The organism is Streptomyces sp. FXJ1.172 (assembly GCF_001636945.3).
Taxonomy (GTDB): domain Bacteria; phylum Actinomycetota; class Actinomycetes; order Streptomycetales; family Streptomycetaceae; genus Streptomyces.
Genome location: NZ_CP119133.2, coordinates 3897593 through 4352492 on the forward strand (window position 1 = coordinate 3897593; position 454900 = coordinate 4352492).

Below are 454900 nucleotides of genomic sequence, written 5' to 3' on the forward strand. Positions count from 1 at the left end.
TTGGGGGTCGAACGGGGCGTGTACAGGGGGTAGTCGAGCTTGTCCGCGAGGGCGCGGCGCTCGGGTTCGGGGAGATCGGCGAGGAGGAGTTTGGCCACGGCCGCCACGGTGATGGCGACGGGCTTGCCGATCCTCGAGTACATGCGGACCGGGTAGCGGCTCTCCACCTTGTCGATGTAGAGGACCTCGTTCTCCTCGTGGACGGCGAGGTGCACGGTGTGGCCGCAGGCCTCGTTGAGCCGTACGAGGTGGGGGTGGGCGATCTCGCGGATGTCGAGGTTCTCCATCGCCTCCTGGGCGAGGGCGAAGAGGCGGGCGCCGAGGCGGTAGCGCTGGTCGGACTGGCGGTAGACCAGGCCGTGCTCGTGCAGGGTGCGCAGGAGCCGCAGCGCCGTGGATTTGTGCACGCCCAGGCGGTCGGCGACCTGCCCGAGGTCGGCGGGGCCCTCGGCGAGCAGCGGCAGGATGCTCAGGGCGCGGTCGACGGTCTGACTCATGGGGTGTTCGCCTCCTCCTCGGCCGCTGCGGCTTGCGTCCAGCCGGGGCCGAGTCGAAGTCTCCCCCATGCGCTGTCGTCGAGAGCGGTCAGGCGGTCGGCGTGGTCCCGGGCGGGGGGTGCGGTCAGGTCGCCGGAGGCGGTGAGGGCCGCCGCGGCGAAGAGATGGCCGTGGCGCAGGCGGGACTTCAGGGGCAGGCCGCGCAGGGTGCCGGAGAGGAAGCCCGCGGCGAAGGCGTCTCCGGCGCCGGTGGCGGCCACGACGGCCACGTGCAGGGCCGGTTGGAAGGCGGGCGGCCGGCGGCCCTCGAACGCCGTGGCGCCCCGCGCCCCCTGCTTCACCACCAGCACCCCCGGCTCCGGCAGCGCCTCGCGGACGGCCTCCGGCCCCCCGGTGACGCCCCAGGCCTCCGCCGCCTCGTCCTCGCCCACGAAGACCACGTCCGCCCGCCGGGCGAGGTCCAGCAGCACCAGCGGGCCCCCGGCCGTGCGCCACAGCCCCGGCCGGTGGTTGACGTCGAAGGACAGCAGCGGCCGGCCCGGACGGGGCTCCGTCAGCTCGTCCAGCAACGCACGGCAGTCGTCGGACAGCGCCGCCGTGATCCCTGACAGATGCAGTACCCGCCCCGCCCGTACCGCCGCGAGGTCCACGTTCGCCGCGCTCATCGCCGACGCCGCCGAGCCCGCCCGGTAGTACGCCACCTCGTGCGCGCCCGTGCCCCGGTCGCCGGCCGTGCGGAAGTAGACGCCGGTGGGGCGGGCAGGATCCCGGGGTACGGACGTGACGTCGACGCCGTACGCGGCGATCCGCTCGACCAGGTGGTCGCCGAAGCCGTCCGCGCCGACCCGGCCGACCCAGCGGGCGGTGTGGCCGGCGGCGGCCAGGACGCAGGCCACGTTGGACTCGGCCCCGCCGATCGCGCGGTCGAAGGAGGGCACGTCCGCGAGGCGGCCCGGCCGGCTGGGCAGGAAGGTGACCATGGACTCGCCCAGCGCCACCACGTCCACGGCATTCACGGCCGAACCCTTCACGGCGTAAGCAGCGTCCTTGATGATGACTCCTGTTCGATGCCCGGGCAGCGGCTCCGTTGACCCGGTGTCGGCGAGATGCTAGACACCATTCAGCAATACATGCAATGGCCGTTGCAGAGATTGCAACGGCCAGGAGAGGGGCTCCATGCGCACCGAAGCGCTCGCCCGGCTGGCCGAGGAACGTGTCGACCACCGCTTCAAGGGCCTCCCGCCCGACGCCGACGGCCTCACCGTCGGCGAGCTGGCCGCCCAGCGCCGCAACCTCTTCCGCGCGTCCGACGGCTTCGCCTCGCCCGTCCTCGCGCTGTCCGCCGAACGCCTGGAGCACAATCTGGCGCTGATGGAGACGTACGCCGCCCGGCACGGACTCGCCTTCGCCCCGCACGGCAAGACCTCCATGGCCCCGCAGCTCTTCCACCGCCAGCTCGAGCACGGCGCCTGGGGCATCACCCTGGCGGTGCCCCACCAGGTGCGGGTCGCCCGGGCGTTCGGCGTCCAGCGGGTCTTCCTCGCCAACGAGCTGGTGGACGCCTCGGCCCTGCGGTGGATCGCGGGCGAGCTGGCCGCCGACCCCGGCTTCCGGTTCGTCTGCTACGTCGACTCCGTGCGTGGCGTGGAGCTGATGGACGCGGCCCTCGGCACGGTGAGCCGCCCGCTGGACGTCGTCGTGGAGCTGGGCGCGGGCGAAGGGGCCCGTACCGGTGTGCGCACGCGGGCCGACGCCCTGGCCGTCGCCGACGCGGTGGCCGCAGCACGGACGCTGCGGCTCGTGGGTGTCGCCGGGTACGAGGGCGAGGTGCCGCGGGCCGATCCGGAGCGGGTGCGGTCGTATCTGCGGCGGCTGGTGGCGCTCGCCGTCGAGTTCGACAAGGGCGGCCGGTTCGCCGGCGCGCAGGAGATCGTGGTGAGCGCGGGCGGCAGCGCCTGGTTCGACGCGGTGGCCGAAGTCTTCGAGGAGATCCCCGGGCTGTCCGCGCCCGTGCTGAAACTGCTGCGCTCGGGCGCGTACGTCTCGCACGACGACGGGCACTACCGCAGGATCACCCCGTTCGCCCGCGTCCCCGAGGAGGGCGCCCTGGAGCCCGCCTTCCGGCTGTGGGCGCAGGTCGTCTCCCGGCCCACCCCCGAGCAGGCCTTCGCCAACGCGGGCAAGCGCGACGCGGCCTACGACCTGGACCTGCCCGCCGCCCAGGTGGTACGCCGGGGCGGTGTCGAGCGCCCGGCCGACGGGATCACCGTCACCGGGCTGTCCGACCAGCACGCCTGGCTGCGCACGGAGGCGGGCGCGGACGTGGAGGTCGGCGACTGGATCGGCCTCGGGCTGTCCCATCCGTGCACCTCCTTCGACAAGTGGCAGCTGATCCCGGTGGCCGAGGCCGACGGGACGGTCGTCGACTACATCCGTACGTTCTTCTAGACCCGCGGGAGGCACCGGCCGTGGAGCAACTCGTCATCCGGGACGCCGACGTCGTCGACGGCAGCGGCGAGCCGTCGTACCGCGCCGATGTGGTGATCGACCGCGGCCGGATCGTCTCCGTGGTCAAGGAGGCCGCCGCGGCCGGCTGTCAGCGCCCGCGCGCCGTGCGGGAGCTGGACGCGGAGGGCCTGGTCCTCTCCCCCGGCTTCATCGACATGCACGCCCACTCCGACCTCGCCCTGCTGCGCGACCCCGATCACAGCGCCAAGGCCGCGCAGGGCGTCACGCTGGAGGTCGTCGGGCAGGACGGGCTGTCGTACGCCCCGGTGGACGACCGCACGCTCGAGGAGGTGCGGCGGGCGATCACCGGGTGGAACGGGTACGGCGACGACATCGACTTCGGCTGGCGGTCGGTCGGCGAGTACCTGGACCGGCTGGACCGGGGCATCGCCGTCAACGCGGCCTATCTCGTTCCGCAGGGCACGGTCCGCGCGCTCGCCGTCGGCTGGGAGGACCGCGCGGCCACGCCCGAAGAGCTGGACCGGATGCGGCAGTTGGTGGCCGAGGGGCTGGAGCAGGGCGCGGTCGGGATGTCCTCCGGGCTGACGTACACGCCCGGCATGTACGCCCCGGACGCCGAACTGACGGAGCTGTGCCGGGTGGTGGCGTCGTACGGCGGCTACTACTGCCCGCACCACCGCTCCTACGGCACCGGTGCCCTGGAGGCCTACGCCGAGATGGTCGCCCTCACCCGGGAGGCGGGCTGCCCGCTGCACCTGGCCCACGCGACGATGAACTTCGGCGTGAACGCGGGCCGGGCGCCCGAGCTGCTCGACCTGCTCGACCGGGCCCTGGACGCGGGCGCGGACATCACCCTGGACACCTATCCCTACACCCCGGGCTGCACCACGCTGGCCGCGCTGCTGCCGAGCTGGGCGAGCGCGGGCGGCCCGCAGGAGATCCTGGCCCGGCTCGGCGACCCGGCGACGGCCGAGCGGATCCGGCAGGACCTGGAGGTGTCCGGCGCGGACGGCTGCCACGGGGTGCCGGTGGAGTGGGAGACGATCGAGATCTCCGGCGTCGCCGACCCGGCGCTGGGCGCGTACGTGGGCCGAACGGTCCGGGAGACGGCGCGGCTGCGCGGCGAGGCCCCGTGGGACACCGCCCGCCGTCTGCTGCTGGCGGACCGGCTCGGCACGACGGTCCTCCAGCACGTCGGGCACGAGGAGAACGTCCGCGCGATCATGCGGCACCGCGCCCACACCGGCGGCTCGGACGGCATCCTGCAGGGCGCCAAGCCGCACCCGCGCGCGTACGGTACCTTCCCGCGCTATCTCGGCCATTACGTGCGCGAGTTGGGGGTGCTGACGCTGGAGGAGTGCGTCGCCCGGCTGACCTCACGGCCCGCGGCCCGGCTCCGGCTGCCGGACCGCGGACTGGTGCGCGAGGGGTACCGGGCCGACCTGGTGCTGTTCGACCCGCAGACGGTGGCGCCGGGCGCCACCTTCGCCGAGCCCCGCAGGCTGCCGACCGGTATCCCGTACGTCTTCGTCGACGGCAGGTTCGTCATCGAGGACGGCAAGCGGACGGACGTGCTCGCCGGCCGGTCCGTCCGCCGTACCCCGGTGTGACGGCCCTTGCGCCCCTTACGGCTTGGGCAGGGTGCAGCCGGAGGCGCTCAGGTCCAGCTTGTTGCCGGTGGTGAAGCAGGCCGGGATGCCGTACGTCTCCTCGGCGTAGTTGATGCCCTGGTGGATGGTGACGTTGCCGTTCTCGTCGACCTCGCAGGGGTTGTTCTCCGTGCAGGTCTCGCCGTCCTCGTTGCCGGTGTTGTTGACGGCCACGACCTTGCCGGTGGCCGTGTCGATCACCGGGGAGCCGGAGGTGCCGCCGATGGTGTTGCAGGCGGAGGTGTAGCGGACGGAGTCCTTCCAGGTCCAGTCGCCCTCCTTCAGCCGGTACACGAAGCCGTCGATGCTGCAGCTGTAGATCGTCTTCCAGTAGCCGGAGACGACCTTGATGGCGGCGCCGGCGGTCGGGTGCGTGTCCTGCACGGTGAGCGGGCTGATGCCGTACTTGCTCTTGATCGCCGCGTACGTGGTGGTGGTGCGGTAGATCGTGATGTCCGTGTCCGTCATGGTCGAGTACACGACCTGGTTGGCACGCAGGGTGGCGACCTTGGAACCGGCGGAGTTCAGCAGGCCGAAGGTACGGCTGGAGGACTGGCCGGTGATGACCTGGCCCGGGTCCGGGAAGCCGGTCTCCAGGCAGTGGCCATTGGTGAGCACGAGCGCCGGGTCGGTGTCGGCGGAATTGGGGAAGCGGATCACGGAGCCGGAGCAGTTGCTGAGCGCGACGGTGCCGGCGAAGTCGACCGTCGCCGCGGCCGCCTTGGCGGTGTGCGGCGCGGCGACCGCCGGGGTCGCGCCCAGCCCGGCCAGGGCCACGGAGGAGAGCACGGCAAGGAGAGGCTTGTTCATGTGGGGGTCCCCTCTTACGACTTGGGCGACCGGAGATCTTCCGGCCGCCCTGCTTGTCATGCACATTTTCATTGCCGAGGGGTGCGTGAACAAGAAGGCGAGTCAGGTCGTAGGGGTTTCCCTGTGCCGGAAGGGTGCGTCAACTCCGGTGCGGCCAAACCTGGTTGGGAGCGGCTGTCGCGCGAAGGCCGGTCGCGGAGGTCAGTGGTGACGCCGCCCGGCTCCGTGACCGCGCCCCCGGACGCCGGGGGTCCCGGACGCGGATGCCGTGGGGTCCGCCGTCGCTCCGGTGGGCGTGGCCACGGGGGCGCCGGACGTCGCCGGGGCGGGGGTGGTGGCGGGTGCCGTGGCGGCCGGACCGCCGGCCCCCCGCCACGGGAGACCCGGGCGGCCGGGGAGGCGGCCGGGCCGGATGCGCCGTCGGTGGCGGAGGCGGCGGGGCCGCGGGGCTCGGTGGCGGAGTCGCCGGTCACGCGTCCGCCGCCTACCGGACCGGACCCGTCCGGCGCCGGGAATCCGAGCCGCCCGCCAGGGCGGCGAGCACCGCCGCCGCACCGGCCACCCCCAGCGCCCCGGCGACGACCGCGACCCGGCGCCTACCACCGGTACGCCGCCCGGCCGCACGCCGCCGCGCGGCCCGGCCCTCGCCCGGCCCGTACGGCTCACGCGGCTCGGCCGGCCCGTACGGCTCGGCCGGCACCGCTGGTTCGGCCGGTTCGGTCAGCGAGGGCAGTTCGCGGGTGTCGTCGTAGGCGGTCTGCCAGCCGTGGGCGGCGGCAGGATCGGCGTACTCGTCGTACGCCGGAGCGGAGACCGGCTGGGGCAGGTACACACTCGGCGGTCCCGAGGCCGGCTGCGGGTGGCCGGCGGCCTGCGCCGGCTGCGCTGCTTGTGCCGGCCGCGCGCCGTACGCGTCCGGCCGGTCCCCGGGGGTGACACCCCGTCCGGAGCCGTCGCTCGTCCCCGCCTGTCCGTGCACTCCCCGCCCCATTCCGCCGCGCCGTGCGTACAAGCCGCCCGCTCGGGCCCCCACCCGCAAGCGGCACCGCATTCTAGGGACGCAAGCGACTCCCGAGACAGCCAACGGCGATATCCGGGCAAAACCGGTGTCCCACGTGGTGGAAAACACGACCCATGAGGCATTACCGGGCCGTAAGCTCACGGACATGCAGGTGATCCAGTCGACCAAGCTCGCCAACGTCTGTTACGAGATCCGGGGCCCGGTGCTCGAGGAGGCGATGCGGCTCGAGGCGGCAGGTCATCGCATCCTCAAGCTGAACACCGGCAACCCGGCCGCCTTCGGCTTCGAGTGCCCGCCGGAGATCCTGGAGGACATCCTCCGCAACGTCTCGACGGCGCACGGGTACGGCGACGCCAAGGGCCTGCTGGCCGCCCGGCGCGCGGTCGTCATGCACAACCAGACCCTCGGCATCGAGACCGACGTCGAGCACGTCTTCATCGGCAACGGCGTCTCCGAGCTGATCGTGATGGCCATGCAGGGGCTGCTCGACGACGGCGACGAGGTCCTCGTACCGGCCCCGGACTACCCGCTGTGGACCGCCGCCGTCTCCCTGGCCGGCGGTACGGCCGTGCACTACCGCTGCGACGAGCAGGCCGACTGGATGCCCGACCTCGCCGACATCGAGCGCAAGGTCACCGACCGCACCAAGGCGATCGTCATCATCAACCCGAACAACCCCACGGGCGCCGTCTACGACGAGGCGATGCTCCGGGGGCTGACGGACATCGCCCGCCGGCACAACCTGCTGGTCTGCTCCGACGAGATCTACGACAAGATCCTCTACGACGACGCCACGCACACCCCGACCGCGAAGATCGCCCCCGACCTGCTCACCCTCACTTTCAACGGCATGTCGAAGGCGTACCGGGTGGCCGGGTACCGGGTGGGCTGGATGTCCATCTCCGGGCCGCGCTCGCACGCGGACTCCTACATCGAGGGCCTGACGATCCTGGCGAACATGCGGCTGTGCGCCAACATGCCGGGGCAGCACGGCGTGGTCGCCGCGCTCAGCGGACGCCAGTCGATCAACGACCTGGTACTGCCGGGCGGCCGGCTGAAGGAACAGGTGGACACCGCGTACGAGCTGCTGACGCAGATCCCGGGCGTGAGCTGCGTGCGCCCCAAGGGCGCGCTGTACCTCTTCCCGCGGCTCGACCCCCAGGTCTTCAAGATCAAGGACGACCGGCAGATGGTCCTGGACCTGCTGCGCCAGGAAAAGATCATGGTCGTCCAGGGGACGGGCTTCAACTGGCCCGAGCCGGACCACTTCCGCGTGGTGACCCTCCCGACGGTCGGCGACCTCCGGGACGCGGTCACCCGGATCGGGAACTTCCTGGACGGATACAGCCAGCCGTAGTCGACGGACTTCATTCCGTGACACGGCTCAACTTTAGACGAAATCCAAGCTAGGATGGCTTCCTGTCAGAGCACAGGAGGCCATCCCCCATGTACGAACCGATCCGCGCCAAGTCGGTCCACAGCACGATGGCCGGCACCGCCTCCGACTTCCCCCACCGGTCGCGCGAGGAGGAGTTGGACATCCAGCTCGCCGGCCACCTCGCCGCACTGCTCGCGGCCACCGACGAGCTGCGCGGGCTGACGCCGTCGGCCGACCTGGAGACCGCCGCCGAGCGGCTCGCCGAGCAGGTGGCCCGGCTCCGGTACGGCCGCGCCCCGCTGCGGGCCACGCCGTCCGCCACCGGTGACCCCGCCGGGCTGCACCGGCGTGCGCACACCCTCGCGGGCCGCGCGCTCGTCGTCGCCGCGTCGCGTGCCGACACGGCGGTGGCGATCCTGACGGCCGAGCGGATGGACGCGCACGCCGCCGCGCTCAGCGACCCGAAGGAACTCAGCCCCGCCCGCTGATCCCACCAGGGGTCCCCCGATCGGCCCCGGTCCGCGCGCACCCGCAGCGACGCGCGGACCGGGCGCCATTCACTGCGCCGGCTCCGGCCGAGGCGCACTTCCGGAAGCAACGGGTGCCCCGCACGCCATTGTGCGGGGCACCCGGGGTCGTACCACGGCCGGTCGTGACGATCACTGGTCAGGGCATCCCAACCGGCCGTGGAGTCTCGAGGGGACTAGCCGAGGCGCTTCACCAGCGCGTGGTACTGGTCCCACAGCTCCTTCGGGGTGTGGTCGCCGAAGGTGTTGAGGTGCTCGGGGACGAGTGCCGCCTCCTCGCGCCAGACGTCCTTGTCGACCGTGAGCAGGAAGTCCAGGTCGGAGTCGGACAGTTCGAGGCCGTTGGTGTCCAGGGCCTCCTTCGCCGGCAGGATGCCGATCGGGGTCTCGACGCCCTCGGCCTTGCCGTCCAGGCGCTCCACGATCCACTTCAGGACCCGGGAGTTCTCGCCGAAGCCCGGCCAGACGAACTTGCCCTCGTCGTTCTTGCGGAACCAGTTGACGTAGTAGATCTTCGGCAGCTTGGACTGGTCCCTGTCCTTGGCGACGTCGATCCAGTGGCCCATGTAGTCGCCCATGTTGTAGCCGCAGAACGGCAGCATCGCGAACGGGTCGCGGCGCAGCTCGCCGACTTTGCCCTCGGCCGCGGCGGTCTTCTCGGAGGCCACGTTGGCACCGAGGAAGACGCCGTGGTTCCAGTCGAAGGACTCGGTCACCAGCGGCACCGCGGAGGCGCGCCGGCCGCCGAAGAGGATCGCAGAGATCGGCACGCCCTTGGGGTCCTCCCACTCGGGCGCGATGATCGGGCACTGCGAGGCGGGGACGGTGAAGCGGGCGTTGGGGTGGGCGGCCGGGGTCTCGGCGGCCGGCGTCCAGTCGTTGCCCTTCCAGTCGGTCAGGTGGGCGGGCGCCTCCTCGGTCATGCCCTCCCACCACACGTCGCCGTCGTCGGTGAGCGCGACGTTGGTGAAGACCGCGTTGCCCCACAGGGTCTTCATCGCGTTGGCGTTGGTGTGCTCACCGGTGCCGGGCGCGACGCCGAAGAAGCCGGCCTCGGGGTTGATCGCGTACAGGCGGCCGTCCTCACCGAAGCGCATCCAGGCGATGTCGTCGCCGATGGTCTCCACGGTCCAGCCGGAGACCGTGGGCTCCAGCATGGCGAGGTTGGTCTTGCCGCAGGCGCTCGGGAAGGCGGCGGCAACGTACTTGGACTCGCCCTGCGGCGGGGTGAGCTTGAGGATCAGCATGTGCTCGGCCAGCCAGCCCTCGTCACGGGCCATGACGGAGGCGATGCGCAGTGCGTAGCACTTCTTGCCGAGCAGGGCGTTGCCGCCGTAGCCGGAGCCGTAGGACCAGATCTCGCGGTCCTCGGGGAAGTGCGAGATGTACTTGGTGGAGTTGCACGGCCACGGAACGTCCTGCCGGCCCTCCTCCAGCGGGGCGCCGAGGGTGTGCACGGCCTTCACGAAGAAGCCCTCGTCGCCCAGTTCGTCGAGGACGGCCTGGCCCATGCGCGTCATCGTGCGCATGGAGACGGCGACGTAGGCGGAGTCGGTGATCTCCACGCCGATCGCGGACAGCGGGGAGCCGAGCGGTCCCATGCAGAAGGGGACGACGTACATGGTGCGGCCGCGCATGGAGCCGCGGAACAGGCCCTTCTCACCGGCGAAGATCTCCCGCATCTCGGCGGGGGCCTTCCAGTGGTTGGTCGGGCCGGCGTCCTCCTCCTTCTCGGAGCAGATGAAGGTCCGGTCCTCGACGCGCGCGACGTCGGTCGGGTCGGAGGCGGCGTAGTAGGAGTGCGGGCGCTTGATCGGGTCGAGCTTCTTGAACGTTCCCTTGGCGACCAGCTCTTCGGCGAGCCGCTCGTACTCGGCCTCGGAGCCGTCACACCAGACCACGCTGTCCGGCTGCGTCAGTTCGGCGATCTCGTTGACCCACGAGATCAGTTCCTGATGGTTGGTGGGGGCGGGAGCCGCGTTGTCGCGCGCCACGATTGCTCCTAAGTGAGGGATTTTTACCCTGGTGAGGGATTTTGTCCTTGGTGCCCCGTGGGGGCTGCGACCCGGATGCTTCGTAGCCGCTCATCCGGTGCCGACCGCACTCATTTGATCATCCGACGCCGATGCGCATCTGTCCAGAGGGAGTCACAGGTGAGCGGAGTGACCAATGCCACGATTTCCATGATTCTTTGCGTCCATGTTGGATTCAACTGAAGGTTCTTTTGCGTTCGCCCCGATCTGCGTCAATCACGAACAGGCACTGACGAGCGACTTACGGTGGCGTAGGTACCATGCGGCCCATGACTGCGTCCGCCTCCGACGCGCCCATGGACTCGCCGGTCGCCGACCGCGGTCCCGTCGCGCTCTCCGTGTCGCTCCCGGCCAAGCCCCGGCTCCGCGGCTGGCTGCATCTCGGCATGTTCCCGGCCGTACTCGTCGCGGGCCTCGTGCTCACCGCTCTCGCCGACTCCACCAGAGGCCGCATCGCCTGCGGCGTCTACGTCCTCACGGCCTGCCTGCTCTTCGGGGTCAGCGCGCTGTACCACCGGGGCAACTGGAGCCCGCGGATGGACGGCGTCCTGCGCCGCCTCGATCACGCCAACATCTTCCTCATCATCGCGGGCACCTACACCCCGCTGACCATGCTGCTGCTGCCGGGCGCGAAGGGCGAGTGGCTGCTGTGGGGGATCTGGGCCGCCGCCGCGGCCGGCATCGTCTTCCGCGTCTTCTGGGTCGGCGCCCCGCGCTGGCTCTACACGCCCTGCTACATAGCGATGGGCTGGGCGGCCGTCTTCTTCCTGCCCGACTTCCTGCGCACCGGGGGCATCGCCGTCCTGGTCCTGGTGATCGTCGGCGGCCTGCTCTACAGCGCCGGCGGGGTCATCTACGGCATCAAGCGGCCGAACCCCTCACCGCGCTGGTTCGGCTTCCACGAGGTCTTCCACTCCTTCACGCTCGCCGCGTTCGTCGTGCACTACGTCGGCATCTCGCTGGTGGCGTACACCCACGGATAACCCTCACCGCTCCCGCCGCTCCCACGGCCACGGCTCTTGCGAGCCGTGGCCGTTTTCTTTCTCCCGACAGTCGGACTCGATTGACAGCACCAGTATTTTGGAAGCTACTCTCATTTCATGGCTGATGTCACTCCGAACCCCCGGCGCTGGTGGGCCCTGGGGGCCCTGGTCGCGAGCATGCTCACGCTCGGCTTCGACATGACGATCCTCAATGTGGCGCTGCCGACGATGGCCGGCGAACTCGGCGCCACCACCGGCCAGCAGCAGTGGATGGCGGACGCCTACGTCGTCGTCTTCGCCGCCCTGATGCTGCCCGCCGGCCTCCTCGGCGACCGGTTCGGGCGGCGCAGGATGCTGATCACCGGTCTCGCCCTCTTCCTCGTCGGCTCGCTGATGGGCGCGCTCGCCTCGGACATCAACTGGGTCATCGCGGCCCGGGCGTTCATGGGCATCGGCGGCGCGCTCGTCACCCCGCTCGCTCTGTCCGTGCTGCCCTCGCTCTTCGGCCCCGACGAACGCACCAAGGCCGTCGGCGTCATCTCCGCCGCCTCCGCGCTCGGACTGCCGCTCGGCCCGATCATCGGCGGCTGGCTGCTGAACCACTACTGGTGGGGCTCGGTCTTCCTGATCAACGTCCCGATGGCCGCGATCGGCATCGCCGCCTGCGTCTTCCTGCTCCCCGAGACCAGCGACCCCGCCTCCCCGCGGGTCGACCCGCTGTCGACGGCGCTCACCGCGACCGGACTCGGCACCCTCATCTACGCGATCATCGAGGCGCCCGGCCGCGGCTGGAGCGACGCCCTGATCCTGTCGATGTTCGCCGCCGCCGCGGTGCTGCTGACCGCGCTGGTGCTGCGCGAGCGGCGGCTCGCCCGCCCCATGCTCGACATGACGCTGCTGGCCCACCGCGGCTTCCTGTTCAACACGTTCGCCGCGACCCTGGCGATGTTCGTCCTGTCCGGCCTGATGTTCGTCCTGCCCCCGTACATCCAGGCCGTCCTCGGCCATGACGCCTTCGGCACCGGTCTGCGGCTGCTGCCGATGATGGGCGGCCTGATGGTCGCCGCACGGGGCGCGCAGCCGGTCGTCGCCCGGTTCGGGCCGCGTGCCGTGGTGAGCGCCGGTCTGGTGGTGCTGGCCTTCGCCGCGCTGCTCGGCAGCCGTACGACGGTCGACTCCGGCTACGGCTTCACCGCGCTGTGGCTCTCGATCACCGGCATCGGCTTCGGCTTCTCCATCGTGCCCGCGATGGACGGCGCCCTCGGCACCCTGCCCCGCGACCGGGCCGGCAGCGGCTCGGGCCTGCTCATGACCCTGCGCCAGGTCGGCGCGGCGATCGGCATCGCCCTGCTGGGCAGCCTGCTCGCGGGCGTCTTCCGCGACCGGCTCGACGTCACGGGGCTGCCCGAGCCCGTCGCGCACACCGCCGGCAACTCGGTGGTCGCCGCGCACCTGATCGCCGAGAAGACGGCTTCAGCCCACCTCGCCGCCTCCGCCGACGACGCCTACGTCCACGGCATGGGCGTGGTCCTGATGGTGTGCGGCATCGCCGCGCTGGCCGCCGCGCTGCTGACGGCGGCCCTGCTGCCGAGGACGGCGCCCGCACGGGAGGCGGAGGGCATCGGAGCCGACATGGTCGTCCCGGCGGAGGATGCCCGACAATGAACCGTATGACGGCCGCACGTTCCTCCTTCTCCCCCACCGACCGCCCCCGCCTCGGCCTGCGCGAACGCAAGAAGATCAAGACCCGCGAGGCGATCCGCGCCGCGACCTACGCGCTGATCAAGGAACAGGGGTACGACGCCACGACGGTCGAGCAGATCGCCGAGCGGGCCGAGGTGTCGCCGTCGACCGTCTTCCGCTACTTCCCGACCAAGGAGGACATCGTCCTCACGGACGAGTACGACCCGCTGATCGCCGACGAGTTGCGCGCCCGGCCCGCGGACGAGTCGTGGATGGACTCGCTGCGGTACGTCATGCACAAGGCCATCGAGGCGAACATGAACGAGGATCCCGAGGTGGTACGCATGCGGACCCACCTCGGGGTGCAGGTCCCGGCCGTGCGCTCGCGGATGTTCGAGAGCATGTCGCAGACCGGCCGCCTGCTCCGCGGGGCGCTCGCCGAGCGCTCCGGCCTGGACCCCGACAGCCTCGAGGTCCGCGTCTACGCGATGTCGTTCATCAGCGGCCTGCTGGAGGTCTCCATGTACTGGGCGGAGAACGACTTCGAGGGCGAGCTGCGCGACCTCATGGACCGGGCGCTGGACGTCATGGAACACGGTCTGCCCCGCGAAAACCACTGAGGCGGCGACAGCCCGCGTGCGATGCTGACGAAGTGAACGGAGTCGAGATCCACGTCGAAGTCGCCCCCGCGCTCCACCTGTTCGTGCCGGCCGCCCGGCGGGCCGGCGCGACACCGCTCGGCACGGACGGCGTCTCGACGCTCGGCCATGTCATCGAGTCCCTCGGCGTCCCGCTCACCGAGGTCGGCGCGCTGGTGGTGGACGGCCGCGCGGTGCCCGTCTCCCACATCCCGAAGGCGGGCGAGAGAGTGGAGGTCCGGGAGGTGCAACGCCCCCAGCAGGTCCCCGGCGCCCCGCTCCGCTTCCTGCTCGACGTCCACCTCGGCACCCTGGCCCGCCGCCTGCGCCTGCTCGGCGTCGACGCCGCCTACGAGTCGACCGACATCGGCGACCCGGCACTCGCCGCCCGCTCGGCGGCCGAGAAGCGGGTGATGCTCAGCCGCGACCGGGGCCTGCTGCGCCGCCGCGAACTGTGGGCCGGTGCGTTCGTCTACAGCACCCGCCCCGACGACCAGCTGCACGACGTCCTCGACCGCTTCGCCCCCGCCCTGCGCCCCTGGACCCGCTGCACCGCCTGCAACGGCCTGCTCAGGCAGGCCACCAAGGACGAGGTCGCCGCCCAGCTCAAGCACGGCACCCAGCGCTCGTACGACGTCTTCGCCCAGTGCACGGACTGCGGCCGCGCCTACTGGAAGGGCGCGCACCACGACCAGCTGGAGGCCATCGTGGAACGCGCCCTGACGGAACACGGCTAGGAACTAACGCCTGCTCCCACCGCCCTTCACATCGCCCCTGTCACAGGCGATTCCGTTCCGGTCCGGGTCCAGCCCCAGGGGATCGTCGGCTCCGTTGACCTTCAGACGGCCGTAGTCGTTGCGCTGCAGCCAGGCACAGCGCGCCGCGGTCGTCTTCCTCACCTGCGCCGGGAAGGCCGTCGGCACACACACGTTGACCGAGCCGTAGTGCCGGTCGCAGCCGGACAGGGTCGGGCTGACCTGCTGGGACGTGCGCTTCTTGCCCGGGCCCGCGACCTTGCCGGTGAGGGAGTCGGCGAAGGCGTGGATGTGCGGGGAGGCGGCGGTCAGGGCCGCCGGGCCCGTCAGATGCACCCACTGGGCCACCGAGGGCACCCCGTTGGCGTCGACCGCGAAGAGCATGTACCAGCCGGGCGGCGCCAGGTTGGGGTTGTTGGTCACGTTCAGGTCGACGTTGTTGCCGTCGACCGAGAGCGGCAGGTCCACGAACCGCTGGTTCGGGTCGGAGGAATGCGTCACCGCGGCCGGGCGGATCAGCTCCGCCTTGGCGATCGGGCGGTCGACGGTGATCCGCTGGGTGTCGCCGTACTTCCACTCCTGGCTGATCACCGAGGTGATCGTCGGGCGGGTGCCCTTGTAGAGGTACGGCGGGGTGTAGATCGACACGTTGTGGTTCCAGCTGCCGTTGCCCGGGTTGTCGCCGGTGGCCATCACCCGGCCGTCGGGCAGCAGGAACGCCGAGGAGTGGTAGCCGCGGGACTCGGGGTCGGCGGCCACCTGCTGGAAGGCGTTGGTGGCGGGGTCGTAGAGCGAGGACTCGTACACCGGGTTGGCGCGGTTGTGCAGGGCGCCGCCCGTCTCCAGCACCTTGCCGTCGGGCAGCAGCACGGTGGAGACGTACATCTTGCCCTGGCTGCCGGTCTCCGGGACCTTGCCGTTGCCGAGGTCGACCGTGCCCTGCGGGAGGGGCGGCCCGGCGACGTACGACGGGTTGGCCTGTTTGAGGTCGATCAGGTCGGTGAGGCGATTGGCGTCGGGGTTGGAGTCGATGTTGCCGCCGCCGACCGTCAGCACCCGCTGGTCCTGCGCCGGAGGCAGCAGCACGGACGACGACTGGTCCCGCTGGTCCTTGTTCTGCAGACCCGGGATCTGGGTGACCGTGTTGGCGCCGTAGTCGTAGACCGCCGAGCCGGTGCCGGGGATGTTGTTGCCGAAGACGTGGCTGCCCGTGTAGAAGAGGCGGCCGTCCTGCATGAGGATCATCGCCGGGTACAGGCCCCAGAACGACCAGGTCTGGTTGACCTTCCATGTCGGCAGCCACTGCTGGTCCTTGTCGGACCAGCGCTCGGCGGTCACGGACCCGGTGGAGTCCTCGCGCAGCCCGCCGAAGGTGATGACGTCACCGTTGCCCAGCTCGGTCGCCGACGGGTACCAGTGGCCGTCGTTGAGGTCGTTGGTCCTGGTGTACGTCTCGGTCTTCGGGTCGAAGATGTACGAGTCCTTGAACCCCTCGTAACCGTGGGTGCCGTTCGGGTCCGGATAGGACTTGTTGCCGCTCAGCACGAGCACCCGGCCGTCCTGGAGCTGGACGTGCCCCGCGCAGAACATGTCCTTCGGGGTCGGGATGACCTGGTACGTGCCGTTCGCCGGGTCGTACACCGCGCTCGTGAACGTGCCCGCGTTGAAGGCGTCCTGGCTGTTGCCGGAGCCGGCGATCAGCAGCACCTTGCCGTTGCTGAGGACGACGGAGTGCATGGAGCGGACCGGGTTCTGCGTCGGCAGCACCGACCAACTTCCGTTCGCGCACTGGTCGTTGGTGCCCGTGCACTGGGCGGGCGGGGTCACGTCCGGGACCTGGTCCATGGTGTAGTCGTCGGTGGTCGCCGAGCCGGTGCCGTAGACGGAGACACCCCAGGTGATGCGGTCGGTGCCGGGCGGGATCTCGGGGGTCCGGACGGTGGCCTGCGTCCAGGCCGAGGCCATGTCGAGGGTTTTGACGTCGGTCCAGTACTGCCAGCCGGCACTCGTGTCGTGCCGGAACAGCGTGACGTTGGCGTCCGGGGTGGTGGTCTTGTACCAGACCCCGAGGTCGTACTGCTTGCCGACGGTGACGGCCGGTGCGCAGTCGGCGGTCTCGGTGAGCATCGCCTTGCGGTCGCCGGAGACCCGGCGGGTCAGCGTCACCTTCATGGCCGCCGACCCCGAGTGGGCGTCCGAGGTCGTCTCGAAGCTGAAGTCGTTGTCGCCCCAGCCCGACTTCTCCCAGCAGTACGGCATGCCGTCCGTACCGGCGGTCTCGAAGCCCGGGTTCTTGATCAGGTTGGCGGCCTCGGCGCTCTGCGGCGCGGCCAGGAGCAGACCGGCGGTCAGGGCACCCACCCCGGCCAGCGCGGTCCGTCTGCGGTACTTGCTCAAGCGGCTCTCCTTGCTCGGCTCCCCCGGCGGCGGGGGAGGTAGACCAGCGCTTCGGTCCCGGCGAAGCGCACGACGAACGTCATGACCAGCGCGAGCGCGGTGGCCGGCAGGGCGCCCATGCCGAACCGGCCGACGAGCAGCGCGATGAGCGGGATGCGCAGGACCAGGTCGGCGTTGGCGAGCAGGCCGAACCGGCCGAGCCGGTCCCACCAGCGGCGGTGTGCACGCCGGTCGCGGAACAGCAGCTGCTCGATGAGCAGGAAGTTCCAGGCGACGCCGAGCTGGTTGGCGAGGATCTCGGCGAGCACGTAGTGCACGCCGAGGGCGGTGAGCGCCCACAGTCCGGCCAGGTTGGGCACGAAGCCGCTGGCACCGATCAGCCCGAAGCCGGCCATGCGGGCGGCCGGTGACGCGGTGCGCAGCCCGGCCAGATGGCGCAGGAAGCGCAGGCCCTCCCGGGTGCTGGACTTGGACTCGCCGGCGAACCGGTCCCGGAAGACGAACGGCACCTCGGCGACCTGCCGGGGCCTGGTACGCACGGCCAGCTCCAGCAGGATCTTGTAGCCGAGGGGCTTGAGCGTCTCCGGCGTGACCGCACCGCGCCGGACGGCGAAGAAGCCGCTCATCGGGTCGCTGATACCGTGCAGCCGGCGCGGGAAGAGGGCCTTGGTGAGCCAGGTCGCACCGCGCGAGACGGCCACCCGGTAGCCGCCGGCGAGCCCGGCCCGGCTGCCGCCCTCGACGTACCGGGAGGCGACGACCAGGGCGGCGTTGGTCCGCTCGCCGGTGGCCACCAACTCCGGTATCAGGGACGGCGGATGCTGGCAGTCGCCGTCCATGACGACGATCCACTCCGAGGTTGCGGCTTTGATCCCCTCGACGACCGCCCCGCCGAGCCCGCCGGCGGGTTCCGCACGGTGCAGTACGGCCACCGGGAACGGGCAGTCCTGGGCGGCCGCGCGGATCACCTCGGGCGTGTCGTCGGTGGAGTCGTCCACGAAGAGGACCTCACAGGGCAGCCGTGCGGGCACCGACTCGGTGATCTGCCGCAGCAGCTGCCGGATGTTCGCGGACTCGTTGAAGGTCGGGACGACGACAGTGACGGCGCCCGGTTCGGCGACCTCCGCGGCGTCGAGGTCCTGTGCCGGGGCGGTGTACTCGCTCATCGGGTGCCTCCCGTGACCGCCGGGTCCTGGATCCGGCGGATCTCGATGCGGTCCGGGCCGCTCCCGAAGGTGGCGACCGGCGTGGAGTGCCGGATGGCGGCCCTGACGTTCGGCAGGTCCTTGGCGTCGCGGCGGACGGTCGGCGAGGCGACGACGTAGTCCACGTCCCGCCAGCCGTGCGGCATGGTCTTGGTGACGGCCGGGTCGAGGTCGGCCTTGTAGAACCAGATGGCGCCGAGCCCGGGCCGGTACCCGGCGTGGACGAGGTCCAGCCAGAGGGCGTCGTCGACGAGGACCCGGGTGTCCTTCGGGTCCGCCACCTCGGTGCTGAGCCAGTGGGAGGCCTGCCGGTAGGGCTTGTTGGCGTCGGCGGTGACGGCGGTGCGGTCACCGTCGTACCAGCGGGGTACGACATAGGCGCCGGCGGCGAGGGCGAGGACGGCGGCGAGTGCGTACCGGCCGCCGGTGACGTAGCGCTTCTCGTGCTCCGACCGCCCTCTGCGGGTGACCACCTGCGCGACCGAGGCGGCGCCGCCGGCCAGCACCAGGGCGAGGAAGGGCAGCGCGCCGATGACGTACATGGCGGGCAGGTAGCCGCCCGGCCTGAGGGCGACCAGGGCGAGGATCGCCACGGTCAGGGACGGGCCGGCGAGCGCGCGGGCGGTGACCGACCAGCGCCAGGTCACGGTCAGCAGCACGGCTCCGGCGAGGCCGCCGAGGGGCAGGACCCGGTCGTAGTACAGCCACGAGTGCAGCACGCCGTACGAGCCGGAGCCCTCGTCGAGGATGAAGCCCGAGCCCGGCCGGGACATCTGGTAGGTGATGCCGTCCCACAGGGAGACGTGCCCGGCGCCGGGGAACAACTCGCCCTTGAGCAGCGCGAAGAGCGGATACGACAGACCGATCAGGGCGCAGGCGGTGACGGCTCCGGTGAGGGCGAACTTGCGGGTGTCGCGGTGGCTGTGCCGCCACATGGTGACGAACAGGGCGGGCAGGACGACGAGCATCGTCTCCTTGGTGAGCACGGCCGCGGCGGCGGCGAGACCGGCGCCGAAGTGGTGCCAGAGGTGGCGGCTGGGCGAGGCGGCCAGGCAGAACGCCAGCAGCAGCCACATCACGGCGATGTTGTCGAGGAAGATCTCCCGGCTGAGCACGACCGCGAGCGGGGAGAGCCCGAGCAGGGCCATGCCGAGCCCGGCGGCCCAGCGCGGCAGCGAGAGCCGGCGGCCGAGGACGTACACGAGGACCGCGCCGGCACCGCTGACCAGCAGCATGGCGATCCGCATGGTGCCGACGGTCATGGAGCCGGGGCTGAACTTCGAGGGGATCCAGCCGAGCAGGGCTATCTGGATCCAGCCGAGCGGCGGGTGGTCGTACCAGTAGGTGTAGTGGGCGAGGCCCCGGCCCTGCTGGACGGCCCAGGCCTGGGCGAGGTAGGTGCCCTCGTCGTCGCTGAGGGCCGGGTAGTCGGCGATGTTCCAGCCCTGGACGACGAGGATCGCGAGGAGCAGCGCACCGCACAGCAGCAGGTCGGGACGGGAGGAGCGGAGTCGTACCGGAGGCTCGGTTCGACCGGTCGGACGGCTCGTGGGCACAGGTCGGCCCTGCGCGGGGACCGTGGTTGCGGTCACCGCGGGAAGAGTGGAGGTCACGCGGTAACGTCCTCTCGGAGGGCTTCGGCCGCGGTGAGGTGCGCGCCGACGTGCGTGGTCAGCTCCCAGTCGTTGCGGCCGCGTTGCTCGCGCCACACGGCACGGATCGCGGCACCGGCGAGGAGCACCTGGTAGAAGGGGCCGCCCACGATGAGCTTCACGTAGTGGGCGAGGCGGACCCTGAGGCCGTACTGGACGCCGAAGTCGTGCAGGCCGACCATCTCGAAGACGAAGGTGACGACGGCGGTGACCAGCGGCAGGAAGGTGAGGAAGGCGATGCCGACGGGGACGTCGAGGAAGAGCGCGACGGCCGCGTTGAGCGGGATGATCACGCCGGAGAAGGCCTGCATGAACGGGGTCATCAGGGTGTAGCGGGCGAGCAGCCGCTGCCCGAATCCCGGCAGGTGGCGCCAGTCCTTCTTCCGGTACACCTGGAGGAAGCCCTGGTTCCAGCGGGTGCGCTGCTTGAGCAGCGACATGAGCGAGCCCGGGGTCTCCTCCCTGGTCACCATGTCGGAGTCGTAGGCGACGACGACCTTCTTGCCGACGGACGACAGCCGGACACCCAGGTCGCAGTCCTCGGCGAGGCAGTTGGGGTCCCAGCCGTCGGCTTCCCTGAGGATGTCCGTGCGGACGAAGACGGTGTTGCCGCCGAGCGGGATGAACCCCTTCTGCGCGTGCAGGTGCAGCCGGGAGCGGAACCAGAAGAAGTACTCCAGGCAGTTGCGCAGGCTGTACCAGCTGGAGTGGAAGTTGATGAGCTGGACGCCCCCCTGGACGACGTCCGCCTGCGTCGTCCGGAAGGCGTGGTCGACGTGGGCGAGCAGCTCCGGGTGGACCTGGTCCTCGGCGTCGAAGACCCCGACGACGTCGCCGCGGCAGTGCGGCAGCGCCGTGTTCATGGCCTTGGGCTTGTTCTTCTTCTCGTGGGTGTCGACGACGACCCTGACGCGCGTGTCCCGGGCGGCGGCCCGCTCGGCCACGGCCGTGGTCTCCGGGTCGTCGTGCCCGACGATCACGATGATCTCGAAGTCGGTGTGTGTGGACTCCAGCAGCCGCTGGATGGTGTGGTCGAGCACCGCCTGTTCGTGGCGGGCCGGCAACAGCAGTGAGAACGACACGTGTTCGTCGCCGTCCGGTCTGCCGAAACGGGTGGAGGCCAGCACCTCGGGCGTGCGCCACGCGTGCATCTGCCACCACAAGGTGAAGGCCGCCATCCAGAAAAGGGCAAGCGAGACGGCAGCAATGAAGACAGACGTCAGCAAAAGATCCCCCCAGATCCCCCTGAAACCCCCTGTACGCACGACGGACCGTCATCGGCGGGTTACCCGTCGTGTCGCTGTGGAGATCGTAGGGGGGATCTGTGAAGCGCGGGCACTCTTCCGATAAATAGCTTGTTTCGTAACGGGGGCACGGGAAGCGGTATCTATCCGAACACCTGCCCACATCCGGACAGTTCGGGGCAACCGCTTTCCCGCGTTTCCACTGCTCAGTGCGGGCTCAACACCGTCCGCAACCGCTCCGGATCGGTCGTCGGGGCGTCGCAGGTGAAGTGACGGCAGACGTAAGCCGCCGGTTGACCGGCCACCAGCGGACGGCCGGAAAGCAGCGGGAACTCATCGCTCTCCGGAGCGCCGACGGCGACCACGGCGCCTGGGGCCGTGGCCAGAAGTGCCGTACGGTGCAAGGCGGTTGTCCCCTCGTCGGCCGGGGCGGTGCCGACGACGGCGACCTCCTTGGGCCCGTCGAGGAGTGCCTCGGCGACGGCGAGCCCCCAGCCGATGAACCGCGGCACACGCGGCCCGAGCGCGGTGACGACGCCCAACGCCCGCTCGGCGGCGCTGCGGTGGACCTCGGAGCCGGTGTGCGCGGCATAACCGAGCAACGCGCCCGCCGCGGCTGTCCAGCCGGAGGGAGTGGCGTTGTCGGTGGGGTCCTGCGGCCGGCGGATGAGCCGCTCGGCGTCGGCGGCCGTGTCGTACAGGGCGCCGGTCTCCGGGTCGGCGAAGCGGGCGAGCACGTGGTCGAGGAGCAGCCCGGCGAAGTCCAGCCAGACGCCCTCGCCGGTGACGGAGGCGAGCGCGAGGAAGCCCTCTGCGACGTCGCCGTAGTCCTCCAGCACGCCGGCGCCCGGGCCGGTACGGCCGTCCTTGCTGGTCCGGGCGAGCCGGGCGTGCTCGTCGAGGTGCACCCGCACGAGGAGGTCGGCGGCGCCGAGGGCGGCCTCGATCAGGTCGGGCCGCTCGAAGTAGGCGCCGGTCTCGGCGAGCGCGGCGATCGCGAGGCCGTTCCAGGCGGCGACGACCTTGTCGTCCCGTGCGGGCGCGGGGCGGGAGGCACGCTCGGCGAGGAGCCGCTGCCTGATGGAGGCGGCCTTCCCGGCGTCGAGGACGCCTTCCGCCTGCGGCAGCTGGAGGACGGACCGGCCGTGCTCGAAGGTGCCTTCGCCGGTCACGCCGAAGTACTCGGCGGCGAGGTCGCCGTCCGTGTCCCCGAGGGCGGCGCGCAGCCGCTCGGGGGTCCAGACGTAGTACGCGCCCTCGACGTGCCGTCCGCTGCCGTCGTCGCTGTCGGCGTCGAGGGCCGAGGCGAACCCACCCTGCTCGGTGCGCAGTTCACGCACGAGGAAGTCCGCCGTCTCCAGGGCGACGCGCCGGGCGAGGCCGGAGCCGGTGGCCCGCCACAGGTGCGCGTAGACGCGGCACAGCAGCGCGTTGTCGTAGAGCATCTTCTCGAAGTGGGGCACGACCCAGTCGCGGTCGACGGAGTAGCGGGCGAACCCGCCGCCCAGCTGGTCGTAGATCCCGCCCCGGGCCATGCGCTCGCACGTGTCCTGGACCATCTGGAGCGCGCCCTCGGAGCCGGTGCGCGCGTGATGGCGCAGCAGGAACTCCAGCACCATGGACGGCGGGAACTTCGGCGCCCCGCCGAATCCGCCGCGCTGCGGGTCGTACTCCCGGGTCAGTCCGAGAAGCGCCTGCGCCGCCTCCTGCTCGCCGGGCGCCCGGTCGCCCTGGTGGCTGATCTCCCGCTGGGCGAGGTCGCGCACGATCTTCCCGGCGACCTCGCTCACCTCGTCGCGCCGGGTGTCCCAGGCCTGCCGGACGCCTTCGAGCACCTGCCGGAAGGAGGGCATGCCGTGCCGGGGCGCGGGCGGGAAGTAGGTCCCGAAGTAGAAGGGTTCGGCGTCCGGGGTCAGGAACACGGTCATGGGCCAGCCGCCCTGGCCGGTGGCGGCCTGCACGGCCTCCATGTAGACGGCGTCGACGTCGGGGCGCTCCTCGCGGTCGACCTTGATGTTGACGAAGTGCTCGTTCAGGTAGTCGGCGGTGGCCTGGTCCTCGAAGGACTCGTGGGCCATGACGTGGCACCAGTGGCAGCTCGAATACCCGACGCTCAGCAGGACGGGCTTGTCCGTCCTGCGGGCGTCGTCGAACGCGCCGGCCGACCAGGGCCACCAGTCGACGGGGTTGTCGGCGTGCTGGAGGAGATACGGGGACGTCTCATCGGCCAGTCGGTTCACCGTTCCACTCTCCCACGGGCTCGGGGACGGCGTAGAAACGCATCATCACCGGGCGCGCCCCGTCGGGTGCCTGCTCGCGCGCGTGCCCGTATCGGCCGAGCAGCGCGTGGTACTCCCGCATGAAGTCCAGGAGTTCCTCCCTGGTCAGCCAGGTGCCGTGGCGCTGGACCTGGGCCCAGCCCTCGGGGCCGCGGTACTCCTGGTGGGCGCGGCGGTACAGGGCGGTGTCGAACTCGATCTTCAGATGGGCGAGCCGGGCCGCGGCCTCGTACTCCTGCGGGTCCATGGCCGCGGGGTCGGGCGTGGTGTGGCTGAAGGGCAGCGACCGCCACCAGCGCTCGCGCCCGCCGGACTTCTCCGGGATCTCCTCGATGAGCTTCTGCTCGGCGAGTTTGCGCAGGTGGTAGCTGGTGGTGCCGGAGCTTTCGCCGAGTTCGCGGGCGAGGACGGTGGAGTTCGCCTCGCCGTGCCGGCCGAGGTATTCGAGGATCCGGCGGCGCAGGGGGTTGCCGAGGGACTTGTAGAGGGCGGTGCGCTCCAGGCCGGTCATCTCGGGCATGCCGTCGGTCATGCCGCCACGGTAACCCTGAGAACCCTGAGCCGTCCCTGAGAACTGCCGAGATTTCTTTGCAGAGTTTTCTCTGCGGTCTACGGTGGATGCAGTCGAAAGGTCCGGGGAGCAGCCGGAGGGGCTGCGGGAAGGGGGCGGCGATGAGGGCGAAGTGGGCGCTGGTCGCGCTGGCCGCGGCGGCGGTCCTGCTGGTGCCGTGGATGGTGGTGCTGGCCGTGACACTGCCGGGCAGCACCCGGGTGGACAACTGGCCGCTGACCTGGATCGGCCTGGACGTCCTGATGGCGGCGGGCTGTGCGGCCACGGCCCTGCTCGGACTGCGCGGCGATCCCCGCTCCCGCCTCACCGCCTCGGCGACCGCCTCGGTGGCGGTCCTGGACGCCTGGTTCGACATAACGACGGCCCGGGCGGGCGGCGCGCTGGCCCAGGCCCTGGCCTGCGCGGTGGCGGAGGCGGCGCTGGCGGCGGCGTGCGTGGCGCTGGCGGTGGCCCGCCGCGAGCCCGCGAAGCCGGCACGAAACCCTCACCGCACCCGCTGATCGTCACCCTCTCGCCATCCCGTCCTGCTCGAAGGACACTCATAGGCAAGGCAGTTGCCTCCGGAGGGGACGGGACATGCGGGAGAGCCATCGGGCCGAGGCCGAGCGGTTGCTGGCACGGGCCGTGGAGGAGGAGGTACGGCGCTCGGGCGGGCGGATCGACGGCCAGGTGCTGCTGTCGCGGGCGCGCGGTGCGCTGGACGCGATGGCGGGGGCGGCCGGCGAGGAGTACGAGGCGTACGCCCACGCACTGGACGAGACCGAGGCCGGCCGGCTGACCTTCGGCCAGCGGTACGCCCGCGAGGGCGCCGGAACGGCCTTACTGGTGGCCGCCGTTGCCGCGGTCGCCGCCGCCGTCGCCGACCTCTCCCTCGGCACCGGCACCGGCACGGCCGTCGGCGCGGGTGTGAGCGCCGGGGTGGCCGGCGCCGCCGCCTCCGTGGTGAAGGTGGCCGGCGCCCATCTGCCGGCCGCCCATCACCGCGCCGGCGCGGCCGGCCAGCCCGGCGGTGCGGAGCAGCTGCGGTTGCAGTGGCTGACCGCGCTGGAGGTGCGGGGCATCCGCCCGTTCCTCGACCAGCAGCGGATGCTCAGCGCCTCCACGGGCCCGAAGAAACCCGCGCGTCCCGCACTGCGCGGCGCGGACAAGAGCGCGGCGGCTCGCAGGCGTACGGTGCTGGAGCAGTCCTTCGGCCAACTCCCGGACCCGGACAGCCTGTTCGCGGGGCGCCGGGCGGAGCTGGCGCGGATCCGACAGTGGGCGCAGGCGGCCCGCGCGGCCACCGAGACCCGGCCGACCGTGGTCGTGCTGCACGGCGAGCCCGGCTCCGGCCGGACCACACTCGCGGTGCGCGCGGCACACGACCTGCGGGACCACTTCCGCGGTGCGGTCGTCGTGGACCTGCGCGGCGGCAGGCGGGAGGAGACACCGCTGCCCACCCGGGACGCCCTGCTGCATCTGCTCAACCGGCTCGGCGCGCCCCGCGAGCAGCTGCTGTTCCGGGAGCGCTCCTCCCCCGACCAGCAGGTCAAGCGGCTCGCCGAGCTGTACCACCAGCAGCTGGCCGGCCTGCCGGTGACGATCGTGCTGGACGAGGCCTCGGACCCGGAACAGGTGCGGGCGCTGGTGCCCGAGCGCTCCGACAGCCTGATCCTGGTCACCGCCGGCACCGCCCTCGAACTGCCCGCGGACCTTCCGGCCTGGGTGCACCATCTGCAGGTCGAGGCGCTGGACGCGGCGGGCGCCGAGGAGCTGCTGGGTGCGGCGGCCGAGGACAGCACGGGCCCGTACGACGCCGAATCCGCCGACCGGATCCGCGAGTTGTGCGGTGGACTGCCGCTGGCGCTGCGGATCGCGGGCTCCGCCCTCGGCCCGCGCTCACCCCGGCAGCTGGCGGCGGACCTGAGCGCGTACGGCCCGGTGGAGCCGGTCGAGCGCGCCCTGTGGCTGCGCTACACCGACCAGCCGGAGATCCCGCGCCGGCTGCTGCGACGGCTCGCGCTCGCCGGACGGGCCTCGCTCGGCGCCGCGGCGGCGGCCGCGCTGCTCGCCACGGACGAGGGCGAGGCCACCCGCCATCTCACCGCCCTGGCCCGGGCCGGCCTCATCGACCACGTGCGCGGCAGCCGCTACCGGCTGCACGACCTGGTGCGCGCGTTCGCCCAGGCCCGGCTGCTGGACGAGGAGGACCCGGCCGAGCGCACGGCGGCGCAGGAACGGCTGATCGTGAACTACGCGGACCTGGCCGACTCGGTGCTGCGCCTGGTCGACGGGAACATGTCGACGCGCTCGCACCAGTTCGGCGCGCACGGCTTCACCTCGCTGGAGGAGGCGCTGCGCTGGCTCGACGACGAGTCCAGCTTCATCACGGCGGCCCTGCGCCAGTCGGAGGGCGTGAACCAGGCGGCGGTGCTGAACCTGCTGGGCGCGCTGTGCGACTACTGCCTGCTGCGCGGCGATCTGTACCGTCTCGGCGAGATCAGCGAGCTGGCGCAGGCCGTGGACGAGGGGCTGCTGGTGCGCTCGGTGCAGTGGCGCACCGGTATCGCGGCCCGGCAGCTGGGCGAGCTGGACAAGGCGCGCACCACGCTGTCCTCGGTGGTGGACCTGTACCGGGAGGCGCATCACGACGCGGGCGCGGCCCGTGCCCTGTGCTCGCTCGGCATCACCCTGCACCACCAGGGCAACCTCACCGAGGCCGCCGCCAAGCTCCAGGAGGCGCTGGATCTGCAGGCGGCGCCGGAGCTGGCGACCGACCGGGCCTGGACAATGCACGCCCTGGCGGCCGTCCAGCGCGACCGGGCCCGGCTGTCGGAGGCGCTCGAGCTGCTCACCCGCTCCCTGGTCCTGCACCGCGAGGGCGGCTCGGTGCACGGCGAGGCATGGGCGCACTTCCAGCTCGGTCAGCTGGCGCTGCGGATGGGCGACGTACCACGCGCGCAGACGGAGCTGCGCTGCGCCCTGGAGCGGTACGGGCAGACGCACGACGCGCGCGGCGAGGCATGGGCGCTGACCCAGCTGGCCCGGGCCCGGCTCGTGGACGGCGACCCGGCGCCGGCCGTCGAGGGGCTCAGGCAGGCCGCCGCCCGGCACCGCGAGAACGAGGACGCGCGCGGCGAGGCATGGACGCTGTACTACCTGGGCCAGGCGCTGGAGGAGTCCGGCGAGCTGGACCAGGCGGTGCGCGACCTGGAGCGGTCCCGCACGATGTTCTCCCGGATGCGCGACGTCTACGGCCTGGCCTGCGCCCGGCACCACTCGGCCCGGGTCACCCGCGACCAGCGGGCCGCGCAGACCGGGTCGCTGCGCAACTCCGGCTTCGCCCGGCAGCTCCTCGTGGACGCCCGCGCCGACTTCCAGCGCATCGGCGTCGCCCACGGCGAGGCGTGGACCTGTCTGGAGCTGGCCGTGGTCGACGCGGGCAACGCGCGCACCCAGCAGGCGCTGGCCCTGTGCGACGAGGCACAGGACCTGTTCGCCTCCTACGGCGACCGGCGCGGCGAGGACTGGGCCCGCTTCCTGCGCTGCACCCTGCTGCCGTACGCGGCGCCGGGCGGGGTGGAGGTGGGCACGGCGGTCGCCCAGGAGGAGCTGGCCCAGCTGACCCGCGCCACGCACCCCCTGCGGGACGCCAAGCTCACCGACGGCCTCGGCGCATACACCCTGCTGCTGGAGCGGGGCATCAGCCTGGAAGCGGGCTGGCAGGCCTGGCGCCTGCGCATGACTCCTGACCGCCACGCCCGGGAGGTGATGGGAGTGGCGGTGGCGGCCGCGGGCTGACGCCGGGGTCAGCCTCGCCGGGCGGCGGAGTCGGCCGTGCCGTGCTGCTCCGCCTTCCCGCTGTCCGGGGCCTCCTTGAAGTCGACCTTCTGCATGTGCTTGCTCATCGACTTCATCAGGCCCCACACGGCCAGGGCCATCACCGCGAAGACGATGAAGCCGAGGACACCGGGGGTGACCTTGTTCTCGTCGACCTCCTTGGCGAGGGGGACGAGGTGCGTCACTGCCAGGCTCACGCTTGCGCTCATGTCAGGCATTGTCCCGGATGCCCGCGAAGAGGTCGTCCTCGGGGAGGGAGGTATCGACGAGAGACTTCGCCAGCTCGTACTCCTCCGTGGGCCAGACCTCCTTCTGCAGCTCCATCGGCACCTTGAACCAGCCGCCGTCCGGGTCGATCTGGGTGGCGTGCGCGATCAGCGCCTTGTCCCGGATCTCGAAGAAGTCCGCGCACGGGATGTGCGTGGTCAGCGTGCGCTCGGCGCGCTCGAACTCCTTCCAGCGCTTGAGCCACTCGCCGTAGGGCGACTCCAGGCCCCGGTCGAGCATCGCCTGGTGCAGCGCCTCGGTGCGGGGGCGGTTGAAGCCCTGGTTGTAGTAGAGCTTCAGCGGCTGGTAAGCGGGGCCGAACTCGCTCTCGGGGTACTTCTCGGTGTCCGCCGCGCCCTCGAACGCCACCATGGAGATCTTGTGGGTCATGATGTGGTCGGGGTGCGGGTAGCCGCCGTTCTCGTCGTAGGTGGTGATCACCTGCGGGCGGAAGGCGCGGATCTTGCGGACCAGTTCACCGGCCGCCTTGTCGACGTCCTCCAGGGCGAAGCAGCCCTCGGGCAGCGGGGGCAGCGGGTCGCCCTCGGGCAGGCCGGAGTCGACGAAGCCGAGCCACTCCTGCCCCACGCCGAGGATCTCGCGGGCCTCGTCCATCTCCTTCTTGCGTACCTCGTGGATGTGCTCCTCGATGTACGTGTCGCCCTGGAGCTTGGGATTGAGGATGGACCCGCGCTCTCCGCCGGTGCAGGTCACCACCAGCACGTCCACCCCCTCGGACACGTACTTCGCCATGGTGGCCGCGCCCTTGCTCGACTCGTCGTCGGGGTGCGCGTGTACAGCCATCAGTCGCAGCTGGTCAGTCAAGACTCGATCCTCGGGTAAGTCGGCGCCCCGCGGCTTGGGGTGCGTTCGGCGGCTTCTATAGTGACCGAATCGGGGGGCGAATAATTCCGCGGAGAGGACGATCATGAGTACGGCGAGCACGCGGCTGCCCGAGGGCCGCTACGGCCGCTCCTCGGACGAGCGCGCCGACCGCAAGCTCAGGATCGCCGCCGTGGTGCTGGGCGCGGCCCTGCTCGGCCTGGTCGGCTACTTCGCCTACCACTACGTCTTCGAGACGAAGATCAGCGCCCAGGTGATCACCTTCGAGAGTTCGGACAACGCGGTCAAGGTGCATCTGGAGGTCCACAAGGACTCCGGCACCGACGGCTACTGCACCCTGCGCTCCCAGGCGGCGGACGGCTCCGAGGTCGGCCGGGCGGACTTCCGCTTCGACGGCAGCGCCACGCGGATCGACAAGGTCGTCACGCTCCGTACGACGGCCAAGGGCTCGACGGCCGAGCTGCTCGGCTGCCACACGGGCTGATCCTTCACCCGCCGGGACCCGCGGGCTGACGCATCACCCGGATCGTTTCCTCGCCGACCTGCGTTGATGCAATTCTTATCGCTTATGTCCTCCCCCTTTCGCCAGCGAATTGTTAGGCTCGTGGTTTCGCCCACCCGAGAGGGAACATTCTTCTGGGTAGGGCGATGCTTTGTATTCCCAGTACCGACGAGGAGCACCCTGTGACCCAGACCAGCGAGAACGTCACCTGGCTGACCCAGGAGGCGTACAACAAGCTCAAGGTCGAGCTTGAGTACCTTACTGGTCCTGCGCGCACGGAGATCGCCGCCAAGATCGCGGCCGCGCGCGAGGAGGGCGACCTGCGCGAGAACGGCGGGTACCACGCGGCCAAGGAGGAGCAGGGCAAGCAGGAGCTGCGCGTGCGGCAGCTGACCCAGCTCCTCGAGAACGCCAAGGTGGGCGAGGCTCCGGCCTCCGCCGACGGTGCCGTCGCGCCGGGCATGGTCGTCACGATCGCCTTCGACGGTGACGAGGACGACACTCTGACGTTCCTGCTCGCCTCCCGTGAGTACGCGAGCACCGAGATCGAGACGTACTCGCCGCAGTCCCCGCTCGGCGCCGGCGTCATCGGCCACAAGGTCGGCGAGGACGCGCAGTACGAGCTGCCGAACGGCAAGAAGGCCTCCGTCAAGATCCTGAAGGCCGAGCCGTACTCGGGCTGACCCCCGGCCCCTGCCCGGCATCGAGCCCCTGGTGTCCGCCGGATCCGGCGGACACCAGGGGCTTCGCCGTGCCACGGGTCATGCGGGCGGCAGCGGCTGCTCCGTCCATACGGTCTTGCCGTCGTGGGTGTAGCGGGTGCCCCACCGCTCGGTGAGCTGTGCGACCAGGAAGAGCCCGCGTCCGCCCTCGTCCGTGCTCAGGGCCCGGCGCAGGTGGGGGGAGGTGTGGCTGGTGTCGGACACCTCACAGATCAGGCAGTGCGTACGGATGAGGCGCAGGGTGACGGGGCCGGCCGCGTACCGGTAGGCGTTGGTGACCAGCTCGCTGGCGACCAGCTCGGTGGTGAAGCCCAGTTCGGTCAGCCCCCATTCGGTCAGCTGCGCCGTGATCAGCTCCCTGGCACGGGCGGCGGCGGTCGCTTCCAGGGGCAGCTGCCACGAGGCGACGTTCTGTGGCCGCAGCACCCGGGTACGGGCGATGAGCAGCGCGATGTCGTCGGTGGGGTGGTGGTCCTTGGGCAGCAGCGCGTCGACCACGGCCTGGCAGGTGTGGTCCAGCGGTTCCGTGGCGGGGGTGAGACATGCGCGCAGGGTCTCCAGCGCGGCGTCCACGTCACCGTTGCGTGCCTCCAGCAGGCCGTTGGTGTAGAGCGTGAGCAGGCTGCCCTCGGGCAGCTCGAGATCGTACGTTTCGAAGGGCAGTCCGCCCAGGCCCAGCGGTGGGCCGGCGGGCAGATCGAGCACGGTCACCTCGCCGTCCGGGGTGGACACCAGCGGCGCCGGGTGGCCGGCGCGTGCCAGGGAGCAGCGCTGGGACACCGGATCGTAGACGGCGTAGAGGCAGGTGGCCCCGAGCACCTGCTCGATCGCCGACCCGTTGCCGTCGGCGTTCGCCTCCAGCTCGGCGGCCAGCAGACTGACCAGATCGTCCAGCCGCGCCACCACCTCGTCCGGTTCCAGGTCGAGGCTGGCCAGGGTGCGCGCTGCGGCGCGCAGACGGCCCATCGAGGCCGCGGCGTGGATCCCGTGGCCGACCACGTCTCCCACGACGAGGGCGACCCGGGCCCCGGACAACGGGATCACGTCGAACCAGTCACCGCCGATGCCCGGTTCGCCGCTGGCGGGGAGGTACCGGCAGGCCGCCTCCACGGCCGGCAGGTCGGAGGCCGCGCTCGGCAGCAGACTGCGCTGAAGGGTCAGAGCGGCGCTCTGCTGCTGGGTGAAGCGGCGCGCGTTGTCGATGCAGACGGCCGCACGCGAGGAAAGCTCCTGGGCCACCGCGACGTCGTCGTCCTCGAAGGGCTCCGAATTGCGCGACCGCCACAGGCTCACCACGCCCAACACCAGACCGCGGGCGATCAGGGGCACCGCGATCAGCGAATGGACGCCGAGACCCATGGCGATCTCGATCCGCCGCCGGTCCGTGGCGTACCACTCGGGGCGCAGAGACAGCTGCCCCTCGAGAATCGGGCGCCGTTCGGCCAGGCACCGCGCCTGCGGGGATTCGGAGAGCAGCGGGACCACATCGCCCTCCCGGAACGGGACGCGGTGTTCTGCCGGTGAGAGGGCGGCCCGCAGCAGCGGACCTGTCGTACCGGGAGCGGGTTCGTCACCGAGTGTCACGGGCTTGAGGAGGTCCACCGTGCAGTAGTCGGCCAGGCCGTGGACGGCCGCCTCGGTCAGTTCCCGGGCGGTCTGTGTCACGTCCAGTGAGGTTCCGATCCGGGCGCTCGCCTCGTTCAGCAGGGCGAGTCTGCGTTGCGCCCGGTGGCGGTCGGTGACGTCCTCGATCGTCTCGGCCACGCCGAGAACCCGGCCCGAGGGGTCTTCCATCCGGAACGCCGAGACGGACACGATCCGCTCCCGGCCCGGCTCGTGGCGTGCCCGGGCGGACTGTTCCGTGAAGATCAACGGCTCGCCGGTCTCCAGGACGTGCCGTACCCGTTCCTCGGCCGGAGTCGCGTCCTCGTCGACCATGAATTCGCTGGGCCGGTGGCCCACCGGCGCCTCGGCCGGGACACCGCTCGCCTTTTCGACCGCGCGGTTGACGCGGATCACTCTCGTGTCCGGGCCGTACGTGACCAGACCGATCGGGGACCGGCGGTACAGCCCGTCCAGCAGCGCACGGTCCCGCTGCCAGGCAATGACCGCCGCGGCAGGGGCACCGACCAGGAGCCACTCCTGACCGCCCCCCTCCCGGGTGACCGCACGGGCCCGGAAACCCATCTCCACCCGGTGTCCGTCGCGGTGCCGGACGGGCAGGACGCCGAACCATCCCCCCGCCTTCGTGGCGTCCAGGACGACGGACCGCGCGACAGGCAGGTCACGGGTGTCGACCAGGAGGTCCTGCCAGGCCCGTCCGATCACTTCCTTGGCCGGATAGCCGAGCAGCTCCTGTGCACGTGTGCTCCAGCCGACCACGGTGCCTTGATCGTCGAGCACGGCAGAGGCGCCTCTCCCGAGGGCGAACGGGTCCTCAGGGCTCTCGCTGAAATGCACCGACGGCGTCCCCATAGCCACCACCTTGCCTCCGTGACTCCGATGTTCCTCCCCGAGGTCTGCGTCCGCGACTCTCGCGTCCCTCTGGGCCGGTGCTCCGGCGGGCACGGCGCCACGGCACGAGCAGAGCCCCCTCCGTCCGGGAGGGGGCTCCGCTGCGTGCCGCGAGATCCGGCGGTGCTGTCAGCCGGCCGCACGGCGGTACTTGCGGACCGCGAGGGTGCGGAAGATCAGGATGATCACGACCGACCAGATCAGCGAGGCCCACACGGGGTGCTGCATGGGCCAGGCATCGGGCGTCCGGAAGCCCGGGGGAAGGTTCCCGAACAGCTCGCGGGAGGCCTGCACGGTGGCGCTGAACGGGTTCCACTCCGCGATGTGCCGCAGGAAGGACGGCATCTGGTTCGCGTCCACGAAGGCGTTCGAGATGAACGTCAGCGGGAACAGCCAGACCAGGCCGCCCGAGGTCGCCGCTTCGGGAGTGCGCACCGACAGGCCTATGAGCGCGCCGATCCACGAGAACGCGTACCCGAGCAGCAGGAGCACGCCGAATCCGGCGAGCACCTTGGCGATGTTCTCGTGCGTGCGCCAGCCGACGATCAGGGCGACGACCGCGAGGACGACGAGGGTGAGCGCCGTCTGGACCAGGTCGGCGAGGGTGCGCCCGGTCAGGACCGCGCCGCGCGCCATGGGCAGGGAGCGGAAGCGGTCGATGAGGCCCTTGTGCATGTCGTCGGCGATGCCCGCACCCGCGCCCGCCGTGGCGAACGTGACGGTCTGGGCGAAGATGCCGGCCATCAGGAACTCGCGGTAGGCCTGGGTGGAGTTGGACGAGCCGACCTGGATCGAGCCGCCGAACACGTAGGTGAACAGCACCACGAACATGATGGGCTGGATCAGCCCGAAGATGAGTATCTCGGGGATCCTGCCCATCCGGATCAGATTCCGGCGGGCGATGACCAGGGAATCGCTCACGGCACTCACTTCACGGCCTCCTTGCCGGTCTCCGCGTGGCTGTCGTCCTGCGCGGCCTGGCCGGCGGTCTCGGCCACGTGTCCCGTCAGGGACAGGAAGACGTCGTCGAGGGTGGGGCGGCGCAGTCCGATGTCGTCTATCTCGATCCCCCGGGTGTCCAGCTCCCGGATGACCTCGGCGAGCAGTTTGGCGCCGCCGGTGACGGGGACCGTGAGCTTGCGGGTGTGCTCCTCGACGCTGGTGTCGCCCTTGCCGAAGCCGCTGAGCACCTCGGCGGCGGTCGCGATGTGCTCGCGCTGGTGCACCACGACCTCGACGCGCTCGCCGCCGGTGCGGGCCTTGAGCTGGTCGGAGGTGCCCTTGGCGATGACCCGGCCGTGGTCGACCACCGCGATGTCGTGGGCGAGGTGGTCGGCCTCTTCCAGATACTGCGTGGTGAGCAGCAGGGTCGTGCCACCGGAGACGAGCTGTTTGATGACCTCCCACAGCTGCTGGCGGTTGCGCGGGTCGAGGCCGGTCGTCGGCTCGTCCATGAACATCACCGGCGGCGAGACCACCAGCGCCGCGGCGAGGTCGAGGCGGCGGCGCATGCCGCCGGAGTAGGTCTTGGCGGGGCGGTCGGCGGCGTCCGCGAGGTTGAACTGCTCGAGCAGCTCCGCCGCGCGCGCCTTGGCCGCCTTCGCCCCCATCTGGTAGAGCTGGCCGACCATCTGCAGGTTCTCCCTGCCGGTCAGGTATTCGTCGACCGCCGCGAACTGGCCGGACAGGCCGATCGAGCGGCGCACGGCGTCGGGGTGCTTGAGCACGTCGACGCCCGCCACGACCGCCTTGCCGCTGTCGGGGCGCAGCAGGGTCGTCAGGCAGCGGACGGTCGTCGTCTTGCCGGCGCCGTTCGGCCCGAGCAGGCCGAGGACCGTGCCCTCGGGCACATCGAGGTCTACGCCGTCCAGAGCCTTTACGTCGCCGAAGGTCTTCACCAGGCCTTCGGCATAGATGGCGCCTGGCATGTCTGTCTCCACGTCGTCGGGGATCTGTCGTCCGGAGTTCTCCGGGAGGGCTGGATCTGCGCGCTTGCATACGCCTGCGGTTTTCCGGTGCGGGCAGGCGGTCCGGCGGTCGCACGACACACCATAACGCGATGTATCGCGTTCCTCAATGGACTTTACTCGAACGAGTGACCGGGGCGGTTCCCGAGGGAGCGCCGAGCCGGTGCCGGGGTCAGTCGATGACCGTGTAGCCCGCGTCCCGCAGCGCCTGGCCGACCTCGGCGCAGTGCACCGGGCCCTTCGTCTCGAGGTGCAGCTCCACCTCCGCCTCCGTGAGCCCGAGCCGGGGATCGGTTCGTACGTGGCTCACGTCGAGGACATTAGCGTCGACCACTGACAACACCCCGAGGAGCGTGGCGAGGGCGCCCGGGCGGTCCGTCAGCCGCAGCCGAACGGCCAGGTAGCGGCCCTGCGCGGCCATGCCGTGGCGCAGCACGCGCTGCATCAGCACCGGGTCGACGTTGCCGCCGGAGAGCACCGCCACGACCGGGCCCTCGAAAGCGTCCGGCGCGGCCAGCAAGGCCGCCACCGGGCTCGCCCCGGCCGGCTCCACGACCAGCTTGGCCCGCTCCAGGCACAGCAGCAGCGCGGCCGACAGCTGGTCCTCGCCGACCGTGCGCACCTCGTCGACCAGGTCCTTGACGATCGCGAACGGCACCACCCCCGGCCGCCTCACCCTGATGCCGTCGGCCATCGTCGCCGGGTTCCGCACCGACACCGGATGCCCGGCGGCCAGCGAGGGCGGATAGGCCGCCGCGCCCTGCGCCTGCACGCCGACGATCCTGACGTCCGGCCGGATCGCCTTGACCGCGACCGCGATGCCGGCCGCGAGCCCGCCACCGCCGATGCCCACGACGATCGTGCGCACCTCCGGGCACTGCTCCAGGATCTCCAGGCCGACCGTGCCCTGACCGGCGATCACGTCCGGGTGGTCGAAGGGATGGATGAACACCGCGCCCGTCCTCGCCGCGTACTCCTCGGCGGCGGCCAGCGTCTCGTCGACCACCTGGCCGTGCAGCCGCACCTCGGCGCCGTACTCGCGCGTCGCGCTGATCTTCGGCAGCGGCGCGCCCCTCGGCATGAACACCGTGGCGTGCACGCCGAGGAGCGCGGAGGCCAGCGCCACGCCCTGCGCGTGGTTCCCGGCACTCGCTGCCACCACACCGGCCGCCCGCTCCTCCGGCAGCAGCCCGGCGATGCGCACATAGGCGCCGCGCAGCTTGAACGAACCGGTCCGCTGGAGGTTCTCGCACTTGAGCTGCACCGGCGAGCCGACCAGCTGGGACAGGTGACGGCTGCCCTCCATCGCGGTCACCCGTGCCACGCCCGAGAGCATCTTCTGGGCGCCGCGCACGTCGTCGAGGGTGACGGAACGCAAGGAGTCAGCCGTGCCGTAGCTCATGACTCCAGCATCGCAGTTCACGGTCGCGCCCGGCGGGTGTGACCAAGCTCCGAGACCGGTTTGTGCAGCGCCGGTACGGTCCGCCCCCGGGCCGCGTACCCTGTCCCCCAACCCAGCAGCCCTTCATGAAGCGAGCCTCCGGCCATGCCCACAACACCTGAAATGTCGATGGACATGACGACCGTCGGTGACACCGGTCTTCTCGACACCCTCCAGCACGAGGTGGCGGTGTTCGCCCGCCGTGCCGAACAGACGCGGCTCGGCGGTGTCGGGCAGGTGCGCAACTCCATGGACCGCGCGGCCTACCTGCTGCTCAACCGCCTCGACAGGGAAGGCCCGATGGGCGTCAAGGCGCTCGCCGCGAGCATGGGCATCGACTCCTCCACGGTCACCCGGCAGGTGGCCCCGCTGGTCGACACCGGGCTCGTCAAGCGCACTTCGCACCCCGAGGACGGGCGGGCCGTGGTGCTTCAGCTGTCCCCGCGCGGGGCAGCGCGGCTGGAGGAGGTGCGCTGCTCCAGGCGTCAGCTGATGGCCGATCTGACCGACGACTGGTCGCCGCAGGAGCGCGAGCAGTTCTGCTCACTGCTGACCCGCTTCAACCGCGCGCTCTCCGCGCGGATGACACCGGCGGCCCCGACCGCGGATCAGCCGCCGGCCTCCTGACCGCTCCGGGCGGCCACCGGCGGCGCACGCGCGCCATCCGTGCCGGGCACCGGTCGGTTCCGGACCCTTGACCCCGGGGCCGCCGCTGGCCTCATATGAAATCGGGTCCTGCGTCGTACGCGGTTCACCTGTCCCGTACCGGACAGGGCCCCTCTGGGGGGAGGCGTGGTGCGTGATCGGCAGGTGGCCCGAAATGCCCGCCGGGCCCGGGAGTTCGAGGCGTTCGTCGCGGGCGCGGCCGGACGCCTGCTGCATGCCGCCACGCTGCTCACCGCGGAGGCGCCCGGTGACAACCCGCGCGCGCGGCGCCTGCTGACGCACGCGCTCGCCCACACCTATGCGCGCTGGGACCGGCTGCGCGGCGAGGACCCCTACGACTGCGCCCGCCAGTGCCTCGCCGACCGGTTCGCGCGCGCGGCCTGGCACTGGTACGGCGCCTTCGGCCGCGCCCGGCCGGATCCGTGCGGTCCACTCGCCGCCCTCGCCCCGCAGGAACGCCTGATCCTGGTGCTGCGGCTCTACGAGGGCGTTGCCGAGCAGCAGACGGCGGCCCTGCTGGGCCTGCCGATCGAGCGCGTGCGCGCCATCTGCCACCGCGCGACGACCACCCTGCTGCACCCGGCCCGCCCCGCCGCCCCGCGCGCGGCGGGCAGGAAGGTGGCGCCGTCATGAGGCGGGGCAGCCGTCAAGAGGCGAGCGGTGGCGCAGTGGTGAGTCCTGCGCGCGCGTGGAGGACGCCGTGAGCCGGCCCGAGCAGGAGGCCGCCGTGCGGCAGATCATGGAGCGGGCCCCTGCGCCGGTGCCGCCGGACCTGTGCACGCAGGCGGTGCACCGCGGTGAGCGCCTGCTGCGGCGCAGACAGCTGGTCCACCGCGTGCTGTGGCTGCTGGCATGGACCGCGGCCGTCGCCTTCGGAGTGTGGGCGGCCCGGGTGCACCCGTGGGCGCAGCCGCCCTCCCAGACGACCCCGCCGATCACCGGGTGGTGAGCCCGCAGGCCCGGTGACCGGCGCTCGGGGGCCTCGGTCAGCCCAGGGCCTGCTGGAGGTCCTGGAGCAGGTCGTCGACGTTCTCGATGCCGACGGACAGGCGCACCAGGTCGGCGGGGACCTCCAGCGCGGAGCCGGCCGCGGAGGCGTGGGTCATCCGGCCGGGGTGCTCGATCAGGGACTCGACGCCGCCGAGCGACTCGCCGAGCGTGAACACCTTGGCGCGGTTGCACACCTCGACGGCGGCCGCCTCACCGCCCTCGACGCGGAAGGACACCATGCCGCCGAACGACCGCATCTGCTTGGCGGCGACCTCGTGGCCGGGGTGCTCGGGCAGCCCCGGGTAGAGCACCTGGGTCACGCGCGCGTGCCGGGTCAGCATGTCGACGATCTTCGTGGCGTTCTCGCTGTGCCGGTCCATGCGCACCGCGAGGGTCTTGGTGCCGCGCAGCACCAGCCAGGAGTCGAAGGGGCCGGCGACGGCGCCCATCGCGTTCTGGTGGTAGGCCAGCTCCTCGCCGAGCGCCTGGTCGGAGACGACCAGCGCGCCGCCGACGACGTCCGAGTGACCGCCCATGTACTTGGTCAGGGAGTGCACGACGACGTCCGCGCCGAGCGCGAGCGGCTGCTGGAGGTAGGGCGTGGCGAAGGTGTTGTCGACGACGAGCTTCGCGCCCGCGTCGTGGGCGACCTGGGCGACGGCGGCGATGTCGGTGATGCCCAGCAGCGGGTTGGAGGGCGTCTCCACCCAGACGGCCTTGGTCTTCGCGGTGAGCGCGGCCCGCACGGCGGCCGGGTCGCTGGTGTCGGCGACGGACCACTCCACGCCCCAGCGGGTGGCGACCTTGGCGAACAGGCGGAAGGTGCCGCCGTACGCGTCGTTGGGGATGACCACGTGGTCGCCGGGGGTGAGCAGCGTGCGCAGCAGGGTGTCCTCGGCTGCGAGACCGGACGCGAACGCGAGGCCGCGACGGCCGCCCTCCAGCGCGGCGAGGTTCTCCTCCAGGGCCGTCCGGGTGGGGTTGGCGCTGCGGCTGTACTCGTAACCGCCGCGCAGTCCGCCGACGCCGTCCTGCTTGTAGGTCGAGACCTGATAGATGGGCGGGACCACCGCGCCGGTGAGGGGATCCGCGGTGTTGCCCGCGTGGATCGCGAGGGTCTCGAAATGCTGACTGATGTGCCTGTCGCTCATGGACACCGAGCGTAGTGCGCTTGCCCTGATGCCGTCGCCCGCCGGGCTCGAGGGCGGCCCGAGGAGTGCGGGCCGAAGGGTTTTCCCTGTGCCGCACGCTGCCCGGCGTGGACCGGGCCCGCCGCCTCAGCGCGTGCTCGTCGGGACCGGGGCCGGAGTTTTCCACAGCCTCGCGACGGGGTTGGCCAATTGTCGGCGGCGTCTGGTTCGCTTGACGCATGGCGATTCTCTGGCTGCTGATGGCGCTGCTCATGCTGAGCTTCGTCCTGCTCCCGCTCGTACGGCGCAGGCGAGGAATGATCGAGCAGGTTCACCCGGAACACCCGGACGCCGCCGACCCGGCGGCCTACGGCTTCGTGCGCCAGGAGGAGCTGGACATCCGGATGCCCGGCCCGGACCAGGACCTGCTGGACGTGCTGGACCTGGTGCAGCGCACGCAGGACTACCACGCGGCCGCCCAGCTGCTGGCCGGCACCGAGGCGCAGGGCGAGGTGCGCTGGCAGCGGGTGCAGGCCTTCGCGGGCGCCGCCGCGCTGGAGCTGCAGCAGCGGCCCGGCGGGGTGCACGAGACGCCGGGCGGCCAGTGGCTGCGGGTGTGGCGGGCCGAGCAGCCCAAGGACGCGGGCGGCGCGGCCGTGCACGCGGAGTTCCTGGTGCAGCAGGCCTGGCGGACGTCGACGCCGGGCACGGACGACTTCCGGATCATCATGGAGGAGGCCCGGGAGGCGTGCGGGCAGGCGGCGCTGCTGGCGCCCGGCGATCCGGTGCCGTACATCATCGAGCTGTCCATCGCCCGTGGACTGGCTTATCCGCAGGCCGAGTTCGAGCAGCTCTGGCTGAAGATCCTCGACCGGGCGCCGCATCACATGGGCGCGCATCTGGCCGCGCTGCACTACTGGTGCGAGAAATGGCACGGCTCGCGCGAGCAGGCGTACTCCTTCGCGCAGGCCGCCGCCGCCCGCGCCCCGCAGGGCTCGTTGCTCGCCGCACTGCCGCTCTTCGCGGTCTTCGAGCACCTCCCCGAGGTGATCCTCGTGACGGGCTTCTACCAGAGCGAGGTCGTCACCAAGGCGATGCACGGCGCCCTGTACGCGGTGCACTCGGCCCGCCCCGACGATCCGATGCTGGCGCACGTGCGCCATCTGCTGGTCTTCTTCCTGGTCCGCGCCGAGCGCTGGGCGGAGGCCGTGCAGCAGCTGATACACGTCGACGGGCACGTCGGCGCGCTGCCCTGGACCCTGTCCGCCGACCCGGCCGCCGAGTTCGCCGTCTACCGCGCCCTGGCGGTGGCCGGTTACGAGGCGAACGGCGGCAGCCCGGCGAGCCTGCCCGGCTGACGCGGCCGGCTGACATGCCCGGCTGACGCGACCGGGGCACGGCCTCCGCCTTCTGCCGGGCCGCCTCCGGATCAGCCCTCCGAGCGGGCGGGCAGCCGCCAACCCGGGCGCGGGAAGTGGCAGGTGTAGCCGTCCGGGTAACGCTGCAAGTAGTCCTGGTGCTCGGGCTCGGCCTCCCAGAAGGGGCCGGCCGGCTCCACCTCGGTGACGACCTTGCCGGGCCACAGGCCGGAGGCGTCCACGTCCGCGATCGTGTCCTCGGCGATCCGCTTCTGCTCGTCGTCCACGTAGTAGATCGCCGAGCGGTAGCTGAGGCCGATGTCGTTGCCCTGGCGGTTCTTGGTGCTCGGGTCGTGGATCTGGAAGAAGAACTCCAGGATCGCGCGGAAGTCGGTCTTCGCGGGGTCGAAGAGGATCTCGATGGCCTCCGCGTGCGTGCCATGGTTGCGGTACGTCGCGTTGGGCACGTCACCCCCCGTGTATCCCACCCGGGTCGCCGTCACGCCCGGGAGCCGGCGGATCAGCTCCTCCATCCCCCAGAAGCATCCGCCCGCCAGCACGGCCCTCTGTGTCTGCGCAGCCATTACGACCCCTCCGATTTCTGATCAGCTCGGCGACACGGGCTGCCCGGCTCGCACACCACCGGCATCCCATGCCCACTGTCCTCTAACGCGCGAGGGTCCCGGGCCATTCCGTGCCCGGACGCGGCCGAGCAGGTCAAGCTGTGGCTCACCGGGAGCCTGAACGGGCGGGGGTGGCAGCAGGCCGTGCCGCTGCTCGTCGTCACCGCCGCATGCCTGCCCGGGCTCGTGTGGGCGGGCCGGGCCGCCCGGGCTCGGGGACGAGACGGCGGCCGGGCTCGGGATGCGGATGGAGCGGACGCGGCTCGCGCTGACCGTGCTCGGTGTCGTGCTCGCCGCCGCGGCGACCGGCGCGGCCGGGCCGATCGGGTTCGTCGCGCTCACCGCGCCCCAGCCGGCCCGCCGCCTCACCCGCACCCCGCACCTGCCGCTGCTCTGCTCGGCGCTGACGGGCGCGGTGGTGCTGGTGGCTGCCGGCCTCGCCGCGCGCACGCTGCTGCCACCGCTCAAGATCCCGGTCGGCGCCCTCACCGCGCTGGTCGGCGAACCGTACCTCCTGTGGCTGCTGGGCCGCCGCGGCCGAACCGGGACGACCGGTTGGCCACCCGCACCGGCGCCCGGCCGCCCGGCCACGCCCCGCAGGCCCGGCCGTGGTTCAGATCGTGGCCGTGTCGATCACGAAGCGGTAGCGCACGTCGCTGGAGAGCACGCGCTCGTACGCGTCGTTGATCTCCTCGGCGCCGATCAGCTCGATCTCGGCGCCGATGCCGTGCTCGGCGCAGAAGTCGAGCATCTCCTGGGTCTCGGCGATGCCGCCGATGCCGGAGCTGCTCAGGCTGCGGCGGTTGCCGAACATGCTCTGGAGCACGATCTGCACCGGCTCCTCCGGCAGGCCCACGTTGACCATGCTGCCGTCGGTGCGCAGCAGGGACAGGTAGGCGGCGAAGTCCAGCGGCGCCGAGACGGTGTTCAGGATCAGGTCGAACGTGCCCGCCAGCTCCTCGAAGGTCTTCGGGTCGCTGGTGGCGTGGTAGTGGTCGGCGCCCAGCTTCAGTCCGTCGTCCTTCTTGCGGAGGGACTGGGACAGGACGGTCACGTCCGCGCCCAGCGCGTGCGCGATCTTCACGGCCACGTGGCCCAGGCCGCCGAGGCCGACGACGGCGACCCTCTTGCCGGGGCCGGCGTTCCAGTGCCGCAGGGGGGAGTACGTGGTGATGCCGGCGCACAGCAGGGGCGCCGCCACGTCCAGGGACAGGCCGTCCGGGATGCGGACGACGTAGTTCTGGTCGACGACGATCTTCTGGGCGTAGCCGCCGTAGGTGGGCTGCCCGTCCTTGCCGGTGTCGTTGTACGTCCAGGTCGGGCCGCCGTTCGAGCAGTACTGCTCGAGGCCCGCCTTGCAGTTGTCGCACTCGCGGCAGGAGTCGACCATGCAGCCGACACCCACCCGGTCGCCGACGGCGTACTTCGTCACGCCGGGGCCGACCTCGCTGACGACGCCCGCGATCTCGTGGCCGGGCACCATCGGGAAGGTGCCGGGCCGCCAGCCGTCGCGGACCTGGTGGATGTCGGAGTGGCAGATACCGGCGAACTTGATGTCGATCAGGACGTCGAATTCGCCGACCGCGCGCCGCTCGATGGTCGTCCGCTCCAGCGGGGCCTTCGCGGCGGGCGCGGCGTACGCAGCAACAGTGGTCATGCCGGGGTTCTCCTAGAGGGATGGTCGCACCCGGCTGCCTTCCGCCGGGCACGCTGGCAAGACTGCCTCATGTCCCTGGGTTCACCCAGGTCACGGGCTTGCGTACGACTGCCGTGCCTACTACTGGCGGGGTCAGGATGCTGTGCGTACGACCAGGAATACTGGACGTATGGAACGCAGGGACGAACAGCCGGAAGCCGCCGCCGCGGGGCACTCACTGGACCGGCGGGCCGAGCTGAGCGAGTTCCTGCGCAGCCGGCGGGCCCGGCTGAAGCCGGAGGACGTGGGGCTGCCCGACTTCGGACGGCACCGGCGCGTGCCGGGGCTGCGCCGCGAGGAGCTGGCGCAGCTGGCCGGGGTGTCAGTGGCGTACTACACACGCCTGGAGCAGGGCAACGGCCGGAACGTCTCGGCGGAGGTCCTGGACGCGATCGCCCGCGCCCTGCGGCTGACGAACGCTGAGCATGCCCACCTCACCCATCTGGCGAAGCCGAAGTCGCACAAGAAGAAGCCGGCTGCGCGCCAGCAGCAGGTCCGCCCGGCGCTGCGGCAGCTGCTGGACACGATGGACGGCGTACCGGCGTACGTCGTGGGACGGCGCTCGGAGATCCTGGCGTGGAACCGGATGGCTGCGGCGCTCTTCGGCGACTGGGCGGAGCTGGCGCCGGCCGAGCGGAACTGGGCGCGGCTGGTGTTCCTGCGGCCCGATTACCGCGATCTCTTCGTCGACTGGGAGCAGAAGGCGATCGACATCGTCTGTGCGCTGCGCATGGACGCGGGCTGCTACCCCGACGACCCGCGGCTGTCGGCGCTGGTGGGCGAACTGTCGGTCAAGAGCGAGGAGTTCCGGCGGCTGTGGGCCACGCATGACGTCAAGGAGAAGAACCACGGCGTCAAGCGCCTGCACCATCCGCTGGTCGGTGACCTGTCGCTGCACTTCGAGTCCTTCCGCCTGACGGACGACTCGGACCAGTCCCTGGTCACCTATCACGCCGAACCGGACTCCGCGTCCGCCGACGCCCTGCGCCTGCTGGCCAGCTGGGGCACGGACGCGACGCGCAGGGCCTCGTCGGTCCAGTAGCGAGGAGGCACACCGGGAGCCGTTCCCCGGTGTGCCCCTCGGTGGTTCACGGGGCGCCACGGCTCACTTGCCGAAGTAGGCGTCCCAGATCGTGATCTGCGACGTGTTGCCCTGCTTGTCGGTGATGAAGGCGCGCAGGGTCACGGACTTGCCCTTCGCGGGGTTCCGCACCGTGACCCTGCCGCCGCGGACGTCGGCCTTCTCGAAGGTCCTGCCGTCGTAGGAGACGTAGACGGCCAGGGACTTCAGGTTCCTGCCCGCGGCCGAGCCCTCGACGGTGACCGGGAAGGTGACCGTCCTGCCGGCCGCGACCCGGCCGTCCAGGCCGGTGTCGATGCCGTAGTGCGGGACGGAGGCGGGCAGCTCGGCGAAGTCGCCGGAGGGTTTCTCGGAGCGGAAGGTCCAGGTCGCGTCGATCCGCGAGGAGGCCCGGGCGACCTCGGCCGAGCGCTTGACCGAGGTGGTCAGCCGGTAGGCGGCGTCGCCGGCCGGGACCTTGAAGGTCTTGTCGCCGAACAGCGGGTCGTCGTTGGCGCCGGCTTTGGTGCCGTCCCGGTACAGGGCCGTGGTCACCGAGGTGAACGCCGAGTACCCGCCGTGCCTGCCGGAGTCGGCGAACAGCGGCAGCGAACCGTAGATCTCGTTGCCGTTGCGGAACAGCCCGAGGCCGCCTCCGACGTGCGGGCCGAAGACCGCGGTGTTGACCGTCTTGGTGTAGGTGCGGCCGGCCTTGAAGGTGAACTCGCCGAGCGTGTACGACGCCTCGGTGACCGGGAGGCCGTCATGGCCGGCGCCGCCGTTCTGGGCGAACTCCAGCTGCCAGTTCACCCCGCCCGTGGCGGACAGGTGCAGGGTCCGGGTGCCGGGCAGCTTCTGCGGGATGTCGATGGAGGAGGCGCCGCTGCTGCCGGGCAGCCAGCCGACCGCGTTGACGGCGCCGGTCTTGCCGCTCGCGGCGGCACCGAGCCGGGCCTTGACCGTGGCCAGCTCGCTCGCCCTGAAGTGCCTGGTGCAGCCGGTGGCGAGCTGCGTGACCGGGCCGCCGGCGGTGACGTCGTACTCCTCGCTCGCGCCCTTGGTCCAGTGGCCGTCCCACTGCTGGTACAGCGAGCCGGCGGGCAGCCGCGGGCCGAGGTGCAGGGTGCGGAAGTTCTCGTACGAGTCCAGGAACCAGCCGTAGCCGTACTGGCCCTTGCCGACGGTGACGTCGTACTCCGGCGCGGCGAACCGGGACTTCACGCCCTTGGCCGGCACCGTGATGTCGACCGGCCTGGTCCTGCGCGCGTCGATCGTGATCGTCTGCTTCCTGGCGACGGTCAGCTTCGGCTGGGCGATCCAGTCGACGCCCTTGGTGGCGTCGTCCGGGTCCCCGTAGACCGAGGAGTTGAGGATGTACGTGCCCTTGGGCGCGCGCACCTTCACCGTGCCGGACTTGTCGTACGGGTCGAAGTCCTTGCCGTTCGCGAGCCCGGCGACACCGCTGAGGGCGGCGCTGTAGAACGGGGCCGGCTTGCCGTCGCGCCCGATGAACTTCAGCGTGACGTCGTACGACTCCACCTCGCGCGTCACCGCGGCGGCCGTGCGGACACTCTGGCCGGCGCCGGTCGCGGTCACGTACGCGCAGTAGGCGCCGTCGAGGGTGCCGCCCAGCTTGGTGTCGGCGGTGAGGTCGACGGAGGCCGTGCCGTGCGCCGGGACCGTCACCCTGGTGGCGCCCAGCTCGAAGAAGCCGGCCGGGGCCGCCTGGCCCTTGGGGTCGAGGGCGGTGCTGCTCAGGGTGAGCGTGGCGGCCTTGTCGCCGAGGTTGCGGTACGTCACCTTCCTGGTGACCGGCTTGTCGTCGGTGTGCGGCCACTGCTGGACGCCGAAGCTCACCGAGACCGGCTCGGCGATCACGGACTGCCTGATCGCCCTGTCCACCGCGACACGGCCCGAACCCTGCTGGAACGGTGTGTAGTCGCCGCCCTTGGCGGAGCCGGTCAGGGCGCCCTTCAGCTCGGCGTATCCCCAGTCGGGGTGCTCCTGCTTCAGGATCGCGGCGGCGCCCGCGACATGCGGGGTGGCCATCGAGGTGCCGGAGAGGGTCAGGTAGCCCTCGGGCTTCTCGCCGACCTCCTGGTCGATGACGCTGCCCTTGGCCGCGGCGGCGGTGATGTCCACGCCGGGCGCGGTGACGTCCGGCTTGATCGCGCCGTCGCCGGCGCGCGGGCCGGTGGAGGAGAAGTCGGCGAGCTTGTCCTTCTTGTCGACGGCGCCGACGGTGAGCGCGGCGTCCGCGCTGCCCGGCGAACCGATCGAGTCCGGGCCGTCGTTGCCCGCGGCGACCGCGAACAGGATGCCCTTGGTGGCGGAGAGCTTGTCGACCTCGGCCTCGAGCGGGTCGGTGCCGGGGCTGTCGGCGCCGCCGAGGCTGAGGTTGACGACGGAGGCGCCCTGGGCGGCGGCCCACTCCATGCCGGCGAGGATGCCGGAGTCGTCACCGGAGCCGGTGTCGTCCAGGACCTTGCCGTTGAGGATCCTGGCGCCGGGCGCGACACCCTTGTACTTGCCGCCCGACTTGACGCCGGTGCCCGCGACGATGGAGGCGACGTGGGTGCCGTGCCCGAAGTGGTCGGTGGCGTCCTTGGCGCCGGAGAAGTTCTCGGACTCGATCACCTGGTCCTTGAGGTCCGGGTGGCTGGTGTCCACGCCGGTGTCGAGGACGGCGACCTTCACGCCCTTGCCGGTGTATCCGGCCTTCCAGGCCACGGGGGCGCCGATCTGCGGCACGGACTCGTCGAGGGAGGCCGTGCGGACACCGTCGAGCCAGACGTGTGCGATGCCGGAGGCGGACCTGCCGTCGTCGGTGACGGCGTGCCACAGCGCGGTGGTGTCCCGCACCGGGATCTGTACGGCGTCGGCGTCGAGCGCGGTGAGGCTGCGGCGCAGTCGGCCCGCGTCCCGGACGCCGGCCCTGGCGGCCGTGGCGGTGCCGCGGTAGCCGACGATGACCTTCAGGCCGTTCTTCTGGGCCTTGCGGGTGGCGGCCTTGTTCAGCTCGGTGATGTCGAACAGCCGCTGGTCCAGCGTGCCGGCGGCCACCAGGCGGGCCGCGTCGGCGGGGACGACCAGCGTGTGTCCCTCGGTCCTGCGGACCTGGAAGGGTATGTGCTCGCGGCCCTTGGCCCGCTCCAAGCCGACGATGCGGCCCTTGGTGTCGAGGGCGACGCGGTCACCGGTGATGAGGGTGACACGGGTCTTGGCGCTGAACGCGGGGGCGGTGTCAGGGGCTGTGGCAGAGGTGTGCTCCGCGGGCCCCGCCGATGCCGGGCTGGTCACACCCGCGGCGAGGGCGACAGCTGCGGCCGTTGCCGCACCGGCCGCAGCGGCTTTCTTCACTTGTCTGCGCAAGTTCTCCCCCTGGGGACGGAGTACCGGGCGAATTCCCCGTTCACCCGGCTGGGGGTGGTCTCGCACATACGCGCACCACCCCCCGGCTCCGCAGTATGCCGGGGGGTGATCAGCCGCCTCAACAGACGAGAGGACGGTAAGAGAAAGGTCGGGAAACTGTTACGCGGCGGCCGGGCCACCGTTACACGTTCGCGAAGTTCCTTACGGGAAAGCGCAGTTGGATCGCCTCAGGCGCACCGTCAGGCGCCCGCGTTCTCCCTTACCGTGATCTTTCCCTTGCGGATGGTGGCCAGCCGCGGGGCCTTCTTCGCGATCGCGGAGTCGTGGGTGACCATGACGAAGGTCAGCCCGTGCTCCTTCCACAGCCGTTCGAGCACGTCCATGATCTCGTCCCGCATGCCCTCGTCGAGGTTGCCGGTCGGCTCGTCGGCGAGCAGCACCTTGGGCTTCTTCACCAGGGCACGGGCGATGGCGACGCGCTGCTGCTGGCCGCCGGACATTTCCCCGGGCAGATGGCCCAGGCGTTCGCCGAGGCCGACCGAGTGCAGGGCCTCGGCGGCCAGTTCGCGGCGCTCCTTGACCTTGATGCCGAGGGGGACGAGGGCGGTCTCCACGTTCTCCTGGGCGGTGAGGGTGGGGATGAGGTTGAACGACTGGAAGACGAAGCCGATGTTCTCGCTGCGCACCCGGGTCAGCCGGGCCTCGCTGAGCCTGGCCAGGTCGGTGCCGTCCAGGATCACCTCGCCGGAGCTGGGCCGGTCCAGAGCGCCGAGCATCTGGAGCAGGGTGGACTTGCCGCCACCGGTGGGGCCCTGGATGACGAGCCTGTCTCCGTCGCCGATGGTCAGGTCCACACCGTCGAGGGCGTGGACGGTGTCCTTGCCCCGGGTGTAGCGCTTGGTCACGTTCTTCAGTTCGTACATGGTGGCTCCTGGGTGAGGGTCGGGGTGTGTGCCTGGGCCGGGGTGGCCCTCACTCCACCCGCCGCAGCGCGTCCGCCGGCCTCAGGCGGGACGCCCGCCACCCGCCGAAGGCACCGGCGATGAGCCCACCCGCCACCGCGAGGCCCACCGCGAGGACGATCGTCATGACGCTGACCGGGGCCGTGAGGGCCACCTCCAGGGTCTTCGCCGCCTGGCGGCCCGGGCCGCCGAAGCCACCACTGCCGAAGCCGCCGCCCGGGCCCCCGAAGCCGCCGGCGCCCGCGCCGCCGCCCCCGCCGAGCTGCGCCTGGAGGGTGGGGCTGACGGCCGTGACGAGGTAGGCGCCCGCGAGGCCGAGGGCGATGCCGAGTGCGCCGCCGACCAGGCCGTTGACGACGGCCTCGCCGACCACCTGCCGGGTCACCCGGCCCGACTTCCAGCCCAGCGCCTTCAGCGTGCCGAACTCGCGCACGCGGCGGGAGACCGCGGACGAGGTCAGCAGGCCGGCCACCAGGAACGCGGCCACCAGCACCGCGATGGACAGCCACTTGCCGACGTCAGTGGCGAGGGAGGAGGCGGTGGACAGCGAGCCGGAGACCGTCTTCGCCAGGTCGGCGGACGTGGTGACCGTCGTACCCGGGACGTTCTTCTGGATGGCGCTCTTGACGGAGCCGATCTGCTGGGAGTCGGTCGCCTTGACGTAGATCGTGGTGACCTTGTCCTTCTCGTCCGCGAGGCCCTGCGCCTGCCGGAGCGGGATGTACAGGTTGGCCGCCGGGTCGCCGCTGCTGGCGGTGGCGATGCCGATGACCGTGAACCTGGTGCCCTTGATGGTGACGGCCGAGCCGACCTTGTAGCTCTTCGTCTTCGCGTACGCCGAGTCGGCGAGCGCCACCTTGGCGTTCGTCTCGGTGGCCCTGAAGGTACGGCCGCTGGTGATCTTCGAGGAGGTCAGCGGGCCGAGCGCGGTGTGCGCGACGTCGGTCCCGAAGACCGTGTACTGGTTGATGCCGAAGTCGGCGCCGCCGCCCTTGACCTCACCCTGCGGCCGGCCGGAACCGCCGCGCCGGAAGCCGCCGGCGCCACCTCCGTCCTGCTGGAACTGACCGCGCGTGAACTGGCCGCTGACCTTGAACACATTGAGGCTCAGCCCGCCGACCGCGCTCGAGACACCCTTCTGGTCGCCGACCTCGGTGACCGTCGAGGCGGCCAGGGTGGTGAAGCCCTGCACCCGGACCCGGTCGCTGCTCTGGGTCGAGCTGTCGCCGTTGTTCCGCGCGCCGAACTGGAAGCGGGGCTGCCCGGAGCTGTCCGCGCCGGGCGTCGACGCCTTGGTGACCGTCATGTCCGTACCGAGGCCGTACAGCGACTGCAGGACCTTGTCCTGGGCCTTGCCCATGCCGTTGGACACGGAGTTGACCACGATGACCAGCGCGATGCCCAGCGCGAGGCCGGAGGCGACGACCAGGGCCGCCTTTCTGCGGCGGCGCAGTTCGCGCCTCAGGTAGGTGAAGAACATGGCCCGCAAGCTAGGTACGGACCGTGATGGCACCATAAGGCCGGCATAAAAGAACGATGAGAAGGCTGTGTTCGCGCCCGGAAACACCGGTGCCGCCCCTGGGGGCGGCACCGGAAATCTGTGGAGAACGCGACGTCAGGCGGCCGAACCGGCCTTCCACTGCGCCCAGTTCATGTTCCAGCCGTTGAGGCCGTTGTCCGGGGCGACCGTCTTGTCGCCCGTGTTCTGGACGACCACGACGTCACCGACCAGCGAGTTGTTGTAGAACCACGCCGCCGGCATGTTCTTGTCGCCCGCGCCCTTCACGTCCTGCAGGCCGACACAGCCGTGGCTGGTGTTGACCGAGCCGAACACGGACGGGGCACCCCAGTAGTTGCCGTGGATGAAGGTGCCGGAGCTGGTCAGGCGCATGGCGTGGGGTACGTCCTTGATGTCGTACTCGCCCTTGCCGTCGGAGTCCTTGAAGCCGACCGTCGCGCCGTTCATCCGGGTCTGGGTGAACTTCTCGGAGATCACCATCTGGCCCTCGTACGTGGTGTGCTCGGGGGCGCCGGCGGAGATCGGGATGGTCTTGACGACCTTGCCGTCCTGCGTGACCTTCATCTGCTTGGTCTTCGCGTCGACGTAGGAGACCTGGTTGCGGCCGATGTGGAAGGTGACCGTCTTCTGCTGGACGCCGTGGATGCCGGGCGCGCCCTCGACGCCGTCGAGCGCCAGCTTGAGGGTGACGGTGGAGCCCTCCTTCCAGTACTGCTCGGGCCGGAAGTCCAGGCGGTTGGCGCCGAACCAGTGGCCGACGACCTCCTGGCCGCTGCTGGAGGTGACCGTGATGTCCTTCTGCACGGCCGCCTTGTTGGTTATCGCCTTGTCGAAGTTGATCGACACGGGCATGCCGACACCCACGGTGGAGCCGTCGTCCGGGGTGTAGGTGCCTATGAAGCTGTTGGCCGGGGAGACCGTGGTGAAGGACGCGTTCTCGTGCGCCACGCGGCCCTGGGAGTCCGTGGCCTCGGCGGAGACCTTGTACGTGGTGGAGCGGTCCAGTTGGGCGGTCGGCTTCCAGCTGTGCTTGTCGGCGGCGAGCTGACCGGCGACGGCCTTGCCGGCCTCGGTGGTCATCGTGACGCCGGTGAGGGTGCCCTTGCTGACCGTGACGGTCGCGGAGTTGTTGATGGATGCGTTGTCGGAGCCGTCCTTGGGCGTGATCGTGATCTGCGCCTCGGACGACTTCTTCGCAGCGGCCGCGTCGGCCTTCGCCTGCGAGGTGTCACCGCTGCCGCCGGCAGAGGCCTTGCCACCGCCGGAACACGCCGAAAGCATCAGCACACTGCCGAGCAGAGCGGACGCGGCCATCAGACCCCTGCGCCGCTTACTGTCCGTCATCACAAGCTTCTCCATCGTTGCCGAGTCGCGAATCCCCGAGAGTCCCCGTAAGACTTTTAACCTTCAACGCTACGGCCGCATGGTCCCGTTCCACATCCAATGGATCTGTGGGGCACACCACGTTCGCCACGCTGCGGGTGGTGCGGGAGGCGGCCCGTGCGCTCCCTGAGACGACAAAACCCCGGACGGCGGTTGCCGTCCGGGGTCAGTTCTGCCCCGGGACGCTCAGCCCATGCCGTCCGCTCACTCGTCGTCCGCGTCGTCCTCCCCATCATCCTCGCCCAAGTGCCAGTCGGGCGAGTCCGGGTCGTAGTCGACCCGCTCGCTGGACCAGGACGCCTGCTGCAGCTCCACCCCGGGCACCTCACTGACCAGGCCGAACGGGTCGACGAGATAGGCGAGGGCCTCCGCGGTGTCTTCCGTCACAGCGCCCTCGGCCTGCGCCCGCTCCGCCGCCGGCAGCTCCGGATCCTCGGCGAGCCGACGCAGCGCGGCCTTGCTCACCTCGCCCTCGTCGCGCACCTCGAGGACCAGATCCACCTGGAGCCGTACAAAACGTGATGTCTCTTCAGCACTCATGGCGCGAGCGTACGGCTGAAACCTCCCGTGACTTTCCTGTGACCCGCGACTTTCACTAACATCGCCCCACACGGCCAATTCGCCAGCGTCACAAGGGGATCGATATTCCGTGTCATCCGCTCGCCGTCCGCTGCTGACCGCCACCGCCGCGGGCACTCTGCTCTGCGCACTGTGGTTCGTCCCGTCCGCGAACGCGTCACAGGACGCCCCGGCCAGAGCCGGCGCGGAGACCTCCACGACGCAGATCACACAGCAGGCCAGGGCGGTGTCGTCGGCGGCCGCCTCCTATGAGGAGGAGGGCACCGAACTCGCCGACACCGGAAGCCCCGACACCACGCCGTACGTCGTCGGCGGCACGCTCTTCCTCGCCGTGGGTGCCGGATTCGTGGTGTATTCGGTGCGCCGCGAACGCCTGGGCTTTTAATTTCCTTGACGATTCTTTGAACGTGCCCACATAGTGCGCCCATGAAGAGATCATCGGGCGTGCGACTGTGCGCTGCGGCAACTGTGGGTGCGCTGTCGTTCGCCCTTGTCACGGGCTGTTCCGGCGGGGGTTCGAAGGGCTCGGGGGCCGGCGGGTCGAAGGACTCGGGTGCGGCCGCGAAGGCGCTGAGCGCCGCGGAGTTGAAGAAGCTGATCGTCGCCGAGGGCGAGGTCCCCGGCTACAAGGTGGCACCGGTGCCGGCCACCCGCGCCAAGCCGATCACGACCGGCAGTGCGCAGTGCGGGCCGCTGGCCCGCGTGATGAGCGGGCTCCCGCCGGTCGGGGCGGCGGCGCAGACCGACCGCCTGGCCACGGAGAACCAGACGAAGGACCCCACGGACAAGGCGACTTCCATGGACGACCTGGCCGACGGGAAGTTCGCGGAAGCGATCCACAAGTCCCTGGACCGGGACGTCACCACGGTCACCCTGGCCTCGTACGACGGCGACGGCGCCGAGAAGGCGCTCGCGTCGGTCCGCGCGGCCGTGCCCGCCTGTGCGGGCGGCTTCCCCGCCGCGCAGGCGGGCACGAAGATGAGGTTCACCAAGGTCGCCGAGGAGAAGGCCACGGCCGCCGGGGACGGGCTGGTGGCGTTCACCGCGACCATGGACACCGGCGACGGGGACCCGGCGCCGGTCCACGCCGAGGTCGTCCGGACCGGGAACTCCCTGTCGGTCTACTTCACGTCGAACCTGGGCGCGATGATGGACAAGAAGGCGTACGTGGTGTCGCCGGCGGTCGTCAAGGCGCAGCAGGCCAAGCTGAGGTGACGAAGGGACAGGGGCCCGGCACCCGGCAGGGGCCCCCTTCCTTGTGCGGGGCTACTGCAGCGGGCCGGTGACCGACTCCGTCACGGCGACGAGGTGACCGCCGCGCACGAACGCGTCGGCGGCGGCCAGGTCGGGCGCCAGGAACCGGTCCGGGCCCGGGCCCTGCACCCCGGCGGCGCGCGCGGCCTCGATGACGGCCCGTGAGGCGGGCGCGGGGGTCAGACCCTCGCGCAGCTCTATCGCGCGGCTCGCCGCGTACAGCTCGATCGCGATGATCCGGGTGAGGTTGTCGACGGCGGTGCGCAGCTTGCGCGCGGCCGACCAGCCCATGGAGACGTGGTCCTCCTGCATGGCGGAGGACGGGATGGAGTCCGCGGAGGCGGGTACGGCGAGCCGCTTCATCTCGCTGACCAGGGCGGCCTGCGTGTACTGGGCGATCATCAGGCCGGAGTCGACGCCCGCGTCGTCGGCGAGGAACGGCGGCAGCCCGTGGCTGCGGTTCTTGTCCAGCAGCCGGTCGGTGCGGCGCTCGGCGATGGAGCCGAGGTCGGCGGCGGCGATGGCGAGGAAGTCCAGCACGTAGGCGACGGGCGCGCCGTGGAAGTTGCCGTTGGACTCCACGCGGCCGTCGGGCAGCACGACCGGGTTGTCGACGGCGGAGGCCAGCTCGCGCTCGGCGACCAGCCGGGCGTGCGTGATGGTGTCGCGTCCGGCGCCGGCGACCTGCGGGGCGCAGCGCACGGAGTAGGCGTCCTGGACGCGCGGGGCGTCGTCCTGGTGGTGCCCGGTGAGCTGGGACCCCTTGAGGACGGCGAGCATGTTGGCGGCGGAGGCGCCCTGGCCCGGGTGCGGGCGGATGGCGTGCAGCTCGGGGGCGAGCACCTTGTCGGTGCCGAGCAGCGCCTCCAGGCTGAGGGCGGCGGTGACGTCGGCGGACTTGTAGAGGGTGTCGAGGTCGGCGAGGGCCATGACCAGCATGCCGAGCATGCCGTCGGTGCCGTTGAGGAGGGCCAGGCCCTCCTTCTCGCGCAGCTCGACGGGCTTGATCCCGTGCTCGGCGAGCAGCTCGCCGGCGGGCCGTACGACCCCGTCGGGGCCCTCGGCATCACCCTCTCCCATGAGGGTGAGGGCGCAGTGGGACAGGGGCGCGAGGTCGCCGGAGCAGCCGAGGGAGCCGTACTCGTGCACGACCGGGGTGATCCCGGCGTTGAGCACGTCGGCCATGGTCTGCGCGACCTCGGGGCGCACCCCGGTGTGCCCCGAGCAGACGGTCTTGAGCCGCAGGAACATCAGGGCCCGTACGACTTCCCGCTCGACCCTCGGCCCGAGGCCGGCGGCGTGCGAGCGGACGATGTTGCGCTGCAGCTGGGCGCGCAGCTCGGGGCTGATGTGCCGGGTCGCCAGGGCTCCGAAACCGGTGGAGACGCCGTAGACCGGCTCCGGCTTCGCGGCCAGGGCGTCCACGATCTCCCGGGCGGCGGCCAGGGCCGCCACCGCCTGTGCCGACAGCTCGATCCGGGCACCGCCGCGCGCCACGGCGAGAACGTCGGACGCCGTGACACCGGACGTCCCCACCACCACAGTATGCATATCCATATTCAGGAGCGTACGCATTGAATGCGGGGATGTCACTAGTGGGGAACGGGAGCGCCCCTTACCGGCAGGTGTGGGCTTCGCCTCACGGCCGGCGCCCGCGGAACCGGCGCCGCTCGGCGGGCGCCAGGTGCGGCGGCTCGTCCGCCAGCCGTACGACCGGGTCCTGCGGTCCCTCCCGGCCCGCCACCACCGGCCGGTCCGCGCGCAGGGCCTTGGCCCGGTACTGGGCGGCGTCGGCGAGCCGGAAGAGCCGCCGGGCATCGAGCACCGGACCGATCGGATCCGCGGTCGAGGCGACCCCGCACGCCACCCCCTCCCCCAGCTCCAGCTCCCCTGCCCTGCGGCACAGTTCGTCGGCGGCCTTGACGACGTCGTCAGCGGGCGGACCCACCGCCAGCAGACAGAACTCGTCCCCGCCGAGCCGCGCGGCCAGCGCGCCCGGCACCATCGCCCCGCACAGCGACAGCACCGAGCCGAAGCGTTCCAGCAGCCGGTCGCCGACGGCGTGCCCGAGGGTGTCGTTGACCCGTTTGAGCCCGTTGAGATCGCAGACGACGAGGCTGACGACCACGGCGCGGGCGCGGTGCCGCTCGACGGCCTCCTCCAGGCGGACGTCCACGGCACGGCGGTTGGCGAGTCCGGTCAGGGCGTCGGTGTACGCGAGCCGGCGGGCCTCCTCCAGCCGTTCGGTCTGCGCGAGCCCGGCGGCCACGACGGCGGCCAGGACGGTGGCGAAGTCGGCGTCGGCCCGGTCGAAGACGGGGGCGCCGGTGGCGCGGGCGACGTAGACCTCGCCCCAGGCCCTGCCGTGCAGCAGGACCGGGGCGACGACACAGCAGCCGCGGCCCCGGCGGCGCAGGGCGGCGACGCGCCGGTGGAAGTAGCCGGGGGTGCCGGTGGCGGCGCCCTCGGCGGTCTCCACCCAGGCGTTGGGCCCGCCGCCGCCGGCCCACCGCTCGTGCAGGAACTCGGTGATCTCCGGGAACTGGTACACCGGGTAGGTCTCGGCCTCGGGGAAGACCTCCTCGTCCGGGCGCCGGTCCCCCACGTTCACCAGGACCCGCAGCCGCCCCAGCTCCCGCTCCCACACCGACAGCGCGGCGAAGCTGCCGTCCAGCGCCCGGCAGGCGCCGAGCGCCGCGGCCCGCCACGACTCCCGCGGGGTGCGTGCCGCCGCCATCCCCTGGGCCAGCGCCACCACGGCGGCGAGCCGCTTGTCCTCAGCCATTACTCCAGGTTAGGGAGGATCTGGGGTAATCGGGGCATTGGTACGGCGAACAGGTGGATGAACGTTCTACTCGCCCGGCCACTGCGGCTTGCGCTTCTCATTGAAGGCCGCCACGCCCTCCGCCCGGTCGCCCGAGAAGGCCACCGTGCGCCATGCCGCGTCCTCCACCTCCAGGCCGGCCCGCAGATCCAGTCCGTGGCCGAGCCGCAGGGCCCGCTTGGCGGCGCGCAGCCCGACCGGCGAGTTCGCGGCGATCCCCGTGGCCAGCGCCAGCGCCTCCTCGCGGTCCCGGCCCTCGTCCACGAGCCGGTCCACCAGCCCGAGTCCGGCCGCCTCCGCCGCCTCCACCCGCCGGGCCGAGAAGATCAGCTCGGCCGCGCGCGCCGCGCCGACCCGCCGGGGCAGCAGCTGTGTGCCGCCGCCGCCCGGGATCACGCCCACGGACACCTCCGGCAGCCCCACCACCGCCGTACGGTCGGCCACGATCAGGTCGCAGGACAGGGCCAGTTCGAAGCCGCCGCCCAGCGCGAAGCCGTGCACCGCCGCCACCGTCGGCATCGGCAGCTCCAGCACCGCGGTGTACGCCCCGCGCGTCACCGGCCGCTGCCGCCGCAGATCGGCGTCGCTGAAGGAGTTCCGCTCCTTCAGATCGGCCCCGACACAGAACGCCCGCTCGTGCGAGGAGGTCAGCACGACCACGCGCGCGTCCGCATCGGCGGCCAGCGCGGCGCACGCGCCCGCGAGCGACCGGGCCATCTCCGTGGAGACGGCGTTCATGGCCCCCGGCCGGTCCATGACCAGCTCCGCCACGTGCCCGTGCCGCCGCACCAGCACGAACTCCCCGAACCGCTCCTCGCCCATGACACCCTCCGGCTCACGCGTTAACGCGGGTTAACTCACTGACGGCCCGATCATCGCAGCCGTACCGGTCCCGGAGAACCCCGGGGGGCTACGCCCGTTCGAGTGACATCCCGGCCGTCTCGGCCCACATCGCCCACAGGACCGCATAGCGTGCGTCCGCCACGGCGCACCCGGGGGGCGCACGGCGGGGAGGGAAGCCATGACACCGATACGTGCACAGGTCCAGGCGGAACCGGACGAGAGCGCCGCACCCGGCGGTGCGCGGCGCGGGCGGCACCGCAAGCCGCGTCCCCGCAAGGTGCTGCTCGCCGCGGGCGGCCTCGCCCTGGCCGCGGGAGCGCTCAGCCTGGTCCGGGTCGCCGCCCCGGACCCGGGGGCCGGCTCCCCCGGCACCGCGGAGGCCGAGCCCCGGCTCGGCACCGGCGGCGCCACGGACCACGCGGCGAACACGGCCGCCACGGTCGCCACCTCCCCCGCCGCCCTGCCCTCGGCGACCTCCGCCATGGGCGGCACCAGCCCCGCCCCGACGGCCACCGGGCCGACGCGGGCCCGTACGGCTCCGGTCACGCCCACGGCTGCGCCGTCCGGCCGGACCACGGCCCCGAGCACCGCGCCGGCCGGCACCCCGCCGCTCCCGGCGCCGCCGAGCGCCCCGCACCCGGAGCCGACGACCGGGCGCCCGGCTCCCACCACCCCGGCGCCCGGCCCCAGCGCATCGGAGCCGGACCCGGATCCGGGCGGGCTGTGCGTGCCGGTGATCGGCCTGTGCGTGGACCTGCCGAAGGGCAGGTAGCGTCAGGGACGGCCCTCGCGGCGGTTCAGCAGCCAGGGCTCGACCACGCCGAGCCCGCGGACCGGGCGCTGCCACATCGGCTGGAGCGCGAAGCGGTACACCGGCGGCTCCTCGCCCTCCTTCTCGGCGGCCGCCGCGGCCTCTGCCGCCTCCGCCTCCGAGGCGGGCGCCTCGCCGGTGCGGATCAGCTCCTCGGCGAAGGCGCTGTCCACGAGCACGGCGTCGCGCGGTGCTATCGAGGTCAGCCGGGAGGCCAGGTTCACCGTCGTGCCGAACACATCGCCCATGCGCGTGGTGACCGTGCCGAACGCCATGCCGACGCGCAGCTCGGGCATCGTCTCGTCGTTCGCCATCGTCTCGACCAGCCGCATCGCGATGTCCGCGGCGGTGCCCGCGTCGTCGGCGGCGTACAGCACCTCGTCACCGAGGGTCTTGATGAGCCGTCCACCACGCGCGGCGACCAGGTCGGCGGCGGTGGTCTCGAAGGCCTCGACCAGCTCGCCGAGTTCCTCCTCCTCCATCCGGCGGGTCAGCCGCGTGAATCCCACCAGGTCGGCGAAGCCGACGGCGAGCCGACGGTCGACCATCTCCTCGTCATCGGCCGACTGCACGACACGCCCCGCCGAGGCGGCGAGCTGGCGGCGCCACACATAGACGAGGAACTCCTCCAGCTCGGGCAGGAGCAGCTCGACGATCGGGTATGTCACCTCGGTGCGGGTCATCCCCGGCTCGGGGGGCTCGGTCAGGCCCTCCAGGAAGGAATCCATCTGCCATTCCGCCAACCGGGCGGTGGTCTGCCCGGTAGACCGGGCCACCTGCACCGCCATGGCCTCGCTCAGCAGTCCCGCCTCGACCAGACCGGCGAGGCGGCGCAGGGCCAGCACGTCGGCCTCGGTGAGCGCCTTGGCCTGCCCGATGTCGGCGAACCCCATGGCCCGCCAGAACCTCGATGCCAGTTCCATGGAGACACCGGCGCTGCGGGCCGCCTGGAACGGGGTGTAGCGGCGCTCGGCGCCCAGGATGAGCTGCTCGAGGCGCAGGGCCAGCGGGTCCTCGCCGGTGTCGGCGGCGTCCGCGCCCTCGCCGGAGCCCGTGTCGTCGACGGTCACGCCTGCTGCCCTTCCGATCTGCCGCGGTCAGGTATCGACCGGCCTCAACTCTACGGCAGGTGTGCGCCAGCTCACTCCGTCGGGTTTGGCCAGCGGTATGTGCGCGGTGCCGGGTGGCCGCTCCTCGGGCAGCTGCCGGCCCGTAGGCCTCAGGGCGACGGCGCCGCAGCCGCCGACGGCGGGAAGGGGACGTGCCGGGGGGTGTCCGCCCGCAGCGGCGGGCGTCAGTCACCGGGCCACAGCCAAGACACAGAACCGCCCGACCGAGGACGGACACCCCCGGCGCGGCCCCGACCTCACCCCCGCACCGCGCGCTGCGCGCACCCCCACCCAGCCGCAGATGCGCCGCCGGCACCCACCACACGCGCCGCAGCCACCCACCACACAGACCACACACGCACGACGCCCACGCCCCCGCCCAGCCGCACAAGCGCCGCAGGCATCAGGCGACCGTCACGCAGGCCGCAGATGCACGATGTCCCCCGCCCCCACCGGCTCCTGCACACCCTCCTGCGTGGCGATGACCAGGCGTCCGTCCCCGTCGACCGCCACCGCCTCGCCCACGATCTCCCGCTCCCCGGGCAGGATGGCCCGCACGCTGCGCCCCAGCGTCGCGCACCCCGCCGCGTACGTCTCCTGCAGTCCGCAGGCGGCGGGATCCCCGCCCGCCGTCCGCCACCGCCCGTACCAGTCCTCCAGCGCCCGCAGCACCGCCCGCAGCAGCGGGTCCCGGTCCGTGCCCACCGCCCCGGCCAGCGCCAGCGACCCGGCCTGCGGGACCGGGAGTTCCTCCGCCCGCAGGGTGACGTTGATGCCGACGCCGATGACGACGCCGTCCTCGCCGGCCCGCTCCGCGAGGATGCCACCGGCCTTGCGTTCCTCGCCGCCGACGGTCACCAGCAGGTCGTTCGGCCACTTCAGCGCCGTGTCCACGCCCGCCGCCCGGGACAGCCCGGTGGCCACGGCGACCCCCGTGAGCAGCGGCAGCCAGCCCCAGCGGGACACCGGGACCTGGGCGGGGCGCAGAAGGACGGAGAAGAACAGGCCCGAGCGCGGCGGTGCCGTCCACCGGCGGTCCAGGCGGCCCCGGGCGGCCGTCTGTTCCTCCGCCACCAGCACCGCTCCCTCCGCCGCCTCGCCGGCGACGGCCCGCGCCACCAGGTCGTTGTTGGTCGAGCCGGTCCGCCGGGTGACCTCCAGGCCGGTCCACAGCCCGCCCTCGCGCACCAGCCCCCGGCGCAACGCGGCTGCGTTCAGGGGCGGACGGTCGAGGTCGGACCAGCGGCTGCCGTTGTCGTCTGCTGCATCTCGGGGCGTCATGCAAGCCACCCTAGGTGTGGTAAACGACGCAGTGCTGATCGCCGGACCCAGCACTACCCTACGGATGAGTAACCGTCCCCCCTTTTGAGCAGGCAGGGAGCCGTATCCCGATGTCCGAGCCGGAAGAGATCGACATTCACACGACCGCGGGCAAGCTCGCGGATCTGCAGCGCCGTATTCACGAGGCGACGCACGCAGGCTCGGCACGCGCTGTCGAAAAGCAGCACGCCAAGGGCAAGCTGACGGCCCGTGAGCGGATCGAGCTGCTGCTGGACGAGGGCTCCTTCGTGGAGCTGGACGAGTTCGCCCGGCATCGCTCCACCAACTTCGGCCTGGAGAAGAACCGCCCGTACGGCGACGGCGTCGTCACCGGCTACGGCACCGTCGACGGCCGTCCCGTCGCCGTCTTCTCGCAGGACTTCACGGTCTTCGGCGGCGCGCTCGGCGAGGTCTACGGCCAGAAGATCGTCAAGGTCATGGACTTCGCGCTGAAGACCGGCTGCCCGGTCATCGGCATCAACGACTCCGGCGGCGCCCGCATCCAGGAAGGCGTCGCCTCCCTCGGCGCGTACGGCGAGATCTTCCGCCGCAACACCCACGCCTCCGGTGTGATCCCGCAGATCAGCCTGGTCGTCGGCCCGTGCGCGGGCGGCGCGGTCTACTCCCCCGCGATCACCGACTTCACGGTGATGGTCGACCAGACCTCGCACATGTTCATCACCGGCCCGGACGTCATCAAGACGGTCACCGGCGAGGACGTCGGCTTCGAGGAGCTGGGCGGCGCCCGCACCCACAACACCGCCTCCGGCGTGGCCCACCACATGGCCGGCGACGAGAAGGACGCCATCGAGTACGTCAAGCAGCTGCTGTCGTACCTGCCGTCCAACAACCTCTCCGAACCCCCGGTCTTCCCGGAGGAGGCGGACCTCGCCCTCAATGACGAGGACCGCGAGCTGGACACCCTGGTCCCGGACAGCGCGAACCAGCCGTACGACATCCGCACGGTGGTCGAACACGTCCTGGACGACGCCGAGTTCTTCGAGACGCAGGCGCTCTTCGCGCCGAACATGGTCACCGGCCTCGGCCGGGTCGAGGGCCGTCCGGTCGGTGTCGTGGCCAACCAGCCGATGCAGTTCGCCGGCTGCCTGGACATCGACGCGAGCGAGAAGGCCGCCCGCTTCGTGCGCACCTGCGACGCCTTCAACATCCCGGTGCTCACCTTCGTGGACGTGCCCGGGTTCCTCCCCGGCGTCGACCAGGAGCACACCGGCATCATCCGCCGCGGCGCGAAGCTGATCTACGCCTACGCGGAAGCCACCGTCCCCCTGATCACCGTGATCACCCGCAAGGCCTTCGGCGGCGCCTACGACGTCATGGGCTCCAAGCACCTGGGCGCCGACCTCAACCTGGCCTGGCCGACCGCCCAGATCGCCGTCATGGGCGCCCAGGGCGCGGTCAACATCCTGCACCGCCGCACGCTCGCCGAGGCGGAGGCGAATGGAGAGGACGTGGAAGCGGTCCGGGCCCGGCTGATCCAGGAGTACGAGGACACGCTCCTCAACCCCTACGTCGCGGCCGAGCGCGGCTACGTCGACGCGGTGATCATGCCGTCCGACACCCGCGCCCACATCGTCCGCGGCCTGCGTCAGCTGCGCACCAAGCGGGAATCCCTCCCCCCGAAGAAGCACGGCAACATCCCCCTCTAGTCCCCGCCAAGCCATGCTGCCCCTGGGAGCGGTCATGAACATCAAGGTCGTACGAGGCAACCCGACCCCGGAGGAGCTGGCCGCCGCCCTGGCGGTGGTCCGCGTCCGCGCCGCGGCGGCAGCGGCAACGCCGTCCGGCGCGGAAGGCCCGAGGGACGCGTGGTCCGACCCGAACAGGATCGCCTCGGCCCGCGTACCGGTGCCGGGCCCGGCGTCGTGGACCCGCACCTACTGGCCGGGCTGAGGCGGGAAGAACACCGGGCGCCAACTTGAGTAGCCGTACTCAGGCGCGCGCCCCCCGCCCGGCCCCACGCTGAATGTGTGTTGTGGTCGGACCCGGAAGACGAGCCGCCGGAGGACCTGCGCGAAGCGCAGGACATGCTCCGGCGGCTCGGCTTCCTGATGGCCGTGGCCATGATCCTGGCGATGCTGGTCATCGGCCTGAGGTGAGCCGGCAGCACCGCGTGACTAACCTGACGGCATGACTGCTAAGCGCCGCAGGCGCCTCGTGCTCGCCTCCCAGTCCCCCGCCCGCCTGGGCCTGCTCAGGCAGGCCGGCCTCGAGCCCGAGGTGATCGTCAGCGGGGTCGACGAGGACGCCGTCACCGCCCCCACCCCGGCCGAGCTGGCCCTCGCCCTCGCCGAGGCGAAGGCCTCCGTCGTGGCGGCGAGGCCGGAGGTGCAGGGCGCCCTGGTGATCGGCTGCGACTCGGTGCTGGAGCTGGACGGGCAGGCCCTCGGCAAGCCCGCCGACGCCGAGGAGGCGACCGCCCGCTGGAAGGCGATGCGCGGCCGGGCCGGCACGCTCCAGACCGGGCACTGCATCTGGGACACGGAGGCCAAGCGGTACGTCGCCGGGATCGCCTCCACCGTCGTCCACTTCGGCGAGCCCTCGGACGAGGAGATCGCCGCGTACGTGGCCTCGGGCGAACCCCTCTACGTCGCCGGAGCGTTCACCCTGGACGGCCGCTCGGCGCCGTTCATCGAGGGCATCGACGGCGACCACGGCAACGTGATCGGCATCAGCCTGCCCCTGGTGCGCAAACTGCTGGCCGAACTGGGCATCGGCATCACGGAGTTGTGGGCGTCGGCCGGATGACGAGCTGGGCGGGCACGGAGTCCTGCGGCTCGTCGCCGCCGTCCTGCGGCCCGCCCCGCCGCTCCTGCGTACGGGGGGCCGGCACGGCCGCCGCACCCGCAGCCGCGTCCGGCTCGCCGCCGGCCTCCGGTTCCCCGCCCTGGTCCGGCCCGCCGCCGGGGGCGGCCGGCTGCGGGCCGCCGTCACGGTCGTAGGTCATCAGGAGCAGGACGACGAGTCCGAGCACCACCACCATGAACAGGAACGCCGTCCAGCCGACCAGGCCCCAGGCGAACGCGCCCAGCAGGCCGTGGACGACCGCCACGCTGATCAGCAGGACGCGGCCGAAGCCCGCCGGGGCGCGGTCGCGTACCGCGACCAGGACGGCCACCAGGGCGCACAGCGCGAAGTAGAGGCCGAAGACGACGCCGCCGATCTTCGAGGACGTCGCCATCGTGGACGGGTCGAGGCCGGCCAGGGACATGTCCTGCCGGTCGACGACGACGCCGAGGAACCAGTTGAGCGCGGCGATGAAGACCGCCTCCACCAGGAGGACGACCGCCACGACCCACGCCACAGGCCTGCGCACCACCGCGGATCCACCCACCTTCGAGCCGATGACTTGTTACCCCAGGTACGTTCGAATCATGCGAACGCTACTAACGGGTAAACCGGGGGACAAGGGTTTGCGCAGCAGCAAAGAATCATTGGGCCATTCGTAGGGACTCGACAAAGAAACCGAGTGGGCCGCAGCACGCTCTCACAGAGACCTTGACCACACGAGCGGGCTAGGGTTTCCCGGAGGAGCCCTGCATGCTGTGGTGCGACAAGGGCTTTGACAGGTCGAGCGAGCCTCGAATCACGCTCCGTGTGGGCAAGCTCACCATTGGGGACGGGTCGAAGTGCCGTGTCGGCAGTCCCTAAACTCGGCTTGTTTCAAGGAGGGAGCCTCAATCGTGCGCAAGGTGCTCATCGCCAACCGTGGCGAAATCGCTGTCCGCGTGGCCCGGGCCTGTCGGGACGCCGGGATCGCGAGCGTGGCCGTCTACGCCGACCCGGACCGGGACGCTCTGCATGTCCGCGCCGCGGATGAGGCGTTCGCCCTGGGCGGTGACACACCGGCCACCAGCTACCTGGACATCGAGAAGGTCCTGAACGCGGCGCGCGAGTCGGGCGCGGACGCCGTCCACCCCGGCTACGGCTTCCTGTCGGAGAACGCCGACTTCGCGCAGGCCGTGCTGGACGCGGGCCTGATCTGGATCGGCCCGCCGCCGCAGGCCATCCGGGACCTGGGTGACAAGGTCGCCGCCCGGCACATCGCCCAGCGCGCCGGCGCGCCCCTGGTGGCCGGCACCCCGGACCCGGTCTCCGGTGCCGAGGAGGTCGTGGCGTTCGCCGAGCAGCACGGCCTGCCGATCGCCATCAAGGCGGCCTTCGGCGGCGGTGGCCGCGGCCTGAAGGTCGCCCGCACCCTGGAAGAAGTACCCGAGCTGTACGAGTCGGCCGTGCGCGAGGCGGTCGCCGCCTTCGGCCGCGGCGAGTGCTTCGTCGAGCGCTACCTGGACCGCCCCCGCCACGTGGAGACCCAGTGCCTGGCGGACAAGCACGGCAACGTGGTCGTCGTGTCGACCCGTGACTGCTCGCTGCAGCGCCGGCACCAGAAGCTGGTGGAGGAGGCCCCGGCGCCGTTCCTGAGCGACGAGCAGGTCGCCGAGCTGTACCGCGCCTCGAAGGCCATCCTGAAGGAGGCCTCCTACGAGGGCGCGGGCACCTGCGAGTTCCTGGTCGGCCAGGACGGCACGATCTCCTTCCTGGAGGTCAACACCCGCCTCCAGGTCGAGCACCCGGTGACCGAGGAGGTCGCCGGCATCGACCTGGTCCGCGAGATGTTCCGCATCGCCGACGGCGAGGAACTGGGTTACGACGACCCGGCCCTGCGCGGCCACTCCTTCGAGTTCCGCATCAACGGTGAGGACCCGGGCCGCAACTTCCTGCCGGCTCCCGGCACGGTGACGAGGTTCGACGCGCCGTCCGGTCCCGGTGTCCGCCTGGACGCGGGCGTGGAGGCCGGCTCGGTCATCGGCCCGGCGTGGGACTCCCTGCTGGCCAAGCTGATCGTGACGGGCCGTACGCGCGAGGAGGCCCTCCAGCGGGCCGCCCGCGCCCTGGACGAGTTCCAGGTCGAGGGCATGGCCACGGCGATCCCCTTCCACCGCGCGGTCGTGAGGGACCCGGCCTTCGCCCCCGAACTGACGGGCTCGAACGACCCGTTCACGGTCCACACCCGGTGGATCGAGACCGAGTTCGTCAACGAGATCAAGCCCTTCGCCGCCCCGGCCGACGCCGAGGCGGAGGAGGAGGCCGGCCGTGAGACGGTCGTCGTCGAGGTGGGCGGCAAGCGCTTGGAGGTCTCCCTCCCCTCGTCGCTCGGCATGTCCCTGGCCCGCACCGGTCTCGCGGCGGGCGCCAAGCCCAAGCGCCGCGCGGCCAAGAAGTCCGGCCCCGTCGCCTCCGGCGACACCCTCGCCTCCCCGATGCAGGGCACGATCGTCAAGATCGCAGTCGAGGAGGGCCAGGAGGTCCAGGAGGGCGACCTGATCGTCGTCCTGGAGGCCATGAAGATGGAACAGCCCCTCAACGCCCACAAGGCGGGCACCATCAAGGGCCTCAGCGCCGAGGTCGGCGCCTCCATCACGTCGGGCGCGGCGATCTGCGAGATCAAGGACTGACGGCAAGACTCAGGGCAACGCCCGGCGGACCGACTGCCTCGGTCCGCCGGGCGGCGTTGCTTTTGCAGCTCGTAGGGCGGCCGGCTCAGGAGCGCGGGGCCATGGCCGATACGGAAGCCGACCGAGCCCGACGACTACCGCCGCCGCAGATCAGCGACGCGCCCCCGCTCAACCCCTGCCGGCTGCTCCCCCATCCCCGCCGCTCCCGAGCGGAGCGCCACGTGCCCCCTGCGCGGCCCCGGCAGGGGTGCGCGCCGCGCCGGGGCCTGCTCACCCCCCGGAGGGCTGCCCGCCCCGGCCACGGCGATCTGCACCCCCTGGTCGGCAAGGGCCTGCAACTCGGTGGCGGCGCGGTCGTCGTGGCCCGGGGGCTCGTCGGTGACCAGGCGGGTGATCAGGTCCGTCGGCACGGTCTGGAACATGGTGTCGGTGCCGAGCTTGGTGTGGTCGGCGAGGACCACGACCTCGGCGGCGGCCTGGACGAGCGCCCGGTCGACGGACGCCGAGAGCATGTTGGACGTGGACAGGCCGCGTTCGGCGGTCAGACCGCTCCCGGAGAGGAAGGCCTTCGACACCCGCAGCCCCTGGAGGGACTGCTCGGCGCCGGAGCCGACGAGGGCGTAGTTGGAGCCGCGCAGGGTGCCGCCGGTCATCACGACCTCCACCCGGTTGGCATGGGCCAGCGCCTGGGCGACCAGGAGGGAGTTGGTGACGACGGTCAGGCCGGGCACCCGCGCGAGCCGGCGGGCCAGCTCCTGCGTGGTGGTACCCGCGCCGACCACGATGGCCTCGCCCTCTTCGACGAGGCCCGCGGCGAGATCGGCGATGGCCGTCTTCTCGGCGGTCGCGAGGTGGGACTTCTGCGGGAAGCCCGACTCGCGCGTGAAACCGCCCGGCAGTACGGCACCGCCGTGCCGGCGGTCGAGGAGTCCTTCTGCCTCCAGTGCCCGCACGTCCCGCCGTACGGTCACTTCGGAGGTCTGGACGACGCGGGCGAGTTCACGGAGCGAGACCGCACCGTTCGCTCGCACCATTTCGAGGATCAATTGGCGACGTTCAGCAGCGAACACGAAACTGACAGTAACCCCAGCGACCGTCTGCTTTCAGCAGTTTGCGCCGAATAACAGAAGTTGTTCGCATGGCAGGGTGGGAAGTGGTATAGGACCTGACCGTCCCGACTATGCCGTACGCACACGCGGCAACTCCCCGTGACCAGCGGGGAGTTGGCGCCGACGTCAGGCCTCCGCGCTCGCCTTGCGCGTGTGGAGCTGCCTGGCCACCTCCGCGATCGACCCCGAAAGGGAGGGGTACACGGTGAACGCGTTCGCGATCTGTTCGACCGTCAGATTGTTGTCGACGGCGATCGAGATGGGGTGGATCAGTTCCGAGGCGCGCGGCGCCACGACCACACCGCCGACCACGATGCCCGTGCCCGGCCGGCAGAAGATCTTGACGAAGCCGTCCCGGATGCCCTGCATCTTGGCGCGCGGGTTGCGCAGCAGGGGGAGCTTGACGACCCGCGCGTCGATCTTGCCCGCGTCCACGTCCGCCTGCGTGTAGCCGACCGTCGCGATCTCGGGGTCGGTGAAGACGTTGGAGGAGACGGTCTTCAGGTTCAGCGGGGTCACCGCGTCACCGAGGAAGTGGTACATGGCGATACGTCCCTGCATGGCGGCGACGGACGCGAGGGCGAAGATCCCGGTCACGTCACCGGCCGCGTACACGCCGGGCGCGGTCGTCCTGGACACCTTGTCGGTCCAGATGTGACCGGACTCGCGCAGCTTGACGCCCGCCTCCTCCAGGCCGAGGCCCGCGCTGTTCGGGATGGCGCCGACGGCCATCAGGCAGTGCGAGCCGCTGATGACCCGGCCGTCGGCCAGCGTCACCTCGACCCGGCCCCCGACGCGCTTGGCGGACTGCGCGCGGGAACGGGCCATGACGTTCATGCCGCGGCGCCGGAAGACGTCCTCCAGCACGGCGGCGGCGTCCGGGTCCTCGCCCGGCAGCACGCGGTCCCGCGAGGACACGAGCGTGACCTTGGACCCGAGTGCCTGATAGGCGCCGGCGAACTCGGCACCGGTCACACCGGAGCCGACCACGATCAGCTCTTCCGGCAGCTCGGTGAGGTCGTAGACCTGGGTCCAGTTGAGGATGCGCTCGCCGTCGGGCTGGGCGTCGGGCAGCTCGCGCGGGTGACCACCGGTGGCGATGAGGACGGCGTCGGCGACGAGGGTCTCCTCGGTGCCGTCGGCGGCGGTGACGACGACCTTGCGGGACCCGTCGAGGGCCTGCATGCCCTCGAGCCGACCGCGCCCGCGCAGGACCCGGGCGCCGGCGCGCGTGACGGAGGCGGTGATGTCGTGCGACTGCGCGAGCGCGAGCCGCTTGACACGCCGGTTGACCTTGCCGAGATCCACCCCGACCACCCGGGCGGTCTGCTCCAGCGGCGGAGTGTCGTCGGCGACGATGATCCCCAGCTCCTCGTAGGAGGAGTCGAAGGTGGTCATCACCTCGGCCGTGGCGATTAGGGTCTTCGACGGCACGCAGTCGGTCAGTACCGACGCTCCGCCCAGACCGTCGCAGTCGACGACGGTCACCTCCGCGCCGAGCTGAGCGGCCACCAGCGCCGCTTCATATCCGCCGGGTCCGCCACCGATGATCACGATCCGAGTCACGTACCCCATTGTCCCGCACGCCTCAAGGTGCTACTGCCCGGGGGCGCGCCAGGCGTACCCCGGGCGCACTCCCGGGACGGATGAGGCAGGAGTTTGCCTGCCGTACCCTCTGTCCATGTCGCTCTATGCCGCGTACGCCGGCAACCTCGACGCCGGGCTGATGTCACACCGCGCCCCGCACTCCCCGCTGCGTGCCACCGGCTGGCTGAACGGCTGGCGGCTGACGTTCGGCGGCGAGCAGCTGGGCTGGGAGGGGGCGCTGGCGACGATCGTCGAGGACCCGCTCGCGCAGGTCTTCGTCGGCCTCTACGACATCGCACCCCTGGACGAGGAGTCCCTCGACCGGTGGGAAGGCGTGGGTCTCGGCATCTACCGGCGCGTACGCGTGCGCGTGCACACCCTGGACGGCGAGGAGCCGGCCTGGACGTACGTCCTCGACGGCTACGAGGGCGGGCTCCCCTCGGCGCGCTACCTCGGTGAGATCGCGGACGCGGCGGAATCGGCGGGAGCGCCGCACGACTACGTGATGGAACTGCGGAAACGGCCCTGCTGAGCGGGCGCCGACTCTAAAATTGGCTGCACCGACGCACCAACGGGAGAGCGCATGCCCCCCACGACCACCTACGACGTCTACTACACGGTCCAGGCCGCACAGGCTCGTGACCGCCTGGACGACCGGCAGCGGAACGCGTTCGACAAGGGCATCGCCATGCTGGCCCGCGACCCCTTCCTTCCGGTGTCCCGGCCCATAGGGTCCACCGGCGACGACCGCACGATCCGTCTCACCCAGAACATCCTGGTGGAGTACACGGTGAGCCGCGGGCGTCTGCTCATCTTCATCGTCGAGGTCTTCAACGACAAGGACGTCCTCATCACCGAGGAGTGACAGCCGCACCCGCGGGACGGCTTTCGTCGGAAACGACAAGACAACGATCGCCATCCCGTGATGTCTGTCATCTACGCGCGTAGGCGAAGACGAGCTACCCTCGTCGGCGTGAACGCATCTCTTCTTCCGGACGACATCCAGGGCGACCCGTACGCCGCCGCCGACGCCGCCGCCGCGCGCCTGCGCGAACTCACCGGCGCCGAGACCCACGACGTCGCCCTCGTGATGGGCTCCGGCTGGGCTCCGGCCGTCGACGCCCTGGGCACACCCGACGCCGAGTTCCAGGTCACCGAGCTGCCCGGCTTCCCGCCGCCAGCCGTCGAGGGGCACGGCGGCAAGATCCGCTCGTACTCCTTCGGTGACAAGCGCGCGCTGGTCTTCCTGGGCCGCACGCACTACTACGAGGGCCGTGGCGTCGCAGCCGTCGCCCACGGCGTGCGCACCGCCGTGGCCGCCGGCTGCAAGACCATCGTCCTCACCAACGGCTGCGGCGGCCTGCGCGAGGGCATGCGCCCCGGGCAGCCGGTCCTGATCAGCGACCACATCAACCTGACGGCCACGTCCCCGATCGTCGGCGCCAACTTCGTCGACCTCACCGACCTCTACTCCCCCCGCCTGCGCGCCCTGTGCAAGGAGATCGACGCCTCCCTGGAGGAGGGCGTCTACGCGCAGTTCCCCGGCCCGCACTACGAGACCCCGGCCGAGATCCGCATGGCCCGCGTCATCGGCGCGGACCTGGTCGGCATGTCCACGGTCCTCGAGGCCATCGCCGCGCGCGAGGCGGGCGCCGAGGTGCTGGGCATCTCCCTGGTCACCAACCTGGCGGCCGGCATGACCGGCGAGCCCCTCAACCACGAGGAGGTCCTCCAGGCGGGCCGCGACTCCGCCGCGCGGATGGGCCAGCTGCTGGGCCAGGTGCTGGGCAAGCTGTAGAGCGAGCCTTCCGGCCCACGGTTGCGGTGGGCCGGCGGGAAGACGGGGGTCTGGGGGCGGAGCCCCCAGGGGCCCAGGCAAACACAGGAGAGGTTGATCCCAAGGTGCACGACGATCTCATGGCCCGGGCCACGGCCTGGCTCGCCGAGGACCCCGACACGGAGACCCGTGACGAACTGGCCAAGCTGATCGAGGCCGGCGACACGAACGAACTGTCGGCCCGGTTCAGCGGCACGCTCCAGTTCGGCACCGCGGGTCTGCGCGGCGAGCTGGGCGCCGGCCCCATGCGCATGAACCGCAGCGTCGTCATCCGCGCCGCGGCCGGCCTCGCCGCGTACCTGAAGAAGCAGGGCCGGGCCGGCGGGCTCGTCGTCATCGGATACGACGCCCGCCACAAGTCCGCCGACTTCGCCCGGGACACCGCCGCCGTGATGACCGGCGCCGGCCTTCGCGCGGCGGTCCTCCCCCGCCCCCTGCCCACCCCCGTCCTCGCCTTCGCCATACGGCACCTCGGCGCGGTCGCGGGCGTCGAGGTCACCGCCAGCCACAACCCGCCCCGGGACAACGGCTACAAGGTGTACCTCGGCGACGGCTCCCAGATCGTGCCGCCCGCCGACGCGGAGATCGCCGCCGAGATCGACGCGATCGCCTCCCTGAACGACGTACCGCGCCCGCAGTCCGGCTGGCAGACCCTGGACGAGTCGGTCCTGGACGCCTACCTGGCCCGCACGGACGCCGTGCTGGCCGACGGCTCCCCCCGCACCGCCCGCACGGTCTACACGGCCATGCACGGCGTCGGCAAGGACGTCCTGCTCGCCGCGTTCGCCCGGGCCGGGTTCCCGGAGCCGGTGCTGGTCGCCGAGCAGGCCGAGCCGGACCCGGACTTCCCGACGGTCGCCTTCCCGAACCCGGAGGAGCCGGGCGCGATGGACCTGTCGTTCGCCCGCGCCCGCGCCACCGGCCCGGACCTGGTCATCGCCAACGACCCCGACGCCGACCGCTGCGCGGTGGCCGTCAAGGACGGCGCCGACTGGCGGATGCTGCGCGGCGACGAGGTCGGCGCGCTGCTCGCCGCCCACCTGGTCCGCCGCGGCGCGACCGGCGTGTTCGCCGAGTCGATCGTCTCATCCTCCCTCCTGAGCCGGATCGCCCAGAAGGCGAACCTCCCCTACGAGGAGACGCTGACCGGCTTCAAGTGGATCGCCCGCGTGGACGGCCTGCGCTACGGCTACGAGGAGGCCCTCGGCTACTGCGTGGACCCCGAGGGCGTGCGCGACAAGGACGGCATCACCGCCGCGCTCCTGATCACCGAACTGGCCTCGCAGCTCAAGGAGGAGGGCCGTACCCTCCTGGACCTCCTCGACGACCTCGCCGTGGAGCACGGTCTGCACGCCACCGACCAGCTCTCGGTCCGTGTCCAGGACCTCTCGCTGATCGCGGACGCGATGCGCCGCCTGCGCGAGCAGCCACCGACCGAGCTGGCGGGCCTGGCCATCACCCGTGCCGAGGACCTCACCCGGGGCACGGACAGGCTGCCGCCCACGGACGGCCTGCGCTACACGCTGGACGGCGCCCGGGTGATCGTCCGCCCGAGCGGCACCGAGCCGAAGCTGAAGTGCTACCTGGAGGTCGTCGTACCGGTCGCCACGCACGCCGGCCTGCCGACGGCCCACGCCCGCGCGAACGAACTCCTCGCGCAGATCAAGCGGGACCTGTCGGCGGCCGCCGGTATCTGAGCCGTACGGCAGCGGTCCCCATGGGGGTGCCCCCGTCCGGGCACCCCCATGCCGCCGTTCCCGGGACCTGCCTCCACGGCCGGGGCGGGTCTCCTCCCGTACGCCGTGGTGCGACGCCGCCCGGGCGTCGGGCCGTGGCCGGCAGGCGCCGGCCCGTGGTCAGTGGGCGTCAGCCCGTGGCCAGCAGGATCGCCAGCACGACCGCGCCCGCCAGCGCCGGTCCGAGCACCTCGTAGGCCCAGCGCACGGTCGTCTCGCCGTGGGCCGTGTCCCTGCCCTCGTGCCGCTCGTGGAAGGCGCGCAGGTCGTTCATCCACTGGTCGGTCTCCGCCTGCGTCGGCCCGGAGTCGGGGCCCGCCGCCAGACCGAACCCGCCCCGGCGCAGACCGAGGCGACGGGCCTGGGCCGAGCCGCCCTCGTTGCCCTTCGTCCCTGCATCCACCTGTTGGCGCGCCGCCCGCTTGCGGGCCCGCAGCGAGACCGGGATGGCCCACAGCTGGTACTTGGTGCCGGAGTTCGCCACGACCTCGTTGGAGAAGCCGGAGCGCAGGGCGGCGATCTCGCCCCAGGGCAGGGTGATCACCCGGAAGGGGTTGCGGATCCGCAGCCGGTCGTCGTTGGCGAACACCGCGGGCCGCAGCGTGAAGGCGATCACCAGCGGAACGGCCAGGATCATCCCGGCGAGCGCCAGCCACGGGGCGCGGCCATGACCGCTGAACAGCGCGTCGAAGCCCAGCCAGCCGATGAGCCCGAGAAGCAGCACACCGCTCGGGATGGCCATGGGCGAGCGGTAGATCCGGTCCTGGTAGACGGGCTCCGGAGGCTGTGACGCGGGTGACGGGTGGTCGGGGGTGGTCATGGGCCAAGTCTGCATGACACCGGCGGCGGTGCCGCCACGCGCCCCGGAACCGGCGCTCATCCGTGATCTTCGAATGCGAGATGAGCACGGGGGCTGTACAGGAACTACGCGCGTAGATATGCTCGTCCGGTGACCATGCCCACCACTGCACCCACAGCACACGCTCTCGCTGACGTCACCGCGTCCGACAGCGCGCTGGGCCGCTTCCTGCACGGGCTGCCCGGCGTCGACGCGGTCGGCCTGGAGGCGCGGGCCGCGTCTCTCGGCACCCGTTCCATCAAGACCACCGCGAAGGCGTACGCCATCGACCTCGCCATCTCGATGGTCGACCTGACGACGCTGGAAGGCGCGGACACCCCGGGCAAGGTCCGGGCGCTCGGCGCCAAGGCCGTCCATCCCGACCCGACCGACCGGACGACGCCGACCACGGCGGCCGTCTGCGTCTACCCCGACATGGTGGCCGTCGCCAAGGAGGCCGTCGCCGGCTCGGGCGTCAAGGTCGCCTCGGTCGCCACCGCCTTCCCGGCCGGCCGTGCCGCCCTCGACGTGAAGCTGGCCGACGTCCGTGACGCCGTCGCCGCGGGCGCGGACGAGATCGACATGGTCATCGACCGGGGCGCGTTCCTGGCCGGCAAGTACCTGAAGGTGTACGACGAGATCGTCGCCGTGAAGCAGGCCTGCGGCACGAGCGCCCGCCTGAAGGTCATCTTCGAGACCGGCGAGCTGTCGACGTACGACAACATCCGCCGCGCCTCCTGGCTCGGCATGCTCGCGGGCGCCGACTTCATCAAGACCTCGACGGGCAAGGTGGCGGTCAACGCCACGCCCGCCAACACCCTGCTGATGCTGGAGGCCGTGCGGGACTTCCGCGCGCAGACCGGCATCCAGGTCGGCGTGAAGCCGGCCGGCGGCATCCGCACCACCAAGGACGCCGTCAAGTTCCTGGTCCTGGTCAACGAGACCGCGGGCGAGGACTGGCTGGACAACCACTGGTTCCGCTTCGGCGCCTCCTCGCTCCTGAACGACCTGCTGATGCAGCGTCAGAAGCTGGCCACCGGCCGCTACTCCGGCCCCGACTACGTGACGGTGGACTGATCATCATGGCTTCCGCATTCGAGTACGCACCGGCACCCGAGTCCCGCTCGGTCGTCGACATCGCCCCCGCCTACGGCCTGTTCGTCGACGGCGAGTTCACGGACGCGGCCGACGGCAAGGTCTTCAAGACCGTCAGCCCCAGCACGGAAGAGGCGCTGTCGGAGGTCGCCCAGGCCGGTGCCGAGGACGTCGACCGTGCCGTCAAGGCCGCCCGCAAGGCGTTCGAGAAGTGGTCGGCGCTGCCCGGTTCCGAGCGCGCCAAGTACCTGTTCCGCATCGCCCGGATCATCCAGGAGCGCAGCCGTGAGCTGGCCGTCCTGGAGACGCTGGACAACGGCAAGCCGATCAAGGAGACGCGGGACGCGGACCTGCCCCTGGTCGCGGCCCACTTCTTCTACTACGCGGGCTGGGCGGACAAGCTCGATCACGCCGGCTTCGGCGCGAGCCCGCGGCCGCTGGGCGTGGCCGGCCAGGTCATCCCGTGGAACTTCCCGCTGCTGATGCTGGCGTGGAAGATCGCCCCGGCGCTGGCGACCGGCAACACGGTCGTCCTGAAGCCGGCGGAGACCACTCCCCTCTCGGCGCTGTTCTTCGCGGACATCTGCCGCCAGGCGGGCCTGCCCAGGGGTGTCGTCAACATCCTCCCGGGCTACGGCGACGCGGGCGCCGCGCTCGTCGCGCACCCGGACGTGAACAAGGTCGCCTTCACGGGTTCGACGGCCGTGGGCAAGGAGATCGCCCGCACGGTCGCCGGTACGCGCAAGAAGCTCACCCTCGAACTGGGCGGCAAGGGCGCGAACATCGTCTTCGACGACGCACCCGTAGACCAGGCCGTCGAGGGCATCGTGACCGGCATCTTCTTCAACCAGGGCCAGGTGTGCTGCGCGGGCAGCCGTCTGCTGGTGCAGGAGTCGATCCAGGACGAGCTGCTGGACGCCCTGAAGCGCAGGCTGGCGACGCTCCGCCTGGGCGACCCGCTGGACAAGAACACCGACATCGGCGCGATCAACTCCGCCGAGCAGCTGGCCCGGATCACCGCGCTGGCCGAGCAGGGCGAGGCCGAGGGCGCCGAGCGCTGGTCCCCGGCCTGCGAACTGCCCGCCTCCGGCTACTGGTTCGCGCCGACGCTCTTCACGAACGTCACCCAGGCGCACACCATCGCCCGCGACGAGATCTTCGGCCCGGTGCTGTCGGTCCTCACCTTCCGCACCCCGGACGAGGCCGTCGCGAAGGCCAACAACACCCAGTACGGCCTCTCGGCGGGCATCTGGACCGAGAAGGGCTCCCGGATCCTGGCCGTCGCGAACAAGCTCCGCGCCGGTGTCGTCTGGTCCAACACGTTCAACAAGTTCGACCCGACCTCGCCGTTCGGCGGCTACAAGGAATCGGGCTTCGGCCGCGAGGGCGGCCGCCACGGCCTGGAGGCATACCTCGATGTCTGACCGTTTGAGCGTCTTCAAAACCTACAAGCTGTACGTCGGCGGGAAGTTCCCGCGTTCCGAGAGCGGCCGGGTGTACGAGGTGACGACGAAGACATCAGCCGCTGACGCGGCGGGGAAGGGCAACTGGCTGGCCAACGCCCCGCTCGCGTCCCGCAAGGACGCCCGGGACGCGGTGGTCGCCGCGCGCAAGGCGTTCGGCGGCTGGTCCGGCGCGACGGCGTACAACCGCGGCCAGGTCCTGTACCGGGTCGCGGAGATGCTGGAGGGCCGGCGCGAGCAGTTCGTGCGCGAGGTCGCCGACGCGGAGGGCCTGTCCAAGCCGAAGGCGGCGGCGGTCGTGGACGCCACGATCGACCGCTGGGTCTGGTACGCCGGCTGGACCGACAAGATCGCCCAGGTGACCGGCGGCGCCAACCCGGTCGCGGGCCCGTTCTTCAACCTCTCCTCGCCCGAGCCGACGGGCGTGGTGGCCGTACTGGCCCCGCAGGAGTCGTCCTTCCTGGGCCTGGTCTCCGTCCTGGCCCCGGTGATCGCGACGGGCAACACGGCGGTCGTGGTCGCCTCCGAGAAGGCCCCGCTGCCGGCCCTGTCCCTCGGCGAGGTCCTGGCCACCTCCGACGTCCCGGGCGGCGTGGTCAACGTCCTGTCCGGCCGCACGGCGGAGATCGCGGCCCCGCTGGCCGCGCACCAGGACGTCAACGCGATCGACCTCGCGGGCGCGGACGACGCGCTGGCCAGGGAACTGGAGATCGCGGCGGCCGACAACCTGAAGCGGGTCCTTCGTCCACAGGCTGTGGATTACTTCGAGACGCCCGGGACCGAGCGGCTGACGGCGTTCCTGGAGACGAAGACGGTGTGGCACCCGACGGGGTCGCTCGGCGCGTCGGGGTCTTCTTACTGAGCCACCGGACAGGGGCGGGGGCTGTGGCCTGCCGGGTGCGGTTGCGCCCGGCAGGCCGCGCCCACGCGACGGAGCCGCACACCGATGCGGCCCCGCGCCCCTTCAGGGGCGCCTTCAGTCGCCCACGGCCCCCATCACCTGCCCCACCCCCGGAATCGAGCCCAGCGACCGTGCCTCGGCGACCGGCGCCGTCAGCATCTGGGAGCCGACCGGCTTGAAGTCGGCCAGCTGCGTACCCACCCCGTTGTCCAGCGGGTCGACACCCGTGCCCGCCAGGGGGTTTGGCTTGAGGCCGGCCACCGGGCCGGTGACGTAGGGGACGGTGGCCGTGAGGACCGTGAGTCCGGCCTCGGGGTTGATCTTGCCGAGGGAGGTCGGGCGCCACGGCACCGACAGGACCGGGGCTGCCGAGTCCGCGTGCGCCGTGGCAGCGCCCGCGCCCAGGGCCGCGCCTGCGGTCGCGAGGGCGACGAGGGCGCGCTGCGCGACGGGATGCTGGGGGGAGGTCTGACGGGCCATCGCTGGTGCCACCTTCTGGTGCGCAGGGTAATGATGTCGACACGTAGGGTAGTTGAGGCGGGAGTCACGCTCAAAAGCCGACCCGCGGGGTCGGCAGGCGGCCCGCCATGCGTCAAACTGGTGTTCCGTGAGCATTCATCCCCCGTCCCCCGCCCGTGTCGTGCTGCTGTGCGGTCCCTCGGGCTCGGGCAAGTCACTCGTCGCCGCCCGTTCCGGGCTTCCCGTGCTGCGCCTGGACGACTTCTACAAGGAGGGTGACGACCCGACTCTGCCCCTGGTGGAGGGGAGTTCGGACATCGACTGGGACCATCCGCGGTCGTGGGACGCGGACGTCGCGGTCGAGGCCATCGCCCGGCTGTGCGGCACGGGCTCGACCCCGGTGCCGGTGTACGACATCGCGCTGAGCGCCCGTACCGGCGAGAACACCTTGCACATCGGCCGTACCGGGCTGTTCATCGCCGAAGGCGTCTTCGCGGCGGAGATCGTCGAGCGCTGCCGGGAGCTGGGCCTGCTCGCGGACGCGCTGTGCCTGAACCGCGGCCCGGTCACCACCTTCCGGCGGCGCTTCCTGCGGGATCTGAAGGAGGGCCGCAAGTCGGTGCCGTTCCTGCTGCGCCGCGGCTGGCGGCTGATGCGCGCGGAGCGGTCGATCGTCGCCCGCCAGGTGTCCCTGGGCGCGTACCCGTGCGAGCGCGACGAGGCCCTGGGGCGGCTGGCCGCCGCGGCGGCGGGGCGGCAGGCCCGGCAGCAGACGACGGCGTAGGAGTCGTCCGTACGAAGCAGCGGGACTGGACAGGCCCCCCAGCCTTCCAGTCCCGCTTCTCGTGTTCCCCCGTGATTCCCCCGTGTCCCCCCTCGGGCCACCCCCCGGTGACCCCTGACCTTCAGGCGACCAGTTCGCCGAAGGCGTTCTCCTCGTCACGGCCGAAGCTGAGGACCTCGTCCTCGCGCAGCCGGCGCAGCGAGCGCCAGATGCTGGACTTCACCGTGCCGACACTGATGTTGAGGATCTCGGAGATCTCCGGGTCCGTGCGGCCCTCGTAGTAGCGCAGGACCAGCATGGTGCGCTGGAGTTCGGGCAGCCGGGACAACGCCTGCCACAGGACCGCGCGCAGTTCGGTGCCGCGCATCGCGTCCGTGTCGGAGGGCGTCTCGGGCAGTTCCTCGGTCGGGTACTCGTTGAGCTTGCGGCGCCGCCAGGCGCTGATGTGCAGGTTGGTCATGGTGCGGCGGAGGTACCCGCCGACCGCGGCCTTGTCGCTGATCCGGTCCCACGCCTTGTACGTCGAGAACAGCGCGCTCTGCAGCAGGTCCTCGGCCTCGAAGCGGTCGCCGGTGAGGTGGTACGCGGTGGCGTACAGGGAGGCGCGGCGCTCCTGGACGTAGGCGGTGAACTCCGCCTCCGTCAGCGAGCGGCGCTGCTCCCCCGAGTCCTCCCTGTACGCGGATCCCCCGTGCGCTTCCCCCGTGTGCGCGTCAACCACCGACATGTACGCCGGGTGCTGACGTCCGGTGCCGCGAGCGCACCCCCGCCCGCTCACGGCACCGGACTTCTCGGACCCCCGGTGCACGTCGTGCAGACGCGTGACAACTGCGCTGGTGCTGATGCTGTGCAGCGTGTTCATCTCGCGCTCCCCGTCGTGGACTTCCGGTGGTTCGGTCTTGCCGGGCCGTGTCCGGCTGCCTCCCGGCTGCCCGTCCGGCCCGTGACGAAAAGCCTGCCGGGGTGACTTCATCGCCGTGTCCGTCGACTGTCACAGACCTGTCACAGGGCCCCCACTCAGGGGTGTCACAGAAAGTGCACATGTCGTGGCGGTAGGGACGGGCTGGTGCGGGCAGGTGGGAGGACGGCCGGTCCATGGGCCAGAATGAGCCTGTGCCTTCCCTGTTGCTGATCGAGGACGACGACGCCATCCGCACGGCCCTGGAGCTGTCCCTGACGCGCCAGGGACACCGGGTGGCGACCGCTGCCAGCGGTGAGGACGGTCTGAAGCTCCTGCGCGAGCAACGGCCCGACCTGATCGTGCTGGACGTGATGCTGCCCGGCATCGACGGCTTCGAGGTGTGCCGTCGCATCCGGCGCACCGACCAGCTGCCGATCATTTTGCTGACCGCGCGCAGTGACGACATCGACGTGGTGGTCGGGCTGGAGTCCGGAGCCGACGACTATGTCGTCAAACCCGTCCAGGGCCGGGTGCTGGACGCCCGGATCCGGGCCGTGCTGCGCCGCGGCGAGCGCGAGTCCAGCGACTCGGCGACCTTCGGCAACCTCGTCATCGACCGCTCGGCGATGACCGTGACGAAGAACGGCGAGGATCTCCAGCTGACCCCGACCGAGCTGCGGCTGCTGCTGGAGCTGAGCCGCCGCCCCGGCCAGGCGCTGTCCCGGCAGCAGCTGCTGCGGCTGGTGTGGGAGCACGACTACCTCGGTGACTCCCGGCTCGTGGACGCCTGTGTGCAGCGGCTGCGCGCCAAGGTCGAGGACGTGCCCTCCTCCCCGACCCTGATCCGTACCGTCCGTGGTGTCGGCTACCGCCTGGACACACCTCAGTGACGGACCGGCAGGGCGGGCTGCGCGGCTGGGCCGCGGGGCGCAAGGGAAATCTGTCACGGCTCAGGTTCACCAGCCTCAGGCTGCGCCTGGTCGTCGTCTTCGGGCTGGTGGCCCTGACGGCCGCCGTCTCGGCATCCGGCATCGCGTACTGGCTGAACCGGGAGGCGGTGCTCACCCGTGCCCAGGACGCGGTGCTGCGCGACTTCCGCCAGGAGATGCAGAACCGTGCGGGCGCGCTGCCGGCGCACCCCTCGCAGGACCAGCTCCAGCGCACGGCCGGGCAGATGGCGGCCAGCAGCCAGAGCTTCAGCGTGCTGCTGGCCGGCCAGGACGCGCGCGGCAAGACGGTGTACGGCAATTCGGGCGGCATCAACGGCTTCTCGCTGGAGGACGTGCCGGGCTCGCTGCGCGCGGCCGTGAACAAGCAGCAGAAGGTCACCGACGCCAACAAGGAGCCGTACCACCTGTACTGGCAGCGGGTCGTGGAGCACGGCACGCCGTATCTGGTGGCCGGCACGAAGGTGATCGGCGGCGGTCCGACCGGCTACATGGCCAAGTCGCTGGAGCCGGAGGCCAAGGACCTCAACTCGCTGGCCTGGTCGCTGGGCATCGCCACCGGTCTCGCGCTGATCGGCGCCGCGCTGCTCGCCCAGGCCGCCGCCACGACCGTACTGAAGCCGGTGCACCGGCTGGGGGTCGCGGCCGGGCGGCTCGGCGAGGGCAAGCTGGACACCCGGCTGCGGGTGTCGGGCACGGACGAACTCGCCGACCTGTCCCGGACGTTCAACAACGCGGCCGAGGCGCTGGAGAAGCGGGTCGCGGAGATGGCCGCCCGGGACGAGGCCTCGCGCCGGTTCGTCGCCGACATGAGCCATGAGCTGCGGACGCCGCTCACCGCCATCACCGCCGTGACGGAGGTGCTGGAGGAGGAGCTGGAGGCGGAGTCGGGCAGCATCGACCCGATGATCGAACCGGCGGTGCGGCTGGTGGTCAGCGAGACGCGCCGGCTGAACGACCTGGTCGAGAACCTGATGGAGGTCACCCGCTTCGACGCGGGCACCGCCCGGCTGGTCCTGGACGACGTCGACGTGGCCGACCAGATCACCGCCTGCATCGACGCCCGTGCCTGGCTGGACGCCGTCGAGCTGGACGCCGAGCGCGGCATCCACGCCCGCCTCGACCCGCGCCGGCTGGACGTCATCCTCGCCAACCTGATCGGCAACGCGCTCAAACACGGCGGCTCGCCGGTGCGGGTGTCCGTCAGGGCAGCGGACTTCGAGGTGGTCATCGCGGTCCGCGACCACGGGCCGGGCATCCCTGAGGACGTCCTGCCGCACGTCTTCGACCGCTTCTACAAGGCGAGCGCCTCGCGGCCGCGTTCCGAGGGCAGCGGGCTGGGCCTGTCCATCGCCATGGAGAACGCCCATATCCACGGCGGCGAGATCACCGCCGCCAACTCGCCCGACGGCGGCGCGGTGTTCACCCTGCATCTGCCGCGGGACGCCTCACGGCTGACGGAGGAGCCGGACGAGGGCGGCAAGGACACCGGGGCCGGCCCGCACGACACGCACGACACTCACGACACGCACGACACGCACGACACGCACGACACCGGCGGCAAGAACGCCGGGGGCGACAAGGGCAGTTCCGGAAAGGAGGGGTCATGACCGTACGACGCCTGATGGCGCTGCCCCTCCTGGGCCTGCTGCTCTCCGGCTGCGGCATCCGGGCCACCCAGGTGCCGACCGACTTCGGGCCCGCGCCCTCCCGGGTGCCGTGCTCGCTGGCCGGGCCCGACGTGGCCACGCAGTCCTCGCACGGGGTGCCCGTGCAGGTCTTCCTGCTGTGCGAGGCGTCCTTGGTGACCGTCGACCGTACGGTGCCCGTCCCCGACGGCACAGGGGACGCCCGGCGCCGGGTGATCGTGGCGCAGGGCCTGCTCGACCAGCTCGCGGCGGCGCCCTCGGCCGCGGAACGCTCCGCGGGCTACACGACGTACGTGCCGGGCGGCCTGAGCGTCAGCGGGCCCGGCCCGAAGGACCCCGAGGACACCCTCCGCCTGAGCACCCCCCTGTCCCGGCTCACCTCCTACGCCCTGGCCCAGGTGGTGTGCACCCTGTCCGACTCGGCGGCGACGGAGGGCGACGGCTCGGTCATCCTGGCCGGCCCCGCCCCCGACACCCCCCACCGCTACGCCTGCACGGACGACGTCCGCAGCCGCCCGGGCCACAACGAACCGCCGTCCAGCGAGGCGCCCGGCAAGGCCTAGTGCCCTGGCAGGGGCACCAGGTGCGTGGCGGCGGGCGGCCGGGCCAAGTCGGGGAGCCCGACGCGGAACCGATCGTGCCCGGCGGTGCGTCTAGGGCTTCGTGCAGCGTCAAGGCTCCTTCGGCGGCAGTGCCACGATCCGTATCCGGGTGACAGGGGGTGTCCTCCTCGTCGCCCATCTCGTCCTCGTCGCCTGGCTGACGCTGCGCCCGCTGGACGTGCCCTGGGTGGCGCCCCCCAACCTGCACCCGCTCGCCGGTATCCGGGCCGATCTCGCGCTGGGCCGGCTGGAGGCCGCCCACCGCATCGGTGAGGGCCTCGCCCTGCTCGCCCCGCTGGGCGTGCTGCTGCCGATGGCGCACGGCAGGCTCACCGTCTCCCCGCTCTCCTCCCTGATCCGTACGGCGGCGGCGGGCGCCCTGCTCTCCCTCGGCATCGCGCTGTTGCAGACCGGCGTGCCCGGCAGGGTCGTGGACGTCGACTCGCTGCTGCTGAACACCACGGGTGTCGTCCTCGCCCACCTGGCCGTCGTGCCGGCGGGACGGGCCCGGCTGCGCCGGCGCGACACGCGTGACGCGCGCGAGGACACCGACGCCTGTGCCGAGTGGTTCGTCACCGTGCAGGAAGAGCTGTCTCAGGGGCGCACCCCGACGATTCCCAGGGTCGGGATCGCCCCGTAGAGCGAGGTTTCATCCTCTTCGTCTCCCTACCGTGGAAGAAGGTCGAGGGAAGCCACCGGGGCGGCCCCGGCCACCGGCCCGCAAGCGGGCCGACGACCACGGAGGAGACTCGATGACCGCCCTTGCCCGCCCCACCCACGGCCGCGTGATCGGCGGAGTGTGCGCCGCGCTGGCCCGGCGCTTCGGCATCTCCGTGACGACGATGCGGGTGATATTCCTGCTGTCCTGCCTGCTGCCGGGCCCGCAGTTCCTGCTCTACATCGCGCTGTGGATCCTGCTGCCGTCCGAGGAGAAGACCCGCACCGCCTGGTGACACCGGGTCCGCCGACGTCCGCGCACGCCGCCGCGCACACGGAACGCCGCCGGGGCGCTCCCGGACAGCAGCTCCGGAAGCGCCCCAGCGGCGTCGTACGGCCTTGCGGCAGCGGCCGCGGCCTCGCTTGCCGTCCGTCAGCCGAGCGGGATCCCGTTCGCCGACATACCGTGCGTGGGCAGGCCCGTGTGGTGCGTCGGCAGCCCGCCGAGCAGCCCGGCGGCCGGGGCGGTCGGGCCCTTCGCGAGCGCGCTCTGGACGGTCGGCTGCGCGGCGGCCACCCCGGCACCCACGGCACCCCTCCCCTGGGTCAGCGCCTCGGCGGCACCCGGCAGCGTCTGGGTGACGGAGCCCAGGGCCTGCGGGACCTGGCCGGTCTGCGGGAGGGCCGGGGCCGCGTTGGCCGCGCCCGCGCCGACGGCGGCGAAGGCGGCACCGAGAGCGGCGACACCGAGGGTCTTGGCGGCAGACTGCTTCATGGTGAATGCGTCCTTGAATGGGGAGACGGGAGATCACAAATGATCTGAGCGGTCCACGACCGTAAACATGCCGAACCACCCCCCGCAAACACCGAAATGCGGACACCTTGTGAAAGCGTGTCCGCATTCCGCGCCGAGCGAAGGGTGCGATCAGCCCTGCGAGTCGACAGAACCACTGGTGGAGGCCGTCTGCTGGAACAGCCATTCGGACTTCAGCTCGGCATATCCGGGCTTGACGACGTCATTGATCATGGCCAGTCGTTCATCGAAAGGAATGAACGCTGATTTCATCGCATTGACAGAGAACCACTGCATGTCGTCGAGCGTGTAACCGAATGCCTCGACGAGGTGCTCGAATTCCTGGCTCATGCTGGTGTGCGACATCAGCCGGTTGTCGGTGTTCACGGTGGCCCGGAAGTGCAGTCGGCGCAGCAGCCCGATCGGGTGCTCGGCGTACGAAGGGGCGGCCCCGGTCTGCAGGTTGGAGCTGGGGCACAGCTCCAGCGGGATCCGCTTGTCGCGGACGTACGACGCCAGCCGCCCGAGCCGTACCGAGCCGTCCTCGCGGACCTCGATGTCGTCGATGATCCGCACCCCGTGCCCGAGCCGGTCGGCGCCGCACCACTGCAGCGCCTGCCAGATGGAGGGCAGCCCGAAGGCCTCGCCGGCGTGGATGGTGAAGTGGTTGTTCTCGCGCTTGAGGTACTCGAAGGCGTCCAGGTGCCGGGTGGGCGGATAGCCCGCCTCCGCGCCCGCGATGTCGAAGCCGACCACGCCCGAGTCCCGGTAGCGGTTGGCGAGTTCGGCGATCTCCAGGGAGCGGGCCGCGTGCCGCATGGCGGTCAGCAGGGCACCGACCCGGATGCGGTGGCCGTTCGCCCGGGCGAGCCGCTCGCCCTGCCGGAACCCCTCGCCGACGGCCTCGACCACCTCCTCCAGGGACAGCCCCCGCTCCAGGTGCTGCTCGGGTGCGTAGCGCACCTCGGCGTAGACGACGCCGTCCTCGGCGAGGTCCTCGGCGCACTCACGAGCGACCCGGACGAGCGCGTCCCGCGTCTGCATCACGCCGACCGTGTGCCGGAAGGTCTCCAGATACCGTTCCAGCGAGCCGGAGTCGGCGGCCTCGCGGAACCAGATGCCCAGCTTGTCCGGACCGGTCTCGGGAAGGTCCGGGTAGCCTGCCTCCTGGGCGAGTTCGACGACGGTGCCCGGGCGGAGCCCGCCGTCGAGATGGTCGTGCAGCAGAACCTTGGGCGCCCGGCGGATCTGGTCCGGCGTCGGAACGTGCGCCGGGACGCTCGCCGAGGAGGTCCCGGCCGGTGCAGTCTGGCTCGTCATCTGCGCACTCTAACTCCTACGCGCGTAGAGCACCCGGGGAACGCGACAGTTCATTCCGGGCATCCCTCCGGTCACTTTTCCGTCGATACGCAACGGTGACCGCACGTACGGGTTTGGCACACCGCCCCTTCTGACACTGTTCTGTCATGGGACAGCAAGCGACGCCGGTCCGAACGGCCAGGCTGGGAAAGGCAGTCGGCCCGGAGCCGACGTCGGTGAGCGGAGCGGTTCTGCTGCTCCCCGGCGGGGAGGAGGCCTCCGCCCGCAGGCCGTCCCCCGTACGGGTGACGATCGCGGTCCGCTCGCTGAGCCGTCGGCTCGCACGCGCCGGCCGGCCGGAGGGTCTGGCCGTCCACACCGTCCACTACCGCTACCGGGGCTGGAACGGCAGCGAGGCGCACCTGGCGGCGGACACGCAGTGGGCGGCCGACGAGGTCGTACGGCGCTACGGGGACGTGCCTGTGTGCCTGGTCGGGGTGGACATGGGCGCCCGGGCCGCGCTGCGGGCGGGCGGGCACGAGGCCGTCAACTCCGTGGTGGCGCTCGCCCCTTGGCTGCCGGAGGACGACGTGGCCGCGCCCGCCGAGCCGGTGCGGCAGCTCGTGGGGCGCCGGGTGCTGATCGTGCACGGCACGAACGACCAGCGGACCGATCCCGAGCTGTCGTTCCGGTTCGCGGCGCGGGCGAAGAAGGTGAACCGGGAAGTGTGCCGGTTCGAAGTGCACTCCGACGGACACGGATTGCACGGGCACCGGGACGAGGTCGAGTGCCTCGCCGCCGACTTCATGCTCGGGGCGCTGTTCGGGCACCACGTGTCCCGGCCCGTCGAGGACGCGCTGGCCGCTCCGCCGCCCATCGGTCTGCGGATGCCGTTGGCCGTGGGGTTCGGCAAGTCGCTGAAGCGGTAGCACCCCGGGCCGCCGGTGACCCTAGGCCGGCAGCAGATTCCCTCTTCTCGACAGCAGGAACTTCTTGAACGCGGCCACCGGGGGTGTGTCCGGGCGGTCCGCCAGCCACGCCACTCCGATCTCCCGCGCCGCCCTGGGAGCCGTGACCGTCAGTTCCACGACTCCGGGCCTCGGGACGGTGGGCGGTGGCAGCAGGGCGACGCCCAGGCCCGCCGCCACCAAGCCCCTGAGGGTTTCCGCCTCCTCGCCCTCGAAGGCGACCCTCGGGCGGAAGCCCGCCTCGCGGCACAGGGCGTCGGTGATGCGGCGCAGGCCGTAGCCGGGCTCCAGGGTGACGAAGGTTTCGTCGGCGGCCTCGGCCAGACGGATGCGTCTGCGGGTGGCCAGGGGGTGGTCGGCGGGGACGACCAGGCGGAGCTTTTGTTCGTCCAGCCGGCGGGCCACCAGGTCGGGGGCGTCCGGGACCGGGGAGGTCAGGCACAGGTCCAGCTCGCCCGCGCGCAGGCGCTCCAGCATGGCCTCGCCGTAGTTCTGGACCAGGCTGAAGCGGATGCGCGGGTGGTCGGCGCGGAAGGCGTGCAGGAGGCCGGGGACCGTCTCGGCGCCCATGGTGTGCAGGAAGCCGAAGGCGACCTTGCCGGTGGCCGGGTCGGCGTCGGCACGGACCTCCTCGGCGGCCCGCTCGACCTCGGCGAGGGCACGTTCGACCGAGGCGAGGAAGGTGCGGCCGGCCGTGGTGAGGGAGACCGTACGGCCGTGGCGGGCGAAGAGGTCCACGCCCAGGTCCTGCTCCAGGCGGACCATCGCGCGCGAGAGCGTGGACTGGGGGACGTTCAGCTCCACGGCGGCCCTGGTGACATGCTCGGTGCGGGCCACGCCGGCGAAGTACGCGAGGCGGGGAGCCAGCACCATCGACATCTCAGACATGTCTTCTGTGTCACTGTTCGGTGACAGGCGGGCCTGTGAGCTTTGCTGATGCACCATGGGAACGATTATGGCGATTCCATGCATTGGACGCATGAGACGGGCCGTACATACGGTCGAGGCATGTCTCCCGCCAGTACCGGGGCGTCCACCACCGTGGGCGCCACCTCCCCCGCCCCCGCCGCCGACCTCCCCGGCTCCGACTCCCGGATGACCCCGGGCGGCCCCGGCTACCGCCGGATGAGCCTCGCCCTCTTCCTCGCCGGAGTCGCCACCTTCGCGCTGCTGTACTCGACGCAGGCCCTGCTGCCGCTGATCTCCGGCGAGTTCGGGGTCGCGGCGAGCGAGGCGAGCTGGACCGTGGCGGCCGCGACCGGCGGACTGGCGTTGTTCGTGCTGCCGATGAGTGCCCTGTCGGAGCGCTTCGGCCGCCGTGCGGTGATGACGGGCTCGCTGGCCGTCGCGGTCACCGTCGGCCTGCTGGTGCCCCTCGCGCCGTCGCTCGGCGTGCTGGTGGTGCTGCGGGCGGTGCAGGGCGCGGCGCTGGCCGGTCTGCCGGCCTCGGCGCAGGCGTACCTGGCCGAGGAGGTCCGGCCGAAGGCGCTGGTCACGGCGATCGGCCTGTTCGTCGCGGGCAACAGCGTCGGCGGCATGAGCGGCCGGGTGATCACCGGCTGGGTGGCCCAGGAGTGGGGCTGGCGGGTCTCGGTCGGCGTGATCGGCGTGGTCGCGGTCGGGTGCGCGATCGCCTTCCGGCTGCTGCTGCCGGCCCCGCGGCACTTCACGGCGGGCTCGCTGCGGCCCCGCATCCTGCTGGGCACGGTCCGCGACCACCTCGCCGACCCGCTGCTGCGCCGGCTGTACGCGATCGGCGCGCTGTTCATGACGGTGTTCGGCGGCGTGTACACGGTGATCGGCTACCGCCTGACGGAGGCGCCGTTCGGGCTGCCGCAGGGCATCATCGGCTCGATCTTCCTGGTCTACCTGGTCGGCACGGTGTCCGCGTCGACGGCGGGCCGGCTGGTGGGCCGCCTCGGCCGCCGGGGCGCGCTGTACCTGGCGGGCGGTACGACGACGGCAGGTCTGCTGCTGTCGCTCGCGCCCTCGCTGCCGCTGGTGCTGCTGGGCCTGGTGCTGATCACCGCGGGCTTCTTCGCGGGGCACGCGGTCGCGTCCTCGGCGGTCAGCAAGACCGCCACCCACGGCCGTGCCCAGGCCTCGGCCCTGTACCAGTCGATGTACTACATCGGCTCCAGCGTCGGCAGCACGGTCGGTGCGACGGCCTTCCACGCGGACGGCTGGGGCGGCACGGTCGGCGTGGGCCTGCTCGCGGTCGCCGGTGTCGTCACGATCACCGTCGCCGGCTCGCGGGCGGCCCGGGTGGCGGCCCGCCGGGAGCCACTCGCGGCGCACTGAGATCCCGGCGCTGGCCTGAGCCGGGCTTTTTCGCACTCCGGGGGCCATTGTCAGTGGGCTGCGGTAGCTTCCGAAGTGCTGGGGCGCGATGGAGCGCGAGCAGGTACGGCCACAGGGGTGGGTGCACGATGGGTGACAGCACGGCGACGGCGGACCTGGACGTCGCACTGGAGAAGCACCGGACCGAACTGACCGGGTACTGCTACCGGATGCTCGGCTCCTCCTTCGAGGCCGAGGACGCGGTGCAGGACACCCTGGTGCGGGCCTGGCGGAGCTACGAGAAGTTCGAGGGCCGTTCCTCCCTGCGCTCGTGGCTGTACCGGATCGCGACGAATGTGTGCCTGGACATGCTGACGGCGGGCAGCAAACGGGCGAGGCCGATGGATCTGACCGACTCGACCCCGCTCGCCCAGGCGGCGCTCTCCCCCCGCCCGGACAGCACCTGGCTGGAGCCGATGCCGGACGCGCGCGTGCTGCCGGCGGTGCAGGACCCGGCGGAGGCGGCCGTCGCCAAGGAGACCGTCCGGCTCGCGTTCATGGCGGCGCTGCAGCAACTGCCGCCCAAGCAACGGGCAGTGCTGATCCTGCGCGAGGTGCTGGCCTGGAAGGCGAGCGAGGTCGCCGAGCTGCTGGGCACCACGGTCGCCTCGGTCAACAGCGCGCTCCAGCGGGCCCGGGCCACACTCGCCGAGCACGCGGCCGCGGGCCCCGAGGGCGCGGTGTCGGACCCGCTGGACGAGGAGCAGCAAAAACTCCTGGAGCGGTACGTCAAGGCCTTCGAGGGCTACGACATGACGGCCCTGACGGCGCTGCTCCACGAGGACGCCGTCATGACGATGCCGCCGTTCGACCTGTGGCTGCGCGGTACGGCGGACATCACGGGCTTCATGACCACCCTCGGCGCCTCCTGTGCCGGCTCCCGCCTGCTGCCGGTCCGGGCCAACGGCCTGCCGGGGTTCGCGCACTACAAGCCGGATCCGGACAAGGGCGGGTTCAGTCCCTGGGCGGTGCAGATCCTGGAGATCTCAGACGGCCGGATCACCGGTTTCCACTGCTTCCTCGACACCCAGCGCTGGTTCCCCCTCTTCGACCTGCCCCTCCACCTCGAAGGAGAGCCCGACCAGGACCACAAGGGCCAGTAGCGCCGGGTCGGGATCCCGCAGCCGTATCCGCCCGCCGGCCCGGCGGGCGGTCAGCTCCAGCCGCGCCAGCAGATCGATGTGGGCGAGCCCGGGCGGCCCCAGCCCACCCACATCACACACGACGACGCGCTCCGGGCCGCCGCCCTCCAGCAGCGCCCGCGCGGCGGTACACAGCCCGGCCACGTCGTCACGGCTGACGGGGCCGGGCAGCACGAGCACGGCGGGTTCCTTGGCGTCCACGTCCGGTAGACCCGCCGGAGGGGCGGAACTCATCGCGCCGCGCCATGCCTTGGTCAGGCGATGCGTTCCAGCACCACCGGCGTGGCCGCGAACTCGGTCCCCGGTGCCGCGATGTCGTACGACCCCTCCACCGCCTGCAGGGCGTACGCGAAGCGCTCGGGGGTGTCCGTGTGGAGGGTCAGCAGGGGCTGGCCCTCCTTGACCGTGTCGCCCGGCTTGGCGTGCATCTCCACGCCCGCCGCCGCCTGCACCGGGTCCTCCTTGCGGGCGCGGCCGGCGCCGAGGCGCCAGGCGGCGATGCCGATGTCGTAGGCGTCCAGGCGGGTCAGGACGCCGGAGGACGGGGCCTTCACCACGTGCTGCTCACGGGAGGTGGGCAGCACGGCGTCCGGGTCGCCGCCCTGGGCCGCGATCATGCGGCGCCAGACGTCCATCGCCGAGCCGTCGGCCAGGGCCTTCGCCGGGTCGGCATCCTTCACGCCCGCCGCGTCCAGCATTTCGCGCGCCAGGGCGACGGTCAGCTCGACGACGTCCGCCGGGCCGCCGCCCGCCAGGACCTCCACGGACTCGCGGACCTCGAGCGCGTTGCCCGCCGTCAGGCCCAGCGGGGTCGACATGTCCGTCAGGAGCGCGACCGTCTTCACCGCGTGGTCCGTGCCGAGGCCCACCATGGTCGAGGCCAGTTCGCGGGCGTCCTCGATCGTCTTCATGAAGGCGCCGCTGCCCACCTTCACGTCCAGGACCAGCGAGCCCGTCCCCTCCGCGATCTTCTTCGACATGATCGAGGAGGCGATCAGGGGGATGGCCTCCACCGTGCCGGTCACGTCCCGCAGCGCGTAGAGCTTCTTGTCCGCCGGGGCCAGGCCGTCGCCCGCCGCGCAGATCACCGCGCCCGTCGTGTCCAGGACGTGCAGCATCTCCTCGTTCGACAGGAGTGCGCGCCAGCCGGGGATCGACTCCAGCTTGTCCAGGGTGCCGCCGGTGTGGCCGAGGCCCCGGCCCGAGAGCTGGGGAACGGCAGCTCCGCACGCGGCCACCAGCGGCGCCAGCGGGAGCGTGATCTTGTCGCCCACGCCGCCCGTCGAGTGCTTGTCCGCCGTCGGGCGGGACAGCGACGAGAAGTCCATGCGCTCGCCCGACGCGATCATGGCCGCCGTCCAGCGGGCGATCTCGCGCCGGTTCATGCCGTTGAGCAGGATCGCCATGGCGAGCGACGACATCTGCTCGTCGGCGACCTCGCCCCGGGTGTAGGCGTCGATGACCCAGTCGATCTGCTCGTCGGTCAGCTCACCGCGGTCCCGCTTGGTGCGGATGACGGAGATGGCGTCCATGGCCATGGCGTTCCCTTCGGAGAATTGCGAAGCGTACGGCCCCTCCGAGGGCGAAAGCCGAAGACACGCTCGGAGGGGCCGTACACGGGAGTTACTTGGTGAGATGGTCCGGGCCGAAGGCCTGGGGCAGCATCTCGGAGAGCGGCAGGATGCCCTCGGGGGTGTCGAGGAGCAGCTCCGGGCCCCCGAACTCGTAGAGGAGCTGGCGGCAGCGGCCGCAGGGCACCAGCGCGGCGCCCTCGCCGTCCACGCAGGTGAAGTGCGTGAGGCGGCCGCCGCCCGTGCGCTGCAGGTCCGAGACCAGACCGCACTCGGCACACAGGCCGAGGCCGTAGGAGGCGTTCTCCACGTTGCAGCCGGTGACCGTGCGGCCGTCGTCGACCCGGGCCGCCACGCCGACCGGGAAGCCGGAGTAGGGGGCGTAGGCATGGGTCATCGCCTCGCGCGCCACCTCCCTCAGCGCCTCCCAGTCGAACTCGGCGGCTTGCCGGGTCACTTGCCCTGGCCCTTCCGGTACGGCAGGCCGTCGGCCTTCGGCATGCGCAGCTTCTGCGCGGACAGCGACAGGACGAGCAGCGTGACGATGTACGGGGTCGCCGTCACCAGCTGGCGCGGGACCTCGTTGGTGGAGACGTACCAGAGGAACGTCAGGGCCGCGATGACGGCCGTGACGACGCCGGGGACGTACTTCTTCTTCCACACCTGGTAGGCGGCGCCGAACACCAGCAGGATCGCGACGAGAAGGATCAGCGCGTGGACGTTGGTCGTCCCGCCCCGCAGGTTGAGGCTGTCGGTGTAGCCGAACAGACCCGCGCCGAGGGCGAGACCGCCCGGCATCCAGTTGCCGAAGATCATCGCGGCGAGGCCGATGTAGCCACGGCCGGCCGTCTGGCCGTCGAGGTACACGTTCGAGGCCACGATGGACAGGAAGGCGCCGCCCAGGCCGGCGAAGCCGCCGGAGATGATCACGGCGATGTACTTGTACTTGTACACGTTGACACCGAGGGACTCGGCCGCCACCGGGTTCTCGCCGCAGGAGCGCAGGCGCAGACCGAACGAGGTCCGCCACAGCACCCACCAGGTCAGCGGGACGAGGGCGACGGCGCACACGGTCAGCGGCGACAGGTCGGTGACCAGACCGCCGAGCAGACCCGCGATGTCGGAGACCAGGAACCAGTGCTTGCCGTTGAGGGTGTCCAGCCAGTGCGAGAGCCCCGGGATGCTGAAGGTGCCGAGCGAGCTGATCGGCGGGGACTGCTTGGAGGAGCCCTGCGGGGCGTTGGCGAAGGTGAACTTCGACAGATAGCGGGTGGCGCCGAGGGCCAGGATGTTCAGCGCCACACCGGAGACGATGTGGTTGACGTTGAACGTCACGGTGGCGATGGCGTGCAGGACGGCGCCGAGCGCGCCGCCGATGATGCCGAAGACGACACCGGTCCACGGACCCCACTGGTAGCCGGCCCAGGCACCGAACCAGGTGCCGAGGATCATCATGCCCTCGAGGCCGATGTTGACGACGCCCGCGCGCTCGGCCCACAGGCCGCCGAGGCCGGCGAGGCCGATCGGCACCGCGAGTTGCAGCGCGGTGGACATCTGGCCGGTCGAGTCGATGCCGTCCGCGCCGGTGATCAGGCGGACGACCGAGGTCAGCACCAGCACGCCCGCGATGACGAGCAGGAGTACCGGGAGCGACATGCGGCGGCCGCCCTTGCCGGGCTGCTTCGCCTGCGGCTTGGCGATGGTCTCGGTGGACATCAGGCCGCCACCTCCTTGTTGGTGTTCTGAGCGGCGGCGGCCAGCTCCGCGCCGACCCGCTTCTGCTGGCGGCGCAGACCCCACTGACGCACGGCCTCGTACGAGATGACGACCGCGAAGACGATCAGGCCCTGCATGATCGTGGCGATCTCCTTCTCGTACGCCACCGGGGTCGCGTAGTCGAGGGCGGGCGAGGCCTTGTCGAGGAAGGCCCACAACAGGGCGGCGAACGCGATGCCGCCGGGGTTGTTGCGGCCCAGCAGGGCGATGCCGATGGCGGTGAAGCCGAGGCCCGCGGGGAAGTCCAGGCTGTAGGTGTGGGTGTCGCCGAGCAGCAGCGGCAGGCCGGACAGGCCGGCGACGGCGCCGGAGATCACCATGGAGATCAGCACCATGCGCTTGGCGTCGACGCCGGAGGCCGCGGCGGCGGTCTCGGAGGCGCCGGTGGCGCGCAGGTCGAAGCCGAAGCGGGTGCGGTTGAGGACCAGCCAGTACAGGACGCCGAGCAGGACGGCGAGGAAGACCAGGCCGTAGATCTCGCCGACGTCCGAGCCGAGGTTGATGCCGGGGAACCAGCCGGACTTGTGCATGATGCCGGTCGTCATGTTGTTGCCGACCTGCACGCCCCACACGTTGGCCAGGGTGACGTAGCCGATGACGGCGGTCGCGATCGAGTTCAGCATGATGGTCGCGACGACCTCGCTGACGCCCCGGGTGACCTTGAGGACGCCCGCGATACCGGCCCAGAAGGCGCCGGTGCACATGGCGACCAGCAGCAGCAGCGGGATCTGCAGGAAGCCGGGCAGGTCGACGTTGGCGCCGACGACGGCGGTCATCACGGCGGCGAGGCGGTACTGGCCGTCGACGCCGATGTTGAACAGGTTCATGCGGAAGCCGAGGGCGACCGCGATGGCGGCGATGTAGTACAGCGACGCCTGGTTGACGATCAGCACCTGGATGTCCGAGTACGGCAGCTGCTGGAGCATCAGGCGGTACGGCTCGAACGGGTTGCGGCCCGAGGCGATCAGCACGACCGAGGTCAGCGCGATCGCCACGACGAGCGCGATGACCGGTCCGGCCACCGCGACGAGCACCCGCTCCTTGTCGAACTTCTTCATCGGGCCTCGTCCTCCGGACCGGCGTTGTCGTCGCCCTCGGGGGCGGTCTCTTCGTGCTCCAGGTGGCCGGACGCGGCACCCGTCATGGCCGAGCCCAGCTCCTCCGGCGTGATGGCGGCCGGGTCGGCGTCGGCGACCAGCCTGCCGTCGTAGATGACGCGCAGGGTGTCCGACAGGCCGATCAGCTCGTCCAGGTCGGCGGAGATCAGCAGTACGGCCAGGCCCTCGCGGCGGGCCTCGCGGATGCGGTCCCAGATCTGCGCCTGCGCGCCGACGTCCACACCGCGGGTGGGGTGGGCGGCGATCAGGAACTTCGGGGCGTGGCTCATCTCGCGGCCGACGATCAGCTTCTGCTGGTTGCCGCCGGACAGGGAGGCCGCGGTGACGTCGATGCCGGGGGTACGGACGTCGTACTCCTCGACGATCCGGCGGGTGTCGGCCTGGGCGCCCTTGATGTCCAGCCAGAAACCCCTGGCGTTGGGCTTCTCGGTGACGTGGCCGAGGATGCGGTTCTCCCACAGCGGGGACTCCAGCAGCAGGCCCTGGCGGTGGCGGTCCTCGGGGATGTAGCCGACGCCCTGCTCACGGCGCTTGCGGGTGGGCCAGGGGGTGATGTCCTCGCCGAGGAAGAGGATCTGGCCGGAGTCGGCGTGCTTGGTGCCGATGAGTGCGTCGATCAGCTCGGTCTGGCCGTTGCCCTCGACACCGGCGATGCCCATGACCTCGCCGGCGTGGATGGTGAAGGAGACGTCGTCCAGGACCCGCTTGGCCCCGCCGTCCCCCGCGAACTCGGTGAGACCGACGGCGGAGGGCTCGGCCTCCGCGCCGAGCGAGGCGCCGGCCGCGTAGACGGTGAGGTCCCGGACCTCCACGACGGGCCGGTCCGTGACCGTGGACTCGGCGGTCTCCGGGGTGGGCAGTTCGCTGCCGACCATCATCTCGGCGAGCTGGCGCGGGGTGGTCTCGGACGGCACGGCGGTGCCGACGGTGGTGCCGCGCCGGATGACGGTGATGTCGTCGGCGACCGAGAGCACTTCGCCCAGCTTGTGCGAGATGAAGATGACGGACAGGCCCTCGGACTTCAGTTCGCGCAGGTTGTCGAAGAGCGCGTCGACCTCCTGCGGGACGAGCACGGCGGTCGGCTCGTCGAGGATCAGGGTCCTGGCGCCGCGGAAGAGGACCTTGAGGATCTCGACGCGCTGGCGGTCGGCGACGCCGAGGTCCTCGACCAGGGCGTCCGGGCGGACGCCGAGGCCGTAGCGGTCGGAGATCTCCTTGATCTTCTGGCGGGCGCCGGCGCCGATGCCGTACAGCTTCTCGCTGCCGAGCACCACGTTCTCCAGCACCGTCAGGTTGTCGGCCAGCATGAAGTGCTGGTGGACCATGCCGATGCCGCGGGCGATGGCGTCGGCCGGGCTGTGGAACGCGACCTGCTCGCCGTCGACCGCGATGGTGCCCTCGTCCGGCTTCTGCATGCCGTAGAGAATCTTCATCAGGGTCGACTTGCCGGCCCCGTTCTCGCCGACGAGGGCGTGGACGGTGCCCTTGCGGACGGTCAGGTGGATGTCGTGGTTGGCCACGACACCGGGGAATCGCTTGGTGATACCCGTGAGCTCTACCGCGACGGTCGACTGAGCGGTGAGCGGAGGGCTGCTGGACGCGTCGATGGCGCACTCTCCTCGGGAAAGGGGTCGCTCTACGCGCGTAGCGCCCCTGCTTTAAATAGTGCCCGGACCTGATCCGGCCTGTCCGAAAGCGTTCATTTCGGACAAGCACCCGATCCATTCCGAGCATTCTGCCGCGCGAACGGGGTGCGGGCGATCCTGATGCCGCACGGGCGTCAGGGGCGATCCTCTCCGCACCCCGTTCCGTGGCCGTAACGCTGCCATTACAGCGCCGCCTCGGCCAAGGCCTTCATCAAGACGGTCAGGAGGTCTTCACCTTGATGGTGCCGTCGATGATGCCCTTCTTGGCCTTAGCGATGGCGGCCTGCATGTCGGCGTTGTTCTTGAAGACCGGGTTGGACTCGGCCAGACCCACACCGCCGTTGGCGAGCGAGCCGCGGATCTCGCCGGACAGCGGCTTCTTGTCCTTGATGACGGACTTGGCCAGGTCGTAGACCGCGCCCTGCACGTTCTTCAGGGCCGAGGTCAGGATGTAGTTCTTGTACTGCGCCAGCGCCGTCTGCGCGTACTGGTCGGAGTCCACGCCGATGGCCCAGACCTTGTGCGCGGCGGCGGCCTTGATCACGCCCTGGCCGGAGAGGCCGGCGGCGGCGTAGACGACGTCGGCGCCGGCACCGATCTGACCCTCAGCGGCGGCCTGGCCCTTGTCGGGGCTGGCGAAGCCGCCCTCCTGGGCCGTCTGGGTCAGGTACTGCGACTCGACCTTGATGTTCGGGTTGACGGACTTGGCGCCCTGCTCGTAGCCCGCCTGGAACTTGTGGATCAGGGGGTTGTCCACGCCGCCGATGAAGCCGATGTGGTTCTTCTTGGTGGCCTTGGCGGCGGCGACGCCGGCGAGGTAGGAGGACTCCTCCTCGTGGAAGACCAGGTCGGCGACGTTCTTCGCCTGGATCGTGTTGTCGTCGACGATGCCGAAGCTGACCTTCGGGTACTTGGCGGCGACCTCCTTGACGGCGGGCGCGTAGGCGAAGCCGACGCCGATGACCGGGTTGTAGCCGGCCTTGGCGAGCGTCTCCAGACGCTGCGCCTTGTCCGCGTCCGTCTCGCCCTCCTGCGGCTCGACGTCCCGGCCGCTGACGCCGAAGTCCTTCTCGGCCTTCTGGAAACCGGCGAAGGCGGCGTCGTTGAAGGACTGGTCGCCCTTGCCGCCGACGTCGTAGGCGAGACCGACGCCCTTGGACTTGCCGCCCCCGGTGGAGGAGGAGGACGAGCTTCCACAGGCGGAAACAGTGACGGCGAGGGCTGCGGTCGCAACGCCCGCGACCGCGATACGGGATACCCGGCGCATGGTACGAGACTCCTTTGTGCAAGCGCCCATACCAGGCGCTGGTTCCGCCGCAGAGTAACGCGCGTAGACAGAGCAGGAAAACCCCGTCTTACCAGAGTGTTATGGGACCGTTTTGTATCCCTGGAGGGGTCGCTCCGACCCCCCGGCCGGTCACCGTCCGTGAACTCCCCGGACCATGCGCCGGGGCAGCCGCCTACCAGTGCCGGGCACCCGGCCAAATCCTCCTCGGGACTGATCTTCATCCGTCGGTCACATGACAAAGTCCCTGTTGATCAAAACAGACGTTCCCGCAGGTCGGACCAACCTGACGGGTTCCGTGATCCAGGGGAGGATCATGAAGTTCTCCAAGCTCGCCGCCGCGGCCGCCGGTGCCGGCGTCGCCCTGTCGGCCACCGTCGTCGGCCTCGCGTCGCCCGCCATGGCCTCGCAGACCTGCTCGACGTGGAAGTCCAAGGACGGCACGACCGGTTACGCAAAGTGCACGGGCGGCGACACCCGCTTCAGCGTCCACCGGGTGCACGTCGTGTGTGTCGACCCGCGCGGCATCAAGTGGAACTCGGAAGGCAACTGGGCCAACACCCGTAAGGGCGAGACGTCGAAGGCCGTGTGCGCCGTCGACCACGGCTACTCCGGCACCGGGGTGCTCTCGATGTCGGTCGAGACGGACGAGCCGGTCTGACGAGAAGGCCGGCCGCCGGCCCCGTCACGGGCCCGCAGCACCTGACCCGCCAAGGGGGACGCTCCCGCCGCCGGCCTCGCCGGTGGCGGGAGCGTCCCCCTTGGCGCGTGCGGGGACCGTCACCTCACTTGGTGGCCACGGTGACCTTGCCGTTCACGATGTCCTGCTCGGCCTTGCCGACGGCGGCGGCGACGTCCTTCATGGCCTGGTACTTCGGGTTGCTGTCGGCGAAGCCCACCCCGCCGGACTTCAGGTCGCCGCGCACCTCGCCGGTGAGCGGCTTGCCGTCGTAGACGGACTTGACCAGGTCGTAGACCGCGCCGCCGACGTTCTTCAGGGCGGAGCCGAGGATGTAGTCCTTGTACCCGGCGAGCGCGCCCTGCTTGTACTGGTCGCTGTCCACGCCGATGACCCACACCTTGCGCTGGGCGGCGGCCTTGATCACGCCCTGGCCGGAGAGGCCTGCCGCGTGGTAGATGACGTCGGCACCGGCGTCGATCTGGCCGTTGGCCGCGTTCTGGCCCTTGTCCGGGCTGGAGAAACCGCCCTCCGCCGGCGTCTGGGTCAGGTACTGCGACTCGATCTTGATCTTCGGGTTGACGGACCTGGCACCCTGGTCGAACCCGGCCTCGAACTTGTGGATCAACGGGATGTCCACGCCGCCGATGAAGCCGATGTGGTTCTTCTTGGTGGCCTTGGCCGCGGCCACGCCCGCCAGGTACGAGGACTGCTCCTCGTGGAAGACCATGTCGGCGACGTTCTTCGCCTGAATGGTGTCGTCGTCGATGATGCCGAAGCTGACCTTCGGGTACTTGGCGGCGACCTCTTTCACGGCCGGTGCGTAGGCGAAGCCGACGCCGATGACCGGGTTGTAGCCGGCCTTGGCGAGCGTCTCCAGGCGCTGCACCTTGTCGGCGTCCGACTCGCCGGCCTGCGGCTCGATGTCCCGGCCGCCGATCTTGAACTCGGCCTCGGCCTTCTTGAAACCCGAGTAGGCGGCGTCGTTGAAGGACTGGTCGCCCTTGCCGCCGATGTCGTAGGCGAGGCCGATGCCCTGGCCGGCGTACTTGCCGTCCTTGCCGGACGTGCTGTTGGAGGCGGTGCTGGACTTGCCGCAGCCGCCCGCTGCGAGGGCGACGACCGCGACGGTCACCGCAGCTTGGGAGAACCTCGTTCTCCGGGAGGCCTTCCGAGAGAGCAGACGCACAGCGAGCACCCCTTCATCCCTACAGCGCCGTCACGGGTCGCTGTCCCCAATGGGCCGCCACTGGTGGCGATTTCGGCGCACATTAACGCGCGTAGAAGGGGCGAGGAACGGGGTTCTCCCGGCCGTTATCGATTCGTGTGTTGCGCCGGCCGGGGGAACGGCCCCCGCGGGGGCCGTTTGCCGGCTCTGCTACGGCGAACTCACTCCGGCACGGCGTTGGGCTCCAGGAAGGCCGCCGCCGTGAACATCTCCACGCCGACCGTGATCGCGTGCTCGTCGGCGTCGAAGTCGCCCTGGTGCAGATCACGGACCGTGCGCTCACCGGGTCTGCGGACCCCGAGCCGGGCCATGGCCCCCGGCACGTGCTCCAGGTACCAGGAGAAGTCCTCGCCGCCGAGGCTCTGCTCGGTGGACTCGACGGAGTCCCGGCCGCGCCGGGCCGACATCGCGCGGCGCAGCAGTTCGGTGGACTCCCGGTCGTTGACGACGGGCGGCACCCCGCGGACGTAGGTGATCTCCGACTTGGCGTGGTGCAGGGTGGCGACCTCGTCGATGGCCGCGTGCACGATGTCGGGGGCCTGCCGCCAGGCATCGAGGTCCAGGCAGCGCACGGTGCCGGACAGCTCGGCGTGCTGCGGGATGACGTTCGGCGCGTGCCCCGACTCGATCCGGCCCCAGGTCAGCGCCAGCCCGACCCGGGTGTCGACGCGGCGGGCGATCACCGCGGGCACGTCGACGGCGACACGGGCGGCGGCGGTGACGAGGTCGGTGGTCAGGTGGGGCCGGGCGGTGTGCCCGCCGGGGCCGTCGAGCGCGACCTCCAGCCGGTCGCAGGCGCTGGTGATCGGCCCGTGCCGCAGCCCGACCCGCCCGGCGTCGACCCGGGGGTCGCAGTGCACGGCGAGGATCCGGCCGACCCCGGTCAGCACCCCGTCCTCGATCGCGTCCATGGCGCCGCCGGGCAGCACCTCCTCGGCGGGCTGGAAGATCAGCCGCACGGGCCGGGGCAGCAGGCCCTTGCTGTGCAGATCGGCGAGCACGAGCCCGGTCCCGAGGACGACCGTCGTATGCACGTCGTGCCCACAGGCATGCGCCCGGTCGGGCACGGTGGACCGGTACGGACAGTCGGTCTTGGTGTCCGGGATGGGCAGGGCGTCGATGTCCGCACGCAGCGCGAGCAGCGGTACGACCGGCCGCTTGCCCTCGGTGAGCCCGATGTCGCACACGAGTCCGGTTCCCTTGGCGAGCACCCGGGGCGCGAGCCCCGCCCGCTCCAGCCGCTCCTTGATCGCGGCGGTCGTACGGAACTCCTGATTGCCCAGCTCAGGGTGCATGTGCAAATCGCGACGGAAGGCGACGAGTTCGGCGTGCAGGGCTTCGCTCAGCGCGCCGGGGAGCACATCCCCCGCGAGGCCGGCCTCGGACTCTAGGGACATCAATTGCTTCACCCTCTGAAGGGTAGGACGCCCGGATGGTCAACTACCCCTCGATCAACAAAACTTCAGCCCGTTAGGGGAAGAAAATCTGACCGGCGGACGCATGGCGGCGGACACGGATGGGTAAAACCACTGTTTCTCCTTCCACGGATACCACGCCTCACCACAGTCCTGCTCGACTTGTCCAGGAACCGGACCTCGCAGCGGGCCCCTGCCGGCGGGGCCGGACGCGTGACCGACGCGGCGCGGACGTTCCTGGCGCGGCCCCGCGGCACCCCCCGTATCGAACAGGTGGTCGACGTGTGCGCGGGTCCGCCTAGGCGAGCCCCACCGCCGCCAGGCGGTGCACGTCCCTGGCCGTACCCGTGACTCCCGACAGGAAGCCCTGCGCCCGGGGGGACGCGGTCTGCGTCAGCCAGCTCGGGTCGATGTCGCACACCGCCACCCGCACCCCCGTGCCCACCAGCGCGAGCGGCAGGGTGTGGACGACCGTGGACGGGAAGCTGAGGATCGTACGGCCGATCGGGCCGCGGCGGGCGATGAGTTCGAGGGGCAGGTCCGGGCGGACTATCTCCAGCCCGGTCTCCGCCGCCAGGCGGTGGAGCTTTTCCGCGCTCTCCCTGCGGTGGGCGAAGTAGCGTGTCGCGCCGTGGGCCTTCGCGAGGCTGCGGACCGCCTCCAGGTAGTGGTCGCCGTCCACGACCCCCGTCTCCACCAGGGACGTGCCGACCATGTCCGCGCCCTTGGTGATGCGCGGCGGGCCGAAGCGGGAGCGGGTCCACACGAAGTCGTTCGCGGTGACCGTCACGCCCTGCGGGGTCTCCGTCACCGGCATCGAGGAGAAGACCTCCACGCGGCGGCGGTCGCTCGGCGTCAGCCTGCGGCGGGCCGAGGAGGAGACCGGGGCGAACAGCAGGTCCCTGGGCCCGGGGCGGCCGCCCTTGCGGTGCCAGCGCACCAGGCGCTCACCGCGCGCGAGTTGGGCGACGAACTCCATCGTCGCGGTGCCGTCGTCCACGACGACGAGGTCCTGGGCGCGGGTGATCGTCAGCAGCAGTTGTACGTAACGCGAGAACGGGTCGCCCATGACGATCCGTTCGGCCCGGCGGAGCGGGCCCGCCAGGCCGCCGATCGTCGAGAAGGGCGCGGTCGTGCCGCCCCGCGCCTCCTGCCAGCGCACCCGGTGCCCCTCGTCCCGGGCCAGGTCCGCCATGCGGCGCAGCTGGCCCCGGGTCATGGGATCGGTCGGGGCGAGGACGACGACGGTGAGTTCCGCGCCGGCCGGCGGGCAGGCACCGGCCACCGTCCGCCGCACCTGCGTGGGCACGGACGGCAGCGGCTCCGGGTCCGGACCGCGCAGCCCGTGCAGGTGCGCCCACTCCAGTACGTTCAGCAGCTGGACCGGGCTCTCCACGAAGGCGAGCGTGCGGGGAGGGGGGCCGGGCTGACCGGCACGGGGGCTCATCGGCGTACGACCGTCCCGTCGTAAGGGGCTCAAGAGACCGGAGGTCAGACCGTGACGGGCTCGCCGGCCGCCGCCGCGATCTCCGCCTCGGCCACCACACCGGCGACGCGGCGCAGCTTCTTCATCGGGCCCAGCTCGGAGTCGTAGACCTTCTTGACGCCGTCGCCGAGGGAGGCCTCGATGGTGCGGATGTCACGGACCAGGCGCGTGAGGCCCTGCGGCTCCACCGACGCGGCCTGGTCCGAGCCCCACATCGCGCGGTCGAGGGTGATGTGACGCTCGACGAAGGCGGCTCCGAGGGCGACGGCGGCCAGCGTGGTCTGCAGGCCGGTCTCGTGGCCGGAGTAGCCGATCGGGACGTTCGGGTACTCCTTCTCCAGCGTGTTGATCACGCGGAGGTTCAGCTCCTCGGCCTTCGCGGGGTACGTCGACGTGGCGTGGCACATCAGGATGTTGTCCGAGCCGAGGACCTCGACCGCGTGGCGGATCTGCTTCGGGGTCGACATGCCCGTGGAGAGGATGACCGAGCGGCCCGTGGCGCGCAGGGCGCGCAGCAGCTCGTCGTCGGTCAGGGAGGCGCTCGCCACCTTGTGGGCGGGAACGTCGAACTTCTCCAGGAAGGCGACGGCCTCGGTGTCCCACGGGGAGGCGAACCAGGCGATCCCCTTCTCCTTGCAGTACTCGTCGATCTGCCGGTACTCGTCCTCGCCGAACTCCACCCGGTGGCGGTAGTCGATGTAGGTCATCCGGCCCCAGGGGGTGTCGCGCTCGATGTCCCACTGGTCGCGCGGGGTGCAGATCTCCGGGGTGCGCTTCTGGAACTTGACCGCGTCGCAGCCGGCCTCGGCGGCCACGTCGATCAGCTTGAAGGCGTTCTCCAGCTCACCGTTGTGGTTGATGCCGATCTCGCCGCAGATGTAGACGGGCCTGCCGGGGCCGACCTCGCGCGAACCGAACGTACGCAGACGGGAGTTGGTGCTCATCAGGAGATGTCCTTACTTGGGGAGGGAATCGAGAGAGGGGCCGAGGATCCAGCTGGCGATCTCTCGGATCGCGCCGTCACCGCCGGGGACAGTGGTGACCGCGCGTGCGGCGCCGCGTACGACGTCGTGGGCGCTCGCGACCGCCACGGGCCAGCCCACGAGGGCGAAGCACGGCAGGTCGTTGACGTCGTTGCCGACGTAGAGCACGCGCTCCGGCGCGATGCCCTGCTCCTCGCACCACTGCTTCAGCGCGAGGTCCTTGCGGTCGACGCCGTGCAGCACCGGGAGCTTGAGCTTCCGGGCGCGGGCGGCGACCACCGGGTTCTGTTCCGTGGACAGGATCAGCATCTTCAGGCCGCTCCTGCGCAGGGCCGCGATGCCGAGTCCGTCGCCGCGGTGCACGGAGACGAACTCCCGTCCTTCGGAGTCGATCAGCACCCGGTCGTCGGTCTGGGTGCCGTCGAAGTCCAGTACGACCGCGTCGATGTCCTCGGCGGTCGGCAGCGAACCGGGGCGGTCCGCGTCGAAGAGGGGGGCCAGGGCGCGGGCCCGCGCCAGGTCGTGCGGGTCGTCGATCTCGAGCACGCGCGCGGGGTCGGTGCGCACGAGTTCGGTGCGGCCGAAGAAGCGGTGCCGGTGCCCCCGGAAGCCCGCCGCGTCCATCGCGTAGGCGGCGCCGGTCTCCAGGAAGTCCTGGGGGCGGTCCTGGCGGCGGGGGCGGAAGGACTTGTCGTGGTTGACACCGAGGCCTCCGGCGGTCGGCGCGGGAACGGCGTGGCTGCCGCCCGCCGCCGCGGCCGGCGAGGCCGTGCCGGGCCCGGCCGCCGGGCCCGTGGACCCCTCCGCCGCCACCCGGCCTCCGGCCGCCGCGCCGGGGGCCGACGGCTCGCCGTGCGCGGCGAGTCCGTCGATCGCCTCGCGCCAGACGAACCCGTGGAACGGCGCGACCGTCAGCGCGGTGTCGGCGCCGCCTTCGATCACCGCCGACGCGACGCCGTCGATGTCCTGGCGGACGATGAACGGGCTGGTGCACTGGACGAGCAGGACCACGTCGACCGGCGCGCCGTGCAGCGCCTCGTGGGCCTCCATGGCGTGCAGGACGGCGGCCTCGGAGGTCGCCGTGTCCCCGGCGATGGCGGCGGGCCGCAGCACGACCTCGGCGCCGGCCTCGCGGGCGGCGGCGGCGATGGCCTGGTCGTCGGTGGACACGACGACGTCGGTCACCAGCCGGGTCGCCCGGCACTCGCGTACCGCGCGGGCCACCAGCGGGACCCCGCCGACGGGGGCGAGGTTCTTGGCGGGCACGCCCTTGGAGCCGCCGCGCGCGGGGATCACCGCGAGCACCCGGCGCACCGTCGCGCCCGGTCCCGCCTCGGGGTTGGACATGGAGTCTCCTTGGAAGGTCACAGCTCCCCCATCCGCCGGATCACCGGGGCGACCCGCTGCACACCGTGGCGGTAGGCGCCGCGGGCGGCGCGGCGCACGATCTGGCGGACCGGTCCGGGTTCCTTGTCGGCGGCGGGCGCGCCGGGCAGCGGGGTGCCGTCGGGGCCGAGATGGTGGCGGGCGAGGATGCCGGGCAGGTATCCGGGCGCCGTCTGAGGGGTGTAGTAGGGGGCGAGGGGCGGCAGCCCGCCCGGGCGCTGCAGCAGCGCGGCGATGCGCTCGCGCGCGGTGTCGAAGGCGGTGCCGTAGGAGCCGTCGGCGGCCACGCCCTGGCGGGCCACCCACTCCTCGTCCGGCGCCGGCCGGTGCCCGGCGTCGAGCTGGTCCCAGGAGGCCAGGCACCCGGAGCCGGTGAAGTGGTGGTTGCCGAGCACCTCGCGCACGCCGAGGTCGGTGAGGACGACCGTGGGGATGCGGCGGTGCAGGGCCTCCAGGGCGGCCGTGGAGCTGACCGTGACCAGCAGGTCGGTGCGGTCCAGCACCTCGCCCATGTGGCCGTACACGAGACGGAAGTTGGCGGGCACGTCCGCGTTCTGGACCAGCTTCTGGTACGGCAGCTCCTCGATGTGGGTGGTGTGTTCGCCCGGCTTGGAGCGCAGCTTCAGCAGCACCTCCCGCTCGGGGTGCCTGCGGGCGTGCTCGATGAGCCGGTTCAGCAGGTACGTACGGTCCTTGCGGCTGTCCGGGACGGACGGCTGGGCCGCGAACACCACGGTGTAGGGCTCCTGTTCACCGGTGTACGGCGCCCCGCCGAGGAAGGGCAGGGCGACCTCGGTGACCGCGGAGGCGTCCGCGCCCACGCCCTCGTACACGGCCCGGAACCGGTCCGCGTCATGGCGGGAGTTGGCGAGGACGAGGTCCGCGCCGTGCCGCAGCAGCAGCCCGTCGGCGAGCTTCTCGTAGACGACACCGACGTACCCGGTGACGACGACGGGCCGCTCGCCCGGACCCCAGGCGGCCCGCAGCCCGTGCAGCATCGCCTGCACGCCGCCGCCGACCAGCGCGAGGACGAGGATGTCGTAGGACTCATCGGTCATCGCGCGCAGGAACTCGGCGCCGGTGACCTCGCGGAGGGAGTCCGCGCGGACGCCGACCTCCTTCAGCTGACGGGCTGTCGGAGTGGCGCGCCCCCGCAGGAGGTAGCCGTCGAGCCGGACCTCGGCATCCGCCGGGGTGAGGCGCTGCGCGGTGAGCGCGCCCCACTTCCACCGGGTGTCGGAATCGGCGAGGACGGCGACCCGCAGGGACTTCGTAGCACTTGCTGGCACGCCGAAGACGCTAGGAAGCCATTCCGAGGTTCCGCCCAACCCGAATGCAACAAACGGTTAACAGCATGTCGCCGAATGGCGAATCGGGCCGTGGAAGCATGGGAAAAAAGCCCGGTTCACAGCTTCGCCACGTGTCGTTCACTCAGCATCAAGCAAAGCGTCAAGACGAATGACGGGCTTCCCCCTAACGTCCCTGACGTGGTCAAGCTCTCCGTCATCGTGCCGTTCTACAACGTGCAGCAATATGCGCCCGACACGCTCAGAAGCCTGAAGGCGAACGCGCGTGAGGACTTCGAATTCATTCTCGTCGACGACTGTTCCCGCGACGGGACACCAGAGATTCTCGCGCGCGCGGAGCGCGAGCTGCCCGGAGCGGTGTACGTCCGGCACGAGCAGAACGGGGGGCTGGCGACCGCGCGCAACACCGGGATCGACCGGGCGCGCGGCGAGTACCTGACCTTCCTGGACGGCGACGACTGGCTCGCTCCCGGCTACTTCCCGCAGCTCGTGGCGGCCATGGAGGAGTTGGGCTGCGACTTCGTCCGCACCGACCACGTGCAGTGCACCGGCCGGTCGCGCCAGGTGTTCCGGGTGCCGGTCGGCCGGCGGGGCGTGGTGCTGGACCCGCGCGAGGCGATCCTGCCCGCCGACCGCTCGACGTCCGTGGACTACGCGTACGCGTGGGCGGGCGTCTACCACCGCCGGCTGCTGGACAAGGGCCTGCTGCACTTCACCGACGGGCTGCGCACGGCCGAGGACCGGCCGTGGATCTGGAAGCTGCACCGGGAGGCGGAATCCTTCGCCGCGGTGAGTCTGCTCGGCGTGTTCTACCGGCGCGGGGTCGCCTCGTCGCTCACCCAGATCGGCGACGTCCGGCAGTTGGATTTCATTCGCGCGTTCGACCAGGTCATCGCGGAAACCGCCCAGGATCCGCGGGCGGACGAACTCCTGCCGAAGGCCGTCCGTACCTATTGCGCCATCATTTCCCATCATCTGGGATCCATTGAAAGGTTCGAGCCGGCGGTGGCGAGAAAACTGAAATCCATGAGTGCGGCGGCCCTGCGGCGCATGCCGCAGGACGTGCTGGACGAGGCGCTGGACTCCATGGACATCCAGCGCGCCTCCAAGCTGCGCCGGCTGCGCCGCCGTCCGGCCCCCTCGGGAGCCGCCGCGTGACCACCCAGATCTTCCAGGCGTCGACGCTGTACGGCACGGCCACGCTCGCCGCCGCCCTGGACTCCGGCTGCTTCCGTCCGGCCGACCGGCGGATCCTGCTGGTCTGCAACAACTCCGCCACCCCGGAGACGACGCCCGGCCTGGACGAGGCGCCCGGCTTCGAGAAGCTGCGCGACCGGTTCGACGAGGTGATCTCGTACAACGAGACCATCCACCCGTTCCACCCGGGCGGCTGGGCACCGCGCGTGGACGACATGCCGCTGTGGGAGCGTTTCCTGCGCCACGAGTGGCGCCTGGGCGACGAGGACGTGGCACTGGTCGTCGAGTCGATCCAGGTCAACCCCTCCCTGGCGCTCGGCCAGATCTTCACCGGCGCCCCGGTGACCGTCTACGCCGACGGCCTGATGAGCTACGGCCCCACCCGCAACAAGATCGACCCGCTGGTCGGCACCCGGGTGGACCGGGTGCTGCACCTGGACCTGGTACCGGGTCTGGACCCGCTGCTGCTCACCGAGTTCGGCGTGCCCGGCGAGATCGTGCCGACGGCCGCCTTCCTCAAGGTGCTCGCCGAACTCACCCCGGCTGGCGAGGAGTTGCCCGGCATCGAGGAGCCGGCGCTGCTGCTCGGCCAGTACCTCTCGGCGCTGGAGATCCTCACCGTCGAGCAGGAGGAGAACCTGCACCTGCGGATACTGAAGGGCGCGGCCGCCCTCGGGCACACCAGGGTGGTGTTCAAGCCGCACCCGTCCGCCCCGCCGAGCTTCACCCGCTCCCTGGAGAAGGAGGCGGAGAAGCTGAAGGTCGAACTGACCGTGCTCGACACCCCGGTGCTGGCCGAGGTGCTGTACCAGCGGATGCGTCCCGCGCTGGTCGTCGGCTGCTTCTCCACCGCTCTGCTCACCGCCTCCGCGCTCTACGGCCTGCCGGTCGCCCGGATCGGCACCGAACTGCTGCTGGAGCAGCTGGCGCCGTACGAGAACAGCAACCGGGTCCCGGTGACCATCGTCGACGCGCTGCTGCCGGAGCTGACCGACACCGCCGCGGTCACCGAGCAGCGCCGGGGCATGACGGTCGAGGCGCTGAGCGGCCTGCTGGGCGCGGTGGGCTTCGCGATGCAGCCGAAGATCCTGCCGCGGCTGCGCGAAGAGGCCGAGGGCTGGCTCGCGAAGAACCTGAACGGCCGCACCCTGCGCTACTTCAAGCGGCGGCGGCTGTCCTCGCTGGCCCTGCCCGGCGGGGTGCCGGCCCAGCTGGCGTTCATCCCGCGCAACGCGACCGTGCGCCGGGTGGCCCGCAAGGCGCGCAGCCTGCGCAAGGGCGCACGGAGCTGAAGCGAGCCGGGCCGGGGGGGCGGGCCGCGCGCGGCCGGGTGAGCCGTCACGGCGGCGGGCGAGCCGTCAGCAGCAAGTGAGCCGTCAGCAGCCGGTGAGTCACGAGCGGGGCCGGCCGCACAACCGCATCAGGAAGGAAACCGCATGGCTGCTCCATCCCCCGGCCTCGCCGCCACCCCCGGACCCTTGATCCCCCGCCCGGCCGCCGCCACCGCCCCCTCGGGCGGGCGCGGGAGCCGGCTGCCGGCCCTGGACGGACTGCGGCTGGTGGCTGCCCTGATGGTCTGCCTCTACCACTACACCGGACGCGGCGGCACGGTCTCCGCGTCGTGGCACGGCAGCCCGTCGCACCTCTTCCCGACCCTGTCCCGGGCGGCCGTCTACGGCAATTTCGGTGTGCAGTTCTTCTTCGTCATCAGCGGTTTCGTGATCTGCATGAGCAGTTGGGGCCGTACCCTCGGTGACTTCTTCCGCTCCCGGGTCGCGCGTCTGTATCCCGCCTACTGGGTGGCCCTGGTCCTGGTCACGGGGGCGTCCCTCGCCCTGCCCGCCGTCGTCCACGCGGTCCGGCTGGACGAGTTCCTGGTGAACCTGACGATGCTGCAGCAGCCGATGGGTGCGACCCGGGTCCTCGGCGTGTGCTGGACGCTCTGGGTCGAGCTGCGTTTCTACGTGCTGTTCGCGCTGCTCGTCGTCCTGCGCGGGGTGACGTACCGCCGGGTGGTGCTGTTCGCGTGCGTCTGGACGCTGGCGGCCGTGCTGTGCCACAGCTCCAAGAACGCGCTGCTGGACCAGGTGATCATGCCCGAGTACGCCCCCTTCTTCATCGGCGGTCTGGCGCTGTACCTGATCCACCGCTTCGGCAGCGACCTGCTCACCTGGGGCATCGTCGCGATGTCCTGGCTGCTCGCCCAGCGGGAGGCCACCGTCGGTCTGTGGGGCCACCACCCGCACCGCGACCCGTACGTCGTCATCCTGATCGTCACCGTCGCCTTCGCGGCCGTGGCCGTCGTGGCGCTCGGCTGGGCCCGCTGGGCGTCCTGGCGCTGGCTGGTCACGGCCGGCGCGCTGACGTACCCGTTCTACCTGGTCCACGAGCACCTGGGCTGGTTCGTGATCCGGGTGCTGCACCGGGGCCTCGGCCTCGCTCCGTGGCCGACGCTCGCGGTGACCGTGCTGGGCATGCTGGGGCTGGCGTGGCTGATCCACCGCTTCGTGGAGACGCCGTTCGGACCCCGGCTGAAGCGGGCGCTCAAGCCGGTACGGATACCGGCCGGCTGACCCGGCCGACGGATGCCGGCCGGCGGACACCGGGCAGCCGGCACCGGTGTGCCGATCCCGGTCAGCCGGTCCCGTACCGCGCCCCGATCCCCGCGACCACGACCGCCAGTCCTTCCTCGAACTGGCGGTCGTAGTCGTCGAAGAGCAGCTCTCCGGCCGCCGCCGCGAGCGGGAAGTCCGCCAGCCGCCGGGCCCGCTCCTCGACGTCGTACCCCTCCCGGCGCTCGCCCGGCAGGGGCCGTACGCCCTGTTCCTCGGTGACGAACCCGATGGTGTACGCGTTCACCGTGCGGGCCGCGTCGACCGCCTGCACGAGGCTGAACCCGGCCTGGGTGAGCAGCCGCAGATTCGCCTCCAGGGCGGGGGCGTGCTCGGTGCCCGTGAAGCGTGAGCCGCTGAAGACCCGGGCGCCGTCGCGGTAGCCGAGCAGCGCGCTGCGCAGCCCGCGGCCGGTCTTCGACAGCCGCTCCTGCCAGCTGTCGTCCGGATCGAGCACGCTCCCGGCGGCCATCCGCCGGTACATCTCCGTCGCCATCTCGTCGAGCAGCGCCTGCTTGTCCTTGAAGTGCCAGTACAGGGCGGGCGCCTTGACGTCCAGTTCCCTGGCGATGGCGCGCAGTGTCAGCCCCTCGAGACCGGCCTCGTCGAGCAGGCGCAGCGCCGTCTCGGCGACTCGGCGGCGGTCCAGGGGGGCGCGTTTCTCGGGGCTCACACTTGACAGCTTAACAGCGTTAAGGGCACGCTCATGGGCGACGGCACTTAACGACGTTAAGGAGATTTCTTCATGGATGTCCTGATCGTGGGCGCGGGCCCGACCGGGCTGACCCTGGGCATCGACCTCGCCCGGCAGGGCGTGGACGCACTGGTGGTGGAGCGGGCCGGACGGCTCTTCCCCGGCTCGCGCGGCAAGGGACTCCAGCCGCGCACCCAGGAGGTCTTCGACGACCTGGGTGTGCTGGCGGCGATCCGCGCGGCGGGCGGGCCCTATCCGGACCGGATGATCTGGCGGGACGGCGAACGCGTCGGCGAACAGCCGATGTTCGACAAGATCGAGGCGGACGAGGGAGCGCCGTACACCGAGCCGCTGATGGTCGCGCAGTGGCGCACGCAGGAGGTCCTCCACGCGCGGCTGGCGGAGCTGGGCGGCCAGGTCGCCTTCGGACGCGAGCTGACGGGTCTGGAGCAGGACGCGGACGGCGTGAGCGCCCGCTTCGCCGACGGCAGGACGCTGCGCGCCCGCTACCTCGTCGCGGCCGACGGCGGACGTTCGGCGGTCCGGCGCACGCTGGGCGTCGGCATGACCGGCGAGACGGTGGACCCGGCGCCCTTCCTGGTGGCGGACGTACGGGTGCGGGGCCTGGACCGCAACCACTGGCACGTGTTCCCGGGGCCGGACGGCGCTTCCCTCGGCCTGTGCCCGCTGGCCGGCACGGCCGACTTCCAGCTGCAGGCACGCCTGCCGGTGGGCACGGAACCCGACCTGTCCGCGGACGGCATCCGCGAGCTGGTCGCCGCGTACACGCACCTCGGCGAGGACGCCGTCACCCAGCTGCGCTGGGCCTCGGACTTCCGTCCCCGCGCGGCGCTGGCGGACCGCTTCCGGGTGGGCCGGGCCCTGCTCGCGGGCGACGCGGCGCACGTCCACTCCCCGGCGGGCGGCCAGGGCCTGAACACCAGCGTCCAGGACGCCTACAACCTGGGATGGAAGCTCGGCGCGGTGCTGAAGGGGCAGGCACCGCAGGGGCTCTTGGACACCTACGAGGAGGAGCGCCGTGCCAACGCCGCCGCGATGCTGGACCTGTCGACGGGGGTGCACCGGGGCGAGGTCCGCCGCGGGAAGGAGACGGTCCAACTCGGCCTGGGATACCGGGAGTCGTCGCTGACCCAGGAGACCCGCCCGGACCCCGGCCCGGTGCGGGCGGGCGACCGGGCCCCCGACGGCACGGTGAACGGCACACGCCTCTTCGACGCGTTCCGGGGACCGCACTGGACCCTGCTGGGCACGCACGCCCCGATCGCCGGCGTACGGTCGCTCCCGGCGGCCCCGGAGTCGTACGGCCAGGGGGTCTTCCTGATCCGCCCGGACGGCTATGTGGGCTGGGCGGGCGACACCACGGAGGGACTCGAGGCCTACCTGTCCCGGGCCGGTCTTGGAGGGGCTACGAACCGGCCAGCGACAGCTTGACCGCGAACCCCAGGAACAGCGCACCGGCCGCCGAGGTCGCCGTGGCCGACAGCCTCCTGCGGCGCCGGAAAGCGGCGGCCAGGCGCGTTCCGCCGAATATCAGCGTGCTGAGGTACAGGAAGCTGGCCAGCTGCCCGAAGGCGCCGAGTATGGCGAAGGAGAGTGCCGGGTAGGCGTAGCCCGGGTCGACGAACTGCACGAAGAAGGCGACGAAGAACAGGATCGCCTTGGGGTTGAAGAGGCTGACGACGAACGCCCGCCCAAAGGGCCGCTCCTCGGTGGCCCGCGCGGGCGCCGCCTCCGCCACGGCCTGCTCCCGCCGGGTCCGCCACAACTGCCAGGCGGACCGCAGCATCCCGAACGCCAGCCAGGTCAGATACCCGGCACCGGCGTACTTCACGACCCCGAACAGCACGGCGTTGGCCTTCAGCAGCGAGGCCACCCCGGCGGCGGACAACGTCATCAGCACGGTGTCCCCGCAGAACACACCCGCGGCAGCGGTGTACCCGGCCCGGACCCCGCGCCGGGCGGCGACGGACAGCACGTACAACGAGTTGGGCCCGGGCAGCACCACGATCAGGGCGAGGCCTGCCAGATAGGTGGGGAGGTGGATGACGCCGAACATGCAAAGGAGTGTCGCACGGACGCATGAGTGTGTGTGCGGATTACCGGATTGTCCTGACCGGCGGGTGACGCGATCCCTACTCTGTGTGTCTCCGGGGGGCGAGGGAGCCCTCCAGGTCAAGTACAGGGCGGGGCACGGGAATTGGATTCGACCGACGACGGGATCGTGGAAGCGCACGCACGGATCGAGGAGTGCCGAAGGACGAGGGGCACGACGCTCGACCTCGCCAAGCTCGAGCTGACAGCGGTGCCGGAACGGGTGCGCGAGCTGACCCACCTCACGTCACTCACGCTCGACTGGAACATGCTCGAGGAGCTGCCGGAGTGGATCGGCGACCTCACCGGCCTCGAGAGGTTCTCCGCGGACCGCAACAAGCTGGAAGCCGTACCGGAGTCGATCGGCAGGCTCACCCGGCTCGACGACCTCAGCCTGGACTTCAACACGCTGGAGGCGGTCCCGGACAGCCTCGGCAACCTGACCCGGCTCAGGCAGCTGCGCCTCTACGGCAATCACCTCACCGCGCTGCCGGACACGCTCCAGAACCTCACCAAGCTCACCTTCCTCGCACTCGGCGAGAACTCGCTCGAACGCTTGCCCGCTTGGTTCACGAACTTCACCAGGCTCGACACGGTCTGGCTGACCGGCAACCTCCTGACCGCCCTTCCCGAGGACATCGGCCGCCTCGCACGGCTCACGCGCCTGGAACTGAGCGGCAACAGCCTGGCCGAACTTCCCCAGAGCATGGGCGCCCTGCGTGCACTGCGGTCACTCTCGCTCGAGGGCAACCCCCTGACCAACCCACCCCCCGAGGTGGTCGCCGCGGGCGCCGCGGCGATCGTCACCTTCCTCGCCGAAACCCAGGCCGACCCCGTGCGCCAGTGGTCGTCCAAGGTCGTCGTGGTCGGCGAGGGCCGGGTGGGAAAGACCTCGCTCCTGCGTGCCCTGCGCGGCGAGACGCACAACCCGAACGAGGACAGCACCCACGGGCTCACCGTCGGCACGCTGGACATGCCGCATCCGCATCCCCCTGCCGGGGAGGACGTGACGATGCTGCTGAGCACCTGGGACTTCGGCGGGCAGGAGATCTACCACGCCACCCACCAGTTCTTCCTGACCGACCGCTCGCTCTTCCTGCTGCTGTGGGACGCGCAGATCGGCTGGGAGGGCAGCAAGCTGCACTACTGGCTCGACATGATCAAGGCCAGGGCGCCGCAGGCCCCCGTCGTGCTGGTCGCCACGCATCTCGGACCGCGCCCCCCGGACCTGCCCCTGGACGAGTTGCAGGAGACCTATCCGGGGCTGATCGTGGAGAGCCTCAGCGCGGACAGCGCGAGCGGTGCCGGTGTCGCCCAGGTGCGCGAGGTCATTCGCCGGCAAGTCGCACTGCTCCCCCTGATGGGAGTGACCTGGCCGCGTACCTGGCTGCGGGCCGCGGACGCCGTACGGGCGGCCGAGAACAAGCACATCACGCCGGAAGGGCTGAACGAACTGCTCTCGACGGCCGGTGTACGCGAGCCCTCGCACCAGGCCTCACTGACCGCGGCGCTGCACAGCCTCGGCGACCTCCTCTACTACCCGGACGACGAGGAGTTGTGCGATCTCGTCGTCCTGCGCCCCCAGTGGCTGACGGCGTACATCAGCCGGGTGCTCGACTCCGAGGACGTGCTCAACGAGGGCGGCCTGTTCCACCACTCCTTCGGGGCCACGCTCTGGCAGGACGTCGAGCGGTCCATGCGGCGCCACCTCATCCGCATGATGGAGAACTTCGACCTCTCGTACCGGACCGAGGACCAGGCCGCCAGCCTCGTGGTGGAACTGCTGCCCTGGAACCCGCCGCCGTACCAGGACGAGTGGAATTCCCCGGGGCGCCTCGGCCAGCGCGAGCTGCGGCTCAGATACCGGCTGCACACGGTTCCCCCCGGCATCCCCACGTGGTTCATCGCGCGTGAGCACCGGTTCTCCACGCCCGTGCGCTGGCGTTCGGGGGCGCTGCTCAAGCATCCGGACGGTGTGCACGCCGCTCTGGTCACGGTGGACCGCCATGCGAAGACGGCCGAGCTGCGCGTGCGGGGCTCCTATCCGCACGACTTCTTCGCCGTGCTCAAGGACGGATTCGAGCAGACCCTCCAGCGCTACCCCGGCCTCGACATCACGCGCCTCGTGCCCTGCCCGCACCGGTACCCGGACGGCAGCGCCTGCGCGCACGAGTTCCGGCACGAGCAGTTGCGGGCACGGCTCGACCGCCGTCCTCCCCTCGAGACGATCGAGTGCCCGGAGCACCTGGAGAGCGTCGAGGTCTCCTTCCTGCTGCAGGGCATCGAGCGGCCGGCCGCCGACCGGTCCGAACAGATGACGCGCCAGGTCCTCGAGCGGCTCGACCGCATGGAGCTCGTCGGGCAGCGCCGGCACGCCGAGGTGCGGGACGGAATCGAGCAGGCCAGGGCCGAGGTGTCGGCCATGGTGGCCGAGCAGCAGCGGGGCTTCCTCGCGCTGCTGCGCCGCGAACAGAGCCGGCAGGAGGCGATCTGCCCCAGTGTCATCTGGGTGCGCCGCGTGTCGCGTCGTGAGGCGGGCCACCGGTTGCGGCCCGGGGACGTGTTCCAGCTGCACCTGTGCTGCGAGGCCCCCGGCGAGTGGCACCTGCTGGAGGGGGCCGAGCCGTACGAGCTGCCCGTGAACTCCCAGTTCACCAAGGTCGTACTGCCGTACGTGCATCGGTCGCTCAAGGTGCTCAAGTACGTCGTCCCCGTCTTCGGCGCGGCCGTCGGGGCGGTGTCCGAGGACCTGAGCAAGGCGGTGAAGGACGACCTGGAACTGATGAAGGCGCTGCTCGACGGGCTTCCCGGCGAGACCCGCAGACAGCTGAGCGAGCGGGAGTCACGATCCACTGTCGTGGCGACGGATCATGCGGAATCCCGGCAGATGTACTCCCTGCTCAAGCAACTCGATCCGGAGGAGCGCTGGGCCGGCCTGAACAAGGTCATGACTCCCGAGGGTCCGGCCTACTGGCTGTGCCGGGAACACGCGCGCTTCTACCAGCAGGGCGCACTCGGCGCGGGCACCGGCCACGAAGCCCTCGCACTGCCCGTTCAGCCGGGTGGCGTCGGTGCTCCGGCTCGGCAGCAGGCATGAGGAGGAGGCTCAGAAGGCGTCCGACGGCACATGGCTCCCCCACACCTGCCTGAGCGCGTTGCACACCTCGCCCACCGTGGCCCGGGAGCGCAGGGCCTCCTTCATCGGGTAGAGCACGTTGTCCTCGCCCTCCGCCGCCTTCTTCAGGGCGGCGAGGGCCGCGTCCACCGCCGCCTGGTCCCGCTCCGCCCGCAGCCGCTTCAGGCGGTCGGCCTGGCGGGCCTCGATCGCCGGGTCCACCCGCAGGGGTGCGTAGGGTTCCTCCTCGTCCAGCTGGAAGCGGTTGACACCCACGACCACCCGCTCGCCCGAGTCGGTCTCCTGGGCGATGCGGTAGGCGTTGCGTTCGATCTCGGCCTTCTGGAAGCCCTGCTCGATCGCCGCCACCGCTCCGCCCAGGTCCTCGACCCGGCGCATCAGGCCGACGGCCGCCTCCTCCACGTCGTCCGTCATCCGCTCCACGGCGTAGGAGCCGGCGAAGGGGTCGACCGTCGCGGTCACGTCCGTCTCGTACGCCAGCACCTGCTGGGTGCGCAGCGCCAGCCGGGCGCTCTTGTCCGTCGGCAGCGCGATGGCCTCGTCGAAGGAGTTGGTGTGCAGGGACTGGGTGCCGCCGAACACCGCGGCCAGGGCCTGGACGGCGACCCGGACCAGGTTCACCTCCGGCTGCTGGGCGGTCAGCTGCACCCCGGCCGTCTGGGTGTGGAAGCGCAGCATCAGTGACCTGGGGTCGCGCGCACCGAACTCCTCCTTCATCACCCGCGCCCAGATCCGGCGCGCCGCACGGAACTTGGCGATCTCCTCCAGCAGCGTCGTACGGGCCACGAAGAAGAAGGACAGACGGGGAGCGAAGTCGTCCACGTCCATGCCGGCCGCGACCGCCGTGCGGACGTACTCGATGCCGTCGGCGAGCGTGAACGCGATCTCCTGCACGGGCGAGGCGCCCGCCTCGGCCATGTGGTAGCCGGAGATCGAGATCGTGTTCCACTTCGGGATCTCGGCGGTGCAGTACCTGAAGATGTCGGCGGTCAGGCGCAGGGAGGGCTTGGGCGGGAAGATGTACGTTCCCCGCGCGATGTACTCCTTCAGGACGTCGTTCTGGATCGTGCCGGTCAGGCGGTCCGCCGGCACGCCCTGTTCCTCGGCCACCAGCTGGTAGAGGAGGAGCAGCAGGGCCGCGGGGGCGTTGATCGTCATCGACGTCGAGACCTGGTCCAGCGGGATGCCGTCGAACAGGACGCGCATGTCCTCGACCGAGTCGACCGCCACACCGACCTTGCCGACCTCGCCGTGCGCGAGGGGCGCGTCGGAGTCGTGGCCCATCTGGGTGGGCAGGTCGAAGGCGACCGACAGGCCCGTGGTGCCGTGCGCGATCAGCTGCCGGTAGCGGGCGTTCGATTCGAGGGCCGTGCCGAAGCCGGCGTACTGGCGCATGGTCCAGGGGCGGCCGGTGTACATGCTCGGGTAGACCCCGCGGGTGAAGGGGTAGCCGCCCGGTTCGCCCAGTTTCGCCGCCGGGTCCCAGCCGTCCAGCACGGCCGGCCCGTAGACCGGCTCGATCGGCAGACCCGATTCCGACTCACGTGCCATGGATGCCTCCGCAGTACGTCCTGTCTCCCCCTCACCATGCCCCGTAGTTCGGCGGCGGTCACGCGGGGAAACATCCCCGGCATGAGGATCAGGGGTCCGCTCGCCGCCGTACTCGCCTCCTGTGCCGCCCTCGCCGCCCTGTGCGGCTGCACCGTGCAGCAGCCGACGGGCGCGGACGGCAGACCCGCTCCGCCGGTGCATGTCCGGCTGCCGTCGGGCCCGGGTTCCGTCACCACCCGGCCGGCCCAGGTCCCGGCCCCGTCCGCCCGGCCGCCGTCCGCCGTGGTGCCGTCCCGCGTCCTGTGGTCGCCCGGCGACAGCGGGACGGGCGTGCGGGAACTGCAGGCCCGGCTGCGCCAGGTGGACTGGCTGTCCGACGGGCCGACGGGGTCGTACGACGATCTGACCGCCCGGGCCGTCGAGGGCTTCCAGGGCAGACGCGGGCTGCCCCGCACCGGGCGGACGGACACCGTCACCTGGCAGCGGCTGGTGGCGATGACGCACACCCCGGGCCCCTGGGAGCTGTACCTGATGGGCGGTCAGCCGGCCGGCACGCCCGACCCGCGCTGCCTGACCGGCCGCGTGCTGTGCATCGACAAGACGACGCGCACCCTGCGCTGGATGGTCGACGGGCGGACGGTGTCGGCCATGGCGGTGCGGTTCGGCACGCAGTACTCCCCGACCCGGGACGGTGTCTTCCACGTCTACTGGAAGGCGCGGACCTGGGTGTCCACGCTCTACCACTCGCCGATGCCGTACGCGATGTTCTTCAGCGGCGGACAGGCGGTGCACTACTCCTACGACTTCGCGGCGCGCGGCTACGCGGGCGGCTCGCACGGCTGTGTGAACGTCCGTGACGAGGCCGCGATCAGGCGGCTGTTCGCGCAGGTGCAGGTCGGCGACGAGGTCGTCGTCCACTGGTAGCCAGGGAGACGGAAAGGCGGGAAGGCGGGAGAAGAGAATGGGCGCGGGCGGGACCGGGGGAACGTGTCCCGCCCGCGCCAGGTGCACGAGCCGTGGGTACGGGGGGAACCCCGGCTCAGTGCAATGGCCGATGACCAGTCGGCTCACTCATTACTGCGCCCTGGGCTCCAAAAACGTCACACCTGCCGCCAAAGAATTTTCTCGGCCGATAAAACCGCAGGTCACAGGGGTGCGAGGGAGCGCCGGGCGTCAGAGCGCGGTGTACGCCGGGCTCGGCACCGGGCCCGGTCGGGTGCCGCTCGCCCGGGCCGGGCGCGTCGGGGCGAAGGCGGAGGGAAGGGGTGCGGCATCGCCGTGGCGCCGGCCCTTGCCGTGGCCACCGCCGTTGCCGAAGTGACCGTCGCCCGGGTGGCTGTCGTCGCCGCCCTGGCCCTCGCCGTCACCGCCCTTGCCGTTCCCCTTGCCGTCGCCGTTCCCCTGGCCCTGGCCTTGCCCCTGGTCGCCACCGTTGCCGTTGCCGTTGCCGTTGCCGCCGGCCGCCGAACCGATCGTGGCCAGGATCACCTTGCAGTAGCCGTCCACCCGCCCGGACCCGCCGGCCAGGTTCTCCAGCGCGCGCATCCGGCCGGAGTCCGGCTCCTTGCCGTCCCGGATGTCCCGGCAGACCGTGGCGATGTCCCGCCAGCGGCCGTCCGGCGCCCCGGAGGGGGCGCCCGAGCCCGGAGCGCCGCTTCGGCCGGGGCCGCCCGACGGTCCGGTGGCCGTGCCGGAGGCGCCGCCGGAACTCGCGCCCGTGCTGCCGCTCGGCAGGCCCGGGCCGGGGCCCCCGGTCAGCGACGGCGAGACCGAGGCCAGCGGCGTGCTCGAGGTCTGGCCGGCGGAGACGGAGGCGGCGGGGCCGGGGTTCTGGGAGTCGAACGGCGTGGGCAGCACTCCGCTCCCGACGGCCATGGCGACCCCGCCGAGCATGCCCACGCTCACTCCCGCGGCGAGCGCCAGCCGGGCCGGGCGGGCCCAGCGGGGGCGGCGGGCCGGGATTCCGGTACGGGCCTCGGGGGCCGGTGCGCCGATGCGGACCAGGCCCGCGTCGGCGGGCGGTTCGGCCGCGGCCGAACGCCGGGCGGCGGCACCGGCGTCGAGGGCGGCAGCGGTCCGTTCGGCCTCGGCGGCCTCGCGGGCCTTGCGGAACGCGGCCAGGGCGGCCTGTTCGCCGGGGAGTTCACCGGTGGCGGCGGCCGCCTGCGCGGACAGGGCACCGAGCGCCCGGGCAAGACGTTCGGCCTGGTCACGGGCGCGGGCGTCGACGGCTTCCAGTGACTCACCGCGCAGCAGACGTTCCGCCGTCTCACGGTTCAGCCACTTGTCGTGCTCGTCGGCCATCACATGTCCTTCTGCGTCCGCGCGCGTGTATGCGTCACAGTGGCGGACGACACCGCGCCCTGGCGCGGTTCTCGCTGGGGTGGGAGCGCGTCCAGGGCGCCCGCCGATTCCGGATCCTGGCCGAGCAGCTCCGCGAGCCGCTTCAGGCCGCGGTGCGCCGCGGTGCGCACGGCACCGGCGCGTTTGCCGAGCGTCTCGGCGGCGGTCTTGGCGTCGAGGCCGACCACCACGCGCAGGACGACCGCCTCGGCCTGGTCCTGCGGGAGCCGCGCGATGAGGGAGAGGGTGCTGTCGGTGGCCAGGGCCTCGATGGCCTCGCCGGCCGTGTCGGACTCGGCGGCCCGGCCGGTCAGTTCCGTCTCGTCGCCGCCTATTGCGGGGCGCCGGCCGCGCATCCGTATGTGGTCCAGGGCGCGGTTGCGGGCGATCCGGGCGGCCCAGCCGCGGAACCGGTCGGCGTCTCCGCTGAACCGGTCCAGGTCGCGAGCGATCTGCAGCCAGGCCTCGGAGGCCACGTCCTCGGCGTCCGGATCTCCGACCAGCGTGCGGACGTATCCGAGCAGCCGCGGCTGCACGGCGCGATACACCGTACGGAACGCGGTCTCGTCTCCGTCCTGTGCCGCACGCACCGCGGCGGTCAGCTCCGCGTCGTCCCCCAGCACCGCACTCCCTTTACGCCTGTTCCCTGGTCTGGCGCGAAAGGCACGTTACGGCGTGAAAGCGGTCCTCGTCCATGTCCGTCGACGGCTATGTAGACGATGCAACTAACTCGTGATCCGGTGCGGAAGTACGCAGGGTGAGGGTCGGACGGCACAGGGGTGTGACAGAAAACGCACTCACGGCGCTGAAGGAAGTACGGGCCGTGCGCGGCCCGTCCGCGCGACGGCCGGGGCCTCTCCTGTGGGGGGTGGCGGCCCCGGCCGTTGCCCCGGCGCCACCGGTCGCGCCTCTTTCCCTACTTCTTCGCCTTGCGGGCAGGCTTCGAACTCGGCGTGGCCCCACGGGACTTATCGCTCGAATTGCCCGCTTTGTCGTTCTTCTTTCCTGGCGAGCGCTCCACTTGGGCGCAGCAGGCCGCCACCTCGTCCGGACCGCCCGCCGCCGCGACGAGCCGCCGCACGGCCGCCGGATCCAGGGCGGCGGTCCCGGTGGCCGGAGCCGGGCGGCGCGGGGCGCTCACCGACGGCCGGGCGGGATGCGCGGCGCCCCGGCCGGCGTCCGCGCCGGAGCCCGCCGATCGCCGCGACCGCGACGCCGCCCAGCGCGACGCTCGCGAGCGCCACCGAGAGCGTGGCCCTCAGCGACAGCCGCCCCGGACCGGCGCGGCGGGCCGCCGTTCGCCCCTGCGCCGGGTGCGCACCGGGCGCGTGCCGTCCGCACGGGCCGCGCGCGCCGCGCGGAAGGCCGCCACGGCCCGGTGCTCCGCCTCGGGATCGATGCCGTCGGCGCGCAGGGCGGCACCGAACCACGCCTCGAACTCTGCCATTTCAGGCGATTCGGACACAGTGGGGTGTGCGTGCCGGCAGCCGGGCAGCCCGCCGCCGCTGTGCCGTTCACCCATGTCCGTTCCCGTCCCCCGTCCGTTCCGCCCGGCGCGCCGGACACACGGGGCCCGGAAGCAGTGTCTGCGCCGAGGCCGTGCGCAGATCGGTACGGCATTCCATACGGCCGTCGGCCGTCAGCGTTCATTCCGACTCACCCAGCGTCCGCGGGCCCTCATCCGTCACACCCGCACCGCCCTCGCCCCGCCCGCCCAAGTGCCGGGCGAGCCGCGCCAGTCCGCGGTGGGCTGCCTTGCGGACGGCGCCGGGCCGCTTGCCGAGCACGCGCGCGGCCGCCGGGCCGTCGAGGCCGACGACCACGCGCAGCAGCACGGCCTCGGCCTGGTCGCGCGGGAGGGTGCGCACCAGGTCCAGGGCGCGTTCGGTGGAGAGCGACTCCAGGGCCTGATCGTGGGTGTCGGGCCGGCCGGGCAGCTCCAGCGCGTCCTGTCCGGGGGCCGCCGGCCGTACCCGCCGGCGGCGCAGATGGTCCAGGGCGCGGTTCCGGGCGATGGTCGCGGTCCAGCCGCGAAATCCCGCGCCGTCACCTCTGAACCGGCCGAGGTCCCGGGCTATCTCCAGCCAGGTGTCGGAGGCCACGTCCTCCGCGTCCTCGCCGACCAGGCCCCGCAGATAGCCGAGGAGTCCCGGCTGCACGATCCGGTAGGCCGCCGCGAAGGCGGTCTCGTCGCCGTCCTGGGCGCGCGCGACGGCCGCGGCCAGCTCCGCGTCCCGCGGCCGCGGGCGACGGGGTTGCCCTCCCTGGCCCAAGACGTCCTCGTTCGTTCCCGGTTGATGGCCGGGCCATGTGCTGGGCAACGGCCGCGCGCCCGGCTACACCTGCGCGGAGACGGTCGCGTCCCGGCACAGCAGGCGCAGCGAGCCGTGGCCGCCGTACGCGCGCCGGGCCTCGTCGATGGGGTCCCACATCCGGCCGTCGGGGGTGCGTACCCAGTACTCACCGCCGGTCGCCCACCACTCGGCGCCGGTCTGCCGGACGATCACCTCGCCGGCGTAGGCGCCGAAGCCGCGCAGCGCGCTGTCGACGGCGGGGTACGGCGGGCTCTCGCGGCGGATCTCCTCGATCATCCGGTCCACCCGCCACAGGCTCTGCGCCGAGTAGTCGAGCCGGACCCGGGCGCCCTCGCGCGCCATCGCCACGGTGTCCGCCGCCCACCGCACCGGCTTCGCCGCGGCGTGCGGCCTGGTCTCCTGCTGTGGTGTCACGTCCTGGGCTGTCACATAGGGAAGAGCGACCCGGCCCGGCCATCCGTCACGCCGATTCGAAACGTTTCGGCAACCGTCGCAGGACCGCCCCACGTCCGCCGCAGAGCGCTCACACGATCGCCGCAGCCGCGAGCCGGCCGGTCACGCACCCGGCTCCGCCCCGCTGCGCGCCCGCCGGGACACCACGGCCCGCAGCACCCGGCGCCCCTCCACCGACAGGTCCAGCGCACGGCGCAGGCCGTGGGTGCCGTGCTCGGCGAGCAGGTCCAGCACGGCCCGCTGGCGGCGCAGTTCGGCGGCGACCAGCGGCGGCAGGTCCTCCGGGTCGCCCGCGCGCCCGGCGTCGGGGCCCTCGGCGGCCGAGGTGGAGTCGGTGGCGGGGTCGAGCAGCCGGTGGATGCGCAGGGAGGCGACTGAGCAGGCGTCGGCCCAGGGCCGTACCGCGTCGGCGGTGCGCGCGGCCGGAGCCGCGTCCAGCATCCGCCGCACCAGCAGCGCGGCCTCGTCGTCGGCAAGCTCCCCGGCCCCCAGGCTGCCCCGGGCCCGCTCCAGGCTCGCGGACCAGTCGGAACCGTCGGCGAGGCTCGCCCACAGGGGGCGCAGCAGTTCGTCGTCGGCACCGAGCAGGGGCAGGCATCGGTCCAAACAGGCCAACCCGCTGGCGGCCAGTCCGCGCTCGTCGGCCTGTGCGATTTGTTCCACCAGGCTCATGAATGTCTCCCTAGCCAGGGCGCCGACCGTTACGGAGCCCGCACTTCCCCTTACTGCGTCCGGGCCCCTCCCGGTGTCACAGGGAGCGCCGGCTCAGCCCAGCCTGGCCGAAAGTCGCTGGAAGTCCGCCCAGGACAGGGACGGCGTGCCCGGGTCCCACAGCTTCTGTACGGTGGCCCGCAGCGGCATCCGTATCCCGGCCGCGACCTGTGCCTCCGTCTGGGCGTTGGGGAAGTCGCACCACACCGCGAAGGTCCCGCCGAGGATCTGCCCGTCGTAGCGCGCCGGTACGGCGGTCGTGCCGCGCAGCACCCGCGGGTTCCACTGCTCGTAGATGCGCTGTCCGGTCGGGTAGACGAAGGTCTGCGGCTGACCGAGGACGTAGTAGAGGAACTCGTCGTTGTAGTTGATGACCTTCCGGCCCGCGCTCAGGTACTCCACCGGCTGCCGGGCGCCGAGTTCCTTGCCGGTCCAGTAGGCGACCTGGAGGTCACCCGCGGCCTGCACGGAGGTCCCGGTGTAGAAGCCGTCGTTCCAGGCCCGCATGGTCTTTCCGTGGGCGCGGACGGTCCCGGCGCGGTCGTTGAGCCAGCCGGTGGCGAGGTCGGCGACCGTGCCGCCGGAGCCGTACTTCTGCCGTGCGGCGGCCGCCAGCTGCGGATACGAGGCCTGCGGGTTCTTCACGGTCAGCGCCTGGTACTCGTCGCCGCCGAGATGCCACTGGCTGCCGGTGAACAGCCCCGCGTACTCGTTCAGCAGGTCGTCCAGGAGCTTCGCGGAGGCGGGCTTGGAGATGTCGATCGCGCCCTTGGTCACGACCCCGCTCGCGTTGCGCAGCTGCAGGTCGGGGTGGGCGGCGAGGACGGCACCCAGGTGCCCCGGCGAGTCGATCTCCGGTACGACGGTGATGTGCCGGCTGTTCGCGAGATCCACTATCCGCTTGACCTGCGCCTTGGTCAGGTGGTCCGCGGAGACGATCTCGGGGTGGGTGCTGGACTCGATCCGGAAGGCCTGGTCGTCGGAGAAGTGCAGCCCCAGCTCGTTGAACTTCAGATCCCCCAGCTCGCGTATCCGGTCCTCTATCCAGGACTCGGTGAACGGCTTGCGCGCTATGTCCAGCATGAACCCGCGCACCGGCTTGGCGGGCTCGTCCCGCACGACCCCCTCCGGCGCCGTACCGCCGCCGTGGACCTCCTGCTTCAGCGTGCGGGTGCCGTAGAACACGCCCGCCGCGCCCGGCCCGCTGATGCCGACCCGCCCGTCGCGGACGGTCACGGTGTACGACTCCTGGTTCCCGCCCCCGCCGCCGAGCGCGAGCCGGACGTCCCCCGCCCGTACGTCGTCCTTCTCCCCCGCGTAGGTGAGGCCCAGCTCCCCGGCTATCAGCCGCCCCTCGCCGGCCAGCTCGGCATCGCTCACCACCACCCGCTCGCTCTTCTGCGGCTTCCAGCCCGGCCCGCGCGCCGGGGTGAAGGCGCGCACCGCGGGTATCGTCCCCGGCGCCCGGGACAGCGGATAGGACCGGCCGGGCGTGTGACTCGCCGCGGACGTGGCCGCCGTACCGGATCCGGCCACCCGGCCGGAAAGCGATGACTGCGGCGCACCCCCTCCCGGCTTGCCGCCGCTGCCGCCCGACGAGGCCCACACGCCGACGCCCGTGCCGAGCGCGACGGTCCCGACGAACGCGGCGGCCATCGCCGCCCGCTTACGTTTCACCTGCTGCGCCGGAGTGCGGCGCTTGTGCTGGGTCACCGTGCCAACGTACGACCGATCAGCCGTTCATTCGTCATCCAGGCGAGCCGAAACTCTGCCGTTCGGGTGAAATTCAGGCATCGCGAGGACGCACAGTGACCACTCTCGATAGCCTGACTACACACCTTTCACAGCATCCCCTGCCACGCCACATGTGACGCGAGGACCCACGCTGCCCGCCCACCGCCTCCCGTACCTCCCCAACCCCCTCGACGCCTTCAACACCGCCCCCGCCGATGACGCCCGCGCCCTGCTCCTGCGCTGCCTGCACTGCCCGCGCTGGTCCCGCCGGGTGGCCGACCACCGGCCCTACCCCGACCTGGACTCCCTCCTGGCGGCGGCGGACGAGGCGGCGTACGACCTGTCGCCGGAGGACCTCGCCGAGGCCCTGGCGCGCGAGTCGCTCCCGGAGTTGCCCGAGGACACGTACGCGGTCGCCCACACGGCCCTGAGCGCGGCCCACGCGGCCTACGAAGCCCGGTTCGGGCACGTTTTCGTCATCTATCTGGGTGATTGTCCGCGCGAAGAGGCTCTCGACCGCATCCTCGAAGGCATCCGGTCACGGCTGACGAACGACCCGGAGGAGGAACGGGTGACAGCGGCGGAGGAGATCCGGCGCCTCGCGCGAAGCAGACTCGCGACATCCCTGCGCGGCACGGGGCCGCGCCCGTCTGCGGCTCCGCCGCGGGGCGCGCCCAGCCCGAACGCACCCGCAGTCGGCACATAACGGGACACGCCACCCCCGAGGCCGCGTGCCCGCTCCCCCATCCGGTGCCAATTTGATCACACAAGGTAGGCCCCCCGTAAAGCACGGCGCAGCGCATCGCTACGATGCAGAGGGCCGGTGGACCGTACCCGGCCGGGCCCGACCGACAGTGAAGCCGGCGCGGCCCTAGTCCCCGCTCCCGGAGGGTTCTTCCGTGCCGGCTGGAACGCTGTACCGCGGCCGGGAAGGAATGTGGTCCTGGGTGGCTCACCGAGTCACCGGCGTCCTCATTTTCTTCTTCCTGTTCGTTCACGTCCTGGACACCGCTCTCGTGCGTGTCTCCCCCGAGGACTACGACAAGGTCGTAGCCACGTACAAGACTCCGATCGTCGCGCTGCTGGAGTACGGCCTCGTCGCCGCCATCCTCTTCCACGCGCTCAACGGCCTGCGTGTCATCGCCGTCGACTTCTGGTCGAAGGGCCCGCGCTACCAGAAGCAGATGTTCTGGTCCGTGATGGGTGTCTGGGTCGTCCTGATGGTCGGCGCGATCTACCCCGTGCTCGGCCACGCCGCTCGTGTCCTGTTCGGGAGCTGACGCCGATGTCCATGACTGAAACCACCGCGTCCGGGATCGGCCCCGTCGAGGGTGCCGTCTACACCGTGGACAACCCGGCCCCGCTGATCGAGGCGCCGCGCAAGCGCACGAAGAAGACCCCGAAGTCGACCCGGGGCAACTTCGAGCTGGCCGCCTGGCTGTTCATGCGGCTGTCCGGCATCGTGCTGGTCGTCCTGGTCCTCGGCCACCTGCTGATCCAGCTCGTGCTGGACGGCGGTGTCTCCAAGGTCGGCTTCGCCTTCGTGGCCGGCCGCTGGGCGTCCCCGTTCTGGCAGGTCTGGGACCTGCTGATGCTGTGGCTCGCGATGCTGCACGGCGCCAACGGCCTGCGCACGGTCATCAACGACTACGCGGAGCGTGCCGCCTCCCGTATGTGGCTGAAGGCTCTGCTCTACACCGCCACGGTGTTCACCATCCTGCTGGGCACGCTGGTGATCTTCACCTTCGACCCGAACATCCGCTAGGCACGGGGCTGCGAGAATCATGAAGATCCACAAGTACGACACCGTCATCGTCGGCGCCGGTGGCGCGGGCATGCGCGCGGCCATCGAGTCGACGAAGCGCAGCCGCACCGCCGTGCTGACCAAGCTCTACCCCACCCGCTCCCACACGGGCGCCGCGCAGGGCGGCATGGCCGCCGCGCTCGCCAACGTGGAGGAGGACAACTGGGAGTGGCACACCTTCGACACGGTCAAGGGCGGTGACTACCTGGTCGACCAGGACGCCGCCGAGATCCTGGCGAAGGAGGCCATCGACGCCGTCCTCGACCTGGAGAAGATGGGCCTGCCGTTCAACCGGACCCCGAACGGCACCATCGACCAGCGCCGCTTCGGCGGTCACAGCCGTAACCACGGCGAGGCCCCGGTGCGCCGGTCCTGCTACGCCGCGGACCGCACCGGCCACATGATCCTCCAGACGCTGTACCAGAACTGCGTCAAGGAGGGCGTGGAGTTCTTCAACGAGTTCTACGTCCTGGACCAGCTGATCACCGAGGTCGACGGCGTCAAGCACTCGGCCGGTGTCGTCGCGTACGAGCTGGCCACCGGTGAGATCCACGTCTTCCAGGCGAAGTCGGTCATCTACGCCTCCGGCGGCACCGGCAAGTTCTTCAAGGTGACCTCCAACGCGCACACCCTGACCGGTGACGGCCAGGCCGCGTGCTACCGCCGGGGCATCCCGCTGGAGGACATGGAGTTCTTCCAGTTCCACCCGACCGGCATCTGGCGCATGGGCATCCTGCTGACGGAGGGCGCCCGTGGTGAGGGCGGCATCCTCCGCAACAAGGACGGCGAGCGCTTCATGGAGAAGTACGCGCCGGTCATGAAGGACCTCGCCTCGCGTGACGTCGTCTCCCGCTCCATCTACACGGAGATCCGCGAGGGCCGCGGCTGCGGTCCCGAGGGCGACCACGTCTACCTCGACCTCACCCACCTGCCGCCGGAGCAGCTGGACGCCAAGCTCCCGGACATCACCGAGTTCGCGCGGACCTACCTCGGCATCGAGCCGTACACGGACCCGATCCCGATCCAGCCGACCGCGCACTACGCGATGGGCGGCATCCCGACCAACGTCGAGGGTGAGGTCCTGTCGGACAACACCACCGTCGTCCCGGGTCTGTACGCGGCCGGCGAGGTCGCCTGTGTCTCCGTGCACGGCGCCAACCGCCTCGGCACCAACTCGCTGCTGGACATCAACGTCTTCGGCCGCCGTTCGGGCATCGCCGCCGCCGAGTACGCCCACAAGGCGGACTTCGTCGAACTGCCGGAGAACCCCGAGGCGTTCGTCGTCGAGCAGATCGAGCGGCTGCGCAACTCCACCGGCAACGAGCGGGTGGCCACGCTCCGCAAGGAGCTGCAGGAGACCATGGACGCCAACGTCATGGTGTTCCGCACCGAGCAGACGATCAAGACGGCCGTCGAGAAGATCGCCGAGCTGCGCGAGCGCTACAAGAACGTGGCGATCCAGGACAAGGGCAAGCGGTTCAACACCGACCTCCTCGAGGCCATCGAGCTGGGCAACCTGCTCGAACTGGCCGAGGTCATGGCCGTGTCCGCCCTGGCCCGCAAGGAGTCCCGCGGCGGCCACTACCGCGAGGACTACCCGAACCGCGACGACGTCAACTTCATGCGCCACACCATGGCGTACCGCGAGGTGGGCGACGACGGCACCGAGTCCATCCGTCTCGACTACAAGCCGGTCGTCCAGACCCGCTACCAGCCGATGGAGCGTAAGTACTGATGGCTACCCCCGTTCTGGACAAGGTGGAGGCGGAGTCCGCCGCGTCCCCGTACATCACCGTCACCTTCCGGGTCCGCCGGTTCAACCCGGAGGTCTCGGCGGAGGCGACCTGGGAAGACTTCCAGCTGGAGATCGACCCGAAGGAGCGTGTCCTCGACGGCCTCCACAAGATCAAGTGGGACGTCGACGGCACCCTCACCTTCCGCCGGTCGTGCGCGCACGGCATCTGCGGCTCGGACGCGATGCGGATCAACGGCAAGAACCGCCTTGCCTGCAAGACGCTGATCAAGGACATCAACCCCGAGAAGCCGATCACGGTCGAGCCCATCAAGGGCCTGACGGTCCTGAAGGACCTGGTCGTCGACATGGAGCCGTTCTTCCAGGCGTACCGGGACGTCATGCCGTTCCTGGTCACCAAGGACACGAACGAGCCGACGCGCGAGCGGCTGCAGTCCGCCGAGGACCGCGAGCGCTTCGACGACACGACGAAGTGCATCCTCTGCGCGGCCTGCACCTCCTCCTGCCCGGTGTTCTGGAACGACGGCCAGTACTTCGGTCCGGCCGCGATCGTGAACGCCCACCGCTTCATCTTCGACAGCCGTGACGAGGCGGGCGAGCAGCGCCTGGAGATCCTCAACGACCGTGACGGCGTGTGGCGTTGCCGTACGACCTTCAACTGCACGGACGCCTGCCCGCGCGGTATCGAGGTCACCAAGGCGATCCAGGAAGTCAAGCGCGCCCTGATCACGCGCCGCTACTGATCCTTTTCGGCGCCTTGCCGGCGAGGGCCCCGTTTCCACCTCCGGAAGCGGGGCCCTCGGGCGTTTTGGACGGGTTTCCCCGCCGGTCGGTTCTAATCTGACGACATGCCAGACGAAGAGTCGTACGAGCTGCTCGGTTTCGACAACGTGCTGCTCCCCGTCGGGGACCTCGGTGAGGCCGTCGGCTTCTATGAGCGGGCCGGGTTCGTCGTGGGGTTCCGGTTCGACGAGGGCGGCATCGCGCTGCTGAAGGCCGGCAAGGAGACGCCCGGGATCCTGCTGCGGGCCGAGGAGGCGGTGGGGCGCCGGACGCCGCCGTGGCCCTCGCCGCGCATCTGGCTGGAGGTGCCGGACGCGCGGGCGGCGGCACGGGGGCTGAGCGCCGCCGGGATCGCGCCGCTGGACGAGGTGCTCCAGGGCGCCACCGGCTGGACCGTGGAGGTCGCCGACCCCTGGGGCAACGTCCTCGGCTTCACGGACTACACCAAGCGCCCGGAGCTGGGCCGCAGGGGCTGAGCGGGAGCCTCGCGGCACTGGCTAGGCTCTTTGCCCGTGCCCGCGAACAACGACGGCCCCGAGCCGGCCGACTCCCCCAGCAGCAAGTCCGAGCAGACCCGCGCGCTGATCCTGGAGACCGCGATGCGGTTGTTCCAGGAGCGCGGGTACGACAAGACCACCATGCGGGCCATCGCCAAGGAGGCCGGGGTCTCCGTCGGCAACGCCTACTACTACTTCGCGGGCAAGGAGCACCTGATCCAGGGCTTCTACGACCGGATCGCCGCCGAGCAGCAGGCGGCCGTCCGTGCGGTCCTGGACCGGGAGACCTCTTTGGAGGCGCGGCTCGCGGGCGTGCTGACGGTCTGGCTCGACATCGCCCGGCCGTACCACGAGTTCGCCGTGCAGTTCTTCAAGAACGCCGCCGACCCCGACAGCCCGCTCAGCCCCTTCTCGCCCGAGAGCGCACCCGCCCGCGAGCAGGCGATCGCCATCCACCGGGAGGTGCTGGCCGGGTCGAAGTCCAAGGTTCCGGCCGAACTCCGGGACGTCCTCCCGGAGTTGATGTGGCTGGCGCAGATGGGGCTCGTCCTGTACTGGGTCTTCGACCGGACCGAGGGGCGCGAGCGCAGCTACCGGCTGGCCCGGCGCGGCGCCCGGCTGACCGCCCGCGGCGTGGCGCTCGCCCGCTTTCGTGTGCTGCGCCCCCTGGTCCTGGAGGTCCATGAGCTGTTCACGGACTTCCTGCCCGGCATGACCAAGGCACTGCCCGATCCCCGCGGCAAGGGGACCAAGGAGGCCGGGGCGACCGACGGAACCGAGGGGCGCGCGGCGGAGAACGAAGCGGAGAACGAAGAGGACTGATCAGATCCAGGTCAGGCGCCACAGGCGGAACACGCCCGTGCCGTCGTCCAGGTACTGGCTGCCGCCCACGTCCTCGGTGCTGACCACGTACTCCTTGCGCTGCCACAGCGGGATCAGCGGGACGTCCTGGGCGACGTCCGCCTGGATGTCCTCGAAGTCCTTCGAGGCCCGGCTGCGGTCGGCGTACTGCTGGCTGTCCAGGATGAGCTGGTCGACCAGCTTGTTGCTGTACCCGGTGCTCATGGTGGAGCCGGTGCCGACGAGCGCCGCGCCGAAGGTGTCCGGGTCGGGATAGTCGGCCACCCAGCCGACCGACCAGGCGTCCATCTTCCCGGCGGCCCAGCGCTTTTGGAAGTCGGTCCACTCGTAGCCCTTGACGTCCACCTTGAACAGGCCGCCCGCCTCCAGCTGCTGCTTCAGCGCCGCGGCCTCCTCCGCGCCCGCGCCGTGGCCGATCCCGTAGCCGAAGGTGAAGCGCACCGGCAGGCTGACCCCGGCCTGGGTGAGCAGCTCGCGCGCCCTGGTGAGGTTCTGCGTCGGGTAGTCGTCGAAGAACGACGTGGTGTGGCCGGTGATGCCGGTCGGGATCAGCGAGTACAGCGGGTCGACCGTGCCCTGGTAGACCGTCGCGGCCAGCCGCTCGCGGTTGACCAGCCAGGCCATCGCGCGGCGCACCCGTGCGTCGTGCAGCGGGGAGTTCGCGCGGGTGTTGAGGTACAGGTTGCGGGTCTCGGAGCTGTCGGACTCGGTGACGCGCCGGGTGGGATCGCTCGGGTTCAGCCGGGAGAGCACGCCCGGCGAGAGGTTGCGGGTGGCGACGTCGACCTGCTGGGCCTTCCAGGCGCTGTCCAGCTTGGCCGAGTCGGTGTAGTAACGCAGCTCGATCGGGCGTCCGGAACCGCTGAGGTAGCCCTTGTAGTGCCCGTTCGGGGCGAGCACGGCCTTCTCGTCCTTGGTGTACGACGTCAGCCGGTACGGGCCGGTGCCGTCGATCTCGGTGCCGGTGCGCAGCGCGCCGGCCGGGTACTTCTCCTTGTCGACGATCGACCCGGCGCCGGTGGCGACCTTCAGCGGCCAGGTGGCGTCCCCGGACGTCAGATGGAAGGTGACGGTGGTGGCGCTGTCGGCGGTCACCGACGCGAGCGTCGAGAACAGCGAGGACGGGCCGGTATCGGAGTTGATCTTCTTGACCCGGTCGAAGGAGTACTTCACGTCCTCGGCCGTCATCGCGCGCCCGCTCGGGAAGGTGATCCCTGAGCGCAGCGTGCACTGGTACGTCCTCAGCCCGCTGCCCTGGAAGGCACAGCTCTGCGCCGCGTCCGGGACCGGTGCGACCCCGCCGGGTTCGAACGTCAGCAGCGACTGGAACACGTTGCTGAACAGGGCCCAGGAGCCGGCGTCGTAGGCACCGGCCGGGTCCAGGTCCGTGACCGCGTCCGTCGTACCGACCGTGATGGTCTTGTCCTTGTTCTCCTGCGACGGCAGCAGCTGCCAGCCGCCGATTCCCACGACCGCGAGCACAAGCAGCGTCACGAGAATGCGCATGCGAACAGATCGCATGGTGGTGCCCTCCCCAGGCCCCCTACAGGCCCTACCCCTGGCCAGCACGAATTCGCCACTCCCCCAAGTGACGCGGCTCACCTAATCACAGGAGTTTCACCTGGGGGAAGGGCTTTCTGACCAGTTGGGGCAAGAACTTGCCCAGAAGTTGTTTCCTCCGGATTTCACAGCCCCTTCACGGACGGGGGTGTGGTTCCGGCCAGGCGCGCGGGTGGTCCGGTCCGGGGGCCGGCTATGAGGTGCGGCGCAGTGCGCGCAGCCCGCGCAACCCGATGCCTCCGATGACCGTCCCCAATACGAAGGAGACGACGGCCAGCAGCAGATGCACCCAGAAGTACGCGGTCGGGTGGCCGTTGTCGAAGGCGAGCCCGCTGCTGTCCTTGACCAGGTTCTTGACGAAAGTGATCCAGATGACCCAGCTCCACACTCCGAAGGCGAGCAGGAACCAGGAGAGGCGGCGGCTGAGCTTCATGGGTCCAGTATCCGCGTCCCGTGTCCGGTTCCGTGCCGGGGGTGGGGTCGGGAGCGGGACTTCACCGTCCGCGCCGGGTACGTTTCCGACCGTGCCCGCACCGAAGAAGACCGGCCGGCGATCACTGCTGGTCACCTCCGCCACCCTGCTGTCCCTGTCCGCCACCGCGCCCGCCGCCCTGGCCGCCCCCGCCCCGTCGACGAGCCCGACCCCCACGCCCCCGGCGACGATGTCGGCCCTGGGCGGCGCGCGGCTGGGACAGCCAGGCACCCAGGTGAACCTCGCCCCGGGCGTCCCCGTGCTGCCCAAGGACCTCACCGCCCGCTCCTGGATCGTCACCGACGCCGAGTCGGGCGCCGTGCTCGCCGCGCACAACGCGCACTGGCGGCTGCCGCCCGCGAGCACGCTGAAGATGCTGTTCGCGGACACCGTCCTGCCCCGCTTCCCCAGGGACACCACGCACAAGGTGGTGCCGTCGGACCTCGCGGGCATGGGCACCGGCTCCAGCGTGGTCGGGATAAAGGAGGGCAGCACCTACAGCGTCCACGACCTGTGGCTCGGGGTCTTCCTGCGCTCGGGCAACGACGCCGTGCACGTGCTGTCCGCGATGAACGGCGGGGTCCAGCAGACCGTCAAGGACATGCAGGACCACGCCGACGAGCTGCAGGCCCTCGACACGCATGTGGTGACGCCCGACGGCTACGACGAGAAGGGCCAGGTCTCCTCGGCGTACGACCTGACGCTGTTCGCGCGGTCCGGGCTGCAGAAGAAGGACTTCCGCGAGTACTGCTCGACCGTACGGGCGAAGTTCGGCACCGGCGAGATCCAGAACACCAACCGGCTGCTGAGCGGCGACACCGACGTCCCCGTCTACCAGGGCATCGCGGGAGTGAAGAACGGCAACACCACGAACGCGGGCGCCACCTTCACCGGGGTCGCCGAACGCAGTGGCAGAGTGCTGCTCGTCACGGTGATGAACCCGGAGAAGCACGAGCACAACGAGGTCTACAAGGAGACGGCGAAGCTGTTCGACTGGGGCTTCCAGGCGGCCGGCAAGGTCAGTCCGGTGGGCGAGCTGGTGCCGCCGAAGAGCGCGCTGCCGAGCCCCGCGCCCAGCGCCTCCGCCGGGGCCGCCGGGTCCGGGGCGAAATCACTGACGGGCGCCGCCGCCGGCTCCGGCCGGGGTGCCGGCACCGCCGCGGCCATCGCGGGCGGGCTGGTGGTCCTGCTCGCGGGTGCGGTGTTCCTGATCAACCGCCGTTGGCCGCTGCCGGACCTGATGCGCCGCCGTAACCGCTGAGCCCGCCCTCCTCCCCGCCCTCTTCACCGCTCTCCTCCCCGCTCTCCTCCCCGCTCTCTTCCGCGGCCTGCGCGTCGCTCTGTGTCGCCGTCCAGGAGGCGCAGAACAGGACGAGCTTCGCGGTGAAGTTGATCCACAGCAACAGCGCCACGGGGACACCGAACGCGCCGTACATGCTCTTCGCGGCGACTCCCTGGATATAGCCGCTGAGCAGCAGTTTCAGCAGTTCGAAGCCGACCGCGCCGAGCAGGGCGGCCACTACCAGGCGGTGGCGCGGCGGCTCGACCCCGGGCAGCAGGGTCAGGACGTAGAGCAGGACGAGGAAATCGCCGAGCACGGCGACGGCGAACGCGGCGATCCGCAGCAGCAGGCTGCCCCAGCCGTACTCGGCGAGGCCCAGATGGCGCGCGACCAGGCCGACGGCGGCCGAGGCGAGCGTGGACGCGGCGAACGTGAGCAGCAGGGCGCCGCCGAGACCGACGAGGATGCCGGCGTCCTTGGCCTTGGCGAGGAACGGGTTCTCCGCCTTGTCGGGCAGCTCCCACACCGTGCGCAGGCAGTCGCGCATCTGGCCGACCCAGTTGATGCCGGTGAGCAGCAGCACCGCGCCCGCGATGATGCCGACGGTGCCGGCGTTGTGCACCAGCGAGGTGATGTTCAGCTGGTCCGACACGACGCCCGGGAACTGTTCGGCGATCTTCTGCTCGACGGTCTTCTGCCGGGACGGACTGAGGGTGGCGGCGGTGATCGCGGCGGCCACGGTCAGCAGCGGGAAGAGCGCCACGAAGCTGATGAACGTCATGGCCGCGGCCAGCCGCGACCACTTCACCCGGTCCAGCCGCTCGTAGCAGTGCCACGCGTGCGTCGTCATCAGGCGGGTGACGACCGGCCCGATGCCGGGGAGTTTCTTCAGCCAGTCCATGATCCGTTCCTGCCCCTGTCGGCGCGCTCGTATGACATCCCACTAATCACCCGTTGTGTGCAGCACGCGAATGTTCCGCAACTAACCTTCTATACAGGGACGATACGGTCGCCGACATGTCTGGAGACACGGTTTCCGTCATCCGTCCGCGGACATACGAGGAGGCCGCGGTCGCCGTGCGCGCATGCGGTGCGCGCGGCGCCGTCGCCCGGGGCGGCCCGAACCGGTCCCACGGGGACTCGGCGCGGAACGCGGGCGGCACCGTCCTCGACATGACCGGCCTCGACCGTGTCCATGTGGTGGACGCCGACGAGGGCGTCGTCCTGTGCGCGGCCGGCGTCCCCCTGCGCCGGCTGGCCGAACTCCTGCTCCCGCTCGGCTGGTTGGTGCCGGCCGTCCCCGCCGCCCGGCACACGACGGTCGGCGGGGCCATCGCCGCCGACCTCCACGTCTCCGGCTCCTTCACCCGCCACGTCCAGGCCCTGGAGCTGCTCACCGCGGACGGCGAGGTCCGCGCCGTCCGCCCGGACACCGAGCTTTTCGAGGCGACCGCCGGCGGGCTGGGCCTGACCGGAGTGATCCTGACGGCCACGATCCGGCTGCTCCCGGTCCAGACGGCGTACCTGAGCGTCGGCACCGAGCGCGCCGCCGGCCTGGACGACCTGCTGGCCCGCCTGACGGCCACCGGCCGGGGCAACCGCTACGCGGCCGCCCGGATCGACCTGACGGCCCGGGGCGCGGCCACCGGACGCGGGGTGCTCACCCGCGCCGAGCCCGCCCCGCTCGACGCCCTCGGCACGGGCACGCGCGCGTGGCGCCGCCTGCTCCCCCCGCGCCCCCTCCGGCTGCCGCCCGTCGGCACCCTCGTCCCCGCCTCGATCCGGTACCGGTCGGCGCCACGCGCGCGTACCGGTGCGCTCCGGCACCTGTCCGCCTTCTTCCACCCGCTGGACACCGTCCCGCTCGAAAGCCGCCTGCACGGCCGTACCGGCCGCGTGCGCTACCGGTTCACCGTCGGCGACGGCCAGGAGGAGACCCTGCACCGCATCGTGCGGCGCCTGGCCACCCGCCGCTGCCCGACCGCCCACGCCGTCCTCCAGCGCCCCGGCGAGGCCGGCCCCGGCTGGCTCTCCTGCGCCGTGCCCGGCTGGACGCTGACCCTGGATCTCCCGGCCGGGCTGCCCAAACTGCCCGCCTTCCTCGACGCACTGGACGAGGAGGTCGCCGCGGCCGGGGGCCGGGTCGGCCTCGCCGAGGACGCCCGGCTGCGCCCCGACCTGTTCACCGCCATGTACCCGCGCGCGGCCGACTTCCGCGCTCTGCGCGCCGGGCTGGACCCGCGCGCGGTCTTCGCCTCGGACCTCGCCCGCCGGCTCGCCCTCTAGGAGCTGATGTGAAGGACGCCTTCGGTCTGCCCCAGTCCCTGCTCGTCCTCGGCGGCACGTCCGAGATCGCGCTGGCCACCGCGCGCAGGCTGATCGCCCGCCGCACCCGCACCGTGTGGCTGGCCGGCCGGCACTCCCCCGCCCTGGAAAGGGCCGCCGAGAACCTGCGCGCGCTCGGTGCGGACATCCGCACCGTCGGCTTCGACGCCCTCGACCCCGAGTCGCACGAGACGGCGCTCGGCAAGGTCTTCGCCGAGGGCGACATCGACGTGGTGCTGCTCGCCTTCGGCATTCTCGGCGACCAGGCCCATGACGAGCGCGAGCCGGCGCGCGCCGTCCGGGTCGCCCAGACCAACTACACCGGGGCGGTCTCGGCCGGCCTGGTCGCCGCCCGGGCCCTGCAGACGCAGGGCCACGGCTCCCTCGTGGTGCTCTCCTCCGTCGCCGGCGAGCGGGCCCGGCGCGCCGACTTCATCTACGGCTCCAGCAAGGCCGGCCTCGACGCCTTCGCCCAGGGCCTCGGCGACGCCCTGCACGGCACCGGCGTGCACGTGCTGGTCGTCCGCCCCGGATCCGTCAGCCGGCCGGAGACCCCGTTCGCCACCACCCCGGAGGCGGTCGCCACCGCGATCGAGCTGGGCCTGCGCCGCCGCTCGGAGACGGTGTGGGTGCCGGGCGTGCTCAGGGTGGTGATGGCGGCGCTGCGGCACACCCCGCGGGCGCTGTTCCGCAGGCTGCCGGTGTGACGGCCGGCGCCTACCGGCTGGCGATGGTCCCGAGCCCGACGTCGGCGCGGCCCGCCTGCGGGGGGACGACGGATCCCCCGAACGTGTACTCCCGCAGCTTGCGCCAGACCCCGTCCGGGCCCTGCTCGTAGAGCGCGAAGCCGGTGCACGGCCAGTCGGCCTCGAAGCCCGCCAGTTCCTCGAAGGCACGGTCCATGGCGGCCTCGTCGATGCCGTGCGCGACAGTGACATGCGGGTGGTACGGGAACTGCAGCTCGCGCGCCAGCGGTCCGGACGCGTCCCGCACCCGCTGCTGGAGCCGGGCGCACTCCTCGGCGCCCCGGACGACACGGACGTAGACGACGGGTGACAGCGGCCGGAAGGTGCCGGTGCCCGCGAGCCGCATCGGGAACGGCCGGGCGGCCGCGGCGACCCCGGACAGGTGCGCCTCGACGGCCGGCAGGCCGGCCTGGTCGACCTCGGTCGGCGGCAGCAGCGTGACGTGCGTGGGAATGCCGTGGGCCGCGGCGTCGCCGAAGCCCGCGCGCCGCTCCTGGAGCAGGCTGCCGTGAGGCTCCGGGACCGCGATCGACACGCCGATCGTTACGGTCCCCAACGTCGTCTCCTGTCGTCCGCGCCTGTGTTCTTCCCGGCCGCTCAGCCGTCTGTTCCGCCACCCCGTCGGCTATCGACTGTACGGCCATGGGTGTCCTGTGGGCAGGCGCAGGGGAAGTGATGTGCAGCGCTCTGCCGGTGCGGCGGCCGGTTCAGTGCTTCGCCGGCAGGAAACCCACGCGGTCGTACGCCTGCGCGAGCGTCTCGGCGGCGACGGCGCGCGCCTTCTCCGCGCCCTTGGCCAGGATCGAGTCGAGCGTCTCGGAGTCGTCCAGGTACTGCTGGGTGCGCTCCTTGAACGGCGTCACGAAGTCGACCATGACGTCGGCGAGGTCGGTCTTCAGGGCGCCGTACATCTTGCCCTCGTACTCCCGCTCCAGCTCCGCGACCGGCTTGCCGGTGAGCGTGGAGTAGATGGTGAGGAGGTTCGACACGCCCGGCTTGTTCTCCACGTCGTAGCGGATCACGGTGTCGGTGTCGGTGACGGCGCTCTTGACCTTCTTGGCGGTGGTCTTCGGGTCGTCGAGGAGGTTGATGAGGCCCTTCGGCGTGGACGCCGACTTGCTCATCTTGATCGTCGGGTCCTGCAGGTCGTAGATCTTCGCCGTCTCCTTGAGGATGTACGGCGACGGGATCGTGAACGTCTGCCCGAAGCGGCCGTTGAAACGCTCGGCCAGGTCACGGGTCAGCTCGATGTGCTGGCGCTGGTCCTCGCCGACCGGCACCTCGTGGGCCTGGTAGAGGAGGATGTCGGCGACCTGCAGGACCGGGTACGTGAACAGTCCGACGGACGCCCGGTCCGCGCCCTGCTTGGCCGACTTGTCCTTGAACTGGGTCATGCGGCTGGCCTCGCCGAAGCCGGTGAGGCAGTTCATGATCCAGGCGAGCTGGGCGTGCTCGGGGACGTGGCTCTGCACGAAGAGCGTGCAGCGGTCCGCGTCCAGGCCCGCGGCCAGCAGCTGGGCGGCGGCCAGCCGGGTGTTGGCGCGCAGTTCGGCCGGGTCCTGCGGGACCGTGATCGCGTGCAGGTCGACGACCATGTAGAAGGCGTCGTGGGACTCCTGGAGGGCCACCCACTGGCGGACGGCGCCGAGGTAGTTGCCGAGGTGGAACGAGCCGGCCGTGGGCTGGATGCCGGAGAGCACGCGAGGACGGTCTGAAGCCATGCCCCTCATTGTCGCAGAGTGACGGGCGGGTTCGGTGCGTGGGCAACCGCGGACCGTTCTGGCTGCTGCGGCCCCGCGGCGGGGCCGCACACCGGATGCGGCCCCGCGCGATGGTGGGCGCTTCAGCCCAGGTCGACCTCCGGGTACAGCGGGAAGCCCGCCACCAGGTCCGTCGCCCGCTGGGCGATCTCCTGGGCGACCTTCTCGTCCAGGACGTGGGCCGCCTTCGAGGGGGCGCCCGACTTGGTCGTGCCCGCTTGCGTCGTCGTCAGGACGCGGTCGATCAGGCCCGCGACCTCGTCCATCTCCGCCGTGCCGAGGCCACGGGTGGTGAGCGCCGGGGTGCCGACGCGGATGCCGGAGGTGTACCAGGCGCCGTTGGGGTCGGCCGGGATGGCGTTGCGGTTGGTGACGATGCCCGAGTCGAGGAGGGCCGCCTCGGCCTGGCGGCCGGTGAGGCCGTACGACGTCGCCACGTCGATCAGGTTGAGGTGGTTGTCCGTGCCGCCCGTCACCAGGGTGGCGCCGCGGCGCATCAGGCCCTCGGCGAGCGCACGGGAGTTGTCGACGATGCGCTGGGCGTATTCCTGGAAGGCGGGCCGGCGGGCCTCGGCCAGGGCGACGGCCTTGGCGGCCATGACGTGCGGGAGCGGGCCGCCGAGGACCATCGGGCAGCCGCGGTCGACCTGGTCCTTGAGGGAGTCGTCGCACAGGACCATGCCACCGCGCGGGCCGCGCAGGGACTTGTGGGTGGTCGTGGTGACGATCTGGGCGTGCGGGACCGGGTCGAAGTCGCCGGTCAGGACCTTGCCGGCGACCAGGCCCGCGAAGTGGGCCATGTCGACCATCAGGGTCGCGCCGACCTCGTCGGCGATCTCGCGCATGATCCGGAAGTTCACCAGACGGGGGTACGCCGAGTAGCCCGCGACGATGATCAGCGGCTTGAACTCGCGGGCCTGGGCGCGCAGCGCCTCGTAGTCGATCAGGCCGGTGGCCGGGTCGGTGCCGTAGGAGCGCTGGTCGAACATCTTGCCGGAGATGTTCGGGCGGAAGCCGTGGGTGAGGTGGCCGCCGGCATCCAGGGACATGCCGAGCATGCGCTGGTTGCCGAAGGCCTGGCGCAGCTCGGCCCAGTCGGCCTCGGTCAGGTCGTTGACCTGGCGGGCGCCGGCCTTCTCCAGGAAGGGGACCTCGACGCGGTCGGCGAGGACGGCCCAGAAGGCGACCAGGTTGGCGTCGATGCCGGAGTGCGGCTGGACGTAGGCGTGGCGGGCACCGAAGAGTTCCTTCGCGTGCTCGGCGGCCAGCGACTCGACCGTGTCGACGTTGCGGCAGCCGGCGTAGAAGCGGCGGCCGATGGTGCCCTCGGCGTACTTGTCGCTGAACCAGTTGCCCATCGCGAGCAGCGTGGCCGGGGAGGCGTAGTTCTCGGAGGCGATCAGCTTGAGCATCTCGCGCTGGTCGTGGACCTCCTGGCCGATGGCGTCGGCGACGCGCGGCTCGACGGCGCGGATGACGTCGAGGGCGGCGCGGAAGGCGGTGGACTCGGTGGAGAGGGACTGCTGCTCTGGCATGAGGACCTCCGGACGGTGTGCGTACAGCGTTCACGTTCGGCCCAGGCGCACGGCACTTTCCCGCTGGAGCCGCTCCCCGATGGTCCGTCCCATCCCAGCGCGCCAGTCACGGCCCGCTGATCAGCCTACCGGGCACGCCACGGACGGCAGGTCCCGCGTCCACCATGCGAGCGAGGATAGGAAGAGGAGCACTCTCATCCGAAGGGGGCACCCACGCCTCTTTCGTCCCCGTGTCCCTCACGCCCCCGGGAGACGCCGTGACCGCTTCAGCCGACCTCATCGCCACCGCCGACGCGCACTGCGCGCCCACCTACGATCCGCTGCCGGTCGTCGCGGCCACGGCCGAGGGGGCCTGGGTGACCGACGTCGAGGGCCGCCGGTACCTGGATCTGCTGGCCGGGTACTCGGCGCTCAATTTCGGGCACCGCAACCGGCGGCTGCTCGAGGCGGCGCGGGCGCAGCTGGAGCGGGTGACGCTGACCTCCCGCGCCTTTCTGCACGACCGGTTCGCCGCGTTCTGCGCGGAACTGGCCGAGCTGTGCGGGATGGAGATGGTGCTGCCGGTGAACACCGGCGTGGAGGCGGTGGAGAGCGCGGTGAAGACGGCCCGGAAGTGGGGGTACCGGGTCAAGGGCGTGCCCTCGGAGATGGCGAAGATCGTGGTCGCCTCCGGCAACTTCCACGGGCGTACGACGACCGTGATCAGCTTCTCGACCGACCCGGAGGCGCGGGCGGACTTCGGGCCGTACACGCCGGGCTTCCAGATCGTGCCGTACGGCGATCTGACGGCGATGCGGGAGGCGCTGACGGAGAACACCGTGGCGGTGCTGCTGGAGCCGATCCAGGGCGAGTCCGGGGTGATCGTGCCGCCGGAGGGCTATCTGCCGGGCGTGCGGGAGCTGACGCGCGAGCGGAACGTGCTCTTCGTCGCCGACGAGATCCAGTCCGGGCTCGGCCGCACCGGGCGGACCTTCGCCTGCGAGCACGAGGGTGTGGTGCCGGACATGTACGTGCTGGGCAAGGCGCTCGGCGGCGGGATCGTGCCGGTGTCGGCGGTGGTGTCGAGCGCGGAGGTGCTCGGGGTGTTCCGGCCGGGCGAGCACGGGTCGACGTTCGGCGGGAACCCGCTGGCCTGCGCGGTGGCGCTGGAGGTGATCGCGATGCTGCGGACCGGCGAGTTCCAGGCGCGGGCGGCCGAGCTGGGCGCGCGGATGCACCGCACGCTGGCGGCCCTGCCGGCCACGGGCACGGTGACGGCCGTACGCGGGCGCGGGCTGTGGGCGGGTGTCGACGTCGCCCCGCGGCTCGGCACGGGGCGGCAGGCCGCCGAGCGGCTGATGGGGCGCGGGGTGCTGGCGAAGGAGAGCCACGGCGCGACCGTCCGGCTCTCCCCTCCCCTCGTGATCGGCGAGACGGACCTGGACTGGGGGCTGGAACAGCTGGCGGGCGTGCTCGGTGTCTAGTGCCCCAACAGGGCACTAGAGGATCACGTGCGGCAGGAAGCGGGCGTACTCGTCCGTGATCAGGCCCGAGGACTCGCGGATGCCCAGGCCCGCCGGTTCGCCCTGGACGACCCAGGCGCCGAGGACGACGTGGTTGCCGTCGAAGGCGGGCAGCGGGGCGAGCTGCTGGTTGCAGCAGGGTTCCTCGCGCGGGGCGGGGGGCTCGCCCGGCCGGTGCACGGTGACGCCCGCGCCCTCGCGGCCGAGGAGGGGCTTGGCGACGTAGCCCGCGGCCGTGGCCAGCTCGCGCGGGCCGTCGAGGTAGGCGGGGAGCAGGTTCGGGTGGCCGGGGTACAGCTCCCAGAGGATCGCCAGCAGGGCCTTGTTGCTCAGCAGCATCTTCCAGGCGGGTTCGATCCACAGGGTGCTGCCGGTGCCGCCGCCGTTGTCGAGGGTGTCGAGGACGTGCCCGGCGAAGGCGTCGGCGGTGAGCCATTCCCACGGGTAGAGCTTGAAGATGCCGCGGATGAACCGGAGCCGGTTGTCGACGAAGCGGCCGGAGAGGCTGTCCCAGCCGATCTCCTCCATGGCCAGCCAGTCGGTGTCGAGGCCGGCCTGTTCGGCGGTCTCCTTCAGGTAGGCGACCGTCATCAGGTCCTCGCCGAGTTCGTCGGCCGAGGAGTGGGCGAAGTGGAGCGGGCCGCCGGGCGGCAGGAGCCGGGCCTGCGTCCGCCAGGCGTCGACCAGGCGCTCGTGCAGGGAGTTCCACTGGTCGGCGCCGGGGAAGCGGTCCTCCATCCAGAACCACTGCGGGGAGGCGGCCTCCACCAGCGAGGTCGGGGTGTCGGCGTTGTACTCCAGGAGCTTCGCCGGCCCGGTGCCGTCGTAGCGCAGGTCGAACCGGCCGTAGACACTGGGGAGTTCGGCGCGGCGGTGCCAGGCCTCGGTGACCGCCGCGGCGACGCGCGGGTCGGTGATGCCGAGGTCGGCGAGGCGGTCCTTGGCCACGATGTGCCCGGCGGCCTCGAGGCACATGCCGTGCAGTTCCGCGACGGTCTCCTCCAGCGCCTCGACCTCGTCCAGGCCGAAGACGTAGCAGGCGCTCTCGTCCCAGTACGGGCGCAGGGTGCCGTCGGGGTGGCGGGTGAGGGGATACACGAGTCCCTGTGCCTCGACGGTCTGCTGCCAGCCGGGGCGGGGGGTGATCGTACGGCGTCGCACGCGGCGGTTTCCGGTCAGCTGCCGGAGCTGTGGTGGCCGCCGCCGAAGCCGCCGCGGTGGACACCGCCGTGGCTGCCGCCCCCGGAATGCCTGTGGGGCTTGGTGAAGGAGCCGCCGCTGACGTAGCCGGCCTTCCTGGTGCCGCCGTAGTACCAGTCGCCGTCGACGGACGCCTTGGCGGACGTGCAGTTCTTGTCGGAGACGACCTTGTAGCCCTTGGTGAGCCGGTAGCTGTCCCGGTCGACGCAGCGCTTGTCCGGATCGGACGAGCAGGCGGTGAGGGCGGCGGCCAGCAGGCCCATGCCGCCGAGGACGACCGTGCCCGAGCGCAGCCGGCGACGCGTGTCAGCCATCGTGGTGTCTCCCCCGTGTTGTCGTGGCCGGATACCGGCGGCCAGCCTAGAGAACGGTAAGACCGCAGACCACGGTGGGTGGCTTGATCGGCCTTCTCCTAGAGTCCCTTCGTGCTCTTTGGAATGGTGTGCGCCCTTGGCGCGGCGGTCTGCTTCGGCACCGCGACGGTGTTGCAGGCGGTGGCCGCACGGACGGCCGGTACGGGCAAGGGAGGCGAGGCGGCGCTGCTGCTGCGCGCGCTCAGACAGTGGCGGTACATCGCCGGGCTGGCCCTGGACGGGCTCGGCTTCGTGTTCCAGATCGTGGCGCTGCGCTCCCTTCCGATCTACGCCGTCAGCGCCGCCCTGGCGTCGAGCCTGGCGGTGACCGCGGTGGTCGCGGCGCGCCTGCTGCGGGTGCGGCTGAACGGCTCCGAGTGGGGCGCGGTGGCCGTGGTGTGCGCCGGGCTCGCGATGCTGGCGCTGGCGTCCGGGCCCGAGGGGAAGCAGGACGGGTCGGACACCCTGCGGTACGTGATGCTCGCGGTGGCGGTGGGCATGCTGCTGCTCGCGCTCGCGGGCGGGCGGCTGTCCGGGAAGGGGCGCTCGCTGGTCCTCGGGCTCGGAGCCGGATTCGGGTTCGGGGTGGTGGAGGTGTCGGTGCGCCTGATCGACTCGCTCCGGCCGGCCTCCCTGCTCACCAACCCGGCGACGTACGCGCTGGTGATCGGCTCCGGCGCCGCCTTCATGCTGCTGACCTCCGCCCTGCACCGCGGTGCGGTGACCGCGGCGACGGCCGGCATGGTGATCGGCGAGACGATCGGCCCGGCGACGGTGGGCGTGGTCTGGCTGGGCGACCGCACGCGCGAGGGGCTGACCTGGCTGGCGGTCCTGGGCTTCCTGGTGGCGGTGGCGGGAGCGATGGCGCTCGGCCGCTTCGGCGAGGCGCCGGCCGCGCAGGAACCGGACGCCTGACGGACGTACTTGGGCTTTCGCCCGGTACGGCGAGTGGGGGCACCTCCCGGCCGAAGGCTGGGGGAACGCACCGGACGCCGCTCCTTGACGGGCGAACGTTGCCTGCCGGGGCACTAGGGCAGCACCCGGCACAGGGCCTCCAGGGCCCCCGCCCACGCGCTGTCCGGTGGGGTCGCGTAGCCCACCACCAGGGCGTCCAGGGGTTCGGCCGCGGCCTGCGGGTGGCGGTGGAAGGAGAGGCCGTGCAGGGCCAGGCCCTGCCAGGCGGCGGCCTGGACGACCGACTGTTCCAGGCCGTCGGGCAGGCGCAGTACCGCGTGCAGGCCGGCGGCGATCCCGGTGACCGTGACCTCGGGGGCGCGGGCGGCGACCGCCTCGGCCAGGGCGTCACGGCGGCGGCGGTAGCGCAGGCGGCAGGCGCGGACGTGGCGGTCGTACGCGCCGGAGGTGAGGAACTCGGCAAGAGTGAGCTGTTCGATGATCCCGACCGTGTCGGTGGTGCCCTTGACCGAGGCCGCCTCCTGGGCCAGGGCCGGCGGCAGCACCATCCAGCCCAGGCGCAGTCCGGGGGCCAGGGACTTGCTGGCGGTGCCGAAGTAGATCACGCGGTCGGGGTCGAGCCCTTGGAGGGCGCCGACGGGCTGGCGGTCGTAGCGGAACTCCCCGTCGTAGTCGTCCTCCAGGACCAGTCCGCCGGCGCGCCGCGCCCAGTCCACGACGGCGGCCCGCCGGTCGGGGTGCAGGGGCGTGCCCATCGGGAACTGGTGCGCGGGGGTCAGCAGCACCGCACCGGCCTCGCCCAACACCCGTGTGTCAGTGCCCAGTTCGTCGTACGGCAGGGCCGGCGTGGCGAGTCCGGCCTGCTGGAGCACGTCCCGGTACGCGTCGAGGCCGTACGACTCGACCGCCACCGTGCGCACCCCGCGCGCCCCGAGCAGCCCGCCGGTGATGCGCAGGGCGTGCGCGAAGCCGGAGGTGATCAGCACGGTCTCCGGGTCGGCGCGGACGCCGCGCACGCGCGCGAGATAGCCGGCGAGGGCGGTGCGCAGTTCCACGCGGCCGCGCGGGTCGCCGTAGCCGAGGGCGTCGTGCGGGGCGGCGGCGAGGGCGCGGCGGGCGGCTCTGAGCCACTCGGCGCGCGGGAAGGCGGACAGGTCGGGGCTGCCGGGCAGGAGGCTGTACGCCGGGCGGGCGGGGTGCTCGCGCCGGGGTGCCGCTCCCCTGTCCCGGGACGCGCCCGGCGACGGGACGGCGTCGCGCTGCGCCACGCGGGTGCCCGAGCCCTGCCGGGCGGTGAGCCAGCCCTCGGCGACGAGGTCGGCGTAGGCCTCGGCGACGGTGTTGCGGGCGATGCCGAGGTCGGCGGCGAGGCTGCGTGAGGAGGGCAGCCGGGTGCCGGGGGCGAGCCGGCCGGTGCGGACCGCGTCCCGCAGGGCGTCGGTCAGGCCCCGGCGCAGGCCGCCCGAGCCGGTCGGTTCGAGGTGCAGGTCGACGCCGAGAGTGGCCCAGGATTCCGCCATGGAACTGGACCATACCCGTGGGCTGCCCCGCTCGTAGGGTCGAGGTCATGAGCACTGACACACGCACGGACACCGGCACCGGGAAAGCCGCTGAGAGCGGCGAGTACGCCCCCGAGCACACGCCCCGGCTGCGCTGGGCCCAGGCCGCGCCCGAGGTCTACAAGGCGATGGTCCGCCTCGACGCGGCGGCCAAGCAGGGCCTGGACCCCGCGCTGGTGGAGCTGGTCCGGCTGCGGGCCTCCACCCTCAACCGGTGTGCGCTGTGCCTGGACATGCACACGAAGGACGCGCTGGCGGCCGGGGAGAGCGTGCAGCGGATCGTGCAGCTCGGCGCGTGGCGGGAGTCGAAGCACTTCTACACGCCCAAGGAGCTGGCGGCGATCGAGCTGACCGAGGCGGTCACCGTGCTCACCGACGGTTTCGTGCCGGACGAGGTGTACGAGAGGGCCGCGCAGCACTTCGAGGAGGCCGAACTGTCCCAGCTGATCGCCACCATCGCGGTGATCAACGCGTGGAACCGGTTCGGTGTGAGCACCCGCGCGGTGCCGGGCCACTACCGGCCGGGGCAGCACAAGTGAGCCGCACTCAGACACTGGACCGGGAGGTCGGCCGGTCGATGTCCGCGCTCAGCGCGGCCGCGAAGAGGGGGCTCGGCGATCCCGCCCTCGCCGAACTGGTCATGATCCGCGCCTCGCAGATCAACCACTGCGCGTTCTGCCTCGACATGCACCTGACGGCGGCCCGGAAGAACGGGGAGTCTGAGGACCGCATCCAGCTCCTGGGCGCCTGGGAGGAGACCGGGGACCTCTACAGCGCGCGGGAACGGGCCGCGCTGGCGCTGACCGAGGCCGTGACCCTGCTCACCGACGGCGTGTCCGACGAGGTGTACGAGCGGGCCGCGCAACACTTCACCGAGGCCGAACTCGCCCATCTGATCGGCCTGATCACCGTCATCAACGGCTGGAACCGTCTGATGGTCAGCCGTCGCGTACCGCCAGGGGGTTACCTGCCATGAGCAAGGCCGAGGTGTTCCGCGCGCTGCATCTGGGGCGTACCCAGGACGATCCGCTGGTCCTGCCCGGTCCGTGGGACGCGGCCAGCGCCCGGGTGTTCGCCGAGGCCGGGTTCCCGGCGCTGGCCACGCCGAGCGCGGGGGTGGCCGCGTCGCTCGGGTACGAGGACGGGTCGACCCCGGCCGACGAGATGTTCGCGGCGGTCGCCCGGATCTCCAGGGCGGTGGACGTGCCGGTGTCGGCGGACATCGAGAGCGGGTACGGGCTCGCGCCCAAGGAGCTGGTGGAGCGGCTGCTGGAGGCCGGTGCCGTCGGCTGCAACCTGGAGGACTCGGCCCAGGGCGTCATGAAGGACCCGCACGAGCAGGCGGAGTTCCTCGCCGAGTTCCGCTCGGCCGCGGGCGGCCGGCTGTTCCTCAACGCCCGTGTCGACACCTTCGTGCGCGGCGACGGGGATCCCGAACGGGCCATCGAGCGGGCCGCGTTGTACGTGGCGGCCGGTGCGGACTGCATCTACCCGATCCTCGCCCCGGCGGACGCGCTGCCGCTGCTGCGGGCCGGGATCCAGGGCCCGGTCAACATCAACGCCCGGCTGGACGGCGGTGGCCCCTCGCTCACCGAACTCGGCGAACTCGGGGCCACCCGCATCACGTTCGGGCCGGGGCTCCAGCGCTGGGCGTCTCTGGCGCTGAAGGGCATGGCCGACAGCCTGAAGAAGTAGGGGTGTTCAGGACAGCCACTTCCGCCACACGCCGGGGTGGCTGTCCACCCACTTCTTCGCCGCGTCCTCGGGGGACAGCTTCTGGTCGGCGATCATCAGGGAGACCTCGTTCTGGTCCTCGGTCGTCCACGTGAACTTCTTGAGGAAGGCGGCCGCCCTGCCGCCGGACTTCGCGAAGTCCGCGTTGAGGTACTTCTGCAGCGGGGTGTGCGGGTAGGCGCAGGCGATCTTCGCCGCGTCCGCGTCGCAGCCCTCCTTGTACGGCGGCAGCTTCACCTCCGTCATGGGGACCTTCTTGAACAGCCACTGGGGTGAGTACCAGTAGGTCAGGAAGGGCTTCTTCTCCTTGGCGAACTGCCTCATCTGGGTGATCTGCGCCGCCTCGGAACCGGCGAAGACCACCTGGTAGTCCAGCTTCAGGTTGTTCACCAGGGCCTTGTCGTTGGTGACGTAGGACGGGGAGCCGTCCATCAGCTGGCCCTTGCCGCCGCTCTCCGCGGTGCGGAAGAGGGAGGCGTACTTGTTCAGGTTCTTCCAGTCCGTGATGTCCGGGTGCTGCTTGGCCAGGTAGGTGGGGACGAACCAGCCGATGTGGCCGGTCACCCCGAGGTCGCCGGCGCGGGCGATGGTCTTCTTGTCCTCGACGTACCGCTTCTCCTGGTCCGGGTGGCCCCAGTCCTCCAGGATCGCGTCCACGCGGCCCTGGCTGAGCGCGTCCCACGCGGGCACCTCGTCGACCTGGACGGTGTCGACGCGGTAGCCGAGCTTGTGCTCCAGGAGGTACTGAGCGACGGCCACGTTGGACTGCGCGCCCACCCAGGACTGCACGGACAGGGTCACGGACTTGGCGCCCTGGGCGTTCGCGAACGGCGAGGCCTGCTTGGTCATGTCGGCGGCACCGCAGCCGGTGAGCAGCGCCAGCGAGCCCACCACGGCGGTCGCGGTCAAGGCAGTCGTACGGCGTCGCATGTCAGGCTCCCTTCTTCGCGCGTCGCCCGGTCGGCTGCGTCACCCGGTCCAGCATCAGGCCCAGGCAGACGATGGCGGCACCGGCGACGAGGCCGGTGGCGAGGTCGCCCTGGGCGAGGCCGAAGGCGACGTTGTAGCCGAGGGCGCCGCCGCCGACCAGGCCGCCGATGATGACGACCGCGAGGACCAGGACCACGCCCTGGTTGACGGCGAGCAGCAGCGAGCGCCTGGCGAGCGGGAGCTGGACCTGCCACAGCTGCTGGCGGCCGGTCGCGCCGAGCGAGCGCGCCGACTCCAGCGCGGCCGGGTCGACCTGGCGCAGGCCCTGCGCGGTGATCCGGACGACGGCCGGGAGGGCGTAGACGACGGCCGCGGCGACGGCGGGCGCGCGGCCGACGCCGAACAGCGCGACGACCGGGATCAGGTACACGAACTGCGGCATCGTCTGGAAGACGTCCAGCACGGGACGCAGGGCGCGCTCCACGCGGTCGCTGCGGGCGGCGGCGATACCGGTGGCGAAGCCCAGCACCAGGGTGACGGCGACGGCGGCCAGCACCTGGGAGAGGGTGTCGAGGGCCGGGTCCCAGACGCCGAGCACGCCGATCGCGGCCATCGCGAGGACGGCGGTCAGGGCGGTCGCCCAGGTGCCGATCAGCCAGGCGAGCGCGGCGACGACGAGCAGCACGGACCACCAGGGCAGCCACTGCAGACCGCTGCGGACCGGGTCCAGGATCCAGGTGGTGAAGTGGCCCGCCCAGTCGGCCGTACCGCCGACGACCGGGACGCCGGAGTAGAGGTGGGCGGTCATCCAGTCGACGGCGCGGTTGACCGGTGCGGCGATGTCAAGGGTCCAGCCGGCCGGCCAGTTCAGGCCGTGCAGGAGGCGCCCGGCGAGGGCGACGGCCACGGTGACGGCGAGGACGTACGCCCAGCCGATCGTCCGGGGGTGCGCCGTGGGCGCCGTGGACGCCGTACGGTCGTCGCCCGCGGCCGCGGTCACGCGGTCAAGGACGATCGCGAGCAGCACGATCGGGATGCCGGCCGCGAGGGCCTGGCCGACGTCGACGGAGGCGAGCGCCTGGTAGACGCGGTCGCCGAGGCCGCCGGCGCCGATGACCGAGGCGATGACGGCCATGGACAGCGCCATCATGATCGTCTGGTTGAGGCCCAGCAGGAGTTCGCCCCGGGCCAGCGGGATACGGGCGCTCAGCAGCCGCTGGCGGCGGGTGGCGCCGAGCGACTCCACGGCCTCCAGGACTTCGGGGTCGGCGCCGCGCAGGCCGAGCGCGGTGAGGCGGGCCATCGGCGGGGCGGCGTAGACGACGGTGGCGAGGACCGCCGCGGGGACGCCGATGCCGAAGACCAGGACGACGGGGAGGAGGTAGGCGAAGGCCGGGAGCACCTGCATGGTGTCCAGGACCGGGCGCAGGGCGCGGTCCAGGCGGTCGGACAGCCCGGCGGCGAGGCCGAGCAGCGCGCCGACGATCACGGACGCGAGGACGGCCGCGACCATGAGCGCGAGGGTCTGCATGGTCGGCACCCACATGCCGAGGGCTCCGCAGGCCAGGAAGGCGACGGCCGTGCCGGCGGCGAGCCGGACCCCGGCCACGCGCCAGGCGACCAGGGCGCCGAAGACCGTGACGCCGGTCCAGCCCGCGGCGAGCAGGGTGAGGTAGACGGCGCGGACGGAGAGGACGACCGCGTTGCTGATGTAGCCGAAGAAGTACAGGAACAGGGGGTGGCTGTCCCGGTTGTCGATCACCCAGTTGCTGGCCGACGTCAGGGGGCTGGAGAGGCTGACGGTCAGTTCGTGGGGCCAGCTTCCGTTGCCCCAGCGGCTGAGGAAGGGCAGGAGGACCGCGGTGAGGAGCGCGAGCAGGAGGAGTTTGCCCACGGCCCGGCTCTTCAGGACGCGGGGTGCGGCGGTGCGGGAGGCCGAGACGGAGAGCGTTGCCATCAGACGGCCTCCGGGGTGGTGCGAGGGCCGGGCGGGGTCGCCTGCCGGCGCTTGCCGGGTGCCGCCTGCTGCGCGGCGGGCGCCGCACCGCCGGCCACGCGTACGTCGATGCCGGCCACGACGTCCAGCAGCAACTCGTGGTCCACGGTCCCGACGCACTTGCCGTGGTCCATCACGCACGCCGGTGTGCCGGTCTCGGCCACCGTCCTGATCGCGTCCGCGACCACCGCGTCCGGAGCCAGCGCGCCGGGGTGCTCGCGGCCGCCGCAGTCGCCCGGCCTCATGGCCGTACGGACCGTCATGACCTGCTCGCGCGGGACGTCCCGGACGAACTCGCGGACGTAGTCGTCGGCCGGGGAGCCGACGATCTCCTCCGGGGTGCCCAGCTGGACGACCTCGCCGTCGCGCATCAGGGCGATGCGGTCGCCGAGTTTCAGGGCCTCGGCGAGGTCGTGGGTGATGAAGACCATCGTGCGGCCCTCCTCGCGGTGCAGCCGGACCACCTCGTCCTGCATGTCACGGCGGATGAGCGGGTCGAGGGCGCTGAACGGTTCGTCGAAGAGGAGGACCTCGGGGTCGGCCGCCAGCGCCCGGGCCAGGCCCACGCGCTGGCGCTGACCGCCGGAGAGCTGGCTGGGGCGGCGCTTCTCCATGCCCTCCAGGCCGACCTTGCGCACGACCTCGGCGGCACGCTCGCGCCGTTCGGCCTTGCCGACGCCCTGGATCTCCAGGCCGTAGGCGACGTTGTCGAGGACCGTGCGGTGCGGGAGCAGGCCGAAGTGCTGGAAGACCATGGCGGCGCGGTGCCGGCGCAGTTCGCGCAGGCGGGACTTGTCCATCGCGCGGACGTCCTCGCCGTCGATGGCGATGGTCCCGGCCGTCGGCTCGATGAGCCGGGTCAGGCAGCGCACCAGGGTGGACTTGCCGGAGCCGGACAGACCCATGACGACGAAGACCTCGCCCTTGCGGACGTCGAAGGAGACGTCCCGGACGGCGGCCGTGCAGCCGGTGCGGGCGCGCAGGCCGGCGGGGTCCAGCGCGGTGAGTTCCGGGTCGGCGGGCACGCGCTCGGGCTTCGGGCCGAAGACCTTCCACAGGCCGGAGACGGAGAAGACCGGGGCGTCGCTGCCGGTGGCGGTGGGCGGCTTGCGGGTGGGGACGGTGGCGGTCATCGGACCTCACCACCCATCAGGTCGACGGCCCTCTCCCCGACCATGAGCACCCCGATCATCGGGTTCACGGCGGTCATCGTCGGGAATACGGAGGCGTCGGCGATCCGGATGCCCTCCAGGCCGCGGATCCTCAACTCCGGGTCCACCACGGCGAGTTCGTCATCGACGGCGCCCATCTTGCAAGTGCCGGCCGGGTGGTAGACGGTGTGCGCGACCTTGCGGGCGTACTCGCTCAGCTCCTCGTCCGCGGTGATCTCCGGGCCGGGGCACACCTCGCGCTTGAGCCAGCCGGCCAGCGGCTCGGCCTTGGCGATCTCGCGGGCGATGCGGATGCCGTCGACCAGGGTCCGGCCGTCGTAGTCGTCCTCGTCGGTGAAGTAGCGGAAGTCCAGGGCGGGCTTCACCTCCGGGTCGGCACTGGTCAGGTACAGGCGGCCGCGGGACTTCGGCTTGGGGATGTTCGGGGTCATCGAGACGCCGTACTGCGGGCGTTCGTAGCCGAGGCGCTCCGGATTGTCCGTGAACGGGATCTGGTAGAAGTGGAACATCAGGTCCGGGCCCGCATGTTCGGGGTCGCGGCGCACGAACAGGCCCGCGTCGGAGTCCATCGCGGAGTTCTCCGGGATCGGCCCGTGGGTCTCCCAGACGATGACCGACTCGGGGTGGTCGAGCAGGTTCTCGCCGACACCCGGCAGATCGTGGACGACCGGGATGCCCAGCTCTTCCAGGTCCGCCCGGGGGCCGATGCCCGAGTGCAGCAGCAGGCGCGGGGAGTCGACGGCGCCCGCGCACAGCACGACCTCCTTGCGGGCGCGTATCAGCAGTTCCTCGCCGTCCTTGGTGCGCACGTGCACGCCCTCGGCGCGGGTGCCGTCCAGCTCCAGCTTGTACGCCCAGGTCTCCAGGAGGACACGCAGGTTCGGCCGTTCGTCCATGACCGGGTGCAGGTACGCCACGGAGGCGGAGGACCGCTTGTTGTTCTCGGGGTGGTAGGCGAGGTCGAAGAAGCCGACGCCCTCGGTGAACGGCTTCTTGTTGAAGCCCTCGACGCGCGGGACGCCGAGCGCCGACCGGGCGGCGTCGACGAAGTCGCGGGCGATGGCGTTGCGGTCCTTCTCGTCGACGGAGACGATGTTGTTCTTCAGGCGGGCGAAGTAGGCCTCCATCGGCACGGCGCCCCAGCCCTTGGCGCCGGCCTGCTCCCACTCGTCCCAGTCGGACGGCAGCGGCTTGAAGGAGATGAGCGTGTTGTGGGAGGAGCAGCCGCCGAGGACGCGGGCGCGGCTGTGCCGGATGTGGGAGTTGCCGCGCGGCTGCTCCACCGTCGGGTAGTCGTAGTCGAGGTCGCCGCCGAGCAGGCCCATCCAGCGGCGCAGGGTGAGGACGTCGTCGCGGCCGACGTCGCTGGGGCCGCCCTCGATGACGGCGACCGTGACGTCCGGGTCCTCGGTGAGGCGGGAGGCGATGACGGAGCCCGCGGTGCCGCCGCCGATGACGACGTAGTCGTAGAGGTGGTCAGCGGCGGGGGACGGCGAAGGGGAAGGGGGCGAGGAAGGGGACATGGGGGGTACTACTCCAGAGGGGTCTCGGAAGTCAGGGCGCGGGGCTCAGCCGGCGAACCAGCGCACGGCCTTGGGCGCGAGGTTCTGGTAGACGTGCTTGGTCTCGCGGTACTCGGCGAGTCCGGCGGGCCCCAGCTCGCGGCCGGTGCCGCTCTTGCCGAAGCCGCCCCACTCCGCCTGCGGCAGGTAGGGGTGGAAGTCGTTGATCCAGACGGTGCCGTGGCGCAGGCGTCCGGCGACCCGGCGGGCCCTGCCCGCATCGGCGGTCCACACGGCGCCGGCGAGGCCGTACTCGGTGTCGTTGGCGAGGCGGACGGCCTCCTCCTCGGTGCGGAAGGTCTCGACGGTGAGGACGGGCCCGAAGACCTCCTCCCGTACGACCCTCATCTCGCGGTGGCAGGCGTCGAGGACGGTCGGCTCGTAGAAGTACCCGGTCTCCGGGCGGACTTCGCCCGGCTCGGGCCGCTTGCCGCCGCAGCGCAGCACGGCGCCCTCGGCGAGCGCGGAGGCGACGTAGCCCTCCACCTTCTCGCGCTGCTGCGCGGAGACGAGCGGACCGCACTCGACGCCGTCGGCGGTGCCGCGCCCGAGCCGGATCTTCTGGGCCCGGCGGGCGAGTTCAGTGACGAAGCGGTCCCGGACCGACTCCTCGATGATCAGCCGGGCACCGGCCGAGCAGACCTGGCCGCTGTGGATGAAGGCCGCGTTGAGCGCCTGGTCCACGGCGGTGTCGAAGCCGTCCTCGGTGGCGCAGGCGTCGGCGAAGACGACGTTGGGGTTCTTGCCGCCGAGTTCGAGCGCGACCTTCTTGACGGTGGGCGCCGCGGCCTGGGCGACCTTGGTGCCGCTGACCAGGCCGCCGGTGAAGGAGACCAGGTCGACGTCGGGGTGCTCGGCGAGCCGGGCGCCGACGGTGTGGCCGGGTCCGGTGACGATGTTCGCGACACCGGCGGGCAGACCGGCCTCCGCCAGCAGCTCGATCAGCGCGATGGTGGTCATCGGGGTGATCTCGCTGGGCTTGACGACGAAGGTGTTGCCGGCGGCGAGCGCCGGGGCGATCTTCCAGCTGGCCTGGAGCAGCGGGTAGTTCCAGGGGGTGATCAGCGCGCAGACGCCGACCGGCTCGTGCACGACCACGCTGTGGATGTCGGGCGAGCCCGCGTCGACCACCCGGCCGGGGGCCTCGGCGGCGACCAGGTCGGCGAAGTAGCGGAAGGCGTCGGCGACACAGTCGATGTCGATCCGGCCCTCCTCGACGGTCTTGCCCGCGTCCCTGCTCTCCAGCAGGCCGAGCGCTTCGCGGTCGCGTACGAGGAGGTCGGCGACGCGGCGCAGCAGCGCGGCCCGCTCGGCGACCGGGGTGGAGGGCCAGGGCCCCTGGTCGAAGGCCTGCCGGGCCGCGGCCACCGCCCGCTCCGCATCCTTCTCGTCACCCTCGGCGACCACGGCGAACGGCCGGCCGTCCGCAGGGTCCAGGATCTCGCGCGTCGCACCGGAGACCGCTTCCAGCCACGCACCTGCCGCGTGGATGGTCGCCTGGGCCGGCCGTTCCGTTCTGTCCGCCATGATCGGTGTTGCCTTCCGTTCCTGATCCGTGCCCCTGTGTCACACACGTGTCACTCTCGGGGACCGCGTCCGCCTGCCCAGGGCCTGCGGAGGGCATGCGTAATCCATGTCCGAAAGTGCGCCTCGTCACTGAAAACGCGGGCGAAAAGGGACAAATGGGGGGGCTGCCATCGCCCGGGGTCCGGCTCGCCCGGCGGACGGCGGTGATCAGGAACTCAGGATGGCCAGGAACGGCGGGGTAGCCAGGAACGCAGAGTGGCCAGAAACGCAGGGTGGTCAGGAACGCAGGGTGGTCAGGAACGCAGGGCGGCCAGGGACAGCAGGGCGGTCAGGACGGCACGGTGATCAGGACGGCACCGTGGTCAGGGGTACAGGTCGGTCCGGCCGCCCAGGTTGCGGATCATCCGGCGCAGGACGTCCAGCGTGGTGGCGTACTCCTCCTCCGGGATGCCGTCGTGGATCTCGGCGCGCACCCGCTCGAGGACTTCGACGGCGCGCCGGGTCGCCGCCCGGCCGGCATCGGTGGCGTGCAGCCTCCCGGCCTCGTCGGTGGTCAGCCACGCCCGGGCGGTCAGCGTGTCGATGGCACGGCCGATCTCCTCCGGGCCCGCGTCGAGGTGCGGGGCGAGGAGGTGCTGGAGTTCGGCCCGGGTGCGGGGAGCGGATTCGGCGCCGATGTCCTTCAGGACCCACCACTGCGGCTGGGTGAGATCGATTCCGGCCAGGGCGCCGCGCAGATGACGCACGACGGCCTGGTGGGCGGCCCAGGTCCAGTATCCGACGGGCTGGACGGCCGGCCGGGCGGTCGGCGGGGAGGAGGCGGGGACGGTCGTCATGAGGCCACGGTAGGAGCGGAGACGGCCCGGCGCCCGGCACGCGCCGCGAACGAGTGAGACCACCTCGATGCCGCATCCCGGCGGGAGCGGGCGGCCGGGGCTCTCGCGGCGGCTGCCCGACGGGCTCTCGGCGGGCTCTCGACGGGCTGGAGCGCGGGGCGCCCGCGCAGCCCGGACGCCGTACGCCCGGATACCCGCGCCGTGCGCACCGAGGCACGGGCGGCGTACGAGAAGGCGGCTAGGCGGCCGGCTCCGCGGTCATCAGCTCGCGTACGCAGCGGCGCAGCCAGGCGTGGGCGGGGTCGGCGTCGTGGCGCGGGTGCCAGGCGAGACCCACCTTCACCACCGGCAGCCTGAGGGGGATCTCGAAGGTGAGCAGGCCGAGGGCGTGGGCCAGCGCGCGGCCGTAGGAGGTGATCAGGCCGATCAGATCGGTCTCGCGCAGGACGAAGAGCGAGGCGGGGTAGGTGCCCACGCTGCCCACCACCCGGCGTTCCAGGCCGAGTTCGGCGAGGGCGGCGTCGATCGGGCCGTGCTGCCTGCCGCGCCGCGAGACGATCAGGTGTCCCGCCTCGCCGGCGAACCGCTCGGGCGTCAACTCCCCGGTGAGCAGCGGGTGTCCGGCGCGTACGGCGCCGAGCATGCGCTCCTCGTACACCGTCTCCACCCGCACCTCGGGCGCGGTCGAGTCGATCACCCCGACCTCCAGATCGGCGGTGCCCTGCCGCAGGAACGGGGCGTCGACGTGGCTCTCGGACAGAAAGCGCAGGCGGATCCCGGGAGCCTCGCGAGCGGCACGGGCGAAGAGGGTCGCGCCGTGCGTGGCGGCGATCGCGTCGTGACCGAGGATCGTGAACGTCCGGGACACCGTGCGCAGATCGGTGTCCCGGCCCGGCGCGAACAGGGCCCGGGCCCGCTCCACCACCGCGCTCACCTCGGCGCGTACGGCGAGTGCGTGCGGGGTGGGCACCATCCGGCGTCCGGCGCGCACCAGGACCGGGTCGCCGAGCGCCCTGCGGATCCGGCCGAGGGTGCGGCTCATGGCGGGCTCGGACAGATGCAGCCGGCGCGCGGCGCCCTGCACGCTCTGCTCCTCCAGCAGCACGTCCAGCGCGACCAGCAGGTTCAGGTCCAGCCCGGTGGATTGCGTCATGTGCAGGTATCCCTTGCAAAGGTTGCACTGGAGTGCAGGTCACCGGCGAGCCTACGGTGAGAGCGCATCCCGCACCAGTCGTCCGAGCTCCCGGGAGGAGCCGTGCCCGCGCACGCCCTGAAACGCCCCACCCTGCTTGCGCTGTGCGCCTGCGTCCTCGTCGCGCAGAGCATGGTCGCCGCCGTCAACCTCCTGATACCAGAACTGAGTTCGTCCTCCCTGCACCCCTCGCACACCGAGATCCTGTGGACGGTCGACGCCTACGTCATCGTCTTCGCGGGCCTGCTGATCCCGGCCGGCGCGCTCGGCGACCGGTACGGCCGCAAGGGCGCCCTGCTCGCGGGGCTCGGCCTGTTCGCGGCGGGCGCCGCCACCAGTGCGCTCGCCACCGGCCCGGCCCTGCTGATAGCCGGCCGGGGCCTGTCCGGCGCCGGGGCCGCGCTGATCACGCCGTCCACCCTGTCGATCCTGATGCAGCTGTCCGCGCCCGAGCACCGGGCCCGCTCGATGGGCGCCTGGACCCTGGCGATCGGCGTGGGCGGCGCGGCGGGCAACCTGGGCGGCGGGCTGGCCGGCCAGTTCCTCGGCTGGCGTGCCCTGTTCACGGCGATGGTCCCGCTGACGGCCGTACTGGCCGCGGCCGTCTGCGTCACCACCCCGCGCACCGAGCGCTCCGCCCGCGGCAACCCCGACCCGCTCGGCACCGTGCTGCTCACCGCGGGCCTGGTCGCCGTCCTGTTCGGCATCATCGAGGGCCCGGGTTACGGCTGGACCTCCGCGCGCATCCTCGGTGCCTTCACTGCGGGCACGCTGCTGATCGCCGGCTTCACCCGGCACGCCCTGCGCTCGCCCGCCCCGCTGTTCGACCCTCGGGTCTTCGGCTCGGCCCGGCTGCGGGCGGCCTCCCTCGGCACGGCCACCGGCTTCTTCGGCCTGTTCGCCCTGTTCTTCGTCAACTCGCAGTACCTGCAGGGCGTCAAGGGCTACGGCGCCGCCGTCACCGGGGTGGCGATCATGCCGCTGGTGATCGGCATGGCGGGCGCCCAGAAGCTGGCCACCCGCTGGGCCGGCCGCCCCCGCGCGGTCATCGGCGCCGGTCTCGCCCTGATCGGACTCGGCCTGCTCGGCGCGTCCACGGCCGACGCGGGAACGCCGTACGCCCAGTTCGTCTGCTGGCTGCTGGTCATCTCGGCCGGCGCCGGGCTGTGCATGCCCGCCCTGACCCTCGGCGTGGTCACCTCGCTCCCCGCGCAGCAGGCGGGCCTCGGCTCCGGGCTCGGCACCACCGCCCGCGAGACCGGCGCGGCCCTCGGCGTCGCGGTCACCGGCACCATCCTGTCCACCCACGCCGACCTCCTGCACGGCATGGGCCCGGCGTTGAGGACGGCGGCGGTGGTGGTGCTGGGGGCGACGGTGCTGGTGATCGCCGGGTACGGGAGGCGCCGCGAAGGGGCGCGGGGCCGTTTCGGCATGCGGCTGCGCCGCGCGGCGCGAACGACCACGACGGACCGGCACCCGGCAACGGCGCCGCAGGCCCACGGCGGGTAGCCGCGACGCGCCCCCGCACGGCAAGACGCTCGGCACCCCTGCGGCGGGATGCCGAGCGTCAGCCGTGTCCGCGGAACTCTCAGATGAGGCCCAGGGAACGGACCGCCTCGCGCTCCTCCGCCAGCTCCTTGACGGAGGCGTCGATGCGGGCGCGGGAGAACTCGCTGATCTCCAGGCCCTGGACGATCTCGTACGAGCCGTCCTTGGTGGTGACCGGGAAGGAGGAGATCAGACCCTCCGGGACGCCGTAGGAGCCGTCCGACGGGATGCCCATGGAGGTCCAGTCGCCCTCGGCGGTGCCGTTGACCCAGGTGTGGACGTGGTCGATGGCGGCGTTCGCGGCGGACGCGGCGGAGGACGCGCCGCGGGCCTCGATGATCGCGGCACCGCGCTTGGCGACGGTCGGGATGAACTCGTCGGCCAGCCACTGCTCGTCGTTCACGACCTCGGCGGCGTTCTTGCCGGCGACCGTGGCGTGGAAGATGTCCGGGTACTGGGTCGCGGAGTGGTTGCCCCAGATGGTCAGGCGCTTGATGTCGGCGACCGTGCTGCCCGTCTTCTTCGCGAGCTGGGTCAGCGCGCGGTTGTGGTCCAGGCGGGTCATCGCGGTGAAGCGCTCGGCCGGGACGTCCGGCGCGGCGGCCTGCGCGATGAGCGCGTTGGTGTTGGCCGGGTTGCCGACGACGAGGACCTTGATGTCGTCCGCGGCGTGGTCGTTGATGGCCTTGCCCTGCGGCTTGAAGATGCCGCCGTTGGCCTCCAGCAGGTCACCGCGCTCCATGCCCTTGGTGCGCGGGCGGGCGCCTACCAGGAGGGCCACGTTGGCGCCGTCGAAGGCGACGTTCGGGTCGTCGCTGATGTCGATGCCCTGGAGCAGCGGGAAGGCGCAGTCGTCCAGCTCCATGGCCGTGCCCTCGGCGGCCTTGAGCGCGGGGGTGATCTCCAGGAGGCGCAGCTTGACCGGCACGTCCGCGCCGAGCAGCTGGCCGGAGGCGATGCGGAAGAGCAGGGCGTAACCGATCTGGCCGGCCGCGCCGGTGACGGTGACGTTCACGGGAGTGCGGGTCATGGCGTTCTCCGTATGACAGCTGGCGGTGGGGCGTCCCGCCCCGGGCGGATGATCGATCTCTTGACGCCAAGAGATCGATCCAGCGGTCAGGCTATCGCGCATCCGGCATGCGAGACGTCAGGGGCCGTGTGGCTCACCCCACAGGGCGGACAAGGGTCATGACGAGACGGCCGGAACGAGTGGAGACGGGACGGCGGCCGCCGGTCCGGGAGAGGGGGACGGAGGCGGCCGCCGGTGGGGGGAGGTACCGGCATGCCGGACTCCCGTGGGGGGTATCGTTCGCGTGCCCAGGATCCGGCGACCCATGCACCCGATCCAGGAATTTCACTCCGGCGGTGTCACACGGGCCGTTCGCCCGGCGCGCCGCACCCGTTGTGCGCTATTTCGTGCACCCTGTCCCCCCGGCGGCGAGGGTCGCACAGGCCCTGGCCTCCGCCCCGTTCCGCACGGCGACCATCGGGGTGTAGGCGATGGCGTCGCCGACCGCGGTGATCCCGCCCGTCTGGCGCAGCGTGCCCACGGAGACCTCCACCTTGTCGCCCTGCGCGGCGCCGGTGATCCGGCCCCAGGCCGCACCGCAGGCCTTGCTGTAGCGGACCTCCAGGGTGATGGCGCCGACGGTGGCGGTCTTGGCGGTGGTCACCAGGTCACCGGTGCAGCCCATGGCCTCGGCGTCCTTGCCGGTGCAGTCGGAGCCGGCGCACTTGACGCCGGGCGGCGGGCTCGCGTGGCGGGTGGCGGCCGGGGACGGCGGCCTGGCCGCACCCTCGTGCCTGCCGCCGCCCCGGTGGGTGAGGAAGAAGACGGCGGCGATCACGACGCTCACACCGACGAGCCCCGCGAGGAACATCATCAGCCGCTGCCGGCCACCGCCGTCCGCGGCGGGCCGGGGTGCCGGTACGTCGTACGGGTTAGGGCTGTCCGGCGTCCAGGCGGGCCGCTCCCCCGCGTCGCCGGGCCGCTGCGACCCGTCGGCGGAACCCGCACCGGACCCGGCCGCAGCCCCCGCCCCGGCACCAGCACCAGCACCAGCACCAGCACCAGCACGGGCGCTCGCCGGGGACGGTCCCTGATACCCGGCCAGACCCCAGGAGTTGCCGGAACCGACGGAGCCACCGGAGCCGGCGGCGAAGTCCGCGCCCGGCCCGTCACCGTCGGCCCGGCCGCCGCCCGCGTCACCGCCCGGGCCACGCTCCGCGCCCTCGGCCGGACCCCGCCCCGGAGGATCGAGCAGGTCACTGCCCGCGCCGTCCGCCGGACCACGCCCCGCGCCACCGCCGGCCGGGCCGCGCCCCCCGCCGTCCCTGGCGTCGGCGTCCGCGCCCGTCGGCTGCGGCGGGATCGTCGGGGAGACACCGGCCGGGCCGGCGATGCCCAGGGGAGGGATCGCGCCGGTGCCCTTGCGGCCCGGCGGGGTTGCGGACGGGGCCGCGGACGGGCCCCCGGTCGCCTCGGCCGCGCCGAAGTCGCCGAGCGCGGCGCGCGCCTGGGAGATCCGGATGGCCTCCATGGTGCGGTCGTGCCGCATCTCGGCCCGGCTCCAGGCGCGTTCGGCCAGCTCCCACATCGTCGTCAGATGGACGGGGTTGGCGCCGGTGACCTCGGCGAGCGCGACGACCGCGCCCTTGGGCGCGAGGAGCCGGCCGCCCAGATAGCGCTCCCAGGACGTCTTGCTGTAGCCCGTGCGGTCGGCCAGTGCGGCGACGCTGAGCCCGCTTCTGTCCACCAGCCGCCGCACCTGGCTGGTGAACTCCTTGATCTGCGGGTCCAGATCCTCGGGCAGCTCTTTCCAGCGAGGCATCGCTTCCCCCCTCTTCCCCCCGGTCGGTGCTCTTGGTTCTCGCGCCCGGCCCCCCGGCCGGGCCCCGCGTTCAGGTACCCGTCCTGGCTACCCACAGGGATGCGCTGCCTAAGGGTCCCAGTTCCCGGAGCGGGGGCGCACGGGAGCATCGGTGGGGGCGCGCGCGGACACCGTAGCGGAACGGTCACTTCCGTGCCACAGCGCAAGGACAGCCGTTGAACAGGCAGTTCACGGGCGGAAGGCTGAATACCGACGGCGGTTCGTCCTTCCTCGGGGGAGGGGACGAGCCGCCGTCACCGCTACTTGCCGTTGAGCGTGAAGTGCAGGGTGTCCTTCAGGAACGGGATCTCGATCCACGGCTTGGGCTGGGCCATCATCGTCAGCAGGACGATCGCGAGGCCGAGGATGCCGTAGGTGGCGATGTCCGTGAACCGGGAGCGTACGGCGAGCATGCCGACGCTGGGCAGTGTCCAGCGCATGACCGCGCCGGCCAGCAGGGCGGCGCCGATCAGCAGTGTGCCCCAGCGGAAGACGTCCAGCGCGGTCAGCAGCAGGCCGAGCGCGACCGCGCCCAGCACGACCAGCAACGGCCACTGCCGGGCGGGGGCCGGCGAGGCACCGGACGCGGCCCGGCCGCCGCCCTCGGGCCGGGCGGTGTCCCGGGTGATCCGCGGAAAGCGCCGGGTGGTACGCCGGGGAGTCTGCCCGGCGTGCTGCGTGACGCGGGTGGCCGCCCCCGCGCGGGCGTCCTCAGCCGGCACTGCGCTCCGCCGCCTCGACCACGTTGACCAGCAGCTGCGCCCGGGTCATCGGGCCGACGCCGCCGGGGTTCGGGGAGATCCAGCCGGCCACCTCGGTGACGTCCGGGTGCACATCGCCGACGATCTTGCCCTCGGCGTTGCGGGAGACACCGACGTCCAGGACGGCCGCGCCCGGCTTGACGTCCTCGGCGCAGATCAGGTGCGGGGCACCGGCCGCGGCGATGATGATGTCGGCCCGCTTGAGGTGGGCGGACAGGTCGCGGGTGCCGGTGTGGCACTGGGTCACGGTGGCGTTCTCGCTGCGCCGGGTGAGCAGCAGCGGCATCGGCCGGCCGATGGTGACACCGCGGCCGACGACCACGACCTCGGCGCCCTTGATCTCAACGCCGTGGGCGCGCAGCAGGGAGAGGATGCCGTTGGGGGTGCAGGGCAGCGGCGCCGGCTCGTTCAGCACCAGCCGGCCGAGGTTCATCGGGTGCAGGCCGTCGGCGTCCTTGGCCGGGTCCATCAGCTCCAGGATGCGGTTCTCGTCGATGCCCTTGGGCAGCGGCAGCTGGACGATGTAGCCGGTGCAGGCCGGGTCCTCGTTCAGTTCCCGGACGACGGCCTCGATCTCCTCCTGGGTGGCGGTGGCGGGCAGTTCACGCTGGATGGAGGCGAGGCCGACCTGCGCACAGTCGCGGTGCTTGCCCGCTACGTACTTCTGGCTGCCGGGGTCGTCCCCGACCAGGATCGTGCCGAGGCCGGGCGTGATGCCCTTCTCCTTCAGCGCCGCCACGCGGGCGGTCAGATCGGACTTGATCGCGGCTGCGGTGGCCTTGCCATCGAGAATCTGGGCGGTCATACCCCCATCCTCGCGGATGACCCGCCCCCGGTTCCAATCCGAGTATCACCTCGCTCACCCTTTGATCAACTCTGTTGCACTTGCACAACACCTGACGATTCCGGCTGGACAAGCGAGACCGGCCTGAAGAACGATGAACGCAACAGTGCAGCGGGCAGCTCAACGGGGGGACGTACCGCATCTGTAGAGACTCCTCCTCCATGCGGTGTCCCGCCTCGTCCCCAGCACTCGAGCGACGGAGGAACACCGCCATGAGCTTCGGCGACCCGAACAATCCCTACGGCCCGCCGCCTCCGCAGCCGCCGGCGCCGCCTCAGGCGTACGGCTACCCCCAGCAGCCCGGCTTCCCGCCGCAGGGCTACGGCTATCCGCCGCAGCCCCCGTACGGTGCCTACCCCGGTGGCTACTCGATGCCGCAGACGATGCCGGGCCTGGTGATCACCGCACGCGTTCTGCTCTTCGTCGTGGCCGGCGGGCAGGTTCTCAGCGGCATCGGCTCCTTCGCCGCGGCCGGCGACCTCCGCGACAAGTACGGATCGAGCGCGGACTGGCTCCCCACCTCCTCCAGCATGACCGTCTCCGACCTGATCCACATGTTCCAGTTCTTCGGTGTGCTCTTCCTCGCGCTCATCCCGCTGTCCATCACGCTGGGTGTCAAGATGTCCAGCGGGCGCCAGGGCATCCGGATCACGACGATGGTCTACGGCATCGTCGGCGCCGTCGTCGGCCTCCTCGTCCTGCTCAGCGGGGCTAGCAACGGTGCCCCCGCCGGTGTGCTCTACGGGCTGCTGTGGGTCGCCGTCGCCTGCGTGATGGCCGCGGCCATGATGACCTCGAGCGGCGCGGCCTGGTTCAACCGCCCGCGCTACTGAAGTCACCCGCGCGACAGAACAGTTCACGCCATTCACCGTCGAGGGCCGTGTCTCACCCGTCCAGGGGAGGCACGGCCCTGGTGTATCGCCCTAGTCTGACCTGGGTAGCCGTACTGACCGGGTTGCCGTCAGGCGCGGGGAGCGCACCGTGTACAGCATCATCGTCGTACCTCCGCCGACCCCGGAGGACGATCACCAGCAGACCCAGGTCCGGCTCGCCCCGGGCGAGCGCCTCGGTTTCGGGCGGGCGCCCGGCAGCGGCCTGCGGATCCCGCACGACGGGGTCTCCCGCCGGGCCGGCGAGGTCACCGCCCAGGGCACGTTCTGGATACTGAGCAACCTCTCTGCGCGGCAGACCTACGTCGTGGAGAACCCGGAAGGCGCGGGCGAGCACATCAAGGTGGGCCCGGGCCGGCTCGACGCCCCCGTCCCGTTCGAGTTCTCGCGGATCGTGCTGCCCGCCGCCGGCGACCTGCTGGCGCTCGAGGTCTGGGCGCCGCGCCACGACTATCTGCACCCCGACCACCTGCACGACGACGGCGAAGACGACGGCCGCCGGCCGGCCGGCGACACCACCGCCGCGGCCTTCGCCGTCGACCGCACCAAGCGCTACTTCGCCGTCCTGGCCGCCCTGTGCGAACCGCGGCTGCGCGGCGACCCGCACGCCCCGCTGCCCACCGTCGACCAGGTCGTCGACCGGCTGCGCCCCGCCTGGCCCGCCGCCTCGCGCACCTCGGTGCAGTGGAACATCGACTATCTGGCCGTGAAGCTGCGGCTCAAGCCCGGCCCGGAGAGCGCGGACCCCGGTCCCCGCCTCAACGGCAAGAAGGAGTCCCTGGTCTCGCTCGCGCTCCGCTTCGACGTCGTGCGCGAGGACGACCTGGTCGTGCTGACCACATCGGCCAGCCGGGCGGCCCGGTGACCGAGCCGTACGCCGTGCCGGTGCCCAAGGGCTACCGGGTCGGCGCCTGGGAGGTGCGCGAGCCGATCGCGACGGGCGCCTTCGGCAGCGTCTACGCGGGCCGGCGCGTCGGCACCGGTGAGCGCGCCGGCGGGCGCGAACTGCCGCGCACGGCCGCCCTGAAGTTCCTGCCCACCGGCACGAACACCCCGCGCCGGCTGGCCCACCTGGACGAACTGGTCGAGCGCGAGGTCGCGTTGCTCCGCCGGCTCAGCAGGCCCCGGCTGATCCGGATGTACGAGACTCTCGTCGTGGACGACCCGGCCCGGCCCGTCCTCGACGGTGCCACCGTGCTCGTCCTGGAGCGGGCCGAGGGCTCCCTCTCCGCCCTGCTCACCGCCACGCCCCGCCCGGCGGCCGGGCCCGCGCTGCTCGCCCAGGTCTGCGAGGGGCTGGTCCAGCTGCACCGGGCGGGCTGGGTGCACGGGGATCTGAAACCGGCCAACGTGCTGTTGATGGCGGACGGTTCGGCACGGCTCGCCGACTTCAACATGGCCGCCGAGCTGGAGGGCACCCACGCCTACACCCCCGCTTTCTCCACCCCCGACTACACCCCGCCCGAGCTGCTGTGGGGGGAGATCGGCGAACGCGGCCGGCGGATCCGCCCGTCCGCCGACGTCTGGGCCTTCGGCGTGCTCGCCCACCTCGTCCTCACCGGCTCCTTCCCGCTGCCCGGCGCCACGCCCACGGCCCGGAGGGACGCGGCGGCGAGCTACGCGCGCGGCACCGACGAGCTGCGCCTGTCGCCCGAACTCCCGGACGCCTGGCGGGAGATCGTCCGCGGATGTCTGGCCCGCACGCACGCGGACCGCATCACGACGAAGGCGCTGTCCCGCCGTGTGGCGGCCGCCGCCGGCCCGGGCGCCTCGCCGCGCCTGCCCCGGCTGCTCCGGCGCCGCGGGCGCCCCGTGGCGGGGATCGTGGCCGCCACCGTCACCGCGGCGGCTCTCGCCTACGGCATCGGCATCGGCGTCCGCACCGGGGACGGGAGCACGCACGGGGGCAAGGCGGCGACCGCTGCACTGGCGACTTACGGCGCCCCGGAACTCCGTACCGGCCGAGGCGTTCCGGTGCAGTACCGGCGGCTGATCGTGGACGCCGCCCACGCCTGCTCCGAGCCCGATGTCACGCCGGCTCTCATCGCGGCGATGCTCAAGTCCGAGAGCGACTTCGACCCGAACCTCTCCGACCCCGGCAAGCAGGAGTTCGGCATCGCCCGCTGGACTCCGGGCGTGCTGCGCTGGTGGATGCAGGACAACGGCGTTCCCGCGTCGGCGACCCCCACGCCACCGCTCACCCCTTCCGTCTCCATCCCGGCCATGGGCCGCTACCTGTGCTACATCGACAACCACTTGAAGCCCGGGCTGCCCGGCGACAAGCGGGTGCTGGTCGCCGCCGGCTACCGGACGTCGGCCGGCAGGGTGAACGACACGGGCGGAGTTCCCCCGAAGTACCGCGACTACTGCGCCCGTGTCGTCCACTACCTCAAGGAGTACACGCCCCCGGGAAAGAAGTGACCCTGAGACTTCCGAGGTACCGACGGGCGGGGACGGCTGGGACTGTTGGACCACTCCACCGGGGCACCCCGGCGGAGCGACCAGAACAGTTCATGCACCACCGTTCACATGGGGGAACACGTGAACATCGCCAAGCCCGCCGCGCTTCTCGTCGCGGCCACCGCTCTCGTCGCCGGCTCCACGGTCGCGGCCGTCGCCGGCACCGCCCCGGACGGCACCCGGGTCACCGGTGTCCAGCAGGTCGCCGACCACGTCCTCGCCGGCCACCCGAAGCCGCTCTCGTCCTCCGCCGGCCAGGTCCGCTACGACGGCCTGACCCTCACCAAGGCCCCGCGGGGGAAGGCGGCCGCCAAGGACCTGGACTGCGCGTACGGCCACCTGTGCATGCTCGTCGACGGCACCAAGTTCGACTTCTACAAGTGCCAGACCTGGACGGTCCAGAACTGGACCGGCGACGGCCCGTTCACCAACAACCAGACCCCGGGCACGGTCGCCAGGTTCTACAACCAGGACGGCAGCGTCCGCTGGACCTCGACGGCCTACGAGGCCGGCACGGCCAGCTGGGACCCGGTCTACTCCCTGCGCCCCTGCTGACCTGACAGCCCGACGGCCTCCGGCCCCCTCGGGGGAGGGCCGGAGGCCGTCGTCGCCGGCGGACCGGCAGCCGTCAGTGGAAGAAGTGGCGGGTGCCCGTGAAGTACATGGTCACGCCCGCCTTCTTCGCGGCCTCGACCACCTGCTCGTCACGGATCGAGCCGCCCGGCTGGACGATCGCCCGGACACCGGCGTCGATCAGGATCTGCGGGCCGTCGGGGAAGGGGAAGAACGCGTCCGAGGCGGCGTACGAGCCACGGGCGCGCTCCTCGCCGGCCCGCTCCACGGCCAGCTTGCAGGAGTCGACGCGGTTGACCTGGCCCATGCCGACGCCGACCGAGGCGCCGTCCTTGGCGAGCAGGATCGCGTTGGACTTCACAGCGCGGCAGGCCTTCCAGGCGAAGGCCAGCTCCTGGAGTTCCTCGGCGGAAAGCGCCTCGCCGGACGCCAGCGTCCAGTTGGCGGGGTCGTCGCCGTCCGCCTGGAGCCGGTCGGTGGCCTGGAGCAGCAGACCGCCGTCGATCTGCTTGGCCTCCACGCGGTTGCAGGGGCCGTTCGGGGCCTTCAGCACACGGATGTTCTTCTTCTTGGCGAGGGCCTGCAGGGCCCCCTCCTCGTAGTCCGGCGCGACGATGACCTCGGTGAAGATCTCCGCGACCTGCTCGGCCATCTCCTTGCTGACCGGGCGGTTCACGGCGATCACACCGCCGTACGCGGACACCGGGTCGCAGGCGTGCGCCTTGCGGTGCGCCTCGGCGACGTCCGGACCGACCGCGATACCGCAGGGGTTGGCGTGCTTGATGATCGCGACGCACGGCTCGTCGTGGTCGTACGCGGCACGGCGGGCGGCGTCCGTGTCCGTGTAGTTGTTGTACGACATCTCCTTGCCGTGCAGCTGCTCGGCCGCCGCGAGACCGGCACTGCCGTCGACGTAGAGGGCGGCGGGCTGGTGCGGGTTCTCGCCGTAGCGCAGGGTGCTCGCGCGCTCGAAGGTGGCACCGAGGAAGTCCGGGAACTGCGACTCGTCCACGGGGGCGTACGAGGACGCGAACCAGGAGGCCACGGCCACGTCGTAGGCGGCCGTGTGCTGGAAGGCCTCGGCGGCCAGCCGAGCCCGCTGGGGCAGGCCGAAGCCGCCGTCCTGGACGGCCGCGAGGACGTCGGCGTAGCGCTCGGGGCTGGTGACCACGGCGACGGAGGGGTGGTTCTTGGCGGCGGCGCGGACCATGGAGGGGCCGCCGATGTCGATCTGCTCGACGCACTCGTCGTCGCTCGCGCCCGAGGCGACGGTCTCGCGGAACGGGTAGAGGTTGACGACGACCAGGTCGAACGGCTCCACACCCAGCTCGGCGAGCTGCCGCCGGTGGTCCTCGAGCCGCAGGTCGGCGAGGATGCCCGCGTGCACCTTCGGGTGCAGCGTCTTGACCCGGCCGTCCAGGCACTCGGGGAAACCGGTCAGCTCCTCGACCTTGGTGACGGGGACGCCGGCGGCGGCGATGCGGGAGGCCGTGGAGCCGGTGGACACCAGCTGGACACCGGCCTCGTGCAGCCCGCGGGCCAGCTCTTCCAGACCGGTCTTGTCGTAGACGCTGACGAGCGCCCGGCGAATCGGCCGCTTGGTGCTCTCGGCGGTGGCGGTCACTGGATAACTACCTTTCGTCCCTCAATGCGATAGCCGTTGCGGGCGAGCCGCCCCACGACCTCGACGAGCAGCCTTCGCTCGACTTCCTTGATGCGCTCGTGCAGCGCGCTCTCGTCGTCCTCGTCCCGGATCTCGACCACGCCCTGGGCGATGATCGGGCCCGTGTCGACGCCGTCGTCGACGAAGTGGACGGTGCAGCCGGTGACCTTGGCGCCGTACGCGAGCGCGTCGCGCACGCCGTGCGCCCCCGGGAAACTGGGCAGGAGCGCCGGGTGGGTGTTCACGAAGCGGCCGCCGAAGCGCGCGAGGAATTCCTTCCCGACGATCTTCATGAACCCGGCGGAGACCACGAGGTCGGGCTCGTGGGCGCTCACGGCCTCGGCGAGGGCGGCGTCCCACTCCTGTCGGCTGCCGAAGTCCTTGACCTTGCGCACGAAGGTCGGCAGCCCGGCCCGCTCGGCACGGGCGAGCCCCTCGACACCGTCACGGTCGGCCCCCACGGCGACGACCCGGGCGCCGTACCGCTCGGCTCCGGTGCGCTCGATCTCGTCCAGCAGCGCCTGGAGGTTGGTGCCGGATCCGGAGACCAGCACGACGAGACGCTTGACCGCGGGGGCAGCGGGGGTGGCGGCCACGGGAGGCCCTTTCTCGGGTACTTGTACATTCGTACGAATGCTTCGCGCCCCTGGATACGGGGAACTCTACGAAGCAGCCGACCGGCAGCAACGATACCGGCACACTGGACAACCCCCACGGGACGGGGGCGTGGCCGGAAGGTAGCGTTCGGGAGGAACCGGCTCGGGAACGCGTTCGCACCGCGGTGCGTTTCCGGGGTGGAAGCTCACGTCGGACAGCCGTATTCACCTAGGGGAAGACGCTCTCTTGATGCCCGATCGCAGCCTGCGACTCCGCACGTTCCCCTCCAGCCCGGATCAGGGGGGAGAGCGTGGTGCCGTGCTGCTGCGGGAGCGGCCGGCCTCGCCGCCCCAGGCGCCGAGGGGCGGCCAGGACGGCGACGGCCAGGGCACCGGGCAGCAGGACGACAACCCCTTCGCCCCTCCGCCCGAGGGCACCCCCGACCGGCCCTGGCAGCCCCGCCACCACCCCGGTCCTTCCGGCGGTCCTTCCGGCGACCCGGGTGACGGCTCCGACTCCGGTGGTGCTCCCGGACACGGCCCCGGCGACGACTCCCCGTGGGGCAGCCGGTGGAGCGACCGGCAGCCCGGACGCGCCCCCGGCGGCGGCTTCGGCGAGCGGCCCGGCGGCGGCCCCCAGGGTCCCGGCGGACCGGCCGGCCCCGGCATGCGCTGGGATCCGACCGACCCCGCCCAGCGCCGCGCGCGCTACGCCCTGCTGTCGGGCATGTGGGCCGTCTTCTTCGCCCTGTTCAGCTGGCCGTACGTGGCCCTCCTGCTGGGCGCGCTGGCCCTGTACTGGGGCATCAGCGCGCTGCGCGCCAAGCCGCGCACACCGTCGCCGGACAGCCCGGCGCAGCCCACTGCGGCCCGGCCCCAGGTGACGGCGGCCGTCGGCGGCCTGGTCACGGCGTCCCTCGCCCTGGTCCTGGTGGCCTCGACCTTCACCGTCCAGTTCGTCTACCGCGACTACTACACGTGCGTGAACGACGCCCTCACGCACGAGGCCAAGCAATCCTGCGACCAGCTGCTGCCGAGGGAGCTGCGGGGGGTACTGGGGACGGCCAACAGCTGAGGCGGGTCGCGTTCCCTTACGCCCGCGGCGTGCGGAAGCACCGCGCTCCCGGGCCCTTCGGGACCGGGCGGGGTCAGCGGGGGGCGTCGGGGGGCTCCGGGGTGCCGGACGGAGGGTCGGCCGGCTCTGGCCGGGGTTCGGCGGCTGCCTCCCGCAGGGCCGCCCAACGGGAGGCGCGGGCGACGTCGTCGTGCCAGTCGGGGCCGAACGGGTCTTCCGCCGGGAGGACGCCGTACGGCTCCTCGTCGGCGTCGCCGGACACCTGGAGCACGGCCCGGGCCCCCTCGCCCTCGCCCTCCTTGTCCTCCTTGCCCTTGTCCTTCCCGCCCTTGTCCTTCCCGCCCTTGTCGCTGTCCTTGCCCTGACCGGTGCCCTCGGCCTCGGCCGTGGCCCGGTCCTTCGCCTCCGTCCGCGTCGTCCCCTGGTCCATCGCGTCCCCGGCGCCCGCCGGGGCGCCGTCCGCCGGACCGGAGTCCGCCGAGGCGCCCTGGGCCGTCCGCCCCGCCCCCGTGTCCTGCGCCGGGATCTCCCCGGACCGCATGCGCCCGGCCCACAGCCGCCACGCCCGTACCGTCAGCGCCACCGGCATCCCGAGCACCGCCGTCCAGACCCCGGTCGCTCCCCCGGTCTGCCACCACACCGGGCCGAAGCGGGCCAGCGCGGCCACGCCCAGCGGGCCGCCCGCCAGCGTGGCGAGCAGGGCGCAGGCCGCCGTGCAGACCGCCGCGGTCAGCAGCACCACCCCGGCGGTACGGGCGGCCGGCCAACGGGCCGAGACCTCTTTCCCCTTCACCGGCCCGCGCACGGCACCCCGCGCCACGAACCATCCCGCCGTCACCCCTGCCGCCACCGGCACCAGCCCCGTCAGCCAGTTCGGCAGCGCCCCGGGCCCCGCGTCCGGCACCGCCGCCAGCAGCGGGAACGGGGGCAGCAGCGGGGCCGGATGCGAGGCGAGCGGATGCACCAGGTGTCCGGCGCCGAGCACGAACCCGGGGCCGAGGGCGTACGACGCGGCCCACACCGCCGCGTTGGGGATCAGGGCGATCCCGAGCAGCAGCACGGCGAACCGTCCGGTCCAGCCCTCCGTCAGCTGGAGGAAGGACGCCCGTGCCGCACCGCCGTGCCACACCAGCGACACCGCGAGCAGCAGCGCCCCGCCGCCGAGCAGCACGGTCGTCGCCGCACCGGCCGCCCGCACGGCCGTACCGAGCCGGGGCCGCGCGTCCGCGCCGAACACCAGCCGCCGCACCGGATCCGGCACCACCCGCAGCGCGCTGAGCACCGGTTCGCGCGGACAGCCGTACGCCGACCACACCCCGGCCGCCGCCGAGGCCGTCGCGACGAGCGGCAGACACACCGTCACCCAGAGCCAGGAGGGCCGCAGTTCGGCACCCCCGCAGTACAGCGCGGCCGGGATGCCGACCGCGAGGTAGCCGAGGACGACCCCCGTCCACACCGTCTGGGCGGGCACCGGGGGCGGTCCGTCGGCGTCGGTGGGCGCGTCGACGGCGTCCCGGGCCGCCCGGTACAGCAGCCACACCGGCAGGGCGAGCAGCAGCAGCGGGGTCACGCCCACCGGCAGGGGCGCGCCGGAGAGCGTGTCGGTGCGGGCCAGTTCGACGCCGTGCGCCAGCAGCCACAGGGCGGCGGCGACGTGCATGGCGCCGCCCGGACCGCTGTCGGGGTACGGCGAGCTGACCCACAGCGCCATCACGAGCACGGCGAACGAGCCGAGCCCGAGTCCGGCGGCGAGGGCGCCGCCGAGGATGCTCGCGGCCAGTCCGGGTGAGCGGTCGCGCAGCCGGTTCAGCAGGAGCGACAGCGACGGTCGGCGAACGGTCATCGGGATCACGCCCGCCATGCTCCCAACGACACGCGCTTTCCCGTCGTAACAGGCGAACCACCGAAGTGTCGCCCAATATATTTTTATGTTCTTTTTCGTACGGAAGGGCGCGGTGACGAAACAGAACGCTGCCGGTCCGCAGCCACCGCCGAAGGAACGCATGGGTGAGCGCGAGTCCCTGACGCCCGCTCAGGCCTTCGACGCGCTGTACACGTTCTGCACCCCGGCCCTCGTGCGCCAGGCCTATCTGCTGTGCGGGCGCCGGGAGCTGGCCCGCGAGGCCGTGGAGCGGGCCTTCCAGCTGGCCTGGCAGCGCTGGCCCGAGGTGGCCCGGGACCGGGATCCGGCCGGCTGGGTGCGGGCGGTGGCGTACGAGTGCGTGCTGTCCCCCTGGCACCGCTTCCGCCCCCGCCACCGGCACCCGGAGCCGCCGCCCGCCGACCCGGCCGACCGCGCGCTGCTGCACGCGCTGCTCACGCTGCCGCCGTCGTACCGGCGCACGCTCGTCCTGTACGACGGGGTGGGCCTCGACCTGCCCGAGACGGCGGCGGAGACGGAGGCCAGCACGCCGGCGGCGGCGAGCCGGCTGACCCACGCCCGTCAGGCCGTGGCGGACCGCATCCCGGAACTGGCCGACCCCGCCGCGCTCCACCGGCGGCTGCTCGAACTGGGCTCGGCGGAGCGCTTGTGCGCGGCCAGGCCGGCGGTGGTGCGCACCGTCGGCGAGCGGCGCAGCGTCTTGTGGACCCGGGCGGCGGTCGCGTTCACGGTGGCGATCATCGGCGCGACGACGCTCACGCTGCGCACGGCACCGACCCACTACGAGGCGCCGATCGCCCCCGCCCAGGCGGTGCAGGGGCTGCCGCCCCTGTATGTCCCAGGTCCCCTCTCCCAAGGTGAACAGGCCCTGCTGAAGAAGCTGCGCAAGTCGGTGTCGGGCGGGCCGGAGAGGCTGGCGCCGATCGCCCGGTGAACGCCGGTGGGCCCGCCCCCGGGCAAGGGGACGGGCCCACCAACGGCCGGCTGGGAAGCCGGGTGGCGCCGGGAAGCTCAGCCGCCGAGGATCTCGCGGGCGAGCTTCGCCGTCTCGGTCGGGGTCTTGCCGACCTTGACGCCCGCGGCCTCCAGGGCCTCCTTCTTGGCCTGTGCGGTGCCGGAGGAGCCGGAGACGATGGCGCCGGCGTGGCCCATGGTCTTGCCCTCGGGCGCCGTGAAGCCCGCGACGTAGCCGACGACCGGCTTGGTCACGTTCTCCTTGATGAACGCCGCGGCACGCTCCTCGGCGTCGCCACCGATCTCACCGATCATCACGATCAGCTCGGTGTCGGGGTCGTCCTGGAACGCGGCCAGGGCGTCGATGTGGGTGGTGCCGATGATCGGGTCACCGCCGATGCCCACGGCCGTCGAGAAGCCGATGTCACGCAGCTCGTACATCATCTGGTACGTCAGCGTGCCGGACTTCGAGACCAGGCCGATGCGGCCCGGCTTCGTGATGTCGCCCGGGATGATGCCGACGTTCGACTGGCCCGGGGTGATGATGCCGGGGCAGTTCGGGCCGATGATGCGGGTCTTGTTGCCCTTCTTGCCGGCGTACGCCCAGAAGGACGCCGTGTCGTGCACGGCGATGCCCTCGGTGATCACGACGGCCAGCGGGATCTCGGCGTCGATGGCCTCGACGACCGCGTCCTTGGTGAACTTCTCCGGCACGAAGATGACGGAGACGTTGGCGCCGGTCTTCTCGATGGCCTCGGCGACCGTACCGAAGACCGGTACCTTCTTGCCGTCGAAGTCAACGACCTCGCCCGCCTTGCGCGGGTTCACGCCGCCCACGACGTCGGTGCCGTCGCCGAGCATGAGCTTGGTGTGCTTCATGCCGGTGGCGCCGGTCATGCCCTGGACGATGACCTTGCTGTCCTTGTTGAGCCAGATAGCCATGGTGTGTTGGTGTCCTCGTCCTGAGTGCTTACTTGGCGGCGGCCAGCTCGGCGGCCTTGTCGGCCGCGCCGTCCATGGTGTCGACGCGCTGCACCAGCGGGTGGTTGGCGTCGGTGAGGATCTTCCGGCCCAGCTCGGCGTTGTTGCCGTCGAGGCGGACGACGAGCGGCTTGGTGACGTTCTCGCCGCGGTCCTCGAGGAGCTTGAGGGCCTGGACGATGCCGTTGGCGACCTCGTCGCAGGCGGTGATGCCACCGAAGACGTTGACGAACACGGACTTGACGTCCGGGTCGCCGAGGATGATCTCCAGGCCGTTCGCCATGACCTGGGCGGAGGCGCCGCCGCCGATGTCCAGGAAGTTGGCGGGCTTGACGCCACCGTGCTTCTCACCGGCGTACGCGACGACGTCCAGGGTGCTCATCACGAGACCGGCGCCGTTGCCGATGATGCCGACCTCGCCCTCGAGCTTGACGTAGTTGAGGTTCTTCGCCTTGGCGGCGGCCTCGAGCGGGTTGGCCGCGGCCTTGTCGTGCAGCTCCTCGAACTCCGGGTGACGGAACTCGGCGTTGTCGTCGAGCGACACCTTGCCGTCGAGGGCGATGACGTCGCCGGAGGCGACCTTGGCCAGCGGGTTGACCTCGACCAGGAGGGCGTCCTCCTTGATGAAGGTGTCCCACAGCCTGACGAGGACGTCCGCGACCTTGTCCGCGACCTCGGCCGGGAACTTCGCGGCCGCGACGATCTCGCGGGCCTTCTCGGGGGTCACACCGTCGATCGGGTTGATCGGCGTCTGGGCGACGGCCTCCGGACGGGTGGCGGCCACCTCCTCGATCTCCATGCCGCCCTCGACGGAGGCGATGGAGAGGAAGGTGCGGTTGGCACGGTCGAGGAGGAAGGAGACGTAGTACTCCTCGAGGATCTCCGGAGCGGTCTCGGCGATCATGACCTTGTGGACCGTGTGGCCCTTGATGTCCATGCCGAGGATGTCCGTCGCACGGGCGACGGCCTCGTCCGCGGAGGCGGCCAGCTTGACGCCGCCGGCCTTGCCGCGACCACCGACCTTCACCTGCGCCTTGACGACGGACTTGCCGCCCAGCCGCTCGGTGATCTCGCGCGCCGCCTCAGGCGTGTCGATGACTTCACCGGCCAGCACCGGTACATCGTGCTTGGCGAAGAGGTCCCTCGCCTGGTACTCGAACAGGTCCACGCGCTTCCGTCCCTATCAGTGATCTCGCGGTTCGTTGGATGCGTGGGCGTGCCGCGAAGGGCAACGTGACGTCCGCTTGTCACAAGGGGGGCGCACACGGTGTCCGAGCGCGCGGCATGTCCGTCTCGCAGGTTATCGCCGGTTGCGGGGGCTCCCTAAATCGAGGGTCACACCTGAGCGGTGATACCTGTCACATGATGCCGGGTTCATTGGCACGGCGTGCCGCGACAGGTGTGCCGTACGGGGAGATGTGCGAGGCCTCACCGGGCTGGGGTTGACCCGGTGAGGCCTCTGGAGGGCCCCGGTGGTGCCGGGGCCCGCGGCGGTTGATCCCCACCCCAATGAGGACCACCCGCCCGGCCCGCGGGGCCCCGGCCGGACGGTCCGACGGCATTCGGCCGTCCGGGTCCGGTCACCCCGCGGAGCGCAGCTTCGGGCGCTCGGCCCGGCTCTCAGACGCCCTGCACGCCGTACCGGTTCTGATGGACGCCGTACGGGTCCTGGTGGTGGACCGTGTCCTGCGGGTACGTGGCGACGGCCTGCGCGGTCGCGCTACCGGCGAAGCCGCCCGCCTGCCCGGCCGCGCTCGTGGCAACGGCGTCGGCCTGGCCCGTCAGACCTTGGGCGACAGCGGTGGTGTGCCCGGTCGCTCCCGCGGCGAAGGCGGCGGTGCGCCCGGCCACCCCGTGCGCGAGCGGCGGTACGGCGCCGACGACGCCTCCCGCGAAGAGGTGGACGTCATCGGCCGCACCGTGGCCGAGGGCGCCCGCGTCGGCCGCGGTCTGCCCGGCGACCGGCACGACTCCGTGCACGGCACCGGCGGCCACCGGCGGCAGCACGGCATCCGTGGTGTCCCGTACGACCTGCCCGGCCAGCCCGCCGGCGTAGCCCGGCACGCCGTCGACAGCGCCGCTGACGCCCGGCCGCACATCGGCCACGGCACCCGTCGCGACGCTCCACACATCGGCGGTGATCCCGTGCACGGTGGAGGCGGCGTACCCGGCCGTCCCGTCCACAGCAGAGGCGGCGTACCCGGCGGTCCCGTGCACGGCTGTGGCGGCGTACCCGGCCGTCTCGTACGCGTGCGTGGCCGTGGGCCGTACGCCTGCCACCGCCTGGCCGGCGATCGGCACGGCACCGTGCAGGGCCGTGGCGGCGGCCGGCGGGACAACCGCCGCGGTCGTCTCGTCCACCACCGGTGTGACGGCGCCCGGCACCGACCGCACCGTGCCGACCGCCCGCTGCTCGACACCCGTGACCGAGCCGGTGACATGCCCGGGCACGGCGGCGACGGAAGCCTGTGCCGCGCCGGCCGCCTCGGCTGCCGCGCCGCGCGCGAAGCCCGTGGCACCGGCGGTCCGGCCCTGCGCACCGGCGACGGTCTGCCGCACCGTCGTCCGTACGGCGCCCTGGACCCCCTCAGCCTGGGCACGGGCGGTCGCCTGGGTGGCCTGGAGCTTGGTCTGGGCGGCGGCCAGCACCTCCTCCACCTCGGGGGCGAAGGAGGCGAGCGGGCCGAAGAGGTAGTCGATCGCGCTGTGGGGAGCGGACGAGGCGACGTGCGCGACCTCGTGGGCGGCTTGGCCGACGCCGTGCGCCCCTTCGGCCTGGACGCGCGCCTGGGCACGGTCCTGACCGGCCTGGACGCGCACCCGCGCGGAGCCCTGCGCCGCACGGGCCACCCGCGCGCCGCTGATGGCCTCGGCGCCCCGCATGCTCCGCGTCTTCGTCTTCGCGGCGGCCGGGGCCTTGGCGCCGGTGGACCGTCCTGTCTGGTCGGCTGTGCTGGTGAGGCCGGACACGGCCTGTGCGGGCCGCGTGGCCTGCGCGGTGGTGTCCGAGGCGGCCGGCGTGGCCGACGCGGCCGTGCCGGCCACGCCGGAGACCGTGTCGTTCACGGTGTTCGTTACACCGGAGACCGTGTCGTGGACGCCCGTGAGGAGTCCGTCCACGGTCCCGGCCACAGAATCGGTGCCCGCGTCCGGGACGGACTGGGAAGTGGCGGACAACTCGTCGGCACTGGCGGCGGCCGAGCCGAGCGCCCACGCGCCGGTGACGCCGGCGGCAATCACGATCGAACGGCGGATGTTCTTGTTCATTGCGTGCGTCAATTCCTTCGGAAACGGCTGGCTAGGGGGTTCCGTCCGGGAATCGCCGATCATTGACCTGGGATCCGAGGATCCGAGCATCCGGGGATCCAGCGGATCCCGGGATCAGGAGATCGGGGGATCGGGAGTTCGGGGAGCCGTGGGATCAGGGAGCCGGTGGAGCGAGGGGCTGATCGACGGGGCTGATCCTTGAGGCCCGGACGGACGGGCAGACCTGTTCCGCCCCCGCGCGGCAGGTCCGTGGCGGGGAGGTCGGCCGTACTGCCTAGCCGGGGAAGACGGGGATGTCCCGGTGCCGTTCCCGGGTGCGGGGCGCGTCGACGCGCGCGGCGGCGCCGAGCACGAGCCGCAGGGGCGCCCGGTTGCCGAAGGTGACGGCGTGCGCGTCACCGTGGCGGGAGGCGCTGCCGCCGACCGCCTGCTTGCCCAGCGCACCGTCCGGGTCTCCGGTGGGCGCCGGGCGGCCCGGGTGGCCGGCGGCGGTGCCGTGGTGCGCGGAGGTGTGCGCCGAGGTCCGTGGCGCGGGAGTGACCGCCGGGCCGTACGAGTCGAACGGCGCCGGCGCGGTGGCGGCGGTGCCGGCCCCGGCGTGGGCGTGCCGCTGGTGGGGCGCGGCCGAGACCGTGCCCCGGGCCGGAACCGCCGCACCGTCGTGGTGCCGCGGGCCGGCCACCGGGGTGTTCGCCCCCTGCGGCACCTGGACGGGCACTTCCACGGCCCGGCCGAGGTCGGGAAGGGGCAGGGAGGACACCTCGGGCCGCGCCGTCGGCTCCCCGACGACGGACCGGGACACGGCGCCCACAGCGGACACCACGCCCCGTACGGAGCCGACGGCCTTCTCACCGGTCGCACGCACGGGGGTGACGATCCGCTCGCCGCCCGCAAGGACGGAGCCCACGGCCTTCTCGCCACCCGCGCGCACCGCGCGCACCGGATCCTCGGACCCGGCCGTCCCGGGCGTCCCGGGCCGCGCCGGTGTCACCGTCTCCGGCGCGCTGGCCAACGTCCCGCGCACCGGGGGCCCGTCGGCCGCGTGTGCCTGCTCGCCGCAGAGGAACCCCAGCGCGAACAGCGTGCCGACCAGCAGCCCCAGTTGGAGCACACGCCGCCCGGCCGCCGTACGCAGTACGCGCACGGTGGTACCGAGAAGGGCTGCTGGGAAGGTCAACAAGGAGAGGAACATCCTCGGATCGGCGCGACAGGGGCTCCGCCGATCCTTGCACGGCACGCCTCGGGCCGCGCAACCCCCCTGTTACTGATGGGTACCCATATCCCCTTTCCTGCCTGGTGTCATGCGTTGTCCGGTATCGGCAGCGGTCTCTTCTCCAGCGCCGCCGCCATGACTTCAGGGAAGAGGTCGGGCGTGCAGGCGAAGGCCGGTGCGCCGAGCGCGGCGAGTGCCGCCGCGTGCTCCCGGTCGTACGCGGGCGCTCCCTCGTCCGACAGCGCGAGCAGCGCCACGAACTGCACCCCGGACGCCTTCATCGCCGCCACCCGTTTGAGCATTTCGTCGCGGATGCCGCCCTCGTAGAGGTCGCTGATGAGCACGACCACCGTCTCGGCGGGCCGGGTGATCTGCGACTGGCAGTAGGCGAGCGCCCGGTTGATGTCCGTGCCGCCGCCGAGCTGGGTGCCGAAGAGGACGTCGACGGGATCGTCCAGCTGGTCGGTGAGGTCGGCCACCGCCGTGTCGAAGACGACGAGCCGCGTGCTGATCGACCGCATGGAGGCGAGCACCGCGCCGAACACGGACGCGTAGACCACGGACGCGGCCATCGAGCCGGACTGGTCGATGCAGAGCACGACCTCCTTCTTCACCGACCGCGCCGCCCGCCCGTATCCGACGAGCCGTTCCGGCACGACCGTGCGGTACTCGGGCAGGTAGTGCTTGAGGTTGGCCGCGATCGTGCGGTTCCAGTCGATGTCGTGGTGGCGCGGGCGGCTGATGCGCGCGCTGCGGTCGAGGGCACCGTCGAGGGTGGCCCGGGTGCGGGTCGCGAGCCGCTTCTCCAGGTCCTCGACCACCTTGCGGACGACCGCGCGTGCCGTCTCCTTCGTCGTCTCCGGCACCGCCTTGTTCAGCGACAGCAGGGTGCCGACCAGGTGCACGTCGGCCTCCACCGCCTCGAGCATCTCCGGCTCCAGCAACAGCGAGGAGAGGCCGAGCCGGTCGATGGCGTCACGCTGCATGACCTGGACGACGGAGGACGGGAAGTAGCGGCGGACGTCACCGAGCCAACGCGCCACGGACGGCGCCGAGGCGCCGAGCCCCGCCGAACGGTCCCTGCCCGCCTGGGGTTTGTCCCCCTTGCCGTAGAGCGCGGCGAGCGTGCCGTCCATCGCCGCGTCCCGCCCGGACAGCGCACACCCGGTGCCGTCGGCCTGGTCCCCGCCGAGCACCAGCCGCCACCGCCGCAGGCGCTCCCGCGCCGGATCGCCGCTATCAGTGCCAGTGCCGACTGCGGTCGTCGTCGGCTCGGTCGTCATGTGCCCACCCCCGCAAGGCTGTTGTCGTCGGTCGTCGCGGGCTCGGCGTCGTCCATGCCGAGCAGCAGCCGCAGCACCGGCAGCACGGCATCGGCGCGCCCGGCGTCGGCCTCCGTGGCGAAGCCCGGTGTTCCGCCCCCGGCCCCGGCCCGCCCTCCCGCCTCTTCCGGCCCGCGCCGGACCAGCTCGCCCAGGGTTCTGCGCGCCCCCGGGTCGTACGCCGCGAACGTCCGCCGCAGCAGCGGCAGTACGTCCGTGAACGCCTCTGCCGGCACTGCCGTCAGCCAGCTGTCGATCAGGCCGAGCAGCCGCTCGTCGTGCACCAGCAGCAGTCCGCCCCCGCCGCCGGCGAAGCCCTCGATCCAGGCGGCCGCGTCGGCGGGCGGTGTCCCCGGCGACAGGGCGAGCCCCATCAGCCGCGCCGCCTTCTCCGCTTCCAGCGCGCCGTCGTCGAGCAGCAGTCGCACCGCCCGCCCCTGCAGGACACCGGCCACGGTGTCGCGCAGCGCCAGCGTCCGCAGCACGGCACGCCAGCGGTCCCTCAGATGGCCGCCGGCCGCCCCGGGACCAGCGCCGTCGGCACCGGCGCTCGCACCCGCCTGTGTCTCCGCGAGCAGCCCCACCGCCGCGTGCACGGCGTCCACTTGGGCGCGCATCTCCTCCGCCGCGTCCGCGTCGAGCGCGGTGCAGGCCGACGGCAGGCCGACGAAGATCCGCTCGGCCAGGCCCGCCGCGACTCCGGCCAGCGCACCGGTGTCGGTGCCGCGCACATCGCCGTAGCGCAGGGAGCGGACCAGGGCGGGCAGGGCCTGGGCCAGCTGGCCGACGTCCGGATCGAGCGCGGCCCGGTCGGCCAGCACCCGCATGACCACGGGCAAGGCGTCCGGCAGACCGGCCAGCAGACAGTGCTCGGCGAGCGTGGTGACATCGGCGAGGGCGCACGCGACCGCCGCGTCCGCCTCCGCCTTGGCCTGCGCCGCACCGCGTACGGTCGTCCCCCACACACCCGCCTCGGCGACCCGCACCGACAGCTCCGGTTCCCAGCGCAGCCGCCAGGTCTCGCGGAAAGTGCCCGTGCTCCCCCGCGACCGGGCCGGTTCGCCCCAGCCGACGCCGAGCAGCCGGAGCCGGTGCAGCAGCCTGCTGCGGCCGGCGTCGGTGTCCCCGCGCAGGTCCAGTTCCAACTCCCGCTCCAGCGGCTCAGGTTTGAGCCGCAGTGCCCGCTGCTGCCGGACCAGGTCCCGCTGGAGCGGCACCGCCGGGGCCGACTCCGGCACCTCTCCGAGGACGTCCCCGACGACCAGCCGGTCGTGCACCAGGGCCAGCGGCACGTCGGAGCCGTCCCCCATCACCGCGCGCACGGCGTCGGTGGTCTCGCTCAGCCCGGGCAGCGGCCTGCCGCGCAGCGCCGCCAGGGTCTCGGCGAGCCGGACGGCCTCGATCACATGGGCGGACGAGACGATCCGGTCCTCCGCGCGCAGCAGCCCCGCCACCTTGGTCAGCCAGCGCTCGACCGGCCGGTCGGGGGCGTGGAACAGATGGCCGTACCAGCCCGGCGAGTCGATCCCCGCGCCGTATCCGCCGGCCCTGGCGAGCCTGCGGTGCGTCCATGGCACCCAGGTCAGATCCACCTTCATCCTGGGCAGTGCCTTCAGCAGGGCGCGGTCGGCGGCGACGGTGGTCCTCGCGCGCAGCGCGGGCACGTGCCAGGCCCCGCACACCACGGCCACCTCGTCCCCGAACTCCTTGCGCGCGGCGCGCAGTTCGAGCCGCATGTGCGCCTCCCGCACCGGATCGCGCGCGTGCCCGCCGGTGCCGTACCGCTCGCGGAGCGCGCCCATGGCCTCCTCCAGGGCGGCGAACGGCGCGAAGGGGTCCCGCCCGCCCGGCCCCCGGTGCTCGACGACGTCCTCCCACCAGCGCTCGGGGTCGTCGTACCCGGCGGCCCCGGCGAGCGCGGCCAGCGGGTCGGTGTCCTGGGGCTTGTCGCCGGCCTGAGCCTCCTCGCCGACCTGAGGCCCGTCGCCGGCCCGGGGCCCGTCATCGGCCCGGGGGCCGTCGGTGCCCAGGGACTCGCCGGCGTCCTGCGGGACTTGCTCTCCCTGTTCCTCCTTCTGCTCCCACGCGAGCGTGTGCGTGGCCGGCAGGTCGATGAAGCGGGCCGGGACGCCGTGTTCCAGGGCCCAGCGGATCGCCACCCACTCGGGGCTGAACTCGGCGAACGGCCAGAACGCCGAGCGGCCGGGCTCGTCCACCGCGTGGGCGAGCAGGGCGACCGGGGGCCGCAGACCGGGGTCGGCGGCGAGCGGGATCAGCGCGTCGGCCTCGGGCGGGCCCTCGATCAGGACGGTGCGCGGACGGGCGGCGGCCAGCGCGGCCCGCACCGCGCGGGCGGAGCCCGGCCCGTGGTGCCGCACACCGAGCAGCAGCGGCCCGGAGCCGTACCCCGCGGGCCGGGCGGAGTCGGTCATGCGCTCACCTCCCGGCAGGCGCGGTAGAAGTCCGTCCAGCCCGCACGCTCGCGGACCACGGTCTCCAGGTACTCCTGCCAGACGACCCGGTCGGCCGCCGGATCGCGGACCACGGCGCCGAGGATGCCGGCGGCGACGTCGCCCGGGCGCAGTACGCCGTCACCGAAGTGCGCCGACAGGGCGAGGCCGCTCGTGACCACGGAGATCGCCTCGGCCGTGGACAGCGTGCCACTGGGCGACTTCAGCTTCGTGCGGCCGTCGGCGGTGACGCCGTCGCGCAGCTCGCGGAAGACGGTCACGACCCGGCGGATCTCCTCGATGCCGTCGGGCGCCGCCGGCAGGTCGAGGGAGCGGCCGATCTGCCCGACCCGGCGCGTGACGATGTCGACCTCGGCCTCGGCGCTCTCCGGCAGCGGCAGCACCACGGTGTTGAAGCGGCGGCGCAGCGCGCTGGAGAGGTCGTTGACTCCTCTGTCGCGGTCGTTGGCGGTGGCGATGAGGTTGAACCCGCGGACCGCCTGGACCTCCTCGCCCAGCTCCGGGACGGGCAGCGTCTTCTCCGACAGGATCGTGATCAGCGTGTCCTGCACATCGGCCGGGATACGGGTCAGCTCCTCGACGCGCGCCGTCATGCCCTCGGCCATGGCCCGCATGACGGGGCTGGGCACGAGGGCGTCGCGGCTCGGGCCGTGCGCGAGCAGCCGCGCGTAGTTCCAGCCGTACCGGATCGCCTCTTCCGGGGTGCCGGCCGTGCCCTGGACGAGCAGGGTGGAGTCGCCGCTGACCGCCGCCGCCAGATGTTCGGAGACCCAGGTCTTCGCGGTGCCGGGGACACCGAGCAGGAGCAGGGCGCGGTCGGTGGCGAGCGTGGTGACGGCGACCTCGATGATGCGGCGCGGGCCCACGTACTTGGGTGTGATCACCGTGCCGTCCGGCAGGGTGCCGCCGAGCAGGTACGTCGCCACCGCCCACGGGGACAGTTTCCAGCGCGCCGGGCGCGGGCGGTCGTCCTGCCCGGCGAGTGCGGCCAGTTCGGCGGCGAAGGTGTGCTCGGCGTGCGGTCGCAGCGCCTGCGGCTCCTTGGTCCCGTTCGCTTCGACGGACGTCGCTTCCATGGACACAGTCATGGCTAAGGCCCCCTCCAGCTCGGCCGGTTCGGATCTGCCACCAACCGTGCACCACGCCACTGACAATCGCTCTGACCTGCACAAATGCCGACTCCGGGCCGATTGTCAGTGGCGGGACCTACCGTCGGAGGCATGACTGGGCAGGGGGTGCGCTGGACCGCGGAGCAGGTGCTGGCACTGGCGCCTGACGCCGCGTCACGCACAGCGGGGAGCAAGCTCGGCACGGCGGGTCCGTGGTCCGAGGCCGGCAGTGGAGAGGGGACGGTGTGGGGGCTGTGCAAGGGCGGTGGCAGCAGGCCGTACCGGACGGTGGTCGATCTGGCCGGACCGGCGTGCAAGTGCAGTTGCCCGAGCCGTAAGTTCCCGTGCAAGCACGCGCTCGGGCTGCTTCTGCTGTGGGCGGACGGCGACGGTGCGGTGCCGGTCTCCGCCGAGCCGCCGGACTGGGCCGAGCGGTGGCTCAAGGGGAGACGCGAGCGGGCCGAGGGCACACCGGGCCGGGACGAGGGGAGTCCGGCGGCCGGGCCCGTGGATCCGGGGGCGGCGCGGCGGCGCGCGGAGCGCCGGGCCGAGCGGGTCACCGCGGGCGCGACGGAGCTGGAGCAGCGCCTCGCCGACCTGTTGCGCGGCGGCCTGGCCTCGGCAGAGCAGTCGGGATACGGGGTGTGGGACGAGACGGCGGCCCGCATGGTCGACGCGCAGGCGCCCGGACTCGCCGCGCGGGTACGGGAGTTGGGGGCGATACCGGCGTCGGGGCCGGGCTGGCCGGGAAGGCTGCTGGAGGAGTGCGCGCTACTGCATCTGCTCGACCAGGGCTGGCTGCGCCGCGACCGGCTGCCGGAGGCACTCGCGGCGACGGTCCGCTCCCGGATCGGCCTGCCGGCTCCGGCGGACGGTGCGCCGGTGCGCGACCGCTGGCTGGTCCTCGCCCAGTACGACACGGTGGACGCGAAACTGACGACCCGCCGGATCTGGCTGCACGGCGCCGCATCGGCCACCACGCGGCTGCTGCTGTCGTACGGCGCGGCGGGCCGGGCGCCGGAGCTGTCCCTGCCGGTCGGCCTGGCCCTGGAGGCGGAGCTGACCGGTCATCCGGGGTCCGGCCGGGCCCGGGCCGCTCTGGGCGAGCGGTTCGGCCCGCCGGCGCCGGCCGCGTTCCGCCCGCCGGGCGTGTCCACGGCCGAGGCGGCGGCCCGCTACGGCGAGGCGCTGCGCGACGATCCCTGGCTGGAGTCCGTCCCCGTCACGCTGGAGCAGGTGATACCGGTCCCGGACGGCGAGATGTGGCAACTGGCGGACGCCGATGCGGACTCGGCGCTGCCGCTGACCCGGGCCGTGCGCTCCCGCCCCGGCCTGTGGCGGCTGGTCGCCCTGTCCGGCGGCTCGCCCGTGACGGTCTTCGGCGAGTGCGGCCACCGCGGCTTCACCCCGCTCACGGCCTGGGCCGCGGGGACGGACGCGGCGGTGCCGCTGTGCTGACCGGGCCCGAAGCGCAGGGCGACGCCCCACGGCGTCAGCCCTACGCCGGCAGAAGGAGCACGACATGAACACGACCTCGACCATCCGGGCCGGCGCGGCGCCCGCGGACACCTGGGACGACCTGGTCACCGCCGCCCTGCTCGGCACCGGCCGGCGCCCTCCGGCGAGTGCCGCGCCCGGCCGGGAGGCTCCCCTGGCGCTGCTGGACGCGGCCGCCGTGGCGACCGTGAGGCGACGGGCCGGGCTGCGGCCCGCGCGGGCGGCCGGGCGGCCGGAGCGCGCCCGAGGACCCGCGCCCGCCCCTGCCCGCGGCGGCGGCGCGCAGGCTCGCCACCTTGCTGGCCGACCGCTCGGGCGGGGCGGGCGGCGGGCGCAGGGGCAGCGCGCCGGATCTGACGGAGTTGCTCCCGCAGTGGCTCGCGGCGGCCGTCGCACACGGGTACGCACCGCCCCCGCAGGCGCTTCCCGCTCTGCTGGACGCGGCCCGGGGCCGTACGGACCTGCGCCCGGCGGCACTGGCGTTCGCGGGCCCGCGCGCGATGTGGCTGGCCCGGCTGAACGGGGACTGGCGCTTCGCCCTGCGCGCGGCCCCCGGCGGCGGCGCCGCGCTGCCCGGCCCCGAGGACGCGGGGGCGGTGCGCCGGCTGTGGCAGGAAGGGCTGTTCGCCGAGCGGGTGGCGCTGCTGGGCGCACTGCGCGCGCGTGAACCCGCGTTCGCGCGCGAGCTGCTGGCATCGACCTGGCCGCAGGAGCGCGCGGAGGATCGGCTGATGTTCCTCGACGCGCTGCGCGCCGGCCTGTCCGCCGAGGACGAGCCGTTCCTGGAACGGGCGCTGGGCGACCGCAGCCGCAATGTCCGGGCGACGGCGGCGGAACTGCTGTCGGCGCTGCCGGATTCGGCGCTCGCCGCGCGCATGGCCGTACGGGCCGCGGCCTGTGTCGCCCTCGACCGCACACGGCGCGCGCCCGCGATCGTGGTCGAGCCGCCCCTCGAGTGCGACTCGAGCATGGAGCGCGACGGTGTGGTGGCCGCACCTCCGGCAGGCAGAGGAGAACGATCGTGGTGGCTCGGGCAGTTGGTGGAGGCAACACCGCTCGGCACCTGGCCCGGGCGGCTGGGCGGGCGCACGGCGCGGGAGGTCGTGGCACTGCCCGTGGCGGACGGCTGGCAGGACGAACTGCACGCGGCCTGGTGCCGGGCGGCAGTGCGGCAGCGGGACGCCGACTGGTCGAGGGCGCTGCTCGGCGCACCGTCGGCACCCGAGGCGGGCGGACCGGGGGCGGTGTCCCTGGCGGAGCGCGCGAAGCTGCTGGCGGCCCTGGCCCCGGCGGAACGGGCCGCGTGGGTGGCCGGATTCATCGCGACGCACGGCCTGTCGGAGGCGTTCCAGCTGCTCGGGGTGTGCGCGGTGCCGTGGGCCGCGCCGCTGGGCCGGTCGGTCGTGGACGCGCTCAACATCGCCCGCGACGCGGGCAGTTACCCGTGGAGCTTCAGCGGTGTGATGGGGCTGGCGGAGCGCTGCCTGGACCCCTCGGAGGCCGCCCGGCTGGAGGCTCTGCTGGCGATACCCGACGAAGGCGAGGACGCGGCGCCGGGCGCCGGGGGGTATTGGGCGGAGGCGTTCCAGCGGCTGGTCACCACGCTGCGGCTGCGGGCGGCGATGGCGGACGAGCTGACGCCGCCCGGCACCACCCGCGTTGCCTCCCCGGTGGCACCGCCGGCTCAGCCCCCGGACGCGGCCGGCTGACCCACGTTCTCGCGCACCCACTCCACGATCGACGTGGTCGTCGCACCCGGAGTGAAGATCTCCGCGACGCCCTTCTCCTTCAGCGGCGGGATGTCCTCGTCCGGGACGATGCCGCCGCCGAAGACGAGGATGTCCGCGGCGTCGCGCTCCTTGAGCAGGTCGATCACCGCGGCGAACAGCGTGTTGTGCGCACCCGAGAGGATGGACAGGCCGATCGCGTCGGCGTCCTCCTGGATCGCGGTGTCCACGATCTGCTCCGGCGTCTGGTGGAGCCCGGTGTAGATGACCTCCATACCGGCGTCGCGCAGGGCACGCGCGATGACCTTGGCCCCGCGATCGTGGCCGTCGAGCCCCGGTTTGGCGACCACCACGCGGATCGGACCGGCTGCCACACCCATCACTGCCTCCATCAGACGACCCCGGAAGCGATCGCTTCCGTCCGTAACGACAAGTACCGCACTTTTGGCGCGTTCCGCCACCCGTCGCGAAGTGAACGAACGTTATCTCCAGCATCCCGCAACCGGCAGTTTTACGGTGCGCAGCGAGGGGGAAATCACACGGTGGGACATAAGGGCACACGGGGGATGGAGCCGTCCTCCGGCGTGCCGACAGGAGGTCGGCCATGAAGGTCACCGGAGTACCGCCACTTCTCCTCCCCCTCTGCCGGCGCCTGTGGCCCGGCAGATTCGCCGGAATCTCCATGGCGCTGCTCAAGGCGACCGCCCTCGAGGCCGCGATCCTGGCCGGCCACCTCCTGCTGTATCCGACCGGCCTCATCCAGGAACGCCGTTCCCCGGCCCTGCCCACCGCGGACGGCACCGCCCACCTGCCCGTCCGGCCGGGGCCGCCGGTGGTGCTGCTGCACGGCTTCATCGACAACCGCTCGGTGTTCGTGCTGCTGCGCCGCAGCCTCGCCCAACACGGCGGGCAGCGTGTCGAGTCGCTCAACTACTCGCCGTTGACCTGCGACATCCGCGCCGCGGCCGAGCTGCTCGGCCGGCATGTCGAGGAGATCTGCGAGCGCACCGGCAGTCCCCGCGTCGACATCGTGGGCCACAGCCTCGGCGGGCTGATCGCCCGCTATTACGTGCAGTGTCTCGGCGGGGACCTGCGGGTGCGCACGCTCGTCACACTGGGCACCCCGCACGCGGGGACCAGGGCGGTGCCGCTGGCAGACGCCCATCCGATCGTGCGCCAGATGCGGCCCGGTTCGGGAGTGATCGAGGAGCTGGCCCGGCCTGCGCCCGGCTGCCGCACGCGGTTCGTCAGCTTCTGGAGCGACCTGGACTCCATCATGGATCCGGTGGAGACGGCCCGCCTCGAGCACCCCGACCTCGACGTGCAGAACGTCCAGGTGACCGGCATCGGGCATCTCGCCCTGCCCGTGCACCCCGCGGTCGCGGCCGGGATACGTGAAGTCCTCGACACCACGCTGCCCGGGGACGCGGTCGCCGACGGTCTGACCGTGGCATGACGGTGGCGTGACCTACAGGTGACCAACAGTCACCGCACATCGAACGCTCATCGAACTCTCGGCCAAACTCACGCCCGGGGTCCCCCGAAAGACCGCCGAATGCCCGTTTCCGGCCAACGCGAAACCGACCGAAGATTGTCCAGCCCAGGTACCGGCGGGTACAGTCGCCGCACTGCTCTGGCAGCCCCTGTTGTCGAGGCGAAAGAGAAGTTGGTGAACGACCGTCACCCGTCGGGGACCCTGATCACCCCGGCCCCGGCTTCCGACGCCTCCTCCGCGCGCTACGAGCACGCGGCGTACGCGACCCATGAAGCCCCCTACGGCGACTTCACCACGTACGGCGGCTACGACGCCACCGGTTTTGCATCCGGCCACGACAACACCGGCGCCTTCCACAGCGATCCGCTCTTCGGCAGCCTGCCCGGCCAGCAGAGCACCGGCACGTACGACAGCACACAGTGGCAGACCGGGCATACGCCGCACTACGACCCGTACGCGGCCCAGCACCACGCCGCCTATGACTCCGGCGCCTACGACACCACCGCCTGGACACTCCCCGCGCAGGCCACCGGCAACGACATCAGCGGCCACTGGGACACGAGCGCCTGGCTGCAGCCCGAACAGTCCGGCGGTTCCGGCCCGGCCCAGCAGTGGGAGTGGGGCACCCAGAGCTTCGAGACGGGCGCGTACGACGCCACCCAGTGGAACTCCGCAGGCCCGACCGTGACGGCGGAGTCCGGGCAGGCTGCCGAACCGTTCGACCAGCAGGCCACCGCCACGTTCGAGCAGGTGGGCGACGCGACCGCGGCCTTTCCTCAGGTGGAGTACGAGGACCAGGCGCCGTACGCGGACACCGATTTCGGCGAGCCGCACTCCGGCGAGGACCGTCCGGACGGCACCGGTGAACTGCCCGGCGCACCCGGCCTGCTGGAGGACCAGGAAGAGGTCACGCCGGCGCCCGCGACACGCGCGGGCGTGCGCAGCGCGGCGCGTTCCCGGCGCCGCACGCCCGCCAAGCGCTCCGCGCTGCTGACCATCGCCGTGCCCTCGGCCTGTGTGATGGGGGTCGCCGGGATCGCCGCCGCCTCGGTCGGCGCGCTGACCGACGACAGCAAGGACACCACCGCCTCCGCCCCGGACGCGCAGGCGGTCAAGCCGGCCGCCGCCAACAGCAAGCTGGACACCCAGCTCAGGACGCTCTCCGCCGGCGCCGACGACTTCGCCGACCGGGCCAGCCGCACGCAGGAGCGGATCGACCTCAAGAACCAGCAGGACCTGGAGAAGAGGAAGGCCGCCGCGGAGGCCGCGCTCAAGGAGCGGCTGCGCCCCAAGTTCGTCCTGCCGGTCACGCAGAAGGGCCTCAGCGCCTACTTCGGCCAGGCGGGCGTCAACTGGATGTCGGTGCACACGGGCATCGACTTCCCCGTCTCCTACGGCACCACGGTGATGGCCGCGACCGACGGCACCGTCACCACCAAGTGGAACAGCGCCTACGGCAACATGCTGATACTGACGGCGAAGGACGGCACGCAGACCTGGTACTGCCACCTGTCCAGCTACCGCGTCCCCGCGGGTACGACCGTCAAGGCCGGCCAGCCGATCGCCTACTCCGGCAACTCCGGCAACTCCACCGGCCCGCACCTGCACTTCGAGGTGCACCCGGCGGGCGGGGCGGCCGTGGACCCGCTGCCCTGGCTGCGCAGCCATGGGCTGGACCCGACCTGAGCCCGGCACGAGGTAGGTGAGCCCCGCCGGACCCGCGGGGCTCACCTCGTCTCGTCTACAGCTTCTCCACCGGCGCGTACCGCAGCAGCAGCCGCTTCGGCTTGCCGTCGCCGAAGTCGATCGTCGCCTGGGCCTTGTCGTCCGCGCCCGCCACCGCGACGACCGTGCCGAGCCCGAACTGGTCGTGGGTGACCCGGTCGCCGACCGCCAGGGACACCACCGGCTTGTCGGAGGCCCGCCGGGTGGCGAACCCGGACGCGCCCGCCGCCGACGAGCGCGAGCGGGACGAGGACAGTGAGGCCGCGATCCCGGAGGCCGGCCCCGAGGAGACCGGCGCCGCCGCGCCCGTGCGCTTCCACTCCACGTGGGCGGGCGGGATCTCCTCCAGGAAGCGGGAGGGCGGGTTGTACGACGGCTGGCCCCAGGCGCTGCGCATCGCCGAGCGCGTCAGATACAGCCGCTCCCGCGCACGCGTGATGCCGACGTAGGCCAGGCGCCGCTCCTCCTCCAGCTCCTTGGTCTGGCCGAGGGCGCGCATGTGCGGGAAGACACCGTCCTCCATGCCGGTCAGGAAGACGACCGGGAACTCCAGGCCCTTGGCGGTGTGCAGGGTCATCAGGGTGATGACGCCGCCGCCCTCTTCCTCGTCCGGGATCTGGTCGGAGTCGGCGACGAGGGCCACCTGCTCCAGGAAGTCCGCGAGCGTGCTCTGCTCGCCCTCCGCGCGCTCCTGCTCGAACTCCAGGGCCACGGCCGCGAGTTCCTGGAGGTTTTCGATACGGGTCTCGTCCTGCGGGTCGGTGGAGGCCTGCAGCTCGGCCAGGTAGCCGGTGCGTTCGAGCACCGCCTCCAGGACCGTGGCCGGTCCGGCCCCGGACTCCACGATCGTGCGCAGGTCCTCCATCAGCGTGTTGAACCGCTTGACCGCGTTGGTGGAACGCGCGGCCATGCCGTACGCCTCGTCCACGCGCTTGAGGGCCTGCGGGAAGCTGATCTTCTCGCGCTGGGAGAGCGCGTCGATCATCGCCTCCGCGCGCTCGCCGATGCCCCGCTTGGGGACGTTGAGGATGCGGCGCAGCGGCACCGAGTCCTCGGGGTTGGCGAGGACGCGCAGGTAGGCGAGGACGTCCCGGACCTCCTTGCGCTCGTAGAAGCGGACACCGCCGACGACCTTGTACGGCAGGCCGACGCGGATGAAGACCTCTTCGAAGACACGGGACTGGGCGTTGGTGCGGTAGAAGACGGCGACGTCGCCCGCCTTGGCGTCGCCCGCGTCGACCAGGCGGTCTATCTCGTCGGCGACGAACTGCGCCTCGTCATGCTCGGTGTCGGCGACGTAGCCGGTGATCCGCGCGCCCTGGCCGGCGTTGGTCCACAGGTTCTTCGGGCGGCGGGACTCGTTGCGCTCGATGACCGCGTTGGCGGCGCTCAGAATCGTCTGCGTGGAGCGGTAGTTCTGCTCCAGCAGGATCGTCGTGGCGTTCGGGTAGTCCTCCTCGAACTGGAGGATGTTGCGGATCGTCGCACCCCGGAAGGCGTAGATCGACTGGTCCGCGTCACCGACGACGCACAGCTCGGCGGGCGGGATGTCGTACTCGCCGGGCGGGGTGGCGGTGTTCTCGCCGGGCGGGGTGGCGGTGTTCTCGCCGACGCGCTCGCCGGTGCCGACCAGCTCGCGGACCAGCGCGTACTGGGCGTGGTTGGTGTCCTGGTACTCGTCGACGAGGACGTGCCGGAAGCGGCGGCGGTAGTGCTCGGCGACGTCCGGGAAGGCGCGCAGCAGATTGACCGTCGTCATGATCAGGTCGTCGAAGTCGAGCGCGTTGGCCTCGCGCAGCCGCGACTGGTAGAGCGCGTAGGCCTGGGCGAGGGTCTTCTCGAAACCGTCGCTCGCCCGGGCGGCGAAGTCCTCCTCGTCGATCAGCTCGTTCTTCAGGTTGCTGATCTTCGCGCTGAACGACTTCGGCGGGAAGCGCTTGGGGTCGAGGTCCAGATCGCGGCAGACCAGGGCCATCAGGCGCTTGCTGTCGGCGGCGTCGTAGATCGAGAACGACGACGTGAAGCCGAGCCTTTTGCTCTCCCGGCGCAGGATGCGCACGCACGCGCTGTGGAAGGTCATCACCCACATCGCGTTCGCGCGCGGGCCGACGAGGTGCTCGACGCGCTCCTTCATCTCGCCCGCGGCCTTGTTGGTGAAGGTGATCGCGAGGATCTGGCCCGGGTGCACATTCCGCTCGGCGAGGAGGTGGGCGATGCGGTGGGTGAGCACACGGGTCTTGCCGGAGCCGGCGCCGGCGACGATGAGCAGCGGGGAGCCGGCGTGCACGACCGCGGCGCGCTGGTTGCCGTTCAGCCCCTCCAGCAGTGCCGCCGCGTCGAGCGCGGGGCGCGGGGCGCCGTCGCGGTAGTAGGCGTCCCGGTCCGGTGGCGCGTCGAACTTCCCGCCGAACAGATCGTCCGGAAGCGGCTCCGGAGCGTGATCGTCCTCGGGCGGCGGCGGGGGCTCCTCCTCGTGCCCGCGCGAGGGCTGGAGGTCCGCCAGGAAGCTGTCGTCAAAGAGGCTGCTCATCGCTCTCCGAGTCTAGGGCGCCCCACCGACAACCGGTCGCCGTCCCGGGAAGAAGACCCCATGGGCCGAGCGCCGAACGCCCCTTACGCAGCGGAATCGTCCAATGACAGGAACGTGAAACCTGTCTCGGATCACGAAAATGTATCGGACATATCACGCACCAACCTTCACACTGGTCACACCAGTTGGCTAGGTTGCCGTCGGGCCGCGTGCGCGGCCCCCGCCGAGTCCGGCGCGCCCCCTCGGGGTGCCTGGAGCCGGGGACCCACCGATCCCGGGGTGAATCGGCCGACTCCCGTCCGGGACGACGCCGTAGGGCAACCCTTCCGAACCGCGCCCGAACCCGACAGCTAACCCGGTAGGCGGCCCATTGGAAGGAGTCGCCTCCCTTGGCGTCGCACCGCAAGCCGCGCCCTGGCGGGAACAACGGAGTGGGTCTTCGCACCCCCGTCCTCGCCACCGCCGCCCTCACCTCCATAGCCATGCTGTCCCAGACCGCCGAGGCCGCCCCCGGCACGGACCATGCCCGGCCCAGCCTGGAGGAGGTGGAGAAGAAGGTCGACGACCTCTACCGGCAGGCGGAGTCGGCCACCGAGAAGTACGACGCGGCCAAGGACCAGACAGGCAAGCAGCAACGGCGCGTCGACGCCCTCCGGGACGAGGTCGCCCGCCGCACCGGCCGCCTGAACAAGGCCCGCGAGGAGCTGGGCTCCTTCGCCGCGGCCCAGTACCGCACCGGCGCCGCCGCTCCCGGCACGGCCACCTTCCTGCTGGCGGACAACCCGCAGGACTACTTCGACCAGACCCAGCTGATGAACCGGCTGACCTCACGCGAGAAGAGCGCGGTCGACGCCTACATCGGCGAGCAGGCCGCCACCCTGAAGGAGCGGCGAGAGGCCGCGCAGAGCCTGCGGACGCTGACCGACTCGCAGCACGACCTGCAGACCTCCAAGGCCACCGTCCAGCAGAAGCTCGCCTCCGCGCGCGAGCTGCTGTCGCAGCTGACCGCCCAGGAGAAGGCGCGGCTGGCCGCCATCGAGCGGGAGAAGCAGCAGGAGGCGGCCCGCAAGGCGGCCGAGCTGGCGAAGCAGCAGGCGGCCGCTCAGCAGCAGAACAGCTCGTCCGGCTCGAGCAGTTCGTCATCGTCCGGCTCGGCCGGCTCCACGGCTTCGGGGTCCTCGGGGTCCTCGGGGTCCTCCAGCTCGTACGACGCGAAGGCCGCCAAGGCCCTCGACTTCGCCCGCGCCCAGATCGGCAAGCCGTACGTGTGGGGCGCCACCGGGCCGGGCTCCTACGACTGCTCGGGCCTGACCCAGGCCGCCTGGAAGGCCGCCGGCGTCACGCTCCCGCGCACCACGTACGACCAGGTCAACGCGGGCACCACGGTCTCCCTGGCGAACGCGCGGCCGGGCGACCTGATCTTCTTCTACGACGACATCAGCCACGTCGGCCTCTACATCGGCAACGGCATGATGATCCACGCTCCCAAGCCGGGCGCGTACGTCCGCGAGGAATCGGTGTACTACGGCGGCGAATCGATCATCCACAGCGTGGTCCGCCCGGGCTGAGGCGTCCGTCAGGCGCTGCCCGTCAGGTCCACAGGACGGCGACGAAGATGTTCGTCATGGTCAGCAGGCCGACCACGCCGAAGGCGGCCTTGTCGACCTTCTCCTCGTCGCGCTTCACGTAGACCAGCCCGAGGATCACGATCAGCAGCGCCAGCTTCAGACCGATCTTGATGGTGTTGATGTGGTGGTCGTCGGCCTGGTTGAGGCCGACGAGGACCACACCGGTGACGAGCATGGTCAGCGCGCCGTGCAGCATCCCGGGCACGAAGCGGGCCGCGCCCTGCCCCATCGCCTTCACCTGGGTGAGGAAACCGCCGAGCAGCGCCGCGATGCCGATGATGTGCAGGCCGACGAAGAGATGGATGAGTACGTCCATGGGGCCGGAGCCTAATTCGTCGCTGACGGCCCCACGGACGGCAGGGTGCCGTTCCCGGGTGTTCGCGCGGTGAGGGTCGTCGCGCGGACCTTGCATATATGCGGCCCATAGCACTCCAGGCCGCCCGCTCGTCCCGCATTCCGCGCTTCGGTCACCACGCTGTGTGAAGGAGACGATTCTGCGGAGGTGACGCGATCGCATACGGTCGCGAATCGATCCGTCGAAGCCAGTTCCGTACACCGCGTTACCTGGTCGTCACAGTCCGGCCTAGCGTCCTCCCCCAGGTGACCGGCTCCTCACCGCCGCCCGGGCCAGGGGCGGCGTCCGGCCACCACCGCCGAGAAAGGTCCGGCGGCGGCCCACTCCCCCTGTGCGGGCCGCCGCCGGACGGACCGCGCGGCCGGACCGCCCGGTCGGCCGGACCGCTCGGTCGTCGAGTCGTACGGAAGGACGTGACGGTCCAGGTGGCAGCGCACCGCAAGCCCCGGCAACGCCCGATCGGCGGCCCCACGGCCTGGAGGGCCGCCACGCTCGCCCTGGCGGGCGCGGCCACCGCGACGGCGTTCGACGGGACGGCGCACGCCGAACCACAGCTGACGCCGGCCCAGGTGAAGGCCGAGGTGGACAGGTTGTACCAGCAGGCCGGGGCCGCGACCGAGAAGTACGACGGCGCCAAGGAACAGGCGGACACGGCCCAGCGGCGGCTCAACGCACTGCGGGACGAGACCGCCCGCAAGCAGGACGTGCTCAACTCGTCCCGGGACGCCCTGGGTTCGTTCGCCGACGCGCAGTACCGCGACGGCGGCTTCGCCCCGGCCTGGCAGCTGGCCCTCTCCAGCGACCCCGAACGGTACCTGGACGACGCCTCGTTCGCCGAGCGGGCGGACGAGAGACAGGCCACCGCCGTCTCCCAGGTGCGTGAACAGCTGCGGGAGATCGAGCAGTTGCGCGGCGCCGCGCGCGTCCAGCTGACGTCGCTGCGCTCCCGGCAGGCGGAGCTGCGGCGGCAGAAGAGCACCATCACCGGCAAGCTGGCCGAGGCACGGCGGCTGCTGGCACTGCTCACCCCGCGGCAGCGGACCGAGGTCACCGGTGACGACGGCACCCCGGGACGCGCCTCCCGGTCGGCCTCAGACCCCCGTGACGACCTGGCCCGGGCCGGGTCCGTCACGGCCCCCGACACGCGCGCGGCGGCGGCCGTCGCCTACGCCTACGGCAAGCTCGGCAGCCCCTACGTGTGGGGCGCGACCGGCCCGAACGCCTTCGACTGCTCAGGCCTCGTCCAGGCCGCCTACCGCTCCGCCGGCATCCACCTGCCTCGCACCACCTACGCCCAGATCGATGCGGGCCGGCGCGTCTCCCGCTCCGAACTGCAGCCCGGGGACCTGGTGTTCTTCTACTCCGGCGTCAGCCACGTCGGCATCTACGTCGGCAACGGACAGATGATCCACGCCCCGAACCCGTCGGCACCGGTCCGGCTGGCCCCCGTCGACCTCATGCCGTTCGCGGGGGCGACCCGGGTGGTGTGAGACACCCGCGTGAAGGCAGGGCGGCACACCTTCGCGATCGGAGTTTCAGGACTCTTCCCGGATCTCGCCGAGCCACAGCCTGCGCCCGAGGTCATCCAGCTCCCCCTTGCGTTCCTCACACTCGGGGATGGCTTGTCGAAGCAGAGACCAGTAGTCCAGTGAAGCGGTTGAGTTGCGGATCGCGGCTGGTCTGGAGCCTACGGGCGAGGAAGGCCATGGTGAGGCTCTTGCCGGAGCCCTGGGTGTGCCAGACGACGCCGCCGCGCTCGTCGTGCTCAGCGGCCGGATCGTCCACGGTCCGCCCGGGGGTGACACGAGTCTGCAAAGCTACGACAGCTGTCCTGCCATGATGGGACGGGATTTGGCCGATTGTCGACGGTCGCGGCTGGCTAGAGCTTCCCGGGCGAGGACGACGGCGCTATGCCGGTGCAGCGGTGAACCGGCTTGAGGCACTGCCATGGCAGCACCCGGCGAGGCGGCACGGCAGCCCCGGCACAGACCACCGACGAAGGCAGCGGGGCGCCCTGGGACACCGCACTCGGTGCACTCGGGCATGAGACGGCGGGGGCGGTCCGAGAGGGGCTCGTCGGAAGCCGCCGATGCGAGGGTGGGCAGAGGTTGGGGCGGCAGCTTGTCCCGCAGCCGCCGGGCGACGAACCCACGCGGGGCGTGGACGGTGTCGGGCAGACCGACGGTGAGGGCCTGGACGAGGGAGTCGGTGCTCGCACCGCGCTCCAGCCAGGGGATGACCAAGTCGGTGAGCGCGTCGCAGTCGGAGGCAGAGAGGATGAGCCGGGGTTCGTAGCTTCCGAGCCGAGCGAGGAAGCGGTAGGCGGTGGCGGCGTTGGGCTCGGTGAGCGCGGGTTCAGTCGGCGGGGGCGCGGCCGGAGTGTCGGTGGATGGGGCGGTGCGGTCGGGCGCCGGGTTGACGGGCGCGACGAATGAGCTGTCCGGGGCCTCACCGGCCTCCAGGAAGGCGGCCCACCAGGCGTCGTCCCGTGCAGCGCGGGACCAGTACGTACGGAAGACCCAGCGGGTGCCGCCCTCGCCGGTGGCGGCCAGGCCACGGGCACGATGCAGGTGCCCGGCGCGGGACAGGGCGTTGAGGGCACTGCGGACTGCCTGCTGGCCGTACAGGGGCAGGACCTTGGCGAGGCTCTTGATGTCCATGGCCGCGCCGTCGGGCAGCCGGTCGATGAACGCGGCGATGTACGCCTCACGGGCGGGCAGATGCGAGAAGTCGGCGGGGACGCGGGAGACGGAGCCGGGCTCGGCCGGGACGGTTCGTTTGCCGTAGCCGGGGCTGGCCGAGGGGTGTGCGGGGGCGGGCAGGGCGGCGTTAGAGTTTTCGCAAGCCACGAGATCGGTCCACTTCGATCTTGGGGTGAGACCCCGGCGGGTGTTGCAGCACCTAGCCGGGGTTGTTTGTTGTCGCGAACGCTAGAGGGTGACGACGGCGTGTTGCAAGCCGGTCACGAAAAGTCATGGGGGCTGGCAGGAAGGGTGGGTGGTGGGTTCAAACCAACCACCCATTCCTCACAAACGGCGCTCGGCTCTTGGGCGTTGGGGCTCGAAGCTCAAGCGCCGGTACGGGCGTGGGCGACGAACGCTGTCCAGGCGGCCCCGGCGACGGAGAAATGAGGGCTCTGGGGGCCGAGCTTCGAGTCCCGGACGTGGATGGTGTGGGGGCAGGGGGCGACTTCGACGCAGTTGCCGGTGTAGTCGCTGCTGTGGCTTGACTTGTGCCAGTCGAGAGCGACTTCGAGGCAGTTGCCGCCTTCGGTGCCGCTGTAGCTGGACTTAAACCATCGCAGGTCCCTGTTCATTGCCCCTCCGCCACCTCGCCGATGAATCGCGCGGACTCCGAAAGACTCAGCGCCTGACGAAGGATCATTGCATGGCGCTGCGAGGCGATGCTGACTCGATCGGGGTCCGAGTAGAGCACTCCGGTCGTCTGCCCTTCCTCGTACCCAAAGTGCTCATGCTCTGACGTCTCCAACAAGACGAGTGGCCCGTTGAGGCCCGGATGCGCACCGACGATCGGCAGCACCTGCACAGTCACGTTCCGCTGCTCGGCCGCTGCCAGCAGGTGGCGCAACTGACGCGAGTGCGCCTCGGCTCCTCCGACCTTGTTCCGCAGCGCCGATTCGCCAATGACAAAGCTGAAAGACCTGGTCTGCTTCGCCAGAAGAGCCTGACGTTTGAGCCGGGCCGTCACGCGCTCCTCGACCGTTTCGTCATCCAGGGGCGGCCAGTGGGCCTTGAGTAGGGACCGGGCGGTCTCCTCCGTTTGCAGAAGCCCAGGGATGAGTAGCGGCTCGTACGAACTCAACGAGATGGCTTCAGACTCATACCGAATGAAGTCCTGCGAGAATGTCGGGAACGGCTCCGGCTTCAGGTACTCCTGCGCCGCCACGAGCTTCCCGCCCGCCCCACACACCTGGTCAGCGACTTGCAGTAACCGCAGCGTCGGCCGACGGCGGCCGTTCTCCATTGACTTGACGTACTCGTAGTCGTAACCGGCCTCTTTGGCCAGCGCTTCCCGACCGATACCGGCTTCCGTACGCCACATCTTGATCTGGCTGCCGCAGTACCGCCAGGCGATGGGCGGCTGGGAGTTCACCTCGGTCGACACGCACACCTCCGCCGGGTCCACACCGGGTACAACCACCTTCTGTACCTGCGCCGTTACTCGTGAGGCTACGCGCGAACCGCCACCGTGATCTGGCCGAACGCCAGAACTTCCACGCAAGGGATGAACAGCGCATGCAGACCCCGTGGCCCCCGCTGCCCACGACGCCCCGGAAGGACATCGAGTGGCGCCTGCCGCGCCGTGCCCGGAGCGTGGGCAGGGCACGCGAGCTGTTCCGTGAACAGGTGGCTTCCTGGGGCCTGCCGCAAGGGGTGACGGACACGGCCGAACTTCTCCTGAGCGAGCTGATGACAAACGCGTACCGCCACGCGAAGGTCCCGGCCGGCCGGGAAATCTGGGCCCGCTGCACGGTCGCGGAGGACCGAATCCGCGTAACGGTGACCGACGCCAACGACACCCTCCCGACACCAGGCACGGCATCTTTGGAGGACGAATCGGGCAGGGGCCTCGCGCTGGTGGCGGCACTGGCGGATGACTGGGGTACGGAGAGGAGGCAGTGCGGCATCGGCAAGGAGGTGTGGTTCGAGTTCGTTACGACGCCGTCAAACCACCGGAAGCAGATCACTGGTGAGAGCTGCCTTCAAGTTACCCAGCTTCGCCTTCTCGGTGACTAGGGCCTGTCCGGCGGATCATGTGACTTCTCGCATTCCGGCGCGTTGGCATGTCCATGGGGCGGGGAGATCTCACGAATGAGGAATGGGCCCGGCTGAAGCCGCATCTGCCCAAGACCGGGCGGCGCGGTGGGCGTTGGGTGAGTCACCGTAGGATCATCAACGGCATCCTGTACCGGAACCGGACTGGGGTGCCGTGGCGGGATCTGCCTGCGCGGTTCGGCAAGTGGAAGACCGTGTATGAGAGGCACAGGCGTTGGTCGGCGGACGGCACGTGGGACAAGATCTTCGCGGCCGTCCTGGCCGAAGCGGATGCCCAGGGCCGCATCGACTGGTCCATGGTGAGCGTGGACTCCACCACTTGCCGGGCCCACCAGCACGCCGCCGGAGCACGCAAGAAACCACCGCGGGTACCGGGAAAAGACGCACGCCCTGGCAGCACCGCCCCGATGAGGGACTCGGACGCTCCCGGGGCGGCCTCACCTGCAAGATTCACCTCGCCGGAGAAGGCGGGCGCCACCCTCTGGCTCTGCTGATCACCCCGGGCCTGCGGGGCGACGCCCCGCAGCTCATCCCCGTCATGGAACGCATCCGTATCGGCCGGCTCGGTGGCGGACGTCCCCGCACCCGTCCTGATCACCTCGGCGGCGACAAGGCCTATTCCTCCCGGCGTAACCGCCGCTACCTGCGCAGACGGCAGATCAAGCACACCATCCCCGAGCCGAAGAACCAGCGGGCCAACCGCCAACGTCGCGGCAGCAAGGGCGGGCGCCCCGCGGGCTTCGACAAGACGATCTACAAGCGCAGAAATGAAGTCGAGCGGACGATCAATGCCCTCAAGAGCTTCCGGGCCGTGGCCACGAGGTTCGACAAGCGTGCCTATGTCTTCCAGGGCACCGTGACCGTCGCGGCGATCCGGCTCTGGCTTCGGAGGTAGATCCATTATCCCTGTGCGGCGAGGCGCCTGTCACCGTTCTCCGGAATGATCTTTACATCCCTTTTGTGCCTCTAGGCTTGCGGGCGGACACAAAGCACGGATCTGACCTGGGAGTTGAGAGTGGCGCACGATGTTGCCGCGCTGGCGGTGGAACTCACGGACATGGCTGCGGCCGATCATCAATCCGCAGTCCGCGCGAACAGCGACGACCCAGCCGAGCAGTTGGCGTGGCGACGGCTGACCGCCCGGCACGGTGACCGGCTTGACCAGATCATGGAGGAATACGGCTGGCCGACAGCGGAACTGGTCGGCGAGGAGGCCGCACGCGCGGCATGGCTGATCGCTCAGCACGCCGACCGGCAGCTCGACGTTCAGCGTCGTGCCCTCCGGCTGATGCAACAGGCGGTGTCGGCAGGCTCGGCCAGCCCACGCGAGCTGGCCTTTCTGCGCGACCGCACGCTGATCAATGAGGGCCGCAAACAGGTCTACGGCACTCAGATCGCCGGCGTGAAGGACGGGGCACCGGTTCCGTGGCCCTGTGAGGAGCCCGAGCGCGTGGACGAACTCCGTGCGGAAGTCGGCATCGAGCCCTTCGACGAGTACGTCGCCAAGTTCGCCATGGCGTGACGTTCCCTTCCCAGTCGCGTCCGGTGGATCACTGCCCGGGCTCACCTGCCGCGGGCGATGATCCGCCGGACAGGCCCTAGCGACGCCTTCTTCGTGCGCACAGCCCAGATCTGCTCAACGATGCGCTTCTGTTTCGCCTCTAGTGCTCTGACCACATAGGTTGGCCGGGTTGGGCTTCAGCGGGCGCGCTGCTGGCCGCTGAAGTCGGCGCGTCCTCGGGATTAATCTGTCTCGGTGACGGAGCGATTGAGCACGGTGGTGCTGATGTGTGGTCTTCCGGGAGCGGGCAAGACCACCTACGCGATGGACCTGGTGCGACGCGGTTACGTTCGCCTGTCGATCGACGAGGTGGTCTGGCAGCGACTGGGAAGGCGTGACGCCGGTCTGGTGCTGGATGCGGAGGCGTTCGACCAGCTCAAGGAAGAGGTCCGCCGCGAGCAGCGGCAGGAACTGGTCGAGCTGATGCTGGCCGGGCGCGATGTGGTGGTGGACTACAGCTTCTGGAGTCGTGCCGCCCGCGATGATTACAAGGCGCTGATTGAGAAGCACGGCGGCTGCTGGCAACTGATCCATCTCAAGGCGGATCGGACGACGCTGGAACGTCGCCTTGAATCACGGAACGACGAGGAGGGCCCCAACTCCGTCACAGTGGACGAGACCCTGTTCAGTCGCTACTTGACCAAGTTCGAGGAGCCGGCTGGAGAGGGTGAGCAGGTCGTCATGCAGCCCTCGACTTGAGAATTCTGGCTCCGCCAAACGGCGTCGCTTGACGCGTTCCGGATTGTCCCGCCCCTTGTCCTTCGCCATCAGGAAGCTCTGCCTCCCCTGCCAGTGCCGCGAGCACCTTGCGCCCGAGTCGTAGGGGTTGTCCCTGGTGGCGTCCCTGTCCAGCCAGACCTGTCGGCGGCCTTTGGGGTAGGCGCGGAGCCACTCCGACTCGACCCGCCGGTCCCCCAGCTCGAACCCGTAGGTCCAACGCACCCCGTCGTCCAGGACGAAGTCCGCCTCATAGAACGTGCTCTGTGCTGCCGACTCGGCGTCAAGAGCGAAAGGCTCGCGCTCGGGGACACCGGTGTAGGAGGTCCACAATCCGTAGGAGTCCAGGACCGCGCTTCTCATCTTCTTCAACGCGGTAATGACGTTCGACTTGCCCGAAGCGTTGGCACCGAAGGCTCCGAGAACCGGATAGATATCCAGCTGCTTGCCGTCCGACAACCTGACCGTGCGCCCCGCGTCGGATTCCTCGCCGGATGGGACGACGAAGGACGGCTCCTGCTCATCGCGCAGTGACCGCACGTTCGCTGTACGGAAACGCAGCAGCATGCGCCCCTCCTCCCGACGGGCCCAGCGTGGCGGTGTGATCGTCGGCGCGGCTGCCAGACAGTCACACCAGCCGTCGCGCCGTCGCCCAGCGGGTCAGTTCGTGGCGGTTGGACAGCTGGAGCTTGCGCAGGACCGCCGAGACATGGGACTCGACCGTCTTCACCGAGATGAACAGCTGCTTGGCGATCTCCTTGTACGCGTAGCCCCGGGCGATCAGGCGCAGCACCTCGCGTTCGCGCTGGGTGAGGCGGTCCAGGTCCTCGTCCACGGGCGGGGCGTCGGTGGAGGCGAAGGCGTCCAGGACGAACCCGGCCAGCCGCGGGGAGAAGACCGCGTCGCCCTCCTGGACCCGGAAGATCGAGTCGACCAGGTCGGTGCCGGTGATGGTCTTGGTGACATAACCGCGGGCGCCGCCGCGGATCACACCGATCACGTCCTCCGCCGCGTCCGACACGGACAGCGCGAGGAAGCGGACCGGCTGCTCGGCGTCCGCCGTCAACGCCGCGCACCGGCGCAGCACTTCGACACCGCCGCCGCCCGGCAGATGGACGTCGAGGAGGACCACCTCGGGCCGGGTCGCGGTGATGACCGTGACCGCCTGGTCGACGTCCGCGGCCTCGCCGACCACCTCGACACCGGTCTCGGCGGTCTGGCCGATCTCGGCCTGGACACCGGTGCGGAACATACGGTGGTCGTCCACGAGCACGACCCGTACGTGCCGTCCGCCCGCGCCGGCCCCCGTCGTGCCGTTCGCCTCGGTCGTGTCGCTCATGACGTCTTCTCCGCCCTCTCCATCTCCAGCTCGACCTCCGTGCCGCCGCCCGGCACCGCCCGCAGCCGGGCCGTACCGCCGTGGCGCTCCATGCGGCCGATGATCGATTCTCTGACACCCATCCGGTCGGCGGGTATCGAGTCCAGGTCGAAGCCCGGGCCGCGGTCGCGCACGGACACGAAGACCGTCTTCCCCTCGACTTCGGCGTAGACCTGTACGGCACCGCCCTCGCCACCGTACTTGGCGGCGTTCACCATCGCCTCGCGCGCGGCCTGCATCTGCGCGCCGGTCCTCTCGTCCAGCGGGCAGTCACCGACGATGACGACCTCGATGGGCACACCGTGCTTGTCCTCCACCTCGGCGGCGTTGCGCCGCACCGCCTCGGCGACCGTGTCCGGCTCGTCGGCCTCGTCCTTGCCGGTGCCCTCCGGCTTGTAGAGCCAGGTACGCAGGTCGCGCTCCTGGGCGCGGGCGAGGCGGCGCACCTCGTTCGCGTTGTCGGCGTTGCGCTGGATCAGGGTGAGGGTGTGCAGCACGGAGTCGTGGACATGGGCGGCGACCTCGGCGCGCTCCTGGGCGCGGATGCGCATCAGGCGCTCCTCGGACAGGTCCTGGGTCATACGGACCAGGTACGGCCCGGCGAGGAGCGTGATGCCGACGAGGACGGCGAGGGCCGCCTGGAGGACCGCGCCGAGATGGGCTGCCGAGCCCTGCATCACGAAGATGGCGGAGACACCGGCCGTGACGAGCAGGACACCACCGGCCGCGCGCAGCAGGGTGAGGGTGCGGCGCCGGCTGCCGACCTCGACCCAGCGGGCCCGGCGGGCGTTGTCCGCCTGGCGCCAGACGAGGGCGACACCGGCCGCGACGAGGACGGCGGGCAGCAGATATGCCTTGGCGGCGCTGCCCAGGTTGACGCTGCCGACGAAGACCATGGACACGATGACCATGAGGAGCAGCGCGACGATCTGCCCGCGGTCCGGCTTGCGGGCCACGAGTCTGCGGCGGCCGCCCGGCGCGGTCCCCGTGGCGACCGGCGGCTTGTGGTCGCCGACGCCGCCGACACCGAGCGGGACGAAGAACCAGAACGCCGCGTACAGCAGCGCGCCGAGACCGTTGGCCATGAACAGGCCGACGAAGGCGAGCCGCACCCAGATGACGGGCAGCCCGAGATGCCCGGCGAGGCCTCGCGCCACTCCGCCGAGCCAGCGTCCGTCGCTGCTGCGGTAGAGCTTGCGCGGCGGCCGCGGGTCGTCGACTGGCAGGCTTGCGGCTTCCGGCATGCCAATGATGGTCACATGGCCGGCGCGGCCAGGCATCAGGGTCGGCCCCCGAGACGCCCCTGATCTTCGGCGGGACCGGGTCGGGGAGCGCCGGGCAGCGGCGCTCCTGTGCTGCTCGAACGCTTCCCCGCCCCGGCTCAGGGCCGATTTCAGGGTTCGCCCAGGGTCGTCCCGACTGCCGTCGCGGCGGCCGGGCCGTCACCATGGACGCATGACGGATCACGAGCACGCCGCGACGGGTCCGGGACCCGGCCCCGGCCCACGCCCGGCCCCGGGCACCGGGCCGACGGATGCCGGGCCCGCCGCGACGCAGCGGACGGGAGCGGCCGGCCCCGGCACCCACCCCCGCCCAGGGGAAGAGGAGCAGGAGAAGCGGGAGCAGGAGCAGCAGGCCGCCACGGCCCCCGACCGGTTCCGGCGCGACCGCCGGCACAAGATGATCGCGGGCGTGTGCGCGGGCCTGGGCCGGCAGACCGACATGGACCCGGTGATCTTCCGGATCACGCTGGCCGTGCTGTCCGCGACCGGTGGCATCGGCCTGATCTTCTACGGCTTCGCCTGGCTCCTCGTGCCGTACGGGGACGAGGAGGAGAACGAGCTGCGCAAGCTGCTGACGGGCCGGGTCGACGGACAGGCGCTCGCCGCCGTGCTGTTCACCCTCGTCGGCTGCGGGATCTTCCTGACCATGCTGAGAAACGGCGGGGTGCTGACCTTCGCCGTGGTGGTCTCCCTGCTGCTCGCGGGCGCCGGGTACTGGTCGCGGCGCCGCGGCGCCGCCGACCCCGATCCGCTCGCCGCGCAGGCCGCGGCCGACGCCCCGCCCGAGGCACAGGCGCCGCCGGTCGTCACCACCTATCCGTCGTGGTGGCGGGACCCGATCGTCAAGGACGGCACCCATGTCGGCGGCACGGGCTATCTGTGGGGGCCGGGCGACACCCGTGAGCGGGAACTCACCTCGGTCGTCGACGTCCGCGTCGCCACTCCCTGGACCCACCAGGGCTCCATACAGCCGCGGCCGGCCGCGCCTGCGAGACCGCGCGGCCCGCGCTGGATCGGCGGCTGGGTGTTCCTGCTCGCCCTGCTGGTGGGCGGCCTGGGCACGGGGCTGACCTGGGACACGCACCCGCTGGGCACCAGCCTCCAGACCGGTCTCGCCGGTGCGCTGGCGGTCTTCGGCCTGGGCCTGACGATCAGCGCCTTCCTGGGGCGTACGGGAGCGGGGACGGTGTTCCTGGCACTCGTCACGGCGGCGCTGCTCGCCGGGGCGTCGGCCATGCCCAAGGACATCACCACGCACTGGAAAGACACCTCCTGGACACCCGCGGCGACGGCGCAGGTGCAGCCGAGATACGACCTCGGCACCGGCAGGGGCACCCTGGACCTGACCCGGATACGCCCTGCCAAGGGACAGACGGTGGCGACGGACGCCCATGTCGGCGCGGGCCAGCTCAAGGTGATCCTGCCGGCGGGCGGGACCGTGCGGATGGACATCGAGGTGGGAGTGGGCGACATCCGGTTGCCCGGGGACAGCAGGAAGGACGTGGACGTGCAGCCGCGCAGGCTTGCGAACGTGACACTGGTGCCCGCCAAGGGCGCCAAGGACGCCGGCACGCTGGACCTCACGCTCGGGGTCGGTCTGGGACAGGTGGAGGTCAGCCGTGCTGCGTCATGAGTTCCAGCCCGGGAAGCTGGTCGCCGGGCTCTCCCTCACCACCGCGGGTGCGCTCTACGCCGGAGACGCGGGCGGCCTGTGGGTGACACCGTGGTTCGCGATCGTGCCGCTGGTCGTGGGCGGTCTGTTCCTGGCCGGGATGACGGCGGGCGTGGCTCGGGCGATACGCAGACGGGGCGGCGCGGAGGGCGGCTAGGCCACGGCTAGGCTCTGTCGTCAAATCCCGTCTGGCCCACGACGCCTGGCACGCACTCTCGCCGCACCGGGCGGCTGCCCACCGTTGGCCGTCCGGCCGTTGTCACCGGGGGCGGGGCCGCGTGGCCTTCTGTGGATGGCCGGGGTCGCCTCCCTGGGCTACCAGGCGCCCTGCCGTTGTCGGCGCCGGGACCGCCAGGCCGCGTCCAGGGAGAGGTAGGGGGCGCCGGCGAGGATGAGGGGCAGCCACGCCATCAGGTAGGCGAGGTCGTTGCCGTAGTAGTAGGGGGTCGTCGCCCAGCTGACCGTCATCCAGAGGCTGAAGGAGATCAGCGCGCCGCCGAGCGCGGCCAGCCGGGCGAGGAGGCCGAGCAGGGTGCCGATGCCGACGGCCAGTTCACCGAGGGCGATGGCGTAGCCGAAGCCGACCGGGCTCTTCAGGGCCAGGTCGACCAGGGCCGGGATGGCGGCGGAGTCGCGGGCCGCCCGCATGGTGTCGCCGACCGAACCGGTGCCGCCGGACTTCATGAAGGCGCTGTCGGTGAGCTTGTCCAGGCCGGCGTAGATGAAGGTGACGCCGAGGAAGACCCGCAGCGGCAGCAGGGCGTAGTGGCCGGCGGTGTCCCGCCAGCCGCGGGGGCCGTTCAGCCGGTTCATGTGCGTGTCGGTCCGAATGCCGTGAGTCATCGTCGCCAGCCGCCTCTCGCCCGCCGTCCCGCCCCTCACTCGACGATACGTACGACAAGCGGTGCCGGTTCAATCCCTGCCCGGAGCTTTTTTCGGACGGACCCGGCCCACGGCGGTGAGTCCAGGGAGGTGGCAGTGGTGCAGCAGAGGGTGGTGATGTCGGGGGCGGGCAGGCCGTCGCCCTGGTCGTCGTACGTGTCGAGCAGGTCCCGGTATCCACTCGGTATGACCGACAGGGCGCTCTCGCTCATCGGTCCGCCGCTGCCCCGCCGCTCACTCCGTCACCTGGACGACACAGCGGTTGGTCGCCACTCCGGCCGCGGTGACCACCTGGATCTCCACGGCCCCGGGCTCGACCTCAGCCGGTACGGGGACGGTCAGGACGTGGTCGGCGGGGTTGCGGAAACCGCCGGTGACGGGGACGAGCGGGACGTGCACATCGACACTGCCGATGCGGACCACCGTGCGGGAGAGCCGGTCGGCGGTCCGGGCGCCGGGCGGGACGAAGCCGGCACCGCGGATCTCGATGTCGTCGCCGGTGCGGATCGGCCCGTCCAGATCGCCGGGTTCGCGGGCGCGGACCACGGACAGGACGACCGGGCGGCCGCCCTCGGCGTACTTGCCGGCCAGGTAGGTCGCGGCCGAGATCAGCACGATCACACCCAGTCCCCAGGGCAGGTCGGGCAGTTGGTCCGGGCGGCGGGCGAGCCGTACGGCGGCGAAGAGCAGGGCCACGGCGCTGACGGCGACGTACTGGATGTCGGTGAAGGCGCCCCGGCCGGAGTCGTCGGTGAGCAGGTCGGCGGCGCGCGGCCGGTGGGCCGGCACCTTCTGCAGCCGCTGGGCGAGGATGCGCACGCCCACCACCCGGCGCACCAGCACGGCGATGCCGCACACCACGGCGAGTACGGTCACCACGCCCGTGCCGCGCGCGAGGTCGAGTCCCGAGATCAGCGTGTCCCGTTCGGCGTGGTGGGAGGCGGCGGCCAGCCGGGCGGCGAGCAGCAGGACGGCGTAGCCGACGAACAGCACCCAACAGGCGGCCACGGTGCGGGAGGTGGACATCCGGTTGTCCTCGCCGATCACCGGGGCGAGCGCTCCGCCACGGGCCCGGTGCAGCCGGCAGGCGGTGGTCAACGTGCCCGCGACGACGAGCGCGGCGAGCAGGGCCGCGGTGCGGGCAGCGGTCCAGCCCGCACCGATCGCGGTGAGTGCCTCACCGAGCAGCAGGGCGACGACGGCGCACCACACGGCGGCCACCGTCCGCAGCCACAGCCCGGCCAGCCACGCCGCGCCCTCGGCGCGGCCGCGTTCGGCGACGGCCTCGGCCCGCAGGGTCAGCTCCTCGGAAACCCACTGGCGGGACGCCGAGGCCGAGTGCGCCACGGCCGGCGGCAGCCCCTGTCCGGCCGCGAACTCGTCACGGCGGCGCAGGAACGCGGCTACGGCCCGCCGGTGCCCCTCGCGCGCGCCGTGCGGACAGTCCCCGCAGGTGCAGCCGCCCTCGTGGGCCCCATAGGCACCCGTGTCCTGTCTCGCCTCCTGCACCGCCATGCCGGACGCCTGCCTTCCCAACGACTTGCCGGCACGGCCGGCGGCCCCTCGCCGGGCCGTCCCGTCGCCGCGCAACTCGCCTGTGCCGTCAGCGAATTGTGCCCTACGAACGGCCCTTCGGGTTCGTCGGACCGGGTCAGGGCGGGTGAAGCAGGAGCGTCCGTGTTGACCCGGCTGCGAGAATTCCCTTATGGCCGAGATCATCGCGCGGGACGGGACCTGGGCCTTCGACGGCAGCACGATCCGGATCACCCCGGGACTGCACCGGTCCGTGCCGCTGTTCCGGCAGACGTACGGGGAGATCTCCGTGCCTCTGGAGGCGGTCTCGGGCGTCGTCTACGCACCGGAGCGCAAGCGCGGCCGGCTGCGGATGCGGCTGCGCGAAGGCGCCGACCCCCTGCTCCAGGCGACGGGCGGACGGCTGCCCGAGCCGGCCGACCCCTACCGGCTGGCGGTGGACGCGGACCGCTCGGGGGTCGCGGAATACGTCGCGCAGGAGATCCGGCACGCGCTGCTCATCGACCGGATTCCGCAGGAGCCCACGGCGGGCTATCTGCTGCCGGGGCCGCCGGTGCCGGTGTCGGTGCGGTCCTCCGACGGCACGGTCTCCTTCGACGGCACCCAGGTGCGCATCGACTGGTCCGACACCTCCGACCGGGTCAAGCGCGCGACCGGCCCGCGGATCATCGGCCTGGGCGATCTGGTGCAGGTGGAGTGGCTGCCCAACTCCGGGTACGAGGACGGCTTTCTGCGGTTCGTGACTGCGGAGACGGCGTTCTCCAAGCTGCCGCCCGAGCGGGACCCCTACACCCTGGATCTGTGGGGCAGTGTGCGGCGCGACCTGCTGACCGCGCTGGTCGCGACCGCCGTCACCGCCCGGCTGCCGCATCCCAGCACTCGTGCGGACGGCACCCGCGACGGACAGGGCCGTCCCCGTCCGGCCGTACCGGCACAGGCCGATCTCCATGACGTACTGCTGCGCCGGCTGCGCGAGTTGGGCGAGCTGCACCGGGCCGGGGTGCTCACGGACGAGGAGTTCGCGAGGACGAAGGCCGTCGTGCTCAGGGGCTTCAGCTGAGCAGGTCCGGTTCGCTGCGGCTGATGTCCTGCCACAGCGGCTGGTAGTTGATCCAGGCCACCAGGTCGCCGCCGAGCTGTTCGCGGGTGGCGACGGCCTGTTTGTGGTCGATGAGGACGGGGCGACCGGCCGCCTTCGCCAGCAGCTGCACCTGGCAGGACCGCTCCATGGACAGGAACCACCAGGCCGCGGCGTCCACCGAGTCGCCGACGGTGAGCAGTCCGTGGTTGCGCAGCACGAGCGCCTTGCGGGAGCCGAGGGCGGTGGCGATACGGCGGCCCTCCTCGGCGTCGACGGTGACGCCGGTGTAGCCGTCGTAGAGGGCCACGTCCTCGTAGAAGGCGCAGCTCTCCTGGGTGATCGGGTCGATCAGCTCGCCGAGCGCGGCGAGGGCGCGGCCGTGCACGGAGTGGCAGTGGGCGACGGCGACGACGTCCGGGCGCGCGGCGTGCACCTGGGCGTGGACGGTGAAGGCGGCCTGGTTGACGTGGTAGCGGCCCTCGACGACCTGGCCGTCCTGGTTGACGAGGACGAGATCGCCGACGGTGACGTGCTTGAACGGCATGCCGAACGGGTTGACCCAGAAGCAGTCGGTGAACTCCGGATCGCGTGCCGTGATGTGCCCGGAGACCCCGTCCTCGAGCCCGGTCCGTCCGAAGATCCGCAGGGCACCGGCGAGCCGTTCCTTGCGGTGCCGGCGTTCGTCGTCGGCCGAGTCGTGCATCGGCGGCATGGCGAACTGCAGCTGGTCGGTGGGCAGCGGCAGGGGCGGGGTCGGCCCGTGCATAGGTCCTCCAGCACTGGAATTGCGGTCTGCGCCGGAAGTTACCGCCGGTCAGCGCAAAAGGGCAGAGGTGTTTTGTAAAGATGACGTACGCAGCGAATACACGACAGAGGTTGTCCGGTTTGCCGGTCAGACTGGCGCGCATGACACAGGTGAACTGGGCGGCCTTCGCCTCCGCCGAACCCGCACTGGCACGGATCGCCGAGGAGCGCTTCGGTGCCCACCGGCATCACGTCCTCGCGACCCTGCGCAAGGACGGCTCACCGCGCACCTCCGGCCTGGAGGCCGGCTTCCGCGACGGCGAGCTGTGGCTCGGCATGATGCCGGGCTCGCTGAAGGCCCTCGACCTGCGGCGCGATCCGCGCTTCGCGCTCCAGGCGAACCCGGGCGAGGGCACGGGGATGGGCGGCGGGGACGTACGGATCGCGGGGCGGGCGTACGAGGTCGAGGGCGAGCGGAAGTCCCGGTATGCGAAAGAGGTGGAACCGCCGCAACCGTTCCACCTCTTCCGTACCGAGCTGACGGAGGTCGTGCGGACCTGCGTCGAGGACGACCGGTATCTGGTCGTCCAGGTCTGGACGCCCGGTGGGTCCCTGCGCACGTTCAGGCGCGCGTAGGGCCTACTCCCACTCGATGGTGCCCGGCGGCTTCGAGGTGACGTCGAGGACGACGCGGTTGACGTCCCGGACCTCGTTGGTGATGCGGGTCGAGATGCGGGCGAGGACGTCGTACGGCAGCCGGGACCAGTCGGCGGTCATGGCGTCCTCGGAGGACACCGGGCGCAGCACGATCGGGTGGCCGTAGGTGCGGCCGTCGCCCTGGACGCCGACCGAGCGGACGTCCGCGAGCAGGACCACCGGGCACTGCCAGATGTCCCGGTCCAGGCCGGCCGCGGTCAGCTCCTCGCGGGCGATAGCGTCGGCGTCGCGCAGCAGGTCCAGGCGCTCCTTGGTCACCTCGCCGACGATACGGATGCCGAGGCCCGGGCCCGGGAACGGCTGGCGCTGGACGATCTCCTCCGGCAGGCCCAGCTCCTGGCCGACCATCCGGACCTCGTCCTTGAACAGCTTGCGCAGCGGCTCGATCAGCTTGAACTCGAGGTCCTCGGGCAGGCCGCCGACGTTGTGGTGCGACTTGATGTTGGCGGTGCCGGTGCCGCCGCCGGACTCGACCACGTCCGGGTACAGGGTGCCCTGGACCAGGAACTCCACGGCCGGGCCCTCGTCGGCGATGATCTCGGCCTGCGCCTGCTCGAAGACGCGGATGAACTCACGGCCGATGATCTTGCGCTTCTCCTCGGGGTCCGAGACGCCCTGCAGCGCGCCGAGGAAGCGCTCCTCGGCGTCGACGACGACCAGCTTGACGCCGGTCGCGGCCACGAAGTCCTTCTCGACCTGCTCGGTCTCGCCCTTGCGCATCAGGCCGTGGTCGACGTACACGCAGGTCAGCTGGTCGCCGATGGCGCGGGCGACGAGGGCGGCGGCGACGGCGGAGTCCACGCCGCCGGACAGGCCGCAGATCGCGCGCTTGTCGCCGACCTGCTCGCGGATCGCGGCGACCTGCTCCTCGATCACGTTGCCGGTGGTCCAGGACGGGGTCAGGCCCGCGCCGCGGTACAGGAAGTGCTCGAGCACCTGCTGGCCGTGCGTGGAGTGCATGACCTCGGGGTGGTACTGGACGCCGTAGAGCTTCTGCTCGTCGTTCTCGAACGCGGCGACCGGGACGACGTCCGTGGACGCGGTCACGGTGAAGCCCTCGGGGGCGGCGGAGCAGGCGTCGCCGTGGGACATCCACACGTGCTGCTCGGCCGGGGTGCCCTCGAAGAGGGTGGAGGACGTCCTGGAGACGTGCAGGTCGGTACGGCCGTACTCGCGGGCGCCGGTGTTGTCGACGGTGCCGCCGAGGGCCTGGGCCATCAGCTGGAAGCCGTAGCACATGCCGAAGACGGGGACGCCGGCCTCGAAGAGCGCGCGGTCGAGGCGGGGGGCGCCTTCCTCGTACACGGACGAGGGGCCGCCGGAGAGGATGATCGCCGCGGGGTTCTTGGCGAGCATCTCCTCGACCGGCATGGTGCTCGGCACGATCTCGCTGTAGACCCGCGCCTCGCGGACACGACGGGCGATGAGCTGGGCGTACTGCGCGCCGAAGTCGACGACCAGGACGGTGTCGGGGGCGGCGGCAGCGGGGTTCGCTGATGACACGGGGTGCCTTCCGGCGGTCGGGCGGGGGTCTGTGGTTCCGATTCTAACGGGGGCGGCCGGGGACCCTCTCCGGAAGGAGCCGTGGCATACTGCACCCATGCTCACGCACTCGACCTTCGTCTTTACCTATGGCAACCGGCCCGCCGGCTGCCATGGTCGTGCTGCTTGAGCGAACGCCAAGCGACTTCCCAGGCGCCCCGGGCCGACAAGGCCCGGGGCGTCTTGCGTTTTCCGGGTCCTGTCGTTCCGGGGCATCACCGACACCCTCGTCAAGGAGCCCCGACATGACCACCACCTCCCCGGAAGAGATCATCACCGACGCCCGGGAGCGGATCGACGTGCTCGACGACCGGATCATCGGCCTCATCCAGGAGCGGATGGCCGTCTCCGCCGTCGTACAGCAGACCCGGATCGCCTCCGGCGGGCGGCGCGTGCACCTGTCCCGCGAGATGGAGATCCTCGGCCGCTACCGCGAGGCCCTCGGCAAGCCCGGCACCTCGCTCGCCATGACCCTGCTCGAACTGTCCCGGGGCCGCATCTGAGTTCGGTCATCGTCTCACCCGTACGGCGCGTGACCGGCCCGCGCACCGCCTCGTTGAGGGGGGTGTCCGTGCCAGCCAGGGGCGGGCCCGACAGAACCACGCGTGGCTCGCTGGAGCGATGAGGCGTACGGGTCGTGCCGTACGCCGTGGGACCTCGCTCCGGGCAAGTGACCGGACGGCAGGGGACAGCAGCCCGGTCACCCAAGAGAACGACCGGCTCCGGGGACGCCCGGAGCCGGTCGGCGGAACACCCTCGCGGACACCGGCACGGCCGCACCGCCCGCCACCGGTCACACGAGACCACCGGTCACACGAGGGGACTGTCCGGCAACGACTCCCATCGCGGATCTCCCGTCGGCCATCCCCGCGGAAACCTCTTCTCCCGCACCATCAGCCGCAGGAATTCGGCCACTCCCCCGTCGATCAGAAGGAAGCCGGGGCACTGGCGGAAGGCAACGGCGACGTGCCACCGCTCCTCGGCCGGATCGCGCACCAGCAGGCAGACGTCTCCGTTCCCGTCGTGGTACGCCCAGGGCACGACACTGTCCCAGGCCGACGCCACAGGCGGCGGGATGTCGGGCACCTCCTGAAAGGCGGCATGCAGGTATCGCCGCTCCTCCCGCATGAACGTCAGCAGCGGATCGCTGCCCTCGGGGTGCGGGATGAAGAGGTGCCGGAACAGGACTCCGTCCCCGAAGCCGTCGACAAGCTCCTTGTAGTCACTGGGAAGTTCGCATCCCACCCACTCCTCCACGGCCCGCCAGGACTCCGGAGCGGCCGGACGGAAACGCTCCCGCTCGCCGAGAAGCGAGCGGATGGCACCCGGCACGTCGATCACCTTTCGTATGTCTGGGAGGAGCACACCGGATCCTTGCCGGCAGCCGAGTTGATCACGTAGCAGTCGACATCCATCCCGCGGTTCCCGTGCGCTTCCATGTGGATCAGGCTCGGGATTCCGGAACGGGGGTCCGCGTAGACGGGCGTCACTTCGTAGTGCACTGCCTGGCCGACCCGGATCTGGCCGGCGATGCGGTTCTCGATGCTACTCATCACCGGACTGTTCGCGGCCCGGTGCAACGGCACCAGGTTGCGCAGGTCGGTGCCCGAGCCGCCGAACTGACAGCCCGCGAGGTGACCACGTGCGCGGTTGCGGCCCGGCGGGAGCTTCCAGTAGTCGGGCGGTGTGATCATGCCGGATTCGCAGTCGTTGTTCCAGGCGGTCCTGCTGCCGTCGGCCATGTCCTGCGGCCCGGAGAAGTCGCCGACGATGCCCGTGGCACGACAGCCGTCGGGGCCGGGCCGGAAGCGTTCTCTCGGCAGGTAGACGATGTTGCCCGTGGCGTTCTCACCGGCCTGGTCGTCGCACATGTTCCGGTTGTCGGAGTCCCCGTTCGGGTTGCGGGACTCGTTGAGGTACGGGTCGGGCAGCTGCTGGAGCAGGCCCTCGGGCGAGTAGCGGTCGTCGTGCGCGAGCTGGAGCATCTTCAGCGCGCTGACGACGAGCTTGATGCCGTCGCCCGGCTTCCAGCCGCCGTTCCCGCCTCCTTCGGGCGTGGGCTTGGGCCGCGTCGGAGCGGGCTTCGGGTGCGGTCCGTTGTTGGGGTTCTGGTCGATGACCGGGCGCGGCCGGGGGATCACCCGGGGCCGGGCGTAGGTGGCGGTGCCGCGGCAGGAGTACGTGCAGGTGTACCCGTAGCTGCCGGCGTAGCCGCCGCCGTAGCTGCCCGTGTAGGTGAGGGAGGAGTAGCCGGCCATCGCCGCCTGGGCGCTGGCCTGCGCCTCGAGGGCGTCCGCGAGGCTGCTGGTGTTCGGGAACAGGTTGGACAGCGAGTAGGAACCGGTGTGGGAGTAGTGGCCGGTCGTGGTTCCGGAGTCGTCCCAGGAGCCGATGTGCACGTGCTGCAGCTGCTGGGAGGCCCATCCGGCCAGAGCCGTCAGTCCCACGACCGCCGCGTAGCCCTCGATCACGCACGCGTCCTCCAGGCAGTGCCCGGACGGGTCGGTGCCGTTCAGCGGGTCGGCGTCGGCGTAGGTGTAGCGGTCGGCCTGGACCGAGGGGCTCGGATCCAGCTGCCAGGAGTCACGGGACTCGAACGAGCCCGTGCCCGGCTGGTACCAGCGGGCGGCCATGTCGACGGCGCCGGAGTCCGGGTCGGTCCAGGCGGACTGGTAGCCGACGGCGGGGGTGGTGCCGTTGGTGGCGGTCCTCGTGCCGAAGGGGTCGTACGACGTCGAGCCGGTGACCTGGGTGCCGTCGGCGCTGAGGCCGGCGACCAGGTCGGTGTGCTGGTCGGTGACGGCCAGCTGCTTGGTGGTGCCGGTGGCGAAGGAGAGCAGGGCGCCCTGCGGGGTGCGGTCGTAGGCCGTGGTGCCGTCGCCGGCGAGGTTGTCGGAACCTCCGTCGTAGGTGAAGGCCGTCGAGCCACGGGTCTGGACGCGGTCCAGGGAGTCGTAGGTGTAGTTGGTGCCTGCGTCGGTGACCTTGCGGTCGAAGGCGTCGAAGGCCGAGGTGCGGGTGGTGCCGCTGCCGTCGTCCACCGAGGCCAGGGTGCCGCGCGGGGTGTAGGTGAACTTCGTGGCGCCCTCGGTGAGTTGGCGGTTGCGGGCGTCGTAGGTGGACGTGGTCGTGCCCGCCTGGGTGCGGTTGCCCGCGTCGTCCCACACGTACGGGGTCGTGGTGCCGTCCTTCGTCCAGGACGTGAGGCGGCCGGCGTCGTCGTAGGTGTAGGAGTTGTCCCCGGCGCCCGCCGTGCCCGTCGTCTTCTTCGACGTCAGGCGGTCGTCCAGGTCGTAGCCGTACGTGGTGGAGGTGACCGTGCGCGTGCCGTCGGGGCTGGTGACCGTGTCGGCGGTCAGCCGGCCCAGGGCGTCGTAGCCGTAGCCGCGCTGTGCCGTGACGGTGTACCCGGTGGCGCCGGCCGGCTTGGTGGCGTAGCGCTCCGCGGCCGGGCGTCCGGCCGGGTCGAAGTCGTACTGGACCTGGCTGCCGGTGATCGAGTCCGAGGCGAGGTCCAGCCGGCCGGCGCTGTCGTAGCCGTAGTCGGTGGTGCCCGCGGTGGTCTTGCGCCGGGTCATGTCGCCGTCGGCGTCATAGGTGTAGCTCGCGTCGCCCGCGGGGCCGGACGCGGTCAGCAGTTCGCCGCGGTCGTTGTACGTGTACGTGTTCTGGCTGGTGCCGTCCGCCGCGGTGACCGAGGTCAGGCGGCCCGCCAGGTCGTAGCCGAGGCCGCGGTCCGTGGTGGCCGCCGCGCCGGTGCCGGTCTCGTGGGTGAGGTGGCCCAGCCCGTCGTAGGTGCGGTCGCGGCGCACGCCGCCCGGCAGCAGTTCGGTGACCGCCTGGCCCGCCGTGTCGTAGACGGTGGTCCAGGTGCGGTCCGCGGCGGACGGGTCGGCGTCGGTGACCGGTTCGACGGTCGATTCGGGCAGGCCCCGGCTGGTGAAGGTGTAGACGGTGGTGTCGCCGCGGCCGTCCGTCACACGGGTGCGGTTGCCCGCGGCGTCGTAACCGAACGTCGTCGTGACCGACTTGGTGTCCGAGACCGGTTCGACCTGCCTGGTCAGCCGGCCCAGGGCGTCGTACGCGTACGTGGTGCGGGCCTTGGTCTGCGGGTCGGTCACCGCCGTGCGGTTGCCGTCGGCGTCGAACTCGGCCGTCGCGCCCCGCAGTGCCGTGGCGCCGGTGCCGTAGTCGGTCGTGGCGGTGACGTCGCCGAGGGCGTCGTACGAGGTCGTCGTCCTGCGGTGGGTGGCGTCCGTGGTCTCGGTGCGCCGGCCCAGGCCGTCGTAACCGTAGCCGGTCGTGCCGGCCGGGTCGGTCACGGACGTGACCTCGCCCGCCGGGTCGTAGCCGGCCGTCGTGGTGATCCCGAGGGGGGTGGTCGAGGCGGTCTGGTCGCCCGCGTCGTCCCAGGTGTAGTGGCTGGTCAGGTTCTGGGTCGTCGGGTAGCGCTCGACCGTCGTCGCGGTGAGCTGCCGGCCGAGTTCGTCGTACGTGGCCTCCGTGCGGGCGCCCGTCGGGTCGGTGGCCGCCAGTTGCAGGCCGGTCGGCGTCCAGGAGTACTGGGTGACGCCGCCGCCGGCGGCACCGGTGACCGGGCCCGCGACCACGCCGGAGCCGGCGGCGGACTGGGCCGTCAGCGCGTCGGCCGGGTCGGCGACCGGGTCGGTCTTGCTGGTCAGCCGTCCGAACTGGTCGTAGCCGTACTGGGTGACGCGGCCCAGCGGGTCGGTGACCGTGTCGGGCAGGCCCAGCGCGTTGTAGGTGGTGTGGGTCGTCGCGGTCAGGGCCGTCGTGGCGCCCGGCGGGGTGTAGTCGGGCAGTGTCGTCGCGGTCGTCCGGCCGAGGTGGTCGAACGTCGCCCGGGTCACCTGGCCGCGGGCGTCCTTGGTGTCGGTGGCGTCACCGAAGGTGTCGTAGCCGGTGAGGGTGGTGGGGTGGACCGTGGCGGGCGCGCCGCCGTTCTCCTCCGCCGCGACCGCCGGGGCGGTCTGCGCCACCAGGCGGCCCAGTTCGTCGTAGCGGTTGGTGGTGGTGAAGGCGGAGGCGTCGGCGCCCGGCTCGTTGCCGCGCGGGGTGACGGTGGTCAGCGGCAGGCCGCGGTCGTCGTAGGTGTGGGTGGTGATGTGGGTGGTGGTGCCGTCGGTGACGGTCTGCTTCGTCGCGTCGCCCGCGGCGTCGTACTCGGACGACACGGTGAGCGAGGCGGCGCCGGTGATCGACCGGGTCTGTTGCTTGACGCGGTCGTCGCCGTCGTAGCCGAAGGTGCTGACGCGGTTCAGGCCGTTCGGGTCGAATACGGTGCGCGTGGTGCGGCCGAGGGCGTCCACGGTGAAGGTCCGGGTCGTGCCGCCACCGCCGGTGACCTGCTGGGTCAGATTGCCCGCGGGGTCGTAGGCGTCGCTCTCCAGGACGATGTCGTGCTTGCTGCCGTCGGACTGGGTGACCTGCTTCGCGGTCGTGGTCGCCGGCAGGCCGTCGTCGTAGTACGTGTACGCCGTGGTGGCGCCCATCGCGTCCGTGGTGGAGGCGAGGCGGCCGGCCGGGTCGTAGGCGTCGGAGACGACGGTCAGGTCGTGGACGGTGCCGGACGGGTCGCCGGTCCAGTTGTTCAGGACCGTCGTCGCGTGCTGGCCGCGGGGGGTGTAGGTGTACGTGACGTGCGTGCCCGCCGGGTCCGTCATGCCGTCGACGCGGCCCAGTTCGTCGTGTTCGAGGTGGGTCGTGTGCTGTTCGGCGTCGGTGGTGCTGTCGTTGAGGCCGTGCGTGTCGTAGTGATAGGTGGTGGTGCGGGCGGGGTCGCCGCCGGAGGTGTCCTGCGTCGTCTCCGACAGCAGGTTGCCGTCCTCGTCGTACGAGCGGGTGAGGCCGGCCGTGTGGGTGGTGCCGGTGATCTCGTTCTTCACGGCGGCGCCGGTCTCGGTGACGATGTGTGAAACGGCGTCGTAGGCGTAGGTGGTGGTCACGCCGTTCGGGAAGGTGTCAAGGACCTGGGTCTCGGAGGTCTTGCGGCCCAGCCCGTCGTACGTGTACTTCGTGACCAGCCCGGACGGTGAGGTCACCTCGGCCACGTCGCCGTTCGCGTAGTAGCGGTACGACGTCCGCGCGCCGCCGGGGGTGGTCCGGGTCAGCACCAGGCCGGCCGGGGCCGTGCCGCTGCCGACCGCGGCCTCGGTGCCGGTGGTGTAGGTGGTGGCGGCGGTGCTCCCGTCAGGGCGGACGGTGGCCGTGAGCAGGCCCAGGCTGTTGTAGGCGTACGTGGTGCGGTAGCGGGCGTCCTTGTCGTCGGCCGAGCGCGGGTCGCTGTAGCTCACCGGCTTGTCGTTGCGCGGGTCGAGGGGGTCGCTCGCGTTCAGGTAGGAGGAACGGAAGCTCGTCCAGCAGGAGTCGGCGTCCCGGCAGGTCGTGGTCGAGACGATGTTGCCGCGGGCGTCGTGGCCGGTGACGGTCGAGTGGCCGTCGGGGTCGGTGACGGTGTGGAGGTTGCCCGCGATGTCGTAGGCGTACGCCGTTCTCGCGCCGGTCTCGTCCGTGTGGGAGACGATGCGCTGGCCGTGCAGGGCGTCGTAGCTGGTGGTGCTGGTGTGCTGCTGCGGGTCCGTGACCGTGACCGTGTTGGTCAGGCCGGAGGCGGCGGACTCGGCCTGGGCACGGTAGTGCGCGGAGACCTGGTCGGCGGTGAGTCCCTTGCGGTAGAGGGCGACCTCGTCGATGTCGCCGGTGAAGTAGTAGGTGCCCGAGGGCTGGCCCATCCAGCCGGTGCTGGCGTAGCCGGCGCCGAGGTAGGCGTAGTCGCGTGCCTGGTCGGTGATGGTGCCGGTCAGGGACCCGGTCTTTACGCCGTCCAGGTACAGGGACTGCGTGTTGCCGGAGGCCGACAGCACCACGTGGTGCCACTGGCCGTCGGTCACGGCCTGCGAGGAGACGATGGGCGTAGCCCCGGAGGCGCCGGTGAGATAGAACTCGCCGCGCAGTTTGCCGTCGCCGTCGATGTTCAGCACGGGCCGCCAGGACGTCGGTGTCTGCCCGAGCGGCGCGTTCTGAAAGCTCATCAGGACGCCTGAGGGCGTGGAGGTGCGGAACCACATCTCGGCCGACAGGTCCGTCGCGCCGGCCGGGACGGAGCCCGGTATGTCGATGTGGCCGGTGTTGCCGAGGTGGGCCGCCCGGTCGTCACCGACGCCGAACACGCCGGGGGTGTCCAGCTTGGACTGGAAGACCTGGCCGGTGTCGCCCCGGAACGTGGCGTTCAGGCCGGTCCCGCCGACCTCGCTGTGCAGGGCGGTGCCGCTGGTCTCACCGAGCCGCCAGTACGCGGCGGGCGCGTCCGCGACGGCGACGCCCCGGTACTGGTCGCCCATGCCCTCGACCAGGGCTCTGCGCGCCTGGATGTGGAGGTTGGGGGTGTCCGTGTACCCGAACCGGCTGGCCCAGGGAACGTAGCGCCAGGTCACGCTGCCGTCGGAGTTGGTCGTCGACAGGAAGGTCACCAGCGGCTTGTCGTAGAAGGCGACCTCGTCGATCTGTCCGGTGAAGTTGCGGTAGCCCGCGCTCTGGCCGTCCCATCCGGTGGAGGAGTAGCCGCCGCCGACGAAGACGTGCGCGAAGCGGTTGGTGTCGACGCCCGTGGACTCGCCGGCCTGGTAGACGCCGTCCACGAAGAGCGCCTGGGCGCCCTGGTTCCCCGTCAGCAGCACGTGGTGCCACGTGTTGTCGGTGACGGCGTCCGTGGACAGGAGGCTGCTCGCACCGCCGGAGAACCGGGCGCGCAGCTTGCCGTCCGCGTCGATCAGCAGCATCGGCCGCCATGAGGCCGGCGTGTCGCCGAAGTCCGCGTCCTGGTTCGTGACCAGGACACCGCCGGGCGTGCTGGTCTTGAACCACAGCTCCAGGGACATCGCGCTCTGCGTGCCGAGCGACTCGGCCGGCACCTCGAGCGCCCCGTCGCCGGTGAAGCTCGCCGAGGTGTCGTCGCCGTCCGCGAAGATGCCGGGGCTGCCGAGGCGGACCCCGTCCCCGTACTCACCGGCGAGCGCGTCGCCCAGCGGGCTGGCCGCCTCGGCGCCGGCCCGTTCGCCCAGCCGCCAGTAACCGGTCGGCCCGCTGCGCTCGATGGTGTCCGCGTAGGACGCCGAGGCCGTCGAGTAGGAGGGTGCCGACACCTTCCAGGTGCCGCCGTTGTCGTCGGTGGACTGGGTGAGCCGGCCGCCGACCGGGTCGTACGCCGCCGTGGCGTGCACCCGGCCCGAGGGCAGGGTGACCTTGGTCAGCTGCCCGATCGTGGTGCGCGCGGCGTAGTGCTCGGCGACGGTCGCCGCGTCGAGCGGGTGGTCGTAGAAGGCCACCTCGTCCATCTCGCCCTTGTAGCGGTACGTGCCGGTGGCGAGGCCCATCCAGCCGGTGCTGCCGTAACCACCGCCGAGGTAGGCGTAGTCACGGGACTGCTCGGTGAGCGCGCCGGTGAGGGAGCCGACCTTGGCGCCGTCCAGGTAGAGGGTCTGCGCGGTCGCCCCGGCGGAGAGCACGACGTGGTGCCACTGGCCGTCGGTCACGGCCTGCGGGGAGACGATGGGCGTCGCCCCGGGGGAGCCGGTGAGGTAGAACTCGCCGCGCAGCTTGCCGCTGCCGTCGATGTTCAGCACCGGGCGCCACGAGGTGGGCTTGTCGCCCAGCTCGGCGTTCTGGAAGCCGACGAGGACACCGGACGGGGTGCTCGTCTTGAACCACAGCTCGATCGCCGGGTAGGCGGCGGCCTTCAGGGTGTCGGCGGGAAGCTCGACGACCGAGTTCGTGCCGTCGAACCCGACGGAGGTGTCCGTCGTGCCCGCGATCGCGGAGTCCGTGCCGAGCTGGACGTCCCGGTAGACGGCCTCGTTGCGGCCGGTGCGCGAGACGGACTCGCTGACCGCCGCGGAGCCCTCGCTCTCGCCCAGCCGCCAGTAGGAGGTGGGGGCCGCGTCGAGGACGCCGCTGCGGTAGACGGAGCCGTCGCCGTAGCCGTAGACCGTGCACTTGGTGGTCGACGTCGGCGGGCAGACGGTGGTCAGGCGGTCACCGGTGTAGGTGTAGGTCCAGGTCAGGCCGGGTGTCCCGGCGTCGACCGGGCTCGTGGTCACGGAGGTGACGTGGCTGCCGGTCCAGGTGAGGGCGAGCGACCGGCCCGAGAGCTTGTCGGTGACCTTCTGCACCGGGCCGCCGCTCGTGGTCGCGCGCGTGACGGTCTGCTCGCGGCCCGCCACGTCCGCGATGCGGTCCAGCTCGCCGCCCGGCAGGAAGTGGTACGTCGTGCCGGAACGTTCCCGCAGAACCCAGCCGCCGTCCGTCTCATGGGCCAGCGTGAGGGAACCGCCGGGCGGGCCGGTGTACGTTCCGTCGGTGTTCTCGCCGAAGCGCGCCTGGGAACCGTCCGCCAGGGTCACCAGCGCCGTCGAGGTGTCCGGTTCCTCGCGCACCTTCATGTCCCAGGACGTCGACCAGCCGGTGCCGAAGGCCCCGTCCTGGCGCGGGTCGAGGGAGTTGTAGGTGCGAGTGACGGACAGTTCGGGGCCGACGGTGGTGATCGCCGCGTCGGTGGCGGCGGTGACGTAGTTGCCGGCGCGGGTGCCGATCTCCTTGCCGTCGTCGGCGCCGCCGAGGTGGCTGGTGACGGTCGGCTGCGGCACCTGGGTGGTCAGCAGCGCGGGGCCGGGCCGGGCCGAGGTGGCGGAACCGTCGTAGGCGTACGCGTACCAGGCGTAGGCCTTGCCCCAGGACAGCCAGCCGGAGGGCACCGCCCACTGCTGCTCGGAGCCGCGGGTGCCGGTCTTGCAGTTCTTGCGGAAGTTGCTGCCCTCGACCTCGCAGACCTCGAAGGTGTACTGGAGCGCCGACTTGGGGTAGTCGTCCGCGTCCGTGCCCTCGGCCCAGAGGGTCGGGGTGAGCGAGTCGGCCGTGATACCGCTGCCCGGCGATTCGGCGGTCAGCTGGGGCGGGATGTTGACCGACGTGATCTTCACCGCCGGTCCGGGGACACCGGCGGAGGTGAAGCGGCTGGTGCCGTAGTCGTCCATCGTCCACTGCACGGTGTACGTGGCGGGGTCCAGGGGCGCGATCTTCGCGTCCAGGGTCACGCTGTCACCCGGCGCCACGTCCTGGGGCATGGCCGTCCAGGCGATCTTCGAGCTGTCGGTGATCTCCTTGCCCGTGGAGTCGAACAGGTTGTAGCGCAGCTTGTAGTTGCCGCCCTTGGTCCAGGTCTCCTGGCCCTCGTTGGTGACGGTGACCTTCTCCACGCCCTGTGAGGTGGCGGTGACCGGAGTCGTGAAGTCGCCGATCGCGTAGGTGGCGCCGTACTTGGTCCAGGTGATGTCCAGGCTGGGCTTGCCGTTCGGGTAGTCGTCCGAACCGAACTGCTTCCAGCCGTTGGAGTCCGTCGTGGAGGCCTTCACCGCGAGGCCGTAGTTCTTCTTGCGGCCGTGGGTCCAGTCGTCGACCAGCTTGCGGCCGGCCGAACCGAGCTTGATGCTCTCCCAGGCGGGGCCGCACGACCAGGTCGTCGTGCCCGAGGGGCGCCAGCCGTGCGCGAAGCTCTTCGAGGCGAGCGACGAACCGGTCGCCGGGCCCGGGTACTTGCTGGTGGTGGACTCCGACCAGTTGGAGGTGATCGGCGACACGGTCACCGGACGGGCGGAGCACGACTGCGACCAGGTGTTGTAGAGGGCCAGGTCGGCGCCCAGGATCCAGGCGTTCTTCAGCGTGCTCTCCACGCCCGAGAAGTGCAGGAAGGCCGCGGCCTTGTGGCTGCCGCCGTCGTAGGTGCCCGCCTTCAGGACCGTGTCGGAGGCGAAGTTCTGGTCGTACGGGTACTCGACGTACGTGCCGGAGGTGGAGTCGAAGGACTGCACGGAGGGGTCGACGCGGACGGGGAAGACCCGGCCGGGGTCGTGGAGCCAGTCCTTGTCGAGCTTGACCACCAGGACCTGGCGGCCGTTCTCCTCGTCCAGGCCGTAGGTGACCTTGGAGGAGATCGCGCCCTCGTGGGAGTCCCCGGCGAAGTGGGAGTCCTGCATCCATCCGGCGGGGGTCCAGCCGCGCTGCCGGCCCTCGGCGTCGGTGAACTCGATGCCCCCGTGGCCGTCGGGTCGGGCGGTGAGTCCCTGCAGGTCGAGCGGGAAGCGCCACTCGGTGGGCGCGTTCTTGTCCTTGAGGACCAGGGTCTCCTTCACGGAGTCGTTGCCCGCGAGCAGTTCGAGGTCCGCGTGCGGACGCACCTCGGGGTAGGTGACGGTGCTGCCGTCCGCCCGCGCCGGGGACGCTGCCGCGCCGGACACGCCGTAGCCGACCGAGAAGCCGTCAGCCATGCGCATCCGTACGACGTCGGCGGCGTCGGCCGTGCCGGCGAAGTCGAGCGGCGCCTGCGTCGAACGGGTCTGCCAGCCCGCGCCGTCGCTCACGCTCATCGTGTGCGCGCCGGGCCCGCTCCGGGTGTCCCGGGGGACCAGGGTGGTGTCGATGGACTTCCAGCTGCCGTCCTTGGCACGGAAGTTGACCGGCTCGTCGTAGAAACGGGTGGTGTACGTGCCGTCCGTGTTCCGGAACACACGCCGGCGCTGCCCCCGCCGATTCGTGAGTTCCTTGCTGCGCTTGGGGTCGAAACCCTTGGCGACGGCCGCCCCGGGGGCCTTCGTCCGCCGCACCGGCCCGGGCTTCGGCAGCTTCACAGCGGCCCCGGCCAGCCGGGTCGTCCCCGTCTCGCCCTGGGCGGGCAACTCGCCGCGCCCGGTGCGGGGTCCGGCGTGACCGCCCTTCGCGAACGCCTCGGTGGCGTTCGCGGAAGCGGTGTGCCGACGGCCGGCCGCCGATCCCCAGTGCTGGTCCGGGGCGTTCCCGCCGGACGTGCCCGGCCAGCTGTCGACCGCGAGGGCGGCCTGCTGGGTTCCGGCCAGGACGGCGGTCATGAACGCCACCGCGAAGACAAGCGGACGTGCCGGACGCACTGATCCCCCTCAACTCTTACTTACTGCAAACGGGGGTCAGTACTAAACGACCACACGGAAGACGCACAAGTCGCACACATGTGCAGACGACCGTGAAGTGATCAACGCCATAGGTGATTCATCAACAAATTCCCGTAATTCGCGCAGGGGAAGGCCCGATGGCATCGAGGTCCGACGGGTTCCTGAAAGTGACTCACGTCACATGAAAATGACCAAGGTAAGCACAACCGTTTACCTCGGTCACAGGTCTCCCTTACGCAAGTCAACGGCCACGCCCGCGCCCCACACGCGGAGGCCTCCCGCCACGTGCTGCGGTACCGCAGCATGCTTGTCCCACAGAGGTCTTCATGAAGCTTCGCCGCGCCATGGTCACCGCGGCCGCGACGGCGGTCATAGCCCCGATCGCCCTGCTCTGCGCCCCTGCCGCGTTCGCGGACGAGTCCCCCACCGGGGCCGTGAGCAGCTCGCCCACCGACTCGGCCGCTCCATCGGATTCCGCCTCAGAGTCCGCCGCCGCCTCCGCCTCCCCGAGCGACAGCGCGAGTTCGTCCGCATCGGCCTCGCCCTCGGACTCCGCCTCAGAGTCCGCCACCGCCTCCGCCACCCCGAGCGACAGCGCGAGCACGTCCGCGCCGGCCTCGCCGAGCCAGAGCGCCGAGCCCACCGCCGAGCCCAGCGAATGCCCGCTCGACGGCAACATGGTCGACCCCGGCTCGCAGCTGAGCATCGACGTCTCCGGCCTGCCCGGCAAGATCGTCGCCGGCAGCGGCTGGCACAACTTCACGATGACGGCGGCCAACCACAGCGACAAGTCGCTCGGCACCGTGCAGTGGCTCGCGACCGTCGACAACGACACGGCGAGCGACAACGAGAAGGACTGGCTGAGCACCTACGCCAAGCTCGAGTACTTCAACCCCCAGGCCAAGGCGTGGGAGTCCATGGCCGACGAGGTCGGCAACGGCCTCTACTTCGGCACGACCCCCCTCGGCCCCAAGGAGACGGTCGGCATCAAGCTGCGTGTCGACATCACCGCCAAGGCCCCCGCCGGCGACGGCTTCAGCATGGGCTTCGGCGGTTACGTCGACCAGGAGAAGAACTGCGTGCACAGCGCGTTCGGCTTCTACGACTTCACCGTGCTGAGGCCCGGCAGCAGCAACCCGGACCCGGGCCAGGCCAAGCCCGGCAAGGGCACAAAGCCGGCCGGCGGCAAGGAGCCGCAGGGCGGTGCCGCCGAGATCGCGCCCACCGGCACCCTCGCGCACACCGGTTCCAGCTCCGTGCTGCCGGCGATCGCCTTCGCCGGCGGGGCTGCCGTCGTCGTCGGCGCCGGAGCGATGTTCACCGTCCGTCGCCGCAAGGGCGCCGGTTCGAACGCGGCCGCGTAAGCGCGTCGCGCCACCGGGCGGGGGCGGCCTTCGTCGCCCCCGCCCCGCTGAAGGGGCCTGCGCCAGGAGGGGGGTGCAGGCCCCTTCCGTGTGCGCCGACTACTTCTTCGGCGGCACCGCCGGGATCCCCAGGAACGGCAGGCGCAGGGCGCCGAAGGCGTGCTCCGGGACCGCGGGGGCCTGCGGCTCCACCGGCTTCAGCCGCTCGTACGCCGCCCCCGGCGCCGGACGCGGGTCCTCCTCGCCCTTGTTCGGCCAGAAGGAAATCGCGCGCTCGGCCTGCGCGGTGATGGTCAGCGAGGGGTTCACACCCAGGTTCGCCGAGACCGCGGCGCCGTCCACGACCGAGATACCGGGGTGGCCGTAGAGGCGGTGGTACGGGTCGATCACGCCCGTCTCCGCCGAGTCGCCGATGGGACAGCCGCCGAGGAAGTGCGCGGTCAGCGGGGTGCCCATCAGTTCGCCGACGTTGCTGCCCGCGAAGCCGTTGATCTCGGCGGCGAGGGCGGTGGCGGCCTCCGTGGCGGCCTTGATCTGCTTGGGGTTGGGGGCGCCGTGGCCCTGGCGGGCGGTGAGCAGGCCCTTGCCGACCCCGCCCGGCTTCAGGTACGTGGTCAGGGAGTTGTCCAGCGACTGCATGACCAGGCCGATGATGGTCCGCTCGGACCAGCGCCGGTTGGACAGCGAGCGCAGGACCAGCAGCGGGTGCCTGGCCGCGTTCGCCAGCCAGGCCAGCGCGCGCGACGAGCCCTCCGCGTAGGGCACCTGGAGGATCGACAGGCCGCCCATCGCGTTGGAGCCCTTGCCGTAGCGGACCGGCTCGATGTGCGTGTTCTCGTCCGGGTGGATCGAGGACGTGATGGCCACGCCCCGGGTGAAGTCGGCCTCCGCCGCGCCGTGCTGCGCCCTGCGGTAACGGCGGTTGTCGGTCTGCGCGCCGACCAGTGCCTCGGAGTTGGTCCGGGTCAGCCTGCCCAGGCTCTTCGACAGGTACGGCAGCTGGCCGCCGGCCTGCATCCGGTGCAGCAGGGTCTGGGTGCCGTACGTGCCCGCCGCGAGGACGACCCGACGGGCGGTGAACAGGCGGCCCTCGCCCTTCTTCTTCCGGTCCGTCGGCAGGGTCGCCACCGCGTACCCGCCGCGCGAGTCGTCCGTGACGGACACGACCGTCGTCATGGGGTGGACCACCGCGCCCGCCTGCTGAGCGAGGTGGAGGTAGTTCTCGTTGAGGGTGTTCTTCGCGCCGTGGCGGCAGCCGGTCATGCACTCGCCGCACTCCGTGCAGGCGTTGCGGGACGGGCCGGCTCCGCCGAAGTACGGGTCGGCGACCTCCTGGCCCGGGCCCGTCCTCGCCGTCCCGTCGGCGTCCTTGCCGTCGCCGAAGAACACGCCGACCGGGGCGAGGTGGAAGGTGTCGCCCACGCCCATCCGCTGGGCCGCCGCCTTCAGATGCACGTCGGACGGCGTCATCGTCGGGTTCAGGCGGACGCCGAGCATGCGCTGGGCCTGGTCGTAGTACGGCTTCAGCTCCTCCTGCCAGTCGGTGATGTCCTTCCACTGCGGGTCCTCGAAGAAGGCCTTCGGCGGTATGTAGAGGGTGTTGGCGTAGTTGAGGGAGCCTCCGCCGACGCCCGCCCCCGCGAGCACCATCACATTGCCGAGCAGGTGGATGCGCTGGATGCCGTACAGGCCGAGTTTCGGGGCCCACAGGTAGTTCTTCAGGTCCCAGGAGTTCTTCGGCAGATCCTCGCGGGTGAAACGGCGCCCCGCTTCCAACACCCCTACCCGGTAGCCCTTTTCGGTCAGGCGCAGGGCGGTGACGGAGCCGCCGAAGCCCGAGCCGACGACGATGACGTCGTAATCGTAGGTGTCCTGGGGCACGTGCTCTCCTCGTCGAGAACGGGTGTTTCTAGCGGAAGCGGAATGCCTTCATCAGCCGAAGACTGGTGCTCATGAAGCGGGCGTAGCCCGCGTCGTCCATCCCCAGCGACGGCGCCATCGGGAGCAGCCGCTGCTGGGCGACCGTCTGGACCTCGGTGTACTTGAGGATGCCCTCGGAGCCGTGCCGGCGGCCGAGGCCGGAGTCCTTCATGCCGCCCATCGGGGACTGGACGCTGCCGTAGGCGGAGGCGTAGCCCTCGTTGACGTTGACGGTGCCGGTGCGCAGGCGGGCGGCGACCTCGCGGCCGCGCCGGGCGTTCCCCGTCCAGACCGAGGAGTTGAGGCCGTACGGCGTGGCGTTGGCGCGCTCGACCGCCTCGTCGTCGGAGGAGAAGCGGTAGACCGAGACGACCGGGCCGAAGGTCTCCTCCTCGCAGACGGCCATGGAGTCCTCGACGCCGTCGAGGATGGTGGGCTCGAAGAAGTAGGGACCGATGTCGGGGCGCGCCTTGCCGCCCTCGAGCACCTTCGCGCCCTTCGCGACGGCCTCCTCCACGTGCCGCTCGACGGCCTTCAGCTGGCGCTCGCCGACCAGCGAGCCCATGTCGGCGCCGTAGGCGAGGGAGTTGCCGAGCCGCATGGCCCGGGTGCGGGCGGCGAAACGCTCCAGGAAGGCGTCGGCGACGGACTCGTGCACATACAGCCGCTCGATGGAGATGCAGAGCTGTCCGGCGGAGGAGAAGCACGCGCGCACGGCACCGGCGGCGGCCTTCTCGATGTCGGCGTCGTCCAGCACCAGCATGGCGTTCTTGCCGCCGAGTTCGAGGGAGACGCCGACCAGGCGGGCGGCGGCGCCCTGGGCCACCTCCCGGCCGGTGCGGGTGGAGCCGGTGAAGGAGACGTAGTCGGCGTGCCGGACGACCTCCGGGCCGATGACCGGGCCCTCGCCGAGCACGACCTGGAAGACGCCCTCGGGCAGGCCGGCCTCGATCAGCAGGTCACGTGCCCACAGCGCGGTCAGGCAGGTCTCGGTGTCCGGCTTCATCACGACCGCGTTGCCGGCCACGAAGGCGGGCAGGGCGTCGCCGACGGACAGCTCCAGGGGGTAGTTCCAGGGGGCGATCTGGCCCACGACCCCGCGCGGGTGGCGCAGTTCGACGACCTTCGTGAGGGTGGGGATGGCGCCGGTGTGCCGCTTCGGATTCAGATAGGCGGCGGCCCGGCGGCCGTAGTGACGGGCCGCGACGGCTACGGCCTGCACCTCCTCGTGCGCGTGCAGGCGGGCCTTGCCGGTCTCCAGCTGGACGAGGTCGAGGACCTCGGCCTGCCGCTCCAGCAGCAGGTCGTGGAAGCGCAGCAGGACGGCGGCCCGCTGCCTCACCGGGGTCTTCTCCCACACGGCCTGCGCGGTGCGGGCGGCTTCGAAGGCCTTGAGTACGTCCTCGGGGGTGGACTCGGGCAGATCGGCCAGCTGCTCGCCGGTGAACGGCGTGTGGTTGGCGGTCCGGCCGGAACCGACGACGCCCTTGGTGAGCTGGGCCACCAGTTCCGGGGTGACCACGTCGGCGGCGGTGCGGGCGCCTTCGGGAGCGGGCGCGAGGGGGTTGGTACCGGCGATGTCCGAGGCCTGCGTGTCCGTCATGAGGCGCAGGGTATGCCGGAGCGCAGGCTTTGTGTACCCATCGGTAACGGGGATTCACGACCTGCTCACACACTGCCAGTGATCACTGGCAGCAAATATGCTGATCAGGGTGTTGACGGCCGTCCGAACAGAACGATCATTCGAGTCCGGCTTTTTTCGCGAGCAGCAGCCCGAGCGCGGTGCGGGGGGTGCGGCGACGCGGGACGGGGACGGGGGTGGCGGGGGCGTTTTCGCAGACGGTGGCGTTTTCGGAGATGGTGGCGTTTTCGGGGACAGGAGCGTTTTCGGGGACGGGGGCGGGAACCCGGTCCGGTTCGGGCGTGAGGCCCAGGTATTCCTCGAGTGCCGCCGTGACCTCGGCCGCGTCCGGGCGGGCCGCCGGCTCGTCGGCGTGCAGCCGCTCCAGCAGCGGGCCGAGCGCGCCCAGCCGTACCGGGTCCGTCGTCCCGGCCGCAAAGCGCAGCAGCGCGCCCAGGGACCACAGGTCGGAGGCCGGGCCGGCGCCCGGACCCGCGGCGCGTTCAGGGGCGACGAACCCGGCGGGCGCGTCCTGCGGGTGGCCGCCACCGGTTCCGAAGTCGGTGACGACCACCCGTCCGGTACCGGACTCCAGCAGTACGTTGGCCGGCTTCACGTCCCGGTGCACGATGCCGACGGCGTGTGCGGCACGCAGGGCGCCGAGGACCGCGAGGCCGATCCGGGCGGCCTCGGCAGGCGGCAGGGGACCCCGCCGCAGCACCTCACGCAGCGACTCGCCCTCCACCAACTCCGTGACGATCCAAGGGATTTGATCCTCGGTGACGACGTCCAGCACCACGACGGCGGAGGGGTGGCGCACCCGTGCGGCGGCGCGGGCCTCGGTGATGAGCCGGTGCGCGATACGGCGGCTCTCCTCGTCCTCGGCCGGATCGCCGGGCAGCAGCGGCTCCTTGACGGCGACCGGGCCGCCCCGCCCCTGCTCGTCCCGGGCCCGCCAGACGGTCGCGGTGGGCCCGGCTCCGAGGCGCTCCGCCAGCCGGTAGCGGCCACCGATCAGACGTACGCCGCGCGGGTGTTCGCCGTCTCCAGTCATGTCACATGAGTACCGTGCGCACCATGCGGTTGTCGAAGCGGGGCGGTCGGGCGGCCCAGCGGTGCGCTCTGGAGCCGTGCCGCGCCGCGCGCACCTCCACCGCACCGGCACGCGGCCGTGACCGAGCGGCCGGTCAGGTCCCCGGCGCGAAGGTGTCGACCGCCACGTCGAAGTACTCCCGCGCCTCCCGCACCTTCCCGACCGGCGCCGACACCCACACGTCGTACAGCCGCCCGGACTCCTCCCAGCACAGGTCGTAGGTGTGCCGGGGTCCCTCCGCCGCGCTGAAGCCGTCCCAGGTGAACTCCCAGAGCGCGGCGGGGTGTCCGGCGCGCGCGGTGCGGGTGATCCGGCCGTCGTGGTAACCGGGGTTCGTGTCCGGGCCGTCGGCCGCCGACCGCTCCATCACGCCCTGCGGGCCGCCCGGTTGGGGCTCGGAGACCTTGACGCCGAGGCGGAAGGTCTGCCCCGGCGAGAGGTAGAAGACGCGCTCGCCCTGCGCACTGCGGGTGAAGTCCTGCGGTACGGCGAGGGAGAAGCCGGCCGGGTCCCGGGCCGTGCGGTAGCCGGACGGCGCCGTGTGCGCGCCGGCGGACGGGCCGGTGGCCGACGGACCCGCTGAGGTGGCCGGCGCCGACGAGGCCGGCCTCCTGCCGGAGCCCGAGCCGCTGCCGGTACCGCTGCCGCTGCCGGTCCCGGTCGCCGGGGAGGTCGCCGTACCGCCCGGGCTGCCGCCGCCCCCGTCCCCGCCCCGGTGCAGCAGCAGCGCCGCCGACACCCCCGCCCCGGCCAGCGCCGCGACGAGCAGCGCCACGACCAGCACCCCGCGTGTGGTGGTGCGGGCCGGGGCGTCGGCCGGCGGCGCGGACCCGGCGGACGGCTGCGGGCTGCCGTACGGAACGTCCGCCTGGGTCGGCGAGTAGGGAACGGCGGCCCCGGTGGTACGGCTTCCCGTCCGGCTTCCCGCGCTCCCCGGCCTGGGCGTACGGCCGCCGCCGATCCGGTGGGTGCGCCCGCCACCGGCCGCGCCGGGCGTCCCCGGTGTCTCGGGGGTGCGGCCCGTCTCCAGGTACGTCCGCAGCATCCGCTCGGCGTCGGCCGCGCCGAGCCGCCGGTCGGGATCGCGCTCCAGCAGCCCCCGTACGACGGGTAGCAGCGGCTCGGCCTCGGCGGGTGGCCGGATCTCGGCGGCGACGACGGCGTGCAGGATGCCGCCGATCGAGTCGCGCCGGAACGGCGACTCGCCGCTGAGCGCCGTGCACAGCAGCGCGCCCAGCGACCACAGGTCGGACTCCGGCCCGGTGCGCACCCCGGACATCCGCTCCGGCGCGGTGTACTCGGGCGAGCCGACGAACGAGCCGGTCTCGGTGAGCGTGGTGGCGCCCGCGACCTGCGCGATACCGAAGTCGGTGAGCACGACCCGGCCGGTGCCGGACTCGACCAGGACGTTCGCCGGCTTGATGTCCCGGTGCAGCACCCCCGCCTCGTGCGCGGTGCGCACCGCGCCGAGCAGGGCGGCCCCGATGCGCGCGGCCTCAGCGGCGTCGACCGGGCCGTCCCGGGCGATCCGGTCGGCGAGCGATGTGCCCTCGATCAACTCCATGACCAGATACGGTCGTTCGTCCTGCTCCACGACGTCGTGCACGACGACGATGTGCGGGTGCCGCAGCTGGGCGACCGCCCGCGCCTCGCGCAGGGTGCGGTCCCGGCGGCGCCGGGTGTCGTCGTCCGACAGCGAGTCGTCCGCGAGGAGTTCTTTGACCGCGACCCGGCGCGCCAGCAGCTGGTCGCTCGCCCGCCACACGACGCCCATGCCGCCACGCCCGATGCGTGCCTCCAGGCGGTAACGGCCCGCGATGACCCGGAAGTCGGCGCCCTCGGTCCCCATGCGCCCCATCATGCCGCACCGGACCCATGCGCTCCGGGGCACCGATCGGCCAAGCCGGGCCGCTCAACCAGCGTATTTCGGCCGTATCAGCCCTCGGCGCCCCCCCACACGTCTTCGCCGGACGCCGTCAGCCGTCGTTCGGCTGCTGCCAGCTCTGCAGCACCCACTTGAACTGCTTGCCGGTCCTGGCCCAGTCCTGGGCCGGTGACGACATGTAGATGGCGTACTCGATGCCCGCGCGCGAGTAGTACGTCTCCTCGACGGCGTGGCGCGGACCGGCGACGTGCGGCGGGTCCTTCTTCAGCGCGTTCCAGGTGTACTCCCACAGCGAGCCCTTGCGGTCGCGGTAGATGTTCGCCTTCAGGGCCACCTGCTTGTAGTCGACCAGCCGTTGGAGCTGCTGTTCCAGGTCCTTCTGGTGCTCGTAGGGGTCGGCGAAGTCCGGCGAGCTGTCGATGGCGATGCGGACGAAGTGCTTGCCGCCGTCCGGGGTGTAGTCGATCTGCTTGAGGGGACCCTGGATCTCGTACACCTGCCGCTTCCAGCCCTTGGGCAGGGAGAGGCTGAAGCCGAGCGGGTCGCGGTAGGTCTGCCAGCTGTCCGGGACCGTACCCTCGGGACCCGGCGTGCCGGTGTCGCTCCCGGAGGGCGCCGTGGCCGGGCCCGCGCCGCCGGCGGAGCCGGTGTCGCTCCGCGAGCCGCCGCCCCACTCCTGGAAGGCGACCGCCGCACCGCCGCCGAGCACGGCCGCGACGGCGACGACGAGCGCGAGTGTCCGCAGCCGGCGTCGCGGCCGGGTCCGGCCCGCGGCAGCCCGGCCCGCCGGACCCGCGACCGGTCCCGGCGGCGTGGGTGCCACGGCCGTCGGCCCGGTCGCCGAACGGCCGACGCCCGCCACCGCGCCGGCGCCGTATCCGGGGGTGGTGGCCCCCGTGCCGTAGCCGCTCGCCCGCGTGCCGGAGTGGCCGTCCGCCGGCACACCGTCGCCGGAGCCGTAACCGGCCGCGGAGGTGCCGTACGCGGGGTGGCCCGCCGTCGTGCCCGGGCCGGTGTGCACGCCCGAACTCTGGGTCGGGACGTAGACCTGCGCCGCGGAGGGCCGGCGGCCCTCCGCCGCCTCGGCGAGCATCTGCTCCGCCTCCTCGGCGCTCGGCCGCCGGTCCGGTTCCTTGCGCAGCAGGGCGGACATGACCGGGCCGAGCGCACCGGCGTGGCGCGGCTCGTCGGCCTCCTCCTCGACCACCGCCTGCATGGTGCTCAGCGGTGAGGTGCGGCGGAACGGCGAGCGGCCCTCGACCGCCGTGTACAGCGTGGCGCCGAGCGCCCACAGGTCCGAGGACGGGCCCGGGTCGTGGCCGCGCACCCGTTCGGGCGCGAGGTAGTCGACCGAGCCGACGACCTCTCCGGTGCGGGTGATGGTGGAGTCGCCCTCTATCTGGGCGATGCCGAAGTCGGTGAGCAGGACACGGCCGTCCTTGCCCAGCAGCACATTGCCGGGCTTGACGTCCCGGTGCAGCACACCGGCGGAGTGCGCGGCGCGCAGCGCCCGCAGCACCCACAGGCCGATCCGCGCGGCCTCCCGCGGCTCGACGCGCCCGCGCTCCTTGACCGCGTCGGCGAGGGAGTGGCCCTCGACCAGCTCCATGACGATCCAGGGGCGGCCGTCGTGCTCGAGGACGTCGTGCACGGTGACGACGGCGGAGTGGTTGATGCGCGCGGCGGCGCGGGCCTCGGCCCGGGTACGGGCGAGCAGGACCGCCCGGTCGCTGTCGGAGACGTAGAGGGCTGCGGTCAACTCCTTGACGGCCACCGTCCGGTGCAGCACCTCGTCGTGGGCACGCCATACCCGGCCCATGCCACCGCTGCCGATCGAGTCGGCGAGCCGGTAGCGGCCCGCTATCAGCAGGCCCTGCATCTGATTCACGTTGCCCCGCAATGCTATTGACAGGGTCAGACTAAGGACCGGCCTGCCCGCAGGGAACCAGCGGGGTGCCAAGGTGACAGCACTGTGACGGTTGTCGCCCGCCGCTTCGCCCGCCGGTATACGGGGCGCTCAACCGGTGTAGCGGTACGTCGCCGTAGCCTGCTCGTACAGCTGCGTCACCCTGTCGCGCTGGGCCTCGGGGCCGCGGACCTGGATGATGTGGTAACGGCCGTTCAGCAGGATCGCCATGTTGCGCACGAACAGGTCGCGGCCCTGCCCGTCGGTCCAGGTGAACTGCCCCTCGGCCATGGTCCGTCCGCCCACCTCGATGGTCCTCAGCCCGGTCGCCGTGGCCCAGCTGGAGTCCCGGTACGGCTGGAGTTCGCTCTCCTTGTCCCGCTGGTAGACCATCGGATCACTGCCGTACGCGGCGGCGCTGTCCCTCCCAGGCACCACGATCAGCTCGAAGTCCCCCTGGCCGTAGGCGATCTCGCCGCTGCCGTTCTTCGGGGTGCGGTCCCAGCCCTTGGCCACTGCGATCTTGAAGTTCTCGGGGTCCGTGCGCAGGGTGAAGCCGTCGGCCACGGACGGGTCGCCGCCCGTCTGTGCTTCGGTGGCGGACCCGGACGCGGAGGGGCCGCCGTCCGCGGACTGCCCGGAGGAAGGCTGCTGGGTGCGGGAGGGCTCGGGACTCGCCTGCCCCGCACTGCCGGTACGGTCGCTGCCCGCCGCTCCGTCGTGCCCCTGTTTCGGCATGAACAGCATCGCGTACACGACCGCGCCGGCCAGCAGGAGCAGGACCAGCAGGAGCAGGGTGCGGCCGAGGCTGCGCGGCGAACGGGCTTCCTGCCGGGCCCGCTTGTGCCGGCCGTGCGGATGGACCTCGGGCAACGCGGCACGCCGGCGCCGCAGCCGCACCAGCTCGCCGCGGCGCCGGACGATCGGCAGCCGGCGCGGGTCGGCGGGCGGGACGGGCACGACATGCGTACCGGCGTCGGGCTCGGGCGCGGAGCGCACCAGCGAACGCAGCCAGCCGCTCAGCTCCTCGAAGTCCAGGCGCTCGGTGGGGTCCTGGCGCAGCAGCGACTCGACGACCGGCCGCAGCGGGCCGCACTCCTCGGCGAAGGCGGGCGGCTCGGCGCACACCAGCTGCACCAGCTCGGCCGTGGACTCCTCGGGGTAGGGCGCGTGCCCCTGGACGGCCCGGAACAGCAGCGCGCCGAGCGCCCACAGGTCGGTCGCCGGCCCGATCGGCGCCGCCAGCTGCCAGTTCTCGTGCACGGGCCCGGCCTGCTCCGGCGCCCACCGCTCGGTCACCGGCCCGACGACGGTCATCCGCACCTGCCGCGCCCGCTCGGCCGCCAGCGCGGTCGCGGGCCCACGCCGGGGACCGGCGAGCGCACCGGCGTCGTCCCAGCGGGAGCCGGCGGAAGCCTGCGGGAACTCCCCCTGGGGCAGGGGGTCCGCGCCGGGGCCGACGCCGGGCGCGTGGCCGGAGCCTCCATGGCCGGGGTCGGTGCCGTGGGAAGGGAACGCGGAGCCCGGGCCGCCGGCATCGGGGGCGGTCCCGTAAGCGGGGCCGGGGTCCGGGGCGGGGGCCTGGTCCGGGACCGTCGGGTGTGCGGGGTGTGCATCGCCCGGGGACAGGCCGGTGCGCTGGGGGCCGCCTGGCAGGACCGGAGTGGTTCCGCCGGCCGCCCTGGCCCGCGGTGCGGCACCGTGCCAGGGCGGGCCCTGCACGCCGTAGGGGTCGGCCGTCCGCCCGGGCGGTGTCGTGAGGCCCGGCCCGCCGGGGTACGACGGCCGCTCCGCGCCTTCGGCCCGGCCCGCACCGGTGTCGCCCTCGACGGGCGGCCGGGCCCCGGGCAGCGCGGGGCGCCCGCTCTGCCCGGACTCCTGCACCCGGGCCGCGGCACGCGCCCCGCGCGGTACGCGGCGATGGCCCCGGCGCGGGCGGCACGGACGTCCGCCCCGGTCTCCAGGGCCCGCTGGCCGGCCGGTCCGGGCACCCTGGCCCCGCCGGACGCCCCGTTCGCGCCCGGCACCTGCAGCCCGCCGGCCGCCCGCGCCTGGATCGCGGCCCGCCGCGCGGCCTCGGGATCGACGTCGGCGGAGGGAACACCACCGGCTCCGGCGGGGTCGCCCCCGGCCGCATCACCCGCATCACCCGCATCACCCGCACCGCCCGGCAGGCCGCCGGGCGGTGGGGCAACCGCTCGCTGTCGGGCGAACGGCGCGCCGCCCCGGCCGCCACCGGGCCCGGTGCCCCGCTCGGTTCGTCCCGCCCCTGCCGCCGCGCCCTGCGGAACCCCTTCGTCCGGCCCGTCCTGGCCGTCCTGGCCCGGCACCGGGTCGTACCCGCACAACGCCTCCTCGGCGGCGCCGACGGCGAGGCCGGTCAGCATCACACGGCCGTCCTCGCAGACGAGCACCGTACGGGCGGTGATGTTGCGGTGCACCCAGCCGTGGGCGTGCAGCACCCGGAGTGCCATGAGCACGTCGGAGGCGACCTCGGCCGCCCGGTACGGCGACAGCGGCTGCTCGGCGAGGAACGCGGACAGCGGGCGCGCGGCCACCCACTCGCTGACGATCCACAGGGACCCGCCCTCGGCGAACACGTCGAAGACCTGGTCCAGGCGGGGATGGTCGGGAATGCGGGCGGCCGCCTGCGCGGCCTCGACGGCGCGCCGCACGGCCGGGTCGGCGGGCCTGCGGGTGGCCGTCCGGGCGTCCGTCGCCCGCCGGGCCCCGCGTTCACGCGCGGTGAACCCCTCGGGCAGCCCCTCCGCGTCGAGCACCTCGGCCTCGACGACCTCCGGCAACGGCACCTGCCGGACGAGCACTTCCTGGCCGCTGTAGGTGTCGAAGGCGCGGGTCTCGGTGAGTTCGTACTCGTCGGACGGTGGCAACGGCAGGCGGTAGCGGTCGGCGAGCACCCGACCCGCGTAGTCGTCCACTTTGCCTCCCCCGGCCGCCCGGTTGGTCACATCCGTTCGCCTCGCGACCCGTTTCGCACACTCATGCGGCTGCGTACGGTCCGCAACGATTCACGATACGTGCCGGAGGCAACCCGCATTGAGTGGATGCCGGAATGTGACGCCCTAAACCATCGCGTGGAGATTACGACTTGGGGTCGAAGGAGGCCGTCAGCGTGTTCCAGGTGTCCTTGCGCAGCGCGCTGTCCCAGTCCGCGTCCTTCGCGGTGTACATCAGTCCGTAGCCGAGGTGGCCGTTGACGACGAAACCCCGGTCGATGGTGTGGTACTTGGTGCCGCCGTCGACGTAAGTGAACTCCCAGTCGGCCGTGTTCCAGCCCCGGTAGTCCACCTTCTCGATGTGGATCTTCTGGTACTGGGAGCGCACCATGAAGTGCTCCTGGTTCTTCCAGTCCGCCACCGGGTCGTCCTTGGGTGTGGTCGTCCACGCGACGAGCAGCTTCTGCCCGTCGGGGCCGGTGTAGCGGTCACCGTCGCCGTCGCTCGACGTGTACGACCAGCCCTTGGGCAGCCCGATCGAGTACCCCTGGCCGCCCTTCCGGGTCGACACCGCCGGCGCGCTCCCGCCGCCCTTGGCCCCGGACGAGCCCGGGGCGGCGGCGGACGCACTGGCACTGCCGTCGGCCTTGCTGTCCGACGCCGAACGCTGACCGCCGGACGACGGGCTCGCGCCGCCCGCGCGCGACCCGCTGCCGGCGCTCCGGTCCTGCTTGGTGGACGCACCGGCGCTCACCGCGCTCCTGGCCCCGCTGCCGTTGTCGTGCTTGCTGCCGTTGTCGCTGAGGGCGAAGGCCAGGATGGTGCCGATCACCGCGAGGACGACCACCACGGCGATGATCACCAGCGTGCGCCTGGGCACCACGTCGGTCAGCGGTGCCCTCGGCACCGGTCGCGGCGGGAGGTCCAGGTCCGGCGGCGGCATCACGGGCCAGCCCGAACTCGCCTTGCCCGAGCCGGGGTTCGCCCCGCCGGCCGCGCCCGAGGCCGGGCCCGTCGGTCTCGTGCCGGTCGCCCCACCCGGCCCGCCGGAGGAACCCGGCCGCGCCCCACCGGGAGCCGCGGGACGCCCACCGGAGGACTCCGGCCGTCCACCACCGGGAGCGGAGGAGGGTGTGCCACCCAAGGAGGCAGACCGTGCGCCGCCGGGCACACCCGGGCGCGCCGGGCCTGCGGCCGCGCCGCCCGCGCCCGCCGGACCGCCCGCGCCCGCCGCGCCGCTCGTGCCCGCGGCACCGCCGCAGGGCGCGGCCGCGTCGCCGCCGTTCTTCGCCCGCGTCGCCGCCGCGGCGGAGGCGGCACCCGCCGCCTTGCGGACCGAACGCAGCGCGCCGCGCAGCTTCTCCGCGGCCTCCTCGCCCCGCTTGCCCTCGGACGGTGCCGGCTGCGGCGGCAGCGGAACGACCCGCGTGGCGTCCATCGGCTCCGGCTCGGGCTCGTGGATCACCCGGTTGAACATGGCCCGGGCCCCGGCGTCGTCGAGCCGCTTGGCCGGATCCTTGGTCAGCAGACCGTAGATGACGTCCCGGAGCGGGCCCGCGTGCTTGGGCTCCTCCAGGGGCTCGGTCATCACCGCGGTGAGCGTGGCGATCGCCGAACCCTTGTCGTAGGGCGGGACGCCTTCCACCGCCGCGTACAGCAGGCCGCCGAGCGACCACAGGTCGGCCGCCGGCCCCGGCTTGTGGCCACGGGCGCGCTCCGGGGAGATGTAGGACGGGGCGCCGACGAGCATGCCGGTGGAGGTGATGGACGGGTCACCCTCGACTTGTGCGATACCGAAGTCGGTGAGCACGACCCGGCCGTCCTCGGCGATGAGCACGTTGGACGGCTTCACGTCCCGGTGCAGGATGCCCTCACGGTGCGCGGAGCGCAGCACGTCGAGAACGGCGAGCCCGACCTCGGCGGCACGCTTCGGCTCCAGCAGGCCGTCCTCGCGGATGACCTCGGCGAGGGACTTGCCCTCCACCAACTCCATGACGATCCACGGCCGGTCGTCCTCGTCGACCACGTCGAAGACCGTCACCGCGCTGTTGTTGCGGATCCGGGCGATCGCCTTGGCCTCGCGCAGCGTGCGCGTGATCAGGCGCCGCTTCTCCTCCTCGTCGATGTTCGACGGGAACCGCAGCTCCTTGACGGCGACCGTCCGGCCCAGGGTCTCGTCCTCGGCACGCCAGACCGTGCCCATGCCGCCCCGGCCCAGCACGTCTCCCAGCCGGTACCGCCCGGCGAGGAGACGACGCTCGTTCTTGCCCTGACGAGTCTCCTGACGAGATGTTCCCGCCCGCTCCGCCTCCGACATGCGTCCCCTCATACAACCCGCCCTGACAGAGCCTCCATTGTCTCTCACCCGACAAGTGGCCAACGCCCAGGGTGCCCGTGTCGCCGGCCCGCGCGCCGCGCACCCGGAACCCCCCTGAAGCGAGTGCTCCGCTTACCGGGATGATGGGCCGCAAGAGAGGAGGAACCGGGATGCCGACGCTTCGGACACTCCTGTCCATACCGGTGTCCCTGGCGCTGCTGCTCGCTGCGGCCACGCTCCGGACCGGTTCCCCGGTGGCCTCCCCGGCCGCCGGTGCGGACGCCGTCCTGCCGCGGCTCGTCACCTCCGGCGGGGCTCCCGCCGCGGCCCTGCTGGACCTCAGCCGAGGCCGCTTCCACTTCGCGGCCGCAGGACAGGGCATCGGCCGCGCCGACCACTTCCGCGCCGGCAGCCTCACCAAGACCTTCATCGCGACGACCGTGCTCCAACTGGCCGCGGAGCACCGGCTCTCGCTGTCCGACCCGGTGGAACGGCACCTGCCGGGGCTGCTGCGCGGCCCCGGCGCCGACGGCCGGCACATCACCCTGCGCGCCCTGCTCACCCACACCAGCGGGCTGGCCGACTTCACCGAAGCCACCCATGGCACCGTGCCCCTGACGCCGCTTCAGGCCGTCCGCATCGCTCTCGCCCTCCCTCCGGCCCGCCCGGGCCGCTATTCCTACTCCAACACCGACTACGTCCTGCTCGGCATGACCATCCGCCAGGTCACCGGCCACTCCTACGCCACCGAGGCCGAGCGCCGCATCCTCGCTCCGCTGCGTCTGACGGGCACCTCCTTTCCGGGATCCCGTACGACCCTGCCCGCTCCGCACGGCCGTGCCTTCGCCGCCGACGGCTCCGACGTCACCGGGCTCGACCCGCGCGTGGCCGGCGCGGCGGGTGAGCTGGTGAGCACGCTCGCCGACCTCGACCGCTTCTACGCGGCGCTGCTCGGCGGCCGGCTACTGCCCTCGCGCCGGCTGCGCGAGATGCTCGACACCCGTACCGCACACGGCTCGTACGGCATGGGGGTCTTTCCGGTGAGGCTTCCGTGCGGCATCACGGTGTGGGGGCACAACGGCCGGATATCCGGAAGCTACGTGCGCAGCGCAGCCACCGCCGACGGCCGCCGTGTCCTCACCTTCCGCGTGAACACGGACGCGATCGCAGACCCCCGCCTCGAACCGGCCTTGCTCGCCGCCGGGTTCTGCCCTCGCACCTGGTAGAACGGCCGGGGTCCGGGCGGAGATCCCGATACCACTCACCCGTTCGAGTGATGTTGTCCGCGGTCCTGTCGGCTCCTGTCGGCTCCTGCCGGGTCCTGGTCCTGCCGCGGCACGGCGTCGCTACAGCGGCACGATGTCCGGCGCGCCCAGCCGGGCCGCGTCCGCCGTCAGGTCGTCGGGCTGGAGCTGGGACTCACGCTCGGCCTCCACCCGCTTCTCGTAGTGCTCGACCTCGCGCTCGATCTGGTCCTTGTCCCAGCCGAGGACCGGCGCCATCAGCCCGGCCGCCTCACGGGCGCTGCGCGTGCCCCGGTCGAAGGTCTCGATGGAGATGCGGGTACGGCGGGTCAGCGCGTCGTCCAGGTGCCGGGCGCCCTCGTGCGAGGCGGCGTACACCACCTCGGCGCGCAGATAGTCGTCGGCGGCCGCGAGCGGCTCGCCCAGGGCGGGGTCGGCGGCGACGAGGTCCAGGACCTCCTCGGCCATGGAGCCGTATCGGTTCAGGAGGTGCTCGACGCGGGCCACGTGCAGTCCGGTGCGGGCGGCGATCCGCGCTCGCGCGTTCCACAGCGCCTGGTACCCCTCCGCGCCCAGCAGCGGGGTCTCCTCCGTCACGCAGTCGGCGACGCGCATGTCCAGGCCGTGCACCGCCTCGTCGACGGCGTCCTTGGCCATCACCCGGTAGGTGGTGTACTTGCCGCCCGCGACGACCACGAGCCCTGGCGCCGGGTGGGCGACCGTGTGTTCCCGGGACAGCTTGCTGGTGGCGTCGGACTCCCCGGCCAGCAGCGGGCGCAGTCCGGCGTACACCCCCTGCACGTCGTCGCGGCCGAGCGGCACGGCCAGCACCGAATTGACGTGTTCCAGCAGGTAGTCGATGTCGGCGCTGGACGCGGCCGGGTGGGCCTTGTCGAGGTCCCAGTCGGTGTCCGTGGTGCCGATGATCCAGTGCCGGCCCCAGGGGATGACGAAGAGGACGGACTTCTCGGTGCGCAGGATGAGGCCGGTGGTGGAGTGGATGCGGTCCTTGGGCACGACCAGGTGGATGCCCTTGGAGGCGCGGACGTGGAACTGGCCGCGCTCGCCCACCATGGCCTGTGTGTCGTCGGTCCACACGCCGGTCGCGTTGACGATCTGCTTGGCGCGGATCTCGTACTCCCCGCCGCCCTCCACGTCCTGCACGCGCGCGCCGACGACCCGGTCGCCCTCGCGCAGGAACCCGCTCACGCGCGCGCGGTTGGCCACCTTCGCGCCGTAGGACGCCGCGGTGCGCACCAAGGTGGCCACGAAGCGGGCGTCGTCCATCTGGGCGTCGTAGTACTGCAGGGCGCCGACCAGGGCGTCCTTCTTCAGGCAGGGGGCGACGCGCAGGGCGTGACGGTGGGTCAGGTGACGGTGCAGAGGCAGGCCCCGGCCGTGGCCGCGCGCCATGGACATCGCGTCGTACAAGGCCACGCCGGAACCGGCGTAGAGCCGCTCCCAGCCCTTGTGCTGGAGCGGGTAGAGGAACGGCACCGGCTTGACCAGGTGCGGGGCGAGCCGCTCCAGGAGCAGGCCGCGCTCCTTCAAGGCCTCGCGGACCAGCGCGAAGTCGAGCATCTCCAGGTAGCGCAGACCGCCGTGGATGAGTTTGCTGGAGCGGCTGGAGGTGCCGGACGCCCAGTCGCGGGCCTCGACCAGGCCGGTGGACAGGCCTCGCGTGACGGCGTCCAGCGCCGTTCCGGCACCGACGACTCCGCCGCCGACCACCAGCAGGTCCAGCTCCCGCTCCGCCATCGCCGCCAGTGCCTCGGCACGCTGCTCCGGCCCCAGTGTCGCTGTCCTCACCGCTGCCTCCCGCTGTGCACACTCGCTCGCGTCGGCCGCACCCGGTGGGCGAAGCCCGGTTCATCCCCTCCTCATGCCCAAATTCTGACCGGCTTGCCCGGCTTCAGCCACCACGGGCTCCCAACCTGTGGACAACTCGCGCACAACCCTCGGAAGACACACGAACACAATCACACATAACGGTCATATTTGTACCTAGCCTGGCACTGCGCGTGCTCAGCCTGTCCACCACGGTTGCGCACCTGTCCTGCTTCGGCTACTGGGAAGGACGGCCCACGCCATGCCCGCAGACCTCGCTGTCATCGGACTCGGCCCCTACGGATTGCCGCTCGCCCAGGCCGCCGTCGCCGCCGGCATCCACACCGTCGGCTACGCCACCGGTCCGGAGGCGGGCTCCCTCAGCCCCGCAGAGCTGCGCCGGATGCACTCCACGGGCTTCCGGCCCGGCACCGACCCCGCCCTGCTCGGCCGGGTGCGCACCGCCGTGATCTGTGCGCCGACCCCGCGCGGCGCCGACGGCGGACTCGACCTCGGCCAGGTGGAGGGCGCCGCCCGCACCCTGGCCGAGCGGCTGCGTCCGCACACCACGGTCATCCTGGAGTCACCCGTACTGCCCGGCACGACCGAGGAGTTCCTGCTCCCCCTGCTGGAGAAGGGTTCGGGGCTGCGCGCGGGCCGCGACTTCCATCTCGCCTACTCGCCGAGCCGCGTCGACCCCGGCAACCGCGACCACACCCCCGCCAACACCCCCAAGGTCATCGGCGGCCTCACCCCGGCCTGCACCGAGTCGGCCGCCGCGTTCTACGGCCGGCTCACCGACAAGGTGGTACGCGCGCGTGGACTGCGCGAGGCGGAGACCGTGCAGCTGCTGGAGACCAACTTCCGGCACGTCAACATCGCGCTCGTCAACGAGATGGCGGTCCTGTGCCATGAACTGGGCGTCGACCTTTGGGACGTCATCCGGTGCGCGGAGACCAAGCCGTTCGGATTCGAGCCGTTCCGCCCGGGGCCCGGCGTCGGCGGACACGGCGTTCCCCAGGACCTGACCGGCCACGCCACCCGCACCCTGCGCATCGTGGAGCTGGCCCAGCAGGTCAACCACCGCATGCCCCGCTACGTCGTCCAGCGCGCCGCCACCCTCCTCAACGAACACGGCAAGTCCGCCCGGGGCGCGCGCGTGCTGCTGCTCGGCATCACCTACAAGGCCGACCTCGCCGACCTGCAGGGCACTCCGGCCCAGGAGATCGCGATCCGGCTGATGGAACTGGGCGCCTCGGTGAGCTACCACGACCCGTACGTGTCCGCGTGGAGCGTGCTGGACCGCCCGGTCCCGCGCGCGGACTCGCTCTACGAGGCGGCCACGGACGCGGACCTGACGATCCTGCTCCAGCAGCACCGGACCTACGACCTGCAGGGCCTGTCGGTGAAGGCCCAGTTGCTGCTGGACACCCGCGGGGCGACCCCGACGGGGGCGGCGCACCGGCTCTGAGCACCGTGCTGAACGATCACGAAGGGAAAACGGCCAAGGGCATTGTCGTCCTCGGCTGTTAGTCTCCCCCGGACTCGCCGCACACGCGTGCGCGTACGTCTCCTTTTCGCCATCCAGTTGTGCACGTCACGGGGGAATTCCTGTCATGAGCCAGTCAGCTCCATCGCCGCAGCCGCAGTACGGTCAGGCCGACGGCAACCCGTATGCCCAGCAGGCGCCGACCGGTGCGCCGTACCCGCCGCAGCAGGGCGTCTTCGCGCCCCAGCCCGGCGGCTTCGCCGCGCCGCCGGCGGCGCCCGCGCCGGGCAGGAACAACCTCGCCCTCGGCGTGGTCGCCGCGGTCGCGGCCGCCGTGGTCGCCGCCGCGCTCTACGGCGTCGTCATCGGCGCCACCAAGCACGAGATCGGCTACGCGGCCGTCGGTGTCGGCTTCGTCATCGGCCTCGCGGCCGGCAAGGCGGGCGGCCGCAACGCGGTGCTGCCCGTCGCGAGCGCCCTCCTCGCGCTCGCCTCGGTGTACTTCGGCCAGCTGGTCGGCGAGGCCATGATCGGCGCCAAGGCGCTGAACGTGGGCTTCAACGAGGTGTTCTTCCAGCACTTCGACATCGTGCAGAAGGCGTGGAAGCAGGACGCGGACCCGCTGACCTTCCTGTTCTTCGCCATCGCCGCGTTCGCCGCGTTCTCGGGCGCCAAGAAGGCCGCCGCCTAAGGCGTGCCGGCCATGCGAAGGGCCCGCCCACCTCATCGGTGGCCGGGCCCTTTCGTCGTGGGGGTCAGCGGCGGTGCTGGCTGTCCGCGACCGTGACCTCGACCCGCTGGAACTCCTTCAGCTCGCTGTAGCCAGTCGTGGCCATGGCGCGGCGCAGGGCGCCGAAGAAGTTCATCGAGCCGTCGGGGGTGTGGGACGGGCCGGTGAGGATCTCCTCGATCGTGCCGACCGTGCCGAGGTCGACCTTCTTGCCGCGGGGCAGCTCCTCGTTGACCGCCTCCATGCCCCAGTGGTGGCCCTTGCCGGGCGCGTCCGTGCCGCGGGCCAGCGGAGAGCCCATCATCACCGCGTCGGCGCCGCAGGCGATCGCCTTGGGCAGGTCGCCGGACCAGCCGACGCCGCCGTCCGCGATCACGTGCACGTACCGGCCGCCGGACTCGTCCATGTAGTCACGGCGGGCCGCGGCCACGTCCGCCACCGCGGTCGCCATCGGGACCTGGATGCCCAGGACGTTGCGCGTGGTGTGCGCGGCGCCGCCGCCGAAGCCCACCAGGACACCGGCCGCGCCGGTGCGCATCAGGTGCAGGGCGGCGGTGTAGGTGGCACAGCCGCCGACGATCACCGGGACGTCCAGCTCGTAGATGAACTGCTTCAGGTTCAGCGGCTCGTGCGAGGACGACACGTGCTCCGCCGAGACCGTCGTACCGCGGATGACGAAGATGTCCACGCCCGCGTCCACGACCGCCTTGGAGAACTGGGCGGTGCGCTGCGGGGAGAGCGCGGCCGCCGTGACCACGCCGGAGTCGCGCACCTCCTTGATGCGGGCACCGATCAGCTCCTCCTTGATCGGCGCCGCGTAGATCTCCTGCAGGCGGCGGGTCGCACGCTCGGAGGGCAGTTCGGCGATCTCGTCCAGCAGCGGCTGCGGGTCTTCGTGCCGCGTCCACAGGCCCTCGAGGTTGAGGACGCCCAGGCCGCCCAGCTCACCGATGCGGATCGCGGTCGCCGGGGAGACCACCGAGTCCATGGGGGCGGCCAGGAACGGCAGCTCGAAGCGGTAGGCGTCGATCTGCCAGGCGATCGAGACCTCCTTCGGGTCCCGCGTACGGCGGCTGGGGACGACGGCGATGTCGTCGAAGGCGTACGCCCGGCGGCCGCGCTTGCCGCGCCCGATCTCGATCTCAGTCACGTCTGTGGCCTTTCCCTATGCGTTGCAGCGCCTTCCAGTATCGCCGACGGGTACGACAGAAGCTCTCCGCAGGTACGGCGACGGCGGCCCCGGATGCTCCGGGACCGCCGTCGATGTCCGTCACGCGCGCGTGTGGACGCCGTTTCAGCCCTTGGTGCTGTAGTTCGGCGCCTCGACCGTCATCTGGATGTCGTGCGGGTGGCTCTCCTTCAGGCCCGCCGACGTGATCCGCACGAACCGGCCCTTGGACTCCATCTCGCCGATCGTGGCGGCGCCGACGTAGCCCATGGTCTGGCGCAGGCCGCCGACGAGCTGGTGCAGGACGTTGGCGAGCGGACCGCGGTAGGGCACCTGGCCCTCGACGCCCTCGGGCACGAGCTTCTCGTCGGCGGTCACGTCGGCCTGGAAGTAGCGGTCCTTCGAGTACGACCTGCCCTGGCCGCGGGACTGCATCGCACCCAGCGAGCCCATGCCGCGGTACGACTTGAACTGCTTGCCGTTGATGAAGAGCAGCTCGCCCGGGGACTCCTCGCAGCCGGCGAGGAGGCTGCCCAGCATCACCGTGTCGGCGCCGGCGGCCAGCGCCTTGCCGATGTCGCCGGAGTACTGCAGACCGCCGTCGCCGATCAGCGGGATGCCGGCGGGGCGGGCCGCGAGGGACGCCTCGTAGATGGCCGTGACCTGGGGGACACCGATGCCGGCGACCACACGGGTGGTGCAGATGGAGCCCGGGCCCACGCCCACCTTGATGCCGTCCACACCGGCGTCGATCAGCGCCTGGGCGCCGTCGCGCGTGGCGACGTTGCCGCCGACCACGTCGACGTTCACGCTCGACTTGATCTTCGACATCCAGCTCAGGGCGTTGCTGTTGTGGCCGTGCGAGGTGTCGACGACCAGGAAGTCCACACCGGCCTCGGCGAGCGCCTGGGCGCGCTCCAGCGCCTCCGGGCTGGCGCCGACCGCGGCACCGACGAGCAGCCGGCCCTCGGCGTCCTTCGCCGCGTTGGGGTACTGCTCCGCCTTGACGAAGTCCTTGACCGTGATCAGGCCCTTCAGGACGCCCTCGTCGTCCACCAGCGGCAGCTTCTCGATCTTGTGCTTGCGCAGCAGCTCCATGGCCTCGGAGCCGGAGATGCCGACCTTGCCGGTGACCAGCGGCATCGGGGTCATGACCTCGTGCACCCGGCGGCTGCGGTCGCTCTCGAAGGCCATGTCACGGTTGGTCACGATGCCGAGCAGCTTGCCGGCCGGATCGGTGACCGGAACACCGCTGATGCGGAACTTCGCGCACAGCGCGTCCGCCTCGGCGAGCGTGGCCTCGGGGTGCACCGTGATCGGGTCGGTGACCATGCCGGACTCCGACCGCTTCACCAGGTCGACCTGGTTGACCTGGTCCTCGACGGACAGGTTGCGGTGCAGCACACCGACACCGCCCAGCCGGGCCATCGCGATCGCCATACGGGACTCGGTCACTTTGTCCATCGCCGCCGACAGCAGCGGGATGTTCACCCGGACGTTGCGGGAGATGCGGGACGAGGTGTCGACCGCGTTGGGGAGCACCTCGGATGCGCCCGGCAGCAGCAGCACGTCGTCGTAGGTCAGCCCGAGTGTCGCGAATTTACCGGGCACTCCGTCGACGTTGGCAGTCATGACACCTTCCCCAAATGGCCTTGATCGGTGCGGATGTCCATGCTAACGGGAAGCGTCGCTAGCAAATTCCACGGCCGCGGGTGACTTCAGGCTTCGTATGTTCGTACGGAAATCAAAGCGCGCCTGTTCACGGCAGGGTGACAGGGGCTTCGGCCAAGGGTGTTACTGCTCGGCGAGCGCGCGCAGGCGGCTCAGCGCCCTGTGCTGGGCGACCCGGACGGCGCCGGGTGACATTCCCAACATCTGCCCGGTCTCCTCCGCGGTCAAGCCCACGGCGATACGCAGCAGGAGCAGTTCGCGCTGGTTCTCGGGGAGGTTGGCCAGCAGCTTCTTGGCCCAGGCGGCATCGCTGCTGAGCAGGGCGCGCTCCTCGGGGCCGAGGGAGTCGTCGGGGCGCTCGGGCATCTCGTCCGAGGGGACGGCCGTGGAGCCCGGGTGGCGCATCGCCGCGCGCTGCAGGTCGGCGACCTTGTGCGAGGCGATGGCGAAGACGAACGCCTCGAAGGGGCGGCCGGTGTCGCGGTAGCGGGGCAGGGCGAGGAGGACGGCTACGCAGACCTCCTGGGCGAGGTCCTCGACGAAGTGGCGCGCGTCGCCCGGGAGCCGGGACAGCCGGGTGCGGCAGTAGCGCAGCGCGAGGGGGTGGACATGGGCGAGCAGATCGTGCGTGGCCTGCTCGTCGCCGTCGACGGCGCGATGCACGAGCGCACCGATCGCCCCGTGGGCCGTGCCCGCATCGTCCTCGCGCATCGGTCCATGGTGCCTTGCGGCCGTCCGGTCCGTTGCATCGTGTTCGTGGTTGTGCACCGAAGCGTTATGAGCAGGTGCGCCGGCACTCATCTCCTGCGCCCTCCCCTTCCGCTCGACCGACTCGTCCCCGAGAGACTCCACATCTCAAGGATGCGGCATCCGCGCCGAAACGAGCAGCGCGCGTGCGGCGGGCCGCCTTGTGCACCACCCGCCGGGGCGTCCGACGAGGTCGTACGCACAGGGCACGCACAGGCCGGCCATGTGCGCCAGGGCACAGGCCGGACGACGCCGGGCGCGGACACTCCTGCCCGGACCGGCGAAGCCGCGCCGGCCTGGGCCTTGCCGTACGGCAGTTCCGTCTCGCACGGGCGGGGCACGGCGCCCTCCGCGCGGCACGCGATCCCGCTCCCGCGCGCGGAAGGACAGCCTGCCGGGGCCCCGGCGGATCCGGCCTCGAGTGTGACCGGGTCCACCCCGCGCGAACACGTCACCACCGCTTCCCCGGGCAACCGGAACGCTCGTCCCGGGATTTCACCGAAGCGCCGGGACCGCCACACCGCGGCACACCCACTCGCCCGCACGGACGGGCGGACCACGGCGACAGGCCCCCACACACGGGGATGCCGCCGGCGGATCCACCTCTGCGCACCCCAGCCGGAGCACACCGCTACGGCCTCGGCGCCGAAAGCACTGCCGTCGGACACGCGCCCCCACCGGCCACCGCACGAACGCGCCGTCACGGCCCAGGTGGTGCCGACGGCGGCGGAAGGCACCTGGATGCCGCCGGAAGGCACCTGTCTGTGCAGGCCGTCTGCCCGTGCCGAAGTCCTCCCGGGGGCGAGCGCGGCGTCGAGGGGGCGTCGCGTTCGGGAGCCCGGGTGGGTCGGGCGGCATGGGCGCCGGACCGGGGCCCGGGCCGTGAGCGGTGCCGGTGTCGGCGGCTGTCGGCCGGGGCGGCGGATCCGTCGTCGGGTTCGGGTGTGGTGTCCGGTGGCGGCCGGGCCCGCCTGCCCCGCAGGGCCGGGCACCGGCTACCGGACCAGTCCCCAGCGGAAGCCGAGCGCCACCGCGTGGGCCCGGTCCGAGGCGCCGAGCTTCTTGAACAGGCGGCGCGCGTGCGTCTTGACGGTGTCCTCGGAGAGGAACAGCTCGCGGCCGATCTCCGCGTTGGAGCGGCCGTGACTCATGCCCTCCAGGACCTGGATCTCGCGCGCGGTGAGCGTGGGCGCGGCGCCCATCTCGGCCGACCGGAGCCGGCGCGGGGCCAGCCGCCAGGTCGGGTCGGCCAGCGCCTGCGTCACCGTGGCACGCAGCTCCGCCCGCGAGGCGTCCTTGTGCAGATAGCCCCGGGCGCCGGCGGCCACCGCGAGGGCCACGCCGTCGAGGTCCTCGGCGACGGTGAGCATGATGATGCGCGCGCCCGGGTCGGCGGACAGCAGCCGGCGCACGGTTTCCACGCCGCCCAGACCGGGCATGCGCACGTCCATAAGGATGAGGTCGGAGCGGTCGGCGCCCCAGCGGCGGAGGACTTCCTCGCCGTTGGCCGCCGTCGTCACACGCTCGACACCGGGCACGGTCGCCACCGCGCGGCGCAGCGCCTCTCGGGCAAGCGGGGAGTCGTCGCAGACGAGGACGGATGTCATGACCGCCCTCCGCAGCTGATGCGCGTCACCTTGAGCCTCCAGGCTGGTACGGAATCGTCACCTGTGCGGTCGACCGCCTCGGACGCCTGCCCGAGTGCCGGTGTTCTCAACCGCCTCCGCACTCTCAACGACGGTCACTCGAAAGAGTTACGGGGCTGCATGCCGTCATCGGCACTCTACGTGAGGGTCTCGACACGGTGCAGACATGCCCAACAGACTCTCAACTTTTCATCACAACCTATGCCCCATTCGGCCGCATTTCTTCCCGTTTCGGGATGTCCGAGGCTAGATTCGCAATGAGTCATATTTTCATCTTCTTAGACCGGAGATGTACGGTCGTTGGCACCGGATCCGCCCAGAACGGCTACAAGGGGTCACGTAATGGCAGATTTCTCCCGCCTTCCCGGACCGAACGCTGACCTGTGGGACTGGCAGCTGCTGGCTGCCTGCCGCGGGGTGGACAGCTCGCTCTTCTTCCACCCGGAGGGCGAGCGCGGGGCGGCTCGGAGCGCTCGTGAGAACTCGGCCAAAGAGGTCTGCATGAGGTGCCCCGTCCGTGCGGAGTGCGCGGCGCACGCGCTGGCGGTGCGCGAGCCGTACGGCGTGTGGGGCGGCCTGACCGAGGACGAACGCGAAGAGTTGATGGGACGGGCTCGTAACCGCCTGGTGTCGGCGTCGACCACCAGCGGGGACACCGCCTCGAGCCATTGAAGGAACGTTTCTGCAATCACTCTCCCGACGGGCACGCGCGCGCATGGTCGTGCGCTAGCGTCCCTGCGTGCGCGTGGCCGCCCGGGCCAGCTGCTCCAGCGTCGCCGCCACGGCCGGCACGTGGGCCAGGTCGGGCAGCGTGAGGGCGACGACCTCGCGGCGCACCGCCGGCTCCAGCCGCACCGTGCGCACGCCCCTCGGCCGCACCGACTCCACCGCGAGCTGCGGCAGTACGGCCACCCCGAGGCCCGCGCCGACCAGGCCGGCCACGGCCGGGTAGTCGTCCGTGGCGAAGTCGATGCGCGGGGTGAAGCCGGCCCCTTCACAGACCTCGACCAGCTGACCCCGGCAGCGCGGGCAGCCCGCGATCCAGGGCTCCTCGGCCAGTTCGCCGATGGCGACACTCTCCGCGCGCGCGAGGCGGTGCCGCTCGGGCACCAGGCCCACCAGGCGGTCCGTCAGCAGGGGGCGTACGACCAGGTCGTCCCAGTCCTCGGCGACGGCCGCGCCCTCGTAGCGGAACGCGAGCGCCAGGTCGCAGTCGCCCTCGCGCAGCAGGGTCACCGACTTCGGGGGCTCGGCCTCCTCCAGGAAGACGCGGGTGCCGGGGTGGGCGGCGCGCAGGGCGGCCAGCGCGGTGGGGACCAGGGTGGAGCTGCCGCTGGGGAAGGAGACCAGCCGGACCCGGCCGGCCCTGAGGCCCGCGATGGCGGCGACCTCCTCCTCGGCGGCGGTGAGCCCGGCGAGGATGCCGGAGGCGTGGCGGACGAGGGCCTCACCGGCCTGGGTCAGGCGCATCTCTCGGCCGCTGCGGACCAGCAGCGGCGTGCCGACCGAGGCCTCCAGGGCCTTCATCTGCTGGCTGACGGCGGGCTGGGTGCAGCCCAGCTCGCGCCCCGCCGCCGAGAAGGAACCGGTGGTGGCGACGGCGCGCAGGACGCGGAGATGACGGGCCTCTATCACCCTTCGAGCATAAGCCCAGCTTGGGGTAGGTGCCCAATATTCGCTCGACACTTTGAGGCGGGCTCACATACCGTGCGTGCATGAAGGTTCTCTCGGTCAATCTGGGCCGCCCGCAGCCGGTGCCGTACACGGACCAGGCGGAGGGCGTGACGGGCATCGACAAGAGGCCGGCCGAGGGGCCGGTGCGGGTGGCGGCGCCGGGCCCCAAGGGGGTCGGCGCGAGCGGGCTCGCCGGAGACTCCGTGTGCGACCTGCGGCATCACGGCGGGGACGAGCAGGCGGTGTACGCGTTCGCGCGCGAGGACCTCGACGACTGGGAGCGCGAACTCGACAGATCGTTGGCCAATGGTTGCTTCGGGGAGAACCTGACGACGGAGGGGCTGGAGGTCTCCCGGGCGCTGATCGGAGAGCGCTGGCGGATCGGCGGCGGCCTCGTCCTGGAGGTGACCTCGGGCCGGATTCCGTGCCGTACGTTCCAGGGCCATCTGGGCGAGCGCGGCTGGGTCAAGAGATTCACCCGGAAGGCCGCGACGGGTGCCTACCTCCGGGTGATCGAACCGGGTGAGATCCGGGCGGGCGATCCGGTCGAGGTCGTGTACCGGCCGGACCACGGGGTGACGGTGGAGATGCAGTTCCGCGCGGTCACCACCGAGCAGGAACTCCTCCCGCGGCTGCTCGTGGCGGGCGAGGCGCTGCACTCGGAGGCGCTGGCGCGGGCGCGCAAGTACGTGGCGGCGCAGCAGGGCTGAAAGACCGTCACCGGTGCCCTCGCGCGGGGCCCGTGGCAGCGGACGCCGTCGGTCCGGGTCACTACCCTTGGGCCATGACAACGGCTCTGATTACGGGATCGACCGCGGGGATCGGCGCCGCGTTCGCGCGGCGGCTGGCGGCGGACGGGCACGACCTCGTCCTGGTGGCACGGGACACCAAGCGGCTGCGCGAGCAGGCGACCGAACTGCACGACCGGCACGGCATCGAGGTGGAGGTGCTGAGCGCCGACCTGTCCGAGGACAAGGGCATCGAGACGGTGGCCGACCGGCTCGGTGACCGGAAGAACCCGGTCGACCTGCTGGTCAACAACGCCGGGTTCGGCAACAAGGGCCGCTATCTGGACGTGGCCATGACCGACGAGCTGAGGATGCTCAAGGTGCACTGCGAGGCGGTGCTCCGGCTGACGTCGGCGGCGGCCGAGGCGATGCGCGAGCGGCGCCGGGGCGGGATCGTCAACGTCGCCTCCGTGGCCGCCTTCGTGCCGCGCGGCACGTACGGCGCCTCCAAGGCGTGGGTCGTGCAGTTCACGCAGGGCGCGGCCCGGGACCTGGCGGGCAGCGGCGTCCGTCTGATGGCCCTGTGCCCCGGCTTCGTACGCACCGAGTTCCACCAGCGGGCCGGGATGGGCACGGACAACATCCCGGGCTGGATGTGGCTGGACGCCGACAAGCTGGTCGCGGCGGCCCTGGCCGACCTGGCCCGCGGGAAATCGTTGTCGATCCCCGACCCGCGCTACAAGACGCTGATGGGCCTGGTGAAGGTGACGCCCCGTGGGCTCCTGGGCGGGATCTCCTCGAGGACGGGCCGCAAGTACGGGCCGCAGTAGCCCGGCGCAGGGGCGGACACCGGCGACAACCCCGCGGACGAACAGGCCGAACCCCGCGCACCAGCGAGCGGCAACCCCGCGGACGAGCAGGCCACAGCCCCGCGGACAGGCGGGTGAAGGGCTGCGGACAGGCGGGTGACGCCGTCGCTCCGGTGTGGAAATGGGGCGAAAATGAGCGTGACAGGAACCGGGCCAGGGGGGCCGGGAGGCGGCGTCATGACCTTCGTACAGCTCATCGAGTGCAGGACGAGCCGGCTGGACGAGATGAACCGGCTCATGGACGACTGGGTCGAGCAGACCAAGGGGAAGCGGACGGCGACGCACGCGCTGGTCGGCAAGGACCGCTCGGACGCGTCGCACATCGTGGAAGTCGTGGAGTTCCCGTCGTACGAGGAGGCGATGCGGAACTCGAATCTCCCGGAGACCGGCGCGGTCTTCCAGGGGATCCTCGCCCTGTGCGACGAGATGCCGACGTTCACGGACCTGGACGTCGTGCGGGACGAGCGGCTGGCCGAGGAGACCGTACGGCGGTTCTTCGCGGCGCTGGCGGCTCCCGGTGAACTGCCGCCGCTCAACAACCTGTTGGACGAGGACATCCACAGCCACGACCCGATCAATCCGCAGGACACCCTCGGGCTGGACAACGCCCGCGCCGAGTACCGGATGTGGCGCGCGGCCTTCGACTTCGCGTTCACCGTCGAGGACGTGCTCACCCAGGGGGACCGGGCCTGCGCGCGGTGGAGCTGGAACGCCTCGCACAAGGGCGACTTCCTGGGGATCGCGCCCACCGGGAGGCAGGTCGCCATGACCGGGACGACGATGTTCCGGTTCGGCGCCGACGGCAAGATCACCGAGATCTGGTGGCAGGACGACACGCTGGGGCTGATGCAACAGCTGGGCGCGCTGGACGAGTTGGAGAAGTAGGCCCGCGCGGCGGCGGACAGGGCGAAGGCCCGGCCCCCCTCACGGGGTGCCGGGCCTTCGCTCGAGAGCGGCGTGGCTCAGTGGGCGTGGCCGTGGCTGTGGCCGTGGCCCGCGGCCTCCGGCTCCTCTTCCTTCTTCTCGACGACCAGGGTCTCGGTCGTCAGGAGGAGGGAGGCGATGGAGGCGGCGTTCTCCAGAGCGGAGCGGGTGACCTTCACCGGGTCGATGACGCCGGCCTTGACCAGGTCGCCGTACTCGGCGGTGGCGGCGTTGTAGCCGTTGCCCTTCTCCAGCTCCGCCACCTTGGAGACGATGACGTAGCCCTCGAGGCCGGCGTTCTCGGCGATCCAGCGCAGCGGCTCGACCGCGGCGCGGCGGACGACCGCGACACCCGTGGCCTCGTCGCCGGTCTTGCCGAGGTTGTCCTCCAGGACCTTCACGGCGTGGACGAGCGCGGAGCCACCACCGGAGACGATGCCCTCCTCGACCGCGGCGCGGGTCGCGGAGATGGCGTCCTCCAGACGGTGCTTCTTCTCCTTCAGCTCCACCTCGGTGGCGGCGCCGACCTTGATCACGCACACGCCGCCGGCCAGCTTCGCGAGGCGCTCCTGGAGCTTCTCGCGGTCCCAGTCGGAGTCGGTGTTCTCGATCTCGGCCTTGATCTGGGCGACGCGGCCGTGGACGTCCTCGGACTTGCCGGCACCGTCGACGATGGTGGTGTCGTCCTTGGTGACCGTCACGCGGCGGGCGGAGCCCAGCACCTCGAGGCCGACCTGGTCGAGCTTGAGGCCGACCTCCTCGGAGATGACCGTGGCGCCGGTGAGGATCGCCATGTCCTCCAGCATCGCCTTGCGGCGGTCGCCGAAGCCGGGGGCCTTGACCGCGACCGCGTTGAAGGTGCCGCGGATCTTGTTGACGACCAGGGTCGACAGGGCCTCGCCCTCGACGTCCTCGGCGATGATCAGCAGCGGCTTGGAGGCACCCGCCTGGATGACCTTCTCGAGCAGCGGCAGCAGGTCCTGGATGGAGGAGACCTTGCCCTGGTTGATGAGGATGTACGGGTCCTCGAGGACGGCCTCCATGCGCTCCTGGTCCGTCACGAAGTACGGCGACAGGTAGCCCTTGTCGAAGGCCATGCCCTCGGTGAAGTCCAGCTCCAGACCGAAGGTGTTGGACTCCTCGACGGTGATGACACCGTCCTTGCCGACCTTGTCCATCGCCTCGGCGATCAGCTCGCCGACCTGCTGGTCCTGGGCGGACAGCGCGGCGACGGCGGCGATGTCGGACTTCTCGTCGATCGGGCGGGCCGTGGCGAGCAGGTCCTCGGAGACGGCCTTGACGGCGGCGTCGATGCCCTTCTTCAGAGCGGCCGGGGAGGCGCCGGCGGCGACGTTCTTCAGGCCCTCGCGCACCAGCGCCTGGGCGAGCACGGTGGCGGTGGTGGTGCCGTCACCCGCGATGTCGTTGGTCTTGGTCGCCACCTCCTTCACCAGCTGGGCGCCGAGGTTCTCGTACGGGTCCTCGATCTCGACCTCGCGGGCGATCGTGACACCGTCGTTGGTGATGGTGGGGGCACCGAACTTCTTGTCGATGACGACGTTGCGGCCCTTGGGGCCGATCGTCACCTTCACCGTGTCGGCCAGCTTGTTGACGCCGCGCTCAAGGGCGCGACGGGCGTCCTCGTCGAACTTCAGAATCTTCGCCATGACAGCGGAAGCCCTCTCGGAAATCTATTGAGTGGTAAGACAACTGCGCCCCGGGCGCCCGGCTTCGTTATCGGTCGCGGGGGCCAGGGGCGCAGCTCAAGAGCAAAGGAATGCTCGAGGTGATTACTTCTCGATGACCGCGAGCACGTCGCGGGCCGAGAGGACGAGGTACTCCTCGCCGTTGTACTTCACCTCGGTGCCGCCGTACTTGCTGTAGAGGACGACATCGCCGACCTTGACGTCGAGCGGAAGGCGCTCGCCGTTCTCGAAGCGGCCCGGGCCCACGGCGAGGACGGCGCCCTCCTGGGGCTTCTCCTTCGCGGTGTCCGGAATGACCAGGCCAGAGGCGGTGGTCTGCTCGGCGTCGAGCGGCTGGACCACGATGCGGTCCTCGAGCGGCTTGATGGCAACCTTGGAGCTGGTGGTCGTCACGATCCGACCTCCCCCTTCGGAGATCTCACGGGGTTAACTGTCTGAGGTGGCGACCAGGTGGATCCGTCGTCGCGGGTGCCGGACCTGCCCGTCGCGTTTTTGGCACTCTCACGCGTCGAGTGCCAGAGCCGAGACTATGACCGGGATTAGCACTCGGTCAAGCGGAGTGCCAATCCGTGCGGCGCGTCCGCGGATTTCGGCCTGATCGGCCCCGTTCCCGGACCCCCCGGCAGGGGGAACCCCGGGCCCGGGACAGGGCGGCGCGGCCGGCGGGCCGGCGCGGCTACAGGTAATCCTCCAGCCGCCCCACCGTCAGCCCCCGCTGCTGCGCCCTGCGCAGGACCCCGATCGTGCGGTCCCGCAGGGGCCTGCCCGTCGTCTCGTCCGGGCCGACCAGGACGATGTCGCCGGGGCGCAGGCGGTGGTCGCCCCGGCTGTAGGCCAGGTCGGTCGGGGTCATGGCGGCCCGCCACAGGACGATCGCGGAGATGCCGCAGTCGGTGGCCGCGTGCAGGGTGGTGGTGTCGAACGCGCCGTAGGGCGGGCGGAAGAGGCGGGGGCGCAGGCCCAGGCGGGACTGGAGGCGGTCCTGCTGGCCGCAGATCTCGGCGCGCTGGCCGGCGTAGGGCAGCCCGGCGAGCATGCGGTGGTCGAGGGTGTGGTTCTGGATGCCGGCGCCCAGCCGGTGCAGGCGGGCGAAGTGGCCGTAGCCGGGGCCGGCGACGCTGTCGGTGAGGAACATGGTGACCGGCAGCCGCAGTTCGCGGACCATGTCGACGAAGCGGGGGTCCTTGTCGGCGCCGTCGTCGTAGGTGAGGAAGACGACCGGGTCACGGGTGGGGACGTGGTCCATGACGCGGGGCAGGGAGCGGCCCGCGCCGTTCGGGGAGAGGGCGAGCGGGCGGGCCTCCGGCCGGGGCGGACGGACGAGGGGCTCGGCCAGGCCCCAGCGGCGGTAGCCCTGGTCCGGGGCAGGGCCGCGCGGGCCGTGCGGAGCGTGCGGGCCGTGCGGGCGGACCTGCTCGGCGGCCTTGCGGCCGAGGCGTTCAATGGGGTCGACGGACTGGGCGCAGCCCGCGAGGAGGAGGGCCGAGGCGAGGAGCGCGGCCGTGGCCCGCCGCGGGCGCCGCCCAGGGCCGGCCTGGCGTACGCGCCCCGCCCGCGGGCTCCTCCCGGGCCTCACAGGTAGTCCTCCAGGCGGGCCACGGCGTAGCCCTCGCGCGTGACCTTGTTCAGGAAGCGGCGCATGTCGTCGACCATCGTGCCGTTCCAGTCGGAGCGGCCGCGGAAGTGGGTGAGGACGATGTCGCCCCGGCGCATCTTCTGGTCGTCCTCGCGGTACTCCCAGTGGTCGACGTACACCTCCTCGTTCCAGATCGGCGCGTACCTGATGCCGCAGGCCTTGGCGGCGCGCAGGCTGTCCTGGTTGTAGTTGCCGTACGGGAAGCGCATGACGGTGGGCGCCTTGCCGAACTGTTTCTTCATGATCTTCTGCATGCCGCAGATCTCGGCCTTCTGGTCCTCGTAGGACAGGCCCGGCATGTAGGGGTGGTGCAGGGTGTGGTTGTTGAGGGTGTGACCGTACGACTGCATCCTGCGGAAGTAGCCGTAGTCGTCCTTCACCAGGTAGTCGCTGAGGAAGGCGGTGTACGGGATCTTCAGGTCCTGCATCATCCGCAGGAAGTCGGGGTCCTTCTCCGAGCCGTCGTCGATCGTGAGGAAGACGATCTTCTGGTCGGTGGGGACCGTGGTGAAGACCGGGGGCAGGTCCCAGTCCTCCTGGTGAGCCACCTCGAAGCCGGCCCGGGCGGTGATCTGCGGCTTCTTCCTGGGCGGCGGCGGGGGCGTGAGCGGAACCTCCTTCAGCCCCCAGCGCCTGGCGGCGGCGGCCAGCCGCTCGTACTCGGTGGCCTGGTGGGGCCGGGGCTTCAGGACCTGCACGGGACCGCCCTGGCCGGGTGCGGGACGAGTGGCGGCGGAGCCCGCACAGCCGGGGAGCAGGGCGGCACAGGCCAGCGCGGCGGCTCCGCGGCCGAGCGCCAGACGTGCCATACGCGACCAATTTTTATCGTTTTGTACGACTGCTCGCATGGTGCCGGATCCTCCCAGGCCCGCACCCGGATCCCGGGCCGACACCGCCGCCGCAGGCACGCCGTCCACCGGCTGGCCCACAATGAGCCGGTGAACGACCTCGCTCTGCTCCTCACCCCCGAAGGCCGCGCCCTCCTCGAGGAGGTCCGCGGCATCGCCCCGGCGGACGAACTCGCCGTCGCCACCCGGCTGCGCCGCGACCACCCGGCCGAGCTGGTGTCGGCCGCGCTCGGCCAGGCCCGGCTGCGGCAGCGGGCCGCGGCGAAGTTCACGGCGGCGGACGCGGAGCGGATGTTCTTCACGCCGAACGGGGTCGAGCAGTCGACGCGGACCACCGTGGCCGCCTACCGCGCCGGACGCTTCAAGGAGCTGGGCGTGGCCTGCGTCGCCGACCTGTGCTGCGGGATCGGCGGGGACGCGATCGCGCTGGCGCGGGCCGGCATCCGGGTGCTCGCCGTGGACCGGGATCCGCTGACGGCGGCCACGGCCCGGGCGAACGCCGAGGCCCTGGGGCTGAGCGAGCTGATCGAGGTGCGGGAGGCCGACGTCACCGAGGTGGACACCGCCGGGTACGACGCGGTGTTCGTGGACCCGGCGAGGAGAGGAGGCCGCGGGCGGATCTTCGACCCCGAGGCGTACTCGCCGCCGCTGTCGTGGGCCGTCGGCGCGGCCCGTACGGCACCCCGCGCCGCCCTGAAGATCGCCCCCGGGATCCCGCACGAGGCGGTCCCCGCCGAGGCCGAGGCCGAGTGGATCTCCGACGGCGGGGACGTGAAGGAGGCCGTGCTGTGGTTCGGGACCGGCGCGCCGGGCGCCGTACGGGCCACGCTGCTGCCCGGCCCGCGCACACTGCTCGGCCGCGGGCTGCCCGATCCCGGCGTCCGGCCGGTGGGGCGGTATCTGTACGAGCCCGACGGCGCCGTCATCCGGGCGCACCTGGTCGCCGAGGTGGCCGAGGAGCTGGGGGGCGGGCTGATCGACCCCACCATCGCCTACGTCACCGCGGACCGGCACCATCGGACCCCGTACGCCACCACCTACGAGATCACCGACCAACTCCCCTTCAACGTGAAGAAGTTGAAGGCCCTGCTGCGGGAGCGGGAGGTCGGCACCCTGACCGTGAAGAAGCGCGGGTCGGCGGTCGAGCCGGAGGAACTGCGCAAGAAGGTCAAGCCGCACGGGCCGAACTCCGCGACGGTGTTCCTGACCCGGGTGGCCGGCGCGCCCACGATGCTGGTCGGGCAGCCCGCCTAGTGCCCCGGCAGGCAACGTTTGCCCGTCAAGGAGCGGCGTCCGGTGCGTGCTCTCGGTGTGCCGGCCGGAAGCCCTCGTACTGGACGTACTTGGGCTTCCGGGCGTGCGGCGAGTGGGGGCACCTCCCGGCCGAAGGCTGGGGGAGCGTGCCGGGCGTCGCGACGGGGCGAACGTTGCCTGTTGGGGCACTAGCCCGGCAGCCCGTCGGCCCGGCGCAGCAGCAGTTCCCGTTCCTTCTCGTTGCGTGCGAGGCCCGCCGCCCGGACGAACTCCTCGCGGGCCTCGGCCGTGCGCCCGAGGCGGGCCAGCAGGTCGCCGCGGACGCTGGGCAGCAGGTGGTAGTCGCGCAGGGCGGGCTCGGCGGCCAGCGCGTCCACCAGTCTCAGGCCCTCGGCCGGGCCGTCGGCCATCGACACGGCGACCGCGCGGTTCAGTTCGACCACCGGGGACGGGGCACGGGCCGCCAGCAGGCCGTACAGGGTCGCGATGGCGCGCCAGTCGGTGTCCTCGTAGCGGAACGCGTGCGCGTGGCACGCGGCGATGGCGGCCTGGAGGGCGTACGGGCCGGGGGCGCCCGGGCCCGTGGCGCGGTCGAGGGCCCGGATCCCCCGGGCGATGAGCCGCCTGTTCCAGCGGCGGCGGTTCTGGTGCTCCAGGAGGACCGGGGTGCCGTCGGGGGCGGTGCGGGCGGCGGTCCGGGACGCCTGGAACTCCAGCAGCGCGGTCAGGCCGTGCACCTCCGGCTCCTTGGGCATCAGGGCGGACAGGACGCGGGCCAGGCGCAGGGCGTCCTCGCACAGGCCGGGGCGCAGCCAGTCGTCGCCGGCGGTGGCCGCGTACCCCTCGTTGAAGATCAGGTAGATGACGTCCAGCACCGAGCCGAGGCGGGCCTCGCGGCCGGGGCCGTACGGCACCTCGAAGGCGACGTTCTTCGTGGCCAGGGTCCGTTTGGCACGCACGACGCGCTGGGCGATCGTCGGCTCCGGGACCAGGTAGGCGCGGGCGATCTCGGCCGTGGTCAGGCCGCCGACGAGGCGCAGCGTGAGCGCGGTGCGGGCCTGCGGGGACAGCACCGGGTGGCAGGTGGTGAAGACGAGCCGGAGCAGGTCGTCGTCGATGTCCTCCGGGTCGGCCGGTTCCTCCGGCGGCGCCGTGGTCTCCAGGTCCCGGCCGATCTCGGCGAGCTTGCGGGCGTAGGTCTCGCGGCGGCGGACCAGATCGACGGCGCGGTGCCGTGCGGTGGCCATGAGCCAGGCACCGGGGTTGTCGGGCACGCCGTCGCGGGACCACCGTTCCAGGGCGGCGACCAGGGCGTCCTGGGTCAGCTCCTCGGCGATGCCGACGTCCCGGACGATCCGGGCGACACCGGCGACGACGCGGGGGGACTCCAGCCGGAAGACGGTCTCGATGGCGTGTGCCGCGGTGGGCTGTGGTTCCACAGCCCACCATGCAACACCCCTCCGTGCCAGGGGGCCAGCGAACACTCAGGCCTCGGCGATCTCCCGCACCTCGCACGAGACGGTCCAGTAGTCCTCGTGGACCTTCAGGAACCGCTTGGCCCACTCGACGGCCTCGGCCCGGTCCTTGCACTGCATGATCGCGTAGCCGCCGATGACCTCCTTGGACTCGGTGAACGGCCCGTCGGTGACGGACAGCTTTCCGCCCTCCCAGCGCACCGTGGTGCCCTGGACGGCGGGGGTCAGCCCTGCGGTTTCGAGCATCACGCCGGCCTTGGTGACCTCCTCGATCAGCTCGCCCATCCGCCGCATCAGCTCCTCGCTGGGGCCTGTGGCGGGAGCGGTGGACTCGTCGATGTGCACGATCGACAGGTAACGGGGCATGGTGACTCCTTCGGTCCGGGTGGTGGGGTCCGTCCCCGCCACTCACCCATGCGTCGAACGGGAAGTCCCGGGATCGACACGCGCCCGGAGAATTTTTCCGCGGGTTTCCCCGGGACCCCTCAGCGCAGCGACGCCCACAGCTCGCTCGCCGCCGGTTCCTCGGCGATCACCCGGTTGGGGTCCGAGGGGGCCGTGACGACCGGCATCATCACCGTCTTCACGTGGTCGGAGGCGAGGCCCTTCAGGCTCTGGCCGAGCCGGGTCAGTTCGCCCAGCGAGTCCAGGCCGGTGTCGGTGGTGAGGCCGGCGGTGACCGCGTCGGCGACCCGGTACAGCCTGGCCGGGTCGGTGAGCAGGCTGGTGCCGGCCATCTGTGCCAGCAGGGCCTTCACCAGCTTCTGCTGGAGCCCTATGCGGCCGAGATCGCTGCCGTCGCCTATGCCGTGGCGGGTGCGGGCGAGGGCCAGGGCCTGCTTGCCGTCGAGGTGGTGGGTGCCGGCGGCCAGGTCCAGATGGCTGTAGTCGTCGTGGATGTCCTGGCCGGTGGTGACGGTGACCCCGCCGAGCGCGTCCACCAGCTTGGCGAAGCCGGAGAAGTCGATCCCCAGGTAGTGGTCCATGCGGACGCCGGTGACGGACTCGACGGTCTTCACCGCGCACACCGGCCCGCCCAGTTCGTAGGCGGTGTTGAACATCGCGCCGTACGCCACCGCCGTCGACCTCCCGGAGGCGAGCGGGCAGGACGGGCGGGTGACGAGGGTGTCGCGCGGGATGCTGACCACGGTGGCCCGGGTCCGGCCCGCGTCGATGTGCACGACCATCGCGGTGTCCGAGCGGGCGCCGGAGCTGTCGCCGCCGCCCAGCTCCTGGTTGGCCTTGCCGCTGCGCGAGTCGGAGCCGAGGACCAGGATGTTCACCGAGCCGCTCGGCAGCGGGGCGGCGGAGGCCGACGCGGACGGGGTGATCATCGCCTTGGCGGGGCGGTCGTCGCCGAGGGCGCCGTTGATGTCGACGCTCTTGATGTTGTGGTTCAGGTGCCAGTACGCCCAGCCCGCGGCGGCCGTGCCCAGCACCAGGGCCCCCGCCAGGGTCACGCCGACGATCTTCAGCGCTCTCGACCGCCGGCCCGCCCGTCCGCCCGTCTCGCCGTGCTCCTCGTGTCGCGTCACGGCAGGAACGTAAGTCCGAATTATTAGGGGACTGTTAGCGGTAGCGGTGAGAATCGGCTTTCTTCGGAAATTCTCATGCACCGCCCGCCCCGAAAGTTTCGATCACCTGTCCGACTGGCTTCGGAGCAGTGCGGGGCGGCCTTCGGCGCCCGTCAGTGCGCGCCCTGCCGGACCGCCGCGGGCGCGTCGGTGCTGCTGCGCACCACCAGACTCGTCGCCAGCTCCACCCGGGTCGCCGCCCGTTCCTCCTGCTCGCGCCCCAGTTCCAGCACCAGCCGGGCCGCCGCCTCGGCCATCTCGGTCAGCGGCTGGCGCACGGTGGTCAGCGGCGGGCCCACCCAGCGGGCCACCGGCAGGTCGTCGAAGCCGACCACGCTGAGGTCCTCCGGGATGCGCAGGCCCAGCTCGCGGGCGGCCTCGTACAGGCCGAGGGCCTGCAGGTCGTTGCCCGCGAAGACGGCGGTGGGCCGGTCGGCGCGGCCGAGCAGCTCCAGGCCGAGGCGGTATCCGGCGTCGTGATGGAAGTCGCCGCCCACGATCAGCGAGGGGTCGACGGGCAGGCCGGCGGTCTCCAGCGCGGCCCGGTAGCCGTCGACCCGGGCGCGGGAGCACATCATCCGGGACGGGCCGCTGATCGCGCCGATCCGGGTGTGGCCGAGTTCCACCAGGTGGCGGGTGGCGGCGAGGCCGCCCTGCCAGTTGGTGGCGCCGATGGAGGGCACGTCCGGGCCCGGGTCGCCGGCCGGGTCCATCACGACGAACGGGATGGACCGGCTGGTCAGCAGCGCCCGCTGGGACTCGTCCAGCCCGGACAGCACCAGCACCACCCCGTGCGGGCGGCGCGCGGCGACCTGGTCGGCCCAGGTCCGGCCCGGCGTGAGTCGCCCGGCCGACTCCGACAGCACGACGCTCAGCCCGGCGTCCCGGGCCACGTTCTCCACGCCCCGGATGACCTCCATCGCCCAGGCGCTCTCCAGCTCGTGGAAGACCAGGTCGATCAGGGGCGAGCGGGACGCCTCGGCGCGACGGCGCCGGTAGCCGTGGGCGCGCAGCAGCTCCTCGACGCGGGTGCGGGTCGCCGGGGCGACATCGGCGCGGCCGTTGAGCACCTTCGAAACAGTCGGAGCGGACACCCCGGCCTCGCGGGCGATTTCGGCGAGGGTCGCCGTCTGGGTTTCTGCGGGCTTCGAAGGCTTCATGCCCGCGATCGTATCCCCGCCGGACCTCTTGACGAAGGCCCGTGCGCGCCATAGTTTCCCGGAACATTCGGAACTATCTACGAAACATTCGCGCACGAGTTCATCAGAGCCACCAGAGCAAGACCGAGCAAGACCGAGCCAGACGGGAGTCCCATGACCATCGCCCCTTGGCGTGACCCCGCCCTGCCCGCCGACGCCCGCGTGGCCGACCTCCTCTCCCGGATGACCCTGGAGGAGAAGGCCGCCCAGCTGTACGGCGTGTGGGTGGGCGCCGCCACGGACGGCGACGGGGTCGCGCCCCTGCAGCGCGAGATGGCGGCCGGCCCCGCCGGCCACGACTGGGACGAGCTGATCACCCGCGGCCTCGGCCAGCTGACCCGCTCGTTCGGCACCGCCCCCGTGGACCCGGCCCTCGCCGCACAGGCCCTGGCCCGTGCGCAGCGGCGGATCGCGGCGGCCGGCCGCTTCGGCATCCCCGCCGTCGCGCACGAGGAGTGCCTGGCCGGCTTCACCGCCTGGCGCGCGACGGCGTACCCGGTCCCGCTCGCCTGGGGCGCCTCCTTCGACCCGGTGCTGGTCGAGGAGATGGGCCGGCGCATCGGCGACGACCTGCGCGCCTGCGGGGTCCACCAGGGCCTGGCCCCCGTCCTGGACGTCGTCCGCGACCCGCGCTGGGGACGGGTCGAGGAGACGATCGGCGAGGACCCGTACCTGGTCGGCACGATCGGCACGGCCTACGTGCGCGGCCTGGAGTCGGCCGGGATCGTCGCCACGCTCAAGCACTTCGCCGGGTACGCGTCCTCGGCCGGCGCCCGGAACCTGGCGCCGGTCAGGGCGGGCGTGCGCGAATTCGCGGACATCACCCTTCCCCCCTTCGAGATGGCACTGCGCGAGGGCGGGGCCCGCTCGGTGATGGCGGCCTACACCGAGACCGACGGCGTGCCCGCCTCCGCCGATCCCCGGCTGCTGACCGAACTGCTGCGCGAGGAGTGGGGCTTCACCGGCACGGTGGTCGCCGACTACTTCGGCATCGGCTTCCTGCAGGCCCTGCACCGGGTCGCGGCGGACGAGGCCGAGGCGGCGCGGCTGGCGCTGGCCGCGGGCGTCGACGTGGAGCTGCCGACCGTGCAGTGCTACGGCACCCCGCTCGTGACCGCCGTACGGCAGGGCCGCGTCCCGGAGTCGCTCGTGGACCGCGCGGCCCGCCGCGTCCTGCTGCAGAAGTGCGAGCTGGGCCTGCTGGACGAGGACTGGCGGCCGGAGCCGGCAGGCCCGGTCGAGCTGGACTCGGCGCGCAACCGCGCCCTGGCCCGGCGGCTGGCCGAGGAGTCGGTGGTCCTGCTGGACAACCCCGGCGGTCTGCTGCCCCTCGCCCCGGACACCCGGATCGCGGTCGTCGGCCCGCGCGCGGCGGACGCGCTCGCCATGCTGGGCTGCTACTCCTTCCCCTCCCACGTCCTCACCCACCACCCCGACGTCCCGCTCGGCATCGAGATCCCGGCCCTGCTGGACGCCCTGCGCGGCGAACTCCCGGACGCCAAGGTCACGTTCGCTCCGGGCTGCGGGGTCCGCGATCCGGACACCGGCGGCTTCGCGGAGGCCGTGGCCCGGGCGGCGGAGGCGGATGTGTGCGTGGCGGTGCTCGGCGACCGGGCGGGCCTGTTCGGCCGGGGCACCTCCGGCGAGGGCTGCGACGTCAGCGACCTCCAACTGCCCGGCGTGCAGGCCGGGTTGCTGGACGCGCTGGTGGCGACCGGTGTCCCGGTGGTCCTCGTCCTGCTGACCGGACGGCCGTACGCGCTGGGGCGCTGGCAGGGCCGGCTCGGCGCGGTGGTGCAGGCCTTCTTCCCCGGCGAGGAGGGCGGCCCGGCGGTGGCGGGGGTCCTGTCCGGCCGGGTGAACCCCTCCGGCCGGCTCCCGGTGAGCGTCCCGCGCCTGCCCGGCGGCCAGCCCTGGACCTACCTCCAGCCCCCGTTGGGCCTGGCCGGCGACGTCAGCAGCCTGGACCCGACCCCGCTGTACCCCTTCGGGCACGGCCGTTCCTACACGACGTTCACCTGGGAGGACGTACGGGGGCCCGAGCCCGTGATCCCGACGGACGGCTCGTGCGACCTCTCGCTGACCGTCCGCAACACCGGTGACCGCGCGGGCGCCGAGGTCGTCCAGCTGTATCTGCACGACCCGGTGGCGAGCGTGACCCGCCCCGACATGCGGCTGATCGGCTACCAGCGCGTGGAGCTGCCCCCCGGCGCGTCCCGCCGACTGGTCTTCCGCTTCCACGCGGACCTGTCCTCGTTCACGGACCGCACGGGGGTACGGGTGGTGGAGCCCGGCGCGCTGGAGCTGCGGCTCGGCGCGTCGAGTACGGACGTACGGCACACGGCGCGGATCCGGCTCACCGGGCCGGTACGAGCGGTGGGGGCCGTTCGGCGGCTGCGGTGCGAGGTGGAGGTGTCCGGGGAAACGGTGTCCGAGGGAACGGTGTCCGAGGGAACGGATTGAACGCCGGGGGCCGGGTGGAACGTATGGGGCTGCGGCGGAAGCATATCGAACCAATTTCCGCAAGACCCCTGACACGGGCGTTCAGGCTGCTTTCAGGTTGCCCCTGGCAGGGTCGGGCAGTAAATGATCACCCCCCACCCGGCAGGAGCGGTTTTGACGACGACGAAATCCGTCATGAAGAAACTGCCCGAGGTCACCCTCGCGTTCTGGATCATGAAGATCGCGGCGACGACCCTGGGCGAGACCGCCGGAGACCTGTTCTCCCAGACCCTCAAGCTCGGCTACTTCCTCACCACCATCGCCCTGTTCCTGGTCTTCGTGGTGACGCTGGTGGTCCAGCTGCGCTCCGCGCGCTACAACCCGTTCTTCTACTGGACGGTGATCCTGTCGACCTCGATGGCCGGCACCACCATGTCCGACTTCATGAACCGGGACGCCAGCGCCAAGTACCTCGCGAACGGCGCGACTTCGCTCGGCTGGGGACCGCAGGGCCTCGGCCTCGGCTACCCGGAGGGCGCCGCGATCCTCATCTCGCTCCTGCTGCTGATCTTCCTCGGCTGGAAGCTGAGCGGGATGACCTTCCAGATCACCGAGATCGTCACCTTCCGGGGCGAGGCCCTGTTCTGGTCGGCGATCCTGGTCTCCAACACCCTCGGCACCTCGATGGGCGACTTCCTCTCCGACAGTTCGGGCCTCGGCTACCTGGGCGGCGCGGCCCTGGTGACCGGCGTCCTGCTGGTCCTGGTCGCCCTGATGAAGGTCCCGGCCGTGCCGAACGTGCTCCTCTTCTGGATCGCGTTCGTGCTGACCCGCCCGCTGGGCGCCACGGCCGGCGACTTCCTGACCAAGCCGGTCGCCAAGGGCGGCCTGGATCTGGGGACGATGGGCTCCTCGGCGGTGCTGCTCGCGGTGCTGTTCGGCCTGATGGCGTATGCGCACCTGAAGGAACGGCGTTCTGTGGCAGTGGGGTACGGGGGCCTCGAGGCGGAGGCGGCCGAGCCGCAGCGGGCCGGGCACCGGTAAAGCGAAAGTCCCGCCCCGAGGAACGGGGCGGGACTTCATGTGGAGCGCCGGGCAGGCCTTGCACCTGCATCTCCCCGCAGGAAGCGGGACGTCTTTCCTTGGACCACCAACGCACTGCGTCCGATCGGGTGTTCCGGCCGTTCGCTGTGTGATGATCATAGCCCACTGAGGCCGGGTCCGCCAAACCTCAGTCGTCCGGCACCGGCTCGAACCGCCAGCGGTGCACGGCCCGGGTCACCAACTCGCCGCTCGGCTCGGGCAGTTCGGGCAGCTCGGCGTCGTACGGCGCGTCCCACCAGGTGATGACCAGCACCCGGTCCTGCGGCGCCCGGAAGGTCTCGCGCCTGAGCGGCTCGGCAGCCGGCCGCTGTGCACGCACCCAGGCCAGCAGCTCCTCGCCCCGGCCCGCGGCCGCCCGGGCCTCCCACATCAGCGCGACGGTCACCGGTACAGGTTCTCCTTGCTGACCTCGTGCACATGGTCGTGGTTGCCGGGCACGTGCGGGTCGGTCACCGGCAGCGAGGAGTCGGCCGACAGGTCCCAGCTGGAGGCGGCCCGGCCCCGGGCGACCATCTCGGCGCCGAGGGCGGCCACCATCGCGCCGTTGTCCGTGCACAGCTTGGGGCGCGGGACGCGCAGTTCGATGCCCGCCGCCTCACAGCGGTGCCGGGCCAGTTCCCGCAGCCGCGAGTTCGCGGCCACACCGCCGCCGATCATCAGGTGGCCGACACCCTCGTCCTTGCAGGCCCGCACGGCCTTGCGGGTCAGGACGTCCACGACGGCCTCCTGGAAGGAGGCGGCCACGTCGCGGACCGGGACCTCCTCGCCGGCCGCGCGCCTGGCCTCGATCCAGCGCGCCACGGCCGTCTTCAGACCGGAGAAGGAGAAGTCGTAGGCGGGGTCGCGCGGACCGGACAGGCCGCGCGGGAAGGCGATCGCCCCCGGGTCGCCCTCGCGCGCGTACCGGTCGATGACCGGGCCGCCGGGGAAGCCCAGGTTCAGCACGCGGGCGATCTTGTCGAAGGCCTCGCCGGCCGCGTCGTCGATGGTCGAGCCCATCGGGCGGACATCGGAGGTGATGTCCTCGGACAGCAGCAGCGAGGAGTGGCCGCCGGAGACCAGCAGGGCCATCGTCGGCTCGGGCAGCGGGCCGTGCTCCAGCTGGTCGACGCAGATGTGCGAGGCGAGGTGGTTGACGCCGTACAGGGGCTTGCCCAGGGCGTAGGCGTACGCCTTGGCCGCCGAGACGCCGACGAGCAGCGCGCCCGCGAGACCGGGGCCGGCGGTCACGGCGATGCCGTCGAGGTCCCTGGCGGAGATGCCCGCCTCCTTCAGCGCCCGGTCGATGGTGGGGACCATCGCCTCCAGGTGCGCGCGGGAGGCCACCTCGGGCACGACCCCGCCGAAGCGGGCGTGCTCGTCGACGCTGGAGGCGACGGCGTCCGCCAGGAGGGTGGTGCCGCGGACGATGCCGACGCCGGTCTCGTCGCAGGAGGTCTCGATGCCGAGTACGAGAGGCTCGTCGCGTGAGTCAGCCATGGTTCTTCTCTTCGCTTGCTTCTTCGGTGGCTTGGTTGGTGATCAGGCGCATGACCAGGGCGTCCACGTTGCCCGGCTGGTAGTAGCCGCGGCGGAACCCGATGGGCTCGAAGCCGAAGCGCTCGTAGAGCTTCTGGGCGGCGACATTGTCGACCCGGCACTCGAGCAGCACCTCGTGGCACTCGAACGCGGTCGCCGCGCGCAGCAGTTCGGTCAGCAGCTGCCCGCCGAGGCCGGTGCCCTGGTGGGCGCGGGCGACGGCGATGGTCTGCACGTCGGCCTGGTCGCCGGAGGCGGCGAGGCCCGCGTAACCGACGATCCCGTCCTCCTCGGCGACCAGATAGCGGCGGGTCGCCTCGGCGCCCCGGGCGTGGGCCAGCTCGGACCAGAACATGCCCCGGGACCAGGCGTCCTCGGGGAAGAGGTCCTTCTCCAGCTCCAGGACCCGGTCGATGTCCCACCAGCGCATCTCGCGCAGTCGCACGGTCACTTCGGGGTGACCACCTTGTAGTTCTTGGGGACCTGGGCGTCCGGGCGGCGCAGATACAGCGGCCGGGGGGCCGGCAGCTCCTCGCCCGCGGCCATCTTCTCCACGGCCAGCGAGGCGAGGGCGGCGGCGGTGACGTGCTCGGGCTCGTGGACGCGCGGGAACGTGTCCGGGTAGAGCAGCGCGCCCGCGCCGACGGCCGGGAGGCCCGCGACCTGTTCGGCGATGTCCGCCGGGCGGTCCACGGCCGGGTCGGTCAGCCGGGTTCTCGAGTCGGCGTACTTCGCCCAGTAGACCTCCTTGCGCCGGGCGTCGGTCGCCACGACGAAGGGGCCCTTCTCGATGTCGGCGGCGTAGGCGAGGCCGTCCAGCGTGCACATGCCGTGCACCGGGACACCGAGCGCGAGACCGAAGGTGTCGGCGGTCATCAGGCCGACGCGCAGGCCGGTGTAGGGGCCGGGCCCGACGCCGACGACGATGCCGGTGACCGCCGCCGGCGTGAGCCCGGCCTCGGCGAGAACCCGGTCGACGGCCGGCAGCAGCAGCTCCCCGTGCCGGCGCGCGTCCACCTGGCTCGACGAGGCGATGACGTCCGTGCCGTCGTGCAGCGCGACGGTGACGGCGGGTGTTGCGGTATCCAGAGCGAGCAAGAGCACGCGAACAGCCTACGGCGCCGAGGGGCCTGTGTCGGAAATCCCGGCGTCCGCCCGAAGCGCGGCAGGCGGGATTTCCGACACAGGCCCAAGCCCTCGTGCATCGCCGTCCGGGTCGTACGGTCACTGGCTGCTACGGTCTGTACGAAGTACGACATATCGCACGAAGCAGAGGTGGGTGCACGTGGCACGGACCAGCACCGCAGTCGTGGTCGGCCTCACCGCGGCGGCCGTCGGCACCGTCGGCTTCCTCGCCTACCAGGCCCGGACCACCGCGCCCGCCGGCCTGGCCGGCCGGCCCGGGGCGAGCGCGTCCCCCTCGGCCACCGCCGGCAAGGCGCCCCGGGACCCCCGCCACCCGACGGCCCTGCCGAGCGGCTCCGGCATGGGAGAGCGGGTCGTGTACTCGCTGGACGACGACCGGGTCTGGCTGGTCGGCCACGGGAACCGGGTGGAGCGCACCTTCACGGTGGAGCCCGGCACCATCGACCCGCTGCCCGGCTCGTACTGGGTCACGTCCCGCTCGAGCGCCGTCATCGGCACCGACGGCACACCGGTCGAGCATGTCGTGCGGTTCGCCAGCGTCGGCGCGCTGGCGATCGGCTTCAGCGCGGCGGTGACAGAGCGCGCGCACCCGTCGGTCGATCCGGCCCTGAAGACCGGGGGCATCCGCGAGACCCGGGTGGACGGGGACGCGATGTGGAGGTTCGCGACCATCGGGGAGCGGGTCGTGGTGATCCGCTAGTGCCCCGGCAGGCAACGTTTGCCCGGGGCGAATGTTGCCTGTTGGGGCACTAGAAGCCTCATGAAGATCTTGGTGGGGGGCTGTCCGGCCGGAGGCCGGGCAGCCCCTGTTGCTATGCGGTTGGCGGGGCGAGTTGCCAGCGGCCGCCGGTGTGGGTGAGTCCGAGGTTGATCAGTCGGCGGAGGTTGAGGGCGGCGGCTCGGGTGTGGAGCCAGGTGTTGTTGTTGATGGTTCCGCGGTAGCGCAGGCGGCGGTTGCCGTGCTGGACGAGCCAGGCGACGGCTCGTTCGACCGGTGGTCTCCAGCGCCGGTAGTCGGCTTGCCAGTCCGGGTCGGTGGCGGCTTGGTGGCGGGCCGCGGCCTGGAGGTCGTGGTGGGGGCGGATGGTCAGGATGCGGCCGGCCTTGGCCTTGGTGCACCGCTCACGCAGCGGGCATCGGGTGCACAGGTCCTTGAAGGCGGCCTTGCGCTGGTGGTGCTGTCCGCCGGGGTCCGACAGGGGGACCGTGTGCCCGGCGGGGCAGGTCACGAGGGCGGCGGTGGTGTTGATGGTGAAGTCGTCCAGGTGAAGCCGCCGGGGACGGCGGGCCGTAGCGGGGCGGGTTTGAAGAACAGCCGGTGTCCCGCCTGGTGGAGGGCTTGGCGCGTGTCGGAGTAGGCGGTGTCGCCGAAGGCGTCCACCGGGTTCTCCTCGTCGGCCAGCAGGTCCAGGCCGACGGTGGCCTCGTGGTGCTCGGCTCCGGCGCCGGGCCGCAGAGCCACGGCGGTGTATAAGCCGGTCTCGGGCTCGATGGCCAGGTGGGCTTTGTATCCGTCCTGCTGGTGGGTGCGGGTCTTGTGGATGTGGCGGGCTTCGGGGTCGACGGTGGACACGACGCGGCCTGGAGCGGTCCCCTGGCTGATGCGCCAGCGTCCGTCGCGGCCGTCGGAGTCCTCGGCCTGCTCGACATCCTGCCCGGCGACCAGGGCCAGCAGGCCGAGTGCGTTGGCCGCCTTCTCGCCCAGTTCCTGCTCGGGCAGGTGGCCCAGCAGCCTGAGTGCGTCGGTGACCAGAGCGTCGACGAGTGCGGCGCGGGCCTGTTCGTCGTTCCAGGCGATACGGGGCTTGCCGGGATCGGTGTAGTCATGCGCGGTGCACTGCACCGCGGCCACCTCGCCGGCCCCGGGGACCTCGCGGATCACCGCGCGGACGGCGCCGATGAGCTGGGTGACGGTGTCCTGGGTGGCGACCGCGTCGTCCAGCACGGTGGAGTCCAGAGCCCGCCGGTGCTTGCCCTTCAGCACGCCGGTGGCCTTCACGACCTCCCGCACCGCCTCGAACACCCGGTTGGGCCGGGGCGAACGCGATAGCCGGCGCCGGAAGTAGGCCAGCAACGACGGATCGAACGCCATGTCATGCAGACCGAGTCCGCAGGCGGCCTTCCATCGCAGGTCACACCGCAGTTCCTGGACCGTCTCGAAGTCCGACAGCCCGTGCAGGGACTGCAGCGTGATCGCCGCGGCCAGGATCTGCGGCGGCATGCTCGGCCGCCCGTTCGCCGACGGGTACATGTCCGCGAACATCTCAGCCGGAAACAGCGCACCACGGTGCTCGGCCAGAAACGCGAACACACTCCCCGCCGGGATCAACTCCCGGCAGGTCTCCCACACATCCGGTCCGACCGTCTCCCCGGCCCATTCCCCCATCACCACGAAACGAGTCTGGCCCCGCCGTTCACGCGGCGGGGCCAGAACCCCAAGATCTTCATGACCCTTCTAGGCCCTGTCGGCGCGGGGACGCGGCCCGTCGCCCGGACGCGGGTCCGGCCGCGGGTCCGTGGACCCTCGCGCAGGCGCGGCGGCAGCCGTATGTCCGGCGCGGCCCCGGGTCCCCCGTGGCGTTTCGGGGCGTTCCGGCGCCCGCGGCGGTCTCGAGATCGCGTCCGCCGCCGCGCACGAGGCCAGCAGGTCGTGCATGGAGACCCCGGTGGGGCGGGTTGTGGTCATGGACGCCTCCTGAGGTGCGGGGGCGGCGCAGTTAGGCACACCTAACTACGGGCTGGACACCATGTGACCATGCCGGGGACGTGCTGCGCAATATCTTGCCGACGGGCTGTCGGAATCCCGCCGCTTCCGCTGCTCAGGCTGTGAGCGTGTCCAGGTCCGCCCCGGCCCAGCGCTCCCCCAGCCCGGTGAGCGTGACGTGCCGTACCTCGTCGGACGTGTCGCCGACGGCGCGGTGGATGACGACCTGGAGCCGGTCCTCGGTCAGCTCCTCGACCTTGCCCTCGCCCCACTCCACGACGATCACCGAGTCGGGCAGCGAGACGTCGAGGTCCAGGTCCTCCATCTCGTCCAGGCCGCCGCCGAGCCGGTAGGCGTCGACGTGCACCAGGGGCGGGCCGTCGCCGAGGGAGGGGTGCACCCGGGCGATCACGAAGGTCGGCGAGGTGACCGCGCCGCGCACGCCCAGGCCCTCGCCGAGCCCTCGGGTCAGCGTGGTCTTGCCCGCGCCCAGTTCCCCGCTGAGCATCACCAGGTCGCCCGCGCGCAGCAGCTTGGCCAGGCGGCGGCCCAGTTCGCGCATCTGCTCGGGCGAGGTGATCGTCAGCCGGGTCTCAGCGGGGTCCTGCGGTGCTGCTGGTGCTGCCGGTCGTTCCATAGCCACTAACCGTAGCCCCTGCCGGCACGGCACCCGCGCGGGTGAGCAGATCCGCGAGACGGTCGGTGACCGCTTCCGGGTGCTCCAGCATCACCAGGTGTCCGGCGTCCGGGACGAGCACCAGCTCGCACTCGGGCAGCAGATCGCCGATGACCTCGCTGTGCTCGCTGGGCGTGACCAGGTCCTGGACGCCGGCCAGCACCAGCACGGGCATGTCCCGGAAGCAGTCGAGGGCCTCGGTCTTGTCGTGGTCGGAGAAGGCCGGGTAGAACTCGGCGACCACGTCGATCGGCGTCGACTCGATCATCCGCTCGGCGAACCGCTCGACGGCCGGGTCGACGTCCCGCCCGGCGAACGAGTACCGCTTGATGATCCCGGCGAACAGATCGGCGGTCGCCCGCCGGCCCTTCTCCACCAGCTCCGCCTGCTGTCCGAGCGCCTTCAGCACGCCCGGCAGGATCCGGCGCACCGCGTTGACCCCGGCGACCGGCAGCCCGAAGTTGACCTCGCCGAGCCGCCCGGAGGAGGTGCCGACGAAGGCGGTGGCGACGACCCGGTCCCGGATCAGCTCCGGGTACTGGGCGGCGAGGGCCATGATCGTCATCCCGCCCATCGAGTGCCCGACCAGCACGATCGGTCCCTCGGGCACGGCGGCGTCGAGCACGGCCTTCAGATCGCGGCCGAGCTGGTCGATGGTGACCGGCACCCGGTCCCGGGTCTGGGCCACGCCCCGGCCGGAGCGGCCGTGGCTGCGCTGGTCCCAGTGCACGGTCCGCACCACCCCGCGCAGGGCCGCGCGCTGGAAGTGCCAGGAGTCCTGGTTGAGGCAGTAGCCGTGGCTGAAGACGACGGTGACCGGGGCGGGGGCCTTTCGGCCGAAGAGCCTTCGCCTGCGCGGGGAGACGTTCGGCCCGGTGTCGGGCTCGGCCTCGTCGACCTCGTAGTACAGCTCGGTGCCGTCGTCGGCGTGTGCCTTGCCGGAGGTGCCGCGCAGGGTGCCGTAGGGGCCCGCGGAGTCCAGGGCCAGCCGGGCCTTGCGGCGCATGCCGCGCCCCACCGTCATCCGCTCGACGGCCACTCCGGCCGCCGCGCCCGCGGCGAGGACGCCTATCGCGGCTCCGGCGATGCCGGTCGCCCGGCGCCAGCCGCCGGCCGCTCCCGCGGCGGAGGCGGCGGCCGCCGAGGCGACGACGTCCGCCACGGCCTCCGCGCTGCTCTCGCTCACGTACCGCTCCTCTTCGCCGTACTGCAGTTCGTCCGGGTGGGTGAAAGAGATGGAACCGAAGATTGCTCGTGTGGTGCTGGAGTGCCGCCGTGCGCCGCGGTCAACCGTCGCTCCGGGAGCCGCTCTCGGAGCGGTTACCCGATTTCTTCCCCGTTCACATAGACGCGGGGAACCCGGGTTCCGATGCGCGTGACGATTTCGTACGCGATCGTGCCGCAGGCCTGCGCCCAGTCCTCGGCGGTGGGCTCGCCGCGGTCGCCGGGCCCGAACAGCACGGCCTCGCTGCCCACCGCGGGCTCGTCCCCGCCGAGGTCCACCACGAACTGGTCCATGGCGACCCGCCCGGCGACGGTACGCCACTTGCCCTCGACGAGCACCGGGCCGGTGCCCGAGGCGTGCCGGGGAACGCCGTCCGCGTAGCCCACCGGCACCAGGCCGAGGGTGGTCTCGCCGGCCGTGACGTAGTGGTGGCCGTAACTGACCCCGTGCCCGCCCGGGACGCGCTTGACCAGGGCCAGCGAGGCGCTGAGCGTCATCACCGGGCGCAGCCCGAAGTCGGCCGGCGTGCCCAGCTCGGGAATCGGCGAGATGCCGTACATGGCGATGCCCGTGCGGACGAGGTCGAAGTGGGTCTCGGGAAGGGTGAGCGTGGCGGGCGAGTTGGCGATGTGCCGCACCTCGGGGCGCACGCCCTGCTCCTCGGCGTACGCCAGCATCTCCCGGAAGCGGTCGAGCTGGGCGGTGATGGACGGATGCCCGGGCTCGTCGGCGCAGGCGAAGTGCGACCACAGGCCGGTCACCCGCACCAGTCCCGCGGCCTCCGCGCGCAGGGCCTCGCCGACCAGCTCCCGCCAGTCCGGGCCGGGCTGGCAGCCGTTGCGGCCGAGCCCGGTGTCGGCCTTGAGCTGCACGCGCGCGGGCCGCCCGGCCTCGCGGGCCGCGGCGACGGCCTCCCGCAGGGCCCACATCCCGCTCAGGGACACGTCGATACCGGCCTCGATCGCCTGCCGCCAGGGCCCGCCGGGCGCCCACAGCCAGCACAGGACCGGGCCCGGCAGCCCGGCCGCGCGCAGGGCGAGGGCCTCCTCGGGCGTGGCCGTGCCGAGCCAGGTCGCGCCCGCCGCGAGGGCCGCGCGGGCACACGGCACCGCCCCGTGGCCGTATCCGTCGGACTTGACGACGGCCATCAGGGCCGCGCCCGGCGTCCGGGCGCGCAGGGCCCGCACATTGGCGCGCAGGGCACCCAGATCGATCTCGGCCCGGGCGCGCAGGGGGGCGGTCGGCTCAGCTGCTGTCTCACTCATGGCGCCCCCAGTCTCTCAGAGGGCCGCGCGGGCCCCTTGCGCAGTCTCAGGTACCGGGCCGCCGCCCCCACACGTAGACATGGTCGCCCTTCTTCAGCACGTCCCACAGCGTGCGCGCGTCGCCGAGCCTCAGATTGACGCAGCCGTAGGAGCCGACGGTGGTGTAGATGCTGCCGTACACGCCGTGGAAGGCCTCGCCGCCGTCGAAGAACTGGGCATACGGCATGGGCTGGTTGTAGAGCGTGGACACATGGTTCTTGTGCCGCCAGTAGACGGTGTGCCAGCCCGTGCGGGTGACGTGTGCCTTGCGTCCGCTGCGCATCGGCACCGGCCCGAACACCACCTCGGAGCCCTTCTGCACCCAGGTGAGCTGCCGGTCCAGATCGACACAGGCGACGGTGTACGACCGCACGGGACACTTCTTGGCCGCGTTCGGATTGCTTCTGGCCGAGACCAGCATCATGGTCGACCAGGTGACCGGCCCGGCGAACCCGCTCGCGGGCTTGATGCCGTACCTGAGCTGGAAGGCGCGGATGGCCTTGCAGTCGGCGGCGGACTGCTTGCCGTCCACCCGCAGCTTCAGCCACCGCTCCACCTGCCGCTGGTACGGCCCGGTCCGCCTGCTGCACGCGACCTTGGCGACGGCGTCGTCGAGCGGCACGTACTCGATGAGGTCGTACGCCCCCGCCGGCGCCTCCCGCGGCTCGATACGGTCCTCGCGCAGCGGCGGCGTGTACACCTTCGGCGGCAGCGCCTGGTCGGGCGTGTCGATCTGCCAGGGCCGGGCGGCACCGGGGCCGATGCCCGGCACCAGCTCGGGACCGGGGGCGGGGGGCGCGGGGACGGCGGCCGACGGCGCGGCGGCCAGGGCGGTTCCGGCCGCCGGGAGAGCCGTCGTGGCGGCGAGCAGCACCGCGACACCCCAGGACGCGATTCGTCTGCTGATCATGCAGTCAGCCAAACGTGCGGCTCCGCCGGATCAGCGGTGCCGCGCGGTGGGGTCACCCGGGGGGTGGAGCCGGGTACGGCCCGTTGGACACGTACGCGGCCGAGGAGCCCGCCCCCTCCCGGCCCGCGCCCCGGTTCAGTCCCGCACGTCCCTCCAGGCCTGCGGGATCCGCGCCGCGATGTCATGCGCCCCCGCCGGCGCCCCCGCCGAGGCGAACCGGCCGGCCAGGCCGTGCAGATACGCCGCCGTGCTCCCCGCGTCCAGCGCCGGCAGCCCCGCCGCCAGCAGCGACCCGGCGAGGCCGGACAGCACGTCACCGCTGCCCGCCGTGGCCAGCCAGGACGTCCCCGTGGCGTTCACCCGCACCGCCCCGCCGCCGGCATCGGCCACCAGCGTCGTGGAGCCCTTCAGCAGCACGGTCGCCCGGTACACCGCCGCCAGCTCCCGCGCCGCGGCCAGCCGGGCCCCCTCGACCTCCTCCCGCCGTACCCCCAGCAGCGCGGCCGCCTCCCCGGCATGAGGGGTCATCAGCGTCGCGGCCGTGCGTCCCCGCACCGCGTCCCGCTCGGCCAGCCGCAGCCCGTCCGCGTCGAGCAGCACCGGCACGTCCGTCCCGAGCACCTCGGCCACGGTCGCCGCGTCGTCCCCGGCACCCGGCCCGGCCACCCAGGCCTGCACCCGCCCCGCCTGCACCGGCCCCCGGTCGGACACGAGCGTCTCCGGGAACCGGGCGATCACCGCGTCCCCGGCGGGACCGACGTACCGCACGGCCCCCGCACCGCCGCGCAGCGCCCCGGAGACGGCGAGCACCGCGGCCCCCGGATAGCGGGCGGAGCCGGCCGCGATGCCGACCACCCCGCGCCGGTACTTGTCGCTCTCCGCCCCCGGCACCGGCAGCAGCCGCGCCACGTCGGCGTGCTGCAGGGCCTCCAGCTCGCCCTCGCCGGGCAGCTCGAGTCCGATGCGGACCAGCCGTACGACCCCGGCGTACTCGCGCGCCGGATCGATCAGCAGCCCGGGCTTGTACGCGCCGAAGGTGACGGTGAGGTCGGCCCGGACGGCGGCCCCGCGCACCTCCCCGGTGTCGGCCTCGACCCCGCTGGGCAGGTCCACGGCCACCACCGCGGCACGGGAGCGCCCGGCCGCCTCGGCCAGGGCCGCCGCCCCGGGCCGCAGCCCGCCCCTGCCGCCGATCCCGACGATCCCGTCCACGACGAGATCGGCCCGCTCGACCAGTTCCCCGGCCGAGTCGCCGGCCACCGCGCCGCCCGCCCGCCGCAGGGCCGCCAGTCCCCCGGCGTGCGCCCGCTCGGGCGCGAGCAGTACGGCCGTGACGCCGGCCCCGCGCCGGGCCAGCCGCGCCCCGGCGTACAGCGCGTCCCCGCCGTTGTCCCCGCTGCCGACGAGCAGCACCACCCGGCTGCCGTACACCCGGCCGAGCAGGTCCGCGCAGGCCGCGGCCAGTCCCGCGGCGGCCCGCTGCATCAGCGCGCCCTCCGGCAGCCGTGCCATGAGGGCCCGCTCGGCCGCCCTTACCGTCTCCACGCTGTACGCAGTACGCATGGCACCGAGTCTGCCCCGCCACCCCCGCCCGTCACACCCGGGCCTCACCCCTCGGCGACCACCACCGCCGAGGCCACGCCCGCGTCGTGACTCAGCGACACATGCCAGGAACGCACGCCCAGTTCCGCCGCCCGGGCGGCCACCGTCCCCTGCACCCTGAGCCGGGGCCGCCCGCTGTCCTCGACGTACACCTCGGCGTCGGTCCAGTGCAGCCCGGGCGGCGCCCCCAGGGCCTTCGCCAGCGCCTCCTTGGCCGCGAACCGGGCCGCGAGCGAGGCGATGCCCCGCCGTTCCCCGCTGGGCAGCAGAAGCTCCGACGCCACGAACAACCGGCCGGCCATCCCGGGGGTGCGCTCGAGCGACGCCCGGAACCGGTCGATCTCGGCGACGTCGATCCCCACTCCGATGATGCTCATGCCGGGCAGCCTACGGCCGGGCGGCGGGAATACCCTGTGCGGCACCGGGCGCGTGCCCTCTACGCTGCGGTCATGACGTCCCAGGCCTATCTCTGCGACCTGTTCGCGCTGGACGACCGCACCGCGCTGGTGACCGGGGGCAGTTCCGGCATCGGCCGGGCCATCGCCGGGGCGCTGGCGCGGGCCGGTGCCAAGGTGGTGATCGTGGCCCGCGGCAAGGAGCAACTGGCCGAGACCGTCGATGAGTTGACGGCCGCGGGCGCCCGGGTGGCGTGGGTCGCGGGCGACTTGGCCACCCGCGCCGGGGTGCGGGCGGCGGCCGAGGAGGCCGCCGGTGTCTTCGGGGAGCCGGACATCCTCGTCAACTGCGCCGGGATCAACCTCAGGCCGCCGATGGGCGAGCTGGGCGAGGACGTGTGGGACACCACCATGGCCGTGAACCTTCAGGCACCCTTCCTGCTCGGGCAGCGGTTCGGGCCCGGCATGGCGGAGCGCGGCTTCGGCCGCATCATCCACATCTCCTCCCAGCAGGCCCACCGCGCCTTCGTGCACAGCGGTGCCTACGGCGTCTCCAAGGGCGCGCTGGAGTCCCTGGCCCGCTCGCAGGCCGAGGCCTGGTCGCCGTACGGCGTCACCGTGAACACGCTGGTGCCGGGCTTTGTGATGACCCCGCTGAACGAGCGGCTCTCCCGCGACCCCGAGCAGGTGGCCGCCCTGGCCGCGCGCACGATGACCGGCCGCAACGGCCTCGCCGAGGACTTCGAAGGCGCGGCCGTCTTCCTCGCGAGCCGCGCCTCCGCCTATGTCACCGGCCAGTCCCTCTTCGTCGACGGCGGCCTTTCGGTGCACTGAACCGGATGCCTACTCCACCGTGACCGACTTCGCCAGGTTCCGCGGCTGGTCCACCTCGTTGCCCCGCGCGGTGGCCAGCTCGCAGGCGAAGACCTGCAGCGGCACGGTCGCGACCAGCGGCTGCAGCAGGGTCGGGGTGGCCGGGATGCGGATCAGGTGGTCGGCGTAGGGGACGACCGCCTCGTCGCCCTCCTCCGCGATCACGATCGTGCGCGCCCCGCGGGCCCGGATCTCCTGGATGTTGGAGACGATCTTGTCGTGCAGGACCGACCGGCCGCGCGGCGACGGTACGACCACCACCACCGGCACGTCCTCCTCGATCAGCGCGATCGGCCCGTGCTTCAGCTCGCCCGCCGCGAAGCCCTCGGCGTGCATGTAGGCGAGTTCCTTGAGCTTCAGGGCGCCTTCCAGCGCCACCGGGTAGCCCACGTGCCGGCCGAGGAAGAGCACGGTGTTCTTCGACGCCAGCGTCCGCGCGAGCGCCCGTACCGGCTCCATCGTCTCCAGGACCCGCTCGACGTCCTCGGAGATCCGGGAGAGGTCCTTGATCACGGCCTGGATCTCGTCGCCCCACTTGGTGCCCCGCACCTGGCCCAGGTACAGCGCGACCAGGTAGCAGGCCACCAGCTGGGTCAGGAACGCCTTGGTGGAGGCCACGGCGACCTCGGGCCCGGCGTGCGTGTACAGCACCGCGTCCGACTCGCGCGGGATGGTCGAGCCGTTGGTGTTGCAGATGGCCAGCACCTTGGAGCCCTGCTCCCGGGCGTGCCTGAGGGCCATCAGCGTGTCCATGGTCTCGCCGGACTGGGAGATGGCGATCACCAGGGAACGGCCGTCCAGGATCGGGTCCCGGTAGCGGAACTCGCTGGCCAGCTCCACCTCGCAGGGGATCCGCGTCCAGTGCTCGATGGCGTACTTGGCGATCAGGCCGGCGTGGAAGGCCGTACCGCAGGCGACGATGACGACCTTGTCGATCTCGCGCAGCTCGGACGGGGAGATCCGCACCTCGTCCAGGGTCAGCGAACCCGAGGGATCGATCCGGCCGAGGAGCGTGTCGGCGACCGCCTTCGGCTGCTCGGCGATCTCCTTGAGCATGAAGTAGTCGTAGCCGCCCTTCTCGGCGGCGGAGGCGTCCCAGTCCACGTGATAGCTGCGGACCTCGGCCGGGCGGCCGTCGAACCCGCTGACCGTGACGCCGTCGCGGCGCAGCTCCACCACCTGGTCCTGGCCCAGCTCGATCGCCGAGCGGGTGTGGGCGATGAACGCGGCGACGTCGGAGGCCAGGAACGCCTCGCCCTCCCCGACGCCCACCACGAGCGGCGAGTTCCGCCGCGCGCCCACGACCACGTCCGGCTCGTCGGCGTGCACCGCGACCAGCGTGAACGCGCCCTCCAGCCGCCGGCACACCAGCCGCATGGCCTCCGCGAGGTCCGCGCAGGAGGAGAACTCCTCGGCGAGCAGATGGGCGACCACCTCGGTGTCCGTCTCGGAGGTCAGCTCATGGCCCCGCTCGGCCAGTTCGGCGCGCAGGACGGCGAAGTTCTCGATGATCCCGTTGTGGACGACGGCGACGCGTCCCGCGTTGTCGAGATGCGGATGGGCGTTGCCGTCGGTCGGCCCGCCGTGCGTGGCCCAGCGGGTGTGGCCGATGCCCGTCGAGCCCGCCGGCAGCGGCCGCTCGACCAGTTCCTTCTCCAGATTGACCAGTTTCCCGGCCTTCTTCGCGGCGGCCAGCCCGCCGTCCGCCAGCATGGCGACGCCCGCCGAGTCGTACCCCCGGTACTCCAGTCGCTTCAGCCCGGCCATCACGACATCGAGCGCCGACTGCGATCCCACGTAACCCACGATTCCGCACATGCGCCGCAGCCTACGGCCCGGAAAGCGCCCGAACAGGCCTCCGCCTGCCCGAAATCGGAAATTCCCACCGTCGTACGAAGGCCTCCGAAGGCCCTCTTGCGCGGAGGTGTGCGTGCGCGTGACGGACCCCACCCACCGCCGGGTTCAAACTCCGTTAACAATGGAATGTGATCTCACCGGTCTCCTCGATCTCCCGGAGCGCCCACCGGCACAGGCCGGAGGCGACTCCCTACGTCGACCTCACCCGCGCCGAGTGGAGCGCGCTGCGCGAGAAGACGCCGCTGCCGCTCACCGCCGAGGAGGTGGAGAAGCTGCGCGGCCTGGGCGATGTCATCGACCTCGACGAGGTGCGCGACATCTACCTCCCGCTCTCCCGGCTCCTCAACCTCTACGTCGGCGCCACGGACGGACTCAGAGGGGCACTGAACACGTTCCTCGGCGAGCAGGGCTCCCAGTCCGGCACCCCGTTCGTCATAGGCGTCGCCGGCTCCGTGGCCTGCGGCAAGTCCACCGTCTCCCGTCTCCTGCAGGCCCTGCTCTCCCGGTGGCCGGAACACCCCCGGGTCGAACTGGTCACCACGGACGGCTTCCTCCTGCCCACCCGGGAACTGGAAGCCCGCGGCCTGATGTCGCGGAAGGGCTTCCCGGAGTCCTACGACCGCCGGGCGCTGACCCGCTTCGTCGCCGACATCAAGGCGGGCAAGGACGAGGTCACGGCCCCCGTCTACTCCCACCTGATCTACGACATCGTCCCCGACCAGCGGCTCACCGTCCGCCGCCCCGACATCCTGATCGTCGAGGGCCTCAACGTCCTCCAGCCCGCCCTGCCCGGCAAGGACGGCCGCACCCGCGTCGGCCTCGCGGACTACTTCGACTTCAGCGTGTACGTCGACGCGAGCGCCGAGGACATCGAGCGCTGGTACCTCAACCGCTTCAAGAAGCTGCGCCAGACCGCCTTCCAGAACCCGGACTCGTACTTCCGCAAGTACACCCAGGTCTCCGAGGAAGAGGCCCTCGACTACGCCCGCACCCTGTGGCGCACGATCAACAAGCCCAACCTGATCGAGAACATCGCCCCCACCCGGGGCCGGGCCACCCTCATCGTCCGCAAGGGCCAGGACCACAAGGTCCAAAGACTGAGGCTCCGGAAGCTGTAGGCGCCCCGGAGGGACGCGGGGAACTGCGCGACGGGCCACGGACGGCCCGCAGCCCGAGACGCGCGGTTCCCGGCACCCGGAACCGGGAACCGGGAACCCGGCAGATCATCCGAGCGCAGACTTCACGGCGTCGGCCAGCCGCCCGGCGACGGACCGCGCCTGATCGATGTCCGCGGCCTCGACCATCACCCGCACCAACGGCTCGGTACCGGAAGGCCGCAGCAACACCCGCCCGGTCTGGCCGAGTTCACGCTCGGCCTCGGTGACAGCAGCGGCGAGGTCGGCCGAGGTGCGCACCCGTGACTTGTCCACGTCCGGCACGTTGATCAGCACCTGCGGCAGCCGCTCCATCACGGACGACAGCTCCCGCAGCGAACGTCCGGTCTGCGCGACCCGAGCGGCAAGCAGCAGCCCGGTCAGCGTGCCGTCACCGGTGGTCGCGTGGTCGAGGATGATCACATGCCCGGACTGCTCGCCGCCGAGGGCGTACCCGTGCTCCTTCATCTCCTCGAGCACATACCGGTCACCGACCGCCGTCTGCACGAGCCGGATCCCGGCCCGTTCCATCGCCAGCTTGAAGCCGAGGTTGGACATCACGGTGGCCACGACCGTCCCGGCCCGCAGCTCGTCGCGCTCCCGCAGCGCCAGCGCGAGCACGGCCAGGATCTGGTCGCCGTCGACCTCCTCGCCGGTGTGGTCCACGGCCAGGCAGCGGTCGGCGTCACCGTCGTGCGCGATGCCGAAGTCCGCGCGGTGCTCCACGACCGCGGCCTTCAGCTTGTCGAGGTGGGTCGAACCGCACCCGTCGTTGATGTTGAGCCCGTCCGGCTCCGCGCCGATCGTGACGATCTCGGCGCCCGCCCGGGAGAACGCCTCCGGCGAGACCCCCGAGGCCGCGCCGTGCGCTTCGTCCAGAACGATCTTCAGCCCGTCGAGCCGGTTGGGCAGGACGGACAGCAGGTGGCCGACGTACTGCTCGAAGCCCTCGTCGTACGAGCGCACCCGTCCGACCCCGGAACCCGTCGGCCGCTCCCACGGCTCGCCGTGCCGGTGCGCCTCGTACACCGCCTCGATCCTGTCCTCCAGGTCGTCGGCGAGCTTGTGGCCGCCGCGGGCGAAGAACTTGATGCCGTTGTCCGGCATGGCGTTGTGGCTGGCGGAGAGCATCACGCCCAGGTCGGCGCCGAGCGCACCGGTCAGGAACGCCACCGCGGGCGTCGGCAGCACGCCGACCCGCAGCACGTCCACACCGGCGCTCGCGAGGCCGGCGACCATGGCGGCCTCCAGGAACTCCCCGGACGCGCGCGGGTCCCGCCCGACCACCGCCGTCGGCCGGTGGCCCTCGAAGGTACCCGCCTCGGCCAGCACGTGCGCCGCGGCGACGGAGAGGCCGAGTGCCATCTCGGCGGTCAGATCCGCGTTGGCGACACCGCGCACGCCGTCCGTACCGAAGAGTCGTCCCACTTGTCCTCCCGAGGAAACTTCCGATCACACAAGCCTTCGAGCGTCTTGTGTCGTTATACGCCCTTGACTGGGATAAACGAACGCCCCGACAGCACATGTGGCGTGCCGCCGGGGCGTTCGGAGTACGTGCGGGCCGGTAAGCACCCGTATACGTACGAGCAGGCAGCTGGCGATTAACGCTTGCTGTACTGCGGGGCCTTGCGGGCCTTCTTCAGACCGGCCTTCTTGCGCTCGACCGCACGGTCGTCGCGCTTGAGGAAGCCGGCCTTCTTCAGCGGGCCGCGGTTGTTGTCGACGTCGGCCTCGTTCAGCGCACGGGCGACACCGAGACGGAGCGCACCGGCCTGACCGGAGACACCGCCACCGGCGATGCGGGCGATGACGTCGTAACGGCCTTCCAGCTCGAGCACCTTGAAGGGCTCGTTGACTTCCTGCTGGTGCACCTTGTTCGGGAAGTAGTCCTCGAGGGTGCGGCCGTTGATCTTCCACTTGCCGGTGCCCGGGACGATCCGGACACGGGCGATGGCGTTCTTGCGGCGGCCCAGGCCGGCGGCCGGCTGGGGCTCACCGAAACGCGAGGCGAGGGACTCGGAGGTGTACTCACCCTCCAGCGGCACCTCGGACTCGGTGGTGTAGCTGTCGATGTCAAGCTCTTCGAGCGGCTGCTCGGCAGTGGTCTCGGCCACGATTCTCCTCAGATTCTCTTCAGTCTTAGGGGGTGGCCGGACTTACTGCGCGACCTGGGTGATCTCGAACGGCACCGGCTGCTGGGCAGCGTGCGGGTGCTGGTCACCCTTGTAGACCTTCAGCTTCGAGAGCATCTGACGGCCCAGGGAGTTCTTGGGGAGCATGCCCTTGACGGCCTTCTCGACGGCCTTCTCGGGGTTCTTGTCGAGCAGCTCGTCGTAACGGACGGAGCGCAGACCACCCGGGTAGCCGGAGTGGCGGTACGCCATCTTCTGGGTCCGCTTGTTGCCGGACAGGTGCACCTTGTCGGCGTTGATGATGATGACGAAGTCACCAGCGTCGACGTGCGGCGCGTAGATCGGCTTGTGCTTGCCCCTCAGAAGGGTCGCTGCGGTGGTGGCGAGACGGCCCAGGACAACGTCCTGAGCGTCGATGACGTGCCACTGGCGCGTCACATCGCCGGGCTTGGGGCTGTACGTACGCACGGTTCGTAGCCTTCGCTTCGAGTGAATGGTCCTGAACAGGTCACCGAAACGATCACGACAGCCTTGACCGCACCGCGGTGACGCAAACCGCGTGCTGGTCGCTGGTCATCGGCCCGGTGGACCGGTGTAAGGGCCCGTCCCGTGAGAATGAGCAAGCCAATACACAACGAAGAAGCAGGTTACCTGCAGGGCCCCGGACGGGTCAAAACGACGCTCTTCCCGCTCACTCCGGCGGACAAACGTGGCATGCCGCCGCACGCGCTCCGACGCCCCCGGTACCCCGTCTAAGATGCGCCCCATGAGTTACGGGCAGGGGGGACCCCAGTCTCAGTGGGATCCCTGGAAACCGCATTCCCAGCAGCCCTGGAGCAGCGGCGGTGACGACGGGACCCCGGACTGGGCCGCGCTCGCCGAGGCCTCCGAGACCCGCAACAAGCGTCGCAAGCTGCTGTTCGTGGGCGGCGGCGCGATCGCCACGATAGCCGTCGGCACCGCCGTGGCCATGGCCGTGGTGTCCGCGAACGGCAGCAACAACGCCTCGGGCAACCCGACCAACCTCCCCGCCAACGCCACCGTGCCAAGCGGCTCGGCCACGCCGTCCTTCGCGCCCACCAGCGCCCCGCCGCCGCTGGACCCGAGGGAATTCATATCCAGCGCCGCGAAGGACAAGGCCCCGATCAGCGCCGGCACCCTCTTCCCCGGCACCCAGCTGACCATGGGGAACACGGTGTACAAGAAGGGCGCCACGGCCGACACCGCCAACTGCGCCTCCGCCGCCGGCGGCAAGCTGCCGCAGATCCTCACCGCGGGCCACTGCACCCGGCTGATCCGCGCGACCTACAGCGGTGGCGGCGGCATCGCGGTCACCGTCGGCGTCGCCCTCTTCGACGACCAGGCCCAGGCGACGAAGGTCAAGTCCCAGGCCGCCAAGAACGCCATGGTGCGCTCCCTGCCCGGCAACGGCGTCAAGGACTTCTGCAACGCCGCGGTCTGCCTGACCACCGCGAACGCCGTCGGCCGCTACGCCTACTTCACCACCGTCGGCTTCACCGACGGCAAGAACGTCACCAACAAGGACTCGAAGGTCTTCAACGTCGGCAACGACCTCCAGCAGTTCACCTTCAACCAGATCTACCGCCGCGGCCAGGCCCAGGCCTCCGCGGCGGCGAACCGGTAGCCAGTGCCCCAACAGGGGCACTAGCAGCACCCCGCCGACGGAAGCGAGCGCTTGTTCCGCGCCTCCTTGCTGCGCGCGGCCAGCAGCTCGTCGGCGGGGTAGCCGACCTCCTCCAGGGTCAGCCCGTGCGGCCGTACGACATGGACGGCGGAGTCCCGCACCCCGGCGGCCAGCACCTTCCCCGGCCACTCGGGACCGCGGTGGCCGTCCCCGACGAACAGCAGCGCACCGATCAGCGAGCGCACCATGTTGTGGCAGAAGGCGTCGGCGCGGACGGTGGCCGTGATGATCCCGTCCGAGCCCTTCACGAGGCTCAGCTCCTGAAGGGTGCGAATGGTGGTCGCGCCCTCCCGCTTCTTGCAGTACGCGGCGAAGTCGTGCTCGCCGAGCAGCGCCCGCGCGGCCTCGTTCATGGCGTCGACGTCGAGCGGCCAGTCGTGCCACAGCACGTGGCCCCGCAGCAGGGGGTCCACTCCCCCGGGGTTGTCGGTGACCCGGTAGGCGTACCGGCGCCAGACCGCCGAGAAACGGGCGTTGAAGCCGCTGGGCGCCTCCCTGAGGGCCCACACCCGCACGTCCCTGGCCAGCCGCCCGGCGAGCCGCTTGAGCAGCTTGTCGTGGTGCTCACGCCAGACCTGTTCGGGCAGATCGACATGGGCGACCTGTCCCCGGGCGTGCACCCCCGCATCGGTCCGTCCGGCGACCGTCAGCTCGTACGTCTCCCGCGACCGGGTCACCGTACGCAGCGCGTCCTCGATCTCCCCCTGCACGGTCCGCCGGCCGCCGGCCTGCTTGGCCCAGCCGTGGAAGTCGCTCCCGTCGTAGGACAGGTCGAGGCGGACACGGACGTAACCGGGCTGTACTTCGTCACTCACGGAACAGATCCTCTCAAGGCAGTGCCCTTTCAAAAAACGCGAAAGCGGGCCCGCCCCGAAGGGCGGACCCGCTTCCCGCGTCAGGCAGAGCCTCAGGCGTCCTTCGACTCCTCGGCAGCGGCCTCCTCGGCCGGCGCCTCGGTGGTCTCGGCAGCCTTGGCCTCCTCGGCCTCCTTGACCGCACGCTTGGTGGCGGCCTCGGCCTCGCCGGTCGCCTGCTGCGCGACCGTCAGCGCCTCGACCAGCTCGATGACAGCCATGGGCGCGTTGTCGCCACGGCGGTTACCGATCTTGGTGATGCGGGTGTAGCCACCGGGACGGTTCTCGTAGCGCGGGCCGATCTCGGTGAAGAGCGTGTGGACGACGCTCTTGTCCGTGATGACCTGGAGCACCTGACGGCGGTTGTGAAGGTCGCCCTTCTTCGCCTTGGTGACCAGACGCTCGGCGTACGGGCGCAGGCGGCGGGCCTTCGCCTCGGTGGTGGTGATACGGCCGTGCTCGAAGAGCGCCTTCGCGAGGTTCGCGAGGAGCAGCTTCTCGTGCGCGGCGCTGCCGCCCAGACGGGCACCCTTGGTGGGCTTCGGCATTTCTTTCTCCTGTGTGTCTGCCCCGGCCGTGTCAGGTACCGGGGTCAGTATCCGAGCAGACGGTTGTCCGTCGGAGATCCGGGTGCCTGTTGCCAGGCACCCGGAAGGGGATCACGCCCAGTACCGGATCAGTACTGCTCGGTCTCCACAAAGCCCGCGTCCGCGTCGTCGTCGGCGCCGAAGGCGTCGGCGGCGGCGGTCGGGTCGAATCCGGGCGGGCTGTCCTTGAGGGCCAGGCCCATGCCGGCCAGCTTCGCCTTGACCTCGTCGATGGACTTCGCACCGAAGTTGCGGATGTCCAGGAGGTCGGCCTCGGAGCGCGCGACCAGCTCACCCACGGAGTGGATGCCCTCACGCTTGAGGCAGTTGTAGGAGCGGACGGTGAGCTCCAGCTCCTCGATCGGCAGCGCGAGGTCGGCGGCCAGGGCGGCGTCCGTGGGGGACGGGCCCATGTCGATGCCCTCGGCGTCGATGTTCAGCTCACGGGCGAGACCGAACAGCTCGACCAGCGTCTTGCCGGCGGACGCCATGGCGTCACGCGGACGCATGGCCTGCTTGGTCTCGACGTCGACGATCAGCTTGTCGAAGTCGGTGCGCTGCTCGACACGCGTGGCCTCGACCTTGTACGTGACCTTCAGAACCGGCGAGTAGATGGAGTCGACCGGGATACGGCCGATCTCCTGGCCCACCTGCTTGTTCTGCACAGCGGAGACGTAACCGCGACCGCGCTCGACGGTCAGCTCCATCTCCAGCTTGCCCTTGCCGTTGAGGGTGGCGAGGACGAGGTCGGGGTTGTGCACCTCGACACCGGCCGGGGGCGCGATGTCGGCGGCGGTGACCAGGCCCGGGCCCTGCTTGCGCAGGTACATCACGACCGGCTCGTCGTGCTCCGAGGAGACGACCAGCTGCTTGATGTTGAGGATCAGGTCGGTGACGTCCTCCTTGACGCCCGGCACGGTGGTGAACTCGTGCAGGACACCGTCGATGCGGATGCTGGTGACAGCAGCGCCGGGGATCGACGACAGGAGGGTACGGCGGAGAGAGTTGCCGAGGGTGTAGCCGAAGCCCGGCTCCAGCGGCTCGATCACGAACCGGGAGCGGAACTCGTCGACGACCTCTTCGGTCAACGAGGGACGCTGAGCGATCAGCATGTGTGGATCAGATCCTTCATTCGTGGACGCCCGCTATTTGACGTCCGACGGAAACCGCACCCTGTGAGAAGCGCGGGTACTGCAAGGGTACGGGCGATACGGCCCATTTACGGAGCCGTACCGCCCGAAAATCCTCAGCCCAAGCGGCCGTGCGTCAGACGCGGCGGCGCTTCGGCGGGCGGCAGCCGTTGTGCGGGGTCGGGGTGACGTCCTGGATGGAGCCGACCTCGAGGCCCGTGGCCTGCAGGGAGCGGATCGCGGTCTCACGACCGGAACCCGGGCCCTTGACGAACACGTCGACCTTGCGCATGCCGTGCTCCTGGGCGCGGCGGGCAGCCGACTCGGCGGCCATCTGCGCGGCGAACGGCGTGGACTTCCGGGAGCCCTTGAAGCCGACGTGGCCGGCGGAGGCCCAGGAGATCACGTTGCCGGACGGGTCCGTGATGGAGACGATCGTGTTGTTGAACGTGCTCTTGATGTGCGCGTGGCCGTGAGCGACGTTCTTCTTTTCCTTGCGGCGCACCTTCTTGGCAGCGCCCTGACGACCCTTGGGGGGCATCTATAACTCCTACGGGAGGTGGTCGGTCCTACAGCGAAGACCGCTGGACGGCGAGTCCGCTGCGGACTACTTCTTGCCCGGCTTCTTCTTGCCGGCGATGGCGCGACGCGGGCCCTTGCGGGTGCGGGCGTTGGTGCTGGTGCGCTGACCGCGGACGGGCAGACCGCGACGGTGGCGCAGACCCTGGTAGCAGCCGATCTCGACCTTGCGGCGGATGTCGGCCTGGATCTCGCGACGGAGGTCACCCTCGGTCTTGATGTTGTTGTCGACGTACTCACGAATCGCGACGAGCTGCTCCTCGGAGAGGTCGCGAACGCGGGTGTTCGGGTCGATGCCGGTCTCGGCCAGCGTCTGCTGCGAGAGCGTCCGGCCGATGCCGAACACGTAGGTGAGGGCGACCTCCACGCGCTTTTCGCGCGGGATGTCAACACCGGAAACGCGTGCCATTCAATGGCTCCTGGTGATCTTCGGAGGTCTTCCGCAGAACCGGCTCCCGGCCGCCGTACGAGGTACGAACCGGGTCCCCGGCCTCCGAACCGGGGGTGTCGAGCCGCTCGCGACGGCTCGGGTCCTGCGTATGAACAAATTCAGCTCGCGTCGCGCGAATCTCTGCGATAGAGGTGCAGAGGGTGAGGTCGTGCGTCAGCCCTGGCGCTGCTTGTGGCGCGGGTTCTCGCAAATGACCATGACCCGGCCGTGACGGCGGATCACCCTGCACTTGTCGCAGATCTTCTTGACGCTCGGCTTGACCTTCATGGGATTGAGGTTCTCCGGGTCAGTGCCACCACCCCGCGTGAGCGGGATGCGGGCAAGATCTACTTGTAGCGGTAGACGATCCGGCCACGCGTCAGGTCGTACGGAGACAGCTCCACCACGACCCGGTCGTCAGGGAGGATGCGGATGTAGTGCATACGCATCTTGCCGCTGATGTGTGCCAGGACCTGGTGGCCGTTCTGGAGCTCGACCTTGAACATGGCGTTCGGCAGAGACTCGACGACAGTGCCCTCGATCTCGATGGCACCTTGCTTCTTGGCCACGCTTCGCCCTTCGAATCGACTACCTTGATCGACTCTCCTGCGAGCATGCGGACATGCGGGTGCACGAGAGCCGACGAGTCAGTCTACGTCGGCGCACCCTGAAAGGCGAATCGAGGAAGTCTGCCCTACGGGGGAGATCACTAAGCCAGCGGGTCCGGCGCAGCCGTGATGCCGTGCTCCGCCAGCTTCGCCTTGCCGCCGTCGGGGGCGGTGAGGACCAGCGGGCCCTGTTCCGTCAGCGCCACCGAGTGCTCCCAGTGGGAGGACCAGGTGCCGTCCGTCGTGATGACCGTCCAGTCGTCCGAGAGGACCTCGGTGCGCGGGGTGCCGAGGGAGACCATCGGCTCGATCGCGAGGCAGAAGCCGGGGACCAGCTTGGGGCCCTTGCCGCGGCGGCGGTCGACGTAGTTCAGCAGGTGCGGGTCCATGTGCATCTCGGTGCCGATGCCGTGGCCGCCGTAGTCCTCGATGATCCCGTACTTGCCGCCGCCGGGCCTCGGCTGGCGGCGGATGCACGTCTCGATCGCGCGGGAGACGTCGACCAGGCGGCTGCCCTGCTTCATGGCCGCGATGCCGGCCCACATGGACTCTTCCGTCACCCGGGACAGCTCGACCAGCTCCGGGGCGTGACCGGAACCCACGAAGGCCGTGTAGGCCGCGTCGCCGTGCCAGCCGTCGATGACCGCGCCGCAGTCGATGGAGATGATGTCGCCGTCCTTCAGCACGACCTCGTCGGAGGGGATGCCGTGGACGACCACGTCGTTGACCGACGTGCAGATCGTGGCGGGGAAGCCGCCGTAGCCCAGGAAGTTCGACTTCGCGCCGTGCTCGGCGAGGACCTTGCGGGCGACCTCGTCCAGGTCCTTGGTGCTGGCCCCGGGCACCGCCGCCTCACGGGTGGCCGCGTGGATGGCGGCTACGACCAGGCCCGCCGCACGCATCTTGGCGATCTGCTCGGGCGTCTTGATCTGCACCATGGGGGCCTGCGCTCTCCGTCACTCACGTCGACTGGGATACCGGTACAACACTACGGCCGCGGCACCCGGGAAGGGCACCGCGGCCGGAAAGGGCCGTGACTCTACTGCTCGGCCTTCTCGCGCTTGAGGGCCTCCAGCGCCCGCTGCGTGATCTCGTCGACGGGGCCCAGGGAGGAGATCGTCACGACCAGGCCCTGCGCCTTGTAGTAGTCGATGATCGGCTCGGTCTGCGTGTGGTAGACCTCCAGCCGGGTGCGGACGGTCTCCTCGCGGTCGTCGTCGCGCTGGTACAGCTCACCGCCGCAGACGTCGCACACGCCCTCCTTCTTCGGGCGGCTGTACGTCACGTGGAACACGTGGGAGGAGTCGTTGCGGCAGATGCGCCGGCCGGCGATGCGCTTGACGACCTCGTCCTCCGGGACCTCCAGGTCCAGGACGGCGTCCAGCTTGATGCCCTCGGTCGTCAGCAGCTCGTCCAGCGCCTTGGCCTGGTCCACGTTCCGCGGGAAGCCGTCCAGCAGGAAGCCGTTCTCGGCGTCCGGCTGCTCCATGCGGTCCTTGGCCATGTCGATGGTGACCGAGTCCGGCACCAGCTCGCCGCGGTCCATGTAGGACTTGGCGAGCTTGCCCAGCTCGGTCTGCTGGCTGATGTTGGCCCGGAACAGGTCTCCCGTGGAGATGTGCGGGACGGCCAGCTCCTTGGCGAGCCGGACGGCCTGCGTTCCCTTACCGGCACCGGGCGGCCCGACGAGGACGATACGCATCAGCGGAGGAACCCTTCGTAATTGCGCTGCTGGAGCTGGCTCTCGATCTGCTTCACCGTCTCGAGACCGACACCCACGATGATCAGGATGCTGGTCCCGCCGAACGGGAAGTTCTGGCTTGCCCCAAAGCCCACCAACGCCATTGTCGGTACGAGAGCGATCAGACCCAGATACAGCGAACCCGGCCAGGTGATCCGGTTGAGCACATAGCTGAGGTACTCAGCGGTCGGTCGGCCAGCCCGGATGCCCGGGATGAAGCCACCATACTTCTTCATGTTGTCGGCTACTTCCTCGGGGTTGAAGGAGATAGCGACGTAGAAGAACGCGAAGAAAACGATGAGCAAGAAGTACAGAGTGATGTAAATCGGGTGGTCACCCTTGGTCAGGTTCTGGGTGATCCAGGTCTTCCAGCCCGACTTGCCCCCCGCGAACTGCGCCACGAGCGCCGGAATGTAGAGCAGCGAGGAGGCGAAGATGACAGGAATCACACCTGCCTGGTTCACCTTCAGCGGGATGTACGTGGACGTACCGCCGTAGGAACGACGGCCGATCATGCGCTTCGCGTACTGCACCGGGATGCGGCGCTGGGCCTGCTCGACGAAGACGACGAGCCCGACCATGACCAGGCCGATCAGGATGACCGTGCCGAACTCGATCCAGCCGCCGGCCAGGGTGCCCTGCTTCTTGATCGCCCACAGCGCGGACGGGAAGGTCGCGGCGATCGAGATGAACATCAGGATCGACATGCCGTTGCCGATGCCGCGGTCGGTGATCAGCTCACCGAGCCACATCACGACGCAGGTGCCGGCGGTCATGCAGACGACCATCGTGATCGTCGTGAAGATCGCCTGGTCCGGAACGATGCTCGAGGCGACCGAGCAGCCGTTGAACAGCGCGCCGCTGCGGGCGGTGGCGACGAGGCCGGTGCCCTGGAGGATGGCGAGCGCCACGGTCAGGTACCGGGTGTACTGCGTGATCTTCGCCGTGCCGGCCTGGCCCTCCTTCTTCAGGGCTTCCAGGCGCGGGATGACCACGGTCAGCAGCTGAAGGATGATGCTGGCCGTGATGTACGGCATGATGCCGAGCGCGAAGACCGTGATCTGCAGCAGCGCGCCGCCGCTGAACATGTTCACGAGGCCGAACAGGCCCTGGTTGGCCCCCGCCTCGCTCACACACTGCTGGACGGCCTTGTAGTTGACGCCGGGGATCGGGATGTGGGTGCCGACCCGGTAGACCACGATGATGGCCAGCGTGAAGAGCAGCTTCTTGCGCAGGTCGGGCGTCCTGAACGCCCGGGCGAACGCGGTGAGCACGGTGCCTCCTGCGACCCCCGCGCAAGTGCGTCAAGGGTGACGGTCTTGAGAGTCCAATGGAACAACGACATGGATAACGGCCAACTGCCGCTCAGGGTGCCCCATGGGGAGCGCCCAATGAAAGTGGGCAGTGCTGGCCACCTTACCGGCGAGAGCACCCCCCTAGGAACGACCGACCGGGGATACCCCATATGTGGGGTATCCCCGGTCGGGATCGTTCACGTCATCGAGGGACCTGAGGGACTCAGACCAGCTCGGTGACCGTACCGCCGGCGGCGGTGATCTTCTCCTTGGCGGAGCCGGAGACGGCGTCGACCGTCACCTGCAGCGCCACGGAGACCTCGCCCTGGCCGAGGACCTTGACGAGGCTGTTCTTGCGAACGGCACCCTTGGCCACCAGGCCCTCGACGGTGACCTCGCCACCCTCGGGGTACAGCGCGGCCAGCTTGTCGAGGTTCACGACCTGGTACTCGGTCTTGAACGGGTTCTTGAAGCCCTTCAGCTTCGGGAGGCGCATGTGCAGCGGCATCTGGCCACCCTCGAAGCGCTCCGGAACCTGGTAACGGGCCTTCGTACCCTTGGTACCACGACCGGCCGTCTTACCCTTCGATGCCTCACCACGACCGACACGGGTCTTGGCGGTCTTGGCACCGGGGGCCGGACGGAGGTTGTGGATCTTGAGCGGGTTCTGCTCCGCCATGATCAGTCGACCTCCTCGACCGTCACGAGGTGGCGGACGGTGTGCACCATGCCGCGGAACTCGGGGCGGTCCTCCTTGACGACCTGCGTGTTGATGCCCTTGAGACCAAGGGAGCGCAGGGTGTCGCGGTGGTTCTGCTTGCTGCCGATGTAGGACTTGACCTGCGTAATCTTGAGCTGCGCCATGATTACGCACCCGCCCCGGCACGCGCACGGAGAAGAGCCGCGGGAGCGACGTCCTCGAGGGGCAGGCCACGGCGGGCCGCGACCTCCTCCGGACGCTGCAGACCCTTCAGGGCCTCCACGGTCGCGTGCACGATGTTGATCGCGTTGTCGGAGCCGAGCGACTTCGACAGGATGTCGTGGATACCGGCGCACTCGAGCACGGCGCGCACCGGGCCACCGGCGATAACACCGGTACCGGGGGACGCGGGCTTGAGCAGCACGACGCCGGCAGCCTTCTCACCCTGGATCGGGTGCGGGATGGTGCCCTGGATACGGGGGACCTTGAAGAAGTGCTTCTTGGCCTCCTCAACGCCCTTGGCGATGGCGGCCGGCACCTCCTTGGCCTTGCCGTAACCGACACCCACGGTGCCGTCACCGTCGCCCACCACGACCAGCGCGGTGAAGCTGAAGCGACGACCACCCTTCACAACCTTGGCGACGCGGTTGATCGCGACGACGCGCTCAACGTACGCGGTCTTCTCGGCGGCAGCAGCGCCGCCGTCACGGCCCTTCCGGTCCCGCCGCTCGCCGCCACCGGCACCGCCACCGCGGCGCTGGGGTCCAGCCATTGGATTTACCTCTCTCTTTTCCGCTAGCTACGGCGGCTCAGAACCTGAGCCCGGCCTCGCGGGCGGCGTCCGCCAGGGCGGCGATGCGCCCGGCGTACTGGTTGCCACCACGGTCGAACACGACGGCCTCGACACCGGCGGCCTTGGCACGCTCGGCGACCAGGGCGCCGACCTGCTTGGCCTGCGCGGACTTGTCGCCCTCGCCACCGCGGATCGAGCTGTCCAGCGTGGACGCCGACGCCAGGGTGTGGCCCTTGAGGTCGTCGATCACCTGCGCCACGATGTGGCGGTTGGAGCGGGTCACGACCAGACGGGGACGCTCCGCCGTACCGGAAAGGTTCTTGCGGATCCGGATGTGACGGCGCTTGATCGCGGCGCGCTTGTAGGCGTCGCCCTTGAGGATCTTCTGCCCGTATGCCATGGCTTACTTACCCGCCTTTCCGACCTTGCGGCGGATGACTTCGCCCTCGTACTTGACGCCCTTGGCCTTGTACGGGTCGGGCTTGCGCAGCTTGCGGATGTTGGCCGCAACCTCGCCGACCTTCTGCTTGTCGATGCCCTCGACCGAGAAACGGGTCGGGGACTCCACCTTGAAGGCGATGCCCTCGGGGGCCTCGACCAGGATCGGGTGGCTGTAACCGAGAGCGAACTCCAGGTTCGAACCCTTGGCGGTCACTCGGTAACCGACACCGCTGATCTCGAGCTTCTTCACGTAACCCTGGGTCACGCCGGTGATCATGTTCGCCACCAGCGTGCGGGAGAGGCCGTGCAGGGCCTTGCTCTGACGCTCGTCGTTGGGGCGGGTCACCTGCAGGGTGCCGTCCTCGCCCTTGGCGATGTCGATCGGCGCCACGACGGTGTGGGTCAGCGAGCCCTTGGGGCCCTTGACCGAGACCGTACGGCCGTCGATGGTGACGTCCACGCCGGCGGGAACCGCGATGGGGAGCTTGCCGATGCGCGACATAGCTGTTTCCTCCGTTCCCTTCTGCTACCAGACGTAGGCGAGGACTTCCCCACCCACGCCCTTCTTGCCGGCCTGCTTGTCGGTGAGGAGCCCGTGCGACGTGGAGATGATCGCCACGCCGAGGCCGCCCAGCACCTTCGGCAGGTTGGTGGACTTCGCGTACACCCGGAGACCGGGCTTGGAGATCCGCTTGATGCCCGCGATGGAGCGCTCACGGTTCGGGCCGAACTTCAGCTCGAGAACGAGGTTCTTGCCGACCTCGGCGTCCTCGACCTTCCAGCCCGTGATGAAGCCCTCCTGCTGGAGGATCTCCGCGATGTGCGACTTGATCTTGGACGCCGGCATCGTCACGGAGTCGTGGTACGCCGAGTTCGCGTTCCGCAGACGCGTCAGCATGTCTGCGATCGGATCAGTCATGGTCATGAATTGGCCTGTGGCCTTTCTCGCCGGGGTTTCCTATATGCGCCATCCCTCTCCCCGTACTTCTGCAGACGGGACGGGTGCGGCGCGGGGACCTACGGCGTAGTAAGTGATCCAGGGCGGCAGAGGCCCAACCCTCCTAGCCTACGGCATGGAAGGTGGGGGCCTCCGCCGACCCAGTTGCTTACCGAGAGGTCCAGGAATCCCTAAAAGCAGGGATTACCAGGAACTCTTGGTCACGCCCGGCAGCTCGCCACGGTGAGCCATCTCACGAAGGCACACGCGGCACAGGCCGAACTTGCGGTACACGGAGTGCGGACGGCCGCAGCGCTGGCAGCGCGTGTAGCCACGCACACCGAACTTGGGCTTGCGAGCAGCCTTGGCAATCAGAGCCTTCTTCGCCATCTCGCTCACGCCTCCTTGAACGGGAAGCCGAGGTGACGAAGGAGCGCGCGGCCCTCAGCGTCGTTGGTCGCCGTGGTGACCACGGTGATGTCCATGCCCCGGGTACGGTCGATCTTGTCCTGGTCGATCTCGTGGAACATGACCTGCTCCGTGAGACCGAAGGTGTAGTTGCCACGGCCGTCGAACTGCTTGGGGGACAGACCACGGAAGTCGCGGATGCGCGGCAGCGCGAGCGACAGGGTGCGGTCCAGGAACTCCCACATGCGGTCGCCACGGAGCGTGACGTGGGCACCGATCGGCTGACCCTCACGCAGCTTGAACTGCGCGATGGACTTGCGGGCCTTGGTGACGGCCGGCTTCTGACCGGTGATGGTGGTCAGGTCGCGGATCGCGCCCTCGATCAGCTTCGAGTCACGGGCGGCGTCGCCGACACCCATGTTGACCACGATCTTGACGAGGCCGGGAACCTGCATGACGTTCTCGTACTTGAACTCGTCACGCAGCTTGCCCGCGATCTCCTCGCGGTACTTCGTCTTCAGACGCGGAGTGGTGGTGGTAGCCATCAGATGTCCTCACCCGTCCGCTTGGCAACGCGGATCTTGTTGCCCTCTTCGTCGAAGCGGTAACCGACACGCGTGACGACCTTCTGACCGTCCTTCTCAACGACCAGCTGGACGTTGGAGACGTGGATCGGCGCCTCGGTCGTGACGATGCCGCCGGCCTGCGAACCGCTGGCGGTCGGACCGGCCTTGGTGTGCTTCTTGACCCGGTTGACACCCTCGACCAGGACACGCTCGTCGCGCGGGTAAGCGGCAATGACCTTGCCCTGCTTGCCCTTGTCCTTGCCGGTGATGACCTGGACCAGGTCGCCCTTCTTGATCTTCATGCTTACAGCACCTCCGGCGCGAGCGAGATGATCTTCATGAACTTCTTCTCGCGCAGCTCACGGCCGACCGGGCCGAAGATGCGGGTGCCGCGAGGGTCGCCGTCGTTCTTCAGAATGACGGCGGCGTTCTCGTCGAAGCGGATGTACGAGCCGTCCGGACGGCGGCGCTCCTTGACGGTGCGAACGATGACCGCCTTGACGACGTCACCCTTCTTCACGTTGCCACCGGGGATCGCGTCCTTGACGGTGGCGACGATGACGTCACCGATGCCCGCGTAGCGGCGACCGGAGCCACCGAGCACACGGATGCAAAGGATCTCCTTCGCACCAGTGTTGTCGGCGACGCGCAGTCGCGACTCCTGCTGGATCACGTCTATCTCCTGTTTGTCTGCCGGTTCCCGGCAGGGGCCGCCTCTTTACGAGGAGAGCCCCTGCCGAGCCTGGCGGAACTGACCTGCGGGGTTTGCCCCGCAGGAATTACTTGGCCTTCTCGAGGATCTCGACGACGCGCCAGCGCTTCGTCGCGGACAGCGGCCGGGTCTCCATCAGGAGGACGCGGTCGCCGACACCCGCGGCGTTCTGCTCGTCGTGCGCCTTGAGCTTGTTCGTACGGCGGATGACCTTGCCGTACAGCGCGTGCTTGACGCGGTCCTCGACGGCGACGACGACGGTCTTGTCCATCTTGTCGCTGACGACGAGACCCTCACGGGTCTTGCGGAAGCCGCGCGCCTCTGCGTTCTCAGTCACGTTCTTCTCGCTCATCAGGCGTTCTCCACCGTTTCGATGCCCAGCTCACGCTCGCGCATCAGGGTGTAGATCCGCGCGATGTCCTTGCGGACCGCCTTCAGACGGCCGTGGTTCTCGAGCTGACCGGTCGCCGCCTGGAAGCGGAGGTTGAACAGCTCTTCCTTGGCCTCGCGGAGCTTCGCCAGAAGCTCCTCGTTGCCCAGCTCGCGCAGCTCGGACGCCTTGGTACCGACCGACATCACGCTTCACCTGCCTCGCGCTTGACGATGCGGCACTTCATCGGCAGCTTGTGGGCCGCACGAGTGAGAGCCTCACGCGCAATCTTCTCGTTCGGGTAGGACAGCTCGAACATGACCCGTCCCGGGTGCACGTTCGCGATCCACCACTCCGGCGAACCCTTACCGGAACCCATGCGGGTCTCGGCCGGCTTCTTCGTGAGCGGGCGGTCCGGGTAGATGTTGATCCAGACCTTGCCGCCACGCTTGATGTGGCGGGTCATTGCGATACGGGCCGCCTCGATCTGGCGGTTGGTCACGTACGCCGGCGTGAGGGCCTGGATGCCGTACTCGCCGAACGCGACCGTCGTACCGCCCTTGGCCTCACCGCGACGCTTCGGGTGGTGCTGCTTGCGGTGCTTGACCCTACGGGGGATCAGCATGTCGGTCAGGCCTCCGTTCCGGTGCTCTCAGCCGGAGCCTCGGCCTTGGGAGCCTCGGCCTTGGGGGCCTCGGCGCCGGCAGCCTGCTGCGGCTTGCGACCGCGCCGCTCGCCACCGCGGCCACCACGGGCCGGGCGGTCGGCACCACCACGGGCCGGGCGGTTACCCGCACGGGCCGCAGCGTTCTCGGCGCGGACCTCGGCGATGTTCTTGACGTCGCCCTTGTAGATCCAGACCTTCACACCGATGCGGCCGAAGGTCGTCTTGGCCTCGAAGAAGCCGTAGTCCACGTTCGCGCGGAGCGTGTGCAGGGGCACGCGGCCCTCGCGGTAGAACTCCGAGCGGGACATCTCGGCGCCGCCGAGGCGGCCGCCGCACTGGATCTTGATGCCCTTGGCGCCGGCCTTCATCGCCGACTGCATGCTCTTGCGCATGGCACGGCGGAAGGAGACGCGGGAGGAGAGCTGCTCGGCAACGGCCTGGGCCACGAGCTGAGCGTCGGTCTCGGGGTTCTTGACCTCGAGGATGTTCAGCTGGACCTGCTTGCCCGTGAGCTTCTCGAGGTCGCCGCGGATGCGGTCGGCCTCGGCGCCACGGCGGCCGATGACGATGCCGGGACGGGCGGTGTGGATGTCCACACGCACGCGGTCACGGGTGCGCTCGATCTCAACCTTCGAGATACCGGCGCGCTCCATGCCGGACGTCATCATCCGACGGATGGCGACGTCTTCCTTGACGTAGTCCTTGTACAGCTTGTCGGCGTACCAACGCGACTTGAAGTCGGTCGTGACACCGAGCCGGAACCCGTGCGGGTTTACCTTCTGGCCCATTACCGGGTTCCTTCCTTGCTGCTGACGACCACGGTGATGTGGCTGGTCCGCTTGCGGATCCGGTAGGCACGGCCCTGGGCACGCGGACGGAACCGCTTCAGGGTCGGACCCTCGTCGACGTACGCCTCGGAGATGAAGAGGCTGTCGGCGTCGGTGTGGTCGTAGTTGTGCGCGGCGTTGGCGATGGCGCTGTCGAGCACCTTGCCGACCGGCACGGAGGCTGCCTGCGGAGCGAATCGCAGAACAGCCTGAGCCTCCGTGGCATCCATGCCACGGATAAGGTCCACCACGCGGCGGGCCTTCATGGGCGTAACGCGGATGTACCGCGCCTGGGCCCTGGCTTCCATGGTTGTCCCTCTCAGTTACTTACGTGTCTGAATGCGATCCGCTACTAGCGGCGCTTCGACTTCCGGTCTTCCTTGACGTGACCCCGGAAGGTGCGCGTCGGCGAGAACTCGCCGAGCTTGTGGCCGACCATCGACTCGGTGACGAACACCGGGATGTGGGTCTTGCCGTTGTGCACCGCGAGCGTGTGGCCCAGCATGGCCGGGACGATCATCGAGCGGCGGGACCAGGTCTTGATGACGTTCTTGGTGCCGGCTTCGTTCTGGGCGTCCACCTTCTTGATCAGGTGGTCGTCGACGAAGGGCCCCTTCTTCAGGCTACGAGGCATCTCAACCCGTCCTTAGCGCTTCTTGTTCGTCTTGCGGCGGCGGACGATGTACTTGTTCGACGCCTTCTTGGGCGAACGAGTACGGCCTTCCTTCTTGCCCCACGGGGACACAGGGTGGCGACCACCGGAGGTCCGGCCCTCACCACCACCGTGCGGGTGGTCAACCGGGTTCATCACGACACCACGGACGGTCGGGCGGACGCCCAGCCACCGCTTACGGCCGGCCTTACCCCAGTTGATGTTGCTCTGCTCGGCGTTGCCGACCTCACCGACGGTGGCGCGGCAGCGGACGTCGACGAGACGGATCTCGCCGGACGGCATGCGCAGGTGGGCGTAGGCGCCCTCCTTCGCGAGCAGCTGCACGGAGGCACCGGCGGAGCGGGCGAACTTGGCACCGCCACCGGGACGGAGTTCGATCGCGTGGATCGTGGTACCGACCGGGATGTTGCGGAGGGCCAGGTTGTTGCCCGGCTTGATGTCGGCCCCGGGACCGTTCTCCACGGTGTCGCCCTGCTGCAGGTTGCGCGGGGCGAGGATGTAGCGCTTCTCGCCGTCCACGTAGTGCAGCAGCGCGATGCGCGCGGTGCGGTTGGGGTCGTACTCGATGTGCGCGACCTTCGCCGGCACGCCGTCCTTGTCGTGACGACGGAAGTCGATCACTCGGTAGGCGCGCTTGTGTCCGCCACCCTGGTGGCGAACGGTCACACGACCGGCGTTGTTACGGCCGCCCTTGCTGTGCAGGGGGCGGACCAGCGACTTCTCCGGCGTGGACCGCGTGACCTCGACGAAGTCGGCGACGCTGGCGCCACGACGGCCCGGCGTAGTCGGCTTGTACTTGCGGATTCCCATTTCTCAGTCCTCGTCCGATATCGGACGATCCGGACCGCCCTTAGGCGGTCGGACCGCCGAAGATGTCGATACGGTCGCCCTCGGCGAGGGTCACGATCGCGCGCTTGGTCGCGGCACGCTGGCCGAAACCGGTGCGGGTCCGCTTGCGCTTGCCCTGGCGGTTGATCGTGTTGACCCCGGTGACCTTGACCGAGAAGACCGCCTGGACGGCCTGCTTGATCTGGGTCTTGTTGGCGTTCGGGTCGACGATGAACGTGTACTTGTTCTCGTCGAGGAGCGCGTAGCTCTTCTCGGAGACGACCGGCTTCAGCAGGACGTCACGGGGGTCCGTGTACGACTTGCTCAGCGGGGTCTCGACGGTGTTCTTGCCCTCGGTGGCGTGGCGACGCGCCTTGGCGACGCGCGCGGCCTTGGCGGCCTTGGCGGCCTTCGAGGCGATGCTCGGGTGACGGGTAGCCATCAGACCTCGGTCCCTTCGGTGTCGTTGGCCTTCGGGCCGGCGACGAAGGACTCGAAAGCGGCCTGGGTGAAGACCACGTCGTCCGAGACGAGAACGTCGTACGTGTTCAGCTGGCCCGGCTCCAGGATGTGGACCTGGGGCAGGTTGCGGGCGGACAGCCACGCGGCCTCGTCGGTGCGCTCGACGACCAGGAGCAGGTTCTTGCGCTCCGAGATCTTGCCGAACAGCGTCTTGGCGGCCTTCGTGGAGATGTCACCCTCGACCACGCCGGAGACGACGTGGATGCGGTTGTGACGCGCCCGGTCGGTGAGGGCACCGCGCAGGGCGGCGGCCTTCATCTTCTTCGGGGTGCGCTGCGAGTAGTCACGCGGCTGCGGGCCGTGGACGACGCCACCGCCGGCGAACTGCGGCGCGCGGGTCGAACCCTGACGGGCGCGACCGGTGCCCTTCTGGCGGTACGGCTTCTTGCCGCCACCACGGACTTCACCGCGGGTCTTGGTCTTGTGCGTGCCCTGACGGGCAGCGGCCAGCTGCGCGACGACGACCTGGTGGATCAGCGGAACGCTGACCTTGGCGTCGAAGATCTCCGCGGGGAGCTCGACGGAACCGGCCTTCTCGCCAGCCGGCGAAAGGATGTCAACAGTGCTCATCGGTTACCTCAGGCCCCCTTGGCCGCGGTGCGGACCAGGACGAGGCCGCCGTTCGGACCGGGAACCGCGCCCTTGATGAGCAGCAGACCCTTCTCCGCGTCAACGGCGTGGACGGTCAGGTTCTGGGTGGTGACCCGCTCGTTGCCCATGCGACCCGCCATGCGGAGGCCCTTGAACACACGGCCCGGGGTGGCGCAGCCACCGATGGAACCGGGGGAGCGGTGCTTGCGCTGGGTGCCGTGTCCGGCGCCGAGGCCACGGAAGTTGTGGCGCTTCATGACACCGGCGAAGCCCTTGCCCTTGCTCTTGCCGGTGACGTCGACCTTCACGCCGGCCTCGAAGACCTCGGCGGTGATTTCCTGACCGAGCGTGTACTCGGCGGCATCAGCCGTACGGATCTCGACGAGGTGACGACGCGGGGTGACGTCGGCCTTGGCGAAGTGGCCCTTGAGGGGCTTGTTCACCTTGCGCGGGTCGATCTCGCCGAAGGCGATCTGAACCGACTCGTAGCCGTCGACGTCGTTGGTACGAACCTGGGTCACGACGTTGGGGCCGGCCTTGACGACGGTGACCGGAACAACACGGTTGTTCTCGTCCCACACCTGCGTCATGCCGAGCTTCTCGCCCAGGATGCCCTTGATCTGCTTAGCCATTCTCAGCCCACCAGCCTCAGAGCTTGATCTCGATGTCGACACCGGCCGGGAGGTCGAGTCGCATCAGAGAGTCAACGGTCTTGGGGGTCGGGTCGAGAATGTCGATCAGGCGCTTGTGCGTGCGCATCTCGAAGTGCTCGCGCGAGTCCTTGTACTTGTGCGGCGACTTGATGACGCAGTACACGTTCTTCTCAGTGGGCAGCGGCACCGGGCCCGCGACCGACGCACCAGTACGGGTCACCGTCTCGACGATCTTCTTCGCCGAGGAGTCGATGACCTCGTGGTCGTAGGCCTTGAGCCGGATGCGGATCTTCTGTCCCGCCATGGCTACTCAGTAGTCCTGTCTCTCTTACGCTCTGGAACCCGGCAGGTCCCTGTTCCCTCTCCTCCGACCCACGCGGTCGGGCGTGTCGCGCTCCCGCTGACACGGATGTCCCTTGTTCGAACATCCCTGCGGGGAATGCACACGGCCCTTCCGGAACCGCAAGCCGGGGGCGAAGGCCCACCGGGTGCCTGGCCGATGCCGCACCGCACTTCCCGGAAGATTCCCGTACGTCCGCCCCAGCGCTGCCCGCAGGCAGTTAGGGCGACGAGTACTGTGGGACTCGCTTCCGGTCCTCCCGGCGGGAGGCGCGCAGCATCAACACTCGACCGAGCAACTCGGACAGTCTGCCATACACGGCAGGCCGTCCGCCAATCGAGCCGGAGAGAATACCCCGCGCGTGACGTAGGTCAAACCGGGGGCGCCATCACCCGAGTCGCCCCCTGGCGGATTGGATCACTCACGGCGGGGCGTATCGGATCTTGGGTGGGGTCCAGGAGACGCCTAGCGTCTGTGTCATGTCCCTTACCGTCCAGGCCAAGACGCATCCTCGCCTGATCACCCTCCTCGCCTCGGCCTGTGGCCTGATCGCCGCCTGCCTCTACTACTGCCAGCCCCTGCTCCCCCGGATCGCGGAGTCCTTCGGCGCCTCCCCCTCCGCCGCCGGAGCACTGGTGACCGCCACCCAGGCCGGTTACACGCTCGGCCTGCTGCTGATCGTCCCGCTCGGCGACATCGTCGCCCGCCGTCGCCTCACCGGGATCCTGCTCGGCGCGGCCGGTGCCGGAATGCTCCTGTCCGGAGCGGCCCCCTCGCTGGGGGTGCTGCTGGCCGGCGGCTTCGCCGTGGGCGCCGGGGCGGTCGTCATCCAGATACTCATCCCGTACGCGGCCTCCGTCGTGCCCGCGGACCAGCGCGGCCGGGCGATGGCCAGCCTGCTCACCGGCCTCCTGCTCGGCGTCCTGTGCTCCCGCACGGCGGCCGGGCTGGTCGGCGGGGCCTTCGGCTGGCGCACGGTGTTCCTGGCCGCGGCCGGAACGCTGGTGGCCGTTGCCCTGCTCCTCGTCCGCGTAATGCCGTCGTCCGCGCCGGACGTCCCGCTCGGCTACGGCGCCCAGCTCGCCGCCACGCTACGGCTGGCCGCCGCCGAGCCGGTCCTGCGGCGGCGCTCACTGATCGGCGCGTGCTGCTTCGCGTCGTTCAGCGCCTTCTGGGCCACCTCGGCGTTCCTGCTCGCCGGTCCGCACTACGGCTGGGACGCCTCCGCGATCGGTCTGTTCGCCCTGGTGGGCGCGGCGGGCGCGATCGCGGCCAAGGCGACGGGCCGCCTCGTCGACGCCGGTCGCGAGGCGGTGGCCACCGGTGTCCTGCTCGCCCTGGGCGTGGCCGGGTTCGCCGCGCTGTGGCCGGGCGGCCACAGTCTGGCCTGGCTGGTGGCCGGGGTCCTGGTGCTGGACGCCGCGGTGCACGGCGTCCACCTGCTGAACATGAGCGTGGTCTACGACCTCCCGGACCATCCGCGCGCCCGGATCGCCTCGGTCTACATGACGTCGTACTACCTCGGCGGCGCGGCCGGCTCGGCGATCGGCGTCACCGCGTACCGGTTCGGCGGTTGGGGGGCCGTACCGGCGACGGGAGCGGCGCTGCTGGTGGTGGCGCTGCTGGTGTGGGCCGTCGGCTTCCGGCGGCGTGCGTGACGAGGGCGTTGTTACCGGTATGGGTCCCGTCAGAGCGTGCGCACGAACTCCGACCAGGCCTCCGGCGCGAGGGCGAGGCGGGGGCCGGTGGGGTTCTTGGAGTCTCGGATGTGGATGGTGGTGGGGGCTTCGGCTACCTCGATGCAGTCGCCGGGCTCACTGCTGCTGCTGTAGCTGCTCTTGAACCAGTGGAGTTCGGCGGTACTCATAGTCTCCCCAGCGCTTGCTCGATGAAGGCCTGTGACTCCCTCGGCGTGAGAGCCTGCGCCCGGATCATGCCATAGCGCAGTTCAAGGATCCGGAGATCCTTCGGGCTTGAGACCGGACGGCCGTTGAACGCCCCGTCGGAACGACCGATCGCCGTGCCGTCGGCGAACTTCAACACCTCGATCAGGCCCTGCGTTCCGGCGTGCTCCTCACGATCGGTCGGCATGACCTGAAGGGTGACGTTTCGCAACTTCGATACTTCCAGGAGGTGTTCGAGTTGTCGGCGCAGCACCATCTTCCCACCGTAGGGACGTTCGAGCGTCACTTGTTCCTGGACGAAACTGAGCGTGGGGGCGGGCTCCCGCTCCAGGACAGCCTTCCGAGCCACACGAGCCGCAGCCTCCCGCTCCACGACATCCTCGGCGAGCGCCGGCTGCCTCATCTCAAACATCGTTCGCACGTACTCCTGCGTCTGCAACAGACCATGGACGTTGTGGTTGCTGTACAGCAGCATCTCCACCGACCTCCCCTCCAGCTCGGCCAGTTGCCGCACCTTCTTCGGATACCGCGCCTTCCTCATGTCCTCCATGAACGCCCTCAAGTGCCCCTGTGCCTTGAGGATCTGGTCCGCCCTGTCCAGGGCCTCCGGCCGGGGAATGCGCGCCCCGCGCTCGATCTTGCGGATCATGTCCTCGCCGTACCCGAGGGCGGCCGCCAGCTCGGGCACGCTCACTCCGGCCGCCTCCCGGCAGACCTTGAGCAGGCGCCCCACCGCCTGCACCACAGGCTCGATCTCGTCGCCCGGCTCGACGTCCCAGCCGGCCTCGTCCACACCGTCGTTCATGGCTCCTCCTCCGACGCGCACCCCGTACCCGTACAACGCCTGGGACAGCCGAGACAGCCGAGACAAAGCAGGGACAGTCACCGTCCGTAAGGGCATTGGCACTCACCCATGGGAGCAAGTCCGGCCACGCTGAGTGACGTGATTCCAGAAACCGCCATCCCCAACTTCACGGTCCTGCTGTCCCCCACCCCTCGCGGCGCTCGCCTCGCCCGGCTGCTCGCCACTCAGCAACTCCGCCACTGGGGGCTTCCGTTCGAATCAGCGGAGCACGTCGTGGCCGAGCTGGCGGCCAACGCGGCCACCCATGGCAAGGTCTCGGGGCGGGACTTCCGGCTCACGCTGTACGTCGTCGGCGGCACCCTTCGTATCGAGGTGACCGACACGCGGGGTGACCGGCTGCCGTGCGCCCAACCCGCCGCCCCCGACGCCGAATCCGGTCGCGGACTGCTCCTCGTGGCCGCACTCGCCGACCGCTGGGGAGTCACCGAAGGCCCCACCCCGCGCAAGACCGTCTGGGCCGAGGTCGCCGTTCCGGCACCGGCACCCGGCCGCCCCTGCTCCGGTGCGACGGGCGGTCTTTCCCAAGGAAAAACAAGGGTGAAAGAACCCGGCCAAGCCCCACCCCTCCCGCCCACGGCGCAAACTCACTCACGAGGGTGAACATCGCCAACTCGACTGGATTTGGGGCCTATTGCCTGCCTTACGCTCGGCGCGACACAGCCGCAGACATGCGACGGCCCTCGCCGGGACGGGCAATCCCGTTGCGAGGGCCTGACCACCGAGGAAGGTAAGGACTTCCCGATGGATACCCAGCACCCTAGCGCGCCCTCGCACGCCCAGTCCGGTTTTACGGGCAACAAACACCCGAACCGGGGCCCCCGTTCCAGTGTCGGCGGGCTCATTCACGAGCACACCCGTCACACCACACGCTTCACGGTGATCGGCAACCACCTGGCCCAGCACCCGGAGCTGTCGGGGCTCGCCATCGGACTGGGGGTGCACATCCAGTCGCTGCCACCGGGCGCACAGGTCGACATCAAGACCCTTGCCGCCCGCTTCCCCGAGGGCGCGACCCGCATCGCCGCAGCCCTGCGCGAGCTGGAGACCCACGGCTACCTGCGCCGCGAACGCACCCGCGTGCCCGGCGGCCGGATCGTCACCCGCACGATCTCCTGCAACCAGCCGGGCGGCCCGCGGGACACTCATGAGCCCAGGCCCGCGCCCCGCAAGCGCAAGGAGCAGCAACGCCGCAAGGCGCTGCCGCCGGTCCCACGCCCGGGGTGTCCCTCCCCCTCGCTCCTCCGCACAGCCATGGACCTGCTCGCGGGCCTGCGCCGCCAGGATCCACGCCTGCTCCTCTCCGAGTGCGACACCGCGCACCTGGCCCCCGGCGTCGCCGCCTGGCTGGAACGCGACGTCAGCCCCACCGCCGTGCGCCACGCCCTGACCACTGGCCTGCCGGACGAACCCCTGTGCCGCCCGGCCGCCCTCCTGGCCCACCGCCTCGCCACCCAGCTGCCACCCCCGCCCCCGTTCCGCGCACCAACCACCCCGCCACCCGTACGACACCCCCTCCAGACCTGCGACAACTGCGACCGCGCCTTCCGCGCACCCCACCCCGGCCGCTGCCGCGACTGCCGAACCGATCTCCCGGAGGCCGCCTAGCATGAATGCGACGATCCTTGCCCCTGGGCACAGACGACGAGGAGCGAGCGCCATGACCATCGCACCGGACAGCGCGCGGCAGGGCCCCTCCCATGCCTACCGAGCCATGCGGGACTTCGTTCAGTCCGTGGAGGACACGCTTCCCGGCAAGTTCGAGATCACCAAGGAAGGACTCGTCCACGACATGATGTCGCCCGTGAAGCAGCACGAGCTGACCGCGCTGCACCTCCGGAAGCGTCTGGAGAAGGTCATGCCGGAGGAGATCGTGGCCCACACGGGCGAGCCCGACGTGGAGGACGAGCCCGAAACCATCTTGCGGCACCCCGACGTGATGGTGATCGCCTGGGCAGATATGGAGGGTGACGGGTCCTTCGATCCCCGTACACTCATCGCCGCCATCGAGATCGTCTCCCGCTCCAACCCTGACAACGACTGGGTGGGCAAGGTCCGCGACTACCCCCTGATGGGCATCCCCGTCTACGCGGTCTTCGATCCCCGCACCGGCACCGGCGCCGTCTTCACGGACATCCACCCCACGCCGGACGGCCCCCGCTACGCCACCCGCAAGGACTTCGTCTACGGCGAGGACGTCACGATCGCCGACTGGACCATCTCGACGGAGGGGCTGCCCCTCTACGGCTGACCGCTCCCCACCCTCCGGCTCTCCCCCGGCCCCAGGTACAACTCCGGCATCCCGCCCGTGTCGATCACCAACCGCTGCACCACCACCGTCGGATCCACCATCCACAACGTCAGCCGATGGACCCCGGCCGACCCCACAAAGTGCCTGGTCGCCGAACGGTTCACATTGTCCGACGTGTTGCGGGCCCACACCGCGTTCAGCGCCCCGTCGTCCGCGCCCGCCGTGATGTCGACCGTGCGGATCGGGCCGTCGTCCAGTGACACCCCGTAGCTCAGGCCCGTGACCCCCGGCAGGGCCGGGTTACGAGGGGAGACGTACGTCCACACCGTCACCTCGCCCGGATCCGTCACCAGGCTCACCTCGTACTCCAAGCGGGGTGACGAGCCTCCCGGCGCGACGCTCGGTGACGTCACCGGCCACGGCGTCATCCCCGCGCCCGTCCGGCCGATGCCGTCGAGCCGGCGCCACTGTCCGACGGCCCGGTCGTAGTGCTCCGCGTCGACGGCCACATAGCCGCCGGCCTCCACGAAGCCTCGCAAAGGCCCGGTCGGGCGGTCCGCCACGCAGCGCACGGTCACCGACGTCCCTGCCCCGCGCACCGTCAGCGTCCCCTCGGCCCGGCCGGACGGGGCCCGGGACCAGTCCACCCGCACCTCCACCCGCACCTGCTGCGCCACCCGGCCGCGCGGGCGGTCCACCACCAGCCACGGGACCGACGACCGCACCTCGTACGCGAACGGCGTACGACCCCTGTTGAAGATCTCCACGTACTGCTGCGGACGCGTCTGGTACGGGCTGAACGCCGGCAGAGCGGCCTCCCCCGACGCACCCCCCGGCCACCACATTCCCGCGTCCTCCGCCCCGTCGACCGACACCCCCAGTTCCGCGCCCGAGGGCACCTCGATCCGCCGAACCGCCGGGAACAGCACATCCGGCAGCGCCACGTTGTCCTTCTCCGGCTCCTGCCACCCCGCGTCGGGGCCGTAGCGGTCCACGTCCCCGTAGTCGATATGCGGCTGGGTCTGGAAGCCCCGCCACTTGCCGCCCGCCACCCGCGAGTTGAAGCGGTCGGCCAGCGCGAAGTCCCTCGCCAGGGCCGCCTGCGCCTGTGCCGCACGGTCGTTCGCCGCTGCTCTGCCCTGCGCCGCGTACAGCAGGTTCGTGAACTCCGCCGACCGCAGCGCGTACAGGTTCGCGGTCGCCGTCATCTCGTAGCCCGCCAACTCGAACCAGGCGTCCTTAAGTTCGTCCGGCAGCCGACGGGCGACGCGCTCGGCCCGCTCGCCCAGCGCCCGCCACTCGTCCGTCACCCGTTCCAGCTCCCGGTGCGCGAAGTAGTACGGGGTCTGCTGGTCGTCGTACACCACCTGGCCGTCGGACAGGGTGATCCGGCGGTTCAGCAGCTCCGGCTTGCGGCGGGCCTGGAGGCGGCCGTACTCCGCGAGCAGCGAACCGATCTCGCGCGCCGGCGCCTCCCCGAAGTTCTGCCGGGCATAGCGCTCCTCCCACCCGCCGAGGCGTTCGAACGGCAGGCCGTCGGGATTCCAGGCGTACGAGAGGAAGAACTCCGCCGGCAGCTCGTTGCCCTTCAGATCGCCCACGTTCGCCACCCACAGGCCGTGGTTGCCGTAGGCGTGGGCCTGGTGGAGCTGGTCCCAGACGTTGCGCAGGTTGGCCGTGTCGACCCACTTGTAGTTGCGGCCCGCGCCGACGTAGTCGAAGTGGTAGTACAAGCCGAATCCGCCGCCTCGCGCGCCGTCCGGGTGCTTGCGGATGTTGCCCCAGTTGTCGTCCGTGAGGACCACCGTGACGTCGTCCGGTGCGCGCAGGCCACGGTCCCAGTACCGCTGCACCTCTTTGTAGAGGGTCCACACCTGGGGGGTTTCGGCGGCCGGCTTTCCCGTCACCTCCTCGATGATCTGCCGCTGGTCGGTGATGATCTCCCGCATCAGCTCGATGCCGTCGCCGTCGGGCAGGCTCGTGTCGCCGTTGCCGCGCATGCCGAGCGTCACGACGCCTTCGAAGCCCTGGTCCACCATGCGCTGGATGCCGGCCCGCCAGTACGCCCTGATCGCCGGGGCGTTGCGGCGGTACGACCATTCGCCGGTGCCCCCGTAGGGGTCGTGCCCGGGGCTCGCGTGGCGGTTCCACTCCTCGATGCCCCGCATCATCGGCGCCTCGTGAGACGTGCCCATGACAACGCCGCACTCCGCGGCCCGGCGGTGGTTCTCCGGGTCGTCCTCCGCGAAGGCCCGGCCCCAGACGGCGGGCCAGAGGTAATTGCCTTTCAGGCGGAGCAGGACCTCGAACACCTTCGCGTAGAAAGCCGAGTTGAAACCTCCGGGATGTCCCGGTGCCTTCCCTGGGCCGAAGTACGCCGGCGCCCACGTGCCGAGCGCGGGATTCTCGTCGTTGATGAAGAATCCCCGGTACTTCACCGCCGGGGTGCCCTGCGTATGGCGGCCGGCCCGCACCCACACCCCGGCGCGCCGCACCGGCGGCACATCGTCCCACCAGTGCCAGGGGGAGACCCCGATGCCGTACGAGACGTCGTACGCGCCGAAGATCGTGCCCCGCGGATCGCTGCCCGCGATGACGAACGCCCGCTCCACACCGGGCATCGGACGCTCCACGACCGTCTGCAGCGACGTCTCCCACTTCCCGCGTACGCCGGTGACGTCCAGCTTCCCGGATCGCACCAGGCCGTCGATCAGCGGGCTGCGGCCGATCGTGCCCAGCAGCACCGGCCATCGGCCCGGCGTCGCGCCGGGGCGGACGCCCGTCACCCGCTCCAGGTCGTCCCGCAGATCCCCTGCCACCCGTACGACTCCGGGGTGATCCTCGGGGCTGACCACCACGGGGGCACCGACCAGGGAGAACGCCCCGCCCGTGAAGGAGATGTACGCCCCCGGGTCCGTCACGGCCGGCCCTTCGCCCGCCGCGGCCCGGGCGGCCCCCGAAGCCAGCACCGGCGCGGCGGCCAGCCCCGCCCCCAGCACAGTCCTGCGCGCCACGGACATGCGTCCCCCTCCGCTCCCTATTTGCTCACTGCCATGACAAATAGTGGAGGCAAGGCCCGGCCGGCGGAACCTGTCGTGGCCGCCGAATAGTTTCGACAACGCGGAAGAGGCCCGTACGACCGAAGTCGTACGGGCCTCTCCTTAGGTCAAAGACCTTGGGTCAGGTGACCCTCAAGCAAGCGGAACTTACTTGGTGATCTTGGTGACCTGGCCGGCGCCCACGGTGCGACCACCCTCACGGATGGCGAACTTCAGGCCCTCCTCCATGGCGACCGGCTGGATCAGCGCGACCGACATCTCGGTGTTGTCGCCCGGCATGACCATCTCGGTGCCCTCGGGGAGGGTCACAACGCCCGTCACGTCCGTCGTACGGAAGTAGAACTGCGGACGGTAGTTGTTGAAGAACGGCGTGTGGCGGCCACCCTCGTCCTTGGACAGGATGTAGGCCTGCGCCTCGAACTCGGTGTGCGGGGTGACCGAGCCCGGCTTGATGATGACCTGGCCGCGCTCGACGTCCTCGCGCTTGATGCCACGGAGCAGCAGACCGACGTTCTCACCGGCCTGGCCCTCGTCGAGCAGCTTGCGGAACATCTCGATGCCGGTGACCGTGGTGGAGGTCTTCTCGGTCTTGATGCCGATGATGTCGACGGTCTCGTTGACCTTCAGGACACCACGCTCGATACGGCCGGTGACGACCGTACCGCGACCGGTGATCGTGAAGACGTCCTCGATCGGCATGAGGAACGGCTTGTCGACGTCGCGCTCCGGCTGCGGGATGGACTCGTCGACGGCGTTCATCAGGTTGAGGACGGAGTCCACCCACTCCTTCTCGCCCTCGAGGGCCTTGAGAGCGGAGACCTTGACGACCGGAACGTCGTCGCCCGGGAACTCGTACTCGGAGAGGAGCTCACGGACCTCGAGCTCGACGAGCTCCAGGATCTCCTCGTCGTCCACCATGTCGGCCTTGTTCAGGGCGACGACGATGTACGGAACGCCGACCTGGCGGGCCAGGAGCACGTGCTCCTTGGTCTGCGGCATCGGGCCGTCGGTGGCGGCGACCACCAGGATGGCGCCGTCCATCTGGGCGGCACCGGTGATCATGTTCTTGATGTAGTCCGCGTGACCCGGGCAGTCGACGTGGGCGTAGTGACGCGCCTCGGTCTGGTACTCGACGTGCGCGATGGAGATGGTGATACCGCGCTGGCGCTCCTCGGGCGCCTTGTCGATGTTGTCGAACGGGGTGGCCTCGTTCAGGTCCGGGTACGCGTCGTGCAGCACCTTGGTAATGGCGGCCGTGAGGGTCGTCTTACCGTGGTCGATGTGACCGATGGTGCCGATGTTGACGTGCGGCTTAGTCCGCTCGAACTTCGCCTTCGCCACTGGGGTCCTCCTGTGGAGTGGTTCTGTACGCCTTACTTCATCGGCGCCAGGTGATCTTTGCTGTAAAGGCCCGGAACCCGGGGGCATTCCGTCCGCGTTTGCGGGGGAATGCCCCGGGAGGCTCCGGAGTCAAGCCTACGGCGTGTGAACGCGGTGCGTTACTCGCCCTTGGCCTTCGCGATGATCTCCTCGGCGACGTTCCGCGGAACCTCGGCGTAGGAGTCGAACTGCATGGAGTAGCTCGCACGGCCGGACGTCTTGCTGCGCAGGTCGCCGACGTAACCGAACATCTCCGAGAGGGGCACGAGGCCCTTCACGACGCGGGCACCGGCCCGCTCCTCCATGGCCTGGATCTGGCCACGGCGGGAGTTGATGTCGCCGATGACCTCACCCATGTAGTCCTCGGGCGTGGTGACCTCGACGGCCATCATCGGCTCGAGCAGCACGGGCGAAGCCTTGCGCGCGGCCTCCTTGAAGGCCTGCGAACCGGCGATCTTGAAGGCCAGCTCGGAGGAGTCGACCTCGTGGTAGGCACCGTCGTGCAGGATCACGCGGACACCGGTCATCTCGTAACCGGCGAGGATGCCGAACTGCATGGCCTCCTGCGCACCGGCGTCGACCGAAGGGATGTACTCCTTCGGGATGCGACCACCGGTCACCTTGTTCACGAACTCGTACGAGGTGTCGCCACCCTCGAGCGGCTCGATGCCGATCTGCACCTTCGCGAACTGACCGGTACCACCGGTCTGCTTCTTGTGGGTGTAGTCGACGCGCTCGACGGCCTTGCGGATCGTCTCGCGGTAGGCCACCTGGGGCTTGCCGACGTTGGCCTCGACCTTGAACTCACGGCGCATACGGTCGACCAGCACCTCGAGGTGCAGCTCGCCCATACCACCGATGATGGTCTGGCCGGTCTCCTCGTCCGAGTGGACCTGGAAGGACGGGTCCTCCTCGGCCAGGCGCTGGATCGCGACGCCCAGCTTCTCCTGGTCACCCTTCGACTTGGGCTCGATGGCGACCTGGATGACCGGCGCCGGGAAGTCCATGGACTCCAGGATGACCGGGTTCTTGTCGTCGGACAGCGTCTCACCGGTGGTGGTCTGCTTCAGGCCCATGACGGCGACGATGTCGCCGGCGCCCACCGACTCGATCTCCTCACGCTTGTTGGCGTGCATGCGGTAGATCTTGCCGATGCGCTCCTTCTTGCCCTTGACGGAGTTCAGCACCGAGGTGCCGGACTCCAGGCGGCCCGAGTAGACCCGGACGAAGGTGAGCTTGCCGAGGTGCGGGTCGCTCATGATCTTGAACGCCAGCGCGGACAGCGGCTCGTCGTCGGACGGCTTGCGCTTGATGACCTCGTCCGCGTCATTGACCGCGTGGCCCTCGATGGCCTCGATGTCGACGGGGGAGGGCAGGTAGCGCACGACCGCGTCGAGCAGGGGCTGGACGCCCTTGTTCTTGAACGCGGTACCGCAGAACACCGGGGTGATGGTGGTGCCGGTGCCCTTGCCCGAGGCGATGGTGATACGACGGATCGCGGCGTACAGCTGCTCCTCGGTGGGCTCCTGGCCCTCCAGGAACAGCTCCATGATCTCTTCGTCGTTCTCGGCGACGGCCTCGACCAGCTTGCCGCGCCACTCCTCGGCAGCCTCGGTGTGCGTGTCCGGGATGTCGACGACGTCGTACATCTCGCCCTTGGTGGCCTCGGCGGACCAGACCAGGGCCTTCATGCGGACCAGGTCCACGACGCCCTTGAAGTCGGCCTCGGCACCGATCGGGAGCTGCATGACGATCGGCTGCGCGCCCAGGCGGTCGACGATCATGTCGACGCAGCGGTGGAACTCCGCGCCCGTGCGGTCGAGCTTGTTCACGAAGCAGATGCGGGGAACGCCGTAGCGGTCCGCCTGACGCCACACCGTCTCGGACTGGGGCTCGACACCGGCGACGCCGTCGAACACCGTCACGGCACCGTCGAGCACGCGCAGGGAGCGCTCCACCTCGACGGTGAAGTCGACGTGCCCCGGGGTGTCGATGATGTTGATGGTGTGGTCGACGTTCTCCAGCGGCCAGTGACAGGTGGTGGCAGCAGAGGTGATCGTGATGCCACGCTCCTGCTCCTGCTCCATCCAGTCCATGGTGGCAGCGCCGTCGTGGACCTCACCGATCTTGTACGACACACCGGTGTAGAACAGGATCCGCTCGGTGGTGGTCGTCTTGCCCGCGTCGATGTGGGCCATGATCCCGATGTTGCGGACCTTGGCCAGGTCAAGTGAAGTGGTAGCCATAAGGCTTCAGTCTTCTCTCGGTTCTCGATGGGGTAGCGACTACCAGCGGTAGTGCGCGAAGGCCTTGTTGGACTCGGCCATCTTGTGCGTGTCCTCGCGCTTCTTGACGGCCGCACCGAGGCCGTTCGAAGCGTCGAGAAGCTCGTTGAGCAGACGCTCGGTCATGGTCTTCTCGCGACGGGCGCGGGAGTAACCGACCAGCCAGCGCAGCGCCAGGGTGTTGGCACGGCCGGGCTTGACCTCGACCGGGACCTGGTAGGTGGCGCCACCGACACGGCGGGACTTGACCTCGAGGGTCGGCTTGATGTTCTCGAGAGCGCGCTTCAGCGTGATGACCGGGTCGTTGCCGGTCTTCTCGCGCAGGCCCTCCATGGCGCCGTAGACGATGCGCTCGGCGGTGGAGCGCTTGCCGTTCAGCAGCACCTTGTTGATCAGGGAGGTCACCAGAGGAGAACCGTAGACCGGGTCGATGATGACCGGGCGCTTCGGGGCGGGGCCCTTACGAGGCATTCTTACTTCTCCTTCTTGGCGCCGTAACGGCTGCGGGCCTGCTTGCGGTTCTTGACACCCTGGGTGTCGAGGGAGCCACGGATGATCTTGTAGCGAACACCCGGCAGGTCCTTCACACGGCCGCCGCGCACGAGCACGATGGAGTGCTCCTGCAGGTTGTGTCCCTCACCCGGAATGTAAGCAGTGACCTCGATGCCGCTGGTCAGACGCACACGCGCGACCTTACGCAGGGCCGAGTTCGGCTTCTTCGGGGTGGTCGTGAACACACGCGTGCAGACGCCACGACGCTGAGGGGAACCCTCGAGTGCGGGCGTCTTGTTCTTCTCGACCTTGTCCTGCCGGCCCTTGCGGACCAGCTGCTGGATCGTAGGCACTACTTCTCCGGTTTCTGTGTGCCGATGAGTACAGCTAACCCGGAACATCGCCGACCCACGCGGTCGGGTGTGTCGAATCCCGCAGACCTTGCCGCAAGGCAAAAGAGCGCAGATTACGGTGGCCATAACACGGCTCGCCATGCGGTTGAAGGCACGCACGAGAGCCAGGGCACACCCCAGGCACAAGGTCTGAGCGTACCTACCTCACGGACTTCGGTCAAAACAAATGGAGCGGCCCCCGACACGCCGGACTTCTCACCTCGTAAGCCAGGTTTCGTCCGAGTTGTCCCGCCCCTGCCGTCCGGGCCGTACGGCAGGGCGTCAGGCCTGGTCGCAGGGCCGGAAGGAACCTTCGGCCACTTCTGGCCGATTTTCGCTCTTGCCGGGGATGCGCCCGGTGCGCTTTCAGTACGTTGATCCGTCCGCTGCGGGTGAACATTCGGGGGGCCGGCATGGCGAGCACGTGGACGACCGCGTCCGCACGGGACGACGGGGGCCTGGACGACCGGGTGCCCTTCCTGGCCCGGCTGGAGGCGGAGGACCGGGCGGCGCTGCTGGCCCTCGGCCGGGAGCTGACCTTCACCGCGCGCACGGTGCTGATCCACCAGCACGAGCCGTCCTCGCACGTGCTCTTTCTGGTGCAGGGCTGGACCAAGGTGACCGCGGCGGCGGCCAACGGCTACGAGGCGCTGCTCGCGCTGCGCGGCCCCGGTGACATCGTCGGCGAGTCGTCGGCGCTGACCGGACGGCCGCGCTCGGCCACGGTGACCGCGCTGGAGCCGGTGCGCTCGCTGGCCGTGGAGCACGAGCGCTTCCGGGACTTCCTGCGCCGCTCCCCCGCCGCCTCCTTCGCCCTGCTCGGCCTCACCGCCGACCGCACCCGCGCGGCCGACCGGCGCCGCCTGGAGTTCGCCTCCATGAACGTGCGCGAGCGGCTCGCCGTCCTGCTGCTGGACCTGGCCCGCACGCACGGCCGGCGCACCGAGGAGGGCATCGAGGTCTCCGTCCCGCTGAGCAAGCAGGAGCTGGCGGGCTCGGTGGGGGCCTCCCGCGAGATGGTGCAGCGACTGCTGAGGGAGCTGCGCGACAAGCAGGCGGTCACCACGGGCCGCCGGGCCATGCTGATCCACCGCCCCGACGTACTGCGCCAGATAGCTGGCGCGGCCTCCGCCCTGGGCACACCGGGGACCGGCGCGCTGCCGGCCCCGGGCGCACCACCGGCATCCCCCCTGCCCCCGGCCCAGGGCGCACCGGGCATCCCCTCACCGCCGAGGGCACCCGAGGAGGCGTGACGGGCCGGCCAGGGCCGCGACAGGGGTGCGGCAGGCGTGCGGCAGGAGTGACAGAGCGCGGACAAGGTCTGCGCCCAGGGAGCGACAGCAGCGAGCATGCCGCCCGAAGGGTGACTGCGGTCCCCGGGTTCACTCTGTGCACACGGTCACACTTCGACTGCGTCATCCGCCCTCACGGTTGCCGCCGCCGTGCCGCCACTCTGCTGCTCAGCACGACGGAACCATCCGAGAGGCGACCATGACCGACCCCGTGAGCCGCACGATCCTGCTGCTGGACATCGAGAGGTTCAGCGATCGAGACGACGTGGAACAGGCCTATCTGCGGCGCATGCTCTACGACATCACCGACCGCACGCTGGAGCGCGCCGGCATCGACGAGACCCTGCGGCTGCGCGCCGACCGCGGGGACGCGGTGATGGAGCTGATCGACGCCAACGCCTCGGTCACCGCGCTGCTGCGCGTCCTGCTCGCGGAGGTCCCGGCGGAACTGCGCGCCGTCAACCGCATGGCGTCCCGCTCCGCCCAGATCCGGCTGCGCGGTGTCGTCGCCAGCGGCTACGTCGCCGTGGACGAGCACGACGGCTGGGTCGGCTCCGATCTGAACCACGCCTGCCGGCTGCTCGACGCCGCCCTGCTGCGCCAGGCCCTGCGCGAGCGGCCCGACGACTTCGCGCTGTGCGTCTCGGACGCCCTGTACGCCGGTGTGGTGCGCCACGACCACCCGGGCGTTCCCGCGGCCGACTTCCGGCCGATGACGGTGGACAGCAAGAACGGCCCGCTGACGGCCTGGCTGCACGGACCGCTGCCCGTCGGTCCGGACCGGCACGGGCAGCAGGACCACGGTGAGACGGGGGAGGTGCCGGGCGGTTCGGGGGACCGCCCGGCACCGCGGCAGCCCGCACCGGGCACCCCCGCGCAGAACGGCCCGGCGCCGGACGGATCAGGGGGAGCCCCGGCGCCGGGCCCGGTCATCAACATCCAGGGCGGCACGTTCTCCGGCGGCCTGCTCGGTGGCAGCCAGTTCGGCGGGATCAGCGGCGGCTGCTTCAACGGGGACGTCGTCTTCGGTGAGGGCGACGCCCGCGGCGAACGCGACGCACGCGGGCGGGGTGAGGGCGCGTGAGCACGCCCGAGGCGCAGGCCCCGCCCCGCGCGGACGGCGCACCGGCGGACGAGCCGGCCGCCGCGGACGAGCCCAGGCCTTCGGACGGCGCTGCGGACCCGGACGAGTCCGAGGAGCGGGACCAGCCGCAGAACGCCTGGTCGGCACGGCGCGACCTGGTCGACCACAGTCCGCGCACCATGAACGTCGGCGCCCGGGCCCGCTTCAGCGGCGGCCTGCTCGGCGGCGACCAGCACGGCGGCATCAGCGGCGGCCACTTCACCGGCGACGTCATCCTCGGCGGCAAGACGGAGGTCTACCAGCTCGCCGTGCCCGGCACCGCCGCCCCGGCCACCGGCGAGGTGCCCGAGGCCACCCTGGAGGAACTGGAGCGCGGCTTCGCGGCCGACGAACAGCTGATGTCCCGGCTGCTGCGCCGGCTGCGCGACGACCGGGTCCTGGTGCTGTCCGGGGGCCGCTTCACCGGCCGGCGCACGGCCGCCCTGATGCTGCTGCGCCGTCTCGGCGCCCTGCCGGTGCGCACCCTGGCCGGCGACACCGCCGTCGACAGCCTCGCCGACCGGCTCGGCGGCGAGCAAGGCGCACAAGTCATGCACAGCACGCACGGCGCGCAAGACACGCACGGCGGGCAGGGCACGCAGGGCAGGGGCAGGGCCCGCGGCCATGTGCTGTGCGACCTCGCCCCGCGCCGCGACCAGCCGCTGCGCTGGACCCATCTGCTCGCCGCCCGGGCGCGCCTCGCCGAGCAGGACGCCTACCTGGTCGTCACCCTCGATCCCGGCGCCGCGCTCGATGACGTGACCGCCGAGGAGTGGCACCCGCCGGGCGCCGCCGACGTGCTCGCCGTCCAGCTGCGCGCCCGCACCGACGAGGAGACGGCCGGCAAGTTGCTCGGTCTGCCGCAGGTGGCGGAGTTCCTGGGGCGCAGCCACCAGCCGCGCGAGGTCGCCGAGTTCGCCCGGCTGCTCGCCCGGCACGCGGCCGGAGAGGTCGCCGAGGACGCCGTAGGACAGTTCTCGCTGGTGTCGCTGGAGAACCAGGTCCAGGAGTGGTTCGAGGCCCAGGAGTCCGAACTCCACCTGCGGGACAAGGCCTTCCTCGTCGCCCTCGCCGCCTTCGACGGCGGGCCGTACGCGCTCACCGCCGAGCTGAGCGACCTGCTCTACCGCTTCCTGCAGGAGACCGAGAACCGGGCCCGCGTCCCCGAGGTCCCCGTCTTCGGCACACACGTCGGCAAACGGCTGCAGCTGGCCCGCGCGGAGATGTACTGGGAGCCCGAACACACCGAGTGGGGCCCGGTGGACCAGCAGAAGGCCGCGTTCCGTGACGAGCGCGCCTCCCTGGTGCTGCTGCGCGAGGTGTGGACCGGCCACCCCTCCGCCCGGCCCGCGCTGATCGCCTGGCTGCGCCGGCTCGCCGACGACGGCCGCCCGCTGGTGCGCACCCGGGCCGCCTCCACCGTGGCCGTCCTCGCGCGCACCGATCTGCCGTCCGCGATGGCGCTGGTCATCGAGCCGTGGGGCGCCTCCAAGCGGTACCGGCAGCGACTGGTCGCGGTCAACGCGCTCGCCCTGTCCCACATGGTCGGCACGCCCAACATCCCGCGCATCCTCGACACCTGGTGCGACGGCGACGACCCGAGGCTGCGCTGGGTGGCCGTACGGGCGTACGCGCTGATCGGTGCGGAGCGCCCGGAGCAGGCCCTTGCCGCGCTGCGCGGCGCCGTACGCGGCCACCACGAGGAGACGCTCACGGCCGACGGCGAACTGGAGCGGGAACTGGCCGAGGCCGTCGAGCTGTTGCTGCTCTCGGCGGCGAGCGACCAGGTCCTCGCCGAACTGCGCGCCCACCTCGACGACGACCGTGCCGTACGCGTCATGACGCTGGAAGGCTTCGTCCGCGCGTGCCGGCACACCGAGGGCGACGAGCGGTACGGCCATCCGCTCGTCCTCGGCTGGTTCGCCCGCGCGGCCGCCGACGGCGGGCCCGCCGCACAGGGCGTGCCGTTCCTGTGGCGGGCCGCCCTGGCCGATCCGCGCACCACCCAGCAGGCGCTGCAGGTCCTGCGCGAGTGGGTGCTGATCGCCGACCGGTCGACGGCCGTCGAGTGGGCCCTGGCCGCGCTGCTGCCCACGCTCGCCACCACGACCACCGAGCACCAGCGGCTGAGTCATCTGCTGCGCACCATGCCGGGCGAGGACGGCACTCCCCCGCCCCGGGTCGCGGCCCAACTGCTGACCGTACTTTCCGACTTCTGAGAACCCAGGACGAGAGACCATGCCCTCCTTCCGGCAACCCGAGTGGCAGCAGCCCGCCGACCGGCACACCCAGCTGGTCGACCCGGTGCTCACCGTGCGGCAGCTGTCGCGCTTCGAGTTCAACTTCCGATCCCTGGTCCGCATCGACCACGCGCTCGTCTTCTCCACCCCGAAGGGCACCTACGAGGCCTATCTGCCGCCGCACCGGCCGACCCGCGCCGAGATCACGGCCAAGCGCTACTCCGCCGTCTACGAGGTGGACATGGGGGTCCACCCGTACACCTCGACCCTCGCGCTGCCGAGCGACAACGACGCCTTCGAGTTCACCGCCGAGGTCGATCTGTCCTGGCAGGTGCTGGACCCGGCCCGGTTCGTGTCGAGCGGGCACCGGGACGTGCCCGCGCTGGTGCTCGGCGAACTCCAGCAGGCGGCCCGGCCGGTGACCCGGCGCTTCCCGGTCGCGCAGAGCGCTTCCGCCGAACAGGAACTGCTCCAGGCGGTGACCGTGCTCGGGCCGCTCGGGGCGACCGCGGGACTCCAGGTCACCTGGACCCTGCGGCTCAGGCGCGACCAGGCCGACATCGAGCACCAGCAGCGGCTGCGGGCCATCGACCACTCCGCCGCCGAACAGGTCCGCGCGGCCCAGCGGGGCACCGAGGTCGACATCGAGATGGACCGCCGGCTGCGGAACCAGGACTCCCTGCAGATCGAGCGGGCCGTCGCGTACGGCACGCAGCAGCAGGAGCTGCTCCTGCAGCAGCAGCGCTGGCAGCACGAACAGGCCATGCTCGCGAGCGGGCAGCAGCACGAGCTGGCCCTCCAACAGGGGCGGCAGGACATCGAGTTGCAGCGGATCGAGGCCCAGAAGATCGAGTTCTACCAGTACCACCTCCAGCAGGGCGGTGTGCACTCCTGGGCCCTCCATCTCGCCCAGCACCCCGAGGACTCCCGGCTGGTGATGTCCAGCATGCGCGAAGACCAACTCCGCATGATCCAGGCCCAGATGGACCTGGTGAAGCAGCTGCTGAGCGGCGACACGGCCGAGAGCTACGAGCTGGAGGGCCCCAAGCAGCTGGCCCTGCGCACGGTCAGCGACATCCTCAACCAGCGCCTCCCGGGCGTCCCGCAGAACCCGCCCCTGCTGCCCGAGGGGACCGGATACGGCCCGCCGGCACAGCCGGTGCCGACTCCACAGCCACAGCCACATTCGCAGTCGCAGTCACCGCAAGGAACGCAAGAGCTGGCAGGGGCGTCGCCGGCGCCGGGCGCCCAGGCGCAGGCCCCCGCCGCTCCGCTTCCCCCGATGCCCGCGAGCCCACCGCCGCCGGCCCCTCCTGCCGCCCCGCCCGCCCCGTCGGCCGCCCCCTTCGCACCGCCGCCGGGAATGCCCGGGCCGTACGCCACCCCCGGCTTTCCGCCCCCGCCTGCCCCGCCCGCCCACACCCCGCCGCCCCCGGCCTGGCAGCCGCCCCCGGGGTACGGCACGACGCCGACGGCGCCGGATCCGCGGGCCACGGCGGAGCCGGAGGACACGAAGCCGCCGACCGCGCCCGCCGAGAACGACAGCGACAGGAACGCCCCATGACCAGCACCGCCCCGGATGCCCCCGGTGACCGCGCAGCCGCCGCACAGCTCTGCGAGCGGCTGCTCGCGGAGACACGCGGCGAGATCGCCCATGCCGACAACAAGGCCTCCGTCCTGGTCGCCGCGCTCGGTATGACCGCGGGCGTGTTCAGCGCTCTGCTCGCGGGGCGGAACTGGTCCCCGTCCGCGCTCTCCGGGGCCGGTGCCGTCGTGTGGTGGGCCGGGGCCCTGTCGCTGCTGCTCTCGCTGTTCGCCCTGCTGCTCGCCGTACTGCCGCGCTACCGGCTGGGCACCTGGACGGCCGGGGAACCGCTGTCGTACTTCGGCGACATCCAACAGGCCGTCCGCAGCGGCGAGTTGGACTCCGCCCTCGCCGACACCCAGCGCCGTTCCACGGCCGGGCTGACCCGCGCCCTCACCGAGAACAGCCGGATCGCCGCACGCAAGCACCAGTGGATCCGCACCGGGCTCATCGCCTTCTGCGCCGGCACGGTCCTGCTCCCCGCATCCCTGCTGATCGGCTGACCAGCCCGCCGGCAGCCGTCCCCACGTGAAGGAACGAACGACCACCATGACCCAACCGCCGCCGACACCGCCCGACTTGCCCGAGCCACCCGCCCACCGGCCCGACCCCTGCCCGCGACCGCCGGGGCCGCGCCCGCACACACCCCCGCCGTACCCGCAGCCCCCACAGCCCGCCGCACCCCCGTACCCCGGGACGGCACCGCAGTACCCGCAGGCAGCACCCCAGTACCCGCAGACACCGCCCCCGTACCCGCAGGCGGCACCCCAGTACCCGCAGACGCAACCGCCGCCACCGCCTCAGTACCCGCAGAACCCGCAGAACCCGCAGAACCCGCAGAACCCGCAGAACCCGCAAGCGGCGCCCCAGTACCCGCAGGCTCCGGCCGCCCTGCCCCCGGCCCCCGCCCAGCATCCGCATCACATCGACACCGACCGGGGCCGGGTCTTCCTCTCCAGCGACCAGCGCCGGACGGACGCCACGGCCGTCGGGAACCTGCTGCTGCACGTGCCCAACTTCCTGTGCAGCCTCCTGGTCGTCTCCCTGGTCTCGCTGTTCTTCGGCGGCCTGGGCATCGTCGTCGTACTCGCCTGGCTCGCCAGCGGCGCACTCGTGTTCCACCGGCCCACCGAAAGCGCCCTCGCGCGCCATGTGCTACGGCTGCGCTACCCCACTGCGCAAGAACGCGCCAAACTCGAGCCGGTCTGGCGCGAGGTCACGGCCCGCGCCGGGATCGAGGGCCGCACCTACGAGCTGTGGGTGGAGGACAGCGACGCCCTGAACGCGGTCGCGGCCGCCGGCCACATCGTCGGTGTCACCCGGTTCGCCATGAACGGGCTGCCCAACGGCGAGCTGGCCGCCGTCATGGCGCACGAGCTGGGCCACCATGTCGGCGGCCACGCCTGGTCCTCGCTGCTCGGCTACTGGTACGCCCTGCCCGGCCGGGTGGCCTGGCGCGTGCTGAAGGCGTCCTCCGGCGTCATGTTCAAGGTCTCGCGTGCCTTCGGCTGCGTCGGCGTCGGCACCCTGGTGATCTTCGTGGGCGCGGTCGCGCTGGCCACGATCACCACGTTCTACGGCCTGCCGCTGCTGATCCTGGCGGTGCCCTACGCCTTGGCCGCCGTGGGCCGCCGCTCCGAGCTGCGGGCCGACGAACATGCCGCCGTACTCGGCTTCGCCCCCATGCTGGCTGCCGTACTCGACAAGCTGCACCAGCAGGAACAGTGGCAGCGGGCCCAGCAGGCCGCCCAGAACGGCGGACGGCCCGTCGAGGAGAGCGCGCTGGCCAAGCTGCTCTCCTCGCACCCGGACCACTACACGCGGCTGCACCATCTCCAGCCCTATCTCCAGCCGCAGGGACCGGCACAGGGCCCGGCACCGCAGAGCCTCTGAACACGCCGAAGGGCGGCCACCCCGCAGTCGGAGTGGCCGCCCTTCATACTGCTCGCTTACTGGTTGTACGGACCGTAGTCGTAGTCCTCCAGCGGAACGGCCTGGCCGGAGCCGGTGCCGAACGGCGAGTAGTCGATGTCGTCGTAGCCGACGGCCGAGTACATCGCGGCCTTGGCCTCCTCGGTCGGCTCGACCCGGATGTTGCGGTAGCGGGACAGGCCCGTACCGGCCGGGATGAGCTTACCGATGATGACATTCTCCTTGAGGCCGATGAGGCTGTCGGACTTGGCGTTGATCGCCGCGTCCGTCAGGACTCGGGTCGTCTCCTGGAAGGAGGCGGCCGACAGCCAGGACTCCGTCGCCAGCGAGGCCTTGGTGATACCCATCAGCTGCGGACGACCGGAGGCCGGGTGACCGCCCTCCTGGACCACGCGACGGTTCTCGGTCTCGAACTTCGAGCGCTCGACCAGCTCGCCGGGCAGCAGCTCGGCGTCGCCGGACTCGATGATCGTCACGCGGCGGAGCATCTGCCGGATGATGATCTCGATGTGCTTGTCGTGGATCGACACACCCTGCGAGTTGTAGACCTTCTGGACCTCGCCGACCAGGTGGACCTGGACGGCACGCTGACCCAGGATGCGCAGCACGTCGTGCGGGTTGGTGGCACCCACGGTGAGCTGCTGGCCCACCTCGACGTGGTCGCCCTCGCGGACCAGGACCTTGGCACGCTTCGAGATCGGGAACGCCGTCTCGTCGCTGCCGTCGTCCGGGGTGACGACGAGCTTCTTGGTCTTCTCGGTCTCCTCGATGCGAACGCGGCCGCTCGCCTCGGAGATCGGGGCGACACCCTTCGGGGTACGGGCCTCGAACAGCTCGACGACACGCGGCAGACCCTGGGTGATGTCGTCACCGGCCACACCACCGGTGTGGAAGGTACGCATCGTCAGCTGGGTACCGGGCTCACCGATGGACTGGGCGGCGATGATGCCGACCGCCTCGCCGATGTCCACCAGCTTGCCGGTGGCCAGCGAACGGCCGTAGCACATCGCGCAGGTGCCGACGGCGCTCTCGCAGGTCAGGACCGAGCGGGTCTTGACCTCCTCGACGCCACGGGCGACCAGCTCGTCGATGAGGACGTCACCGAGGTCGGTGCCGGCCGGGGCCAGGACCTGGCCCTCGACCACGATGTCCTCGGCGAGGCAGCGCGCGTACACGGACGTCTCGACGTCGTCCGCCTTGCGCAGCACGCCGTCCGCGCCCCGCTCCGCGATCTTGAGCTTGAGGCCGCGGTCGGTGCCGCAGTCCTCCTCACGGATGATGACGTCCTGGGAGACGTCGACGAGACGACGGGTGAGGTAACCCGAGTCGGCGGTACGCAGGGCCGTGTCCGCCAGACCCTTACGGGCACCGTGCGTGGAGATGAAGTACTCCAGCACGGACAGGCCCTCACGGAACGAGGCCTTGATCGGACGCGGGATGGTCTCGTTCTTCGCGTTCGACACCAGACCACGCATACCGGCAATCTGACGCATCTGCATCATGTTGCCTCGTGCACCCGAGTTCACCATCATGAAGATCGGGTTGGTCTTCGGGAAGTTCTCGTTCATGGCCTCGGCGACCTCGTTGGTCGCCTTGGTCCAGATCGCGATGAGTTCCTGCGTGCGCTCGTCCTTGGTGATCAGACCGCGCTCGTACTGCTTCTGGACCTTCTCGTCCTGCGCCTCGTAGCCCTTGACGATCTCCTTCTTCGCCTCGGGAACGACGACGTCGGAGATGGCGACGGTGACGCCGGAACGGGTGGCCCAGTAGAAGCCGGACGCCTTCAGGTTGTCGAGCGTCGCCGCCACGATGACCTTCGGGTAGCGCTCGGCGAGGTCGTTGACGATCTCGGAGAGCTGCTTCTTGCCGACCTCGTAGTCGACGAACGGGTAGTCCTCGGGCAGCAGCTCGTTGAAGAGCGCACGGCCCAGGGTGGTGTTCAGCCGGAAGCTGTCACCCTGCTGCCACTCCGGCTCGCCCTCCTCGCGGGCCGGCGGGGTCCAGCCGCGCGGCGGGATGGTGCCCACCGGGAAGCGGATGTCCACGCGCGACTGCAGCGACAGCTCGCCGGCGTCGAACGCCATGATCGCCTCGGCCACGGACGCGAACGAACGGCCCTCGCCCTTGACGCCCCGCATCTCGCCGTCGGTGGTGAGGAAGAACAGACCGAGGACCATGTCCTGGGTCGGCATCGTCACCGGACGGCCGTCGGCGGGCTTGAGGATGTTGTTCGAGGACAGCATCAGGATGCGGGCCTCGGCCTGCGCCTCCGCGGACAGCGGCAGGTGCACGGCCATCTGGTCACCGTCGAAGTCCGCGTTGAACGCGGTGCAGACGAGCGGGTGGATCTGGATGGCCTTGCCCTCGACCAGCTGCGGCTCGAAGGCCTGGATGCCGAGGCGGTGCAGGGTGGGAGCACGGTTCAGCAGCACCGGGTGCTCGGCGATGACCTCTTCGAGGACGTCGTACACGACGGTGCGGCCGCGTTCCACCATGCGCTTGGCGGACTTGATGTTCTGCGCGTGGTTCAGGTCCACCAGGCGCTTCATCACGAACGGCTTGAACAGCTCCAGCGCCATGGCCTTCGGCAGACCGCACTGGTGCAGCTTGAGCTGCGGGCCGACGACGATGACGGAACGCGCCGAGTAGTCGACTCGCTTGCCGAGCAGGTTCTGCCGGAAGCGACCCTGCTTGCCCTTCAGCATGTCGGACAGCGACTTCAGCGGACGGTTGCCGGGGCCCGTGACCGGGCGGCCACGACGGCCGTTGTCGAAGAGCGCGTCGACGGCCTCCTGGAGCATGCGCTTCTCGTTGTTCACGATGATCTCGGGCGCACCGAGGTCGAGAAGGCGCTTCAGGCGGTTGTTGCGGTTGATGACACGGCGGTACAGGTCGTTCAGGTCGGAGGTCGCGAAGCGGCCACCGTCCAGCTGCACCATCGGACGCAGGTCCGGCGGGATCACCGGGACGCAGTCCAGGACCATGCCCTTGGGGCTGTTGGACGTCTGCAGGAACGCGGAGACGACCTTCAGGCGCTTGAGGGCACGGGTCTTCTTCTGGCCCTTGCCGGTGCGGATGATCTCGCGGAGCCGCTCGGCCTCCTCCTCCAGGTCGAAGGACTCCAGGCGCTTCTGCAGCGCCGCGGCACCCATCGAGCCGTCGAAGTACGTGCCGAAGCGGTCACGCAGCTCGCGGTAGAGCAGCTCGTCGCCCTCGAGGTCCTGGACCTTGAGGTTCTTGAACCGGTTCCACACCTCGTCGAGGCGGTCGATCTCGCGCTGCGCGCGGTCGCGCAGCTGCTTCATCTCGCGCTCGGCACCCTCGCGCACCTTGCGGCGCACGTCGGCCTTGGCGCCCTCGGCCTCCAGCTCGGCGAGGTCGGTCTCGAGCTTCTTGGCGCGGCCCTCGAGGTCGGCGTCGCGGCGGTTCTCGATCTGCTGGCGCTCGACCGAGACGTGCGCCTCCAGGGAGGGCAGGTCGCGGGTACGGCGCTCCTCGTCGACGTACGTGATCATGTACGCCGCGAAGTAGATGACCTTCTCGAGGTCCTTGGGAGCCAGGTCGAGCAGGTAGCCCAGACGGCTCGGGACACCCTTGAAGTACCAGATGTGCGTGACGGGGGCGGCCAGCTCGATGTGGCCCATCCGCTCACGGCGCACCTTGGCGCGCGTGACCTCGACGCCACAGCGCTCGCAGATGATGCCCTTGAAGCGGACGCGCTTGTACTTGCCGCAGTAGCACTCCCAGTCCCGGGTCGGACCGAAGATCTTCTCGCAGAAGAGTCCGTCCTTTTCGGGCTTCAGGGTGCGGTAGTTGATGGTCTCGGGCTTCTTGACCTCACCGTGGCTCCACTGACGGATGTCGTCAGCGGTGGCCAGGCCGATCCGGAGCTCGTCGAAGAAGTTGACGTCGAGCACTATGCGTCAATCCCTCTCAGGGTCGAAAGTCTTTGGTCTGAAACGGGGGCCTGGGGGTCGGCGGGGGCCACGCGCACCGGCGCGGCCCCTGCCGGACTCCCGTCAGACCTCTTCGACGCTGCTCGGCTCGCGCCGGGACAGGTCGATACCGAGCTCCTCCGCAGCGCGGAAGACGTCCTCGTCGGTGTCGCGCATCTCGATGGACATACCGTCACTGGACAGCACCTCCACGTTCAGGCAGAGCGACTGCATCTCCTTGATGAGCACCTTGAAGGACTCGGGGATGCCGGGCTCGGGGATGTTCTCGCCCTTGACGATGGCCTCGTAGACCTTCACGCGGCCGGTGACGTCGTCGGACTTGATGGTCAGCAGCTCCTGGAGGGCGTACGCGGCGCCGTAGGCCTCGAGGGCCCACACCTCCATCTCGCCGAAGCGCTGGCCACCGAACTGCGCCTTACCACCCAGCGGCTGCTGGGTGATCATCGAGTACGGACCGGTCGAGCGGGCGTGCAGCTTGTCGTCGACCAGGTGGTGCAGCTTCAGGATGTACATGTAGCCGACCGAGATCGGGTCCGGGAACGGCTCACCGCTACGGCCGTCGAACAGCCGCGCCTTGCCGGACGGGAGCACCATGCGCTCGCCGTCGCGGTTCGGGATGGTGTGCTGCAGCAGACCCGCCAGCTCGTCCTCGCGGGCACCGTCGAAGACCGGGGTCGCGACGTTGGTGCGCGGGGCGACCTGGTCGGCGCCGATGGCCTGCAGGCGCTGGGCCCACTCGTCCGCGAGGCCGGAGACGTCCCAGCCGCGGCTGGCGAGCCAGCCGAGGTGGATCTCCAGGACCTGTCCCGGGTTCATTCGGGACGGGACACCGAGCGGGTTGAGGATGATGTCGACCGGGGTGCCGTCCTCCAGGAACGGCATGTCCTCGATCGGCAGGATCTTCGAGATGACACCCTTGTTGCCGTGCCGGCCGGCGAGCTTGTCACCGTCGGTGATCTTGCGCTTCTGCGCGACGTAGACGCGGACCAGCTGGTTCACGCCCGGCGGCAGCTCGTCGCCCTCCTCGCGGTCGAAGACGCGCACGCCGATGACCTTGCCGGTCTCGCCGTGCGGCACCTTCAGCGAGGTGTCACGGACCTCCCGGGCCTTCTCACCGAAGATCGCGCGCAGCAGGCGCTCCTCGGGGGTCAGCTCGGTCTCGCCCTTCGGGGTCACCTTGCCGACGAGGATGTCGCCGGCGATGACCTCGGCACCGATGCGGATGATGCCGCGCTCGTCGAGGTCGGCGAGGACCTCCTCGGAGACGTTCGGGATGTCCCGGGTGATCTCCTCGGGGCCGAGCTTGGTGTCACGGGCGTCGACCTCGTGCTCCTCGATGTGGATCGAGGAGAGGACGTCGTCCTGCACGAGGCGCTGCGACAGGATGATCGCGTCCTCGTAGTTGTGACCCTCCCACGGCATGAACGCCACGAGCAGGTTCTTGCCGAGGGCCATCTCGCCGTTCTGGGTGGCCGGGCCGTCGGCGAGGACCTGGCCCTCGATGACGCGGTCGCCCTCGTTGACGATGACCTTCTGGTTGACCGAGGTGCCCTGGTTGGACCGGGAGAACTTGGCCAGGCGGTACGTGATGTACGTGCCGTCGTCGTTGGCGGTGGTGATGTAGTCCGCGGAGACCTCCTGGACCACACCGTCCTTCTCGGCCTTGACCACGTCGCCGGCGTCGACCGCGGAGCGGTACTCCATGCCGGTGCCGACGAGCGGGGCCTCCGACTTGATGAGCGGCACGGCCTGGCGCATCATGTTCGCGCCCATGAGGGCACGGTTGGCGTCGTCGTGCTCGAGGAAGGGGATCATGGCGGTCGCGACCGACACCATCTGGCGCGGCGAGACGTCCATGTAGTCCACGTCCTCGGGGGCGACGTAGTCGACCTCGCCGCCACGGCGGCGGACCAGGACGCGGTTCTCGGCGAACCGCATCTCGTCGTTCAGCGGGGCGTTGGCCTGCGCGATGACGAAGCGGTCCTCCTCGTCGGCGGTCAGGTAGTCCACCTCGTCGGTGACCACACCGTGCTCGTCGACCTTGCGGTACGGCGTCTCGACGAAACCGAACGCGTTGACCCGGCCGTAGGAGGCGAGCGAGCCGATCAGACCGATGTTCGGGCCTTCCGGCGTCTCGATCGGGCACATGCGGCCGTAGTGCGACGGGTGCACGTCACGGACCTCGAAGCCGGCCCGCTCACGGGACAGACCACCCGGGCCGAGGGCGTTCAGACGACGCTTGTGCGTCAGCCCCGACAGCGGGTTGTTCTGGTCCATGAACTGGGACAGCTGCGACGTGCCGAAGAACTCCTTGATCGACGCCACGACCGGGCGGATGTTGATCAGGGTCTGCGGCGTGATCGCCTCGACGTCCTGGGTGGTCATGCGCTCGCGCACGACACGCTCCATACGGGCGAGACCCGTACGGACCTGGTTCTGGATCAGCTCACCGACGCTGCGGATACGGCGGTTGCCGAAGTGGTCGATGTCGTCGGTCTCGACCATGATCGTACGGCCGGACTCACCGGTCGTCTCGGTCTCGCCGGCGTGCAGCTTCACCAGGTACTTGATGGTGGCGATGACGTCGTCGGTGGTGAGCACGCCGGCGTCCAGCGGCTCGTCCGCGCCGAGCTTCTTGTTCACCTTGTAGCGGCCGACCTTGGCGAGGTCGTAGCGCTTGGGGTTGAAGTAGAGGTTCTCGAGCAGCGTCTGCGCGGCCTCGCGCGTGGGGGGCTCGCCCGGACGCAGCTTGCGGTAGATGTCGAGCAGCGCGTCGTCCTGGCCCTGGGTGTGGTCCTTCTCCAGGGTGGCGCGCATCGACTCGTAGTCGCCGAACTCCTCGAGGATCTGCTCGGTCGTCCAGCCGAGCGCCTTCAGCAGCACGGTGACCGACTGCTTGCGCTTGCGGTCGATGCGCACACCGACCATGTCGCGCTTGTCGATCTCCATCTCCAGCCAGGCACCCCGGGACGGGATGATCTTGGCGGAGAAGATGTCCTTGTCGGACGTCTTGTCGATGGTGGAGTCGAAGTAGACACCGGGGGAACGGACCAGCTGAGACACCACGACACGCTCGGTGCCGTTGATGACGAAGGTGCCCTTGTTCGTCATGAGCGGGAAGTCGCCCATGAAGACCGTCTGGGACTTGATCTCACCGGTCTCGTTGTTGGTGAACTCGGCGGTGACGAAGAGCGGGGCGGCGTACGTGAAGTCGCGCTCCTTGCACTCGTCGATGGAGTTCTTCGGCGGCTCGAAGCGGTGGTCCCGGAACGTCAGGGACATCGACCCGGAGAAGTCCTCGATCGGGGAGATCTCCTCGAAGATCTCCTCCAGACCGGACTTGGTGGGGACGTCCTGACCGTTCTCCAGAGCCTCCTCGACCCGACTCTGCCAGGCGGTGTTGCCGAGCAGCCAGTCGAAGCTCTCGGTCTGCAGCGCGAGCAGGTTCGGAACCTCGAGAGGCTCCTTGATCTTTGCAAAGGAGATGCGCAGCGGGGCGGTGCTGGCGCCGTTGTTCGTATTCGCGGTCGAGGCATTGCGCGAGGCGGCCAAGAGGGGGTCCTTCCGAGGGCTCGGACTCACTACGCGCGTGCCGGCCCCTCGCCCACACACAGAGACAGAAACCCCAGGTCAAGGGAGCTTTTGTCGTCGGTGCTCGAGTGAGGGCAGACCCCTGGTGACGGGCAGGGGACAGCTAACAGGCAGCGCAAAGGGTCAGTGTAGCCACTTGGCACACTGATGTCCAGTCCCGGGTTGCTGAGACCCTTGTGACCCTCGTTGTTCTCAACGCCTTCGTCAACGCCCTCGGCATGCCTGCCCTCAACGCACGTTGATACTGCCCTCTTCGCCGCCGATCCATGCCTCGGATTCGGATCCTTGTGACGACGCGTCCTGAGAATTGCGCGCTGCGTGCGGTTCGTCAAGGCCCCCCAGTCCGAAGCGGGCGGTCCGCGCACGGTCCGGAGACACGACGAAGATCACCATACCCCTCGCCGTCGCGAGTGCAAGGCAACCGTGGTCGGGCCCGCCGGATACGCCGAAGAGCGACCACCCGGATGGATGATCGCTCTTCGGTGCGTTCGCGTTACAGCCCTACGGGGCACCTTTTACGGGGCCATGAGGCTGTGGTCGGCGCGCGTTCGAGTCCGTGCGGACCCGGAAGGTCTTACTTGACCTCGACGGACGCGCCGGCGCCCTTGAGGGCCTCGGCAGCCTTGTCGGCGGCCTCCTTGTTGACCTTCTCGAGGACCGGCTTCGGGGTGCCGTCGACCAGGTCCTTGGCCTCCTTGAGGCCCAGGGAGGTCAGCTCGCGCACGACCTTGATGACCTGGATCTTCTTGTCACCGGCGCCGGTGAGGATGACGTCGAACTCGTCCTTCTCCTCGGCGGCCTCGGCGGCCGGGGCACCCGGGACGCCGGCGGCGGCAACCGCGACCGGGGCGGCGGCGGTGACGTCGAACTTCTCCTCGAACGCCTTCACGAACTCGGAGAGCTGGATGAGGGTCATGCCCTCGAACTCGGCGAGCAGTTCGTCCTGGGTGAGAGCCATGATGGCTTTCCTTCCACTAATTCGGCTGGTGCCGGATGTACATGAATGGCGGGCGTACGTTCGGCCCGCTACGACCGCTGCCTCAGGCGGCGGTCATGATGCGAGCCGAATTACTCGGCACCGCCCTGCTCGTCCTGCTTGGCGCGCAGCGCGTCCACGGTGCGGACGAGCTTCGACGGGAGCGCCTGGAAGAGCGCGGCAGTCTGGGACTGCTTGGCCTTCATGGCGCCCGCCAGCTTGGCGAGCAGAACCTCGCGGGACTCGAGGTCCGCAAGCTTCTTGATCTCGTCGGCGGACAGCGCCTTGCCGTCAAGGACACCGCCCTTGATGACGAGATTCGGGTTTTCCTTGGCGAAGTCACGGAGACCCTTCGCCGACTCCACCGGGTCACCGGTGACGAAGGCGACAGCCGTCGGACCAGCGAAGAGCTGGTCGTCCAGCGTGATCCCGGCCTCGTTGGCCGCAATCTTGGTCAGCGTGTTCTTCACCACGGCGTACTGGGCGTTCTCACCGAGCGACCGGCGCAGCGTCTTGAGCTGCGCCACGGTGAGACCGCGGTACTCGGTCAGCACGGCGGCGTTGGAGCTACGGAACTTGTCCGTCAGCTCGGCAACCGCGGCAGCCTTGTCGGGCCTCGCCATAGAGCCTCGGCCTCCTTCCGGGTGATTCTGACCGCGCGGACCCGAAGGAGGACTGGGTAAAACGAAACGCCCCGGCGCAGGCGCACGGGGCGGACTCGACCGGCCACACACGCGAGAGCGCGTATGTCCCGGGAGTTCTTCCACAGTCACCTGCGCGGGTCGCCCACTTTTCAGCGGATCCTTCGGCCACCGCGCCCTCGTGGGAGCGCGCGGCAACGACCAGCGGTCTTTGGCTTCTGTAGGAGAGTACGGGACCGGGACGCCGTCGAGCAAATCGGGCTCCACGGCGCCCCGGTACGGCTGTGTCACCGGCCCCAGGAACTGGTGCCGGTGCCGTTTCAGGAGGCGGTGCCGGAGCCGCCCGAGAGGGTGCCGGAGCCGCCCGAAACGGTGCCGGCGCCGCCGGACTTCAGCATCTTCGCGAAGTCGACCGTGTCGGCGGCCGGCGGCGCCACTGCCGTGACCTTCACGCCGTAGTCGCTGTAGTAGGCGGTGCTGGTCATCACGCCCTTCGACGTGTTGGCCTTCTCGGACTTCTTCACCAGCAGGTTCTGGTCGTTGATCCAGATGTCGATGGTGTCGGTGGTGATGCCCGCCTGGCTGAGCTGCTGCTTCAGGGCCGCCATCTGGTCCGCGCTGAGGTTGCTGCTCTTGCCCGCGAGGTCGGCGACGTTGACCGTGCCCGAGTAATGCTTGGTGTGGGCGCCGTCGACCGTCTCCTCGCCGACCTGCTTCACGTCACCGGAGGCCATCAGCATCTTCACCGACTGGTTCGGCGAGGAACTCTGCAGCTGGTCCTTCATGTACGAGCCGGAGGCACCGCCGAACTTGGCGAGGTCGTCGTACGAGTACTTGATCCAGTGCTTGCCGCCCGTGTTCTGGGCGTAGGCGTCGCTCATGTGCGCGTAGTAGGCGTCCGGCAGATACCGGGCCTCCATGGACGACGTACCGAGCTTGCTCATCATCTCGGCCATCTGGCCGCCGGTGTACGTGATGGTGAGGTCGCCCTTGAGGCCGTTGCCCCACGTCAGGGCGCCGTTCCCGGTCATCGTCATCAGGTTGCCGAGGGACGTGGTGGAGCGCACCTTGGACGAGTCAGCCTTGTCGGTGGACTGCTCGGCGGTGCGCAGCGCGGCGATGGGGCTGACGTTGATCGCGGTGCCGCCGGCCGCCTTGTCGCCCTTCCCGGAGCCCGAGGAGCCGCAGGCCGCCACTCCGGTCAGCGCGGCCACCACCGCCACGGAAAGGGTGATCCGGCGCGCCGTCGTGCTCTTCATCTTGTCCTACCCCCATGCGAGTCGTGTGCCTGCACCGTAGCCCAGGCCACTGACAGTCGTGCGAAAGGTCGCACAAAGAAAGGACGGGCCCCGCACCTGGAAGGTTGCAGGGCCCGCCCTCTACGTACGCGTACCTGACGCGGCTACCGGGGTGAGCGGGAGGCTCAGACGGCGGCCGGGTCCTCCTCGACGAGGAGGTTGCGGGTGCGGTTCGGGTCGACCGGGATGCCGGGGCCCATCGTGGTGGTGATGGCGGCCTTCTTGATGTAGCGACCCTTGGCGGCGGACGGCTTCAGACGGAGGATCTCCTCCAGCGCGGCGCCGTAGTTCTCCACCAGCTTGGCGTCGTCGAAGGACGCCTTGCCGATGATGAAGTGCAGGTTCGAGTGCTTGTCGACGCGGAACTCGATCTTGCCGCCCTTGATCTCGGTCACGGCCTTGGCGGTGTCCGGGGTCACGGTGCCGGTCTTCGGGTTCGGCATCAGACCACGCGGGCCGAGGACGCGGCCGAGACGGCCGACCTTGCCCATGAGGTCCGGGGTGGCGACGACGGCGTCGAAGTCCAGACGGCCCTTCGCCACCTCGTCGATCAGCTCGTCGGCGCCGACGATGTCGGCGCCCGCGGCACGCGCGGCCTCGGCACGGTCACCGGTCGCGAAGACCAGGACCCGGGCGGTCTTACCGGTGCCGTGCGGGAGGTTCACGGTGCCACGGACCATCTGGTCGGCCTTGCGCGGGTCGACACCCAGGCGGAAGGCGACCTCGACGGTGCCGTCGAACTTGGTCGTGGAGGTCTCCTTGGCGAGACGGACGGCCTCGAGCGGGGCGTACAGCTTCTCCCGGTCGACCTTGGCGTCCGCAGCGCGGAGAGCCTTGCTGCGCTTGCTCACAACTTGCTCCTGTGTGTTCTGAAAGGAGTCGTGGTCCCTGGGCCGAGCAGGCCCTGCCACGTGCGACCGGCTACGGCCGCATTGCTACTGGGGTGGGTTCAGCCCTCGACCGTGATGCCCATGGAGCGGGCGGTGCCGGCGATGATCTTCGACGCGGCGTCCAGGTCGTTGGCGTTGAGGTCGGGCATCTTGGTCTGGGCGATCTCGCGGACCTGCGCCTCGGTGATCTTGGCGACCTTGGTCTTGTGCGGCTCGCCGGAGCCCTTCTCGACACCAGCGGCCTTGAGGATCATCTTCGCGGCCGGCGGGGTCTTGGTGACGAAGGTGAAGGAGCGGTCCTCGTAGACCGTGATCTCCACCGGGATGACCCAACCGCGCTGCGACTCGGTCGCGGCGTTGTAGGCCTTGCAGAACTCCATGATGTTGACGCCGTGCTGGCCGAGCGCGGGGCCGACCGGCGGGGCCGGGTTCGCCGCACCGGCGTTGATCTGGAGCTTGATGAGCCCCGTGACCTTCTTCTTCTTGGGAGGCATAGCTCTCCGGGTCCTTTCAATCGGGTCCATGCACGCGCGAGGATCGCGATCCTGACGCAGGCATACCGCACAACGATAACGGGTATGAATGCGCGGCCTGAAACCGAGCAGGTCAGACGGGCTGGAGCAGCCCGCCTGACCTGTTCGGAAGCGGTAGGTCCAGAAAGAACTAGTTCTTCTGGATCTGGTCGAAGGACAGCTCGACCGGCGTCTCGCGGCCGAAGATCTCCACCAGGCCCTTGACCTTCTTGGAGTCGGCGTTGATCTCGTTGATCGTCGCCTGCAGCGTGGCGAACGGGCCGTCGGTGACGGTGACCGAGTCGCCGACCTCGAAGTCCAGCACCTGGACCTCGACCTTGCGCTGCGGGGCGGGCTTGCCCTCGGCCTCGGCGGCCTCACGGGCGGCCTTCTCCTCGGCCTCCGGAGCGAGCATCTTGACGATCTCGTCCAGGGTCAGCGGGTACGGGTCGTAGGCGTTGCCGACGAAGCCGGTGACACCCGGGGTGTTGCGGACGACGCCCCAGGACTCGTTGGTCAGGTCCATGCGGACCAGGACGTAACCCGGCAGCTTGTTCTGCTTGATCGTCTTGCGGTCGCCGTTCTTGATCTGGACGACCTCTTCCTGGGGCACCTCGGCCTGGAAGATGTAGTCCTCGACGTTCAGCGAGACGGCGCGCTGCTCCAGGTTGGTCTTCACGCGGTTCTCGTAACCGGCGTAGGTGTGGATGACGTACCACTCGCCGGGCAGGGTGCGCAGTTCCTGGCGCAGGGCCTCGACGGGGTCGACGGGCTCGGCCGGCTCTTCCTCGGCGGCGGCCTCCGCACCGGACTCGGCGTCCTCGGCGCCTTCGCCGTCCTCGTCCTCGACGTGGAGCGCGGCCTCCTCGGCCGGCTCGCCGGCGTCGGCCTCGGCAGCCTCGAACTCGTCCAGGTCCTCGTCCGCGCCCTCGACGATGTCGAGCTCGTCGTCCACGGACTCATCCGGCTCGACGGCGTCGTTCAGGTTCTGGTCAGACACGGTGGCTGCTTCTTCCTGGATACATAGAGGTGGAACATGCGAAAACGGGCGCCGGTACCACGGCGCCCTTCGCTCTTGGCTCAGCCGAAGACGTACTTGGCCGCGTGGTTGAGCCCATAGTCAATCACGGTCACCAGGGCGATCATGATGGCGACGAAGAAGATCACCACAGTGGTGTACGACGTCAGCTGGTTGCGAGTCGGCCAGACGACCTTGCGGAGTTCCGCGACGATCTGGCGGTAGAAGGTGGCGAGGCGCTTCAGCGGGCCCTTCTTGGCGCGCTTACCGCCCTTGCGGGCCTTCTTCTTGGACTCGGACACCTCGTCCTGGGCGTCAGGCGTGTCGATGGAGCCCACGGCGTCCGTCATGCGTCCTCACCTGGTCCCGGGTCATGGCCGTGCCGCGCCCGGTTTCTGAGCCGCACGGCGGTGCATTGCTGTACGTACAAGCGCACACATCCTGGCGGTGTGTGTAGCAGGGCCGGAGGGACTTGAACCCCCAACCGCCGGTTTTGGAGACCGGTGCTCTACCAATTGAGCTACGACCCTTTGTGTGCCACCCAACGTACCGCATCCGGCCGGGTGCTCGGCGTGCACCTGTTCCGGCGGCGGCCGCTGAAGGCCAACGAGGTGAGAGTGTACGTGGTCCGGGGCCCGGCGTCGAACAGAAAGCGCCCGTCCGGGGACGTACGGCCGAAGATCGTCCTGGCCGGGGACCGGATTCGGACCCTTGTTCACCCCTCGACCCCTGGCTGTTCAGTCTGTGAAACCCGCGTGCCGGGGACATTTCCGGTCTGGAACGATGGGCCCATGAGCGCTGCAACCCCTCCCACCGAGCGCCGGGTCTCCGCCCGAGTCGGCGCGATCTCCGAGTCCGCCACCCTCGCCGTGGACGCCAAGGCCAAGGCCCTCAAGGCCGCCGGGCGTCCGGTGATCGGCTTCGGCGCGGGTGAGCCCGACTTCCCGACCCCGGACTACATCGTCGAGGCGGCCGTCGAGGCCTGCAAGAACCCCAAGTACCACCGCTACACCCCGGCCGGCGGCCTGCCCGAGCTGAAGGCCGCGATCGCCGCGAAGACGCTGCGCGACTCCGGCTGGGAGCCCGACGTCTCGCAGGTCCTCGTCACCAACGGCGGCAAGCAGGCCATCTACGAGGCGTTCGCGGCGATCCTCGACCCGGGCGACGAGGTCATCGTCCCCGCGCCGTACTGGACGACGTACCCGGAGTCGATCCGGCTCGCCGGCGGTGTCCCGGTGGAGGTCGTGGCCGACGAGACCACCGACTACCGCGTCACCGTGGAGCAGCTGGAGGCGGCGCGCACGGAGAAGACCAAGGTCGTCCTGTTCGTCTCCCCGTCCAACCCGACCGGCGCGGTGTACTCCGAGGCCGAGACCGAGGCGATCGGCCGCTGGGCCCTGGAGCACGGCCTGTGGGTGCTCACCGACGAGATCTACGAGCACCTGGTGTACGGCGACGCCGCCGCGGTCTCCCTGCCGGCGCTCTTCCCCGAGCTGCGCGACAAGTGCATCGTGGTCAACGGTGTCGCGAAGACGTACGCCATGACCGGCTGGCGCGTGGGCTGGGTCATCGGCCCGAAGGACGTCGTCAAGGCCGCGACGAACCTGCAGTCGCACGCCACCTCCAACGTCTCCAACGTGGCCCAGGTGGCCGCCCTGGCCGCCGTCTCCGGTGACCTGGAGGCCGTGGCGACGATGCGCGAGGCCTTCGACCGGCGCCGCAAGACGATCGTGCGGATGCTCAACGAGATCGAGGGCGTGCTCTGCCCGGAGCCCGAGGGCGCCTTCTACGCCTACCCCTCGGTCAAGGCCCTGCTGGGCAAGGAGATCCGCGGCAAGCGCCCGCAGGACACGGTCGAGCTGGCCGCGCTGATCCTGGAAGAGGCCGAGGTCGCGGTCGTCCCGGGCGAGGCCTTCGGCACGCCGGGCTACCTGCGGCTGTCGTACGCACTCGGTGACGAGGACCTCGTCGAGGGCGTGAGCCGGATGCAGAAGCTGCTGGCGGAGGCGCAGGACTAGTTCAGGACTGGTTCCCGTTTCTGCTTCTGCGCTCCACGCGCGCGTGCGGGCCGTTTCCCTCCGGGGAGGCGGTCCGCTTGTGTGAGCGCATCTGTGTGCGAGCAAGACCACGAACGGGGAAACGGCTACCGGGACGACACGTCCGTACGGCAGGATCCTGGGATGGAGCGTGTACGTGATCTCTCTGAGCTGCCGAAAGCCCACCTGCACCTGCACTTCACCGGCTCGATGCGACCGGGCACCGTGCTGGAACTGGCCGACAAGTACGGCGTGCATCTGCCCGACGCCCTGACCGAGGCGCTGACGAGCGGTGAGCCGCCGAAGCTGCGGGCCACGGACGAGCGGGGCTGGTTCCGCTTCCAGCGGCTGTACGACGCGGCACGCTCCTGCCTGCGCGAACCGGAGGACATCCGGCGCCTGGTCCGGGAGGCCGCGGAGGAGGACCTGAAGGACGGTTCGGGCTGGCTGGAGATCCAGGTGGACCCGACGTCGTACGCGCCCCGGCTGGGCGGTCTGATCCCGGCCCTGGAGATCATCCTGGACGCGGTGGAGACCACGTCCCGGGAGACCGGCCTCGGCATGCGCGTCCTGGTCGCCGCCAACCGGATGAAGCACCCGCTGGACGCGCGCACGCTGGCCCGGCTGGCGGTGCGGTACGCGGACCGGGGCGTGGTCGGCTTCGGGCTCTCCAACGACGAGCGGCGCGGCATGGCCCGCGACTTCGACCGGGCCTTCCACATCGCGCGCGAGGGCGGCCTGCTGTCGGCCCCGCACGGCGGCGAGCTGACCGGCCCGGCCTCGGTGCGCGACTGCCTGGACGACCTGCACGCCTCGCGGATCGGGCACGGGGTCCGCGCGGCGGAGGACCCACGGCTGCTGAAGCGGCTGGCGGACCGGCAGGTGACCTGCGAGGTGTGCCCGGCTTCCAATGTGGCGCTCGGCGTGTACGAGAAGCCCGAGGACGTGCCGCTGCGCAAGTTCTTCGAGACGGGCGTCCCGATGGCGCTCGGCGCCGACGACCCGCTGCTGTTCGGCTCCCGGCTGGCCGCCCAGTACGAGATCGCGCGGCATTTCCACGGCTTCTCGGACGCCGAACTCGCGGAGCTGGCACGCCAGTCGGTGCGCGGTTCGGCCGCTCCTGAGGGCGTCAGGGCGCGACTGCTGGCCGGCGTGGACGAGTGGCTGGCGCGCCCGGCCGCGTGAAGGGTTCTCCCGGCCGCGTGAAGGGTTCTCCCGGCCGTCCGAGGTGGGCAGGGGGCGGCCAGGGCTTGAAGCGGACGAGCACCTCTACAAGGTATCCGGTGTGCGTACGGCCCGGTGCGGGGCCGGGACTCGCGCAGCCTCAGCCGCACACGGTCGTGGTCCCACAGGTGCTTGTCATGCACCCGGCGTGAGGGTCACACGGAGGCCGACGCAACGCGGATTCCGCCCAGCAGCGTCCTGGCGAGCCGCGCGGCGAACTCGTCGACCGGCGGCCGCTCCCCCGTGTCGGTCGCGTCATAGGCGAACGCGCGCTGCGCACAGGCGCCCAGCAGCAGGGAGGCGGCCGCGAAGGTGTCGGCGTCGGCTCGGACGCGGCCGGCGGCCTGTTCGGCGCGCAGGTAGGCGTCCAGGTCCCGGATGGGCCGGTGCGGGCCGGAGCCGAGCTGACGCAGGGCCTCGAAGTGGCGCTCCTTGAGCTGCGTCTCGGCGTACAGGGAGGCGGCGATCGGGAAGCTCTGCTCGTAGAAGAGCGCGGCCTGGCGGGCGATCTCGGTGAGGTTGCCCTCCAGGGTGCCCCGTCCGGGTTCGGCGGCGAGGCTGCCGAGCAGCGGGGTGAGGCGGGGCAGTCGCTCGGTGAGCACCCGGACGAACAGCTCTTCCTTGCTGTCGAAGTACTTGTAGAGGGCCGCTTCCGAGCAGCCGGCCGCGCGCGCGATCTCCTTGGTGGTGGCGCGGGCGAGTCCGACGGTCAGCATCAGCTCGTGGGCGGCGTCGAGGATGCGGACACGCGCCGGCTTCGGCTCCATGGGGCGTCCAATCGGGCTTGACGGGTGGGTGAGTGCTTACCCACTCTAGAGGCGGCAGGGGTGAGTGAATACTCACCCACCAGTCCCGAGTACGGGAGCACTCATGAACCTCACCGTTTTCGGCGCGACCGGCGGAATCGGCCGGGAGGTCGTCCGTCAGGCGCTCGGCGCCGGCCACCGGGTCACCGCCGTGGTCCGCGACCCGGCGCGGCTGGCTGTCTCAGCCGCTGCGGGCCACGCGCTGGAGGTGTTCCGCGCCGACCTGACAGACCCGGAGCCGCTGCGCACCGCCGTCGCGGGCCGGGACGCCGTCCTTTCCGGCCTGGGCGCGCGCAGCCGCAAGGACGCCGGGGTCGCCACCCGGCTGACCCGCACGGTCCTGCGCGCCATGGATGCGGAGGGCGTACGACGGCTGCTGGTCGTCAGCGCCGGTCCCGTCGGCCCCGCGCCCGCCGGCGACGGCCCTCTGGACCGCGGGGCGCGCGCCCTGGTGAAGGCCGCCCTGAAGGACATCTACGCCGACCTCGGCGAGATGGAGGCCGAGCTGGCCCGCAGCGGCACGGACTGGACGTCCGTACGGCCCCCGCGTCTGCAGGACAAGCCCCTCACCGGCCGCTACCGCACCGTCGTCGGCGGCTTCCCGCGCAGGGGCCGCTTCATCGCGCGCGCGGACGTCGCGCACGCGATGCTGTCGATGATCGACGACGAGCGGACGGTGAAGCAGGGGGTCGGCGTGGCGTACTGAGCCGGTGCGGAACGGGGACTGGCGCGGGACGGGAGGGAGGGGAGGGAGGGGAGGGACTGGCGCGGGACTGCAGGGACCGGCGCGGGACTGCAGGGACCGGCGCGGGACTGCAGGGACCGGCGCGGGACGGCGCGGACCCGTGCGGACCGGCGCGCCTACCGGCGGACCGGCGCGCCTACCGGCGGACCGGCGCGCCTACCGGCGGACCGGTGCGACTACAGGCTGACGCCCACCGTGACCGGCTCGTTGACGAGCGTGATCCCGAAGGCCTCGTGGACGCCGGCGACGACCTCGCGGGCCAGGGCCAGCAGGTCCTCGGTGGTGGCGTCGCCCCGGTTGGTGAGGGCGAGGGTGTGCTTGGTGGAGATGCGGGCGGGCCCGGTGCCGTACCCCTTGGTGAAGCCCGCCTTGTCGATCAGCCAGGCCGCGGAGGTCTTCGTAAGGCCCTCGCCCGCCGGGTACGCGGGCGGCTCGACGCCCTCCCCCAGCCGCTCGCGCACGCGCGCGTGGAACGCGGCCGACTGGCCTTCGGTGAGGATCGGGTTGGTGAAGAAGGACCCGGCCGACCAGGTGTCGTGGTCCTCGGGGTCGAGGACCATGCCCTTGCCGGCGCGCAGCTTCAGCACGGTCTCGCGGGCGTCGGCCAGCGGCACCCGGTCACCGGGCGCGACACCGAGCGCGCGGGCGGTCTCGGCGTACCTGATGGGCGCGGACAGCCCGCCCGCGTCCTCCAGCCCGAAGCGGACGCGCAGTACGACATAGCGCTCCGGGTCGGCCTTGAAGCGGCTGTGGCGGTACGAGAAGGCGCACTCCTCGTTCGCCAGCGTGACGTTCGCGCCGGCCCGCCGGTCGTAGGCGATCACTTCGGTGATGGTGGCGGAGACCTCCTGGCCGTAGGCACCCACGTTCTGGATCGGCGTGGCGCCCGCGGATCCGGGGATGCCGGCCAGGCACTCGATCCCGGCGAGCCCGGCCTCGACCGTGCGGGCCACGGCGTCCGTCCACACCTCACCGGCGGCCAGTTCCAGCGTCGTACCGCGCAGCTCGACACCGCGCGTGGCGATGCGCAGGGCGGTGCCGTCGAAACCCTTGTCGCCGATGACCAGGTTCGATCCACCGCCGATGACCAGCAGCGGCGTCCCGCTGTCGTCGGCCTCACGGACGGCGTCGATCACCTCGGCGTCGGTCACGGCGGTGACCAGCCGCGTCGCGGGACCGCCCAGCCGGAACGTGGTCAGCGGGGCAAGGGGGGCGTCGTGGAGTACCTGCACGGGCCCAAGACTACGAGACGGCTCCGACAGCCCCGCACACACGCACGGACGGCACTTCCCGGCCCGCCACGGCCGTACTCCGCCACGACGGACGGGGTACGGAGGGGGAAGCGCAGGGCGCCCCCGGAGAGGACGCCCCTCGCTCCGGCACTCCGTACGGGCCGTCAGGCCAGCCGCACGACCGCCCGGGACATGCCCAGCACCTTCTGGCCGCCGCTGGTCGCCGTCAGGTCCACGCGCACGGTGTTGTCGTCCAGCTTGGCCGCGACCTTGCCGCTGACCTCGATCAGGGCGCCCTGGTCGTCGTTGGGCACGACGACGGGCTTGGTGAAGCGGACGCCGTACTCCACGACCGCGCCCGGGTCCCCGGTCCAGTCGGTGACCACGCGGATCGCCTCGGCCATGGTGAACATGCCGTGCGCGATGACGTCCGGCAGGCCGACCTCCTTGGCGAACTTCTCGTTCCAGTGGATCGGGTTGAAGTCCCCGGAGGCACCCGCGTAGCGCACGAGCGTGGCGCGGGTCACGGGGAAGGTCTGCGCCGGCAGTTCGGTGCCGACCTCGATGTCGTCGTACGCGATCTTCGCCGTCATCAGGTCCTCACGCCTCCTCGGCCGCGCGGGCCACGAGCTTGGTCCAGGCGGTCACGACGTGCTCGCCCGCCTCGTCGTGCACCTCACCGCGGATGTCCAGGATGTCGTTGCCCGCGAGGGACTTGATCGCCTCGATGGTGGAGGTGACCGTGAGCCGGTCGCCGGCGCGCACCGGACGGCTGTAGGCGAACTTCTGGTCGCCGTGCACCACGCGGCTGTAGTCGAGGCCGAGCTGCGGGTCCTCGATGACCTGGCCCGCGGCCCGGAACGTGATGGAGAACACGAACGTCGGCGGGGCGATCACATCGGAGTGACCGAACGCCTTCGCGGCCTCCGGGTCCGTGTACACCGGGTTGGCCTCGCCCACCGCCTCGGCGAATTCGCGGATCTTCTCCCGGCCCACCTCGTAGGGCGCGGTGGGCGGATAGGTCCGTCCAACGAAGGACTGGTCGAGCGCCATGGCCCGGCACCTCCTGATATCTGCTGTGGTGGCCCCAAATTAACCGCACCCGCCCAGAGCCCGCGTGGAGGGACGAGCCCGCGTGGAGCGACGAAGCGCGCCCGGCAGGTGGGCCGATGAGCCGGTGAGGCCGGTGAGCGGGTGAAACGCCGCGAGGCCGCCCCCTCGGAAGGGGACGGCCTCGCGTACGAGCCTGTTTAGCGCGTCTCGCGATGCGCGGTGTGCGCATTGCAGCGCGGGCAGTGCTTCTTCATCTCAAGACGATCCGGGTTGTTACGCCGGTTCTTCTTGGTGATGTAGTTCCGCTCCTTGCACTCCACGCAGGCCAGCGTGATCTTCGGGCGGACGTCGGTGGCAGCCACGTGAGTGCTCCTAAGACGAACGGATGGACTAATTCAACGCAAGAAAGAGTAGCCGATCGAAGGACCGACCCCGCAATCGGCTACTGTGAGTAGCGGTGACCGGACTTGAACCGGTGACACAGCGATTATGAGCCGCTTGCTCTACCGACTGAGCTACACCGCTTTGATGAGATCGGCCCCGCCTTGCGACGGGAACCTCTCACACCAGAGCCCCAAAACGGAATCGAACCGTTGACCTTCTCCTTACCATGGAGACGCTCTGCCGACTGAGCTATTGGGGCGAGCGATGAAGACATTACACGGTCCGCCGCCGTTCACCCAAATCCGTATCCGGCCGCCCGCCGCACCCCCCATCTCAGCCCTCGCAGCCCCCTCCTGAGACACGGGACGAGAGGAGCTGGGGCCACCGCACACCCCTGCGCCGGACGGCTCCCATGGGGAACAACAGCCGCCAGGGACGACATGCCGGAGCGGACCGTGCGCGACGCGGCACGCACGCGTGGACCGTGCGGCACACGGCACGCGCGCGTAGACCGTGCGCGACGCGGCACGCGCGCGTGGACCTCGACGGGAACAGCGGCCGCGTGGGTGGGCGGCACGTGGACCGTCCAGGGCGGACCACACCGGTACGACTATTGCGCTCCTGCGCGCCCCGCACGCCCGGCCACCCTAGGCTCGACTCACTCTGCGTGATCTTGCGGGTCGGCGCCCCGCATCCCTCACGCGGGCCACCCCGAGCCCCCCGGCCCCGACCCTGGAGAGCGATGCCCGACAGCCAGCCGCAGCCCCATCCGCCGTCGAACTCCCCGGGCTCCCCGGGACAGTCCGGCCCGGCCGCCCTGCTGCTGTGCGGGGCGCGGCTCACCGACGGCCGGACCGTGGACGTACGGCTGGGCGGCGGGCGAATCGAGGCGGTGGGCACGGCCGGCAGCCTGGCGCCGGGCCCGGCCCGCACGAGCGCCTCCCGCGTGGACCTCAGCGGCTACCTGCTCCTTCCTGCCCCGGCCGAACCGCACGCCCACGGCGACACCGCCCTGTCCGCCGAACCACCGGGCCCGGTGTCGTACGCCCCCGAGGACGTCCAGCGCCGGGCGACGGAGGCGGCCCTGCTGCAGCTCGGGCACGGGGCGACAGCGGTACGCGCGCACGTGCGCGTGGGCGACGTCCAGGGACTCGGCGCGCTGGGCGCCGTCCTGCAGGCCCGGCGGTCGCTACGAGGACTCGCGGAGCTGACCACGGTGGCGACGCCACGCCTGCTGACCGGCGTGGCAGGCGCCGACGGGCTCGCGATGCTGCGCGACGCGCTGAAGATGGGCGCCTCCGTGGTGGGCGGCTGCCCGGACCTGGACCCCGATCCCGCGGGCTACGTGGAGGCCGTCCTGGAGGTGGCCTCCGAGCACGGCTGCCCGGTGGACCTGCACACGGACGCTGCCGACCCGGCCCGGCTGTCCCGGCTCGCGGCCATGGCCGGGGGCCTGCGCCCTGGCGTGACGATCGGGCCGTGCGCCGGTCTCGCGCGCCTGTCCACCGAGGCCGCCTCCCGCGCCGCCGACCAGCTCGCCGCGGCCGGGGTCGCGGTGGTGTGCCTGCCCCAGGGCGGCTGCTGCGCCACCGACCGCGGATACCCGGCTCCGGTACGGCTGCTGCGCTCGGCCGGGGTGCGGGTGGCCGCCGGCTGCGGCGCCCTGCGCGACATCTCCAACCCCGTCGGCCGCGGTGACCCCCTGGAGTCGGCCTACCTCCTCGCCTCCGCCCATGGCCTTCGCCCGCAGGACGCCTACGACACGGTGAGCACCTCGGCCCGCGCCGTCCTGGGCCTGCCGGAAGTACGCGTGGAGGCGGGCTTCCCCGCCGAGCTGCTGGCCGTGCGCGGCGATGGCCTGCCCGGCGCCCTCTCCCTGGCCTACAGCCGCATCGTGGTGCACCGGGGTCGCGTGGTCGCCCGCACGAGCGCGGTCCGCGAGTACTGCAACTCGGCGGCCACAGCGGAACTGGGGCTGCCGCGACAGGGGCGGAGCGGACCGTCATGAACGGGCACGGGGTGCGAGACGTGCCCCGCGCGGCCTGTCCAGGGCGGCGCACGCATGGGAGCGCAGGCCGGTCGTGGTGATCGAGCGCGCACCGGTCATGCGGGCGCGGGCGCCGACTGCGTAGGCTCGGCACGAGCGCCGGTGCTCCCGGCTCGGCGCGGGCGCGCGACGCCTGGTGACCGCCGGGCGCACGGTCCGCCACCGCACGCCGGGCACGCGATCATCCGCCGCACGCCGAGCCCGTAATCACCGGGCGCACGACCACGTTCACCCGCCCCGCTTGCAGCTCGGCGCGCGCCGGTTGCGTGGACGTGGAGGCGAGCCCGGCGCGCGCCGCCCATGCCGGTTAACTCGTGCGGCGGATGCGCCTCTTCGGGCGTACGGTCGGAATCATGCGCATTGTCATCGCTGGTGGTCATGGTCAGATCGCGCTGCGGCTGGAGCGCCTGCTCTCCGCGCGCGGGGACGAGGTCGCGGGAATCATCCGCAAGTCCGAGCAGGGCGACGATCTGCGAGCGGCCGGTGCCGAGCCGGTCCTGCTCGACCTGGAGTCCGCCTCGGTGGAGGAGGTCGCGGCGCATCTGCAGGGCGCCGACGCGGCGGTCTTCGCGGCCGGCGCCGGCCCGGGCAGCGGTACGGCACGCAAGGAGACGGTGGACAGGGGCGCGGCGGTGCTCTTCGCGGACGCGGCCGTCCGCGCGGGCGTACGCCGCTTCATGCTCGTGTCCTCGATGGGCGCGGATCCCGCCCACCAGGGCGACGACGTCTTCGACGCCTATCTGCGCGCCAAGGGCGAGGCGGACGCGTACGTGACCCGTCAGGAGGCCCTGGACTGGACGATCGTGCGCCCCGGCTCGCTGACGAACGACGCCGGCACCGGCCTGGTCCGGCTGGAGGCGCACACCGGGCGCGGTCCCGTCCCGCGAGACGACGTCGCGGCCGTCCTCGCGGAGTTGGTGGACACCCCGGCGACGACCGGCCTGACGCTGGAGCTGATCAGCGGCTCGCAGCCGGTGTCGGTCGCGGTGAAGTCGGTCGCCGGGAACTGAGCCGGGCCACCGGCCGTTGAACGACCGAAGCCACCACCGAGCCGCCTGACACCTCCCGCTGTCACCCCGTCAGGAGTCAGCACATCAGAACAAGGGCAGCTGCCCGGGAAACTCCGGTACGGCGTAACCGTCCAACGCCGGCTGGACCGCCCCGAGTTGCGCCTGCTGCCGCGACCCGGCGCAGGAGACGAGCCCCCCGTTCTCCCGCGCCCCGGGCGGGTCGTGCCGCGCAAAACGGCCCGCGACGACGGCGATGTCGCGGCGGCACACAGGACAGGTTCTGCGTCGGGAGGACATGCCGTCAGTGTGCCCGCACGCAGGCGGCACACGACAGCGCCATCACGTGCGGGTCTCGGCTTCCCAGCGGTCGGGTCCCACCCCGCGCCAGTCGATCAGCGGCGAGTCGGCCACCTGCTCCGGCTCGATCTCCAGCCCCGCCCGGCGCAGGAACTCCACCAGGTCCCGCACGCTGTGCGCCAGGCCGAGGATCTCGCCGTCCACGCGGACGCGACGCCCGCCGGTCGGAGACGGCAGGTGCACGATGATGGGTCGCTTCCCGGCCATGCCTCCAGCATCGTCCGCACGACCGGCCCCCGCACCCGGACCCGCCGGACAGAACGACAAGGGCCCCGTGACCTGCTCTCGCAGGTCACGGGGCCCTTGTTCCCGTGTGGCGGCGCCAGGATTCGAACCTGGGAAGGCTGAGCCGGCAGATTTACAGTCTGCTCCCTTTGGCCGCTCGGGCACACCGCCGGGTTTCGCTGCCGACCGAACCCGCTTTCGGCGGTGCTCGCTGGCAACGACGTAAACAATACCCGATGCACAGGGGTGCTTCGCCACCCGGTTGATCTCCACCCGTCGGCTCGCGGGGTGGCTAGGCTGGTGCGGATGCGGCCCGGCGTCATGCCGGACCCGGCGGCCGCCGCCGCGCACGCCGGCACGCACTCGATTCACACCCCGATACAAGGAGCCACAGGACATGGCCGACTCCAGTTTCGACATCGTCTCGAAGGTCGAGCGGCAGGAGGTCGACAACGCCCTCAACCAGGCCGCCAAGGAGATTTCGCAGCGCTACGACTTCAAGGGCGTGGGTGCCTCGATCTCGTGGTCCGGTGAAAAGATCCTCATGGAGGCGAACTCCGAGGACCGGGTGAGCGCTGTCCTCGACGTCTTCCAGTCCAAGCTGATCAAGCGCGGTATCTCGCTGAAGGCGCTGGATGCGGGCGAGCCCCAGCTGTCCGGCAAGGAGTACAAGATCTTCGCGTCGATCCAGGAGGGCATCTCCCAGGAGAACGCGAAGAAGGTGGCGAAGATCATCCGCGACGAGGGCCCGAAGGGCGTCAAGGCCCAGGTCCAGGGTGAGGAGCTGCGGGTCACCTCCAAGAGCCGCGACGACCTGCAGACCGTGATCGCGCTGCTGAAGGGCAGGGACTTCGACTTCGCGCTGCAGTTCGTGAACTACCGGTAGGAGACCGGCGGGAGGGACAGCAGCAAGGGTGGGCCGCCCGGTGCCGGGCGGCCCACCCTTGCGCGTCGTGCTGCGTTCAGTCGCGTGAGTTGCCGAACAGGATGCGGTAAGCGATCAGCAGCACCAGGGAGCCGCCGATGGCCGCGGCCCAGGTGGCGCCGTCGTAGAAGTTCTTCGTGATCGGGTGGTGCAGCCAGCGTGCCGATATCCAGCCGCCGATGAACGCGCCCGCGACGCCGATGAGGGTCGTGCCGATGAAGCCGCCGGGGTCGCGTCCCGGCAGGAGGACCTTGGCGATGATTCCGGCCACCAGTCCCAGGATGATCCAACCGATGATGCTCATGCCGTGAACCTGCCCTTCGGAACTGTCTTCGCACTGTCCGGCTGCTGAGAATCCGGTGAGGACCCGCTGTGCTTGCGCGCGCGTTCGTGCCCCGTTGGTGGAGAGGACGTCACCGGTCCACCACCTGGTTGCGGCGGTCAGTAGGGTGCCGCGCATGACACCTGCCCGCACCGGTATGCGACGCACGCTGGGAGTGCGGGACGCCGTGGTCGTCGGTCTCGGCTCGATGGTCGGGGCCGGCGTCTTCTCGGCCCTGTCGCCGGCCGCGCGTGCGGCCGGCACGGGGCTGTTGCCCGCCCTGGCGCTCGCGGCCGTCGTGGCCTACTGCAACGCCATGTCCTCGGCTCGTCTCGCCGCCCGCTATCCGGCCTCCGGCGGGACGTATGTGTACGGGCGGGAGCGGCTCGGTGCCTTCTGGGGATATCTCGCCGGCTGGGCCTTCGTAGTCGGCAAGACGGCGTCCTGTGCGGCCATGGCGCTCACCGTGGGCGCGTACGTCTGGCCGGGGCAGGCGCATGCGGTGGCCGTCGCGGCCGTGGTGGCCCTGACCGCCGTGAACTACGGCGGGATCCAGAAGTCCGCGTGGCTGACACGGGCGATCGTGGCCGTCGTACTGGCCGTCCTCGCGGCCGTGGTCGCCTTCTGCCTCACTTCCGCGCGGGCGGAGGCCGGGCGGCTGGCCATCGGGCTGTCGTCGGGCGCGGGCGGAGTGCTGCAGGCGGCCGGGCTGCTGTTCTTCGCGTTCGCCGGGTACGCGCGGATCGCGACCCTCGGCGAGGAGGTGCGGGATCCGGCGCGGACCATCCCGCGCGCGATCCCCTTGGCCCTGGGGATCGCACTCGCGGTGTACGCGTGCGTGGCCGTCGCGGTGCTCGCCGTCCTCGGCGTGGGCCGGCTCGGGCACGCCGCGGCGCCGCTGGCCGACGCGGTGCGGGCGGCCGGGGCGCCGGGGCTCGTGCCCGTGGTGCGCGCGGGGGCGGCGGTGGCCGCGCTGGGTTCGTTGCTGGCGCTGATCCTCGGGGTGTCCCGCACGACGCTCGCCATGGCCCGCGACAGGCATCTGCCCGGGGCGCTGGCGGCCGTGCACCCCCGGTTCCAGGTGCCGCACCGGGCGGAGCTGGCCGTGGGGGTGGTGGTCGCCGTGCTGGCCGCGACGGTGGACGTGCGCGGCGCGATCGGCTTCTCCTCCTTCGGTGTGCTGGCCTACTACGCCGTCGCCAACGCGTCCGCGTGGACGCTGGATCCGGCCCCGCTGTCCCGCGCGGTGCCCGTGGTGGGCCTGCTGGGCTGCGCCACGCTGGCGTTCGCGCTGCCCGCCGTCTCGGTGGCAGCGGGAGCAGGCGTGCTCGCCGTGGGCGTGGCGGCCTATGGCGTACGACGGTGGTGGGCGGCCCGGCGCGGCGCATGACATGCCCGCAGGACGCCCGCCAACCGCACGCCGGCGGAGCGCCTGATCAACCACACCCCGGCGTGACGCCCCGCCTGTGCGCCGGCCACGGCACGCGCGCGTGACACGCCGTCAACGGGTCTGTGGCGGCACGCGCACGTGCCGCCCTGCGGACCGGTGGTCTGCTCAGCGGGTGGCGAACGGCTGGTCCGTGGGGACGATCTCGCGGCCCAGCGGCAGCAGGGAGACCGGGATCAGCTTGAAGTTGGCGATGCCGAACGGGATGCCGATGATCGTGATGCACAGGGCGAGGCCGGTGACGATGTGGGCGAGCGCCAGCCACCAGCCCGCCAGGATCAGCCACAGGACGTTGCCGATGCAGGACGGGGCGCCCGCGTCCCGGCGCTCGACCGTGGTGTAGCCGAAGGGCCACAGGGCGTAGATGCCGATACGGAAAGCCGCTATGCCGAACGGGATGCCGAGGACGGTGATGCAGAGCAGGACGCCGGCGAACAGATAGCCCAGGAACAGCCAGAAGCCGCTCAGGACAAGCCAAATGACGTTCAGGATGGTCTTCACCGGATGCGTCCTGCCATCTTCTCGAGCCGGGCGATGCGCTCCGCCATCGGCGGGTGCGTGGAGAACATTTTCGTCAGTCCCTGGCCCGCGCGGAAGGGGTTCGCGATCATCATGTGGCTGGCGGTCTCGATCCGGGGCTCGGGCGGCAGCGGGAGCTGCTGGGTGCCGGCCTCCAGCTTGCGCAGGGCGCCGGCGAGGGCCAGCGGGTCGCCAGTGAGCTGAGCGCCGGAGGCGTCCGCCTCGTACTCGCGTGAGCGGCTGATGGCCAGCTGGATGAGGGAGGCGGCGAGCGGACCGAGGATCATGATCAGGAGCATGCCGAGCAGGCCGGGGCCGTCGTCGTCGTCCGAACGGCCGACCGGGATCAGCCAGGCGAAGTTCACCAGGAACATGATCACCGAGGCGAGGGCGCCGGCGACCGAGGAGATGAGGATGTCCCGGTTGTAGACGTGGCTCAGCTCGTGGCCGATCACGCCGCGCAGTTCGCGTTCGTCCAGCAGGCGCAGGATGCCCTCGGTGCAGCACACGGCCGCGTTGCGGGGGTTGCGGCCCGTGGCGAACGCGTTGGGGGCCTCCGTCGGCGAGATGTACAGGCGGGGCATGGGCTGGCGGGCCTGCGTGGACAGCTCGCGGACCATCCGGTAGAGCGCGGGAGCCTCGAACTCGCTGACCGGGCGGGCGCGCATCGCGCGGAGCGCCAGCTTGTCGCTGTTCCAGTACGCGTACGCGTTCGTGCCGAGCGCGACCAGGACCGCGACGATCAGTCCGGCGCGGCCGAAGAAGCTGCCGATGACGATGATGAGTGCGGACAGTCCCCCGAGGAGTACTGCGGTCCTGAGCCCGTTGTGCCGGCGGTGCACCGTACGCCCTCCAAATCGTGCAGCTGGGGAACACTTTGGTCCAGTGGACCCTCCCGCTTGTGACAACGCCAGGCGACGGTCACGAGTTCCCTGTGTCCGCGCGGGCGTCGCTCGGCTGTACGGGTGACGTGCTGTTTCTCCCTCCCGCGCGGGTGGGGCGCGGATGCTCCACGCGCGCGGGGCGGTGTGTCAGAACAGTCCGGTGGCGGCGAAGCGGAGGACCAGCTGGGGTGCTCCGGACAGGGCGACGCCGAGGACGCCGGTCAGGGCGATGGCGGCCGTGAGGGGCGCCGGGACGCGGTGCCGGGCGGGCTCTCCCTCGGGAGCGCGGAACAGCAGGGCCGTCCACTGTAGGTAGTAGAAGAGGGCGATCACCACGTTGACGGCCATGACGACGGCGAGCCAGCCGAGGCCCGCGTCGACGGCCGCCGAGAACACGGTGACCTTGGCGAACAGGCCGATGATGCCCGGCGGCAGTCCGGCGAGGCACAGCAGGAAGAACGCCAGGAGGAGCGCGGTGAGCGGGTTGGTGGCGTACAGGCCCCGGTAGTCGCTGATCCGGTTCAGGGCCCGGCTGCGGCCCACCACGACGGCCACCGCGAACGCACCGAGGTTCACGGCCGCGTACATCAGCGCGTAGGCGACCGTGGAGCCGATCTCCTTCTGGGGGTTTCTGGCGTAGCCGGCGGCGGCGATCGGCACCAGCAGGTAGCCGGCCTGGCCGACGGAGGACCAGGCGAGCAGTCGTACGGCGCTGTACGCGCGCGTGGCCTGCTGGCGCAGGGCGCCGACGTTGCCCACAGTCATGGTGAGGGCGGCCAGGGCGGCGAGCGCGGGGCCCCAGACGTCGGCGTACGAAGGGAACGCGACGACGGTGACGAGGATCAGGCCGGAGAAGCCGACCGCCTTGCCGACCACCGACAGGTAGGCGGCGACGGGCAGCGGCGCGCCCACGTAGGTGTCGGGCACCCAGAAGTGGAACGGGACGGCGGCCGTCTTGAAGGCGAAGCCGACCAGGGTGAGGACGACGCCGGTCTGGGCGAGGGTGTGCAGCTGTCCGTCGACGTGCGTCAGGCGCTGGGCGACCTGGGTGAGGTAGAGAGTGCCGGTGGAGGCGTAGACGAAGCTGATGCCCATCAGGCTGACCGCGGTGGCCGTGACCGAGGACAGGAAGAACTTCAGGGCGGCCTCGGAGGAGCGCTTGTCGCCGTGCCGGATGCCCACGAGGGCGAAGGCCGGCAGGGAGGCGACCTCCAGGGCGACGATGAGCGTGGCCAGGTCGCGCGAGGCGGGCAGCAGGGCGGCGCCGGCCGCCGAGGACAGCAGCAGGAACCAGAACTCTCCCGCCGGGACGCGCCGTTGGTCGTCCTTGAGGCTCGTGACCGACAGCAGGGCCGCGAGCAGGGCGCCGCCGAGGACCAGGAACTGGATGACGAGCGTGAAGTGGTCGGCGGTGTAGCTGCACGCGCGCGTGGCGCGGTTCACGCAGAAGGTGCTGCGGTCGCCGTCCAGGAGCGGCAGCAGCATCAGTGCGGCCACGGTCAGTCCGGCGACCGAGACCCAGCCGAGGACGGGCTTGCGGGCCTCGGGCAGGAACAGGTCGGCGACCAGGACGGCCAGTCCCACGGCGGCGGCGATGGTCGGCGGGGCGACGGCGAGCCAGTCGACGGTCTGGACCAGCGACTCGGCGAGGGGCTGGACGCTCATCGGGTGCCTCCTGCGAGGAGCTGGTGCACGGCCGGGTCGGTCAGGCCGAGCAGTGCCTTCGGCCACAGCCCGGCGCCGACGGTGAGGGCGACGAGCGGGGTCCAGGCGGCGAACTCGTAGCCGTGGACGTCGGCGATCTTCGGGACCTCCTGCTCAACGCCGCCCATGCAGACGCGGCGGACGACGATCAGCATGTACGCGGCCGTCAGCAGGGTGCCGAACGCGCCGATCGCCATGAAGGTGAGGAAGGCCGGGCGGCTGAGGTCTGCGGCGGGCTTGAACGCGCCGAACAGAGCCAGCATCTCGCCCCAGAACCCGGCGAGTCCGGGCAGGCCGAGCGAGGCGACGGCGCCGAAGGCGAGCAGGCCGCCGAGGCGGGGCGCCTTGCCGTACAGCGCGGCACCGGTCTCCTCGGCCAGGGAGTCGAGGTCGGTGGTGCCGGTGCGGTCCTTCAACGCGCCGACCAGGAAGAACAGCAGGCCGGTGATGAGGCCGTGGGCGATGTTGGCGAACAGGGCGCCGTTCACGCCGGTCGGGGTCATGGTGGCGATGCCCAGCAGGACGAAGCCCATGTGGCCGACGGAGGAGTAGGCGATCAACCGTTTGAGGTCGCCCTTCGCACCCCGCTTGGCGAGGGCCAGGCAGGCCAGAGACCCGTAGATGATCCCCACCACGGCGAACGCGGCGAGGTACGGCGCGAAGGTGTGGAAGCCGTGGGGCGCGATCGGCAGCAGGATGCGGACGAAACCGTAGGTACCCATCTTCAGCAGGACACCGGCCAGCAGGACCGAGCCGACGGTCGGGGCGGCGGTGTGAGCGTCGGGCAGCCAGCTGTGCAGCGGCCACATCGGCGCCTTGACCGCGAGCCCGATCCCGATCGCCAGAACGGCGATGACCTGCACGGATGCGGTGAGTGACCGGCCGTTGTCAGTGGCGAGTGCCACCATGTCGAACGTGCCCGCCTTGATTCCGATCAGGAGCAGGCCGAGCAGCATGACGACGGAGCCGAGCAGTGTGAACAGGATGAACTTCCACGCGGCCCGGGTCCGCCCCTCGCCGCCCCAGCGGGCGATGAGGAAGTACATCGGGATGAGCACCATCTCGAACGCGAGGAAGAACAGCAGCAGGTCGAGGACGGCGAAGGTCGCGAGGGTGCCGGACTCGAGCAGGAGCAACAGCGCGACGAACGCCTTCGGGGAGCCTCCCGCGGGCGGCTTGAAGTAGGAGTACAGCGCGCAGAGGAAGGTCAGCAGCGCGGTCAGGACGACAAGGGGGAGCGAGATGCCGTCGATGCCGAGGTGGATCCGCACGTCGAGCGCGGGGATCCAGCTGATGTCGGTCGTGGCCTGCATCTTCGACGGGTGGCCGTGGTCGAAGCCGAGCGCGAGGACGATCGCGGCGACGAGGATCGCGCCGGTCACGGTCACGCCGTGCCGCAGCACGGCCTGCTCGGGCGACTTCCCCTTCAGCCCGGGCGGGGCCGGCAGGAGAGCGGCGACGGCACCGAGGAGCGGGCCGACGACGACGAATGCCAGAAGGAACTGCATCACGGACTCGTTGATATGGATCACGTCTGCTCACGCTCCCGTGGCGACGAGGACGACGGCGACCGCCAGGACGACGGTGCCGGCGAGCAGCGCGCTCACATAGGTCTGCACATTGCCGGTCTGCGCCCGCCGTACGGCGGCCCCCAGCAGCCGCGGCAGGGCGGCCGCGCCGCGTACGTAGGTGTCGACGACCTCACGGTCGAGGAACCGGACGAGACTCGCTCCGGCCTGGACCGGGCGGACGAACAGCACGTCGTACACGGCGTCCAGGTGGAAGCCGGCGGCCGCGTGCCGGTGCAGGGGGCCGAGCAGCAACCGACCGGGGTCCGCCGGGTCGGGCGCGGAGGCGATGTCGCCGTAGGCCGGCGCGTGACCGGCGATGGCCTCGGCCTCGACCAGTGCGGCGTCGCCCTCGGGGTGTGCGGCGACGGCTCCCAGCGGGGCGCGGGCGGCGAGCGGGCTGGTGCGCTGCCAGGCGCCGAAGGTGAGCAGACCGCCGACCAGGGCGAGGCCCGTGCCGAGGATGGAGGTGAGCAGGGTCGGCGTCAGGTCGCGGCCGTCGAACCAGCCGGGCAGCGCACGGTAGGCGAGGCCGCCGAAGGCCAGGGAGGGCACGGCCAGGACCCACAGCACCACGGTCATCGTCAGCGGCTGGCGGCCGTGATCCGGTACCTCGGCGCCCCGGCCGCGGAAGGCCAGCAGCCACAGGCGGGTCGCGTAGGAGGCGGTGAGCAGGGCGGTCAGCAGACCGGCGACGAGGACGATCCAGCCGGCGGGGCCGGGCGCGTGGCCAGTGCTCCCGGTGGCCACGTGCTCGGCGGCGCCGAGGACGGACTCCTTGGAGAAGAAGCCGCTGAACGGCGGGATCGCGGCAAGCGCGAGCAGGGCCACGGTCATCGTCCAGTAGGCGTCCGGGACGCGGTCGCGCAGGCCGCGCATGCGGGACATGGCGGCCAGCGAGTTGGTGCCGGCGGCGTGGATGATCACGCCGGCCGCGAGGAAGAGCAGCGCCTTGAAGGCGCCGTGGGACAGGAGGTGGAAGACGGCGGCACCGCGGTCGCCGACGGCGAGTGCGCCGGTCATGTAGCCGAGCTGGCCGATCGTCGAGTAGGCGAGGACGCGCTTGATGTCGTCCTGGGCGAGCGCGGCGAGCGCCGAGCCGGTCATCGTGACGGCGGCCATGACGGCCAGCACGACCATCGCGGCCCGGGAGGCCTCGAAGACGGGAAGGAGACGCGCGATGAAGTAGACACCGGCGGCGACCATCGTCGCGGCGTGGATCAGCGCCGAGACGGGCGTGGGACCCGCCATCGCGTCCGGGAGCCAGGTGTGCAGCGGGAACTGCGCGGACTTGCCCGCGACGCCCGCGAGGAGCAGCAGGGCGATCAGCGTGGGGTGGTGCAGGTTTCCGCCGGCGACGGTGTCGAGGACGCGGGTGATGCGGAAGGACCCGGCGTCGGTGCCGAGGGCGAACAGGCCGATGAGGAACGGCACGTCGCCGAGCTTGGTGACCAGGAAGGCCTTCAGGGAGGCGGCGCGGGCCTCGGCGGTCTCCCAGTAGTGGCCGACCAGGAAGTAGGAGCAGATGCCCATGACTTCCCAGCCGACCAGCAGCACGATCAGGTCGCCGGAGTAGACGACCAGGAGCATCGCGGAGGTGAACAGGGAGACGAGGGCGGCGTAGGAGGGGTAGCGCGGGTCGTCGCGCAGGTAGCCCGTCGAGTAGATCTGCACGCAGGACGCGATGAACGCGACCAGGATCGCGACGAGCGCGGCGAAACCGTCGATGTGCAGGGCCAGCTCGACCGGGACCGAGCCGGTGGGCGTCAGCTCCGTGTGGGCGTCGAGGGCGCGGCCGCCGCCCTGGTGCGTGGCGACCAGCGCGGCCAGGACGAGCGAAGCCAGCGGCGGCAGCACGGCGAGCGGACGGACGAAGCCGGGGGCGGTGCGGCCGAGCAGCAGGCCGGCCGCGGCGCCCAGGAACGGCAGGAGGGGGACGAGGACGGCGAGGTGGGTCGTGGTCACGCGGTGGCCTCAGCCTTCTCGGCCGCGGAGGTGCCGGGGCCCTCGGTGCCGGGGCCACCGGTCCCGGGGCCCTCGGCGGTGTCGCGGAGCTTGTCGATGTCGGAGGTGCCGCGGTTGCGGTAGACGGCGAGCACGATCGCGAGGCCGATGCCGATCTCGGCGGCGGCGATGGCGATGGTGAACAGGGTCAGCGCCTGGCCGGAGTGCAGGGTGTCCTTGGCGGCCCGGCTCAGCCAGACGTCGAAGGCGACCAGGTTGAGGTTGACGGCGTTGAGCATCAGCTCGACCGACATCAGGACCAGGATCGCGTTGCGGCGGGCGAGGACGCCGTACAGGCCGGTGCAGAACAGGAGGGCGGAGAGTACTGCGGGGTAGGCGAGGTGCATCAGCGGGCGCCTTCCTTGTCGGCCGGGTGAATTCCGGAATCCGCGACGGAAGGGGAACTCTCGGTGACCGTCCGGGAGTTCACAGGGGGAGGGCTCGACTCCGCCTTCGCCTTGCGGGACAGGACGATCGCGCCGACCAGGGCCGCGAGGAGGAGGACGGACAGGGCCTCGAAGGGCAGCACCCAGTGCCGGAACAGGCTCTCGCCGGTGACCCGGGTGGTGCCCGACGCGGGACCGCTCAGGTCGATCCACGTCGCGCGGAAGGCGTCGACGACCACCCACACCAGGGCCACGGCGGCGGCCACCGCGACCGCGAGGGCGATCCAGCGGTTGCCGGAGTCGGCGTCCGGGGAGCGGCCGATCGGCGCCCTGGTGAGCATCAGCCCGAACAGAAGGAGGACGACGACGGAACCGACGTAGATGAGGACCTGCACCCAGGCGATGAACTCGGCGGTGAGCAGGAGGTACTCGACGGCGAGGCCGCCGAGCGCGACCACCAGCCACAGGGCGGCGTGCACCAGCTGCCGGGTGGTGACGGTGACCAGGGCCGCGCCGAAGGTCACCAGGCCGACGAGCAGGAAGGCGATCTCGACACCGGTCGGGGACAGGAAGCCGTGCCGGGCTGCCGCCAGGCTCATGGCTGCGGCGAGGCTCACGACTGGTCCTCCCCCGGGTCGGCCTGCGCGGCCGCCAGCTTCTCGGCGGTCTTGCGGGCGGCGGCGATCTCCTTCGGTTCCTCTGCGGCCGGGTCCAGAGCGGGCGGGGCCGGGACGGTCCACATCCACTCGCGGAGCTTGTCGCGCTCGTGGGTGAGGTCACGGATGTCGGTCTCGGCGTACTCGAACTCCGGGGACCAGAACAGCGCGTCGAAAGGACAGACCTCGATGCAGATACCGCAGTACATGCACAGGGAGAAGTCGATCGCGAACCGGTCGAGGACGTTGCGGCTGCGCTCGCGGCCGCCGGGGGCGGCCGGCGGGACGGTCTCCTTGTGGGAGTCGATGTAGATGCACCAGTCCGGGCACTCGCGGGCGCACAGCATGCAGACCGTGCAGTTCTCCTCGAACAGGCCGATCACGCCGCGGGTGCGCGGAGGCAGCTCGGGCTGGGCGTCCGGGTACTGCTGGGTGACGGACTTCCTCGTCATCGTGCGGAGGGTGACGGCCAGGCCCTTGGCGAGGCCGGAGCCGGGGATGCGGGACCGGGTGGGCGGGAGGGACTCAGCCATCAGGAAATCACCACCTTGACGATGCCGGTGAGGGCGATCTGGGCGAGGGAGAGGGGGACGAGGAGGGTCCAGGAGAGCTTCTGGAGCTGGTCCTCGCGCAGGCGGGGGTAGGTGACGCGGAGCCAGATGACGACGAAGGCGAGGATCGCGGTCTTCAGCAGGGTCCACAGCCAGCCGAGGCCGGCGGCACCCCAGGGGCCGTGCCAGCCGCCCAGGAAAAGGACGGTGGTCAGACCGCACAGGACGACGATGCCGGCGTACTCGGCGAGGAGGAACAGTGCGAAACGCAGACCGGTGTACTCGGTGTACGCGCCGAAGATGATCTCCGAGTCGGCGACGGGCATGTCGAACGGCGGGCGTTGCAGTTCGGCGAGGCCGGCGACGAAGAAGACGAGCGCGCCGACGATCTGCCAGGGCACCCACCACCAGTGGAAGGCATGCAGGATGCCGGGCAGGGAAACCGTGCCCGCGGCCATCGCGACCGAGGCGGCCGCCAGCAGCATCGGCAGTTCGTAGGCGAGCAGTTGGGCGGCCGTGCGCAGGCCGCCGAGCAAGGAGAACTTGTTCGCGCTGGCCCAGCCGGCCATGAGGGAGCCGAGCACGCCGACGCCCATCACCGCGAGCACGAAGAAGACGCCCGCGTCGAGGACCTGGCCGACCGCGCCCTCGCTCGGGCCGATCGGAATCGCGAGCAGCACGAGGAGGTACGGCAGCAGGGCGACGGCGGGGGCGAGCTGGAAGACACGGCGGTCGGCGCCGGCCGGGACCACGTCCTCCTTCTGCGCGAACTTCACGCCGTCGGCGATGAGCTGGGCCCAGCCGTGGAAGCCGCCCGCGTACATCGGGCCGAGGCGGCCCTGCATATGGGCCATCACCTTGTGCTCGGTCTGGCCGACGATCAACGGGAAGGTGAGGAAGACGACGAACACGACCAGGAGTCGCAGGGCGACGTCCAGCGCGTCGTTCACTGCGGGCCTCCTGTGGGGTCGTCGGCGGTGGTGCCGTCGGGGGTTTCGGGAGTGGGCGGTTCGGCTTGCCCGGGCCGCGGCTCGGGCTCCGGCCGCCCGTGCCGACGCTGCGGCTCCGAAGCCTCGCGCTGCGGCTCCGGTTCCTCACGCTGCGACTCGGGCTGTGACTTCGGCTCAGGCGTCCTCGGCGCAGGCGTCGCTCCGGGATCCGGCGCGGGCGTCTTCGGCTGAGGCGTCGCCTCGGGATCCGGCTCGGGTGTCTTCGGCTGAGGCGTCGCCTCGGGATCCGGCTCGGGTGTCTTCGGCTGAGGCGTCGCCTCGGGATCCGGCTCGGGTGTCTTCGGCTGAGGCGGCGCTTCCGGCGTCCGCTCCGGCTCCGGTCGCCCCGTATCCGGTTCCCGCTCGGGTTCCGGCTGCGCCGTCGGCTTCTGCTCCGGCTCGTCGAAAGCCGGCCGGGCGTGGTGCCATGGGGCGTCCGAGCTGCGCGGGGCTGCGCTCCGGCGGGCCGGGGGAGCCGCGCCGTCCGGTTCGGCGGGTGCTTGCCCCTGCTCGGTCACCGGCCCCTGCCCTTGCCCCGGTTCCGTCGCCTGCGTCGGCTCCTGAGCCTGAGTCCCGGCCCGCTGTGAAGCGGAACCCTCCGAGGTGCTGCGTGAGCGGCGCGGGCGTGCCGGGGCCGGGGCTGGTGTCGCCGCAGGCGAAGCTGTCTCGGTGGCCGCGCTGTCCGCCGCCGTCTGACCGGCCTCACCCTCGGCCGCGGCCCGGGCCGGCGTCTGACTCACCGAGCCCTGACTCGCGCTCCGCATCCGGCGCGGCCGGGCACCGGCACCGGCACCGGCACCGGCAGAAGCGCCGTCCCCCGGGGCGGCTTCCCCGGTCGAGTCGGCCGCCGGTGTCGTCTGGCTCGCCGAGCCCTCCACCGCCGTACGGGTGCGCCGTACCGGGCGCTCCCCGGCCGCGCGGGCCGGACGCTCGTGGCGGCGCGCCCCGCCGCGCCCGCGCCGCGGGCCGGGCGGGCCGGGGCGGGCGGGAGTTGGCCCTTCAGCGGACCCCACTCGTTGGGGTCGGGGACGCCCGGGGGCAGCATCTGGCGTCGCCTGGGGCCGCCGTGATCGGATTCGCCGGGCTCCTTCGCGCCGGGCCAGGCCTTGGCCACGCGGGCGGCGAGGACGAAGTCCTTGCGGAGCGGGTGGCCCTCGAAGTTCTCGGGGAGGAGGAGGTGCTCCAGCGACGGGTGGCCCTCGAAGCGGACGCCGAACATCTCGTGGGTCTCGCGCTCGTGCCAGGCGGCGCCCGCGTAGACGCCGACCGCGGAGGGCAGCGCCGGTGCCTCGTGCGGGACGGTCGTACGGACCAGGAGACGGCGGACCGGGTGCAGGGCGACGACGTGGGCCGAGACGCGGAAGCCCGTGCCCGGTTCGTCGACCGCGCTCAGCCAGTCGAAGTAGGTGCAGCCCAGGGTCGTACGGGCCGTCTCCAGGGCGGTGAGCCAGGCGGAGGGCGGTACGTCCACGGTCAGCAGGTCGTACGACTCCTCGGCCGTGGCGTCCCTGCCGAAGAGGTCCTCGACCGGGGCGGGCAGCCAGCCGACCGTGCTCATCGCGCGTCCCCCTCGGCGGCGGGCGCCGGCGGCTTCACCAGATCGCTGGTCAGCTCGGCCACCGACGGCCGGGAGTCGCCGTAGCGCTCCCCCAGCGACTCGCGGGCGATCTTCTCCTGGAGCTTGAGGATGCCCTGGAGCAGTGCCTCGGGGCGCGGCGGGCAGCCGGGGACGTAGACGTCCACGGGGATGATCTGGTCGACGCCCTTGGTGACGGAGTAGGAGTCCCAGTAGGGGCCGCCGCAGTTGGAGCAGGCGCCGAAGGAGATGACGTACTTCGGCTCGGGCATCTGCTCGTACAGGCGCTTCACGGCCGGGGCCATCTTGTCCGTCACCGTGCCCGACACCACCATGAGGTCGGCCTGGCGGGGGCCCGGCGCGAACGGGATGACGCCGAGCCGGATGAAGTCGTGGCGGGCCATCGACGCGGCGATGAACTCGATCGCGCAGCAGGCGAGGCCGAAGTTGAAGACCCAGAGCGAGTAGCGGCGGCCCCAGTTGAGGATCACCTTCATCGGCTCGGGGGCCAGCCGGGCGAGCGCGCCCAGCCGCTTCGGCTCGGGGAGCGACACGGGAGTGGGGGTCACGTCCATGCCAGGACGCCCTTCTTGTATGCGTACAGCAGGCCGACGGCGAGGAAGCCCAGGAAGACGAACATCTCCACGAGTGTCGTCGCGCCGTAGCCGGGGGCGGCGAAGACCGTCGCCCAGGGGAAAAGGAAGATCGAGTCGACCGCGAAGATCACGTACAGGAAGGCGTAGACGTAGTAGCGGACCTGGGTGTGAGCCCAGCCCTCGCCGACGGGGTCGACGCCGCACTCGTAGGTCAGGAGTTTTTCAGGAGTCGGCACCACGGGGCGCAGCAGCCGGCCGGCGCCGAAGGCGACGGCGACGAACAGCACGCCGATGAGCGCGAGCAGCCCCACGACCGAGTAGGACCGGAAGTAGCCGGCCGCGATGACGTTCGCCGCGGCGACCGTCGAGTCCCCCAACGTCTCCCGCACCGTACGCGCCTCGCTCCCTGACCTCGTGACCTGTGACCTGTGGCCTGTGACCTGCTTGGTCTGGCCTGTTTGCCTGTGCCCTGAGTGAACTCTGTGATCCCCGCTGTTCGAGGACCTGTACGCACGGGAGTCTAGGCCCTGATAAAGAGCCGGTAAGCAGCCAGTCACGGCATGAGACGAGTGACGGACGGGAGGGTGGGGTTTTCCCCCGGCGGCGGAGGGCGGCGTACCGCATGGCGCGGAGGGTGCCGCGCACGGCAGGCTGACCGGTATGACCGCTCCCCGTACCGCCGCCGGACCGGCCGACGGCACCGACCGTCTGCCCCCGCTCCGGCCGGCCTATGACCCGCACACCTGGAAGGAGATCGCGTACCTCCTGCTGAACCTGCCGGTGACGGTGTTCGGCTTCGTGTACGCGGTCACCACGCTGTCCGTGGGCGGGTCGCTCACGGTCACCGTGGTGGGCCTGCCGCTGCTCGCGCTGAGCCTGCTGGGCGCGCGTCAGCTGGGGAAACTGGAGCGGGCACGCGCCCGGTGGCTGCTCGGGGTACGGGTGGAGGAGCCGACTCCGCTGCCGCTTGCCAGGGGCGGGAGCCTGGTGCAGCGGCTGTGGATGGCGCTGAAGGACCCGGTCGGCTGGCGGACGCTGCTGTACGACCTGATCCGGCTGCCCTGGGGCATCCTCACCTTCTGCACCGTGCTGACCTCGTTGATCGTGCTGTGGCCGGTGCTGCCGTATCTGGCGCGCGGTCTTGCCAATGTGGACCGGGCGCTGGTGCGCGGCCTGCTGTCGCCCTCGGACGGGCTGGAACGCCGTATCGCCGAGCTGGAGTCGGACCGGGGGGTCGTGGTCGACACGGCCGCCGCCGACCTGCGGCGCATCGAGCGGGACCTGCACGACGGGGCGCAGGCCCGGCTGGTGAACCTGGCCATGGGGCTCGGCCTGGCCAAGGAGAAGCTGCTGGAGGATCCCGACTCGGCGGCGGCGATGGTGGACGAGGCGCACGGCGAGGTAAAGCTGGCCCTGCAGGAGCTGCGCGACCTCGCCCGCGGCATCCACCCCGCCGTACTGACCGACCGCGGACTGGACGCGGCCCTGTCCTCCGTGGCCACACGCTGCACGGTGCCGGTGAAGGTCACCGTGGACCTGGTGGCCAGGCCGGCACCGGCCATCGAGGGCATCGCCTACTTCACGGTCTCCGAACTGCTCCAGAACATCAGCAAGCACAGCCGCGCCCGTAACGCCTCCGTCGACGTCTGGCGCGCCGAGGACCGGCTGCTGATCCAGGTCCGCGACGACGGCCAGGGCGGCGCCCGGCTGGAGGGCGGCAGCGGGATGCGGGGCCTCTCGGAGCGGCTGGGCGCGGTGGACGGCCTGTTCGTCCTCGACTCCCCGGCCGGTGGCCCGACGGTGGTCACGGCGGAACTGCCGTGGCGGGACCGGACGGAGTAGCCCCGGCCGCCCTCACGTGGTGCGGGGGTGGGGAAAACCCCCGGGGCAGGACGCCGACGGCCTCCATGGCCTGGAACGCCGCGACGCACGACCGTAGAAGACGCGGCCGACACGGCCGTGACGAGCACGGCTGACACGGCTGTGGAGGCCACGGCTGGCACGGCCGCCGCCTCGCTCGGACGGCGAGCGGGAAAACGACGAGAACGGAACGGGATTCGATGGCCACGGAGTACGGACACGGGTATGAGCGGGGGCAGGGGCGGCCCGCCGGAACCGGCTACCGGCTGCTGCCCGCCGGGCTGCGGGCGCCGTTCGAGGCGCGCAGCTGGCGCGAGTTCGGGTACGTCCTGCTGAGCCTGCCGATCTCGGTCGTGCTGTTCACCTGGACGGTCACGATGGTGTCGCTGGGGGCGGGCCTGCTCGTGACCTTCCTCGGCGTCCCGGTGCTCGCGGCGGCGCTCGCCGGCTGCCGGGGCTTCGGTGCGCTGGAGCGGGCGCGGGCGCGCGGGCTGCTGGGACTGGACGTGGCCGCGCCGGAGCCGCTGCGGGTGCACAAGCCGGGTGCGCTGGCCTGGATGGGCGCGGTGCTCAAGAGCGGCACCTCCTGGCGGAATCTGCTGTACGCGCTGGTGCAGTTCCCCTGGGCCGTGTTCTCGTTCACGGTGGCCGTGACCCTGTGGCCCATGGGCTGGGCGCTGCTGACCTACCCGCTGTGGTTCTGGGTCTTCCCGGCCTACGTCGGTCAGGGCGGGCTGCAGCTGTACGGCGACGAGCACCACCGGGTCTTTCTCGACAACCCCTTCGAGATCAGCGTGACCGCGCTGGTGGGCCTGCTGTTCACGCTGGCCACGCCGTGGATCGTACGGGCCCTGACGACGGTGGACGGGCTGCTGGTACGAGGGCTGCTGGGGCCCTCGCCGCTGTCGGCGCGGGTGGTGGAGCTGGAGTCGGACCGCGGGGTCGTGGTCGACACGGCCGCCGCTGACCTGCGGCGCATCGAGCGGGACCTGCACGACGGGGCACAGGCCCGGCTGGTGAACCTGGCCATGGACCTGGGGCTGGCGAAGGAGAAGCTCCGGGAGGATCCGCGGGCTGCGGCGCAGATGGTGGAGGAGGCGCACGGCGAGGTGAAGACGGCGCTGCAGGAGCTGCGCGACCTCGCCCGCGGCATCCACCCCGCCGTACTGACCGACCGCGGACTCGACGCGGCCCTGTCCTCCGTGTCCTCCCGCTGCACGGTGCCGGTGAAGGTCGAGGTCGACCTGCCGGGCCGGCCGGCACCGGCCATCGAGGGCATCGCCTACTTCACGGTCTCCGAACTGCTCCAGAACATCAGCAAGCACAGCCGGGCCCGGTCGGCCTCCGTCGACGTCTGGCGCGCCGAGGACCGGCTGCTGATCCAGGTGGTGGACGACGGTGTCGGCGGCGCGGACGTCTCGCGCGGCTCGGGCCTGGCCGGGCTCGCCGGACGCCTGGACGCGGTGGACGGCGTCCTCGTGGTGGACTCCCCGGAGGGCGGGCCCACCCGGGTGATCGCGGAACTGCCCTGGCGGGCCTGACCGCACATCCTTGCGGACCTGACAGCACAACAGCACCCCCCTTGTCCCTGGCCCGTACGCCCGCCCCCCTTTCCCCGGCCCGTACGCCCGCTGCCATGGCGATGGAATTCCCTGGTGGGGCGGCGGGCCGGGGCGATTGCTGGAATGCTTGGCCTCCGTACGGACGCACGTCGTCGCAGAGCGGGCATGGGGGGCCGGGAGATCGTGGAGGACAGGGTGCGGGTGGTCATCGCCGAGGACTCGGTGCTGCTCAGAGAGGGCCTGACCCGGCTGCTGACCGACCGTGGGCACGACGTCGTGGCCGGTGTCGGGGACGCGGAGGCGCTGGTGAAGACCATCGCCGACCTGGACGCTCAGGGCACGCTGCCCGACGTGGTCGTGGCGGACGTACGGATGCCTCCGACCCACACCGACGAGGGCGTGCGCGCGGCCGTACAGCTGCGCAAGACGTATCCGGGGCTCGGGGTGCTGGTGCTGTCGCAGTACGTGGAGGAGCGCTACGCCACCGAGCTGCTCGCGGGTTCCAGCCGGGGCGTGGGCTATCTGCTCAAGGACCGGGTCGCCGAGGTGCGCGAGTTCGTGGACGCGGTGGTGCGGGTCGCGCAGGGCGGTACGGCGCTGGACCCCGAGGTGGTCGCGCAGTTGCTCGGCCGCAGCCGCAAGCAGGACGTGCTGACCGGACTGACCCCGCGCGAGCGCGAGGTGCTCGGGCTGATGGCCGAAGGCCGGACGAACTCGGCGATCGCCCGGCAGCTGGTGGTCAGCGACGGCGCCGTGGAGAAGCACGTCAGCAACATCTTCCTGAAGCTCGGCCTGACACCGAGTGACGGGGACCACCGGCGTGTTCTGGCGGTTCTCACCTACCTGAACTCCTGAGGGCCTCTCCGAACCCCTGAGAACCGTGGGACGCGCGGGGAGTGCCTTGATCCGCGCTTGAGTGCCGCGGGACATCATGGAAGCCACAGCGAAGCCAGCGCGAAAGGCCATCTCGAAAAGTCGTCCAATTCATGGACAACCTCGGGAAGGCGACCCTAACCGACGTAGGGTTGATCCTGGGATGGTCGGTGGGACGGCCACACCCCGGACAGCCGCCTCGAAGGAGGTCCAGTTCAGTGACCAGCCAGGTCAGCAGCCCAGCGGAGCAGACCGACGGATCCGTCGTAGGAGAGCAGCGCGACCCGGGTGACGCGAAGAACGTGCGGCGCCTGGACCGGGTGATCATCCGGTTCGCGGGGGACTCGGGTGACGGTATGCAGCTCACGGGTGATCGTTTCACCTCGGAGACCGCTTCCTTCGGTAATGACCTTTCCACCCTGCCGAACTTCCCCGCCGAGATCCGTGCTCCCGCCGGCACCCTGCCCGGAGTCTCCAGTTTCCAGTTGCATTTCGCGGACCACGACATCCTCACTCCGGGTGATGCCCCGAACGTGCTGGTCGCGATGAACCCGGCCGCGCTGAAGGCGAATGTCGGTGACCTGCCGCGCGGGGCGGAGATCATCGTCAACACGGACGAGTTCACCAAGCGTGCCCTGCAGAAGGTCGGCTATGCCGTCTCCCCGCTCGAGGACGGCTCCCTCGACGGCTACGGCCTGCACCCGGTGCCGCTGACGACCCTCACGGTCGAGGCGCTGAAGGAGTTCGACCTCTCCCGCAAGGAGGCCGAGCGCAGCAAGAACATGTTCGCGCTGGGTCTTCTGTCGTGGATGTACCACCGGCCCACCGAGGGCACCGAGAAGTTCCTGAGGTCGAAGTTCGCGAAGAAGCCTCAGATCATGGCGGCGAACATCGCCGCGTTCCGGGCGGGCTGGAACTTCGGTGAGACCACGGAGGACTTCGCGGTCTCCTACGAGGTCGCCCCGGCCGCCAAGGCCTTCCCCGTGGGCACCTACCGCAACATCTCCGGCAACCTCGCCCTGGCCTACGGCCTGGTCGCCGCCTCCCAGCAGGCGGACCTGCCGCTGTTCCTGGGGTCGTACCCGATCACACCGGCCTCGGACATCCTGCACGAGCTGAGCCGGCACAAGAACTTCGGTGTGCGGACCTTCCAGGCGGAGGACGAGATCGCGGGCATCGGGGCGGCGCTGGGCGCGGCGTTCGGCGGTTCGCTCGCGGTGACGACGACGTCCGGTCCCGGTGTGGCGCTGAAGAGCGAGACGGTCGGTCTGGCGGTCTCGCTGGAGCTGCCGCTGCTGGTGGTCGACATCCAGCGCGGCGGCCCGTCCACCGGTCTGCCGACCAAGACCGAGCAGGCCGACCTGCTGCAGGCGATGTTCGGCCGCAACGGCGAGGCGCCGGTGCCGATCGTGGCGCCGAGAACGCCGGCGGACTGCTTCGACGCCGCCGTGGAGGCGGCCCGGATCGCGCTGACGTACCGCACGCCGGTGATGCTGCTCTCCGACGGCTACCTGGCCAACGGCTCGGAGCCGTGGCGGATCCCGGACCTGGAGGAACTGCCCGATCTGCGCGTGCGGTTCGCCACCGGCCCCAACCACACCCTCGAGGACGGCACCGAGGTCTTCTGGCCGTACAAGCGGGACCCCAAGACCCTCGCCCGGCCGTGGGCGATCCCGGGCACACCGGGGCTGGAGCACCGCATCGGCGGTATCGAGAAGCAGGACGGCACGGGCAACATCTCCTACGACCCGGCCAACCACGACTACATGGTCCGTACCCGCCAGGCCAAGATCGACGGGATCGACGTCCCGGACATCGAGGTCGACGACCCCGACGGCGCGAAGACGCTGGTCCTGGGCTGGGGCTCGACGTACGGCCCGATCACGGCGGCGGTACGGCGGCTGCGCCGCGCCGGCGATTCGATCGCGCAGGCCCATCTGCGCCACCTCAACCCCTTCCCGCGCAACCTCGGTGAGGTCCTGGCGCGCTACGACAAGGTGGTGATCCCGGAGATGAACCTGGGGCAGCTCGCCACCCTGATCCGGGCGAAGTACCTGGTCGACGCCCACTCCTACAACCAGGTCAACGGCATGCCGTTCAAGGCGGAACAGCTCGCCACGGCGCTGAAGGAGGCCATCGATGACTGACGCCACCCACGGGCTGCTGCAGCTGGTCCCCAAGGCCGAGGCCAAGCAGTCGATGAAGGACTTCAAGACGGACCAGGAGGTGCGCTGGTGCCCGGGCTGCGGTGACTACGCCATCCTCGCCGCCGTGCAGGGCTTCATGCCCGAGCTGGGCCTGGCGAAGGAGAACATCGTCTTCGTCTCCGGCATCGGCTGTTCCTCCCGCTTCCCGTACTACATGAACACCTACGGGATGCACTCCATCCACGGCCGCGCCCCCGCCATCGCCACCGGCCTGGCCACCAGCAGACGCGATCTGTCCGTGTGGGTGGTCACCGGTGACGGCGACGCCCTGTCCATCGGCGGCAACCACCTCATCCACGCCCTGCGCCGCAACGTCAACCTCAAGATCCTGCTGTTCAACAACCGGATCTACGGCCTGACCAAGGGCCAGTACTCCCCGACCTCGGAACTCGGCAAGATCACCAAGTCGACGCCGATGGGTTCCCTGGACGCCCCGTTCAACCCGGTGTCCCTCGCGATCGGCGCCGAGGCCTCCTTCGTCGCCCGCACCATCGACTCCGACCGCAAGCACCTCACCGAGGTCCTGCGCCAGGCCGCCGACCACCCCGGCACCGCCCTGATCGAGATCTACCAGAACTGCAACATCTTCAACGACGGCGCCTTCGACGCCCTCAAGGACAAGCAGCAGGCCACAGAGGCGCTCATCCGCCTCGAGCACGGACAGCCGATCCGCTTCGGCACCGACAACGCACGTGGCGTCGTACGCAACCGGGACACCGGCGACCTGGAGGTCGTCACGGTGACGGCACAGAACGAGACGGACATCCTGGTCCACGACGCGCACACCGCGTCCCCGACCACCGCCTTCGCCCTGTCCCGCCTCGCCGACCCCGACACCCTGCACCACACCCCCATCGGCGTCTTCCGTAACGTCGAACGGCCGGTCTACGACACCGCCATGGCCGACCAGCTCGACACCGCCATCGAGCAGAAGGGCAAGGGCGACCTCGCCGCGCTGCTGGCCGGCGGCGACACCTGGACGGTCGTCGGCTAGACGTCCGTCTAGACGTCCCTCTAGAGGTCCATCTAGACGTCCATCGCTCGGCTACGAGGCCCGGGACTGGATTTCCCGGGCCTCGTCGTACGCCCGGCGCCTGTCGTCGTAGGCCTGGCGGGCCTGCTCCACCGCGCCCATGCGGTCGTGGGTCCACCGGGCGAGGGAACGCACCTGCTCCGCCGCCTCGCGGCCGAGGCCGGTGAGGGAGTAGTCGACGCGGGGCGGGATGACCGGCTTGGCGTCCCGGTGGACCAGGCCGTCGCGCTCCAGGGTCTGGAGGGTCTGGGTGAGCATCTTCTCGCTGACGCCGCGCCCGCCGAAGGCGCTGATCGCCCGGCGCAGCTCGCTGAACCGGTACGGCCGCTCCAGCAGCTCGATCAGGACGAGCACGCCCCAGCGGCTGGTGACGTGCTCCAGGACGAGCCGGTAGGGGCACAGAGCCTCGGCATCCGTCATCTGATTGCTTACCGTCATGCCAGTACCTTACTTCAAAGTGGGTACTTTCGCTTGGTTAGTGCCACTCCTAGGGTGAGTGCCATACGGCATTACGACACCGGGCACCCCACAAGGAGTTTGCGAACCATGAGCATCGTCGTCACCGGAGCCACCGGACACCTCGGCCGCCACGTCATCGAGCAGCTGCTGGAGAAGGTTCCGGCGGAGCAGATCACCGCCGTCGTGCGCGACGAGCAGAAGGCCGCCGACCTCGCGGCCCGCGGCGTGAAGCTCGCTGTCGCCGACTACAACGCACCCGAGACCTTCGACACCGTCTTCACCGCCGGCGACAAGGTCCTGCTGATCTCGGGCAACGAGTTCGACAAGGGCCGGGTGCGGCAGCACAAGGCCGTCATCGACGCCGCCGGGGCGGCGGGCGTGGCACTGCTCGCGTACACCAGCGCCCCGGGCACCCTGAAGGCCGCCCTCGCGGACGACCACCGGGCGACGGAGGAGGTGCTGCTCGCCTCCGGCCTGCCCTACACGCTGCTGCGCAACGGCTGGTACTTCGAGAACTACACCGAGAACCTCGCCCCGGTGCTGGAGCACGGCGCCGTCGTCCAGTCCGCCGGCGACGGCCGGATCTCCGCCGCCTCCCGCGCCGACTACGCCGCCGCCGCGGTCGCGGTGCTGACCGGCGAGGGCCACGAGAACAAGATCTACGAGCTGGGCGGCGACGAGCCGTTCGGCTTCGCCGAGTACGCGGCCGAGCTGAGCCGGCAGACCGGCAGGGAGATCGCCTACACCCCGGTCTCCCCCGAGGCCTTCACCGGCATCCTGACCGGCGCCGGGCTGCCCGGGCCGCTGGCCGAGATCCTGGCCGGCGTGGACGCCTCGATCGAGAAGGGCGAGCTGGTCGTCACCTCCGGCGACCTCGCCCGCCTGACCGGTCGTCCGGCGCAGCGGCTGGCCGAGGCGGTCGCCGCCGCGCTCAAGAGCTGAACATCACACTCGGCTGTCATGACCGTATGGCGATACGGGCATGACAGCCGGGAGTCCGCGACGCTACCTTCTTTCTCGCGCGCGCGGGTGTGACGAGAAGGAGGGGCCGTGAGCGGAACGTCCAAGAACTCCGGGAGCGAGAACCGGAGTGGCCTGCTGAACGGCTTCGCCGCCTACGGCATATGGGGGCTCGTCCCCCTGTTCTGGCCCCTGCTGAAGCCCGCCGGTGCGGTGGAGATCCTCGCCCACCGCATGGTCTGGTCCCTGGTCGTCGTCGCCGTCGCTCTGCTCTTGGTGCGGCGCTGGGCCTGGGCCGGACAACTGCTGCGCCAGCCGCGCCGGCTCGCGCTCGTCGCCGTGGCCGCCGCCGTCATCACCGTGAACTGGGGCGTCTACATCTGGGCCGTGAACTCAGGCCATGTGGTCGAGTCCTCGCTCGGGTACTTCATCAACCCGCTGGTGACCATCGCGATGGGCGTGCTGCTGCTGAAGGAGCGGCTGCGGCCCGTGCAGTGGACGGCGGTCGCGACGGGTTTCGCCGCCGTCGTCGTCCTGACCGTCGGCTACGGCCGCCTGCCGTGGATCTCGCTCGTCCTCGCCTTCTCCTTCGCCGCCTACGGCTTCGTGAAGAAGAAGGTCGGCCTCGGTGGCATCGAGTCGCTGGCGGCCGAGACCGCGATCCAGTTCCTGCCCGCGCTCGGCTACCTGCTGTGGCTCGTCGCCCACAGCAGGGCCAGCTTCGTGAACGACGGCGCCGGGCACGCCGTCCTGCTCGCCTCCACCGGCCTTGTCACCGCGCTGCCGCTCGTCTGCTTCGGCGCGGCGGCGATCCGTGTGCCCCTGTCGACGCTGGGCCTGCTGCAGTACCTCGCCCCCGTCTTCCAGTTCCTGCTCGGCATCCTGTACTTCCACGAGGCCATGCCGCCCGAGCGGTGGGCCGGGTTCGCGCTGGTCTGGCTGGCGTTGATCCTGCTCACGGGTGAGGCGCTGCGTTCCGCGCGGCGGACGCGGGAATCGCTGGTGGTGGCGCGCGGTGGAAAGTCCGCGTCCACCGCGGTGGACGCCTGACGGCTGTCCGACGGCAGTCCAACGGCTGTCCGGCGGCTGTCCGACGGCCGGTGTGGTGGGCGGCTGTTGTCAGTGCCGCGCGCTATAAGTGGCAGCCATGTCGACACAGACGCCCGCACCCCTGCACTGGAAGCTCGTCATCGACGCGGCCGACCCGCACACGCAGGCCGACTTCTGGGCCGCCGCGCTGCACTACACGGCCGAGGACAACAGCGCCCTGATCGAACGGCTGCTGTCCGCCGGCGCGCTGCCCGGCGACGCCACCGTCGAGTACCACGGCCGCCCAGCCTTCCGCGACCTGATCGCCGTACGGCATCCCGACGATCCGTACGACCCCGGGTCCGGCACCGGGCTGGGCCGGCGCCTGCTCTTCCAGCGCGTCCCGGAGCCGAAGACGGTCAAGAACCGCCTCCACCTCGACCTGCACGCCGGCCCCGAGCGGCGCGCGCCGGAGCTGGCCCGGCTCCAGGCGCTGGGCGCACGGGTCGTACGCGAGGTGAAGGAGCCCGCCGGCGAGTGGCTGGTGCTGACGGACCCCGAGGGCAACGAATTCTGCTTGCAGTAGGCCTGGTGCAGAGCGGGGTTACGGCTGTGCGGCGCGGGCCGCCCGTTCGGTCAGGCGGACCATGCGGGCGCGGGCGGACTCCAGCGGCTGCGGGTCGGCGGCGGCGGGGCCGGGCTCGGCGGTGAGGTCCGTCCACAGCGCGATCAGGTCGTGGCCCAGCCGCAGTCCCTCCTCGGGGTCGCGTACCGCACGCCAGGCGGTCGCCGCGCTCCGCACGTTGCCGTAGGCGGCCTCGGCGTCCCGGGACTGCCGGCGCAGCCTGGCGAGATCCAGGGACTGCTCGAAGGCGCGGACCGGATTGCCGCCCAAATACGCGATGTAGGCGGACAGTTCGCGCAGGTGCAGCACCTCGGCGTGACCGGGGCCGAGCACGGTGGCCGCCTCGGTGACCGTACGGTCGGCCAGTTCCGCCGCCGCCTCGATCCGGCCCGCCCGCACGGCCTCGTTGATCCGCGTCATCGGTTCGGTCAGCAACTCGGCCCCCTCCGCCGTCTCGGTCACGGGCGCGTCCCCGAGCACCTCCTCGGCCACGGCGTCGAACCCGCGGGCAGGGGTGTGGGCAGGGGCGTCGAAAGCCTCGGCGGGGATATAGGCGGGCACGGAGGAGGAGTCGGCGGAGTCGGAGGAGTCGGCGACGGCGGATACAGATGCGGATGCAGACGCCGTAGGCGCGGGCTCCTCAGCCTTCAGAACGCCAACGGCCTCCGGGACATCGGCCTTCGGGACGCCGATGACCATCGGGATGTCGGCCTTCGGGACGCCGATGACGGCTGCCGGGGTCGAGGCCGGGGTCGAGGCTGAGGTCGGCGTCATGACCGGCGGAGGGCCGAACTGTCCCGTCGGCGCCTGCACCATGCCGGCCGGCGCCGTCCCGGCCGGCACGACCCCCGGCTGCGTCGGCCGCCGCGGCTCCTGCCGGGAAGCCGTCCGTTCCGGCTCACCCGTGACGCGGCTGGAGCCGTCCGCCGAGACCTCCAGCGGAACCACGCAGCCGGCCTGTTCGTCATGAATCGTGGCGCGTATCGGGGCGCCCAGGCTGATGGCGAGGCGCTGGAGGTGGTTCAGGACCGCCTGCTGGATCTCCTCGCCCGGCGCGACCACCACCGACGTCCCACCCACCGACGCACCTCCCGCGCCGAACACCCGGACCGGTACCACCGCCGGGTGTTCCGCAGGCTGCTGCGCCCGCTTCTTCTCGAAGCTCAGTCGAGACATCGGTTTTCCCTCACTCCCCCGGCGTCGCGATCCGGTCGTACGCGTCCTGCCCACCAGTGTGTCGGCTCCGCCCGGCTTCCGCGTCACCGCAGCGTCACAGCCTCGCACCAGGCGCGCCCTGGTCAAAATTGCTTGCACATGCATAAGATGCACACGCTTTTAATCCTGGTACGACAGCACTCCCTGGGGGACCCCATGAGCCGCCGTTTCCTGTTCGTGCTCGGCAGTGCCCGCACTGGAGGCAACACCGAGCTGCTGGCCCGCACGGCGGCCGAGCAGCTGCCCGGCGATGTCGAACAGCGCTGGATCCGCCTCGCCGAGCACCCGCTGCCCGACTTCGTGGACCTGCGGCACGATGCCGATCACGTACGGCCGCCGCGGGACGGCAGCACCAGCCTGCTGCTGGACGCCACACTCGCGGCCACGGACATCGTGATCGCCTCGCCGCTGTACTGGTACTCGGTGTCCGGCCTCACCAAGCGCTACCTCGACCACTGGTCGGGCTGGCTGCGCACCCCGGGCCTGGACTTCAAGGCGACCCTGGCGGGCCGCACGCTCTGGGGCATCGCCGCGCTGGCCGACCGGGAGCCGTCCGTCGCCGATCCCTACGTCGGCACCCTCAACAACTCGGCCGCCTACATGGGCATGCGCTTCGGCGGGGTCCTGCTCGGCAACGGCAGCGGGCCGGGCGACGTACTGAAGGACGCCGACGCGCTCACGCGCGCCAAGACCTTCTTCGAGCGGGAAGCGCCCCTCGCGCGCTTCCCGTACGAGACGGCCGCCCGCTAGCACCCCGGCCCCTACGCGCTGATGTCCTTCGTCGTGAACCTCGCCCAGGCCGCCGAGCCGAACACGGCCGCGTACAGCGCCTGCAGGCCGAGGTTCTTCTCCAGGTCGTCCCAGTAGACCGGGTCGCGCATCAGGTCGGCGAACGACAGCCAGTAGTGCGAGAAGAAGTACGGCTGCAGCGCGTGCAACTGGGGTATCTGGTCGAGGATCTGGACGGTGATGAGCAGTCCGACCGTCGTCGCCATCGCCGCGATCCCGCTGCCCGTGAGCGTGGACACGAACAGGCCGAGCGCGGCCACGCCGACCAGTGAGGCGGCGACGACCAGCGCGATCAGCAGGGCCCTGCCGAGGCCCTCGGCGAAGCTGATCCGGGTGCCGGATATCGTCGTCAGGCCGCCCAGCGGGAACAGCAGCGCACCGGTGATCAGTGCCGAGACGGCGACGACCAGGGTGGCCAGCAGACAGAAGGCCATCACGGTCGTGTACTTGGTGAGCAGCAGCCTGCTCCGGCCGGCCGGGGCGACCAGCAGATAGCGCAGGGTGCCCGCGCCCGCCTCGCCGGCTATCGCGTCGCCCGCGACGACCCCGACGGCCATAGGGAGGAAGAACGGCAGGGTCGCGGCCAGCGCCGTGAACACCAGGAACAGACCGTTGTTGGTGATCTGCGAGATGAACGCCGGGCCCTGGCCGCCGTGGTCCGCCGAACCGCCGCCGCGCGTCTGGATCTTCACCGCGATCCCGACCAGCACCGGCACCGCGGCCAGCACCCCGAGCAGGGCGAGCGTGCGCCAGCGGCGGAGCGTCGTGACCAGCTCGCTGCGCAGCAGCCCGAACGTCCACAGCGGACTCGGCCGACGCGCCTCGGCCACCGGGGCCGCCGGGAGTGTCTCAGCCCGCGACATCGAAGCCCTCCCCCGTCAGTGCCACGAACGCGTCCTCCAGCGAGGCCCGTTCGAGCGCGAAGCCGCGGACCCGCACCCCCGCCGCGACCAGGGCCGCGTTCACCTCGGCGAGGTCCCGCGCGGGCGGTTCGCCGGTGACCTGGTCGCCGTCGGCGGTGACGTCCGCGACGCCCTGCTCCTTCAGCACCCGGGCCGCCTCGGCCGTGTCCGGGGTGGTCACCACCAGCCGGCCGCGCGCACCCGCCGCGAGGTCGGCCACCGCGCCCTGGGTGACGAGCCGGCCCTGCGTCATGACCGCCGCGTGGGTGCACACCTGCTCGATCTCGTCGAGGAGATGGGAGGAGAGGAATACGGTCGTACCGTCGGCGGCCAGCTCTCTGATCAGGGTGCGGATCTCCCGCATGCCCTGCGGGTCGAGGCCGTTGGTGGGCTCGTCCAGCACGAGCAGCCGGCGCGGCTGGAGCAGCGCGGCCGCGAGGCCCAGGCGCTGCTTCATACCGAGCGAGTACGCCTTCGCCTTCTTGCCGGCGGCGGCCGTGAGGCCCACCCGGTCCAGGGCGGCGGCGACGCGGGCGCGCCGGGTGCGGGGGTCGGCGGTCGGGTCGGCGGCGTCGTAGCGCAGCAGGTTGTCCCGGCCGGAGAGGAAGCCGTACAGGGCGGGGCCTTCGATGAGCGCGCCGACCTCAGGGAGCACGGCACGGGCCGCCCGGGGCATCGGGCGGCCCAGCACGCTGGCCGTGCCGGCGGTCGGCTCGATCAGGCCCATCAGCATGCGGATGGTGGTGGTCTTGCCCGAGCCGTTCGGGCCGAGGAAGCCGAAGACGCTGCCCGCCGGGACGGTCAGGTCGAGACCGTCGACGGCGAGCTGTCCGCCGCGGTAGCGCTTGGTGAGGCCGTGCGTGGCGATGACGCTCGCCTCCGCCTGCCCCGGGGCACGCTCCCCCGCGTCCCCCGCCTCACGCTCCGTGGCGGACGGTCCGTCCATCGGCTCCCCCTCCTCGATTCGTCCTCCCGTGAAGGGTCAACGCACGGTCACGGCCCGTAGTGCCCGCAAGGGGTCACTTTCCCTCGTTCGCCGCCTTCACCAGGGCGTCCTTGGTCACCGCGCCGGCGTAGACCTTGCCGTCGTCGGTGATCAGGGCGTTGACCAGGCGGGTGGAGAAGACCGTGCCCTTGCCGAACTTCCCGGAGACGTGGTCACCGAGCGAGCCGAGGAAGCCGCTGAGGTCACCGGCCTTGGAACCGCCGGCCGGCAGGCCGCCCTTGGCGCCGGTGTCGAAGGTGGCGATGGACGTCCAGCCCTTGCCGAGGACCGTGGATCCCTCGCGGCCCCCGGCGAAGCCCTCGCCGGCCTTCGGCGCGTGCTGCCGTGCCGTGGCGTCCTTCTTCTGCTCCGTCACCTTCGCGCCCTTGGGCGCGGTGAAGGCGAAGGCGGAGGCAGCCGGCCTGGCGAAGGAGACCTCGGTGAAGCCCGCGTCGACGACGGCGGCGCCGCCGCTCTTCGGGGTCAGCGTGAACTTCAGCGGCATGCCCGTCCTGGCGTCGACGGCGATGCTGATCGCGCCGACCGTGGTACCGGACTGCCGGGGCTTGATCAGCAGCTTGTAGGCGGCGCGCCCGGCGACCTGCTCGGTGCCGTCGACGGTGACGGACGTGGTGCCGTCCACCCCCTTCAGCGCCTGGTCGGCGAAGTCCTTGGGCGTGGCCGGGGGCTCGGCCCGGTGGTCCTTGCCGGAGTCGGCGGAGGTGCCGTGGAAGACCGAGTTGGTCTTGCTGTCGTAGCCCCATACGTTCGTGCCGTTGTGGATGAGGCTGTACTCGGAGCCGCTCTCCAGCAGCGACAGCTTCTGCTTCTCGGGGCCGTCGGTGGCGACGCGCAGCGTGTGCACGCCGGAGACCAGCTCGGTGAGCTTGGCCTGGGGGTCGGCGGAGGAGCCGTCGCCGGAGCCCTTGGCCGCTCCGGAGACCAGGCCGCTCTCCAGGCCGCCGAGGTTCGGCAGGCCGAGGTCGGTGCTGATCTTCACGGTGCCGGACAGCTGCTGCACGTCCGACTTGGCGATCTTGTCGATGAGCTGATGTGCGGTGATCTTGGGCAGGTCGGGGTCGCCCGAGGCGGCGAGCGCCGGGACCAGCCCGATCGTGGCCGCCGCCACGCCCACCACCGCGACCGGGACCGCGTACCGCGCGGCCTTGCGGCGTCCGGCGTGCGGGACCCCTTCCGGCGCGGCGTCCCCCCGCGCGTCGTCCACTGCGTCGTCGGATTCGTACGGTGCCATGTGTGCGTTACCTCCGTCGTCGGCGGCGGCTTGTCCTCACGCTGGTCCACCCGAGCCGCCATTCTCACCCGAATCGGTGAGGAGTGGTGATGTCCGTGTTCTCCATCTCACCAAATCGGCCATGAAGAAGCGTCAGACCACGGAGCCAACTCCGTGTACGACTGCGGTATGACATGCAGGGGGCGACGGCTCCCCCGCCCCCTAGGGGGCCGGATCGGATCGCCGGGGTGCCGTACGACGCCGTACGGCACGTCGCACCGGGCGGGCACGCCATCGCGCCGCAGGACGTGGGACCGCCGAACGCCGGCCGGCAGGTCGTGAACACGTTGAACACGTCGGCCGAAGCGCCGGTGGTGTCAGCCCGCGCGGTGCACCACCGCGTCGCACAGGTCCTCCAGCGCCGCCCTGGCGTCGCAGTCCCGCAGCGGCGACAGCGCGGCCCGGGCCTCCTCGGCGTAGCGGACGGCATCGCGGCGGGCCTGCTCCAGTGCGGGGTGCACGCGCAGCGCGGTCAGCGCCTCGGCGTGCCGGGCGTCGTCGCTGAGGTCGGAGTCGAGCAGCTCGCACAGCGCGAGGTCCTCGGGCAGCCCCAGCCGGGCCGCGCGCTCGCGCAGCCGGAGCACCGGGAGGGTCGGGATGCCCTCGCGCAGGTCGGTGCCCGGGGTCTTGCCGGACTCGTGCGAGTCGGAGGCGATGTCCAGCACGTCGTCGGAGAGCTGGAAGGCGACCCCGAGCCGCTCGCCGTACTGCGACAGGACGTCGACGACCGTCTCGTCGGCGCCCGACATCATCGCGCCGAACCGGCACGACACGGCCACCAGCGAGCCCGTCTTGCCGCCGAGCACGTCCAGGTAGTGCTCGACCGGGTCGCGGCCGTCCGAGGGGCCGGCGGTCTCGAGGATCTGACCCGTGACCAGCCGCTCGAACGCGAGGGCCTGCACCCGGACCGCCTCGGGCCCGAGGTCGGCGAGGATCTGGGAGGCGCGGGCGAAGAGGAAGTCGCCGGTGAGGACCGCGACGGAGTTGTTCCAGCGGGTGTTGGCGCTGTCCACGCCGCGCCGCACGGCCGCCTCGTCCATCACGTCGTCGTGGTACAGCGTGGCGAGGTGGGTCAGCTCCACGACGACGGCCGACGGCACCACGCCCGGCGCGTAGGGGTCGCCGAACTGGGCCGCGAGCATCACGAGCAGCGGCCTGAACCGCTTCCCGCCGGCCCGTACGAGGTGCTGCGCGGCCTCCGTGATGAACGGGACCTCGCTCTTGGTGGCCTCGAGCAAGCCTTCCTCGACAGCCGCCAATCCGGCCTGGACATCGGCTTCGAGAGCCTGGTCCCGCACGCTCAGCCCGAACGGCCCGACGACGGTCACGAGGGGTCTCCTGTCTGCTGGTGTCTGCTGGCGATTACACGGCTTGTCGATAGGTCGCTGCCATCACTCGAGTCAGCGTATCCGGTCCCGTTTCGATCACCGATAGCGCCCACCGGTCCAGCCCGGGCGGTATTGGATCACGACCGGCATGTTTCTGATCGGACGGTAAGAACGGACATTCATCGACTTAACAGGAACCCTTGCGCTTTGTCTCGAACCGAGGGGCGAGCGGAGTAACACCTCCACCCCTTCCCCGGGCACCCGCGGTCACCAGGACAACGACGGGCGTCGCGTCACAGGTTCCACCGTCCCCCGATCCGCCCCCTCCGCAGGCCTGCGCGGGCCGCTTCCGGGTCGTCCGCCGACCATCCCGCCCTCCACTCTCCGTCACCCCTGCCGCCGCCCCCTCCACCGCTTCCCGATCGCATCCCGACCCCCACTCGACCACTCCCACTCCCTGCACACCCCTCCACGCGCCCCGGCATACGTCTCACTCGGCTGCAAATGCCCTAAAAACCTCATATCCGATTTGAGGTGATTTGCCATTTCGTGAGTTGGGTCACGGACCCCATCCCCGCACGCCCGTCGCCGAACCCTCCCTCCCCCCTTGCCCCGCTGACGAGTTGATGGTTGGCAACCGCAAAGGATCAAGTACCCCATAGGGCATAGACCAAGGTCAAATAGGGTTTTCCGTGAATCTGGCACTTGTTCCGGACATGTGCTCTCGCATACGTTCCCGGCCATCGGGTGGACGCCGAATCCTGCCGCCACCCGCATAACCATCCGCGAACTCATTTCGTACGGCAGGAGCGGGGGACCCAGGTAAGTCGCCGGACCGGTCGGCCCACGTCGCACCGGAACGGCTTGGGGTGAAGCCTCGCCTTCTCCGGAAGGCGCGGCCGGGCACCTCCCCGCCCGAACCCGACAGCTCACCTCGCAGGCGGCGGAGAGGAACTCCCCATGCGTGCCACCGCTCAGCACCGCCGTACCCGGACCAGCCGTCTCGTCCGCACCCTCGCCGTCGTCGGCACCGGTGCCGCCGTCCTCGCACTGCCGGTCATCGGGGCCACCAGCGCCTCCGCCACCACCGGCACGACGGCCACCACGAAGGCCTCCACCACCACCGGATACTCGAACAACCTCGACGGCTGGATCCGCCAGTCGCTCGCGGTCATGGCCCAGAAGGGCATCCCGGGCAGCTACAGCAGCATCTACCGCAACGTCATGCGGGAGTCCTCCGGCAACCCGCTGGCCATCAACCTCTGGGACTCCAACGCCGCCGCCGGCATCCCGTCCAAGGGACTGCTCCAGGTCATCGACCCGACCTTCAACGCGTACCACGTGCCCGGCACCTCCTCCAACATCTACGACCCGGTGGCCAACATCACCGCGGCCTGCAACTACGCCGCCGCGCGCTACGGCTCCATCGACAACGTCTACAGCGCGTACTGAGACACCACGGCGGCCTGAGACACGGCCGCCCCGGACCCGGCTGCCCGGTGCGCACTGATGTGCCGGTCAGCCGGCCGGAAAGAGTCGTTCGAGGACGACGGCGATGCCGTCGTCCTCGTTCGACAAGGTGATCTCGTCGGCCACCGCCTTGAGTTCGGGGTGGGCGTTGGCCATGGCGACCCCGTGTCCGGCCCAGTCGAACATCGGGATGTCGTTGGGCATGTCCCCGAACGCCAGGGCCTGTGGGGCCTCGATCCCCAGCCGCTCGGCGGCCAGTGCCAGCCCGGTCGCCTTGGTCACCCCGCACGGCTGGAGTTCCACGGTCCCCGGCCCCGACATGGTGACCGTCGCGAGCGAACCCACCACCGCGCGCGCGATGTCCGCCAACTCGTCGTCGGACAGGGCGGCATGGCGCAGCAGCACCTTGCTGATGGGCTCGCTCCACAGGTCGTCGCGCCGGCCGACCCGCACCGCGGGCAGCGTCGGGTGCGGCATCCGGTACCCCGGTTCGATGAGCGTGAGCCCGTCGACGCCGTCCTGGTCCACGGCCGCGTAGACCTGCCCCACCTCTGCCTCGATCTTGCCGAGCGCTGTCTCGGCCAGTGCCCGGTCCAGCCTGACCGACCACAAGAGGCGGCCGGCCGCGGCGTCGTAGACCTGTGCGCCCTGCCCGCACACCGCGAGCCCCGTGCAGCCGAGGCGGGCCAGCAGCGGCCGTACCCGCGGGGCGGGCCGGCCCGTCACCACCAGGTGCCGTCCGCCGGCCCGCGCCACCCTCCCCAGCGCCGCGAGCGACCGGTCGGAGACCGTGTCGTCGCCGCGCAGCAGCGTTCCGTCCAGGTCAGTGGCGATCAGTGCATATGCGGGGGAGGCTGCCATGATCAGAGAATACGGATCCGGCGCCCCTCCGACTCACCTTGTCGTCCTGCGTACTTACGTGCTCATCAGCCCCAAGTGGCGCACGATGTCACCCTGTTGACCATCCGCGCGGCGATCGGCACAGGTCAGCCGTGAGCGGCCGCCAGGTGTTTCGCCAGGCGCGGGGAGGCGAACCGCGTACCGCACACGAAGCGCATCACCGGGCCGTACGAGGACGCCGCCGGGAGGCCGGTGAAGTACAGGCCGGGGACGGACGACACACAGCCGGGGCCGAGCTTCGGCGTGCCGCGGCTCACGGCGAGTCGGGTGCGCAGTCCGTGGCCCAGGAAGTCCATCGCCGCGAGGCTGACGCGGTAGCCGGTCGCCGCGATGACGTGGTCGGCGGTGAGCCGCTCGATACGGCCGGCGGGGGTCCCCCCGCTCGAGCCGGTTCGAGAGTGCGCCGGCGTGCGGACGGTGAGGACGGGGCTGTTGCCGGACACCTCGGCGGACACGATCCGCTCGACCTCCTGGACTTGCACGCTCGCCTCGAACCGCTCGCGCAGCCACCAGGCGCCGAGCGGTCCGAGGACCCGGCGGACCAGGTAGTGGCGGGTGGCTTCGGGCAGATGGCGGTAGGGCTGCGGGTAGTAGCTGAGCGCCCACAGCGACCAGGCGCGGCCGAAGGGGGACTCGGGGCGCAGCCTCGGCTGCTCCCAGGGCGGGGCACCGAAGGCGACCCGGCCGCGGCCGCGCGCGACCACGCGCACGCGTGCGCCCGCTTCGGCGGCGAGTGCCGCCGTCTCCAGCGCGGACTGGCCGGCGCCGACGACGATCAGCTCCTGGCCGGCGAACCGGCCGAGGTCGTGGTGCTGGGAACTGTGCGAGACCGGGCCCGTGGGGGACGGTCCGTCGGCCGCGGCTGCCGCCAGCTCGGCCGGCAGGTGCGCGAGGCCCGACAGCCCGGTGGCGACGACGACCGCGCGCGCGGTGAACATCTCCCCTGAATCCAGCTTCAGTTCGAAGCCGCCGTCGGTGCCGCGAGCCGCGACGCGGTCCACGGAGACCACCCGCACCCGCTCCAGGCCGGGCAGCAACTGCTGCTGGAACCACTCGCCGTAGGCGATGAAGGTCTCCACCGGGATGACGTCCTCGTCCGTCACCAGGCGGCGGATCCCGGCCGCGTCGCAGTAGTCCGCGAGGGTGTGGCCGGGCTGCGGGCAGTCCAGACTGGAGGCGGCGGGTGTCGACTTCAGGATCATGCCCTCGGGCATGTGGCCGCGCCAGCTGACCATGGGGTCGCCGAAGACACGGACGGGAATGCCGCGCGCCCGCAGATGGGCGGCGGTGGACAGGCCGAACGGCCCGGCCCCGATGACTGCAACCGGTCGAGTCACGAAGTCCCTCCCCAGGACACGGTGTGCCACACGTGGTGGCCTTGCCTACTTCGTGGAGGTGCCGCTGCCGCGGCGGTGGGTCCGCCACAGCTGATACAGGTGCTTCGCGCCCGGGCGCACGAAGCGGGCGAGCATCGTGAGGAACGGCAGCGGGTCGTCACCCGCGAGCCAGGCCAGCTCCGTCCCGCTCGCCTTCGCCGGCGCGTGCGGCGTCGTATAGCCGCTGCGGCGGTAGGCGAGGAGGGCGGGCAGGTCGATGTTCTCCACGATGTAGCGGTGGCCGGCGCGCTGTTCCCCCTCCGGTACGGCGCGGCCGGTGAGACTGAGGTGCATGGCGCGTACGACGTCCACCCCCGACTCGCTCTCGAAGAGCCGGAACTGGGCGCCCATGCGCGGGTTGAAGTCCAGGAGCTTGTACTGTCCGTCGCGCCGGTCGAAGCGCAGGTCGAGGTCGATGATGCCGCTGAAGCCGATCTGTTTGATGAAACGCGCGGCGAGGTCGGCGAGTTCCGGGTTGTCGACGACGTACGCGTTCGCCGTCATGCCGGCGTGCGGCGGCCACGAGCGGACCTTGACGCCGGTGAACAGTGCGAGCGGAGCGGAGTCCGGGCCGAAGCAGGCGTGCACGATCCAGTCCTCGGCCTCCTCGCGCGGCAGGTACTCCTGGAGGATCACGCCCGGTTCCTCGCCCCAGTCGCGGGCCAGGGTGAGCAGGCCCTCGCGGGTGGCGATCCGCGTGGTGCCGTTGACGGCGGGCCGGCGCCGCCGGACGAACGCCTCACGGTTCTTGGCCACCACCGGGAAGCGGGCCGTGTCCGCGAAGGCGACGACGTCCTCGTACGACTCCGGGAACGCGGCCGACGGACTCGATATGCCGTGCTCGACGCACAGTTCGTGCAGCCCCTGTTTGCTCGCGAGCCGGCGCGGCAGCCCCGGCTCGACCCTCGGGAAGAGAAAAGATCCGGCCAGCTCGTCCTGATGCTCGGCGATCAGGACGGCGGCCTCCTCGTCGGTGGGTATCAGAACGGCCGGGCGGCCGATCCGGCGCCCGATGCGCAGCAGGCCCTCGACCAGGTGGTCCGGGTCCTCCGCGCCGGTCGTGGGCCACACGAAGGCCCTCTCCAAATAGCGCGAGGAAGCCGCGGGCGTGTACGGATCCTCGGTGATGGCGTACATGGGCACGCCGAGGCGACCCAGGCTTCGGATGGCTCCCACTCCGCCGTGATGCAGCGGATAGTCGCCGAACTTGACGATCAGTCCCGGCACGTCACGGTCCGCTTCGAACGGCACACCGACGGCGTCTCCGGCCACGGGTCCCCCCACGTGTCCCCCCAACGGAACGGATTCAGCCCGTCCGTGTCCCCAAAGGACGCTAAGCCGGAATTGCCCACTCCGACAAGGCCTATTCGACGTCTATTCGGACATTGCGAACCCTTTAGACATCACGCGGGCAACCTTCGGGGTACCTCTTGGGGTGCACCCGGGTCACGGTGCGGGGCGCGGCTCGGGGCTCTGCCCAAGACACGCATCACGGCCGTAACGTGTGGCGCGACCACATGGAACGCATCGCCATGCATGGCCCGGATGAGAGTGAGGCAGTACCCCATGCCCCCCTTCGACGTCCCCGAGGGCGACCCCTTCGGCCCGCACAACCTTCCCTATGGCGTGTTCTCGCCCTCCGGCAGCACGGAGCGGAGGGTCGGTGTCCGGCTCGGGGACCACGTCCTCGACGCGGGCGCCGCGGCAGCCTCCCTCGGCTCGCCGCACCAGTCACTGCTCGCCCGCCCCACCCTGAACTCCCTGCTGGCCGCCGGCCGCACGGCCTGGTCGGAGGTACGGCAGGCGATCACGGCCTGGGTCACGGACCCCGCGCACCGCACGACACTGGAGCCGCTGTTCCACCCCCTGTCCGAGGTGACGCTGCACCTGCCCTTCGAGGTCGCGGACTACGTCGACTTCTACTCCTCGGAGCACCACGCCCGTAACGTCGGCCGGATCTTCCGCCCGGACGCCGCGGACTCCCTCACCCCCAACTGGAAGCATCTGCCGATCGGTTACCACGGCCGCTCCGGCACGGTCGTCGTCTCGGGCACGGACGTCGTACGGCCGTCCGGGCAGCGCAAGGGCCCGGGCGACCCGGCACCCGTGTTCGGCCCGTCGATCAGGCTCGACATCGAGGCCGAGGTCGGCTTCGTCGTGGGCGTCCCGTCCGAGATGGGCCGCCCGGTCCCACTGGGCGACTTCCGTGACCACGTGTTCGGTCTCTGCCTCCTGAACGACTGGTCCGCGCGGGACATCCAGGCCTGGGAGTACGTCCCCCTCGGCCCCTTCCTCGGCAAGTCCTTCGCGACCTCGGTGTCGGCGTGGATCACCCCGCTCGAAGCGCTGGAGCACGCGCGCGTGGCCGCCCCGGAGCGCACGCACCCGCTGCTGCCCTATCTGGACGACTCCGCACCGGGCATCGAGCCGGGCGGCTACGACCTGCGGATCTCCGTCGCGATCAACGGCCACGTGGTCGCCGAACCACCGTTCTCGACCATGTACTGGACCGCCGCCCAGCAGCTCGCCCACATGACCGTGAACGGCGCCTCGCTGCGCACCGGCGACCTGTACGGCTCGGGCACGGTCAGCGGCCCCGGGGAACGCCAGCGCGGCTCACTGCTGGAGCTGACGTGGAACGGCGGCGAGCCCCTCGAACTCCCCGACGGCAAGCGGGCCTTCCTGGAGGACGGGGACGTGGTGACGCTGTCCGCGTGGGCCCCTGGTCCGGACGGACGCCGGGTCGGGCTGGGAGAGGCCGGCGGGCGGGTCGTGGCGGGATGACCCGACCCTTGTAGCAAGAGATCCGGCACGAGTTCGCCGGAGCGAGCATCTTGTACTCACCGCTTGGTACAAGCGGTGAGTACCGCCTCCCGGGGCCCGGTCGACCGCCACGCGCGCTGAACGGGGGGCGCCACGGCCTCCCCGTCGGGCCCGCCGGCTGTCCACATTCCGCCACGGCAACGGCGTGCTGTACGCCATTGCCGTGGCGGAGTGTGCGCGCTCACTGGCGTCCTCGCCGACGACGCGCTGACCGCGCCGGCCCGGAGAGCCGTGCGCACCGCCGGGCTCGCACCAAGCCGGGTCCGCGACGACATGCCACCCCGGCCGACCTGGCAGCTGGTCGTCCACGCGCTCGCCCTGGTGGCGCTGCCGACCACGGCCGGCCCGGTGGCCTCACCGGACGACCTGGGCTGGGCAGACAAGCCGGACACGGCGGAAAGCAGGAGGCGGGAACTCCGCAACGGATCACTTCCGAGGCCTGACTCGCGTCGCCCCTCACCGTCATACTGGGCGGACCGGCACCACCCGACGCGCCCTTGGCGCATCGCCCCGCACCACCCGCACCCGCACACTCTCCGACCAGGAACCGGAGCCCCGGCATGACCGTCTGCCTGCTCCTGCTGAGCGTCGTCGCCCTGACGGCCGCGCTGCCGGCACCGCGCGCGCTGACCCGTGCCACCTGGCCCGAGCGGGAACCCGTGGTCGGGCTGTGGGTGTGGCAGTGCCTGGTGGCCACCGTCCTGCTGTGCTGCCTGGCCGCACTCATCCTGGGCACGGCCGCCGTCTTCCACACCGTCCGCGACCGCGTCTTCGCCCCCGCACCGCCCTCCGTCACCGCCGCGTACGACCTCTCCGCCGCACCGGTGTGGGCCACCGCCCTCACCCTGCTGCTGGCCTTCGGGGCCGCCTGGACGACGGCGATGCTGGCCCGCGAACTCGTCGAGGCCCGGCGCAGCCGCGGCCAGGCCCGGGCACAACTGCGCGAACGCGCCCCCGACCTGCCGGCCGGGCTTCCTGCGGCACGCGGCCCGATGCTGGTACTCGAGGACGAGTACCCGGACGCCTGGTGGATGCCGGGCCACCCGCCGCAGCTGGTCGTCACCACAGGAGCGCTGCAGCGGCTCACCGACCACCAGCTGGACGCCGTCCTCACCCACGAACGCGGGCACGCGCGTGCCCACCACGACTGGCTGCTGCACCTGTCCACCGCGCTCGCCACAGGCTTCCCGCGCGTCCCGCTCTTCGCCCACTTCTGCGACCAGACCCACCGGCTGGTCGAACTGGCCGCCGACGACACAGCGTCCCGGCGCTGCGGCCACCTCACCACGGCCCTCGCCCTGATCGAGCTGAACCAGCACCGGGGTGTCCTGTCCTGTGACTCCAGCCGCCGCCTGCTGGGCGAGCGCGTGGACCGGCTGCTGGAGCCCCCGCCGCGGCTGCTGCGCCGGCACCGGGCCCTGACGACGACGGTGGCCGCCCTAGTGCCGCTGCTGCCGCTGCTGATCACATTCGCCCCGGGGCTGACGGCACTGTCCTGACCGGTCCTGACGGGCCCCGAGCGGACCCGCAGAGTGGCAGATCTTCCCGACCGAAGAAGCAAAACCGCAGCTCAGCGACGCATCCCACGCCCCCTCACCTGGCGCAACACTTCGGCAACACGACTTTCCCTACCGCATCGGTATGGTTCCAGCCATGCCACCCACCGACCGCCCCCGCGACCACGCCGGTCAGGGCGCCGCGACCACCGTCGCCGCCCACCGCACGCGTCGCCGGCTGCGTGCGGACCGGGCCCGGCAACTCGCCGACCTGCTGCGCCGCCAGATCCTCACCGGCGCCTTCCAGGACGGCCCCCTCCCCCACGAGTCGACCCTCGCCGCCGACTACCGCGCCTCCCGCAACACCGTCCGCCAGGCCCTGGACCTCCTCAGGGCCGAGGGTCTGGTGGAACGCCTGCCGGGCGTCGGCACCGTGGTCATCGCCCGGAAATACCCGCACGGGCTCGACCGTCTGATGGGCCTCGCGGAAACCCTCCGCGAACACGGCCGCGTCACCAACGAGGTCCGCACCATGGGCCCCGCACCCGCACCCGCCCCGGTGGCCGACCGCCTCGGCGTCCCGGCCGGCGCCGACGTGCTCTACATCGAGCGCCTGCGCCGCCTGAACGGCCTCCCCCTCTCCCTCGACCTCACCTACATCCCGCTCGATCTCGGCACCGCCCTGCTCGGCGCCGACCTGGAGAACACCGATGTCTTCCGCCTCCTGGAAGCCATCACCGGCCAGCGTCTCGGCCACGCCGAGATCACCCTGGAGGCGGTGAACGCGGACGCCCACTCCGCCGCCGTCCTCCAGGCACCGCGCGGCGCCGCCGTACTGATGCTGGAACGCCTCACCCACCTCGCCGACGGCCGCCCCGTCGACCTGGAGTTCATCCGCTTCCGCGGCGACCGCATCACCATGAGCGGCCTGCTCCACCGGTCGCTGTAACCGGCCGCCGCGCCCGCCCTGCCCGCACGTTTCCTGGAGACAGCCATGCCCTTGGCGCCCCAGCGGGCCGACGTGCCCGTGACCATCGACGAGTCGAAGTGCATCGACGGCTGCACCCTCTGCGTGGACATGTGCCCGCTGGACTCCCTCGCCATCGACGACAGCACCGGCAAGGCATACATGCACGTCGACGAGTGCTGGTACTGCGGCCCCTGCGCAGCCCGCTGCCCCACCGGCGCCGTCACGGTCAACATGCCCTATCTGCTGCGGTGAGAGGTACAACCACCATGAAACGCACGGCAGTATCCCTGTCCGCCGCCGCGCTGCTCCTTCCCCTGTCCGCCTGCGGCGGCAGCGCCGAAGCGGGCAGCGGCTCCACAGTCACCGTGAGCGTCGGCTACCAGTCCAAGACCATCAACACCGTCACCGCGGGGACGCTCCTGCGCTCCCTCGGTTACTTCGAGCAGCAGCTCAACTCCCTGCATGACGGCCACACCTACAAGGTCGACTGGCAGGACTACGCCACCGGCGCCCCGATCACCGCCCAGATGACCGCCGGAAAGGTCGACATCGGCTCGATGGGCGACTTCCCGCTGCTGCTCAACGCGGCCCGCGGCAAGCAGCTCGGCCGCCCCACCCACCTGGTGTCGGTGACGGGCTACAACCTGCGCGGCGGCCTCAACACCGTGGTCGTCGCGCCTGGTTCGCAGCTCACCTCGCTGAAGGACCTGAAGGGCAAGAAGGTCTCCACAAGCATCGGATCCGCAGCCGACGGCACTCTCGTACGGGCCCTGCAGCGCGCCGGTATCGACCCGGACAAGGACATCTCCAAACTCAACCAGCAGCCCGCCGTGGGCGCTTCGGCGCTCCCCTCCGGCAGCGTGGACGCACTGTCGCAGTTCGTCGCCTGGCCCGGCCTGCTCGCCTACCAGGGCAAGGCGAAAGCCCTGTACGACGGCGCACAGCTGAACCTGCCGACCTTCCACGGCGTGACCGCCCGCGAGGACTTCGCCCGCCGGCACCCGGCGGTCCTGGAAGCCTTCCTCAAGGCCCAGGCCGAGGCGACGGACTACCTCGACGCCCACCCCGTCACCGCCGCGGAGAAGGTCGCCCAGGCCACCGGCCTGCCGGCCGAGGTGGTCTACCTCTACAACGGCGCCCACGGCATCGCGACCTTCGACCCCGCGGTCAAGCCTCAGCTCGTCTCCGCGCTGAAGCAGGACGTGTCCGTCCTGAAGGCCGCCAAGCTGACCGGCGACATCGACGTGGATTCGTTCGTCGACGACCAGTACGTGAAGAAGGCCATCGGCGCCTCCTACCCCAAGCGGCTAACCGCCACGCCCCCGCCAGCCGCGAGCGAGGTGTGGGCCAAGGGCAGCGGCAGGACCCTCTCCTTCAAATCCGCCCGGGAGCTGCTGGCTTACGTGGCCCGACACGAGGGCGGCATCCGCGCCGCCTACGTGCCCGACGCCACCACCGGAACGCTCTGGTTCGCCGACAAGGCGGTCTGGGTGGCCGACCGCGGCCAACTGCTGCCCTTCGTCACCCCGGCGACCGCACAGGCCTACATCACCGCCCATGGCGGCGCCCGAACCGTGTCGTACCGCGAGGCTCTGGAGCGGGCCTCATGATCCGGCCACCCCTTGCCCGGTATGCGCTGCGCACCGCATCCCTGGCCGCCTTCCTCTGCCTGTGGCAGCTGCTGACCAGCCTGAAGGTCGACCTGTGGCTGCGTTTCTCGCAGTTCCCGACGGTCACCGAAGTGGCCCGTGCCTTCGCCGCTCGGCTCTCCGGCAGCGACTATTGGACCGACCTCACCGACAGCCTCACCCGCATCGTCACCGGCTTCGCGCTGGCGGCCGTCCTGGGTGTGGCGACCGGCTTGCTCGTCGCCCGCTCGCGGCTCGCCGAGGATCTGCTCGGTCCGGTCCTGGAAGTGATCCGCCCGATCCCGGCGATCGCCCTCGTCCCGGTCGCGATCCTGCTGTTCCCCTCCAACGAGCAGGGCATCGTCTTCATCACCTGCACCGCCGCCTTCTTCCCCGTGCTGGTCTCCACCCGGCACGCGGTCCGTGCGCTGACCCCCCTCTGGGAGGAAGCGGTGCGCACGATGGGCGGTGGCCGGCTGCGGATCCTCGGGTCGGTCGTACTGCCCGGCGCACTGCCCGGCATCTTCGGGGGGCTGTCGGTGGGCATCGGCGTGTCGTGGATCTGCGTGATCTCCGCCGAGATGATCTCCGGCCAGTACGGGGTCGGTTACCGCACCTGGCAGGACTACACGGTGGTGAACTACCCCGGCGTCTTCGTCGGCATGGTCACCATCGGCGTCCTCGGCTGGGTGACCTCCACCGCCGTGGAACTCCTCGGCCGGCGCCTGACCCGCTGGCTGCCCCGCACCTCGCACGTCCCCGGTGGCCGCGCCCGCGTGCCCTGGCCTGCCGACTCCCCCGTCCGCGCCGACCGCGATGCCGAGCATTACTCCCAGCCCGAGCAGCAGGGCCAGAAGGACTCCGAGGAGGCCCGCCATGAGCACTTCGTCTGAGGCCATCACCGCTCCCGACGCGCCGACGCCGCCCGCGGAGGCCGTACGCGGCACCCGGCTCACGTTCCGTTCCGCCGTGCTCGGCCGCCCGGACGCGCCGGTGCTGTACGACGTCGACCTGGACGTCGCTCCTGGAGAGATCCTCACCGTCGTCGGCCCCTCCGGCTGCGGCAAGTCCACGCTGCTGCGCACCCTCGCCGGACTGCTGCCTTCGCTGGGCGGCACGGCCGAGGTGGACGGCAGCCCGCTGACCGGGCCGTCGGCCGACCGTGCGCTGGTCTTCCAGGAGGACGCGCTGCTGCCGTGGCGCACCTTGCGCGGGAACGTCGAACTGCCGCTCGCCATCAGCGGCGTACCACGCGGTGAACGCCGTGCCCGGGCCGATTCCTGGCTCGAGCGTGTCGGACTCAGCGCGCAGGCAGGGCAATTGCCGCACCGGGTGTCGGGCGGGCAGCGCCAGCGTGCCCAGTTGGCCCGCGCGCTGGCCGACAGTCCGCGCGCGGTCCTCATGGACGAGCCCTTCGGCGCCCTCGACGCCCAGACCCGCTCCGGCATGCAGGACCTGTTGGTGGAGGTGCTCCGCGGCACGGGCGCGACCGTCGTCTTCGTCACGCACGACGTGGACGAGGCCCTCTTCCTCGGTGACCGTGTGGCCCTGCTCGGCACGGGCCGGGTGGCCGCTGTACGCGACGTCCCAGGGCCCCGCGACCGCGGCGCCCTGGACGACCCCGCACGCGTGGCCCTGCGCCGCGACATCCTCACCTCGCTCGGCTCCTGAAAGGCACCCCGGTGACTACCCCCGCCACCACTCCCCCGGAGATTCCCGCCGTCACCGACGCCGAGGAGCTGACCTGCGATGTCCTCGTCATCGGCGGTGGCACCGCCGGCACCATGGCCGCCCTGACTGCCGCCGAGCGCGGTGCGCGGGTCCTGCTGCTGGAGAAGGCCCACGTCCGCCACTCCGGCGCACTCGCCATGGGCATGGACGGCGTCAACAACGCGGTCGTCCCGGGCCGCGCCGAACCCGACGACTACGTCGCCGAGATCACCCGCGCCAACGACGGCATCGTCGACCAGTCCACCGTCCGCCAGACCGCCACCCGCGGCTTCGCGATGGTGCAGCGGCTGGAGTCGTACGGGGTCAAGTTCGAGAAGGACGAGCACGGTGAGTACGCGGTGCGCCAGGTCCACCGCTCCGGCTCGTACGTACTGCCCATGCCAGAGGGCAAGGACGTCAAAAAGGTCCTGTACCGGCAGTTGCGGCGGCGCGAGATGCGGGAGCGGATCCGGATCGAGAACCGGGTGATGCCGGTCCGGGTCCTGACCGCCGAGGGGCGGGCCGTGGGCGCCGCGGGCTTCCACACCCGTACCGGCGCGTTCGTCACCGTCCGCGCGGGCGCGGTGATCCTCGCGACCGGCGCCTGCGGCCGGCTCGGCCTGCCCGCCTCCGGCTACCTCTACGGCACATACGAGAACCCCACCAACGCCGGCGACGGGTACGCCATGGCGTACCACGCGGGCGCTGAGCTGACCGGCATCGAGTGCTTCCAGATCAACCCGTTGATCAAGGACTACAACGGGCCGGCCTGCGCCTACGTCGCCAACCCCTTCGGCGGCTACCAGGTCAACAGGAACGGGGAGCGGTTCGTCGACTCCGACTACTGGTCCGGGCAGATGATGGCCGAGTTCGCCGCCGAGGTCGCCGGCGACCGCGGACCCGTTTACCTCAAGCTCAGCCATCTCCCCGAGGAGTCGGTCTCCGCCCTGGAGTCCATCCTGCACTCCACCGAACGCCCCACCCGCGGCACCTTCCACGCCGGGCGCGGGCACGACTACCGCACTCACGACGTCGAGATGCACATCTCCGAGATCGGCCTGTGCGGCGGCCACTCCGCCTCCGGCGTCCGCGTCGACGACCACGCCCGTACGACCGTCCCACGCCTGTACGCCGCCGGCGACCTCGCCTGTGTCCCGCACAACTACATGATCGGCGCCTTCGTCTTCGGCGACCTCGCGGGCGCGGACGCCGCCCAGTACACGGCGTACGCGGGTGAACTGCCCGCGGACCAGGTGCGTGCGGCGCACGAGCTGATCTACCGCCCGCTGCGCAACCCGGACGGCCCGCCGCAGCCCCAGGTCGAGTACAAGCTGCGCCGCTTCGTGAACGACTACGTGGCACCGCCGAAGTCCGGTGCGCGGCTCTCGCTCGCCCTGGAGGCGTTCGAGCGGATGCGCGCCGACATCGCCGCCATGGGCGCCCGCACCCCGCACGAGCTGATGCGCTGCGCCGAGGTCACTTTCATCCGTGACTGCGCCGAAATGGCCGCCCGCGCCTCTCTCGCCCGCACCGAGTCCCGCTGGGGCCTCTACCACGACCGTCGCGACCACCCCGGACGCGACGACGTCTCCTGGTTCCACCATCTCGATCTGCACAAGTCCCCCTCTGGCGCTATGGAGTTCACGGCCCGTCCCGTGGCTCCCTATCTGGTTCCGATCGAGGAGTTCACGCCCGTCGGCGGCCCGTGCCGGCGGATCGGCGAGGTCCGTCCCGAGCACGTGGCCACGGCCGGGCCGCGTGAGGTGGCGCCTGTCGCCGTGGGACCGGCCTCCGCCCGTGCCACCGCCTCCGGCGGACGGCCCGGCACCCCCGGCCCCGCCTCGCCCCGGCTTCTCCAGCTGCTGGAGCTGGCCGAGGAGGAGCCCGAACTTGCTGCTTTGGAGCCCTACTTGGCGGACTTCGACCCTGTTGTGCGCCGTACGGCCGTCTCGGTGCTCACCGAGACCGTGCCGCCCGGCACCGGGCAGGCGCTGGCCGGTGCCCTCGCCGATCCCGATGCCGAGGTCCGCGCAGCTGCCGCGGCCTGCCTGCGCGAAGTCGTCGAGACACTGCCGCCCGACCCTGCCCTGGGCGCCGCACTCACCGGCGTGCTCGCCCAGGCCGACCCGGTGGTCCGGGCTGCCGCGCTCGATGTGCTGCGCGTCCTGCGGCTCGGTGAGGCCGGTGTGTTCGCGGCGGCGCTGGACGACCCCGACATCGGCGTCCGCACCGAGGCCGTACGGGCGCTGGTCTCGGTCGACGCCGTCCGGCCGCTGGCCGCTGCCGCGGACGATCCCTCCCGGGAGGTCCGGGTCAGCCTGGCCAAGGCACTGGCGGCCCTCGGACCGGCGGCGCTGACGGGGGCCGACCGGCAGCTGGTCACGGCCACGCTGGACCGTCTCACCGAGGACGGCGATGCCCTGGTACGCGGTGCCGCTCTCGGTGCGCTGGCCGGCACCGGCTGCCCGCCGCCGCTCGCCGCCCGTGCCGTGGCCGCCCTGTCCGATCCGGCCTGGCAGGTCCGCTCCGGTGCCGCTGCGGCGCTGTCGGCCGCGACCGCCGACGGCGCCGTCCCCGCCCTGGCCAAGGCCCTGGCCGACCCCAACGCGGACGTGCGCAAGGCTGCCGTGCTCGCCCTGACCCGGCACCGGGCCACGGCGGAGGCCCGCGCGGCGCTCGCCACGGCCACGGCCGATTCGGACGCGGACGTCAGGGCCTACGCGGCGCGGGGGCTGTGACGCTCCCCCGCATCGCCGCGGACCGACCCGCCCGACCCCCTATATCCAGTCGTCGGGCTCCGGCTCATCGTCCGGCTCCGGCCAGTCGGCGTCCTGGGCGTCGCCGACGGCCGGGACGGGTCCGGCCGGACCGTCCGAACCTTCCGGACCTTCCGGACCTTCCGGACTGTCCATGGAGGCCAGCACCGCCAGCACACCCTCGCCGTACGTCGCGAGCTTCTTCTCGCCGACGCCGTTCACCGTGCCCAGCTCGCGCACTGAGGCAGGTCTCACGGTGACGATCTCCCGCAGGGTGGCGTCGTGGAAGATGACGTACGCAGGAACGCCCTGTTCGCGGGCCTGTTCGGCGCGCCAGGCGCGCAGGGCCTCGAAGGCGGGCAGCAGTTCGTCGGGCAGTTCGGCGGCGGCGGTCTTGGCCTTGCGGTCGCCGCCGGATGTGCCGGCCGACCGCGACCGGGTGGCGGCCGGCTTCTTCGGCTCCTTGCGCAGTGGCACCTCGCGCTCGCTGCGCAGGACCGAGCCGCTCGCCTCGGTGAGCACCAGCGTGCCGTACTCCCCCTCGACCGCGAGCAGCCCCTGGGCCAGCAGCTGTCGGATGGCGCCCCGCCACTCGGCCTCGGTGAGGTCTGTCCCGATGCCGAAGACGGACAACTGGTCGTGATCGAACTGGATGACCTTGCCGGTGCGCTTGCCGAGCAGGATGTCGACGATCTGCAGGGCGCCGAACTTCTGCCCGCGTTCACGCTGCAGCCGCACCACCGTCGACAGCACCTTCTGCGCGGCGATCGTGCCGTCCCAGGTCTCCGGCGGGGTGAGACAGGTGTCACAGTTGCCGCAGCCCGCCGCATCGGGGTCCTGGCCGAAGTAGGCAAGCAGCTGGCCACGGCGGCACTGGGCGGTCTCGCACAGCGCGAGCATCGCGTCCAGGTGGGCGGAGGCGCGGCGGCGGAACGCCTCGTCGCCCTCGCCGGACTGGATCAGTTTGCGCTGCTGTATGACGTCGTTCAGGCCGTACGCCATCCACGCCGTGGACGGCAGTCCGTCGCGGCCCGCCCGGCCGGTCTCCTGGTAGTAGCCCTCGATCGACTTGGGCAGGTCCAGGTGGGCGACGAACCGTACGTCCGGCTTGTCGATGCCCATGCCGAAGGCGATGGTCGCCACCACGACCAGGCCGTCCTCGCGCAGGAACCGGGACTGGTGGGCGGCGCGCGTGCCCGCGTCCAGGCCCGCGTGGTACGGCACCGCCTCGATGCCGTTGTCGGACAGGAACTCCGCCGTCCGCTCCACCGAGTTGCGCGAGAGGCAGTACACGATGCCGGCGTCGCCCGCGTGCTCCTGCCTGAGGAAGGCGAGCAGCTGCTTCTTGGGGTCGGCCTTGGGCACGATCCTGTACTGGATGTTGGGCCGGTCGAAGCTGGCGACGAAGTGCCGGGCCGTCGGCAGGTTGAGCCGCTGGGTGATCTCCTCGTGGGTGGCGCGGGTGGCCGTGGCGGTGAGGGCGATCCGCGGGACGTCGGGCCAGCGCTCGCCGAGGAGGGACAGGGCGAGGTAGTCGGGGCGGAAGTCGTGGCCCCACTGGGACACGCAGTGTGCCTCGTCGATGGCGAAGACGGAGATCTTGCCGCGCGAGAGCAGGTCGAGCGTGGTGTCCAGGCGCAGCCGCTCCGGGGCCAGGTAGAGCAGGTCCAGCTCGCCGGAGAGGAACTCGGCCTCTACCAGGCGGCGCTCGTCGAAGTCCTGCGTGGAGTTGATGAAGCCGGCGCGCACGCCGAGGGCGCGCAGGGCGTCCACCTGGTCCTGCATCAGCGCGATCAGTGGAGAGATCACCACGCCCGTACCTGGTCTGACCAGGGCCGGGATCTGGTAGCACAGCGACTTGCCGCCGCCGGTCGGCATGAGGACGACGGCGTCTTCGCCGGCCACCACGTGCTCGATGATCGCTTGCTGTTCGCTCCGGAAAGCCTCGTATCCGAAGACCCGGTGCAGCGTGGCCAGCGCCTCGCTGCCGGCCGCGCCCGGCCCCTCGGTCACCCTTGGCATCTCGCAGATCCCGCCCGTCGCTTCCATGGTCCTGTCCCCCGCCGGTCCCCCGTGTGTCGTTTCCCGACCGCTGCCTCCACGATAGGGGGCCGCACCGACAGCCACGGAGTTATCCACAGGCTCGATCCGTTCTCCTCCGTGACCCGGCACTCACCTGAAGCGATCGGCAGGGCTCGGCACCGCAATCGCACACGAGCGCAGCACGGCGTTCGCACAGGCCGCTGCCCGGCGCCCTCCTGTTCGGAGATGCCGGGCAGCGGCCTGTGCGAAAGGTATGTCAGCGCACGAACACTCCCGCCTGGCTCGCCAGGTTCAGGAAGTACTGCGGGGCGACACCGAGCACCAGGGTCACGGCCACGCCCAGGCCGATCGCCGCCATGGTCAGCGGGGAGGGGACGGCCACGGTCGGGCCTTCCGGACGCGGTTCGCTGAAGAACATCAGGACGATCACGCGGATGTAGAAGAACGCGGCGATCGCCGAGGAGATCACACCGATGACGACCAGCGGGGCCGCGCCGCCGTCCGCCGCCGCCTTGAACACGGCGAACTTCCCGGCGAAGCCGGAGGTCAGCGGGATGCCTGCGAAGGCCAGGAGGAACACGGCGAAGACGGCCGCCACCAGTGGAGAGCGGCGGCCGAGCCCCGCCCACTTGGACAGATGGGTCGCCTCGCCGCCCGCGTCGCGCACCAGCGTGACCACCGCGAAGGCGCCGATCGTCACGAAGGAGTAGCCGGCCAGGTAGAAGAGGACCGACGAGACGCCGTCCTTCGACGTGGCGATGACACCCGCGAGGATGAATCCGGCGTGTGCGATGGACGAGTACGCCAGCAGCCGCTTGATGTCGGTCTGCGTGATCGCGACGATCGCACCGCCCAGCATGGTGATGATCGCCACTGCCCACATCACCGGCCGCCAGTCCCAGCGCATGCCCGGCAGGACGACGTACAGCAGCCGCAGCAGCGCGCCGAACGCGGCCACCTTCGTCGCCGCCGCCATGAAGCCGGTCACGGGGGTCGGCGCGCCCTGGTAGACGTCGGGCGTCCACATGTGGAACGGCACCGCGCCGACCTTGAACAGCAGCCCCATCACGATCATGGCGCCGCCGATGAGCAGCAGTGCGTCATTGCCCATGGTGTTGGCGAGCGCCGGGTCGACGTTGGTCACCGTGCCCTCGACGACCTGTGCGATGCGCGCGTACGACACCGAGCCCGCGTAGCCGTAGAGCAGGGCGATGCCGAACAGGGTGAACGCCGAGGCGAACGCGCCGAGCAGGAAGTACTTGACCGCGGCCTCCTGCGACATCAGCCGCTTGCGGCGGGCCAGTGCGCACAGCAGGTACAGCGGCAGGGAGAAGACTTCCAGGGCCACGAAGAGCGTCAGCAGGTCGCTGGCCGAGGGGAACACCAGCATGCCTGCGATCGCGAAGAGGAGGAGCGGGAAGGCCTCTGTCGTGGTGAAGCCGGCCTTCACCGCCGCCTTTTCGCTGTCGCTGCCCGGTACGGATGCGGCCTGTGCGGCGAAGGAGTCGACGCGGTTGCCGTGCGCGGCCGGGTCCAGGCGCCGCTCTGCAAAGGTGAACAGGGCGACCAGACCGGCCAGCAGGATCGTGCCCTGGAGGAACAGGGACGGCCCGTCGACCGCGAGCGCGCCCATGGCCGCGATGTGCGCCTTGGTGGTGCCGTAACCGTCGGCGGCGAGCCCGACCACCGCGGCGAACGCTGCGCACAGGGCCACGACGGACACGAACACCTGGGCGTAGTAGCGGGACTTGCGCGGGACGAACGCCTCGATCAGCACCCCGACCAGCGCCGCACCGACGACGATCAGCGTCGGCGACAATTGTCCGTATTCGATCTTCGGCGTCGGGATCTTCGCGATCGGGTCGGCCGCGGTTGTCCACAGGCTGTGGACGGCTGCTGTGCTCACTTGGCCGCCTCCACCGAGGGCTTGGGGTCGGTCTTGTGTACGTCGGACATGGTCTGTTTGACCGCCGGGTTGACGATGTCCGTGACGGGCTTCGGGTAGACGCCCAGGAAGATCAGCAGCACGATCAGCGGGGCGACCACCACCAGCTCGCGCGCGCGGAGGTCGGGCATCGCCGAGACCTCGGGCTTCACCGGGCCGGTCATCGTCCGCTGGTACAGCACGAGGGTGTAGAGCGCGGCGAGGACGATGCCGAGGGTGGCGATGATGCCGATCGCCGGGTAGCGCGTGAACGTGCCGACCAGGACCAGGAATTCGCTCACGAACGGGGCGAGGCCCGGCAGCGAGAGAGTGGCGAGGCCGCCGATCAGGAAGGTGCCGGCGAGCACCGGGGCGACCTTCTGCACACCACCGTAGTCGGCGATGAGCCGCGAGCCGCGCCGGGAGATCAGGAAGCCGGCGACCAGCATCAGCGCGGCCGTGGAGATGCCGTGGTTGACCATGTAGAGGGTGGCGCCGGACTGGCCCTGGCTGGTCATCGCGAAGATGCCCATGATGATGAAGCCGAAGTGCGAGATCGACGCGTACGCCACCAGGCGCTTGATGTCCCGCTGGCCGACGGCGAGCAGCGCACCATAGACGATGCTGATCAGGGACAGCACCAGGATGACGGGCGTCGCCCACTTGCTGGCCTCCGGGAAGAGCTGGAGGCAGAAGCGGAGCATCGCGAAGGTGCCCACCTTGTCGACGACCGCGGTGATCAGGACGGCGACCGGGGCGGTGGACTCCTGCATGGCGTTGGGCAGCCAGGTGTGCAGCGGCCACAGCGGCGCCTTCACGGCGAAGGCGAAGAAGAAGCCGAGGAACAGCCAGCGTTCGGTGCTCGTCGCCATGTGCAGCGAGCCGTTCGCGCGCGCGTGCGCGATTTCCGCGAGGCTGAAGTTTCCGGCCACCACATAGAGGCCGATCACCGCGGCCAGCATGATCAGGCCGCCGACCAGGTTGTAGAGCAGGAACTTCACTGCCGCGTACGAGCGTTGCGTCGACGCCGCCTTCTCGCCCTGTGCATGGGCGCGGTCTCCGAAGCCGCCGATGAGGAAGTACATCGGGATGAGCATGGCTTCGAAGAAGATGTAGAAGAGGAAGACGTCGGTGGCCTCGAAGGAGATGATCACCATCGCCTCGACTGCCAGGATCAGGGCGAAGAATCCCTGGGTGGGCCGCCAGCGGCGGCTTCCGGTCTCCAGTGGGTCGGCGTCGTGCCAGCCGGCGAGGATGATGAACGGGATCAGGACGGCGGTCAGCGCGACCAGGGCCACCGCGATGCCGTCCACGCCCAGCTCGTAGCGCACCCCGAAGTCCTTGATCCAGGCGTGGGATTCGGTGAGCTGGTAGCGGGCGCCGTGCGGGTCGAAGCGGACCAGGACGGTGATCGCCAGGCCGAGGGTGGCGAGCGAGACGAGCAGCGCCAGCCACTTGGCGGCGGTGCGCTGCGCGGCCGGTACGGCGGCCGTGGCGACGGCCCCCACGGCCGGGAGTACCGCCGTCGCTGTCAGCAGAGGAAAGGACATCGGTATCAGACCGCCCTCATCAGCAGGGTCGCGGCGACCAGGAGTGCCGCACCGCCGAACATCGAGACCGCGTAGGAGCGGGCGAAGCCGTTCTGGAGCCGGCGCAGCCGTCCGGACAGGCCGCCGAAGCCGGCCGCCGTGCCGTTGACGACACCGTCGACCAGGGTGTGGTCGACATACACGAGGGAGCGCGTCAGGTGCTCGCCGCCCCGTACCAGGACCACATGGTTGAAGTCGTCCTGGAGCAGGTCACGGCGGGCCGCGCGGGTGAGCAGGGAACCGCGCGGGGCAACGGCGGGGACGGGCTTGCGGCCGTATTGCGCCCAGGCGATGCCGACGCCGATGAGCAGGCACACCATGGTCGCTCCGGTGACCGTCCAGGCGCCGACCGGGGAGTGGCCCTCGCTGTGTCCGGTGACCGGCTCCAGCCAGTGCAGGAAGCGGTCGCCGATGCTGAAGAGGCCACCGGCGAAGACTGATCCGACGGCCAGCACGATCATCGGGATCGTCATGACCCTCGGGGACTCGTGCGGGTGCGGCTCGTTGCCGTTCTCGTCCGGCTGCCAGCGCTTCTCGCCGAAGAAGGTCATCAGCATCACGCGTGTCATGTAGAACGCGGTGATGGCCGCGCCCAGGAGGGCCGCACCGCCGAGGATCCAGCCCTCGGTGCCGCCCTTGGCGAAGGCCGCCTCGATGATCTTGTCCTTGGAGAAGAAGCCGGACAGGCCCGGGAAGCCGATGATGGCGAGGTAGCCGAGGCCGAAGGTGACGAAGGTGACCGGCATGTACGTGCGCAGACCGCCGTACTTGCGCATGTCGACCTCGTCGTTCATGCCGTGCATGACGGAACCGGCGCCGAGGAACAGCCCGGCCTTGAAGAAGCCGTGCGTCACCAGGTGCATGATCGCGAAGACGTAGCCGATGGGGCCGAGGCCCGCGGCGAGGATCATGTAGCCGATCTGCGACATGGTCGAGCCGGCCAGCGCCTTCTTGATGTCGTCCTTGGCGCAACCGACGATCGCACCGAACAGGAGCGTGACCGCGCCGACGACGGTGACGGCGAGCTGGGCGTCCGGGGCCGCGTTGAAGATGGCTCCGGAGCGGACGATCAGGTACACGCCCGCGGTCACCATCGTCGCCGCGTGGATCAGGGCCGAGACCGGGGTGGGGCCCTCCATAGCGTCCCCGAGCCAGGACTGCAGCGGCACCTGGGCGGACTTGCCGCAGGCGGCGAGCAGCAGCATCAGGCCGATCGCGGTGAGCTTGCCCTGGGAGGCCTCGGTCGCGTGCCCGAGGACCGGACCGAAGGCGAAGGTCCCGTACGTCGCGAACATCAGCATGATCGCGATCGACAGGCCCATGTCGCCGACGCGGTTGACCAGGAAGGCCTTCTTCGCGGCCGTGGCGGCGCTGGGCTTGTGCTGCCAGAAGCCGATCAGCAGGTACGAGGCGAGACCGACGCCCTCCCAGCCGACGTACAGCAGGAGGTAGTTGTCGGCGAGGACGAGCAGCAGCATCGCCGCGAGGAACAGGTTCAGGTAGCCGAAGAAGCGGCGGCGGCGCTCGTCGTGCTCCATGTACCCGACCGAGTACAGGTGGATCAGCGAGCCGACGCCCGTGATGAGCAGAACGAACGTCATCGACAGCTGGTCGAGGCGGAGGGTGGCGTCCGCCTGGAAGCCGGCCACCGGGACCCAGCTGAACAAGTGCTTGATCAGGGTGCGGTGCTCGGCGTTCTTGCCGAGCAGGTCGGCGAAGAGGATCAGGCCGAACACGAAGGAGACGGCCGACAGACCGGTGCCGATCCAGTGGCCGACGCGGTCCAGGCGCCGGCCGCCGACCAGCAGGACGGCCGCTCCGAGCAGGGGCGCCGCGATGAGCAGCGCGATCAGGTTCTCCACGATTCTTCCGACCCCTTACAGCTTCATCAGGCTGGCATCGTCGACCGAGGCCGAGTGGCGGGTACGGAACAGCGACACGATGATCGCGAGGCCCACCACGACCTCCGCGGCGGCGACGACCATCGTGAAGAAGGCGATGATCTGGCCGTCGAGGTTGCCGTGCATCCGGGAGAAGGTGACGAACGCGAGGTTGCAGGCGTTCAGCATCAGCTCGATGCACATGAAGACCACGATGGCGTTGCGCCGGATCAGGACGCCGGTCGCGCCGATCGTGAACAACAGGGCGGCGAGATAGAGGTAGTTGACCGGGTTCACTTCGACGCCTCCTCGGACCGCTTGAACGTCGCCGGTTCGATCGCCGTGCGCTCCAGGCGCTCCGCCGCGCGCTGCTCCAGCGCCCGCAGGTCGTTGAGCGCCTCCGCCGACACGTCACGGATCTGGCCGCGCTCGCGCAGCGTCTTGTTGACGGTCAGCTCGGACGGGGTGCCGTCGGGGAGCAGGCCGGCGATGTCCACGGCGTTGTGCCGGGCGTAGACGCCGGGGGCGGGCAGCGGCGGGACGTGCTTGCCCTCGCGGATGCGCTGTTCGGCCAGCTCGCGCTGGGTCTTGGCACGCTCGGTGCGCTCCCGGTGCGTGAGCACCATGGCGCCGACGGCGGCCGTGATCAGCAGGGCACCGGTGATTTCGAAGGCGAAGACGTACTTGGTGAAGATGAGGGAGGCGAGGCCCTCCACGTTGCCGTTCGCGTTCGCCTGGCCGGTGCCGTTGAACTCCTTCAGGGAGGCGTTGCCGATGCCGGCGAGCAGCAGGACGCCGAAGCCGACCCCGCAGAGAAGAGCCAGCCAGCGCTGGCCCTTGATGGTCTCCTTCAGCGAGTCCGCGGCCGTCACGCCGACGAGCATCACCACGAACAGGAACAGCATCATGATCGCGCCCGTGTAGACGACGATCTGCACGATTCCCAGGAAGTAGGCACCGTTGGCGAGGTAGAACACCGCCAGGACGATCATGGTGCCGGCAAGGCAGAGGGCGCTGTGCACGGCCTTCCTCATGAAGACGGTGCCGAGGGCGCCGATCACCGCGACCGTGCCGAGCACCCAGAACTGGAAGGCCTCACCGGTGGAGGTGGTGTAGGCGGCGAGCTGCGGGCTCATGCGTCCACCTCCTGCTCATGGTCCTCGGGGGTCTCCCCCTTGGAGACGGCGACCTGGCGGACCGTGCCGGGCGCGGCCTGCGTCACCAGGCCCCGGTAGTAGTCCTGTTCGTCCGTCCCCGGGAAGATCGCGTGGGGCGTGTCGACCATGCCCTCTTCCAGCCCGGCGAGGAGCTGTTCCTTGGTGTAGATGAGGTTGGCGCGGCTGGAGTCGGCCAGCTCGAACTCGTTGGTCATCGTGAGCGCGCGCGTGGGGCACGCCTCGATGCACAGGCCGCACAGGATGCAGCGGGCGTAGTTGATCTGGTAGACGCGGCCGTACCGCTCGCCCGGCGAGTAGCGTTCCTCGTCGGTGTTGTCGGCGCCTTCCACGTAGATGGCGTCGGCCGGGCAGGCCCAGGCGCACAGCTCGCAGCCGACGCACTTCTCCAGACCGTCCGGATGGCGGTTGAGCTGGTGCCGTCCGTGGAACCGCGGGGCCGTGGTCTTCTTCTGCTCCGGGTACTGCTCGGTCAGCCGCTTCTTGAACATGGCCTTGAAGGTCACGCCGAAGCCGGCCACGGGGTTCAGGAAACCGGGCTTGGTCTCCTTGGGCTCCTCAGCCATCGGACGCCTCCTTTCCATCCGAAGATCCGTCACTGACAGTGTCCGACCCGCCACTGACAATCAGCTCGTGCTCGCGGCGGGGGCGGCGCCTCGGCACCGGCGGAAGTTCCTGTCCGGGCAGCGGCGGAACCGGGAATCCGCCCGCCATCGGGTCGAATCCGCCCTCCTGGACCGCGGGCTGCTCGGCCGTCTTCGCCTTCTCGCGGAACATGTCGGCGACGAAGGAGAGCAGCAGCAGGGCGAGGACACCGCCGCCGACGTAGAGGGCGATGTCGGCGAAGTCGTAGTGCTCGTTGCGCAGGGCCCGTACGGTCGCCACCAGCATCAGCCAGGTCACGGAGACCGGGATGAGGACCTTCCAGCCGAGCTTCATCAGCTGGTCGTAGCGGACACGCGGGAGCGTGCCGCGCAGCCAGATGAAGAAGAACAGCAGCAGCTGGACCTTGATCACGAACCAGAGCAGCGGCCACCAGCCGTGGTTGGCGCCCTCCCAGAAGGCGCTGATCGGCCAGGGGGCGCGCCAGCCGCCGAGGAAGAGAGTGGTGGAGACGGCCGAGACCGTCACCATGTTCACGTACTCGGCGAGCATGAACATCGCGAACTTGATGGACGAGTATTCGGTGTTGAAGCCGCCGACCAGGTCGCCCTCGGACTCCGGCATGTCGAAGGGGGCACGGTTGGTCTCACCGACCATCGTGACGATGTAGAGGATGAAGGAGACCGGCAGCAGCAGGATGTACCAGCGGTCGTGCTGCTGCGCCACGATCGTGGACGTCGACATCGACCCCGAGTACAGGAACACCGAGGCGAACGCGGCACCCATGGCGATCTCGTAGGAGATCATCTGCGCGCAGGAGCGCAGGCCGCCGAGGAGCGGGTAGGTGGATCCAGAACTCCAACCCGCGAGGACGATGCCGTAGATGCCGACGGAGGCGACCGCGAGGATGTAGAGCATCGCGATCGGCAGGTCGGTGAGCTGCATCGTGGTGCGGTGACCGAAGACCGAGATCTCGTTGTCGGCCGGACCGAAGGGGATCACCGCGATCGCCATGAAGGCCGGGATGGCCGCGACGATCGGCGCCAGGATGTAGACCACCTTGTCGGCGCGCTTGACGATGATGTCTTCCTTGAGCATCAGCTTCACGCCGTCGGCGAGTGACTGGAGCATGCCCCAGGGGCCGTGCCGGTTGGGGCCGATGCGCAGCTGCATCCAGGCGACGACCTTGCGCTCCCAGACGATGGAGAACAGCACAGTCACCATCAGGAAGGCGAAGCAGAAGACGGCCTTGATGACGACCAGCCACCAGGGGTCGCGGCCGAACATCGAGAGGTTTTCAGCGGCGAGGTACGGGCTCATGCCTCCACCTCCTTGGGGGCCTCTTCGGCGACTGCCGCCGGGCCGATGCGGACGAGTTTTCCGGGCTGTGCCCCGGTGTCGGAGGCGACGCCGGTGCCGGCGGAGTTCAGCGGGAGCCAGACCACCCGGTCGGGCATCTCGGTGATCTGGAGCGGGAGTTCGACGGTGCCCTCAGGGCCGGTGACGGCGAGGAGGTCACCGTCCTTGACGCCTGCTTCGGCTGCTGTCGCAGCGGACACGCGCGCGTGTGCGGCGTGCCGGGTGCCGGCGAGCGCCTCGTCGCCCTGCTGGAGGACGCCCTGGTCGAGCAGCAGCCGGTGTCCGGCGAGTACGGCCTCGCCGGCGGCCGGACGCGGCAGCACGCCCGAGGACTCGTGCGGCTCGGTGGCGCGCCGGCCGTCCCAGGGGCCGAGCCGGTCGATCTCCGCGCGCGTGGTGCGCAGATCCGGCAGGCCCAGGTGGACGTCCATGGCGTCGGCGAGCATCTGCAGCACGCGCGCGTCGGTCGGTGCGAGGCGACGGGTCATCTGGTCGGGCTTGAGCGCGGCGTCGAAGAAGCGCACCCTGCCCTCCCAGTTGAGGAAGGTGCCCGCCTTCTCGGCGACGGCGGCCACCGGCAGGACGACGTCGGCGTGCTCGGTGACCTCGCTGGGCCGCAGCTCCAGCGACACCAGGAAGCCGACGCTGTCCAGTGCCTCACGCGCGCGTGCCGGGTCGGGCAGGTCGGCCACCTCCACGCCGGCGACGACCAGCGCCGACAGTTCACCGGTGGCGGCGGCCTCGAGAATGTGGTGGGTGTCGCGGCCGTAGCGCAGCGGGAGTTCGGCGATCCCCCAGGCGGCCGCGACCTCCTCCCGCGCGCGCGGGTCGGTCGCCGGGCGGCCGCCCGGCAGCAGCGCCGGCAGCGCGCCCGCCTCGACGGCACCGCGCTCACCGGCACGGCGCGGGATCCACACCAGCTGGGCGCCGGTCGCGGTGGCGGCGCGTACGGCGGCGGTGAGGCCGCCCGCGACCGAGGCGAGCCGCTCGCCGACGACGATGACCGCTCCCGCGGCGCGCAGGGCCTGGGCGGCGCGGGTGCCGGGCTCCTCCAGGCCGACGCCGCTCGCGAGGGCGTCCAGCCACTCGGTCTCGGTGCCGGGCGCGGCCGGCAGCAGGGTGCCGCCCGCCTTCTGAAGGCCCCGGGTCGCGTGCGTGGCCAGCGCGAACACCTTCTGCTTGCGTTTGCGCCACGCCTTGCGCAGCCGTAGGAAGACGCCGGGCGCCTCCTCCTCCGACTCGAAGCCGGCCAGCAGGACGGCGGGCGCATTCTCCAGGGAGGTGTACGTGACGCCCGTGCCATCGAGGTCACGGCCGCGGCCGGCCACCTGGGACGCCAGGAAGTCGGACTCCTCACCGCTGTGCACGCGCGCGCGGAAGTCGATGTCGTTGGTGTCGAGCGCCACGCGCGCGAACTTGCTGTAGGCGTAGGCGTCCTCGACGGTCAGCCGGCCGCCGGTGAGGACGCCGGCCCTGGAGCGGGCGGCGCTCAGCCCGCGCGCGGCCGCGTCCAGCGCCTCCGGCCAGGAGGCGGGCGCGAGGACGCCGTCCGCGCCCCGCACCAGCGGGGTTTCGAGCCGGTCCTTCATCTGCGCGTACCGGAACGCGAAGCGTCCCTTGTCGCAGATCCACTCCTCGTTGACCTCGGGGTCGTTCTCGGCGAGCCGCCGCATGACCTTGCCGCGCCGGTGGTCGGTGCGGGTGGCACAGCCGCCGGAGCAGTGCTCGCACACGGACGGCGAGGAGATGAGGTCGAAGGGGCGGGAGCGGAACCGGTAGGCCGCCGAGGTGAGGGCGCCGACCGGGCAGATCTGGATGGTGTTGCCGGAGAAGTACGACTCGAAGGGGTCGCCCTCGCCGGTGCCGACCTGCTGGAGCGCGCCCCGCTCGAGCAGCTCGATCATCGGGTCTCCCGCGATCTGGTTGGAGAACCGGGTGCAGCGGGCACACAGCACGCACCGCTCGCGGTCGAGCAGGACCTGGGTGGAGATCGGTACGGGCTTTTCGAAGGTCCGCTTCTTTCCGTCGAAGCGGGACTCGGCGTTGCCGTGCGACATGGCCTGGTTCTGCAGCGGGCACTCGCCGCCCTTGTCGCAGACGGGGCAGTCCAGCGGGTGGTTGATGAGCAGCAGTTCCATCACGCCGTGCTGGGCCTTCTCAGCGACCGGCGAGGTGAGCTGGGTCTTCACCACCATGCCGTCGGTGCAGGTGATGGTGCAGGACGCCATCGGCTTGCGCTGGCCCTCGACCTCGACGATGCACTGGCGGCAGGCACCGGCGGGGTCGAGGAGGGGGTGGTCGCAGAACCGCGGGATCTCGATGCCGAGCTGCTCGGCGGCGCGGATGACCAATGTGCCCTTGGGCACGCTGATCTCGGCGCCGTCGATCGTCAGCGTGACGAGGTCCTCCGGCGGGACCGCCGCCTCTCCCCCGGCGCCGGGGGCGTTGGTGGTCACGGTCATGCGTTCACCTCCGGGCGGTCCGCCCAGGCCGTCGACTTGGCCGGGTCGAAGGGGCAGCCCCGGCCCGTGATGTGCTGCTGGTACTCCTCGCGGAAGTACTTCAGCGAGGAGGCGATCGGGGCCGCGGCACCGTCGCCAAGGGCGCAGAACGACTTGCCGTTGATGTTGTCGGCGATGTCGGCGATCTTGTCGAGGTCGGACATGGTGCCCTTGCCGGCTTCGATGTCCCGCAGCAACTGCACCAGCCAGTACGTCCCTTCGCGGCAGGGTGTGCACTTGCCGCAGGACTCGTGGGCGTAGAACTCGGTCCAGCGGGTCACCGCCCGCACCACGCAGGTCGTCTCGTCGAAGCACTGCAGGGCTTTTGTGCCGAGCATGGAACCGGCGGCGCCCACTGCTTCGTAATCAAGGGGGACGTCGAGGTGCTCTTCGGTGAACATCGGCGTCGAGGACCCGCCCGGTGTCCAGAACTTGAGGCGGTGGCCGGGGCGCATCCCGCCGCTCATGTCGAGGAGCTGGCGCAGCGTGACGCCGAGCGGGGCCTCGTACTGGCCGGGGCTCGCGACGTGGCCGCTGAGCGAGTAGAGCGTGAAGCCCGGGGATTTCTCGCTGCCCATCGACCTGAACCAGTCTTTCCCGTTTTTCAGGATGGCGGGAACCGACGCGATCGACTCGACGTTGTTCACTACAGTCGGGCAGGCATAGAGCCCTTCGACAGCAGGGAAAGGAGGACGCAGCCGCGGTTGACCACGGCGGCCTTCGAGCGAGTCGAGCAGTGCGGTCTCCTCACCGCAGATGTACGCGCCGGCGCCCGCGTGCACGGTGACATCGAGATCGAGTCCGCTGCCCAGGATGTTCTCGCCGAGGTAGCCCGCCGCGTAGGCCTCGCGCACGGCCTCGTGCAACCGTCGCAGAACGGGGACGACTTCACCACGCAGATAGATGAAGGCATGCGACGACCTGATGGCATAGCACGCGATCACAATGCCCTCGATGAGGCTGTGCGGGTTCGCGAAGAGGAGCGGGATGTCCTTGCAGGTCCCTGGCTCCGACTCGTCGGCGTTGACAACTAGATAGTGCGGTTTTCCATCACCCTGGGGAATGAACTGCCACTTCATTCCGGTCGGGAATCCCGCGCCGCCGCGGCCTCGCAGCCCGGAGTCCTTGACGTACGCGATCAAGTCGTCCGGTGACATGGCGAGCGCCTTGCGCAGCCCCTCGTACCCCTCGTGCCTTTGGTAGATGTCCAGAGTCCAGGACCGGTCCTCGTCCCAGAAGGCCGACAGCACGGGTGCGAGCAGCTTCTCGGGGCTGGTGTCCTTGAGTTCGGCTGCCACGCTCATCACTCCCCCTCCTCTGTGGCCTGGTCCGCGGACGGCGCATCCTGGGGTTCCTGCGTACGCGGATGGACCACGCGCGCGGGTGCGGCCTCTCCCCTTGCCAGGCGAAGGCCCACCAGCGACGCGGGTCCCGCACTGCCGCCCTCCTCGACGGCCCCGGGCCGCTCGTCGGGGAAGCCGGCCAGAATCCGCGCGGTCTCCTTGAAGGTGCACAGCCGCGCCCCGCGCGTGGGCTGCACGGGCCGCCCCGCGCGCAGGTCGTCGACCAGGCGTTTGGCGCTGCCGGGCGTCTGGTTGTCGAAGAACTCCCAGTTGACCATCACGACCGGCGCGAAGTCGCAGGCCGCGTTGCACTCGATGTGCTCCAGGGTGACCTTGCCGTCGTCGGTGGTCTCGCCGTTGCCGACGCCCAGGTGTTCCTGGAGGGTCTCGAAGATCTCGTCGCCGCCCATCACCGCGCACAGCGTGTTGGTGCACACGCCGACCTGGTAGTCACCGGAGGGCCTGCGCCGGTACATGGAGTAGAAGGTGGCGACGGCGGTGACCTCGGCCGTGGTCAGGTCCAGCATGTCCGCGCAGAACCGCATTCCGGTGCGCGTGACATGGCCCTCCTCCGACTGCACGAGGTGGAGCAGCGGCAGCAGGGCGGAACGGGAGTCCGGGTAGCGCGCGATGACGTCGCGCGCGTCCGCCTCCAGTCGGGCCCGGATGTCGTCCGGGTAGGCGGGCGCGGGCAGTTCGGGCATGCCCAGGCTGACGCCCCGCTCCGAAGAAGAGGTGGTCACCGGTCGACGCCTCCCATCACGGGGTCGATGGACGCGACGGCGACGATCACGTCGGCGACCTGGCCGCCTTCGCACATCGCCGCCATGGCCTGCAGGTTGGTGAAGGACGGGTCGCGGAAGTGGACCCGGTAGGGGCGGGTGCCGCCGTCGGAGACGGCGTGCACGCCGAGTTCGCCCTTGGGGGACTCGACGGCCGCGTACGCCTGTCCCGGCGGGACGCGGAAGCCCTCGGTGACGAGTTTGAAGTGGTGGATCAGGGCCTCCATGGAGGTGCCCATGATCTTCTTGATGTGGTCGAGGGAGTTGCCGAGTCCGTCCGGTCCCAGGGCGAGCTGGGCGGGCCAGGCGATCTTCTTGTCGGCGACCATGACCGGTCCGGGCTGGAGCCGGTCCAGGCACTGCTCGACGATCCCGAGCGACTGGCGCATCTCCTCCAGGCGGACCAGGAAGCGGCCGTAGGCGTCGCAGGTGTCGGCGGTCGGGATCTCGAAGTCGTACGTCTCGTAGTCGCAGTACGGCTGTGCCTTGCGCAGGTCGTGCGGCAGGCCGGCGGAGCGCAGGATCGGGCCGGTGGCGCCGAGGGCCATGCAGCCGGCCAGGTCCAGGTAGCCGATGTCCTGCATGCGGGCCTTGAAGATGGGGTTTCCGGTGGCGAGCTTGTCGTACTCCGGGAGGTTCTTCTTCATCTTCTTCACGAACTCGCGGATCTGGTCCACCGCTCCGGGCGGCAGGTCCTGCGCGAGTCCGCCGGGGCGGATGTACGCGTGGTTCATCCGAAGGCCCGTGATCAGCTCGTAGAGGTCGAGAATCATTTCACGATCACGGAATCCGTAGATCATGATCGTGGTGGCGCCCAGCTCCATGCCGCCGGTGGCGATGCACACCAGGTGGGAGGAGAGCCGGTTCAGCTCCATCAGGAGCACCCGGATGATCTTGGCGCGCTCGCTGATCTGGTCCTCGATGCCGAGGAGCTTCTCGACGGCGAGACAGTAGGCGGTCTCGTTGAAGAAGGACGTCAGGTAGTCCATGCGCGTGACGAAGGTGGTGCCCTGCGTCCACGTGCGGTACTCGAGGTTCTTCTCGATGCCGGTGTGCAGATAGCCGATGCCGCAGCGGGCCTCGGTGACCGTCTCGCCCTCGATCTCCAGGATGAGGCGGAGCACTCCATGGGTGGAGGGGTGCTGGGGACCCATGTTGACGACGATGCGTTCGTCGTCGGCGCGGGTCGCGGACTGGACGATCTCGTCCCAGTCGCCACCGGTGACCGTATATACGGTGCCCTCGGTGGTCTCGCGCGCCGAGGCGGCGTCGGCCGCGGATGCTGACTGCGTGCTCACGAGTACGACCTCCGCTGGTCCGGAGCCGGGATCTGGGCGCCCTTGTACTCGACGGGGATGCCGCCGAGGGGGTAGTCCTTGCGCTGCGGATGGCCCTGCCAGTCGTCCGGCATCATGATCCGGGTCAGGGCCGGGTGACCGTCGAAGACGATCCCGAAGAAGTCGTAGGTCTCGCGCTCGTGCCAGTCGTTGGTCGGGTAGACGGAGACCAGCGAGGGAATGTGCGGGTCGCCGTCGGGGGCACTGGCCTCGAGGCGGATCAGCCGGTTGTGGGTGATCGAGCGCAGGTGGTAGACGGCGTGCAGCTCGCGGCCCTTGTCGCTCGGGTAGTGGACGCCGCTGACGCCGGTGCACAGCTCGAAGCGCAGGGCCGGGTCGTCGCGCAGGGTGCGGACGACGCGGACCAGGTGTTCGCGTTCGATGTGGAAGGTCAGCTCGCCGCGGTCGACGACGGTCTTCTCGATGGCGTTGTCCGGGAGGAGTCCTTGTTCCTCCAGGGCGCCTTCGAGTTCGTCGGCGACCTCGTCGAACCAGCCGCCGTAGGGCCTGTTCGCCGGTCCCGGGAGCCGGACCGAGCGGACGAGTCCGCCGTAGCCGGAGGTGTCGCCGCCGTTGTTGGCGCCGAACATGCCGTGCTGGACGCGGATCTCCTCGCCGCCCTGGCCACGCTGGCCGGGGAGGTTGGAGGCCGAGAGGTCCTTCTCGGGGTTGACGCCGTTGGCGTTGCCGTTCGCATCGGTCACCGCAGCAGCCCCTTCATCTCGATCGTGGGCAGGGCCTTGAGCGCGGCCTCCTCCGCCTCGCGGGCGGCTTCCTTGGCGTTCACGCCGAGCTTGGAGGTCTGGATCTTCTGGTGGAGCTTGAGGATCGCGTCCATCAGCATCTCGGGGCGTGGCGGGCAGCCCGGGAGATAGATGTCGACCGGGACGACGTGGTCGACGCCCTGGACGATCGCGTAGTTGTTGAACATGCCGCCCGAGGAGGCGCAGACGCCCATGGAGATCACCCACTTGGGGTTGGGCATCTGGTCGTAGACCTGCCGGAGCACCGGCGCCATCTTCTGGCTGACCCGGCCGGCGACGATCATCAGGTCGGCCTGGCGCGGTGAGCCGCGGAAGACCTCCATGCCGAAGCGCGCCAGGTCGTACCGGCCGGCGCCGGTGGTCATCATCTCGATGGCGCAGCAGGCGAGGCCGAAGGTGGCGGGGAAGACGGACGCCTTGCGCACCCAGCCCGCGGCCTGCTCGACGGTGGTCAGCAGGAAGCCGCTCGGCAGTTTTTCTTCGAGTCCCATGTCTGTAGGCCCCTCAGTCCCATTCCAGGCCGCCGCGCCGCCATACGTACGCGTACGCGACGAAGACGGTGAGCACGAAGAGCAGCATCTCCACGAGCCCGAAAATCCCCAGGGCGTCGAAGGTGACGGCCCAGGGGTAGAGGAAGACGATCTCGATGTCGAAGACGATGAAGAGCATCGCCGTCAGGTAGTACTTGATGGGGAAGCGCCCGCCGCCGGCCGGCGTGGGGGTCGGCTCGATGCCGCACTCATAGGCCTCGAGCTTGGCGCGGTTGTACCGCTTCGGACCGATCAGCGTGGCCATGACCACGGAGAAGATCGCAAAGCCTGCCCCGAGGGCTCCCAGTACGAGGATGGGCGCATACGCGTTCACCGCTCCTCGCTCCTCTCAGTCGGCACTGACTGCTGGCGGTTGCACAGGGCCCGCACCCGCCTCACCGGTCCCACGAGCCCCGCTCGTCCCGGGCGAAGATCGAGAACATGTGAAGCAGGTCACAAGACCAACTGCCTCGCATCTTATGCCCGCCGCTCTGTGATCTGCGACACGGGGTATTCCACAAGCTTTGTGATCTCCACCACCTGACGAAGGATCATGAAGTCGGATGATGGGTGATCTTCATACGCGAAGCGTTCAGTTGATCACCAGAAGTGACATTCTGGCTTGTCACCGCAGGCCGGAGGGGGGCGTCTCAATATCAAGAGAGTTCGCCTGCATGCAAATTGGCGCTGGACGTGGACCCCTGATAAGGGCCCGCATTCACACATCAGGGGGGAGCGCAGGGCGGGGCGTGGACGCGGGGTGGGGCGCGTGCACACATTCACGAGCTGGTCGCGCACAGGACGCGGGCTTTCCGGTAACCGTTCCGTGACCTCCGCCACACCGGCGAGAGGCCCCCGAGAACCGGGCTTGGCCAACCACCCCAAGCAGTGGTAGGCGGGGGGCAATTCGGGCGTAATGATCAAAGAGCGTGATCAAGGGCTTGATCGCGACCGTCCGCAATGTCCGTTACGGCGTCAATAAAGAGCGACACGCCCGGGATTCATGGTCTCGATTGAGCAACTGTGGCGCAGCACACGTTTCTTGAAGATATGAAGGAGCCCCTGGTACCCGTTGTCCTCATGTCCCACACCGCTCACATACGCAGCCACCGGAAGCCCCGCCGCAGCGCGTCGACCCTCGCGATGCGGGCCGGAGTTGCCGGTGGCGTCCTCGGCACCCTGGCAGTCGCCGGGGCGTCCGGCTCGGCGAACGCGGCCGAGCCGGTGACGCAGACCCTCGAACTGCCCACCCTGACGGCCGACCTGGCCGCTCAGACCGCTCAGTCGGCGGACGCCACGCAGCAGGCCGCCGCGAACTACCAGCTGCAGGCCGAGCGTGACGCGGCCGCCGCGAATGCCGCAAAGCAGGCCAAGGCGGACCTCGCCGAGGCGAAGCAGAAGGCTGCCGACGCCAAGAAGAAGGCCGACGAGGCCGCTCGCCTGGAGGCCGCCGCGCGCGCCTCGCGCAACGCGGAGCGCACGACCCTCTCCGCCTCGGCGAGCACCGACTCCTCCACCTCCACCGGCTCCTCCACGGCGACCGGTTCGGCCGCGGCCGTCATCAGCTTCGTGGAGGCGCAGATCGGCAAGGCGTACGTCTCCGGTGCCACCGGTCCCTCCGCCTACGACTGCTCCGGTCTGGTGCAGACGGCCTTCAAGCAGGTGGGCGTCAGCCTGCCGCGCGTCTCCCAGGACCAGTCGACGGCCGGCACCCAGGTCTCGCTGAGCAACCTCCAGCCGGGCGACATCCTGTACTGGGGCAGCGCGGGCAGCGCGTACCACGTCGCGGTGTACGTGGGCGACGGCATGTTCGTCGGCGCGCAGAACCCCTCCAGCGGCGTCGGGGAGCACCCCCTGTCGTACGACCCGCCGACCGGCGCCGTGCGGGTGCTCTGAGCGCCACCACGCACCACACACGCGTGCAGGGCCGCAGCCGCTCGGGGGCAGCGGCCCTCGCGCCGTTTCCGGCACCTGGCCGGACTTTCCTGACATGCTCGGTCCGGGCCGCCGTTCTGCGGCCCGTCCACGAGTGAAGGAGATCGCGCGATGCCACGCGTGTTCGTGCAGGGAAGTCCCGCCGACCACTACCCGCGCTACGCCCCCGAGTCCGGGCGTGGTGCGGTGCGCCGGATCACCGAGGTCGGTGAAGAGGTGCTGCACAAGCCGTGCCGGGACGTCACGGAGTTCGGGCCCGACCTCGCCGCACTCATCGACGACATGTTCCTCACCATGTATGTCGCCGAAGGAGCGGGGCTGGCCGCCAATCAAGTGGGCGTCGATCTGCGCCTGTTCGTGTACGACTGCCCCGATGACGACGGAATCCGGCATGTCGGACACATCATCAATCCCGTGCTGGAGTCCGCTTCGGTCGCCGGGCGCCGGCTGATCGACGAGGGCGAGGGCTGCCTTTCGGTGCCGGGCGCCGTGATGGCCGTACCGCGGCCGGACCGGGCCGTCGTGCGCGGGCAGGACAAGGACGGCAACCCGCTCGTCGTCGAGGGAACGGGATACTTCGCCCGTTGCCTCGCGCACGAGACCGACCACACCCACGGGTACATCTACCTGGACCGGCTCTCCAAGCGGGAGAAGAAGGACGCGCTGCGGCAGATGGCGGACCGGCGGGAGGACGTGCTCGCCCGCCGGGCCGCCAGGGCCGGGGAACTGAGCCGGAGCCAGGAGCGGCTCAGGCCTTCGGCGCGACCTTGCTGAGACCGTTGATGATGCGGTCCATCGCGTCGCCGCCCGTGGGGTCGGTGAGGTTCGCGAGGAGCTTGAGGGTGAACTTCATCAGCAGCGGGTGCGAGAGGCCGCGCTGGGCGGCGATCTGCATGACCTTCGGGTTGCCGATGAGCTTCACGAAGGCACGGCCCAGGGTGTAGTAGCCGCCGTAGGTGTCCTTGAGGACGCGCGGGTAGCGCTGCAGGGCGATCTCGCGCTGTGCGGGCGTGGCGCGCGCGTGGGCCTGGACGATGACGTCGGCGGCGATCTGGCCGGATTCCATGGCGTAGGCGATGCCTTCGCCGTTGAAGGGGTTCACCAGGCCGCCGGCGTCGCCGACGAGCAGCAGCCCGCGCGTGTAGTGCGGCTGGCGGTTGAAGGCCATGGGCAGGGCGGCGCCGCGGATCGGGCCGGTCATGTTCTCGGGGGTGTAGCCCCAGTCCTCGGGCATGGAGGCGCACCAGGCCTTGAGCACCTCCCGCCAGTCCAGTTCCTTGAAGGAATCGGAGGTGTTCAGGACTCCCAGACCGACATTGCTCGTGCCGTCGCCCATGCCGAAGATCCAGCCGTAGCCGGGCAGCAGGCGGTCCTGGGGACCTCGGCGGTCCCACAGCTCCAGCCAGGACTCCAGGTAGTCGTCCTCGTGGCGGGGGCTGTCGAAATACGTCCGGACCGCGACGCCCATGGGGCGGTCCTCGCGGCGGTGCAGGCCCATCGCGAGGGACAGGCGGGTGGAGTTGCCGTCGGCGGCGACGACGAGCGGTGCGTGGAAGGTGACCTCGCGCTTCTCCTCGCCGAGCTTGGCGGTGACGCCGGTGATGCGGCCGGTGCGGTCGTCGATGACCGGACCGCTCACGTTGCAGCGCTCGTGGAGGCGGGCGCCCGCCTTCTGGGCGTTGCGGGCGAGCTGCTCGTCGAAGTCGTCGCGCTTGCGGACCAGTCCGTAGTTCGGGTACGCGGCGAGATCCGGCCAGTCCAGCTGGAGGCGGGTGCCGCCGGCGATGATGCGCAGACCCTTGTTGCGCAGCCAGCCGGCCTCCTCGGAGATGTCGATGCCCATGGCCACGAGCTGCTTCACCGCGCGCGGGGTGAGGCCGTCGCCGCAGACCTTCTCGCGCGGGAACTCGGTCTTCTCCAGGAGCAGGACGTCGAGACCGGCCTTGGCGAGGTGGTACGCGGTCGTGGAGCCGGCTGGCCCCGCGCCCACGACGATCACATCGGCGGTGTGGTCGGAGAGGGGCTCGGTCACGGCGGGATCTCCCCAAGGTTCGAAATCTGCGTGCCGACGGGCACTGGACATGGGCAGTCTATTCAGCAGAATTGATCACCCGGCTGAAGGGCTGCCCTGTGAACCGACCACTCCCCGCGGTACGGCTGCGCGTCCCCACGCACGAGGACGCGGTCGCCTGGCACCGGGTCTTCGCCGACCCCGAGGTCATGGAGTTCTACGGCGGCAGGCCGGCGGCCCTGTCCGTCTACGAGGAACTCACCGCGCGGCAGCGGCGGCACGACGCCGAGCACGGCTTCTGCCTGTGGACGATGCTGGACGAGACCGGCGAGGTCATCGGGTTCACCGGCGCCCAGCCCTGGCGGCCGGGCTGGGGCCCGGTCGGGGAGACGGAGATCGGCTGGCGGCTCGGCCGGGCGCACTGGGGCAGGGGATACGTCACCGCGGCCGCGCGCGAGACCCTCACGCGGGTGCGGGCGGCCGGGGTGCCGGAGGTGGTCGCGGTGGTCCGGCCGGGCAACGAGCGGTCGATCGCGGTGGCCCGGCGGCTCGGCATGCGGCCGGCGGAGACCTATCAGCACCCGACGCTGGACGAGTCGGCCCTGTGCTTCCGGCTCGCCCTCGGCGCCCGCTCCGACGACCTCGGCCCGACTCGTAACTCAGAGTAGTCGCCTGCTACAGAAAGACACCGGCGCCTTCCGGGTGGGGCGCGCGGGAGTTACCCTTCGAGTACCGCTGGGGGTGACATCTGTGCGCATAACACCCAAAACACCTGAAGTGCGTGTGCCACGGCTGGTCGGACTGATGGCCGTGGACGCGCGCGAAACGGCCCGGGCGCGGGGCCTGTTGCTCAACGCGCCGGACCGCCCGGACTTCCACCTGACCGTCGTCGACTACGTCGTACGCCAGTACCCGCAGCCCGGTGCCGAGGTGCCGCCGGACTCGATGGTGTACGTGTGGTTCGACTTCGGTGAGGGCGAGGGCGGCGGAGGCGTGCGCGAGCCGCGCATCCCGCGCCCGCCGAGCGGCGGGATGCAGCGCGAACTCGGCGAGCCGGGCGACGCCTTCGAGATGATCAACCGCTAGAAGCCTCATGAAGATCTTGGTGGGGGGCTGTCCGGCCGGAGGCCGGGCAGCCCCTGTTGCTATGCGGTTGGCGGGGCGAGTTGCCAGCGGCCGCCGGTGTGGGTGAGTCCGAGGTTGACCAGTCGGCGGAGGTTGAGGGCGGCGGCTCGGGTGTGGAGCCAGGTGTTGTTGTTGATGGTTCCGCGGTAGCGCAGGCGGCGGTTGCCGTGCTGGACGAGCCAGGCGACGGCTCGTTCGACCGGTGGTCTCCAGCGCCGGTAGTCGGCTTGCCAGTCCGGGTCGGTGGCGGCTTGGTGGCGGGCCGCGGCCTGGAGGTCGTGGTGGGGGCGGATGGTCAGGATGCGGCCGGCCTTGGCCTTGGTGCACCGCTCACGCAGCGGGCATCGGGTGCACAGGTCCTTGAAGGCGGCCTTGCGCTGGTGGTGCTGTCCGCCGGGGTCCGACAGGGGGACCGTGTGCCCGGCGGGGCAGGTCACGAGGGCGGCGGTGGTGTTGATGGTGAAGTCGTCCAGGGTGAAGCCGCCGGGGACGGCGGGCCGTAGCGGGCGGGTTTGAAGAACAGCCGGTGTCCCGCCTGGTGGAGGGCTTGGCGCGTGTCGTGCGGAGTAGGCGGTGTCGCCGAAGGCGTCCACCGGGTTCTCCTCGTCGGCCAGCAGGTCCAGGCCGACGGTGGCCTCGTGGTGCTCGGCTCCGGCGCCGGGCCGCAGAGCCACGGCGGTGTATAAGCCGGTCTCGGGCTCGATGGCCAGGTGGGCTTTGTATCCGTCCTGCTGGTGGGTGCGGGTCTTGTGGATGTGGCGGGCTTCGGGGTCGACGGTGGACACGACGCGGCCTGGAGCGGTCCCCTGGCTGATGCGCCAGCGTCCGTCGCGGCCGTCGGAGTCCTCGGCTGGCTCGACATCCTGCCCGGCGACCAGGGCCAGCAGGCCGAGTGCGTTGGCCGCCTTCTCGCCCAGTTCCTGCTCGGGCAGGTGGCCCAGCAGCCTGAGTGCGTCGGTGACCAGAGCGTCGACGAGTGCGGCGCGGGCCTGTTCGTCGTTCCAGGCGATACGGGGCTTGCCGGGATCGGTGTAGTCATGCGCGGTGCACTGCACCGCGGCCACCTCGCCGGCCCCGGGGACCTCGCGGATCACCGCGCGGACGGCGGCGATGAGCTGGGTGACGGTGTCCTGGGTGGCGACCGCGTCGTCCAGCACGGTGGAGTCCAGAGCCCGCCGGTGCTTGCCCTTCAGCACGCCGGTGGCCTTCACGACCTCCCGCACCGCCTCGAACACCCGGTTGGGCCGGGGCGAACGCGATAGCCGGCGCCGGAAGTAGGCCAGCAACGACGGATCGAACGCCATGTCATGCAGACCGAGTCCGCAGGCGGCCTTCCATCGCAGGTCACACCGCAGTTCCTGGACCGTCTCGAAGTCCGACAGCCCGTGCAGGGACTGCAGCGTGATCGCCGCGGCCAGGATCTGCGGCGGCATGCTCGGCCGCCCGTTCGCCGACGGGTACATGTCCGCGAACATCTCAGCCGGAAACAGCGCACCACGGTGCTCGGCCAGAAACGCGAACACACTCCCCGCCGGGATCAACTCCCGGCAGGTCTCCCACACATCCGGTCCGACCGTCTCCCCGGCCCATTCCCCCATCACCACGAAACGAGTCTGGCCCCGCCGTTCACGCGGCGGGGCCAGAACCCCAAGATCTTCATGACCCTTCTAGGCCCTGTCGCCGGACTCCCGCCGTCCGCCCGGAGGGCGGGCCCGGGCCCGGTGCGGGATCAGCTCTCCTTGAAGCCCCGGTGCAGCGCGACCACACCGCCGGTGAGGTTGCGCCACGCCACCTTCGACCAGCCCGCCCTGCGCAGCCGCTCGGCGAGGGCGGGCTGGTCGGGCCAGGCACGGATGGACTCGGCGAGATAGACGTAGGCGTCCGGGTTCGAGGAGACCGAGCGCGCGACCGGCGGCAGCGCCCGCATCAGGTACTCGGTGTAGACGGTGCGGAACGGCGCCCACGTCGGGGTCGAGAACTCGCAGATCACCACGCGGCCGCCGAGGCGGGTCACCCGGTACATCTCGCGCAGCGCCGCGTCCGTGTCCTGGACGTTGCGCAGCCCGAAGGAGATCGTCACGGCGTCGAAGGTGTCGTCCTTGAAGGGCAGCTTCGTCGCGTCCCCGGCCGTGAACGGCAGCCAGGTGTGCCTCTTCTTGCCGACCTGGAGCATCCCGACCGAGAAGTCGCAGGGGACGACGTACGCGCCGGTCCGCGCGAAGGGCAGCGAGGAGGTGGCCGTACCGGCCGCGAGGTCGAGGACCTTCTGCGCGGGGCGCGCGTCGACCGCCTTCGCCACCTCCTTGCGCCAGCGCCGGTCCTGGCCGAGCGACAGCACGTCGTTCGTCAGGTCGTACCGTTCCGCCACGTCGTCGAACATCGAGGCGACTTCGTGCGGCTGCTTGTTCAGGGAAGCGCGGGTCACCCGCCCATTGTTGCAGCCCGGGTTCAGGGGACCGCGCGCGGCTCAGCGGCCCCGGTACACCAACCGCCCGCCGATCACGGTCGCCACGCAGGTTCCGGCGCCGCGGCGGACCAGTTCGGCGCGGTCCGCGACATCGAACACGGCGAAGCGGGCGGGCCCGCCCGGGACGAGCCGCGGCAGCAGGATCAGCGGGGTCGGGGACAGCGCCGCCGGGCCCGGCAGGCGGTCGGGCCGCTGCCCCACTGCCAGCCCGGCCCTGCGCACCGCGTCGACCACGGCCCGCGACCGCAGTTCCCCGGCCACCGCCACCGTGCCGTGCGCCAGCATCCGCTGCACCCCGCGTCGCGCGCTCGCGCCGAGGCGCGCGGGATCACCGCGGAAGATCTCCCTCGCCCGCGCCCCGCCGATGGGCTCGGTGCCAAGGGTGTCGGCCTCGCGCGGGTCGGGATGGTAGGTGGCCTCCAGCAGCTCCGGACCGTACGGGTTCAGCAGCCCCGGGGTGAGGATGCCCGGCCAGCGCCGCACCCTCGCCCGGGGCTCGGCGGCGGCCAGTTCCTCGTACGCGCCGACGGCGGCGACGGACGCCCCGTCGACCAGGACAGCCGCCTCGGGAGACCGCTCGGCGACATGAAGTGTCAGCACAGCAGGCTCAGTTGGAGGTCAGCAGCTTCAGTTCCGGGTGGGCGGTGCCGCCCTCGATGGCCGTGGAGGAGATGTGGGAGACCACGCGGTCGTCGACGGGGTCGGCGGCCGGGTCGTCGTGCACGACCAGGTGCTCGTACGTCGTGGCGCGCTGCGCCGGGACCCGGCCCGCCTTGCGGATCAGGTCGATGATCTCCAGCCGGTTGGAGCGGTGCCTTGCTCCGGCCGAGGAGACGACGTTCTCCTCCAGCATGATCGAGCCCAGGTCGTCCGCGCCGTAGTGCAGCGACAGCTGGCCGACCTCCTTGCCCGTGGTCAGCCACGACCCCTGGATGTGCCGCACGTTGTCCAGGAACAGCCGAGCGATCGCGATCATCCGCAGGTACTCGAACAACGTCGCCTGGGTACGGCCCTTCAGGTGGTTGTTCTCGGGCTGGTAGGTGTACGGGATGAACGCCCGGAAGCCGCCCGTGCGGTCCTGGACGTCCCGGATCATCCGCAGGTGCTCGATCCGCTCGGCGTTCGTCTCGCCGGTACCCATCAGCATGGTGGACGTCGACTCCACGCCCAGCCCGTGCGCGGTCTCCATGATCTCCAGCCAGCGCTCGCCGGACTCCTTGAGCGGCGCGATGGCCTTGCGGGGGCGCTCGGGGAGGAGTTCCGCGCCGGCGCCCGCGAAGGAGTCCAGCCCCGCCTCGTGGATCCGGGTGATGGCCTCCTCCACCGACACCCCGGAGATCCGGGCCATGTGCTCGACCTCGGAGGCACCCAGGCTGTGGATCACCAGCTGCGGGAAGGCGTCCTTGATGGCCTTGAAGTGCTTCTCGTAGTACTCCACGCCGTAGTCCGGGTGGTGACCGCCCTGGAACATGATCTGGGTGCCGCCCAGCTCGACCGTCTCCGCGCACCGGCGCAGGATGTCGTCGAGGTCCCGGGTCCAGCCCTTCTCCGTGTCCTTCGGGGCCGCGTAGAAGGCACAGAACTTGCACGCCGTGACGCACACGTTCGTGTAGTTGATGTTCCGCTCGATGATGTACGTCGCGATGTGCTCGACGCCTGCGTAGTTACGGCGGCGCACGGCATCCGCCGCCGCGCCCAGCGCGTGCAACGGCGCGTCCCGGTAGAGGTCGAGGGCTTCCTCGGGCGTGATGCGTCCGCCCGCTGCGGCTCGGTCGAGCACGGACTGGAGGTCGGCCTTCTCGGTCACCGGGCTCCCTTTCCTCAAGGGGTGTGGACGGACCGAACCAGCCTACGCCAGGCGTTTCGCCCCGCTGACCTCAGGCCGTGCACCCACCCAGCAGCAGCCCGGCGAGCGCACCGGCCAGCAGGAACGGGCCGAACGGGATCGCCGACCTGCGCCCGGCCCGCCGGGCCACGACCAGCGCCGCGCCGTACAGCGCGCCCAGCAGGAAACCGGCGAAGGCACCGAGCAGCACGGTGGACCAGCCGTACCAGCCGAGTACGGCGCCCACGCCCACCGCCAGTTTCACATCGCCGAAGCCCATGCCGGCCGGGTTGATGAGGTACAGCGCGTAGTAGCCGGCGCCGAGCGCGAGGGCGCCGTAGAGGGCGGTGGGCCAGTGCCCGGCGTGGCCGGGCAGCAGGGCGGCGAGGCCCAGCAGGGCGAGCGCGGCCGGGGCGAGCGGCAGGGTCAGCGGGTCGGGCAGCCGCCGCACCCGGACGTCCACCACGGCCAGCAGCACCCCGACGGGCGCGAGCAGCAGCCAGACCGCCAGCTCGGGGCGGGCACCGGTGGCGGCCGCGAGCACGGCACAGGTCAGGGCGGTGGCGAGGGCGGCGGGGAGTACGCCGGTGCGCTGTCCCGCTCCCCCGCACGCACCGCACCCGGTACGCCCTGCCCAGCCCCGGATCGGGTGCCCGGCCGGACACCGCTCCCGCCAGGGTTCGCCGGGCGGTACGGCGAAGCGGTAGGCGGCGCGGGGCAGCAGGGCCCCGGCCACCGCGCCCCACAGCGCAGCGACGGCCGTCAGCGCGCCCGTGCTCATCCGGTCCCGCTTGCGGTCCTCGACAGGCGCGCCACCGGTTTGCCCTCGGCCGTACTGTCCGAGGTGAACCGCAGATCGTCGTCGACCGGGGTCAACTCCACCTGGTGCGGGGTCGGTACACAGTGCCCGGGGTTGTCCGGGGAGCCCGCCGAGGTCGCGAGGATCTGGCTCTTCGTCACCTTCTTCAGGGTGAGGACGTCCGTGCAGACGCCGCCGATCTGGTCGGTCTGCCGCAGCCGGCCCAGTTCCTGCCCCACTGCCGCCTGTTGGACGGTGAGCCGGAAGGTGCCCATGGGCAGGGTGCCGCCGAGGCCGGTGGCCTGGCCTTCCCAGGTACCGAGGTAGCGGGCCGGGACCGCGCCGGGCCCAGGGCTCCCGCCGCTGGGACTGCCGGAGGTCCCGGTCGGTGCCGGGGAGCGGGACGGGGGGCTGCCCGCACCCTGGTCGCCGCCGGACTGCGACCAGGGCCGCAGCAGCACGCCGAGCCCGAGACCGCCCACGGCCAGCGCCCCGGCGACCGCGAGCACCACCGTGCAGCTCAGCCGCCGCCCCCGGCCGCCCTGCACCGGCGCGGAGTCCGCCGCGACACTGACGGAGAGACGACCGGGCGGGGGCGCTCCCGGCGCCGACGGGACCGGCGGCGCGGGCGCGTGAGCGGGCGCCCCGGGCAGCGGGACCGACGGCGCGGCCGCATCGGGGGGCAGGGGTGTGTCGGGTGGCAGGGGCGGTGGCGGGGGTGTGTCGGGCGGCAGCGGGGGCACGCCGTGCGGGGTCCCGGTCGGTCCTCCGGGGGAAGCGCCGGGGTTCATCACGGGGGCAGGGCCGAAACCACCGCCGCTCCCGGTCGGCGGACCCGGCTCACCCGCCCCCGCCGCGCCCTCCACCGAAGCGCTCTCGAACGCCACCGGCCCCGACCGCACCGCCTCCCCGGTGTCCAGGTTGAGGAGGTGTACGGCGCTGCGGCTGACCTGTTCCACCAGGGCGCCCGGCAGCCAGCCGCCGGTGACCAGGCGGGCGGCGCCTTCGGGTGCGAGCCGGCGGCTCACCTCGGCGGGGGCGGGCCGGGACGCCGGGTCCTTGGCCAGGCAGGCCGCCGCCACCTCGCGCAACCCGCCTTCCAGGGTGCCGAGTTCGGGCTCCTCGTGCACGACCTGGTAGAGCAGCGCGGCCGAGGTGTCGCCGTGGAAGGGGGGCTCGCCGGTGGCCGCGTAGGTGAGGACCGCGCCGAGGGAGAAGACGTCGGCCGCGCCCGTGCCGCCCTTGCCGAGGATCTGCTCGGGCGACATGTAGCCGGGGCTGCCGATCGAGACACCGGTGGAGGTCAGGGACGCCGTGCCGTCCATGGCCCGGGCGATGCCGAAGTCGATGAGGAGCGGCCCGTCCAGGGTCAGCAGGACGTTCGACGGCTTCACGTCCCGGTGGACGAGCCCCAGTTCGTGGACGGCCGCGAGCGCCTCGCCGAGGCCCGCGCCCAGGGCCCGTACGGTGTGCGCGGGCAGCGGTCCGCTGCCGGCGACGGCCGCGGCGAGGGACGGCCCGGCCGCGTAGGCGGTGGCGACCCAGGGCACGGGGGCGTCCGGGTCGGCGTCCAGGACGGGTGCGGTCCAGGCGCCGCCCACCCGGCGGGCGGCCGCCACCTCGCGCCGGAAACGGGCCCGGAACTCGTCGTCCAGCGCGAAGTGCGGATGCACGATCTTCACCGCGACCGTCCGGCCGCCCGCACTGCGGCCGAGGTAGACCCGGCCCATGCCGCCGGAACCGAGCCGGCCGAGCAGCCGGTAGGGCCCGACGGTGGCCGGCTCGTCGGCTTCCAGCTGCCGCATGGCGCACTCTCCCCCCAACGCCTCTTGGGCAGCAGCGTAGTGAGGCCTGCCTACGGCTGCAGCAGATCCACCTTCACATCCGCCGGGAACCCGGTCGAGGGCCCCACCCGGCGGGCGAACTCGGTCACGGCCGACAACTGCGGCGCGCCGAAGCTGAAGTCGAGGGTGGTGAAGTACTGCGCCAGGGTCGCCTCGTCGAAGGTCTCCCAGCGGGCCGCCTGTTCGGCGACCTTGGCGACCTCCTCCAGGGAGACGTTGCGGGAATCGAGGAAGGCCTCGTGGACCTTGCGGGTGATGAGGGGCTCGCGCTCGAGGTAGTCCCGGCGGGCCGCCCAGACCGCGAAGACGAACGGCAGGCCGGTCCACTCCTTCCACATCTGGCCGAGGTCGTGCACGGCGAGGCCGTAGCGCGGGCCGTCGTGCAGATTGGCGCGCAGCGCCGCGTCCCCGATCAGAACGGCCGCCTCGGCCTCCTGCATCATCAGGCTGAGGTCGGGCGGGCAGGTGTAGTAGTCGGGCTGGACGCCGTAGCGCTCGGCGAGGAGGAGTTGGGCCAGCCGGACCGAGGTGCGCGAGGTCGAGCCGAGGGCGACCCGGGCGCCGTCCAGGCGGTCGAGGGGCACCTGGGAGACGATCACGCAGGACATGACGGGGCCGTCGCAGCCGACCGCGATGTCGGGGAAGGCGACGAGTTCGTCGGCGTGCTTCAGATACTCGACGAGGGTGATGGGCCCGATGTCGAGGTCGCCGCGCACCAGCTTCTCGTTGAGCTTGTCGGGGGTGTCCTTGGTCAGCTCGAGGTCGAGGAGCGTGCCGGTTCTGGCGAGCCCCCAGTAGAGGGGCAGGCAGTTCAGGAACTGGATGTGGCCGACGCGCGGCCGGGTGCGGGAATTGTCCACATCGCGAGACTAGACCCCATGCGATACGGTGCTCCGACCGACCCACCCGTCGAACGGACCAGCAGAGGTTCAAACATCCGGGTGAAGTGATCTTGACCTCTATTGCTTTCGGCTGACCGCGTGCTAGGCTCGCCGCAAGTTGCAGTTTGGTTTCCCTTGCAGTACAGAGCCTGCGGAGCATGTGACCGCGGGCTCTCGTAGTTTTCAGACGATTGCAGTCGTGCAGCACCGTTTCGCACTTGCAGGTTCTGGAGCAGGGCAACCCTTTTGAGCCCAAGGAGGGCTTATGGCTACCGGAACCGTTAAGTGGTTCAACGCCGAAAAGGGCTTTGGCTTCATCGCCCAGGAGGGCGGCGGCCCCGACGTCTTCGTTCACTACTCCGCGATCAACGCCCAGGGCTTCCGTTCGCTCGAGGAGAACCAGCAGGTCTCCTTCGACGTGACGCAGGGCCCGAAGGGTCCGCAGGCGGAGAACGTCACCCCCGTCTGATCACTGCCTGATCGCAGAACCTGAGTGCAGTACCCAAGGAGCCCCACGCCGCAAGGCGACGGGGCTCCTGCCTTTTCCGGCCCCGGCGCCCGGTGAATTCCCGGCGAATTCTCTACGTGTGCTGCATGATCAGAACGAACGTCGTGCCCGGCACCAGCGCCTCGTACGAGTGGGCGACATCCCCTCGGTACGTCATGTAATCGCCGGGTTCCAGTTCGGCCTCTTCTCCGGCCGGCCCCGCTTTCACCCGTCCCGTGCCGACGATCAGGTGCTCCACGGTGCCCGGGATGTGCGGCTCCGCCGCGCGGGCCGAACCCGGTTCCGCACGAATCTGGAAGATGTCCCGCCGGGCGCCGGGCGGACACACCGACAGCAGCGTGCCGACGAAGCTGGCCTGCTCGGAGGCGACACCCGGGCCCTCGCCGGCACGGATCACCTGGACGCTCTGCGTCGGCGGCTCCACCAGCGTGCCGAACGGGACGTCCAGCGCGACACCCAGCGCCCAGATCGTCTCCACGCTCGGGTTACCGGCCCCGGCCTCCAGCTGCGACAGCGTGGACTTGGCGATCCCCGCGCGCTTGGCCAGCTCGGACAGGGACAGCCCGGCGCGGGTGCGCTCACGCTTGAGGGACGCGGCGATCCACTCCATCGGGAGCCGGTCGGGGATCCGGGTGGACGGCTCAGCCATGCTCGTTCGCTCCATCGGTACGATCGTTCGCCTTGACGGACAGGGGGCCTGCTGTCCATTGTAGAAAACATGCGTTCGGTACAACGAACATCCCTGGAATCCGGCACGCCCGACGACCGCGCCGGCCGCGCCGACGGCCGGTCCCTCGACCAGCCACCGGCCCGGTCCCTCGACCGGTCCCTCGACCGGTCCCTGGTGCGCGACAGCTCGCTCGTCTGGCTGGCCAGCGGCATCGTGGGCGTGTCCTTCGGCGCCGTCTCCGTCGCCGGCGGGCTGCCGCTGTGGGTGCCGGTCCTGATGTCCCTGGTGGTGTACGCCGGCTCGGCCCAGTTCAGCGCGGTCGGCGTGCTGCTCGCCGGGGGCGGTCCGTTCGCCGCGGTGGCCACCGGGCTGCTGCTCAACACCCGCACGGCCGCGTTCAGCCTGGCTGTTGCGGAGACACTCGGCACCGGCCGCGCGGCCCGCTTCCTGGGGGCGCACCTCGTCACCGACGAGACGGTCGCCTTCGCCCTCGCCCAGAGCGATCCGGTACGGCGGCGGCGGGCGTTCTGGATCTCCGGGCTCGGACTGTTCGCCGTGTGGAACACCGGCGTGCTGGCGGGCGCGCTGGCCGGCGGCGCGCTCGGCGACACCGCGCGCTATGGCCTGGACGCCGCCTTCCCGGCCGTCCTGGTCGCCCTGGTCCTGCCCGCGCTGCGCGCGGACGCGACGGTACGTCGCTGCGCCCTGCTCGGCGCCGCCCTCGCCCTGTCGGTCACGCCCGCCGTACCGGCCGGGGTGCCGGTGCTGCTGGCGCTGGCCGGACTCCTTCTGCATCGCCGCCCGGCCCGGAAGGAGGCCGCTGCATGAACGCCACGGTCGTCGTGATCCTCGCGCTCGCCGTCGGCACGTACGCCTTCCGGCTGGTGGGGCCGGTGCTGCACGGCCGGGTGACGGTTCCGCCGCGCGTGCAGGAGCTGGCCTCGGCCGGGGCGGTGGTCCTGCTCGTCGCGTTGCTGGCCACGGGGGCGCTGACCGAGGGCGGTGGCTTCGCGGGGTGGGCCCGGCCGGCCGGGGTGCTGGTGGCAGGCCTGCTGGCCTGGCGGAGGGCACCGTTCGTGGTGGTGGTCGTGGGGGCGGCGGCGACGACGGCGCTGCTGCGGGTGGCCGGCGTCGCATGACCTGCTGCCCGCCTGCCGGGCGGGGCAGGGCCGAGGACGCGCTGCCGTCCGCCGCCCGGCTCGCCCGGAAGGGCGCCTCAGGACACAGCTCACCGGGCGGGCGCAGGGGCCGGGCGCTCGCCCCCTACCGTGTTCGCGAAGGCGCGGGCGGGTGGGCTGAGGGCGTCCCAGCGGCGGACCGCCCAGCCGACCGGGAGCGGGCGCAGCCCGGGCAGCGGGATCAGGCGCAGGGGGCCCGCGCCGGGGACGGGCAGGCCGGGGACCGCGGGTACGACCGCCCGGCCCGCGCCCAGTTCGGCCAGCAGCAGCGCGGTGTCCCAGTCGGCCACCGAGGCGTCGTACGCGAAGCGGACGCCCGACTCGGCGCAGGCGGCGTCCAGATGGGCGGCGGAGGCGGAGTTCGGGGGCAGCCGGATGAGCGGGACGTCGGCGAGGTCGGCGGGGGCGAGCCGGGACCGGGCGGCCAGCGGGTCGTCGGCCGGGACGGCGAGCACCCAGGGCAGTTCGACGACGGTCCGCTGCTCGATGCCCCGCACCGGCGGGCCGAGGGTGATCCAGGCGAGGTCGAGGGTGCCGTCGGCGAGCGCGTCGAAGGTGCCCCGGCCCGAACTGACCGTCCGGAACTCCAGGTTGACCTTGGGATGGCGGCGGCGGAAGGTGACGACGGCGTCGGACATGAAGTGCCGCACGGTGGTGGCGCCGGTGGCCACGCGGACATGCCCGCTGTGCCCGTCCAGCAGGTCGCGCAGCTGTCGTACGGCGAGGTCGAGTCCCGAGATGCCCTCGGCCGCCGCCGCTTCCAGGATCCGGCCGGCCTGTGTCGGTACGACCCCTCTCGGCTGGCGTTCCAGCAGGGGCACGCCCGTCTCCCGCTCCAGCCGCTTCACATGCTGGCTGACGGCGGACTGGGTGCAGCCGAGGTCACGGGCGACCGAGCTGAGGCTGCCGGCACGGCACACGGCCACGAACACACGCAGGTCGTCGAGGGTCACAACACCCAAGCTAACACTTGGGCTTGAGGAGAAAACCCAAGGATTGACTGGCCTTTGGAGCCCGTACGAAGATCTGTGGCGGGCCGCAACCGACCCAGGCGGCAACCCGCTCCCCGCATCACGCCATGCGTCCGGACCGAGGCGTGAACCGGGCGAGGAGCGGGTGCCGACCGGATCAGTCCCCGTACAGCCCCTCCACCTCCTGTGCGAAGTCCCGCATGATCTGCTCGCGGCGGAGCTTCATCGAGGGGGTGAGATGGCCCTCGTACTCGGTGAAGTCCCTCGGCAGGACGGCGAAGCGGCGGATGGACTCGGGGCGCGAGACGAGTTTGTTGGCCTCGTCTATCGCGCGTTGCAGGACCGCCTCCAACTCCGGGTCGCCGACGAGCAGTTCCGGCGGCACCGGGTGCTTGCCGATCATCTGGCGCCAGTGCATGGCGCCGTCGGGGTCGAGGGTGATCAGCGCGGACACGAACGGCCGGCCGTCGCCGACCAGCATGACCTGGGAGATCAGCGGGTGCTGGCGCAGCCAGTTCTCCAGCGGGGCCGGGGCCACCGACTTGCCGCCCGCCGTGATCAGCAGTTCCTTCTTGCGGCCGGTGATGGTGAGGTAGCCCTCGTCGTCCAGCTCGCCGATGTCTCCGGTCGCCAGCCAGCCGTCCCGGGACGCGGGCACGACGCCGCCGGCCTGCGGATCCCAGTAGCCGCGCAGCACATGGTCGCCGGCGACGAGGATCTCCCCGTCGGCCGCGATACGCACCCGGGTGCCGGGCAGCGGCCAGCCGACCGTGCCGAGGCGCGGCTTGAGCGGCGGGGTGACGGTCGTGGCGGCGGTGGTCTCCGTCAGGCCGTACCCCTCGAAGATCTCGATGCCGGCGCCGGCGTAGAACGCGCCGAGGCGCCGGCCGAGCGGGGAGCCGCCGCAGATGACGTGCCGGACGCGGCCGCCCATGGCGGCCCGGAGCTTGCGGTAGACGAGCGGGTCGTAGAAGCCGCGGGCCGTCTTCAGCGAGCGGCTCGGGCCGCCGCCCGTGCCGGTCTGCTGGGCCTCCAGGGCCTCGCCGTAGCGGACGGCGACCGCCGCAGCCCGGTCGAAGGCCGCGACCCGGCCGCCCGACTCGGCTTTGGCGCGGGCCGAGTTGTAGACCTTCTCCAGCATGTACGGGATGGTCAGCAGGGCGGTCGGCCGGAAGGCGGCCAGGTCGGGCAGCAGGTCGTCGGCGGCGAGGCTCGGAGCGTGTCCGAGGCGCACCCGGGCCCGCACACAGGCGATGGCGACCATGCGCCCGAACACATGGGACATCGGCAGGAACAGCAGCACCGAGGGGTTCTCGTCGTGCCCCTTGAAGACCGGGTGGAGCAGTTCGATGGCGTTGTCGACCTCGGCGAAGAAGTTTCCGTGCGACAGGGCGCAGCCCTTGGGGCGGCCGGTGGTGCCGGAGGTGTAGATGAGGGTGGCGAGGGTGGCCGGACCCAGCATGCCGCGCCGTACGGCGACTTCACCGTCGGGTACCTGCGCGCCCGCCTCCGCCAGCCGGGTCACGTGGTCCTTGTCCATCACCCACACATGGCGCAGGTCGGGCAGGTGCTGGAGTTCGGGGCCGATGGCGGCGGCCTGGTCGGCGGTCTCGGTGATCAGGGCGACGGCGCCGGAGTCGTGCAGGATCCAGCGGGTCTGGAAGACGGAGGACGTCGGGTAGACGGGCACGGTGACGAGCCCGGCCGCCCAGGCGGCGAAGTCGAGCAGCGTCCACTCGTAGCGCGTGCGGGCCATGACGGCGATCCGGTCGCCCGACACCAGCCCCTCGGCGATCAGCCCCTTGGCCACCGCGAGCACCTGCTCGGCGAAGTCCGCGGCCGTCACGTCCGCCCAACTGCCGTCGGGCATGCGGCGGCTGAGCACCACGGAAGCCGGGGCGGTCCCGGCGTTGTCGAACGGCAGGTCCGCGAGGGAGCCGTGGGTGACCGGCGGCGCGAACGGCGGTACGTGCACCTCCCGTACGGCACCGTCCAGCCGCTGGACCCAGGGCTCCACGAGGACCGGGCGGCCGTCGTAGTCGACGGCGGAGACGGGGGCAGCGGAGGAGACAGGGGTGTGCGGGAACGGGGTGGACACGGGCGGCTCCTCTTGCGTGCAGCGGCGCACTACCGACTGCATGACGTACGTGCCTCGCGCGCCGAGGCGTTCACCGGCGGCGGGCCGCAGAAGGGGGTTACCGACGGTCAGGCCAGGTGATCGTACGGGCCGGCTGTGAGGGCCTTGTGCGGGTTCCGGGATGATCCGGGGCCGGGGATGTGCAACCTCGTTGGTTTTATGACAGGGCCTCACGTTAGGTGGGTCACAGCCCCTCCCTCCGCCGCGTGACGTAGACTTACCGCCGGTAACCTTACTCCAGAGTAAGCATCGGGGACAGGCCATGGCAGTCGTTCGATCCGTCGCCCTCGCCGGCGCGCCCGCGCTCGCGCCCCTGCTGGCCCGGGGCGCCCTGCGCTCCCCGTTCAAGCGCCCCTCCCCCGACGCCGGGTTCCCGCGCACCCGGCTGGTACTGCCGGGGCTCCGCGTCGACCTGGCCCACCTGGCCGCGTACGAGCGGGTGTGCGGCTTCGCCACCGGCGAGACCGCCCTCCCCGTGACCTACCCGCACGTCCTGGGATTCCCGCTGGCCATGCGGCTGATGAGCGCCCGCGACTTCCCGCTGCCGCTGCTGGGCCTGGTGCACACCTCGGTCGGCATCGTCCGCCACACCGCCGCACCGGCGACGGGGGGGTATCAACTCGCCGTGCACATCGACGGGTTGGCTCCGCACCGGCGCGGGACACAGGCCACGGTGGTCACCGAGCTGACCTCGGGCGACGAACTCGTCTGGGAGTCGCGCAGCACCTATCTCGCCCGGCACCGCACCGAGGACCCCGCCGGCCCCCGGCAGGAGCGGCGGCCGCACACACGGCTCCCGCTGCCCGTGCTGGCCGAGTGGCGGCTCGCCGAGGACATCGGCCGGCGCTACGGCGCGGTCTCCGGCGACCGCAACCCCATCCATCTGCACCCGCTCACCGCCCGCCTCTTCGGCTTCCCGCGGGCCCTCGCGCACGGCATGTGGACGGTGGCCCGCTGCCTGGCCGCCCACGGCACGCCCGGCTCCGCCGTGGTGCGGGCCGAGTTCCGGGCGCCGGTGCTGCTGCCGGGGACGGTCGCCTACGGCGCGGACGGCAACGGCCGCTTCGAACTGCGTGGTGCGGGCGGACGGCTCCACCTGTCCGGAGAGGTGCGGCCACTGGACCGCGCGATGGGCTAGACGCCGTCGGGGGCACGCGTCACGGCGCTTCCTCGGCCGACGGAGTCCATCGGTTGCCCTGCATCAGATTGCCCAGCCCCGCCCACGCGAAGTTCATCAGTGTGGCCGCCGTCTGCCGGGCCGTGACCCCCGGTGTCGTGTTGGCCCACGCGGCCAGCGACTCCGCCGCTCCGACCAGCGCCTCCGCCAGGCCCGCGACCTCGCCTTCCGGCAGGTCGGGGTCACGGTGGGCCTCGCGGGCGGCGACCACGACCAGCCGGGTCACGAACGCGACGATCTCCGCGCGCATCGCGTCGGCCTCGGCCGCGAAGGGGTCACCGTGCGTACGGGCCTGGAGATGCAGTACGGACCAGGCGTCGGGGTGCTCGGCGGTGTGCGCGAAGAAGGCCAGCAGGCCGTCCCACAGCTGGCGGTCGGCGGGCAGGTCCGGGCACACCCCGGCGCGCACCGCCTCGCTCAGCGCGGCGGCCTCCCGGCGGATGCAGGCGGTGAAGAGATCTTCCTTGGAGTTCAGGTACAGATAGACCAACGGCTTGGAGACACCCGCGAGTTCGGCTATCTCGTCCATCGAGGCGGCCATGTAGCCGCGCCGGCCGAAGATCTGCACCGCGGCGTCGAGCATCTGCTGCTCCCGTACCGCACGCGGCATCCGTTTGGTCCTCGCCCCACCCATGAGGGAAAGACTAGTTGGACGCGGCCGCCTCGCCCTGTGCCCGGGCGGAGTCGTCGACGACGTCCTCCTGGCTGCGGTTGGCCTCCAGGTTGGCCTTCATCCGGTCGACCCTGTTCACGATCTGCACCGAGGCCCGGTCCCGCTCCCTGCGCAGCACCACCCAGCTGATCGGCGCCGACAGCACCAGCGAGAGCAGCAGCACCCAGAGGAAGTTGGAGTCGCCGAAGCCACGCGGGAAGATACCGGAGTAGACGGCTCCCCAGACGACCACGAGGCAGCCGGCGAAGACGCCGAGGCGCATCAGCGTGTAGCGGAGCATCTCAATCCACTCGTCCGATTCCAAAAGGGTCAGCTTCCAGTGAAGCACGCCCCGGGGGCGATCTTGCACGGGGGTCGGGCCGAAGGAGTGGTCAGGTGAGCGGCAGCAGCATGGTGATGTCGTCGCGTTCGTCACCGGGCGCGACGCGGATGGCGCCGGGCACCCGGCCGACCTCCTTGTACCCGCAGGAGCCGTAGAACCGCTCCAGGCCGGTGCCGCCCCGGCAGGTCAGCCGGATCGCGTCGATGCCGTCGAGGCCGCGGGCCGCCTCCTCGGCGGCCGCCAGCAGGTCGCGGCCGTACCCCTTGCCCTGGTGCCGGGGGTGGACCATCACCGTGTACAGCCACACCCAGTGCTTCTGGAGCCGGTGCGTGTTGTGGGCGAGGAAGGCGGCCGCGGCAGGTGCCCCCGTCCCGTCGCACCCGACGAGCAGCCGGTGCCGGCCCTCGGCCATCGCCACGAGGTGCGCCACCAGCTCCGGGCGGACGTCCTCCCTGCGCACCGGCGGTACGAAGCCCACGGCGCCGCCCGCGTTGGAGACGTCCGTCCACAGGTCGAGGATGCCGTCCCGCAGGGCCGGGGTGACGGCGGGATCGAGCGTGAAAGTAAGGGGCATGCGGGCATCGTATCCATTACCCGCACGCCCCTCCAGTGCCTGCCCCATCCGTACCGGGATCACACCCGCATCGGCTGCGGGGACTCCCTGCGGGCCGGGTCCGGGCCGTCGTACTCGCGGATGATCTCGTAGCGCGTGTTGCGCTCCACCGGACGGAAACCGGCGTCCCGGATCAGCTCCAGCAGGTCCTCACGGGTGAGCTTGTTCGGCGTGCCGTAGTTGTCCGCGTCGTGCGTGATCTTGTACTCGACGACCGAACCGTCCATGTCGTCCGCGCCGTGCTGCAGCGCCAGCTGCGCGGTCTGGACGCCGTGCATCACCCAGAAGACCTTCACGTGCGGCACGTTGTCGAACAGCAGCCGCGAGACGGCGAAGGTCTTCAGGGCCTCCGCGCCGGTCGCCATCTGGGTACGGGCCTGGAGGGTGTTGCGTACCTTGCCGTCCTTCATGTCCACGAAGTCGTGCTGGTAGCGCAGCGGGATGAAGACCTGGAAGCCGTTCGTCTCGTCCTGGAGTTCGCGCAGGCGCAGGACGTGGTCGACGCGGTGGCGCGGCTCCTCGATGTGGCCGTAGAGCATGGTGCACGGGGTCTTCAGACCCTTCTCGTGCGCCAGGCGGTGGATGCGGGACCAGTCCTCCCAGTGGGTGCGGTGGTCCACGATGTGCTGCCGGACCTCCCAGTCGAAGATCTCGGCGCCGCCGCCGGTCAGGGACTCCAGCCCCGCGTCGATCAGCTCGTCGAGGATCTCGGACGCCGACAGGCCGGAGATCGTCTCGAAGTGGTGGATCTCCGTGGCCGTGAACGCCTTCAGCGACACGTGCGGCAGCGCGGCCTTCAGCTCACGCAGCGAGCGCGGGTAGTAGCGCCACGGCAGGTTCGGGTGCAGCCCGTTGACGATGTGCAGCTCGGTGAGGTTCTCCGACTCCATCGCCTTGGCGAGCTTGACGGCCTCCTCGATGCGCATCGTGTACGCGTCCTTCTCGCCCGGCTTGCGCTGGAACGAGCAGTACGCGCACGAGGCCGTGCACACGTTCGTCATGTTCAGATGCCGGTTGACGTTGAAGTGGACGACGTCACCGTTCTTCCGGGTCCGCACCTCGTGCGCCAGACCGCCGAGCCAGGCCAGATCGTCCGACTCGTACAGCGCGATGCCGTCCTCACGGGTCAGCCGCTCACCGGAACGGACCTTCTCCTCCAGCTCGCGCTTGAGCCCGACGTCCATGCCCACACCTTTCTACGACAGCTCGCCCCACGGTATCCCTAGACCTCTTCGGGCAGTTCTCCGACCCGGTTCTCCCACTTCGTGGACAGCACGATGGTGGTACGGGTCCGGGAGACGCCCTTGGTGCCGCTGAGCCGCCGGATGATCCGCTCCAGGCCGTCCACGTCCGTGGCCCGCACCTTGAGCATGTAGGAGTCGTCGCCGGCGATGAACCAGCAGTCCTCGATCTCCGGCAGGTCCCGCAGCCGCTGGGCGACGTCCTCGTGGTCGGCGGCGTCGGAGAGCGAGATGCCGATCAGCGCGGTGACGCCGAGGCCGAGCGAGGCCGAGTTCACCGTGGCGCGATAGCCGGTGATCACGCCGGCCGCCTCCAGCCGGTTGATGCGGTCGGTGACGCTGGGTCCCGACAGTCCGACGAGGCGCCCCAGCTCCGCGTACGAGGCCCGGCCGTTCTCCCTCAGGGCCTGGATGAGCTGCCTGTCCACCGCGTCCATGCGATCGAAGCCTTCCGCTGAAGAGTTCCGAGTTGATGAGAGGTACTGCGACTTGACTTGCCCGGCTGATCCGCGCTCGCGCTAATCCGCTGCCCCGCCGCCCAGCTCGCCCCGCCACCGCCGGTACAGGCCGTGCTCGACGCCCGCCGCGTCCAGCACCCGCCCGGCGACGAAGTCCACCAGATCCTGGATGTGGGTGGCGCCCGCGTAGAAGGCGGGCGAGGCCGGTACGACGCTCGCGCCGGCCTCGTCCAGCGCCACGAGATGGCGCAGCGTCTGCCCGTTCAGCGGGGCCTCCCGTACGGCCACGACCAGCGTGCGGCGTTCCTTGAGGGTGACGCTCGCCGTGCGCTGGAGCAGGTCCTTGGACAGGCCGAGGGCCACACCGGCCACGCAGGCCGTGGAGGCGGGCACGATGAGCATGCCCTTGGCCGGGTACGAGCCCGAGGACGGCCCGGCGGCGAGGTCCCCCGCGCTCCAGTACCGCACCCCGCCGAGGTCCACATCGAAGGTCCCCGGCTTGCCGTCGGCCCCCCGGGCCAGCCATTCCCGCAGGTCGTCCTGCCAGTGGGCGTCCCGGAACGAGATCCCCGTCTCGTCCAGCAGCGTCAGCCGCGAGGCCCGGCTGACGACCAGGTCCACCGCCTCCCCCGCCGCCAGCAGCGCCCGCAGCACGGCCGCCGCATAGGGCGTACCGGAAGCTCCGGACACCCCCACGATCCAAGGCTCGCGCTGCGTTTCTCCTGCGTTCACACCTTGAGCGTACCGGTGGGTCGGGCAGGCCTCAGGCCGGGTGGGGCGCCTTGGGACCGCCCGTCGGACGGGAAGCGCGCTCCTCAGACCGTCAGGCCCCGGACCAGGAGATCCAGCAGCGCGCACACGAACAGGGCAATGCCGATGAAGCCGTTGACCGAGAAGAACGCCCTGTTCAGGCGGGACAGGTCATGGGGCCGGACGATGCGGTGCTCGTAGCCGAAGGCACCCGCGACGATCAGCAGGCCCAGCCAGAAGAAGGCGCCCGCGTGCGTGGCCAGGGCGTACCAGACGAACAGGGCCGTCGTGACCGTGTGGCACACCCGCGCGCCCCGGATCGCGGCCGGGACGCCGAAGCGGGCCGGGACCGACATGACACCGACCTGCCGGTCGGTCTCGACGTCCTGGCAGGCGTAGATCAGGTCGAAGCCGCCGATCCAGACGCCGACGGCGAGGCCGAGGATCACCGCGTCCCAGGACCAGGACCCGGAGATCGCGAGCCAGCCGCCGATCGGCCCCATGGACTGGGCGAGGCCGAGGATGGCCTGCGGGAAGTTCGTGAACCGCTTCCCGTAGGGGTAGACCACCATCGGGATCACCGCGGCGGGTGCGAGGGCCAGGCACAGGGGGTTCAGCAGGGCCGCCGCGCCCAGGAAGATCACCAGGGCGATCAGGGCACCCGTCCAGGCGTGCCGCACCGACATCGCGCCGGTCACCAGCTCGCGGTGCGCGGTGCGCGGGTTGCGGGCGTCGATCTCGCGGTCGATGATCCGGTTGACCGCCATCGCGAACGTCCGCAGGCCGACCATGCAGATCGTGACCAGCAGCAGCCGGCCCCAGTGGATCTTCTCGTCCCACTGGTACATCGCCGTCAGCGACGCGATGTAGGCGAAGGGCAGCGCGAAGATCGAGTGCTCGATCATCACGAGCCGCAGGAAAGCCTTCGTGCGTCCCGGCTGAGGGATCGCGGCAGAGGCGCTGCTCACAGGCCGTACTCCGGATCATCCCCGCGGCGGCGGGGAAATCCCGTCTCCGCGCTGCCGCACACCATCATGTCGGTGCCCTTCACAGTCCGTACTCCTTCCAACGCCGTGTCACCCGTTCGGCCGTATCGGGGTCGGATTCCACCATCTCCGGCCACCCCCCGTCCCGCGTGTACCCCTCCTCGGGCCATTTCCGCGTCGCGTCGATCCCCGCCTTGCCGCCCCAGAACTGCTGGTAGGAGGCGTGGTCGAGGTGGTCGACGGGGCCTTCCACGACCGTGAGGTCGCGGGCGTAGTCCGTGTTGCCGAGGGCGCGCCAGGCGACCTCGTGCAGATCGTGGACGTCGCAGTCGCGGTCCACGACCACGATCAGCTTGGTGAGGGACATCATGTGGGCCCCCCAGATCGCGTGCATCACCTTCTGCGCGTGCTTCGGGTACTTCTTGTCGATCGAGACGATCGCGCAGTTGTGGAAGCCGCCGGCCTCGGGCAGGTGGTAGTCCACGATGTCCGGGACGATGATCTTGAGCAGCGGCAGGAAGAAGCGCTCCGTGGCGCGGCCCAGCGGGCCGTCCTCCGTCGGCGGGCGGCCGACCACGATCGACTGCAGCAGCGGGCGCCTGCGCATCGTCACGCAGTCGATCTTCAGTGCGGGGAACGGCTCCTGCGGGGTGTAGAAGCCGGTGTGGTCGCCGAAGGGACCCTCGGGCAGCATCTCGCCCGGCTCCAGCCAGCCCTCCAGGACGACCTCGGCGTTCGCCGGCACCTGGAGCGGGACCGTCTTGCAGTCGACCATCTCGATCCGCCTGCCCGCGATGAACCCGGCGAAGAGGTACTCGTCGATGTCGCCGGGGAGCGGGGCGGTGGAGGCGTACGTCACGGCCGGCGGGCAGCCGAAGGCGATGGCGACGGGCAGCCGCTCCCCGCGCCGCGCGGCGACCTGGTAGTGGTTGCGGCTGTCCTTGTGGATCTGCCAGTGCATGCCGATGGTGCGCCGGTCGTGACGCTGCAGGCGGTACAGCCCGAGGTTGCGGATGCCCGTCTCCGGGTCCTTGGTGTGGGTGAGCCCCAGGTTGAAGAAGGAGCCGCCGTCCTTGGGCCAGGTGAACAGCGCCGGGAGCCGGTCGAGGTCCACCTCGTCGCCGTGCAGGACGACCTCCTGCACCGGAGCCTCTTTGATCTTCTTCGGCGGGACGTGGGCCATCGCGCCGAGCTTCCCGAAGGCCTCGCGCACGCCGACGAACCCGTGCGGCAGCTCGGGCCGCAGCAGGCCGCCGATCTTCTCGGAGATCTCGCCGTACGACTTCAGGCCCAGCGCCTTGAGCAGGCGGCGGTCGGTGCCGAAGACGTTCATCGCGAGGGGCATCGCCGAGCCCTTCACGTTCTCGAAGAGCAGCGCCGGGCCACCGGACTTCTGCACCCGGTCGACGATCTCTCCGACTTCCAGGTAGGGGTCCACCTCGGCCTTGATGCGCTTGAGGTCTCCCTCGCGCTCCAGCGCCCGCAGCAGGGCGCGAAGATCGTCGTAAGCCATGCGCCCCAGTATCCGGCACCCGCTACTCTGGCCCGGTCACCGGGGCCGTCTCACATTCGTCGGGGGATCGCACGCCATGCTCAGGTATCTGCCGTTCCTGCTGGTCCTGGCGCTGTGGATCTATGCCTTCGTGGACTGTCTGAACACTCCCGAGGATGAGGTGCGCCATCTGCCGAAGGTGGTGTGGGTGATCATCATCCTGCTCTTCGGCGAGGTGCTGGTGGGGCCGGTGGCCTGGCTGATCACCGGGCGGGCGCGGCGGGCGCCGGCGGGCGGGTCCACGCCCGCCCCCTTCGCCTCCGGACACCGCGCCGCCGCCGGCTGGATCGCTCCCGACGACAACCCCGAGTTCCTCAAGTCCCTCGAGAACAAGGACGACCCCAAGGGCGAGTGACCGCCCCAAACGGCTTGCCTTCCCCCAACTGACCTGTGGTTAATGGTCGTTACAAGCTGTGAGTAGTCGTTCCTCGGCACCGCCTCGACGGCGACGGGGGCACGTCCTCGCCCGGCTCCGCGGGGACGCCCGGCTCCCGGACGCCTGGCATTGCCCCCGCTCTCCCGCGCCCGCACAGTAAGGGCATGGACGAACGACAGGCCCGTGCCTGGCTCGCCACCGCCGTGGCCGAGGCCCGCGCCGGGCTGGCCGAGGGCGGGATCCCGGTCGGCGCCGCGCTCTACGGCCCGGACGGCGCCCTTCTCGGCCGTGGCCGCAACCGCCGGGTCCAGGACGGCGACCCCTCGACACACGCGGAGACGGCCGCGTTCCGCGCGGCCGGCCGGCAGCGGTCGTACCGCGGCACGACCATGGTCACCACCCTCTCGCCGTGCTGGTACTGCAGCGGCCTGGTCCGGCAGTTCGGCATCCCCCGTGTGGTGATCGGCGAGGCCACCACCTTCCGCGGGGGCCACGACTGGCTCGCCGAGCACGGCGTCGAGATCCTGGTCCTGGAGGACCCCGAGTGCGTCACGATGATGCGCGCCTTCGTCAAGGACAACCCGGACCTGTGGAACGAGGACATCGGTGACTGAATCCCTCTCCCGGATCCCCACCATCGACCTCCGGCCCTGGCTGGACGGCGGCGAGGAGATCCGCGCCGCCCTCGCCCGCACCGTCGACCAGGCACTGCAGACGGCCGGGTTCCTGCTGGTCACCGGGCACGGGGTGGAGTCCGGGCTGCGAGCTGGGATCCGGCGGGCGGCGCGGGAGTTCTTCCTGCTCCCGGACGAGGTCAAGCGGCGGTACGAGGCGAAGGTCGGCGGACGCGGGTGGCTCGGGCCCGGTGCCGAGGCCAACGGATACGCGGAGGGGACGCACACGCCGCCCGACCTGAAGGAGTCGCTGACCTTCGCGACGGACGAGCCCTTCGCCGATCCGGTCGTCGACGCGCAGTGGTACGCGCCCAACGTGTGGCCGGCCGAGGTGCCGCAGCTCCGGACGCTCTGCACGGAGTACCTGGCGAAGATGGCCGCCCTGGAGAAGGAGCTGCTGTCGCTGCTGGGGTACGCCCTGGGGCTCGAACGCGACTTCTTCACCCGGCACATGGACCATCCGACGTACGGCTTCAACATCAACTGGTATCCGGGCACGGAGGTCGTCGGCGAGCCGCTGCCGGGGCAGTTCCGGATCGGGCCGCACACCGACTTCGGGACCGTCACCGTCCTCGACCGGCAGGCCGGAAAGGGCGGGCTGCAGGTGTACACCGACGAGCGCGGGTGGGCGGACGCGCCGTACGACCCCGCCGCCCTCACCGTCAACATCGGTGACCTGCTGGCCCGTTGGACCGGTGACCGGTGGCGGTCCGGGCGGCACCGGGTGCTGCCGCCGCCCGCCGACGCCCCCGCCGAGGAGCTGATGTCGCTCGTGTACTTCGGCGAGTGCACCCCGGGCACCCGGGTGGAGTCCGTGCCGGCGCCGGTCGGCCGGGTGGCCTATCCGCCGGTCGACTCGCACGTGTACCTGCGCGCCAAGCTCGACTCGATCACCGTCGAGTGATCCGCCCGGCCTCACCCTGCGTAAATCACTTCCCCGTTCGGCCTGCCACCCGTTCCGCTGAAATGGTCCGGACGGGCATGTCCCGGTCGCGTCTGTCGGCATTGCCTTCAAGGGGGCCCGGATCCAGGGGCCCCCTTCTGCGATGGGAGACGCGTGCGAATCACTGACATCCAGCGTTGCGAGGCCCGGCCGGGACGGCTCGTCGAGTGGACGCTGAGCCCGGCGACCGTCGCGGCGGCGGCGGCGCTCCCGGAGGACTCCCGGCCCCCTGCCTACATCCAGGAGTCGCACATCCGGACCGCCAAGTGCGTCCGGGAGGACGGGCTGTTCGTGCCGACCTGGCTCGGCACCGCCTTCGACCTGCCGGGCCCGGTCGACCTCGATGCGCTCCAGGAGGCGCTGCGCGCCTGGACGGTCCGGCACGAGACGCTGCGCAGCGGCTTCCGCTGGGCCGGTGACGAACTGCGCCGCTTCACGCTGGACGCGGCGGACGTGTCCCTGCACCGCGAGGACGTGGGCGACTTCCCGGACGCGGGCGCGCTGGTGCGGCATCTCGAGGAGCGGTTCGACACCGTCGCGGACGCGCTGCGCTGGCCGAACTTCCTCTTCACGGCCGTCGTCCGGGACGACTCCGCCACCGTCTGCCTGGCCTTCGACCACAGCAACGTCGACGCCTACTCCCTGGAGCGGATCCCCGCGGAGGTGACCGAGCTGTACGCGGCGGGGCGGGCCGGCGCCGTGCCCGACTCGCGTACCTCGGTGGCCAGTTACGTCGACTTCTGCCGGATCGAGCGGGCAGACGCGGACGGCATCGACGCCCGGCACGCGATCGTCGGCCGCTGGCGCGAGTTCATCCGCCGCTGCGACGGAACACTGCCCGGCTTCCCCGTCGACCTGGGGCTGGAGCCGGGCGGGCCGCTGCCGCGCCAGCGGATGCTGTGCGAGCCGCTGGCCGACGCGCAGGAGGCGGCGGCGTTCGAGGCGTACTGCCGCCCCTACGGCGGCAGCCAGGTCGGTCTGCTGGCCGCGACCGGGCTGATCGTGCACGAGCTGGGCGGGCAGCCGGTGTACCGGACGGTGGTGCCGTTCCACACCCGGGTGAAGTCACGGTGGAGCGACTCGGTGGGCTGGTACGTCGGGGGCGCTCCGATCGAGGTGCCCGTCGACCGTGCGGCCGGGCTCCGGGACACCCTGCGCACGGTACGCGACGAGCTGCGGGCCGCCCGGCCGCTGGCCCGGATGCCGCTGGCCCGGGTGCTGAGCCTGCTCGGCGCGGACTTCCGGCCGGCCTCGCCGGACCTGTACTCGATCGTCTCCTACGTCGACGCCCGGTCCATCCCGGGCGCGGAGCGCTGGAGCGAGCAGCGGGCGCACGCGCTGCTGCGGGTGTCGTACGGCGACCAGGTGTGCGTGTGGGTGAACCGGCTGCACGAGGGGCTGTGGCTGGCGAGCCGGTATCCGGACACGGACGTGGCGGCGAAGAACCTGCGGCTGTACGTGGAGCGGTTGCGCGATCACATCGCCTCCGTGGCCCACGGCAGCCTGACCGCGGTGTCGTAGGCACGACCGCTGATCCAGAACCGGTCCGGAGCCGATCCAGGACTGACCCGGACCGATCCGAAACTGATCCAGGGCTGATCCGGAACTGACATCGCCGGATTTCGTAACCCAACGGACACCACTGGCCCTGGCACGGAGCAACTTCCCCTTCTTACACTGCCGTTGAGGGGTTATCTGATCGTTGAGGGGGGCGATCGGGTGGGCAGACGTTTGCACGGACGCGGGGCGCTGTTCGACGCCGATCCGGCCGGGCTGGCCCCGCGGCTCATCGGCCTGCGCCCCCATCACCATCGCGCCACCCCCGTGGAGCACCCCGACGGACCGCCGTTCGTGGTGCTGACCGGCGCGCGCGGACTGGGCAAGAGCGCGGTCCTGGCCGAACTGCGCGACGCCTACCAGGGGCACACCCCCCTCGCGCTGGCCGACTGCGCGGAGGAGCAGTTCGCCCGGCCGCCCGTGGACCGGCCCGCCGAGTCCTGGTCGCCGCTCACCCAGGCGCTGCTGGTGATCGCCGAGCAGCTCGCCGAGCCGGTGACCGGCGCCCGCCGGATCACCTTCCCACGGCTGATGACGGGCCTGGTCGCGGTGGCGGCCGGCGGCTGGAGCGACGCCGACTCGGAGCGGATCCGCCGGGAGGTGGAGCGGATCCTGCTGCTGAACGAGAGCGGCTCGCGGTTCGGCGGGTTCGCCGGACGCTGGGCCGGGAAGGTGGCGGCCAAGGTGGTCGCCGCGGCCACCGGCACCGGCCCGCTGGTGTCGGGCGCGATCGAGGCGACCCTGGAGTCGATCGCCGAGGGGTTCGCCGGCCGGCGCCACCAGAAGGCGTCCGAGTGGTACCGGACGTACCCGAACGCGGGCGGGCACGCGCAGCGCGGACTGATCCTGCTCTCCCGGCACTTCCGCGAGGACGGCCCCGCCCGGGAGCACGCCGAGCGGTATCTGGTGCGGGCGCTGCTGGCCGACCTGACGGAGGCGTACACCGGGGTGCTGCCGCGGATGCAGCGCATCGGCCGCCCGCTGGTGCTGCTCGACAACGCGCAGTCGGCGCCCGGCCCGGGGCTCATGGCCGCCGTGCTGCGCGACCGGGCCGAGGGCCTCGCCGACCAGGTGGTGTTCGTCGCGGCCCGGCGCGGTGAGGGCGGTGACAGCGAGAAGCTGCCCAGCGCGGCCCGGCGGGAGCTGGCGGAGGTGGCCCGGCGCACGGACTGGACACCGGACGCGGCGCCGTCCTCGCGGGCGCTGCTGGTGGCGCTGCCGCCGCTGAGCGCGGACGACACCCTTCACATCGTCGGCTCGGTGTGCGGGGACCTGCCGGTGCCGCCCCATCTGCCGCACGCCGTGCACCGGTTGACCGGCGGCAACCCGCTGGGCATCGTGCTGCTCGCCGAGTCGGCCGCGCAGCACCTGCCCGGGGCGTCCTCGCTGGGCGAGCTGCTGACCGCGCCGGTGCGGCCCGCCGAGGACCTGCCCGCCGCGCCCGCCTACGAGGCGCTGCTGGACCGGCTGGTGCCGGCCGAGTACCTGGCCGAGCTGACCGTGCTGGCCGCCGCCCACGACCACGGCTCGGCGTGCGCGCTGGCCGCGGCGCTGCTGCCGGACACCTTCGGCCCGGCGAGCGTACGGGAGGTGCGGACGCTGCTGGCCGCGGAGGGGCTGCCGGCCGTGCCGGGCCGGTTCGTCGGCGACCGCTTCGTGCGCACCCTGCTGCTGCTGCGGCTGCACATGCTGCACGACGCCCCGGCAGCCCGGGCCGAACCGGCCGACCGCGGTGCCCAGGCCGCCCACGCGGCGTGGCGTACCGCGCACGAGACGCTGATCGCCCACTACACCCGGCCCGAGCACGCCCGTTACCGGCTGCACCACGAACTCGCCCTCGGCAGCACGCAGTCCACGGTCGCCCATCTGCGCGACACCTTCCCCACCGCGGACACCCGCGCCTGGCTGCGCACCCTGCGCTTCGTGGCGTCCGCGCCCTACTTCCACGCCCACGACGCCGAGGGCCGTGACTTCACCGGCCGCGGCGACGGGCGCACCGCGGTGGCGCTCGGCCGCACGGACGCCGAGCACGCCGTGCCGGAGGGCGCGGACGCCGTACTGCACCTGCGGATACGGCGGCTGCTGCACGCGGTGTGGCAGCTGGCGGATCCGCTGGTGCTGCCCGATCCGCAGGTGTGCGACCGGCTCCGGTTCGAGCTGGAGCAGCTGTCCAATCTGCGGCCGGCGGCGGGCGCGCTGCTGTGGCGGGCCTCCCGGGACTGGCCGGCGGCGGCGCTCGCCGGGCGCCCGCTGACCGGACCCGAGGACCCCGACGAGCCCGACGAGCCCTACGACCCTGACGGCACCGACGACAGCGACGACACCGACGACGGCGAAGACGGCCCGGACGACCGGAGCGGGGAGGCGTGATGGCGCGCAGGGGCATGGGGACGTGGCTGCGCGAGGGCGTGTGGGAGATCCCGCTGCGCCGCTATCTGGCCCTGCTGCTGGCGGCGGCCCTGGTGACCGGCCTGGTGTTCGCGGTACGCACCCTCACCCACGACGACCGCTCGTGCGCGCCCGGGGTGTCCCGGCCCCAGGGCAGCGACGAGTGCGTGGGCGTGGCGACGGGACCGCGGCCGTACGACTTCGGGCAGGACCGGCTGACCGCCTCCGTCCAGGCGATCGCAGGGGAGAACGCCCGGCTGAAGCCCGGGAGTTATGTGACGGTCGCGCTGCTGCTGCCGTACACCTCCGGCTCCGCGACGATGCTGAACGACGTCCAGCACCAGCTCCAGGGCGCCTACCTGGCGCAGTACCAGGCCAACCACGACGCCAACGGCCAGACGCCGAAGATCCGGCTGGTGCTCGCCAACCCGGGGGCGACCGGCACGTACTGGCAGCGGACCGTGGACCAGCTGGACCGCATGACGACGAGCAGCACCGACACGCTGCGCGCGGTCGCCGGCATCGGACAGAGCACCGATGCCAACAAGGCGGCCGTCGCGGCGCTGACCAAGCTGCACATCCCGGTGATCGGTTCCTCCATCACCGCCGACGACCTCGCCAACGGCCAGGGCGGCAAGAACCCCGACCCCTACCCCGGGCTGGCCCGTGTGGCGCCGACCAACACCGACGAGGCCCGCGCCATCACCAAGTTCGCGCAGCTGAAGCAGGGCAAGGCGCTGCTGGTGTACGACAAGCCCGGTGACCCGTACACGCTCACGCTCCAGCAGTCGTTCTCGGCGCTGCTCAAGGGCTCGCGGTACGAGCCGCAGCCGTTCACCCCGCCGGACGACCGCAGCCAGGAGGGCACGACCCCGAACACCTTCCGGCAGATCACGAACCTGGTGTGCGACACCGACCCGGGGACCGACACGATCCTGTTCGCGGGCCGGCACGTGCAGCTCAGACAGTTCATCAACGCGCTCGGCGCCCGCGGCTGCCAGGACCGGAGGTTCACCGTGCTCACCGGTGACGAGGCCTCCTACCTGACCTACGAGAAGGACCTGGACCGCGACGCCCTGCGGCACAACCTCTCCGTGCTCTACACCTCCCTCGCCCACCCGGACGCCTGGGTGCGGGGCGGCCCGCCGGCGACGGGCGGCTCGGCGGCGGACACCGCCACGCTGCAGACCCTGCTGACGGCCGCCCAGCGGGCGCCGGTGGGCCCGATCGGCTCGGTCGCCCTGGACGACGGACAGCTGATCATCGGCTACGACGCCCTGCAGCTGGCCGTGCACGGCATCCGCGAGGCGGTGCCGCCGGGCAAGACCATCCCGGCGCTCGCGGACGTGGGCCTGCAGTGGCCGCAGGTCAAGGGGAAGTCACAGCGGGTGAACGGGGCGAGCGGCTGGATCTGCCTGGACGCGCACGGCAACCCGTACGACAAGGCCGTGCCGATCGTCGAACTGACCCCGCAGGGCGGCTCGCGCTTCGTGCGGATCGCCTGGCCGGAGGGGAAGCCGCCGTCGCGGGAGTGCCTGCCGCCGGCCTAGGAACGGGCCTAGGAACGCCCCAGTCGTTCGATCAGTCGTTCGAATCTGGTGCGCCAGCCGGGCTCCGACTCGCCCTCGCCCCGGAACTCCCGGGTGAAGCGCAGCACACTCGCCGCGTCGCCGTCCCGCTCCAGATGGAACCGGAGCCGTGCGCCGCCCTCGAGGGTGTACTCGGCGACCCGGTCCACGTCCCAGGCCGTGACCCGCCCGGAGCCCAGCTCGCCGAGGACGACCGCGCCGCCGAGCCGGGGTTCGAGCACGTCGGCGGCGGCGCACCAGCCCGTGAGCCCGTCACGGGTGGCCACCGCCGGCCAGACGTCTTCCATGGGCCGCGGGAGCCGCACCAGGAAGTGGAGTATGTGCGCGTTCCCGTGGCTCTGACTGGTGCCCTGTGCGATGGAACCGCTCATGACACCAGTGTGGGCGCCCCTCGGCTCACACGCCCGCGTAGGAGTGCTTGCCGCTGACGAAGATGTTGACGCCGTAGTAGTTGAACAGCCAGCAGCCGAAGGCGATCATCGCCAGGTAGGCGGCCTTGCGGCCCTTCCAGCCGGCCGTCGCGCGGGCGTGCAGGTAACAGGCGTAGGCGACCCAGGTGATGAAGGACCAGGTCTCCTTCGGGTCCCAGTTCCAGTACCGGCCCCAGGCGTCGCCCGCCCAGATCGCGCCCGCGATGATCGTGAAGGTCCACAGCGGGAAGACCGCCGCGTTGATCCGGTAGGCGAACTTGTCCAGCGAGGACGAGGCGGGCAGGCGCTCCAGGACCGAGGTCGCGAAGGCACCGGGCTTGCCGCCCGTCTGCAGCTTGGTCTCGTAGGAGTCCTTGAAGAGGTAGAGGATCGTGGCCACCGCGCCCACGTAGAAGACCGCGCCGCAGAAGATCGCCGTCGAGACGTGGATGTACAGCCAGTACGAGTGCAGGGCCGGGACCAGCTGGTCGCTCGCCGTGTACAGGACGGTGACCGCGAGGCCGAGGTCGAGCAGGACCGTGGTGATCAGGAACAGGCCGAGCCAGCGCACGTTCTTCTTCAGGGCCAGCAGCGCCAGGTACACGCCGACGGCGACCGTGGAGAAGGTGATGTTGAACTCGTACATGTTGCCCCACGGGGCACGCTCCACGGAGGCCGCGCGGGCGACGACGCCGCTCAGTTCCACCAGGAACGCGAGCACCGTGAGGGAGACGGCGATCCGGCCGAACAGGTCGCCCTGGACGTCCCCGCCGTGCGCACCGGGACCGTCCGGCACGTCCCGGGCGCCGGCCGCCGAGCGGACGACGACCTTCGGCCGCTCCAGTACGGCGGTGCCGCCGGCCTGCTTGACGGTGACGGCCGGGCCGCTCGCCTTCTGCTCACCGGCGTCGGTGAGCGCGTTGGCGGTACGGGCGACCTTGCTCCGGCTGCCGAAGATCCATTCGAGGATGTAGGCGAAGAAGGCCAGCGTGTAGACGGCCATGGACGAGTAGATCAGCGTGTTGCTGATGCTCGCCAGGTGTTCGTTGGTCGCTGCGGCGAGTTCGGTTGCGGCGGCGAGAGTCACTTCTCAGCCCCTTCGGCAGGTACGACGGAAGATTCGGTGGAGTCGTCGTCGGCGTCGGGGGCTCCCGGCGCCTGGTCGTAGAGGGTTCCGGCGAGGTCGCCCAGCTCCTCGGGCACCTTGGCGGACTCGCTGCGGCCTAGCCCGGCCATCTCGACGACCGTCACGCCGTCGGCGCCGCGCACCGCGCGGACCCACACCCGGCGCCGCTGGATGAACAGGGACGCGGCCAGACCGAAGATCGCCGTGACGGCACCGCCGAGCGCCCAGCCGCTGCCGGGCTCCTGGACGATCTCGAAGCCGGCCCACTGCTTGATGTCCTTGTCGAAGGTGAGGGACCCGGCGCCGTTCGGCAGCGTGAGGGTGTCGCCCGGCTGCAGGAGCTTCTTCAGCAGCTGGCCCGTGCCGTCCTTGAACCCCGTCATGTGCGTCTTGTCCAGCTGGTACACGCTCTGCGGGATGCCGGAGTCGACGCCGAGGTCGCCGTGGTAAGCGTTCACCGCGAGCAGCGGGTTCACCAGCGCCGGGAACTGCGAGAGCATCGTGCCGCTCTTCGGGTCGAAGGTCGGCACGAAGAAGGCCTGGAAGCCGAGCTGCTCCGCCTTGCCCTGCGCGTTCTTGTAGCCGTCCATCACCTTGATCACGCCGTTGGAGCTGACGTTGCCGTCGAGCGGCAGCAGCGGCACGGCGTCGTGGTAGACCACGTTGCCCTTGCCGTCGCGGACGGTGATGACGGGCGCGTAGCCGTGGCTGACGAGGTAGACCTTGGCGTCGCCGATGTGCAGCGGCTCGTTGACCTTGACGGTGGTCGCCTTCTGCCTGCCGTACGCACCCTCGCTGTACTCGATCTTGGCCTGGTAGGTGCGCGGCGTGCCCTTGTTGGGGCCGGTCAGCTCGTAGGTGCCCCTGAATTCCTTCAGGTTGAAGCTGAACGGCACCAGGTCGTCGTTGCGGAACAGGCTGCCGGACTTGAAGTCGTCGTACTGCAGGATCGAGTTGGAGAAACCGTCGCCCTCGACGACCAGCTTGGTGCCGTCGGACTTGTACAGCTGGCCCCAGGCGAAGGCGATGAGCAGCACGATCAGGGCGATGTGGAAGGCCAGGTTGCCCAGCTCGCGCAGATAGCCCTTCTCGGCGGCGACGGCGTCACCTTCGACGTGCGCGCGGAAGCGGCGCTTCTTCAGCAGCGCGAGCGCGGCCTCGCGCACCTGCCCGGGGTCGGCCTCGGTCCGCCACGTGGTGTACGCGGGCAGCCGGGTCAGCCGCTTGGGCGCGGCCGGCGGGCGGCCGCGCAGCTGGCCGACGAACTGCCAGGTGCGCGGGATGATGCAGCCGATGAGCGAGACGAACAGCAGGATGTAGATCGCGGAGAACCACACCGAGCTGTAGACGTGGAACAGGCCGAGCTTGTCGTAGATCGGCGCGAGCGTGCTGTGCGCCTTGCGGAAGTCGTCGACCTTGTTGATGTCGGCGCCGGTCTGCGGAATCAGCGAGCCGGGGATCGCGCCGAGCGAGAGCAGCAGGAGCAGCAGCAGCGCGACCCGCATGGAGGTCAGCTGCCGCCAGAACCAGCGGAGCCAGCCGATGACGCCGAGGCCGGGCAGGCTGGTCAGTTCCTCCTTGGGCGCGGTGGACAGCTGGGAGCCGGCCTCCCCGAGGTCCTCCTGGTCCTGGCTCGTGTCGGTTGCGGTCTTGGTCATCGATCAGATCCCCACAGTGAAGCCGTTGGACCAGGTCTGCATCTGCTGCACCAGGCTGTCCCAGGCACCGGTCAGCAGCAGCACGCCGGTCACGATCATCATCGTGCCGCCGACGCGCATCACCCACACATAGTGGCGCTTGACCCAGCCGAAGGCACCGAGGGCCTTGCGGAAGGCGACCGCGGTGAGGACGAAGGGGACGCCGAGGCCGAGGCAGTAGACGACCGTCAGCAGGGCGCCGCGCCCGGCGCTCGACTCGTTCCAGGACAGGATGTTCACCGACGACAGGGTCGGACCGAGGCAGGGTGTCCAGCCGATGCCGAAGAGGGCACCTATGACCGGCGCGCCCACGAGGCCCGTGGCCGGCCGCTTGTGGAAGCGGAACTCGCGCTGGGTGAACCAGGGCATCAGCCCCATGAAGAACGCGCCCATGAGGATCATGAGCACGCCGAGGACCTTGCTCAGCGGGTCCTTGTAGTCCTGCAGGGTCGAGCCGAAGTAGCCGAACAGTGCCCCGCCGGAGACGAACACGGCGCTGAAGCCGAGCACGAACAGGGAGGCGCCGGCGACCATCCGCCCGCGCCGGGCCTCGGCGAGGTCGGTGCCCGCCACCCCGGTGACGTAGGAGAGGTAGCCGGGGACCAGCGGCAGTACGCACGGCGAGAAGAAGGAGATGAGGCCGCCGAGCAGAGCCACCGGCGCGGCGACGAGCAGCGCGCCGTGCAGCACGGTCTGGTTCTGGCCCGTCGCGGCCAGCGTCACGAGGGCACTCACGTCACTTCTCCGCGAGGACCGGCTTGAGCATCTTCAGCAGCGCCGTGTCGTCCAGCGCCTCCAGGGCCCGCGCGGCGACCTTCCCGTGCCTGTCGATGACGAGCGTCGAGGGGATCAGCTGCGGGTTGAGGGTGCCCTTCTTGAAGCGGAGCATCAGCTTGCCCGTCGGGTCGTACAGGCTCGGGTAGTCGATCCCGTGTTCCTTCTCGAAGTTCACCGCGGGCGTGGTGCTGGTGTCGCGGGTGTTGATCCCGACGAACTGCACGCCCTTGCCCTCGTAACTCTTCGAGACCTTGGCGAAGTACTGCGCCTCTTCCCGGCACGGGCTGCACCACGAACCCCAGACGTTGACGACGACGACCTGGCCCTTGAAGGAGGCGACGTCGAGGGTCTTGCCGTCGATGGTCTGGCCGGACAGGTCCGGGGCCGCCTCACGCCTGCCCGCGGCCGCGGTGTCGATGCCGTTGTGGCCGGTGACGAAGTTGGTGTTGCCACCGCCGCCGGAGGTGCCGCCCTTGCCGCACGCGGACAGGGTCAGGGCCGCGGCTGCGGCCACTGCGCCGAGGAGGGCGGCGCGGCTACGGGTACTCATGTGAAAAGTTTCGCATGCCAGTTCCGGGGATCTCGCGCACCCCCCTGCCGGGCGGAAAACCGCATTTCAGGGCGTATTTACACGGGACATTTCCGGCAGGGGGCACACGCGGCGGACTCAGGCGAGGAAGGTCTTCCAGCCGCCGGCGGGCGCCTGCCCGGGGGCCAGCGTGCGCAGCTTGGCGAGCACCTCGGGCTTCTGCACGTCGATCCAGTCGGCGAACTGCCGGAAGGAGACGAGGCGGACGTCGGCGCCCTTCTCCTTCGCCTGCGCGATGTGCTTGAAGGCCTTCTCGACGGCGTCCATGTAGATGCCGCCGTTCCAGTGCTCGAAGTGGTTGCCGATGAAGAACGGTGCCCGGTTCGAGAAGTACGCCCGCTTGAAGCCGGCGATGTACGCCCCGGCCGCCTGCTCGCGCCAGCCCGGGTAGTTGTAGGCCGGCGCCTTGGTCGAGTTCTGCGACTGGTTGAACATCATGTTGTAGTCCATCGAGAGGACCTGGAACTTCTTGCCGGGGAACGGGATCTCCTGGAGCGGGAAGTCCCACAGGCCGTGCTTCTTCACCGGCCACATCTGCAGACCGCCCGGCGAGGAGGCGTCGTAGCGCCAGCCCAGCTCACGGGCGGTCGGCAGCAGGTTCTCCTGGTTGAGCAGGCACGGCGTACGGCCGCCGACCAGTTCCTTCTCGTAGTCGAAGGGCAGGGGCGGCATGTCGGTGAAGCCCGTGTTGGTCTTCCACTCCTTGACGAAGGCCTTGGCCTGCTTGATCTCGCTGTGCCACTGCTGCGGGGTCCACCACTTGACCGAGGTGTGCGCGTCGCCGCAGAAGTGACCGTTGAAGTGGGTGCCGATCTCGTGGCCCTCGAGCCAGGCCCGGCGGACGTTGGTCAGCGTCGCCTTGACGTGCTCGTCGTTGAGGTAGCCGATGTCGGAGGCGCCGACGCGGTTGTTCGGCGGCACATAGAGGCGCTTCTTCGACTCGGGCAGCAGATACAGCCCCGAGAGGAAGAAGGTCATGCTCGCGCCGTACTGCTTGGCCAGGTCCAGGAAGCGCGGGAAGAGTCCGTTGCCGACCTCGCCGGCGCCGTCCCAGGAGAAGACGACGAACTGCGGCGGGGTCTCGCCCGCCTCCAGCGGCCGGGGGGCGTCGGGCTGGTGCGGCTGCTTGCCGGTGTAGGAGGTGGAGCCGTCACCGATGAGCTTGCCCTGGGGCGCGCCGCTCGCGTCGCCGCCCTGCCCGGACTTCCCGTCGCCGGAACCGCCCGAGCCACCGGCGCCGTCGGAGGACTTCTGGCTCCCGCAGCCGGCGAGGGTGGCGGCGGCCGCCGCGCCTGCGCCGAGGCCGAGTATTCCCCTGCGGGAGAGGGTGCGGGAGACGGTGCGCATGGAGGATCCCCGATTCGTCGCGCCTGCTGGGTAGTCACCCAGACAGAGGGCTCGACGATCGGGGAGGTTCCGATAATTCTTATGTTTTTCGCAATAGTTACGGCAATAAAAATCCAAGACCGGTCAAACGCATCGTCAGAAACGGTGTTCAGCCGGTCTTAAATTGATCGTCAGGCTCCGAAGGCCTTGCCCTGAGGGGCGTTCCTGCCCTTCTGCGGCTTGGCCCCGGCCCGCAGGTGAGCCGGGACGAGATCGATGGCCGGCTCGCTGTAGCCGACCGACACGATCTTGTCGCCGAGGTAGGTGAACGACGTCAGGGAGGCGAGGGTGCACTGCCGCTTGCGCGGATCGTGCCACAGCCGGCGCCGCTCCACATAGGACCGCACGATCCAGATCGGCAGCTGATGACTGACCAGCACCGCCTCGTGCCCGCGCGCCTGGTCCTTCGCCGCGTTCAGCGCACCCATCATCCGCACGACCTGGTCGACGTACGGCTCGCCCCAGGACGGCTTGAACGGGTTGACGAGGTGCTTCCAGTTCTCGGGCCGCTGCAGCGCGCCGTCCCCCACCCCGAAGGTCTTGCCCTGGAAGACGTTGTCGGCCTCGATGAGCCGCTCGTCGGTGTCCAGGTCGAGGCCCTGCGCCTTGGCGATGGGGGTGGCCGTCTCCTGCGCCCGCTCCAGCGGCGAGGCGCAGACATAGGTGACGTCCCGGGACGCGAGGTGCTCGGCGACCCGGTCGGCCATCTGGCGCCCCAGCTCGGACAGGTGGTAGCCGGGCAGCCGCCCGTAGAGAATCCCGGTCGGATTCTCCACCTCACCGTGCCGCATGAGGTGGACGACGGTGACGTCCTTGTCCCTGCTGGTGTCGCTGATGCTCACGCGGTGGCCTCCGCAGCCGCTCGGGCCGCCGCCGGAAGGGCGTCGGCGATCTTCTGGACGGCCCGCTCGTCGTGGGCCGTGGACACGAACCAGGACTCGAAGGACGACGGCGGCAGGTAGACGCCGTCCGACAGCATCGAGTGGAAGAACGCGGTGAAGCGGTACGACTGCTGCCGCTTGGCGTCCTCGTAGTTCTGCACCCGCCGGTCGGTGAAGAACACCGAGAACATGTTGGAGGCGGTCTGCACCCGGTGCGCGACGCCCTCCTTGTTCAGTGCCTCGGTGACGAGGGCCTGGATCTGCGCGGACACCGCGTTGACGGTGTCGTACGCGGCGTCGTCGAGCAGCCGCAGCTGGGCGAGGCCGGCGGCGGTGGCGACGGGGTTCCCGGACAGGGTGCCCGCCTGGTACACGGGCCCGGCGGGAGCCAGATGAGCCATGACGTCGGCGCGCCCCCCGAAGGCGGCGGCGGGGAACCCGCCGCCCATGACCTTCCCGAAGGTCATGAGGTCGGGCTTGACCCCATCGACCCCGTACCAGCCGCTCCTGCTGGTACGGAAGCCGGTCATGACCTCGTCGGAGATGAAGAGGGCGCCGTTCTTCCGGCAGGCGTCCTTGAGCCCCTGGTTGAACCCGGGGTCCGGCGGCACCACGCCCATGTTCCCCGGCGAGGCCTCGGTGATCACACAGGCGATCTCACCGGGGTGCCGGTGGAAGGCCTCCTGCACGGCCTCGAGATCGTTGTACGGCAGCACGATCGTGTCGCCGGCCTGGGCGCCGGTGACACCGGGGGTGTCGGGCAGCGCGAAGGTGGCCACACCGGACCCGGCGGCGGCGAGCAGCGAATCGACGTGCCCGTGGTAGCACCCGGCGAACTTGATCACCTTGGACCGCCGGGTGAACCCCCGGGCGAGCCGGATCGCGGACATGGTCGCCTCGGTCCCGCTGCTGACGAGCCGCACCTGCTCCACGGGCTCGACCCGGGCGACGATCTCCTCGGCGAGCGCGACCTCGCCCTCACCGGGCGTACCGAAGGACGTACCGCGCGCGACGGCCTCCTGGACGGCGGCGATGACCTCGGGGTGCGAGTGCCCGAGGATCATGGGCCCCCAGGAGCACACGAGGTCGACGTACTCGCGCCCGTCGGCGTCGGTGAGGTACGGGCCGCGGCCGGACACCATGAAGCGGGGCGTGCCGCCGACGGCGCGGAAGGCGCGCACCGGGGAGTTCACACCGCCCGGCGTGACGGCGGAGGCGCGGTCGAAGAGCGCCTGGGAGGCGGGCGCATCGTAGGGATAGGGCGTTTCGCTCAGGGCACTCATGACGTGCGACTTCTCCCGCTTCTCGGGCTCCGGTTGCGTGGTGACCTCCTCAGGGTAGGCCGCTGCGCGCGCGAAGCGCGGCCTGCCTCGGGATCCACCGCGCCCCTCCGCCGTCGCCGGGCGCCCTCACCACCCGCCGTCGCCGCCCCCGTCGCCATCCCCCATCTGCGAGACTGAGACCTGATACACACAGCTCATACGCACGTAATGATCAGGGGCCGGAAAAGAACCCGCGGACTGTTGTTCCACCGCACGTTTCGGCGGGCGGCCGTGGGGGAGGTCACTGACACGATGATCGGGTTGCGCGGCGGGGGCCACGCGTCCTAGAAAAGCAGTCGGGTGGAGATATGCATCGCGGTGGCGGACTGGGCGAGGGGACTGATGACCTGGGTCCTCGACGTGCCCGGCGGGGAAGGCACCGGCGCGACGCGGAGGAAGCGGCTGAAGCACGTCAGACACAGGGTGTACCGGGCGAGCCCGAGCGGTACGACCGGCAGATCGACCGCCGGCTCGACCACCGGGCCGACCGCCTCAGGGCGGAGAGCAGGAATGGTGGTCGGGTGGGGGTGACGTACAAATACTTCGGCGCGCCGGACGGCGCGACCGCGGCCCGCGTCCCCATCTCGATGCGCCCCGAGGAACTCGGCGGCGACGAGCTGGGCATGAACGGCATGTTCACCAAGATCAAGCCGGAGACGATGGCCGCGATGGTACTGACCGGCATCGAGGGCGTCCCCCTGCACAAGGTCCCGCCCCTCGAACTGGTCGTGCTGCACCCCGACTACGCGGTCGTCAGACTCCCCATGACGGTCGTCGACCCCCTGCGCGGCATCGGCGAGGAGGCGGTCGGCGCGGCAGCCTTCATCTGGTCGACGGTCCCGGACCGGGGCGGCCCGCGGGATGCGTTCAATGTGTACCAACTGCTGCACGAATGGCAGGACTTCTCGCATCGGTTGCATGAGGCGGGGCATCAGCCGTATTGCCTTGTTTGGCCCTGAGCTGGGGTTTCGTTGGTTTCGGGCGGGGTCTTCGGGCCTCGCCCTTTTTGGTGCCGGGGAGGGGCCGTCAGGCGGCCAGGGCACATTGAGGGCACATGGGTTTCTCTGGGGGCACTGATGTGCCCTGAGCCTCTGCTGCTGAGGCTTCGGCGAAGGCGTCGTCTATCGCCTTGCGGGTCCGCGTCTCGCTGGACGGCAGTAGGTGCGTGTACGTCCGGAGCGTGAAGCCCGGGTCCGAGTGGCCGAGGTACTCGGAGAGCGCTTTGGTGCTCTCCCCCGCGTCCAGGAGCACGGAGGCGTAGGCGTGCCGGAGAGCGTGCATCCCGTCTTCGGGGGCCGCCTGGAGGTACCTCGCCCCGCGCTCGCGGGGAGGGATCACGCCGGCGGCGGCCAGAGCGCGCTTCCAGTCGCCCATGTTGAAGACGCTGCGGTTGTAGGCCCGCCCATTCTGGTCGACGAAGAGGAGACGGAAGGTCTTCGTCTCGCCGTCCGGCTTGGCCCAGGGCAGGGTCACTTCGACCGGCGGGAACTCCTTCATATGGGCCTTGAGGGCAGCGGCAAGCTGGGCCGGTAGAGGCACGGACCGGATCTTGTTCCCCTTGGGCAGCGCGAAGACGGGCTTCGTGCCGACGAGCCGCACCTGGCGGTTGACGTGGATCCAACCGGTCCTGAAGTCGATGTCCTCGACGGCAAAGCCGAAGACCTCGCCCTGGCGCAGGCCGCAGCCGAAGGCGAGCTTGCCTCCGGCCTGGAAGCGCTCGGGCAAGCTCGCGATGACTGCGCGGACGCGTTCCAGCGGCCAAGGGATGATCTTCTTCTTGGTCGCGGTCGGCAGCTTGACCGACTTCGCCTTGCAGGGGTTCTTCGGCAGGAGCCCATCCTCCACGGCCGCGCCGAGGATGCTGGAGAGGATGTCGAAAATGCCCTCGATCGTCGACACCTCCAGGCGGGCGTCCTGGAGCCTGCGGATCCAGCCCTGGATGACCGAGGGCTGGTTGAGGGAACGCAGCTCGCGTCGCCCGAGGTGCTCGACGATGTGGTTGCGGACCGTCGCCTCGTAGCGGAGGGCTGTCGTCGGACCGACGGAGTTCGCGTCCAGCCACTTCTGCGCGTAGGCGCCGAGCGTCTGCTTCGTCTCGGCTGGTACGACGTAGGAGCCGCGCCGGATCTCGACGTCGACCTCGGCGGCCCGGTTGTCCGCCTCGGCCTTGGTGTCGAAGTTCTCCTTGCGCTGGCGGCCGTCCAGATCGCGGTAGCGGACCTGCCAACGCTTGCCGACACCGTGATCGGCGGTGGGGACCATCTGCCGCGTACGGCTCTTGTGTTCACCGCACTCGGCCTCGGTGGGCTTGGGGTGGGACTTGTGCCAGCGGTCGTACACGTCAGCCAAGAAGGACCCTCTCAATGCGCTCCCAGGTCTGGATCGGAGAGGTCTCCAGAGGCAGCAGGGCTGCAGGCGTAACGTCGAGGGCGTCAGCGATCGCGATGAGGTCATCGACGTCGCAGCGGCGGTGGGCACGCTCGGTGCGGCTGAGGGCGGTGTTGGACATCGGGCGTCCCAGCCTGGTGCATCGAGCAGCCAGCTGGTGCTGGGTCAGGCCGCGCGCGATGCGTATTCGCTCTATGGCGCAGGCGGTGTGGAGGCCGGCGGGGCCCATTTCGATAGGTCGGGTAGCCATGACAGTTAGCTGTAACTTGCAGCCAGTCTTTATGGCAAGAGTTGGTTCTTAAACTCTACAGAACTCGTTGCGG

General features: G+C 71.2%; 410 protein-coding genes, 4 tRNA genes, 6 pseudogenes and 3 riboswitches (1 of these 423 only partly in view). Of the genes and pseudogenes, 151 read left to right on the forward strand and 269 right to left on the reverse strand.

All coding sequences use genetic code 11. The features are described 5' to 3' along the window. Together A6P39_RS17225 and A6P39_RS17230 are read right to left on the reverse strand one after the other, a co-directional pair. A protein-coding gene (locus tag A6P39_RS17225) for an IclR family transcriptional regulator (protein ID WP_067041942.1) crosses the window boundary here: on the reverse strand, nucleotides 1-497 show its 5' portion. It extends 277 nt beyond the left edge of the window; 497 of the gene's 774 nt are visible here — the first part of the coding sequence; its start codon is at nucleotides 495-497; the stop codon falls past the left edge of the window. Beyond that, nucleotides 494-1477 carry a sugar kinase gene (locus tag A6P39_RS17230; protein WP_079133223.1) on the reverse strand — a complete coding sequence of 328 codons (984 nt, stop codon included), beginning with the start codon at nucleotides 1475-1477 and terminating at the stop codon, nucleotides 494-496. Before A6P39_RS17230 ends, A6P39_RS17225 begins: the two co-directional genes overlap by 4 nt. A 196-nt stretch (nucleotides 1478-1673) precedes the next feature. On the opposite strand from A6P39_RS17230, the gene A6P39_RS17235 reads away from it, so the two are divergent. Beyond that, nucleotides 1674-2945 carry an amino acid deaminase gene (locus tag A6P39_RS17235; protein ID WP_067041936.1) on the forward strand — a complete coding sequence of 424 codons (1272 nt, stop codon included), beginning with the start codon at nucleotides 1674-1676 and terminating at the stop codon, nucleotides 2943-2945. A gap of 20 nt (nucleotides 2946-2965) precedes the next feature. Next, a complete protein-coding gene (locus A6P39_RS17240) occupies nucleotides 2966-4576 on the forward strand; it encodes an N-acyl-D-amino-acid deacylase family protein (protein ID WP_067041928.1) in 1611 nt (536 codons plus the stop codon). A 15-nt stretch (nucleotides 4577-4591) separates the two neighbouring features. Here the strand turns inward: A6P39_RS17240 and A6P39_RS17245 are convergent, their stop codons facing one another. Both A6P39_RS17245 and A6P39_RS17250 read right to left on the reverse strand, forming a co-directional pair. Continuing rightward, complete coding sequence (locus tag A6P39_RS17245; RefSeq protein WP_067041926.1) at nucleotides 4592-5425, reverse strand: trypsin-like peptidase domain-containing protein; 834 nt, start codon at nucleotides 5423-5425, stop codon at nucleotides 4592-4594. Nucleotides 5426-5909: 484 nt separating this feature from the next. Further along, nucleotides 5910-6404, reverse strand: a complete 495-nt coding sequence (locus tag A6P39_RS17250) for a hypothetical protein (RefSeq protein WP_275883869.1) — start codon at nucleotides 6402-6404, stop codon at nucleotides 5910-5912. A gap of 187 nt (nucleotides 6405-6591) precedes the next feature. Between A6P39_RS17250 and A6P39_RS17255 the strand changes: the two genes are divergently transcribed. Continuing rightward, the gene (locus A6P39_RS17255) at nucleotides 6592-7803 is read left to right on the forward strand and encodes a pyridoxal phosphate-dependent aminotransferase (RefSeq protein ID WP_067041924.1); all 1212 of its coding nucleotides are present in this window, start codon (nucleotides 6592-6594) and stop codon (nucleotides 7801-7803) included. A gap of 89 nt (nucleotides 7804-7892) precedes the next feature. After that, entirely contained in the window at nucleotides 7893-8312 is a 420-nt protein-coding gene (locus A6P39_RS17260; protein WP_067041921.1) for an SCO4983 family protein, read from the forward strand. 215 nt (nucleotides 8313-8527) lie between these two features. Here the strand turns inward: A6P39_RS17260 and A6P39_RS17265 are convergent, their stop codons facing one another. Next, on the reverse strand, nucleotides 8528-10345 hold the full coding sequence (locus tag A6P39_RS17265; RefSeq protein ID WP_067041918.1) for a phosphoenolpyruvate carboxykinase (GTP): 1818 nt from the start codon (nucleotides 10343-10345) through the stop codon (nucleotides 8528-8530). Between the two features lie 308 nt (nucleotides 10346-10653). On the opposite strand from A6P39_RS17265, the gene trhA reads away from it, so the two are divergent. The 4 genes from trhA (at nucleotide 10654) to A6P39_RS17285 (ending at nucleotide 14425) form a co-directional block, all read left to right on the forward strand. Beyond that, entirely contained in the window at nucleotides 10654-11367 is a 714-nt protein-coding gene (trhA, locus tag A6P39_RS17270) for a PAQR family membrane homeostasis protein TrhA (protein ID WP_067041916.1), read from the forward strand. A gap of 117 nt (nucleotides 11368-11484) precedes the next feature. After that, entirely contained in the window at nucleotides 11485-13032 is a 1548-nt protein-coding gene (locus tag A6P39_RS17275; RefSeq protein WP_067041910.1) for an MFS transporter, read from the forward strand. A gap of 5 nt (nucleotides 13033-13037) precedes the next feature. Next, nucleotides 13038-13670 carry a TetR/AcrR family transcriptional regulator gene (locus tag A6P39_RS17280; protein WP_443052876.1) on the forward strand — a complete coding sequence of 211 codons (633 nt, stop codon included), beginning with the start codon at nucleotides 13038-13040 and terminating at the stop codon, nucleotides 13668-13670. 32 nt (nucleotides 13671-13702) lie between these two features. Then, on the forward strand, nucleotides 13703-14425 hold the full coding sequence (locus tag A6P39_RS17285; protein ID WP_067041905.1) for a Mut7-C RNAse domain-containing protein: 723 nt from the start codon (nucleotides 13703-13705) through the stop codon (nucleotides 14423-14425). Nucleotides 14426-14428: 3 nt separating this feature from the next. On the opposite strand, the gene A6P39_RS17290 is transcribed toward A6P39_RS17285, so the two are convergent. The 6 genes from A6P39_RS17290 to A6P39_RS17315 all read right to left on the reverse strand — a co-directional run bounded on the left by A6P39_RS17290 (nucleotide 14429) and on the right by A6P39_RS17315 (nucleotide 23752). Next, nucleotides 14429-16840, reverse strand: coding sequence for a galactose oxidase-like domain-containing protein (locus A6P39_RS17290; protein WP_067041903.1), 2412 nt, complete (start codon nucleotides 16838-16840; stop codon nucleotides 14429-14431). Next, nucleotides 16837-18006 (reverse strand): glycosyltransferase, encoded by a 1170-nt coding sequence (locus tag A6P39_RS17295; protein ID WP_067041901.1) that lies wholly within the window; start codon nucleotides 18004-18006, stop codon nucleotides 16837-16839. Before A6P39_RS17295 ends, A6P39_RS17290 begins: the two co-directional genes overlap by 4 nt. Beyond that, nucleotides 18003-19658, reverse strand: a complete 1656-nt coding sequence (locus tag A6P39_RS17300; protein ID WP_067041899.1) for an ArnT family glycosyltransferase — start codon at nucleotides 19656-19658, stop codon at nucleotides 18003-18005. Before A6P39_RS17300 ends, A6P39_RS17295 begins: the two co-directional genes overlap by 4 nt. After that, on the reverse strand, nucleotides 19655-20923 hold the full coding sequence (locus tag A6P39_RS17305) for a glycosyltransferase (RefSeq protein ID WP_067041897.1): 1269 nt from the start codon (nucleotides 20921-20923) through the stop codon (nucleotides 19655-19657). Before A6P39_RS17305 ends, A6P39_RS17300 begins: the two co-directional genes overlap by 4 nt. Before the next feature lie 224 nt (nucleotides 20924-21147). Beyond that, a complete protein-coding gene (locus tag A6P39_RS17310) occupies nucleotides 21148-23181 on the reverse strand; it encodes a thioredoxin domain-containing protein (RefSeq protein WP_067041894.1) in 2034 nt (677 codons plus the stop codon). Next, nucleotides 23162-23752 carry an ArsR/SmtB family transcription factor gene (locus tag A6P39_RS17315; protein ID WP_067041891.1) on the reverse strand — a complete coding sequence of 197 codons (591 nt, stop codon included), beginning with the start codon at nucleotides 23750-23752 and terminating at the stop codon, nucleotides 23162-23164. Before A6P39_RS17315 ends, A6P39_RS17310 begins: the two co-directional genes overlap by 20 nt. 140 nt (nucleotides 23753-23892) lie before the next feature. On the opposite strand from A6P39_RS17315, the gene A6P39_RS17320 reads away from it, so the two are divergent. Together A6P39_RS17320 and A6P39_RS17325 are read left to right on the forward strand one after the other, a co-directional pair. Next, nucleotides 23893-24291, forward strand: coding sequence for a hypothetical protein (locus A6P39_RS17320; RefSeq protein WP_067041887.1), 399 nt, complete (start codon nucleotides 23893-23895; stop codon nucleotides 24289-24291). 76 nt (nucleotides 24292-24367) lie between these two features. Continuing rightward, nucleotides 24368-27571 carry a tetratricopeptide repeat protein gene (locus A6P39_RS17325; RefSeq protein ID WP_067041885.1) on the forward strand — a complete coding sequence of 1068 codons (3204 nt, stop codon included), beginning with the start codon at nucleotides 24368-24370 and terminating at the stop codon, nucleotides 27569-27571. Between the two features lie 8 nt (nucleotides 27572-27579). Here the strand turns inward: A6P39_RS17325 and A6P39_RS17330 are convergent, their stop codons facing one another. Continuing rightward, nucleotides 27580-27828 (reverse strand): hypothetical protein, encoded by a 249-nt coding sequence (locus A6P39_RS17330; RefSeq protein ID WP_079133217.1) that lies wholly within the window; start codon nucleotides 27826-27828, stop codon nucleotides 27580-27582. Continuing rightward, nucleotides 27821-28702, reverse strand: a complete 882-nt coding sequence (gene mca / locus A6P39_RS17335; RefSeq protein WP_067041881.1) for a mycothiol conjugate amidase Mca — start codon at nucleotides 28700-28702, stop codon at nucleotides 27821-27823. The genes A6P39_RS17330 and mca overlap by 8 nt, the downstream gene beginning before the upstream one ends. Nucleotides 28703-28805: 103 nt before the next feature. On the opposite strand from mca, the gene A6P39_RS17340 reads away from it, so the two are divergent. Both A6P39_RS17340 and greA read left to right on the forward strand, forming a co-directional pair. After that, entirely contained in the window at nucleotides 28806-29204 is a 399-nt protein-coding gene (locus A6P39_RS17340) for a DUF4307 domain-containing protein (RefSeq protein WP_067041880.1), read from the forward strand. A gap of 200 nt (nucleotides 29205-29404) precedes the next feature. Then, nucleotides 29405-29905, forward strand: a complete 501-nt coding sequence (gene greA / locus A6P39_RS17345; RefSeq protein ID WP_067041879.1) for a transcription elongation factor GreA — start codon at nucleotides 29405-29407, stop codon at nucleotides 29903-29905. 78 nt (nucleotides 29906-29983) lie between these two features. Here greA and A6P39_RS17350 read toward each other — a convergent pair whose 3' ends face one another. The 4 genes from A6P39_RS17350 to ilvA all read right to left on the reverse strand — a co-directional run bounded on the left by A6P39_RS17350 (nucleotide 29984) and on the right by ilvA (nucleotide 35827). Next, nucleotides 29984-32419, reverse strand: coding sequence for a SpoIIE family protein phosphatase (locus A6P39_RS17350; protein ID WP_067041878.1), 2436 nt, complete (start codon nucleotides 32417-32419; stop codon nucleotides 29984-29986). Between the two features lie 168 nt (nucleotides 32420-32587). Further along, entirely contained in the window at nucleotides 32588-33388 is an 801-nt protein-coding gene (locus A6P39_RS17355) for an ABC transporter permease (RefSeq protein ID WP_067041876.1), read from the reverse strand. Then, the gene (locus tag A6P39_RS17360) at nucleotides 33385-34386 is read right to left on the reverse strand and encodes an ATP-binding cassette domain-containing protein (protein WP_067041874.1); all 1002 of its coding nucleotides are present in this window, start codon (nucleotides 34384-34386) and stop codon (nucleotides 33385-33387) included. The genes A6P39_RS17355 and A6P39_RS17360 overlap by 4 nt, the downstream gene beginning before the upstream one ends. Nucleotides 34387-34597: 211 nt before the next feature. Further along, nucleotides 34598-35827, reverse strand: coding sequence for a threonine ammonia-lyase (gene ilvA, locus A6P39_RS17365; RefSeq protein WP_067041872.1), 1230 nt, complete (start codon nucleotides 35825-35827; stop codon nucleotides 34598-34600). 168 nt (nucleotides 35828-35995) lie between these two features. Between ilvA and A6P39_RS17370 the strand changes: the two genes are divergently transcribed. The 3 genes from A6P39_RS17370 (at nucleotide 35996) to A6P39_RS17380 (ending at nucleotide 37481) form a co-directional block, all read left to right on the forward strand. Beyond that, entirely contained in the window at nucleotides 35996-36493 is a 498-nt protein-coding gene (locus A6P39_RS17370; protein ID WP_067042034.1) for a MarR family transcriptional regulator, read from the forward strand. 168 nt (nucleotides 36494-36661) lie between these two features. Continuing rightward, the gene (locus tag A6P39_RS17375; protein ID WP_067041869.1) at nucleotides 36662-37165 is read left to right on the forward strand and encodes a sigma factor-like helix-turn-helix DNA-binding protein; all 504 of its coding nucleotides are present in this window, start codon (nucleotides 36662-36664) and stop codon (nucleotides 37163-37165) included. Between the two features lie 67 nt (nucleotides 37166-37232). Beyond that, on the forward strand, nucleotides 37233-37481 hold the full coding sequence (locus A6P39_RS17380) for a hypothetical protein (protein WP_067042032.1): 249 nt from the start codon (nucleotides 37233-37235) through the stop codon (nucleotides 37479-37481). A gap of 37 nt (nucleotides 37482-37518) precedes the next feature. Here A6P39_RS17380 and A6P39_RS17385 read toward each other — a convergent pair whose 3' ends face one another. Continuing rightward, nucleotides 37519-38673 (reverse strand): cystathionine gamma-synthase, encoded by a 1155-nt coding sequence (locus A6P39_RS17385; protein ID WP_067041866.1) that lies wholly within the window; start codon nucleotides 38671-38673, stop codon nucleotides 37519-37521. Between the two features lie 218 nt (nucleotides 38674-38891). On the opposite strand from A6P39_RS17385, the gene A6P39_RS17390 reads away from it, so the two are divergent. Further along, nucleotides 38892-40010 (forward strand): hypothetical protein, encoded by a 1119-nt coding sequence (locus tag A6P39_RS17390; RefSeq protein ID WP_067041863.1) that lies wholly within the window; start codon nucleotides 38892-38894, stop codon nucleotides 40008-40010. A gap of 71 nt (nucleotides 40011-40081) precedes the next feature. On the opposite strand, the gene msrA is transcribed toward A6P39_RS17390, so the two are convergent. Beyond that, nucleotides 40082-40594 carry a peptide-methionine (S)-S-oxide reductase MsrA gene (msrA, locus tag A6P39_RS17395; RefSeq protein WP_067041860.1) on the reverse strand — a complete coding sequence of 171 codons (513 nt, stop codon included), beginning with the start codon at nucleotides 40592-40594 and terminating at the stop codon, nucleotides 40082-40084. 117 nt (nucleotides 40595-40711) lie between these two features. Here msrA and A6P39_RS17400 point away from each other — a divergent pair. Further along, nucleotides 40712-41168: pseudogene (locus A6P39_RS17400) on the forward strand (iron chelate uptake ABC transporter family permease subunit); the annotation flags it as partial. A gap of 78 nt (nucleotides 41169-41246) precedes the next feature. On the opposite strand, the gene A6P39_RS17405 reads toward A6P39_RS17400, so the two are convergent. Continuing rightward, nucleotides 41247-42290 carry an NAD(P)-dependent alcohol dehydrogenase gene (locus A6P39_RS17405; RefSeq protein WP_067041857.1) on the reverse strand — a complete coding sequence of 348 codons (1044 nt, stop codon included), beginning with the start codon at nucleotides 42288-42290 and terminating at the stop codon, nucleotides 41247-41249. Between the two features lie 169 nt (nucleotides 42291-42459). On the opposite strand from A6P39_RS17405, the gene A6P39_RS17410 reads away from it, so the two are divergent. After that, complete coding sequence (locus A6P39_RS17410; RefSeq protein ID WP_067041854.1) at nucleotides 42460-43371, forward strand: helix-turn-helix domain-containing protein; 912 nt, start codon at nucleotides 42460-42462, stop codon at nucleotides 43369-43371. 63 nt (nucleotides 43372-43434) lie between these two features. Here A6P39_RS17410 and A6P39_RS17415 read toward each other — a convergent pair whose 3' ends face one another. From A6P39_RS17415 to A6P39_RS17435, 5 genes are all read right to left on the reverse strand, one after another. Next, nucleotides 43435-46749, reverse strand: a complete 3315-nt coding sequence (locus A6P39_RS17415) for a S8 family peptidase (RefSeq protein WP_079133215.1) — start codon at nucleotides 46747-46749, stop codon at nucleotides 43435-43437. A 251-nt stretch (nucleotides 46750-47000) separates the two neighbouring features. After that, on the reverse strand, nucleotides 47001-47684 hold the full coding sequence (locus A6P39_RS17420) for an ABC transporter ATP-binding protein (protein ID WP_067041853.1): 684 nt from the start codon (nucleotides 47682-47684) through the stop codon (nucleotides 47001-47003). A gap of 49 nt (nucleotides 47685-47733) precedes the next feature. Then, nucleotides 47734-49203, reverse strand: coding sequence for an ABC transporter permease (locus A6P39_RS17425; RefSeq protein WP_067041851.1), 1470 nt, complete (start codon nucleotides 49201-49203; stop codon nucleotides 47734-47736). A 135-nt stretch (nucleotides 49204-49338) separates the two neighbouring features. Continuing rightward, nucleotides 49339-50586 (reverse strand): L,D-transpeptidase, encoded by a 1248-nt coding sequence (locus A6P39_RS17430; protein ID WP_199840725.1) that lies wholly within the window; start codon nucleotides 50584-50586, stop codon nucleotides 49339-49341. 243 nt (nucleotides 50587-50829) lie between these two features. After that, nucleotides 50830-51165 (reverse strand): hypothetical protein, encoded by a 336-nt coding sequence (locus tag A6P39_RS17435; RefSeq protein ID WP_067041841.1) that lies wholly within the window; start codon nucleotides 51163-51165, stop codon nucleotides 50830-50832. A gap of 109 nt (nucleotides 51166-51274) precedes the next feature. Here A6P39_RS17435 and A6P39_RS17440 point away from each other — a divergent pair, with 109 nt between their 5' ends. Then, on the forward strand, nucleotides 51275-51589 hold the full coding sequence (locus tag A6P39_RS17440) for an LAETG motif-containing sortase-dependent surface protein (protein WP_067041840.1): 315 nt from the start codon (nucleotides 51275-51277) through the stop codon (nucleotides 51587-51589). 41 nt (nucleotides 51590-51630) lie between these two features. Next, on the forward strand, nucleotides 51631-52419 hold the full coding sequence (locus tag A6P39_RS17445) for a hypothetical protein (protein ID WP_234378786.1): 789 nt from the start codon (nucleotides 51631-51633) through the stop codon (nucleotides 52417-52419). A 51-nt stretch (nucleotides 52420-52470) separates the two neighbouring features. Here the strand turns inward: A6P39_RS17445 and hutH are convergent, their stop codons facing one another. The 3 genes from hutH to A6P39_RS17460 all read right to left on the reverse strand — a co-directional run bounded on the left by hutH (nucleotide 52471) and on the right by A6P39_RS17460 (nucleotide 56104). Beyond that, complete coding sequence (gene hutH / locus A6P39_RS17450; protein WP_067041834.1) at nucleotides 52471-54009, reverse strand: histidine ammonia-lyase; 1539 nt, start codon at nucleotides 54007-54009, stop codon at nucleotides 52471-52473. An 88-nt stretch (nucleotides 54010-54097) separates the two neighbouring features. After that, a complete protein-coding gene (locus A6P39_RS17455) occupies nucleotides 54098-55243 on the reverse strand; it encodes a GGDEF domain-containing protein (protein WP_067041831.1) in 1146 nt (381 codons plus the stop codon). Nucleotides 55244-55309: 66 nt separating this feature from the next. Further along, on the reverse strand, nucleotides 55310-56104 hold the full coding sequence (locus tag A6P39_RS17460) for an enoyl-CoA hydratase/isomerase family protein (protein ID WP_067041828.1): 795 nt from the start codon (nucleotides 56102-56104) through the stop codon (nucleotides 55310-55312). Nucleotides 56105-56303: 199 nt separating this feature from the next. Here A6P39_RS17460 and A6P39_RS17465 point away from each other — a divergent pair, with 199 nt between their 5' ends. Beyond that, on the forward strand, nucleotides 56304-56897 hold the full coding sequence (locus A6P39_RS17465) for a hypothetical protein (RefSeq protein ID WP_234378785.1): 594 nt from the start codon (nucleotides 56304-56306) through the stop codon (nucleotides 56895-56897). A 2-nt stretch (nucleotides 56898-56899) separates the two neighbouring features. On the opposite strand, the gene A6P39_RS17470 is transcribed toward A6P39_RS17465, so the two are convergent. Continuing rightward, nucleotides 56900-58006, reverse strand: a complete 1107-nt coding sequence (locus A6P39_RS17470) for an adenylate/guanylate cyclase domain-containing protein (RefSeq protein ID WP_067041825.1) — start codon at nucleotides 58004-58006, stop codon at nucleotides 56900-56902. A gap of 453 nt (nucleotides 58007-58459) precedes the next feature. Continuing rightward, a complete protein-coding gene (locus tag A6P39_RS17475; protein ID WP_067041822.1) occupies nucleotides 58460-59326 on the reverse strand; it encodes a biotin--[acetyl-CoA-carboxylase] ligase in 867 nt (288 codons plus the stop codon). 110 nt (nucleotides 59327-59436) lie between these two features. Between A6P39_RS17475 and A6P39_RS17480 the strand changes: the two genes are divergently transcribed. From A6P39_RS17480 to A6P39_RS17495, 4 genes are all read left to right on the forward strand, one after another. Then, entirely contained in the window at nucleotides 59437-61032 is a 1596-nt protein-coding gene (locus tag A6P39_RS17480) for an acyl-CoA carboxylase subunit beta (protein ID WP_067041819.1), read from the forward strand. Between the two features lie 34 nt (nucleotides 61033-61066). Further along, on the forward strand, nucleotides 61067-61276 hold the full coding sequence (locus A6P39_RS17485) for an acyl-CoA carboxylase epsilon subunit (protein WP_067041816.1): 210 nt from the start codon (nucleotides 61067-61069) through the stop codon (nucleotides 61274-61276). Between the two features lie 77 nt (nucleotides 61277-61353). Further along, nucleotides 61354-61482, forward strand: coding sequence for a morphogenic membrane protein MmpB (gene mmpB / locus A6P39_RS17490; protein WP_267893291.1), 129 nt, complete (start codon nucleotides 61354-61356; stop codon nucleotides 61480-61482). Between the two features lie 31 nt (nucleotides 61483-61513). Continuing rightward, the gene (locus A6P39_RS17495; protein WP_199840724.1) at nucleotides 61514-62131 is read left to right on the forward strand and encodes a Maf family protein; all 618 of its coding nucleotides are present in this window, start codon (nucleotides 61514-61516) and stop codon (nucleotides 62129-62131) included. Here the strand turns inward: A6P39_RS17495 and A6P39_RS17500 are convergent. Then, complete coding sequence (locus A6P39_RS17500) at nucleotides 62103-62702, reverse strand: hypothetical protein (protein ID WP_234378784.1); 600 nt, start codon at nucleotides 62700-62702, stop codon at nucleotides 62103-62105. The two genes, A6P39_RS17495 and A6P39_RS17500, sit on opposite strands and share 29 nt — an antisense overlap. Nucleotides 62703-63066: 364 nt before the next feature. Between A6P39_RS17500 and A6P39_RS17505 the strand changes: the two genes are divergently transcribed. Beyond that, entirely contained in the window at nucleotides 63067-64839 is a 1773-nt protein-coding gene (locus tag A6P39_RS17505) for an acetyl/propionyl/methylcrotonyl-CoA carboxylase subunit alpha (RefSeq protein WP_067041810.1), read from the forward strand. A 134-nt stretch (nucleotides 64840-64973) separates the two neighbouring features. On the opposite strand, the gene A6P39_RS17510 is transcribed toward A6P39_RS17505, so the two are convergent. Both A6P39_RS17510 and A6P39_RS17515 read right to left on the reverse strand, forming a co-directional pair. Beyond that, the gene (locus tag A6P39_RS17510; protein WP_079133214.1) at nucleotides 64974-65909 is read right to left on the reverse strand and encodes a DeoR/GlpR family DNA-binding transcription regulator; all 936 of its coding nucleotides are present in this window, start codon (nucleotides 65907-65909) and stop codon (nucleotides 64974-64976) included. Nucleotides 65910-66074: 165 nt separating this feature from the next. Next, entirely contained in the window at nucleotides 66075-67523 is a 1449-nt protein-coding gene (locus A6P39_RS17515; protein ID WP_067041804.1) for an NAD(P)H-quinone dehydrogenase, read from the reverse strand. A gap of 106 nt (nucleotides 67524-67629) precedes the next feature. Between A6P39_RS17515 and A6P39_RS17520 the strand changes: the two genes are divergently transcribed. The 4 genes from A6P39_RS17520 to A6P39_RS17535 all read left to right on the forward strand — a co-directional run bounded on the left by A6P39_RS17520 (nucleotide 67630) and on the right by A6P39_RS17535 (nucleotide 71069). Further along, entirely contained in the window at nucleotides 67630-68067 is a 438-nt protein-coding gene (locus A6P39_RS17520; protein WP_067041802.1) for a gamma-glutamylcyclotransferase, read from the forward strand. Between the two features lie 51 nt (nucleotides 68068-68118). Then, on the forward strand, nucleotides 68119-68400 hold the full coding sequence (locus tag A6P39_RS17525; RefSeq protein ID WP_067041799.1) for a type II toxin-antitoxin system RelE family toxin: 282 nt from the start codon (nucleotides 68119-68121) through the stop codon (nucleotides 68398-68400). Nucleotides 68401-68508: 108 nt separating this feature from the next. Further along, nucleotides 68509-69333 (forward strand): purine-nucleoside phosphorylase, encoded by an 825-nt coding sequence (locus A6P39_RS17530; protein ID WP_067041796.1) that lies wholly within the window; start codon nucleotides 68509-68511, stop codon nucleotides 69331-69333. Nucleotides 69334-69437: 104 nt separating this feature from the next. Then, nucleotides 69438-71069, forward strand: coding sequence for a phospho-sugar mutase (locus A6P39_RS17535; RefSeq protein ID WP_067041794.1), 1632 nt, complete (start codon nucleotides 69438-69440; stop codon nucleotides 71067-71069). 169 nt (nucleotides 71070-71238) lie between these two features. Here A6P39_RS17535 and A6P39_RS17540 read toward each other — a convergent pair whose 3' ends face one another. Continuing rightward, nucleotides 71239-71928 carry a PH domain-containing protein gene (locus A6P39_RS17540; protein WP_067042016.1) on the reverse strand — a complete coding sequence of 230 codons (690 nt, stop codon included), beginning with the start codon at nucleotides 71926-71928 and terminating at the stop codon, nucleotides 71239-71241. 135 nt (nucleotides 71929-72063) lie between these two features. On the opposite strand from A6P39_RS17540, the gene deoC reads away from it, so the two are divergent. Genes deoC through A6P39_RS17555 form a run of 3 tightly spaced genes read left to right on the forward strand, consistent with a single transcriptional unit; the run spans nucleotide 72064 to nucleotide 75366 of the window. Further along, nucleotides 72064-73023, forward strand: a complete 960-nt coding sequence (gene deoC / locus A6P39_RS17545; RefSeq protein WP_067041791.1) for a deoxyribose-phosphate aldolase — start codon at nucleotides 72064-72066, stop codon at nucleotides 73021-73023. A 5-nt stretch (nucleotides 73024-73028) separates the two neighbouring features. Next, nucleotides 73029-74465 (forward strand): aldehyde dehydrogenase family protein, encoded by a 1437-nt coding sequence (locus tag A6P39_RS17550; RefSeq protein WP_067041788.1) that lies wholly within the window; start codon nucleotides 73029-73031, stop codon nucleotides 74463-74465. Continuing rightward, nucleotides 74458-75366, forward strand: a complete 909-nt coding sequence (locus A6P39_RS17555) for an aldehyde dehydrogenase family protein (RefSeq protein ID WP_067041785.1) — start codon at nucleotides 74458-74460, stop codon at nucleotides 75364-75366. Before A6P39_RS17550 ends, A6P39_RS17555 begins: the two co-directional genes overlap by 8 nt. A 114-nt stretch (nucleotides 75367-75480) precedes the next feature. On the opposite strand, the gene A6P39_RS17560 is transcribed toward A6P39_RS17555, so the two are convergent. Then, nucleotides 75481-75885 carry a hypothetical protein gene (locus A6P39_RS17560; protein ID WP_067041782.1) on the reverse strand — a complete coding sequence of 135 codons (405 nt, stop codon included), beginning with the start codon at nucleotides 75883-75885 and terminating at the stop codon, nucleotides 75481-75483. A gap of 127 nt (nucleotides 75886-76012) precedes the next feature. Here A6P39_RS17560 and A6P39_RS17565 point away from each other — a divergent pair, with 127 nt between their 5' ends. After that, complete coding sequence (locus tag A6P39_RS17565) at nucleotides 76013-76648, forward strand: uridine kinase family protein (RefSeq protein ID WP_234378783.1); 636 nt, start codon at nucleotides 76013-76015, stop codon at nucleotides 76646-76648. Nucleotides 76649-76769: 121 nt separating this feature from the next. Here the strand turns inward: A6P39_RS17565 and A6P39_RS17570 are convergent, their stop codons facing one another. Beyond that, nucleotides 76770-77510 (reverse strand): SigE family RNA polymerase sigma factor, encoded by a 741-nt coding sequence (locus A6P39_RS17570; RefSeq protein WP_067041776.1) that lies wholly within the window; start codon nucleotides 77508-77510, stop codon nucleotides 76770-76772. Between the two features lie 251 nt (nucleotides 77511-77761). Between A6P39_RS17570 and afsQ1 the strand changes: the two genes are divergently transcribed. The 5 genes from afsQ1 (at nucleotide 77762) to A6P39_RS17595 (ending at nucleotide 81700) form a co-directional block, all read left to right on the forward strand. Beyond that, on the forward strand, nucleotides 77762-78439 hold the full coding sequence (afsQ1, locus tag A6P39_RS17575; protein WP_067041772.1) for a two-component system response regulator AfsQ1: 678 nt from the start codon (nucleotides 77762-77764) through the stop codon (nucleotides 78437-78439). Continuing rightward, the gene (locus tag A6P39_RS17580) at nucleotides 78436-80106 is read left to right on the forward strand and encodes a sensor histidine kinase (protein ID WP_159395986.1); all 1671 of its coding nucleotides are present in this window, start codon (nucleotides 78436-78438) and stop codon (nucleotides 80104-80106) included. Before afsQ1 ends, A6P39_RS17580 begins: the two co-directional genes overlap by 4 nt. Beyond that, a complete protein-coding gene (locus tag A6P39_RS17585) occupies nucleotides 80103-80708 on the forward strand; it encodes a hypothetical protein (protein WP_067041769.1) in 606 nt (201 codons plus the stop codon). Before A6P39_RS17580 ends, A6P39_RS17585 begins: the two co-directional genes overlap by 4 nt. Before the next feature lie 100 nt (nucleotides 80709-80808). Then, nucleotides 80809-81387, forward strand: a complete 579-nt coding sequence (locus A6P39_RS17590) for a VanZ family protein (protein ID WP_067041765.1) — start codon at nucleotides 80809-80811, stop codon at nucleotides 81385-81387. A gap of 112 nt (nucleotides 81388-81499) precedes the next feature. Next, nucleotides 81500-81700, forward strand: a complete 201-nt coding sequence (locus A6P39_RS17595; protein ID WP_067041762.1) for a PspC domain-containing protein — start codon at nucleotides 81500-81502, stop codon at nucleotides 81698-81700. 137 nt (nucleotides 81701-81837) lie between these two features. Here A6P39_RS17595 and A6P39_RS17600 read toward each other — a convergent pair whose 3' ends face one another. Both A6P39_RS17600 and A6P39_RS17605 read right to left on the reverse strand, forming a co-directional pair. Next, the gene (locus A6P39_RS17600; RefSeq protein ID WP_067041759.1) at nucleotides 81838-82179 is read right to left on the reverse strand and encodes an ATP-binding protein; all 342 of its coding nucleotides are present in this window, start codon (nucleotides 82177-82179) and stop codon (nucleotides 81838-81840) included. Between the two features lie 150 nt (nucleotides 82180-82329). Then, nucleotides 82330-83517, reverse strand: coding sequence for an adenosine deaminase (locus A6P39_RS17605; protein ID WP_067041756.1), 1188 nt, complete (start codon nucleotides 83515-83517; stop codon nucleotides 82330-82332). A gap of 146 nt (nucleotides 83518-83663) precedes the next feature. On the opposite strand from A6P39_RS17605, the gene A6P39_RS17610 reads away from it, so the two are divergent. Then, on the forward strand, nucleotides 83664-84425 hold the full coding sequence (locus A6P39_RS17610; protein ID WP_159395985.1) for an alpha/beta hydrolase: 762 nt from the start codon (nucleotides 83664-83666) through the stop codon (nucleotides 84423-84425). A 21-nt stretch (nucleotides 84426-84446) separates the two neighbouring features. Here A6P39_RS17610 and A6P39_RS17615 read toward each other — a convergent pair whose 3' ends face one another. Next, nucleotides 84447-85409: a LysR family transcriptional regulator gene (locus tag A6P39_RS17615; protein ID WP_067041750.1), complete on the reverse strand. Its 963-nt coding sequence runs from the start codon at nucleotides 85407-85409 to the stop codon at nucleotides 84447-84449. A 63-nt stretch (nucleotides 85410-85472) separates the two neighbouring features. Here A6P39_RS17615 and A6P39_RS17620 point away from each other — a divergent pair, with 63 nt between their 5' ends. After that, entirely contained in the window at nucleotides 85473-86765 is a 1293-nt protein-coding gene (locus tag A6P39_RS17620; protein WP_067041748.1) for an MFS transporter, read from the forward strand. Nucleotides 86766-86893: 128 nt separating this feature from the next. Then, on the forward strand, nucleotides 86894-87907 hold the full coding sequence (locus A6P39_RS17625) for a sigma-70 family RNA polymerase sigma factor (protein ID WP_067041744.1): 1014 nt from the start codon (nucleotides 86894-86896) through the stop codon (nucleotides 87905-87907). Here A6P39_RS17625 and A6P39_RS17630 read toward each other — a convergent pair. From A6P39_RS17630 to A6P39_RS17660, 7 genes are all read right to left on the reverse strand, one after another. Then, nucleotides 87791-88180, reverse strand: a complete 390-nt coding sequence (locus A6P39_RS17630; protein ID WP_159395984.1) for an STAS domain-containing protein — start codon at nucleotides 88178-88180, stop codon at nucleotides 87791-87793. The two genes, A6P39_RS17625 and A6P39_RS17630, sit on opposite strands and share 117 nt — an antisense overlap. A 20-nt stretch (nucleotides 88181-88200) precedes the next feature. Then, a complete protein-coding gene (locus A6P39_RS17635; protein WP_199840723.1) occupies nucleotides 88201-89478 on the reverse strand; it encodes a thymidine phosphorylase in 1278 nt (425 codons plus the stop codon). A 91-nt stretch (nucleotides 89479-89569) separates the two neighbouring features. Beyond that, the gene (locus tag A6P39_RS17640; RefSeq protein ID WP_067041737.1) at nucleotides 89570-89974 is read right to left on the reverse strand and encodes a cytidine deaminase; all 405 of its coding nucleotides are present in this window, start codon (nucleotides 89972-89974) and stop codon (nucleotides 89570-89572) included. Continuing rightward, nucleotides 89971-91233, reverse strand: a complete 1263-nt coding sequence (locus A6P39_RS17645; RefSeq protein WP_067041734.1) for an ABC transporter permease — start codon at nucleotides 91231-91233, stop codon at nucleotides 89971-89973. The genes A6P39_RS17640 and A6P39_RS17645 overlap by 4 nt, the downstream gene beginning before the upstream one ends. Beyond that, nucleotides 91233-92351, reverse strand: coding sequence for an ABC transporter permease (locus tag A6P39_RS17650; RefSeq protein ID WP_067041731.1), 1119 nt, complete (start codon nucleotides 92349-92351; stop codon nucleotides 91233-91235). Before A6P39_RS17650 ends, A6P39_RS17645 begins: the two co-directional genes overlap by 1 nt. Beyond that, nucleotides 92348-94018, reverse strand: coding sequence for an ABC transporter ATP-binding protein (locus tag A6P39_RS17655; protein WP_067041728.1), 1671 nt, complete (start codon nucleotides 94016-94018; stop codon nucleotides 92348-92350). The genes A6P39_RS17650 and A6P39_RS17655 overlap by 4 nt, the downstream gene beginning before the upstream one ends. Before the next feature lie 259 nt (nucleotides 94019-94277). After that, nucleotides 94278-95324 (reverse strand): BMP family lipoprotein, encoded by a 1047-nt coding sequence (locus A6P39_RS17660; RefSeq protein ID WP_067041725.1) that lies wholly within the window; start codon nucleotides 95322-95324, stop codon nucleotides 94278-94280. Nucleotides 95325-95658: 334 nt separating this feature from the next. Between A6P39_RS17660 and A6P39_RS17665 the strand changes: the two genes are divergently transcribed. Continuing rightward, the gene (locus A6P39_RS17665) at nucleotides 95659-96003 is read left to right on the forward strand and encodes a hypothetical protein (RefSeq protein WP_067041722.1); all 345 of its coding nucleotides are present in this window, start codon (nucleotides 95659-95661) and stop codon (nucleotides 96001-96003) included. 124 nt (nucleotides 96004-96127) lie between these two features. Here A6P39_RS17665 and A6P39_RS17670 read toward each other — a convergent pair whose 3' ends face one another. The 6 genes from A6P39_RS17670 to A6P39_RS17695 form a co-directional block, all read right to left on the reverse strand. Continuing rightward, nucleotides 96128-97156 (reverse strand): BMP family lipoprotein, encoded by a 1029-nt coding sequence (locus A6P39_RS17670; RefSeq protein WP_067041720.1) that lies wholly within the window; start codon nucleotides 97154-97156, stop codon nucleotides 96128-96130. 254 nt (nucleotides 97157-97410) lie between these two features. Next, nucleotides 97411-98646, reverse strand: coding sequence for an amidohydrolase (locus tag A6P39_RS17675; protein ID WP_067041716.1), 1236 nt, complete (start codon nucleotides 98644-98646; stop codon nucleotides 97411-97413). A gap of 316 nt (nucleotides 98647-98962) precedes the next feature. Beyond that, nucleotides 98963-100111, reverse strand: coding sequence for a hypothetical protein (locus tag A6P39_RS17680; protein WP_067041713.1), 1149 nt, complete (start codon nucleotides 100109-100111; stop codon nucleotides 98963-98965). 44 nt (nucleotides 100112-100155) lie between these two features. Next, complete coding sequence (locus A6P39_RS17685) at nucleotides 100156-101094, reverse strand: N-acetylneuraminate synthase family protein (RefSeq protein ID WP_067041710.1); 939 nt, start codon at nucleotides 101092-101094, stop codon at nucleotides 100156-100158. Between the two features lie 12 nt (nucleotides 101095-101106). Beyond that, nucleotides 101107-102480: an N-acylneuraminate cytidylyltransferase gene (locus tag A6P39_RS17690; RefSeq protein ID WP_067041707.1), complete on the reverse strand. Its 1374-nt coding sequence runs from the start codon at nucleotides 102478-102480 to the stop codon at nucleotides 101107-101109. A 17-nt stretch (nucleotides 102481-102497) separates the two neighbouring features. Next, nucleotides 102498-103808, reverse strand: coding sequence for a DUF6716 putative glycosyltransferase (locus A6P39_RS17695; protein WP_067041704.1), 1311 nt, complete (start codon nucleotides 103806-103808; stop codon nucleotides 102498-102500). Between the two features lie 198 nt (nucleotides 103809-104006). Between A6P39_RS17695 and A6P39_RS17700 the strand changes: the two genes are divergently transcribed. The 3 genes from A6P39_RS17700 (at nucleotide 104007) to A6P39_RS17710 (ending at nucleotide 107596) form a co-directional block, all read left to right on the forward strand. Further along, entirely contained in the window at nucleotides 104007-104984 is a 978-nt protein-coding gene (locus A6P39_RS17700) for a glycosyltransferase family 2 protein (protein ID WP_067041701.1), read from the forward strand. Beyond that, on the forward strand, nucleotides 104981-106315 hold the full coding sequence (locus A6P39_RS17705) for a polysialyltransferase family glycosyltransferase (RefSeq protein WP_067041698.1): 1335 nt from the start codon (nucleotides 104981-104983) through the stop codon (nucleotides 106313-106315). The genes A6P39_RS17700 and A6P39_RS17705 overlap by 4 nt, the downstream gene beginning before the upstream one ends. A 144-nt stretch (nucleotides 106316-106459) precedes the next feature. Further along, on the forward strand, nucleotides 106460-107596 hold the full coding sequence (locus A6P39_RS17710; protein WP_199840722.1) for an acyltransferase family protein: 1137 nt from the start codon (nucleotides 106460-106462) through the stop codon (nucleotides 107594-107596). Between the two features lie 61 nt (nucleotides 107597-107657). On the opposite strand, the gene A6P39_RS17715 is transcribed toward A6P39_RS17710, so the two are convergent. Continuing rightward, on the reverse strand, nucleotides 107658-108308 hold the full coding sequence (locus A6P39_RS17715) for a TetR/AcrR family transcriptional regulator C-terminal domain-containing protein (RefSeq protein ID WP_067041695.1): 651 nt from the start codon (nucleotides 108306-108308) through the stop codon (nucleotides 107658-107660). Between the two features lie 72 nt (nucleotides 108309-108380). Between A6P39_RS17715 and A6P39_RS17720 the strand changes: the two genes are divergently transcribed. After that, a complete protein-coding gene (locus tag A6P39_RS17720) occupies nucleotides 108381-109781 on the forward strand; it encodes an FAD-dependent monooxygenase (protein WP_067041692.1) in 1401 nt (466 codons plus the stop codon). Here the strand turns inward: A6P39_RS17720 and leuE are convergent. After that, a complete protein-coding gene (gene leuE, locus A6P39_RS17725; protein WP_067041689.1) occupies nucleotides 109756-110406 on the reverse strand; it encodes a leucine efflux protein LeuE in 651 nt (216 codons plus the stop codon). The two genes, A6P39_RS17720 and leuE, sit on opposite strands and share 26 nt — an antisense overlap. A 165-nt stretch (nucleotides 110407-110571) precedes the next feature. On the opposite strand from leuE, the gene A6P39_RS17730 reads away from it, so the two are divergent. Then, nucleotides 110572-113538, forward strand: a complete 2967-nt coding sequence (locus A6P39_RS17730; RefSeq protein ID WP_159395983.1) for a COR domain-containing protein — start codon at nucleotides 110572-110574, stop codon at nucleotides 113536-113538. Between the two features lie 9 nt (nucleotides 113539-113547). Here the strand turns inward: A6P39_RS17730 and A6P39_RS17735 are convergent, their stop codons facing one another. Then, the gene (locus A6P39_RS17735; protein ID WP_067041683.1) at nucleotides 113548-115128 is read right to left on the reverse strand and encodes an acyl-CoA mutase large subunit family protein; all 1581 of its coding nucleotides are present in this window, start codon (nucleotides 115126-115128) and stop codon (nucleotides 113548-113550) included. Nucleotides 115129-115209: 81 nt separating this feature from the next. Here A6P39_RS17735 and A6P39_RS17740 point away from each other — a divergent pair, with 81 nt between their 5' ends. Further along, the gene (locus tag A6P39_RS17740; RefSeq protein ID WP_067041680.1) at nucleotides 115210-116052 is read left to right on the forward strand and encodes a L,D-transpeptidase family protein; all 843 of its coding nucleotides are present in this window, start codon (nucleotides 115210-115212) and stop codon (nucleotides 116050-116052) included. Nucleotides 116053-116301: 249 nt separating this feature from the next. Here A6P39_RS17740 and A6P39_RS17745 read toward each other — a convergent pair whose 3' ends face one another. The 7 genes from A6P39_RS17745 to A6P39_RS17775 all read right to left on the reverse strand — a co-directional run bounded on the left by A6P39_RS17745 (nucleotide 116302) and on the right by A6P39_RS17775 (nucleotide 122606). Then, nucleotides 116302-117432 (reverse strand): hypothetical protein, encoded by a 1131-nt coding sequence (locus tag A6P39_RS17745; protein ID WP_067041677.1) that lies wholly within the window; start codon nucleotides 117430-117432, stop codon nucleotides 116302-116304. Further along, the gene (locus A6P39_RS17750; protein ID WP_067041673.1) at nucleotides 117432-118094 is read right to left on the reverse strand and encodes an RNA polymerase sigma factor; all 663 of its coding nucleotides are present in this window, start codon (nucleotides 118092-118094) and stop codon (nucleotides 117432-117434) included. The genes A6P39_RS17745 and A6P39_RS17750 overlap by 1 nt, the downstream gene beginning before the upstream one ends. Nucleotides 118095-118729: 635 nt before the next feature. Further along, the gene (locus A6P39_RS17755; protein WP_275883870.1) at nucleotides 118730-118918 is read right to left on the reverse strand and encodes a hypothetical protein; all 189 of its coding nucleotides are present in this window, start codon (nucleotides 118916-118918) and stop codon (nucleotides 118730-118732) included. A gap of 199 nt (nucleotides 118919-119117) precedes the next feature. After that, nucleotides 119118-119744, reverse strand: coding sequence for an RNA polymerase sigma factor (locus A6P39_RS17760; RefSeq protein ID WP_067041670.1), 627 nt, complete (start codon nucleotides 119742-119744; stop codon nucleotides 119118-119120). Nucleotides 119745-119807: 63 nt separating this feature from the next. After that, complete coding sequence (locus A6P39_RS17765; protein ID WP_199840721.1) at nucleotides 119808-120200, reverse strand: hypothetical protein; 393 nt, start codon at nucleotides 120198-120200, stop codon at nucleotides 119808-119810. Nucleotides 120201-120341: 141 nt separating this feature from the next. After that, nucleotides 120342-120911 (reverse strand): hypothetical protein, encoded by a 570-nt coding sequence (locus A6P39_RS17770; protein WP_067041657.1) that lies wholly within the window; start codon nucleotides 120909-120911, stop codon nucleotides 120342-120344. A 93-nt stretch (nucleotides 120912-121004) separates the two neighbouring features. Further along, the gene (locus A6P39_RS17775; RefSeq protein ID WP_275883985.1) at nucleotides 121005-122606 is read right to left on the reverse strand and encodes a beta-N-acetylhexosaminidase; all 1602 of its coding nucleotides are present in this window, start codon (nucleotides 122604-122606) and stop codon (nucleotides 121005-121007) included. A gap of 211 nt (nucleotides 122607-122817) precedes the next feature. Between A6P39_RS17775 and A6P39_RS17780 the strand changes: the two genes are divergently transcribed. The 7 genes from A6P39_RS17780 to A6P39_RS17810 all read left to right on the forward strand — a co-directional run bounded on the left by A6P39_RS17780 (nucleotide 122818) and on the right by A6P39_RS17810 (nucleotide 128343). Continuing rightward, entirely contained in the window at nucleotides 122818-123390 is a 573-nt protein-coding gene (locus tag A6P39_RS17780; protein WP_067046909.1) for a 2-oxo-4-hydroxy-4-carboxy-5-ureidoimidazoline decarboxylase, read from the forward strand. A 193-nt stretch (nucleotides 123391-123583) separates the two neighbouring features. After that, nucleotides 123584-123964, forward strand: a complete 381-nt coding sequence (sdhC, locus tag A6P39_RS17785; protein WP_275883871.1) for a succinate dehydrogenase, cytochrome b556 subunit — start codon at nucleotides 123584-123586, stop codon at nucleotides 123962-123964. 5 nt (nucleotides 123965-123969) lie between these two features. After that, on the forward strand, nucleotides 123970-124449 hold the full coding sequence (locus tag A6P39_RS17790) for a succinate dehydrogenase hydrophobic membrane anchor subunit (RefSeq protein ID WP_067055735.1): 480 nt from the start codon (nucleotides 123970-123972) through the stop codon (nucleotides 124447-124449). 19 nt (nucleotides 124450-124468) lie between these two features. After that, nucleotides 124469-126223: a succinate dehydrogenase flavoprotein subunit gene (gene sdhA / locus A6P39_RS17795; RefSeq protein ID WP_067055738.1), complete on the forward strand. Its 1755-nt coding sequence runs from the start codon at nucleotides 124469-124471 to the stop codon at nucleotides 126221-126223. Then, nucleotides 126223-126984, forward strand: coding sequence for a succinate dehydrogenase iron-sulfur subunit (locus A6P39_RS17800; RefSeq protein ID WP_067055741.1), 762 nt, complete (start codon nucleotides 126223-126225; stop codon nucleotides 126982-126984). The genes sdhA and A6P39_RS17800 overlap by 1 nt, the downstream gene beginning before the upstream one ends. A 105-nt stretch (nucleotides 126985-127089) precedes the next feature. Then, nucleotides 127090-127500 carry a VOC family protein gene (locus A6P39_RS17805; RefSeq protein ID WP_067055744.1) on the forward strand — a complete coding sequence of 137 codons (411 nt, stop codon included), beginning with the start codon at nucleotides 127090-127092 and terminating at the stop codon, nucleotides 127498-127500. A 36-nt stretch (nucleotides 127501-127536) separates the two neighbouring features. Next, a complete protein-coding gene (locus A6P39_RS17810; protein ID WP_067055747.1) occupies nucleotides 127537-128343 on the forward strand; it encodes a TetR/AcrR family transcriptional regulator in 807 nt (268 codons plus the stop codon). Here A6P39_RS17810 and A6P39_RS17815 read toward each other — a convergent pair whose 3' ends face one another. Together A6P39_RS17815 and A6P39_RS17820 are read right to left on the reverse strand one after the other, a co-directional pair. After that, complete coding sequence (locus tag A6P39_RS17815; RefSeq protein WP_079133813.1) at nucleotides 128344-129888, reverse strand: ABC transporter substrate-binding protein; 1545 nt, start codon at nucleotides 129886-129888, stop codon at nucleotides 128344-128346. Nucleotides 129889-130135: 247 nt separating this feature from the next. Continuing rightward, nucleotides 130136-130375 (reverse strand): SCO4848 family membrane protein, encoded by a 240-nt coding sequence (locus tag A6P39_RS17820; RefSeq protein ID WP_067055753.1) that lies wholly within the window; start codon nucleotides 130373-130375, stop codon nucleotides 130136-130138. Nucleotides 130376-130466: 91 nt separating this feature from the next. Between A6P39_RS17820 and A6P39_RS17825 the strand changes: the two genes are divergently transcribed. Continuing rightward, nucleotides 130467-131675, forward strand: a complete 1209-nt coding sequence (locus A6P39_RS17825) for a D-alanyl-D-alanine carboxypeptidase family protein (protein ID WP_067055757.1) — start codon at nucleotides 130467-130469, stop codon at nucleotides 131673-131675. On the opposite strand, the gene A6P39_RS17830 is transcribed toward A6P39_RS17825, so the two are convergent. Beyond that, nucleotides 131626-132597: a YihY/virulence factor BrkB family protein gene (locus A6P39_RS17830; RefSeq protein ID WP_067055760.1), complete on the reverse strand. Its 972-nt coding sequence runs from the start codon at nucleotides 132595-132597 to the stop codon at nucleotides 131626-131628. The genes A6P39_RS17825 and A6P39_RS17830 overlap by 50 nt on opposite strands. A 116-nt stretch (nucleotides 132598-132713) precedes the next feature. Here A6P39_RS17830 and A6P39_RS17835 point away from each other — a divergent pair, with 116 nt between their 5' ends. Beyond that, nucleotides 132714-133982, forward strand: a complete 1269-nt coding sequence (locus A6P39_RS17835) for an FAD-binding oxidoreductase (protein WP_067055762.1) — start codon at nucleotides 132714-132716, stop codon at nucleotides 133980-133982. Nucleotides 133983-133990: 8 nt separating this feature from the next. Further along, nucleotides 133991-134728 (forward strand): decaprenylphospho-beta-D-erythro-pentofuranosid-2-ulose 2-reductase, encoded by a 738-nt coding sequence (locus A6P39_RS17840; protein ID WP_275883872.1) that lies wholly within the window; start codon nucleotides 133991-133993, stop codon nucleotides 134726-134728. Nucleotides 134729-134738: 10 nt separating this feature from the next. Here A6P39_RS17840 and A6P39_RS17845 read toward each other — a convergent pair whose 3' ends face one another. From A6P39_RS17845 to A6P39_RS17855, 3 genes are all read right to left on the reverse strand, one after another. Next, entirely contained in the window at nucleotides 134739-135323 is a 585-nt protein-coding gene (locus tag A6P39_RS17845) for a 2'-5' RNA ligase family protein (protein ID WP_067050714.1), read from the reverse strand. A gap of 151 nt (nucleotides 135324-135474) precedes the next feature. Then, complete coding sequence (gene trpS, locus A6P39_RS17850) at nucleotides 135475-136488, reverse strand: tryptophan--tRNA ligase (RefSeq protein ID WP_067050717.1); 1014 nt, start codon at nucleotides 136486-136488, stop codon at nucleotides 135475-135477. A 122-nt stretch (nucleotides 136489-136610) separates the two neighbouring features. After that, on the reverse strand, nucleotides 136611-138062 hold the full coding sequence (locus A6P39_RS17855) for a glycine hydroxymethyltransferase (RefSeq protein WP_067050720.1): 1452 nt from the start codon (nucleotides 138060-138062) through the stop codon (nucleotides 136611-136613). A gap of 32 nt (nucleotides 138063-138094) precedes the next feature. Then, a riboswitch (ZMP/ZTP riboswitch) is annotated at nucleotides 138095-138182 on the reverse strand. A 137-nt stretch (nucleotides 138183-138319) separates the two neighbouring features. On the opposite strand from A6P39_RS17855, the gene rocD reads away from it, so the two are divergent. Next, the gene (rocD, locus tag A6P39_RS17860) at nucleotides 138320-139525 is read left to right on the forward strand and encodes an ornithine--oxo-acid transaminase (protein WP_067050724.1); all 1206 of its coding nucleotides are present in this window, start codon (nucleotides 138320-138322) and stop codon (nucleotides 139523-139525) included. 15 nt (nucleotides 139526-139540) lie between these two features. On the opposite strand, the gene A6P39_RS17865 is transcribed toward rocD, so the two are convergent. Continuing rightward, nucleotides 139541-140725, reverse strand: coding sequence for a glutathionylspermidine synthase family protein (locus tag A6P39_RS17865; RefSeq protein WP_067050727.1), 1185 nt, complete (start codon nucleotides 140723-140725; stop codon nucleotides 139541-139543). A 14-nt stretch (nucleotides 140726-140739) separates the two neighbouring features. Next, nucleotides 140740-141078 carry a hypothetical protein gene (locus tag A6P39_RS17870; protein ID WP_067050730.1) on the reverse strand — a complete coding sequence of 113 codons (339 nt, stop codon included), beginning with the start codon at nucleotides 141076-141078 and terminating at the stop codon, nucleotides 140740-140742. Nucleotides 141079-141201: 123 nt separating this feature from the next. On the opposite strand from A6P39_RS17870, the gene A6P39_RS17875 reads away from it, so the two are divergent. Beyond that, nucleotides 141202-142032 (forward strand): DMT family transporter, encoded by an 831-nt coding sequence (locus tag A6P39_RS17875; protein WP_067050732.1) that lies wholly within the window; start codon nucleotides 141202-141204, stop codon nucleotides 142030-142032. Between the two features lie 113 nt (nucleotides 142033-142145). Here the strand turns inward: A6P39_RS17875 and pdxR are convergent, their stop codons facing one another. Then, the gene (gene pdxR / locus A6P39_RS17880) at nucleotides 142146-143552 is read right to left on the reverse strand and encodes a MocR-like pyridoxine biosynthesis transcription factor PdxR (protein ID WP_067050735.1); all 1407 of its coding nucleotides are present in this window, start codon (nucleotides 143550-143552) and stop codon (nucleotides 142146-142148) included. 47 nt (nucleotides 143553-143599) lie between these two features. Between pdxR and A6P39_RS17885 the strand changes: the two genes are divergently transcribed. The 3 genes from A6P39_RS17885 to A6P39_RS17895 are packed head-to-tail and all read left to right on the forward strand — an operon-like array spanning nucleotide 143600 to nucleotide 145286. Beyond that, the gene (locus A6P39_RS17885; protein WP_067050738.1) at nucleotides 143600-144130 is read left to right on the forward strand and encodes a carboxymuconolactone decarboxylase family protein; all 531 of its coding nucleotides are present in this window, start codon (nucleotides 143600-143602) and stop codon (nucleotides 144128-144130) included. Nucleotides 144131-144168: 38 nt separating this feature from the next. Then, nucleotides 144169-144567, forward strand: a complete 399-nt coding sequence (locus tag A6P39_RS17890) for a carboxymuconolactone decarboxylase family protein (protein WP_067050993.1) — start codon at nucleotides 144169-144171, stop codon at nucleotides 144565-144567. Beyond that, nucleotides 144564-145286 carry an isocitrate lyase/PEP mutase family protein gene (locus tag A6P39_RS17895; RefSeq protein ID WP_067050741.1) on the forward strand — a complete coding sequence of 241 codons (723 nt, stop codon included), beginning with the start codon at nucleotides 144564-144566 and terminating at the stop codon, nucleotides 145284-145286. The genes A6P39_RS17890 and A6P39_RS17895 overlap by 4 nt, the downstream gene beginning before the upstream one ends. A gap of 6 nt (nucleotides 145287-145292) precedes the next feature. Here A6P39_RS17895 and A6P39_RS17900 read toward each other — a convergent pair whose 3' ends face one another. The 7 genes from A6P39_RS17900 to A6P39_RS17930 all read right to left on the reverse strand — a co-directional run bounded on the left by A6P39_RS17900 (nucleotide 145293) and on the right by A6P39_RS17930 (nucleotide 154501). Further along, nucleotides 145293-146255: an ABC transporter substrate-binding protein gene (locus tag A6P39_RS17900; protein ID WP_067050744.1), complete on the reverse strand. Its 963-nt coding sequence runs from the start codon at nucleotides 146253-146255 to the stop codon at nucleotides 145293-145295. Nucleotide 146256: 1 nt separating this feature from the next. After that, on the reverse strand, nucleotides 146257-148212 hold the full coding sequence (locus A6P39_RS17905) for an ABC transporter permease (protein WP_199840894.1): 1956 nt from the start codon (nucleotides 148210-148212) through the stop codon (nucleotides 146257-146259). After that, nucleotides 148212-149384 (reverse strand): quaternary amine ABC transporter ATP-binding protein, encoded by a 1173-nt coding sequence (locus tag A6P39_RS17910; RefSeq protein ID WP_067050747.1) that lies wholly within the window; start codon nucleotides 149382-149384, stop codon nucleotides 148212-148214. Before A6P39_RS17910 ends, A6P39_RS17905 begins: the two co-directional genes overlap by 1 nt. After that, complete coding sequence (locus A6P39_RS17915) at nucleotides 149381-150946, reverse strand: GMC family oxidoreductase (protein ID WP_067050750.1); 1566 nt, start codon at nucleotides 150944-150946, stop codon at nucleotides 149381-149383. Before A6P39_RS17915 ends, A6P39_RS17910 begins: the two co-directional genes overlap by 4 nt. A gap of 45 nt (nucleotides 150947-150991) precedes the next feature. After that, nucleotides 150992-152512 carry an aldehyde dehydrogenase family protein gene (locus A6P39_RS17920; RefSeq protein ID WP_067050754.1) on the reverse strand — a complete coding sequence of 507 codons (1521 nt, stop codon included), beginning with the start codon at nucleotides 152510-152512 and terminating at the stop codon, nucleotides 150992-150994. 362 nt (nucleotides 152513-152874) lie between these two features. Further along, nucleotides 152875-153348 carry a MarR family winged helix-turn-helix transcriptional regulator gene (locus tag A6P39_RS17925; RefSeq protein WP_067050757.1) on the reverse strand — a complete coding sequence of 158 codons (474 nt, stop codon included), beginning with the start codon at nucleotides 153346-153348 and terminating at the stop codon, nucleotides 152875-152877. A gap of 238 nt (nucleotides 153349-153586) precedes the next feature. Next, nucleotides 153587-154501: a LysR family transcriptional regulator gene (locus A6P39_RS17930; protein ID WP_067050760.1), complete on the reverse strand. Its 915-nt coding sequence runs from the start codon at nucleotides 154499-154501 to the stop codon at nucleotides 153587-153589. A 102-nt stretch (nucleotides 154502-154603) separates the two neighbouring features. Here A6P39_RS17930 and A6P39_RS17935 point away from each other — a divergent pair, with 102 nt between their 5' ends. Then, complete coding sequence (locus A6P39_RS17935) at nucleotides 154604-156049, forward strand: MFS transporter (RefSeq protein WP_067050764.1); 1446 nt, start codon at nucleotides 154604-154606, stop codon at nucleotides 156047-156049. 79 nt (nucleotides 156050-156128) lie between these two features. Here A6P39_RS17935 and A6P39_RS17940 read toward each other — a convergent pair whose 3' ends face one another. From A6P39_RS17940 to A6P39_RS17955, 4 genes are all read right to left on the reverse strand, one after another. Next, nucleotides 156129-157118, reverse strand: coding sequence for a malate dehydrogenase (locus A6P39_RS17940; RefSeq protein ID WP_067050767.1), 990 nt, complete (start codon nucleotides 157116-157118; stop codon nucleotides 156129-156131). A 379-nt stretch (nucleotides 157119-157497) separates the two neighbouring features. Further along, the gene (locus A6P39_RS17945; protein WP_067050770.1) at nucleotides 157498-158919 is read right to left on the reverse strand and encodes an XRE family transcriptional regulator; all 1422 of its coding nucleotides are present in this window, start codon (nucleotides 158917-158919) and stop codon (nucleotides 157498-157500) included. Nucleotides 158920-159218: 299 nt separating this feature from the next. Beyond that, nucleotides 159219-159680 (reverse strand): DUF3017 domain-containing protein, encoded by a 462-nt coding sequence (locus A6P39_RS17950; protein ID WP_067050773.1) that lies wholly within the window; start codon nucleotides 159678-159680, stop codon nucleotides 159219-159221. Then, on the reverse strand, nucleotides 159670-160524 hold the full coding sequence (locus A6P39_RS17955) for a bifunctional methylenetetrahydrofolate dehydrogenase/methenyltetrahydrofolate cyclohydrolase (protein ID WP_067050776.1): 855 nt from the start codon (nucleotides 160522-160524) through the stop codon (nucleotides 159670-159672). The genes A6P39_RS17950 and A6P39_RS17955 overlap by 11 nt, the downstream gene beginning before the upstream one ends. Before the next feature lie 251 nt (nucleotides 160525-160775). Between A6P39_RS17955 and A6P39_RS17960 the strand changes: the two genes are divergently transcribed. The 4 genes from A6P39_RS17960 (at nucleotide 160776) to A6P39_RS17975 (ending at nucleotide 164468) form a co-directional block, all read left to right on the forward strand. Next, the gene (locus A6P39_RS17960) at nucleotides 160776-161396 is read left to right on the forward strand and encodes a hypothetical protein (protein ID WP_067050779.1); all 621 of its coding nucleotides are present in this window, start codon (nucleotides 160776-160778) and stop codon (nucleotides 161394-161396) included. A gap of 148 nt (nucleotides 161397-161544) precedes the next feature. Then, nucleotides 161545-162318 carry a hypothetical protein gene (locus A6P39_RS17965; protein WP_067050782.1) on the forward strand — a complete coding sequence of 258 codons (774 nt, stop codon included), beginning with the start codon at nucleotides 161545-161547 and terminating at the stop codon, nucleotides 162316-162318. Further along, a complete protein-coding gene (locus A6P39_RS17970) occupies nucleotides 162315-163874 on the forward strand; it encodes a protein kinase domain-containing protein (RefSeq protein ID WP_067050785.1) in 1560 nt (519 codons plus the stop codon). The genes A6P39_RS17965 and A6P39_RS17970 overlap by 4 nt, the downstream gene beginning before the upstream one ends. 108 nt (nucleotides 163875-163982) lie before the next feature. Next, nucleotides 163983-164468, forward strand: a complete 486-nt coding sequence (locus A6P39_RS17975) for a hypothetical protein (protein WP_234379047.1) — start codon at nucleotides 163983-163985, stop codon at nucleotides 164466-164468. Nucleotides 164469-164541: 73 nt separating this feature from the next. Here A6P39_RS17975 and purH read toward each other — a convergent pair whose 3' ends face one another. Together purH and purN are read right to left on the reverse strand one after the other, a co-directional pair. Beyond that, complete coding sequence (gene purH / locus A6P39_RS17980) at nucleotides 164542-166110, reverse strand: bifunctional phosphoribosylaminoimidazolecarboxamide formyltransferase/IMP cyclohydrolase (RefSeq protein WP_067050788.1); 1569 nt, start codon at nucleotides 166108-166110, stop codon at nucleotides 164542-164544. Next, complete coding sequence (gene purN, locus A6P39_RS17985) at nucleotides 166107-166745, reverse strand: phosphoribosylglycinamide formyltransferase (RefSeq protein WP_067050791.1); 639 nt, start codon at nucleotides 166743-166745, stop codon at nucleotides 166107-166109. Before purN ends, purH begins: the two co-directional genes overlap by 4 nt. 250 nt (nucleotides 166746-166995) lie before the next feature. Between purN and A6P39_RS17990 the strand changes: the two genes are divergently transcribed. After that, the gene (locus tag A6P39_RS17990; RefSeq protein ID WP_067050794.1) at nucleotides 166996-167820 is read left to right on the forward strand and encodes a hypothetical protein; all 825 of its coding nucleotides are present in this window, start codon (nucleotides 166996-166998) and stop codon (nucleotides 167818-167820) included. 73 nt (nucleotides 167821-167893) lie between these two features. Here A6P39_RS17990 and A6P39_RS17995 read toward each other — a convergent pair whose 3' ends face one another. Beyond that, on the reverse strand, nucleotides 167894-169681 hold the full coding sequence (locus A6P39_RS17995) for a cell division protein PerM (RefSeq protein ID WP_067050797.1): 1788 nt from the start codon (nucleotides 169679-169681) through the stop codon (nucleotides 167894-167896). A 67-nt stretch (nucleotides 169682-169748) separates the two neighbouring features. On the opposite strand from A6P39_RS17995, the gene A6P39_RS18000 reads away from it, so the two are divergent. Next, nucleotides 169749-170636 carry a sigma factor-like helix-turn-helix DNA-binding protein gene (locus A6P39_RS18000; protein ID WP_199840895.1) on the forward strand — a complete coding sequence of 296 codons (888 nt, stop codon included), beginning with the start codon at nucleotides 169749-169751 and terminating at the stop codon, nucleotides 170634-170636. A gap of 77 nt (nucleotides 170637-170713) precedes the next feature. Here the strand turns inward: A6P39_RS18000 and sucD are convergent, their stop codons facing one another. The 7 genes from sucD to A6P39_RS18035 all read right to left on the reverse strand — a co-directional run bounded on the left by sucD (nucleotide 170714) and on the right by A6P39_RS18035 (nucleotide 180998). Continuing rightward, the gene (gene sucD / locus A6P39_RS18005; RefSeq protein WP_067050803.1) at nucleotides 170714-171598 is read right to left on the reverse strand and encodes a succinate--CoA ligase subunit alpha; all 885 of its coding nucleotides are present in this window, start codon (nucleotides 171596-171598) and stop codon (nucleotides 170714-170716) included. 28 nt (nucleotides 171599-171626) lie between these two features. Further along, entirely contained in the window at nucleotides 171627-172805 is a 1179-nt protein-coding gene (sucC, locus tag A6P39_RS18010) for an ADP-forming succinate--CoA ligase subunit beta (protein ID WP_067050806.1), read from the reverse strand. A 452-nt stretch (nucleotides 172806-173257) separates the two neighbouring features. Beyond that, complete coding sequence (locus tag A6P39_RS18015) at nucleotides 173258-174904, reverse strand: hypothetical protein (protein WP_067050809.1); 1647 nt, start codon at nucleotides 174902-174904, stop codon at nucleotides 173258-173260. A 274-nt stretch (nucleotides 174905-175178) separates the two neighbouring features. Continuing rightward, nucleotides 175179-176048 carry a hypothetical protein gene (locus tag A6P39_RS18020; RefSeq protein ID WP_159396122.1) on the reverse strand — a complete coding sequence of 290 codons (870 nt, stop codon included), beginning with the start codon at nucleotides 176046-176048 and terminating at the stop codon, nucleotides 175179-175181. 155 nt (nucleotides 176049-176203) lie between these two features. After that, on the reverse strand, nucleotides 176204-177400 hold the full coding sequence (locus A6P39_RS18025) for a VWA domain-containing protein (RefSeq protein WP_079133573.1): 1197 nt from the start codon (nucleotides 177398-177400) through the stop codon (nucleotides 176204-176206). After that, nucleotides 177397-179871 (reverse strand): DUF5682 family protein, encoded by a 2475-nt coding sequence (locus A6P39_RS18030; RefSeq protein WP_067050812.1) that lies wholly within the window; start codon nucleotides 179869-179871, stop codon nucleotides 177397-177399. Before A6P39_RS18030 ends, A6P39_RS18025 begins: the two co-directional genes overlap by 4 nt. Continuing rightward, complete coding sequence (locus tag A6P39_RS18035; protein WP_067050815.1) at nucleotides 179868-180998, reverse strand: ATP-binding protein; 1131 nt, start codon at nucleotides 180996-180998, stop codon at nucleotides 179868-179870. The genes A6P39_RS18030 and A6P39_RS18035 overlap by 4 nt, the downstream gene beginning before the upstream one ends. 132 nt (nucleotides 180999-181130) lie before the next feature. On the opposite strand from A6P39_RS18035, the gene A6P39_RS18040 reads away from it, so the two are divergent. Both A6P39_RS18040 and A6P39_RS18045 read left to right on the forward strand, forming a co-directional pair. Next, nucleotides 181131-182477, forward strand: coding sequence for an SWIM zinc finger family protein (locus tag A6P39_RS18040; RefSeq protein ID WP_067050818.1), 1347 nt, complete (start codon nucleotides 181131-181133; stop codon nucleotides 182475-182477). Between the two features lie 64 nt (nucleotides 182478-182541). Beyond that, nucleotides 182542-184225 (forward strand): annotated as a pseudogene (locus A6P39_RS18045) (DUF5691 domain-containing protein). Here the strand turns inward: A6P39_RS18045 and A6P39_RS18050 are convergent. Further along, entirely contained in the window at nucleotides 184201-184623 is a 423-nt protein-coding gene (locus A6P39_RS18050; protein ID WP_067050824.1) for a cobalamin B12-binding domain-containing protein, read from the reverse strand. The pseudogene A6P39_RS18045 and the gene A6P39_RS18050 sit on opposite strands and share 25 nt — an antisense overlap. Nucleotides 184624-184847: 224 nt before the next feature. Between A6P39_RS18050 and A6P39_RS18055 the strand changes: the two genes are divergently transcribed. Then, on the forward strand, nucleotides 184848-185699 hold the full coding sequence (locus A6P39_RS18055; protein ID WP_067050828.1) for an alpha/beta fold hydrolase: 852 nt from the start codon (nucleotides 184848-184850) through the stop codon (nucleotides 185697-185699). 213 nt (nucleotides 185700-185912) lie between these two features. Continuing rightward, nucleotides 185913-187424: a M23 family metallopeptidase gene (locus A6P39_RS18060; RefSeq protein ID WP_067050831.1), complete on the forward strand. Its 1512-nt coding sequence runs from the start codon at nucleotides 185913-185915 to the stop codon at nucleotides 187422-187424. Between the two features lie 55 nt (nucleotides 187425-187479). On the opposite strand, the gene pcrA is transcribed toward A6P39_RS18060, so the two are convergent. Next, nucleotides 187480-189993, reverse strand: coding sequence for a DNA helicase PcrA (gene pcrA, locus A6P39_RS18065; protein ID WP_067050834.1), 2514 nt, complete (start codon nucleotides 189991-189993; stop codon nucleotides 187480-187482). A 225-nt stretch (nucleotides 189994-190218) separates the two neighbouring features. Beyond that, nucleotides 190219-190375: riboswitch (cyclic di-AMP (ydaO/yuaA leader) on the forward strand. 7 nt (nucleotides 190376-190382) lie between these two features. On the opposite strand from pcrA, the gene A6P39_RS18070 reads away from it, so the two are divergent. Continuing rightward, nucleotides 190383-191561 (forward strand): C40 family peptidase, encoded by a 1179-nt coding sequence (locus A6P39_RS18070; RefSeq protein WP_067050837.1) that lies wholly within the window; start codon nucleotides 190383-190385, stop codon nucleotides 191559-191561. A gap of 22 nt (nucleotides 191562-191583) precedes the next feature. On the opposite strand, the gene A6P39_RS18075 is transcribed toward A6P39_RS18070, so the two are convergent. Next, nucleotides 191584-191937, reverse strand: a complete 354-nt coding sequence (locus A6P39_RS18075; protein WP_067050840.1) for a hypothetical protein — start codon at nucleotides 191935-191937, stop codon at nucleotides 191584-191586. Between the two features lie 464 nt (nucleotides 191938-192401). Here A6P39_RS18075 and A6P39_RS18080 point away from each other — a divergent pair, with 464 nt between their 5' ends. Next, complete coding sequence (locus tag A6P39_RS18080) at nucleotides 192402-193466, forward strand: C40 family peptidase (protein WP_067051008.1); 1065 nt, start codon at nucleotides 192402-192404, stop codon at nucleotides 193464-193466. A 115-nt stretch (nucleotides 193467-193581) separates the two neighbouring features. Here the strand turns inward: A6P39_RS18080 and A6P39_RS18085 are convergent, their stop codons facing one another. The 4 genes from A6P39_RS18085 to A6P39_RS18100 all read right to left on the reverse strand — a co-directional run bounded on the left by A6P39_RS18085 (nucleotide 193582) and on the right by A6P39_RS18100 (nucleotide 196101). Continuing rightward, a complete protein-coding gene (locus A6P39_RS18085; protein WP_079133574.1) occupies nucleotides 193582-193791 on the reverse strand; it encodes a DEAD/DEAH box helicase family protein in 210 nt (69 codons plus the stop codon). A 2-nt stretch (nucleotides 193792-193793) separates the two neighbouring features. Then, the gene (locus tag A6P39_RS18090) at nucleotides 193794-194825 is read right to left on the reverse strand and encodes a hypothetical protein (RefSeq protein WP_067050843.1); all 1032 of its coding nucleotides are present in this window, start codon (nucleotides 194823-194825) and stop codon (nucleotides 193794-193796) included. A 218-nt stretch (nucleotides 194826-195043) separates the two neighbouring features. Further along, nucleotides 195044-195292 (reverse strand): DUF397 domain-containing protein, encoded by a 249-nt coding sequence (locus A6P39_RS18095; RefSeq protein ID WP_067050846.1) that lies wholly within the window; start codon nucleotides 195290-195292, stop codon nucleotides 195044-195046. Beyond that, nucleotides 195289-196101 carry a helix-turn-helix domain-containing protein gene (locus A6P39_RS18100; protein ID WP_067051011.1) on the reverse strand — a complete coding sequence of 271 codons (813 nt, stop codon included), beginning with the start codon at nucleotides 196099-196101 and terminating at the stop codon, nucleotides 195289-195291. Before A6P39_RS18100 ends, A6P39_RS18095 begins: the two co-directional genes overlap by 4 nt. A gap of 131 nt (nucleotides 196102-196232) precedes the next feature. Here A6P39_RS18100 and A6P39_RS18105 point away from each other — a divergent pair, with 131 nt between their 5' ends. The 4 genes from A6P39_RS18105 (at nucleotide 196233) to A6P39_RS18120 (ending at nucleotide 199032) form a co-directional block, all read left to right on the forward strand. Then, complete coding sequence (locus A6P39_RS18105) at nucleotides 196233-196733, forward strand: ATP-binding protein (RefSeq protein ID WP_079133575.1); 501 nt, start codon at nucleotides 196233-196235, stop codon at nucleotides 196731-196733. A 53-nt stretch (nucleotides 196734-196786) separates the two neighbouring features. Then, nucleotides 196787-197667 (forward strand): IS5 family transposase gene (locus tag A6P39_RS18110; RefSeq protein WP_107304437.1). Its coding sequence is split into 2 segments (ribosomal slippage): nucleotides 196787-197147 and nucleotides 197147-197667, totalling 882 coding nucleotides; the frame shifts between segments, so codons are not numbered across the junction. Nucleotides 197668-197787: 120 nt separating this feature from the next. Continuing rightward, nucleotides 197788-198294 carry a DUF6624 domain-containing protein gene (locus A6P39_RS18115; protein ID WP_067050852.1) on the forward strand — a complete coding sequence of 169 codons (507 nt, stop codon included), beginning with the start codon at nucleotides 197788-197790 and terminating at the stop codon, nucleotides 198292-198294. A gap of 234 nt (nucleotides 198295-198528) precedes the next feature. Next, complete coding sequence (locus A6P39_RS18120; protein ID WP_067050855.1) at nucleotides 198529-199032, forward strand: AAA family ATPase; 504 nt, start codon at nucleotides 198529-198531, stop codon at nucleotides 199030-199032. A 132-nt stretch (nucleotides 199033-199164) separates the two neighbouring features. On the opposite strand, the pseudogene A6P39_RS18125 reads toward A6P39_RS18120, so the two are convergent. From A6P39_RS18125 to A6P39_RS18135, 3 genes and pseudogenes are all read right to left on the reverse strand, one after another. Beyond that, nucleotides 199165-199617 (reverse strand): annotated as a pseudogene (locus tag A6P39_RS18125) (AAA family ATPase); the annotation flags it as partial. Nucleotides 199618-199678: 61 nt separating this feature from the next. Beyond that, a complete protein-coding gene (locus A6P39_RS18130) occupies nucleotides 199679-200389 on the reverse strand; it encodes a LuxR C-terminal-related transcriptional regulator (RefSeq protein ID WP_067050859.1) in 711 nt (236 codons plus the stop codon). Beyond that, complete coding sequence (locus tag A6P39_RS18135) at nucleotides 200386-201708, reverse strand: ATP-binding protein (RefSeq protein WP_443052882.1); 1323 nt, start codon at nucleotides 201706-201708, stop codon at nucleotides 200386-200388. The genes A6P39_RS18130 and A6P39_RS18135 overlap by 4 nt, the downstream gene beginning before the upstream one ends. A gap of 175 nt (nucleotides 201709-201883) precedes the next feature. On the opposite strand from A6P39_RS18135, the gene A6P39_RS18140 reads away from it, so the two are divergent. Next, complete coding sequence (locus A6P39_RS18140; protein WP_067050865.1) at nucleotides 201884-203344, forward strand: PspC domain-containing protein; 1461 nt, start codon at nucleotides 201884-201886, stop codon at nucleotides 203342-203344. After that, nucleotides 203331-203540: a hypothetical protein gene (locus A6P39_RS18145; protein WP_067050868.1), complete on the forward strand. Its 210-nt coding sequence runs from the start codon at nucleotides 203331-203333 to the stop codon at nucleotides 203538-203540. Before A6P39_RS18140 ends, A6P39_RS18145 begins: the two co-directional genes overlap by 14 nt. 158 nt (nucleotides 203541-203698) lie before the next feature. Here the strand turns inward: A6P39_RS18145 and A6P39_RS18150 are convergent, their stop codons facing one another. The 3 genes from A6P39_RS18150 to A6P39_RS18160 are packed head-to-tail and all read right to left on the reverse strand — an operon-like array spanning nucleotide 203699 to nucleotide 205780. Beyond that, nucleotides 203699-204226, reverse strand: coding sequence for a DoxX family membrane protein (locus tag A6P39_RS18150; protein WP_067050871.1), 528 nt, complete (start codon nucleotides 204224-204226; stop codon nucleotides 203699-203701). Nucleotides 204227-204261: 35 nt separating this feature from the next. Next, nucleotides 204262-204477: a hypothetical protein gene (locus A6P39_RS18155; RefSeq protein ID WP_067050874.1), complete on the reverse strand. Its 216-nt coding sequence runs from the start codon at nucleotides 204475-204477 to the stop codon at nucleotides 204262-204264. Between the two features lie 22 nt (nucleotides 204478-204499). Then, complete coding sequence (locus tag A6P39_RS18160) at nucleotides 204500-205780, reverse strand: hypothetical protein (protein WP_067050877.1); 1281 nt, start codon at nucleotides 205778-205780, stop codon at nucleotides 204500-204502. Nucleotides 205781-205970: 190 nt separating this feature from the next. On the opposite strand from A6P39_RS18160, the gene A6P39_RS18165 reads away from it, so the two are divergent. Further along, a complete protein-coding gene (locus tag A6P39_RS18165; protein WP_067050880.1) occupies nucleotides 205971-206858 on the forward strand; it encodes a DUF4429 domain-containing protein in 888 nt (295 codons plus the stop codon). Here the strand turns inward: A6P39_RS18165 and A6P39_RS18170 are convergent. Next, on the reverse strand, nucleotides 206851-207645 hold the full coding sequence (locus tag A6P39_RS18170; protein ID WP_067050883.1) for a class II aldolase/adducin family protein: 795 nt from the start codon (nucleotides 207643-207645) through the stop codon (nucleotides 206851-206853). The genes A6P39_RS18165 and A6P39_RS18170 overlap by 8 nt on opposite strands. 140 nt (nucleotides 207646-207785) lie before the next feature. On the opposite strand from A6P39_RS18170, the gene A6P39_RS18175 reads away from it, so the two are divergent. Further along, the gene (locus A6P39_RS18175) at nucleotides 207786-208259 is read left to right on the forward strand and encodes a pyridoxamine 5'-phosphate oxidase family protein (protein ID WP_067050886.1); all 474 of its coding nucleotides are present in this window, start codon (nucleotides 207786-207788) and stop codon (nucleotides 208257-208259) included. Between the two features lie 3 nt (nucleotides 208260-208262). Here the strand turns inward: A6P39_RS18175 and guaA are convergent, their stop codons facing one another. After that, nucleotides 208263-209843 carry a glutamine-hydrolyzing GMP synthase gene (guaA, locus tag A6P39_RS18180; protein ID WP_067050889.1) on the reverse strand — a complete coding sequence of 527 codons (1581 nt, stop codon included), beginning with the start codon at nucleotides 209841-209843 and terminating at the stop codon, nucleotides 208263-208265. A gap of 284 nt (nucleotides 209844-210127) precedes the next feature. Between guaA and A6P39_RS18185 the strand changes: the two genes are divergently transcribed. Beyond that, nucleotides 210128-210385: a chorismate mutase gene (locus tag A6P39_RS18185; RefSeq protein ID WP_067050892.1), complete on the forward strand. Its 258-nt coding sequence runs from the start codon at nucleotides 210128-210130 to the stop codon at nucleotides 210383-210385. Between the two features lie 307 nt (nucleotides 210386-210692). Here A6P39_RS18185 and A6P39_RS18190 read toward each other — a convergent pair whose 3' ends face one another. Together A6P39_RS18190 and A6P39_RS18195 are read right to left on the reverse strand one after the other, a co-directional pair. Next, nucleotides 210693-211214: an SMI1/KNR4 family protein gene (locus tag A6P39_RS18190; RefSeq protein ID WP_234379049.1), complete on the reverse strand. Its 522-nt coding sequence runs from the start codon at nucleotides 211212-211214 to the stop codon at nucleotides 210693-210695. A 5-nt stretch (nucleotides 211215-211219) separates the two neighbouring features. After that, a complete protein-coding gene (locus tag A6P39_RS18195) occupies nucleotides 211220-221818 on the reverse strand; it encodes a LamG-like jellyroll fold domain-containing protein (protein ID WP_079133580.1) in 10599 nt (3532 codons plus the stop codon). A gap of 386 nt (nucleotides 221819-222204) precedes the next feature. Between A6P39_RS18195 and A6P39_RS18200 the strand changes: the two genes are divergently transcribed. Continuing rightward, on the forward strand, nucleotides 222205-223242 hold the full coding sequence (locus tag A6P39_RS18200; RefSeq protein WP_067050898.1) for a hypothetical protein: 1038 nt from the start codon (nucleotides 222205-222207) through the stop codon (nucleotides 223240-223242). A 99-nt stretch (nucleotides 223243-223341) separates the two neighbouring features. Here A6P39_RS18200 and A6P39_RS18205 read toward each other — a convergent pair whose 3' ends face one another. The 7 genes and pseudogenes from A6P39_RS18205 to A6P39_RS18235 all read right to left on the reverse strand — a co-directional run bounded on the left by A6P39_RS18205 (nucleotide 223342) and on the right by A6P39_RS18235 (nucleotide 236941). Then, nucleotides 223342-225123 (reverse strand): GMC family oxidoreductase N-terminal domain-containing protein, encoded by a 1782-nt coding sequence (locus tag A6P39_RS18205; protein WP_067050902.1) that lies wholly within the window; start codon nucleotides 225121-225123, stop codon nucleotides 223342-223344. Between the two features lie 28 nt (nucleotides 225124-225151). Then, nucleotides 225152-226765 (reverse strand): succinic semialdehyde dehydrogenase, encoded by a 1614-nt coding sequence (locus tag A6P39_RS18210; RefSeq protein ID WP_067050905.1) that lies wholly within the window; start codon nucleotides 226763-226765, stop codon nucleotides 225152-225154. A gap of 136 nt (nucleotides 226766-226901) precedes the next feature. Then, the gene (locus A6P39_RS18215) at nucleotides 226902-227837 is read right to left on the reverse strand and encodes a serine/threonine-protein kinase (RefSeq protein WP_067050907.1); all 936 of its coding nucleotides are present in this window, start codon (nucleotides 227835-227837) and stop codon (nucleotides 226902-226904) included. 133 nt (nucleotides 227838-227970) lie between these two features. Then, nucleotides 227971-229725, reverse strand: a complete 1755-nt coding sequence (locus A6P39_RS18220; RefSeq protein WP_067050909.1) for a serine/threonine-protein kinase — start codon at nucleotides 229723-229725, stop codon at nucleotides 227971-227973. Nucleotides 229726-229852: 127 nt separating this feature from the next. Next, nucleotides 229853-231640 (reverse strand): serine/threonine-protein kinase, encoded by a 1788-nt coding sequence (locus A6P39_RS18225; protein ID WP_067050912.1) that lies wholly within the window; start codon nucleotides 231638-231640, stop codon nucleotides 229853-229855. 138 nt (nucleotides 231641-231778) lie between these two features. Further along, a pseudogene (locus A6P39_RS18230) lies at nucleotides 231779-234606 on the reverse strand (protein kinase). 163 nt (nucleotides 234607-234769) lie between these two features. Continuing rightward, nucleotides 234770-236941 carry a serine/threonine-protein kinase gene (locus tag A6P39_RS18235; protein WP_275883873.1) on the reverse strand — a complete coding sequence of 724 codons (2172 nt, stop codon included), beginning with the start codon at nucleotides 236939-236941 and terminating at the stop codon, nucleotides 234770-234772. Between the two features lie 170 nt (nucleotides 236942-237111). Between A6P39_RS18235 and A6P39_RS18240 the strand changes: the two genes are divergently transcribed. Next, nucleotides 237112-238167 (forward strand): serine hydrolase domain-containing protein, encoded by a 1056-nt coding sequence (locus A6P39_RS18240; RefSeq protein WP_067050921.1) that lies wholly within the window; start codon nucleotides 237112-237114, stop codon nucleotides 238165-238167. Between the two features lie 120 nt (nucleotides 238168-238287). On the opposite strand, the gene A6P39_RS18245 is transcribed toward A6P39_RS18240, so the two are convergent. Then, a complete protein-coding gene (locus tag A6P39_RS18245) occupies nucleotides 238288-239994 on the reverse strand; it encodes a glycerol-3-phosphate dehydrogenase/oxidase (RefSeq protein ID WP_079133577.1) in 1707 nt (568 codons plus the stop codon). A gap of 280 nt (nucleotides 239995-240274) precedes the next feature. On the opposite strand from A6P39_RS18245, the gene A6P39_RS18250 reads away from it, so the two are divergent. Beyond that, nucleotides 240275-241483 (forward strand): nucleotide sugar dehydrogenase, encoded by a 1209-nt coding sequence (locus tag A6P39_RS18250; RefSeq protein WP_067050927.1) that lies wholly within the window; start codon nucleotides 240275-240277, stop codon nucleotides 241481-241483. Nucleotides 241484-241628: 145 nt separating this feature from the next. Then, nucleotides 241629-242192, forward strand: a complete 564-nt coding sequence (locus A6P39_RS18255; RefSeq protein ID WP_067050929.1) for a hypothetical protein — start codon at nucleotides 241629-241631, stop codon at nucleotides 242190-242192. A 64-nt stretch (nucleotides 242193-242256) separates the two neighbouring features. Here A6P39_RS18255 and A6P39_RS18260 read toward each other — a convergent pair whose 3' ends face one another. The 4 genes from A6P39_RS18260 to A6P39_RS18275 all read right to left on the reverse strand — a co-directional run bounded on the left by A6P39_RS18260 (nucleotide 242257) and on the right by A6P39_RS18275 (nucleotide 247424). Then, nucleotides 242257-243381 (reverse strand): GuaB3 family IMP dehydrogenase-related protein, encoded by a 1125-nt coding sequence (locus A6P39_RS18260; protein WP_067050932.1) that lies wholly within the window; start codon nucleotides 243379-243381, stop codon nucleotides 242257-242259. Between the two features lie 144 nt (nucleotides 243382-243525). After that, a complete protein-coding gene (guaB, locus tag A6P39_RS18265; protein ID WP_067050935.1) occupies nucleotides 243526-245031 on the reverse strand; it encodes an IMP dehydrogenase in 1506 nt (501 codons plus the stop codon). A gap of 162 nt (nucleotides 245032-245193) precedes the next feature. Next, nucleotides 245194-245781: a sigma-70 family RNA polymerase sigma factor gene (locus A6P39_RS18270; RefSeq protein ID WP_067050939.1), complete on the reverse strand. Its 588-nt coding sequence runs from the start codon at nucleotides 245779-245781 to the stop codon at nucleotides 245194-245196. A gap of 1031 nt (nucleotides 245782-246812) precedes the next feature. Further along, nucleotides 246813-247424, reverse strand: a complete 612-nt coding sequence (locus A6P39_RS18275) for a response regulator transcription factor (protein ID WP_003948568.1) — start codon at nucleotides 247422-247424, stop codon at nucleotides 246813-246815. 381 nt (nucleotides 247425-247805) lie between these two features. Between A6P39_RS18275 and A6P39_RS18280 the strand changes: the two genes are divergently transcribed. After that, nucleotides 247806-248135 (forward strand): WhiB family transcriptional regulator, encoded by a 330-nt coding sequence (locus A6P39_RS18280; protein ID WP_067050942.1) that lies wholly within the window; start codon nucleotides 247806-247808, stop codon nucleotides 248133-248135. Nucleotides 248136-248189: 54 nt separating this feature from the next. Here the strand turns inward: A6P39_RS18280 and A6P39_RS18285 are convergent, their stop codons facing one another. After that, nucleotides 248190-249098: a LysR family transcriptional regulator gene (locus A6P39_RS18285; protein WP_067050945.1), complete on the reverse strand. Its 909-nt coding sequence runs from the start codon at nucleotides 249096-249098 to the stop codon at nucleotides 248190-248192. An 80-nt stretch (nucleotides 249099-249178) separates the two neighbouring features. Here A6P39_RS18285 and A6P39_RS18290 point away from each other — a divergent pair, with 80 nt between their 5' ends. The 3 genes from A6P39_RS18290 (at nucleotide 249179) to A6P39_RS18300 (ending at nucleotide 251619) form a co-directional block, all read left to right on the forward strand. Continuing rightward, complete coding sequence (locus tag A6P39_RS18290; protein WP_067050948.1) at nucleotides 249179-249847, forward strand: MOSC domain-containing protein; 669 nt, start codon at nucleotides 249179-249181, stop codon at nucleotides 249845-249847. A 74-nt stretch (nucleotides 249848-249921) separates the two neighbouring features. Further along, entirely contained in the window at nucleotides 249922-250695 is a 774-nt protein-coding gene (locus A6P39_RS18295; RefSeq protein WP_067050951.1) for an SDR family NAD(P)-dependent oxidoreductase, read from the forward strand. 216 nt (nucleotides 250696-250911) lie between these two features. Next, nucleotides 250912-251619 carry an ester cyclase gene (locus tag A6P39_RS18300; RefSeq protein WP_067050953.1) on the forward strand — a complete coding sequence of 236 codons (708 nt, stop codon included), beginning with the start codon at nucleotides 250912-250914 and terminating at the stop codon, nucleotides 251617-251619. A gap of 77 nt (nucleotides 251620-251696) precedes the next feature. On the opposite strand, the gene groL is transcribed toward A6P39_RS18300, so the two are convergent. The 4 genes from groL to A6P39_RS18320 all read right to left on the reverse strand — a co-directional run bounded on the left by groL (nucleotide 251697) and on the right by A6P39_RS18320 (nucleotide 255848). After that, on the reverse strand, nucleotides 251697-253325 hold the full coding sequence (gene groL, locus A6P39_RS18305) for a chaperonin GroEL (RefSeq protein ID WP_067050956.1): 1629 nt from the start codon (nucleotides 253323-253325) through the stop codon (nucleotides 251697-251699). 123 nt (nucleotides 253326-253448) lie between these two features. Beyond that, entirely contained in the window at nucleotides 253449-253757 is a 309-nt protein-coding gene (groES, locus tag A6P39_RS18310; protein ID WP_067050959.1) for a co-chaperone GroES, read from the reverse strand. A 283-nt stretch (nucleotides 253758-254040) separates the two neighbouring features. Further along, the gene (locus A6P39_RS18315) at nucleotides 254041-254940 is read right to left on the reverse strand and encodes a polysaccharide deacetylase family protein (protein WP_067050962.1); all 900 of its coding nucleotides are present in this window, start codon (nucleotides 254938-254940) and stop codon (nucleotides 254041-254043) included. Next, nucleotides 254937-255848 carry a polysaccharide deacetylase family protein gene (locus tag A6P39_RS18320; protein ID WP_443052883.1) on the reverse strand — a complete coding sequence of 304 codons (912 nt, stop codon included), beginning with the start codon at nucleotides 255846-255848 and terminating at the stop codon, nucleotides 254937-254939. The genes A6P39_RS18315 and A6P39_RS18320 overlap by 4 nt, the downstream gene beginning before the upstream one ends. 90 nt (nucleotides 255849-255938) lie before the next feature. Here A6P39_RS18320 and A6P39_RS18325 point away from each other — a divergent pair, with 90 nt between their 5' ends. After that, nucleotides 255939-257102: a class I SAM-dependent methyltransferase gene (locus A6P39_RS18325; RefSeq protein WP_067050966.1), complete on the forward strand. Its 1164-nt coding sequence runs from the start codon at nucleotides 255939-255941 to the stop codon at nucleotides 257100-257102. 188 nt (nucleotides 257103-257290) lie between these two features. On the opposite strand, the gene A6P39_RS18330 is transcribed toward A6P39_RS18325, so the two are convergent. The 4 genes from A6P39_RS18330 to A6P39_RS18345 all read right to left on the reverse strand — a co-directional run bounded on the left by A6P39_RS18330 (nucleotide 257291) and on the right by A6P39_RS18345 (nucleotide 261311). Beyond that, nucleotides 257291-258541, reverse strand: a complete 1251-nt coding sequence (locus A6P39_RS18330) for an RNA polymerase sigma factor (RefSeq protein WP_067050969.1) — start codon at nucleotides 258539-258541, stop codon at nucleotides 257291-257293. Between the two features lie 45 nt (nucleotides 258542-258586). Further along, a complete protein-coding gene (locus A6P39_RS18335) occupies nucleotides 258587-258943 on the reverse strand; it encodes a YciI family protein (RefSeq protein WP_067050972.1) in 357 nt (118 codons plus the stop codon). Nucleotides 258944-259062: 119 nt separating this feature from the next. Then, on the reverse strand, nucleotides 259063-260112 hold the full coding sequence (locus A6P39_RS18340) for an LCP family protein (protein ID WP_199840898.1): 1050 nt from the start codon (nucleotides 260110-260112) through the stop codon (nucleotides 259063-259065). Nucleotides 260113-260264: 152 nt separating this feature from the next. Further along, nucleotides 260265-261311, reverse strand: coding sequence for a LacI family DNA-binding transcriptional regulator (locus tag A6P39_RS18345; protein ID WP_067050975.1), 1047 nt, complete (start codon nucleotides 261309-261311; stop codon nucleotides 260265-260267). A 153-nt stretch (nucleotides 261312-261464) separates the two neighbouring features. Between A6P39_RS18345 and A6P39_RS18350 the strand changes: the two genes are divergently transcribed. Together A6P39_RS18350 and A6P39_RS18355 are read left to right on the forward strand one after the other, a co-directional pair. Beyond that, nucleotides 261465-263813: a glycoside hydrolase family 3 N-terminal domain-containing protein gene (locus tag A6P39_RS18350; RefSeq protein WP_067050978.1), complete on the forward strand. Its 2349-nt coding sequence runs from the start codon at nucleotides 261465-261467 to the stop codon at nucleotides 263811-263813. A 153-nt stretch (nucleotides 263814-263966) separates the two neighbouring features. Continuing rightward, a complete protein-coding gene (locus A6P39_RS18355; protein WP_234379051.1) occupies nucleotides 263967-264836 on the forward strand; it encodes a COG4705 family protein in 870 nt (289 codons plus the stop codon). Between the two features lie 187 nt (nucleotides 264837-265023). On the opposite strand, the gene A6P39_RS18360 is transcribed toward A6P39_RS18355, so the two are convergent. Genes A6P39_RS18360 through tsaB form a run of 4 tightly spaced genes read right to left on the reverse strand, consistent with a single transcriptional unit; the run spans nucleotide 265024 to nucleotide 267518 of the window. Further along, nucleotides 265024-265281, reverse strand: a complete 258-nt coding sequence (locus tag A6P39_RS18360) for a hypothetical protein (protein WP_067050984.1) — start codon at nucleotides 265279-265281, stop codon at nucleotides 265024-265026. Then, a complete protein-coding gene (gene tsaD, locus A6P39_RS18365; protein WP_067050987.1) occupies nucleotides 265278-266375 on the reverse strand; it encodes a tRNA (adenosine(37)-N6)-threonylcarbamoyltransferase complex transferase subunit TsaD in 1098 nt (365 codons plus the stop codon). The genes A6P39_RS18360 and tsaD overlap by 4 nt, the downstream gene beginning before the upstream one ends. Continuing rightward, nucleotides 266368-266844, reverse strand: coding sequence for a ribosomal protein S18-alanine N-acetyltransferase (gene rimI / locus A6P39_RS18370; RefSeq protein WP_067051026.1), 477 nt, complete (start codon nucleotides 266842-266844; stop codon nucleotides 266368-266370). The genes tsaD and rimI overlap by 8 nt, the downstream gene beginning before the upstream one ends. Nucleotides 266845-266861: 17 nt before the next feature. Beyond that, entirely contained in the window at nucleotides 266862-267518 is a 657-nt protein-coding gene (tsaB, locus tag A6P39_RS18375) for a tRNA (adenosine(37)-N6)-threonylcarbamoyltransferase complex dimerization subunit type 1 TsaB (protein WP_067050990.1), read from the reverse strand. A 181-nt stretch (nucleotides 267519-267699) separates the two neighbouring features. Here tsaB and A6P39_RS18380 point away from each other — a divergent pair, with 181 nt between their 5' ends. Further along, on the forward strand, nucleotides 267700-268260 hold the full coding sequence (locus A6P39_RS18380) for a hypothetical protein (RefSeq protein WP_067039940.1): 561 nt from the start codon (nucleotides 267700-267702) through the stop codon (nucleotides 268258-268260). Nucleotides 268261-268372: 112 nt separating this feature from the next. Here A6P39_RS18380 and A6P39_RS18385 read toward each other — a convergent pair. From A6P39_RS18385 to A6P39_RS18415, 7 genes and pseudogenes are all read right to left on the reverse strand, one after another. Beyond that, nucleotides 268373-269946 (reverse strand): annotated as a pseudogene (locus A6P39_RS18385) (IS1182 family transposase). A gap of 433 nt (nucleotides 269947-270379) precedes the next feature. After that, nucleotides 270380-270901 carry a tRNA (adenosine(37)-N6)-threonylcarbamoyltransferase complex ATPase subunit type 1 TsaE gene (gene tsaE / locus A6P39_RS18390; protein WP_067055788.1) on the reverse strand — a complete coding sequence of 174 codons (522 nt, stop codon included), beginning with the start codon at nucleotides 270899-270901 and terminating at the stop codon, nucleotides 270380-270382. Beyond that, the gene (locus tag A6P39_RS18395) at nucleotides 270858-272126 is read right to left on the reverse strand and encodes an alpha/beta fold hydrolase (protein ID WP_067055791.1); all 1269 of its coding nucleotides are present in this window, start codon (nucleotides 272124-272126) and stop codon (nucleotides 270858-270860) included. The genes tsaE and A6P39_RS18395 overlap by 44 nt, the downstream gene beginning before the upstream one ends. Nucleotides 272127-272260: 134 nt before the next feature. Beyond that, entirely contained in the window at nucleotides 272261-273430 is a 1170-nt protein-coding gene (alr, locus tag A6P39_RS18400; protein WP_067055794.1) for an alanine racemase, read from the reverse strand. Between the two features lie 46 nt (nucleotides 273431-273476). Beyond that, a complete protein-coding gene (locus tag A6P39_RS18405) occupies nucleotides 273477-274379 on the reverse strand; it encodes a L,D-transpeptidase family protein (RefSeq protein ID WP_067055797.1) in 903 nt (300 codons plus the stop codon). Nucleotides 274380-274514: 135 nt separating this feature from the next. Beyond that, nucleotides 274515-275942 (reverse strand): NAD(P)H-hydrate dehydratase, encoded by a 1428-nt coding sequence (locus A6P39_RS18410; RefSeq protein WP_199841032.1) that lies wholly within the window; start codon nucleotides 275940-275942, stop codon nucleotides 274515-274517. Between the two features lie 44 nt (nucleotides 275943-275986). Continuing rightward, nucleotides 275987-276358 (reverse strand): holo-ACP synthase, encoded by a 372-nt coding sequence (locus tag A6P39_RS18415; protein WP_067055800.1) that lies wholly within the window; start codon nucleotides 276356-276358, stop codon nucleotides 275987-275989. A 72-nt stretch (nucleotides 276359-276430) separates the two neighbouring features. Between A6P39_RS18415 and A6P39_RS18420 the strand changes: the two genes are divergently transcribed. Further along, the gene (locus A6P39_RS18420) at nucleotides 276431-277210 is read left to right on the forward strand and encodes an SDR family NAD(P)-dependent oxidoreductase (protein WP_067055829.1); all 780 of its coding nucleotides are present in this window, start codon (nucleotides 276431-276433) and stop codon (nucleotides 277208-277210) included. A gap of 9 nt (nucleotides 277211-277219) precedes the next feature. Here the strand turns inward: A6P39_RS18420 and glmS are convergent, their stop codons facing one another. Next, nucleotides 277220-279067 carry a glutamine--fructose-6-phosphate transaminase (isomerizing) gene (gene glmS, locus A6P39_RS18425; protein ID WP_079133815.1) on the reverse strand — a complete coding sequence of 616 codons (1848 nt, stop codon included), beginning with the start codon at nucleotides 279065-279067 and terminating at the stop codon, nucleotides 277220-277222. 167 nt (nucleotides 279068-279234) lie between these two features. Here glmS and coaA point away from each other — a divergent pair, with 167 nt between their 5' ends. Beyond that, the gene (coaA, locus tag A6P39_RS18430; protein ID WP_067055806.1) at nucleotides 279235-280224 is read left to right on the forward strand and encodes a type I pantothenate kinase; all 990 of its coding nucleotides are present in this window, start codon (nucleotides 279235-279237) and stop codon (nucleotides 280222-280224) included. A gap of 105 nt (nucleotides 280225-280329) precedes the next feature. Here coaA and glmM read toward each other — a convergent pair whose 3' ends face one another. The 3 genes from glmM to rplM form a co-directional block, all read right to left on the reverse strand. Beyond that, nucleotides 280330-281688, reverse strand: coding sequence for a phosphoglucosamine mutase (glmM, locus tag A6P39_RS18435; protein ID WP_067055809.1), 1359 nt, complete (start codon nucleotides 281686-281688; stop codon nucleotides 280330-280332). Nucleotides 281689-281861: 173 nt separating this feature from the next. Further along, on the reverse strand, nucleotides 281862-282374 hold the full coding sequence (rpsI, locus tag A6P39_RS18440; protein WP_067055812.1) for a 30S ribosomal protein S9: 513 nt from the start codon (nucleotides 282372-282374) through the stop codon (nucleotides 281862-281864). Between the two features lie 42 nt (nucleotides 282375-282416). Further along, the gene (gene rplM, locus A6P39_RS18445; protein WP_067055815.1) at nucleotides 282417-282860 is read right to left on the reverse strand and encodes a 50S ribosomal protein L13; all 444 of its coding nucleotides are present in this window, start codon (nucleotides 282858-282860) and stop codon (nucleotides 282417-282419) included. A 298-nt stretch (nucleotides 282861-283158) separates the two neighbouring features. Here rplM and A6P39_RS18450 point away from each other — a divergent pair, with 298 nt between their 5' ends. Continuing rightward, nucleotides 283159-284037 (forward strand): hypothetical protein, encoded by an 879-nt coding sequence (locus A6P39_RS18450; RefSeq protein ID WP_067055819.1) that lies wholly within the window; start codon nucleotides 283159-283161, stop codon nucleotides 284035-284037. Between the two features lie 20 nt (nucleotides 284038-284057). Here the strand turns inward: A6P39_RS18450 and truA are convergent, their stop codons facing one another. The 31 genes from truA to rpsJ form a co-directional block, all read right to left on the reverse strand. After that, complete coding sequence (truA, locus tag A6P39_RS18455; RefSeq protein ID WP_275883874.1) at nucleotides 284058-284912, reverse strand: tRNA pseudouridine(38-40) synthase TruA; 855 nt, start codon at nucleotides 284910-284912, stop codon at nucleotides 284058-284060. Between the two features lie 92 nt (nucleotides 284913-285004). Beyond that, the gene (gene rplQ / locus A6P39_RS18460; protein WP_067045310.1) at nucleotides 285005-285499 is read right to left on the reverse strand and encodes a 50S ribosomal protein L17; all 495 of its coding nucleotides are present in this window, start codon (nucleotides 285497-285499) and stop codon (nucleotides 285005-285007) included. A gap of 128 nt (nucleotides 285500-285627) precedes the next feature. Further along, nucleotides 285628-286650: a DNA-directed RNA polymerase subunit alpha gene (locus A6P39_RS18465; RefSeq protein WP_003966937.1), complete on the reverse strand. Its 1023-nt coding sequence runs from the start codon at nucleotides 286648-286650 to the stop codon at nucleotides 285628-285630. A 154-nt stretch (nucleotides 286651-286804) separates the two neighbouring features. Further along, a complete protein-coding gene (gene rpsK / locus A6P39_RS18470; RefSeq protein ID WP_003956432.1) occupies nucleotides 286805-287209 on the reverse strand; it encodes a 30S ribosomal protein S11 in 405 nt (134 codons plus the stop codon). Between the two features lie 66 nt (nucleotides 287210-287275). Beyond that, a complete protein-coding gene (gene rpsM, locus A6P39_RS18475; RefSeq protein ID WP_020135802.1) occupies nucleotides 287276-287656 on the reverse strand; it encodes a 30S ribosomal protein S13 in 381 nt (126 codons plus the stop codon). Nucleotides 287657-287851: 195 nt separating this feature from the next. Next, a complete protein-coding gene (rpmJ, locus tag A6P39_RS18480; RefSeq protein ID WP_003998809.1) occupies nucleotides 287852-287965 on the reverse strand; it encodes a 50S ribosomal protein L36 in 114 nt (37 codons plus the stop codon). 59 nt (nucleotides 287966-288024) lie between these two features. Continuing rightward, the gene (gene infA / locus A6P39_RS18485; protein WP_003948620.1) at nucleotides 288025-288246 is read right to left on the reverse strand and encodes a translation initiation factor IF-1; all 222 of its coding nucleotides are present in this window, start codon (nucleotides 288244-288246) and stop codon (nucleotides 288025-288027) included. A gap of 140 nt (nucleotides 288247-288386) precedes the next feature. Continuing rightward, nucleotides 288387-289223: a type I methionyl aminopeptidase gene (map, locus tag A6P39_RS18490; protein ID WP_067045313.1), complete on the reverse strand. Its 837-nt coding sequence runs from the start codon at nucleotides 289221-289223 to the stop codon at nucleotides 288387-288389. Between the two features lie 101 nt (nucleotides 289224-289324). Beyond that, nucleotides 289325-289987 (reverse strand): adenylate kinase, encoded by a 663-nt coding sequence (locus A6P39_RS18495; RefSeq protein WP_067045316.1) that lies wholly within the window; start codon nucleotides 289985-289987, stop codon nucleotides 289325-289327. Then, entirely contained in the window at nucleotides 289987-291300 is a 1314-nt protein-coding gene (gene secY / locus A6P39_RS18500) for a preprotein translocase subunit SecY (RefSeq protein ID WP_067045320.1), read from the reverse strand. The genes A6P39_RS18495 and secY overlap by 1 nt, the downstream gene beginning before the upstream one ends. Before the next feature lie 244 nt (nucleotides 291301-291544). Continuing rightward, nucleotides 291545-292000 (reverse strand): 50S ribosomal protein L15, encoded by a 456-nt coding sequence (gene rplO / locus A6P39_RS18505; RefSeq protein ID WP_030745257.1) that lies wholly within the window; start codon nucleotides 291998-292000, stop codon nucleotides 291545-291547. A 2-nt stretch (nucleotides 292001-292002) separates the two neighbouring features. After that, entirely contained in the window at nucleotides 292003-292185 is a 183-nt protein-coding gene (gene rpmD, locus A6P39_RS18510) for a 50S ribosomal protein L30 (RefSeq protein ID WP_003974250.1), read from the reverse strand. Between the two features lie 2 nt (nucleotides 292186-292187). Beyond that, nucleotides 292188-292793: a 30S ribosomal protein S5 gene (gene rpsE, locus A6P39_RS18515; RefSeq protein ID WP_015658456.1), complete on the reverse strand. Its 606-nt coding sequence runs from the start codon at nucleotides 292791-292793 to the stop codon at nucleotides 292188-292190. 37 nt (nucleotides 292794-292830) lie between these two features. Next, nucleotides 292831-293214: a 50S ribosomal protein L18 gene (gene rplR, locus A6P39_RS18520; RefSeq protein WP_067045323.1), complete on the reverse strand. Its 384-nt coding sequence runs from the start codon at nucleotides 293212-293214 to the stop codon at nucleotides 292831-292833. A 3-nt stretch (nucleotides 293215-293217) separates the two neighbouring features. Further along, entirely contained in the window at nucleotides 293218-293757 is a 540-nt protein-coding gene (rplF, locus tag A6P39_RS18525; protein WP_067045326.1) for a 50S ribosomal protein L6, read from the reverse strand. A gap of 24 nt (nucleotides 293758-293781) precedes the next feature. Beyond that, nucleotides 293782-294180, reverse strand: a complete 399-nt coding sequence (gene rpsH, locus A6P39_RS18530; protein ID WP_007384075.1) for a 30S ribosomal protein S8 — start codon at nucleotides 294178-294180, stop codon at nucleotides 293782-293784. Between the two features lie 216 nt (nucleotides 294181-294396). After that, nucleotides 294397-294582, reverse strand: coding sequence for a type Z 30S ribosomal protein S14 (locus A6P39_RS18535; protein WP_003948630.1), 186 nt, complete (start codon nucleotides 294580-294582; stop codon nucleotides 294397-294399). A 5-nt stretch (nucleotides 294583-294587) separates the two neighbouring features. Next, complete coding sequence (gene rplE, locus A6P39_RS18540) at nucleotides 294588-295145, reverse strand: 50S ribosomal protein L5 (RefSeq protein WP_015658460.1); 558 nt, start codon at nucleotides 295143-295145, stop codon at nucleotides 294588-294590. Then, complete coding sequence (gene rplX, locus A6P39_RS18545) at nucleotides 295145-295468, reverse strand: 50S ribosomal protein L24 (RefSeq protein WP_067045328.1); 324 nt, start codon at nucleotides 295466-295468, stop codon at nucleotides 295145-295147. Before rplX ends, rplE begins: the two co-directional genes overlap by 1 nt. A gap of 2 nt (nucleotides 295469-295470) precedes the next feature. Beyond that, nucleotides 295471-295839: a 50S ribosomal protein L14 gene (gene rplN, locus A6P39_RS18550; protein ID WP_003998823.1), complete on the reverse strand. Its 369-nt coding sequence runs from the start codon at nucleotides 295837-295839 to the stop codon at nucleotides 295471-295473. A 106-nt stretch (nucleotides 295840-295945) separates the two neighbouring features. Continuing rightward, nucleotides 295946-296230, reverse strand: coding sequence for a 30S ribosomal protein S17 (rpsQ, locus tag A6P39_RS18555; RefSeq protein ID WP_018543912.1), 285 nt, complete (start codon nucleotides 296228-296230; stop codon nucleotides 295946-295948). Then, the gene (gene rpmC / locus A6P39_RS18560; protein WP_023547377.1) at nucleotides 296230-296454 is read right to left on the reverse strand and encodes a 50S ribosomal protein L29; all 225 of its coding nucleotides are present in this window, start codon (nucleotides 296452-296454) and stop codon (nucleotides 296230-296232) included. Before rpmC ends, rpsQ begins: the two co-directional genes overlap by 1 nt. Further along, nucleotides 296454-296873, reverse strand: a complete 420-nt coding sequence (rplP, locus tag A6P39_RS18565; protein ID WP_030788270.1) for a 50S ribosomal protein L16 — start codon at nucleotides 296871-296873, stop codon at nucleotides 296454-296456. Before rplP ends, rpmC begins: the two co-directional genes overlap by 1 nt. Nucleotides 296874-296878: 5 nt before the next feature. After that, nucleotides 296879-297703, reverse strand: coding sequence for a 30S ribosomal protein S3 (gene rpsC / locus A6P39_RS18570; protein ID WP_067045333.1), 825 nt, complete (start codon nucleotides 297701-297703; stop codon nucleotides 296879-296881). Continuing rightward, a complete protein-coding gene (gene rplV / locus A6P39_RS18575) occupies nucleotides 297703-298050 on the reverse strand; it encodes a 50S ribosomal protein L22 (protein ID WP_003974262.1) in 348 nt (115 codons plus the stop codon). The genes rpsC and rplV overlap by 1 nt, the downstream gene beginning before the upstream one ends. Nucleotides 298051-298094: 44 nt before the next feature. After that, entirely contained in the window at nucleotides 298095-298376 is a 282-nt protein-coding gene (gene rpsS, locus A6P39_RS18580) for a 30S ribosomal protein S19 (RefSeq protein ID WP_023547380.1), read from the reverse strand. A gap of 12 nt (nucleotides 298377-298388) precedes the next feature. Next, nucleotides 298389-299225: a 50S ribosomal protein L2 gene (gene rplB / locus A6P39_RS18585; protein WP_067045336.1), complete on the reverse strand. Its 837-nt coding sequence runs from the start codon at nucleotides 299223-299225 to the stop codon at nucleotides 298389-298391. 40 nt (nucleotides 299226-299265) lie between these two features. Then, entirely contained in the window at nucleotides 299266-299685 is a 420-nt protein-coding gene (gene rplW / locus A6P39_RS18590; protein ID WP_067045339.1) for a 50S ribosomal protein L23, read from the reverse strand. Continuing rightward, a complete protein-coding gene (gene rplD / locus A6P39_RS18595) occupies nucleotides 299685-300335 on the reverse strand; it encodes a 50S ribosomal protein L4 (protein WP_067045342.1) in 651 nt (216 codons plus the stop codon). Before rplD ends, rplW begins: the two co-directional genes overlap by 1 nt. 8 nt (nucleotides 300336-300343) lie before the next feature. Beyond that, entirely contained in the window at nucleotides 300344-300988 is a 645-nt protein-coding gene (gene rplC, locus A6P39_RS18600; RefSeq protein WP_067045344.1) for a 50S ribosomal protein L3, read from the reverse strand. A 16-nt stretch (nucleotides 300989-301004) separates the two neighbouring features. Beyond that, entirely contained in the window at nucleotides 301005-301313 is a 309-nt protein-coding gene (gene rpsJ, locus A6P39_RS18605) for a 30S ribosomal protein S10 (RefSeq protein ID WP_003948644.1), read from the reverse strand. Between the two features lie 515 nt (nucleotides 301314-301828). On the opposite strand from rpsJ, the gene A6P39_RS18610 reads away from it, so the two are divergent. Further along, a complete protein-coding gene (locus A6P39_RS18610) occupies nucleotides 301829-303007 on the forward strand; it encodes an MFS transporter (RefSeq protein ID WP_067045347.1) in 1179 nt (392 codons plus the stop codon). 29 nt (nucleotides 303008-303036) lie between these two features. On the opposite strand, the gene A6P39_RS18615 is transcribed toward A6P39_RS18610, so the two are convergent. Together A6P39_RS18615 and A6P39_RS18620 are read right to left on the reverse strand one after the other, a co-directional pair. Beyond that, the gene (locus tag A6P39_RS18615; protein ID WP_067045350.1) at nucleotides 303037-303216 is read right to left on the reverse strand and encodes a DUF397 domain-containing protein; all 180 of its coding nucleotides are present in this window, start codon (nucleotides 303214-303216) and stop codon (nucleotides 303037-303039) included. Next, complete coding sequence (locus A6P39_RS18620; protein ID WP_067045354.1) at nucleotides 303213-304058, reverse strand: helix-turn-helix domain-containing protein; 846 nt, start codon at nucleotides 304056-304058, stop codon at nucleotides 303213-303215. The genes A6P39_RS18615 and A6P39_RS18620 overlap by 4 nt, the downstream gene beginning before the upstream one ends. A 108-nt stretch (nucleotides 304059-304166) precedes the next feature. Here A6P39_RS18620 and A6P39_RS18625 point away from each other — a divergent pair, with 108 nt between their 5' ends. The 3 genes from A6P39_RS18625 (at nucleotide 304167) to A6P39_RS18635 (ending at nucleotide 306366) form a co-directional block, all read left to right on the forward strand. After that, nucleotides 304167-304718 carry an ATP-binding protein gene (locus tag A6P39_RS18625; protein ID WP_079133349.1) on the forward strand — a complete coding sequence of 184 codons (552 nt, stop codon included), beginning with the start codon at nucleotides 304167-304169 and terminating at the stop codon, nucleotides 304716-304718. Between the two features lie 141 nt (nucleotides 304719-304859). Then, the gene (locus tag A6P39_RS18630) at nucleotides 304860-305723 is read left to right on the forward strand and encodes a DNA-binding protein (protein ID WP_067045357.1); all 864 of its coding nucleotides are present in this window, start codon (nucleotides 304860-304862) and stop codon (nucleotides 305721-305723) included. Between the two features lie 52 nt (nucleotides 305724-305775). Next, complete coding sequence (locus A6P39_RS18635; protein ID WP_067045360.1) at nucleotides 305776-306366, forward strand: Uma2 family endonuclease; 591 nt, start codon at nucleotides 305776-305778, stop codon at nucleotides 306364-306366. On the opposite strand, the gene A6P39_RS18640 is transcribed toward A6P39_RS18635, so the two are convergent. The 5 genes from A6P39_RS18640 to rpsL form a co-directional block, all read right to left on the reverse strand. After that, a complete protein-coding gene (locus tag A6P39_RS18640) occupies nucleotides 306357-309386 on the reverse strand; it encodes a glycosyl hydrolase 115 family protein (RefSeq protein WP_067045363.1) in 3030 nt (1009 codons plus the stop codon). The two genes, A6P39_RS18635 and A6P39_RS18640, sit on opposite strands and share 10 nt — an antisense overlap. 186 nt (nucleotides 309387-309572) lie before the next feature. Further along, nucleotides 309573-310766 (reverse strand): elongation factor Tu, encoded by a 1194-nt coding sequence (gene tuf / locus A6P39_RS18645; RefSeq protein ID WP_067045366.1) that lies wholly within the window; start codon nucleotides 310764-310766, stop codon nucleotides 309573-309575. Between the two features lie 158 nt (nucleotides 310767-310924). Further along, nucleotides 310925-313051 (reverse strand): elongation factor G, encoded by a 2127-nt coding sequence (gene fusA / locus A6P39_RS18650; RefSeq protein ID WP_067045368.1) that lies wholly within the window; start codon nucleotides 313049-313051, stop codon nucleotides 310925-310927. A gap of 39 nt (nucleotides 313052-313090) precedes the next feature. Then, the gene (gene rpsG, locus A6P39_RS18655) at nucleotides 313091-313561 is read right to left on the reverse strand and encodes a 30S ribosomal protein S7 (protein ID WP_003998848.1); all 471 of its coding nucleotides are present in this window, start codon (nucleotides 313559-313561) and stop codon (nucleotides 313091-313093) included. A gap of 2 nt (nucleotides 313562-313563) precedes the next feature. Beyond that, nucleotides 313564-313935: a 30S ribosomal protein S12 gene (rpsL, locus tag A6P39_RS18660; protein WP_003948652.1), complete on the reverse strand. Its 372-nt coding sequence runs from the start codon at nucleotides 313933-313935 to the stop codon at nucleotides 313564-313566. A 452-nt stretch (nucleotides 313936-314387) separates the two neighbouring features. On the opposite strand from rpsL, the gene A6P39_RS18665 reads away from it, so the two are divergent. From A6P39_RS18665 to A6P39_RS18690, 6 genes are all read left to right on the forward strand, one after another. Further along, entirely contained in the window at nucleotides 314388-315227 is an 840-nt protein-coding gene (locus A6P39_RS18665; RefSeq protein WP_079133350.1) for a Crp/Fnr family transcriptional regulator, read from the forward strand. 238 nt (nucleotides 315228-315465) lie between these two features. After that, nucleotides 315466-316350 carry a hypothetical protein gene (locus A6P39_RS18670; protein ID WP_067045371.1) on the forward strand — a complete coding sequence of 295 codons (885 nt, stop codon included), beginning with the start codon at nucleotides 315466-315468 and terminating at the stop codon, nucleotides 316348-316350. Beyond that, a complete protein-coding gene (locus A6P39_RS18675; protein WP_067045374.1) occupies nucleotides 316347-318608 on the forward strand; it encodes a hypothetical protein in 2262 nt (753 codons plus the stop codon). Before A6P39_RS18670 ends, A6P39_RS18675 begins: the two co-directional genes overlap by 4 nt. A 19-nt stretch (nucleotides 318609-318627) precedes the next feature. Beyond that, nucleotides 318628-320193, forward strand: a complete 1566-nt coding sequence (locus tag A6P39_RS18680) for a hypothetical protein (protein WP_067045377.1) — start codon at nucleotides 318628-318630, stop codon at nucleotides 320191-320193. Next, on the forward strand, nucleotides 320190-320717 hold the full coding sequence (locus A6P39_RS18685) for a Pycsar system effector family protein (RefSeq protein ID WP_067045380.1): 528 nt from the start codon (nucleotides 320190-320192) through the stop codon (nucleotides 320715-320717). The genes A6P39_RS18680 and A6P39_RS18685 overlap by 4 nt, the downstream gene beginning before the upstream one ends. A 46-nt stretch (nucleotides 320718-320763) precedes the next feature. Further along, nucleotides 320764-322107, forward strand: a complete 1344-nt coding sequence (locus tag A6P39_RS18690; RefSeq protein WP_067045383.1) for a M48 family metalloprotease — start codon at nucleotides 320764-320766, stop codon at nucleotides 322105-322107. A gap of 56 nt (nucleotides 322108-322163) precedes the next feature. Here the strand turns inward: A6P39_RS18690 and A6P39_RS18695 are convergent, their stop codons facing one another. From A6P39_RS18695 to A6P39_RS18740, 10 genes are all read right to left on the reverse strand, one after another. Next, a complete protein-coding gene (locus tag A6P39_RS18695; protein ID WP_067045386.1) occupies nucleotides 322164-326063 on the reverse strand; it encodes a DNA-directed RNA polymerase subunit beta' in 3900 nt (1299 codons plus the stop codon). Between the two features lie 102 nt (nucleotides 326064-326165). Further along, nucleotides 326166-329654, reverse strand: coding sequence for a DNA-directed RNA polymerase subunit beta (gene rpoB / locus A6P39_RS18700; RefSeq protein WP_067045388.1), 3489 nt, complete (start codon nucleotides 329652-329654; stop codon nucleotides 326166-326168). Nucleotides 329655-330267: 613 nt separating this feature from the next. Then, nucleotides 330268-330651 (reverse strand): 50S ribosomal protein L7/L12, encoded by a 384-nt coding sequence (gene rplL / locus A6P39_RS18705; RefSeq protein ID WP_067045391.1) that lies wholly within the window; start codon nucleotides 330649-330651, stop codon nucleotides 330268-330270. Nucleotides 330652-330761: 110 nt separating this feature from the next. Then, complete coding sequence (gene rplJ / locus A6P39_RS18710; protein WP_067045394.1) at nucleotides 330762-331292, reverse strand: 50S ribosomal protein L10; 531 nt, start codon at nucleotides 331290-331292, stop codon at nucleotides 330762-330764. A 338-nt stretch (nucleotides 331293-331630) separates the two neighbouring features. Further along, nucleotides 331631-332569 carry a hypothetical protein gene (locus tag A6P39_RS18715; RefSeq protein WP_067045397.1) on the reverse strand — a complete coding sequence of 313 codons (939 nt, stop codon included), beginning with the start codon at nucleotides 332567-332569 and terminating at the stop codon, nucleotides 331631-331633. A 164-nt stretch (nucleotides 332570-332733) separates the two neighbouring features. Continuing rightward, the gene (gene rplA / locus A6P39_RS18720) at nucleotides 332734-333459 is read right to left on the reverse strand and encodes a 50S ribosomal protein L1 (RefSeq protein ID WP_023547414.1); all 726 of its coding nucleotides are present in this window, start codon (nucleotides 333457-333459) and stop codon (nucleotides 332734-332736) included. Between the two features lie 98 nt (nucleotides 333460-333557). Then, nucleotides 333558-333992, reverse strand: coding sequence for a 50S ribosomal protein L11 (rplK, locus tag A6P39_RS18725; RefSeq protein ID WP_031167035.1), 435 nt, complete (start codon nucleotides 333990-333992; stop codon nucleotides 333558-333560). A 169-nt stretch (nucleotides 333993-334161) separates the two neighbouring features. Continuing rightward, the gene (gene nusG, locus A6P39_RS18730) at nucleotides 334162-335010 is read right to left on the reverse strand and encodes a transcription termination/antitermination protein NusG (RefSeq protein ID WP_067045400.1); all 849 of its coding nucleotides are present in this window, start codon (nucleotides 335008-335010) and stop codon (nucleotides 334162-334164) included. 80 nt (nucleotides 335011-335090) lie between these two features. Beyond that, nucleotides 335091-335378 (reverse strand): preprotein translocase subunit SecE, encoded by a 288-nt coding sequence (gene secE, locus A6P39_RS18735; RefSeq protein WP_053661906.1) that lies wholly within the window; start codon nucleotides 335376-335378, stop codon nucleotides 335091-335093. Between the two features lie 107 nt (nucleotides 335379-335485). Next, nucleotides 335486-335558, reverse strand: a tRNA-Trp gene (locus A6P39_RS18740). Between the two features lie 261 nt (nucleotides 335559-335819). Between A6P39_RS18740 and A6P39_RS18745 the strand changes: the two genes are divergently transcribed. Both A6P39_RS18745 and A6P39_RS18750 read left to right on the forward strand, forming a co-directional pair. Continuing rightward, a complete protein-coding gene (locus A6P39_RS18745) occupies nucleotides 335820-337046 on the forward strand; it encodes a pyridoxal phosphate-dependent aminotransferase (RefSeq protein WP_067045403.1) in 1227 nt (408 codons plus the stop codon). 162 nt (nucleotides 337047-337208) lie between these two features. After that, the gene (locus tag A6P39_RS18750) at nucleotides 337209-338249 is read left to right on the forward strand and encodes an adenosine deaminase (RefSeq protein ID WP_067045407.1); all 1041 of its coding nucleotides are present in this window, start codon (nucleotides 337209-337211) and stop codon (nucleotides 338247-338249) included. A gap of 194 nt (nucleotides 338250-338443) precedes the next feature. Here A6P39_RS18750 and A6P39_RS18755 read toward each other — a convergent pair whose 3' ends face one another. After that, nucleotides 338444-339055 (reverse strand): TetR/AcrR family transcriptional regulator, encoded by a 612-nt coding sequence (locus A6P39_RS18755; RefSeq protein ID WP_067045410.1) that lies wholly within the window; start codon nucleotides 339053-339055, stop codon nucleotides 338444-338446. Nucleotides 339056-339158: 103 nt separating this feature from the next. Here A6P39_RS18755 and A6P39_RS18760 point away from each other — a divergent pair, with 103 nt between their 5' ends. Continuing rightward, on the forward strand, nucleotides 339159-339800 hold the full coding sequence (locus A6P39_RS18760; RefSeq protein ID WP_067045413.1) for an NAD(P)-dependent oxidoreductase: 642 nt from the start codon (nucleotides 339159-339161) through the stop codon (nucleotides 339798-339800). Nucleotides 339801-340015: 215 nt separating this feature from the next. Here A6P39_RS18760 and A6P39_RS18765 read toward each other — a convergent pair whose 3' ends face one another. The 6 genes from A6P39_RS18765 to A6P39_RS18790 all read right to left on the reverse strand — a co-directional run bounded on the left by A6P39_RS18765 (nucleotide 340016) and on the right by A6P39_RS18790 (nucleotide 342767). Next, nucleotides 340016-341071 (reverse strand): UDP-N-acetylmuramate dehydrogenase, encoded by a 1056-nt coding sequence (locus tag A6P39_RS18765; RefSeq protein WP_067045416.1) that lies wholly within the window; start codon nucleotides 341069-341071, stop codon nucleotides 340016-340018. A gap of 164 nt (nucleotides 341072-341235) precedes the next feature. Continuing rightward, nucleotides 341236-341664, reverse strand: a complete 429-nt coding sequence (locus tag A6P39_RS18770) for a MaoC family dehydratase (RefSeq protein ID WP_067045418.1) — start codon at nucleotides 341662-341664, stop codon at nucleotides 341236-341238. A 7-nt stretch (nucleotides 341665-341671) separates the two neighbouring features. Continuing rightward, nucleotides 341672-342124 carry a MaoC family dehydratase N-terminal domain-containing protein gene (locus A6P39_RS18775; RefSeq protein WP_067045422.1) on the reverse strand — a complete coding sequence of 151 codons (453 nt, stop codon included), beginning with the start codon at nucleotides 342122-342124 and terminating at the stop codon, nucleotides 341672-341674. A 197-nt stretch (nucleotides 342125-342321) separates the two neighbouring features. Further along, on the reverse strand, nucleotides 342322-342486 hold the full coding sequence (gene rpmG, locus A6P39_RS18780; RefSeq protein ID WP_003948671.1) for a 50S ribosomal protein L33: 165 nt from the start codon (nucleotides 342484-342486) through the stop codon (nucleotides 342322-342324). Between the two features lie 90 nt (nucleotides 342487-342576). Continuing rightward, nucleotides 342577-342649: transfer RNA gene (locus A6P39_RS18785), tRNA-Met, on the reverse strand. Between the two features lie 45 nt (nucleotides 342650-342694). Beyond that, nucleotides 342695-342767, reverse strand: a tRNA-Thr gene (locus tag A6P39_RS18790). A gap of 483 nt (nucleotides 342768-343250) precedes the next feature. On the opposite strand from A6P39_RS18790, the gene A6P39_RS18795 reads away from it, so the two are divergent. Both A6P39_RS18795 and A6P39_RS18800 read left to right on the forward strand, forming a co-directional pair. Then, nucleotides 343251-344516 (forward strand): amidohydrolase family protein, encoded by a 1266-nt coding sequence (locus tag A6P39_RS18795; RefSeq protein WP_067045426.1) that lies wholly within the window; start codon nucleotides 343251-343253, stop codon nucleotides 344514-344516. 392 nt (nucleotides 344517-344908) lie between these two features. Further along, nucleotides 344909-345565, forward strand: coding sequence for an SDR family oxidoreductase (locus A6P39_RS18800; RefSeq protein WP_067045441.1), 657 nt, complete (start codon nucleotides 344909-344911; stop codon nucleotides 345563-345565). Nucleotides 345566-345649: 84 nt separating this feature from the next. Here A6P39_RS18800 and A6P39_RS18805 read toward each other — a convergent pair whose 3' ends face one another. From A6P39_RS18805 to A6P39_RS18815, 3 genes are all read right to left on the reverse strand, one after another. After that, nucleotides 345650-345862: a hypothetical protein gene (locus tag A6P39_RS18805; RefSeq protein ID WP_067045429.1), complete on the reverse strand. Its 213-nt coding sequence runs from the start codon at nucleotides 345860-345862 to the stop codon at nucleotides 345650-345652. 42 nt (nucleotides 345863-345904) lie between these two features. Then, on the reverse strand, nucleotides 345905-346129 hold the full coding sequence (locus tag A6P39_RS18810; protein WP_031167006.1) for a hypothetical protein: 225 nt from the start codon (nucleotides 346127-346129) through the stop codon (nucleotides 345905-345907). 107 nt (nucleotides 346130-346236) lie between these two features. Continuing rightward, nucleotides 346237-346318, reverse strand: a tRNA-Tyr gene (locus A6P39_RS18815). A 226-nt stretch (nucleotides 346319-346544) separates the two neighbouring features. Between A6P39_RS18815 and A6P39_RS18820 the strand changes: the two genes are divergently transcribed. Further along, nucleotides 346545-347033: a YajQ family cyclic di-GMP-binding protein gene (locus A6P39_RS18820; RefSeq protein WP_067045432.1), complete on the forward strand. Its 489-nt coding sequence runs from the start codon at nucleotides 346545-346547 to the stop codon at nucleotides 347031-347033. Between the two features lie 76 nt (nucleotides 347034-347109). Here the strand turns inward: A6P39_RS18820 and A6P39_RS18825 are convergent, their stop codons facing one another. Continuing rightward, nucleotides 347110-347376: a GlsB/YeaQ/YmgE family stress response membrane protein gene (locus A6P39_RS18825; RefSeq protein WP_067045435.1), complete on the reverse strand. Its 267-nt coding sequence runs from the start codon at nucleotides 347374-347376 to the stop codon at nucleotides 347110-347112. A gap of 154 nt (nucleotides 347377-347530) precedes the next feature. Between A6P39_RS18825 and A6P39_RS18830 the strand changes: the two genes are divergently transcribed. After that, nucleotides 347531-348784, forward strand: coding sequence for an APC family permease (locus tag A6P39_RS18830; protein ID WP_067045438.1), 1254 nt, complete (start codon nucleotides 347531-347533; stop codon nucleotides 348782-348784). A gap of 165 nt (nucleotides 348785-348949) precedes the next feature. Here A6P39_RS18830 and A6P39_RS18835 read toward each other — a convergent pair whose 3' ends face one another. The 12 genes and pseudogenes from A6P39_RS18835 to A6P39_RS18890 form a co-directional block, all read right to left on the reverse strand. Then, nucleotides 348950-349342 (reverse strand): YccF domain-containing protein, encoded by a 393-nt coding sequence (locus tag A6P39_RS18835; RefSeq protein ID WP_067040515.1) that lies wholly within the window; start codon nucleotides 349340-349342, stop codon nucleotides 348950-348952. Continuing rightward, a complete protein-coding gene (htpX, locus tag A6P39_RS18840) occupies nucleotides 349339-350202 on the reverse strand; it encodes a zinc metalloprotease HtpX (protein ID WP_067040512.1) in 864 nt (287 codons plus the stop codon). The genes A6P39_RS18835 and htpX overlap by 4 nt, the downstream gene beginning before the upstream one ends. A gap of 189 nt (nucleotides 350203-350391) precedes the next feature. Continuing rightward, the gene (locus tag A6P39_RS18845; RefSeq protein ID WP_067040509.1) at nucleotides 350392-351909 is read right to left on the reverse strand and encodes an NADH-quinone oxidoreductase subunit N; all 1518 of its coding nucleotides are present in this window, start codon (nucleotides 351907-351909) and stop codon (nucleotides 350392-350394) included. Next, nucleotides 351906-353480: a complex I subunit 4 family protein gene (locus A6P39_RS18850; protein ID WP_067040506.1), complete on the reverse strand. Its 1575-nt coding sequence runs from the start codon at nucleotides 353478-353480 to the stop codon at nucleotides 351906-351908. Before A6P39_RS18850 ends, A6P39_RS18845 begins: the two co-directional genes overlap by 4 nt. Before the next feature lie 6 nt (nucleotides 353481-353486). Then, nucleotides 353487-355481: an NADH-quinone oxidoreductase subunit 5 family protein gene (locus A6P39_RS18855; protein ID WP_067040504.1), complete on the reverse strand. Its 1995-nt coding sequence runs from the start codon at nucleotides 355479-355481 to the stop codon at nucleotides 353487-353489. Continuing rightward, complete coding sequence (gene nuoK, locus A6P39_RS18860; protein ID WP_067040502.1) at nucleotides 355478-355867, reverse strand: NADH-quinone oxidoreductase subunit NuoK; 390 nt, start codon at nucleotides 355865-355867, stop codon at nucleotides 355478-355480. The genes A6P39_RS18855 and nuoK (A6P39_RS18860) overlap by 4 nt, the downstream gene beginning before the upstream one ends. Then, the gene (locus A6P39_RS18865) at nucleotides 355867-356505 is read right to left on the reverse strand and encodes an NADH-quinone oxidoreductase subunit J family protein (protein WP_067040520.1); all 639 of its coding nucleotides are present in this window, start codon (nucleotides 356503-356505) and stop codon (nucleotides 355867-355869) included. Before A6P39_RS18865 ends, nuoK (A6P39_RS18860) begins: the two co-directional genes overlap by 1 nt. Nucleotides 356506-356519: 14 nt before the next feature. Then, nucleotides 356520-357095, reverse strand: coding sequence for a NuoI/complex I 23 kDa subunit family protein (locus A6P39_RS18870; RefSeq protein ID WP_067040499.1), 576 nt, complete (start codon nucleotides 357093-357095; stop codon nucleotides 356520-356522). Beyond that, nucleotides 357095-358063 (reverse strand): complex I subunit 1/NuoH family protein, encoded by a 969-nt coding sequence (locus tag A6P39_RS18875; RefSeq protein WP_067040496.1) that lies wholly within the window; start codon nucleotides 358061-358063, stop codon nucleotides 357095-357097. Before A6P39_RS18875 ends, A6P39_RS18870 begins: the two co-directional genes overlap by 1 nt. A gap of 155 nt (nucleotides 358064-358218) precedes the next feature. After that, nucleotides 358219-359660, reverse strand: a pseudogene (locus tag A6P39_RS18880) (NADH-quinone oxidoreductase subunit C); the annotation flags it as partial. Next, the gene (locus A6P39_RS18885; RefSeq protein ID WP_067040490.1) at nucleotides 359657-360253 is read right to left on the reverse strand and encodes an NADH-quinone oxidoreductase subunit B; all 597 of its coding nucleotides are present in this window, start codon (nucleotides 360251-360253) and stop codon (nucleotides 359657-359659) included. The gene A6P39_RS18885 and the pseudogene A6P39_RS18880, both read right to left, overlap by 4 nt. Then, on the reverse strand, nucleotides 360244-360663 hold the full coding sequence (locus A6P39_RS18890; protein ID WP_067040487.1) for an NADH-quinone oxidoreductase subunit A: 420 nt from the start codon (nucleotides 360661-360663) through the stop codon (nucleotides 360244-360246). The genes A6P39_RS18885 and A6P39_RS18890 overlap by 10 nt, the downstream gene beginning before the upstream one ends. A 271-nt stretch (nucleotides 360664-360934) precedes the next feature. On the opposite strand from A6P39_RS18890, the gene A6P39_RS18895 reads away from it, so the two are divergent. The 5 genes from A6P39_RS18895 (at nucleotide 360935) to A6P39_RS18915 (ending at nucleotide 367770) form a co-directional block, all read left to right on the forward strand. Next, on the forward strand, nucleotides 360935-362116 hold the full coding sequence (locus A6P39_RS18895; protein WP_067040484.1) for a sensor histidine kinase: 1182 nt from the start codon (nucleotides 360935-360937) through the stop codon (nucleotides 362114-362116). Nucleotides 362117-362334: 218 nt separating this feature from the next. Continuing rightward, nucleotides 362335-363675: a sensor histidine kinase gene (locus A6P39_RS18900; protein ID WP_067040481.1), complete on the forward strand. Its 1341-nt coding sequence runs from the start codon at nucleotides 362335-362337 to the stop codon at nucleotides 363673-363675. 186 nt (nucleotides 363676-363861) lie between these two features. Further along, nucleotides 363862-364551, forward strand: coding sequence for a response regulator transcription factor (locus A6P39_RS18905; protein ID WP_331454136.1), 690 nt, complete (start codon nucleotides 363862-363864; stop codon nucleotides 364549-364551). 236 nt (nucleotides 364552-364787) lie between these two features. Then, a complete protein-coding gene (locus A6P39_RS18910) occupies nucleotides 364788-366716 on the forward strand; it encodes a 2-oxoacid:acceptor oxidoreductase subunit alpha (protein WP_067040478.1) in 1929 nt (642 codons plus the stop codon). Then, the gene (locus A6P39_RS18915) at nucleotides 366709-367770 is read left to right on the forward strand and encodes a 2-oxoacid:ferredoxin oxidoreductase subunit beta (RefSeq protein WP_067040475.1); all 1062 of its coding nucleotides are present in this window, start codon (nucleotides 366709-366711) and stop codon (nucleotides 367768-367770) included. Before A6P39_RS18910 ends, A6P39_RS18915 begins: the two co-directional genes overlap by 8 nt. A 51-nt stretch (nucleotides 367771-367821) precedes the next feature. Here A6P39_RS18915 and A6P39_RS18920 read toward each other — a convergent pair whose 3' ends face one another. Beyond that, nucleotides 367822-368247 (reverse strand): winged helix-turn-helix transcriptional regulator, encoded by a 426-nt coding sequence (locus A6P39_RS18920; protein ID WP_067040472.1) that lies wholly within the window; start codon nucleotides 368245-368247, stop codon nucleotides 367822-367824. A 108-nt stretch (nucleotides 368248-368355) separates the two neighbouring features. Between A6P39_RS18920 and A6P39_RS18925 the strand changes: the two genes are divergently transcribed. The 3 genes from A6P39_RS18925 to A6P39_RS18935 all read left to right on the forward strand — a co-directional run bounded on the left by A6P39_RS18925 (nucleotide 368356) and on the right by A6P39_RS18935 (nucleotide 370843). After that, complete coding sequence (locus A6P39_RS18925) at nucleotides 368356-369210, forward strand: SDR family oxidoreductase (protein WP_067040469.1); 855 nt, start codon at nucleotides 368356-368358, stop codon at nucleotides 369208-369210. 108 nt (nucleotides 369211-369318) lie between these two features. Continuing rightward, entirely contained in the window at nucleotides 369319-370278 is a 960-nt protein-coding gene (rarD, locus tag A6P39_RS18930) for an EamA family transporter RarD (RefSeq protein ID WP_067040466.1), read from the forward strand. Nucleotides 370279-370375: 97 nt separating this feature from the next. Then, on the forward strand, nucleotides 370376-370843 hold the full coding sequence (locus tag A6P39_RS18935; RefSeq protein ID WP_067040463.1) for a VOC family protein: 468 nt from the start codon (nucleotides 370376-370378) through the stop codon (nucleotides 370841-370843). Nucleotides 370844-370861: 18 nt separating this feature from the next. Here the strand turns inward: A6P39_RS18935 and A6P39_RS18940 are convergent, their stop codons facing one another. Further along, nucleotides 370862-372058 (reverse strand): hypothetical protein, encoded by a 1197-nt coding sequence (locus A6P39_RS18940; protein WP_067040460.1) that lies wholly within the window; start codon nucleotides 372056-372058, stop codon nucleotides 370862-370864. 195 nt (nucleotides 372059-372253) lie between these two features. Here A6P39_RS18940 and A6P39_RS18945 point away from each other — a divergent pair, with 195 nt between their 5' ends. Next, on the forward strand, nucleotides 372254-372847 hold the full coding sequence (locus A6P39_RS18945) for a flavodoxin family protein (RefSeq protein WP_067040457.1): 594 nt from the start codon (nucleotides 372254-372256) through the stop codon (nucleotides 372845-372847). An 11-nt stretch (nucleotides 372848-372858) separates the two neighbouring features. On the opposite strand, the gene A6P39_RS18950 is transcribed toward A6P39_RS18945, so the two are convergent. The 4 genes from A6P39_RS18950 to A6P39_RS18965 all read right to left on the reverse strand — a co-directional run bounded on the left by A6P39_RS18950 (nucleotide 372859) and on the right by A6P39_RS18965 (nucleotide 377392). Continuing rightward, complete coding sequence (locus A6P39_RS18950) at nucleotides 372859-373749, reverse strand: ABC transporter permease (RefSeq protein WP_067040454.1); 891 nt, start codon at nucleotides 373747-373749, stop codon at nucleotides 372859-372861. Next, nucleotides 373736-374734 carry an ABC transporter ATP-binding protein gene (locus A6P39_RS18955; protein WP_067040451.1) on the reverse strand — a complete coding sequence of 333 codons (999 nt, stop codon included), beginning with the start codon at nucleotides 374732-374734 and terminating at the stop codon, nucleotides 373736-373738. The genes A6P39_RS18950 and A6P39_RS18955 overlap by 14 nt, the downstream gene beginning before the upstream one ends. A gap of 73 nt (nucleotides 374735-374807) precedes the next feature. Further along, complete coding sequence (locus A6P39_RS18960) at nucleotides 374808-376025, reverse strand: LolA family protein (protein ID WP_067040448.1); 1218 nt, start codon at nucleotides 376023-376025, stop codon at nucleotides 374808-374810. A 356-nt stretch (nucleotides 376026-376381) separates the two neighbouring features. Then, nucleotides 376382-377392 (reverse strand): polyprenyl synthetase family protein, encoded by a 1011-nt coding sequence (locus tag A6P39_RS18965; protein WP_067040445.1) that lies wholly within the window; start codon nucleotides 377390-377392, stop codon nucleotides 376382-376384. Nucleotides 377393-378166: 774 nt separating this feature from the next. After that, nucleotides 378167-378348: riboswitch (cyclic di-AMP (ydaO/yuaA leader) on the forward strand. Between the two features lie 4 nt (nucleotides 378349-378352). Here A6P39_RS18965 and A6P39_RS18970 point away from each other — a divergent pair. Further along, entirely contained in the window at nucleotides 378353-378844 is a 492-nt protein-coding gene (locus A6P39_RS18970; protein WP_067040442.1) for a transglycosylase SLT domain-containing protein, read from the forward strand. Between the two features lie 66 nt (nucleotides 378845-378910). On the opposite strand, the gene A6P39_RS18975 is transcribed toward A6P39_RS18970, so the two are convergent. From A6P39_RS18975 to A6P39_RS18985, 3 genes are all read right to left on the reverse strand, one after another. Further along, nucleotides 378911-379723, reverse strand: a complete 813-nt coding sequence (locus tag A6P39_RS18975) for an HAD family hydrolase (RefSeq protein ID WP_067040439.1) — start codon at nucleotides 379721-379723, stop codon at nucleotides 378911-378913. 125 nt (nucleotides 379724-379848) lie between these two features. Continuing rightward, nucleotides 379849-381099 carry an NAD(P)-binding domain-containing protein gene (locus A6P39_RS18980; protein ID WP_067040435.1) on the reverse strand — a complete coding sequence of 417 codons (1251 nt, stop codon included), beginning with the start codon at nucleotides 381097-381099 and terminating at the stop codon, nucleotides 379849-379851. A 45-nt stretch (nucleotides 381100-381144) separates the two neighbouring features. Continuing rightward, nucleotides 381145-382389 (reverse strand): carboxylate--amine ligase, encoded by a 1245-nt coding sequence (locus tag A6P39_RS18985; protein ID WP_275883986.1) that lies wholly within the window; start codon nucleotides 382387-382389, stop codon nucleotides 381145-381147. A gap of 315 nt (nucleotides 382390-382704) precedes the next feature. Between A6P39_RS18985 and fahA the strand changes: the two genes are divergently transcribed. From fahA to A6P39_RS19025, 8 genes are all read left to right on the forward strand, one after another. Continuing rightward, nucleotides 382705-383922 carry a fumarylacetoacetase gene (gene fahA / locus A6P39_RS18990; protein WP_067039824.1) on the forward strand — a complete coding sequence of 406 codons (1218 nt, stop codon included), beginning with the start codon at nucleotides 382705-382707 and terminating at the stop codon, nucleotides 383920-383922. A 599-nt stretch (nucleotides 383923-384521) separates the two neighbouring features. Continuing rightward, complete coding sequence (locus tag A6P39_RS18995) at nucleotides 384522-385460, forward strand: M56 family metallopeptidase (protein WP_067039821.1); 939 nt, start codon at nucleotides 384522-384524, stop codon at nucleotides 385458-385460. A gap of 154 nt (nucleotides 385461-385614) precedes the next feature. Then, complete coding sequence (locus A6P39_RS19000) at nucleotides 385615-386406, forward strand: GntR family transcriptional regulator (protein ID WP_067039818.1); 792 nt, start codon at nucleotides 385615-385617, stop codon at nucleotides 386404-386406. 45 nt (nucleotides 386407-386451) lie between these two features. After that, entirely contained in the window at nucleotides 386452-386679 is a 228-nt protein-coding gene (locus A6P39_RS19005; RefSeq protein ID WP_030180763.1) for a 4Fe-4S dicluster domain-containing protein, read from the forward strand. A gap of 14 nt (nucleotides 386680-386693) precedes the next feature. Beyond that, nucleotides 386694-388037: an ABC transporter substrate-binding protein gene (locus tag A6P39_RS19010; protein ID WP_067039814.1), complete on the forward strand. Its 1344-nt coding sequence runs from the start codon at nucleotides 386694-386696 to the stop codon at nucleotides 388035-388037. Then, on the forward strand, nucleotides 388034-388948 hold the full coding sequence (locus A6P39_RS19015; protein WP_234378729.1) for an ABC transporter permease: 915 nt from the start codon (nucleotides 388034-388036) through the stop codon (nucleotides 388946-388948). Before A6P39_RS19010 ends, A6P39_RS19015 begins: the two co-directional genes overlap by 4 nt. After that, nucleotides 388932-389726 carry an ABC transporter ATP-binding protein gene (locus tag A6P39_RS19020; protein WP_067039811.1) on the forward strand — a complete coding sequence of 265 codons (795 nt, stop codon included), beginning with the start codon at nucleotides 388932-388934 and terminating at the stop codon, nucleotides 389724-389726. The genes A6P39_RS19015 and A6P39_RS19020 overlap by 17 nt, the downstream gene beginning before the upstream one ends. An 11-nt stretch (nucleotides 389727-389737) precedes the next feature. Then, entirely contained in the window at nucleotides 389738-392503 is a 2766-nt protein-coding gene (locus tag A6P39_RS19025; RefSeq protein WP_067039808.1) for a fumarate reductase/succinate dehydrogenase flavoprotein subunit, read from the forward strand. A gap of 39 nt (nucleotides 392504-392542) precedes the next feature. Here the strand turns inward: A6P39_RS19025 and recQ are convergent, their stop codons facing one another. The 15 genes from recQ to A6P39_RS19100 form a co-directional block, all read right to left on the reverse strand. Continuing rightward, entirely contained in the window at nucleotides 392543-394570 is a 2028-nt protein-coding gene (recQ, locus tag A6P39_RS19030) for a DNA helicase RecQ (RefSeq protein WP_067039801.1), read from the reverse strand. Nucleotides 394571-394820: 250 nt separating this feature from the next. Then, nucleotides 394821-396470 carry an NADH-quinone oxidoreductase subunit NuoN gene (gene nuoN / locus A6P39_RS19035; RefSeq protein ID WP_067039799.1) on the reverse strand — a complete coding sequence of 550 codons (1650 nt, stop codon included), beginning with the start codon at nucleotides 396468-396470 and terminating at the stop codon, nucleotides 394821-394823. Further along, nucleotides 396467-398038 (reverse strand): NADH-quinone oxidoreductase subunit M, encoded by a 1572-nt coding sequence (locus A6P39_RS19040; RefSeq protein ID WP_067039797.1) that lies wholly within the window; start codon nucleotides 398036-398038, stop codon nucleotides 396467-396469. The genes nuoN and A6P39_RS19040 overlap by 4 nt, the downstream gene beginning before the upstream one ends. A 5-nt stretch (nucleotides 398039-398043) precedes the next feature. Further along, complete coding sequence (gene nuoL / locus A6P39_RS19045; RefSeq protein WP_067039795.1) at nucleotides 398044-399939, reverse strand: NADH-quinone oxidoreductase subunit L; 1896 nt, start codon at nucleotides 399937-399939, stop codon at nucleotides 398044-398046. Between the two features lie 15 nt (nucleotides 399940-399954). Next, nucleotides 399955-400254, reverse strand: coding sequence for an NADH-quinone oxidoreductase subunit NuoK (nuoK, locus tag A6P39_RS19050; RefSeq protein WP_023547474.1), 300 nt, complete (start codon nucleotides 400252-400254; stop codon nucleotides 399955-399957). Then, the gene (locus A6P39_RS19055) at nucleotides 400251-401093 is read right to left on the reverse strand and encodes an NADH-quinone oxidoreductase subunit J (RefSeq protein WP_067039793.1); all 843 of its coding nucleotides are present in this window, start codon (nucleotides 401091-401093) and stop codon (nucleotides 400251-400253) included. Before A6P39_RS19055 ends, nuoK (A6P39_RS19050) begins: the two co-directional genes overlap by 4 nt. Continuing rightward, the gene (gene nuoI, locus A6P39_RS19060; protein WP_067039791.1) at nucleotides 401090-401698 is read right to left on the reverse strand and encodes an NADH-quinone oxidoreductase subunit NuoI; all 609 of its coding nucleotides are present in this window, start codon (nucleotides 401696-401698) and stop codon (nucleotides 401090-401092) included. The genes A6P39_RS19055 and nuoI overlap by 4 nt, the downstream gene beginning before the upstream one ends. Beyond that, nucleotides 401691-403055 (reverse strand): NADH-quinone oxidoreductase subunit NuoH, encoded by a 1365-nt coding sequence (nuoH, locus tag A6P39_RS19065; protein ID WP_067039789.1) that lies wholly within the window; start codon nucleotides 403053-403055, stop codon nucleotides 401691-401693. The genes nuoI and nuoH overlap by 8 nt, the downstream gene beginning before the upstream one ends. Beyond that, nucleotides 403052-405556 (reverse strand): NADH-quinone oxidoreductase subunit G, encoded by a 2505-nt coding sequence (locus A6P39_RS19070; RefSeq protein ID WP_067039787.1) that lies wholly within the window; start codon nucleotides 405554-405556, stop codon nucleotides 403052-403054. The genes nuoH and A6P39_RS19070 overlap by 4 nt, the downstream gene beginning before the upstream one ends. After that, nucleotides 405553-406902 carry an NADH-quinone oxidoreductase subunit NuoF gene (nuoF, locus tag A6P39_RS19075; protein ID WP_199840677.1) on the reverse strand — a complete coding sequence of 450 codons (1350 nt, stop codon included), beginning with the start codon at nucleotides 406900-406902 and terminating at the stop codon, nucleotides 405553-405555. Before nuoF ends, A6P39_RS19070 begins: the two co-directional genes overlap by 4 nt. Continuing rightward, entirely contained in the window at nucleotides 406899-407681 is a 783-nt protein-coding gene (gene nuoE, locus A6P39_RS19080) for an NADH-quinone oxidoreductase subunit NuoE (RefSeq protein ID WP_067039783.1), read from the reverse strand. Before nuoE ends, nuoF begins: the two co-directional genes overlap by 4 nt. Next, the gene (locus tag A6P39_RS19085) at nucleotides 407678-409018 is read right to left on the reverse strand and encodes an NADH-quinone oxidoreductase subunit D (RefSeq protein ID WP_067039781.1); all 1341 of its coding nucleotides are present in this window, start codon (nucleotides 409016-409018) and stop codon (nucleotides 407678-407680) included. The genes nuoE and A6P39_RS19085 overlap by 4 nt, the downstream gene beginning before the upstream one ends. Continuing rightward, complete coding sequence (locus A6P39_RS19090; RefSeq protein WP_067039779.1) at nucleotides 409015-409761, reverse strand: NADH-quinone oxidoreductase subunit C; 747 nt, start codon at nucleotides 409759-409761, stop codon at nucleotides 409015-409017. The genes A6P39_RS19085 and A6P39_RS19090 overlap by 4 nt, the downstream gene beginning before the upstream one ends. Next, a complete protein-coding gene (locus A6P39_RS19095) occupies nucleotides 409758-410312 on the reverse strand; it encodes a NuoB/complex I 20 kDa subunit family protein (protein WP_067039776.1) in 555 nt (184 codons plus the stop codon). Before A6P39_RS19095 ends, A6P39_RS19090 begins: the two co-directional genes overlap by 4 nt. Nucleotides 410313-410325: 13 nt before the next feature. After that, a complete protein-coding gene (locus A6P39_RS19100; protein WP_003992243.1) occupies nucleotides 410326-410685 on the reverse strand; it encodes an NADH-quinone oxidoreductase subunit A in 360 nt (119 codons plus the stop codon). Between the two features lie 746 nt (nucleotides 410686-411431). On the opposite strand from A6P39_RS19100, the gene A6P39_RS19105 reads away from it, so the two are divergent. Then, the gene (locus A6P39_RS19105; RefSeq protein WP_107304221.1) at nucleotides 411432-412247 is read left to right on the forward strand and encodes a C40 family peptidase; all 816 of its coding nucleotides are present in this window, start codon (nucleotides 411432-411434) and stop codon (nucleotides 412245-412247) included. A 150-nt stretch (nucleotides 412248-412397) separates the two neighbouring features. Continuing rightward, nucleotides 412398-413060 carry a peptide deformylase gene (def, locus tag A6P39_RS19110; RefSeq protein ID WP_067039773.1) on the forward strand — a complete coding sequence of 221 codons (663 nt, stop codon included), beginning with the start codon at nucleotides 412398-412400 and terminating at the stop codon, nucleotides 413058-413060. On the opposite strand, the gene A6P39_RS19115 is transcribed toward def, so the two are convergent. Continuing rightward, nucleotides 413035-414369, reverse strand: a complete 1335-nt coding sequence (locus A6P39_RS19115) for a geranylgeranyl reductase family protein (RefSeq protein ID WP_067039770.1) — start codon at nucleotides 414367-414369, stop codon at nucleotides 413035-413037. The two genes, def and A6P39_RS19115, sit on opposite strands and share 26 nt — an antisense overlap. A 47-nt stretch (nucleotides 414370-414416) precedes the next feature. On the opposite strand from A6P39_RS19115, the gene A6P39_RS19120 reads away from it, so the two are divergent. Continuing rightward, entirely contained in the window at nucleotides 414417-414965 is a 549-nt protein-coding gene (locus tag A6P39_RS19120) for a GNAT family N-acetyltransferase (RefSeq protein ID WP_067039767.1), read from the forward strand. A 109-nt stretch (nucleotides 414966-415074) separates the two neighbouring features. Beyond that, on the forward strand, nucleotides 415075-415383 hold the full coding sequence (locus A6P39_RS19125) for a PASTA domain-containing protein (RefSeq protein WP_079133141.1): 309 nt from the start codon (nucleotides 415075-415077) through the stop codon (nucleotides 415381-415383). A gap of 59 nt (nucleotides 415384-415442) precedes the next feature. Here A6P39_RS19125 and A6P39_RS19130 read toward each other — a convergent pair whose 3' ends face one another. From A6P39_RS19130 to A6P39_RS19160, 7 genes are all read right to left on the reverse strand, one after another. Continuing rightward, nucleotides 415443-417020, reverse strand: a complete 1578-nt coding sequence (locus tag A6P39_RS19130; protein ID WP_275883987.1) for an IS1182 family transposase — start codon at nucleotides 417018-417020, stop codon at nucleotides 415443-415445. Nucleotides 417021-417151: 131 nt separating this feature from the next. Further along, entirely contained in the window at nucleotides 417152-417847 is a 696-nt protein-coding gene (locus A6P39_RS19135) for a demethylmenaquinone methyltransferase (protein ID WP_067057649.1), read from the reverse strand. 42 nt (nucleotides 417848-417889) lie between these two features. Next, nucleotides 417890-418489, reverse strand: a complete 600-nt coding sequence (locus A6P39_RS19140) for a hypothetical protein (protein WP_067057652.1) — start codon at nucleotides 418487-418489, stop codon at nucleotides 417890-417892. 7 nt (nucleotides 418490-418496) lie between these two features. Continuing rightward, nucleotides 418497-419696: a cyclic dehypoxanthinyl futalosine synthase gene (mqnC, locus tag A6P39_RS19145; protein WP_067057655.1), complete on the reverse strand. Its 1200-nt coding sequence runs from the start codon at nucleotides 419694-419696 to the stop codon at nucleotides 418497-418499. Nucleotides 419697-419766: 70 nt separating this feature from the next. After that, a complete protein-coding gene (locus tag A6P39_RS19150; protein ID WP_067057658.1) occupies nucleotides 419767-420495 on the reverse strand; it encodes a prepilin peptidase in 729 nt (242 codons plus the stop codon). Then, on the reverse strand, nucleotides 420492-422318 hold the full coding sequence (locus tag A6P39_RS19155; RefSeq protein WP_067057662.1) for a serine/threonine-protein kinase: 1827 nt from the start codon (nucleotides 422316-422318) through the stop codon (nucleotides 420492-420494). Before A6P39_RS19155 ends, A6P39_RS19150 begins: the two co-directional genes overlap by 4 nt. 50 nt (nucleotides 422319-422368) lie before the next feature. After that, nucleotides 422369-423217, reverse strand: a complete 849-nt coding sequence (locus tag A6P39_RS19160; RefSeq protein WP_067057665.1) for a menaquinone biosynthetic enzyme MqnA/MqnD family protein — start codon at nucleotides 423215-423217, stop codon at nucleotides 422369-422371. 286 nt (nucleotides 423218-423503) lie between these two features. Between A6P39_RS19160 and A6P39_RS19165 the strand changes: the two genes are divergently transcribed. Continuing rightward, the gene (locus A6P39_RS19165; RefSeq protein ID WP_003974443.1) at nucleotides 423504-423707 is read left to right on the forward strand and encodes a cold-shock protein; all 204 of its coding nucleotides are present in this window, start codon (nucleotides 423504-423506) and stop codon (nucleotides 423705-423707) included. Between the two features lie 112 nt (nucleotides 423708-423819). On the opposite strand, the gene A6P39_RS19170 is transcribed toward A6P39_RS19165, so the two are convergent. Further along, entirely contained in the window at nucleotides 423820-424395 is a 576-nt protein-coding gene (locus A6P39_RS19170) for a helix-turn-helix domain-containing protein (RefSeq protein WP_067057668.1), read from the reverse strand. A 69-nt stretch (nucleotides 424396-424464) separates the two neighbouring features. Here A6P39_RS19170 and A6P39_RS19175 point away from each other — a divergent pair, with 69 nt between their 5' ends. Then, entirely contained in the window at nucleotides 424465-425244 is a 780-nt protein-coding gene (locus A6P39_RS19175; protein WP_443052890.1) for an AzlC family ABC transporter permease, read from the forward strand. Beyond that, complete coding sequence (locus A6P39_RS19180) at nucleotides 425241-425555, forward strand: AzlD domain-containing protein (protein WP_067057671.1); 315 nt, start codon at nucleotides 425241-425243, stop codon at nucleotides 425553-425555. The genes A6P39_RS19175 and A6P39_RS19180 overlap by 4 nt, the downstream gene beginning before the upstream one ends. A gap of 89 nt (nucleotides 425556-425644) precedes the next feature. Here A6P39_RS19180 and A6P39_RS19185 read toward each other — a convergent pair whose 3' ends face one another. Further along, a complete protein-coding gene (locus A6P39_RS19185) occupies nucleotides 425645-426547 on the reverse strand; it encodes a LysR family transcriptional regulator (protein WP_067057673.1) in 903 nt (300 codons plus the stop codon). 175 nt (nucleotides 426548-426722) lie between these two features. After that, nucleotides 426723-428663, reverse strand: coding sequence for an AMP-dependent synthetase/ligase (locus A6P39_RS19190; protein WP_067057676.1), 1941 nt, complete (start codon nucleotides 428661-428663; stop codon nucleotides 426723-426725). Between the two features lie 301 nt (nucleotides 428664-428964). Between A6P39_RS19190 and A6P39_RS19195 the strand changes: the two genes are divergently transcribed. Continuing rightward, a complete protein-coding gene (locus A6P39_RS19195) occupies nucleotides 428965-429840 on the forward strand; it encodes a MaoC family dehydratase (RefSeq protein WP_067057679.1) in 876 nt (291 codons plus the stop codon). A 19-nt stretch (nucleotides 429841-429859) separates the two neighbouring features. Here A6P39_RS19195 and A6P39_RS19200 read toward each other — a convergent pair whose 3' ends face one another. The 8 genes from A6P39_RS19200 to A6P39_RS19235 form a co-directional block, all read right to left on the reverse strand. After that, nucleotides 429860-430513 carry a TetR/AcrR family transcriptional regulator gene (locus tag A6P39_RS19200; RefSeq protein ID WP_067057682.1) on the reverse strand — a complete coding sequence of 218 codons (654 nt, stop codon included), beginning with the start codon at nucleotides 430511-430513 and terminating at the stop codon, nucleotides 429860-429862. A 10-nt stretch (nucleotides 430514-430523) separates the two neighbouring features. Then, entirely contained in the window at nucleotides 430524-430832 is a 309-nt protein-coding gene (locus A6P39_RS19205) for a DUF4229 domain-containing protein (RefSeq protein ID WP_067057684.1), read from the reverse strand. A gap of 91 nt (nucleotides 430833-430923) precedes the next feature. Further along, complete coding sequence (locus A6P39_RS19210) at nucleotides 430924-431448, reverse strand: GNAT family N-acetyltransferase (protein ID WP_067057686.1); 525 nt, start codon at nucleotides 431446-431448, stop codon at nucleotides 430924-430926. 59 nt (nucleotides 431449-431507) lie between these two features. Beyond that, the gene (mqnE, locus tag A6P39_RS19215; protein ID WP_067057689.1) at nucleotides 431508-432671 is read right to left on the reverse strand and encodes an aminofutalosine synthase MqnE; all 1164 of its coding nucleotides are present in this window, start codon (nucleotides 432669-432671) and stop codon (nucleotides 431508-431510) included. A gap of 38 nt (nucleotides 432672-432709) precedes the next feature. Continuing rightward, nucleotides 432710-433165, reverse strand: coding sequence for an Lrp/AsnC family transcriptional regulator (locus A6P39_RS19220; protein ID WP_067057692.1), 456 nt, complete (start codon nucleotides 433163-433165; stop codon nucleotides 432710-432712). A gap of 81 nt (nucleotides 433166-433246) precedes the next feature. Then, nucleotides 433247-433918, reverse strand: a complete 672-nt coding sequence (locus A6P39_RS19225) for a UbiX family flavin prenyltransferase (RefSeq protein WP_067057696.1) — start codon at nucleotides 433916-433918, stop codon at nucleotides 433247-433249. 83 nt (nucleotides 433919-434001) lie between these two features. Next, nucleotides 434002-434904, reverse strand: a complete 903-nt coding sequence (mqnP, locus tag A6P39_RS19230) for a menaquinone biosynthesis prenyltransferase MqnP (RefSeq protein WP_067057699.1) — start codon at nucleotides 434902-434904, stop codon at nucleotides 434002-434004. A 79-nt stretch (nucleotides 434905-434983) separates the two neighbouring features. Next, the gene (locus A6P39_RS19235) at nucleotides 434984-436435 is read right to left on the reverse strand and encodes a menaquinone biosynthesis decarboxylase (protein ID WP_067057701.1); all 1452 of its coding nucleotides are present in this window, start codon (nucleotides 436433-436435) and stop codon (nucleotides 434984-434986) included. Between the two features lie 76 nt (nucleotides 436436-436511). Between A6P39_RS19235 and A6P39_RS19240 the strand changes: the two genes are divergently transcribed. The 6 genes from A6P39_RS19240 (at nucleotide 436512) to A6P39_RS19265 (ending at nucleotide 443962) form a co-directional block, all read left to right on the forward strand. Further along, nucleotides 436512-436829 carry a PLD nuclease N-terminal domain-containing protein gene (locus A6P39_RS19240; RefSeq protein WP_067057704.1) on the forward strand — a complete coding sequence of 106 codons (318 nt, stop codon included), beginning with the start codon at nucleotides 436512-436514 and terminating at the stop codon, nucleotides 436827-436829. Nucleotides 436830-437014: 185 nt separating this feature from the next. Then, nucleotides 437015-437464, forward strand: a complete 450-nt coding sequence (locus A6P39_RS19245) for a nucleoside deaminase (protein WP_067057708.1) — start codon at nucleotides 437015-437017, stop codon at nucleotides 437462-437464. Then, nucleotides 437457-438428, forward strand: a complete 972-nt coding sequence (locus A6P39_RS19250; RefSeq protein ID WP_067057711.1) for an isopenicillin N synthase family dioxygenase — start codon at nucleotides 437457-437459, stop codon at nucleotides 438426-438428. The genes A6P39_RS19245 and A6P39_RS19250 overlap by 8 nt, the downstream gene beginning before the upstream one ends. Nucleotides 438429-438581: 153 nt before the next feature. Beyond that, the gene (locus A6P39_RS19255) at nucleotides 438582-439988 is read left to right on the forward strand and encodes a condensation domain-containing protein (RefSeq protein ID WP_067057714.1); all 1407 of its coding nucleotides are present in this window, start codon (nucleotides 438582-438584) and stop codon (nucleotides 439986-439988) included. Between the two features lie 198 nt (nucleotides 439989-440186). Then, nucleotides 440187-442394 (forward strand): hypothetical protein, encoded by a 2208-nt coding sequence (locus tag A6P39_RS19260; protein WP_079133890.1) that lies wholly within the window; start codon nucleotides 440187-440189, stop codon nucleotides 442392-442394. Next, entirely contained in the window at nucleotides 442394-443962 is a 1569-nt protein-coding gene (locus tag A6P39_RS19265) for an ABC transporter substrate-binding protein (RefSeq protein WP_067057720.1), read from the forward strand. The genes A6P39_RS19260 and A6P39_RS19265 overlap by 1 nt, the downstream gene beginning before the upstream one ends. Nucleotides 443963-443970: 8 nt before the next feature. Here A6P39_RS19265 and A6P39_RS19270 read toward each other — a convergent pair whose 3' ends face one another. The 8 genes from A6P39_RS19270 to hemL all read right to left on the reverse strand — a co-directional run bounded on the left by A6P39_RS19270 (nucleotide 443971) and on the right by hemL (nucleotide 452141). Further along, complete coding sequence (locus tag A6P39_RS19270; RefSeq protein ID WP_067057723.1) at nucleotides 443971-444372, reverse strand: hypothetical protein; 402 nt, start codon at nucleotides 444370-444372, stop codon at nucleotides 443971-443973. Between the two features lie 25 nt (nucleotides 444373-444397). Then, nucleotides 444398-445498, reverse strand: a complete 1101-nt coding sequence (gene ccsB / locus A6P39_RS19275) for a c-type cytochrome biogenesis protein CcsB (RefSeq protein WP_067057726.1) — start codon at nucleotides 445496-445498, stop codon at nucleotides 444398-444400. After that, the gene (gene resB / locus A6P39_RS19280; protein WP_067057728.1) at nucleotides 445495-447195 is read right to left on the reverse strand and encodes a cytochrome c biogenesis protein ResB; all 1701 of its coding nucleotides are present in this window, start codon (nucleotides 447193-447195) and stop codon (nucleotides 445495-445497) included. Before resB ends, ccsB begins: the two co-directional genes overlap by 4 nt. Before the next feature lie 3 nt (nucleotides 447196-447198). After that, nucleotides 447199-447969 (reverse strand): cytochrome c biogenesis CcdA family protein, encoded by a 771-nt coding sequence (locus A6P39_RS19285; protein ID WP_067057731.1) that lies wholly within the window; start codon nucleotides 447967-447969, stop codon nucleotides 447199-447201. Nucleotide 447970: 1 nt separating this feature from the next. Then, nucleotides 447971-448561: a TlpA family protein disulfide reductase gene (locus A6P39_RS19290; protein WP_067057734.1), complete on the reverse strand. Its 591-nt coding sequence runs from the start codon at nucleotides 448559-448561 to the stop codon at nucleotides 447971-447973. Between the two features lie 117 nt (nucleotides 448562-448678). Further along, nucleotides 448679-449947 (reverse strand): hypothetical protein, encoded by a 1269-nt coding sequence (locus tag A6P39_RS19295; RefSeq protein ID WP_067057737.1) that lies wholly within the window; start codon nucleotides 449945-449947, stop codon nucleotides 448679-448681. 170 nt (nucleotides 449948-450117) lie between these two features. Beyond that, nucleotides 450118-450777 carry a histidine phosphatase family protein gene (locus A6P39_RS19300; protein WP_199841078.1) on the reverse strand — a complete coding sequence of 220 codons (660 nt, stop codon included), beginning with the start codon at nucleotides 450775-450777 and terminating at the stop codon, nucleotides 450118-450120. A 47-nt stretch (nucleotides 450778-450824) separates the two neighbouring features. Next, nucleotides 450825-452141, reverse strand: a complete 1317-nt coding sequence (gene hemL / locus A6P39_RS19305; protein WP_067057797.1) for a glutamate-1-semialdehyde 2,1-aminomutase — start codon at nucleotides 452139-452141, stop codon at nucleotides 450825-450827. A gap of 356 nt (nucleotides 452142-452497) precedes the next feature. Here hemL and A6P39_RS19310 point away from each other — a divergent pair, with 356 nt between their 5' ends. Beyond that, entirely contained in the window at nucleotides 452498-453148 is a 651-nt protein-coding gene (locus A6P39_RS19310) for a hypothetical protein (protein WP_199841077.1), read from the forward strand. A 67-nt stretch (nucleotides 453149-453215) separates the two neighbouring features. Here A6P39_RS19310 and A6P39_RS19315 read toward each other — a convergent pair whose 3' ends face one another. Then, nucleotides 453216-454529 carry a tyrosine-type recombinase/integrase gene (locus A6P39_RS19315; protein ID WP_067057747.1) on the reverse strand — a complete coding sequence of 438 codons (1314 nt, stop codon included), beginning with the start codon at nucleotides 454527-454529 and terminating at the stop codon, nucleotides 453216-453218. Between the two features lies 1 nt (nucleotide 454530). After that, a complete protein-coding gene (locus tag A6P39_RS19320; RefSeq protein ID WP_067057750.1) occupies nucleotides 454531-454827 on the reverse strand; it encodes a helix-turn-helix domain-containing protein in 297 nt (98 codons plus the stop codon). Nucleotides 454828-454900 lie beyond the last annotated feature (73 nt).

Excerpts from the sequence above, each read along its gene's own strand:
- A6P39_RS17230 (WP_079133223.1), bottom strand. The coding sequence starts at position 1,477 with ATGGTCACCTTCCTGCCCAGCCGGCCGGGCCGCCTCGCGGACGTGCCC.
- A6P39_RS17235 (WP_067041936.1), top strand. The coding sequence starts at position 1,674 with ATGCGCACCGAAGCGCTCGCCCGGCTGGCCGAGGAACGTGTCGACCAC.
- A6P39_RS17245 (WP_067041926.1), bottom strand. The coding sequence starts at position 5,425 with ATGAACAAGCCTCTCCTTGCCGTGCTCTCCTCCGTGGCCCTGGCCGGG.
- A6P39_RS17255 (WP_067041924.1), top strand. The coding sequence starts at position 6,592 with ATGCAGGTGATCCAGTCGACCAAGCTCGCCAACGTCTGTTACGAGATC.
- A6P39_RS17260 (WP_067041921.1), top strand. The coding sequence starts at position 7,893 with ATGTACGAACCGATCCGCGCCAAGTCGGTCCACAGCACGATGGCCGGC.
- trhA (WP_067041916.1), top strand. The coding sequence starts at position 10,654 with ATGACTGCGTCCGCCTCCGACGCGCCCATGGACTCGCCGGTCGCCGAC.
- A6P39_RS17275 (WP_067041910.1), top strand. The coding sequence starts at position 11,485 with ATGGCTGATGTCACTCCGAACCCCCGGCGCTGGTGGGCCCTGGGGGCC.
- A6P39_RS17280 (WP_443052876.1), top strand. The coding sequence starts at position 13,038 with ATGACGGCCGCACGTTCCTCCTTCTCCCCCACCGACCGCCCCCGCCTC.
- A6P39_RS17295 (WP_067041901.1), bottom strand. The coding sequence starts at position 18,006 with ATGAGCGAGTACACCGCCCCGGCACAGGACCTCGACGCCGCGGAGGTC.
- A6P39_RS17315 (WP_067041891.1), bottom strand. The coding sequence starts at position 23,752 with ATGACCGACGGCATGCCCGAGATGACCGGCCTGGAGCGCACCGCCCTC.
- A6P39_RS17320 (WP_067041887.1), top strand. The coding sequence starts at position 23,893 with ATGAGGGCGAAGTGGGCGCTGGTCGCGCTGGCCGCGGCGGCGGTCCTG.
- A6P39_RS17325 (WP_067041885.1), top strand. The coding sequence starts at position 24,368 with ATGCGGGAGAGCCATCGGGCCGAGGCCGAGCGGTTGCTGGCACGGGCC.
- A6P39_RS17330 (WP_079133217.1), bottom strand. The coding sequence starts at position 27,828 with ATGCCTGACATGAGCGCAAGCGTGAGCCTGGCAGTGACGCACCTCGTC.
- A6P39_RS17340 (WP_067041880.1), top strand. The coding sequence starts at position 28,806 with ATGAGTACGGCGAGCACGCGGCTGCCCGAGGGCCGCTACGGCCGCTCC.
- A6P39_RS17350 (WP_067041878.1), bottom strand. The coding sequence starts at position 32,419 with ATGGGGACGCCGTCGGTGCATTTCAGCGAGAGCCCTGAGGACCCGTTC.
- A6P39_RS17360 (WP_067041874.1), bottom strand. The coding sequence starts at position 34,386 with ATGCCAGGCGCCATCTATGCCGAAGGCCTGGTGAAGACCTTCGGCGAC.
- ilvA (WP_067041872.1), bottom strand. The coding sequence starts at position 35,827 with ATGAGCTACGGCACGGCTGACTCCTTGCGTTCCGTCACCCTCGACGAC.
- A6P39_RS17370 (WP_067042034.1), top strand. The coding sequence starts at position 35,996 with ATGGACATGACGACCGTCGGTGACACCGGTCTTCTCGACACCCTCCAG.
- A6P39_RS17385 (WP_067041866.1), bottom strand. The coding sequence starts at position 38,673 with ATGAGCGACAGGCACATCAGTCAGCATTTCGAGACCCTCGCGATCCAC.
- A6P39_RS17390 (WP_067041863.1), top strand. The coding sequence starts at position 38,892 with ATGGCGATTCTCTGGCTGCTGATGGCGCTGCTCATGCTGAGCTTCGTC.
- msrA (WP_067041860.1), bottom strand. The coding sequence starts at position 40,594 with ATGGCTGCGCAGACACAGAGGGCCGTGCTGGCGGGCGGATGCTTCTGG.
- A6P39_RS17405 (WP_067041857.1), bottom strand. The coding sequence starts at position 42,290 with ATGACCACTGTTGCTGCGTACGCCGCGCCCGCCGCGAAGGCCCCGCTG.
- A6P39_RS17410 (WP_067041854.1), top strand. The coding sequence starts at position 42,460 with ATGGAACGCAGGGACGAACAGCCGGAAGCCGCCGCCGCGGGGCACTCA.
- A6P39_RS17420 (WP_067041853.1), bottom strand. The coding sequence starts at position 47,684 with ATGTACGAACTGAAGAACGTGACCAAGCGCTACACCCGGGGCAAGGAC.
- A6P39_RS17425 (WP_067041851.1), bottom strand. The coding sequence starts at position 49,203 with ATGTTCTTCACCTACCTGAGGCGCGAACTGCGCCGCCGCAGAAAGGCG.
- A6P39_RS17430 (WP_199840725.1), bottom strand. The coding sequence starts at position 50,586 with ATGACGGACAGTAAGCGGCGCAGGGGTCTGATGGCCGCGTCCGCTCTG.
- A6P39_RS17435 (WP_067041841.1), bottom strand. The coding sequence starts at position 51,165 with ATGAGTGCTGAAGAGACATCACGTTTTGTACGGCTCCAGGTGGATCTG.
- A6P39_RS17445 (WP_234378786.1), top strand. The coding sequence starts at position 51,631 with ATGAAGAGATCATCGGGCGTGCGACTGTGCGCTGCGGCAACTGTGGGT.
- hutH (WP_067041834.1), bottom strand. The coding sequence starts at position 54,009 with ATGCATACTGTGGTGGTGGGGACGTCCGGTGTCACGGCGTCCGACGTT.
- A6P39_RS17455 (WP_067041831.1), bottom strand. The coding sequence starts at position 55,243 with ATGGCTGAGGACAAGCGGCTCGCCGCCGTGGTGGCGCTGGCCCAGGGG.
- A6P39_RS17460 (WP_067041828.1), bottom strand. The coding sequence starts at position 56,104 with ATGGGCGAGGAGCGGTTCGGGGAGTTCGTGCTGGTGCGGCGGCACGGG.
- A6P39_RS17465 (WP_234378785.1), top strand. The coding sequence starts at position 56,304 with ATGACACCGATACGTGCACAGGTCCAGGCGGAACCGGACGAGAGCGCC.
- A6P39_RS17475 (WP_067041822.1), bottom strand. The coding sequence starts at position 59,326 with ATGACGCCCCGAGATGCAGCAGACGACAACGGCAGCCGCTGGTCCGAC.
- A6P39_RS17480 (WP_067041819.1), top strand. The coding sequence starts at position 59,437 with ATGTCCGAGCCGGAAGAGATCGACATTCACACGACCGCGGGCAAGCTC.
- A6P39_RS17485 (WP_067041816.1), top strand. The coding sequence starts at position 61,067 with ATGAACATCAAGGTCGTACGAGGCAACCCGACCCCGGAGGAGCTGGCC.
- A6P39_RS17495 (WP_199840724.1), top strand. The coding sequence starts at position 61,514 with ATGACTGCTAAGCGCCGCAGGCGCCTCGTGCTCGCCTCCCAGTCCCCC.
- A6P39_RS17515 (WP_067041804.1), bottom strand. The coding sequence starts at position 67,523 with ATGGGGTACGTGACTCGGATCGTGATCATCGGTGGCGGACCCGGCGGA.
- A6P39_RS17520 (WP_067041802.1), top strand. The coding sequence starts at position 67,630 with ATGTCGCTCTATGCCGCGTACGCCGGCAACCTCGACGCCGGGCTGATG.
- A6P39_RS17525 (WP_067041799.1), top strand. The coding sequence starts at position 68,119 with ATGCCCCCCACGACCACCTACGACGTCTACTACACGGTCCAGGCCGCA.
- A6P39_RS17540 (WP_067042016.1), bottom strand. The coding sequence starts at position 71,928 with ATGACCACCCCCGACCACCCGTCACCCGCGTCACAGCCTCCGGAGCCC.
- deoC (WP_067041791.1), top strand. The coding sequence starts at position 72,064 with ATGCCCACCACTGCACCCACAGCACACGCTCTCGCTGACGTCACCGCG.
- A6P39_RS17550 (WP_067041788.1), top strand. The coding sequence starts at position 73,029 with ATGGCTTCCGCATTCGAGTACGCACCGGCACCCGAGTCCCGCTCGGTC.
- A6P39_RS17555 (WP_067041785.1), top strand. The coding sequence starts at position 74,458 with ATGTCTGACCGTTTGAGCGTCTTCAAAACCTACAAGCTGTACGTCGGC.
- A6P39_RS17560 (WP_067041782.1), bottom strand. The coding sequence starts at position 75,885 with ATGGCCCGTCAGACCTCCCCCCAGCATCCCGTCGCGCAGCGCGCCCTC.
- A6P39_RS17570 (WP_067041776.1), bottom strand. The coding sequence starts at position 77,510 with ATGAACACGCTGCACAGCATCAGCACCAGCGCAGTTGTCACGCGTCTG.
- A6P39_RS17585 (WP_067041769.1), top strand. The coding sequence starts at position 80,103 with ATGACCGTACGACGCCTGATGGCGCTGCCCCTCCTGGGCCTGCTGCTC.
- A6P39_RS17595 (WP_067041762.1), top strand. The coding sequence starts at position 81,500 with ATGACCGCCCTTGCCCGCCCCACCCACGGCCGCGTGATCGGCGGAGTG.
- A6P39_RS17600 (WP_067041759.1), bottom strand. The coding sequence starts at position 82,179 with ATGAAGCAGTCTGCCGCCAAGACCCTCGGTGTCGCCGCTCTCGGTGCC.
- A6P39_RS17605 (WP_067041756.1), bottom strand. The coding sequence starts at position 83,517 with ATGACGAGCCAGACTGCACCGGCCGGGACCTCCTCGGCGAGCGTCCCG.
- A6P39_RS17610 (WP_159395985.1), top strand. The coding sequence starts at position 83,664 with ATGGGACAGCAAGCGACGCCGGTCCGAACGGCCAGGCTGGGAAAGGCA.
- A6P39_RS17615 (WP_067041750.1), bottom strand. The coding sequence starts at position 85,409 with ATGGTGCATCAGCAAAGCTCACAGGCCCGCCTGTCACCGAACAGTGAC.
- A6P39_RS17620 (WP_067041748.1), top strand. The coding sequence starts at position 85,473 with ATGTCTCCCGCCAGTACCGGGGCGTCCACCACCGTGGGCGCCACCTCC.
- A6P39_RS17625 (WP_067041744.1), top strand. The coding sequence starts at position 86,894 with ATGGGTGACAGCACGGCGACGGCGGACCTGGACGTCGCACTGGAGAAG.
- A6P39_RS17630 (WP_159395984.1), bottom strand. The coding sequence starts at position 88,180 with ATGAGTTCCGCCCCTCCGGCGGGTCTACCGGACGTGGACGCCAAGGAA.
- A6P39_RS17635 (WP_199840723.1), bottom strand. The coding sequence starts at position 89,478 with ATGGACGCCATCTCCGTCATCCGCACCAAGCGGGACCGCGGTGAGCTG.
- A6P39_RS17645 (WP_067041734.1), bottom strand. The coding sequence starts at position 91,233 with ATGTCCACCGAGACCATCGCCAAGCCGCAGGCGAAGCAGCCCGGCAAG.
- A6P39_RS17650 (WP_067041731.1), bottom strand. The coding sequence starts at position 92,351 with ATGAAGAAGTTCGACAAGGAGCGGGTGCTCGTCGCGGTGGCCGGACCG.
- A6P39_RS17660 (WP_067041725.1), bottom strand. The coding sequence starts at position 95,324 with ATGCGCCGGGTATCCCGTATCGCGGTCGCGGGCGTTGCGACCGCAGCC.
- A6P39_RS17665 (WP_067041722.1), top strand. The coding sequence starts at position 95,659 with ATGAAGTTCTCCAAGCTCGCCGCCGCGGCCGCCGGTGCCGGCGTCGCC.
- A6P39_RS17675 (WP_067041716.1), bottom strand. The coding sequence starts at position 98,646 with ATGTCCCTAGAGTCCGAGGCCGGCCTCGCGGGGGATGTGCTCCCCGGC.
- A6P39_RS17680 (WP_067041713.1), bottom strand. The coding sequence starts at position 100,111 with ATGAGCCCCCGTGCCGGTCAGCCCGGCCCCCCTCCCCGCACGCTCGCC.
- A6P39_RS17685 (WP_067041710.1), bottom strand. The coding sequence starts at position 101,094 with ATGAGCACCAACTCCCGTCTGCGTACGTTCGGTTCGCGCGAGGTCGGC.
- A6P39_RS17690 (WP_067041707.1), bottom strand. The coding sequence starts at position 102,480 with ATGTCCAACCCCGAGGCGGGACCGGGCGCGACGGTGCGCCGGGTGCTC.
- A6P39_RS17710 (WP_199840722.1), top strand. The coding sequence starts at position 106,460 with ATGGCTGCTCCATCCCCCGGCCTCGCCGCCACCCCCGGACCCTTGATC.
- A6P39_RS17720 (WP_067041692.1), top strand. The coding sequence starts at position 108,381 with ATGGATGTCCTGATCGTGGGCGCGGGCCCGACCGGGCTGACCCTGGGC.
- leuE (WP_067041689.1), bottom strand. The coding sequence starts at position 110,406 with ATGTTCGGCGTCATCCACCTCCCCACCTATCTGGCAGGCCTCGCCCTG.
- A6P39_RS17735 (WP_067041683.1), bottom strand. The coding sequence starts at position 115,128 with ATGGCACGTGAGTCGGAATCGGGTCTGCCGATCGAGCCGGTCTACGGG.
- A6P39_RS17740 (WP_067041680.1), top strand. The coding sequence starts at position 115,210 with ATGAGGATCAGGGGTCCGCTCGCCGCCGTACTCGCCTCCTGTGCCGCC.
- A6P39_RS17745 (WP_067041677.1), bottom strand. The coding sequence starts at position 117,432 with ATGGCCGACGAGCACGACAAGTGGCTGAACCGTGAGACGGCGGAACGT.
- A6P39_RS17755 (WP_275883870.1), bottom strand. The coding sequence starts at position 118,918 with ATGGCAGAGTTCGAGGCGTGGTTCGGTGCCGCCCTGCGCGCCGACGGC.
- A6P39_RS17770 (WP_067041657.1), bottom strand. The coding sequence starts at position 120,911 with ATGAGCCTGGTGGAACAAATCGCACAGGCCGACGAGCGCGGACTGGCC.
- A6P39_RS17775 (WP_275883985.1), bottom strand. The coding sequence starts at position 122,606 with ATGGCCGCCGCGTTCGTCGGGACCGTCGCGCTCGGCACGGGCGTCGGC.
- A6P39_RS17790 (WP_067055735.1), top strand. The coding sequence starts at position 123,970 with ATGTCCATGACTGAAACCACCGCGTCCGGGATCGGCCCCGTCGAGGGT.
- sdhA (WP_067055738.1), top strand. The coding sequence starts at position 124,469 with ATGAAGATCCACAAGTACGACACCGTCATCGTCGGCGCCGGTGGCGCG.
- A6P39_RS17800 (WP_067055741.1), top strand. The coding sequence starts at position 126,223 with ATGGCTACCCCCGTTCTGGACAAGGTGGAGGCGGAGTCCGCCGCGTCC.
- A6P39_RS17805 (WP_067055744.1), top strand. The coding sequence starts at position 127,090 with ATGCCAGACGAAGAGTCGTACGAGCTGCTCGGTTTCGACAACGTGCTG.
- A6P39_RS17815 (WP_079133813.1), bottom strand. The coding sequence starts at position 129,888 with ATGCGCATTCTCGTGACGCTGCTTGTGCTCGCGGTCGTGGGAATCGGC.
- A6P39_RS17820 (WP_067055753.1), bottom strand. The coding sequence starts at position 130,375 with ATGAAGCTCAGCCGCCGCCTCTCCTGGTTCCTGCTCGCCTTCGGAGTG.
- A6P39_RS17830 (WP_067055760.1), bottom strand. The coding sequence starts at position 132,597 with ATGGACTGGCTGAAGAAACTCCCCGGCATCGGGCCGGTCGTCACCCGC.
- A6P39_RS17835 (WP_067055762.1), top strand. The coding sequence starts at position 132,714 with ATGTCTGGAGACACGGTTTCCGTCATCCGTCCGCGGACATACGAGGAG.
- trpS (WP_067050717.1), bottom strand. The coding sequence starts at position 136,488 with ATGGCTTCAGACCGTCCTCGCGTGCTCTCCGGCATCCAGCCCACGGCC.
- A6P39_RS17855 (WP_067050720.1), bottom strand. The coding sequence starts at position 138,062 with ATGCCAGAGCAGCAGTCCCTCTCCACCGAGTCCACCGCCTTCCGCGCC.
- A6P39_RS17870 (WP_067050730.1), bottom strand. The coding sequence starts at position 141,078 with ATGGCTGACACGCGTCGCCGGCTGCGCTCGGGCACGGTCGTCCTCGGC.
- A6P39_RS17875 (WP_067050732.1), top strand. The coding sequence starts at position 141,202 with ATGGTGTGCGCCCTTGGCGCGGCGGTCTGCTTCGGCACCGCGACGGTG.
- pdxR (WP_067050735.1), bottom strand. The coding sequence starts at position 143,552 with ATGGCGGAATCCTGGGCCACTCTCGGCGTCGACCTGCACCTCGAACCG.
- A6P39_RS17885 (WP_067050738.1), top strand. The coding sequence starts at position 143,600 with ATGAGCACTGACACACGCACGGACACCGGCACCGGGAAAGCCGCTGAG.
- A6P39_RS17890 (WP_067050993.1), top strand. The coding sequence starts at position 144,169 with ATGTCCGCGCTCAGCGCGGCCGCGAAGAGGGGGCTCGGCGATCCCGCC.
- A6P39_RS17895 (WP_067050741.1), top strand. The coding sequence starts at position 144,564 with ATGAGCAAGGCCGAGGTGTTCCGCGCGCTGCATCTGGGGCGTACCCAG.
- A6P39_RS17900 (WP_067050744.1), bottom strand. The coding sequence starts at position 146,255 with ATGCGACGCCGTACGACTGCCTTGACCGCGACCGCCGTGGTGGGCTCG.
- A6P39_RS17905 (WP_199840894.1), bottom strand. The coding sequence starts at position 148,212 with ATGGCAACGCTCTCCGTCTCGGCCTCCCGCACCGCCGCACCCCGCGTC.
- A6P39_RS17910 (WP_067050747.1), bottom strand. The coding sequence starts at position 149,384 with ATGACCGCCACCGTCCCCACCCGCAAGCCGCCCACCGCCACCGGCAGC.
- A6P39_RS17915 (WP_067050750.1), bottom strand. The coding sequence starts at position 150,946 with ATGTCCCCTTCCTCGCCCCCTTCCCCTTCGCCGTCCCCCGCCGCTGAC.
- A6P39_RS17920 (WP_067050754.1), bottom strand. The coding sequence starts at position 152,512 with ATGGCGGACAGAACGGAACGGCCGGCCCAGGCGACCATCCACGCGGCA.
- A6P39_RS17925 (WP_067050757.1), bottom strand. The coding sequence starts at position 153,348 with ATGACGACCGTCCCCGCCTCCTCCCCGCCGACCGCCCGGCCGGCCGTC.
- A6P39_RS17930 (WP_067050760.1), bottom strand. The coding sequence starts at position 154,501 with ATGACGCAATCCACCGGGCTGGACCTGAACCTGCTGGTCGCGCTGGAC.
- A6P39_RS17940 (WP_067050767.1), bottom strand. The coding sequence starts at position 157,118 with ATGACCCGCACTCCCGTGAACGTCACCGTCACCGGCGCGGCCGGCCAG.
- A6P39_RS17945 (WP_067050770.1), bottom strand. The coding sequence starts at position 158,919 with ATGCCTCGCTGGAAAGAGCTGCCCGAGGATCTGGACCCGCAGATCAAG.
- A6P39_RS17955 (WP_067050776.1), bottom strand. The coding sequence starts at position 160,524 with ATGACCGCCCAGATTCTCGATGGCAAGGCCACCGCAGCCGCGATCAAG.
- A6P39_RS17960 (WP_067050779.1), top strand. The coding sequence starts at position 160,776 with ATGAGCTTCGGCGACCCGAACAATCCCTACGGCCCGCCGCCTCCGCAG.
- A6P39_RS17975 (WP_234379047.1), top strand. The coding sequence starts at position 163,983 with ATGGGGGAACACGTGAACATCGCCAAGCCCGCCGCGCTTCTCGTCGCG.
- A6P39_RS17990 (WP_067050794.1), top strand. The coding sequence starts at position 166,996 with ATGCCCGATCGCAGCCTGCGACTCCGCACGTTCCCCTCCAGCCCGGAT.
- A6P39_RS17995 (WP_067050797.1), bottom strand. The coding sequence starts at position 169,681 with ATGGCGGGCGTGATCCCGATGACCGTTCGCCGACCGTCGCTGTCGCTC.
- A6P39_RS18000 (WP_199840895.1), top strand. The coding sequence starts at position 169,749 with ATGTTCTTTTTCGTACGGAAGGGCGCGGTGACGAAACAGAACGCTGCC.
- sucD (WP_067050803.1), bottom strand. The coding sequence starts at position 171,598 with ATGGCTATCTGGCTCAACAAGGACAGCAAGGTCATCGTCCAGGGCATG.
- A6P39_RS18015 (WP_067050809.1), bottom strand. The coding sequence starts at position 174,904 with ATGAACAAGAACATCCGCCGTTCGATCGTGATTGCCGCCGGCGTCACC.
- A6P39_RS18025 (WP_079133573.1), bottom strand. The coding sequence starts at position 177,400 with ATGACGACCGAGCCGACGACGACCGCAGTCGGCACTGGCACTGATAGC.
- A6P39_RS18030 (WP_067050812.1), bottom strand. The coding sequence starts at position 179,871 with ATGACCGACTCCGCCCGGCCCGCGGGGTACGGCTCCGGGCCGCTGCTG.
- A6P39_RS18035 (WP_067050815.1), bottom strand. The coding sequence starts at position 180,998 with ATGACTGTGTCCATGGAAGCGACGTCCGTCGAAGCGAACGGGACCAAG.
- A6P39_RS18040 (WP_067050818.1), top strand. The coding sequence starts at position 181,131 with ATGACTGGGCAGGGGGTGCGCTGGACCGCGGAGCAGGTGCTGGCACTG.
- A6P39_RS18050 (WP_067050824.1), bottom strand. The coding sequence starts at position 184,623 with ATGGGTGTGGCAGCCGGTCCGATCCGCGTGGTGGTCGCCAAACCGGGG.
- A6P39_RS18055 (WP_067050828.1), top strand. The coding sequence starts at position 184,848 with ATGAAGGTCACCGGAGTACCGCCACTTCTCCTCCCCCTCTGCCGGCGC.
- pcrA (WP_067050834.1), bottom strand. The coding sequence starts at position 189,993 with ATGAGCAGCCTCTTTGACGACAGCTTCCTGGCGGACCTCCAGCCCTCG.
- A6P39_RS18075 (WP_067050840.1), bottom strand. The coding sequence starts at position 191,937 with ATGGACGTACTCATCCATCTCTTCGTCGGCCTGCACATCATCGGCATC.
- A6P39_RS18095 (WP_067050846.1), bottom strand. The coding sequence starts at position 195,292 with ATGAACAGGGACCTGCGATGGTTTAAGTCCAGCTACAGCGGCACCGAA.
- A6P39_RS18105 (WP_079133575.1), top strand. The coding sequence starts at position 196,233 with ATGCAGACCCCGTGGCCCCCGCTGCCCACGACGCCCCGGAAGGACATC.
- A6P39_RS18130 (WP_067050859.1), bottom strand. The coding sequence starts at position 200,389 with ATGAGCGACACGACCGAGGCGAACGGCACGACGGGGGCCGGCGCGGGC.
- A6P39_RS18135 (WP_443052882.1), bottom strand. The coding sequence starts at position 201,708 with ATGCCTGGCCGCGCCGGCCATGTGACCATCATTGGCATGCCGGAAGCC.
- A6P39_RS18140 (WP_067050865.1), top strand. The coding sequence starts at position 201,884 with ATGACGGATCACGAGCACGCCGCGACGGGTCCGGGACCCGGCCCCGGC.
- A6P39_RS18150 (WP_067050871.1), bottom strand. The coding sequence starts at position 204,226 with ATGACTCACGGCATTCGGACCGACACGCACATGAACCGGCTGAACGGC.
- A6P39_RS18155 (WP_067050874.1), bottom strand. The coding sequence starts at position 204,477 with ATGAGCGAGAGCGCCCTGTCGGTCATACCGAGTGGATACCGGGACCTG.
- A6P39_RS18160 (WP_067050877.1), bottom strand. The coding sequence starts at position 205,780 with ATGGCGGTGCAGGAGGCGAGACAGGACACGGGTGCCTATGGGGCCCAC.
- A6P39_RS18165 (WP_067050880.1), top strand. The coding sequence starts at position 205,971 with ATGGCCGAGATCATCGCGCGGGACGGGACCTGGGCCTTCGACGGCAGC.
- A6P39_RS18170 (WP_067050883.1), bottom strand. The coding sequence starts at position 207,645 with ATGCACGGGCCGACCCCGCCCCTGCCGCTGCCCACCGACCAGCTGCAG.
- A6P39_RS18175 (WP_067050886.1), top strand. The coding sequence starts at position 207,786 with ATGACACAGGTGAACTGGGCGGCCTTCGCCTCCGCCGAACCCGCACTG.
- A6P39_RS18185 (WP_067050892.1), top strand. The coding sequence starts at position 210,128 with ATGACCACCACCTCCCCGGAAGAGATCATCACCGACGCCCGGGAGCGG.
- A6P39_RS18195 (WP_079133580.1), bottom strand. The coding sequence starts at position 221,818 with ATGACCGCCGTCCTGGCCGGAACCCAGCAGGCCGCCCTCGCGGTCGAC.
- A6P39_RS18200 (WP_067050898.1), top strand. The coding sequence starts at position 222,205 with ATGAAGCTTCGCCGCGCCATGGTCACCGCGGCCGCGACGGCGGTCATA.
- A6P39_RS18210 (WP_067050905.1), bottom strand. The coding sequence starts at position 226,765 with ATGACGGACACGCAGGCCTCGGACATCGCCGGTACCAACCCCCTCGCG.
- A6P39_RS18215 (WP_067050907.1), bottom strand. The coding sequence starts at position 227,837 with ATGACTGGAGACGGCGAACACCCGCGCGGCGTACGTCTGATCGGTGGC.
- A6P39_RS18220 (WP_067050909.1), bottom strand. The coding sequence starts at position 229,725 with ATGGGGACCGAGGGCGCCGACTTCCGGGTCATCGCGGGCCGTTACCGC.
- A6P39_RS18225 (WP_067050912.1), bottom strand. The coding sequence starts at position 231,640 with ATGCAGGGCCTGCTGATAGCGGGCCGCTACCGGCTCGCCGACTCGATC.
- A6P39_RS18235 (WP_275883873.1), bottom strand. The coding sequence starts at position 236,941 with ATGTCGGAGGCGGAGCGGGCGGGAACATCTCGTCAGGAGACTCGTCAG.
- A6P39_RS18240 (WP_067050921.1), top strand. The coding sequence starts at position 237,112 with ATGCCGACGCTTCGGACACTCCTGTCCATACCGGTGTCCCTGGCGCTG.
- A6P39_RS18250 (WP_067050927.1), top strand. The coding sequence starts at position 240,275 with ATGCCCGCAGACCTCGCTGTCATCGGACTCGGCCCCTACGGATTGCCG.
- A6P39_RS18255 (WP_067050929.1), top strand. The coding sequence starts at position 241,629 with ATGAGCCAGTCAGCTCCATCGCCGCAGCCGCAGTACGGTCAGGCCGAC.
- guaB (WP_067050935.1), bottom strand. The coding sequence starts at position 245,031 with ATGACTGCCAACGTCGACGGAGTGCCCGGTAAATTCGCGACACTCGGG.
- A6P39_RS18270 (WP_067050939.1), bottom strand. The coding sequence starts at position 245,781 with ATGCGCGAGGACGATGCGGGCACGGCCCACGGGGCGATCGGTGCGCTC.
- A6P39_RS18275 (WP_003948568.1), bottom strand. The coding sequence starts at position 247,424 with ATGACATCCGTCCTCGTCTGCGACGACTCCCCGCTTGCCCGAGAGGCG.
- A6P39_RS18280 (WP_067050942.1), top strand. The coding sequence starts at position 247,806 with ATGGCAGATTTCTCCCGCCTTCCCGGACCGAACGCTGACCTGTGGGAC.
- A6P39_RS18290 (WP_067050948.1), top strand. The coding sequence starts at position 249,179 with ATGAAGGTTCTCTCGGTCAATCTGGGCCGCCCGCAGCCGGTGCCGTAC.
- A6P39_RS18295 (WP_067050951.1), top strand. The coding sequence starts at position 249,922 with ATGACAACGGCTCTGATTACGGGATCGACCGCGGGGATCGGCGCCGCG.
- A6P39_RS18300 (WP_067050953.1), top strand. The coding sequence starts at position 250,912 with ATGACCTTCGTACAGCTCATCGAGTGCAGGACGAGCCGGCTGGACGAG.
- groL (WP_067050956.1), bottom strand. The coding sequence starts at position 253,325 with ATGGCGAAGATTCTGAAGTTCGACGAGGACGCCCGTCGCGCCCTTGAG.
- A6P39_RS18320 (WP_443052883.1), bottom strand. The coding sequence starts at position 255,848 with ATGCGAGCAGTCGTACAAAACGATAAAAATTGGTCGCGTATGGCACGT.
- A6P39_RS18335 (WP_067050972.1), bottom strand. The coding sequence starts at position 258,943 with ATGCCCCGTTACCTGTCGATCGTGCACATCGACGAGTCCACCGCTCCC.
- A6P39_RS18345 (WP_067050975.1), bottom strand. The coding sequence starts at position 261,311 with ATGAAGCCTTCGAAGCCCGCAGAAACCCAGACGGCGACCCTCGCCGAA.
- A6P39_RS18350 (WP_067050978.1), top strand. The coding sequence starts at position 261,465 with ATGACCATCGCCCCTTGGCGTGACCCCGCCCTGCCCGCCGACGCCCGC.
- tsaD (WP_067050987.1), bottom strand. The coding sequence starts at position 266,375 with ATGGCTGACTCACGCGACGAGCCTCTCGTACTCGGCATCGAGACCTCC.
- rimI (WP_067051026.1), bottom strand. The coding sequence starts at position 266,844 with ATGCGCTGGTGGGACATCGACCGGGTCCTGGAGCTGGAGAAGGACCTC.
- tsaE (WP_067055788.1), bottom strand. The coding sequence starts at position 270,901 with ATGGAACGACCGGCAGCACCAGCAGCACCGCAGGACCCCGCTGAGACC.
- alr (WP_067055794.1), bottom strand. The coding sequence starts at position 273,430 with ATGAGTGAGACAGCAGCTGAGCCGACCGCCCCCCTGCGCGCCCGGGCC.
- A6P39_RS18405 (WP_067055797.1), bottom strand. The coding sequence starts at position 274,379 with ATGATCAGCAGACGAATCGCGTCCTGGGGTGTCGCGGTGCTGCTCGCC.
- A6P39_RS18410 (WP_199841032.1), bottom strand. The coding sequence starts at position 275,942 with ATGCGTACTGCGTACAGCGTGGAGACGGTAAGGGCGGCCGAGCGGGCC.
- A6P39_RS18415 (WP_067055800.1), bottom strand. The coding sequence starts at position 276,358 with ATGAGCATCATCGGAGTGGGGATCGACGTCGCCGAGATCGACCGGTTC.
- A6P39_RS18420 (WP_067055829.1), top strand. The coding sequence starts at position 276,431 with ATGACGTCCCAGGCCTATCTCTGCGACCTGTTCGCGCTGGACGACCGC.
- glmS (WP_079133815.1), bottom strand. The coding sequence starts at position 279,067 with ATGTGCGGAATCGTGGGTTACGTGGGATCGCAGTCGGCGCTCGATGTC.
- A6P39_RS18450 (WP_067055819.1), top strand. The coding sequence starts at position 283,159 with ATGAGTTACGGGCAGGGGGGACCCCAGTCTCAGTGGGATCCCTGGAAA.
- rplQ (WP_067045310.1), bottom strand. The coding sequence starts at position 285,499 with ATGCCGAAGCCCACCAAGGGTGCCCGTCTGGGCGGCAGCGCCGCGCAC.
- A6P39_RS18465 (WP_003966937.1), bottom strand. The coding sequence starts at position 286,650 with ATGCTGATCGCTCAGCGTCCCTCGTTGACCGAAGAGGTCGTCGACGAG.
- rpsK (WP_003956432.1), bottom strand. The coding sequence starts at position 287,209 with ATGCCCCCCAAGGGTCGTCAGGGCGCTGCCAAGAAGGTGCGCCGCAAG.
- rpsM (WP_020135802.1), bottom strand. The coding sequence starts at position 287,656 with ATGGCACGCGTTTCCGGTGTTGACATCCCGCGCGAAAAGCGCGTGGAG.
- rpmJ (WP_003998809.1), bottom strand. The coding sequence starts at position 287,965 with ATGAAGGTCAAGCCGAGCGTCAAGAAGATCTGCGACAAGTGCAGGGTG.
- map (WP_067045313.1), bottom strand. The coding sequence starts at position 289,223 with ATGGTGCAGATCAAGACGCCCGAGCAGATCGCCAAGATGCGTGCGGCG.
- A6P39_RS18495 (WP_067045316.1), bottom strand. The coding sequence starts at position 289,987 with ATGCGTATCGTCCTCGTCGGGCCGCCCGGTGCCGGTAAGGGAACGCAG.
- rplO (WP_030745257.1), bottom strand. The coding sequence starts at position 292,000 with ATGGCGGAGCAGAACCCGCTCAAGATCCACAACCTCCGTCCGGCCCCC.
- rpmD (WP_003974250.1), bottom strand. The coding sequence starts at position 292,185 with ATGGCGCAGCTCAAGATTACGCAGGTCAAGTCCTACATCGGCAGCAAG.
- rpsE (WP_015658456.1), bottom strand. The coding sequence starts at position 292,793 with ATGGCTGGACCCCAGCGCCGCGGTGGCGGTGCCGGTGGCGGCGAGCGG.
- rplR (WP_067045323.1), bottom strand. The coding sequence starts at position 293,214 with ATGGCATACGGGCAGAAGATCCTCAAGGGCGACGCCTACAAGCGCGCC.
- rplF (WP_067045326.1), bottom strand. The coding sequence starts at position 293,757 with ATGTCGCGCATCGGCAAGCTCCCCATCGCGGTTCCCGCCGGCGTGGAC.
- rpsH (WP_007384075.1), bottom strand. The coding sequence starts at position 294,180 with ATGACCATGACTGATCCGATCGCAGACATGCTGACGCGTCTGCGGAAC.
- A6P39_RS18535 (WP_003948630.1), bottom strand. The coding sequence starts at position 294,582 with ATGGCGAAGAAGGCTCTGATTGCCAAGGCTGCTCGCAAGCCCAAGTTC.
- rplE (WP_015658460.1), bottom strand. The coding sequence starts at position 295,145 with ATGGCTACCACCACCACTCCGCGTCTGAAGACGAAGTACCGCGAGGAG.
- rplX (WP_067045328.1), bottom strand. The coding sequence starts at position 295,468 with ATGAAGATCAAGAAGGGCGACCTGGTCCAGGTCATCACCGGCAAGGAC.
- rpsQ (WP_018543912.1), bottom strand. The coding sequence starts at position 296,230 with ATGAGCGAGAAGAACGTGACTGAGAACGCAGAGGCGCGCGGCTTCCGC.
- rpmC (WP_023547377.1), bottom strand. The coding sequence starts at position 296,454 with ATGTCGGTCGGTACCAAGGCGTCCGAGCTGCGCGAGCTGGGCAACGAG.
- rplP (WP_030788270.1), bottom strand. The coding sequence starts at position 296,873 with ATGCTGATCCCCCGTAGGGTCAAGCACCGCAAGCAGCACCACCCGAAG.
- rpsC (WP_067045333.1), bottom strand. The coding sequence starts at position 297,703 with ATGGGCCAGAAGGTAAACCCGCACGGGTTCCGGCTCGGTGTCACGACC.
- rplV (WP_003974262.1), bottom strand. The coding sequence starts at position 298,050 with ATGGAAGCCAGGGCCCAGGCGCGGTACATCCGCGTTACGCCCATGAAG.
- rpsS (WP_023547380.1), bottom strand. The coding sequence starts at position 298,376 with ATGCCTCGTAGCCTGAAGAAGGGGCCCTTCGTCGACGACCACCTGATC.
- rplB (WP_067045336.1), bottom strand. The coding sequence starts at position 299,225 with ATGGGAATCCGCAAGTACAAGCCGACTACGCCGGGCCGTCGTGGCGCC.
- rplW (WP_067045339.1), bottom strand. The coding sequence starts at position 299,685 with ATGGCTACCCGTCACCCGAGCATCGCCTCGAAGGCCGCCAAGGCCGCC.
- rplD (WP_067045342.1), bottom strand. The coding sequence starts at position 300,335 with ATGAGCACTGTTGACATCCTTTCGCCGGCTGGCGAGAAGGCCGGTTCC.
- rplC (WP_067045344.1), bottom strand. The coding sequence starts at position 300,988 with ATGGCTAAGCAGATCAAGGGCATCCTGGGCGAGAAGCTCGGCATGACG.
- rpsJ (WP_003948644.1), bottom strand. The coding sequence starts at position 301,313 with ATGGCGGGACAGAAGATCCGCATCCGGCTCAAGGCCTACGACCACGAG.
- A6P39_RS18610 (WP_067045347.1), top strand. The coding sequence starts at position 301,829 with ATGTCCCTTACCGTCCAGGCCAAGACGCATCCTCGCCTGATCACCCTC.
- A6P39_RS18615 (WP_067045350.1), bottom strand. The coding sequence starts at position 303,216 with ATGAGTACCGCCGAACTCCACTGGTTCAAGAGCAGCTACAGCAGCAGC.
- A6P39_RS18620 (WP_067045354.1), bottom strand. The coding sequence starts at position 304,058 with ATGAACGACGGTGTGGACGAGGCCGGCTGGGACGTCGAGCCGGGCGAC.
- A6P39_RS18625 (WP_079133349.1), top strand. The coding sequence starts at position 304,167 with ATGGGAGCAAGTCCGGCCACGCTGAGTGACGTGATTCCAGAAACCGCC.
- A6P39_RS18630 (WP_067045357.1), top strand. The coding sequence starts at position 304,860 with ATGGATACCCAGCACCCTAGCGCGCCCTCGCACGCCCAGTCCGGTTTT.
- A6P39_RS18635 (WP_067045360.1), top strand. The coding sequence starts at position 305,776 with ATGACCATCGCACCGGACAGCGCGCGGCAGGGCCCCTCCCATGCCTAC.
- A6P39_RS18640 (WP_067045363.1), bottom strand. The coding sequence starts at position 309,386 with ATGTCCGTGGCGCGCAGGACTGTGCTGGGGGCGGGGCTGGCCGCCGCG.
- fusA (WP_067045368.1), bottom strand. The coding sequence starts at position 313,051 with ATGGCTACCACTTCACTTGACCTGGCCAAGGTCCGCAACATCGGGATC.
- rpsG (WP_003998848.1), bottom strand. The coding sequence starts at position 313,561 with ATGCCTCGTAAGGGCCCCGCCCCGAAGCGCCCGGTCATCATCGACCCG.
- A6P39_RS18665 (WP_079133350.1), top strand. The coding sequence starts at position 314,388 with ATGGCGAGCACGTGGACGACCGCGTCCGCACGGGACGACGGGGGCCTG.
- A6P39_RS18670 (WP_067045371.1), top strand. The coding sequence starts at position 315,466 with ATGACCGACCCCGTGAGCCGCACGATCCTGCTGCTGGACATCGAGAGG.
- A6P39_RS18680 (WP_067045377.1), top strand. The coding sequence starts at position 318,628 with ATGCCCTCCTTCCGGCAACCCGAGTGGCAGCAGCCCGCCGACCGGCAC.
- A6P39_RS18685 (WP_067045380.1), top strand. The coding sequence starts at position 320,190 with ATGACCAGCACCGCCCCGGATGCCCCCGGTGACCGCGCAGCCGCCGCA.
- A6P39_RS18690 (WP_067045383.1), top strand. The coding sequence starts at position 320,764 with ATGACCCAACCGCCGCCGACACCGCCCGACTTGCCCGAGCCACCCGCC.
- rplL (WP_067045391.1), bottom strand. The coding sequence starts at position 330,651 with ATGGCTCTCACCCAGGACGAACTGCTCGCCGAGTTCGAGGGCATGACC.
- rplJ (WP_067045394.1), bottom strand. The coding sequence starts at position 331,292 with ATGGCGAGGCCCGACAAGGCTGCCGCGGTTGCCGAGCTGACGGACAAG.
- A6P39_RS18715 (WP_067045397.1), bottom strand. The coding sequence starts at position 332,569 with ATGAAGAGCACGACGGCGCGCCGGATCACCCTTTCCGTGGCGGTGGTG.
- rplK (WP_031167035.1), bottom strand. The coding sequence starts at position 333,992 with ATGCCTCCCAAGAAGAAGAAGGTCACGGGGCTCATCAAGCTCCAGATC.
- secE (WP_053661906.1), bottom strand. The coding sequence starts at position 335,378 with ATGACGGACGCCGTGGGCTCCATCGACACGCCTGACGCCCAGGACGAG.
- A6P39_RS18745 (WP_067045403.1), top strand. The coding sequence starts at position 335,820 with ATGAGCGCTGCAACCCCTCCCACCGAGCGCCGGGTCTCCGCCCGAGTC.
- A6P39_RS18750 (WP_067045407.1), top strand. The coding sequence starts at position 337,209 with ATGGAGCGTGTACGTGATCTCTCTGAGCTGCCGAAAGCCCACCTGCAC.
- A6P39_RS18755 (WP_067045410.1), bottom strand. The coding sequence starts at position 339,055 with ATGGAGCCGAAGCCGGCGCGTGTCCGCATCCTCGACGCCGCCCACGAG.
- A6P39_RS18760 (WP_067045413.1), top strand. The coding sequence starts at position 339,159 with ATGAACCTCACCGTTTTCGGCGCGACCGGCGGAATCGGCCGGGAGGTC.
- A6P39_RS18770 (WP_067045418.1), bottom strand. The coding sequence starts at position 341,664 with ATGACGGCGAAGATCGCGTACGACGACATCGAGGTCGGCACCGAACTG.
- A6P39_RS18775 (WP_067045422.1), bottom strand. The coding sequence starts at position 342,124 with ATGGCGCTCGACCAGTCCTTCGTTGGACGGACCTATCCGCCCACCGCG.
- A6P39_RS18795 (WP_067045426.1), top strand. The coding sequence starts at position 343,251 with ATGCCCGACAGCCAGCCGCAGCCCCATCCGCCGTCGAACTCCCCGGGC.
- A6P39_RS18800 (WP_067045441.1), top strand. The coding sequence starts at position 344,909 with ATGCGCATTGTCATCGCTGGTGGTCATGGTCAGATCGCGCTGCGGCTG.
- A6P39_RS18805 (WP_067045429.1), bottom strand. The coding sequence starts at position 345,862 with ATGTCCTCCCGACGCAGAACCTGTCCTGTGTGCCGCCGCGACATCGCC.
- A6P39_RS18810 (WP_031167006.1), bottom strand. The coding sequence starts at position 346,129 with ATGGCCGGGAAGCGACCCATCATCGTGCACCTGCCGTCTCCGACCGGC.
- A6P39_RS18820 (WP_067045432.1), top strand. The coding sequence starts at position 346,545 with ATGGCCGACTCCAGTTTCGACATCGTCTCGAAGGTCGAGCGGCAGGAG.
- A6P39_RS18825 (WP_067045435.1), bottom strand. The coding sequence starts at position 347,376 with ATGAGCATCATCGGTTGGATCATCCTGGGACTGGTGGCCGGAATCATC.
- A6P39_RS18830 (WP_067045438.1), top strand. The coding sequence starts at position 347,531 with ATGACACCTGCCCGCACCGGTATGCGACGCACGCTGGGAGTGCGGGAC.
- A6P39_RS18845 (WP_067040509.1), bottom strand. The coding sequence starts at position 351,909 with ATGAGCGTCCAGCCCCTCGCCGAGTCGCTGGTCCAGACCGTCGACTGG.
- nuoK (WP_067040502.1), bottom strand. The coding sequence starts at position 355,867 with ATGCACCTCGCCTACCCCGCAGTACTCTCCGCCCTCCTGTTCTGCACC.
- A6P39_RS18865 (WP_067040520.1), bottom strand. The coding sequence starts at position 356,505 with ATGAGCCTGGCGGCAGCCCGGCACGGCTTCCTGTCCCCGACCGGTGTC.
- A6P39_RS18870 (WP_067040499.1), bottom strand. The coding sequence starts at position 357,095 with ATGGCTGAGTCCCTCCCGCCCACCCGGTCCCGCATCCCCGGCTCCGGC.
- A6P39_RS18885 (WP_067040490.1), bottom strand. The coding sequence starts at position 360,253 with ATGGACGTGACCCCCACTCCCGTGTCGCTCCCCGAGCCGAAGCGGCTG.
- A6P39_RS18895 (WP_067040484.1), top strand. The coding sequence starts at position 360,935 with ATGACCGCTCCCCGTACCGCCGCCGGACCGGCCGACGGCACCGACCGT.
- A6P39_RS18900 (WP_067040481.1), top strand. The coding sequence starts at position 362,335 with ATGGCCACGGAGTACGGACACGGGTATGAGCGGGGGCAGGGGCGGCCC.
- A6P39_RS18905 (WP_331454136.1), top strand. The coding sequence starts at position 363,862 with ATGGGGGGCCGGGAGATCGTGGAGGACAGGGTGCGGGTGGTCATCGCC.
- A6P39_RS18915 (WP_067040475.1), top strand. The coding sequence starts at position 366,709 with ATGACTGACGCCACCCACGGGCTGCTGCAGCTGGTCCCCAAGGCCGAG.
- A6P39_RS18920 (WP_067040472.1), bottom strand. The coding sequence starts at position 368,247 with ATGACGGTAAGCAATCAGATGACGGATGCCGAGGCTCTGTGCCCCTAC.
- A6P39_RS18925 (WP_067040469.1), top strand. The coding sequence starts at position 368,356 with ATGAGCATCGTCGTCACCGGAGCCACCGGACACCTCGGCCGCCACGTC.
- A6P39_RS18935 (WP_067040463.1), top strand. The coding sequence starts at position 370,376 with ATGTCGACACAGACGCCCGCACCCCTGCACTGGAAGCTCGTCATCGAC.
- A6P39_RS18940 (WP_067040460.1), bottom strand. The coding sequence starts at position 372,058 with ATGTCTCGACTGAGCTTCGAGAAGAAGCGGGCGCAGCAGCCTGCGGAA.
- A6P39_RS18945 (WP_067040457.1), top strand. The coding sequence starts at position 372,254 with ATGAGCCGCCGTTTCCTGTTCGTGCTCGGCAGTGCCCGCACTGGAGGC.
- A6P39_RS18950 (WP_067040454.1), bottom strand. The coding sequence starts at position 373,749 with ATGTCGCGGGCTGAGACACTCCCGGCGGCCCCGGTGGCCGAGGCGCGT.
- A6P39_RS18955 (WP_067040451.1), bottom strand. The coding sequence starts at position 374,734 with ATGGACGGACCGTCCGCCACGGAGCGTGAGGCGGGGGACGCGGGGGAG.
- A6P39_RS18960 (WP_067040448.1), bottom strand. The coding sequence starts at position 376,025 with ATGGCACCGTACGAATCCGACGACGCAGTGGACGACGCGCGGGGGGAC.
- A6P39_RS18970 (WP_067040442.1), top strand. The coding sequence starts at position 378,353 with ATGCGTGCCACCGCTCAGCACCGCCGTACCCGGACCAGCCGTCTCGTC.
- A6P39_RS18975 (WP_067040439.1), bottom strand. The coding sequence starts at position 379,723 with ATGGCAGCCTCCCCCGCATATGCACTGATCGCCACTGACCTGGACGGA.
- fahA (WP_067039824.1), top strand. The coding sequence starts at position 382,705 with ATGCCCCCCTTCGACGTCCCCGAGGGCGACCCCTTCGGCCCGCACAAC.
- A6P39_RS18995 (WP_067039821.1), top strand. The coding sequence starts at position 384,522 with ATGACCGTCTGCCTGCTCCTGCTGAGCGTCGTCGCCCTGACGGCCGCG.
- A6P39_RS19000 (WP_067039818.1), top strand. The coding sequence starts at position 385,615 with ATGCCACCCACCGACCGCCCCCGCGACCACGCCGGTCAGGGCGCCGCG.
- A6P39_RS19005 (WP_030180763.1), top strand. The coding sequence starts at position 386,452 with ATGCCCTTGGCGCCCCAGCGGGCCGACGTGCCCGTGACCATCGACGAG.
- A6P39_RS19010 (WP_067039814.1), top strand. The coding sequence starts at position 386,694 with ATGAAACGCACGGCAGTATCCCTGTCCGCCGCCGCGCTGCTCCTTCCC.
- A6P39_RS19015 (WP_234378729.1), top strand. The coding sequence starts at position 388,034 with ATGATCCGGCCACCCCTTGCCCGGTATGCGCTGCGCACCGCATCCCTG.
- A6P39_RS19020 (WP_067039811.1), top strand. The coding sequence starts at position 388,932 with ATGAGCACTTCGTCTGAGGCCATCACCGCTCCCGACGCGCCGACGCCG.
- recQ (WP_067039801.1), bottom strand. The coding sequence starts at position 394,570 with ATGGAAGCGACGGGCGGGATCTGCGAGATGCCAAGGGTGACCGAGGGG.
- A6P39_RS19040 (WP_067039797.1), bottom strand. The coding sequence starts at position 398,038 with ATGTCCTTTCCTCTGCTGACAGCGACGGCGGTACTCCCGGCCGTGGGG.
- A6P39_RS19055 (WP_067039793.1), bottom strand. The coding sequence starts at position 401,093 with ATGAGCCCGCAGCTCGCCGCCTACACCACCTCCACCGGTGAGGCCTTC.
- nuoI (WP_067039791.1), bottom strand. The coding sequence starts at position 401,698 with ATGGCTGAGGAGCCCAAGGAGACCAAGCCCGGTTTCCTGAACCCCGTG.
- nuoH (WP_067039789.1), bottom strand. The coding sequence starts at position 403,055 with ATGAGCCCGTACCTCGCCGCTGAAAACCTCTCGATGTTCGGCCGCGAC.
- A6P39_RS19070 (WP_067039787.1), bottom strand. The coding sequence starts at position 405,556 with ATGACCGTGACCACCAACGCCCCCGGCGCCGGGGGAGAGGCGGCGGTC.
- A6P39_RS19095 (WP_067039776.1), bottom strand. The coding sequence starts at position 410,312 with ATGGGACTCGAAGAAAAACTGCCGAGCGGCTTCCTGCTGACCACCGTC.
- A6P39_RS19105 (WP_107304221.1), top strand. The coding sequence starts at position 411,432 with ATGTCCCACACCGCTCACATACGCAGCCACCGGAAGCCCCGCCGCAGC.
- def (WP_067039773.1), top strand. The coding sequence starts at position 412,398 with ATGCCACGCGTGTTCGTGCAGGGAAGTCCCGCCGACCACTACCCGCGC.
- A6P39_RS19115 (WP_067039770.1), bottom strand. The coding sequence starts at position 414,369 with ATGTCCAGTGCCCGTCGGCACGCAGATTTCGAACCTTGGGGAGATCCC.
- A6P39_RS19130 (WP_275883987.1), bottom strand. The coding sequence starts at position 417,020 with ATGGGGGAATGGGCCGGGGAGACGGTCGGACCGGATGTGTGGGAGACC.
- A6P39_RS19150 (WP_067057658.1), bottom strand. The coding sequence starts at position 420,495 with ATGAGCACGGGCGCGCTGACGGCCGTCGCTGCGCTGTGGGGCGCGGTG.
- A6P39_RS19155 (WP_067057662.1), bottom strand. The coding sequence starts at position 422,318 with ATGCGGCAGCTGGAAGCCGACGAGCCGGCCACCGTCGGGCCCTACCGG.
- A6P39_RS19165 (WP_003974443.1), top strand. The coding sequence starts at position 423,504 with ATGGCTACCGGAACCGTTAAGTGGTTCAACGCCGAAAAGGGCTTTGGC.
- A6P39_RS19170 (WP_067057668.1), bottom strand. The coding sequence starts at position 424,395 with ATGGCTGAGCCGTCCACCCGGATCCCCGACCGGCTCCCGATGGAGTGG.
- A6P39_RS19175 (WP_443052890.1), top strand. The coding sequence starts at position 424,465 with ATGCGTTCGGTACAACGAACATCCCTGGAATCCGGCACGCCCGACGAC.
- A6P39_RS19180 (WP_067057671.1), top strand. The coding sequence starts at position 425,241 with ATGAACGCCACGGTCGTCGTGATCCTCGCGCTCGCCGTCGGCACGTAC.
- A6P39_RS19195 (WP_067057679.1), top strand. The coding sequence starts at position 428,965 with ATGGCAGTCGTTCGATCCGTCGCCCTCGCCGGCGCGCCCGCGCTCGCG.
- A6P39_RS19200 (WP_067057682.1), bottom strand. The coding sequence starts at position 430,513 with ATGGGTGGGGCGAGGACCAAACGGATGCCGCGTGCGGTACGGGAGCAG.
- A6P39_RS19205 (WP_067057684.1), bottom strand. The coding sequence starts at position 430,832 with ATGCTCCGCTACACGCTGATGCGCCTCGGCGTCTTCGCCGGCTGCCTC.
- A6P39_RS19210 (WP_067057686.1), bottom strand. The coding sequence starts at position 431,448 with ATGCCCCTTACTTTCACGCTCGATCCCGCCGTCACCCCGGCCCTGCGG.
- mqnE (WP_067057689.1), bottom strand. The coding sequence starts at position 432,671 with ATGGACGTCGGGCTCAAGCGCGAGCTGGAGGAGAAGGTCCGTTCCGGT.
- A6P39_RS19220 (WP_067057692.1), bottom strand. The coding sequence starts at position 433,165 with ATGGACGCGGTGGACAGGCAGCTCATCCAGGCCCTGAGGGAGAACGGC.
- A6P39_RS19235 (WP_067057701.1), bottom strand. The coding sequence starts at position 436,435 with ATGGCTTACGACGATCTTCGCGCCCTGCTGCGGGCGCTGGAGCGCGAG.
- A6P39_RS19240 (WP_067057704.1), top strand. The coding sequence starts at position 436,512 with ATGCTCAGGTATCTGCCGTTCCTGCTGGTCCTGGCGCTGTGGATCTAT.
- A6P39_RS19245 (WP_067057708.1), top strand. The coding sequence starts at position 437,015 with ATGGACGAACGACAGGCCCGTGCCTGGCTCGCCACCGCCGTGGCCGAG.
- A6P39_RS19265 (WP_067057720.1), top strand. The coding sequence starts at position 442,394 with ATGGCGCGCAGGGGCATGGGGACGTGGCTGCGCGAGGGCGTGTGGGAG.
- A6P39_RS19270 (WP_067057723.1), bottom strand. The coding sequence starts at position 444,372 with ATGAGCGGTTCCATCGCACAGGGCACCAGTCAGAGCCACGGGAACGCG.
- resB (WP_067057728.1), bottom strand. The coding sequence starts at position 447,195 with ATGACCAAGACCGCAACCGACACGAGCCAGGACCAGGAGGACCTCGGG.
- A6P39_RS19290 (WP_067057734.1), bottom strand. The coding sequence starts at position 448,561 with ATGAGTACCCGTAGCCGCGCCGCCCTCCTCGGCGCAGTGGCCGCAGCC.
- A6P39_RS19295 (WP_067057737.1), bottom strand. The coding sequence starts at position 449,947 with ATGCGCACCGTCTCCCGCACCCTCTCCCGCAGGGGAATACTCGGCCTC.
- A6P39_RS19300 (WP_199841078.1), bottom strand. The coding sequence starts at position 450,777 with ATGCGGCACGGTGAGGTGGAGAATCCGACCGGGATTCTCTACGGGCGG.
- A6P39_RS19310 (WP_199841077.1), top strand. The coding sequence starts at position 452,498 with ATGCATCGCGGTGGCGGACTGGGCGAGGGGACTGATGACCTGGGTCCT.
- A6P39_RS19320 (WP_067057750.1), bottom strand. The coding sequence starts at position 454,827 with ATGGCTACCCGACCTATCGAAATGGGCCCCGCCGGCCTCCACACCGCC.